General features: G+C 67.7%; 328 protein-coding genes, 5 tRNA genes, 1 other RNA gene and 4 pseudogenes (1 of these 338 only partly in view). 168 read left to right on the forward strand and 170 right to left on the reverse strand.

What is annotated here, in order from left to right; all coding sequences use genetic code 11:
- From WFQ05_RS02290 to WFQ05_RS02315, 6 genes are all read right to left on the reverse strand, one after another.
- On the reverse strand, positions 1 to 202 hold the 5' end (the start) of the coding sequence (locus WFQ05_RS02290) for a DUF1365 domain-containing protein (RefSeq protein WP_337052446.1). 602 nt of this gene lie to the left of the window's left edge; only the first 202 of its 804 coding nucleotides appear in the window; the start codon lies at positions 200 to 202; its stop codon lies beyond the left edge, outside the window.
- A gap of 68 nt (positions 203 to 270) precedes the next feature.
- Complete coding sequence (locus WFQ05_RS02295; RefSeq protein ID WP_337052447.1) at positions 271 to 1,518, reverse strand: FAD-dependent oxidoreductase; 1,248 nt, start codon at positions 1,516 to 1,518, stop codon at positions 271 to 273.
- The gene (locus tag WFQ05_RS02300) at positions 1,515 to 2,420 is read right to left on the reverse strand and encodes an acyl-CoA desaturase (RefSeq protein WP_337052744.1); all 906 of its coding nucleotides are present in this window, start codon (positions 2,418 to 2,420) and stop codon (positions 1,515 to 1,517) included. Before WFQ05_RS02300 ends, WFQ05_RS02295 begins: the two co-directional genes overlap by 4 nt.
- A 138-nt stretch (positions 2,421 to 2,558) precedes the next feature.
- On the reverse strand, positions 2,559 to 3,362 hold the full coding sequence (locus WFQ05_RS02305; RefSeq protein WP_337052449.1) for an anti-sigma factor: 804 nt from the start codon (positions 3,360 to 3,362) through the stop codon (positions 2,559 to 2,561).
- Positions 3,359 to 3,928 carry a sigma-70 family RNA polymerase sigma factor gene (locus tag WFQ05_RS02310; protein ID WP_130518502.1) on the reverse strand — a complete coding sequence of 190 codons (570 nt, stop codon included), beginning with the start codon at positions 3,926 to 3,928 and terminating at the stop codon, positions 3,359 to 3,361. Before WFQ05_RS02310 ends, WFQ05_RS02305 begins: the two co-directional genes overlap by 4 nt.
- Before the next feature lie 79 nt (positions 3,929 to 4,007).
- Positions 4,008 to 4,388: a DUF4345 family protein gene (locus WFQ05_RS02315; protein ID WP_337052451.1), complete on the reverse strand. Its 381-nt coding sequence runs from the start codon at positions 4,386 to 4,388 to the stop codon at positions 4,008 to 4,010.
- A 339-nt stretch (positions 4,389 to 4,727) separates the two neighbouring features.
- Here WFQ05_RS02315 and WFQ05_RS02320 point away from each other — a divergent pair, with 339 nt between their 5' ends.
- On the forward strand, positions 4,728 to 5,159 hold the full coding sequence (locus tag WFQ05_RS02320) for a hypothetical protein (RefSeq protein ID WP_337052452.1): 432 nt from the start codon (positions 4,728 to 4,730) through the stop codon (positions 5,157 to 5,159).
- A gap of 70 nt (positions 5,160 to 5,229) precedes the next feature.
- Here WFQ05_RS02320 and WFQ05_RS02325 read toward each other — a convergent pair whose 3' ends face one another.
- Positions 5,230 to 5,952 carry a pirin family protein gene (locus WFQ05_RS02325; protein ID WP_130531417.1) on the reverse strand — a complete coding sequence of 241 codons (723 nt, stop codon included), beginning with the start codon at positions 5,950 to 5,952 and terminating at the stop codon, positions 5,230 to 5,232.
- Between the two features lie 122 nt (positions 5,953 to 6,074).
- Here WFQ05_RS02325 and WFQ05_RS02330 point away from each other — a divergent pair, with 122 nt between their 5' ends.
- Positions 6,075 to 6,983: a LysR family transcriptional regulator gene (locus WFQ05_RS02330; protein WP_337052454.1), complete on the forward strand. Its 909-nt coding sequence runs from the start codon at positions 6,075 to 6,077 to the stop codon at positions 6,981 to 6,983.
- Positions 6,984 to 7,436: 453 nt separating this feature from the next.
- Here the strand turns inward: WFQ05_RS02330 and WFQ05_RS02335 are convergent, their stop codons facing one another.
- From WFQ05_RS02335 to WFQ05_RS02355, 5 genes are all read right to left on the reverse strand, one after another.
- Positions 7,437 to 10,556: an efflux RND transporter permease subunit gene (locus WFQ05_RS02335; protein WP_337052455.1), complete on the reverse strand. Its 3,120-nt coding sequence runs from the start codon at positions 10,554 to 10,556 to the stop codon at positions 7,437 to 7,439.
- 7 nt (positions 10,557 to 10,563) lie between these two features.
- Positions 10,564 to 11,730 (reverse strand): efflux RND transporter periplasmic adaptor subunit, encoded by a 1,167-nt coding sequence (locus tag WFQ05_RS02340; RefSeq protein ID WP_337052456.1) that lies wholly within the window; start codon positions 11,728 to 11,730, stop codon positions 10,564 to 10,566.
- Between the two features lie 432 nt (positions 11,731 to 12,162).
- Positions 12,163 to 14,667 (reverse strand): sulfite reductase flavoprotein subunit alpha, encoded by a 2,505-nt coding sequence (locus WFQ05_RS02345; RefSeq protein WP_337052458.1) that lies wholly within the window; start codon positions 14,665 to 14,667, stop codon positions 12,163 to 12,165.
- 36 nt (positions 14,668 to 14,703) lie between these two features.
- Entirely contained in the window at positions 14,704 to 16,818 is a 2,115-nt protein-coding gene (locus WFQ05_RS02350) for a TonB-dependent siderophore receptor (protein ID WP_337052459.1), read from the reverse strand.
- Positions 16,819 to 17,030: 212 nt separating this feature from the next.
- Positions 17,031 to 18,404, reverse strand: coding sequence for a chloride channel protein (locus WFQ05_RS02355; RefSeq protein ID WP_306992020.1), 1,374 nt, complete (start codon positions 18,402 to 18,404; stop codon positions 17,031 to 17,033).
- 108 nt (positions 18,405 to 18,512) lie between these two features.
- Between WFQ05_RS02355 and WFQ05_RS02360 the strand changes: the two genes are divergently transcribed.
- Together WFQ05_RS02360 and pyrC are read left to right on the forward strand one after the other, a co-directional pair.
- On the forward strand, positions 18,513 to 18,926 hold the full coding sequence (locus WFQ05_RS02360; RefSeq protein WP_130522525.1) for an H-NS family nucleoid-associated regulatory protein: 414 nt from the start codon (positions 18,513 to 18,515) through the stop codon (positions 18,924 to 18,926).
- Between the two features lie 160 nt (positions 18,927 to 19,086).
- On the forward strand, positions 19,087 to 20,124 hold the full coding sequence (pyrC, locus tag WFQ05_RS02365) for a dihydroorotase (protein ID WP_337052461.1): 1,038 nt from the start codon (positions 19,087 to 19,089) through the stop codon (positions 20,122 to 20,124).
- A 168-nt stretch (positions 20,125 to 20,292) separates the two neighbouring features.
- Here the strand turns inward: pyrC and WFQ05_RS02370 are convergent, their stop codons facing one another.
- Both WFQ05_RS02370 and WFQ05_RS02375 read right to left on the reverse strand, forming a co-directional pair.
- Entirely contained in the window at positions 20,293 to 21,600 is a 1,308-nt protein-coding gene (locus tag WFQ05_RS02370; protein WP_337052463.1) for a hypothetical protein, read from the reverse strand.
- 1,061 nt (positions 21,601 to 22,661) lie between these two features.
- Positions 22,662 to 23,090, reverse strand: coding sequence for a hypothetical protein (locus tag WFQ05_RS02375; RefSeq protein ID WP_337052464.1), 429 nt, complete (start codon positions 23,088 to 23,090; stop codon positions 22,662 to 22,664).
- 331 nt (positions 23,091 to 23,421) lie between these two features.
- Here WFQ05_RS02375 and WFQ05_RS02380 point away from each other — a divergent pair, with 331 nt between their 5' ends.
- The 5 genes from WFQ05_RS02380 (at position 23,422) to WFQ05_RS02400 (ending at position 28,770) form a co-directional block, all read left to right on the forward strand.
- Positions 23,422 to 24,252 (forward strand): hypothetical protein, encoded by an 831-nt coding sequence (locus tag WFQ05_RS02380; RefSeq protein ID WP_337052466.1) that lies wholly within the window; start codon positions 23,422 to 23,424, stop codon positions 24,250 to 24,252.
- A 334-nt stretch (positions 24,253 to 24,586) separates the two neighbouring features.
- Positions 24,587 to 25,720, forward strand: a complete 1,134-nt coding sequence (locus tag WFQ05_RS02385; RefSeq protein WP_337052467.1) for a tyrosine-type recombinase/integrase — start codon at positions 24,587 to 24,589, stop codon at positions 25,718 to 25,720.
- Positions 25,721 to 25,775: 55 nt separating this feature from the next.
- Positions 25,776 to 26,108: a helix-turn-helix domain-containing protein gene (locus WFQ05_RS02390; protein WP_337052468.1), complete on the forward strand. Its 333-nt coding sequence runs from the start codon at positions 25,776 to 25,778 to the stop codon at positions 26,106 to 26,108.
- Complete coding sequence (locus tag WFQ05_RS02395; RefSeq protein WP_337052469.1) at positions 26,105 to 26,890, forward strand: hypothetical protein; 786 nt, start codon at positions 26,105 to 26,107, stop codon at positions 26,888 to 26,890. The genes WFQ05_RS02390 and WFQ05_RS02395 overlap by 4 nt, the downstream gene beginning before the upstream one ends.
- Complete coding sequence (locus tag WFQ05_RS02400; RefSeq protein WP_337052471.1) at positions 26,890 to 28,770, forward strand: hypothetical protein; 1,881 nt, start codon at positions 26,890 to 26,892, stop codon at positions 28,768 to 28,770. Before WFQ05_RS02395 ends, WFQ05_RS02400 begins: the two co-directional genes overlap by 1 nt.
- 2 nt (positions 28,771 to 28,772) lie before the next feature.
- On the opposite strand, the gene WFQ05_RS02405 is transcribed toward WFQ05_RS02400, so the two are convergent.
- Positions 28,773 to 29,366 (reverse strand): hypothetical protein, encoded by a 594-nt coding sequence (locus WFQ05_RS02405; protein WP_337052473.1) that lies wholly within the window; start codon positions 29,364 to 29,366, stop codon positions 28,773 to 28,775.
- 306 nt (positions 29,367 to 29,672) lie between these two features.
- On the opposite strand from WFQ05_RS02405, the gene WFQ05_RS02410 reads away from it, so the two are divergent.
- From WFQ05_RS02410 to WFQ05_RS02510, 21 genes are all read left to right on the forward strand, one after another.
- Complete coding sequence (locus WFQ05_RS02410; RefSeq protein ID WP_337052474.1) at positions 29,673 to 30,275, forward strand: JAB domain-containing protein; 603 nt, start codon at positions 29,673 to 29,675, stop codon at positions 30,273 to 30,275.
- Between the two features lie 568 nt (positions 30,276 to 30,843).
- Positions 30,844 to 31,164 (forward strand): hypothetical protein, encoded by a 321-nt coding sequence (locus WFQ05_RS02415; RefSeq protein WP_337052475.1) that lies wholly within the window; start codon positions 30,844 to 30,846, stop codon positions 31,162 to 31,164.
- Positions 31,161 to 33,269 carry a minor capsid protein gene (locus WFQ05_RS02420; RefSeq protein WP_337052476.1) on the forward strand — a complete coding sequence of 703 codons (2,109 nt, stop codon included), beginning with the start codon at positions 31,161 to 31,163 and terminating at the stop codon, positions 33,267 to 33,269. The genes WFQ05_RS02415 and WFQ05_RS02420 overlap by 4 nt, the downstream gene beginning before the upstream one ends.
- A gap of 86 nt (positions 33,270 to 33,355) precedes the next feature.
- Positions 33,356 to 33,691 (forward strand): hypothetical protein, encoded by a 336-nt coding sequence (locus WFQ05_RS02425; protein ID WP_337052477.1) that lies wholly within the window; start codon positions 33,356 to 33,358, stop codon positions 33,689 to 33,691.
- A complete protein-coding gene (locus WFQ05_RS02430; protein ID WP_337052478.1) occupies positions 33,688 to 34,779 on the forward strand; it encodes a hypothetical protein in 1,092 nt (363 codons plus the stop codon). Before WFQ05_RS02425 ends, WFQ05_RS02430 begins: the two co-directional genes overlap by 4 nt.
- Positions 34,780 to 34,817: 38 nt before the next feature.
- On the forward strand, positions 34,818 to 35,171 hold the full coding sequence (locus tag WFQ05_RS02435; RefSeq protein ID WP_337052479.1) for a DUF2190 family protein: 354 nt from the start codon (positions 34,818 to 34,820) through the stop codon (positions 35,169 to 35,171).
- Between the two features lie 28 nt (positions 35,172 to 35,199).
- Positions 35,200 to 36,282 carry a hypothetical protein gene (locus WFQ05_RS02440; RefSeq protein ID WP_337052480.1) on the forward strand — a complete coding sequence of 361 codons (1,083 nt, stop codon included), beginning with the start codon at positions 35,200 to 35,202 and terminating at the stop codon, positions 36,280 to 36,282.
- A gap of 35 nt (positions 36,283 to 36,317) precedes the next feature.
- The gene (locus WFQ05_RS02445) at positions 36,318 to 36,782 is read left to right on the forward strand and encodes a hypothetical protein (protein ID WP_337052481.1); all 465 of its coding nucleotides are present in this window, start codon (positions 36,318 to 36,320) and stop codon (positions 36,780 to 36,782) included.
- Between the two features lie 8 nt (positions 36,783 to 36,790).
- Positions 36,791 to 37,186 carry a hypothetical protein gene (locus WFQ05_RS02450; protein ID WP_337052483.1) on the forward strand — a complete coding sequence of 132 codons (396 nt, stop codon included), beginning with the start codon at positions 36,791 to 36,793 and terminating at the stop codon, positions 37,184 to 37,186.
- Positions 37,183 to 37,680, forward strand: coding sequence for a hypothetical protein (locus WFQ05_RS02455; protein WP_337052484.1), 498 nt, complete (start codon positions 37,183 to 37,185; stop codon positions 37,678 to 37,680). The genes WFQ05_RS02450 and WFQ05_RS02455 overlap by 4 nt, the downstream gene beginning before the upstream one ends.
- A gap of 103 nt (positions 37,681 to 37,783) precedes the next feature.
- On the forward strand, positions 37,784 to 37,990 hold the full coding sequence (locus WFQ05_RS02460) for a hypothetical protein (RefSeq protein ID WP_337052485.1): 207 nt from the start codon (positions 37,784 to 37,786) through the stop codon (positions 37,988 to 37,990).
- Between the two features lie 30 nt (positions 37,991 to 38,020).
- Positions 38,021 to 39,016, forward strand: a complete 996-nt coding sequence (locus tag WFQ05_RS02465; RefSeq protein ID WP_337052486.1) for a phage tail tube protein — start codon at positions 38,021 to 38,023, stop codon at positions 39,014 to 39,016.
- 20 nt (positions 39,017 to 39,036) lie between these two features.
- Positions 39,037 to 39,492 carry a hypothetical protein gene (locus WFQ05_RS02470; RefSeq protein WP_337052489.1) on the forward strand — a complete coding sequence of 152 codons (456 nt, stop codon included), beginning with the start codon at positions 39,037 to 39,039 and terminating at the stop codon, positions 39,490 to 39,492.
- 345 nt (positions 39,493 to 39,837) lie between these two features.
- Positions 39,838 to 42,219, forward strand: coding sequence for a phage tail length tape measure family protein (locus WFQ05_RS02475; RefSeq protein ID WP_337052491.1), 2,382 nt, complete (start codon positions 39,838 to 39,840; stop codon positions 42,217 to 42,219).
- A 148-nt stretch (positions 42,220 to 42,367) separates the two neighbouring features.
- Entirely contained in the window at positions 42,368 to 42,649 is a 282-nt protein-coding gene (locus WFQ05_RS02480; RefSeq protein WP_337052492.1) for a hypothetical protein, read from the forward strand.
- Positions 42,649 to 43,122 carry a DUF1833 family protein gene (locus WFQ05_RS02485; protein ID WP_337052493.1) on the forward strand — a complete coding sequence of 158 codons (474 nt, stop codon included), beginning with the start codon at positions 42,649 to 42,651 and terminating at the stop codon, positions 43,120 to 43,122. Before WFQ05_RS02480 ends, WFQ05_RS02485 begins: the two co-directional genes overlap by 1 nt.
- Complete coding sequence (locus WFQ05_RS02490) at positions 43,119 to 43,442, forward strand: NlpC/P60 family protein (protein WP_337052494.1); 324 nt, start codon at positions 43,119 to 43,121, stop codon at positions 43,440 to 43,442. The genes WFQ05_RS02485 and WFQ05_RS02490 overlap by 4 nt, the downstream gene beginning before the upstream one ends.
- The gene (locus tag WFQ05_RS02495) at positions 43,400 to 45,931 is read left to right on the forward strand and encodes a hypothetical protein (RefSeq protein WP_337052496.1); all 2,532 of its coding nucleotides are present in this window, start codon (positions 43,400 to 43,402) and stop codon (positions 45,929 to 45,931) included. The genes WFQ05_RS02490 and WFQ05_RS02495 overlap by 43 nt, the downstream gene beginning before the upstream one ends.
- Positions 45,928 to 47,001 (forward strand): hypothetical protein, encoded by a 1,074-nt coding sequence (locus tag WFQ05_RS02500; RefSeq protein WP_337052497.1) that lies wholly within the window; start codon positions 45,928 to 45,930, stop codon positions 46,999 to 47,001. Before WFQ05_RS02495 ends, WFQ05_RS02500 begins: the two co-directional genes overlap by 4 nt.
- Complete coding sequence (locus WFQ05_RS02505; RefSeq protein ID WP_337052498.1) at positions 46,998 to 47,381, forward strand: hypothetical protein; 384 nt, start codon at positions 46,998 to 47,000, stop codon at positions 47,379 to 47,381. Before WFQ05_RS02500 ends, WFQ05_RS02505 begins: the two co-directional genes overlap by 4 nt.
- The gene (locus WFQ05_RS02510) at positions 47,381 to 49,381 is read left to right on the forward strand and encodes an SGNH/GDSL hydrolase family protein (protein ID WP_337052499.1); all 2,001 of its coding nucleotides are present in this window, start codon (positions 47,381 to 47,383) and stop codon (positions 49,379 to 49,381) included. Before WFQ05_RS02505 ends, WFQ05_RS02510 begins: the two co-directional genes overlap by 1 nt.
- Positions 49,382 to 49,496: 115 nt before the next feature.
- Here WFQ05_RS02510 and WFQ05_RS02515 read toward each other — a convergent pair whose 3' ends face one another.
- Complete coding sequence (locus WFQ05_RS02515; protein WP_337052500.1) at positions 49,497 to 49,754, reverse strand: hypothetical protein; 258 nt, start codon at positions 49,752 to 49,754, stop codon at positions 49,497 to 49,499.
- 74 nt (positions 49,755 to 49,828) lie between these two features.
- On the opposite strand from WFQ05_RS02515, the gene WFQ05_RS02520 reads away from it, so the two are divergent.
- From WFQ05_RS02520 to WFQ05_RS02545, 6 genes are read left to right on the forward strand one after another with little or no spacing between them, the layout of a single operon-like run.
- Positions 49,829 to 50,149: a hypothetical protein gene (locus tag WFQ05_RS02520; RefSeq protein WP_337052501.1), complete on the forward strand. Its 321-nt coding sequence runs from the start codon at positions 49,829 to 49,831 to the stop codon at positions 50,147 to 50,149.
- 50 nt (positions 50,150 to 50,199) lie between these two features.
- Positions 50,200 to 50,760 carry a hypothetical protein gene (locus WFQ05_RS02525; protein ID WP_337052502.1) on the forward strand — a complete coding sequence of 187 codons (561 nt, stop codon included), beginning with the start codon at positions 50,200 to 50,202 and terminating at the stop codon, positions 50,758 to 50,760.
- Positions 50,761 to 50,797: 37 nt separating this feature from the next.
- Positions 50,798 to 51,271, forward strand: coding sequence for a hypothetical protein (locus WFQ05_RS02530; RefSeq protein ID WP_337052503.1), 474 nt, complete (start codon positions 50,798 to 50,800; stop codon positions 51,269 to 51,271).
- On the forward strand, positions 51,268 to 51,696 hold the full coding sequence (locus tag WFQ05_RS02535; RefSeq protein ID WP_337052504.1) for a hypothetical protein: 429 nt from the start codon (positions 51,268 to 51,270) through the stop codon (positions 51,694 to 51,696). Before WFQ05_RS02530 ends, WFQ05_RS02535 begins: the two co-directional genes overlap by 4 nt.
- Positions 51,697 to 51,716: 20 nt before the next feature.
- The gene (locus WFQ05_RS02540) at positions 51,717 to 52,028 is read left to right on the forward strand and encodes a hypothetical protein (protein WP_337052505.1); all 312 of its coding nucleotides are present in this window, start codon (positions 51,717 to 51,719) and stop codon (positions 52,026 to 52,028) included.
- A complete protein-coding gene (locus WFQ05_RS02545) occupies positions 52,025 to 52,432 on the forward strand; it encodes a hypothetical protein (RefSeq protein WP_337052506.1) in 408 nt (135 codons plus the stop codon). The genes WFQ05_RS02540 and WFQ05_RS02545 overlap by 4 nt, the downstream gene beginning before the upstream one ends.
- Before the next feature lie 207 nt (positions 52,433 to 52,639).
- Here the strand turns inward: WFQ05_RS02545 and WFQ05_RS02550 are convergent, their stop codons facing one another.
- Positions 52,640 to 53,017: a hypothetical protein gene (locus tag WFQ05_RS02550; protein ID WP_337052507.1), complete on the reverse strand. Its 378-nt coding sequence runs from the start codon at positions 53,015 to 53,017 to the stop codon at positions 52,640 to 52,642.
- A 34-nt stretch (positions 53,018 to 53,051) separates the two neighbouring features.
- On the reverse strand, positions 53,052 to 53,399 hold the full coding sequence (locus tag WFQ05_RS02555) for a helix-turn-helix transcriptional regulator (RefSeq protein ID WP_337052508.1): 348 nt from the start codon (positions 53,397 to 53,399) through the stop codon (positions 53,052 to 53,054).
- Between the two features lie 82 nt (positions 53,400 to 53,481).
- Between WFQ05_RS02555 and WFQ05_RS02560 the strand changes: the two genes are divergently transcribed.
- From WFQ05_RS02560 to WFQ05_RS02615, 12 genes are read left to right on the forward strand one after another with little or no spacing between them, the layout of a single operon-like run.
- The gene (locus WFQ05_RS02560) at positions 53,482 to 53,718 is read left to right on the forward strand and encodes a helix-turn-helix transcriptional regulator (RefSeq protein ID WP_337052509.1); all 237 of its coding nucleotides are present in this window, start codon (positions 53,482 to 53,484) and stop codon (positions 53,716 to 53,718) included.
- The gene (locus tag WFQ05_RS02565) at positions 53,718 to 54,479 is read left to right on the forward strand and encodes a recombinase family protein (RefSeq protein WP_337052510.1); all 762 of its coding nucleotides are present in this window, start codon (positions 53,718 to 53,720) and stop codon (positions 54,477 to 54,479) included. Before WFQ05_RS02560 ends, WFQ05_RS02565 begins: the two co-directional genes overlap by 1 nt.
- On the forward strand, positions 54,476 to 54,802 hold the full coding sequence (locus WFQ05_RS02570) for a hypothetical protein (RefSeq protein WP_337052511.1): 327 nt from the start codon (positions 54,476 to 54,478) through the stop codon (positions 54,800 to 54,802). Before WFQ05_RS02565 ends, WFQ05_RS02570 begins: the two co-directional genes overlap by 4 nt.
- Before the next feature lie 10 nt (positions 54,803 to 54,812).
- Positions 54,813 to 55,061, forward strand: coding sequence for a hypothetical protein (locus WFQ05_RS02575; RefSeq protein WP_337052512.1), 249 nt, complete (start codon positions 54,813 to 54,815; stop codon positions 55,059 to 55,061).
- Between the two features lie 13 nt (positions 55,062 to 55,074).
- Positions 55,075 to 55,323, forward strand: a complete 249-nt coding sequence (locus WFQ05_RS02580) for a hypothetical protein (RefSeq protein WP_337052513.1) — start codon at positions 55,075 to 55,077, stop codon at positions 55,321 to 55,323.
- Positions 55,323 to 55,916, forward strand: coding sequence for a hypothetical protein (locus tag WFQ05_RS02585; protein WP_337052515.1), 594 nt, complete (start codon positions 55,323 to 55,325; stop codon positions 55,914 to 55,916). Before WFQ05_RS02580 ends, WFQ05_RS02585 begins: the two co-directional genes overlap by 1 nt.
- Positions 55,916 to 56,224, forward strand: a complete 309-nt coding sequence (locus WFQ05_RS02590) for a hypothetical protein (protein ID WP_337052518.1) — start codon at positions 55,916 to 55,918, stop codon at positions 56,222 to 56,224. Before WFQ05_RS02585 ends, WFQ05_RS02590 begins: the two co-directional genes overlap by 1 nt.
- Positions 56,225 to 56,250: 26 nt before the next feature.
- Positions 56,251 to 56,490: a hypothetical protein gene (locus WFQ05_RS02595; RefSeq protein WP_337052519.1), complete on the forward strand. Its 240-nt coding sequence runs from the start codon at positions 56,251 to 56,253 to the stop codon at positions 56,488 to 56,490.
- Positions 56,490 to 56,717 (forward strand): hypothetical protein, encoded by a 228-nt coding sequence (locus WFQ05_RS02600; RefSeq protein ID WP_337052520.1) that lies wholly within the window; start codon positions 56,490 to 56,492, stop codon positions 56,715 to 56,717. The genes WFQ05_RS02595 and WFQ05_RS02600 overlap by 1 nt, the downstream gene beginning before the upstream one ends.
- A 3-nt stretch (positions 56,718 to 56,720) precedes the next feature.
- Positions 56,721 to 57,638: a recombination-associated protein RdgC gene (locus WFQ05_RS02605; RefSeq protein WP_337052522.1), complete on the forward strand. Its 918-nt coding sequence runs from the start codon at positions 56,721 to 56,723 to the stop codon at positions 57,636 to 57,638.
- Complete coding sequence (locus WFQ05_RS02610; RefSeq protein WP_337052523.1) at positions 57,635 to 58,834, forward strand: hypothetical protein; 1,200 nt, start codon at positions 57,635 to 57,637, stop codon at positions 58,832 to 58,834. The genes WFQ05_RS02605 and WFQ05_RS02610 overlap by 4 nt, the downstream gene beginning before the upstream one ends.
- Positions 58,831 to 59,787, forward strand: a complete 957-nt coding sequence (locus tag WFQ05_RS02615) for a tyrosine-type recombinase/integrase (protein WP_337052524.1) — start codon at positions 58,831 to 58,833, stop codon at positions 59,785 to 59,787. Before WFQ05_RS02610 ends, WFQ05_RS02615 begins: the two co-directional genes overlap by 4 nt.
- Here WFQ05_RS02615 and WFQ05_RS02620 read toward each other — a convergent pair.
- A complete protein-coding gene (locus WFQ05_RS02620; protein ID WP_337052525.1) occupies positions 59,784 to 59,993 on the reverse strand; it encodes a hypothetical protein in 210 nt (69 codons plus the stop codon). The two genes, WFQ05_RS02615 and WFQ05_RS02620, sit on opposite strands and share 4 nt — an antisense overlap.
- A gap of 155 nt (positions 59,994 to 60,148) precedes the next feature.
- Here WFQ05_RS02620 and WFQ05_RS02625 point away from each other — a divergent pair, with 155 nt between their 5' ends.
- From WFQ05_RS02625 to ssb, 11 genes are all read left to right on the forward strand, one after another.
- Entirely contained in the window at positions 60,149 to 60,343 is a 195-nt protein-coding gene (locus WFQ05_RS02625; RefSeq protein ID WP_337052527.1) for a hypothetical protein, read from the forward strand.
- Positions 60,340 to 60,735: a hypothetical protein gene (locus WFQ05_RS02630; protein WP_337052528.1), complete on the forward strand. Its 396-nt coding sequence runs from the start codon at positions 60,340 to 60,342 to the stop codon at positions 60,733 to 60,735. The genes WFQ05_RS02625 and WFQ05_RS02630 overlap by 4 nt, the downstream gene beginning before the upstream one ends.
- A 77-nt stretch (positions 60,736 to 60,812) precedes the next feature.
- On the forward strand, positions 60,813 to 61,826 hold the full coding sequence (locus tag WFQ05_RS02635; RefSeq protein WP_337052530.1) for a hypothetical protein: 1,014 nt from the start codon (positions 60,813 to 60,815) through the stop codon (positions 61,824 to 61,826).
- Between the two features lie 10 nt (positions 61,827 to 61,836).
- A complete protein-coding gene (locus tag WFQ05_RS02640) occupies positions 61,837 to 62,115 on the forward strand; it encodes a helix-turn-helix domain-containing protein (RefSeq protein WP_337052531.1) in 279 nt (92 codons plus the stop codon).
- Positions 62,112 to 62,405, forward strand: a complete 294-nt coding sequence (locus WFQ05_RS02645; RefSeq protein ID WP_337052532.1) for a hypothetical protein — start codon at positions 62,112 to 62,114, stop codon at positions 62,403 to 62,405. Before WFQ05_RS02640 ends, WFQ05_RS02645 begins: the two co-directional genes overlap by 4 nt.
- Before the next feature lie 5 nt (positions 62,406 to 62,410).
- Entirely contained in the window at positions 62,411 to 62,905 is a 495-nt protein-coding gene (locus WFQ05_RS02650) for a hypothetical protein (protein ID WP_337052534.1), read from the forward strand.
- Complete coding sequence (locus WFQ05_RS02655) at positions 62,898 to 63,512, forward strand: hypothetical protein (protein ID WP_337052535.1); 615 nt, start codon at positions 62,898 to 62,900, stop codon at positions 63,510 to 63,512. The genes WFQ05_RS02650 and WFQ05_RS02655 overlap by 8 nt, the downstream gene beginning before the upstream one ends.
- Positions 63,509 to 63,796 carry a hypothetical protein gene (locus WFQ05_RS02660; protein ID WP_337052536.1) on the forward strand — a complete coding sequence of 96 codons (288 nt, stop codon included), beginning with the start codon at positions 63,509 to 63,511 and terminating at the stop codon, positions 63,794 to 63,796. Before WFQ05_RS02655 ends, WFQ05_RS02660 begins: the two co-directional genes overlap by 4 nt.
- Positions 63,793 to 64,059 (forward strand): hypothetical protein, encoded by a 267-nt coding sequence (locus WFQ05_RS02665; protein ID WP_337052537.1) that lies wholly within the window; start codon positions 63,793 to 63,795, stop codon positions 64,057 to 64,059. Before WFQ05_RS02660 ends, WFQ05_RS02665 begins: the two co-directional genes overlap by 4 nt.
- The gene (locus WFQ05_RS02670; protein WP_337052538.1) at positions 64,052 to 66,145 is read left to right on the forward strand and encodes a DNA cytosine methyltransferase; all 2,094 of its coding nucleotides are present in this window, start codon (positions 64,052 to 64,054) and stop codon (positions 66,143 to 66,145) included. The genes WFQ05_RS02665 and WFQ05_RS02670 overlap by 8 nt, the downstream gene beginning before the upstream one ends.
- Positions 66,142 to 66,588 (forward strand): single-stranded DNA-binding protein, encoded by a 447-nt coding sequence (ssb, locus tag WFQ05_RS02675; protein WP_337052539.1) that lies wholly within the window; start codon positions 66,142 to 66,144, stop codon positions 66,586 to 66,588. Before WFQ05_RS02670 ends, ssb begins: the two co-directional genes overlap by 4 nt.
- A 1-nt stretch (position 66,589) precedes the next feature.
- Here ssb and WFQ05_RS02680 read toward each other — a convergent pair whose 3' ends face one another.
- The 3 genes from WFQ05_RS02680 to WFQ05_RS02690 all read right to left on the reverse strand — a co-directional run bounded on the left by WFQ05_RS02680 (position 66,590) and on the right by WFQ05_RS02690 (position 69,198).
- A complete protein-coding gene (locus WFQ05_RS02680) occupies positions 66,590 to 67,441 on the reverse strand; it encodes a tyrosine-type recombinase/integrase (protein WP_337052540.1) in 852 nt (283 codons plus the stop codon).
- A gap of 295 nt (positions 67,442 to 67,736) precedes the next feature.
- On the reverse strand, positions 67,737 to 68,165 hold the full coding sequence (locus WFQ05_RS02685; protein WP_337052541.1) for a hypothetical protein: 429 nt from the start codon (positions 68,163 to 68,165) through the stop codon (positions 67,737 to 67,739).
- A 130-nt stretch (positions 68,166 to 68,295) separates the two neighbouring features.
- Complete coding sequence (locus WFQ05_RS02690; RefSeq protein WP_337052542.1) at positions 68,296 to 69,198, reverse strand: LysR substrate-binding domain-containing protein; 903 nt, start codon at positions 69,196 to 69,198, stop codon at positions 68,296 to 68,298.
- Positions 69,199 to 69,312: 114 nt separating this feature from the next.
- Here WFQ05_RS02690 and WFQ05_RS02695 point away from each other — a divergent pair, with 114 nt between their 5' ends.
- The 9 genes from WFQ05_RS02695 (at position 69,313) to WFQ05_RS02735 (ending at position 75,300) form a co-directional block, all read left to right on the forward strand.
- Entirely contained in the window at positions 69,313 to 70,497 is a 1,185-nt protein-coding gene (locus WFQ05_RS02695; RefSeq protein ID WP_337052543.1) for an MFS transporter, read from the forward strand.
- Between the two features lie 40 nt (positions 70,498 to 70,537).
- Positions 70,538 to 71,341 carry a 2,5-didehydrogluconate reductase DkgB gene (gene dkgB / locus WFQ05_RS02700; RefSeq protein ID WP_337052544.1) on the forward strand — a complete coding sequence of 268 codons (804 nt, stop codon included), beginning with the start codon at positions 70,538 to 70,540 and terminating at the stop codon, positions 71,339 to 71,341.
- Between the two features lie 129 nt (positions 71,342 to 71,470).
- Positions 71,471 to 72,598, forward strand: coding sequence for an alkene reductase (locus WFQ05_RS02705; RefSeq protein ID WP_337052546.1), 1,128 nt, complete (start codon positions 71,471 to 71,473; stop codon positions 72,596 to 72,598).
- A 79-nt stretch (positions 72,599 to 72,677) separates the two neighbouring features.
- Positions 72,678 to 73,259, forward strand: coding sequence for a histidine phosphatase family protein (locus WFQ05_RS02710; RefSeq protein ID WP_337052547.1), 582 nt, complete (start codon positions 72,678 to 72,680; stop codon positions 73,257 to 73,259).
- 173 nt (positions 73,260 to 73,432) lie between these two features.
- A tRNA-Ala gene (locus WFQ05_RS02715) sits at positions 73,433 to 73,508 on the forward strand.
- Positions 73,509 to 73,561: 53 nt separating this feature from the next.
- Positions 73,562 to 73,637, forward strand: a tRNA-Glu gene (locus tag WFQ05_RS02720).
- A gap of 50 nt (positions 73,638 to 73,687) precedes the next feature.
- Positions 73,688 to 73,763, forward strand: a tRNA-Ala gene (locus WFQ05_RS02725).
- A gap of 67 nt (positions 73,764 to 73,830) precedes the next feature.
- Positions 73,831 to 73,906, forward strand: a tRNA-Glu gene (locus WFQ05_RS02730).
- A 917-nt stretch (positions 73,907 to 74,823) separates the two neighbouring features.
- Positions 74,824 to 75,300 carry a hypothetical protein gene (locus WFQ05_RS02735; RefSeq protein ID WP_337052548.1) on the forward strand — a complete coding sequence of 159 codons (477 nt, stop codon included), beginning with the start codon at positions 74,824 to 74,826 and terminating at the stop codon, positions 75,298 to 75,300.
- A 9-nt stretch (positions 75,301 to 75,309) separates the two neighbouring features.
- On the opposite strand, the gene WFQ05_RS02740 is transcribed toward WFQ05_RS02735, so the two are convergent.
- Positions 75,310 to 75,804 (reverse strand): DUF1249 domain-containing protein, encoded by a 495-nt coding sequence (locus WFQ05_RS02740; protein ID WP_130518411.1) that lies wholly within the window; start codon positions 75,802 to 75,804, stop codon positions 75,310 to 75,312.
- A 146-nt stretch (positions 75,805 to 75,950) separates the two neighbouring features.
- Positions 75,951 to 76,772, reverse strand: coding sequence for a pyruvate, water dikinase regulatory protein (locus WFQ05_RS02745; RefSeq protein ID WP_130518795.1), 822 nt, complete (start codon positions 76,770 to 76,772; stop codon positions 75,951 to 75,953).
- 154 nt (positions 76,773 to 76,926) lie between these two features.
- On the opposite strand from WFQ05_RS02745, the gene ppsA reads away from it, so the two are divergent.
- Entirely contained in the window at positions 76,927 to 79,302 is a 2,376-nt protein-coding gene (ppsA, locus tag WFQ05_RS02750) for a phosphoenolpyruvate synthase (RefSeq protein ID WP_337052549.1), read from the forward strand.
- Between the two features lie 8 nt (positions 79,303 to 79,310).
- Complete coding sequence (locus WFQ05_RS02755; RefSeq protein ID WP_235872354.1) at positions 79,311 to 80,264, forward strand: mechanosensitive ion channel family protein; 954 nt, start codon at positions 79,311 to 79,313, stop codon at positions 80,262 to 80,264.
- A gap of 500 nt (positions 80,265 to 80,764) precedes the next feature.
- Here WFQ05_RS02755 and orn read toward each other — a convergent pair whose 3' ends face one another.
- Entirely contained in the window at positions 80,765 to 81,334 is a 570-nt protein-coding gene (gene orn, locus WFQ05_RS02760; RefSeq protein ID WP_130522547.1) for an oligoribonuclease, read from the reverse strand.
- A gap of 312 nt (positions 81,335 to 81,646) precedes the next feature.
- Between orn and WFQ05_RS02765 the strand changes: the two genes are divergently transcribed.
- A complete protein-coding gene (locus WFQ05_RS02765) occupies positions 81,647 to 82,714 on the forward strand; it encodes an acyltransferase (RefSeq protein ID WP_337052550.1) in 1,068 nt (355 codons plus the stop codon).
- A gap of 33 nt (positions 82,715 to 82,747) precedes the next feature.
- On the opposite strand, the gene tadA is transcribed toward WFQ05_RS02765, so the two are convergent.
- On the reverse strand, positions 82,748 to 83,257 hold the full coding sequence (gene tadA / locus WFQ05_RS02770) for a tRNA adenosine(34) deaminase TadA (protein WP_130531445.1): 510 nt from the start codon (positions 83,255 to 83,257) through the stop codon (positions 82,748 to 82,750).
- A gap of 319 nt (positions 83,258 to 83,576) precedes the next feature.
- Here tadA and WFQ05_RS02775 point away from each other — a divergent pair, with 319 nt between their 5' ends.
- Positions 83,577 to 84,191, forward strand: a complete 615-nt coding sequence (locus WFQ05_RS02775) for a superoxide dismutase (RefSeq protein WP_337052551.1) — start codon at positions 83,577 to 83,579, stop codon at positions 84,189 to 84,191.
- Positions 84,192 to 84,288: 97 nt separating this feature from the next.
- Here the strand turns inward: WFQ05_RS02775 and WFQ05_RS02780 are convergent, their stop codons facing one another.
- Entirely contained in the window at positions 84,289 to 85,107 is an 819-nt protein-coding gene (locus WFQ05_RS02780; RefSeq protein ID WP_130522551.1) for a formate/nitrite transporter family protein, read from the reverse strand.
- 143 nt (positions 85,108 to 85,250) lie between these two features.
- On the opposite strand from WFQ05_RS02780, the gene WFQ05_RS02785 reads away from it, so the two are divergent.
- Positions 85,251 to 86,219 (forward strand): threonine dehydratase, encoded by a 969-nt coding sequence (locus WFQ05_RS02785; protein ID WP_337052552.1) that lies wholly within the window; start codon positions 85,251 to 85,253, stop codon positions 86,217 to 86,219.
- A gap of 69 nt (positions 86,220 to 86,288) precedes the next feature.
- On the opposite strand, the gene WFQ05_RS02790 is transcribed toward WFQ05_RS02785, so the two are convergent.
- On the reverse strand, positions 86,289 to 87,119 hold the full coding sequence (locus tag WFQ05_RS02790; RefSeq protein WP_337052553.1) for a helix-turn-helix transcriptional regulator: 831 nt from the start codon (positions 87,117 to 87,119) through the stop codon (positions 86,289 to 86,291).
- 98 nt (positions 87,120 to 87,217) lie between these two features.
- Between WFQ05_RS02790 and WFQ05_RS02795 the strand changes: the two genes are divergently transcribed.
- A complete protein-coding gene (locus WFQ05_RS02795) occupies positions 87,218 to 88,108 on the forward strand; it encodes an SDR family oxidoreductase (RefSeq protein WP_337052554.1) in 891 nt (296 codons plus the stop codon).
- Between the two features lie 91 nt (positions 88,109 to 88,199).
- On the opposite strand, the gene WFQ05_RS02800 is transcribed toward WFQ05_RS02795, so the two are convergent.
- The 13 genes from WFQ05_RS02800 to WFQ05_RS02860 form a co-directional block, all read right to left on the reverse strand.
- Positions 88,200 to 89,303: a glycoside hydrolase family 43 protein gene (locus WFQ05_RS02800; protein WP_337052555.1), complete on the reverse strand. Its 1,104-nt coding sequence runs from the start codon at positions 89,301 to 89,303 to the stop codon at positions 88,200 to 88,202.
- A gap of 146 nt (positions 89,304 to 89,449) precedes the next feature.
- Positions 89,450 to 91,807: a Tat pathway signal protein gene (locus tag WFQ05_RS02805; RefSeq protein WP_337052556.1), complete on the reverse strand. Its 2,358-nt coding sequence runs from the start codon at positions 91,805 to 91,807 to the stop codon at positions 89,450 to 89,452.
- A 136-nt stretch (positions 91,808 to 91,943) separates the two neighbouring features.
- Positions 91,944 to 93,563, reverse strand: a complete 1,620-nt coding sequence (locus WFQ05_RS02810; protein WP_337052557.1) for a DUF5597 domain-containing protein — start codon at positions 93,561 to 93,563, stop codon at positions 91,944 to 91,946.
- A gap of 260 nt (positions 93,564 to 93,823) precedes the next feature.
- Positions 93,824 to 95,395 (reverse strand): APC family permease, encoded by a 1,572-nt coding sequence (locus WFQ05_RS02815; RefSeq protein ID WP_337052558.1) that lies wholly within the window; start codon positions 95,393 to 95,395, stop codon positions 93,824 to 93,826.
- An 80-nt stretch (positions 95,396 to 95,475) separates the two neighbouring features.
- Positions 95,476 to 97,281: a DUF885 family protein gene (locus WFQ05_RS02820; protein WP_337052559.1), complete on the reverse strand. Its 1,806-nt coding sequence runs from the start codon at positions 97,279 to 97,281 to the stop codon at positions 95,476 to 95,478.
- Positions 97,281 to 99,116 carry a DUF885 family protein gene (locus WFQ05_RS02825; RefSeq protein WP_337052560.1) on the reverse strand — a complete coding sequence of 612 codons (1,836 nt, stop codon included), beginning with the start codon at positions 99,114 to 99,116 and terminating at the stop codon, positions 97,281 to 97,283. Before WFQ05_RS02825 ends, WFQ05_RS02820 begins: the two co-directional genes overlap by 1 nt.
- Positions 99,117 to 99,210: 94 nt before the next feature.
- Positions 99,211 to 100,413 (reverse strand): Xaa-Pro peptidase family protein, encoded by a 1,203-nt coding sequence (locus tag WFQ05_RS02830; protein WP_337052562.1) that lies wholly within the window; start codon positions 100,411 to 100,413, stop codon positions 99,211 to 99,213.
- Positions 100,410 to 102,008, reverse strand: a complete 1,599-nt coding sequence (locus WFQ05_RS02835; RefSeq protein WP_337052563.1) for an aldehyde dehydrogenase family protein — start codon at positions 102,006 to 102,008, stop codon at positions 100,410 to 100,412. Before WFQ05_RS02835 ends, WFQ05_RS02830 begins: the two co-directional genes overlap by 4 nt.
- Before the next feature lie 165 nt (positions 102,009 to 102,173).
- Entirely contained in the window at positions 102,174 to 103,079 is a 906-nt protein-coding gene (locus WFQ05_RS02840; protein WP_337052564.1) for a dihydrodipicolinate synthase family protein, read from the reverse strand.
- Entirely contained in the window at positions 103,076 to 104,386 is a 1,311-nt protein-coding gene (locus tag WFQ05_RS02845; protein ID WP_337052565.1) for an FAD/NAD(P)-binding oxidoreductase, read from the reverse strand. The genes WFQ05_RS02840 and WFQ05_RS02845 overlap by 4 nt, the downstream gene beginning before the upstream one ends.
- On the reverse strand, positions 104,379 to 104,624 hold the full coding sequence (locus WFQ05_RS02850) for a 2Fe-2S iron-sulfur cluster-binding protein (RefSeq protein ID WP_337052566.1): 246 nt from the start codon (positions 104,622 to 104,624) through the stop codon (positions 104,379 to 104,381). Before WFQ05_RS02850 ends, WFQ05_RS02845 begins: the two co-directional genes overlap by 8 nt.
- Complete coding sequence (locus tag WFQ05_RS02855) at positions 104,621 to 105,733, reverse strand: FAD-dependent oxidoreductase (protein ID WP_337052568.1); 1,113 nt, start codon at positions 105,731 to 105,733, stop codon at positions 104,621 to 104,623. Before WFQ05_RS02855 ends, WFQ05_RS02850 begins: the two co-directional genes overlap by 4 nt.
- Positions 105,733 to 106,686, reverse strand: a complete 954-nt coding sequence (locus tag WFQ05_RS02860; RefSeq protein ID WP_337052569.1) for a proline racemase family protein — start codon at positions 106,684 to 106,686, stop codon at positions 105,733 to 105,735. Before WFQ05_RS02860 ends, WFQ05_RS02855 begins: the two co-directional genes overlap by 1 nt.
- Before the next feature lie 150 nt (positions 106,687 to 106,836).
- Here WFQ05_RS02860 and WFQ05_RS02865 point away from each other — a divergent pair, with 150 nt between their 5' ends.
- Positions 106,837 to 107,544 (forward strand): AraC family transcriptional regulator, encoded by a 708-nt coding sequence (locus WFQ05_RS02865; protein WP_337052570.1) that lies wholly within the window; start codon positions 106,837 to 106,839, stop codon positions 107,542 to 107,544.
- Between the two features lie 156 nt (positions 107,545 to 107,700).
- Here the strand turns inward: WFQ05_RS02865 and WFQ05_RS02870 are convergent, their stop codons facing one another.
- Entirely contained in the window at positions 107,701 to 108,591 is an 891-nt protein-coding gene (locus tag WFQ05_RS02870; RefSeq protein ID WP_131658888.1) for a LysR family transcriptional regulator, read from the reverse strand.
- A gap of 109 nt (positions 108,592 to 108,700) precedes the next feature.
- Here WFQ05_RS02870 and WFQ05_RS02875 point away from each other — a divergent pair, with 109 nt between their 5' ends.
- Together WFQ05_RS02875 and WFQ05_RS02880 are read left to right on the forward strand one after the other, a co-directional pair.
- Positions 108,701 to 110,272 (forward strand): proton-conducting transporter membrane subunit, encoded by a 1,572-nt coding sequence (locus WFQ05_RS02875; protein ID WP_337052572.1) that lies wholly within the window; start codon positions 108,701 to 108,703, stop codon positions 110,270 to 110,272.
- 25 nt (positions 110,273 to 110,297) lie between these two features.
- A pseudogene (locus tag WFQ05_RS02880) lies at positions 110,298 to 112,691 on the forward strand (DUF2309 domain-containing protein).
- A 4-nt stretch (positions 112,692 to 112,695) separates the two neighbouring features.
- On the opposite strand, the gene WFQ05_RS02885 reads toward WFQ05_RS02880, so the two are convergent.
- The 4 genes from WFQ05_RS02885 to WFQ05_RS02900 all read right to left on the reverse strand — a co-directional run bounded on the left by WFQ05_RS02885 (position 112,696) and on the right by WFQ05_RS02900 (position 117,064).
- A complete protein-coding gene (locus WFQ05_RS02885) occupies positions 112,696 to 114,159 on the reverse strand; it encodes an MmgE/PrpD family protein (RefSeq protein WP_337052574.1) in 1,464 nt (487 codons plus the stop codon).
- Between the two features lie 73 nt (positions 114,160 to 114,232).
- Complete coding sequence (locus tag WFQ05_RS02890; RefSeq protein ID WP_337052575.1) at positions 114,233 to 114,841, reverse strand: NIPSNAP family protein; 609 nt, start codon at positions 114,839 to 114,841, stop codon at positions 114,233 to 114,235.
- Between the two features lie 435 nt (positions 114,842 to 115,276).
- Complete coding sequence (locus tag WFQ05_RS02895; protein WP_337052576.1) at positions 115,277 to 115,774, reverse strand: S8 family serine peptidase; 498 nt, start codon at positions 115,772 to 115,774, stop codon at positions 115,277 to 115,279.
- A gap of 156 nt (positions 115,775 to 115,930) precedes the next feature.
- Complete coding sequence (locus WFQ05_RS02900; protein WP_337052578.1) at positions 115,931 to 117,064, reverse strand: SAVED domain-containing protein; 1,134 nt, start codon at positions 117,062 to 117,064, stop codon at positions 115,931 to 115,933.
- 110 nt (positions 117,065 to 117,174) lie between these two features.
- On the opposite strand from WFQ05_RS02900, the gene WFQ05_RS02905 reads away from it, so the two are divergent.
- The 5 genes from WFQ05_RS02905 (at position 117,175) to WFQ05_RS02925 (ending at position 121,512) form a co-directional block, all read left to right on the forward strand.
- Positions 117,175 to 118,392, forward strand: a complete 1,218-nt coding sequence (locus WFQ05_RS02905; RefSeq protein ID WP_337052579.1) for a nucleotidyltransferase — start codon at positions 117,175 to 117,177, stop codon at positions 118,390 to 118,392.
- Positions 118,389 to 120,113, forward strand: coding sequence for a ThiF family adenylyltransferase (locus tag WFQ05_RS02910; RefSeq protein ID WP_337052580.1), 1,725 nt, complete (start codon positions 118,389 to 118,391; stop codon positions 120,111 to 120,113). The genes WFQ05_RS02905 and WFQ05_RS02910 overlap by 4 nt, the downstream gene beginning before the upstream one ends.
- Positions 120,088 to 120,546 carry a Mov34/MPN/PAD-1 family protein gene (locus WFQ05_RS02915; RefSeq protein ID WP_337052581.1) on the forward strand — a complete coding sequence of 153 codons (459 nt, stop codon included), beginning with the start codon at positions 120,088 to 120,090 and terminating at the stop codon, positions 120,544 to 120,546. The genes WFQ05_RS02910 and WFQ05_RS02915 overlap by 26 nt, the downstream gene beginning before the upstream one ends.
- Before the next feature lie 64 nt (positions 120,547 to 120,610).
- Complete coding sequence (locus tag WFQ05_RS02920; protein ID WP_337052583.1) at positions 120,611 to 120,997, forward strand: hypothetical protein; 387 nt, start codon at positions 120,611 to 120,613, stop codon at positions 120,995 to 120,997.
- Positions 120,998 to 121,017: 20 nt separating this feature from the next.
- Positions 121,018 to 121,512, forward strand: a complete 495-nt coding sequence (locus tag WFQ05_RS02925; RefSeq protein WP_337052585.1) for a hypothetical protein — start codon at positions 121,018 to 121,020, stop codon at positions 121,510 to 121,512.
- Between the two features lie 27 nt (positions 121,513 to 121,539).
- On the opposite strand, the gene guaA is transcribed toward WFQ05_RS02925, so the two are convergent.
- The 3 genes from guaA to folD all read right to left on the reverse strand — a co-directional run bounded on the left by guaA (position 121,540) and on the right by folD (position 125,718).
- Entirely contained in the window at positions 121,540 to 123,105 is a 1,566-nt protein-coding gene (gene guaA, locus WFQ05_RS02930) for a glutamine-hydrolyzing GMP synthase (protein ID WP_130522576.1), read from the reverse strand.
- A gap of 100 nt (positions 123,106 to 123,205) precedes the next feature.
- Positions 123,206 to 124,663: an IMP dehydrogenase gene (gene guaB / locus WFQ05_RS02935; RefSeq protein WP_130561683.1), complete on the reverse strand. Its 1,458-nt coding sequence runs from the start codon at positions 124,661 to 124,663 to the stop codon at positions 123,206 to 123,208.
- A 158-nt stretch (positions 124,664 to 124,821) separates the two neighbouring features.
- Positions 124,822 to 125,718, reverse strand: coding sequence for a bifunctional methylenetetrahydrofolate dehydrogenase/methenyltetrahydrofolate cyclohydrolase FolD (gene folD / locus WFQ05_RS02940; protein ID WP_130561682.1), 897 nt, complete (start codon positions 125,716 to 125,718; stop codon positions 124,822 to 124,824).
- A gap of 49 nt (positions 125,719 to 125,767) precedes the next feature.
- On the opposite strand from folD, the gene WFQ05_RS02945 reads away from it, so the two are divergent.
- Complete coding sequence (locus WFQ05_RS02945) at positions 125,768 to 126,064, forward strand: DUF1244 domain-containing protein (protein ID WP_130533134.1); 297 nt, start codon at positions 125,768 to 125,770, stop codon at positions 126,062 to 126,064.
- A 58-nt stretch (positions 126,065 to 126,122) separates the two neighbouring features.
- Here the strand turns inward: WFQ05_RS02945 and WFQ05_RS02950 are convergent, their stop codons facing one another.
- On the reverse strand, positions 126,123 to 127,004 hold the full coding sequence (locus tag WFQ05_RS02950; protein WP_337052587.1) for a LytTR family DNA-binding domain-containing protein: 882 nt from the start codon (positions 127,002 to 127,004) through the stop codon (positions 126,123 to 126,125).
- Between the two features lie 184 nt (positions 127,005 to 127,188).
- Here WFQ05_RS02950 and WFQ05_RS02955 point away from each other — a divergent pair, with 184 nt between their 5' ends.
- Positions 127,189 to 128,769, forward strand: coding sequence for a glycosyltransferase family 39 protein (locus WFQ05_RS02955; RefSeq protein WP_337052588.1), 1,581 nt, complete (start codon positions 127,189 to 127,191; stop codon positions 128,767 to 128,769).
- 23 nt (positions 128,770 to 128,792) lie between these two features.
- On the opposite strand, the pseudogene WFQ05_RS02960 reads toward WFQ05_RS02955, so the two are convergent.
- The 11 genes and pseudogenes from WFQ05_RS02960 to WFQ05_RS03015 form a co-directional block, all read right to left on the reverse strand.
- Positions 128,793 to 129,824 (reverse strand): annotated as a pseudogene (locus WFQ05_RS02960) (DHHA1 domain-containing protein); the annotation flags it as partial.
- 814 nt (positions 129,825 to 130,638) lie between these two features.
- Positions 130,639 to 131,397: an SseB family protein gene (locus WFQ05_RS02965; RefSeq protein ID WP_130522582.1), complete on the reverse strand. Its 759-nt coding sequence runs from the start codon at positions 131,395 to 131,397 to the stop codon at positions 130,639 to 130,641.
- Positions 131,398 to 131,524: 127 nt separating this feature from the next.
- Complete coding sequence (locus tag WFQ05_RS02970; RefSeq protein ID WP_234852496.1) at positions 131,525 to 131,926, reverse strand: copper-binding protein; 402 nt, start codon at positions 131,924 to 131,926, stop codon at positions 131,525 to 131,527.
- 79 nt (positions 131,927 to 132,005) lie between these two features.
- The gene (locus WFQ05_RS02975; RefSeq protein WP_130522583.1) at positions 132,006 to 132,371 is read right to left on the reverse strand and encodes a hypothetical protein; all 366 of its coding nucleotides are present in this window, start codon (positions 132,369 to 132,371) and stop codon (positions 132,006 to 132,008) included.
- Between the two features lie 67 nt (positions 132,372 to 132,438).
- Entirely contained in the window at positions 132,439 to 135,615 is a 3,177-nt protein-coding gene (locus WFQ05_RS02980; protein ID WP_130522584.1) for an efflux RND transporter permease subunit, read from the reverse strand.
- The gene (locus WFQ05_RS02990; protein ID WP_130522585.1) at positions 135,612 to 137,159 is read right to left on the reverse strand and encodes an efflux RND transporter periplasmic adaptor subunit; all 1,548 of its coding nucleotides are present in this window, start codon (positions 137,157 to 137,159) and stop codon (positions 135,612 to 135,614) included. Before WFQ05_RS02990 ends, WFQ05_RS02980 begins: the two co-directional genes overlap by 4 nt.
- Positions 137,156 to 138,379: a TolC family protein gene (locus WFQ05_RS02995; RefSeq protein WP_234852498.1), complete on the reverse strand. Its 1,224-nt coding sequence runs from the start codon at positions 138,377 to 138,379 to the stop codon at positions 137,156 to 137,158. Before WFQ05_RS02995 ends, WFQ05_RS02990 begins: the two co-directional genes overlap by 4 nt.
- 144 nt (positions 138,380 to 138,523) lie before the next feature.
- Positions 138,524 to 138,910: a hypothetical protein gene (locus WFQ05_RS03000; protein ID WP_130522587.1), complete on the reverse strand. Its 387-nt coding sequence runs from the start codon at positions 138,908 to 138,910 to the stop codon at positions 138,524 to 138,526.
- Positions 138,911 to 139,003: 93 nt separating this feature from the next.
- Positions 139,004 to 139,216 carry a GDCCVxC domain-containing (seleno)protein gene (locus WFQ05_RS03005; RefSeq protein ID WP_130522588.1) on the reverse strand — a complete coding sequence of 71 codons (213 nt, stop codon included), beginning with the start codon at positions 139,214 to 139,216 and terminating at the stop codon, positions 139,004 to 139,006.
- Positions 139,209 to 139,493, reverse strand: coding sequence for a heavy metal-associated domain-containing protein (locus WFQ05_RS03010; RefSeq protein WP_130522589.1), 285 nt, complete (start codon positions 139,491 to 139,493; stop codon positions 139,209 to 139,211). Before WFQ05_RS03010 ends, WFQ05_RS03005 begins: the two co-directional genes overlap by 8 nt.
- Positions 139,494 to 139,503: 10 nt before the next feature.
- A complete protein-coding gene (locus WFQ05_RS03015; protein WP_130522590.1) occupies positions 139,504 to 139,860 on the reverse strand; it encodes a mercuric transporter MerT family protein in 357 nt (118 codons plus the stop codon).
- A gap of 41 nt (positions 139,861 to 139,901) precedes the next feature.
- Here WFQ05_RS03015 and WFQ05_RS03020 point away from each other — a divergent pair, with 41 nt between their 5' ends.
- Positions 139,902 to 140,348, forward strand: coding sequence for a MerR family transcriptional regulator (locus WFQ05_RS03020; RefSeq protein WP_130522591.1), 447 nt, complete (start codon positions 139,902 to 139,904; stop codon positions 140,346 to 140,348).
- Here WFQ05_RS03020 and WFQ05_RS03025 read toward each other — a convergent pair.
- From WFQ05_RS03025 to WFQ05_RS03070, 10 genes are all read right to left on the reverse strand, one after another.
- Complete coding sequence (locus WFQ05_RS03025) at positions 140,345 to 141,238, reverse strand: cation diffusion facilitator family transporter (protein ID WP_130522592.1); 894 nt, start codon at positions 141,236 to 141,238, stop codon at positions 140,345 to 140,347. The two genes, WFQ05_RS03020 and WFQ05_RS03025, sit on opposite strands and share 4 nt — an antisense overlap.
- Before the next feature lie 38 nt (positions 141,239 to 141,276).
- On the reverse strand, positions 141,277 to 142,524 hold the full coding sequence (locus WFQ05_RS03030) for a sodium:proton exchanger (RefSeq protein WP_162456371.1): 1,248 nt from the start codon (positions 142,522 to 142,524) through the stop codon (positions 141,277 to 141,279).
- 22 nt (positions 142,525 to 142,546) lie between these two features.
- A complete protein-coding gene (locus tag WFQ05_RS03035) occupies positions 142,547 to 142,867 on the reverse strand; it encodes a P-II family nitrogen regulator (protein ID WP_130522594.1) in 321 nt (106 codons plus the stop codon).
- A 73-nt stretch (positions 142,868 to 142,940) separates the two neighbouring features.
- Complete coding sequence (locus tag WFQ05_RS03040) at positions 142,941 to 143,261, reverse strand: P-II family nitrogen regulator (protein ID WP_130522595.1); 321 nt, start codon at positions 143,259 to 143,261, stop codon at positions 142,941 to 142,943.
- On the reverse strand, positions 143,258 to 146,386 hold the full coding sequence (locus WFQ05_RS03045) for a CusA/CzcA family heavy metal efflux RND transporter (protein ID WP_130522596.1): 3,129 nt from the start codon (positions 146,384 to 146,386) through the stop codon (positions 143,258 to 143,260). The genes WFQ05_RS03040 and WFQ05_RS03045 overlap by 4 nt, the downstream gene beginning before the upstream one ends.
- Before the next feature lie 40 nt (positions 146,387 to 146,426).
- A complete protein-coding gene (locus tag WFQ05_RS03050) occupies positions 146,427 to 147,572 on the reverse strand; it encodes an efflux RND transporter periplasmic adaptor subunit (protein WP_165394505.1) in 1,146 nt (381 codons plus the stop codon).
- 11 nt (positions 147,573 to 147,583) lie between these two features.
- Positions 147,584 to 148,864 carry a TolC family protein gene (locus WFQ05_RS03055; protein ID WP_130522598.1) on the reverse strand — a complete coding sequence of 427 codons (1,281 nt, stop codon included), beginning with the start codon at positions 148,862 to 148,864 and terminating at the stop codon, positions 147,584 to 147,586.
- Positions 148,865 to 148,928: 64 nt separating this feature from the next.
- On the reverse strand, positions 148,929 to 149,315 hold the full coding sequence (locus WFQ05_RS03060) for a hypothetical protein (RefSeq protein ID WP_130522599.1): 387 nt from the start codon (positions 149,313 to 149,315) through the stop codon (positions 148,929 to 148,931).
- 109 nt (positions 149,316 to 149,424) lie between these two features.
- On the reverse strand, positions 149,425 to 151,815 hold the full coding sequence (locus tag WFQ05_RS03065; protein WP_130560917.1) for a heavy metal translocating P-type ATPase: 2,391 nt from the start codon (positions 151,813 to 151,815) through the stop codon (positions 149,425 to 149,427).
- A gap of 109 nt (positions 151,816 to 151,924) precedes the next feature.
- Entirely contained in the window at positions 151,925 to 153,877 is a 1,953-nt protein-coding gene (locus WFQ05_RS03070) for a cytochrome c/FTR1 family iron permease (protein WP_234852499.1), read from the reverse strand.
- 192 nt (positions 153,878 to 154,069) lie between these two features.
- On the opposite strand from WFQ05_RS03070, the gene WFQ05_RS03075 reads away from it, so the two are divergent.
- Both WFQ05_RS03075 and WFQ05_RS03080 read left to right on the forward strand, forming a co-directional pair.
- Positions 154,070 to 154,513: a helix-turn-helix domain-containing protein gene (locus tag WFQ05_RS03075; protein ID WP_130560916.1), complete on the forward strand. Its 444-nt coding sequence runs from the start codon at positions 154,070 to 154,072 to the stop codon at positions 154,511 to 154,513.
- A gap of 37 nt (positions 154,514 to 154,550) precedes the next feature.
- Positions 154,551 to 156,197 carry an NAD+ synthase gene (locus tag WFQ05_RS03080; RefSeq protein ID WP_130522602.1) on the forward strand — a complete coding sequence of 549 codons (1,647 nt, stop codon included), beginning with the start codon at positions 154,551 to 154,553 and terminating at the stop codon, positions 156,195 to 156,197.
- A 310-nt stretch (positions 156,198 to 156,507) separates the two neighbouring features.
- On the opposite strand, the gene WFQ05_RS03085 is transcribed toward WFQ05_RS03080, so the two are convergent.
- Positions 156,508 to 156,720 carry a hypothetical protein gene (locus WFQ05_RS03085; RefSeq protein WP_130522603.1) on the reverse strand — a complete coding sequence of 71 codons (213 nt, stop codon included), beginning with the start codon at positions 156,718 to 156,720 and terminating at the stop codon, positions 156,508 to 156,510.
- A 93-nt stretch (positions 156,721 to 156,813) separates the two neighbouring features.
- Between WFQ05_RS03085 and WFQ05_RS03090 the strand changes: the two genes are divergently transcribed.
- Complete coding sequence (locus WFQ05_RS03090) at positions 156,814 to 157,482, forward strand: arginase family protein (protein WP_205956140.1); 669 nt, start codon at positions 156,814 to 156,816, stop codon at positions 157,480 to 157,482.
- A gap of 86 nt (positions 157,483 to 157,568) precedes the next feature.
- Here the strand turns inward: WFQ05_RS03090 and WFQ05_RS03095 are convergent, their stop codons facing one another.
- The 15 genes from WFQ05_RS03095 to WFQ05_RS03165 form a co-directional block, all read right to left on the reverse strand.
- A complete protein-coding gene (locus tag WFQ05_RS03095; RefSeq protein ID WP_130522605.1) occupies positions 157,569 to 157,865 on the reverse strand; it encodes an EF-hand domain-containing protein in 297 nt (98 codons plus the stop codon).
- 27 nt (positions 157,866 to 157,892) lie between these two features.
- On the reverse strand, positions 157,893 to 160,400 hold the full coding sequence (locus WFQ05_RS03100; RefSeq protein ID WP_130522606.1) for a heavy metal translocating P-type ATPase: 2,508 nt from the start codon (positions 160,398 to 160,400) through the stop codon (positions 157,893 to 157,895).
- Positions 160,387 to 160,794, reverse strand: a complete 408-nt coding sequence (locus WFQ05_RS03105; protein WP_130522607.1) for a heavy metal-responsive transcriptional regulator — start codon at positions 160,792 to 160,794, stop codon at positions 160,387 to 160,389. Before WFQ05_RS03105 ends, WFQ05_RS03100 begins: the two co-directional genes overlap by 14 nt.
- A 15-nt stretch (positions 160,795 to 160,809) precedes the next feature.
- Positions 160,810 to 161,118, reverse strand: coding sequence for a hypothetical protein (locus tag WFQ05_RS03110; protein ID WP_337052598.1), 309 nt, complete (start codon positions 161,116 to 161,118; stop codon positions 160,810 to 160,812).
- Positions 161,119 to 161,290: 172 nt separating this feature from the next.
- On the reverse strand, positions 161,291 to 161,800 hold the full coding sequence (locus WFQ05_RS03115) for a DUF411 domain-containing protein (RefSeq protein WP_130522609.1): 510 nt from the start codon (positions 161,798 to 161,800) through the stop codon (positions 161,291 to 161,293).
- Positions 161,801 to 161,810: 10 nt separating this feature from the next.
- Positions 161,811 to 162,332, reverse strand: coding sequence for a nuclear transport factor 2 family protein (locus WFQ05_RS03120; RefSeq protein ID WP_234852501.1), 522 nt, complete (start codon positions 162,330 to 162,332; stop codon positions 161,811 to 161,813).
- The gene (locus WFQ05_RS03125; protein WP_130522610.1) at positions 162,310 to 163,152 is read right to left on the reverse strand and encodes a cytochrome c; all 843 of its coding nucleotides are present in this window, start codon (positions 163,150 to 163,152) and stop codon (positions 162,310 to 162,312) included. Before WFQ05_RS03125 ends, WFQ05_RS03120 begins: the two co-directional genes overlap by 23 nt.
- Positions 163,153 to 163,199: 47 nt before the next feature.
- Entirely contained in the window at positions 163,200 to 164,312 is a 1,113-nt protein-coding gene (locus tag WFQ05_RS03130; RefSeq protein WP_130522611.1) for a copper resistance protein B, read from the reverse strand.
- Positions 164,309 to 166,207: a copper resistance system multicopper oxidase gene (locus tag WFQ05_RS03135; RefSeq protein ID WP_130522612.1), complete on the reverse strand. Its 1,899-nt coding sequence runs from the start codon at positions 166,205 to 166,207 to the stop codon at positions 164,309 to 164,311. Before WFQ05_RS03135 ends, WFQ05_RS03130 begins: the two co-directional genes overlap by 4 nt.
- Positions 166,208 to 167,159: 952 nt before the next feature.
- A complete protein-coding gene (arsJ, locus tag WFQ05_RS03140; RefSeq protein ID WP_130522613.1) occupies positions 167,160 to 168,395 on the reverse strand; it encodes an organoarsenical effux MFS transporter ArsJ in 1,236 nt (411 codons plus the stop codon).
- A 4-nt stretch (positions 168,396 to 168,399) separates the two neighbouring features.
- Positions 168,400 to 169,404 carry an ArsJ-associated glyceraldehyde-3-phosphate dehydrogenase gene (locus tag WFQ05_RS03145; RefSeq protein WP_162456375.1) on the reverse strand — a complete coding sequence of 335 codons (1,005 nt, stop codon included), beginning with the start codon at positions 169,402 to 169,404 and terminating at the stop codon, positions 168,400 to 168,402.
- Between the two features lie 33 nt (positions 169,405 to 169,437).
- On the reverse strand, positions 169,438 to 169,935 hold the full coding sequence (locus WFQ05_RS03150; protein ID WP_130522615.1) for an arsenate reductase ArsC: 498 nt from the start codon (positions 169,933 to 169,935) through the stop codon (positions 169,438 to 169,440).
- 24 nt (positions 169,936 to 169,959) lie between these two features.
- A complete protein-coding gene (gene arsB, locus WFQ05_RS03155) occupies positions 169,960 to 170,985 on the reverse strand; it encodes an ACR3 family arsenite efflux transporter (RefSeq protein WP_130523041.1) in 1,026 nt (341 codons plus the stop codon).
- A 38-nt stretch (positions 170,986 to 171,023) separates the two neighbouring features.
- A complete protein-coding gene (locus tag WFQ05_RS03160; RefSeq protein WP_130522616.1) occupies positions 171,024 to 171,368 on the reverse strand; it encodes a helix-turn-helix domain-containing protein in 345 nt (114 codons plus the stop codon).
- Positions 171,369 to 171,540: 172 nt separating this feature from the next.
- The gene (locus WFQ05_RS03165; RefSeq protein ID WP_130522617.1) at positions 171,541 to 171,897 is read right to left on the reverse strand and encodes a helix-turn-helix transcriptional regulator; all 357 of its coding nucleotides are present in this window, start codon (positions 171,895 to 171,897) and stop codon (positions 171,541 to 171,543) included.
- Positions 171,898 to 171,991: 94 nt separating this feature from the next.
- Between WFQ05_RS03165 and WFQ05_RS03170 the strand changes: the two genes are divergently transcribed.
- On the forward strand, positions 171,992 to 172,762 hold the full coding sequence (locus tag WFQ05_RS03170; RefSeq protein ID WP_130522618.1) for a hypothetical protein: 771 nt from the start codon (positions 171,992 to 171,994) through the stop codon (positions 172,760 to 172,762).
- Between the two features lie 73 nt (positions 172,763 to 172,835).
- Here WFQ05_RS03170 and WFQ05_RS03175 read toward each other — a convergent pair whose 3' ends face one another.
- The 10 genes and pseudogenes from WFQ05_RS03175 to carA form a co-directional block, all read right to left on the reverse strand.
- A complete protein-coding gene (locus WFQ05_RS03175; RefSeq protein WP_130522619.1) occupies positions 172,836 to 174,602 on the reverse strand; it encodes a DHH family phosphoesterase in 1,767 nt (588 codons plus the stop codon).
- Complete coding sequence (locus WFQ05_RS03180) at positions 174,599 to 175,105, reverse strand: hypothetical protein (protein WP_130522620.1); 507 nt, start codon at positions 175,103 to 175,105, stop codon at positions 174,599 to 174,601. The genes WFQ05_RS03175 and WFQ05_RS03180 overlap by 4 nt, the downstream gene beginning before the upstream one ends.
- Entirely contained in the window at positions 175,102 to 177,243 is a 2,142-nt protein-coding gene (locus WFQ05_RS03185) for a hypothetical protein (protein ID WP_162456376.1), read from the reverse strand. The genes WFQ05_RS03180 and WFQ05_RS03185 overlap by 4 nt, the downstream gene beginning before the upstream one ends.
- Position 177,244: 1 nt before the next feature.
- On the reverse strand, positions 177,245 to 178,840 hold the full coding sequence (locus WFQ05_RS03190) for a hypothetical protein (RefSeq protein WP_162456377.1): 1,596 nt from the start codon (positions 178,838 to 178,840) through the stop codon (positions 177,245 to 177,247).
- Entirely contained in the window at positions 178,822 to 180,012 is a 1,191-nt protein-coding gene (locus WFQ05_RS03195) for a tyrosine-type recombinase/integrase (RefSeq protein ID WP_130522623.1), read from the reverse strand. The genes WFQ05_RS03190 and WFQ05_RS03195 overlap by 19 nt, the downstream gene beginning before the upstream one ends.
- Positions 180,013 to 180,248: 236 nt before the next feature.
- Positions 180,249 to 181,013: pseudogene (locus tag WFQ05_RS03200) on the reverse strand (DHH family phosphoesterase); the annotation flags it as partial.
- Positions 181,010 to 181,927, reverse strand: a complete 918-nt coding sequence (locus WFQ05_RS03205) for a phosphoglycerate mutase (protein ID WP_337052601.1) — start codon at positions 181,925 to 181,927, stop codon at positions 181,010 to 181,012. The pseudogene WFQ05_RS03200 and the gene WFQ05_RS03205, both read right to left, overlap by 4 nt.
- A gap of 146 nt (positions 181,928 to 182,073) precedes the next feature.
- On the reverse strand, positions 182,074 to 182,550 hold the full coding sequence (greA, locus tag WFQ05_RS03210; protein ID WP_130518259.1) for a transcription elongation factor GreA: 477 nt from the start codon (positions 182,548 to 182,550) through the stop codon (positions 182,074 to 182,076).
- On the reverse strand, positions 182,547 to 185,789 hold the full coding sequence (gene carB, locus WFQ05_RS03215; protein WP_337052603.1) for a carbamoyl-phosphate synthase large subunit: 3,243 nt from the start codon (positions 185,787 to 185,789) through the stop codon (positions 182,547 to 182,549). Before carB ends, greA begins: the two co-directional genes overlap by 4 nt.
- 95 nt (positions 185,790 to 185,884) lie before the next feature.
- On the reverse strand, positions 185,885 to 187,015 hold the full coding sequence (gene carA / locus WFQ05_RS03220; protein WP_337052605.1) for a glutamine-hydrolyzing carbamoyl-phosphate synthase small subunit: 1,131 nt from the start codon (positions 187,013 to 187,015) through the stop codon (positions 185,885 to 185,887).
- A gap of 307 nt (positions 187,016 to 187,322) precedes the next feature.
- On the opposite strand from carA, the gene WFQ05_RS03225 reads away from it, so the two are divergent.
- From WFQ05_RS03225 to WFQ05_RS03235, 3 genes are read left to right on the forward strand one after another with little or no spacing between them, the layout of a single operon-like run.
- On the forward strand, positions 187,323 to 188,063 hold the full coding sequence (locus tag WFQ05_RS03225) for a prolipoprotein diacylglyceryl transferase family protein (protein WP_337052607.1): 741 nt from the start codon (positions 187,323 to 187,325) through the stop codon (positions 188,061 to 188,063).
- The gene (locus WFQ05_RS03230; protein ID WP_337052608.1) at positions 188,048 to 189,481 is read left to right on the forward strand and encodes a radical SAM protein; all 1,434 of its coding nucleotides are present in this window, start codon (positions 188,048 to 188,050) and stop codon (positions 189,479 to 189,481) included. The genes WFQ05_RS03225 and WFQ05_RS03230 overlap by 16 nt, the downstream gene beginning before the upstream one ends.
- On the forward strand, positions 189,478 to 189,669 hold the full coding sequence (locus WFQ05_RS03235; protein WP_130522630.1) for a hypothetical protein: 192 nt from the start codon (positions 189,478 to 189,480) through the stop codon (positions 189,667 to 189,669). Before WFQ05_RS03230 ends, WFQ05_RS03235 begins: the two co-directional genes overlap by 4 nt.
- Before the next feature lie 25 nt (positions 189,670 to 189,694).
- Here WFQ05_RS03235 and dapB read toward each other — a convergent pair whose 3' ends face one another.
- From dapB to hrcA, 9 genes and pseudogenes are all read right to left on the reverse strand, one after another.
- Positions 189,695 to 190,429: a 4-hydroxy-tetrahydrodipicolinate reductase gene (gene dapB / locus WFQ05_RS03240; RefSeq protein ID WP_131658865.1), complete on the reverse strand. Its 735-nt coding sequence runs from the start codon at positions 190,427 to 190,429 to the stop codon at positions 189,695 to 189,697.
- A complete protein-coding gene (locus WFQ05_RS03245) occupies positions 190,426 to 191,631 on the reverse strand; it encodes a PLP-dependent aminotransferase family protein (RefSeq protein ID WP_337052609.1) in 1,206 nt (401 codons plus the stop codon). Before WFQ05_RS03245 ends, dapB begins: the two co-directional genes overlap by 4 nt.
- A gap of 183 nt (positions 191,632 to 191,814) precedes the next feature.
- Positions 191,815 to 192,282 (reverse strand): GNAT family N-acetyltransferase, encoded by a 468-nt coding sequence (locus tag WFQ05_RS03250; protein ID WP_337052748.1) that lies wholly within the window; start codon positions 192,280 to 192,282, stop codon positions 191,815 to 191,817.
- A gap of 15 nt (positions 192,283 to 192,297) precedes the next feature.
- Positions 192,298 to 193,401 (reverse strand): annotated as a pseudogene (locus WFQ05_RS03255) (prephenate dehydrogenase); the annotation flags it as partial.
- Positions 193,398 to 194,309: a pyridoxal kinase gene (gene pdxY, locus WFQ05_RS03260; protein WP_337052610.1), complete on the reverse strand. Its 912-nt coding sequence runs from the start codon at positions 194,307 to 194,309 to the stop codon at positions 193,398 to 193,400. The pseudogene WFQ05_RS03255 and the gene pdxY, both read right to left, overlap by 4 nt.
- A gap of 342 nt (positions 194,310 to 194,651) precedes the next feature.
- Positions 194,652 to 195,779, reverse strand: a complete 1,128-nt coding sequence (gene dnaJ / locus WFQ05_RS03265; RefSeq protein WP_130522635.1) for a molecular chaperone DnaJ — start codon at positions 195,777 to 195,779, stop codon at positions 194,652 to 194,654.
- Between the two features lie 157 nt (positions 195,780 to 195,936).
- Positions 195,937 to 197,862 (reverse strand): molecular chaperone DnaK, encoded by a 1,926-nt coding sequence (gene dnaK, locus WFQ05_RS03270; RefSeq protein ID WP_337052611.1) that lies wholly within the window; start codon positions 197,860 to 197,862, stop codon positions 195,937 to 195,939.
- 144 nt (positions 197,863 to 198,006) lie between these two features.
- On the reverse strand, positions 198,007 to 198,534 hold the full coding sequence (gene grpE, locus WFQ05_RS03275; protein WP_337052613.1) for a nucleotide exchange factor GrpE: 528 nt from the start codon (positions 198,532 to 198,534) through the stop codon (positions 198,007 to 198,009).
- A gap of 47 nt (positions 198,535 to 198,581) precedes the next feature.
- Positions 198,582 to 199,658 carry a heat-inducible transcriptional repressor HrcA gene (hrcA, locus tag WFQ05_RS03280; RefSeq protein WP_130531546.1) on the reverse strand — a complete coding sequence of 359 codons (1,077 nt, stop codon included), beginning with the start codon at positions 199,656 to 199,658 and terminating at the stop codon, positions 198,582 to 198,584.
- Between the two features lie 91 nt (positions 199,659 to 199,749).
- Between hrcA and recN the strand changes: the two genes are divergently transcribed.
- A complete protein-coding gene (gene recN / locus WFQ05_RS03285) occupies positions 199,750 to 201,417 on the forward strand; it encodes a DNA repair protein RecN (RefSeq protein WP_337052614.1) in 1,668 nt (555 codons plus the stop codon).
- A 348-nt stretch (positions 201,418 to 201,765) separates the two neighbouring features.
- Here the strand turns inward: recN and fur are convergent, their stop codons facing one another.
- A complete protein-coding gene (fur, locus tag WFQ05_RS03290) occupies positions 201,766 to 202,170 on the reverse strand; it encodes a ferric iron uptake transcriptional regulator (RefSeq protein WP_130522640.1) in 405 nt (134 codons plus the stop codon).
- A gap of 116 nt (positions 202,171 to 202,286) precedes the next feature.
- Here fur and bamE point away from each other — a divergent pair, with 116 nt between their 5' ends.
- Positions 202,287 to 202,685, forward strand: a complete 399-nt coding sequence (bamE, locus tag WFQ05_RS03295; RefSeq protein WP_337052615.1) for an outer membrane protein assembly factor BamE — start codon at positions 202,287 to 202,289, stop codon at positions 202,683 to 202,685.
- Between the two features lie 21 nt (positions 202,686 to 202,706).
- Here bamE and WFQ05_RS03300 read toward each other — a convergent pair whose 3' ends face one another.
- Together WFQ05_RS03300 and WFQ05_RS03305 are read right to left on the reverse strand one after the other, a co-directional pair.
- Positions 202,707 to 202,961, reverse strand: coding sequence for an RnfH family protein (locus WFQ05_RS03300; protein WP_337052616.1), 255 nt, complete (start codon positions 202,959 to 202,961; stop codon positions 202,707 to 202,709).
- Positions 202,962 to 202,966: 5 nt separating this feature from the next.
- Entirely contained in the window at positions 202,967 to 203,395 is a 429-nt protein-coding gene (locus tag WFQ05_RS03305; protein ID WP_337052617.1) for a type II toxin-antitoxin system RatA family toxin, read from the reverse strand.
- A 74-nt stretch (positions 203,396 to 203,469) separates the two neighbouring features.
- Here WFQ05_RS03305 and smpB point away from each other — a divergent pair, with 74 nt between their 5' ends.
- Positions 203,470 to 203,964, forward strand: a complete 495-nt coding sequence (smpB, locus tag WFQ05_RS03310) for an SsrA-binding protein SmpB (protein ID WP_130518223.1) — start codon at positions 203,470 to 203,472, stop codon at positions 203,962 to 203,964.
- A 72-nt stretch (positions 203,965 to 204,036) separates the two neighbouring features.
- Here smpB and WFQ05_RS03315 read toward each other — a convergent pair whose 3' ends face one another.
- Positions 204,037 to 206,358 (reverse strand): S8 family peptidase, encoded by a 2,322-nt coding sequence (locus WFQ05_RS03315; protein WP_337052749.1) that lies wholly within the window; start codon positions 206,356 to 206,358, stop codon positions 204,037 to 204,039.
- Positions 206,359 to 206,636: 278 nt separating this feature from the next.
- Here WFQ05_RS03315 and ssrA point away from each other — a divergent pair.
- Positions 206,637 to 206,990: a transfer-messenger RNA gene (ssrA, locus tag WFQ05_RS03320) on the forward strand.
- Positions 206,991 to 207,256: 266 nt separating this feature from the next.
- On the opposite strand, the gene WFQ05_RS03325 is transcribed toward ssrA, so the two are convergent.
- From WFQ05_RS03325 to WFQ05_RS03370, 10 genes are all read right to left on the reverse strand, one after another.
- Complete coding sequence (locus WFQ05_RS03325; protein WP_337052750.1) at positions 207,257 to 208,522, reverse strand: AGE family epimerase/isomerase; 1,266 nt, start codon at positions 208,520 to 208,522, stop codon at positions 207,257 to 207,259.
- Positions 208,522 to 209,517, reverse strand: a complete 996-nt coding sequence (locus WFQ05_RS03330) for a carbohydrate kinase (RefSeq protein WP_130561666.1) — start codon at positions 209,515 to 209,517, stop codon at positions 208,522 to 208,524. Before WFQ05_RS03330 ends, WFQ05_RS03325 begins: the two co-directional genes overlap by 1 nt.
- A 271-nt stretch (positions 209,518 to 209,788) precedes the next feature.
- Positions 209,789 to 211,018: an MFS transporter gene (locus WFQ05_RS03335; RefSeq protein ID WP_130531552.1), complete on the reverse strand. Its 1,230-nt coding sequence runs from the start codon at positions 211,016 to 211,018 to the stop codon at positions 209,789 to 209,791.
- Positions 211,019 to 211,198: 180 nt separating this feature from the next.
- Positions 211,199 to 211,888, reverse strand: coding sequence for an OmpA family protein (locus WFQ05_RS03340; protein ID WP_130561665.1), 690 nt, complete (start codon positions 211,886 to 211,888; stop codon positions 211,199 to 211,201).
- Between the two features lie 133 nt (positions 211,889 to 212,021).
- Positions 212,022 to 213,437: a deoxyribodipyrimidine photo-lyase gene (locus WFQ05_RS03345; RefSeq protein ID WP_337052619.1), complete on the reverse strand. Its 1,416-nt coding sequence runs from the start codon at positions 213,435 to 213,437 to the stop codon at positions 212,022 to 212,024.
- Positions 213,438 to 213,518: 81 nt separating this feature from the next.
- Entirely contained in the window at positions 213,519 to 214,925 is a 1,407-nt protein-coding gene (locus WFQ05_RS03350) for a replicative DNA helicase (protein WP_165394507.1), read from the reverse strand.
- Between the two features lie 936 nt (positions 214,926 to 215,861).
- Entirely contained in the window at positions 215,862 to 216,311 is a 450-nt protein-coding gene (gene rplI / locus WFQ05_RS03355) for a 50S ribosomal protein L9 (protein ID WP_130518196.1), read from the reverse strand.
- 171 nt (positions 216,312 to 216,482) lie between these two features.
- Entirely contained in the window at positions 216,483 to 216,713 is a 231-nt protein-coding gene (gene rpsR / locus WFQ05_RS03360) for a 30S ribosomal protein S18 (protein WP_093137332.1), read from the reverse strand.
- A gap of 12 nt (positions 216,714 to 216,725) precedes the next feature.
- Positions 216,726 to 217,154: a 30S ribosomal protein S6 gene (gene rpsF, locus WFQ05_RS03365; protein WP_130522648.1), complete on the reverse strand. Its 429-nt coding sequence runs from the start codon at positions 217,152 to 217,154 to the stop codon at positions 216,726 to 216,728.
- A gap of 264 nt (positions 217,155 to 217,418) precedes the next feature.
- Positions 217,419 to 217,757 (reverse strand): iron-sulfur cluster assembly accessory protein, encoded by a 339-nt coding sequence (locus WFQ05_RS03370; RefSeq protein WP_337052622.1) that lies wholly within the window; start codon positions 217,755 to 217,757, stop codon positions 217,419 to 217,421.
- Positions 217,758 to 217,908: 151 nt separating this feature from the next.
- On the opposite strand from WFQ05_RS03370, the gene asnS reads away from it, so the two are divergent.
- The 12 genes from asnS to WFQ05_RS03430 all read left to right on the forward strand — a co-directional run bounded on the left by asnS (position 217,909) and on the right by WFQ05_RS03430 (position 229,219).
- The gene (asnS, locus tag WFQ05_RS03375) at positions 217,909 to 219,309 is read left to right on the forward strand and encodes an asparagine--tRNA ligase (protein WP_130522649.1); all 1,401 of its coding nucleotides are present in this window, start codon (positions 217,909 to 217,911) and stop codon (positions 219,307 to 219,309) included.
- A gap of 5 nt (positions 219,310 to 219,314) precedes the next feature.
- Positions 219,315 to 219,581, forward strand: coding sequence for a hypothetical protein (locus WFQ05_RS03380; protein WP_337052625.1), 267 nt, complete (start codon positions 219,315 to 219,317; stop codon positions 219,579 to 219,581).
- Positions 219,578 to 219,883, forward strand: coding sequence for a hypothetical protein (locus WFQ05_RS03385; protein ID WP_130518189.1), 306 nt, complete (start codon positions 219,578 to 219,580; stop codon positions 219,881 to 219,883). Before WFQ05_RS03380 ends, WFQ05_RS03385 begins: the two co-directional genes overlap by 4 nt.
- On the forward strand, positions 219,880 to 220,191 hold the full coding sequence (locus WFQ05_RS03390; protein WP_337052626.1) for a hypothetical protein: 312 nt from the start codon (positions 219,880 to 219,882) through the stop codon (positions 220,189 to 220,191). The genes WFQ05_RS03385 and WFQ05_RS03390 overlap by 4 nt, the downstream gene beginning before the upstream one ends.
- An 11-nt stretch (positions 220,192 to 220,202) precedes the next feature.
- On the forward strand, positions 220,203 to 220,841 hold the full coding sequence (locus WFQ05_RS03395) for an FMN-binding negative transcriptional regulator (RefSeq protein ID WP_337052627.1): 639 nt from the start codon (positions 220,203 to 220,205) through the stop codon (positions 220,839 to 220,841).
- A gap of 250 nt (positions 220,842 to 221,091) precedes the next feature.
- Positions 221,092 to 221,880 (forward strand): SDR family oxidoreductase, encoded by a 789-nt coding sequence (locus tag WFQ05_RS03400; RefSeq protein WP_337052628.1) that lies wholly within the window; start codon positions 221,092 to 221,094, stop codon positions 221,878 to 221,880.
- A 43-nt stretch (positions 221,881 to 221,923) separates the two neighbouring features.
- Positions 221,924 to 222,736, forward strand: coding sequence for an endonuclease VIII (gene nei / locus WFQ05_RS03405; RefSeq protein WP_337052629.1), 813 nt, complete (start codon positions 221,924 to 221,926; stop codon positions 222,734 to 222,736).
- A 275-nt stretch (positions 222,737 to 223,011) separates the two neighbouring features.
- Positions 223,012 to 223,677, forward strand: coding sequence for a carbonate dehydratase (gene can, locus WFQ05_RS03410; protein WP_130518179.1), 666 nt, complete (start codon positions 223,012 to 223,014; stop codon positions 223,675 to 223,677).
- A gap of 30 nt (positions 223,678 to 223,707) precedes the next feature.
- Entirely contained in the window at positions 223,708 to 224,238 is a 531-nt protein-coding gene (locus tag WFQ05_RS03415) for a 3-hydroxyanthranilate 3,4-dioxygenase (RefSeq protein ID WP_337052630.1), read from the forward strand.
- A gap of 115 nt (positions 224,239 to 224,353) precedes the next feature.
- Positions 224,354 to 226,480 (forward strand): FUSC family protein, encoded by a 2,127-nt coding sequence (locus tag WFQ05_RS03420; RefSeq protein WP_337052631.1) that lies wholly within the window; start codon positions 224,354 to 224,356, stop codon positions 226,478 to 226,480.
- Positions 226,481 to 226,557: 77 nt separating this feature from the next.
- Positions 226,558 to 227,826 carry a kynureninase gene (gene kynU, locus WFQ05_RS03425; protein ID WP_130531561.1) on the forward strand — a complete coding sequence of 423 codons (1,269 nt, stop codon included), beginning with the start codon at positions 226,558 to 226,560 and terminating at the stop codon, positions 227,824 to 227,826.
- A 28-nt stretch (positions 227,827 to 227,854) separates the two neighbouring features.
- The gene (locus WFQ05_RS03430; protein WP_337052633.1) at positions 227,855 to 229,219 is read left to right on the forward strand and encodes an NAD(P)/FAD-dependent oxidoreductase; all 1,365 of its coding nucleotides are present in this window, start codon (positions 227,855 to 227,857) and stop codon (positions 229,217 to 229,219) included.
- Between the two features lie 40 nt (positions 229,220 to 229,259).
- Here WFQ05_RS03430 and WFQ05_RS03435 read toward each other — a convergent pair whose 3' ends face one another.
- Together WFQ05_RS03435 and WFQ05_RS03440 are read right to left on the reverse strand one after the other, a co-directional pair.
- Positions 229,260 to 230,765, reverse strand: a complete 1,506-nt coding sequence (locus tag WFQ05_RS03435; protein ID WP_337052635.1) for a serine hydrolase — start codon at positions 230,763 to 230,765, stop codon at positions 229,260 to 229,262.
- 120 nt (positions 230,766 to 230,885) lie between these two features.
- Positions 230,886 to 231,875: a LacI family DNA-binding transcriptional regulator gene (locus tag WFQ05_RS03440; RefSeq protein WP_337052636.1), complete on the reverse strand. Its 990-nt coding sequence runs from the start codon at positions 231,873 to 231,875 to the stop codon at positions 230,886 to 230,888.
- 155 nt (positions 231,876 to 232,030) lie between these two features.
- Between WFQ05_RS03440 and ptsP the strand changes: the two genes are divergently transcribed.
- From ptsP to WFQ05_RS03470, 6 genes are all read left to right on the forward strand, one after another.
- Positions 232,031 to 234,538, forward strand: coding sequence for a phosphoenolpyruvate--protein phosphotransferase (gene ptsP, locus WFQ05_RS03445; RefSeq protein WP_337052637.1), 2,508 nt, complete (start codon positions 232,031 to 232,033; stop codon positions 234,536 to 234,538).
- Positions 234,535 to 235,482: a 1-phosphofructokinase gene (gene pfkB / locus WFQ05_RS03450; protein ID WP_337052639.1), complete on the forward strand. Its 948-nt coding sequence runs from the start codon at positions 234,535 to 234,537 to the stop codon at positions 235,480 to 235,482. The genes ptsP and pfkB overlap by 4 nt, the downstream gene beginning before the upstream one ends.
- Before the next feature lie 43 nt (positions 235,483 to 235,525).
- Positions 235,526 to 237,229 carry a fructose-specific PTS transporter subunit EIIC gene (locus WFQ05_RS03455; protein WP_337052640.1) on the forward strand — a complete coding sequence of 568 codons (1,704 nt, stop codon included), beginning with the start codon at positions 235,526 to 235,528 and terminating at the stop codon, positions 237,227 to 237,229.
- A 96-nt stretch (positions 237,230 to 237,325) separates the two neighbouring features.
- Positions 237,326 to 238,570, forward strand: coding sequence for a carbohydrate porin (locus WFQ05_RS03460; protein ID WP_337052642.1), 1,245 nt, complete (start codon positions 237,326 to 237,328; stop codon positions 238,568 to 238,570).
- 68 nt (positions 238,571 to 238,638) lie between these two features.
- Positions 238,639 to 240,081, forward strand: a complete 1,443-nt coding sequence (sbcB, locus tag WFQ05_RS03465) for an exodeoxyribonuclease I (RefSeq protein WP_337052643.1) — start codon at positions 238,639 to 238,641, stop codon at positions 240,079 to 240,081.
- A gap of 66 nt (positions 240,082 to 240,147) precedes the next feature.
- Complete coding sequence (locus tag WFQ05_RS03470) at positions 240,148 to 240,834, forward strand: DUF2461 domain-containing protein (protein WP_337052644.1); 687 nt, start codon at positions 240,148 to 240,150, stop codon at positions 240,832 to 240,834.
- Between the two features lie 13 nt (positions 240,835 to 240,847).
- On the opposite strand, the gene WFQ05_RS03475 is transcribed toward WFQ05_RS03470, so the two are convergent.
- Positions 240,848 to 241,825 (reverse strand): DUF2268 domain-containing putative Zn-dependent protease, encoded by a 978-nt coding sequence (locus WFQ05_RS03475; protein ID WP_337052646.1) that lies wholly within the window; start codon positions 241,823 to 241,825, stop codon positions 240,848 to 240,850.
- A 152-nt stretch (positions 241,826 to 241,977) separates the two neighbouring features.
- Between WFQ05_RS03475 and WFQ05_RS03480 the strand changes: the two genes are divergently transcribed.
- Positions 241,978 to 242,517: a DUF2939 domain-containing protein gene (locus tag WFQ05_RS03480; protein WP_337052647.1), complete on the forward strand. Its 540-nt coding sequence runs from the start codon at positions 241,978 to 241,980 to the stop codon at positions 242,515 to 242,517.
- 84 nt (positions 242,518 to 242,601) lie between these two features.
- Here the strand turns inward: WFQ05_RS03480 and WFQ05_RS03485 are convergent, their stop codons facing one another.
- The 3 genes from WFQ05_RS03485 to WFQ05_RS03495 form a co-directional block, all read right to left on the reverse strand.
- Positions 242,602 to 243,555 carry a 5'-nucleotidase gene (locus tag WFQ05_RS03485; protein ID WP_130522667.1) on the reverse strand — a complete coding sequence of 318 codons (954 nt, stop codon included), beginning with the start codon at positions 243,553 to 243,555 and terminating at the stop codon, positions 242,602 to 242,604.
- A 137-nt stretch (positions 243,556 to 243,692) separates the two neighbouring features.
- Complete coding sequence (locus tag WFQ05_RS03490) at positions 243,693 to 244,460, reverse strand: NAD kinase (protein ID WP_130518151.1); 768 nt, start codon at positions 244,458 to 244,460, stop codon at positions 243,693 to 243,695.
- A 117-nt stretch (positions 244,461 to 244,577) separates the two neighbouring features.
- Positions 244,578 to 249,647, reverse strand: a complete 5,070-nt coding sequence (locus WFQ05_RS03495) for an NAD-glutamate dehydrogenase domain-containing protein (RefSeq protein ID WP_337052648.1) — start codon at positions 249,645 to 249,647, stop codon at positions 244,578 to 244,580.
- Between the two features lie 306 nt (positions 249,648 to 249,953).
- Here WFQ05_RS03495 and WFQ05_RS03500 point away from each other — a divergent pair, with 306 nt between their 5' ends.
- Genes WFQ05_RS03500 through WFQ05_RS03510 form a run of 3 tightly spaced genes read left to right on the forward strand, consistent with a single transcriptional unit; the run spans position 249,954 to position 255,099 of the window.
- On the forward strand, positions 249,954 to 250,583 hold the full coding sequence (locus WFQ05_RS03500; protein WP_337052649.1) for a TetR/AcrR family transcriptional regulator: 630 nt from the start codon (positions 249,954 to 249,956) through the stop codon (positions 250,581 to 250,583).
- A 55-nt stretch (positions 250,584 to 250,638) separates the two neighbouring features.
- Positions 250,639 to 251,877 (forward strand): efflux RND transporter periplasmic adaptor subunit, encoded by a 1,239-nt coding sequence (locus WFQ05_RS03505; protein ID WP_337052650.1) that lies wholly within the window; start codon positions 250,639 to 250,641, stop codon positions 251,875 to 251,877.
- 12 nt (positions 251,878 to 251,889) lie between these two features.
- Positions 251,890 to 255,099, forward strand: a complete 3,210-nt coding sequence (locus WFQ05_RS03510; RefSeq protein WP_130522671.1) for a multidrug efflux RND transporter permease subunit — start codon at positions 251,890 to 251,892, stop codon at positions 255,097 to 255,099.
- Between the two features lie 402 nt (positions 255,100 to 255,501).
- On the opposite strand, the gene WFQ05_RS03515 is transcribed toward WFQ05_RS03510, so the two are convergent.
- On the reverse strand, positions 255,502 to 256,650 hold the full coding sequence (locus tag WFQ05_RS03515; protein ID WP_337052651.1) for an acyl-CoA dehydrogenase family protein: 1,149 nt from the start codon (positions 256,648 to 256,650) through the stop codon (positions 255,502 to 255,504).
- 123 nt (positions 256,651 to 256,773) lie between these two features.
- Between WFQ05_RS03515 and WFQ05_RS03520 the strand changes: the two genes are divergently transcribed.
- The 4 genes from WFQ05_RS03520 to metH are packed head-to-tail and all read left to right on the forward strand — an operon-like array spanning position 256,774 to position 262,195.
- Positions 256,774 to 257,703 carry a metalloregulator ArsR/SmtB family transcription factor gene (locus WFQ05_RS03520; RefSeq protein ID WP_130518140.1) on the forward strand — a complete coding sequence of 310 codons (930 nt, stop codon included), beginning with the start codon at positions 256,774 to 256,776 and terminating at the stop codon, positions 257,701 to 257,703.
- A 10-nt stretch (positions 257,704 to 257,713) separates the two neighbouring features.
- Complete coding sequence (locus tag WFQ05_RS03525; protein WP_337052652.1) at positions 257,714 to 258,820, forward strand: homocysteine S-methyltransferase family protein; 1,107 nt, start codon at positions 257,714 to 257,716, stop codon at positions 258,818 to 258,820.
- A 7-nt stretch (positions 258,821 to 258,827) separates the two neighbouring features.
- Positions 258,828 to 259,430, forward strand: coding sequence for a short chain dehydrogenase (locus WFQ05_RS03530; protein WP_337052654.1), 603 nt, complete (start codon positions 258,828 to 258,830; stop codon positions 259,428 to 259,430).
- Positions 259,430 to 262,195, forward strand: a complete 2,766-nt coding sequence (gene metH, locus WFQ05_RS03535) for a methionine synthase (protein ID WP_337052655.1) — start codon at positions 259,430 to 259,432, stop codon at positions 262,193 to 262,195. Before WFQ05_RS03530 ends, metH begins: the two co-directional genes overlap by 1 nt.
- A 36-nt stretch (positions 262,196 to 262,231) precedes the next feature.
- Here metH and WFQ05_RS03540 read toward each other — a convergent pair whose 3' ends face one another.
- The gene (locus tag WFQ05_RS03540; protein WP_337052657.1) at positions 262,232 to 262,642 is read right to left on the reverse strand and encodes a hypothetical protein; all 411 of its coding nucleotides are present in this window, start codon (positions 262,640 to 262,642) and stop codon (positions 262,232 to 262,234) included.
- A 268-nt stretch (positions 262,643 to 262,910) separates the two neighbouring features.
- Here WFQ05_RS03540 and WFQ05_RS03545 point away from each other — a divergent pair, with 268 nt between their 5' ends.
- Both WFQ05_RS03545 and WFQ05_RS03550 read left to right on the forward strand, forming a co-directional pair.
- A complete protein-coding gene (locus WFQ05_RS03545; RefSeq protein WP_337052659.1) occupies positions 262,911 to 264,131 on the forward strand; it encodes a histidine kinase in 1,221 nt (406 codons plus the stop codon).
- Positions 264,128 to 264,931 carry a LytTR family DNA-binding domain-containing protein gene (locus WFQ05_RS03550; protein WP_337052660.1) on the forward strand — a complete coding sequence of 268 codons (804 nt, stop codon included), beginning with the start codon at positions 264,128 to 264,130 and terminating at the stop codon, positions 264,929 to 264,931. The genes WFQ05_RS03545 and WFQ05_RS03550 overlap by 4 nt, the downstream gene beginning before the upstream one ends.
- Positions 264,932 to 265,211: 280 nt before the next feature.
- Here the strand turns inward: WFQ05_RS03550 and dksA are convergent, their stop codons facing one another.
- On the reverse strand, positions 265,212 to 266,201 hold the full coding sequence (dksA, locus tag WFQ05_RS03555) for an RNA polymerase-binding protein DksA (protein WP_130518131.1): 990 nt from the start codon (positions 266,199 to 266,201) through the stop codon (positions 265,212 to 265,214).
- Positions 266,202 to 266,300: 99 nt separating this feature from the next.
- On the opposite strand from dksA, the gene yidD reads away from it, so the two are divergent.
- The 6 genes from yidD to eutC all read left to right on the forward strand — a co-directional run bounded on the left by yidD (position 266,301) and on the right by eutC (position 272,684).
- Entirely contained in the window at positions 266,301 to 266,585 is a 285-nt protein-coding gene (yidD, locus tag WFQ05_RS03560) for a membrane protein insertion efficiency factor YidD (protein ID WP_130518129.1), read from the forward strand.
- Positions 266,570 to 267,922, forward strand: coding sequence for a dihydroorotase (locus WFQ05_RS03565; RefSeq protein ID WP_337052661.1), 1,353 nt, complete (start codon positions 266,570 to 266,572; stop codon positions 267,920 to 267,922). The genes yidD and WFQ05_RS03565 overlap by 16 nt, the downstream gene beginning before the upstream one ends.
- An 11-nt stretch (positions 267,923 to 267,933) precedes the next feature.
- A complete protein-coding gene (locus tag WFQ05_RS03570) occupies positions 267,934 to 268,761 on the forward strand; it encodes a M23 family metallopeptidase (RefSeq protein ID WP_337052751.1) in 828 nt (275 codons plus the stop codon).
- A gap of 314 nt (positions 268,762 to 269,075) precedes the next feature.
- Complete coding sequence (gene eat, locus WFQ05_RS03575) at positions 269,076 to 270,440, forward strand: ethanolamine permease (RefSeq protein WP_337052662.1); 1,365 nt, start codon at positions 269,076 to 269,078, stop codon at positions 270,438 to 270,440.
- 25 nt (positions 270,441 to 270,465) lie between these two features.
- Entirely contained in the window at positions 270,466 to 271,857 is a 1,392-nt protein-coding gene (locus WFQ05_RS03580) for an ethanolamine ammonia-lyase subunit EutB (protein WP_337052663.1), read from the forward strand.
- Positions 271,854 to 272,684, forward strand: a complete 831-nt coding sequence (gene eutC, locus WFQ05_RS03585; protein WP_337052664.1) for an ethanolamine ammonia-lyase subunit EutC — start codon at positions 271,854 to 271,856, stop codon at positions 272,682 to 272,684. The genes WFQ05_RS03580 and eutC overlap by 4 nt, the downstream gene beginning before the upstream one ends.
- A gap of 356 nt (positions 272,685 to 273,040) precedes the next feature.
- On the opposite strand, the gene WFQ05_RS03590 is transcribed toward eutC, so the two are convergent.
- The 6 genes from WFQ05_RS03590 to efp all read right to left on the reverse strand — a co-directional run bounded on the left by WFQ05_RS03590 (position 273,041) and on the right by efp (position 277,899).
- Positions 273,041 to 273,718, reverse strand: a complete 678-nt coding sequence (locus WFQ05_RS03590; RefSeq protein ID WP_337052665.1) for a phytoene/squalene synthase family protein — start codon at positions 273,716 to 273,718, stop codon at positions 273,041 to 273,043.
- Positions 273,718 to 274,476 carry a phosphoglycolate phosphatase gene (locus tag WFQ05_RS03595; protein ID WP_337052666.1) on the reverse strand — a complete coding sequence of 253 codons (759 nt, stop codon included), beginning with the start codon at positions 274,474 to 274,476 and terminating at the stop codon, positions 273,718 to 273,720. The genes WFQ05_RS03590 and WFQ05_RS03595 overlap by 1 nt, the downstream gene beginning before the upstream one ends.
- The gene (ubiG, locus tag WFQ05_RS03600) at positions 274,473 to 275,183 is read right to left on the reverse strand and encodes a bifunctional 2-polyprenyl-6-hydroxyphenol methylase/3-demethylubiquinol 3-O-methyltransferase UbiG (RefSeq protein ID WP_337052669.1); all 711 of its coding nucleotides are present in this window, start codon (positions 275,181 to 275,183) and stop codon (positions 274,473 to 274,475) included. Before ubiG ends, WFQ05_RS03595 begins: the two co-directional genes overlap by 4 nt.
- A 90-nt stretch (positions 275,184 to 275,273) precedes the next feature.
- Complete coding sequence (locus WFQ05_RS03605) at positions 275,274 to 276,614, reverse strand: TRZ/ATZ family hydrolase (RefSeq protein ID WP_337052670.1); 1,341 nt, start codon at positions 276,612 to 276,614, stop codon at positions 275,274 to 275,276.
- A gap of 24 nt (positions 276,615 to 276,638) precedes the next feature.
- Positions 276,639 to 277,304 carry a TMEM175 family protein gene (locus WFQ05_RS03610; RefSeq protein WP_130518107.1) on the reverse strand — a complete coding sequence of 222 codons (666 nt, stop codon included), beginning with the start codon at positions 277,302 to 277,304 and terminating at the stop codon, positions 276,639 to 276,641.
- Positions 277,305 to 277,332: 28 nt separating this feature from the next.
- The gene (efp, locus tag WFQ05_RS03615; protein WP_130518105.1) at positions 277,333 to 277,899 is read right to left on the reverse strand and encodes an elongation factor P; all 567 of its coding nucleotides are present in this window, start codon (positions 277,897 to 277,899) and stop codon (positions 277,333 to 277,335) included.
- A 105-nt stretch (positions 277,900 to 278,004) separates the two neighbouring features.
- Between efp and epmB the strand changes: the two genes are divergently transcribed.
- Together epmB and WFQ05_RS03625 are read left to right on the forward strand one after the other, a co-directional pair.
- The gene (epmB, locus tag WFQ05_RS03620; protein ID WP_337052672.1) at positions 278,005 to 279,054 is read left to right on the forward strand and encodes an EF-P beta-lysylation protein EpmB; all 1,050 of its coding nucleotides are present in this window, start codon (positions 278,005 to 278,007) and stop codon (positions 279,052 to 279,054) included.
- Positions 279,055 to 279,175: 121 nt separating this feature from the next.
- The gene (locus tag WFQ05_RS03625; RefSeq protein WP_337052673.1) at positions 279,176 to 281,254 is read left to right on the forward strand and encodes an EAL domain-containing protein; all 2,079 of its coding nucleotides are present in this window, start codon (positions 279,176 to 279,178) and stop codon (positions 281,252 to 281,254) included.
- Between the two features lie 83 nt (positions 281,255 to 281,337).
- On the opposite strand, the gene htpX is transcribed toward WFQ05_RS03625, so the two are convergent.
- On the reverse strand, positions 281,338 to 282,234 hold the full coding sequence (gene htpX, locus WFQ05_RS03630; RefSeq protein ID WP_130532063.1) for a protease HtpX: 897 nt from the start codon (positions 282,232 to 282,234) through the stop codon (positions 281,338 to 281,340).
- A gap of 116 nt (positions 282,235 to 282,350) precedes the next feature.
- Between htpX and gluQRS the strand changes: the two genes are divergently transcribed.
- The 4 genes from gluQRS to WFQ05_RS03650 all read left to right on the forward strand — a co-directional run bounded on the left by gluQRS (position 282,351) and on the right by WFQ05_RS03650 (position 285,896).
- Positions 282,351 to 283,211 carry a tRNA glutamyl-Q(34) synthetase GluQRS gene (gluQRS, locus tag WFQ05_RS03635; protein WP_337052676.1) on the forward strand — a complete coding sequence of 287 codons (861 nt, stop codon included), beginning with the start codon at positions 282,351 to 282,353 and terminating at the stop codon, positions 283,209 to 283,211.
- 82 nt (positions 283,212 to 283,293) lie between these two features.
- Entirely contained in the window at positions 283,294 to 284,034 is a 741-nt protein-coding gene (gene phbB, locus WFQ05_RS03640) for an acetoacetyl-CoA reductase (RefSeq protein ID WP_130518095.1), read from the forward strand.
- Positions 284,035 to 284,174: 140 nt separating this feature from the next.
- On the forward strand, positions 284,175 to 284,720 hold the full coding sequence (gene phaR, locus WFQ05_RS03645) for a polyhydroxyalkanoate synthesis repressor PhaR (RefSeq protein WP_130533195.1): 546 nt from the start codon (positions 284,175 to 284,177) through the stop codon (positions 284,718 to 284,720).
- 438 nt (positions 284,721 to 285,158) lie between these two features.
- On the forward strand, positions 285,159 to 285,896 hold the full coding sequence (locus WFQ05_RS03650) for a beta-ketoacyl-ACP reductase (protein WP_337052677.1): 738 nt from the start codon (positions 285,159 to 285,161) through the stop codon (positions 285,894 to 285,896).
- 7 nt (positions 285,897 to 285,903) lie between these two features.
- Here WFQ05_RS03650 and WFQ05_RS03655 read toward each other — a convergent pair whose 3' ends face one another.
- Together WFQ05_RS03655 and WFQ05_RS03660 are read right to left on the reverse strand one after the other, a co-directional pair.
- The gene (locus WFQ05_RS03655) at positions 285,904 to 286,809 is read right to left on the reverse strand and encodes a M48 family metallopeptidase (protein WP_130518089.1); all 906 of its coding nucleotides are present in this window, start codon (positions 286,807 to 286,809) and stop codon (positions 285,904 to 285,906) included.
- A 13-nt stretch (positions 286,810 to 286,822) separates the two neighbouring features.
- Entirely contained in the window at positions 286,823 to 288,691 is a 1,869-nt protein-coding gene (locus tag WFQ05_RS03660) for a formylglycine-generating enzyme family protein (protein ID WP_337052678.1), read from the reverse strand.
- A 129-nt stretch (positions 288,692 to 288,820) separates the two neighbouring features.
- Here WFQ05_RS03660 and rnd point away from each other — a divergent pair, with 129 nt between their 5' ends.
- The 5 genes from rnd (at position 288,821) to WFQ05_RS03685 (ending at position 293,985) form a co-directional block, all read left to right on the forward strand.
- Positions 288,821 to 289,906, forward strand: a complete 1,086-nt coding sequence (gene rnd, locus WFQ05_RS03665; protein ID WP_337052679.1) for a ribonuclease D — start codon at positions 288,821 to 288,823, stop codon at positions 289,904 to 289,906.
- A 156-nt stretch (positions 289,907 to 290,062) separates the two neighbouring features.
- Entirely contained in the window at positions 290,063 to 292,015 is a 1,953-nt protein-coding gene (locus WFQ05_RS03670; protein WP_337052680.1) for a CocE/NonD family hydrolase, read from the forward strand.
- Positions 292,016 to 292,081: 66 nt separating this feature from the next.
- Positions 292,082 to 292,624: an Lrp/AsnC family transcriptional regulator gene (locus WFQ05_RS03675; protein ID WP_337052681.1), complete on the forward strand. Its 543-nt coding sequence runs from the start codon at positions 292,082 to 292,084 to the stop codon at positions 292,622 to 292,624.
- Positions 292,625 to 292,739: 115 nt separating this feature from the next.
- Positions 292,740 to 292,815, forward strand: a tRNA-Ala gene (locus WFQ05_RS03680).
- A gap of 339 nt (positions 292,816 to 293,154) precedes the next feature.
- Positions 293,155 to 293,985, forward strand: a complete 831-nt coding sequence (locus WFQ05_RS03685) for a hypothetical protein (RefSeq protein WP_286574637.1) — start codon at positions 293,155 to 293,157, stop codon at positions 293,983 to 293,985.
- 81 nt (positions 293,986 to 294,066) lie between these two features.
- On the opposite strand, the gene lolD is transcribed toward WFQ05_RS03685, so the two are convergent.
- The 9 genes from lolD to WFQ05_RS03730 form a co-directional block, all read right to left on the reverse strand.
- The gene (lolD, locus tag WFQ05_RS03690) at positions 294,067 to 294,768 is read right to left on the reverse strand and encodes a lipoprotein-releasing ABC transporter ATP-binding protein LolD (protein WP_130518069.1); all 702 of its coding nucleotides are present in this window, start codon (positions 294,766 to 294,768) and stop codon (positions 294,067 to 294,069) included.
- Positions 294,761 to 296,023 (reverse strand): lipoprotein-releasing ABC transporter permease subunit, encoded by a 1,263-nt coding sequence (locus WFQ05_RS03695; RefSeq protein WP_337052685.1) that lies wholly within the window; start codon positions 296,021 to 296,023, stop codon positions 294,761 to 294,763. Before WFQ05_RS03695 ends, lolD begins: the two co-directional genes overlap by 8 nt.
- A gap of 48 nt (positions 296,024 to 296,071) precedes the next feature.
- Positions 296,072 to 296,446 (reverse strand): hypothetical protein, encoded by a 375-nt coding sequence (locus tag WFQ05_RS03700; RefSeq protein ID WP_337052687.1) that lies wholly within the window; start codon positions 296,444 to 296,446, stop codon positions 296,072 to 296,074.
- Between the two features lie 28 nt (positions 296,447 to 296,474).
- Entirely contained in the window at positions 296,475 to 296,741 is a 267-nt protein-coding gene (locus tag WFQ05_RS03705; RefSeq protein ID WP_130532071.1) for a succinate dehydrogenase assembly factor 2, read from the reverse strand.
- 71 nt (positions 296,742 to 296,812) lie between these two features.
- Complete coding sequence (locus WFQ05_RS03710; RefSeq protein WP_130518061.1) at positions 296,813 to 297,592, reverse strand: succinate dehydrogenase iron-sulfur subunit; 780 nt, start codon at positions 297,590 to 297,592, stop codon at positions 296,813 to 296,815.
- Positions 297,593 to 297,702: 110 nt separating this feature from the next.
- Entirely contained in the window at positions 297,703 to 299,496 is a 1,794-nt protein-coding gene (gene sdhA / locus WFQ05_RS03715) for a succinate dehydrogenase flavoprotein subunit (protein WP_337052688.1), read from the reverse strand.
- Positions 299,497 to 299,503: 7 nt separating this feature from the next.
- Positions 299,504 to 299,884 carry a succinate dehydrogenase, hydrophobic membrane anchor protein gene (sdhD, locus tag WFQ05_RS03720; protein WP_130518057.1) on the reverse strand — a complete coding sequence of 127 codons (381 nt, stop codon included), beginning with the start codon at positions 299,882 to 299,884 and terminating at the stop codon, positions 299,504 to 299,506.
- Positions 299,881 to 300,276 (reverse strand): succinate dehydrogenase, cytochrome b556 subunit, encoded by a 396-nt coding sequence (gene sdhC, locus WFQ05_RS03725; RefSeq protein WP_130518055.1) that lies wholly within the window; start codon positions 300,274 to 300,276, stop codon positions 299,881 to 299,883. Before sdhC ends, sdhD begins: the two co-directional genes overlap by 4 nt.
- A gap of 73 nt (positions 300,277 to 300,349) precedes the next feature.
- Positions 300,350 to 300,502: a DUF1674 domain-containing protein gene (locus WFQ05_RS03730; RefSeq protein ID WP_130518053.1), complete on the reverse strand. Its 153-nt coding sequence runs from the start codon at positions 300,500 to 300,502 to the stop codon at positions 300,350 to 300,352.
- A gap of 21 nt (positions 300,503 to 300,523) precedes the next feature.
- Between WFQ05_RS03730 and WFQ05_RS03735 the strand changes: the two genes are divergently transcribed.
- Positions 300,524 to 301,402: a folate-binding protein gene (locus WFQ05_RS03735; RefSeq protein ID WP_337052689.1), complete on the forward strand. Its 879-nt coding sequence runs from the start codon at positions 300,524 to 300,526 to the stop codon at positions 301,400 to 301,402.
- Positions 301,403 to 301,416: 14 nt separating this feature from the next.
- Here the strand turns inward: WFQ05_RS03735 and WFQ05_RS03740 are convergent, their stop codons facing one another.
- The 3 genes from WFQ05_RS03740 to WFQ05_RS03750 all read right to left on the reverse strand — a co-directional run bounded on the left by WFQ05_RS03740 (position 301,417) and on the right by WFQ05_RS03750 (position 305,800).
- Positions 301,417 to 302,055, reverse strand: a complete 639-nt coding sequence (locus WFQ05_RS03740) for a glutathione S-transferase family protein (RefSeq protein WP_337052690.1) — start codon at positions 302,053 to 302,055, stop codon at positions 301,417 to 301,419.
- Between the two features lie 105 nt (positions 302,056 to 302,160).
- Positions 302,161 to 304,773: a DUF3857 domain-containing protein gene (locus WFQ05_RS03745; protein WP_337052691.1), complete on the reverse strand. Its 2,613-nt coding sequence runs from the start codon at positions 304,771 to 304,773 to the stop codon at positions 302,161 to 302,163.
- Between the two features lie 202 nt (positions 304,774 to 304,975).
- The gene (locus tag WFQ05_RS03750) at positions 304,976 to 305,800 is read right to left on the reverse strand and encodes a glycine zipper 2TM domain-containing protein (RefSeq protein WP_130518045.1); all 825 of its coding nucleotides are present in this window, start codon (positions 305,798 to 305,800) and stop codon (positions 304,976 to 304,978) included.
- A 166-nt stretch (positions 305,801 to 305,966) separates the two neighbouring features.
- Here WFQ05_RS03750 and WFQ05_RS03755 point away from each other — a divergent pair, with 166 nt between their 5' ends.
- Both WFQ05_RS03755 and WFQ05_RS03760 read left to right on the forward strand, forming a co-directional pair.
- Positions 305,967 to 306,191 (forward strand): DUF6116 family protein, encoded by a 225-nt coding sequence (locus tag WFQ05_RS03755; protein WP_130522698.1) that lies wholly within the window; start codon positions 305,967 to 305,969, stop codon positions 306,189 to 306,191.
- Between the two features lie 4 nt (positions 306,192 to 306,195).
- The gene (locus WFQ05_RS03760; protein WP_337052694.1) at positions 306,196 to 306,960 is read left to right on the forward strand and encodes a TatD family hydrolase; all 765 of its coding nucleotides are present in this window, start codon (positions 306,196 to 306,198) and stop codon (positions 306,958 to 306,960) included.
- Between the two features lie 96 nt (positions 306,961 to 307,056).
- On the opposite strand, the gene WFQ05_RS03765 is transcribed toward WFQ05_RS03760, so the two are convergent.
- Positions 307,057 to 307,902 (reverse strand): tRNA threonylcarbamoyladenosine dehydratase, encoded by an 846-nt coding sequence (locus tag WFQ05_RS03765; protein WP_337052695.1) that lies wholly within the window; start codon positions 307,900 to 307,902, stop codon positions 307,057 to 307,059.
- A gap of 68 nt (positions 307,903 to 307,970) precedes the next feature.
- Between WFQ05_RS03765 and WFQ05_RS03770 the strand changes: the two genes are divergently transcribed.
- A complete protein-coding gene (locus WFQ05_RS03770; RefSeq protein ID WP_130518039.1) occupies positions 307,971 to 308,387 on the forward strand; it encodes a hypothetical protein in 417 nt (138 codons plus the stop codon).
- A gap of 160 nt (positions 308,388 to 308,547) precedes the next feature.
- A complete protein-coding gene (locus WFQ05_RS03775) occupies positions 308,548 to 309,027 on the forward strand; it encodes a glycine zipper 2TM domain-containing protein (RefSeq protein ID WP_337052696.1) in 480 nt (159 codons plus the stop codon).
- Positions 309,028 to 309,120: 93 nt separating this feature from the next.
- On the opposite strand, the gene WFQ05_RS03780 is transcribed toward WFQ05_RS03775, so the two are convergent.
- The gene (locus WFQ05_RS03780; RefSeq protein WP_130518035.1) at positions 309,121 to 309,330 is read right to left on the reverse strand and encodes a cold-shock protein; all 210 of its coding nucleotides are present in this window, start codon (positions 309,328 to 309,330) and stop codon (positions 309,121 to 309,123) included.
- 248 nt (positions 309,331 to 309,578) lie between these two features.
- On the opposite strand from WFQ05_RS03780, the gene WFQ05_RS03785 reads away from it, so the two are divergent.
- The 3 genes from WFQ05_RS03785 (at position 309,579) to WFQ05_RS03795 (ending at position 312,564) form a co-directional block, all read left to right on the forward strand.
- The gene (locus WFQ05_RS03785; RefSeq protein WP_130533447.1) at positions 309,579 to 310,046 is read left to right on the forward strand and encodes a DUF456 domain-containing protein; all 468 of its coding nucleotides are present in this window, start codon (positions 309,579 to 309,581) and stop codon (positions 310,044 to 310,046) included.
- Between the two features lie 119 nt (positions 310,047 to 310,165).
- On the forward strand, positions 310,166 to 311,431 hold the full coding sequence (locus tag WFQ05_RS03790; protein WP_337052697.1) for a phospholipase D-like domain-containing protein: 1,266 nt from the start codon (positions 310,166 to 310,168) through the stop codon (positions 311,429 to 311,431).
- Positions 311,428 to 312,564 carry a phospholipase A gene (locus tag WFQ05_RS03795; RefSeq protein WP_337052698.1) on the forward strand — a complete coding sequence of 379 codons (1,137 nt, stop codon included), beginning with the start codon at positions 311,428 to 311,430 and terminating at the stop codon, positions 312,562 to 312,564. The genes WFQ05_RS03790 and WFQ05_RS03795 overlap by 4 nt, the downstream gene beginning before the upstream one ends.
- Positions 312,565 to 312,601: 37 nt before the next feature.
- Here WFQ05_RS03795 and WFQ05_RS03800 read toward each other — a convergent pair whose 3' ends face one another.
- Together WFQ05_RS03800 and WFQ05_RS03805 are read right to left on the reverse strand one after the other, a co-directional pair.
- On the reverse strand, positions 312,602 to 313,138 hold the full coding sequence (locus tag WFQ05_RS03800; protein WP_337052699.1) for a thioredoxin domain-containing protein: 537 nt from the start codon (positions 313,136 to 313,138) through the stop codon (positions 312,602 to 312,604).
- A gap of 30 nt (positions 313,139 to 313,168) precedes the next feature.
- A complete protein-coding gene (locus WFQ05_RS03805; protein ID WP_337052752.1) occupies positions 313,169 to 313,795 on the reverse strand; it encodes a redoxin domain-containing protein in 627 nt (208 codons plus the stop codon).
- Between the two features lie 80 nt (positions 313,796 to 313,875).
- Between WFQ05_RS03805 and arsC the strand changes: the two genes are divergently transcribed.
- On the forward strand, positions 313,876 to 314,256 hold the full coding sequence (gene arsC, locus WFQ05_RS03810; RefSeq protein ID WP_337052700.1) for an arsenate reductase (glutaredoxin): 381 nt from the start codon (positions 313,876 to 313,878) through the stop codon (positions 314,254 to 314,256).
- A gap of 3 nt (positions 314,257 to 314,259) precedes the next feature.
- On the opposite strand, the gene WFQ05_RS03815 is transcribed toward arsC, so the two are convergent.
- From WFQ05_RS03815 to WFQ05_RS03830, 4 genes are all read right to left on the reverse strand, one after another.
- Positions 314,260 to 314,634: a hypothetical protein gene (locus WFQ05_RS03815; protein WP_337052701.1), complete on the reverse strand. Its 375-nt coding sequence runs from the start codon at positions 314,632 to 314,634 to the stop codon at positions 314,260 to 314,262.
- 30 nt (positions 314,635 to 314,664) lie between these two features.
- On the reverse strand, positions 314,665 to 315,303 hold the full coding sequence (locus WFQ05_RS03820; protein WP_337052702.1) for a glutathione S-transferase family protein: 639 nt from the start codon (positions 315,301 to 315,303) through the stop codon (positions 314,665 to 314,667).
- Positions 315,304 to 315,324: 21 nt separating this feature from the next.
- Positions 315,325 to 315,609 (reverse strand): hypothetical protein, encoded by a 285-nt coding sequence (locus WFQ05_RS03825; protein WP_130533213.1) that lies wholly within the window; start codon positions 315,607 to 315,609, stop codon positions 315,325 to 315,327.
- A 79-nt stretch (positions 315,610 to 315,688) separates the two neighbouring features.
- Positions 315,689 to 317,254, reverse strand: coding sequence for a fumarate hydratase (locus WFQ05_RS03830; protein WP_130518019.1), 1,566 nt, complete (start codon positions 317,252 to 317,254; stop codon positions 315,689 to 315,691).
- Positions 317,255 to 317,362: 108 nt separating this feature from the next.
- Here WFQ05_RS03830 and WFQ05_RS03835 point away from each other — a divergent pair, with 108 nt between their 5' ends.
- Together WFQ05_RS03835 and WFQ05_RS03840 are read left to right on the forward strand one after the other, a co-directional pair.
- On the forward strand, positions 317,363 to 318,238 hold the full coding sequence (locus WFQ05_RS03835; protein ID WP_337052703.1) for an RNA polymerase sigma-70 factor: 876 nt from the start codon (positions 317,363 to 317,365) through the stop codon (positions 318,236 to 318,238).
- 155 nt (positions 318,239 to 318,393) lie between these two features.
- Complete coding sequence (locus WFQ05_RS03840) at positions 318,394 to 318,843, forward strand: carboxymuconolactone decarboxylase family protein (RefSeq protein WP_337052704.1); 450 nt, start codon at positions 318,394 to 318,396, stop codon at positions 318,841 to 318,843.
- A gap of 14 nt (positions 318,844 to 318,857) precedes the next feature.
- Here the strand turns inward: WFQ05_RS03840 and WFQ05_RS03845 are convergent, their stop codons facing one another.
- Positions 318,858 to 319,136, reverse strand: coding sequence for a hypothetical protein (locus WFQ05_RS03845; RefSeq protein ID WP_130518013.1), 279 nt, complete (start codon positions 319,134 to 319,136; stop codon positions 318,858 to 318,860).
- Positions 319,137 to 319,293: 157 nt separating this feature from the next.
- Here WFQ05_RS03845 and WFQ05_RS03850 point away from each other — a divergent pair, with 157 nt between their 5' ends.
- Positions 319,294 to 319,818: a DUF1993 domain-containing protein gene (locus tag WFQ05_RS03850; protein WP_130518011.1), complete on the forward strand. Its 525-nt coding sequence runs from the start codon at positions 319,294 to 319,296 to the stop codon at positions 319,816 to 319,818.
- 127 nt (positions 319,819 to 319,945) lie between these two features.
- The gene (locus tag WFQ05_RS03855; protein ID WP_337052705.1) at positions 319,946 to 320,518 is read left to right on the forward strand and encodes a mechanosensitive ion channel family protein; all 573 of its coding nucleotides are present in this window, start codon (positions 319,946 to 319,948) and stop codon (positions 320,516 to 320,518) included.
- Between the two features lies 1 nt (position 320,519).
- Here WFQ05_RS03855 and WFQ05_RS03860 read toward each other — a convergent pair whose 3' ends face one another.
- Positions 320,520 to 320,786 (reverse strand): DksA/TraR family C4-type zinc finger protein, encoded by a 267-nt coding sequence (locus WFQ05_RS03860; RefSeq protein WP_130518006.1) that lies wholly within the window; start codon positions 320,784 to 320,786, stop codon positions 320,520 to 320,522.
- Positions 320,787 to 320,934: 148 nt separating this feature from the next.
- Between WFQ05_RS03860 and WFQ05_RS03865 the strand changes: the two genes are divergently transcribed.
- The 5 genes from WFQ05_RS03865 to WFQ05_RS03885 all read left to right on the forward strand — a co-directional run bounded on the left by WFQ05_RS03865 (position 320,935) and on the right by WFQ05_RS03885 (position 323,907).
- A complete protein-coding gene (locus WFQ05_RS03865) occupies positions 320,935 to 321,936 on the forward strand; it encodes a cupin-like domain-containing protein (protein ID WP_337052706.1) in 1,002 nt (333 codons plus the stop codon).
- Positions 321,937 to 322,005: 69 nt separating this feature from the next.
- Positions 322,006 to 322,278: a DUF2789 domain-containing protein gene (locus WFQ05_RS03870; RefSeq protein ID WP_337052707.1), complete on the forward strand. Its 273-nt coding sequence runs from the start codon at positions 322,006 to 322,008 to the stop codon at positions 322,276 to 322,278.
- 89 nt (positions 322,279 to 322,367) lie between these two features.
- Positions 322,368 to 322,709 carry a DUF6152 family protein gene (locus WFQ05_RS03875; protein WP_130517999.1) on the forward strand — a complete coding sequence of 114 codons (342 nt, stop codon included), beginning with the start codon at positions 322,368 to 322,370 and terminating at the stop codon, positions 322,707 to 322,709.
- Positions 322,710 to 322,721: 12 nt separating this feature from the next.
- Complete coding sequence (locus tag WFQ05_RS03880; protein WP_337052708.1) at positions 322,722 to 323,198, forward strand: hypothetical protein; 477 nt, start codon at positions 322,722 to 322,724, stop codon at positions 323,196 to 323,198.
- A 286-nt stretch (positions 323,199 to 323,484) separates the two neighbouring features.
- Positions 323,485 to 323,907: an MliC family protein gene (locus WFQ05_RS03885; protein WP_337052753.1), complete on the forward strand. Its 423-nt coding sequence runs from the start codon at positions 323,485 to 323,487 to the stop codon at positions 323,905 to 323,907.
- A gap of 16 nt (positions 323,908 to 323,923) precedes the next feature.
- Here WFQ05_RS03885 and WFQ05_RS03890 read toward each other — a convergent pair whose 3' ends face one another.
- From WFQ05_RS03890 to WFQ05_RS03900, 3 genes are all read right to left on the reverse strand, one after another.
- Positions 323,924 to 324,619 carry an SGNH/GDSL hydrolase family protein gene (locus WFQ05_RS03890; protein WP_337052754.1) on the reverse strand — a complete coding sequence of 232 codons (696 nt, stop codon included), beginning with the start codon at positions 324,617 to 324,619 and terminating at the stop codon, positions 323,924 to 323,926.
- Between the two features lie 115 nt (positions 324,620 to 324,734).
- The gene (locus tag WFQ05_RS03895) at positions 324,735 to 326,492 is read right to left on the reverse strand and encodes a M1 family metallopeptidase (RefSeq protein ID WP_337052709.1); all 1,758 of its coding nucleotides are present in this window, start codon (positions 326,490 to 326,492) and stop codon (positions 324,735 to 324,737) included.
- Positions 326,493 to 326,584: 92 nt separating this feature from the next.
- Positions 326,585 to 327,442, reverse strand: a complete 858-nt coding sequence (locus WFQ05_RS03900; RefSeq protein WP_130517991.1) for a PA4780 family RIO1-like protein kinase — start codon at positions 327,440 to 327,442, stop codon at positions 326,585 to 326,587.
- Between the two features lie 197 nt (positions 327,443 to 327,639).
- Here WFQ05_RS03900 and WFQ05_RS03905 point away from each other — a divergent pair, with 197 nt between their 5' ends.
- Complete coding sequence (locus tag WFQ05_RS03905; RefSeq protein WP_337052710.1) at positions 327,640 to 328,839, forward strand: cation:proton antiporter; 1,200 nt, start codon at positions 327,640 to 327,642, stop codon at positions 328,837 to 328,839.
- A gap of 81 nt (positions 328,840 to 328,920) precedes the next feature.
- Here the strand turns inward: WFQ05_RS03905 and WFQ05_RS03910 are convergent, their stop codons facing one another.
- Positions 328,921 to 329,901: an RluA family pseudouridine synthase gene (locus tag WFQ05_RS03910; RefSeq protein ID WP_130532094.1), complete on the reverse strand. Its 981-nt coding sequence runs from the start codon at positions 329,899 to 329,901 to the stop codon at positions 328,921 to 328,923.
- 416 nt (positions 329,902 to 330,317) lie between these two features.
- Here WFQ05_RS03910 and rne point away from each other — a divergent pair, with 416 nt between their 5' ends.
- On the forward strand, positions 330,318 to 333,557 hold the full coding sequence (rne, locus tag WFQ05_RS03915; protein WP_337052756.1) for a ribonuclease E: 3,240 nt from the start codon (positions 330,318 to 330,320) through the stop codon (positions 333,555 to 333,557).
- A 652-nt stretch (positions 333,558 to 334,209) separates the two neighbouring features.
- Here the strand turns inward: rne and WFQ05_RS03920 are convergent.
- Both WFQ05_RS03920 and WFQ05_RS03925 read right to left on the reverse strand, forming a co-directional pair.
- Positions 334,210 to 334,857, reverse strand: a complete 648-nt coding sequence (locus WFQ05_RS03920; protein WP_130522720.1) for a response regulator — start codon at positions 334,855 to 334,857, stop codon at positions 334,210 to 334,212.
- A 378-nt stretch (positions 334,858 to 335,235) separates the two neighbouring features.
- Positions 335,236 to 336,009 carry an SDR family oxidoreductase gene (locus tag WFQ05_RS03925; RefSeq protein ID WP_337052711.1) on the reverse strand — a complete coding sequence of 258 codons (774 nt, stop codon included), beginning with the start codon at positions 336,007 to 336,009 and terminating at the stop codon, positions 335,236 to 335,238.
- 182 nt (positions 336,010 to 336,191) lie between these two features.
- On the opposite strand from WFQ05_RS03925, the gene WFQ05_RS03930 reads away from it, so the two are divergent.
- The 4 genes from WFQ05_RS03930 (at position 336,192) to WFQ05_RS03945 (ending at position 340,854) form a co-directional block, all read left to right on the forward strand.
- Complete coding sequence (locus tag WFQ05_RS03930; protein WP_337052712.1) at positions 336,192 to 337,094, forward strand: LysR family transcriptional regulator; 903 nt, start codon at positions 336,192 to 336,194, stop codon at positions 337,092 to 337,094.
- Positions 337,095 to 337,191: 97 nt separating this feature from the next.
- Positions 337,192 to 337,821 carry a helix-turn-helix domain-containing protein gene (locus WFQ05_RS03935; RefSeq protein WP_337052713.1) on the forward strand — a complete coding sequence of 210 codons (630 nt, stop codon included), beginning with the start codon at positions 337,192 to 337,194 and terminating at the stop codon, positions 337,819 to 337,821.
- A gap of 46 nt (positions 337,822 to 337,867) precedes the next feature.
- On the forward strand, positions 337,868 to 339,466 hold the full coding sequence (locus WFQ05_RS03940) for a GMC family oxidoreductase N-terminal domain-containing protein (RefSeq protein WP_337052715.1): 1,599 nt from the start codon (positions 337,868 to 337,870) through the stop codon (positions 339,464 to 339,466).
- Positions 339,463 to 340,854 carry a coniferyl aldehyde dehydrogenase gene (locus WFQ05_RS03945; protein ID WP_337052716.1) on the forward strand — a complete coding sequence of 464 codons (1,392 nt, stop codon included), beginning with the start codon at positions 339,463 to 339,465 and terminating at the stop codon, positions 340,852 to 340,854. The genes WFQ05_RS03940 and WFQ05_RS03945 overlap by 4 nt, the downstream gene beginning before the upstream one ends.
- A 155-nt stretch (positions 340,855 to 341,009) precedes the next feature.
- On the opposite strand, the gene WFQ05_RS03950 is transcribed toward WFQ05_RS03945, so the two are convergent.
- Complete coding sequence (locus WFQ05_RS03950; protein WP_337052717.1) at positions 341,010 to 342,173, reverse strand: zinc-dependent alcohol dehydrogenase; 1,164 nt, start codon at positions 342,171 to 342,173, stop codon at positions 341,010 to 341,012.
- Between the two features lie 175 nt (positions 342,174 to 342,348).
- On the reverse strand, positions 342,349 to 343,275 hold the full coding sequence (locus WFQ05_RS03955) for an amidohydrolase family protein (protein ID WP_337052718.1): 927 nt from the start codon (positions 343,273 to 343,275) through the stop codon (positions 342,349 to 342,351).
- A 104-nt stretch (positions 343,276 to 343,379) separates the two neighbouring features.
- Here WFQ05_RS03955 and WFQ05_RS03960 point away from each other — a divergent pair, with 104 nt between their 5' ends.
- The gene (locus WFQ05_RS03960) at positions 343,380 to 344,276 is read left to right on the forward strand and encodes an AraC family transcriptional regulator (RefSeq protein ID WP_337052719.1); all 897 of its coding nucleotides are present in this window, start codon (positions 343,380 to 343,382) and stop codon (positions 344,274 to 344,276) included.
- Positions 344,277 to 344,698: 422 nt separating this feature from the next.
- Here WFQ05_RS03960 and ftrA read toward each other — a convergent pair whose 3' ends face one another.
- Entirely contained in the window at positions 344,699 to 345,679 is a 981-nt protein-coding gene (ftrA, locus tag WFQ05_RS03965; RefSeq protein WP_337052720.1) for a transcriptional regulator FtrA, read from the reverse strand.
- Between the two features lie 113 nt (positions 345,680 to 345,792).
- On the opposite strand from ftrA, the gene WFQ05_RS03970 reads away from it, so the two are divergent.
- The gene (locus WFQ05_RS03970; protein WP_337052723.1) at positions 345,793 to 346,407 is read left to right on the forward strand and encodes a glutathione S-transferase; all 615 of its coding nucleotides are present in this window, start codon (positions 345,793 to 345,795) and stop codon (positions 346,405 to 346,407) included.
- A 17-nt stretch (positions 346,408 to 346,424) separates the two neighbouring features.
- Positions 346,425 to 347,093 carry a glutathione S-transferase N-terminal domain-containing protein gene (locus tag WFQ05_RS03975; protein WP_337052725.1) on the forward strand — a complete coding sequence of 223 codons (669 nt, stop codon included), beginning with the start codon at positions 346,425 to 346,427 and terminating at the stop codon, positions 347,091 to 347,093.
- A gap of 799 nt (positions 347,094 to 347,892) precedes the next feature.
- Here the strand turns inward: WFQ05_RS03975 and WFQ05_RS03980 are convergent.
- Positions 347,893 to 348,582 (reverse strand): hypothetical protein, encoded by a 690-nt coding sequence (locus tag WFQ05_RS03980; RefSeq protein ID WP_337052726.1) that lies wholly within the window; start codon positions 348,580 to 348,582, stop codon positions 347,893 to 347,895.
- Positions 348,583 to 348,919 lie beyond the last annotated feature (337 nt).

Consider the following 348,919-nt stretch of genomic DNA (forward strand, 5'->3'; position numbering starts at 1 on the left):
CCGCGCGCCGGAACTCGACCACGTTGCGGCGCTCGCGCGACCACAGCCAGCGCCCGGCGAACACGCGGTCCAGTTCGTCCAGATCCAGATAGGCCATGAACAGCGGCCAGGTGAAGGCATGCGGCTTGGGTGCGTGGCGGCGATGGCGCACGCGGCCCACGTACAGCGCGCTGGCCAGCGCGGTCGAGGCGGTATCGCGCACAAAACCATCAGCACACGTCCTTGCGTCGTGCACTTGGCCAGGGGCCGAAACGTTCTCGCGGGCGTGGCTCACGGCCATGGCGATCCCAATGCGCGGGCCACGTCCAGTCCGCTGCGCAGCCCGTCCTCATGGAAGCCGAAGCCCCAGCCGGCGCCTGCGTGCCACACTTGGCCGCGCCCCTGGATGCGCGGAAGCGCGGCCTGCGCGGAGACCGAGGCGGCGGTCTGGTGCGGATGGCGGTAGCGCATCCGGCGCAGCACGCGCGCCGGGTCGATGTGTGCGTCCTGGTTGAGGCTGACGATGAAGGGCACCGGCGCGTCCAGCGACTGCAGGGCGTTCATCCAGTAGCTCACCGTGCAGGTGTCGCCGTCCTGCTCGGGCAGGCGCGCATTCCACGCGGCCCAGGCGCGCCGATCGCGCGGCAGCACGCGCGCGTCGGTATGCAGCACGGTGTCGTTGTCTTGATAGGTGACCGCGCCGAGCACCGCGCGCTCCTCCTGATCGGCGTCCTCCAGCAGCGCCAGCGCATCGTCGGCGTGGCAGGCCAGCACCACCGCATCGAAGTCCTGCTCGCCCGCGGCGGTCCACAGCCGCACCCCCTGCGCCTGGCGCTTGACGCCGTGCACGGGCGTGGCCAGCTGCACTTCCACACGCCAGGTTTTCTGCAGCGCCTGCACGTAGCGGTTGGAGCCGCCGCTGACCACGCGCCAGGGCGGGCGCCCGGTCAGCTGCAGCATGTGGTGGTTGTGCATGAAGCGCACCAGATGCCGCATCGGGAAGTCGAGGATCGTCCTGGCCGGCGAGGACCACAGCGCCGAGGCCATCGGCACGATGTGCGCGTCGCGGAAGGTGGCCGAGTAGCCGTTCGCGGACAGGTATTCGCCCAGCGTCGGTCCCGGCGCGGGCTCGGCCAGCACCTGCGGCGCCTGTCGGTAGAAGCGGCGCAGGTCGCCCAGCATCCGCCAGAACGTCGGGCTGACCAGGTTGCGTTTCTGGCAGAACAGGCCGGCCAGCGTGCCGGCGTTGTATTCCAGCCCGCTGCGCGCATCGCTGACCGAGAAGCTCATCGTGGTCGGCTGCGAGGCCACGCCCAGCGTGTCGAACAGGCGCGTCAGCAACGGGTAGTGGAGCGGGTTGAACACGATGAAGCCGGTATCGACCGCGTAGTGCTGCCCGTCGATCTCGATGTCGTGGGTGTGCGTATGCCCGCCCAGATAGTCGCCGGCCTCGAACAGCGTCACCTGATGACGCTGCGACAGTCCCCAGGCCGCGCCCATGCCGGCGATGCCGCCGCCGACCACCGCGATGCGGCTCATCGCGCGCCCCGCGTGCGGCGCAGCAGCCCCGGCGGCACCGGCTTGAGGTCGCGCACCAGGCCCATCCACGACATCAGCTTCAGCCCGTACCAGGTCAGGTCCACCTCCCACCACACGAAGCCTTGCCGCGCCGAGCCGGGGAAGTGGTGATGGTTGTTGTGCCAGCCTTCGCCGAAGGTCAGCAGCGCCAGCAGCGCGTTGTTGCGGCTGTCATCGCGCGTGTCGAAGCGGCGCGAGCCGAAGCGGTGCGCCAGCGAGTTGATCGTGACCGTGGCATGGAACAGCAAGACCGTGGAGACGAAGAACCCCCACACCAGCAGCTGCGGCCCGTCGGTGTGCAGCGACGGCGCCCAGCGCTCCAGCGCCATGCCCAGCGCGAACAGCCCGGCGGCCAGCAGCACCGGCAGCAGCAGGTCGAAGCGATCGATGAAGCGCAGCTCGGGGAAACGGCGCAGATCCGGGATCGCGGTCCAGTCGGTGCGGAAACCGCGCGGGGTCAGGAACCAGCCCATGTGGCTCCACCAGAAGCCATGCTGGCGCGGCGAATGCGGATCGTCCGGCGTATCGGTCACCCGATGGTGGTGGCGATGGTGCGCGGCCCACCACAGCGGGCCACGCTGCACGCTCATCGCGCCCAGCGCGGCGAACGCCGCCTGCACCGGGCGCGAGGTCTTGAACGCCTTGTGCGCGAAGTAGCGATGGTAGAAGGCGGTGATCGCGAACATGCGCGCCGCGTACAGCGCCACCGCGGTGGCGACGGCGAACCACGACCAGCCCACCCAGAACACGCCCAGACACATCAGGTGCAGCGCGATGAAGGGCACCGCGCGCAGCCAGTCGATGCGGTCGGCGCGGGCCGCATCGAGCGGTGCGTCTTCGGCGGTGTCGAACCAGCGCCGCAGCGCCTGCCACCAGCGCGCGCGGGCCGCGGGCGGGGCAGGGGAGACGGGCGCATCGGCGAGGGCCGGGTCTGACACGAAGACTCCTTCAGGCATTGCGTGAGGAGATGTACGTCGCACGCACCCTCCCGGATGCAGGGGTCAGCTGCCCAGCGTCAGCGCGGTGATGGCGCCCTTGGCCACGACCGGCCCGGTCGCCACGCCGCCCGGCGCGCCGCCAGGCGGTTCCATCGTCACCGCCAGCAGGGCGTCGGCACGCAGCAGCTTGCGCATCGGCTCGGGCAGGACATGCTCGACCGGATGCTCGGGATCCATCACGCCCATCGAGATCGGCTTGCCGCCCTTGGGGATGATCCACAGCTCGGGCACGCGCCCGTCCTGGTGCATCGGCTGCATCGGCATGATGGTCATGCGGCCGTTGCGCGCGTCCATGGTCGCCACGTAGCCGGTACTGCCGTCGTCCTGGGCCAGGGTGGAGACCATCTGCGGCATGCCGCTGGACGCGGCTGGCTGCTGCGCCACCGAGGGCGGCTGCGGGGCCGGCGGCACGCTGCGCAGGGTGGACACCAGCGCCAGCACCGCCACCACGGCGGTGGCCAGGCTGCCGATGCCGACGCTGCGCCACAGGCCCAGGTTGTTCCAGAAGCCGCTCGGCGCTGTCTTCGGCGCAGACGTCGCCGGCACGGGCTTGGCTTCCGGCAGCGCGAGGGCCGCGCGCAGGCGTGCCCAGACATAATCCGGGACCGCAACCGGCTCCAGCTGTTCGAGCAGCGGCGCCAGATGCGCTTCCCACTGCGCCACCTCGGCGGCGAAGGCCGGATCGTGGGCGATGCGTGCCTGCACCTGGGCCCGCTGCGCCTGGTCGAGCACGCCCAGCACATACTCGCCGGCCAGCGGCCCGTGGCCGGGCGGATCCTGTTCGAAGGGTTCGGCGTGGGTGTTCATCGTTCCAGGCACGCCTTGAGCTTGGCCAGACTGCGGCGGATCCAGCTCTTCACCGTGCCCAGCGGGGTCTGGCTGCGCGTGGCCAGCTCCTCGTAGGTACAGCCCTCGAAGAAGGCGGTGCGGATCAGGGTGCGCCGCTGCGGTTCCAGTTCCTCCAGGCAGACGTCCAGGCCGTGGGCCTGCAGGGCGGCGTCGGCAAGCTGTTCGGCGCCGGGCGTGTCGTCGATCAGCTCAGGCCCCAGGTCGATGGGCACCGACTGACGCTCGTTGCGCCCGGCGCGCAGGCGGTCGATCGCGCGGTTGCGCGCCAGCATCGACAGCCAGGTCAGCGCGCCGGCCTTGCCCGGATCGAACTGCACCGCCTTTCTCCAGACATTGGTATAGACCTCCTGCAGCACGTCCTCGGCCTCGCTGCGCTGGGTCAGCACGCGCAGGCACACAGCGTACAGGCGCGGCGAGGTCGCCTTGTACAGGCGCTCGAACGCAAGATGGTCGCCGCGGGCCGTGGCCAGCAGCAGCTGGTCGGCGTCGTCGGCCAGGATGTCGCGTTCGGGGAAATCCGCCATGCGGCGCGCGTCTTCTGAAGAGAGGGCGGAAGGTGCGGCAGATCCTACGGGGCGCCCCGTCAATGCGGTCTCGACACGTTCACCCGGCCCTGCTGCGCTGCCACAGGAACAGCCCCGCCGCGGCGAGCAGGAGCAGCCATTCGCCCGCCACCAGCCCCAGGGTCGTGCCGCCCGGCAGCCCGTAGCGGGCGATGGCATAGGCACGCCAGGCCACGATGGGCGCATAGAACAGCAGGGCCAGGACCAGGCCGTTGCGCGGCTGCCGGCTGCGCGCGAAGTAGGCGAACAGCAGCCCGATCCCGAACTCCATGCCGCCATAGACCGCCAGGAACTCGGTCTGCCCGGCCGGGGTGAGCGCGGTGAATCCCACCGCCTGCGCGGTGCTGTCGGGCGCCAGCGTGCACCACAGCGCCAAGGCGATATAGAGCAGCGCGTTGAGCCACAGGTAGGCGTTGACCATGCCGCGTTTCCTCCGCAATTCAGATGGGCGTGCCGTCGCCCCGGCAGGGCAGGCGCGCTGACCATGACAGGCTCACTGCGCATGGCGCGTCAGCAGCATGGGGGCGCATGCCGAAGCCGGGATCGTGCATGCGTCCAACGAGGGCTTCAAGACGGGGAACATCGGCATCGGCTCCGGGGGCGACACCGGGGATTACGTCGGCGACGCCGGCGCGGATGCAGGGCGGCATCGTCCGACGCCGCCCTGCGGCGTTGTCCGATGGGCTGGGGCATTGCGACGCGCGAGCCTGAGGCCCTGCGGACACCGAGGGACGAGACGATGCGACACGGATGCGCACTGTTGTTGTTGCTGATGGGCCTGGCCGCCGGCGATGCCGGGGCACAGGCGATCTATCGCTGCGCCGCCGCGCAGGGCGCGGCCTACCAGGAGGCGCCCTGTGCCGGCCTTCCGCTGCAGACCTGGGCGCGGGCCGAGCTGGTCGCCGTGCCGGGCCCGCGCCTGGAGCGGGACGAGGCGCAGCGCAGGATCGAGACGACGCGCGAGGCCTGGCAGGCCTCGCTGACCCAGGCGGAATCTCGCGCCGCATCGCGCGTGCGTTTCTCGCGCGGCGCCAGGTCGAGGCCGGCGACGATGCGCATCCCGCGGGCCGATGCCTGCGCGCGTGCCCGCGCGGCGCGGGCGGCGGCCCATGCCCGCCGCGGCCTGCACTGGTCCTTCGACGACGCCTCGCGCTGGGACGCGGCGGTGTTCAAGGTCTGCCGCTGGGGCTGACGCAAAACGGCCCGCCGCGCGGCCCTTGGGGGGCACACGCGGCGGGCCGCAGCGTTCACGCCTTCGGGCTTCAGTGCAGGCCCGGCACCTCGTTGGGGCGCAGGTCGAACACCAGGACCTCGGCGCCGCGACCATTGGCCAGGGTCAGCGTGCCGGCATCGCGCACGCGCACGCCGTCACCTTCGTTCAAGGCCTGGCCGTCCAGCTCGATCGAGCCGCGGGCCACATGCACATAGGCGTGGCGGTCATCGCCCAGCGTCAGCGAGGCGCGTTCCTCGCCGTCGAACAGGCCGGCGTAGACGCGCGCATCCTGGCGGATCTCCAGCGAACCCTGCGCGCCATCGGGCGAGATGATCAGCCGCAGCTGGCCGCGCTTCTCGGCTTCCGGGAAGGACTTCTCCTGGTAGCGCGGCGGCGCGCCGGTCACGTTGGGCACGATCCAGATCTGCAGGAAGTGCACCTTCTCCCGGTCCGAGCCGTTGAACTCGCTGTGCGTCACGCCGGAGCCGGCGCTCATCAGCTGCACGTCGCCCGGGCGAATCACCGAGCCGCTGCCCATCGAGTCCTTGTGCGCCAGCGCGCCTTCCAGCACGTAGGAGAAGATCTCCATGTCGCGGTGCGGATGGGTGCCGAAGCCCTGGCCCGGGGCGACGCGATCGTCGTTGATCACGCGCAGGTCCGAGAAGCCGATGAACTGCGGGTTGTAGTAGTGGCCGAAGGAGAAGGTATGACGCGAGTTGAGCCAACCGTGGTTGGCGACGCCGCGCTTGTCGGCCCGGATGATGTCGTGCATGGGGTACTCCTGGCTGGGTGTTCGGGATGGGGCGGTGGGGCCCGGCCTCACCGTGCGAGCATCCTACTGTCGCCTGGTGGTGCTATAAATCCGTCTTGGATGGAAATACTGTCAACCAAGAAATGACAATCAACGCCCTCGAAGACATGCGCGTATTCCAGGAGGTGGTGGACGCCGGCAGCCTCACTGCCGCGGCCGAGCGCGTGGGCACCTCCAAGCAGCTGGTCAGCCGGCGCATCGCTGCGCTGGAGGCCCGGCTGGGCGTGCGCCTGCTCAACCGCACCACGCGCCAGCTGAGCCCCACGCCACTGGGCCTGGCCTATCTGGAGCATGCGCGCGAGATCGTCGCCGCCGTCGACCAGGCCGAGATGGCCATCTGCCAGCAGGGCGGGGCGCGTCCGCGCGGCACCCTGCGCGTCAGCGCGCCGATGTCCTTCGGCACCCTGCATCTGGGGCCGGTGCTGCCGACCTTCCTCGCCGACTATCCCGAGGTCAGCGTGGAGCTGGACCTGAGCGATCGCGCGGTCGACCTGGTGGGCGAGGGCTTCGACGTGGCGCTGCGCATCGGTGCGGTGGCCGAGTCCACGCTGGTGGCCCGGCGCCTGGGCGCGCTGCGCATGGTCACCTGCGCCAGTCCCGACTACCTGCAGCGCGCCGGCACGCCGCACCAGCCCACCCAATTGCGCGAGCACGCCTGCCTGCTCTACGGCCACGGCCGCACCAGCCAATGGCATTACCTGCGCGAAGGCCGCGCCCTGGCGGTGGAGGTCTCCGGCCGCCTGCACGCCAACAACGGCGAAGTACTGGTGCAGGCCGCGCTCGCCGGCCACGGCCTGGTCCATCTGCCGGCCTTCCTGCTCGACGATTGTCTGGCCGATGGCCGCCTGGTCCCGGTGCTGGAGGCGTTCGAGCCGGCCCCCATCGCGATGAACGCCCTCTACCCCCAGCACCGCCAGGCCTCGCTGCTGGTGCGCGCCTTCGTTGACTTCCTCGTCGAACGCTTCGCTCCGGCTCACGCCCCCGCGCCATAAGCCGCATCCCGCTTCAATCGGCACGAGCCGGTTCAACCGACACAAGGAATCAACGCGCGTGAGCCGCTCTTCTCCCTCCTTTTCGCCGAAGGCGAAGGGGAGGGCCGGGGAGGGGTCGCTCTTCGCGAGGAGCCTCAACCCCCTCCCAACCTCCCCCTTGCGCGTTCGCGCAAAAGGGAGGGGCAGATCCGGAAGCAGCTGGACACACGTGCGGCAAATGGGTGGGCGGCAGAGGCTTCTGCCCCCTCCCTTTCGCCGCAGGCGAAGGGGAGGGCTGGGGAGGGGGGCTCTTCGCGGGGAGCCTGACGCCTCCAGCTCCGGCGCTTTGCCGTGGCTCCGGATATCCGCGTCCAAGCCAGGCCATGCCGTGACCTGAGCCAACCCCCTCCCGGCCTCCCCCTGCTGCGCAAGGGGAGGGGCAGACCCTGAGACCTCGATGCCAGTCCCGCGGGATCAGCCCTGAGCCTGCGCCTCTCCCACCTTCGGCTCGCGCCGCAGTCCGTGCACCAGCACGAAGAACAGCGGCACCAGCAGCACCGCCAGGACGGTGCCGGAGAGCATGCCGCCGATCACGCTGATGCCGATCTCGCGTCGGCTGGCGGCGCCGGCGCCGGTGGCGACGGCCAGCGGGATCACGCCGGCGACGAAGGCCAGCGAGGTCATCACGATCGGACGCAGGCGCAGGCGCGCGCCTTCCAGCGCGGCGGCCATCGGCGTGCGGCCGGCCTTCTGCTCGGCCTCGGCGAACTCCACGATCAGGATCGCGTTCTTGGCCGACAGGCCGATCGTGGTCAGCAGGCCCACCTGGAAATAGATGTCGTTGGTGAACCCGGCCAGCGTGGTCGCCACCACCGTGCCCAGCACGCCCAGCGGGATCACCATCAGCACCGCCGCCGGGATCGACCAGCTCTCGTAGAGCGCGGCCAGGCACAGGAAGATGAAGGCGATCGAGGCCGCGTACAGCCACAGCGTCTGGTTGCTCGACAGCCGCTCCTGGTAGGACAGGCCGCTCCACTGCAGGTCGAAGCCCGGCTGCTGGTCCACCAGCGCCTGCATCCGGTCCATCGCCTCGCCCGAGCTGCGGCCCTCGGCCGCGCTGCCCTGCAGCTGCAGCGCCGAGAGCCCATTGAAGCGCTGCAGCAGCTGCGGGCCGCGCGTCCAGTGGCTGCTGGCGAAGCTGGAGAACGGCGCCATCTGGCCGTTGTCGCCGCGCACATACCACTGGCCCAGGTCCTCCGGCACGGCGCGATAGGGCGCATCGCCCTGGATATAGACGCGCTTGACCCGGCCGCGGTCGATGAAGTCGTTGACGTAGGTCCCGCCCCAGGCCGCCGACAGGGTGGCGTTGATGTCCGACTGCGACAGGCCCAGCGCGCCAGCCTGCGCGTGGTCGATGTCCAACTGCAGCTGGGCCTTGTCGCCCAGGCCGTTCAGGCGCACCGAGGTCAGCGCCGGATCGTCGCCGGCCTGTTCCAGCACCGTGCGCTGCGCCTGGTCGAGGGCATCGCGCCCCTTCCCCTGCGCATCGCGCATCCACAGCTCGAAGCCGCTGGACTGGCCCAGGCCGCGCACGGCCGGCGGCGCGAGCACGTTGATCCGTGCGTCCTCATGAGCGCGGAAATACTTGTTGGCCCGTTCGATGATCGCCGCGGCGGTGTTGTGGCGGTCGCGCTCGCCCCAGGGCGTCAGCGACAAAAAGCCCTGGCCCGCGTTCTGGCCGATGCCGGCGTTGTTGCGGCCCACCACCAGAAACACCGCCTCGACGTTGGCCTTTTCCTTGTCCAGGAAGTACTCGCTGATGCGATGGGCCAGCGCCTCGGTGGTGGCCATGGGCGTGCCTTCGGGCGTGGTGAACTGCACCGACAGCTGGCCCTGGTCCTCCACCGGCAGGAAGCTGGTCGGCATGCGCAGATAGAGCACGGCCATGACCACCACCACCACCGCGTACAGCGCCATCCAGCGCTTCGGACGGGTCAGCAGCACCCCCAGCCGGCGCTGGTAAGCGTGCTGGCTGCGCTCGACGCTGCGGTTGAACCACTGGAAGAACCGCCCCGGCCTGCGCTCTTTCTCCACCGGCTTGAGCAAGGTGGCGCACAGGGCCGGCGTCAGGGTCAGCGCGACCAGCGCCGACAGCGCCATGGCCGAGGCGATGGTGATCGAGAACTGCCGATAGATGATGCCGGTGGAGCCGCCGAACAGCGCCATCGGCAGGAACACCGCGCCCAGCACCACGGTGATGCCGACCAGCGCGCCGGTGATCTCGCCCATCGACTTCTCGGTGGCCTCCAGCGGTGGCAGATGTTCCTCGTGCATGATCCGCTCGACGTTCTCCACCACCACGATGGCATCGTCCACCAGCAGGCCGATGGCCAGCACCATGGCGAACAGCGTCAGCGTGTTGATGGTGAAGCCGGTCAGCGCCAGCACGCCGAAGGTGCCCAGCAGCACCACCGGCACGGTGATCGCCGGGATCAGGGTGGCGCGCGCGTTCTGCAGGAACAGGTACATCACCACGACCACCAGCACGATGGCCTCGATCAGCGTGTGCACCACGCCTTCCACCGACACGCGCACGAACGGCGTGTTGTCGCGCGGGTAGGCCACCTCCACGCCGGGCGGGAAGGTGGGCTTGAGCCGCTCGATCTCCGCGCGCACCGCATCGGCGGTCTCCAGCGCGTTGGCGCCGGAGGCCAGCGACACCGAGAAGCCCGAGCCGGGATAGCCGTTGAGAAAGCTGCTGTTCTGGTAGTTCTCCGCGCCGATCTCCACCCGCGCCACATCGCCCAGGCGCACGCTGGCGCCGCTGGGCAGGGTGGTCAGGATGATCTGGCGGAACTGCTCGGGCGTCTGCAGGCGCGACTGCGCGGTGACCGTGGCGTTGAGCGACTGCCCGTCGATGGCGGGCAGGGCGCCCAGCTCGCCGGCGGTGACCTGGGTGTTCTGCGCCTGGATCGCGGCGCGCACGTCGCTGGGCATCAGCCGGTAGGCGTTGAGCCGGTGCGGGTCCAGCCAGACGCGCATGGCGTACTGCGCGCCGAAGACGTTGATCTCGCCCACGCCGTTGATGCGGCTGATCGGATCCTGCAGCGTGTTGACCAAAAAGTCGGCTACGTCCACGCGCGTCATCTTGCGCGTGGTGTCGTACAGGGCGACCACCATCAGGCTGTCGCCTTGCGACTTGGACACCGTGATGCCCTGCTGCTGCACTTCCTGCGGCAGGCGGTTGATGGCCTGGTTGACCGCGTTCTGCACCTGGACCTGGGCGATGTCCGGATCGGCGCGCTGGTCGAAGGTCACGCTGATGCGCGACTGGCCCGAGGACGAGCTGGACGAGGAGAAGTACAGCAGATGATCGATGCCCTTGAGCTGCTGCTCGATCACCTGGGTGACGCTGTCCTCCACCGTCTTGGCCGAGGCGCCGGTGTAGTTGGCCGCGATGTTGACCTGCGGCGGGGCGATGTCCGGATACTGCTCGACCGGCAGGATAGCGATGGCGATCGCACCCATCGCCATGATGCAGATGGCCAGCACCCACGCGAAGATGGGCCGGTGGATGAAGAAGCGCGGCAGCATCGGGCGCTCAGCCCTGTCCGGCGCTGGCGGCGGCCTGCTTGATGCTCACCTTGAGGCCATCGCGCAGATTCTGGCGGCCGCCGGTGACGATGCGCTCCCCGGGCTTGAGGCCATCGGCCACCAGCCAGCGGTTGCCGACCGCGCGCACGGTGGTGAACTGGCGCTGGTGCACCACGCCGTCCGCGCCGACCACCCAGGCCTGGGCCTCGCCGCGCGGGGTGCGATCCACCGCGGCCTGCGGCACCAGCAGCGCCTGCTGGCGCACGCCCTGGCCGACCAGCGCGCGCACATACATGCCCGGCAGCAGCGTGCCGTCCGGGTTGGGGAAGCGCGCGCGCAAAGTGATGCTGCCGGTGGCCTGGTCCACGTCGATGTCGGCGAACTCCAGCGTGCCCGGCACGGCGTAGTCGCTGCCGTCGGCCAGCTTCAGCCGCACCGGCGTGGCCGCCGGCTGCACGCCGCCGGCGGCGACCGCGCGGCGCAGCGCCAGGTAGTCGGTGCCGGACTGGTTGATGTCCACGTTCATCGGGTCCAGCTTCTGGATGCGCGCCAGCGGATCGGCCTGGCCGGAGGTCACCAGCGCGCCGGGCGTGAACAAGGCGCGGCCCACGCGCCCGGTGATCGGCGCGGTGACCGTGGCGAAGCGCAGCCGGGTGCGCGCGGTGTCCAGCGCCGCGCGGCTGGCTTCGGCGTTGGCCGCGGCCTGCTTGTAGGCGGCGTCAGCATCGTCCACCTCCTGCTGGGCGATCAGCTGGCTCTTGCCCAGCACCTGGTAGCGCTGGGCCTGCAGCCTGGCGCTGGCCAGCGCCGCCTCGGCCGTGGCCAGGTTGGCGCGCGCCTCGTTGCTGGCGGCCTGGTAGAGCGTGGGCTCGATCTGGAACAGCGGCTGTCCGGCCTTGACCGTCTCGCCTTCGGTGAACAGCCGCTTGAGCAGCACGCCTTCCACCTGCGGGCGCACCTCGGATTCTTCCGAGGCTACCGTGCGGCCGGCCAGTTCGGTCTCCAGCGCCAGCGTCTCGGGCTGCAGCGTCAGCACCGAGACCACGGGGGCGGACTTCGACGCGGGCGTCGGTGGGGCGCTGCAGGCGGACAGGGCCAGCACGATGGCGAACAGCGGTGCGGCCCAATCGAACGGACGAGGGGACGGAACGGTCACAAGGATCGGGGAGGTCATGCGCGGCAGGGCGAGGTGGGAGAGGCGCGCGGGCTCCCTGCCCGATGCGCTTGGGCCATCCTACTAGAAGGCCCGGCCTTCGCCATGACCTGCCGGCAAGGCGATGTGCATTTCGATCCGTCCTGGTCTCGAGTCGTTGCCTGGCGGACGCACGCTTCGGCGGCAAGGCGCGGCGCGCTATGGAACGCCGCACGGGTGCAGGAAGCCCCCCGAAGTCGCGCGCCGGAATGCACGGGCTGATCCGGGTGTCGGAATGACGATTACGTCAGCGCGGGCCTGCAGTCGGATGCACAGCGCACCTGCACTTGCGAAACGGAGTCCTCCCACGCGACCGCTTGCAGCGACTTGCTGCCGCTGCGGGCTGCAAGGCCCAGCACCATCGCCGGCAGCCGGTGTCCTGACTCAGCCGGTCGCGGACAGCCGGTGTCGGACTCAGTACACGTCGCGACGATAGCGGCCGGCGGCCAGCAGCCGGTCCAGGCCGTCCTCGCCCAGGATGCCGCGCAGGGCCTCGTCCACGCCGGCGGCCATGCCGTGCAGCGCGCCGCACACATACAGCGTGGCCCCGCGCGCGACCCAGGCCCGCACTTCCTCGGCCTGCGCGGCCAGCAGGTGCTGCACGTAGCGGCGTTCGGCCTGATCGCGCGAGAACGCCAGGTCCACGCGCGCCAGATGGCCGCCGCGCTGCCAGGCGTCCAACGCCTGTTCGAAGACATGATCGTGGGCGCGGGTGCGTTCGCCGAACACCAGCCAGTGGTCGTGCGTGCCTGCTGTCGCGGCCTCGTGCAGCAGGCTGCGCAGGCCGGCGATGCCGGTGCCGTTGCCGATCAGCAGCATAGGTCCGTCGACGCGGTGGAAGCCGGGGTTGCGGCGCACGCGCGCCTGCACTGCGGCGCCTTCCGGCGCGTGCACGCACAGCCAGCCCGAGCCCGACCCGTGGCGGCCATCGGGCCGCGTGGCCAGGCGCACGACCAGCTCGGCGGCGCCGTCGGAAGGGATCGACGCCAGCGAGTACTCGCGATGCGGCAGCGGCGGCAGGCCGTCGATCCACGCCTGCGCGTCGTGCACCGGGGCCATCTGCAGGTCCAGCTGCGGCAGGTCGCGCGTGGCGGCGGCGCTCGCCAGCGCCTGCGTCCGGCCATCGACCGTCACCGGCGTGGCGGCGTCCAGGCCGACATGCGCCAGCACGGCCGCGACGTGGTCGGTGCCGTGCCGCGGCGCGATCTCCAGGATGTCGCCGGCCTGCCAGGACGCGTCGGCCGGGGGCTGCAGGCGCACATGCCACATCGCCGCCGCGGCGCTGCCGGGATTGAGCCGCGTGCGGTCCAGCAGGCGCCAGGCCTGGAGCGGCACGTCTTCCACCAGGGGCGCATCGGCGGCCACGCCGGTGAGCTCGGCCAGCTGTCGCTGCCAGTGTTCCAGCGCCTGGCTGTCGTTGCGGTCCACCTCCACGCTGGGGAACAGCGCCCGCGCGCCCTGCGCATGCAGCCAGTGTTCGACCCGGCGCGAGAAGCCGCAGAAGCGCGCGTACTGGCGATCGCCCAACGCCAGCACGGCATAGCCCAGCTCGGGCAGGGCGTGGACCCGGTCGAGCATGCGCCGCTCGAACGGGCGTGCGGTGTCCGGCGCTTCGCCGTCGCCGAAGGTGCTGATCACGAACAGCGCCCGTCGGGTCCGGGTCAGGCGCGCGGCATCCAGACGCGCGATCGGTTCGACCTGCACCGGCAGGCCGGCCGCCTGCAGCTGGCCGGCGGCGCGCCAGGCGAGTTGTTCGGCGAAGCCACTCTGACTGGCGAAGGACACCAGCCACGGCTCGCCATCGGCCTGCAGCAAGGGCAGGCGCGATGCGCGCGCGGCGCGCTTCCGGCGGCGCCGATCCAGATACAGCATCCAGCCGGTGACGAAGAACAGGCTCATGCACAGGGCCGCGAGCATCACGATGATCCGCCCCGGCAAGCCGAAGAAGCTGCCCGAATGCAGCGCGAACACGCTGGTCAGCACCTTGCGGCCCGCCGGCAGCGCGGCATAGGGGCTGCGCTCCAGCACCGCGCCGGTGGCCGGGTCGAGCAGATAGGTGTCGTAGGCGCGGTCGTGCGCGGCGCCTTTCAGCCTGACCCGTGCGGTCAGCGGGCGATCGCCCTTGGGCGCGAAGCGCAGGTCGAGGTAGCCCCCCGCGCGCAGGGCGGGGACCGCCGCGTCGAGGCTGGCCTGCACCCGGGCCAGGTCGAGCCGGCCGAAGCCGGCCCCGCCGCGCGCGTCCTCGCGTTCGGCACCGCCCAGCAGCCTGCTGACCCCGTCGCGGTACCAGTCGTAGGACCACCACAGCCCGGTTAGCGCAATCACCAAGTACACCACCAACACCCAGGTGCCGATCACCGAATGCAGGCTCCACAGGAAGCTGCGGCCGCTGCGTTTCCACTCCACCGCCAGCCAGGTGCGCGGACTGCGCCACTGCCGGGGCCAGCGCAGGTACAGGCCGGACAGGCAGAAGAACACCAGCATGAGCACGCAGGCGCCGGTGATCGCCTTGCCGGTCTCGCCGGCCGCCAGCCGCCGATGCAGGTCCTCGGCGAAGTCGAAGAAGCCCGCGCCGCGCGGCGCGTCGATCACCTGCCCGGTATAGGGGTCGAAGTACAGCGACGTGCCGCCACGCCCATCGAAGCGCACCTCGGACGGATGCGTGCCGGTGGTGTCCACGCGCAGGCGCTGGACCGGCCCGTGACGGCCCTGCGACAGGCGCTCGGCCAGCGTGGTCAGGGGCAGCGCCTGTTCGCCGGCGGCATGATGGCGCGCGACCTGGGCCAGCGGCGGGTTCATGGCGCGCAGCAGCTCGTCCTGGAAGGACAGGCTGGCGCCGGTGAGCCCCATCAGGGCCAGCACCGTGCCGGCGGTGATGCCCAGGAACCAGTGGGTCTGGAACAGGAGGTTCTTGAGCACGTGGGGATTCCTGCGCGCGGATCGCCGGGAAGGGAGTTAGAAGCGCAGGCCGAGATTGAACATCGCGGTGCGGTCGTCGCCCATCGCCACCGCCGCGGCCAGGCCGCCGCTGTAGTAATGGGTGTCGAAGATGTTCTTCAGGCTGAAGGCCGCGTGCCAGTGCGGCGCGTCATAGGCCACGCCCGCATCGGCGACCACATAGCCGGGTAACGTGTAGCTGTAGGCGAAGCGGTCGCTTTCCCCGCGCATGCCGCCGTTGACCGACCAGCGCGACCATGCGCCGGGCAGCTGGTAGCGCGCGAATGCCGTGGCGCTGTGACGCGGCACGTTGTTGAGGCGGTTGCCGACCGTCGACACCGCCTGGCCACCGTCGTCGGTGATCACAGCGTCGGTGTAGGCATAGCCGGCGTTGAGGCTCAGGCCATGGCCCAGATCCGCGGCGATGCCGAGTTCGGCGCCCCGCGTGCGCTGCTCGCCGATGGCGATGCTGAAACCGTCGTTGAGCGGATCGCCCTGCAGCACGTGCTGCCGACGCAGGTCGAACAGCGCCGTGGTCAGCGTCGCGCGGCCCTGCGCCAGGTCGATCTTCAGGCCCGCTTCCCATTGCCGGCCTTCCTCGGGCTCGAACCCCCGGCCGTCCACATCGGTGCCGGTGTTGGGATAGAACGAGGTGGCGTAGCTCAGGTAGGGCCGCACGGCAGGCGTGAGGTCGTACATCACCGCCAGCGCACCGGTGGTGGCGTCGGCCGGATCGCGCTCGACGCGGCCATTGGCGCGGTTGGTGGTCCGGGTGGTGGTGAAATCCCGGCGCAGGCCCGCACTGACCAGCCAGCGCTCGCCCAGGTGCAGCTGGTCGCGCGCATACAGGCCCAACATCTCGACCTGTACGCGGGTGTTGGTGCGGGGCGTGACAGGGCAGCGGAGCGGGCTGCCGTAGACCGGCGCGTACACGTTCAGCGCGGCAACGGTGCAGGTATAGGACAGCACGTCCTCGCGCGTATCCAGGTAATCCACGCCGAAGGTCAGGTCGTGGCGCAATGCGCCGGTGGTGACCTGCTTCCACGCATGCGTATCCACCGACAGGGTATGGCCATCGTAGGCCTGGTCCTGCGCGCCGCGGCGCAGGGTGCGCTGGTCGGCGTTCATCGCCGTATTGCTGACCAACTGGCCGGTGACCTCGAAGTCCTGCACACGCAGGTTCTGGTTGAGCGTCCAGCCGTTGCCGAAGCGATGGCTGAAGGCGTAGCCGATGCGCGACTGGCGTGCGCGGTAGGGATCCTGTCCCGGCTCGCCGGTGAAGGTGTCGCGCGGGATCGGCCCATTGCGGCTGGGCAGGATCGACCCCACCAGCGGCAGGCCCTGCTGGCGCAGGTATTGGCGCGTCTGGTAGCTGGCCAGCAGGGTCAGGTCGGTGTCCGGGCCCAGATCCAGCGACAGTGCCGGCGCGATGTGGCGTGCCCGGAACCAGACGTGGTCAGTAGCGTCGTCGCTGTTCATGGCCAGGCCGTTGAGGCGCAGCGCGGCCTTGCCGTCGGCCGACAGCGGCGTGTTGAGATCGAACGTGCCCTGCACCAAGCCATGGCTGCCGATCGTGGTGTCGATATGGTCGAAACGCTCGGCTTGCGGACGCTTGCTGACCATGTTCACCAGTCCGCCCGGCAGCACCAGCCCGTACATCAGCGAGGCCGGGCCCTTGAGCACCTCGACCTGTTCGTAGCCGAACAGCTGCTCGGCCACGCGACTGGACGAGGCGGTGCGCAAGCCATCGACGAACAGCGAATCGGAGGCGACCTGACCGCGGATGATCAGGTCGTCCCAGCCGCGTCGGCCGAAGGTGTTGCTGACCACGCCGGGGACGTTGTGCAAGGCGTCGGCCAGGCTCTGCGCCTGCTGCGCATCGAGCAGGTCGCGCGTGACCACGCTGACCGATTGCGGCGACGCGCCGGGCGCCAATCCGGACTTGCCGACCTGAGCAGGCCCGCGGCTACGGAAGCCGCTCGTCGCCGTGCCGGTGACGCGCACGGTATCCAGTTCCCTGGCTTGGGGCGCGGCATCGGCCGCGGTGGTCTCGTCGCCGGGCTGGGCATGCAGGGCGAACGGCGCGCAGCTCAACAGGCACGCGCACAGGGAAGCGGAGCGGGGCAGAAGCATCGAGGGGATTCTTGAGAACGCGAATTGTTCTCAACAATGATAGGCGGCCCGCGTTACTGCTGCAATGCAGCGACATCTCGTCGCGGCCCGCCTGACAGGCCACCCGTAGGTCTCCTGTAGAAAAGACGCGTTGCGCAACGCGCCGGAAGGCATCTCTCGAGGCCTCAGCGCGGGCGCAGGCAGCCGCGCGAAGTCCGCGGAACGACGATCGCTCAGGTATGCGCCGGGCGCGGCCCGTCCGCATCGTCGTCGTCGTGCTCGTCCTTCGCCGCGGGCGCGGGTTCGGGCATCGCGGCCAGCAGGCGATCGGCCAGCGCCTTGTAGACCGGCTTGCGGCACACCAGTGCCGAGGCGCCGCGGGCGAGCAGAGCGGTGGCCAGGATCGGCAGCATCATGTCGCTGTTGTCGGTCAGCTCCAGGCAGATGATCGACGAGGTCAGCGGCGCCTGGGTCACGCCGGTCAGGTAGGCGCACATGCCCAGCAGCACCATCGAGGACGGGTCCACGCCCGGCAGCAGCAGCGCCAGGTTGTGGCCAATCCCCGCGCCCACGGCCAGCGCCGGCGAGAACAGCCCGCCGGGGATGCCCGCCACGTAGGACACCAGGTTGGCGGCGAACTTCATCAGCCCGAACTCGTGCCCGACCACCGCATGGTCCTGCACCAGGCTGCGCGCCTGCTCGTAGCCGGTGCCGAACGCGCCGGCGCCGAAGACGATGCCCAGCAGCGCCAGCACCAGGCCGCAGCCGCCGGCGAACAGCACCGGATTGGCCGCGCGCATCCGGCCCAGCCAGCGCGGCCGGCCGTCCATCGCCGCCAGGATCATGCGGCTGAAGACCCCGCCCAGCAGCCCGGCGACCGCGCCGCACAGCAGCACCGCCAGCCAGCCCAGCCCCAGCGGCAGTGCGGCCTGCACCGTGCCGAAATAGGTGTAGGCGCCCAGCAGCCCCAGCGAGACCACGCCGCCGACGATCACCGCCGTCAGCAGCGTGCCGGAGAAGGTGTGCTCGAAGCGGCCCGATAGCTCCTCGATCGCGAACACCACGCCGGCCAGCGGCGTATTGAACGCCGCCGCGATGCCGGCCGCGCCGCCGGCCAGCAGGAAGTGCGTGGCATCGCGCGGATCCTTGAAGCCCAGCGCCCGCCCGATCACATACATCAGGCTGGCGCCCACGTGCACCGTCGGCCCCTCGCGGCCGACCGAGGCCCCGCCGAACAGCGCCAGCACGGTCAGCGCCAGCTTGCCGGCCGAGACCCCCAGCGACAGGTTGCGCCTGCGGAACTCGCGATCGGGCAGCTGCAGCGCGGCGATCACCTGCGGGATGCCCGAGCCGCGGGTCGGCTTGAGCGCCCCGTTGGTGAGCCAGGCCAGTGCGGCGAACACAGTCGGCGTCAGCAGCAGCGCCCACCACACCGAGTGGTGGATGACCCGCGAGAACAGCCCGAAGGCCGCATCGGCCGCCCGGGCGAAGATCAGGGCTACTACCGCCACCGCGACGGCACCGCCCCACAAGGCCACGCGCCGCATCCAGCGCTCCCGCGACCACAACGGCGCCAGCGCGCCGCCCGCTTTGAATGGCTCGAACATGTGACCCAGTGTCGCATGCGACGGCGCGACAGCCCAAGGCTTGCACGCGCGGACAGGCATAATGCGCAGCCGGCAAGCCCTGCCTTTGATCCCTTTCGACACGAACCCATGACCGAAAAGAACACGCTGAACCTGGACGCCATCGCCCAAGCCAAGGCCAAGCTGGCCGAAGAACTGCGCAAGCTCGAGGCGCAGGAAGTCGAGCTGCGCCAGCAGGAGGCCACGGACGCGTTTTCCAACGTGATCAAGCTGCTGCAGACCTACGGCAGCCATTTCAACGCCAAGCAGAAGGCCGAGATCGCCGCCCTAACCGGCGCCAGCGAGCCGCGCGCCAGGAAGTCCGCCGGCTCCAGCACCCGCGGCACCACCGTGGCGCCCAAGTACTGGCTGCCGCATACCGGCGAGACCTGGACCGGCCGCGGCCGCACGCCCAAGGCCTTCGCCGCCTGGGAAGGCACCGCCGCCTACAACGAGTGGAAGGCGCGCCACCCGAAGGACAAGTTCCCGGCCTATCCGGGCTGAACCGCCCAGGCGGACTCCGCCATCGCTGCAACCCGACGCCCGCGCCCGCCGCGGGCGTCGCGTTTTGGGCGGCGGCGAGGGCAGGGCCGGGGCAGGGCAGTGCCGAGGGCGTGCGCTACCATGCCGCGCCCTGCAATCCGACCTTGAAGACGAACGCGCCATGACCGCCACGCGCCTTGAACTGATCCGCCCCGACGACTGGCACCTGCACCTGCGCGACGGGCAGGCCCTGGCCTCGGTGGTGGGGCATACCGCGCAGCGCTTCGCGCGCGCCATCGTCATGCCCAACCTCAAGCCGCCGGTGGCCACCGTGGCCCAGGCCGAAAGCTATCGCGAGCGCATCCTGGCCTGCCTGCCGGCGGGGTCCAGCTTCCAGCCGCTGATGACCCTCTACCTGACCGAGGACACCGCACCGGAGGAGATCGCCCGGGCCAAGGCCAGTGAGCACGTGTTCGCGGTCAAGTACTACCCGGCCGGCGCGACCACCAACTCGCAGTCCGGCGTGCGCGACCTGGCGCGCGTGAACGCGGTGCTGGAGGCGATGGAGAAGCACGAGCTGCCGCTGCTGCTGCACGGCGAGGTGACCGACCCGGCCGTGGACATCTTCGACCGCGAACGCGTGTTCATCGAGCGCCACCTGTTGCCGCTGCAGGCCCGCTTCCCCGGCCTGCGCATGGTGCTCGAGCACATCACCACCAAGGATGCGGTGGACTTCGTCACCGGCGCCCCGGCCAACGTCGGCGCCACCATCACCGCCCACCACCTGCTGCTCAACCGCAACGCCCTGTTCGAAGGCGGCATCCGCCCGCACAACTACTGCGCCCCCATCCTCAAGCGCGAGACCCACCGCCAGGCCCTGCTGCAGGCCGCCACCAGCGGCAGCCCGCATTTCTTCCTGGGCACCGACAGCGCCCCGCACCCCCGCGGCGCCAAGGAAACCGCCTGCGGCTGCGCCGGTCTCTACACCGCCCACGCCGCCATCGAGCTGTACGCCGAAGCCTTCGACCAGGCCGGCAAGCTGGACCAGCTCGAAGCCTTCGCCAGCTTCCACGGCCCGGATTTCTACCGACTGCCGCGCAATCAGGAGCGGATCGTGCTGGAGCGCAAGGCCTGGACGGTGCCCGAGACCTATCCGCTGGCCGATTCGGTGATGGTGCCGATGCGGGCGGGGGAGGGGGTTGCGTGGTCACTGGCGTAGCGACGACTGGCTCGATGATTTTAGGTGGCGTTGGACGGAAGTGTTCTTCAGCGCGACGGCTAGCCCTGGCTCTCTTGAGTGCTTTGGCGATCAATCCAACGGTTAGAGATGGTTATCAAGGGCAGGAGGCACCCGCTTGTGGGACGAAAGCGGTCGCAGGGCAGACCATTAATCTATTGTTCCAATCTCTGGAAGAGCCCAGATGGAGCGAGGGATGATCGCCTTGGCGACCCCCAATTTTTGATCACGCAGGTGATTGAAAAATCTGTTCTCTAGCTTACCTTGACCGCCCTTGAGATTGGTACACAGGTACAGACTGGAATAGATTGCACGAGCCGCGATTGACCTGACTATTCCTACGTTCTTCTTGTCAACCGATGAGGCGCCGGCGTGAACGATCGACGACCTCAAGTCGTAGGCTTCCCTGATCATCTGGTAGGCGTCAAGTCGTTGCTTGGGAGGGAAGCAGAGCATCGATCCAAGCTCCGCCAGCGTTGCCTTGATCGGATTATTCTTGTCCCGAGAGAAGATCGATTCAACGGCTACGACGTAAAATAGAAAGCTAGTGACATCATCCTGAGAATTGAGTGCCATTGAGAAGAACTTGATGGCGTTTCTCAATCGCCCATGCATGCTGTCCGTGGATGATGAAATGTCAGTAAAGAATATATCGAACTCGGGTCGTTTGATTGACTTCAAAAGATCGGCACTCAATTCGAAATCAATCGACAACGGCTTGATGGATGGTAGGCGCCTGAGCTCCCCGGTGGTCTTACTGAGAAGGAAGAGGTGGTTGGCGGCACGAGAAGTCGCGAGAGGTGAGGCGATGTCTGCAAATAGGCAGGCAAAGAGCTCCACAAGTCTGGCCATGTGTCTGAATTTCAGTTCCACGCTGAAACGTAACCTTTCCTCTGTGCCATGGGCTATGAAGGAGGCAAGCATTTCATGTGAGAACGCCTTGCGTGATGTCTTTGATGCGTGTTGGAAGTCGGACTCGTCAATCTCTGGGAAGCCGTGTCGTGTAATGATCTTGTTGAGCGCTTGCTTGGAATCTGCTGCTGGCGAGAAGGTGAACTGTCCTATCTGCATGGAGCGTGCAGGCAGGCTTTTCCTTCCGAAAAATCCGAATGGGGACTTGAAGGCCATAGGAACGATCGCAAGGTAGTCTCGATGTCCCGCAGTTGCTGCTACGGCTTCTTCCAATGCTATAGCAAACTGTTCTGGCTTGAGCTGCTCGGGTCGATCAATCACTTCATATATCAGCTCAAGCACATAGAGCCAGTCGAGGCGACTATTTATGTAAGGCGATTTGAAGATCGACTTGAAAAGCTCCTCATTTTCTTCCCAGTCTCCGGGGCGCTCAGAAAAATCCTCATTCTCACCATTGTCAATGTTCGCGTAGTAGGTTTCAAGGGGCTTACGTACGGCGCGTGCTACCGCATCTTTGTCGATGATCATCTGGATCTTGCTCTTCATAAATAAATTTGCACCCATTGGTTGGTGACGCACGCTTGCTAAGTCCTAGCCTAAATTCTGGGGCGGTTAGGGATGTTTGTTGGGGGTAGCGGGACCAATATATCGAGAAGCCAATGCAATATTACCGCCAACGACATCGGCCCCAGCAGGCTATCCTTTTCTGCATCTTTCGATAGAATTTCTATCGCCTGCCATGACGAAGCCAGGTCGTAAGAACGGCTGATGATTGACAAGCCCTGCGCCCTCAACTCCAAGCACATCTAAGGAATATTTATGGCAACGGAAGGTTGGACCCATGGAAACACGATCGCCACGATCGCGCTCATTGTGTCATTCATTTTTTCCTCGGCTTCACTGATAATCAGTATTATTACGAACAATCGGGCGCGTACTGATAGGGAAAAAGCGAATGTGTTCGCAGTGGTGGTAACTAATTTCCATGTTCAGGCGGCGAGGCGAGCTGCGGATAACCTAAAGAGCACTGTTATATGCACGGCTAAAAATTCGAATCTAGTTACGGAGTCATGCTGGAAAGATATTGAGGTTCACATTGGATCTTTAAAGCTACATATCGATAAGGCGTCGACTCTATCGAGTTCACTAGAGGATCAAGAGCTATTATTGAAGATAGTTAAAGCGGGCTTGGTTGCGCATCGACACTCGTCAGAGATGCAAGATCAGGCAGCCACAATTACTGAGGATCGGTGGCTAAATAAGCAGGAGGTTCTTATCAAAGCATTGAGTACGACAATAAGAAAAGCCAATAATTTTCTAAATACATAAGTCATGGAGGCAGGAGGGAGGCGCGGCGGGCCCTCATGGCCGAGTAGACGGCGGCCAATCGAAGGCACAAGATTAGGAAGATTTATCGGGGGTAGGGCGGTCGAAATGCGCTACTACTCGAGACTGGCTTTGGGCTGACACCCGTCTTCCAAGTGCGTCGCATGCCCTGGGTCAGACAGGGCATAACCCGCCGATAACGCCCCTCTCAAACGCTTGACCCTGCTTGCCGGATCGGCATTGTTGGTCGGTAATCTGTTCAAGCGGACTGCCGCTGCGCTCTAAACTGACTCGTAAAGTGCAGAATCCAGTAGCGCCGCCCGGAGCTGCCACAGTAGCGCCTCATCCTTGTCGGCGGGCTTGTCGGACTGTTGCCATTCCGTCGCCCAGACATCGCGGAGTAACGCGATGTACTGCTTCACGGCTGTGACCTCGCGTCCGCCCAGGATTTTCGCCAGCTGTGGATTGCTGCCGTTGTTCACGGACACAAACAGATCGGGTCGCATCACGGCGAAAAAGCGCGTCGCCACGCCGATCTTGATCCCCTTGAGTTGAGTTAGTTCATTGAGCAGGATCGTCGCTTCCGCCAGGGTCACGGGCCCTTGGAGCGGAAGCCGATCCAACACCAGGCCCAGCTGCTCTGGCGTCTGGCCCACGATGCCTCGTGCATAGGCGGCAACGACAGCGGAAATCGATATTGAAGCGATCAACCTTGTGCTTCTGGAATCCTTCTCATCTTCCGCCGCGGCAGAAAGTCAACATAATATACATTGGCTTACCCGCTAACCCTTTGATGTAGATGGATTTCCGAGGAATCGGAAATTCAATGCAACACATCGGGGAACACCGTCTACGCGCTCTCGGCGGGCGCACGGCGTCAGTTGAATACGCTATCCGCGGCGCCGGCCGGCCGCACGATGCGGCTGCTTCGTGGTGGCGCTCATGACCGCGGCGCCGGCGGACCAGGTGTACTGGAAGGACTGGTGCACAGACCAGAAGCTGCGGAAGTGCTCCTGGGCAGCCCAAGGCGTGGTGCCTCACGTGATCCTGTACCTGCGCCAGTCCGACGAGTTCGGAGTGGCCCGCGAGAGCCTGGCCCAGATCGCGCATGGCAGCAAAACGCCGATCAAATATCTGCGCGAACTCGCGCAAAAAGGCGTACTTAAGGGTGGGGACGAGTGGCACGGCTCCTTCGAGTTCTCAGCCAAGCATGCAGGCAAGGTCGGCGAACCTGTCACGCTAGTCGAAGGTGATGGCGGAAGTTGTTGGTTTTACGCCAGATTGGTGAAGGACAAGCACGTCAGAGAGCAGCGCGGAAAGGCGTCGCGATTTACGTCCGAGAACCAACCCGGCCGATCACCAACCGGGCGGGTTGGTTCTCGGCAAGGTGACGGCCCTGCTTCTGCATCTGCTTCTGCATCTGCTTCTTCTGTAGATACATCTACGCACACTGACAGTTCTCTAGGGTCAGCGCCCGACTTGGCGCGTGTGTGTCGGGAGGCTGGGTACAGCGAATGCAGCGACAGCGTGCCGGACCTGGTCAGAGCCAAGGCGGCTGGGGTATCCGAAGCTGTGATGCTGGAGGCAGCGCGAGCAGGTGCTGCTCATTCGCCAACCAAGCCGATCGCCTGGGTCGCAGCCCGGGCGATCGCGAAGGCGGCCGACGCGGTTGCGGTGCCGAACATCGAGGATGCGCGGAAGCGGCGCGCGGCTGATGAGCTGGCCGAACGGGAACGGGCCGTCGAGAACAAGCGATACACGATCGCCAACGACTTCAACCACGGAATCATCGACGAGCCGACGCGCGATGAGCGGCTGGCCGCGGTTGACCGGGAACTGCGCGAGATCGCCGCAGAGAGGGCTTCTTCATGACCTCTCGCCTGCATGAATTGCACGCAAACACGGTTGTTGCCTTTTCTCGCCTTCACACGGAGGTAGGGTCCGAGGGCCTTGTGCGGCGGGGCTCAACCGCTGGCGCCTCCCGTTGGGTGAAGGCAATTGTTAAAAAAAAGGGAGCCGGCCGGAGCGCGCGTAACTCATTGATTCGTATGGGGCGGCGCGGTGCCGCCCCGGTCGGGGCGGGACGGCGGCCGGGGAGTCAGGGGTACCCCCCCTTCGAACGCCCCGGCGCGACGCGGGGGGTGCCCAACTACTGGCCCCTCGAAAAATGGGAGGAGGTTTATGGGGCTTCCGCCGGGTGCCTGGCATGACCAGCCATCAGCCCCTGCCGCAAGCCGTCCAGGACACGCTCAGCGCGCTTCCCAACGGACGTGACGTGCCGCGGCACCGAGATTTCCTCCTCGCCTCCGACAAGCGATTCAGCGCGGCCATGCGCCGGGTCGAGCGCAGGAGCCTGCCGCCGGAGGCGCTTGCCGAGTTGTGGCTCTGGCTGGTCCATCTGACGATCCAGGGCGCGTCCCGCGGCGCGACGACAGGCGCGTCCTACGGCCGCACGGTGGGTCGGTTCCTCGAATGGATCGCAGGTGAGGGAGTGGACTTTCGGGCTGCCACGGTGACCGAGTTCGACCGTTGGCAGCGCTGGTTGGCCATCGAGTGCAAGAACCAGCCGGTCTGGCGGCGGCAACAGGTCCAAGCTCTGCGGAACTTCTACGACTGGCGACGCAGCCGTGGACTGGCCGAAACCAACCTTGCCGCCGACCTGACGCCACCGCCGGCCAAGCCCAAGCCACCGAAGAAGTACACAGACGCCCAGCTGCAGGCGCTGTTCCGCGCCATCAGCGAAGCCAGGCCCCTGCGCCAAGTGCGGGATCGCTGCGCAGTGCTCCTGTTGCTGGCCACGGGCCTACGGCGCGAAGAACTTTCGGGGCTGCAACTGGCTGATTTCGAGATCGGCCGGCGCTCCGCCGTGGTGCGAGTAACCGGCAAGGGAGCCAAGGAGCGTGACGTGCCGTTCGAGGGCCCGGCCGTCGAGGCGTTGCACACATGGCTCAACGAGCGCGAGCGGTTGCCTTTCGCCGTCGACCATGAGGCGGTCTTCGTCTCGCTGCATACGAAAACCGCCGGCGAGGCGCTGTCACTACGCAGCTTCGAACACATGATCGCCTTCCACGCCCGTGCCGCGAAGCTGCGCGACTGGGGCATCCATCGGTTCCGGGTGACATTCGCCACGCAGCTGTACGACGACGGCGCGGACATCGAGTCCATCCGCGCGCTCATGGGCCATGAGTCTATCGAGACCACCCGCCGCTATCTGGCCGTGTCCGAGCGGGCCCGCCGCACGCGCTTGAGCGCCGACCGCCAGCACCGCGTGCTGGGGACCAAAAACACTGGCACGCCGCTATGGGCGCGCCTCGCCACAGGGGACTTGCGCCATGATTGACGAAATACAGTTCAGCCGCCGTGGGTCCGCGCCTACGCCATTCGAGGTGCGACTGATGCATCAGGTGCCCCACGACACCGCCTGGGGAGCGCTGGCCGTCCGCCTGATTCGCTCCCACGGCCCGGAAATGGCCGCCAGGATCATGTGTCAGGTCCTCGACGAGCTTGGGCCCGGGAAAATCAGCGTGCCGATGCGCGAGAAGTTCTTTCGCGACCTGTGGGGCTCGGAGCGCGATGCGCTGATCGTGCAACTTGCCGGCAGGCCGGATTGGCGTATTGCGGACATCGCGGCAACGATGGGGGTCTCAAGGCAGTGGGTGCGCCGCATCGTCGCGCGTACAGCAGGGGGCGACAGTTTCCGCGGGCGCGTGGTAGACACTGACCGGTGAAAAAGTCTATCCGCCCACGCCGACCGCTGACCGCTGGTGAACTGGAGCAGCGGCGGGCCGCCGCCCGCGCGCCGCGGGGCCCGCTCACCGACGCCCAACTCGCAGCCAACCGAGCTAACGCACAGAAGAGCACGGGCCCGGTCACCGCAGAAGGCAAAGCGCGCAGCAGTCGCAACGCTTGGAAGACGGGGCTGCATAGCGCGGTGCATCGCGTCCACTTCGACAACGGCATGCAGTCGCTGATTGGCGCCATGGGCAAACCATGCCTTACCACCTGTCCCAAGTACCCGTGCAGCCTGGTCGAAGACGAACTCACCAGCGCCGGCGGAAGCTGCCTCGATAAGCAAGTGTTCGTGCAGGCGTTCGGTTCGATCATCGACGCGGTCGAGAACGGCAGCATGGGGGGCATGCACGGGCTGATGGCGTCCGAGCTGGCTGCGGCGCTGCAGCAGTTGCACGACCTGCGCGCCACCATGGCCGACCAGGGGTTGGTTATCGGCATCCCGATGATCGGCGAAGATGGGGAGGTGATCACTCGCAAGGATGGCAGCGAGGTCATCGGCAAGTACGTCGCTAACCCGGGTTACCCGATGATGATCAAGACCCTGGAGGTGCTGGGCATCAGCCTGCCCGAGCTTCTCGTGACCCCACAAGCAAAAGCCCGCGCCAAAGTCGAGGAAGAAAAGGCCGACAGCATGCAGACCGTGCTGGCTGGCATTTTCCAGCGCGCTGCGGCGGCGAAGGGTGCCCCGCGTCCGGCCATCTCGCAGGACGGCGATTGATGCGCTTGCGCCCGCCCAGCGTTGGCGTGCTGCAGGCCCAGATGCTGGACCGTGGCGTATACGACGCCGATGAGTACGAGGCATGGCTCGCCGAGCGCGGTTGGTCCTGGCACCAGCTCCAGCGCGGCGATTACGGGATCAGCGTCGAAGAGTCGCTGGTGGTGTTCACCTTCGAGGACCCGCTGCGCTGGGCCGAAACGTTCCTGTTCGAGCCGGACTCAGGCGCGCCGTACCGATTCTGGGACTACCAGCGCCCCAGTGTGCGCGCATGGAATCAGGACGTGGTTCACCAGGATGGTGCCGAGTGTGGCAAGACGCGCGAGATCATCGCGCTGATCGCCTGGGCCGGTTGCACCGCCATGGGCGGGCGCGTGCCCAACCCATGGTCGCTGGTGGCTGCGCCTCAGCAGACCCACCTGGACGAGATCATCCTCGCGCTTGAGGAGCAGTTTGGTGTCTCCGACGGCGCGGGCCAGAAGACGTTGATCCAGCACTTCTGGCTGAAGCCCAAGAAGACACCACACACGATGCACCGCTTCCTGGCGCCAAACCCGCTCAACCCAGACAAGCCCAGCATTGCGCGCACCTACTATCGCCCGGGCGGCCATGATGGCGAGGCCTTCCGTGGTGTCCACGTCAACGCATTCGGCATGTTCGACGAGGCGGCCAAGGCGAAAAAGGCCGTGATCTTCAGCGAGTTCTGGCGCGCCCTGAAGCCTGGCTGCCGGAGCAGGGTGTATTCGGTCCCTGACGGGGATCGCGGGAGCGATTATTTCCGCATCACGCAGCAGGCGGTAATCGACCTGCCGGTGGGCAAGCCAGGAAACCGCCTGTTCCGTTGGCAGCAGACCATGAAGCCACCACCGTTCTGGGATGCCCAGCGCGAGGCCGACATGCTCAAGCGCTTCGGTGGTCGAAACACCCCTGGTTATCAGCGCAACGTGCTGGGCGAGCATGGCCAGGCGGAGAATCCAGTCTGGTCCTGGGGCGCGCTGCTGCCGAACGTCCTTCCGATGCCCGACTATCGATACATCCGACTGCATGCGGACAGTGAGGCCGACACGCTCAGCATCGAGGTACGCCGTGTGGAACTGTCGCACCTGGAGGGGCGAAAGGTCGGGAACTACGCGTGGCTGGAAGACACCAGCACGGCGCTTTCCCCATTGCTGCGCGGCTCGGATGCGGCACGGCAGCAGATACTGCGCGATGTGCTGCGCCAGCACATCACGGGCGCGCGTATGGGCGTGTTCTGGGCGGGGGCCGACCTAGGCGAGCGCAACGACCCCACCGAGATCATCATGAGCGAGGAAATCGGCGATGTCTGGCATGACCGCCTGCGCATCCAGTTGCGCGGTTTCCCGTATCACGTGCAGGAAGACCTGGTCTACGTGCTGGATGGACTTTTCGGACGCCTTCCGTTCTGGGGCGCCGATCTCGGCAGCGCTGGAACCGTGCTGGTCAAGGACCTCTGCAGCACCGACCGCTTCGCCGATGCCGGCTTCGAGGATCGCCTGGTCGGCTTTCATTTCCAGCAGTCGGTGGAATGCCTGGGCGAGGATGGTGAGGCGCTGCAGGAGGAAGATCCACGCACGGGGGAGCAGCGCATCCTGACCGCCCCCGCCAAGCACTGGGCGACACAGTGCATCACCGTTCGCCTCCAGGCCGGTGGCTACGCGATGCCCTACGACACCGACGCCCTCAACGATATGGCCACACAGACCGCCCGCGAGGGTGCCAAGTGGCCGATCTATTCAAAGGTTTCAGACCACTTCCCCGACGCGCGACGCCAGCAGATGCTACGCAAGCTGCGCGCCATGATCGATGACGGCGCCGGCGTCGATCTTTTCGCTTCGAGCGTAGCCGAAAGGAGGGTGGCGTGATGTCAGTGGGGCATCTTGTCGTCGGTGGTGACGCTGCACAATGTCTCCAGTCCGAATTTCGCACCGCGCGGCTCACGGCCAAGCTCTGCCTTGCGATCCTTGCAGGACACCCAGGGCTTTCCGTACAGCAGTGCATCAACTCGATCCCAGAACAGATCGTACGAAGCGCGGGCCTGGATCGGCTGGCCCGGTGTCGAGGTGGAGTCGGCTCCCCAAGTTGTGGCGCCACCGGGTCCGAAAGAAGGGCTTGCAGTGGTCGCCGTGGACTGCTGAGTAATCTGGACCATGGCCTGTGTCGTGCCACCAACATCCCTTGTTTCCACGGTCCAATAATCGGTGCCACCGACGATGGCAAGCACGGCGTACACGGTCCATTTTCGCTGCGCCACAAGCTTGTCAGGTGGATAATCAAAAGTGAAATCGTGGTCTGCCGCCGCCAGCACTTTTTCCGCGGCATCGAGGATTTCTTTTTGCGTCTTGTCGGCGTATCTGCGCGTGTGCACCAGTTCCCACTCGGCCCGATTGTTGGGCTTCGGAATGGTCGCGCAGCCGGCTGCCACCAGCGCCAGGCTGGCGGCCAGGATGAGGTTCTTCATGTGCTTCCCCTGAGTTCGTTGGGGGCGTCCATTCGCCCCGCGACAGGGTACTTGCAGCACATAACATTTGGCAGTAGGGTTGCACCCGACACGGTAAGTCCCGTGTCCAGGCGTGGAAACCTGAATCCAAAGGCGCATCAAGCGCCCCCCGTAAGCGGCGCTTTTTTCATGCCCAGCTTATGGCGGGCGTGGCGCGGACGCCGCAAGGCGTGCCTGACCTTTGGCAGGTATTTCCACCCGTGTCACGTCCGCCGCCTCTGCGTGGAAACGGGTGCGGCGGACTCCAACTTGCCAAAGGAGTCCAGCATGTCGCTTTCTGCGTCCGACGCCTCGCGTCGCCTGCGCGAAGACACGGTCATCTACCGTGCCATGAAGATCATCCACCGCCGCTGCACACAGCCGGGCGAGCAGTTCGACCCCGATGCGTCCCGTCAGTTCTTCGGCCTGCGCCTGCACGCCGAGCAGCGCGAACACTTCGAGGTGGCCTTCCTCAACGCCAAGAACCAGCTGATCTCGGTGGAGCGCATGTTCCATGGCACCGTGGACGGCTGCCATGTGGAAACTCGCGACGTGGTGCGCCACGCGCTGCTGCACAACGCCTGCGCGGTGGTGGTGGCCCACAATCACCCCAGTGGCGATCCCACGCCCTCTCATGCCGACTACGCCGTCACCCACCGCCTGGAAGACGCACTGGCGCAGTTCGACATCCGCCTACTAGAGCACATCGTGGTCGGCGGCGACCGCACCGTGGCCTTTGGACCGGTCCACGATGACAGCAACCCCCGCAACGCCGGCATCCGCGCGCGCTACCGCGACCCGGCCGCGCTCAAGCGGCTGGAGGCGGCGAGGAAGGGTGCGGAGACGCGCAAGCGCAATCGTGAGTCCGCTAATTCGACGGTGCGCGCATGAAGGGGCCTACGGGGGTTCATGACGGGACGGTCATCGATTTGTTGAAGGCCGGGAAGTACAGCGTCGACGTGGATGGGACAATCTGGAATGAGCGGCCTCGCATCAGAAGTCAGAGGCCTCGAACGCGGATCAGCGTTCGCGTTGCCACCAATGGCTATGGCCTAGTCACGCTGTTCAGTCATGGGAGCCCGGTTTGTGTAACCGCGCACCGAGTCGTGGCGCTTGCCACCCTGGGGCTTCCGCCAAGCTCGAGCCATGAGGTCAACCACAAAGATGGGGCCAAGCTCAATAATTCGCCGAGCAACCTGGAGTGGGTGAGCGGCAGCGAGAATCAGAGGCACGCTTTCGCCGCTGGTCTTTGTGAGAATCGCAAGATAGCTGGCGAACAAAATCCCTCGAACAAGCTGACGGAGCAACAGGTCCGTCAACTACATGAGCTTGCATCAGCAGGAACAACGCACCGCGTTCTCGCCGAGAGTCTGGGCATTTGCCAGAGCCACGCCTCCTCGATATTGAGGGGGCAGAGATGGCCGCACATCTACCGCGAATTCCACCCGGAGGCGCAGTCGTGACGGACACAGCGCTGTCGCCCGCCCTTTATGAGTGGGAACACACAGTCAATCAGTTGGATTTGGCACTCAAGCGCCTCGGCGAGGCAGTGGGGCCAGGAAGTGGGCCGCTGCATGACTGTGCCTGGTCCGCTGCTGACCTCTGCACCCGCCAGCTTGCCCAATTGCTGGGCGACCGCCTTGGCTGGATCGAGTGGTACCGCTACGAAAACGACATGGGCCGCTGCGCGCGCAAAGCCAAGGCGGCTACCTGGGCGCGCGAGCGCCGCATCCGCACGCTGCACGACTTGGCGCAGCTCATCGAGGCAAGCACCGTATGAAACTCAATCCATTCCGCAAGGCCCCCGACAAGAGCCGCGAGGGCGGCATCGCAGCTGCGCTTCGGGCCGGTCAGTCGCTGGGGCCATGGACCGCTGCGTTCGCAGGCTGGGAGCCGCGTGCGAACTCGCCATGGCTCTGGGAATCACTGCGCGAGGCGCTGCCGGTGCTGGATGGAGGCATCAATCGCCTTGTGACGCTGGACGGCATCCTCACTGTCGAGGGCGGTAACGATGCGCTCGTGCAGGAGATAGAGGAGTGGATGCGCAACGTGCCGGTCAACGACCTGCAGACGGGCTATCAAGCCTTCTACGCCAGTCAGGGTGACGAGCATTACGAGCAAGGCATTGGATTGGGTGAGATGGTCTACGCCGCCAATGGGCGCGACGTGGTCGGCATGCGCGTGGCCGACAGCAAGGGCATTGGGTTCGTCCGCGATGGCGGTCGACTGCGCTGCTACTATCGCGCCCCTTCGAACGAGCCTGATCGCCGGCCAGATGGGTTGGGCAGTGTCGGGCAGCTGCTGGCCGGGGAGACCCGCGCCAGGTACAGCGCGACGGGGTTGTTGGAAATGGGTTATGTCGAACTGGATCTGGCGCGCTGTGTTGTCGCGCTGCACCGTGCTGAAGCCGACAACCCCTATGGGACTTCACTGCTGCGCAGCTTGCCGTTCGTCGCGCAGATCCTGCTCAAGGTCCAGAACGCGACAGGGCGGGTCTGGGAGCGCTGGGGCGATCCGAGTTTCCACGTGCATTACGGGACCAAGAACCGCAAGGTCGATGGTGCCACCGCGCTAGAGAGGGCCCGGCAGATCGCGGCTGACCTGGCTGTCGCGATGGCGGGCAAGGCGCGCGGTAACAGCGTGGACCTGGCCACCGCGGCGGCCGTAGATGACGAAGTGAAGATTGACGTCGTGGGTGCGGCCGGCGAGCAACTGGAAATCGAGATGCCCGCGCGCCACATGCTTGAGCAGATCGTCGCCGGTTTTGGACTGCCGGGCTGGATGCTGGGCGTCACCTGGTCACAGACCTCCGGAATTGGCGAGCAGCAGTCAGTGGTGGTGCTGCAGGAGAGCCAAACCCGCTTCGAGCTGCGACGCGCTGCCCTTGAAAAGCCGATCGCCGCCATGCTGCGCGCGCGCGGCCGCACCTGGAAGGCCGGCGACTGGAAGTTGGCACAGCATCTGCCCAACCTGATGGATGAGCAGAAGCGCGCCCAGGCCGAGTTCCTGCGCGCCCAAACAGCGCTGATGCTGAGCGATAGCGGCCATGTGCAGCTCGAGACCGGGAGGGGCGTAGACAACAACCTGCGGCACTTGCGCAGTCAGCGCACAAAGTCCCGACGCAAAGCGGGCGGAGACGATGACAGCGACGGCGAAGCCTGGGCCGAGCAAGATCCGGCGCTTCCGCGCATCGAGGCCGTAACGTCGGCCGAACTCCTGGAAGCATGGGCGCAGCTGCAACGGACCACCCTGGGGCTGCTGGGCCTGTCTCGGCCCATTGGCGAGATCTTCAACTTCGGCGCCGACGCCCTGCCGACGCTTTTGGCGGAGGGTGCGCGCACAGCCCGGACCATGGCGGAGGCGCTTGGCCGGGGTCAGCGCGCCGCGTGGGAGCGCGGCGTCTCGAACGCAGGTGCCCAGGTGAACGCGAATTTCAACGACCCAATCGTGCAGCAGGCCATCGAGGCGCAGCGTCAGCGCATGCGCACTGGCTATGCTCAGCGCGGTCTTGAGTTGGTGAGGCCGGGCATTGGGCGGACGTTCCAACAGCCCATCGTGGCCTCGCTCGCGGCTGGTGAGTTCGACGGACAGAATCCGGTCAATGTGGCGTCGCAATTGCGCGCGCGCTTCGGCGGCGGTGATTACAACTGGGAGCGATTGGCTAGCAGCGAGGTCGCCATGGCGCAATCTGATGGCAAATTGCGGTTGCTGCAGCAGCAGGGCGTCACGCTGTACGACTACGAGACCGCGGGGGACAGCAAGGTGTCGCGGATCTGTCGCGACCTGGCCGAGGCTGGCCCATATCGTGTCGGCGACGCCTCAGCGCCGGTGCCGGTGCGTGATTCCCACCCCAATTGCCGCTGCACCATCGTGCCGCGCGCCTGAGCGCAACCAAAAGGGACGACAGTTTCCCGGCCACACCAAGAACATCCGCTCCTGACCCACTTCCGTGCGGAAGGCGAGGAGCGCGCATGTCCACCAAGACCACCGAAGACCTGGCCGAAATCCAGAATCTGCCGATCGCGGAGCTGGCCGAGTTCCTCGCCGAACTCGATGCCGATGACCTGAAGGCGCTGCGTGCGCTGGAGGACAAGTCGTCGACCAAGCGCAAAGGCGCGCTGGACGCCATCGCCGCGGCGCTCACCGACAAGGCCGCAGCCGACAAGGCCGGCGGCGGTGTGTCCACCGCCGCCGCGGCGCTGGACGCCGCCTGGCAGGCGCCCGACTACACCGGTCCGCTGACCATCACCCAGTCCGAGTGGCGTCATGCCAACCTCAAGCCGGTGACGGGAGTCGCGACCAAGTGAGCGGGCTGCGGCACAAGACGCTGCATCTCCAGGTGAAGTCGGCGGGCGCGCCGACCGAGGATCAGCTGTCGGCGATCCGGACGTACACGCTCGCGGACATTCCGGCCGAAAAGCTCTATGTGCGCACATTCGCCCTGGCACACAACGCAATCGACCGCGATGACGAGGCCTTCGACGATGCGCTGCTGGCCGACTTCGCCCGCACGCTGCCGAGCAAGGGGCTTTTCATCCGGCATCCGACTGGCTGGGATGGTGACAGCGGCCCCGGAAAGGGGCGTTGGTTCGCCGCCGAACTGCAACACATGACCCAGGATGCGGCGCGCACGCTGCTGCGTGCACCCGACCTGGTGTGGCCTCCGGGTATCACGACGGCCACCATCCTGATGGCGTCCGCATACCTAGTCCGCACGGCCGGCAACAGCGACCTGCTGGATGAGATCGACGCCGGCATCGTCTCCGACGTGTCGATCGGCTTCACCGCGAAGTCGGGTGGGCCGCTCATCGACGAAGAGGGCCGCGAGATGCGCGCCCGCCGCATCACCAGCCCTGGCGAAGCGCTGGAAGGCTCCCTGGTTTGGCTTGGCGCCCAGCCGGGCGCCCGGGCCATCAAGGGCGCCAAGCCCACCCCCGAGGAAAAGACCATGACCCTGGAAGAAGAACTGGCCGCCGAGAAGGCCAAGAACAAAGACCTGCAGAAGCAGCTGGACGAGAGTGCGCCGCAGAAGGTGATCGTCGGCCTGCGTACCGCCTTCGGCGACAATGCGCACCTGCTGGACAAGCCGGAGGCGCTCGCCAGCGACATCAAGGCGATCAAGGCCTACCGCGAAGACCTCATCGACACCATCGTCGCCGGTGAGCGCCACCTGGGGCTGTGTGGTGACGACGAAGAGGCGGTCAAGACGGCCAAGGCCATCTATGCCGGCGACACCACCGAGCGCCTGCAGCGGCTGGCCAAGCACTACGCCGCGCGCGTGCCGGCGGGCAGTCGCATGCCGGCATCCGACCCCAACGCGCGTCAGGAATTGCCGGCGCAGCAGGGCAAGGGCGCCTTCAGCGACAACCCCGCGCTGGGCGGCACGGCCGCCTGACCGACTGATCCCACCCCTTACGACCGGAGTCCTCCGTCATGTCCCTCAACATTGCGAGCCCCAGCGAGCAGGTCAAGTCGATCGGCTTCGCCCACACCGCCGCGACCACCGCCCGGGTGCCCGTGCTGATCAACGGCAAGCTGATGATTCCGGTCAATACGCGCGCCGCCAACGAGCACAACGCGTTCGTGTACGAGACCGAGGTCGACGGCGCGCCGGTCGAGACGGGGGCGGCCTGGTTGCCCAACGATGCCCTCTACTGGGACGCGGCCAATGCGCGCCTGACCAAGACCGCGAACGGCAACACGCTGTTCGGTCACGCACTGCAGCCGAAGGCCGCCGCCGCCGCCGTCAGCCCGCTGGTGGCCTTCACCTCCTACCCCGTCGCCTGACGGCGCCTGGCCCACCAAGGACATCACCATGACCGTTTCCAAATACGCCCGGCTGGCCAGCCTGCCGAATCGCAGCGAGCAGCAGTACAAGGCGCTCGCCATGGCCATCAATCTGGACCTGTCGCTGCCCAACCTGTACCTGGACCTGTGCAACGGCAAGGCCGCCAACGACTCGGTGGTGACCCTGCTGGGGCGCGAGCGCGGTGGTGATGTCGGCCAGGCCATCAAGGCGGCCCGCGTGCAGCACGCGCTGCACCAGAAGTACGCGGTGCCGACCGACACCCCGCAGTCGTCCGACGTGGCCCACGCCATCGTCGACTGGTACCAGACCGGCCTACAGGAACTCGACCTGGGCTGGACCAACCTGTACCGCCTGGTGGATCTGCGCAGCACCAATCAGCCGGCTTTCGACATCAACACGGGCACCTGGCCGGTCACCTTCAAGCAGCGGGCCCCCGGCGAGAAGATCGAGATCGCCCGCATCCCGGCCGAAACCAACCTGTCGGTGCCGTATGTCACTTACGGCGCGGGCGTGGGCATCCAGGACGACTGGCTGCGCTACAACAAGTGGTGGAACGTCGAGGAAGTGGTCGGCGCCCTGCGCCTGAACGCGTGGAACGACCAGGCGGCCAAGCACTACGGGCTGCTCACCGGCCTGGGCAACGGCATCAATTTCGCCCACATCGCAGGCGATGACCTGGGCACCGAGACGCTCAACGCGGCGGCGGCGGACATCTACCGCAAGCAGCTGGACAAGGGTACCGGCGTCAGCGCCAGCACGCCGCTGTGGATCGTGACCAGCCCGGAGAAGCGCGGTTACATCCTGCGCATGCTGGAAGCCACGCAGGGGAGTGTGATCATCGCCTACCAGAATGGCATCCCGCTGTCGGTGACCGTGGCCGGCGTCATCGCCACCACCTACGTCGCGGCGAACGACACCGGCTATTACCTGGTGCTGCCGCAGCGTCGGCTGGCGCGAGGCAACTGGCAGGATCTGCAGATCGAGACCCAGCGCGACATCTACAAGCGCGCACAGGACTGGGTGGGCACGCTGCAGTACAACGCCATCGTGGCCGACACCGACCAGGTGCGCCGCGTGCTCTTCGCCTGACGGGGGAGGGCGGGCGTACTGCCCGCCCGTTGCAGATGGCGGCCAAGGTCACGAAGCAGGACGTCCTCGACGCCGGTTTCCGCGGCGAGCAGTTCGGCACGCCTGACGATTGGGCGGAGGATGGCGGCTATCTGGCCCGCGTGATTGACCGCGCCTCGCTGTGGGCCAAAGGGCGCTACGGCGCCGACTATGACGCAGTGGCGCCCGAAACCGTCGTCGGCCAACACCTGCGCGATGCCGAGCTGTGCTATGTCAGCGCCAAGCTCTGGAAGGCGCGGGCCGCGTTCATCGATTCCAACGCGGCCAGCAGCCGCGACGCGCTCAACTATGGCGACCGGCGCCAGTACCTGGAATCGGCCGAAAAAGCGATGGAATGCGCGGAGGAGGCCATCGCGCTGGCAATCGGTGGTGTCAGCCCGTACCCCGGAACTGGCGTCGCGCTGGTGGGTGTGGAGACTGGGCCGTTCGCCCGCCGGCCCTGCATTGGGTGGCCGCAATGAGGCTGGGCGTGATGTTCGACGCCGCACAGGTCGAGGCGGCCATGGGCGACGCGGCGACCGCCATTCCGGTGGCGCGCCTGGCCCTGCTGCGCGGCCTGGCGATCCAAACAGTGCGCGCCGCGACCCGGCTGACGGGTGGTCCAGGGACCGCCAAGCCTGGTGCATACCCCATCCCGATCCGCACCGGCACGCTACGGCGCGGCCACAACTTCCAGGTGCAGGGCGATACCGTCGTGGTGTTCAACGATACGGTGTATGCCCGCGCCAACCATGACGGGTTCCGTCCCTACGGCAATCCGCGGGCGCACGTCATTCCCGGCCGGCCGTTCTACGACGATGCGCTGACGCAGCTTGACCTGCAGGCCGCGGCGGATGCTGCCGCCACCGCGCTGGGGGCCAAATGAACCCCGCGGCCCGCGCCGCGCTGAGGCAGTTGCTGGTCAGCGACCCGCAGTTTACCGCAGCGATGCTGGCGCTCAACTTGGGCAGCGGCAACAAGGCGGTCGTGCCCAAGGTCCTGGATGGCAACCGCCGCTATGACCAGGTGGGCAATGAGCACCTTCCGTGCTGGATCAACGATGCCGGTGACATGCAGGGAGAGGACGCAGGTTCTGCAGGCGGCATGGCGGGCGTGGTGATCGGCAGCAGCCAGCAAGATTGGGCCGGCGACATCGAACTGGTGCTGCTGTGGAACCAGCAGGATCTGGCCATCAGCGTGGACCAGACCGATCGCGTACCGGCCGCGTTGGTGCAATTGCTGCTGCGCAATCCGTCGCTGGGCGAGACCTGCACGATGGCATACGTGGCCGAGTTCCAGACCGACCGCAACCTCAGTCATCCCAAGCATGGCTTGTATGCGCGCCTGCGCATCAACACCACCATCGAGCGCGACGCCTGATGCGCGCGCCAACCCTCCATGCCAGCCATGCGGCTGACACCGCCGACCCGCCCTCCAGCGGACGGTCGCGTGGCTGGCGCCTTTCAACCCAAAGGGAGCCGTCATGACCACCACCGTCAACATCTTCGCCTGTGGCAACACGTCCAAGCAGGTTCGCGTGCGGGTCACCGGCCAGCCCGATCGCGTGCTGGCCGCCGGAGGCAGCGAAAGCGTCGTGATCTACGACGGTCTGCAGCTGTCGATCCAGGAAGAGGCCGCCGGTTCAAGCGCGCCGGTTGACGCCCCCCCACCCACCCCGCCGGCCGCCTAAGCCCATCCAATCTCCGAGGAGTTACACGCCATGCCGCAGGCCACTGGTGCACTGACCAAGATCGTGGGCTTCACCCAGCCCGGCATCCGGCAGATGGATGACCCCGTGGTCGCCGAACTGCTGTACATCCGCACGCTGGACTACAGCGCCAACCAGCCGCTGGAACAGGACCCGACCCTGGCCGGCGGCTACCGCGGCCAGCAGCGCGGCGCGCGCGGGCGCGTGGGCGGCACCGGCAGCGCGGCGGTGACCATCGGCACCAGCATCGCGTTCTGGCTCAAGCACCTGATCGGCAAGCCGACCACCACCGGCGCGGCCGGTGCGTACACGCACACCTTCCAGGTTGGCAGCGGCGCCAATGCGCTACCGGCCGCGCTTGGTATTGAGCGCGACTACAGCGCCCGCATCGCGACGCCCGGCCGCTACGTGCGCGACACGGACCTGCGCATCGCTTCCGGTGCATTCGCATTCAGCACGGCCGCGCCGACGCAGCAGGCCACGTTCAACCTGGTCGGCGCCGCGCTGCGCAACCTGCCGGCCACCCCGGTGGACGATGCGCCGGAGGACTACGGCCACGCCGCCTTCGCACTGGCGGGTCTGGCGCTGGAGCTGGATGACGGCGCAACGCAGGTGTGCATCGAGACGCTGAACCTCAACTGGGACAACGACCTCGACACCGACCTGTACTGCCTCAACGACGGCGGCCTGCGTCACGACATGCCGGAAGGTCAGGTGGCCATCACCGGCGATGGTGTCGCCCAGTTCGACACCCCCGCGCTGCTGACCAAGGCCCAGGCCGACGCCAACCTCAAGCTCAAGATCACCATGAGCCGCGGTACCGGCGCCGGCACCGCCGGCAACGAGCAGCTGGTGATCACCATCCCGCTGTCCACCATCGAGGCGACCACGCCCGGTGTCACCGGGCCGCGCGGTATCAAGCAGAACTTCAACTTCATCGCCTACCGCCCGGCCGGCGCGGAAGTGGGCGTCACGGCGGTGCTCAAGAGCGCACGCGCCACGGTCTAACCAGCAGGAGGCGGAACACGATGTTCAGGGCGGCGGATGCGGGTTTGATGTGGGTGCCGGTGACGTTGCCGGCGGCGGAGGCGGACGGAGATGATCCCGTCATCTGGTTGCGCATGCGGGTGTTCACCCGCGCGGAACTCAAGGCGCGCGAGCAGGACGCGCTTGCGCACTCGGCCGAGCCAGTGGCGGACGGCGCTCTGCAGACGGTCGCGGACGTGCGCGCCATCGTGGACGCGGCCGAGCGCATCGATGCGAAGGACCTGGCAGAACTGCAGGCGCGCGTGAGCGACTGGCGCGGTGTCGCGGGAGCGGACGACGCGCCGCTGGACTTCGATGCCGGCAGCCTGGGTGCGCTGCTAGCGCTGCCGTGGTTCTTCCGTACGGTGCGCGCGGCGCTGTTCAAGGCCAGCCGGGACGGCGTGGCAAAAAACTCCTTGCCTGGGTCCGCTGGCACGCCGGCGCGGGCCCAGGCCTGAAAGACGGCACACGTCTATGGGACTTCGAGGACTGGTACGGCGATACCTTCACCTCCGAGGCCTGCGCCTCGTGTCCTGTCGTATGCCCGGATTGTCCGCAGCCGCGGCTGCTGCCCGACGCCGTCCCCGGCGCGTTGGCTTATCTGGCGTGCCAAACCCAGTTCCAGTACGCCCCGAGCGGCTTGCCGACTGGTCTGCGTTACGCCGACTGCGTCGCGATATTGACAGCGCAGGCCGCGGATCTTGGGATCACCGATCTGCCGCAGGTGCTGGCCGATCTGCAGCACGCCGAGCGCGCGCGTGTGCGGGCCGCCCTGGAAAGGTACCAGCAGGAGCCACGCACTGATGGCTAGCCCGGCACGCTTCCAAGTGCGCTTTGAGGTTGACGGAGACGGCAACGTCAAGGCGGCTTTCGACGACATCAATCGCAAAGCCAAGGATAGCGGCAACGCAGCCGATGACGCGGCCAAGCGGTGGTACGCCTTTGGCGAGAGCATCGGCAGCGCAGTGCGGACCGGCGCGCTGGCGCTGGGCACGCTCGCGGCAACCGGCCTGGCGCTGGTCATCAAGAACAGCATCGACGCGCAGAATGAGCAGGCCCAACTCACTGCGGTACTGAAGTCCACGGGGCAGCAGGCGGCCTTCACTTCCGAGCAGATCACCGGCATGGCGAACGACATCGCCAAGGCCAGCAACTTCAGCGGCGGCGAGATCACCAACGCCGCGACCCGTCTGCTGTCCTATAGTGGCATCGTGCGCGAGAATTTCGCGCCCGCACTGCAGGTCGCTATCGACCAGGCAGCGCGCCTTGGCATCAGCGTGGAGCAGTCCGCCGAGACCGTTGGCCGTGCGCTTGAGTCACCCACGAAGGCCGCCGCGGCACTGGCGCAGCAGGGGTTCGGCGCAGCTTTCACGAAGGAAGTGCGCAACGGAATAGCGGCACTGGAGGATTCAGGAAAAGCAGCCGAGGCGCAGCGTGTCGTTATTGACATACTTAACGACAGTTATCAAGGCGCTGCGCTGGCGTCGCGTGACACTTTGGGTGGAGCGCTGATCGCGCTTAAGAAGGCGACAGCAGACTTATTGACGGGCGACGTCAACGGCGAAGGATTGAAGGGCCTCACGCAGTCCGTTGAAGATTTAGTTCAGACACTCCAGGACCCTGGAGTTCAGGCCGGCTTCCAGAACCTTGTCGAGCTGCTCCTGCAAGGCACCAGCGCCGCCGCAGGGCTAATCGGCAACCTGGGCCAGTTGATCGGCCAACAGCGCCAGGTCGCGCAGCTGAGCGATGGCAGCCTGGCACCAAAGGATGCCACCACCGGCGCCCTGCAACAGCGCCTGGCCAGCGCGCAGGACCTGCGCGCCCGCACGCAACAGCAGCGCACGACGTTCCTCGGGTTCGACATCGATAGCCTGAACAAGCAGCGCCAGCAGAGCCTGACCAACTACGACAACGAGATCGAGGCGCTGCAGGCCGAGCTGGCCAAGCGCAAGGTGCCGGTCCTGTTTAATGAGGGCAACGCAGGTGACCCACAGCCCGCCCTGCGGGCCGCGCGCACGCGCCAGGCTATCCCCAACGCCGAGGACCCGGCCGATCGCAAGAAGCGCCTGGCCGAGGAGGAGCGCGCCGCGCGCCAGTTGCAGAACGCATACGAGCGACTGCGCGACAGCTATGGCCAGCAACTGGCCGTGGGCTCGCAGGTCTCGGATCAGTCCGAGGTCGCCAAGCTGCGCTACCAGACCGAGTTGGGCGCACTAAAGGGACTGACCGAGGCCAAGAAGCAGGAATTGCTGGTCATGGCTGAGCGGCTTGACCAGATGGATCGAGAGTATGCGCTTCAGCAGCAACTCGACCGTCAGGACGCGCAGCGCAGTGCGGTGTTGGCCGACATCGCAGCGCAGCGCGCAGAACTCGGCCTGTCCAATGATGAACTGGAGGTCCGCCAGAACCTGCTGGCAGCCGGCGTCACCCGAGAGAGCCAGTGGGGTCAGTCCATTGTCACCGCGACCGAGCGGCTTCAAAAGCAGCGTGACGCGACGCGCGACGCGGTGGATGCGATGGACGCGGTGCGCGGCACTGCCAAGGACATTTTCATGTCGGCGGCCACCGATGCAGAGAACTTTGGAGACAGAGCCGTAGCGTCAGTAAAGCGCTTGGCGGCGGCCCTCCTGGAGATCCGCCTCGATCAATGGCTCAAGGAAACGATGGGCGCGACAGGAAGCACGCAGACCGGGTCGGGGGGCTGGCTTAGTTCCCTCGTTGGACTGGCGGGAAGCTTCTTTGGCGGCGGAAACGCAGCCACGCGGGCCGCTGCTGCTTCTGGCAACTACGGGGCTTTCAATCCGAACCTGACCGGATTTAGCGGGCGCGCGTCCGGGGGTAACGTTCGCGCGGGCAGCCTGCACGAGGTGGCGGAGGGTGGGGTGCCTGAACTGCTGCGATCGAATGGACGCACATGGCTGCTTTCCGGGGCGGACGGTACCGTCATTCCCGCTAGGGCCGCTGCGGCGGCACAGCCAACGGCTGGATCTGCGCCGGTGGTCAATCTGACCATCAACAAGGGCGCCAATGAGGATCGCCAAGAGGTGGCGTCGGATGGATTTGGCAACTTCGACATCAAGATCTGGTTGAAGAATGAGCTTCGCGGGGCAGTGCGCAGCGGTGCACTCGACTCCGACCTCCGCGACCGGTACAACCTCCCCATGCGCGGGGTGCGGCGTGGGTAATCCGCAGTGGCCCGCTTCGTTGCCGCCTCCGCTCGTGGAGGGTGCTGGTTTCACGCCGGGCGATAACAGCATTCGTACGTCCATGGATGCTGGGCGCGCCAAGATGCGTCGCCGATTCACGAGCACCGATAGCACCGTTGTGTACCGCGTGCTGGTCACCAAGGCGCAGCTTCAGACGCTCGAAGACTTTCACGATATTACGCTCGCATCGACGCTGCCCTTCGATTGGGAGGATTTCAGACGCCCGCCTGGTACGCCAGCGACATACCGCTTTCAAAAGGCCCCTTCCATCGAACCGCATCGCAGTGGAATCCGCTGGTATGCCACGATGTCGCTGGACCTCATTGCGACCTCGCCAGGGCACTATCTGCTCGCAAACGAAGCGGGTTCGCACCTCATCGACGGCGCGGGCGCGGGGCTGACGACCTGATGCGCCAGCTTTCACCAGCCGCAACCCGCGCTGTGCTCTCGGCTGAGACTGAGGAGGTATTTCTGGCGTGCCTGTCGATTAGCCACCCGGCGATCGACACGATCCGCATCGTCAACAACACCGAGACGGTGATGCGGCTGGCGGGCGAGTTCACGCCGTACCCGTTCCAGTCCACGCTGCCAACCGACAACGAGGACGCCCCGGGCACGGTCACCATCACGATCGACAACGTCGACCGCGAGGTGGCCCGCCTGATCCGCAACCTGGAGGGCATCCCGACAGCGGTGCTCGAGGTCGTGCTGGCGTCCTCGCCCGACGTGGTCGAGGTTGGGCCGTTCGATTTCGACATCGTCGGAGCGGACATCGACGTGATGACGGTGCAGCTGACCGCCGGCTACGTCGAGGACTTCATGAACCAAGGCGTGCCGGCGCAGACCTACACGCCCAGCAACAGCAAAGGGCTCTGGCCATGAACCTGGGGAACTACACGGGCCGGCCGTACACCGGCGAGCGGTATTGCCGCGTGCTGGTGGCTGCCGTTTTGGCCGACTGCGGCATCGGATTCCCGGCGACCGACGACCCGGGCGAAGCGGCAGGTTGGGAGCGCGTGGAGCGGCCGGGCGAGGGCGATGTGGTGGTGTTCAACATCGCCGGTCGGCCTGGCCATGTCGGCGTGTGCGACGGCCGCGGCGGCTTCCTGCACTGCGAGGAAGGTCGGACCTCAGTGATCGACCGGCTGTCATCGCCCCTGTGGGGCTCACGGATCGAGGGGTACTACCGATGCATGCGCTGAGTGCTCCGACCGCCGACCTCGTGCTCCGCGCCCACCCGCTCGCCGCGCCAGGTGTCGTGCAGGTGCGGGGTGGTCAGACGCTGGCCGCGATGCTGACCGAGGCGAGCAGCGGTGCTGGGCTGTCCCCTGACCTCGAGGTGCGCGTGGGCGGCTATGTTGTGCCCGCAGCCTGGTGGGCAAAGCTGCGGCCCAAGCCGGGCAGCTGCATCACCGTGACCCGCAGTTCGCTGGCGGGCAGCGGCGATGGCTGGAAGCAGGTCCTGGGCGCCGTGGTGCTGATCGTGGTGAGTTACTTCAGCGCCGGGTGGGGTGCGTCCCTCTACGGAGCGGGCACCGCGGGCGCGTCTGCATTCGCCGCAGGCGTGACCCTGGCAGCCTCACTGGTCGTCAACGCGCTCATTGCCCCTCCCACGCCTTCCGGCGGGACGAATGCCACCGAGGGCCAGTGGAACCAGCTCACGGGCTCAGCGAACAGCTTCAATCCCTGGGGCGTCATCCCGTTCGTGATCGGCGACTGCCGCTTCTTCCCCCCGATCGCGGCGATCCAGTACAACGAGGTGGTGGGCGAGAGCGCCTACTTCCATTGCTTGTTCGACCTCGGCTACGGCGATATCGAGGTCTCCGACATCAAGATCGGTGACACCTCGATCAGCCTGTACGACGAGGTGCAGTACGAGGTCACCAAGACCCCGACGCTGTACACGAACGACGTGTTCGAGGCTTCGGTCGGCGCCTCGCTGGCGGTTGGCGATGTGGTGGAACGCACGACCTCGCCAGGCACGCAGTCGAGCAGCATCGACATCGTGCACCCGCAGGGGCTCTTCGGTGTGGGCACCAGCAACAAGACCTTCGGGCTGTCGAACGCCTTCAAGGTGCTTTACCGCCCCACCGGCACCACGACCTGGCTGCAGCCGCAGAACGTGCGCTGGAGTGGCCTGGGCCCGCTGTACCCGACCGAGAACATCCCGGGCTGCAATGCCTTCGTGAGCAAGGAGACGAAGAAGCCGTTCTCAGCCGGCATGGCATGGGACTATCCAGCCCCTGGCCAGTACGACGTGCAGGTGACGCGCCTGGCGGCGCGCCGCGGCAGCAGCGACAACACCTACATCGATGCCTGCACCTGGGCGCTGCTGCGCTCTGTCAAGTACACCAACCCGTCGACCACGGGGACCTGGAAGCTGGCCATGCGCATCAAGGCCACCGACCAGCTGACGGGCACGCTGCAGACCGTCAGCTGCAGGGTGCGGCAGAAGATCGGCGTCTACGATCGCGCCAGCGGCACCTGGTCGAGGCAGTTCAGCACCAATCCGGCGTGGTGCGCGTACTGGCTGCTGACCGAGTGCGAGGGGCTTTCGCGCCACGTCGCCGCGGCCCAGATCGATCTGGACTCTTTCGCAGACTTCGCCGAATGGACAGACGCGATGGCCTTCGCTGGGCGCAAGGTCTGCGACAGCGCCACCACCGCATGGGAGCTGATCAACGGCCTGCTGGCCGGATCGCTGGGCAGCCTGGGGCGCCGCAATGGCAAGTATTGCGTTGTGTTCGACAGCGGCCAGCAGCAGCGGACGATGAGCTTCTCGCCCCTCGACACGAAGAACCTGCGGGTCAGCCGCAAGTTCATCGATCTGCCTCAGGCGTTGCGCGTGCAGTTCAAGAACCCGGACGCCGATTGGCAGGACGACGAGATCATCGTGCTGGACGACGGCTACAGCTACCGCGGCGTCGATGCGCGCGGTCTGCCGTCCACCGCGCCGGAGCCGGCGCGCTTTGAGACCTTGAAGATCGAGCAGGCGATGGGTGCGTTCCAGGCCTGGCAGGTCGGGCGCTACCACCTCGCGCAGGGCAAATTCCGGCCCAACGTGATCACCTGGGATTCCGATGTCGCGGGCCTGGGCACGACGCGGGGCGACCTGGTGGATGTCGCACACGACGTGACGGAATGGGGCGTCGGTTGGGGCCGCGTGATCAGCCTGCGGCCCGCGACCGACATCGCCGGCGCGGCCGCATGGCTGGTACTGGACGAGGCCATCGTGACCGAAGCGGGCAAGTCCTACAGCGTGCAGTTGCGCAAGGCGACCGGGGAGGTGGAGGTCGTGCGGGTCATCGGCGCCGGCGGCGAGTCCAACGGCTTCGCGCTGCAGGACATGCCTGCCGGCGTGGCCATCGGCGATGCGGTGATTCTCGGCCTGACGGGCCAGGAGACCAAGCAGCTTCTGGTGACCGGCGTCACCTACGGTCAGGACCTGGGCACCAGCTTCACCGCCGTGGAGGCCGATCCGCGCGTGCATCCGTTCTTCCTGGAGCCGCCGGACGAGATCGTCAGCGAGATCTCGGGGGCCATCTACGACGGGCCGGCCGAGCCCCAGGTGATCAGCGTGGTCTCCGGCCTCTACAACGATGCCACCGACGACGCCGGCATCCGCAGCAACCGGGTGCTGATCGGCGTGCGCAAGCCCTCTGGGCACGAAACTGAGGGCCTGCTCGCATGACCGCACCGACCGTATCCTACGAGGTGCGGCACCGCATCATCGGCACCGACCCCACGGACTGGGTGCTGCTGCCGCTGTATCCGGCCGGCCAGGACATCGCGATCGACGGGATGACCCGGGGGCTGCAGTACCAGATCCAGATCCGCGCGGTGGCGCGCAATGGCAAGAAGTCGGCCTGGGTGGACCTCAGCAAGACCGTCGCGCCGACGGCGCGCGAGGGCGCCGCAGCCCTGCCGACCAACGCGGTGGCCAACCAAGCCAGCATGTGGAGTATCGCCACCACGGTGACCTACAGCGCTACCAGCCCAGCTAGCGGTCCCAGCAGCGCGACGATCAGCGTCTCGTCCGGCACGCTGGTGATCGGCAGCAAAACCATCAGCTACGCGCCCAGCAGCGCCACGGTGAGCGGCACGGCTGGGCAGTCGGTCACCTACTACCTCTACTACGACGACCCGCAGCTGGTCGGCGGAAGCCGCGTGCTCGGCCTAGCGTCGAACATCGTGGATTCGGCCAACGTCGACGGCCGCATCGCGCTGGCGCCGATCACCGTCAAGTTCCCGGCCGCGGGAAGCTCCGGGAGCGGCGGCGGGAGCATCGGCGGTGGCGGCGGGTCCGGTGGCGCCGGCAGTTGCCCCTGGGTGGATGCCTGGGTGATCGAGCGGACGCGCGGCGCGATCCGTGCCGGTAAGGTGCGCGCAGGGAATTGGCTGCTGGCGCCGCACGGCTGGGTCGAGGTCACCTACAGCGAGCGCAAGCGCGCTATGGGCGTGCGCATCAGCAACACCAGCGGCCACCGGCTCAGCTGCTCCGCGGAGGCGCCCATCCTCACCATGCGCCATGGCTTCGTGGCTGCCAGCGATCTGGATCCAGCGGACGTTCCAACGATCGATGTGGATGTCACCGGCGATGGACCGGAGTCGATCAGCGAGGTCGAGCGCCTGGGCGAAATCGACATCCAGCACATCAGCTGCGCGGGCGAATGGGCTGACCGGGTGTTCCTTGTCGGCGATGAACCGCAACACCTTTTCCCCCATCACAACGCCAAGCAGGCGCCAGGAATCTCACCATGAGCTACACCAAACGCGAGGACATCCCCGTCCAGCCCGGCGAGACCGGGATCGAGTTGGACGATGGGAGCCTCGTCGCGGTTGCCTGCACGCGCGCCTCCGCCGGCAACGCCGTCGTGTTCACTGCCACGGCTCGGGCAATCGACGGTCAGGGAGCCGCGCTGCTCACGGCTGCCGGCGAGCCCATCGCCACCGTGCTGACCCACCAGGACCGCGATCCCGCAGCTGCTGACCTCATCGCCCGTGACTGCCTGCTGGCGGTGCTGGGCGAGCCGGTGGAGCGGGTGCCGTGGGGCGAGGACTACCTGCGCGACGTGAGCATCCGCAACGCCATTTCAATCAACGCCGTGCCCGCCACGGTCAACGCAGCCGAGGTGCTCTGATGGACATCAACGACACGATCCCCGAGCGCGACCTTCCTGTCGTGTCGCCGGGCCCCAACGACTACCTGCGCGGCACCCGTCGTTCCGATGGCAAGTCGGCGCTGTTCTTCCTGCCCGAGATCTCGGCGGCGGCCGCGGCCATCGGTGGCGCGCTCGATGCCGTGGTGGCCGATGCCGCTGAGGAGGCCAGCTCCGTCCTGCAGGGCCTGGGCTACCTGGTGCCGGTGCCCTATGCCGCGGGCATCGCGGTCAACAACAGCCGGCTGACCGTCAGCTACGGCAGTAACGTCTACGCGCCGGTGCCCTCGGCGATGCCGTTCACCACGGGTGCCAGCTTCGATGCGACGAAGTGGCGGCTGGTCCAGGGCGTCAGCGGACCTGACCTGAGCGCTCCGACTGGCGCGGCGATGGTCGGCTTCCGGCAGACCTCGGCGGCCCAGGCGCGCCCGCTCGATGGAAAGGTGAGGGAGCTGGGCATCGGCGTGGGCGACTTCACCGCTCTGCAGGACGCTATCAACGCCGCGCCGCTGGGCGGCGAGGTGCTGATCCCTGCAGGCACCACCGTCGCGGTGACCTCGCTGCCCGACAACAAGAGCGGCGTGCGGTTGCGAGGGCAGGGCAAGGTCATGAAGACCGACGCCTACAGCGGCCAGGAGCAGATCAACAGCTACCGGGACACGCGGCCGGTGGCCACGGGCAAGGAGTACCTGTGGGCTGTCTACAACGTGATGCAGGCGACGAACCGCGCGATCCGGTGCTACACGTACGGCGATAGCACTGTCGAGGGCGGGCTGAACTTCATCGACTGGAACTTCTTCCTCCAGGAGCTGCTGCCAGACCTGGTAGCCTCGCGCGGCGTGCGGAACTTCTTCAGCGTGACCAATCGCGGCGTCGGCGGCTCGAATCTGAGCACGTGGAACCCGGGCCCCGACATCGGCGCGAACAGCTCGACGCCGGCGGACCTGGTGATCCTGAAGTGCGGCATCAACGACGGCTCGTTCCCGATCGGCACGCGCTTGGACACGTTCCGCACCAACCTGCGCAACGGCCTGGCCGCGATTCGTGGCATCAGCGGCGGGGACGTAGGTGGCACTGCGATCCTGATCGTTGGCCCCAACGCCACCATCGACAAGCAGAACCACACGCGCACCGCCGAGTGGTACGAGCAGCTGCGCGGCATCTTCGACTCTGCGTGCGCCGACTACCGCTGCGCGTACTTCGATGCCTACCAATACCTCAACGACACGGGCGCGCGCGACGACTCGATGTGGGCGCGCCAGCGCTGGCTGGATGCCGCTGAGTCCTCTGGCCAGCAGCCGGTTTCACTGCATCCGCGCAACGTGGCCCAGGCCTGGCTCTGGGGCGCGATCGTGGACTGGATGTTCGGCGAGTCGGAGATCATGCGCTGGTCGAGCAATGGCTACGTGGTCCGCAGCGCCTACTACGGGCACCCCTACGCCAAGCAGCCGCCGGACTTCTACCCGGTCAACTACGACCCGGGCGTCACCATTGAGGTGGCGCGCACCCAGGAAGGCTTCCCGATCACCGGCATCCTGACCACGACCAACGTCGACGGGCTGCTGGTCCAGTCGCTGAGCCAGAGCGCGACCGGTGGCCTGACCATCACCCGAAGCGCGACCATCTCCGACAACTTCTGGGGCGCTTGGACTGGAATCGCGGTCGCCATCGGCAACAGCGGCAGTTCGTTCTCCAACGGCTGGTCGAACTTCGGGGGCATCTACGGCCCCGCGCGCGCGGCCATCTCCGCGGGCGGTGTCGTCACCCTCGACGGACTGATCAAGCCTGGCACGACCACGGCCGGCACCACCGTGCTGACGCTGCCCACCGGCATGGCGCCCGGGAACCAGCGCATCATCGCTGCTCCCTACGAGGGCGGCATGGTGCAGTTCGATGTGCTTGCGAGCGGCGCCCTCCAGTTGAGGTCGGGTGCGGTGCCGGCATCGTTCGTGAGCCTTACGGGGATCAGCTTCAGGAGGTGATTCGGAATCGTCCTACGCGCTAGAGTGGCGGCGCCCGATCGCCAGCGCGCCGCCTGGCTGCGGCGCTGGCATGGCCGCATAGCTACGCAGGGAGGGCTGTTGGAGGGCGGCTGGCTCAATCCAGGGATCGCTCGCGCCAACCACCTGCTGGGTAGCGCAGTGTCCGGTCCTCGACGCCTGGGGCCATGATGACGACCAGAAGGCTCCCGTCGTCCTGCGTGTACCCAAGCTGCAGCATGAGTCCGTCGGTGAGCGCGCCCCCGCGGTTCTGGGCTCGCACGTCAGCGACCGCCGCGGCCAATTCAGCATTCGCTCCCTCGGCGGTGAGCATCACTGTTGCCATGGAGATCATCGTGCCGGGGTACTTCGACATGGTCGAGGCCTCATGTGCGTCCGAAAAAACTACCATCTCAACGGCCTGAGACGCAGGCCGGCTACGCTTCCGGCATGACCCTCCCCGAAGGCTTCGCCTGGCAAGCCGTGCACCTAAACGACCGCCGTGAACCCCGTGTGCTCGCGCTGCACGGGGAGGGCGTGGTGCGGCTTGAGGACCGGGTTGACGACGGCAGTTGGTTTGCCATGCTGGATTACCACCACGGGATGGGCCGGAAGACCCCGACGCGACCCTGCACTTCGTTTGAGGCGGGTAAGCGTGGTGCCGAACTGTGGGTCGTTCGGCACGAAGACAGGCTGCGCAGGGAGGTCGCCGAGAAGAACGCGGCCCGGCCAAGGCCCCGCTGGGTATCGGACGCGCCCAAAGGCGGTTGAGGGAACCGGCGGGGCTTACAGTTTCCGCGCGGGAGCCTAAAACGGCCGGCATGCCCCAGTTGCCGCTGCCCATCGCGCCCGAAACGGCCATCACCCGCGTCATCATGCCGGCGCTATCGCTGCTGCCCGCGCGCCTGACCGACGCCCGGGCCATCGTGCTTCTGCTTGCGATCATGCTGCAGGAGTCCGGCTTGCGGTATCGCTGGCAGGTCCTCGACCCGCGCAATCCAGGTCGCAAGGGCCCGGCCCGCGGCCTGGCTCAGTTCGAGCGCGGGGGCGGCGTCAAAGGCGTGATCGAACACCCGCTGACGCGCGCCATGGCCGCCGATCTGTGCCGCCACCGGGGCGTGATGTTCGATGCGGTCAGCGTCTGGGACGCACTCGACGACGATGATCTGCTGGCTGCCGGCTTTGGCCGTTTGCTGCTGTTCACCGATCCCGCGCCGCTGCCGCCACTGAGTGCTGCAGGCCCGGCCTGGAACTACTACCGGCGGAACTGGCGGCCCGGCGCTTACGACCGCGGCGACGAAGAGACGCGAAACGCCCTCGTGGAGAAATGGCGGCGCAACCTCGCGCTCGCGCGGGCTGCGTGGGACGCGGTGGAAGCGTGAATGGGCGCCGCCGCGGCGCAGGGCAGGGAGGCGCAGGGTGAACCCGGCAGACAAGGCATTGCCATTGCTCATCGGTGTGGTCACGACGGTGATGAGCTGGTGGTCGAACGAGATCACGGCGCCGATTTTTGGTGTGCCGGCGAGCACCGTTTGCGCTGGCGCGATGGGCGCGCTGGTGGCGCTCGCCTACGACAACAACACGAAGAACCGCCCCAACGGCAAGCGCTACGCGCAGGCTGCAGCAGCCGCTGTGGCCGGCGCGACATTGTCGGGGATCATCCCGGCGCGCTGGTCTTGGACGTGGGCCGCCACGCTGCAGGGCGCGCTGGCCATCCTGTTTACCGCCATTCTGTACTTCCTGATCCCGCCGGCGCTCGAACTCGTGCCCGACGTGCGCGATGCCGCTCGCCGCTTCATCCAGACCTCGCGGCTGACCGACTGGCTTCCCTTCCTCAAGCGACGTCCCGCGCCGGAGATCCCGGCGCCTCCCCCGAAGGACGAAACCTCATGAGCATCTGGTTCTGGCTGGCGTTCCCCGCCTGGTTCCTCAATCTCATGGCCGTGGCTGCGCGCCTGGCCGATCTGGGTCGCGACAACTGGTCCAAGCGCGACCATGTACGTCGGATGGGGCTGGCGCTGTTCGGCAGCACCTGCGTGCTCATGATGGCCAGGCCATTCACGCCGGGCGGCTGGTCTCTGCCGGCGGCGACACCGGCGATGCCCTGCATTGCCTGGGGCATCGCCCTCATGCTGGTGACCACGCCCAGTATGCCCCCGTTCTATGACTACCTGCTGGGCGTCCACCGCGATGTGGAGGGTTGGCGCAGCCAGGGATGGCGCGCGCGCCTGCGCGGCGAATGGCGCGCCCTGCTGCGAAGCTTTACGCCTGTCCGCAAACGGCGTCGGATGGCTGGCCCGGTCGGGAAGCTCCCCTGATGCTTGATCTTCGTCCAGGCGTGCCGCTCGCGATCGCGCTGATGTTCGCGCTGGTGCTGGTCGCGGCACGCGTCGCGCGCGAGGCCAACTACCGACCGCGCGACCACGTGCTCATCTTCTTCGGCATGTTGCTGTTCGGCGCCTTGCTGTATCGCCTGATCGACGTGCTGCAGCACATCGAGGCGCCGCGATGGTCCTCGGCCGTCGCTGGCTGCGCGCTGGTCGGGTTCCTCTATGCTTCGTTGCGCCGCGGCGCCCGGCGCGGCCAGCGCCAGTACACGGGGCCAGAACGTCGCAAGCGCGACCGGCGCCGCCATGGCGCGCCGCCATGATGAGCCTGGTTGCGCTGAGCCCAGCGATGCGTTACCTGCTGGCCGGCTTGGCCGGTGCGGTTTTGCTGCTTGGCCTGTTGCTTGGTATCTCGCTGGCGGCCAATGCATGGCTCATCTGGCGCCTTGGCGGCGCCAAGGCCGCATGCACCGCGTCACAGCAGTCTGCCGTGACTGCCGCGCTCGAGGCCGAGCGCAAGCGCGCCGACCAGGCGGACCGTACAGCGGCCGGCATCGCCCAGGACACGCGCACAGAGCGCGCCAACGCCGTGATCGGCGCCCAGGGAGACACCCATGCCCGCGACACGCAGATACGCACCGTGGTTGTGCATGACGATTGCCGCATGCCTGACGGCCTGCCAGACCTTCGGCCGGCGGTCGACGCCGCCAACGCCGCCGCGCGTTAGCGACTGCCTGGAGGAGCCCGAGGGCCTCTATCCGGCGCCGCCGCCAACGCCAGCCGCAGGAAGTCCCATCACCGATCGATTCCTGGTCGAGCTGGTGGCCTGGAACAACCAGGTAATGGGCATCGCTACCACGGACCGCCTGCGCTGGCGCGCCGAGCGTCGGTGCGTGAGCAAGATGGTCGATGCGGGGCTGATTCGGTAGTCCGCCTAGCGCGTGGCCGCAATCCCCGCCTTGGCGCACATCGCATCCACTGCGCCCAGGTCATTGGGTGTCGCGATCCCGATGAGGACGGCCATCGTCGAACCATCCTCACGCGGCCCGACCAGCCCGTAAAAGCGCAGCGCCCCGGCGTAGCCGCCAAAGCTGTTCTTCGCATTGACGTAGCCGCAGAACTTGCTGATGTGCGTTGCGTCAGGGGCGGCTACGTCGATCGCCTCGATCTTCGCAGAATCAGGGTCCTTGAGGCGGGCCACTACCGCGTTGCGGATCTCCGCGCTTTCGGCTGAGGTCGCGGGGCGTGCCTGAGCCTGCGCTAGGCCGGGAGAGAACGCGGACAGCAGGGCAAGGGTCAGTGGCAGTTTCATCGGGCTCCCCGTGGGCGTAGTGACGAGCCTGGCTCTATGGCCGAGCCAGCAGATCAAGCAAACCGCGGCGCTGCTTGTCGGTCATCTGCCCGACCGCATCCAGCACCCGCCGGTGGTCGAGGCTCAAGTATGCCTCCGGCGCCGGCTCGCCCAGGCGCGCGGCCACGGGCACATGCTTCGGCAAAGTGCCAAAGATCAGATGGTCAGCAGAGGCGCGATACAGCGTGCAGAGCTGCGCGAATTTGTCGAGCTGGGGGAAGTTCCGGCCATTCTCCCAGGCGGATAACGATCCTTTCGTCACTCCCAACTCGGCCGCGACAGCGTCTTGCGACAACCGCTCCGCATCCCGTGCCTTCCGCAGGCGGGCGCCGAAGTCCTTCACAACCAAAGTATAGGAGGGCTTTACTTTTCGACGTATAGATGAGCTTGACATCGGGTATAGACCACCTATACGCTGTGTCTAGATGAGCACGACATCGCCCGCCGCCGAACACCCGATCCGCACGGCCCGCCGCGCGCGCCGCTGGTCCCAGCAGGAGCTGGGCAGCCGCCTGGCGCCGCCGGTGAGCAAGGGCACCGTCTCCCAGTGGGAGGCCGATGCCACTTTCCCAACGCCGGCGCTCGCCGTGCAGCTGGTGGACCTGTTCGAAGGGCAGGTATCGCTCGATGACCTCTACCGTCGCAGCGCGAGGGCCGCCTGATGCGCGCGATCGGCTATATCCGCGTCTCGACCGAGGAGCAGGGCAGGGCGGGGCACTCGCTGGCCATGCAGCCCGAGCGCATCAAGCTGTGGTGCCAGATGCACGGCCTGGATCTGGTGTCCGTCATCACCGACCAGGGCATCAGCGCGGGCACGGCGCTGGAGCGCCGCAAGGGCGGGGGGCGCCTGCTGCAGGCGCTCGATGCGGGCGAGGCTCAGGTGGTGGTGGTCTACAAGCTGGACCGGCTGTTCCGCGACACGCTCGACGGCCTGCTGTTCTTCCGGCAGTTCGCCCAGCCTCGCGGCGTGGTCGTGCAGTCCGTCAGCGAACTGATCGACACCAGCACACCCCAGGGCCAACTCAACCTCAACCTGCAGCTGTCGCTCGCCGAGTATGAGCGCGCGGTCACCTGCGAGCGCAATCGCGCCGTCAGCGCGCATCTGCGCGCCAATGCGCGGCCCTATGGCACCACCCCGTACGGCGTGCTGTCGATCGACGGCCGTCTGTACCGTGACCCCGCAACCTGGCCCCTGCGCGAGCGCATCGTGGCCTTGCGCACGCCGGAGTGCGGAAGCCGGCGCCGCAGCCTGGGCCTGATCGCCGAGATGCTGCAGGCCGAAGGCATCGCCGCCCCGCAGGGCGGGCAGCGGTGGAGCAAGCACAGCGTGTCGCGGGTGATTCAGTCGCATGACGAGTTGAAGGATTACCCCTGGGCGCCGGCACGTCACGAAGCGGAAGTTTCGGAAGGGGTGAGCCCGTGAGTCGCTGGGCCCCCGTCACCATCCCCGCGCGCGGCGACCACGGGCCGCGCGACGAGCGCGACATCCCCCTGGAATTCACCCCTGCTGCGGAGCGTCCGCCCGCCGGAGATCCGATGAGCCATGCCCCCGTTCTAAGCCTCAACCAGGCGCGCCGCGTCGTCCACCTGCAGACCGAGATCGGCGCGCTGCGCCAGGCGCAGGCCTGCGTTACCGAGGCCGCCACGCCCTCCCAGGTTTACGGCCGCCTGGACGACCTGATCCAACAGCGCAACGCCGAGCTTGAGGGCCTGTTCACCACCAGCTTTTCCAACCCGCACGACTGAGGTAGCACAGATGAGCATCGTTCTTGGCGCCACCTACACCGATCGCATCACCGGCTTGACCGGCATCGCCACCGGCCACTGCAAGTACATCACCGGCTGCAACCAGACGCTGGTGCAACCGAAGGGCGAGGGTGGCCAAAGCAAGCCGGAAGCGCACTGGATTGATGACCAGCGGCTCGAACTGGTCGAGAGCGTCGAAGTGGTCTCTCTCGACAACGGCGCCACGCCGGGCAGCGATCGCGCTGCGCCGAAGATTTAAGGGGCGCGCGACCATGTCCTCCATCACCCTGGGCGCCACCTACACAGACACCATCACCGGCTTCGCCGGCGTGGCCATCGCCCATACCGAATACCTGGGCGGCAGCGGCCGGACCGAGTTGCAGGCCAGGCCCGATCGGCCGGGCTTCCGGCCGCATGCGGAATGGTTCTCCGACGGCCGCCTGGAACTGCTGCCACTGATCCCGGCCGCGTCGCTGCCGCAGCCCGCGGCGGCGCAGCAGGCAGGCGCGGGGACCCCCTGATGCCTACCCGGCCCACCCGCAGCCAGGTCATCGGCACGCTGGTCACCGAGGCGGTGCTGCAGACGCGCACCACCTGGGACAGCTACGCCGACGCCGTGGTGCGCCACTACCACGACGCCACGGATCTGGGTGAGCGCGAAGTCACGTTCCACATCGCCACCACGGCAGGCAACGCCGTGGAAGCGACCCGGAAGAACACCCAGACCGTGCGCCGCCTGCTCATCGGCGAGATCCGCATGCACGTGGACATCGAGGAAGCGCTCGTGGCCGCGTTGCCGCAGGACTGGCGCCAGCGCCTGCACGCCGCGCTGCTGGCCCGCAGCGGCCTGATCTACGCCGAAGCGCCGCGCCCGGTGGACGCCCCTAGCCACTTCAACGCGCCCTGCCAACTCATGCGCACGACGGCCGAGGCCATCGAACGCATCGAGCCCATGCTGACCGATGGGCGTATCGGTCCGGACGACCTGCCCTACTTCGACGCGGCGCAGCGTGGGCTGGACATGGTCACCGGCGTCTGCCTGACCGTGCGTGCGCAGATCGAGGCGGCGCGCAAGGCGCACGCGGACCAGGTTGCGCGCCGGGGGCTCAACTGATGGCCGGCGCCCGCACACACGCCGACCCGGCCGGGTGGACCCGCTGGTTTCCCACTGCGGCCCCCGGCCCGGGCAATCGCTGGCAGTTGGTCCGCTTCGAGCGCGTGGACGAGCACGGCAAACCGGTCGGCAAGCCCATCGCCAACACCGCCCCCGGCGGTCACGTGCGCACATTCGCGACCGAGGCCAGCGCCCAGCGCGTGGCGGCCTTCGTCAACGCGGAGGAGGGGCGGTTGCCCGCCAAGCGCCGGCACGGCGCCCACAACGAGGAAGCCCCCGGCGCTGGAACGCCGAGGGCTTCGATTTGACCACGGTCCCTAGCAGGAGAGCAGTCATGCAACAGTGCACCACACAGAAGAATGCACCGCAACCGGGCGCGTTTCCCTCCGTCAGCCACCGCCTGCTGGTGGTGCTGCACGCCAGGCGCGACGCACTGCGCCATGGGGTCAACCCGCGCCCGGCCGAGCAGGCTGCGGCGCAGGCCTACCGCGCCAGCCGCGGCAACCGCTTCTACGCGCGCCGGATGGCCTGGGCCGCGGTCGATGCCCAGTGCGGGCGCGGGGAGGTGGCGTGATGGAACTGGACCACATCCTGTCCTGCGCGCGTCGCGCGAAAAGGCTCCGGGGCACCGGGCCGATGTCAACGGGTGAATCGCTGGCCGCCGCAATCGTCCTCAACAAGCCGGCGTGGCTCAAGGACATGCGCTACACCCTCGCCGAGGCCATCAACCGGGTCGATGACGACGGTATGACGGCGCCGCGCCTGCTGCAGGCGCAACGCATCATCGAAGCGGAGGGTTGAGCCATGTTCTTCCGCAATCTCAACCTGTATCGCCTGCCGCGCGCCTCCACGATGACATTCGGGCTGACGGCCGCCGAGGCGTTTGAGGGCAATCGCCTGCAGGACGTAGGCCCCTTGGAGTTTTCCAGCGTGGGGTTCGTCTCGCCCTATGGCCGCGACAGCGACATCCTGATCGCCAAGCAGCCGGAGGAGGGCGCCCGCTGGTTCGCCATCGGCACCCAGACCAAACTGCTGCCGGCTGCCGTCCTCAACGAAAAGCTCGCGCGCCGGCTCGACGAGATCGAAGCGCGCGATGGCCGCCGGCCTGGCGGCAAGACCCGCAAGCGCTTGCGCGACGACATCCTCCACGAACTGCTGCCCACTGCGATGGTCCTCGCTGGCCGGATCGATGCGATGCTGCTGCCTGCGCACAACCTGCTGGTGGTGGACAGCGGCAGCCGCAAGGGCGCCGACGCGGTGGTCAGCCAGGTGCGTGCCGCGCTGGGCTCGTTTCCCGCGTTGCCGATCAGTTCCGAGATCAGCCCCCGTCGCGTGCTCACCGGGTGGGTGTCGGGCGATCCCTTGCCGTACGGCCTGACGCTGGGCGAGGCATGCGAACTGCGCGACCCCATCGAGGGCGGCGCCATCGTGCGCTGCCGGCAGCAGGACCTGGCCAGCGACGAGATCACCCGGCACCTGGAGGCCGGCAAGCAGGTCACGCGCCTGGAAATGACGCTGGCCGATTCGCTCAGTTTCGTTCTGGGCGAGGACCTGGTGATTCGCCAGCTCCGCTTCCTCGACGGCGCCCTGGACCTGCTGGAAGACGTCGACGACCAGCGGGCAGAACTGGATGCGCGCTTCGCGCTCCAAGCCGGTGAGATCGCCTGTTTGTTCGGCGTGCTGGAAGAAGCCCTGAGGCTCAACAAGGAGCCGCAGTCATGAGCCTGCCGAACGAGAAGTCTAGGACGACCTCACCGCTGGCGGAACTGGTGGATCGGTTGAAGTACGAGCTTCCGAGCATGCGGTACGCGCATCGTGACCTTCTGCGAGAAGCCATCGCTGCCCTGACGGCCAAGGCCGCCGCCCCCTCGCCGCCAGCCGACGCTGCGGCCCAGTCGGCCGCCAAGCAGGATGGGGATATTCCCGGTGCCTATGTGCGCGACGAACGTGGCCGCTGGACACTCAACGGCAAGGCCGAGCCTGTTATTGGATGGGGGCGTGGTTGGAATGCGTGCAGGGACGCAATGCTGAACGCCAAGGCCGCCGCCCTTGCGCCTGACGCGGACGAGCCCTGCCGCCGCCACGAATGCCGCCGCGTCAGGATCGAAATGCAGGCCGAGATTGAGCGGCTGCGGGCGGTGGGTGTGGGCGAGGCGGTGGCGCTGCCGCGCGAGATCCTGACCGCGCTGTACGAGCGGGATGGCGGCAAGGCATGCGGGTGCATCAATCGCAGCCGCAAAGCGGAGCTGGAATACGAAAGCGGGCAGTGCCCTCACCAGCGACTGGCACAGTACCTTGCCGCCCCGCCCGCGACCCAAGGGGATGCGCTGACGGCCCAGGAGCGCCACGTCATCGAGGCCCTGCTGGACCTGGCCTACAAAGCCTGGCGCCTGGCCGACGACTCGGAGGACATGGGCGACAGCCACAATGTGGAGGCGGTCGACTTCGAGGCCCTGTCCAGGGCGCTGGACGTGCTGGGCACCCTTCCCGACGACCAGCCCGGCTACATGATGGGCGAGGCCGCGAAGGCTCGCTGGGCCTTGCGCCGGCTGATCGGGACCGATGCGGCCATCGCCGCCGAAGACGCGCCCCAGGGGGATCAGCCAGCGGCTGGCGAGGCTCTCTACTACATCCAGGACACCCGGCAGTTCGTCGGCAACTGCCCGGTGTGGTGGGCGCATGGCGGTTCGGGCTACGTCACGAGGCTGGACGAGGCGGGCCGCTTCACGTTCGACGAGGCGATCCGAACCAACAGAGGCCGGAACACCGATATATCGTGGCCGTGTGCGGAGATTGATGCGCTGGCTCGCCTGACTGTCGACCATCAGCACATGCGCGCCCGGCACGTTCGGCAGGCCGAGATCGACGCCGCCATCGCCTCTATCGCGGCCCAGGCCGGGAATGGAGGCGCATCGTGAGAGGCGCGACGCAACTTCCCGTCTTTCTGTCAAATGCGATCGACGAGTACCTGCTCGTCCGCCAAGCACGTGGGCTGGCCGCCAACTCGCTGATTGCCTACCGCGGCGATCTCAACCAGTTCTGCACCTTCGCCGCCGGTCACGACATCACCGTGGTGCAGCTGCTGGGCGAGCGTCTGGTGAATCGCTGGTTGGATGCAGGGCTGCTCCATCTCAACTGGTCCCGCCGGACGGCGGCGCGCAAGCTGGAGGCCGTGCGGGGCCTCGCTGCGTGGTGCAAGCAGGAGCGCTACCTGCAGCACGACCCGTGCGCCGATGTGCGGATTCGCTATCGGCCGCGGCGCGTCGTCGCGCCGGAGATGGAGCCCCTGCTGCAGCTCGTGTCGGGTATCGGCACCGACACGCCCCTAGACCTTCGCGACCGCGCTGCGCTGTTACTGATGCTCGACCCCGCGCTGCGGGCCGGCGAGGTCGCGCTTCTGGACATCCAGCAGCCAGGAGAGCCCGTGCCGCCGTACTGGGTCGACGTGAAGCATCTGCGCGTGTACGCGCACGCCAAGGGCGGCGAGCAGGGCGAGGCCGAAGTGGTCGGCATGGAGGAGCAGACGGCTGATGCGGTGCGCGCATGGCTGAAGGTGCGTGAGCGCCTGGCAGCCCCCGGGGAGCACGCGCTGTTCGTCAATCAGCGGGGGCGCCGGCTGTCACGCCAGGGCCTTTACCTGCTGGTGCGCGATCGCGGGGCGGCGGCCGGCATTCCGCGCCTACACCCGCACAAGCTGCGCCACCGGCGGATCGGCGACATCACCGAGCGCCTTGGCCTGCAGGTGGCCAGCGCGCAGGCCCGGCACCGCAACACCAGCACCACGGCCAACATCTACGGCGCCCACGCCGCAGAGGTGCAGCGCGACGCCGTGCGGCGGCTGGCGCCGCTGGGGGAGGTGCGCTCGTGCTAACTCTTCTTCAGGCGGCGCAACTCCCGTGCCTTGCGGCAAGACGCACGCAGCGCTTCCCGCTGACTCGGGGCTCCAGCAAGGCCGAATTTGACAATGGTGGAAACGTTGCCGTGCCGATAGCTGACGTAGGGCTGCCAGTAGCCGTGCTTCGTCAGATATGCGCCCGGGCCGATGCCGTCGGTCGACTTAAGGAATGCGAGGTTCATCGCGTATCTCCAGGATCTGAAGTCCGAAGCATCCGCGCACCAAAGTCCACATGCAAGCGGGGTTATCTCAAGCAGGGGAGGGGACGCCCATGCAGCGCATGATCCCCCTCGATAGCCCGCTACCGCGCGGCACGTGCAACCACGCCCCGCGGCACATGCATGACCTGCGTGGGCTCACCAGCGGCGGCGGCCACTTCATCGAATGCGCCTGCCGCCAGACCGGCAAGCACGCCGACTACGCCGATGCGGTCGCCGAATGGTGCCGCGGCGGCGGCCACCCCATCCCCCACGTGGAGGCGCAGCGCGAGTTGCCGCTGCGCAACGTGGTCAATCTGAGGAACTCGCGATGAGCCTTTCCCGCGTACAACGCGACGCCATGGCGCACGCCATGCGCGGCGACTGGGCGCTGGCAGACGCCCTGGAGGTCAGCTGCCGGACCGACTTCGAGGGCCACCCCTGCATTGGTGGAATCCGCCAGGGCGGCCGGCTTCAGATGCTGGCGTTCGGCCAGGACTGCAACTGCGGTCTCGAAGAACAGTGCGAGTGCTGCGAGACCGGAGGCGTCGACATCGAGGTCATCGTCCACTTGAAGGGCCACGTCGTGTGGGAGGACCGCAGCGGTGGCGAATCGCCACCGTACGGCATCGACCTTCCGCTGGCCGTGGCATGCCTGGTCGTGTCCGAACACCAGAAGTCCATCCTCACCCCCACCCAACAAACCCTGATTCCGGAGGCAGCCTGATGCGCGCCATGATCCAAGCGGCCGACCTGGCCGCCGCCCTGAAATCCAGCGTCGCCCCGGGCAACAGCCCGCACCCGATGCTGATGCATGCCTGCCTGCAGGCGACCGATGATCACGTGGTCGTGGAGACCACCGACACAGAGGTCTGGATGCGCACCACCATCCCCGCCGAGGTGCGCCAGCCGGGCAGCGTCCTGTTGCGCGAGTCGCTGCTGCGGCCAGTGGCCGCAGTCCCGGGCGAGATCGCGCTCGCTGGCGATGGGCAACTGGTCCGTGGCGCCAGCAAGTTCCGCGTGCCGGCGATGGACATCGAGGGATGGCCAGCCCAGGACGATGGCGCGTGGAAGCCGCTCGACGTCAACGCCACGGCGTTGGCTGCGGCCATGGCCAGCGTCAGCCATGCGGCCACCGACGACGATATGCGCAAGGCCCTCAACGGCATCCACCTGGCCGACGGGCGCGTCTGGGGTAGCGACGGCGTCAGTCTTGGTTTCGTGCGCATCACCAGCAGCGGCCCCTCGGTCACCATCCCCGACAGGCGGGCCCGACAGGTGCTCGCGGTGCTCGGCGAGGGCGCGCGGCTGGAGGTGGCCAACGTACGCGAAGGCATTGCTGGGAACCTCCGCATCACCCGCGGCGGTGAGCAGTTGAGCATGCGCCTGCTCGGCGCCAAGCCCATCGCCATCCAGCCGGTCGTCGATGGCTTCAGCCACCTGGACACGCCGACCGCGGTCAAGCGCAGCGAGTTGCTGGCGGCGATCAAGCGCTTTTTGCCGTTCGCCAACACGATTGGGCCGCAGCCCAGTAAGGCGCTGCCGACAATCGTGCTGGAAAGCAGTGACGGTCACATGACCATGGCCGACCGCCTGGAGGAAAGTCGCGAGTCTCTGGACGACGCGGTGGTTGAACACGGTCCCAAGTTCAGGGCGGCGGTCGACCCGCGCCGCCTCATCGCCGCGCTGGGCGCGATCGACAGCGGCGTGGTGGCCCTACACGCACCGCGCGATGGCGCCCACGCGGCCTTCGCCCTCTGGGCGCACCACGCCGATCCGCGCAACGAAGCGCACTACGTCGCGCCCTACACCCTCTGACGGATGCAGCATGTCCAGACAACAGAACCAGGCGCTGCTCGCGGCCCTCAAGGCCGGCCCGATGACCGCTGACCAAGCCTTGCGCCAGCTCGGCATCGCGCGCGCCAGCGCCCGCGTCTTCGACCTGCGCGCGCAGGGGTACGACATCCGCAGTCGCCTGATCACGGTGAAGAACCGCCAGGGCGACATCTGCCACGTTGCCGAGTACAGCTTGGTCACCCCCCAGACCAGACTGATCCCGGACCACCCAGGACGCGGTCACGTCACCGCCGGCGGAGTTGCAGCATGAGCCGCCCCTCGACAAGACCCGTCCTGCTCAACATCCACGTGCACAGCCATGAGGAGATCGCCGCCCACATCCTCAGTCGGGCCAAGAAGTGGCGCTGCCCCCGCATGGTGGTGATCGTGGCTGGTAATGGCGACATCCGCTGCCGGGACCTTGCTCACGACAGCGGGCGCAACGATCCCCGCGCGTGCGACATCATCGGTACCTTCGGCTACGGCTCCCAGGTCGAAGATATTGAGGATGCGGTGCTAAGCCAGATGCGCGAGATGCGCGTGTGGAGGCCGGCAGCGTGACGACCATGACACCCGCCGAAGCGGCATCAATCCTGAGGCAGCACAACGCGTGGAGGCGAGACGACACCAAGATCGTTTCACCAGCCAACCCGACCCAGATCGGGCTCGCCATCGACGTTGCAGTCGAGGTCCTGGCATCGGCCGATCCCTGGCGCGGCTTGTACGACCCGGAGAAGATTTCAGACCGGGCAGCGCGGGCAGATGGCATGGCCTGGCACCCCGATCTCCCCTCGTGGCCGGATGATCGTGAAGACGACATCGCCCCGCTGCTGGCGGCACAGGGGTTCGACTACGAAGGCGTGTCGCCTGGAGAAGAATTCTCAGAAGAGGCCCTGGAGGAGGGCGGGGATCTGTACTGGGAGCAGATGAAGAGCTGGAATCCATCTCCGCCAGCGGGCGAGCACTGGCGCTTAGCCGCCGTCACCGATACCGAAGATGGCCCCTATGCGCTCTTTGTTCGACCGTTGGCCTTGGCGGGCTCGGAGGTGGACCATGCGTGAGCGCATTGCCGCCTGGCTATTCCGCCAGCTGATCCAGCATGTTTCGGGCCTGCGTCCACCTGACTTTGTGGTGGGCCACGACAATCCAGAAGGGGCCTATCTGCGGCGCTGGTACATCACCCCGTGGCGTGGCTGGTATCGAGCGGTGCCCGAGGATCAACGCACGCTGTGGCAGCGCGCCGCGGTGGCACTTGCCCACCTGCTGCCGAATCTCTACCTGCACCAGTTCCTCAGGGACGATGACGACCGGGCTCTCCACGACCATCCCTCGTGGGCAGTGAGTTTCATCCTGCATGGCGCGTATCTGGAGCACACCGTCGACGACGCTGGCGTGGCGCGGCGGCGCATGCACCGTGCCGGCAGCCTCCGGTTCCTCCCACTGCTCCACACGCACCGCATCGAGCTGCTGCGCGAGGTGGTTGGCATCGATCCTGAGAACGAAGCAGCGCCCTATCGCGTACAGCCGGCGCCCTGCTGGACCCTGTTCCTGTTCGGCCCAAAGCGAAGGGAGTGGGGCTTCCATTGCGAGGGCGGGCGCTGGGTCCCATGGCAGGAATTCACCGCTACCGGGAAGCCGGGCGAAGTGGGCAAAGGGTGTGATGCATGACCAGGGAACAGTGCCCTGCATGCGGGAGCCTCACCACTGCTGGCACCTGTTGCGGCGTACCGCTCAACCGCCCCTTCGTGATGGACAAGTCGCGCGTGATCGCCTTGCGTCGCTATGTCCACGGACAGAAGGGCCTGGATGAGCCGACCTACCGCCTTCACGTCGTAGCGGTAGGCGCCACCAGCACCACGACGTTGACGCGCTCCCAGTACGACGCGCTGCTGGCGCGCCTGCGGCGCCTGCCGGACCGGCCACGCCAGGGCACGAAGGGCAGGGCGGCATGATCCGCGATGTCAGCGTGCGCGATGTGCAGGCCCTGGCGGCCCGCGTCGACCACCTCAGCACCGACCAGGTAAGACGCCATTTTGGCGTCGGCGCCGCGCGCGCCGGCCAACTGCTCGCACTGGCCGCGCGCGGCCATGTGCCGGCGGATCTAGCGCTCCCGTCGCCACTTGAGGGAAGCCTGATGCGCAAACACCGATTCAGTGCGAGCGAAGCCCGTGCGGCTGCTCGCCTGATCCTCACAGGAGAGATTCACTATGGCTGACGGCAGCCGCCCTCAGAACGCCTTCAACTTCCCCGTGCCGGGCAACTCGCAGTTGCGCCCCGGCGAGATCATCGTGGACCTGTTCGCCGGCGGAGGCGGGGCTAGCGAGGCGTTGCGCCAGGCGCTGGGGCGCGATCCGGATCTGGCGATCAACCACGATGCGCTCGCTATCGGCATGCATGCCGCCAACCATCCGCTGGCGCGCCACCTGCGTGAGGACGTGTGGCAAGCCGACCCCGCAGTCGAGACCCGCGGCCAGCCGGTCGGCTGGTTCCATGCCAGCCCCGACTGCACGCATTTCAGCCAGGCCAAGGGTGGCCAGCCCCGCGACCGCGCAACGCGTTCCCTGGCGTGGGTGATCCCGAAGTGGTGCGGCACGCTCAAGCGGCGCGGCAAGGCCCCGCGCATCGGAAGCATGGAAAACGTCTGGCAGATTTTGAAGTGGGGGCCGCTGGTCGCCAAGCGCTGCAAGGTCACCGGCCGGGTCGTCAAGCTGGACGGCAGCGTGGCAGCAAAAGGCGAGCGCGTGCCGCTCCAGCAGCAGTTCCTGGTCCCAGACAAGCGGCACGAGGGCAGGAGTTGGCGCAAGTTCGTCCGCGTCATGCAGGATCTGGGTTACGTCATTGAGTGGCGCAAGCTCAAGGCGTGCGATTACGGCGCCGGGACCAGCCGAGAACGCCTGTTCGCCATCTTCCGTTGCGATGGGCAGGCGATCGTGTGGCCGAGCCCAACCCACGGTAAGAGCGCCAACCTACTGCCATTCGTGACCGCCGCCGACTGCATCGACTGGGCGATCCCTTGTCCGTCTATCTTCACCCGCAAGAAGGCCTTGGCCGACGCCACGCATCGCCGCATCGCCAAGGGCATCCAGCGCTATGTCCTGGGGCCCGCCGAGCCCTTCATCGTTGGCGTGGGTGGCAGGCAGGGTCAGTCGCCCGAGCGCAGCTTGCACGTACCCACGCAGACCATCACCACGAAGGCCGACAGTTGCCTGTGTGCACCGACGCTCGTTGCATGCGCGAACGCCAGCGCCTCCGGCATCGCTGATGCCTCTGCGCCGCTTGGAACAATCACGGCGTGGCCCAAAGGCGGAAGTACCGCCGTAGTCGCACCAATACTGGTACAGGCAGCCCATGGCGAGGGCAGGCCGGACGGCGTGCAGCGTTGGGGCGCCGGATCGAAGTCGGCGCAGGACCCGATCGGCACCATTACGGCCAACGGCAGCGGAGGCCACGCGTTAGCGTCAGCGCATCTGGTCAAGTTTCGCGGCGACAGCGCCGGCAGCGCGGCCGACGAGCCGATGCCGACGATTACCTCCGGCGCAGGCGCGGCACGGCCCGCCGGCGCGGCGCACGCCATGGGCGTCGCGGTCGGCACCATGGTCCAGGTCGGTTACGGCGAGCGCGATGGCCAGGCGCCGCGCGCTCTGGACGTGCACGAGCCGCTGGGCGTGGTCACCGCCGGCGGCATCAAGCATGCCGCGGTCACCGCTTTCCTGGAGCAGGCCAACGGCGGGTTCTACGATGGCGCCGGGAACGACGTGCGCAAGCCGGCGCCCACCATCGTCGGAACCGGCAGCCAGCAGCGCCTGGTCACTGGCCACCTCGCGAAGCTGCGCGGCACAAGCAGTGCCGCAGATGCGAACGATCCACTGGCGACGGTCAGCGCGGGCGGCGAGCATCACGCCGTTGTGGAATGCACGTTAAGTCCAGAACACGAAGCTGGCGCCCTGCGCGTCGCGGCTTTCCTGATGCGCTACTACGGCACCGGCGGCCAGCACGGTCAGATGGACAAGCCACTGGCAACGGTCACGACCAAGGACCGCCTGGCGCTGGTCACCGTCACGATCCAGGGTACGCCCTACGTCATCGTGGACATCGGCCTGCGCATGCTCAAGCCGCACGAGCTGTACCGCGCCCAGGGCTTCCCGGCTGACTACATCATCGACCGCACCGCAGACGGTCGCCGCCTGACCACCAGCGCGGCCGTGCGCATGGTCGGAAACAGCGTGAGCCCACCCCCGCTGGCGGCGATCGCGCGCGCCAACCTCGGGGCCACGGCAGCGCCATTGGCGGTTGCGGCATGAGCCGTGGGCACCAGCGCGTCATTGTCACTGGCCACTTGGGTGCAGATCCTGAGGTCAAGGCGCCGCAGGCCGGCGGCTTGATCGCTGAGTTCCGCGTGGCGGTGACCGAGGTGTTCAAGAACAGAGCAGGGGAGCGAGAGGAGCACACCGAGTGGCTGCGCATCAAGGCGTTCAACCGTAATGCGGAGGTCGCCCAGCAGTACCTGCACAAGGGCGCATTGGTGACCGTAGAGGGCAAACTGCGCACTGAGCGGTGGCAGGCCAGCGACGGCAGCGACCGCTACAGCACATGGGTCTACTGCGATCCTGGCGGCCTCACGCTTCACGGGAGCAGAGAGCACGCCCGGACGGGGACGGAGCACCAGGGAAGGGCCACAGGAAGGCCCGCCCGCCCAGCAGCACAGCCCGAACCGAGGGGCATTGACGATGAAATCCCGTTCTGATTCAAGAGGTTATGCGAAGTGCGCGCGGGTGATGGCCCGCCGCTCGTTTGAGCATCGCGAAGTCGGCACCCAGATAACGCATGGTCGTGGCCAGGTCAGCGTGGCCGAGCATCTGGCTAATAGCCACGATGTCACAGCCGCTGCGCAGCAGTTCCGTGGCGAAGGCATAGCGCAGCTGATGGGGATAGTGGCCCGTCCAGGGCCGGCCGGTTCCGGGCCGGATACGGTCAAGGCCGCACGCGGTCCCCAGCGCTCGACGCGCATGCCGGTTGACGATGACCCAGACCGAGCGTCCGTCGCGCAGCGGCTTGCCATGGCGCGTGACGAAGAGCGCTGCGCGCTTGCCGGCGCCGACCGCCGCACGTTGCCGCAGGTAGGCTTCCAGCAGCCCATGCCAGGCCCCGCCGTATGGCACCAGCCGGTCCCGGCCACCCTTGCCCTCGACGAACAGGAAGCCATCCAGGCGCACGCTTCCCAGCTGCAGCCTGGCGAGCTCGCCCGCCCGCAGGCCGCATTGGTAGAGCGTGGCGATGATGAGGTGGTCCCTGAGGCCCACGAACGTCGACAGGTCGGGCTGCGCCAGCAACACGCCCACGTCGTGATCACTCAGGTGGAACACCGGGCGCGCCCTGACCGGGCGCGTCTTGGGCCACGCGGCCGGCACCCAGCAGGTCGGGTCCACGGTGCGGCGCCAGCCGTACCAGCAGCGCAACGCGGCCACGTCCAGCTTCAGCGTCGCCGCCGCGAGTTGGTCGCGCCGGTGGGCCACGAAGCGCAACACGGGGTCCAGATGAAGCGGCACGCGGTCGGCGAAGGCGACGTATCGGCTGACGATCGACAGATACGTGGCCACGGTGCGCGGGCTTCGCCGCTGGCCACGAAGGAACCACCGGAAGTCCTCGAGCGACTGCGGGTCAACCGGACAATAAGAACGGGTTATATCTACCAACGGTAAAAAACCCTCCATGTACCAGCAAGGGAAATCCATCGTCGGATCAATGAGTTAGGGGTCATGTAAGATCGCCACACCGGCGAACTTACATAATATACATTATGCGAAGTAATGGATCAGCGGACTGGCCCATGTGTAGTGCCCGTTGGCTGCCTTGTTGCTGCTCAGCGGAAGAGCCGCTCGCCCCCTGCCTAGCTCACTGGCCGATCGAGATGCCTGGCCGCCGGACTGTGGGACGGCAGCGCAGATAGTTCAATTCATGGTCCAGGGGCTGGACCCATGCGTTGCCCACCTTGGCGATGACCCGTCCCTCGGAGCACGACACGCCGGTCCGCCTTGCTTCCGCTGTGCCCAACTCGGGGACGTCGAGCACGGTCCGCGAAGGACGTGGATTGCCGTACAGACGTGCCCAGTTGGACTGCGTGGAAAAATCCACCTCTCGGCAGTAGTCCAGCACCCAGCGCTCTGCATTGGCCGCTAGCCGCTCGCAATCCATCTGCGGCAAGACCGGAACATTTCTACGGGGATCGACCCGCTTGGGACCCGTGCCGTGTGTGGCATTCAGCTGCGCCAGCGCCGGCGAGGCGCACGCCAACAACGCCAAGATCGCGACTTCCTTGCGCATCACTTGCTCCTCCAATGACCTTGAGCGTACCTCAGCCACGCACGTTTTGACGAACCCGGTGTCACGTCCTGCGCGTAGGCGCCAAGCGGCGTCGGAGTTGCTTCGGCCGACAGGCGCACCTTATGGGTACCTAAACCTCAAACCTCCCCGGCGCGAGCGCATCGATCATGTAGTCGATGAAGCAGGTGATGCGCGAGGCGAGCGTGGTGTTGCGGTAGTAGACGGCGTTGATCGATTGGCGCACGTCGAGGGTGGCCTTGGGCAGCAGCTGGACCAGGTCGCCGCGCTGGCGGTCGGCCGCGGTCATGAAGTCGGACAGGCAGGCGATGCCCTCGCCCGCGAGCGCCAGCTGGCGCAGGATCTCGCCGCTGGAGGAGGCCAGGTCCGGGCGGATCTGCAGCGGCTGGCCCTCGGTGTCGCGCAGCGGCCACCGGTTCAGCGACTCCGGCTGGGTGAAGCCGAGCAGCGAGTGCGCCTTCAGGTCCGAAACGCGCCTGGGCGTTCCGGCGCGCGCCAGGTAGGCCGGGCTCGCCAGCAGGCGCAGCCGGCTGGTGGCGACCGGGCGCGCATGCAGGGTCGAGTCCTTCAATGGCCCGATGCGGAACGCCACGTCGGTGCGCTTTTCCAGCAGGTCGGTGATGCCTTCGTTGCTGGCCAGCTCCAGCTCCACCTTGGGAAACCGCGCGCGGAAGCCCGCCACCCGCGGCACGATGACGTGCAGCATGAAGGGCGTCGCCGCATCCACGCGCAGGCGGCCCACGGGCTGCTGCCGCCGCGCGGCCATCTGTTCCTCGGCCGCCTCGACCGAATCCAGGATGGCACGGGCGCGGGCCAGGAACGCGGCGCCCTCCTCGGTCAGCTCCAGTCGCCGTGTGGTCCGGCGCAGCAGCGTGGTGTCCAGCTTGGTCTCCAGCCGGGCCAGGGTACGGCTGATCCCGGACACGGTCTGCTCCAGGTGCTCGGCCGCGGCGGTGATCGAGCCGGCGTCCACCACGGCGACGAAGGCCTGCAGTTCGTCCAGGGTGATCTTCATTGTTGATGCCGGATCAAAAGTGTCTGACCTATTAGGGCGTTTTTCCGGAAATGTAAAGCGCCCAGACTGCGTGCCATCGCTTCGTTCCATGAAGCGCTCTGACGTGAGTCCACCATGCCGCTCGCCCTCATCGCCCTGACCCTGGCGGCCTTCGCCATCGGCACGACCGAGTTCGTCATCGTCGGCCTGATCCCGACCATCGCGACCGATCTGGGGGTCACCCTGCCCTCCGCCGGCCTGCTGGTCAGCCTGTATGCGCTGGGGGTCGCCATCGGCGCGCCCATCCTCACGGCCATCACTGGCCGGGTGCCGCGCAAGCCGCTGCTGGTCGGGCTGATGGCCTTGTTCACCGTCGGCAACCTGGTGGCCTGGCTGGCGCCGGGCTACGCGACGCTGATCCTCGCCCGCCTGCTGACCGGGCTGGCGCATGGCGTGTTCTTCTCGGTCGGCTCCATCGTCGCCACCAGTTTGGTGCCGCGCGAGAAGGCGGCCAGCGCCATCGCTACCATGTTCAGCGGCATGACCGTGGCCTTCGTCACCGGCATCCCGCTGGGCACGTTCATCGGTCAGCACTTCGGCTGGCGCACCACGTTCCTGGCGGTGGCGGTATTCGGCCTGGTGGCGATGATCGGCGCGCAGTCGCTGGTGCCGCGAAACATCGCGCATGCCACGCCGGCCCCGCTGCACCGCCAGCTGCGCGTGCTGCTGCAGCCGCGTCTGCTGCTGGTCTACGCGATGACCGCAGTCGGCTATGGCGGCTCGCTGATCGCCTTCACCTTCCTCGCGCCCATCCTCGAAGACGTCTCGGGCTTCCGGCCGCAGATGGTGAGCCTGGTGTTGCTGGCGTATGGCGTTTCGGTGGCCATCGGCAACGTCTGGGGCGGTCGCCTGGCCGATCGCCGCGGGCCGGTCGGTGCGCTGAAAGTCATCTTCGGCCTGTTGGCGCTGGTGCTGTTGGTGCTGACCTTCACCGCCCCCTCGCCATGGCTGGTCGTGCTGACGGTGCTCGCCTGGGGCGCGGTGGCCTTCGGCAATGTGCCCGCCCTGCAGGTCTATGTGGTGAGGCAGGCCGAACAGGTGGCGCCCGATGCGACCGATGTCGCCGCCGGTTTCAACATCTCGGCCTTCAACCTGGGCGTGGCCGGCGGCTCCTGGGCCGGCGCGCAGGTGGTCGCGCATCTGGGGCTCGCCCACACGCCCTGGATCGCCGCGCTGGTGACGCTGGGCGCCCTGGGCCTGACCGTTCTCTCGGGCCGGCTGGATCGCCGCAACGCCGCGCCCCTGACCCACACCGCCTGATCTCCCCTCGCTTTCTTATCAACGCAATCGGAGCTTTTCCATGAGCATTCCTTCCTTCGGCGTCGGCACCTTCCGGCTGACCGGCCAGACCGCCATCGATTCGGTGCGCAACGCGCTGGAACTGGGCTATCGCCACATCGACACCGCGCAGATCTACGGCAACGAGGCCGAGGTCGGCCAGGCCATCGCCGAGAGCGGCGTCGCGCGCGATGCGCTGTTCCTGACCACCAAGATCTGGGTCGATCATTACGCCCGGGACAAACTGATCCCCAGCCTGCGCCAGAGCCTGGACAAGCTGCGCACCGACCGCGTGGACCTGGCCCTGATCCACTGGCCGGCACCCGGCAACGGCGTGGCGCTCGCCGAGTTCATGACGGCATTGGCCGAGGCCAGGGCGCTGGGCCTGACCCGCCAGATCGGCGTGTCCAACTTCAACATCGCCCTGACCCGCGAGGCCATCGCGGCGGTGGGCGAAGGCGAGATCGCCACCAACCAGATCGAACTGAGCCCCTACCTGCAGAGCCGCAAGCTGACCGCCTTCCTGCAGGAGCAAGGCATCGCGGTCACCTCGTACATGACCCTGGCCTACGGCAAGGTGCTCAAGGACCCGGTACTGATGCGGATCGCGGACAAGCACCAGGCCACCGTGGCCCAGGTCGCGCTGGCGTGGGCCCTGCAGCTGGGCTACGCGGTGATCCCCTCTTCGACCCGGCGCGAGAACCTGGCCAGCAACCTGCTCGCGCGCGACCTGCGGCTGGATGCCGACGACATGGCGCAGATCGCCACGCTCGAACGCAATGGCCGCGAGGTCGATCCCGCCGGCTTGGCGCCGGCCTGGGACTGACGCGTTGCCGCGCATGCCTGTCGCCGGCCTGATGGTCGCGGGCTTCCGCGCCCGGCTTGGCCGAGTCCTTTCTTCCCTACTTTTCCAAACGGCCGGCCGGCGCTCGCCCGCCCGCCGAGGAGACCCATGATGTCCAACATCCAAGACCCTCTCTTCCAGCCATATGTCTTGGGCGAGCTCGAATTGCCCAACCGCATCGTGATGCCGCCGATGACGCGCTCGCGCGCCAGCCAGCCGGGCGATGTGCCGAACGCGCTGATGGCCGCCTACTACGCCCAGCGCGCCAGCGCCGGGCTGATCGTCAGCGAAGGCACCTGGATCGCGCCGCTGGGCAAGGGCTATGCCTGGACGCCCGGCATCCACAGTCCCGCGCAGATGGAAGGCTGGCGCCAGGTGACCGAGGCCGTGCACGCCGCCGGCGGGCGGATCTTCGCCCAGCTCTGGCACGTCGGTCGGCTTAGCCACACCAGCCTGCTCGACGGGCGATCGCCGGTGTCGTCCTCGGCCATCCAGGCCGAAGGCGTCAACGTATTCGTGGCCGAACGCGACGGGAAGCCCGGCTTCGTCCAGGCCTCGATGCCGCGTGCGCTGGCCACCGAGGAAATCCCCGGCATCGTCGACGAGTTCCGCCAAGCGGCGCGCCAGGCGATGGCCGCCGGTTTCGACGGCGTCGAGCTGCACGCGGCCAACGGCTATCTGGTCAACCAGTTCATCGACTCCAACGCCAACGACCGCACCGATGCCTACGGCTGCTCGCTGGAGAACCGGCTGCGCTTCCTGGACGAAGTGGCCACGGCGCTGGTCGAAGGCACCGGGGACAGGCGCCGCGTCGGCATCCGCCTGGCCCCGCTGACCACGCTCAACGGCTGCTCGGACGCACAGCCGCAGGTCACCTACCTGGCCGCCGCCAAGCGGCTGGGCGAGATCGGCGTGGCCTACCTGCATATCGCCGAGGCCGACTGGGACGATGCGCCGCACATGCCGCTCGCGTTCAAGCAGCAGCTGCGCGCGGCCTTCCCCGGTGCGCTCATCTACGCGGGCAAGTACACCGCCGAACGTGCGCGCGCCGCGCTGGAGGAAGGCTGGGCCGATCTGATCGGCTTCGGTCGGCCCTTCGTGGCCAACCCCGATCTTCCCGAGCGTCTGCGCACCGGCGCGCCGCTCAACGCGCACGATCCGGACACGCTGTTCGGCGGCGGGGCGCACGGCCTTACCGACTACCCGGCCCTGTCCGCATCCGGGGCTGGCGGCGGCTAGAAGACGGGTCATCGGCGTTGCGTACACGCCTCGCGCGGAACTGTCTACGATGCCGTCCCCTCTCCCAGGAAAGACGGCCTTGGCGATCTATCTCATCCGGCATGGCGAGACCGAATGGTCGCGGTCCGGCCGCCACACCGGCAGCACCGATATCCCGCTGACCGAACACGGCGCGCAGACGGCAAGCGCGCTTGCGCCGCTGCTGGCCGGCGTGCGCTTGGCCAGCGTGCTGGTCAGCCCGCGCCAGCGCGCCCAGGACACCTGCCGGCTCGCTGGTCTGGGGCGCGATGCGCAGATCGAGCCGGATCTGGCCGAGTGGGACTACGGCGACTACGAAGGCCTGCGCTCGACCGAGATCCAGGCCGCGCGACCCGACTGGGACATCTGGCGCGATGGCTGCCCCGGCGGCGAATCGCCGGCGGCCGTGTCCGCGCGCGCCGACCGGCTGGTCGCGCGTCTGCGTGCGCTGCCGGGCGATGTGGCGGTTTTCAGCCACGGCCACTTCGGGCGTGTGCTGACCGCGCGTTGGCTGCGGCGGCCGGTGGACCTGGGCCAGCATCTGATCCTGGATCCGGCCACGCTGTGCGTGCTCGATCTGGACGCCCGCCACGCGAACGTGCCGGTGATCCTGCGCTGGAACGTGTCCGCGCCGCCGGCCTGATCGTTCTGGCGAGATCTGCCGCGACGGCTTTGGTGCAGCGGGGTCGTCCTGGCAAGCGCGCGAGCGCGTTCGCGCAGCACAAGTCAGGCCCGGCAATGCCCTGTGCGATTTCCTTCGCGTGATGCTTGCGGAAGGCCCGGGCCGTCATTAGAATGCCGGGCTCCCAAGACACCGGGGCCATAGCTCAGCTGGGAGAGCGCCTGCATGGCATGCAGGAGGTCGGCGGTTCGATCCCGCCTGGCTCCACCACGTTTCAATCGCAGTCGTTAGGCCCGTCTGCGAAGCAACACAGGTTTCACCGCGTCCCCATCGTCTAGAGGCCTAGGACATTACCCTTTCACGGTAGCGACCGGGGTTCGAATCCCCGTGGGGACGCCAAGTTGTACGAAGAGCGCAGCGTTGTCCGGCTGCGCTTTTTCTTGAAGTTCGGGGCCATAGCTCAGCTGGGAGAGCGCCTGCATGGCATGCAGGAGGTCGGCGGTTCGATCCCGCCTGGCTCCACCACTTCATCGCCGCATCCAAGACGCGCGGGTCGGAAGACCGACCCGTTCGCGTCAGATGTTCCAGACGCGTCCCCATCGTCTAGAGGCCTAGGACATTACCCTTTCACGGTAGCGACCGGGGTTCGAATCCCCGTGGGGACGCCAGGTTTTACGGAAAAGCGCAGCGCTCACCCGCTGCGCTTTTTTGTTTGCCGAGGTTTTGGCGTAAGCCTGCCGATGCCTTGAGCGGATCGAAGAGCTCACTTCGAACGGATCGAAGCGCTCACTTCACCAACCAGCCTCGACCCGGCCGGGCGTGGCTCCTCGGCTCGGTCCGCCATCCCTGGCGGACTCGCCGCCGCGGGCCATCCTAAGGCCCGCTTTCCGCACGCCCGACCGGGTCGGGGCGATGCGGCGAATGGATCAGGACTTCTTCCAATTCGAAGGCATCAAGCAGCGCTCTGCCCCCTCCCTTTCGCCGCAGGCGAAGGGGAGGGCCGGGGTGGGGTGCTTTTGTTCTTGCTTCGGTGGCTTGGCCGGGAAAGCCCCGACCCCTCCCCATCCCTCCCCTGCGCTGCGCGCAAGGGAGGGGGCCTCAAGTCGATGATTTCCCGTCACTGATCGCGTTTTGCGCGAGGAAAGGTTTAGAACACCCCCGCGAACCGAAGCCTGGTGACCTGACGCGCGCGGCAGCGGGCCGGCGGGCGGTGGCCGCGCCTAGCGAGGCAGGAAGCCGAGCGCCCGAGTCGGGGCAGGATGCCCCGACCGAGGGAAGAGCGGGTGCCGCTCGCCGGACCGCAGCCCTTCCGAAGCCATGGCGCCCACAGTTGAAGCCGTAGCCGCCGCAGTCGAAGCTATATCGCTCACAGTTGAATCTACAGCGCTCCCCGCAAAAGCGCGAGATGCAGGCAAGCTCGACATGCAAGTCGCGAGCGCGAGGTCAGCAAGCATTAGCCCCACATGAAGACGCACGCGCCCGAATCTTCATGCCCACACCACCCCGGTTTCATCAAAATAAACAGGCGCAACGCCGTGCTTGCGATGTCACCCCGCGTTCCGCCTGCCGATCCCTAGGAGTCTCGATGTCGAAGCCACCCAGTGCTCTGTTCGCCCGCCATGAAACCGCTTTCGCCAGCTGGATCCGGCGCAACGGCTATGCGCCCGCGGAGGCTGTCGAGTACTTCTTGAACGACTCGCCCTACTTTAAGGGCGAGACCGAGCATCTGGATGCGCAGCAGCGTGCGGAGCTGGTGGAGCAGGCCCGCGTGTTCCTGAGCAAGCTCAGCACCGAGAACCACTTCGCCATGCAGTTCCCCACGGTGTATCTGTGCACCGACAAGCAGGGGCGCCGGCTGCGCTACACCATCACCATGACCATCGGCGAAGACAAGGCCGAGTGGATCGGCCGCGTGTGGGCGGGCAGCGAGTATCTGGGCGAAGTGGCCGGCAGCGGCAGCGGCCCGAAGGCCAACTACCTGGCCCTGGCGCGCATGCATGTTGAGTCGCAGATCGACTGCGCCGACGCGATCGTCAAGCGCCCCCTGCCCGACTTCTGGTAAGCGCCCGCCTCAGGCGAGCGCGGACGCCTCGGCATCGACCGCGTCGACGCGGCGCAGCGTGGCCACACCGTGGCCGCGCTCGGACAGGTACTCCAGCCACTTGCCCAGGAAGGTGTTCATGCGCATGCGGTGGCTGATCAGCTCGGCCGGCGGCGGGAACAACCCGATCACGTCCTGCCAGCGCCGCCCCACGTAGCAGTGCGTGGCCTCGGCCTGGCGCGCATCGCGGTACACCCGCACGAACGCCGACGGATCCGGCTCGCCGGTCTGCGGATCGATCAGGCCGTAGGTCAGGCGCAGCTCGACCGTGTAGCGGTGGGTCTCGATCACGTCCACCCGAAGATCCAGGCCATCGCCGATGCTGGACACGTACTGGCCCGGCGCCAGGTCGATCGGAGCGAACAGCCGCGCCAACCGGCCGTAGTTTTCCGCGTACAGCCCCATCAGCCAGCCGAAGCGGCCCAGCTTGGGGAGGTGCGCGGCGCGGGAGAGCGTCAATGCCATGGGGGGATCCTACACGCTGGCAGGCGCATGCGGCAGCATTGACGCCCGGTGGGTTGTGCACCTAACGTGGAGGTCCGCCCGCGTTTTTCCAACCGCCGGGCCGGCACCGTTTCCAGCGCCGTAAAGCCGGGCAGATGCCAGCGGCTTCAGAGCATTTCGCGCTGCAGGCCCAGGGTGGACATCACCTTGCTGGCGATTTCCTCGATTGAAGTGTGGGTCGTGCTCAGCGTGGGCAGCCGCTCGGTGCGGAACATGTCCTCCGCCGCGGCGACCTCGCGTTTGCAGGTCTCGAACTTCGCGTAGCTCGAGTTGGGCCGGCGCTCCTGGCGGATCTGGCACAGCCTGTCCGGGTCGATGGTGAGGCCGAAGAGCTTCTTGCGGTACGGGCGCAGCCTCGCGGGCAGCCGGTCGGTTTCCAGATCCTGATCGGTGAGTGGGTAATTTGCCGCCTTAACCCCGTAATGCAACGCCAGATAGACGCAGGTGGGCGTCTTGCCGGCGCGCGACACCGCGACCAGGATCAGGTCGGCCTCGTCGTAGTTGATCGCCACGCCATCGTCGTGGGTCAACGCGAAGTTCATCGCGTTGATACGGCGGTGATAGGCCTCGAAATTGACGATGCCGTGCGCCTGGCCCACGCGCGACTGGCGCACCGCGCCCAGCTCGCGCTCCATCGGATCGATGAAGGGCGCGAAGACATCGAGCATCAGCGCACCGCTGGAGGCCAGCGCCTGGGCGATGGACGGATCGACGATCGAGTGGATCACGATCGGGCGCGCATCGTGGCGCAGGCCCGCTTCGCGGATGCGTTCGATCGCATCGCTGGCTTTTTCCGGATCGTCGACGAACGGAATCCGGTCGGTGATGAAGGAGAAACCGGAGAACTGCGTGAGCAGGCTATGCCCAATGGTTTCAACGGTGATACCGGTTCCATCCGAGACATAGAACACCGGCCGGACACTCGACATTGCCTTCATCCTGTCTGTTGAAACTGAAAACCCCGCCAATTCAAGCTTGTGATGCTTGTTTTGGCACTGCATCATAACCGCCTTTCCCCCTAGGACGCGGCCCGACGCTGCAACCCCACCGGGTGTGGCAACGGCTGCTATCGGAGCGTAGCGCTTGAACCAGAACATCCTGTGGCTGCATGAGCTTGGCTTGTCGGATTTGGCCCGCGTGGGCGGCAAGAATTCCTCGCTGGGCGAGATGATCGGCAACCTGGCCCAGCTGGGCGTGTCGGTGCCTGGCGGCTACGCCACCACGGCCGAGGCGTTCAAGGACTTCATCGCGCACAACGATCTGTCCAAGCGCATCTTCGACAAGCTCGAGACGCTGGATGTCGAGGACGTCGGCGCGCTGACCGCGGCCGGCAAGGAGATCCGCGGCTGGGTCATCGATGCCCCGCTGCAGCCCGAGCTGGACAAGGACATCCGCAGCGCCTATGCGCAGCTGTCCGCCGAGAACGGCGGCGGCGATGTGGCCGTGGCGGTGCGTTCGTCGGCCACCGCCGAGGACCTGCCCGATGCGTCCTTCGCCGGACAGCAGGAGACCTTCCTCAACGTCACCGGCGCCGATGATGTCGTGCACAAGGTCAAGGAAGTCTTCGCCTCGCTCTACAACGACCGCGCGATCGCCTACCGCGTGCACCATGGCTTCAAGCACGAGGACGTGTTCCTCTCGGCCGGCGTGCAGCTGATGGTGCGCTCGGATGTGGGCGCCTCGGGCGTGCTGTTCACCCTGGACACCGAGTCCGGCTTCCGCGACGTGGTGTTCGTCACCTCCTCCTTCGGCTTGGGCGAGATGGTCGTGCAGGGCGCGGTCAATCCCGACGAGTTCTACGTTTACAAGCCCACGCTCAGCGCCGGCAAGCCGGCGATCCTGCGCCGCTCGCTGGGCAGCAAGCAGGTACGCATGGTCTATTCGGATGTGCCGGGCGAGCGCGTGCGCATCGAGGACACGCCCGGCGAGCTGCGCAACACCTTCTCCATCAGCGATGAGGATGTGCAGGAGCTGTCCAAGCAGGCGCTGATCATCGAGAAGCACTACAAGCGCCCGATGGATATCGAATGGGCCAAGGACGGGGTCAGCGGCAAGCTGTTCATCGTGCAGGCGCGCCCGGAGACGGTGAAGTCGCGCAGCCATGCGACCCAGATCGAGCGCTTTGCGCTGTCGGCCAAGGGCGCCAAGGTGCTGGCCGAAGGCCGCGCGGTGGGCGCCAAGATCGGTGCCGGCGTGGCGCGCGTGGTGCGCTCGCTGGAGGACATGGACCGCGTGCAGCCGGGCGATGTGCTGTTCGCCGACATGACCGATCCGGACTGGGAGCCGGTGATGAAGCGCGCCAGCGCCATCGTCACCAACCGCGGCGGCCGCACCTGCCATGCCGCGATCATCGCGCGCGAGCTCGGCGTGCCGGCCGTGGTCGGTTCGGGCAATGCGACCGAGCTGGTCCAGGACGGCCAGGAAGTCACCGTCAGCTGCGCCGAGGGCGACACCGGCTTCATCTACGACGGCGTGCTGGAGTTCGAGCGCACCACCACGGACCTGGGCAACATGCCGCCGGCGCCGCTGAAGATCATGATGAACGTCGCCAACCCCGAGCGCGCGTTCGACTTCGGCCAGCTGCCCAATGCCGGCATCGGCCTGGCGCGCCTGGAGATGATCATCGCCAGCCACATCGGCATCCATCCCAAGGCGCTGCTCGAGTACGACCAGCAGGACGCGGCGACCAGGAAGAAGATCGACGCCAAGATCGCCGGCTACGGCGCGCCGGTGGACTTCTACGTCAACCGCCTGGCCGAGGGCATCGCCACGCTGACCGCCTCGGTCGCGCCCAATCCGGTGATCGTGCGCCTGTCGGACTTCAAGTCCAACGAGTACGCCAACCTGATCGGCGGCACGCGCTACGAGCCGGAGGAAGAGAACCCGATGATCGGCTTCCGCGGCGCCAGCCGTTACGTCGATCCCTCCTTCACCGATGCCTTCGCGCTGGAGTGCCGCGCGGTGCTGAAGGTGCGCAACGAGATGGGCCTGGACAACCTCTGGGTCATGATCCCGTTCGTGCGCACGCTGGAGGAAGGCCGCAAGGTGGTTGAGGTGCTGGAGGCCAACGGCCTGAAGCAGGGCGAGAACGGCCTGAAGATCATCATGATGTGCGAGGTGCCGTCCAACGCGCTGCTGGCCGAGGAGTTCCTGGAGATCTTCGATGGCTTCTCGATCGGCTCCAACGACCTGACCCAGCTCACTCTGGGCCTGGACCGCGACTCGTCGATCGTCGCGCACCTGTTCGACGAGCGGAATCCGGCGGTCAAGAAGCTGCTGTCGATGGCGATCAAGGCCGCGCGCGCCAAGGGCAAGTACGTGGGCATCTGCGGTCAGGGTCCCTCGGACCATCCCGACCTGGCCGAGTGGCTGATGAAGGAAGGCATCGAGTCGGTCTCGCTCAATCCCGACACCGTGGTCGATACCTGGCTGGCGCTGGCCAAGACCAAGGCCGCATGATGGGGGCGATGCACGCGCTGCTGGCCGCGACGACCGCCGCGCCGGCACCGGCCAGGGCGGCCGGCGCACCGGCGTTCGACTGGAGCACGGTGGACTGGGCCGGGATCCTCCTCAACTGGGGGATCGCGCTGGTCATCGTGGTGGTGGGCATGTGGCTGTCCAAGCGCCTGAGCCTGGCGCTGGAGCGTGCCCTGACCCGCGCCCGCGTGGAGAGCACGCTCAGCAGCTTCCTGCGCAACGTGTCCTATGCGGTGCTGCTGGTGCTGGTGTTCGTCAGCGCGCTGACCAAGATCGGCGTGCCGGCGACCTCGCTGGCCACCGTGCTGGGCGCCGCCGGCCTGGCCGTCGGCCTGGCGCTGAAGGACTCGCTGTCCAACATCGCCTCGGGCGTGATGCTGATCGTGCTGCGGCCGATGCGCGACGGCGACCATGTGGTCGCGGCCGGCCAGGAGGGCATCGTCGATGAGATCCGCGTGTTCCAGACGCGCATCCGCGCCTTCGACCAGCGCGTGATCACCCTGCCCAACAGCACCATCACCACCGCGCCGATCATCAACTATTCCACCCTGCCCACGCGCCGGCTGGAGATCACGGTGGGCGTGGGCTACGACGACGACCTCAAGCAGGCACAGCGCATCTTGCTGGAGATCGCCGAGCAGAATCCGCTGGTGCTGAAGGACCCCAAGCCGTTCGTGCAGGTCACCAACCTGGGCGAGAGCAGCGTGGACCTGATGCTGTTCGCCTATGCCAGCAACGGCGATTTCGGCAGCGCCAAGAGCACGGTGATCGAGGCCATCCGCAACCAGCTGCTGGAGCAGGGCCTGTCCATCCCCTACCCGCAGCGCGATCTGCATGTCTATCATCACGACGCCGACGGGCGGCCGCTGGCCGAGGTGCTGACCAAGGCGGTGACCGACGATGGCGATACGGGCGCGGGGCCGGGTGCGGCCAAGGGCAATTAGCGCGCGGCTTCATCGTGTGAGTTGAACAGCAAGAAGGCGGCCTTGGCCGCCTTCTTGCTATCCGTAGCTGGGTGGGAGCAAGTGTCTCCTCAAATCTCGCGGCGGTCCGCCTGTAGAGCGGAGCTTGCTCCGCTGAGGCTTTCCCGCGAATTGAACGAAGAGCAGCGGAGCAAGCTCCGCTCTACAGGTGGGAGCCGCCCGTGGCGGCGACGGGCTTTCCCCGGTTTCTCGGCCCCCTAGCTGCACCCAGACGTTAGCCTTCCCTTCCTGAGGAGACCCACCCGTCGTTCCCGCGAACGCGGGAACCCGGCGTCTTGATCCACCGCGCGAAAGTCCCTGGATTCCCGCCTCCGCGGGAATGACGGTAGGAAGTGGCTGGCGTCTGTCAGTCGCCGCCCTTGTGTGAGCCGCCATGGCGGCGATGGGGCTTTCCTAGTGGAGCCTCATCGCCACAATGGCGGTTCCCACCGAGCTAAGTTTGCCGCGAGATTGCAGCGTGCTCAGCCCTGCTCTGGCAGCGCCAGCTGCGCCAGGTAGCGGCGGTAGTGGCGCAGCTCGGCGATCGAGTCGTGCACATCGCTCAGCGCCGTGTGCGAGGACTGCTTCTTGACGCCCTCCAGCACCTGCGGCGCCCAGCGCCGCGCCAGTTCCTTGAGCGTGCTCACGTCCAGGTTGCGGTAGTGGAAGTAGCGCTCCAGGCGCGGCATCAGCCGGTGCAGGAAGCGGCGGTCCTGGCAGATCGAGTTGCCGCACATCGGCGAGGCGTTGGCCGGCACCCAGCGCGCCAGGAACTCCACGGTCGCCGCCTCGGCCTGGCCCAGGGTCACGGTGCTGGACACCACCCGGTCCCACAGCCCGGAGCGCCGGTGCTGGTTGCGGTTCCATTCGTCCATGCGCTCCAGCGCGTCGAGCGGATGGGCGATGGCGAACTCGGGTCCCTCGGCCAGGATGTTGAGCTGGGAATCGGTCACGACCGTGGCGATTTCCAGGATCGAATCGCGGTCCGTGTCCAGTCCTGTCATCTCAAGATCGATCCAGATCAGGTGGCTGGCGTTGAGGGCTGTGGTCATGGCGAAGAAGTGAGCGGAACAGTCGTTCATCATAGCGCAGCGCTTCTGCGCGGCCGTCGGCGCCGGCTGTCCGGTGCAGGGACGCGCTCGCGTTATGGACGATGCAGATCAGCCATTACGGAGCCCGGCGTGCGCAACCCGCCTTACTTGCAGCCCGCGGCGGACGCCGGTGCATTGTCCACAAGTCCTATCCCCACAGCGACGCGTCAGCGCGACGGTGGGAATGTGGGAGCCGCCATGGCGGCAACGGGGCTGTATCGGGAAAGCCTCATCGCCGCCGTGGCGGCTCCCACGGAAGCGGAACGGCGTGATGTGAGCGTCGGCAAGGAGCACATGCCGGCGCTGGATGGCGTGCGCGGGCTGGCGGCGCTGGCGGTGGTGGTCTCGCATCTTCCGGGCAAGTCCCCGGCCTGGGATCGGGTGAACTTCGGTGCGTGCGGGGTGCTGCTGTTCTTCGCGCTCAGCGGCTTTCTGATGGCCTACCTGCATCTGCACCAGGACTTCAACGCGCAGACGGTGCGCCGCTTCTGCGTGGCGCGGGTGGCGCGCATCGTGCCGGTGTACTACCTAGTGGTGGTGCTGTCGTTCCTGGTCTCGCACTTCGTCCACCAGGGCTTCCACTACCAGATGGATGCGGCGCAGCTGGTGCGGCATCTGGCCTTCGTCGGTTCGGTCGGGGTGTTCTGGTCGGTGGGGCCGGAGTTCCAGTTCTACGGCTTCTTCGTGCTGCTCTGGGGGCTGGCGCTGCTGCGGGGCACGCCGCGGACCCTGGCGCTGGGCGCGCTGGGGCTGTTCGTCGTGGCCAGCTACGCCACCTCGCCTGCCCTGCCCGGCGTGCTGTTCGTGACCAAGCTGCATATCTTCCTTGCCGGCGTGGCGGTGGCCATGCTGCGCTGGCGCCTGCTGCAGCGCCCGGCGCTGTTGCGGCCTGCGACCATCGGCGGCCTGCAGCTGCTGGCCTGCCTGGGCGTGGTGCTGCTGCTGATCCCTTATCAGCACATGCTGCTGCCGCTGTTCCCGGCCGGCGAGGTCGCGGAGCATGAGCACTGGTACTACTCCGATCTGGCGCGCACGCTGATGGCGGCCCTGGCGGTGCTGGCCTTCTCCTTCCGCACCCGCGTGTCGGACGCCTTGCTGGCCAATGCCGCGGTGCGCGAGCTGGGGCGCATCAGCTTCTCGCTCTACCTGCTGCACATGCCGGTACTGGACGCGATGCAGGCGCTGGGCCTGTTCGGCCGGATCAATCCCTGGATCGCCGGAATCGGCTGCGTCCTGGCGAGCGTGGCGCTGGCCGCCCTGGTCAATCGGGCGATCGAGACGCCTGCGCGGCGCTGGGTAACCCGCCGGCTGGGCGCATCGCATCCCGTCCCCGCAGGCTGAGGGCGCGGATCGGCGCTGCGGCCGGTCTGCCGGTCAGTCCAGCAGCGGCCTGCCGCGTTTGGCGCGGAAGTAGTTGGTCAGGCGGCGGCCCGCCTCCTCGCCCAGCACCCCGCCGGTGACCTGCACGCGATGGTTGTGGCGCGGGTCTGCGAGCAGGTCGAACACACTGCCGGCCGCGCCGGTCTTGGGATCGGAAGCGGCATAGACCACGCGCGCCAGCCGGGCATGGACCATGGCCATGGCGCACATCGCGCAGGGTTCGAGCGTGACGTAGAGCGTGCAGCCCACCAGCCGATGGTTGCGCAGATGCGCCCCGCCCTGGCGCATGGCGACGATCTCGGCGTGCGCGCTCGGGTCGTGGTCGCAGCGGTTGCGGTTGCCGCCCTGGCCGATGCAGTGGCCGTCGGCATCGATGAGCACCGCGCCGACCGGGATCTCGTCCAGCTCGTGCTGGGCCTGATCGGCCACGGCGAAGGCCTGACGCATCCAGGCCTCGTCCTGGGCATCGGGCGCGCGGGCGATGGCCTCGGCGGCGGGATCCATGACGACACGGTCTCTTGAGGGGGACGAGAGCGCGATTCTACGCGGCGCCCCTGCGCCGTTCACGCCGCGCTACCCGGATGCAGCGACAATTCGACCTGCACCAGCACCGCTGACGTGCGGCCCCGGGCCAACGACCCCGCCGCAGACGCAACGCGAATGCCGCCCACGCGCGGCCCCTCTAGCGCAGCGTCATGATCGATCAGCCTTCTCCTTCGACCCCGGTTCTCCAGGCAAGTCCTGCACTGCGTCTGGCGGCCGGTCGTGGCCCGGCGCGCTCGATCCGGCCTGCCCTCCCGTCCATCCACCCCATGGAGGCACCATGAGCTACACCCTGCCCGATCTCCCCTACGCCTACGACGCGCTGGAACCCAACATCGACGCCAAGACGATGGAGATCCACCACAGCAAGCACCACCAGACCTACGTCAACTCGCTCAACGCGGCGGTGGAAGGCACGCCGTGGGCCGAGCTGCCGGTCGAGGAACTGGTGGCGCGCATCGGCGAACTGCCCGACAAGCTCAAGGGCCCGGTCACCAATCATGGCGGCGGCCACGCCAACCATTCGCTGTTCTGGACGGTGATGTCGCCCAAGGGCGGCGGTGAACCCAGCGGCGAACTGGCCGCGGCGATCGACGCCGAGCTGGGCGGCTTCGAGGCGTTCAAGAAGGCCTTCACCCAGGCGGCGATCACCCGCTTCGGCAGCGGTTGGGCCTGGCTGTGCGTGGACAAGGCCGGCAAGCTCAGCGTGGAGAACAGCGCCAACCAGGACAGCCCGCTGATGCAGGGCCTCACGCCCATCCTGGGCCTGGACGTGTGGGAACACGCCTACTACCTCAAGTACCAGAACCGCCGGCCCGAATATATCGAGGCCTTCTACAAGGTGGTCGACTGGACCGAGGTGGCGCGCCGCTACCAGGCCGCCAAGCAGGGCTGAGTTGTTGCGGCGGGCGCGCTGCGACGGCGCGCCCACCGCTTCGATCGCGTGGTGCGGGACGCGGCCTGGTCGCGGCCCGCATCCGCCAGGCGGCTCGCTACTCCACGTCCGCCTTGACCTGCGCGTGGCTCATCAGCGCGAAGATGAAGGTGCCGCCGAGCACGTTGCCGACCAGGGCCGGCAGCACCACGCCGACGAGCGAAGGCCAGACCTGCGCCTGGCCGAGCAGGATCACGTACATCACCTCGATCGTGCCCACCACCACGTGGGCCACGCCGGCCACGCCCATCAGCCAGGTCACGATCACGATCATCGCCAGCTTGTTCTGTTCGATCGCGTGCAGCATCCACACCAGCGTGGCGATCAGCCAGCCGGCCAGCACTGCGGTGCCGAAGGTCGTGGCCAGCGGCACCTGGCCCAGGTGCAGGCCGATCTCCAGCAGCGCCTTGTCCACCTCGGGCGTGAACATCGGCAGCCAGGCGAACACCGCCGCGGCGATGAAGCCGCCCACCAGATTGCCCAGCAGCACGATGCCCCACAGCCGCAGCAGCCGGCCCAGGCTGTACAGGCTAAAGTTGCGCATCACCGGCAGGACCGGGGTGATGGTGTTCTCGGTGAACAGCTGCTGCCCGGCGCTGATGACGAAGACGAAGCCCAGCGCATAGCCGGCGGCCTCGATCAGGAACGCGGCCGGCGCATCCGGCAGATACGCCTGCAGCAGCGCCCGGCCCAGGAAGGACATGCTCATCGTCATGCCCGCGGCGATGGCCGACCAGAACAACGCGAAGAAGTCGCGCGCCAGCTCCTTCTCGCCCTGCCGGCTGATGCGCTCGTGCACCGCGGCCGCCTTGGAGGGCGCGCGTTCCTCGAGCTCTTCCTCGCGGACATTGTCCAGCTCCGCGACCGGTTCGGCCATGGCGGTGATCCAGGGTGTGGGGGGCGCACATCGTGGAAGCGAAGGTGTCTCCAAAGCGTGCACGAAGGCGCCCGGCACGAGGCTTTCCGGTCGTCGTATGCTCTGGCTTCTCCCCTCCCGGCTATGCCCTCCCAAGGTCCGCCATGCGTTTCTCCTCCGACGAGATCGCCGCAGCGCTTGCCACCGTGCGCGCGGCCCTGCCGCCGACGCCGCAGTACCGCTGGCCGCTGATCGAACAGGCGCTGGGCGCCGAGGTCTGGATCAAGCATGAGAACCACACGCCCGTGGGCGCCTTCAAGGTGCGCGGCGGGCTGACCTATTTCGAGGAGCTGCGCCGCGCCCAGCCGGAGGTGCGGCAGGTAATCAGCGCCACCCGCGGCAACCATGGGCAGTCGGTCGGCTTCGCCGCGCGCCGCCACGGCCTGCAGGCGACCATCGTGGTGCCGCACGGCAACTCGGTGGAGAAGAACGCGGCCATGCGGGCGCTGGGCGTGGAGCTGGTCGAGCATGGCGAGGACTTCCAGGCCGCCTCGGACCACGCCGCCGCGCTGGCGAGCGCGCATGGCCTGCACCGCATCCCCTCCTTCCATCGCGAGCTGGTGCGCGGCGTGGCCACGGCCTACGTGGAGTTCTTCGAGGCGACCAAGGCCGCTGGCGGGGCGCCGGATGTGCTGTTCGTGCCCATCGGCCTGGGCTCGGGCTTCGCCGGCGCGGCGGCGGCGCGCGCCTACTGCGGTGTGAGCACGCGGCTGGTCGGCGTGGTCTCGGCGCATGCCGATGCCAGCCTGCAGTCCTGGCGCAGCGGCATGCTGGTGGAGTCGCCCGCCAACACCCGTCTCGCCGACGGCATGGCCTGCCGTTTGCCGGTGGCCGACGCGATGGCGGTGGTGCGCGCCGAGGCCGAGGACGTGGTTGCGGTCACCGACGACGAGGTGGCCGCCGCGATGCGCCTGCTCTACACCGCCACCCACAACGTGGCCGAGGGCGCCGGCGCCGCGGCGCTGGCGGCGGCCATGCAGCAGCGCAGGTTCTGGGCGGGGCAGCGCATCGGCGTGGCGCTCACCGGCGGCAATGTGGATGCGCCGCTGTTCGCCGAGGTGCTGGCCGGATGAGGCCGGGCGTCCGGGTCGGTCGCCCGGCCCTCTCGCGGCGGGCCTGACGGATGCTGCGTTCGATCCGCGTCAGCCGGACGCGGCGGCAAGCGCCCTGATGCGCTGCGCGACGTCGGGGTCGGTCGGGTTGTAAACGATCATGCTCAGGTCCGGCCGGCCGTCGACGGCGAAGGCCGAGTATTCCAGTGCAATGGGCCCCAGCTCCGGGTGCAGCAGGCGCTTGAGGTGTTCGCCGCCGCCCGCGTCGAGCACTTCGTTGTCGTGCCACAGCGCTTCGAACTCCGGGCTTAGCCTGCAGAGCTCGTCCACCAGCTCACCGACTTCGGAGGCCAGGCCGGCGCGCGCCACGTCGGCGCGGAAGCCGCCCACCACGAAGCGGGCCACGCTGTCCCAGTCGTGCTGCTTGGCGCGCGCGGCCGGATCGCGGAACAGGAAGTAGAGGATGTTGCGCTGGCCCACCGGCAGCGCGCCGTAGTCGGTCAGCACGACGGTGGCGGCCCGGTTCCAGGCCACGATCTCCCAGGTGGCGGTGCGGATGATCGCCGGGCTCGCGTCGAGCAGATCGAGCAGTCGCTGCAGGCGGGGGCTGACGCTGTCCACCGCCTTGTAGCGGACCTCGGGCGGCCGTCCCAGTCCGAGCATGAACAGATGTTCGCGCTCGGCCTCGGTGAGCATCAGCGCGCTGGCCACGCGGTCCAGGACCTCAGGCGAGGGCGCGCCGCCGCGGCCCTGCTCGAGCCAGGTGTACCAGGTCGGGCTGATGTGGGCGCGTTGCGCGACCTCTTCCCGGCGCAGCCCGGGCGTCCGCCTGCGCCCGGTGAAGCCGAAGCTGGCCGGGTCCAGGCGCGTGCGACGGCTTCTCAGGAATTCGCCGAGGGATTTGGCCGTGCCGACGGGCATGCGGAGCCTGTTAGTCGCTTTACTAGGATGAGATCACTAATTTACCGGTATGGCGATGGGCCAGATAGTGCGCAGCTCCACGCTCAGGACACCGCACCATGCGCATCTTTCTTACCGGCGCGACCGGCTTCATCGGCTCGGCCCTCGTTCCCGAACTCATCGGCGCAGGCCACCAGGTCATTGGCGTCAGTCGCTCCGACGCGGGCGCCCAGGCGCTGCGCGCCGCGGGCGCCGAGGTCTATCGCGGCACGCTCGAAGATCCCGAAGGCCTGCGTGCTGGCGCCGCCCAGGCGGACGGCGTGATCCATACCGCGTTCGATCACGACTTTTCGCGCTTCGTCGAGAACTGCAAGAAGGACGGGCGCGTCATCGCCGCGCTCGGCGAGGCGCTCAAGGGCTCCGACCGTCCGCTGGTCATCACCTCGGGAACGGGATTCGGCATTGCCCGGGACGGCGAACTGGCGAGCGAGGACGTCTTCAATCCCGACCATCCCAATCCGCGCGTCGCCTCCGAGCTGGCCGGCAATGCCCTGCTGGAGGCTGGCGTGAATGTGTCGGTGGTGCGGCTGCCGCAGGTCCACGATCCGCTCCGGCAGGGCCTGGTCTCGCCGCTGATTGCCGTCGCCCGCGACAAGGGCTACGTCGCCTATATCGGCGAGGGCCGCAATCGCTGGTCGGCCGGGCATCTTGCCGATGTCGTGCGCCTGTATCGGCTTGCCGTGGAGGCGGCCGTTCGCGGGGCACGCCATCACGCGGTCGGCGAGGAAGGCGTCAGCAGCCGCGACATCGCCGAATCGCTCGGCCGCGGGCTGAAGCTGCCGGTGGTGTCGGTCGCGCCGGAAGCGGCGCCGGCCTACTTCGGCTGGCTGATGCACTTCGCCGCGCAGGACATGCCGGCCTCCAGTGCCCTCACCCAGGCGCGGCTGCACTGGCATCCGACGGGGCCGACGCTGCTCGCAGATCTCGACCTGGCCCGCTACGCACAATAGTCGTCGTGCAACAGGCCCGGGAGCGAGCCTACCCAAGCCCCGCATCCCGGGTGGCGAACGGCTGGCGTCTCGCCTCGCTGGATTCGGGACTTCAGCGCGGCGTTGCGGCGACGGCCGGCCGCTCCAATGACCAGTCCGCATGCCAATCGACGCGGAAACGGTCGCCTTCGACCTGCAGCGGCAGCCAGACATAGCGTCCGTCGATGGCGTTCTCGGGGTTCCAGCGATCGCCCATGTAGATGAAGCGACCCGGCTGGCCCGGCATGGGCAGGATGTAGGCACTCTGGCTGTGGAAGGTGAGCGCCGCGTCTTCGCCCTGCGCGGGATTGCCGAACTCGGTCCAGGGTCCCAGCGGCGATGCCGCGCTGGCGCCGTGCGCGGTATTGGGCTTCCAGCCCGTGCACTCCGAGCCCATGAAGAAGTAGCGCCCGGCATGCTTGAAGATCGCCGGTGCCTCCAGCCACTGGTCCACGAAGATGCGCTGATAGTCCTGCTCGGTGTCCAGGTAATCGGCGGTCAGGCGCGTCACATGCATCGTGGCGTTGCCTTCGGAGCTGTAGAACAGGTAGGCCGAGCCGTCTTCGTCCTGGAACAGCGTCATGTCGCGCGACTGCTGGCCATTGGGCTGGAACGAGCGCAGGTAGCGGTACGGTCCGGCCGGCGCATCGGCGACCGCCACGCCCACGCGGGCGTCCTTGTAGCCATGCCCTGCCCGTTCCAGGTGGAACCACATCACGTACTTCCCGGTCGCCGCGTTGTGCAACACCTTGGGGCGCTCGATGATGGCGCCATCGGCGATGTCCGACGCGGGATCCTTCGACACCGGCAGCGCGATGCCGCGCGCATCCCAGTGCAGCAGATCGCGGGACCGATAGACCGACACGCCGACATGCGCCGCGTTGCCGCCCTTGCCCGCGGTCTTGTACTCGCCGAACCAGTAATAACTTCCATCGGGCGCCCTGAGCATCCCGGCGCCATGGGCGTTGATCACCTCGCCCTGGCGGTCGTACCAGCGCTCGCCGGCCACGATGGAGGCTGGCTTGTCGGCGGCCGCGGCCGACCAGGGCGCAAGCAGCAGGACGGCGGCGGCCGCCAGCAGCCGCCCGATGTGTGGCCTGGGGCGTGCACCGCGATGGCCACGCCGGGCCTGTGCCTCCCCGACCGTGTGTGTACACGACTGACGCAGCTGTTTCATCCTCAGACCCCCTTTCCTTGGCACTGCAGATTGTTCGAACTGACGGCTGACCTGACCCGGGGCGGCAGACGGCGGGTGGTCACCGGCTTGAAGGTCACCCGATTCGCCGTTCTCGGCACCCAACATGGGCGTTGGCCTGTGCGACCTCATGCGTAGCGCGCCTCGATGCTGACCTTGCCGCCCGCGCTGAAGGGCAGCGCGACGCGGTCGCGATGCGGCCCGCTCAGCGCCGCCGGGACGCCCGCGATGCTGACCTCGCGCAGCGTCTTGCCGGCGGGCGCACGCAGCGTCAGCCAGACGGCCCTGGGCTTGAGCGCGGGCAGACTGACCTCCGCCCGGGTCAAGCCCTGCTCGGGGTGGGCCTGCATCGACACGCCAACCCTGCCCCACGGCGTTGGTGCATTTTCGAGGAGGATCGGCTTGCCGGTGGCCAGCCAGTCGCGCGGCAGCGCGCGCGCCAGATACAGGTCCTGGTCCTGATCGAACACCAGCATCCAGCGCAGCAGCAGCGGCACGGTCATCTGCGCGGGCATGCAGAACAGCGGCATGCCGCCGGTGATGCCCGCCACCTCGCCCGCGGTCCAGCTGCCGCGCGTGTGCGCCTGATAGCGGTGCGCGTAGAGGAACAGCAGGTATTCCTCGATCCGGTCCAGGCGCAGCAGCTGCTGGGCGTAGCCGTAGGAGATGAAACCCAGGATGTCGCGCCCTTCCGGCGTGGGCTTCCAGATGTTGGAGACGATGCCCAGGGTGGTGCCGCCGTGGCCGCGCAGGCAGTCGATCACCAGGTGCGCCAGCGCATCCGGCAGCACGTCGGCCTGCAGCAGCTCGGCATAGGCGCGATGCGACCAGAGTTGCTCGCTCTTGCTGGGATCTTCCTGCGACATCGCCTGGCGGAAGGTCTCGCGCGTGCCCGGCAGCGGGCCGACATAGGCGGGCTTGAGGTCGGGACGGATATCGGCGCGGATGGATTCCTGCAGGCGCTGGCGCAGCTGCCTGGCGCGTTGGCGCCATTGGCTTGAGCGGCCCGGCGTGCCCGCGATCGTCGTCCATGCCGCCGCGATGTCCTCCCAGCCGCGGATCGCCAGGGCGCTGTTGCCGAAGTACGGCTTCCACCACAGCGAAGGGTCCGGATACAGGCAGGCGTCGGATTCGCTCCAGCCGTGGATCAGGCCATGACCGCGATCGTCGCGCGGCAGCTGCAGGCTGGCGTCATGCAGCTCGACCAGCAACTGCGCGGTGGCCTCGATCTTGCCGTAGTGCTGGCGCAGCAGCGCGACATCGCCGGTGTAGCGCAGGTAGCGCGCCAGCAGCGACAGGGTCAGGCCAAACTGGCCCGTCTCCGGGCCGCGCATGTTCACCAGGCCATCGGGCTGGGTGTAGTCGGACAGGTAGTTGTCCAGCACGGCCCGGGCCTGGTCGAAGCGGCCCCATTCCAGGTTGGCATACAGCGAACTGGTGAAGGTGTCCTGGAAGCCGTCGTACTCGTTGCCGACGTAATCGCGGTCCACCGCGCCGTACTTGGGGAACACGCCGCCCGGCCGCACGATCAGCTCGCGGGCGAAGGCGAACCGCGCCAGGTCGGGCCAGCTGGCGTCCGGCAGCGCCAGCGTGCTGGTCTGCGCCAGCTGCGCCTGCCACGCGGCGGCGAAGTCGATCATTCCGCGATAGAAGTCCTGCGCACTGGCCGCGCCCCGGCGCGGCGGATAGTCGGGATAGCTGTAGCCGTAGACCGTGCGCACGGCCCTGCCCTGCTCGACCAGTACCGCCCGATGCCAGGTCTGCACCACGAACGCGTCGTGCGCATTGACGTCGGCGAACACCAGCAGGTCGTACCAGCGCCCCTCGCCCGCCGGAATCACCTTGTGCACGGCCGGCATCCAGCCGCCCAGCAGGCCTTCGCTGCGATGGGCGACCTTGTCGGCATCGGCCAGCTCCGGGAAATACTGGATCGCCCGATAGGTGCGGCTACGCCCATCGGGATAGATCGGCATCGTGTCCTTGCCCTGCACCGTGCCCACGAATGTCGTCCAGGGCAGGCGGCCGTTGTAGTCCTTGGGATCCAGGCGTGAGGCCGGTGGCGGTGCGACATCGCGCACCTCGGCCTCGCTTGGGTCGCTCTGGCGCAGCAGCCGGTCGGCCAGCAGGTCGGCCTCGGCCATGGCCAGCTCGGCCAACGGTATGCCGAAGTACGGCGTGTCGCTGCTGCCCCACACCGCCTCGGTGCGCTTGCCCAGCTCCAGCACGCCGGCCGCGCAGGCCAGCACCAGCGCCCCCTGCGGCGTGCGCAGGTCCTCGTGCACGGTCCAGGCCTGACCGCGATGGGTGAAGGCGGTCAGCGCGGTCAACCCCGCCAGCTCCACGCTGCCGGCCGGCCGCAGGCGCGGCGGAGGGGCGGCAACCGGGGCGACGCCGGCCTGTTCGGTGGTCAGCCCAGCGGCGGCGGGAAGCAGGCCAGCGGCCGCCGTGGCGGCCATGCCGTGGCGAAGGAAGTCTCTGCGGTCCATGGGGCCCACACGGTTGAATGATCAAGCCGCATCGTGCGATGCCGGCGAGCGCGCGTCTTGTCCGACACACCGCTGGCAGGTGCGGCTTTTCGCACAAGCGCGGCGCGCCGGCCGCGCTGGATCGGCGCGCGCGGGGTCAGTAGGTGCCGACCGTGACCCGCAGCACCGGCGGATCCTTGCGCCCGAAGTTGAGCCCGTAATCGGTCTGGTCGCCGTTGAGCAGGCGCTCGAACCGCCATTGCCCGTCCTGGTAACGGCCCTGCTCCACCCGCAGCAACTGGCCGTGCCGACCATCGTCGGCCACGCGCGCCAGTTCCGCGCGCGCGGCGAAGCCGGTCAGCAGGAACTGCTCCGGCGCGGTCTGCACCACCAGCAACCGGCCGGCGTGGTCGCTGTTGCCGGGCAGGATCGGATCGGCATCGCCCCAGGCGGGCGCGCCGTAGGACACGCGCACCTCCCAGTCGCCGAAGCGCAGCGTGCGCCGCGGCTGGCCGGGCTGCTCGGCCACGGCCTGCAGGCGTCCCTCTAACGCGGCCTTGGCCAGGATCCGCTGCATCGGCGCCAGCAGCCCGAAGTTGGCCGCGTGCGCCGCGCTGGCGGCCTGCTTCTCCGGCGAGTCGGCGCCGTCCACGCCGAACACCGAGAAGCCGATGCCACCCTGCCCCAGCACATGGAACAGATACGGCGCGGTGCCCGGCTCGAAGCCCGTCTCGGACACCCAGGCCGGGTTGTCGGCGCGCGCGTACTGCCCGATCACCTTGGTGTATTCGTTGTAGTCGTTGGTATAGATGTCGGTGCCGATGAAGTCGATCGACGGGCTCGCCGCGCGCCACAGCTCGAACACGTTCACCGTCGCACCCCCGGAGGGGTAATCCAGCCCTGGGTACTTCTTGCCCTTGTAGCGCAGCCAGGTGTTGACGTACATCGGCAGCGGATAGACCTGCTTGCCGGCGGCGGCGACCTGCTCGATGTAGTGCGCGGTGGCGTAGGCGTTGAAGGCCTCCTCGGCGTCCGGCCCGAACACCTGCTGCCAGGTGCCGGCCGGCTTGCCCAGGCGGGCCGTGATCGCCGCCGGCACCGATTGGGCGAAGGCGGCGTTGGCGGCGGCGCCATGGTCGCGCACGGCGCCGATCGCGCCCGGCTCGTTCTCCACCTGGACCAGGATCACCGTGTGGCGCTGGCCATCGATCTTGCGCAGATGCGCCATCAACGCGCTGAAGGCGCGCTGGTCGGCCTCGAGGTTGACGCTGGCATGCGGCGAGAGCACCTCGGTCGGCTGTCCTCGTTCGTCCAGGGCGCGCGGGTAAGTGGTGGCGTCGCGCTTGATCCATTCCGGGACGTAGTGCATCTGGCCGTTTTTCCAACTGCCGAACCACAGCAGCGCCACGCGCAGGTCGCGCTGCCGTGCCTGTGCGATCAAGGCATCGAGGTTGGTGGTGTCGTAACGGCCAGGCGATGGCTCGAACTGCTCCCAGTACACCGGCGCCTCGACCGTGTTGGCGTGCAGGGCCACCACCTGGTCCAGCGCACCGGGCAGCACGGCCGGCCAGGCGCTGGAGTTGTGCAGCTGGGCGGCCAGCACCGTGTAGGGCGCGCCGTCCACCAGCAAGGCGTAGCGGTCCTGCGCGCGGATCAGGCGCGGCAGTTCCTGCGCCGTGGCGGTGGCGCACAGGCCGAACAGGAGCAGCCCGGTCACGGCCCGGCGGAGAGACCAGCGGAGCGCGCCGCGGCGGATGTTGAAGCCAGATGCGGTCATGGTGAGGGACCCAAGATGTTCCGGTGCGGCGTGGCGCCGCCCTGTGGTGAAAGACGAGGAAGTCGTACCGACGGCGGCTGACGGAGTCGAAGTGGCCGGTGGAGCGAGCGACGGTGCGCGTAGACCGAGCGCGCGCGCGTCATCGGCCGTTGCCTGCGTTGCGTTGGCGCCGCCGGGACCGGCCCGCAGCGGCGACGCGGCGAAGGCATGCATGCGCGCTCCTGCACGCCGCATCGCTGCGCTCGGCTTCGGCTCGCGTCTCATTGCCCGTCGTCCTCCTCCAGCACCAGCTCGTGGCCACGCAGGCCACTGCGTGCGCCCCAGTGATAGATGCCGCAGGCGATTACCGCCACGCAGGCCGTGTCCCAGGGATGGGCGATCGCGCCGATGCCGCCGAAGCTGCCCAGGTAAGACACGGCCATCACCAGCACGAAGAACGCGATCAGCCAGGCCGAACTGCGCACCTGGCGCAGCACGTGTGCGCGGCGCGGCGCGGACGGCAGCTGCGACAGGACGTAAGCGATGTAGATCAGCACCTGCAGGCCCAACAGCCACGACACCGTCGGCCAGGTGGACCAGTAGACGATCAGCGCGGCCACGATGAAGGAGAGCGGCCCCAGCACCGCCAGGCCCTTGACCCGGAACGGGCGCTCCAGCTCGGGCGCACCGCGCCGCAGCGCGGCCACCGTGACCGGCGCGATCGCATAGCTCAGCACCAGCGCCGCCGAGACCACGCCGATCAGCGTCTCCCACGAGGGAAACGGCAGCGTCCAGAACACCGACAGGCCGAAGCTCAGCCACAGCGCCGGACGCGGGATGCCCGACTTGGCATCCACGCGCGTCAGCGCGGGCAGGAAGCGACTGCTGCGCGCCCAGCCGTAGACCACGCGCGGAGTGGCGTTCATGTAGATGTTGCCCGTGCCGCTGGGCGAGATCACCGCATCGGCCACCACCAGGGTCGCCAGCCATCCCAGGCCCAGCGCCAGCGCGATATCGCGGTACGGCAGCGAGAACCGCTGGTCCATGCCTGCCCAGCCCGCCGCCAGCGCATCGCCCGGCACGGCGCCCAGGAAGGACAGCTGCAGCAGCACGTAGATCACGGTGGACAGCGCCACCGACAGGATCAGCGCGATCGGGATGGTGCGCTGCGGATCGCGCACCTCGCTGGCCACCGACACGATCGGGGTCAGGCCGAGATAGGCGAAGATGATGCCGCCGGCCGAGATCGCCGCCTCGACGCCCGCCGCGCCGGCCGGCGCGAAGCCCTGGCTCTGCAGGTTGTCGCCGTTGAAGTGCGCGAGCAGCAGCACGATCACCAGCAGCGGCACCAGGAACTTGAACACGCTGATGACGTTGTTGGCGAGCGCGAAGGTCTTGACGCTGAAATAGTTCAGCAGGAAGAACAGCGCCAGCAGCGCGAGCTGCAGCAGCCAGCCGGCCAGGCTCGGACGCGAGCTGCCGGCCTGGCTCAGCGAGGGAAACCACGCCGCCGCGTACTGCCGGCAGGCCTCCACCTCGATCGCGATCAGGCTGGAGAAGGCGATCAGGGTGATGAAGCCCATCAGCCAGCCCAGCAGCGTGCCGTGCGAGTACTCCGGGTAGCGCACCACCCCGCCGGCACGCGGCAAGGCGGCGCCCAGCTCGCAGTACACCAGGCCCAGCAGGAAGACCGCGATACCGCCGATGATCCAGGACACGATCCCGGCCGGCCCGGCGATGGAGGACACGTGGCTGGCGGCGAACAGCCAGCCCGAACCGAAGATCGAGCCCAGGCCGATGAACGTCAGGTCGGTCAGGCTGAGGCGTTTGTGGAATTTTCCTGCGGTTGCCATGGGGTCCCCCGGGACTGGGTGGGCGCCTGTCGCCGCAGCCCAGGCGCCGCAGCGGACAGGCAGAGGCGTGGCGCGACGGCTCAGTGCACGGCAGGCTCCGCCCATGGCGACTTGCCGCCTTCGGCGATGAAACGATCGATGCGCGCATCCAGGACGGGCAGCGGCACCGAGCCCAGCGACAGCACGGCATCGTGGAAGGCGCGGATGTCGAACTTCTCGCCCAGCGCGGACTCGGCCTTCCTGCGCAGCTTCAGGATTTCTACCTGACCCAGGTAATAAGACAGCGCCTGGCCCGGCCAGGCGATGTAGCGATCGACCTCGGTGGTGATCTCGTGCTCGCTCAGCGCGGCGTTGTCGCGCAGATACGCCTGCGCCTGCTCGCGGGTCCAGCCTTCGTGGTGCACGCCGGTGTCGATCACCAGGCGCGCGGCCCGCCACATCTGGTAGGTCAGGTAGCCGAAGCGCTCATAGGGCGTGGTGTACATGCCCATCTCCTGCCCCAGGTACTCGCAGTACAGCGCCCACCCTTCTCCGTAGGCGGAGATGTAGTTGTAGCGGCGGTAGTCCGGCAGGCCGGTGTCTTCGGCGGCCAGCGACATCTGCAGCGAATGGCCGGGCGAGGACTCGTGCAGGGTCAGCGCGGGCAGCACGTATAGCGGCCGCGACGGCAGGTTGTAGGTGTTGAGCCAGTAGGTATCCATGCCGCCGCGCCCGCCGGTGTAGAACGGCGCCAGGTCGTCGGGCACCGGCTTGATGGTGAAACGCTGACGCGGCACGCGGCCGAAGTACCTGGCCAGGTTGCCGTCCATGGCCTTGGCGATCCAGGCGGCGTGGTTCAACAGTTCCTGCGGCGTCTTGGCGTAGAACTGCGGGTCGGTGCGCAGGAAGGCCAGGAAGTCGGCGAAGCCGCCCTTGAAGCCCACCTCGTCCATGACCTGCTGCATCTGCTCGCGCAGTTTCGCCACTTCCCGCAGGCCGATCTGGTGGATCTGCTCGGGCTCCATGTCCTCGGTGACGAACTCGCGGATCTGCGCGCGGTAGTAGGCCTTGCCGTCCGGCAGCGCCTCGGCGGACAGGGTGCTGCGTGCGTGGGGCAGATACTCCTGGCGTATGAAGCTCAGCAGCCTGGCGTAGGCCGGGATCACGCTGCCGTCGATCGCCGCGAGCGCCTGCGCGCGCAGCTGCGCCTGTTGCGCGGCGGGGATCGCGGCCGGCATCTGCTTGAACGGCGTGTAGAACAGATTGGACTCGCCCTGGGCATCGACCACATCGGCGATCGACTGGTCGCGCCCGGTCAGGGTCACGCGCGGCTGGCTGAAGCCGCGCGCCAGTCCGGCGCGCATGTTGACGGTCTGCTCGTCGAAATAGCGCGGGATGTCGGCCAGCAGCTTGAGATAGCGGCGGTAGTCGTCGGCCGTGTGGAAGGTGCCGCGCGCGGTGAAGCCCAAGTTGGTCCAGAACGCGGTGTCGCTGTTGAACGGCATCTCCCAGGCGCGGAAGCGCTGCTGGTCCAGGAAGACCTCGATCTGCTGCCGGTAGACCTGGTAGTTGACCTGGTCCTCGGCCGAGAGCTGCGCCTGCGGGATCGCGTCGAGCTCGCCCATCACCTGCTGCCAATAGGCCATGCGCATGGCCTGGGTGGCGGGATCGACCTTGGGCAGGTGGTCGGCGGCGCGGCTGTCGCCGTTCTCGTCATCGGCGCCGGCGGTCTGCTCCTGACGCCAGGTCCATTCGCGGGTGTAGAGCGCCTTGAACCGCGCGCCCGCGTCGCTGGGCGGCGCGACGCTGGCCGGCGTGGCCGCGCTTTCCGCCTGTGCCGGATCCGTGAGGCCGCCAACGCCAAGGACGAGCAGCAAGGCGACGGACAGCGGCGTGCGCAGGGCCATCAGGTTTCCTTCGCGGCAGGTGTGGGGGTGGGATCCGCTTCGGCCTGGGTCTTGGCGATCCAGGCGTCGATGCGCGCATCGAGCAGGTCCAGTGGCATGGCGCCGCCGCCGAGCACCGCATCGTGGAACGCGCGGATATCGAACCGGGCGCCCAGCGCGGCCTGGGCCTTGGCCCGCAGCGCCAGGATGTCCAGCTGACCCAGCTTGTAGCCCAGCGCCTGGCCGGGCCAGACGATGTAGCGATCGGTCTCGGCCTGGATGCTGGGTTCGTCATCGGAAGGATGGGCGTGGAAGAAGTCCACCATCTGCTGCCGCGTCCAGCGCTTGTAGTGCACGCCAGTGTCGAGCACCAGGCGATTGGCGCGCAGCAGCTCGCCGGCCAGGTGGCCATAGGCGCTGTAGGGATCCTTGTAGAAGCCCACCTCGCCGGCCAGGCGCTCCGCGTACAGCGCCCAGCCCTCGATGAAGGCGTTGTATCCGGCCTGCTGGCGGAACGGCGGCAGCGGCAGGGTCTGGGCCAGCGAGATCTGCAGATGATGGCCCGGCACGCCTTCGTGATAGGCGGTGGTCTCGATGTTGACCAGGGTGCGCTCGGTGGCATCGTTGGCATTGACCATCACGATCGCGGGCCGGGTGCCTTCCGGGTTGCTTTGCCAGTATTCGGCGCCCGGGGCCTCGCGGCGGAAGGCCGGCATGCCCTGCACCTCCAGCGGCGTGCTGGGCAGGTGGCCGAACAGCTTGGGCAGCTCGGGTTCCATGTTGGCGATGTAGCCGCGGTACAGCGCCAGGATCTGTTCGCCCGACTTGGCGAAATGCCGCCTGTCCGTTGCCACCGCCTTGCGGAAGCTGGCCAAGTCCGGATAGCCCAGCGCCTTGGCGATCGCGCTCATCTGCCCTTCGATGCGCGCCACCTCGCGCAGGCCGATCTGATGGATCTCCTCGGGCGACTTGTTCGTGGTGGTCTGGGTATGGATCGCGAACAGATAGCGCTTGTCGCCATCGGGCAGCGACCAGATGCCCTCGTGCTCCCGGCCCTGCGCGGCGTACTCGTCCTTCACGAACGCGGCCAGCTTGCGGTAGGCGGGGCGGACCGAGCCATCGACGGCGGCGATGAGCTGCGCGCGGATGGCCTCGCGCTGGGCCGGATCCGGCACGGCCCCGTCGAGCTTCTTCAGCGGCGAGGCGAAGGCGCTCTCGGCGCCGGCCGCCGCGGCGATCCTGGTGATCTGCGCCGGCAGGCGTTCGAGCAGGTAACGCGGCTGGACCAGCTTGTCCTTCGCCCCCTGGCGCGAGACCTCGATGATCTGGTCCAGCAGCGCGGGAATGGCCTGCAGGCGCTTGATGTAGTCCTGGTAATCCTTGGCATTCTCGAACGGGAACGCGTCGCCCTGCCCGGCCAGCGCCAGCTGGATGCCACCGACCGGCTCCAGCGGCATCTCGTAGGTCTTCAGGTCGATCCCGGTGAGCTTGTCGCGCAGCTGGCGCAGCATCATCTGCAGGCTCAGCTGGCGCTGTTCGTCCAGGGCCTTGCCGTCGATGGCCTCGAACCGTTCGAGCAGCGCGGCCGTGGCCGCCCGATCGGCCTGCACGGCCGCCAGCGAGTAATCGGTCCAGCGGTCGTTGTAGCGCCGGTCGCTGATGATGCTGGCGAACTCCGGGCTGTGCGCCAGCTGGTACTGCCACTGCTCGTCCAGCAGCGCATCGCACGCCTTGGCGGCCTGCGCGCTGTCCACGACCGGCTTGGCCGTGGCCGCCGGTGGCGGCGATGCCGGCTGGCAGGCGGTGAACAGCGCCGCGGCCAGCACGCTCGCGGCGAAGGAGCGGATCAGCTTCATGCGTAGACTCCGGTGGCGGTGCTCACGAACGTCAAGGCCAGCCCGATGCCAGGCCAGGCGCCGACGCCGCAACTGACAAGCAGGCGATGGCCGCTCATGCGAACGGCCGGTCGATCGCCGGCGATGGCGGCGTGAACCAGCGCGCGCCGTCCTCGGTGACGTGGAAATGATCCTCGAGCCGCACGCCGAAGCGGCCCGGCACCACGATCATGGGCTCGTTGCTGCAGCACATGCCCGGCCGCAGCACGGTCTGGTTGCCGCGCACCAGGTACGGCGCCTCGTGGATGGCCAGGCCGCAGCCGTGGCCGGTGCGATGCGGCAGGCCGGGCAAGCGGTAATCGGGGCCCAGGCCTGCGGCCTCCAGCACCGCGCGCGCGGCATCGTCGATGGACGCGCAGGTGGCGCCAGGACGGACCGCGGCGAAGGCCGCGGCCTGGGCGGCCTGTTCCAGCGCCCAGATCCGCGCCTGCTCGGCGCTGGGCGTGCCGAAGATCCAGGTGCGGGTCACATCGGAGTGGTAGCCCTGCACCGTGCAGCCGGTGTCGATCAGGACCAGCTCGCCCTGCCGCAGGTGCTGCACGCCCGGGATGCCGTGCGGGAAGGCGGTGGCGTGGCCGAACTGCACGATGCAGAAGGTCGAGCCGTTGTCCGCGCCCAGGGCCCGATGCGCCTGATCGATGAAGCGCACCAAGGTGTCGGTGCCGATGCCCTCGCGCGCGATGCCGGCCGCCAGCCGGTGGACCAGCAGGGTCATGTCGCAGGCCTGCTGGATCAGGGCCAGCTCGGCCGGCGACTTGCACATGCGGCAGCCGTCGATGATGGCGTGCGCATCGCCGATGAGCGCCGCGTCCAGGTGGGCGCGCAGGCCCGTGTGGATGAAGAGGGCGGCCGTCGGGTCCAGCGCCAGCGTGCGCGCGCCGCGCTCGGCCATCACCCGGGCGACCAGCGCGCAAGGATCCTCGTGCTCCTGCCACAGGCGCTTGTCGGCCGGGACCTTGAGCACCGCATCGAGCGAGCCTTCCTCGAAGGCCGGGCACACCAGCACCGGCGCATCCTCGGCGGTGATCAGCAGCGCGACCAGACGCTCGCTCGCGCCCCAGGGCACCCCGGCGAAGTAGCGCAGCGAGGCGCCGGCGTTGACCAGCAGCGCGTCCACGCCCTGCTCGCGCATCAGCGTGCGTGCGCGGGCGATGCGCGCCTGGTACTCCGCCTCGCTGATGGCCGGTGCGCGGTGGGGCCATGGCACCAGCTGCGCCTGCGCCTGCTCCAGCGTGAGATGAGCGATCTGCGCGCTCATGCCGCATCGCCCAGGCTGGCCGTGGTCCACACGCCATCGACGAGGCGCTGCACGCCAGCGGGATTGGCGTCGCGCAGTTCGACGGGCAGCAGCGCGTCGGGCACCGCGTCGTAGCTGTGCAGCGCGGCGAAACGGCGGATCGCGCCCGGCATGCCCACCGCGGTGAAGCCGGGATGCGCGGTGCTGGGGAACGGCCCGCCGTGGTTCTGCGCGGCGCTGACCGCCACGCCCGTGGGCATCTTGGAGTTGATCAGGCGTCCGACGCGCACGCGCAGCACCGGCGCGATCGCCTGCCAGGCCGCATCGTCGCCGCCATCGTTGGCCCGATACAGCGTGCCGGTGAGATTGCCCTGGAAGGCCTGCGCCACCGTGACCATCTCCTGCGCATCGCCGACCCGCACCAGCAGGCCGACCGGCCCGAAGGCCTCGGTCTGAAGCGCCTGCGGCTGAGCGATGAAGTCGCGCGCGTCCACGCTCAGCAGCGTCGGCGCGAAGCGGAAGCCACCGCCCTGCCCGCTCGCGCCGCCGGCCAGCACCGCCGCGCCGGCCTGGCGCAGCGTGGCCACGCTGGCGGCGAGATGGTCCACGCCGCCCTGCGAGAACAGCACCATCGGCGCGGCGCCGGCGAAGTGCGCGGTGGCCGCCGCGACGAAGGCATCGCCGGCCGCCGACCGCGGCACGATCACCACGCCGGGATTGGTGCAGAACTGGCCGCTGCCCAGCGTGCACGAGGCGAAGAACTCCTGCGCCAGCGCGTCGCCGCGCTCGGCCAGCGCGCCGGGCAGCAGGAAGACCGGGTTGACGCTGGACAGCTCGGCATAGAACGGAATGCCGGCCGCATCGGCCGCCGCTTTCAGCGCCAGCCCGCCACCCCGGCTGCCGGTGAAGCCGATCGCGCCCAGGCGTGGATCGCCTGCGAGCTTGAGCCCGAGCGCATTGTCGAAGTGATAGAGCATCTGCACCGCCGCGGCCGGCAGACCGGCCTTGCCCAGCGCGACGTGCGCGAGCATCGCCATGCGCTGGCTGGTGGCCGGATGCAGCGGATGCGCCTTGGCGATCACCGGATTGCGCGCGGCGATCGCCGAGGCGAAGTCGCTGCCCGCGATCGCATTGAAGGCAAACGGGAAGTTGTTCGGGCCGAAGACCAGCACCGGTTTGCCCAAGGGTGCCAGGTGCGCGCGCAGGCCGGCGGCCGTATCCAGGGTCGGCTGGGTCCAGCTGTAGTCGCGCACGGCCTGCGCGGCCTGGCGCAGCTGACCGCTGGTGCGCGGCAGCTCGTTACCACGCAGGCGCGTGGGCGCCGCCAACGCGGTCTCGGCCGCGGCCAGCGCGACCAGGGTGTCGGCATCGGCATCCAGCGCATCGGCATAGGCCTCGAGAAACGCCGCGATCCGCTCGGGCGGCGTGGCGGTCAGCTCGGCGGCCACGACGCTGGCGGCGGCCACCGCCGCCTCCACGTCCGCCGCGCCGCTGACCGGAAACAGCGGGCCGATCGCCTCGCCCGTGGTCGGGTCGGCCGCGCGGAAATGGCCGGCAGCGCCCAGGCTGGGCCGCCACTGGCCGGCCAGCAGGACAGGTTGGATCGCCTCGTTCATCGGATCTTTCTCACGGCTTGGGTGTTCAAGGCCCCGGCCTGGGCATGCATCGCCTTCGGCCGGAAGCACAGCAGGCCGGGCACGCCGCATCCCCTGCGCGGCGCCCCGGTGTTCTCGCTGCGCGTCTGTCGGGGCTGGTAGCTCCGACAGACACGCCGCGTTGGATCACAGCGATGGCTTGGCGGCGATGGCGTGGTCGATCACCTTCAGCACGGCCTCGCGCTCGGCGCCCTCGATCACCAGGCGCGGCGCGCGCACGGTCTCGCTGCCCATGCCGACCTTGGCCTGCACCAGCTTGATCAGCTGGACGAACTTGGGCACCGTGTCCAGGCGCAGCAGCGGCAGGAACCAGTGGTAGAGCTCGGCGGCCGCGGCATAGCCGCCGTCGCGCGCCAGTTCGAACAGCTTCACCGACTCGACCGGATACGCATTGACCAGGCCGGCGATCCAGCCCTGCGCGCCCATGGCCAGACCTTCGACGATGGCATCGTCCATGCCCACCAGCAGCACCAGCCGATCGCCCAGCAGTTCCTTGATCGCGGCGAAGCGGCGGATCTCGCCCGAGGACTCCTTGACCGCCTGCAGGTTGGGGAACTCGCCGGCCAGCTGCGCGATCTGCGCCGGCAGGATGTCGGTGCGGTAGGCGACCGGATTGTTGTAGAGGATGCACGGCAGGTCGGTGGCGCCGAGCACCGCGCGCGCGTAGGCGCCGGCCTCGTGCCAGTCGGAGGTGTAGACGTACACCGGCAGCACCATCAGGCCACCCGCGCCCGCCGCCTTGGCGGCCTGGGCCAGCTTGACCGCCTCATCGGTGGACAGCGAGGCGATGCCCGGCACCACCGGCACGCGGCCGTCGACGGCCTTCACCAGGGTGCGGATGATCGCGATCTTCTCCTCGAAGGACAGCGTGGCCGCCTCGCCCAGCGAGCCCAGCGGCACGATCGCCGTGCAGCCGGCCTCGACCAGTTGCAGCGCGTGCCTGGCCAGGAAGGCATGGTCGACGCTGCCATCGGCATTGAACGGGGTGGTGATGGCGGGCAGGACGCCCTTCCAGAAAGCGGCATTGCTCATGGGTATATCCCTTGCGAGTCGTCGGTGAAGGAGTCGGCCAGCGTCGCGAGGCGGACCGGAAACAACGGCGGCCGGCGGCCGCCATCGGTGGAAAGTCGGGGATCCAGCAGGCCCAGTTCGGCCAGCGCGGCCCCGCAGATGCGGCCCTGGCAGGCGCCCATGCCGCAGCGCGAGGCGAGCTTGGCCTCGCGCGCGTCGCTGAAGCCGCGCAGCCGGCCCAGCGGGACGTCCTCGCACCGGCACACCAGGGTGTCGTCCCTGGCCAGGCCGTGGACGCGGGCATCCAGCGCGAAGGTCTGCTGCAGCAGGCCGGCGAAGGCGCGTGCCCGGCGGCGGCGCGGCAGCAGCGCCTGCGCGGCGTCGAGGTCACCGGCGGCCATGTGCCCGGCGATGGCGCCTTCGACCAGGGCGCAGTCCACACCGCCGATCCCCAAGGCCTCGCCAGCAGCGAAGACGTTGTCCACGCTGCTGCGCAGCTGCGCATCCACGGCCACGCACGGATGCGTGCCGGTGTCGTCCAGGCGACAGCCCAGCAGCTGGGCGAGTTCCACGTTGGGCACCAGGCCATAGCCGACCGCCAGCTGATCGCAGGCGATGCGGCGGCGGCCGCGCGGACCCTCGATCTCGACTTCGCGCAGCTGCGTCTGGCCATGCGCGGCCACGACCACGCTGTCGTGGTGGTAGTCCACGCCGGCCAGCCGCGCCCGCAGCGCCAGCGCCTGGGCGGCCTTGCCCGGCCAGCGCGGCAAGCGCAGCGCGAAACGCGCCAACGCCGCCGCGCCGGCCAGTTCGTGGATGCCCAGCACCTGCGCCCCGTGGCGGCGCAGCGTGGCCGCGCTGGCCAGGAGTAGCGGCCCGCTGCCGGCGACCAGCACGCGCTTGCCCGCCAGCGGCCATCCCTGCTTGGCCAGCGCCTGCGCGCCGCCCGCGCCGGTCACGCCGGGCAAGGTCCAGCCAGGGAACGGCAGCAGCAGTTCGCGCGCGCCGGTGGCCAGCACGAGGCTGCGGTACCGCAGTTCGAGCGCGCCGGCCGGCCCCTCGGCCAGCAGCCACCCCGGCTGGGCCAGGGCGATCTCGGCCTGCGCGAGGAACTCGATCCCCTGCCCCACCACGGCGGCGATCGCGCGCCGCGCGCGCGCCGACACCCCGTGCCCGATGTCGTGGCGCCAGACCTGACCGCCGGCTCGGGGTTGCGCATCAACCAGGCCGACCCGACCGCCACGCGCGCAGGCCGCCCGCGCCGCCGCCAGTCCGGCCGGGCCGGCGCCGACCACCAGCACGTCGTACTCGCGCACCGACTCAGCCATCGGTGCGCACCTGCATGCCCTCGCGCGCCGGCGTCATGCAGGCGCGCACGTGGGCGAGCCCATCGATGCGTACCCGGCACTCGAAACACACGCCCATGCCGCACAGGGGCGCGCGTGGCTCAGCGCTGCGAGAGCGGCGAAATGGCCCGCCGGCCATCGCCACGGCGGCCGCCACGGTGGCGCCCGCCGGCACCTCCACGGGCTGCGCATCCACGGTCAGATGCAGGCGGGCGCTCATGCCGCCTTGCCTGTGATCGCCCGATTGGGCAGGTACGGCGCCGGGTCGATCTCCGGCGCGCGTCCGAGCAGACCATCGACGACCAGGCGCGCGGTGCCAAGCGCAGTGGTCACGCCCAGTCCCTCGTGTCCGGCCGCGACCCACACCTCGCGCCGCCCGGGCACCGGGCCCAGGTACGGACGCCCATCGGGCGTGGCCGGACGCAGGCCGGTCCAGACCCGGATCACCTGCAGCTCGCGCAGCACCGGCAGGAACGCCGAGGCCTGGCGCAGCATCTTCCGCAGCAGCGGCCAATCGACCTGGCGATCGGCGACGTTGAACTGCCGCGACGAACCGATCAGCAGCTGGCCGGTCGGCCGTGGCTGGACGTTGAAGGCCACACTGGTGTCGGCGTCGCCATGCGCCGAATCGGCGTAGTCCAGCGACAGCAGCTGGTGGTGGACCAGCCCCGGATAGCGATCGGTGATGGCCAGCTGGCCCTTGCGCGGCCGCATCGGCAGCTCGGGCAGCAGCTGCGGCAGCGCTACGCCGGTGGCCACCAGCACTACACCGCTCAGCTCCTCGCCGTCGTCCAGGCGCACGCCGCCGGGAACCAGCGTCGCCACGTGCCGGCCCGCGTACAGGCGCGCGCCGGCCTGGACGGCCTGATCCACCAGGTGCCGCGCCATGCGCGGCGGATACACCACCGCCTCGCCCGGCACACGCATGCCGCCGGCCAGGCCCTCGATCAGGGCGGGTTCGAACCGGTACAGCTGCGTCGCGTCGAGCTGCTCGGCGTGCAGGCCCGCCTGGGCCAGACGGTCGATCTTGGCCGGCACCGTGGCCAGTTCGCGCGGGTTGCGCGCGACCCAAAGCGTGCCGCACCGGCTGAACTCGGCCTCCACCAGCTGCGCGTAACGCTCCCACAGGCGCAGCGAGTAGGCCGACAGCGCCAGCTCGGCCGGATCGTCGTCCATCGCCACCAGATGCCCCATCGCCGCGGCCGTGGCGCCGCCACCGATCGGCCCGGGCTCGACCAGGGCGACGCTCAGGCCCTCGCCGGCCGCCTCGGCCGCGCAGGCGGCGCCGACGATGCCCGCACCCACGACGATGAGGTCGTAGCGGCGCATTACGGCGCCTTGGGCTCCGCGCCGATGCCCCAGGCGAAAGGATCGGCCGGATCGATCAGCAGCTGCGCACGGGCGGTGATGTGGGCGGTGCCGGCGATGCGCGGCAGGATGCCGCGCGTGCCGCGCCGATAGCTGCCCTCGAACACGCTGCCTAGGATGCCTTGCTGGATCCAGAGCTCCCCTTCGCCCAGCTTGCCATCGGCCGCCAGGCAGGCCAGCTTGGCGCTGGTGCCGGTCCCGCAAGGTGAACGGTCGTAGGCCAGCCCCGGACACAGCACGAAGTTGCGCGCCTGACCGCTGCCGTCCGGCGCCAGGCCGTTGACCTCGATATGGTCGATCTCCCCGCCGTCGGCCCCGGTGATCCCGGCGGCCTCCAGCGCCTGCCGGATCGCCTCGGTGTAGACGGTCAGCGCACGCTGGTGACCCAGGTCGATCGCGCACGGCGATTGTTCGGTGATGAAGAACCAGTTGCCGCCCCAGGCGATGTCGCCGGTGACCTCGCCGTAGCCGGCGACCTGCACAGCCACCGCGGCGGCGTGGCGATAGCTCTCCACGTTGTCGATCGCGATCCGGCCATCGGCCTCCAGCGAGGCGCCGACCGTGCCGACCGGCGTCTCGATCAGGTGCTGGCCCGGACCGATCCGGCCGAGCTCGGCCAGGGTCCGCACCACGCCGATCGTCCCGTGCCCGCACATGCCCAGGTAGCCGACGTTGTTGAAGAAGATCACGCCGGTGCAGGCATCGGCCCGACGCGGCGGCAGCAGCAGCGCGCCGACCATCGTGTCCGAGCCGCGCGGTTCGCAGGCGATCGCGCTGCGCCAGCGATCGAAGTCGCGGGCGAAGCGTTCGCGGCACTGCGCCAGGTCGCCCTCGCCAAGTTCGGGAAAACCGGCGACCACGACCCGGGTCGGTTCGCCAGCGGTGTGGGAGTCGATCACGTCGATCTTGTGCATCCGAGGATGCTCCCATCCGATGCGCCGCCCCGACTAGTTCCGAATGTCGGCGGAAAATGCGGAAATCCGCACAATCGCGCTTCCGTCGCGGGGCCCGCTTTGCGCTAGCATCGAGACCAAGCGCCCTCCCGCCAACCGCCAGCCGATCCGATGGACGTCAGCCTCTCCGGCCTTGAAATGCAGGCCTTGTTCGATGCGTTGCCCGAGGTGGTCTTCTTCATCAAGGATCAGGAGGGGCGCTATACGCACTGCAATCTGACCCTGGTCCGGCGCCTGGGGCGAAAGCAGCGCAGCGACGTAATCGGCAGAACCGTGCTGGAGTTGTTCCCCCTGCCATTCGGCGGCAGCTACATGGTGCAGGACCGCCGCGTGCTGTGCGGCGAGGTGATCGACAACCAGCTCGAGATGCACCTCTATCCCAACCGCATGCCCGGCTGGTGCCTGACCTTCAAGCGTCCGCTTTGCCTGGGCGAGGACGTGGTCGGCGTGATCGGGATCTCGCGCGATCTGGGCCAGCCCGACAACCGGCATTCGGCGTTCGAGCGCCTGAGCAAGGTGCTCGACTACATGCAGGGCAACTTCGGCGAGCAGATCCGCGTGCAGTCGCTGGCCGACCTGGCCGAACTGTCGGTGGCGCAGCTGGAGCGCCATTTCCGCCGGGTCTTCCAGGTCACGCCGCAGCAGCTGCTGACCAAGCTGCGCATCGAGGCGGCGATGCGGCTGCTGCACGGCGATGAAAGCATCGCCAGCATCGGCCAGCAGTGCGGCTTCGCCGACCAGAGCGCCTTCGCACGCCAGTTCAAGGCCACGCTCGGGATGTCCCCGCGCGACTATCGCAACATCAAGGACCGGCTTTAGCGCGCGAGCCGTCCGGTAAGAGCGGGTTCGCCCAACACCAACGCGAGTGGCCGGCCAAGCGCGCCACAGCAATCGCGCGGCGCACTTGGATGCTGCCGCATCGAGAACGCAAGACTCGCAGCCGCAGCACCAGCAGTGAGCGCCGCAAGTTTGTGGCTAGCGCTCCGCCGACGCGTCCGCAGGCTGCAGCAGCAGCCGCACCAGCGGATTGGGGAAGCGTCGCGACATGGTGACGGCGTGGAAGGTCTCCACGATGTCGGGCAGCTGATCGCCTTCGACCAGCACGCCGGCGGCGATCTCGTCCTTGACGACGATGGGCGGCAGGACCGCCAGGCCAATGTCCTCGCGGGCGAGCAGGCGCATCATCGCCATGTCTTCCACTTCCGCCACGATCTGCGGTCGCACGCCCAGGCGATCGGCCAGGGCGTCGAAGCCGGTGCGCACGCTGCTGTCCACGGTCGGCAGGATGATGGGATGGTCTCGCAGGCGCTCGGCGAGGCTCGCGGCATGGCCCAGCCGGTCCGGCGTGCCCACCAGGCTGACGGGGCGCTGCGCCAGCCGGTGGGTGACGAAGGGCGTCAGCGCGTCGCCGGGCGGCGCCTGATTGAGCAGCACGACGTCCAGGTTGAGCGCCTCCAGCGCCCGCAGCAGTTCGCCCGCACTGCCCGAGCGCAGGATCAGATCGATGTCCGTGCGGCCAAGCACCGGGCGCAGGAACTCCATCTGGAAATTGCGCGACAGCGTGGCCAGCGAACCCACGCGCAGCGCCTGCCGCGCCGCGCCGGTCTGCCGCAGCGTGCCCAGCAGCTCATCGCCAGTGGCGAAGATCGCATCGGCGTGGTCGAGCACGATCTGCCCGGCCTCGGTCAGATGCAGCTGCCGCCCTCGCCGCTCGAACAGCGCATGCCCCAGACGCTCCTCGAGCTTGCGGATCTGCACCGACAAGGCCGACTGGGTCAGATGCAGCCGCTCCGCGGTACGGGTGAGGTTGCCGTCGTGCGCGACGGCCCAGAAGTAGCGCAGGTGGTTGTAGTTCAACGCGGCCATATCGTTCGATATTAGCGAACGGACTGGCGAGCACAATGAATTTTTGTTCGTCCCCGTCGATCCCTATCGTGGCGCCCGCCTGCCACCGCGCTCGATCCAGGGGACCGCCTTGTCGCTCTATCTGCTGCCGCTATCTGCCCCGCTCCTCCTGCTCGTCGCCGCCGGCCTGGGCGGCCTGCGCAGCGGTCGACGCCCGCCCCTGCTGCCCCTGGTCGCCGAAGGCGCGGCGCTTGGCGCCCTGCTCATCGCGCTGGCCTCGCTTGCGCTGCTGATCGTGCAAGGCGCGGGCACCAGTGCCTTGCTAGGCTGGGGCCGCATCGGCCTGTCCGTGCGGCTGGATGCGGTGAGCGCGACGATGCTCCTGCTGGTGGCCTTCGTCGGCTGGATCGTGGTGCGCTATGCCCGCACCTATCTGGACGGCGAGGCGCGGCAGGGGTACTTCATCGGCTGGCTCTGCGCCGCGCTCGCGGCCGTCCTGCTGCTCGTCCAGGCCGGCAATCTGGTCCAGCTCGTGATCGCCTGGATCGCGACCAGCCTCGCCCTGCGTCGCCTGCTGCTGTTCTATCCCGAGCGCGTGGCCGCGCGGCGTGCGGCACGCAAGAAGCGGCTGTTCTCCACGCTCGGCGCCGTCGCGCTGATCGGCGCGGCCGCCCTCATCTGGACGCGCCTGGGCACCACCGACATCGCCACGATCAATGCGATGGCCCGCGCGGGAGCGCACGCCTGGCCCCTGGTCGCGGCGGCTGCCCTGCTCGCGCTGTCCGCGGTGCTGAAGTCCGCCCAGTTCCCGACCCATGGCTGGCTGACCGAGATGATGGAAGCGCCCACGCCGGTGTCGGCCCTGCTGCATGCCGGCGTGGTCAACGGCGGCGGCTTCCTGCTGATCCGGTTCGCCGACCTGATGCTGCTCAGCCCCGGCGTGCTGGCCGTGCTGGCCATGCTGGGCGGCTTCACCGCGCTGTTCGGCGCGCTGGTGATGCTGACCCAGCCCGCGGTCAAGACTTCGCTGGCCTGGTCCACGGTCGCGCAGATGGGCTTCATGATCCTGCAGTGCGGCCTTGCGCTGTTCCCGCTGGCGCTGCTGCATATCGTGGCGCACTCGCTCTACAAGGCGCATGCCTTTCTCGCCTCCGGCGGCGCGGTCGAGCAGGTGGCGGCCACGCGCCGGCCCGGGCCGGTCGCGGTGCCCAGCGTGCCGGCGGTCGGTCGGGCCTTTCTGATCGCCGTGGCGATCTATGTCGGGATCGGCGCGGTCTTCGGGCTCACGTTCGGCTTCGGGCACAAGTCGCTCCAGGCGCTGGCGCTGGGCGCGATCCTGATCTTCGGGGTGGCCTACCTGCTGGCCCAGGGGCTGGCCGACGCGGCGCCGCGCGCGCTGACGCGCAGGACGGCGCTCTATGCCTGCGCCGCGGCGGTCGGCTATTTCGCGCTGCAGAGCGTCGCCGAATGGCTGACTTCTGGTGTTCTGCCAGCCACGCCGGCGCCGGGTCGACTGGAGTGGACGCTCCTGGCGCTCGCGGTGCTGAGCTTCGGGCTGGTCGCGGTGGCGCAGGCGCTGTTCCCGCTCTGGGCCTCGCATCCCGCGGCCGCCGGACTGCGCGTCCATCTCTCCAATGGCCTGTACGTCAACGCCGCGCTCGACCGCCTGCTCGGCGGCTGGTCGGTCCCCAAGGCCTCGTGACCCCACAAGCGACAGGACACTCCTCATGCCGATGACCTCGACCGAATCGCCGCGCCTGTCCCATGACGGGATCATCGAGGCGGCGCATCGCGCGGCGCGCGCGATCCCCCCGCTCTGGCCGCTGGCCTCGAGCGTTGCGGTCAATCCCTTCCTTGGCCAGACAAGCGAGCCGCTGGCGACCGCGGCGGCACGTCTGCGGCGCACGGCCGGCATCGCATTGACCATGCCGCGGGTCTGGTATGCACAGCGCTGGCACGCCGGCGAGATCGCCGAAGCCGACCTGCAGGCGGCCTTGCAGCGCGCTCCGGCAGCGCCGCGCCCACCTAGCCTGTCCACCCTCAAGCACGCGATGCAAGGCGCGCGCGGCGCACCGCAGGCGATCCCGACCGTGGCCGATCTGGCACGCCAGGTCGCGACCATCGACTGGCCGGGCATCGTCAGCGAGCGCATCGGGCACTGAGCATCGAGCTACTTCGATCAGGGCCAGGCACTGTGGAGCGCCGGGCAATCCGGCGGCGCCTACGCCGCGTGGCGCGTCGTCGCGACCCACGACCTGACCCCGGAGGTCGCCGGCCTGACAGGGTTCGCGCGGCACGTGGCGCAGATGCCCGTCAGCGCCGAGGACGCGATCGTCGATGGCGCTGTCAGCCTCGGGCTCTCCCAGGACGCGCTGGAGAGCTACTTCCACCGGCTGCTGAGCACGCTTGGCGGCTGGGCTCAGCTGGCCCGGTATCGGCTCTGGCAAGCGGAGTTGAACGGCGGCCACGATGCGTCCGTCATCGACCTGCTCGCCATCCGCATGGCCTGGGAGGTGGCGCTGCTGCGCAAGTTCGGTGCAGCGCTGGCGTCCCGATGGCAGATGGCCCTCTGCGCCTACGCCGCGCCGGTGTGCGCAACGTCGGGGGACCTGGTCGACAGTCTCCTGCAGGAGGCGGCCGAATGCGCAGCGCAGCGGCGGCTCGGCGCCGTGCTTGCAGACGCATCCCCGGCGCGTCCGCCCGCTGGCCGTGTACAGCTGCAGATGGCCTTCTGCATCGACGTGCGCTCGGAAGTGTTCCGCCGTGCGCTGGAAGGCCTGGATCCCGGCATCCAGACGCTCGGTTTCGCAGGCTTCTTCGGGCTGGGCATCGGCCATCGGCGTTTCGCCTCGGACGTGGTCGAGGCGCGGCTGCCCATGCTGCTGGCGCCGGCTGTCTTCACCCGCTCCGGGGAGGCCACACGTGCGCTGGCCGATGCGGACCTGCGCGCTCGCATCAAGGCGCGGACCAAGCGTGCCTGGGGCCGCTTCAAGCTGGCCGCGATTTCCTCCTTCGCCTTCGTCGAGGCCACGGGCCCGGTCTACGTCGCCAAGCTGCTGCGCGACGGGCTGGCGCTGACGCGGCATCGTGCGTCGAGCGATCCCGCACCGCATCCGGCCAGCAGTCTCGACCTCAAGACGCGAGTGACCATGGCCACGCGCGTGCTCAAGGCCATGTCGCTCACCACCGGCTTCGCCAGGCTCGTCGTGCTCGCCGGCCATGGCGCCAACGTGGTCAACAATCCGCATGCCAGCGCCCTGCACTGCGGCGCGTGCGGCGGCTACTCGGGTGAGGCGAATGCGCGGCTGCTGGCCTCGCTGCTCAATGACCGCGAGGTCCGCGCCGGGCTTGCCGAGCGCGGCATCGCGATCCCCGACGACACGCTGTTCCTGGCCGCGCTGCACGACACCACCACCGATGCGGTCCAGCTCTACGCCGCCGATCATCCCTCGCCCGAGCATGCCGCCGATCTCGGACAGGCGGCGCGTTGGCTACAGTCCGCCGGCGCGCTGGCACTGAGCGAACGCGCCCTGCGCCTGCCGCGCGCGCAGCGCGGCCAGGATATCGCCCAGCGTGCCCGCGACTGGGCCGAGCTTCGCCCGGAATGGGCGCTGGCCGGCTGCCAGGCCTTCATCGCGGCGCCGAGGTCACGCACCACAGGGCGCGATCTGGCGAGCAAGGTCTTCCTGCACGACTACGACTGGCGGCGCGACGAAGGCTTCGGCGTGCTGGAGCTGATCCTGACCGCCCCGGTCGTGGTGGCCAGCTGGATCAGCCTGCAGTACTACGGCTCGACCGTCGCACCCGAAGTCTTCGGCGCGGGCAACAAGCTGCTGCACAACGTCACCGGCGGCATCGGCGTGGTCGAAGGCAACGGCGGCCTGCTGCGCGGCGGCCTGCCCTGGCAGTCGGTGCACGACGGCGAAAGACTCATCCACGAACCCTTGCGCCTGTCCGTCCTGATCGAGGCCCCGACCGAGGCGATCGCCAAGGTGCTGGAACGTCATCCGCAGGTGCGCGCGCTGTTCGACAACCGCTGGCTGCATCTTTTCGCCCTGGATGACCAAGGCCGCATGACCAGGCGCTATGCCGGCGACCTGCGCTGGGCGGCGTGCTCCTAGTGGCTCAGCTGGCCCGTGCGCCGGCCCGCAGCACGTCGCCGGCATCCTTCAGCTCCGGCAGCAACCGACATAACCGCATGACGTAATCGGCCTGCGACTTGGGCAGCACATCGGCGGCGAGATCGGCGAACTTGGCTTCCAGCTGCCGGTCGGACATCGGCTTCTCGACGCTTCCGATGGCGTGCTCGATGAAACGGTGGAAGCGCCGGCCGTCGTTCAGCGTCACGGTCATGTCGACCTGCGCGGCCTCGATGCCGGACGTGACCACCGGCATGACCTTCTGGCGCAGGGCCACCACGCGCGGATCGTTCACCGCGCGGTCGCTGAACTGTTTCTCCCCGCCCGCCCCTTCCACCAAGGCGACGGCGGCGGCGTGATAGATGCTGAACTTGCCCTCGAGCCCGGTCTTCGGCGCGGTCTTGCCGGTCAGTTCCAACACCAGTGGGTGGACTTTGAGGTCCACGCGGCTGATGTCCTCCGGCCTGACATGGTCCTCGTCGCGGATCTGGATGGCGGCGTCGATCGTGGGATGCATGACGATGCCGCAGGCGAAGGGCTTGTAGGTGTTGAGCAGCGACTCGTAGCGGGTGCCCAGGCCGTCGATGATCTGCGACCAGTCCTGCTTGGTTGAGATCGTGTTCGCCCAGCCGCGCTTGGCCTCGATCATCTGCTCCGACGAAGTAAAACCCTTCGCCGCCAGGATCGCGGCGAACAGGCCATTGGCCGCGGCCCGGCCGGGATTGAAGCTCTTGTTCATCGAACCGAAGGACTCGCGCAGGCCGACCGGCTGCGACGCGGCCAGCCCCAGGGCGTACACCATCTGCTGTTGGGAAAGCCCCATCAGCTTGCCGGCGGCCGCGGCAGCGCCGAACGGCCCGCAGGTGCCCGTGATGTGCCAGCCCGCATCGTAGTGATCCGGGTAAACGGCGTTGCCGATCCGGCACTCGGTTTCGATCCCCACCACTAGCGCATCGAGGAAGTCTCGACCGCTGACCGGCTTCATCGCGGCATAGGCGAGGATGGCCGAGGCGACCGGCGCGGCCGGGTGGATAACGGTCTTCAGATGCGTATCGTCGAAGTCGAAGATGTGACTCGCAACGCCGTTGAGGAAGGCCGCATTCATGATGTCGAACCGCTCGACCCGGCCGAACAGGCCGGCCTGCGGCGGCCCGGAGAACGGCTGCAGGGCCGAGACGGCCACCCCCACGGTCTCATGCTGCGAGCCGCCGATCGCTACGCCCACCCAGTTGAGGAAGCTGCGCACGCCTTCGCGACGCACGTTCTCGGGCAGGCTTTTGTAGGACGAGGCCAGGATCCACTCCGCCAGGATGCGGGTCACTGCGGGCGGAGACGATGGCGCGGATCGCTCCGCTGCGCCGGCTTGCTGACCGGCGACAGCCGGTCCATAGACAGCCGCGCCGAGTGCCAGGCCGGCGGATTTGACCAGGGTGCGGCGGTCTACTGTCATGAGAGACACTCTCAGGCGTGAGGTGTGGTGCCCTTGTCGACACGATGAGCCGGGTCACGAAAGACCGCCAGCGTCAGCACAGCGGCGAGCCTTTGCCGGCCAGCGCGATCGTGGAGGTCGCATGATCGATCTGCTCCGGCCCGCCCTTGGGCGGCCACAGGCCAGCCCCGTGCTGCCTGCGCAGGTCGAAGCGCTGCTGGATCGTCTCGAAGCCCCAGATGTGAGTGATGCGTGGCGGACCGTCAAGCGCGATCATGTTGATCACGAGGTGGTCGGTGTATTCCTTCGCCGGCCCGATCGCCTCCCGCCAGCCGTCGAGCGTCGGCGGCAGACCGCCTGGCTTGAGAAAATAGGTGCGGAACTCGTAGATTCCGCCGTACGCCCGCGGCTCGACCGCCGGTAGAAAGGGAAAGGCGCGATAGCTGTCCTGCGTGATGGCCCGCACCAACCCGTTGCCGTGGAACGGATCACGATCCTCCGCCGCCCGATGCCGCTCGCGCGCCAGCTGCTCGGTGGTGTGGAAGCCCCGCAGGATCAGGACACGGCCAAGCTCGCCGATCTCGGTGTGCCAGTGGCCCAAGACCGAGCCGACGGACGCCTGCGAAATCCAGCCGAGCGCATTGCGCTCGATGCTGGAGGTCCCCAGCAGCGGACCGCTTAGTGCAATCAGGTCGTAGATCACCGTGAGCAGCCTCGCCAGGTCGTTGATCGATTCTCTGTGCCCGGCGAGCGTAGCGCCATGCCCATGTCGCTTGCTAGCGGGACGGCGTCGAGCAGTCATCCCCGGATCATATGGGCCACATCACTGCGCGATCGGCCCATCCGGCTCGGCGCGCGCGACGTCTCCCGCTGGAGGAACCGCCCTAGCGCGTCTGAACGCGCTTCTGCCGCTTTTCGTCCAACGACCAGCGCGCCTGCCAGTCGATGCGGAAGCCATCGCCTTCGAGCTGCAGCGGAGCCCGCGCGCGGTCTTCGGCCAAAGCTCCGACCGTGCAGCCAGCAGGCCGGCCGCAAGATTGGGGCCCAGCGCCGCCGCAGCGCTCGTGTCGCCGAACGCCTCGAACAGCCGCATGTTCGGTCGGCAGTGCGTCGTGATCAGTTGAAAGCCGTCGATCGCCTAGGCCGGGTTCGCGCCATCGTGCGCGAAGTTGCCGCCCTCGAAGACGACGTTCGGGCGGATCGGCCATTGTCGCTCCCAGATGCCAGACGTACGGCTGGCCGGCGACAAATCGCCGGCGCGAGCGACCGGCGCCCATCCCGCATAGTCCGGATGCGTGATCGCGATCTTGTCGGTATAGGCGCCAACAACGAGCGGATTCCAAGCCTGAGCCGGGCTCTCGACTTCCTCCAGGTCGTTCCGATCGAGATACCCGTCAACGCCGATGTCGCCGCGCAAATTCCTAGCAGAAAGCACCATCAGACGTCTGCGATCCCCGCCGCCATAACAGAGCTGTTCAATCGCCGCTGACCAGGACGACGGTCGCCCACGACCAATGCCGAAGACACGACAGCGACGCGGGGCGCGGGCCTCTGCGGCGGACTCACGCTTGGGATGCTCCACGAGATCGCAGGCGGTGGTGACAGCGCGGTCGACGGCGCGGCTGCTGCGCTTCAAGCCGCTGGAATCGTCGCACGAACGCAGGGCAAGTTCCTCTGGGTGATTACGCGCTCCAAACTCCATATCGACACGATCAAGGTGAAGGCACGCAACTCCATTTAGGAGTGCTTGGCCGGCGCTGCAGCAACCGATCACCGGAGCAACGCGTCGCCGTCAGTTCGTAATTTTCAAGGTCGGGATGAACCCACCGACGGTCCGATTCTGGTCATAGATCTGCATGGGCAAATCGGCCTTCGGCATTCGCGCGCGCCCGACTTCGACGGCCACTGAATTCGGCAACGCGGGAAACACGTTGATGACCGCATCCTCGCCGTGAAAGGCCTTGATCCGATCGAGGAGACGTCGGAGCTGGCGCTTGAACTCCACCAGGTCGTCAGGACGGCGCATGATGTCGTTGTGCGGATTCTCGGCCGTCAGCGACCAGATGGCGACGTCTTCGCCCAGCACCGCGCGAATCCGTTCGTCCGTAATGGTTGCGCTCAGCGCCAGCTTCAGCGCGACCGCGACCTTCGGTGACCCGGAATAGTCTCCGACCTGAAAGGTGATCGCGGGCTGGTCAGCTTGCCAGCGCCATGTCGGCGGCTCGCGATATCGCTGATGAACAGTGACCGGGACGAGATCCCCCAGCAGATTCCCAAGCTCGATCAGCAGCGGCTGCGGCGCTAGCGCGAACACGCTGAGCTGCTTTATCTCCTTTTGCTCAATGCGCTCCTTCACCTTGCGCGCGAACAGACGTCGCAGATTCTCCTGCTGGACGGACCAGTAATTCGCTTCATGATCGGCATAGTCACATCCGACCAACTCGATATCGATCGTTCGGCCTTCGGCTGGATGCCTGTCGGGTGGCATCGCCATGAAGATCGACCGCGTCGACACCAGGGCATCCCGCTGTCCGATGTCGGCCGCGAACCGGAGAACGTGCGCGGCGCGTTCCTGCGCCATTCCCGTCACGATGGCGATCCGGTCCTCATGCTCCGCCTTCATCTCAAGCAGGACGTCCTCGGAATGATCTGCGAGATAGTCAACATCCACGCCCTTATGGTGCTTTGCACAGAGGAGCATGAGGTTGCTCAAGTTCTTGGCGAGCGCGGGAGAGCGGACCGGATCACCGCGCGGGCCGTCGGCGCTGTCGGCGACGATGTGCGCAATGAAGCCAAACTTCCCATCCTCGCGCCCGGCGATCAGATCGCCGACGAGCTCCTCGTTGCACCCGCGGTATTCACAGCGCCCGGCGGCCTTGGTCCAAAGGGCGAGCTGAATTTTCTGTGGGATTTGCGTTTTTGCCATGATGATGTTTCGCCCCGATTCGCTATAATGCTCACGTTTTTATCCTCAAAGCTCAACCGCGCAGTTCGATTATCCACCGCGGACCGTGGGCTTCACCTTGGAGGCCTATTGTGGGAAAGCAGACGCGCACACGCGAGAGCGAGGAATTCCTCGAGGATCTTGCCGAAGAACTGAGCGTTCCGCCAAGCCGGTATGAGCAGGCCGACCGGAGTTACAAGTCACTGGGCGACTGGCTGCACCGCGACGCCTCGACCGTCCGACAGTACGGACCCAAGGTCTACGTCCAGGGGTCATTTCGCCTAGGGACGACGATCCGTCCGTTGAACGAGGCCGAGGAATATGACGTCGATTCCGTCTGCGAGCTGCAGAAGCTGGGCAAGACACAGCTGACACAACAGCAACTTAAGGCGCTGCTGGGCGCCGAGATCGAGGCCTATCGGCGCGCGCAGAACATGAACAAGCCGCTTCGCGAGGGGCGCCGTTGCTGGGTGCTCGACTACGCCGATGGCGCCCAATTCCATATGGATATCGTGCCCGCGCTTCCGAACGGGCAAGCCGCCCGCCTCCTCCTGGAAGCCCGCGGCTATGACGCGCGTTGGACGCTCACCGCCATCGCCATCACCGACAAGGTGGGACCGACCTACGCCACCATTACCGACGATTGGCCGCGCTCGAACCCCAAGGGCTACTGTGAGTGGTTCAAGAGCCGGATGGCGGCCGCGCTCGAACGGCGCAAGCGCGTGCTCGCCGAGAGCATGAGTGCGAGCGTCGAGGATATCCCAGACTACAAGGTCCGAACGCCCCTCCAGGCCGCCATCATGATCCTGAAGCGTCACCGCGATCATACCTTCGAGCATCGCGGCGACGAACGCCCGATCTCGGTCATCATCACCACCCTCGCGGCCCACTCCTATAATGGCGAAGAGACGATCGGCGCGGCGCTCGCAGTGATCCTCGCCGGCATGGACAAGCATATCCTTTGGTACAACAACTGCTACTGGATCCCGAATCCGACCGACCCGCTCGAAAACTTCGCCGACAAATGGGCCGAGCATCCCGAGCGGGCGACCGCGTTTTACGAGTGGCTTCAGAAGGCCAGGACGGAATTTGCCGAGGCGGCCCAGTCAAGCGACAGGAGAGTGATCACCGAGACAGTCGGACGCGGCGTCGGCGGATCGCTGGCCGACCGCGCGGCGCGCCGCCGTCAGCCGCCGGCCCGATCCCCGCTGCTGAAAACCACATCAGTGGCGCCGATGGCGGGAGGTCTTTCCTTTCCGGACAGAAGCCGGGTCCCGACCAAGCCTCAGGGGTTCGGCGGCGCGGAATGATCTGGTGGCTCGAAAACCCGACACGCGCACGGTCGGAACGTCAGGGCGTCGCTGACCTCGCTGAGCGTGTCGCCTGGCTCAAGGGCGTGCGCTGGCATCTTTCGAACGGCGCTGCGCTCGCGGTCGACTTTGAGATCGAGCATGACGGCGGCAGCGTTCCGCTGACGATGACCTATGCGGAATTCCACCCCAATTCGCCGCCCATCGTCGTTCCCCGAGACGGCAGTCGCCTCTCGAGCCATCAGTATGGCGCAGGCGGAAATCTCTGCCTGGAGTATCGCGCCGACAATTGGGAGACCGTGATCACCGGAGCGATGATGATCGAGAGCGCGCATCGCCTGATCGCCGGTGAACGCGATGTCGGTGGTCCCCAGCTGCCGTCGGCACACGCCGTCTCGCTCGGCCAAAGCGTGCGCGGCTCCTATTTCCGGTTCCTGCTGACGCCGCAATTCGAAGAGCGCCTCAAGGCGATCGAGCCCGGTCAATCGGTCGAGATCGGTATCGCGGAGAAATTTTGCGCAGACACCTGCACGGCGACGATCGCCGAGATCTACGGCGTCACCGATGGCCGCGCCTGGCCTGCGGGGATTCGGGAGACGACGAAGCGCGGCGATGCCGTTCGGCTGCCGCAAGGAACGGCGATGCCTGCGGCCACGCAGGCAGGTATCACCGACCTGCTCGGTGCGCTTGGCCTCGACGCGCTCCGCGAGGCTGTGCTCGCCACCAGCGGAGAAATGGACCTGGTGTTGGTGTCCGCGACCGAGGTCGCGCATTTCTATGCCTATGACGCCAGCCAGAAGCGCGTCTTCGGTCGCTCGCGCCTCCTGAAGGTCGCTGCCGGCAGCCGGCTCCCCGACGATTATGCTGTCCTCAACGGAAAGAGCGTCGGCATTGTCGGATGCGGCTCTCTAGGCTCCAAGGTCGCGGCGATGCTTGCGCGCGCAGGCGTGCGCGCGTTCACGCTGGTCGACGACGACGTCTTCTTTGCCGAGAACCTGGTGCGAAACGAACTCGGCGCCGCAGCGACCGGTGTGCACAAGGCCGACGCAGTGCGCAGCCGCCTCATCGAGATTGCCGGCACGCTTGACGTCACGGTGCGGCGGGTCGCGCTGGGCGGCCAGGAAAGCGCCGATTCCACCGACTCGGTGATGTCGGCGTTGCGCGCCTGCGACCTTATAATCGACGCCACTGCCGACGCGCATTGCTTCAACTTCTGTGCCGCGGTGGCGAAGGAAAGCCTCAAGCCACTCCTCTGGGGCGAGGTGTTCGCCGGCGGCATCGGCGGCCTCGTGGCCCGCGTTCGATCGGGCCATGAGCCGGAGCCCCAGGCGGCCCGCAATCAGATCAACGCTTGGTGCAATGCGCACGGCGTTCCCGCCCCGCTCGCCGGCCTGGCCGCTCCCTATGAAGCGGCAGCCGGGATTGGCGGACCGCTTGTGGCCGACGACGCGGAAGTTTCCGTCATCGCAGGTCACCTGGCACGCTTGGCGACCGACGTGCTCACCCGGCCCGAGGACAGTGCGTTTCCGGCGCCCGCCTATGCGATCGGCTTGCGCAAGGCCTGGATTTTCTCCCAGCCCTTCGAGACATGGCCTATCGAACTCGCCGGCTCGGAGCGCTGGAAGGCCGAACAGGACCCCGGTTCTGTCGCAGAGAGCCTTGCGCTCTTGCGCGAACTTCTGCCCTCGGCGTTCGATGGTCACGATCAGCCTTCCGAATGACCAGCGGGCGCGGCTTCGCAGATGCCTGCGAGGTGCCGGTCAGCGCGAGATCGGCGGCATCCTCATGGCAGAGCAAGTCGCACCCGATTATTTCCGCATTGTCGACTTCTCGGTCGACGAGACGACCGGGACGGCTGCGCATTTCATCCGCAGTCCCGAACATCATGCGCAAACGCTCGACACCTTCTTTCGAAAGACCGGTTCTGATTTCAAACGCTTCAACTATCTAGGCGAGTGGCACTCCCACCCCAGCTTTCCGGTCCGACCGAGCCGCGAGGACATCATCTCGATGCAGAGCCTGGTCAACGGCGAGCGGGACATCGATTTTTCAGCGCTGCTGATTGTCCGGCTACGGTACTTTCTCCACCTTGAGGCCGCCGCCTATATGTTCGCCCGGCGTGCCGCGCCCGCCGACGTCGCGCTCACGGTCTGATCATAGTTCGCGGCATATTGAGGATTGGAGGTGAGGCCTCCGGCGCCCGTCATGGAGACTAGCCATGACCCATGTGGAGATTCGGGACGCCACTCGCGACCGCGCTGGCGGCTACAAGATGGTTGTGAGCCGCGGCGAGCGGATCGGCCGCGTATCGTCGGAATGGTTCTCGCGTTCTGCGGACGAGCGCTACCTGTCCCAGTCGGACTTCTATGCCGCCGTGCATCGACGGACCGAGCGTAGCCGCACCCGAACGGTCGAGAGCGCGGCGACCCTGGTCGAGGCGAGCCGCGACGATGCCGAGCGCCTGTCCCTCATGTTGCCTCGGATGCGCCGATCGCGCCGACGCATTGGAGCTTTGGCCAGCTTGCCGGCCTGGTCGGCGAGCCGGCGGCCTATCTGCGCCAGCTTCCGGCGCCGCTCGCCGGGATCAACTTCCAATACGGGCTGACCTCCCATCGCGCCGAGCAGGTGAAGACGCTCGAGATCGAAGATGGCCGCGTCGAGCTGCGCGCCGTCACCGGGCCCGACTATGGCCGCATCTTCGATCATGAGCTGGTCTGGGCCGTGCAGCGCATCGCCGGCAATGGCACGGGCGACACTCTCTGGAAGGTGCCGGGCGTCCTCGACTGGTCGACCGGCATCTACAATCTTCGCGTCGACATCACCCAGGGCACCACAACGCTCTACGCGTCTGATCGCGACGTCTTCCTCTTCCTGGTCGACGAACTCAACCCCATCGAGGCTGGCCGACTGCCCGACCGTTCGCCCGACCTGTACTTCCGCGGCTTCTACTGCTGGAACTCCGAGGTGGGCGCGAAGACGCTTTCAAATTCCTTCGTGATCAATATGAGCAAGGGCTGTCAGCAGGGCCGACGGCTACGATCTCTACCCATCGATAGACACCAACAGGAATCGAAGGGGATGTTTATTTTAATCAGTGGCTTAGATTGTACTTTGGCGTAGTTTCGGATATGCCCGGATAGGCAAAAATCACTCCCACTCGATCGTCGCCGGCGGCTTGCCGGAGATGTCGTAGACCACGCGCGAGACGCCGCGCAGTTCGTTGATGATGCGGTTGCTGACGGTGCCGAGGAAGTCGTACGGCAGGTGCGCCCAGTGCGCGGTCATGAAGTCGATGGTCTCCACCGCGCGCAGGGCGATGACCCATTCGTAGGCGCGGGCGTCGCCGACCACGCCGACCGACTTGACGGGCAGGAACACGGCGAAGGCCTGGCTGGTCTTGTCGTACAGGTCGGCCTTGCGCAGCTCGTCGATGAAGATGGCATCGGCCTTGGCCAGCAGTTCGGCGTACTCGGGCTTGACCTCGCCCAGGATGCGTACGCCCAGGCCGGGGCCGGGGAACGGATGGCGGTAGACCATGGTGCGCGGCAGGCCGAGCTCGACGCCCAGTCGGCGCACCTCGTCCTTGAACAGCTCGCGCAGTGGCTCGACCAGGCCCAGCTTCATGTGCTCGGGCAGCCCGCCGACGTTGTGATGGCTCTTGATGACATGGGCCTTGCCGGTCTTGCTGCCAGCCGACTCGATCACGTCCGGGTAGATGGTGCCCTGGGCCAGCCACTTGGCGTTGCTGAGCTTGTTGGACTCCTCGTCGAAGATCTCCACGAACAGGTTGCCGATGATCTTGCGCTTGGCTTCCGGATCGCTGACGCCTTCCAGCGCCTTGAAATAGCGCTGCGCGGCGTTGACCCGGACCACCTTGACGCCCATGTGCTCGGCGAACATCGCCATCACCTGGTCGCCTTCCTGCCAGCGCAGCAGGCCGGTGTCGACGAATACGCAGGTCAGCTTGTCGCCGATCGCCTTGTGCAGCAGCGCGGCGACCACCGACGAATCCACGCCGCCGGACAGGCCCAGGATCACCTCGTCCTCGCCGACCTGGGCGCGCACGCGGGCGATCTGGTCCTCGATGATGTTGGCCGCGGTCCACAGGGTCTGGCAGCCGCAGATGTCGACCACGAAGCGGCGCAGCAGGGTCTGGCCCTGCAGGGTGTGGGTGACCTCCGGATGGAACTGCACGCCGTACCAGCGCTTGTCCTCGTTGGCCATGGCGGCCACGGGGATGCGGTCGGTGGTGGCGGTGATGGTGAAGCCCGGCGGCGCGACCGACACATGGTCGCCATGGCTCATCCAGACATTCAGTCGCGGCTCCCCGCCGTGGTCGCTCAGGCCCTTGAACAGCGCATCGGCGTGGATCACGTTGACTTCGGCATGGCCGAACTCGCGCTGATCGGCCGCTTCGGTCGCCCCGCCCAGCTGCGCCGCCAGGGTCTGCATGCCATAGCAGATGCCGAAGATCGGCAGGCCCGAATCGAACACTTCCTGCGGCGCGGCCGGCGCGCCCGGCAGCGTGGTCGATTCCGGACCACCGGAGAGGATGATGCCCTTGGGCTGGAACGCGGCGATCTCGGCCGGGTCGTGATCCCAGGCCCAGATCTCGCAGTACACGCCGATCTCACGGATGCGGCGGGCGATCAGCTGGGTGTACTGCGCGCCGAAATCGAGGATCAGGATCTTGTCGGTGTGGATGTTGGTCATCGGGGCCGGGAATCGGGAATGGAGAATCGGGAATGGGTAAAGCGGTGAAGGCGCTGGTTCATCGATTCCCGACTCCCGATTCCCCATTCCCGGGCAAGCATCAGCCTGCGCGGTAGTTCGGCGGTTCCTTGGTGATCTGCACGTCGTGGACGTGGCTCTCGCGCTGGCCGGCGCCGGTGATGTGCACGAACTGCGGCTTGGTGCGCATCTCCTCGATGGTCGCGCAGCCCACGTAGCCCATCGTGGCGCGCAGGCCGCCGATCAGCTGGTGGATGATCGCGCTCAGCGGGCCGCGGTACGGCACGCGGCCTTCGATGCCTTCGGGCACCAGCTTGTCGGCGTCGGAGGCGTCCTGGAAGTAGCGGTCCTTGGAGCCCTTCTCCATCGCGCCCAGCGAGCCCATGCCGCGGTAGCTCTTGTAGCTGCGGCCCTGGAACAGCTCGACCTCGCCCGGGGCTTCCTCGGTGCCGGCGAACAGGCCACCGGCCATCACCGTGGAGGCACCGGCGGCCAGCGCCTTGCCGATGTCGCCCGAGTAGCGGATGCCGCCGTCGGCGATCAGCGGGATGCGGTCGGCCAGCGCCTCGGCGACCATGTTGACCGCGGTGATCTGGGGCACGCCCACGCCCGCCACCACGCGCGTGGTGCAGATCGAACCCGGGCCCACGCCGACCTTGACCGCATCGGCGCCGGCGTCCATCAGCGCCAGCGCGGCGTCGCCGGTGACGATGTTGCCGCCGATCACCTGCAGCTGCGGATAGGTCGTCTTGACCCAGGCCACGCGATCCAGCACGCCCTGCGAATGGCCGTGCGCGGTGTCGACGATGATCACGTCCACGCCGGCGGCGGCCAGCGCCTCGACGCGCTGCTCGGTGTCGCCGCCGACGCCGACCGCGGCGCCCACCAGCAGGCGGCTGTCGCGGTCCTTGGCGGCGTTGGGACTGTCGGACTTCTTCTGGATGTCCTTGACCGTGATCAGCCCGCGCAGGGCGAAGGCGTCGTTGACCACCAGGACCTTCTCGATGCGGTGCTTGTGAAGCAGCTCGAGCACTTCCTCGTCGCTGGCGCCTTCGCGCACGGTGATCAGGCGATCCTTCTTGGTCATGATGTGGCGGACCGGATCGTCGAGCTTCTTCTCGAAGCGCATGTCGCGGCTGGTGACGATGCCGACCAGCTGGTGGCCGTCGACCACCGGCACGCCGGAGATGTTGCGCGCGCGGGTGAGCTTGAGCACCTCGGCGATGGTGGTGTCCGGGCCGACGGTGAACGGCTCGGTGATCACGCCGGCCTCGAAGGTCTTGACCTTGGCCACTTCGGCGGCCTGGGCCTCGACGGTGAGGTTCTTGTGGATGATGCCGATGCCGCCCAGCTGGGCCATGGTCACGGCCAGACGATGCTCGGTCACCGTGTCCATGGCCGCCGACAGCAGCGGCAGCTTGAGCTTGAGGTCGCGGGTCAGGCGCGTTTCCAGGTTCACGTCCTTGGGCAGGACGGTCGAGTGCGCGGGGACCAGGGAAACGTCGTCGTACGTCAGTGCTTCAGCCAGGATGCGGAGCATCGGCTCACCTAACCGGTTCTAGGGAAGCGCGACATTTTAACGTATTGGGGCGGGGATTGGGGATTCGGGATTGGGGATTGGCCACAACAAAGCGTCCCGCTGCCGTCCGATCCCGGACGCAAACGGAATCGGCCAACGCATGCCTTTTGCCCTCGCTTTCAACCAATCCCGAATCCCGAATCCCCAATCCCCGCCGCATCAGCAGCCTCGATCGTGTTCTGCATCAGCGTGGCCACGGTCATCGGGCCCACGCCGCCGGGGACCGGGGTGATCCAGCTGGCGCGCTGGGCTGCGGCCTCGAAGCCCACATCGCCGGTGAGGCGGCCGTCCTCGAGCCGGTTGATGCCCACGTCGATCACCACCGCGCCGGGCTTGACCCACTCGCCCGGGATCAGCTGCGGCCGGCCGACCGCGACCACCAGGATGTCGGCGTTGCGCACGCTGGCTTCGAGCACATCGGCCGGGGTGAACTTGTGGCAGCAGGTCACCGTGCAACCGGCGATCAGCAGTTCCAGCGCCATCGGCCGGCCCACGTGGTTGGACACGCCGACGATGGTGGCGTTGCGCCCGCGCACCGGCTGGTCGGTGTGGCCCAGCAGGGTGACGATGCCGCGCGGGGTGCAGGGGCGCAGGCCGAATTCGCGCAGGGCCAGGTGGCCCACGTTCTCCGGGTGGAAGCCGTCCACATCCTTGCGCGGGTCGATGCGGTGGATCAGCCGGCGCGCGTCGGGAATGCCCGGCAGCGGCAGCTGTACCAGGATGCCGTGGATCTTCGGGTCGGCGTTGAGCTGGTCGATCAGGGCCAGCAGCTGGCCTTCCGTGGTGCCGGCCGGCAGATCGTAGTCGTGGGCGACGATGCCGACTTTCTCGGCCGCGCGACGCTTGTTGCGCACGTAGACCGTGCTGGCCGGGTCGCCGCCCACCAGCACCACGGCCAGGCCCGGCGCGCCCTTGCCGGCGGCCACGCGCGCGTCGACCCGCTGCTTGAGCTGGTCCAGGAGGTCCTCGGCGATGCGACGGCCGTCGAGGATGCGGGCGGGGGCGGAAGCGGTCATCGAAGGCGCGGTATAGAGTGCAGGCCCCCTATTGTCCCCGATTGGCACCATGACCGACACCACGCACCTCGAAGCGGCCGCCTTCCGCCGCCTGCTGCAGCATCTCAACGTCGAGCGGCCGGACGTGCAGAACATCGACCTGATGATCCTGGCCGGCTTTTGCCGCAACTGCCTGTCGGACTGGTACCGCGAGGCGGCCGAGGCCGCCGGCACGCCGATGACCAAGGACCAGGCCCGCGAGGCGGTCTACGGCATGCCCTTCGCCGAATGGAAGGCCAGGCACCAGCCCGAGGCCACGGCCGAGCAGCTGGCCGCGTTCGAGGCGGCACGCAAGCGACACGGCTGAGCGTGGGGCTGAAAGCCCCTCCCCTGCACGCGCAGGCGCGCAGGACCGGTGCCGCTGCTCAGCCCTCGCCCACGCCCAGCTTCTCGCGCAGCGCGGCGCGGTAGGTGCGGCTGCACGGCAGCGTGGTGCCGTCCTTCAGATGCAGGCGGGCCTCGCCCCCGTCGATGGGTTCGATCGAGGCCACCTGGGCCAGGTTGACGATGTAGCTGCGCTGGATGCGCACGAAGCGGTCCGGGTCCAGTCTGGCGGCGATCTCGGTCATCGTGCTGCGCAGCGGGTAGTCGTGGCCGCGCACGCGCAGGTTGACGTAGTTGCCCGCCGCACGGACCCATTCGACCTCATCGGTGGCGACCAGGAAGTCGCGCCCGAGCTTGCGCACCAGGAAGCGCTCGGGCCGGTCCACCGGCTCCAGCGGCTGGCCCTCGTCCGGCGGGGCCAGCAGGCTGGCCTCGCCCTGCAGCCGGCGCATGGCCAGCCGATAGAGCTCGATCAGCAGCACCCACCAGAAGTAGCCGCGCACGTCCTTGAGATACTCGTAGAACAGGCCCTTGGGCCAGTCGCCGAAGTCGTAGTGACCGCCCATCCACCAGTAGGCCAGCGTGCGCAGGGCGACCATGCCCGACACGTGCGTCACCGAGACCGCCACGCTGAACAACAGATGCCGCGGCAGCTGCCTGCGCCAGGTGTCCCAGTGGAACGGATAGCGGCGGGAGAACCAGGCGATCGGCAAGACCATCGCCAGCCACATCAGGTGACTCGAGCATTCCCAGACCACCGGCTCCCAGTCGGCGAAGTGCAGCCCGACCTTGTGGATGTCCATGATCACGGTGACGCTGCTGAAGGTCGCCCCCACCACCGCGTTGAGCACCCAGAAGCCGATCTCGAACCAGCGCTTCCACGGCAGGAAGCGTTCGTAGGCGGTCGGTGCGGGTGCAGGCATCCGGCCATTCTACGAGTCCTTCGGTCCGTGCCGCTCCCATCGCGGCGCTTGCCGCCGCGCGTGCACGGGACCCCGTCCCCGCAGACCCGCGGTTGGTCCCAAACCCGCGGGGTGTGGTCACTTTCGGCTGGTCCGGCCAGGACGCAGGGGAAACACTGAGCAACATCCCGGCCGACGCTCTGCCATGACCACGCCCTTGCCTGCTCCTCTCTCCGATCACCACCCCGATGGCTCCGCGCTGTCTGCGGCTACTCCGGTCGGTGCGCGCGACCACCGTGCCGATCTGATGCTGCTGCTCGCGCTGGCGCTGGTGCGCTTGATCGCCCATCTGTGGCTCAACGGCGCCTATGGCTTCCACCGGGACGAACTGCAGGTGCTGGACGACGCCCGGCATCTGGACTGGGGCTATGTGCCCTACCCGCCGCTGGTGCCATGGCTGGCGCGGCTGGAGCTGGCCGTGTTCGGGACCTCGCTCATCGGCTTCCGCATCGTGGCCGTGCTCGCCCAGTGCGGTGCGATGGTGCTGGCGGGACTGATCGCCGCCGAGCTCGGCGGCCGGCGCTTCGCCCAGGTCTGCGCGGCGCTGGCCACGGCGTGCATGCCGTTCGGCCTGGTCAACAGCAGCATCCTCATGTACTGCGGCCCGGACCTGCTGTGGGTGGTGGCGGCCGCGTGGCTGGTGCTGCGCCTGGCCAAGGGCGGCGATCTGCGCCTGTGGCTTGCGCTTGGCGCGGTCTTCGGCCTTGGGCTGATGACGCGCTACACCATCGTGTACTGGGCCATCGGCCTGGCCGCGGGCGTGCTGGCCGGACCGATGCGCGCGCAGCTGCGCACGCGCTGGCCCTGGCTGGGCGTGGGCGTGGCCTTCGCGATCTTCCTGCCCAACCTGGTCTGGCAGGTACGGCACGACTTCATCTACCTGGACTTCGTCGCCCACATCCATGCGCGCGATGTGGCCATCGGCCGCACGGATTTGTTCTTCCCCGAGCAGCTTTACGCCAACGCCAGCGCGCTGACCCTGCCGATCTGGCTGGCGGGACTGGGATTCCTGACGCTGGCCGGTTCGATGCGCCCTTACCGCGTGCTGGCCTGGATGTATGCGGTGCCGTTGCTGCTGTTCGCGCTCTCGCGGGGACGCGGCTACTACATGGCGCCGGGCTATCCGATGCTGCTGGCGGCCGGCTATGTGGCCATCGAGCGCTGGTGCGCCTCCATGCCGGCGGGTCGCGCGCATGGACTGCGCATCGCCGTGGCTGCCTTGCTGGCGGTCGGCCTGCCGCTGGGCGCATCGCTGCATCTGCCGATCGCGCCGATCAACTCCCCGCTCTGGCACTTCAACCGGCGCCTGCACGGCGACTATGCCGAGCAGGTGGGCTGGCAGGAACTGGCCCAGCGCGTGGCCACGGTCTACCGCGCCCTGCCCGAGGCCGAGCGGGCCAACACCGCCATCCTGGCCAACAACTATGGAGAGGCCGGCGCCATGGCCCTGTACGGCCCGGCGCTCGGCCTGCCGCCGGTGATCAGCCGGACCAACTCGGCCTGGTATCGCGGCTATGGCAACCCGCCGCCGAGCGTGATCATCGAACTGGGCAATACCGAAGAGGATCAGCGCGGCAGCGTCGCCAAATGCACCTCACACGGCGTCTTCCGCAACCGCGAGGGGGTGGCCAACGAGGAATCTGCGAACGGCTACGCGATCTTCGTCTGCCGCGACATCCCGCCGATCTGGCCGCAGATCTGGGGCGTCAAGCCGCGGTTCGGTTGAGCGGCGCGGGCGCGCGGCCTGGTTCAGGCCGGAACGCAGTGCTCGACGATCAGCTGGATCGCGTCGCCGCCGCGATAGTCGTCCGGGGCCAGGCGATAGGCGATGTGCAGCCGAGGCGGTGGCGGTTCGCGCGTGAGGCCGTTGAAGTGGATCGCGTCCAGCGGCTTGCTGCGCTGCGGGCAGCGCAGCACCAGCTTGCGATGGCGCTCGCCGATCGGCCGCCAGTCGATCACCTCGAACACGCCGTCGAACAGCGGTTCGGCGAAGCCCTGCCCCCATGGCCCACCGTCGCGCAGGGCCTCGGCGTGGGCGCGGTCGAACTCGTGCGGCAGCAGCTCGCCGTCGCTGAGCAGTTCGGCCTGCAGCAGCGCGGCATCGAGCGAGGCGGCGGCGTACGCGTGGAAGGCGGCCTCGAACGCCGGCAGCTGCGCGAGATCCAGGCTCAGGCCGGCGGCCATCGCATGACCGCCGAACTTCTGCATCAGCCCCGGATGCTGGGCATCGACCGCCGCCAGCGCATCGCGGATGTGGAAGCCGGGGATCGAGCGGGCGGACCCGCGCAGCGCGTCGCTGCCGGGCTCGGCCGGGGCGAAGGCGATCACCGGGCGGTGCACGCGATCCTTCATCTTCGAGGCGACCAGGCCGACCACGCCAGGGTGCCAGTCGGCATCGAACAGGCACACCGCGATCGGCACCTCGCCATCGAGTGCGGCGACCTTGGACAGGGCGGCCTCGGCCGCATCGGTCATCTGCTGCTGCACGCCGCGGCGTTCGGCGTTGATCGCATGCAGCACGCCGGCCATCTCGCGCGCCGGGCCGTCCTCGTCGCACAGTAGGCAGGCGATGCCCAGCGCCATGTCCTCCAGCCGGCCGGCGGCGTTCAGACGGGGCGCGACGGCGAAGCCGACATCGGCGGCGCTGAGCGTCTCGGCGCGGCGGCCGCAGACCTCGATCAGCGCCCGCAGGCCGGCGCAGCCCTGCCCCGCCCGCAGCCGGCGTAGGCCGGCGGCGACCAGCGCACGGTTGTTGGCATCCAGCGGCACCAGATCCGCTAGGGCGCGGCGCCCGTCTGGACACTTTTTCGGTAGCTGTCGAAATTTAGGCAACCTCGCCTGTGGATTCGAAACAGAGCCGAACACTTCAGATATTCCTTGGGTTGTGCACTTTTGGCCAGGGTCCATCGTGCGAGGAGATGCTAGCTAACAACTTGCACCAACCCTACCAGCCGTGTGACTCCGTCGGAAGCGGACACAAAACAGACTTCGGCGCAGCCCCCGAGGGGCTGCCGATATCCGCCTGAAAGGAGCAATAAACCCAAGGATATGCCTTTAATATCAATTAGTTACTTGATACTAGCTGCCATAGTTGCTGCCCTGATTACGTTCGCCAAGGCTCAGGTGTGAGATCAGACGCTGCGTGATACAGCGGCAGACGATAGGTCCCGAATAGCCGCCGAAGCCGGCCCCAGTCGCGCCCTAGGAAGAGCCAGCGGAAATCTTCGTCGAATTGAAACTCCGAACGGAATGGATAGGTCGGCCTGTCATTGTCCACTCCTTCCAGAAGATCGAACCCATCTAGCGCAAGCACGCTGATCGCAGGCGCATCCTTCCGCTTCCGCCTACCCTCAAAGCCACATAGCCGCTCGGTTACCCTGCCAAGGAGTTCGGCAGGCGCAGGACGCAGATCAATGATCTCCGTCGCAACTCCTCTTGCACCTGCCGCACGCGTAACTGCAGCGAGCACTGCTTTGGCGCACAAATCGTCTGGGCAAGCCAAAAACGCCGGTGTTCGGAAACTCGGAAACAACGCATGTACGAATTCCGAGGCAACCTGTTCGGCGAGAACTTCACCTTCGCGTAGCGAGGTCATTTACTGCAGCCCCTGCGGACCAAGACCTATCCGCTCGCCCATGGCGCGCACATAGAACGGTTCGAGGCTGGCATCCTTTAACCAACCCGGGAGATCACCAGGCTCAAAAGCAGTCAGGTCGACGGTGGTTCGAAGCGCTCGGCAGTGCGGCTGCAATTCCGTCGTAGTGGCACGGGCGACACGCTCGGCATCTTTCGCTGGCACAGAGACGGCAACCAACAGTCCTCGCTGTTCGGAGCCATAGGGCGCACCGATGCCAGCCAGATAAGCCGCCTCGACACAATCCAGACCCGCGTAGAGCGCAATCAACCGGTCGACTAACCAAGTAGGCCAATCGCTGGAAGCCCCTATCCAAAGCTGCTGACCGCCCGTGTCGATCCGCTCGACGATGGCCACCTCTCCATGATCGAGCAGCGCAGCGATTTCTTCGGGATACAGCGTACAACCTACCTCGTTTGGGTTGAGCATCAGTGTCGCACCCCGTGTCCATTCGAATAGTTGACGTCCGGTTAGCACCAAGACAGTCGCTGCAGACCCGGCCGCTGTTCTGGCCTGCGATTCTTCGGTGAAGAATGGCAACACGGTCAGACCTTCGGGCGTTGTGAACTGGATGAAGCGCAGACGTTCACCACGACGACCACTGCGTGGCGTGTGAGCGTAGACCGTTGCATCCAGCAGCGCACGGAAAAAGGCCGGTTCCGCCGACTTGTCGGCGAGTGCCTCATGCATCAGCCTGGCGAGTTCGTCTGCAGGAATCACGCGTGTTCGTTGGGCTCGGTTAGACTAAGGAATACTTAGTCTAACCGGATTGTATGCCTCCGCGCCCATGCCTGGAAGCAAGCCCACGCCTCGGGCGCGACCGTGCGCGCCCCTTTCCCGACGCGCACTACTTGCGCACTATTTTGGTGATGGTGCCATCCATACCGGTCGAGGTGAGCTCGAAGTTAACCTGATCGCCCTGCTTCAGGGCGGTCAGGTCCACCTCGGGCGCCTTGAAGGTCATGGTCATCGCCGGCCACTTCAGAGCATCGATTGGTCCATGAGCGATCGTGATCGTCTTCGCAGCGGTGTCGACCGCCTCGACCGTGCCGCTGGCCGACGCCATGGTAGCCGCCGATGCCATTTCCGGCATGGGCATCGATTCGTTGGAAGCTGATGCCGCCGTGGATGCTTTCGATTCTGCAGGCATTTCCGCATGATTCGTCGACGCGGGGGCATTCGCATCCCCCGAAGGCGACGAGCAGGCGGTCAGCAGTGCAAGGGTGAGTACGAGGGTGGGCATTTTCATGGGTTCTCCTTGGGCTAGATGATGAGTGCAAAAAAGGGACCACCTACGCAGCTGCCAGTGCCCAGGTGGTCATACTTCGTCAGCAAGGGCAATTGCGGTCGCCCTCTTGTGTAGCAGCGGTCCTATCCGTGGTGATGACGCGGTCGTAGCGCTTCGCGGCGCCATCCACCAGTTCAGCGGTCACACACGAGTCCTCGGTGACGGTGACGCGTGCGTGGCCGATGGTTTTGTATAGCGTGGCACCGCTGCTCTTGTAGGGGACGAAGCCGCGCTGGATCGCCAGCGACGTGCCGACATCCGGTGCCGGCGTGTGCTTGAAGCACACCTGGAGCTGATGATCGGCGATCTGGTGGACCGAGCCGACTGGGGCTCGCTCACGCGGCGCGGCCGCAGCAGCGATCGGGAGCAGCAGGCTGATGGCGAGCGATGTTAGATGCAGTTTCATGGGAACCTCCTGATAAGTCAGAGGGAGTGGCACGCCGGGCACCAAACGGGGCGCTCGCCGTGGCCGGTCATGTCGGCAACGCCGACGAAGAAAGTGAGCTGGGACGTGATTGGCGTGATCGCCGCAAGCGACGCCGCTGCAGCAACCGGTACGCGGCCGGAATCACGAGCATCGAGAGCAACGGCGCACTGAGCATGCCGCCGACCATCGGCGCAGCAATGCGCTGCATGACTTCCGAGCCGGCGCCGCTTCCGATCAGGATCGGGAACAGACCGGCCAGGATCACGGCTACGGTCATCGCCTTTGGTCGCACGCGTTGCACGGCGCCTTCGCGGATCGCGGCGTCGAGTTCCGCCTCGCCCGCGCTCGGATTCGCGGCGAGTTGGCGTTCCCACGCGTGGCGCAGGTACAGCAACATGATGATGCCGAACTCGGCGGCGACGCCGGCCAGGGCGATGAAGCCGATCAGCGTGGCGACCGATACGGCATGGCCCATGCCCCAGATCAGCCACAAGCCCCCGACCAATGCGAGTGGCAGGCTGAGCATGATGATCGCGGCCTCCGACACGCGTCGAAACACCAAGTAAATCAGGCCGAAGATGATTACCAACGTCGCGGGAACCACCACGCGCAGCCGCTCACTGGCACGTTTGAGGTACTCGTACTGGCCGGACCAACCCACGGCGTATCCGGCTGGCATCGGCACCTGCTTTGCGACCGCACGTTGCAGATCGGTCACCACCGAGCCGAGATCGCGTCCAGCCACATCCACGTAAACATAATTGCTGAGGCGAGCGTTATCGCTGCGCAACATCGGCGGGCCTTCGCTGAAGCTCAGCTCGGCGACCTGTCCCAACGTCAGCTGCACACCACTTGGCGCGAGCAAAGGCAACTGCGCGAGTGCGGCCGGCGAGTCGCGGATCGTGCGTGGATAGCGCACCACCACCGGGTAGCGTTCGCGGCCCTGGATGGTCTCCGCGACCGGTTCTCCACCCACCACCGTCGCAATCAACCGCTGCACATCGGCCTGGCTTAAGCCGTACCGGGCGGCCATATCGGGCCGCACCTTCACGTCGATGTAGCGACCACCCGCGATGCGTTCGGCCAGCGCCGAACTCACGCCGGGCACGGTGCGTGCAACCCGTTCGATGCGATCGCTCAACTGCGCCAGCACCGCAACGTCGGGCCCCGAGACCTTGATGCCGATCGGGCTCTTGATGCCGGTGGCCAGCATGTCGATGCGGTTGCGGATGGGCGGCACGAACAGGTTCGTCAGCCCCGGCACCTTGACTGCGCGGTCAAGTTCCTCGCGCAGCTTCTCGGGTGTCATCCCCGGCCGCCATTGGCTGCGCGGCTTGAAGGTGATCGTCGTCTCGAACATCTCCAGCGGTGCCGGGTCGGTGGCGGTCTCAGCCCGGCCCGCCTTGCCAAACACGTGGTCCACTTCGGGCACGGTCTTGAGCATGCGGTCAGTCTGTTGCAGCAACTGCGATGCCTTGCCAGCAGACAAGCCGGGCAATGCCGATGGCATGTATAGCAGCGTGCCTTCCTCCAGGGGCGGCATGAACTCACTGCCAAGACGTAAGAGCGGAATCAGGCTAACCAGCAGCACGACACCGGCCAGCGCCAATGTCAGTTTCGGGAAACGCAGCACTGCATCCAGCACCGGCCGATACAGCGCGATCAGGATGCGATTGAGCGGGTTGTCTTTCTCGGATCGGATATGGCCGCGGATCAGGTAGCCCATCAGTACCGGAATCAGGGTGATGGACAGGCCCGCCGCAGCGGCCATGGCATAAGTCTTGGTGTAGGCCAGCGGTGAGAACAACCGTCCTTCCTGCGCCTGCAAGGCGAACACCGGCACGAACGACAGCGTGATCACCAGCAGACTGACGAACAGCGCCGGACCGACCTCGCTGGCGGAAACCGCCATCAGCTCCCAGCGCTCGGCGCCCTCGGGTTCACGGTGGTGCTCGTCGCGGAAATGCTCGAGGTGCTTGTGCGCGTTCTCGATCATCACCACCGCGGCATCGACCATCGCGCCAATCGCGATCGCGATGCCACCGAGCGATAGCAGGTTCGCGGTGATGCCCTGCATGTGCATGACGATGAAGGCCGCGAGCACGCCCAAGGGCAAGGTGATCACCGCCACCAAGGAGGAGCGTACGTGCCACAGGAACAGCGCACACACCAGGGCGACGACAAGGAATTCCTCGCCGAGCTTGCGAGTGAGGTTGCGCACGGCTTCGAGGATCAATTCGGAGCGGTCATAGGTCGGCACGATTTCGACACCGGCCGGCAGGCTTCCCTTCAGGTCCTGCAGCTTGGCCTTGACGGCTTCGATCGCGGCCAAAGCGTTCTTGCCCGAACGCAGAATGATCACGCCGCCGGCGACTTCGCCTTCGCCATCGAGTTCGGTGATGCCGCGGCGCAAGGCCGGTCCGCGTTGCACCATCGCCACATCCTGCAGTAGCACCGGCACGCCGTCGTTGCCGGTCGTCACAGGGACGCGCTCGAAATCGGCGCGCGTACGCAGATAGCCTTCGCTGCGTACCATGAACTCGGCTTCGCCCTGCTCGATCACCGAGCCGCCAGTGGCGCCGTTGGCGGACTGAATGGCTTCGACGAGTTGGTTGATGGTGAGGCCGCGCGCCGCCAGCGCCTGCGGATTTGGCACGATTTGCCAGGCTTGGACCATGCCGCCGACGCTTGCGACTTCGGCCACGTCGGGCACGGTCTTGAGGTCGTAGCGCAGAAACCAGTCCTGTAAGGCGCGCAGCTGCCCCAGGTCGTGCTTGCCGGTGCGATCGACGAGCGCGTACTCATAGATCCAGCCAAGACCCGTGGCATCCGGCCCGATCGCCGGACTGACCTGCGCCGGCAAGCGATCACGTACCTGGCTCAGATACTCGAGCACGCGCGAGCGTGCCCAGTACAAGTCGGTCTTGTCGTCGAACAGCACGTAGACGAACGAGTCGCCGAAGAACGAGAAGCCACGCACCGCCTTGACGCCCGGCACCGACAGCATCGTTGTGGTCAAGGGATAGGTGACCTGGTCTTCGACGATGCGCGGCGTCTGCCCGGGCCATTCGGTGCGGATGATGACCTGCGTATCCGACAGGTCGGGCAAGGCATCGAGCGGCGTGTGCAATACCGACCAGATGCCGGCCGCTGCCAGCGCAATGGCAGCCACCAGCACAAATAGCCGGTTAGCGATAGAGGCGCGAATGATGCGGGCGATCATGGCTGCCGTCCCGCCGCAGGCACATCACGAATGGTGCAATCCGGGTTCGCCTCGGGCGCGAACTTGGGCACCAACTGCATGTCCATGTAGGGCGACTTGCCGGGTTTGTCGAAGTGCTTGTCCGGCACCATCGGGTCATACCAATAGGTCACTGGGCATTGCCGTGCCTTGGGTGACGCGGTGACCGCTGGTGTTGCAACGGCTGGGGGCGCCTTCTTCTTGGGCGGTACTACGGGTGGCGCCGGGCGCGCGGGCGCAGCCTGCGGCGGCATCGCCATGTCTGGCATACCGGGCATGACATCGCTCGGCATGTTCGCTTCTTCATCACCCGCACCGGCATTGAGGCGTTCGAGTGCGCCTGACAGGTTCGCTTCGGAATCGATCAGGAACTGCCCCGAGGCCACCACCTTCTCGCCACCTTTCAGCCCCGCGAGAATTTCAGTCATGCCGTCACCACTGCGACCGGTCTGCACGCGCACGGGATGGAACATGTCGTCGGCGCCGAGCACGATCACGCGAGCCTGCGCACCCGCTCCGATCAACGCGTCCGTCGGTACCAGCGGCCGTTCGATACTCGCAGTTGGCTGCAAGGTGATCTGCGCGAACATGCCCGGTGCCAGGAGACCGTCCGGGTTGTCCAGAACGATGCGGGCCCGTTGGGTGCGGCTACTCATGTCCACTTGCGGCAGCAAGGTTTCCACGCGGCCGTGGAAGGCCTCGCCTGGCAATGCGTCGACAGCCGCTTCCACCAACGTACCCGTCGCGATGCCCGCAGTGCCCGCTTGCGGAATCGACGCTTCGAGCCAGACCGTCCGGGTACCGTTGACGCGGAACAGCAGCGTGCCTATCGGCGCCGACTGCCCTTCGCGCACGCCGATTTCGCTGACGACGCCGGTCACGGGTGAGGTCAAGGTGAGTCGTCCGCGCTGCCCCGCACCACTGCCCGCGGGCAGACCCAACGCACGCAACCGTTCGTGGGCGGCGGATTGCAAACCTCGTGCGGCGGCGGAGCGAGCTCCACCTAACGCTCGCGCTTCGGCAATCGCAGTGTTCCAACTTGGCGCGATGATGCTGGCCAGGGGTTGCCCCGCGCGCACCGGCTCAAACGGGGCACGCACGTGCAAGCGCTCGACGATGGCGTCGACTCGCGCACTGACGATGCGTTCCTGACGCAGGTCCCAGCCAATGGTGCCCGGCACGCGGACGGCTGCCGTCAGTCGGCCAGGCTTGACCACCACCGTGCGGATGCCGAGGTTCTGGCGCACGCCCGGTGCAACGGCAACGCCGCCGGCCGTCGCCTCGTCGGCGTACTTCGGCACCAGTTGCATGTCCATGAAGGGCGACTTGCCAGGCTTGTCGAAGTGTTGGTCGGGCACCATCGGGTCGTACCAATAGAGCGCCTTGCGTTCGGCGGACTGCGGGCTCGAGGTGTCGGCGGCGGATGAACTCCCGTGAGTGCGCCCCCACCAGTAACCGAGGCCGACGGCGGCCACCAGCGCAAGGGAAACAGCAGCAGTGACCACGCTGCGACGAGTGGTATTCATGGCTGCATCTCCGAGGGCAACAGGAAGGCCAGCGCGGCCCAGGCACGTCCGAGTTCACCCAGGTGTTCGGCGTGCGCGAGGTGCACATCGAGTTCGTCACGTCTGGCGTTGAGCCACGGCTGCAGTTCGCCGCCGGCGCGATACGCGGCGAGCGTCGTCGCACTGCGGTCCTGCGCGAGCGGCAACAGGGAGTGCTCATGCAGGGCGACCTGGCGCTTCAGCCCTTCCCATCGAGCGAGATCCGCGCGAATGCGCGCCGCTTCCTGGCGACGCAGGTCTTCGCGGGTCGCCAACGCGGCCTGATAGTCCGCTTCCCGGGCTGCGATGCCACGATCCTGCCGGTTACGCGAGAACAGCGGCAAGCCGATGCCCACTTCGAACATGATCATGTCGCTGCGACCACCGGCACGCTGGCCATAGGACGCACCCACGCTCCAGTCCGGATGCTTGTCGGCGCGGGCGACATCGATCGCAGCTGCGGCGGTTTCGAGCTGAGCGGTGGCGGGAAGCAACGGCCCTACCCGATTCACCTCTGCCAGCAATCGGGCTTCGGATACAGGCAGCGAGTCAAAGTTCGGGGCTTGATCGGCAACCTCGACCGGCGCGTCGCCCAGCCAGCGCGCCAGCCCGGCTTGTGCCGCCAGCTTCTCGGCACGGGCGGCCTCGATGCGGTTGTCGAGTTCCAGCAGTGCGGCCTCGGTGGCGAGTGCGTCGCTCACCGGTTCGCCACCGCTCGCCACGCGTGCCTTCGACACCTTCGCCGCCAGCGCGGCTTGCTCACGCAGCTTCTGCAGCGCCGTCAATTGGCGCTGCGCGGCCCACACGGCGATCCAGGCTTCGGCCGTGGCGCGGCGCACGGCCAGCACTTCGGCGTCTGCTTGCGCCTGCGCTTCGTCGATCTGGCGCGCGGCGAAGGACTGACGCGCTGAACGCTTGGCCCGCGAGGGAATCTCTTGCCGCAGCCCGATCTTCTTCATGGTCATGTCGTCGGCGCGCGTATCGAAGGCATCGCTTCCGGTGACTGGCAGGTTGTCGATGCCGACCATCAGCATTGGATCAGGCAAGGCGCCGGCGCGGGCTGCTTCTTCTTGCGCGGCCAACACACCGGAGCGGCGGGCATCGAGCATCGGCGCACGCTCGCTGGCCAGACGGATGGCTTCCGGCAGCGTGAGCTTATGGGATGCGGCCAAAGCCGCAAATGGCGTCGCCAGCACGGCCACGCACAAGGTCCGGACCAACGCACACTTAAGTGCGGCCCAGGACCGACAACGATCAAAACGGGAGTTCATGACGCCTCCGAAACGGACATGGCCGCGCGCACGGCGCATCGGCGCCGGCGCGGATTCGCTACGTCGTTTCGGGGGCTAGATCAGAAGACTGCAGAAACGCAGCCGTGGGGGCGGATCGGATCGGGCGATCGGCACGTCAGCCTGGATGGTGACGTGGGATACAGGTTGCACGTAGACCGGCGCCAGGATGAGCGCCGGCAACGCAAGCGGTGGCACCGATAGCTTGGCGGTGTCGGTAGTAACTGTGTGATCAGGATTACAGTGCTTCTGACAAAGAAGCGGATTGTCCTTGTCGTGCTGCTGGGCCATGCCCATCTCGGCGCAAGGCTCCGCCATCGCCATGGTCTGGGCGGACATCTGCTCCATCGGGCACAGATACGCCGCCAGCGCCGCCTGCTGGAACAGCAGGCAGACGATCACCAGGACGGCGATCTGTAGGCGGTGGCGGGCGCGCCGGGTCATGGGCGGGATGGTACTCCTCTGGCGGCGAGCAAGCCGAATAGTCCATAGACGCGGTTTAGCGCGGCGAGTTCCCAACATCCGGTGGCCAACCGACTACCCACAGCACGGCCTTTGCTGCTGGATGGGCGGACACGGCACCGTGCCGTAGGAGCAGAAAACACAGCAGTCGCCCGGTTCGGGCTTCAGCAGCTCGCCACAGGCCGTGCACTCGTAGAAGAACTGGCACGCCGTCGTCGGCATGGTCTCGACGGCCTGGTGACCGCATTGCGGACACGTCAGCGTGCTCTGCAACTGCAACTCAGCCACCGTTGGCCCTCGCCTTGGCCGGGAAGCCTGCCTCGGAGATCGCACGCGCGATAGCTGGCACGTTGGTGCGATCGGCATCGAAGTCCACGGTGACAGTAGCCGCCTTGGTGTCGACTTGTGCCTTGGAAACGCCGGGCACCTTGTCCAGGGCCTTTTCGATCGTGATGCTGCACGCCGGGCAGGTCATGTTTTCAACATCGAGGACGGCCTTCTTCGGCGTCGCGGCCCACGCCATGCCCGTCCACAAGATCATCAACCCAACAATCCACTGGCGCATCGTTCGTCTCCTACATGAACCAAGCTACGTAATACGGGAAGAGCAGCAGCAGCGCGATCACGACGGTTGCCATCCAGAGCCAACGCCGGCGGCGGCGCAGCCCGCCTGGATCAATGCAAGCTCCGTCCGTTCGACAGCGGGAGGCAGGACCGTACAGACTCCAAAATGCCCAGCCAAGGCACGCCAACGTGGCCACGCTGAACCAAGGTCGCCAGGCATCCAGCGCGGTGAGGTTGGCAATCCACGCGCCGCTGACGCCCAGCAGCACCAGAACCAGCGGCACCACACAGCACACGGACGCCGCGATGGCGGCAAAACTCGCCGCAACGATGGCTGGCAGGGAGGATTTGGCGGGGAGGTTGGCCATGAGCGCATACTACGGTCTGTACCTGGGTACGGAGTCAAGCCATGGCCGAGAGCGCCCTCACCATCAGCAAACTGGCGGCATCGGCCGGCGTGCATGTCGAAACCGTGCGCTACTACCAGCGCCGCCGGCTGTTGCCGGAACCCCAACGGCCCTTGGGCGGCTTCCGCCACTACGGACCAGCCGATGTCACCCGTCTTCAATTCATCCGGCGAGCCCAAGCGATGGGATTTACCCTGGATGAAATTGCCGGCCTGCTGGAACTCAAGGGCAAGCGGGCCTGTGAGCAAACGCGTCGACTGACCGAACTCAAACTGGTCGATGTTCGCGAACGACTCGATGCGTTACATCGGCTGGAAGTCGATCTTATGAACCTCATCGCTGAATGCAGTCAGGCGCCTGGCGGCGAGTCGTGTCCGACCCTGGACCGTCTAGAGCATGCGACGGAGCACTCGGACAAGCGCGGTCGATGCGCCGCGATAGCCGATTAGGCATGACCATGTGCATCGTCACATGGCGTCATTTCGACTTGCAGCGTCGCGTGGTGAATGCTGAACCGCTCCTCCAGTGCAGCGGCCAGTGAGCGCCGGACTTGTTCTCCATCGCCCCCATCGCGCAACACGATATGCGCCGTCAGCACCGGCTCCTTGGAGCCCAAGGCCCAGGCATGCAGGTCATGAACCGCGATGACGTTGGGGTGCGACAGCATCATGGTGCGGACCTCGTCCAACTCCAGGCCATGCGGCACGCCTTGCATCAGCACCTGACCAGCTTCCCGCAACAATGTCCACGTACGCGGCAGCACCCAAAGTCCGATGAGGACTGCGATGATGGGGTCGGCCACCGTCCATCCGGTGAACTTGATCACCAACGCGCCGACGATGACACCGACGGAACCCAGCATGTCGCTCCAGACTTCCAGATAGGCGCCCTTGACGTTGAGGCTGGTGCCGCTGCCCGCCTTGAGTAGGCGCATCGAGATCAGATTGATGACCAGGCCAATCGCAGCGATCACCAGCATGCCGCTCGAGGCGACTTCCGGCGGATCGCGAAAGCGGCCGACGGCCTCCCACAGGATGTAGCCGGCGACCAGGAACAGCAGGCCACCATTGATCATCGCGCCTATGGCTTCCATCCGCGCATAGCCATACGTGCGCTTGGCGTCGGGTGGTCGTCGGCTCAAACGCACAGCGAACAACGAGATTGCCAGCGCAATGACATCTGTGCCCATGTGAGCGGCATCGGACAGCAATGCCAGGCTATTGGTAATCAATCCACCGATGACCTCCGCAATCAGGAACGCGGTAGTTAAGCCAAAGGCCCACCACAATGGCTGTTCGTGCTTTATCTCGCCGGTGCCGTGATCGTGTCCTGCGCCCATAAGAAGTCTCCCGTAATCGAATCGATGGTTCGAACGCGTTATTCGGTCTGCGGACTCGTTCCGAGCATTGCCCGCATCAGTGCGGGCAATCGCCGGATGTGGCGAACAAGCAGTGCTACCGCCAGCGCGAGATACACCCAGGCCAAGGCCGTCAGCACGGCGATCTCGCGCTCGGGCGTGGCCTGGTAGAAGAAGGCCAGCCCGAGTTGCGTCACGAACAGACTCGCCAAGGCCAATGCCCCCCAGAGGCTAAGCCGCAGCGGCAACAGCAGCGCCAGCGCGAACACGGATTGCGCCGCCGTCAGGAAGAACTCCTCGTGCTGGCGCGCATCCAGCGGAAGCGACATCACTCGCCCAGCGCCGATGCTCATCGCGATCGGCAACATGCCGACCAACAGCGTCCACTGGTTGATCTTGTCACTGATCATGGTGGTGAGGCCGGCACGGGCGCGGCCATCAAGGGCGAACAGGATGGCGATGGTGACCGCTGGCGCTTCGCTGGCCAGCGGTGCCAGCCACTGGACTACAAGGAACTCGTCGATGCCTAGACGACGACCTGAAGCCACCAGCGATTCGGCGAAGGGTTCGGCCGCCAGCAGGATGACACCGGCCGCCACCACACTCATCGCCGCCATCACCGTCCAGCGCTTGGCGGGCGTCAACTGCGCGATCACCGCGCCTGGGCCCGGTTCTTCGTCTTCCTCTTCCTCTTCGTTCTCCGCGCGCGAGGTGCGCCACAGGTACAGGCAGAACAAGACGCCCAGCACGAGAAAGTCGATTATGCCAATGCTGTTCTTCAGCAAGATGATGAAGGCATACGCGCTGGCTAGGGCGAGGAAAACGATCTCGACCGAGTTTTCGTACTGCAGCACGATTCCTCGCTGTCGCGAACGCCACCAATGCAGGCCCACCAGCAGCGGCCAGGCCAGGCCGATCAGCAGACGATTGGCGCCTGTCATGTTCGCTGCGGCGTAGGCGACGTAACCCGAGGCCGGATCCTGCCCGGCGCGATAGGCGTAGTAGAAGTCGACCGCGTATTCGGGCAGCACTGTAATCAACGCAACCACCGCCAGCACGAAACCGGTGGCGATGTATTTTTCCGCCGCTTCGGCACCCCATGACAACAGGAAGCCCGCTGCCAGGATCGCAAGACCAAACAGCACCGCATCACCCAGCGCACCCGCGCTACCGCTGGTGATGCGCAGATACGTGGCGGGCAGGACGGCCGCTACTGCGGCGCTCACGGGAACGACGAATTCACGAATGCCGTTATGGAGGCGAGTCATGCGCGGCTTCTCCTTCGATGAGTCATTCGGCTGGGCTCGACGGGCCGATTGCCTCGTGCCGCTCCACCGGCACGACGAACACGGCCCCTACCGGCAGGTCGCCGATGCGGCCTACCTCATGGATCAGGGCCACAATCTGTTCGGTCCGCGCATCTTCGCAATAGGCTTCCAACCGCACGTCGGATTCACCCTCTGGCGCCAGATCGGCACGGACGATGGCTTCGTTCGGATGCACGACGCCGTGCACCCGGGACAGCGAGAGGTGGTAGAGGCCCGCACGCTCGATTACCCGCACGATGCGATCAGCCAGCGATGGACGGACAAAGGCGACAATCATCTTCATGGTGGGCACTCCCGATGTTGAAGGACGCGACAGGCCGGGCCCGCCGCACCCAGTCACGGCACCGCTTCGGCCATCAACGGACGTCGTTGATGGGAATCGACTGATCGATGGTGCTCACGTATATCCAGCCGGCTTCCGCTCGACCCGTCCGCCCGATCTGGCGAAAAATCTCCACCGCACGCCCTACGTCGCTGTCCTCGCAGAACAGTTCCATCTGCACTTCGTTGATCACTTGATCACCGAACTCGACCGAATACTCCTGCTCGCGCGCACTGAGTGCGCGCAGCAGGCCTTTCACGTCGAACAGGCTGAGGCGCTGGAAGCCGGCGGCTTCCAGCGCGTGGATCAAGTCTGAGACACGATTGCGGTGCACAAATGCCTTGATCTGTTTCATGACGCAGTCTCCTGAGAATTGTGCTCGGCCGCCTTGCGGTCGGAGCGGTTTTCAAGCCATTCGTACAGAACCGGAAGCAGGATCAACGTGAGCAGCGTTGAACTGATCAGACCGCCAACGACCACCGTCGCCAACGGACGTTGCGTTTCCGCGCCGACACCGCTGGACAGCAGCATCGGCACCAGACCGAGGATCGCCACGCTCGCGGTCATCAGCACCGGTCGCAGACGCAGAGCCGTGCCCTGCACCACCGCTTCGCGCACCGACAGGCCTTTCTCACGCAGCTCGTTGAGGAAGCTCACCAGCACGATGCCGTTGAGCATCGCCACGCCGAATACCGCGATGAAGCCGATCGCTGAGGGCACCGACAGGTACTGGCCGGTGACAAACAAGGCCAACAATCCGCCAATGGTGGCGAACGGCACGTTGGCCAGAATCAGCGCCGCGTACTTGACCGAGTTGAAGGCGGTATAGAGCAACACGAAGATGAAAAAGATCGTGACTGGCACGATCAGCGCCAACTTGGCCAGCGCACGCTGCTGGTTCTCGAACGCCCCACCCCACTCGATCCAGTAGCCCGGCGGCAGCTTCACCTGCTGCTTAATCGCCGTCTCAGCGTCCTGGACGAAGCTATCGACGTCGCGGCCTCGGACGTCCATCTGGATCACCGCATAGCGTTGCAGTTGCTCGCGACGGACGAACGAGTAACCTTCGGCCACGTTGATGTCGGCTACCTCCGACAGCGGCACCAAGGCGCCGGTTGCCGTGCGGAGCGGGATGCGACGCAATGACTCGACCGAATCGCGTGTCGCGTCATCCAGCCGCACTGCGATATCGAAGCGTTTCACGCCATCGAGCAGTACGCTCACCGGTTCGCCGCCCAGGCCATTGCGGACGATGGTGAGCACCTCCTCAGCGTTCATGCCATGGCGGGCCAGTTCGTCGCGCTTGACCGCGATGCGAATCTGCGGCTTGCCGATGTTGGCTTCCAAAGCAAGGTCGGCCACGCCCGGCACCTTGTCCAGCACGCGCTTGATGCGGCCGCTCAGCTTGTCGAGTTCGCCCAGGTCTTCACCGTAAAGCTTCAGCGCCAAGGTGGCGCGCACGCCGGAGATCAGTTCCTCCACGCGCATCTGGATCGGTTGGGTGTAGCCGGGCACCACGTTCGGCACGACCTTCTCCAGCGTCTCTTGCATCGCCGCTTCGAGCTGCTTGATGTCGCGGCCCGACTTCCACTCTTCCTCGGGTTTGAGCGCGGTGTAGATCTCCATGTAATTGACGTCGGCGGTCTCGCCCTTCTCGGCACGGCCGATCATCGCCAGCGTGGTCTCGACCTCCGGGAATTGCTTGAAGGCCGCGGCGATGGTGTTGCTGGTCTTGATCGATTCGTTGAGCGAGGTCGACGGGATGCCCGTCACGCGCCACATGATCGAGCCTTCCTGCAGTTGCGGCATGAACTCCTTACCCAGGAAAGGGAACAGCGCCAGGCTCGCGACCAAGGCGACAAGCGCGCTGATCACGACCACTTTCTTGCGGCCCAGCGCCTTCGCCAACAGCGGCTGATAACCACGCTTGATCCTGGCCACCAACCACGTATCGCGCTCGGGCTTGGGCTTGAGAATCATCGACGCCAAGACCGGGATCAGCGTCAGGCTCAGGATCAGCGAACCGGCCATCGCGAAGGCGATGTTGAATGCCATCGGCTTGAACATCTTGCCTTCGAGGCCTTCCAGCGCGAACAGCGGCAGGAACACCACGATGATGATGCCGATCGCGAACGTGATTGGATTGGCCACTTCCTTAGCCGCGGCCAACACCGCAGAAGTCTTGTCGACCTTCTCTCCGTGTTCCAACCGCTCCGCCATGATCCGGAAGGCGTTCTCCACCATTACCACCGCGCCGTCGACCATCATGCCGATGCCGATCGCCAGGCCCGCGAGCGACATCAGATTGGCGGACAAGCCGACCTGCCCCATGCCGATGAAGGCAATCAGCATGGCCAGCGGCAGTGTGACGATCACGACCAGCGCTGAGCGGACCTCGCCCAGGAACAGGAACAGGATTACCGCGACCAGCAGCGAGCCTTCCACCAGCGCCCGCACCGCGGTTTCGACCGCCTTGTTGACGAGGTCAGTGCGCTCGTACATCGGCTTGAGCACCATGGTCTTCGGCAGTGCATCGCGCACCACGTCAAGCTTGCCCTTGACCGCCTCGACCACGTCCTTGGCGTTCTCGCCGATGCGGGCCAGCGCCTGGCCCATCACGACTTCCTGGCCGTCGCGGGTCACCGCACCGAAGCGCGGCGCGGGGGCTTCGACCACGGTTGCCACGTCACGCAGATACACCGGCACACCGTCCTCCGACTTGAGCACGATCGCGCCGATGTCCTCGGTCGACTTCAGCAAACCCAGACCGCGCACCAGGAACTGCTCGCGGCCCACGTCCATCACGTTACCGCCGACCTGGCCGTTGTTGGCGGGGAGCGCGTTGATGACATCGCCGAAGCCCAGCCCGCGGGCGTAGAGGCGTTGCGGATCGATCTGCACCTGGTACTGGCGTTCGCCACCGCCCCAGGAACTAACGTCGTCCACGCCCGGTGCCGTGCGCAGGATCAGCCGCACGGTCCATTCCTGCCATGTGCGCAGGTCCATATCGGTGACCTGGTCCTTACTGACGCCGGGCGCGCGTTCGACGGTGTACCAGTACACCTGCCCCAGGCCCGACGTGTTCGGGCCCATGCTCGGCTTGCCATAGCCTTCAGGCAGACGATCGCCGATTTCCTGCAGGCGTTCGTTGACCAGTTGTCGCGCGAAGTAGATGTCCATGTCGTCCTTGAAATAGACCGACACGTACGACAACCCGAACAGGCTGACCGAGCGGATTTCCTGCACCTTCGGCAGGCCGGCCAACGCAGACTCCACCGGCGTGGTGAGCAACTGCTCGACGTCCTCGGCGGCCAGGCCCGGGGACTCGGTGTAGATGTTGACCTGGACCGGCGTCACGTCGGGGAAGGCATCGATCGGCACGTTGCGAACGGCGCTGATGCCGAGGAAGGCGACGACCGCGAACACGATCAGGACCAGGAACTTGTAGCGCAGGGAGAGTTCGACCAGGCGATTCAGCATGGCGCACCTCCCGCAAAGGCGGGATTGGCGTCAGAGATCATCACTCTTCTCCTAACTGCGACTTGAGCATCTGCGCTTTGACGGCAAAGGCGCCTTCGACCACGACGGCGTCGCCGGGCTTGAGGCCTTCGCGGATGACGGTCCGATCGCCGATCGCTTCACCGGTACGCACCGGCGTCGGTTCCAACGCACCGGTCGCGTTGCGACGGAACACGACCGTGTCGCCTTCCAACTGCACCACCGCGTCGGTTGGCACCGACACCATAGTCACGGCGGCGTTGCCATCCTTGGCGACGTCGCTGGCCTCGAAGAACACATCGACGTAATCGCCGCTGTGCAGGCGGTCGTCCCGGTTCGGAACCTCGATCCGCACCACCGCATTGCGGGTCGTGTCCGACGTGCGATGCGCGGGATGCTGAACGGTACCCTTCAGGCGCTCGCCGTTGAACACCACCGTCGCTTCCGTGCCGGGTGTGATGCGCGGAACGATCCCCGATGGCAGCTTGGCGTCGACCCAAACCACCGATTCATCGACCAGGCGGAACAGCGTCTTGCCCGGTTCAATTTTCTCGCCGACGACCACGGCATCCTCGGTGATTCGCCCGGCATGCGGCGCGGTCAAGGTGAACTGGCCGTTGCTGCGCCCGGCCGCCGTGCCCGGCAAGCCATACGCCTGTGCCGTTGCGCGAGCGCGATCGAGCGCGACCTGTGCCTCGTTGATGCGGCGCCCGGACACGGCCTCACGACCGAGTGCAGAGACGCGGCGCCATTCCTGTTCGGCGATGCGCAACTCTGCCTGGGCATTGGCGACTTCGACGCTGGACAGCGTCACCAGCGGTGCGCCGGCGCGCACTTCGTCGCCGAGCTTGGCATGGCGACGCACGACCAGGGCTTCGACACTGGGCGTGATCAGCGCCGTGCCGTAGGCATTGTCGAGCACTTCACCGGGCGCACGCAGCTGTTCGCTCATCGAAGCGGGCTGCAACGCCTGCACGACGATGCCGGCAGCTTTCATCGCTGCGGCATCGAGCTTGACGGGCGCGATGCCGGCTTCGCTTTCGGTGGGCGCTTCAGCGCCTTCGGCTTCGGTCGGGGCCGACTCGGTCGAGGGGGACCTCGAACATGCGGCCATGGCAAGCAGTAACGCCGCGGCCAGCAACGGCGACATCAGACGGAACGGGGTCATCGAAAGTTCTCTCATGGGGTGCCCTCCAGGCCGGCCCAGCGTTCAAGCTGTCCGGTGGCGGCGAGGTAATCGGCGTAGCTGCGCCACAGGCGCGCTTCGAGTTCGGCGCCGGCGAGTTGCGTGTCGAGGGTCTGCTTGAGTTGCAGCAGGTAGTCAGCGGTGGACAGCTCGCCCTCGCGCCACAAGCGCTCAAGGAGAGTGGCGCGACGCTCCACATCCGTGCCGCGGCTCGCCTGCCAGCGCGACCAGGCCGATTGCGCTGCGGCGTAGCTGTCGATCGCACGGCGACGATCGGCATCGAGTTCGACGCGCACGCGCTCGGCCTCGGCGATCGCGACATCGGCATCGGCCTGAGCTGCCACTACCTCGGCGCGATAGGAATTGCGCACGAACAGCGGAATGCTGAGCGACACGCCGACCACGTTGTCCTGCACATTGCCGTAGTCGATGCGTCCGCCGCGCACGCCCACGGTGGGATCGGCCACCCGATTGCGGCGGGCAACGGTCACTTCGCGTTCGGCAGCCAGCGCAGCGGCTTGTGCGGCTTGCCAGTCGGGCAACTGTTCGATGCCGGTATGGGAGGGCATCGGCGGCGGCAATGCGTCGCTGGGCAGCGTCAGGCTCGCCAGGAGTTCCGGCGAGCCGCCGACCGCGCGGAAACGCGCTTCGGCCTCCGCCTGTTCGGCGACGAGTTGCGACTGCTGGGCTTGCGCTTCATCGCGGGCCAGCAGTGCCAAATCGCGCTCCAACCCGGAAATGTCGGCTGCAGCAAACTGCTTTTGTGCCAACTCGCCAAAGCGCGTGACCAACGCCAATCGACGTTCACCGGTGCGCACACGTTGCTGCGCCGTCTGTAGCTCAGCCCAACTGGCGAACCACTGCTTGGCGAAATCGCGGCGACGCAGCTTGGCTTCAGCGGTGGCTAGATCGACCCGCGCGGAGGCCGCGTCGCGACGCGCGCGACGCTTGCCGCTCAGATCGAGCGTGAGGTTGAGGCCAGCGGTTGTGGTGCGATCCGGGCCTTCATCGTCGCCGGCCAACTCGACTTCGGGGTTGTAGAGCGGTCGTCCGGCCGCATCGTACCGGGCACGGGCTGCGGCCAGTTGCGCTTCGGTGGCGCGATAACTCGGATGGTGTTGCCAGGCGGCCTGCAGCGCCTCGCGAAGTGCGACTGGGGCCTGTGTATCGGGGGTTTGGGCGGCCATGGCCAAGCCCGACAGCAAACTCGCTGCCAGAACCAGGACGGCCAGCCGCGCGACGCGACGTCGTCGCGGCGAACGAACAAGGTGCATTGGAAGATCCTCTGAGTCGACGGTGTCCTCTGGCGCTCCGCGCCAAAGGGGCAAAACACCTGACTCAGGCGATCGGCGGCCTCAGTTCCAAGGGTTGCGACGCGCTGGGCGGCAACCCGGACGTACGCATAGGCAGCGCCTGCGGCACGAGCACAACCACGATCTGCGTATCCGGCACCATGGCGGCAGCATGATGGCAACCGCAGTGACTGCAAGCGGCATGCCCGAGCTTGAGCTTCGTGGAATCGTCATTACCGCTATCCAGCGGCGATGCCTTCACCGCCACGGCATGGCTGCCATCCGTGCCGAAGCCCATGTCCGCGAAATCGTGCTTCGCACAGGCGGCCGCCGCGCCGATCTTCAGGGCGAAGATCAGCAGCACCAGTACCGCCAGCCGCGTGGAAGCGCGCAGGCGGGCCAGCAGCAGGCAGGAGGAGGCGACCGGGTTCATCCTGCCAGCCTAGCCGGTGCCACGGACGTTATAAAATCTCATCAGGCCGGTTCCCGGGAGCGGGTCATGCCGTTCCTCGCTCGTGGACACATGCGCGACGGTATCCACGTCACTTCCTCAGCAGGCGCATGCCGTTGCCCACCACCAACAGGCTGGCGCCCATGTCGGCGAACACCGCCGCCCACATCGTGGCCTGACCGGTAAAGGTCAGCACCAGGAATACTGCCTTGATGCCCAGCGCCAGGGTGATGTTCTGCGTCAGCACGTGAGCGGTGGCGCGCGACAGCCGGATGAAGGCCGGAATCTTGCGCAGGTCGTCGTCCATCAGGGCCACGTCGGCGGTTTCGATCGCGGTGTCGGATCCAGCCGCGCCCATGGCGAAGCCGATGTCGGCCCGTGCCAGGGCCGGGGCGTCGTTGATGCCGTCGCCAACCATGCCGCTGGTACCCTGTGCGGCGAGCGCTTCGACCTCGCGCAGCTTGTCTTCGGGTAGCAGGTTGCCTTGGGCGCGGTCGATACCGACCTCACCGGCGATGGCCTGCGCCGTGTGCGGGTTGTCCCCGGTCAGCATCAGGGTCTTGACCCCGAGCGCGTGCAAGTCGGCGATCGCCTGTCGGCTGCTGTCCTTGACCGTATCGGCGACCGCGAACACCGCCTGCACGCCGTCGCTGCCTACGACGGCGACCACGCTCTTGCCTTGGGCTTCCAAGGCCGCGAACTGCGCTTCCAACTCGGCGGAACTGGCACCCAACTCCTGCACGAGCCGGTGATTGCCCAGGTGGTAGAGCGACCCAGCGACGCGGCCACTCACGCCGCGGCCCGGCAGTGCAGCGAACTCCTCGACCTCTTGCATCGGCACGCTGTCATTCTGTCCCGCCACGGCGATGGCCTTGGATACAGGATGATCGGAACGCGCCGCCAGGCTGGTCGCTATGGCGCGCACGCGGGTCGCATCAGCCTGGCCCCAAGCCGCGAAATCGGTCTGTTTAGGCTTGCCGTGGGTGATCGTTCCGGTTTTGTCCAGCGCCAACCACCGCAGCTTGCGGCCATTCTCCAGGTACACGCCGCCCTTGATCAGGATGCCGCGTCGCGCCGCCGCGGCCAGACCGCTGACGATGCTCACCGGGGTGGAGATCACCAGGGCGCAGGGACAGGCGATCACCAGCAGCACCAGGGCCCGGTACGTCCAGTCCAGCCAGTCCGCGCCCATCAAGAGCGGCGGCACCACCGCCACGCCCAGGGCGACGGCAAACACCAGCGGGGTGTACCAGCGCGCAAACTGATCGACGAAACGCTGGGTCGGCGCACGATTGCCCTGCGCGGCTTCGACCGCGTGGATGATGCGGGCCAAGGTGGAATCGCTGGCCACGGCGGTAACGCGATACTCCAGGGAACCTGCTTCGTTGATGGTGCCGGCGAATACCGGGTCGCCTTCGGCCTTTTCGACCGGCAGGCTCTCGCCGGTGATCGGCGCCTGGTTGACCGTCGAACGGCCGAGCACCACCATGCCGTCCAGCGCTATGCGTTCGCCGGGCTTGACCCGCACTCGGCTGTCGAGTGCGACGGCCTTGGCATCCACCTCGATCCAGCGCTGATCGTCTTGCAGAACGGTGACACGTTCGGGCGTGAGATCCATCAGGCCGCGTATCGCATTGCGGGCGCGATCCAGCGACTTGGCCTCGATCACCTCGGCCAACGCGAACAGCACCATCACCATCGCCGCCTCGGGCCAATGGCCAATGAGCATCGCGCCCGTGACAGCGATCGACATCAGGGCGTTCATGTTGAGATTGCGGTTCTTGAGCGCAATCCAGCCCTTCTTGTAGGTCGACAGACCGCCAGTCCCGATGGCGACCAACGCCAGCGCGATGACCAGCCACGTCGGGGCGCCGAGCCAAGACACGACTTCGGCCAGGATCGCCGCCACACCGGAGACGGCCAATGGCCACCACGCGGTGCGTGTCGGTACCGGCGCGCCCGGCTCTGCGCCACCTTGGCTGCCCACCACCTCGGCCTCGAAGCCCAGCGACTTCAGGCCGGTCAGCACGTCAGGCAAGGCCTCGGCCGCGTGACGCACGGTCAAGGTGCGCTGCACGAGGTTGAAGGCCAGCGACGCCACCCCGGGCATGCCGCCGAGTTTGCCGCGGATCAGGCCTTCCTCGGTGGGGCAATCCATCTTCGCGATACGCAGTGCTGTTTCCACGTCGGAGGACGGCGTATCCATGGGCGCCGCCTGCATGCCGATCGCGGCCAGCGCTTCGTCCACGGGCGTCAGCGCAGACAAGGTGTGGTGCACCGACAACGTCCGTTGCACCAGATTGAATTCCAGATCCGTCACTCCCTGGACTTGGCCGAGCTTGTTGCGGATCAGCGCCTCTTCGGTGGGGCAGTCCATGTTCTGGATGCGATAGCGCATCGGCGACCGGACGGCCGCTGCTGCGGGCACCGTCGTCGTTGCCACTGCCTGCGTGCTACCGCAGCTATTGCAGGTGTCGCTCATCGCGTGGGTTCCTCCATGCAGGCCTGTAGGGTCTGCGGGATCGATCGCATCTGGAAGGCGTCGCGCCGAGCGCCGTCCCTGCTGCCGCGCGCAGGCCACATGCCGTGCCTCATTGTTCCACTCGTGCGGACACGCGCGAGGTGCGGGCGTTGAAGTAGAAGCCGCCGATGGCGATGACCGCGACAGTCACTTGCGCTAGCAGCGACTGCCAGGACGGATACACGCCGAGCCAATCGATTCTCGGAGCAGCGACCAGGGCCTGGCCTATCCAGCCGGCCTCCTGCAGCGCCGCCACGCCCTTGCCAACGAGCACAACCGCGAGCACCGCAATCAGGATCGAGCTGATCGAGAAGAACTGGCCGATTGGCAAACGCTTGCTCATGCGCAGCATCCAATAGGCGACCGCCGCGAGCACGACGCAGCCCGCCACTAGTCCGCCGAGAATCGCGGTGCTGTTCTCCTGGCTCCACATCGCGATGAAGAACAAGATCGTTTCGAACACTTCGCGATAGACCGCGACGAAGGCCAGCAGGAACAGGAACACCGCCGAGCGTCGCGTCAGCGCCGCCGACACCTTGGCGTGCAGATACTGTTGCCAGCGGCCGGCCAGGCTCTTCTGGTGCATCCAAATCCCCACGCTCAGCAGCACCGCGGCAGCGAACAATGCGGAGACGCCTTCAGTCACCTCGCGATTGGCGCCGCTCACATCGACCAGGTGGGTGGCGATCGCCCAGGTCGCCACGCCCGCCAGCAACGCGCCGATCCAGCCGGCGTGCACCGCCGGCAGGACCTCGCGGCGCTCGGCCTTGCGCAGAAAGGCGATCATGCCGATCACGATCAACAACGCCTCAATGCCTTCGCGCAACAGGATGGTGAAGCTGCCGAGGAACGCCGTGGTGCGATCGGTATGCGCGTCCTGCAGCACGCCCTCGGCGCGGTCGAAGAGTCCGGTGACCTGCGCGGCCTGCACGGTCGCGTCGGCCACCGGCACGCGCCGGCCGATCATGTCGCGATAGCGCGCCATCGTCGTTTCCAGCTCCCGCATCAGCGCGTTGTCGCGGGCGGCGAGCGTGGGTTCGACCGGCTCCACCCCATCCAGGTACGCCGACAAGGCCGCGGTCTTCGCCTGCACGGCATCGCCGGCCTCGTAGGCGCTGAGGCTTTCGGCCATGCGTTGGCGGGCCAGCGTGAACGGCCCGGCCGCTACGCCTGACGCCGGGTGCTGCAGCGCCTGCGGGTGCGCGCGCAGGTAGGCAACGATCGCCCGCGCTTGTGCCGCCTCGCTGCCGGCGGCCACCAGATCCGCCTCGCTGGTGCGGGTCAGCGCTTCCAGCGTGGGAATGCGCTGGCGCCAGGCGGGATCCTCGCGCCACAGGGTTTCACCCTCGGCCCGCGCCTGCGGCGAATGCGCCAAGCTGCCGACATGGAACGCCAACGCCCAGCGATCAGCCTCGGGCAGCGACGCGAAGCTGGTCATGGCCGTGCCCTGGATGCCTTGCGAGATCGCCTCGTACAAGGCGAAGGGCGTGCGCCGGGCGGCGCGGGTGGCATCGGTGAAGGCGATCGGGGGCGGATCCAGGCTCGCCGCGGCCGGCCCGTCGCCAGCGCCTGACGGGCCGTGGCAAGCGGCACACTGCGCGGCGTACAGATCCGCGCCGTGGGCAGGATCAGGAGGCGTCGCCGGCACGGCACCCACCGGATAGCTGGCCAGCAGGCCGTCTGCCAACTGGTGCGCCAACGAGGCGACGTGCCCAGCATCGGCCTTACCCTCGACGGCTGCGACCAGTTGATCCGCCTGGCCGATCAGCGCCGCTTGGCCCGGCGTGGTCGGCAGCACCGCCAATTGGCTCCGCACGGCGCCTGCAAACTCGCGCATCTCTGCGTACTCGGCCTCGGACACGACGCGTCCGGCTTGCACGGCCGCGCTGTAGTCGACAGCCACATAGTCCAGCAATTGCCAGGTCTGGCGCGGATTCACTGCCGACGTGGGGGCCCCAAAGACCGGCAGGCACATCGAGGCCAACAACGCGATCAGCAAGCCACGGCAAAAGGAGTTCGTCACGGGAAGCGCCTGGATGGGAGAGAGTCGAAAACGGGAATGGGAACCAGTTGCAATTGCACAGGGTAAACCCCGTACCACCTACAGAGTCAAGCGGCTGTATTCCCTGGCATGGCGACTTCGTTGTTGCAGGGCATAGCACCCGTAGGCCCCACAGGGTAAAGTCCGTAGCCGCTATAGGGTCAAGAGGCGTCGATGAAGATCAGCGAAGCGGCCGAATCCAGCGGCTGCCATCTGGAAACCATCCGCTATTACGAGCGCGTGGGGCTCATGCCCAAACCGCACCGGACCGCCAGCGGTTACCGCGAGTACCGCGACGAGGAGGTGGATCGGCTGCGCTTCATCACCCGCAGCCGCAACCTGGGCTTCAGCCTGGACGAGATCCGCAGTCTGTTGCGGTTGGAGCACAACCGCATGTTGTCCTGCGCCGAGATCGATGCCATCGCCCGCGAGCATCTGGCCGATGTCCGTAGCAAGGTCCGCGAACTCAACCGCATCGCCCGCGAACTGGACCGCACGATCAACGCGTGTTCGGGCGGCGCCCGCGGCCAATGTTCGATCCTGGCCACCTTGCGCGAACCACCGCCGGCCAAGCGGACAGAGAAAGCAGCAAATGTGCGTCGGACCAGGCAAGCGTGAAGCGTCCCGCAGCCCGATGCAATGACCGAAACCGCGCATGAGCCTGCGCATCGCATTGGTCCAGGCGGACTTTCCGGTCGGAGACCTCGACGGCAATGCCGCTCGCATTGCCGAACGGATCGCCGAGGCGCGCGATCTCTACCGCGCCGACTTGGTGCTCTTTCCCGAACTCACAGTCAGCGGCTATCCGCCCGAGGATCTGCTGCTACGACCGCAGTTCCTGTCCGACTGCGTCGCCACGTTGCACCGCGTCGCGCAAGAGGTCACTGGGATCGTGGCCGTAGTGGGCTGGCCGGAAGCTGTCGGCGCTGTGGTCTACAACGCACTGAGTGTGCTGCGTGAAGGCGCCGTTACCACGACCTATCGCAAGCGCGATCTACCCAATTACGCGGTCTTTGATGAGCGGCGTTACTTCGCTGTCGATCCCGATGGTGGGCCATGCGTCTTCGACGTCAACGGCGTCACCGTGGGCGCGATGATTTGTCAGGACTTGTGGGGATTGGAGCCCACGTTTGAAACCGTCGCGGCCGGCGCTCAGCTGATCCTGATCCCGAATGCTTCGCCATTCGAGCGCGACAAACATGCTGAGCGCGATGCACTGCTCGCCGAGCGCGCCCGCGCGAACCAAGTCGCGCTCGCATACGTCAATGTCGTCGGTGGCCAGGATGCGATCGTGTTCGATGGCGCGTCCCTGCTCGCCGACGCCAATGGCCACGTACACCCGGCGGCCATTGCCTTCGAGGAACACGCACTGGTTGCTGATTTCGATCCGCATTCACGTAGCTTTACCCCAGTCGCGTGGCCGATCGACACCGATGTCGGCCGCGACGCGGTCGCCTGGCGGGCAATCGTGCGGGGGCTAACGGACTACTGCAGCAAGAACGGCTTCGATCGGGTCTGGGTCGGCCTGTCCGGCGGACTGGATTCGGCGGTCGTGCTGGCGATGGCCGTCGATGCGCTCGGCGCCGACCGGGTCACCGCCGTGCGCCTGCCATCGCGCTACACCAGTGCGTTGAGCAACGATCTGGCCGCCGCGCAATGCGCGGCCCTGGGCGTGGCACTACGGACGGTGCCGATCGACGCACCGTTTCAGGGCTACCTCGACACGCTCAGTGGTCTGTTCGCGGGTACGACGATCGATGCGACCGAAGAGAACCTGCAATCTCGCGCGCGCGGCGCGGTGCTGATGGCGCTGAGCAACAAGCTTGGCGGGTTGCTGCTGACCACTGGCAACAAGAGCGAGTACGCGGTCGGCTACACCACGATCTACGGCGACATGTGCGGCGGCTATGCCCCGCTCAAGGACGTGTACAAGACCGAGGTGATCGCACTGGCACGCTGGCGCAATACCGTGGGCGGCGCACCGGTCATTCCACCCGAGGTGATCGCCCGGCCGCCGACGGCAGAACTGCGCGAGCATCAGACCGATCAGGACACGTTGCCGCCCTACGACGTACTCGACGCAATCCTGTTCCGCCACATCGATCAGGAGCAGTCGCGCGAGGAGATCCTGGCGGCCGGATTCGCCGCTTTCGTTGTCGACCCGGTGCTGGAGCTGGTGCACCGCCACGAATGGAAGCGGCAGCAGGCGGCGCCGGGACCGAAGATCTCGCGCCGGGCGTTTGGACGCGAACGGCGTTACCCGATCACCAATGCCTATGCTCAGGTGTTCCCCACACCGTGATCCCACGAGCAACGTTAACCGCTACCTCGGAACCGCCACCCGCCCTTTCCGCACCTTGAACCGCGTGGCATTCAGATGCTGACCATCCTCGCGCCGTCCCGAAAACGTGCCTAGCCCGAGGAACAACGGTGAGCAAACCAGCTACTCAATCGGGCTTTGTCAAGCTCCCCACGATCCTCACGCAGTTAGTCGTGGATGTCGGCGCCGCACTGGCCGTGCTGATCGCGACGGCCACGCCGTCAGTGTTCAAACCGGCGGGCGACCCATCGCGGTTGGGCGACGAAAGCCGCCCGCTAGTTGATCGCATCACTCAGATCTTGAAATCATCGAAAGCCACGTGGCTTTCCGGAACCTCCAGTTCCGCCAGCATGTGGCGGGTAGCCGACAGCATCGCCGGGGGGCCACACAAATAGAAATCGCACGATTGCAGGTCGGGATGGCCTTGCAGCAGATGATGGGACGCCGCCTCGTGCACCAGTCCCTGCAACAGCGCATCGTCGCATTCGGCGGCTTCCGAAATCACCAGGTGCCAGGTGAAATTGGAGCTCCTCGACCTGCCCTTTCAAGGCAACTGAAATAACTGGCATCTGGGCATGGCCGCATCGACCCGCCGGGCTTGGCGGACACGCGCCGGTGGCACCAGGTGGTGCGCAAGGCGGACGAATCCGGTTCGCCGGGCGTCGCCCTGATGGGTTTGGCCAGCGATGAAGGCATCCGCCGCAATTCGGGCCGAATGGGTGCGATGCAAGGGCCGCTTGCGTTGCGGAAAATGCTGGCCAACCTGCCGGTGCTGCACGCCAGCGCGCTGTATGACGCCGGCGACGTAGCCTGCGAAGGCGAAGCACTCGATGACGCGCAGGCCCGTTATGCCGAACGCGCCAAGGCCCTGCTCGACGCCGGTCACTTCGTCGTCGGCATGGGCGGCGGACACGAAATCGTTTATGCAAGCTATTCCGGCCTGGCTTCGCATCTGGCGAACGCGCGGCAACGTATCGGCATCTTCAATTTCGATGCACACTTCGACCTACGCGAACAACCGCGCGCCAGTTCCGGCACGCCGTTCCTGCAAGCCATCGAGGACGCGCGACGCCTGGGCCACGACGTTCGCTACCACTGCCTTGGCGTCAGTCGAACGAGCAATACGCCAGACTTGTTCGCCGTGGCCGACAGGGTCGACGCGCGCCATATCCAGGACGACGCGCTATCATGGACGTGTGCCGAATTGTCGCCACCACTGGACATCGACAACGCGACCGCGCGCGTGGCAGCACGACTCATCCACTGAGTCGTCGGTCGCCGCTGAGCCGTATCGTGGAAGACGGGTTTCGGCTTCGGCCGCAACCGCTACCGAAACCCGTTCACCGCAAAGCGTCACATGCCTTTGCCGGCGGCGAACTCTTTCGGGCTCAGGCGACCATCCTTGTTGGCATCCAGCATGCCGAAATGCGGGCCGAGGCGGTGCTTGGCCAACTCGGCCTTGGACAGCGTGCCATTCTTGTCCGTATCAAGCGTGGTGAACTCGTCCGGCTTGGCATCCATCTTCATCGCACCATGGTTCATCTTGCCGTGATCCATCTGGCCATGGTTCTGCGCTGGTGCCGTCGTTTGTGCCATCGCGGTGCCCGCAAAGAACAAGGATGCCGCCAATAGGGAAATCATCGTTTTCATCGTTCTACTCCAGTGGAAAGTGGGACCTTAGTGACAGGACGAGCCGCCCGCGGACCCGGCGGGACGGAGCGTAGTGGTGGTAGCGGGTTCGGCAGTCGGCATCCGCGCAAGGCGAAGCGCGTTGGCAACCACCGATACTGAACTCAGGCTCATCGCCAGCGCGGCGATCATCGGGCTGAGCAGCAAGCCGAAGGCCGGGTACAACACGCCTGCGGCCACCGGCACGCCGATGGCGTTGTAGAGGAAGGCGAAGCCGAGGTTCTGCTTCATGTTGGCGACGGTTTCTTCGGAAATCGCCCGCGCCTGCAGGATCCGCCGCAGGTCGCCCTTGACCAGAGTCACCTGCGCACTGGACATGGCCACGTCGGTGCCGGTGCCCATTGCGATGCCGACATCGGCGGCGGCCAGCGCCGGCGCGTCGTTGATACCGTCGCCGGCCATCGCCACCCGCTTGCCCTGCGCCTTCAATGCCTGCACCAATTCCGCCTTGTCCTGCGGCTTGACGTTGCCGCGCACGTCGTCGATACCGAGCGTGCGGCCGACCGCTTCCGCGGTGGCTTGCGCGTCGCCCGAGGCCATGACGATATGCAGGCCCGCGGCGCGCAATTCGTTGAGCGCCGGCAGCGTGGTCGGCTTGACCGGATCAGCCACGGCGATGGCGCCGGCCAGGCGACCGCCGGAAGCCAGGTACATCACGCTCGCGCCCTGCCCGCGCAAACGTTCCACTGCATCGGCCAACGGCGCGACGTCGGCGCCAACGGATGCCATCAGCGCCTGGTTGCCGAGGACCATATCTTGGCCTTCGACGCGACCGCGCACGCCCTGCCCCGTCACTGAGTCGAAATCTTCGGCTGGCGTCAGCGTAACGCCACGACGCCGGGCTTCGGCGACGATCGCCTCGGCCAACGGATGTTCGCTGCCCTGCTCCAGACTGGCCGCCCATTGCAGCACTTGGTCGGCATTGAAGCCGTCCATAGTCAGGCTGTCCTGGAACGCCGGTTTGCCTTCGGTCAACGTACCGGTCTTGTCGACGACCAACGTATCGATCCTGCGCAGGTTCTCGATCGCTTCCGCATCGCGGAACAGCACGCCGGCGTGCGCGGCGCGACCGGTGGCGACCATGATCGACATCGGCGTGGCCAGTCCCAGCGCGCACGGACAGGCGATGATCAGCACCGACACGGCGTTGAGCACAGCATAGGTCCACGACGGCTCCGGTCCGAACAGGCCCCAGCCGAAGAACGTCGCCAAGGCCACGCCGAATACCGCCAACACGAACCAGAACGCGACCTTGTCGGCCATGCGCTGCATCGGTGCGCGCGAACGCTGCGCCTGCGTGACCAGTTGCACAATCTGCGCCAGCACGGTGTCAGAACCGATCTTCTCTGCGCGAATCACCAGGCTGCCGGTGCCATTGATCGTGGCGCCGATCACGCGGCTGTCTGCGGTTTTTTCCACCGGGATTGGCTCGCCGGTCAGCATCGATTCGTCGAGGTTCGAGCGCCCTTCCAGCACGACGCCATCGACCGGCACCTTCTCGCCCGGACGCACGCGCAGGCGGTCGCCGACATGCACGTGTTCGAGCGGCACGTCTTCTTCATCGCCACGATCGTTGATGCGTCGTGCGGTCTTCGGCGCCAATCCCAGCAATGCCTTGATCGCGGCCGAGGTCTTCGAACGTGCGCGCAATTCCAGCAACTGGCCCAACAGGGTCAGCGACACGATCACCGCTGCCGCTTCGAAATACACGCCGACGCGGCCGTGTTCGCGGAAGGAATCCGGGAAGACGCCGGGCACGAGCGTCGCCACCACGCTGTAGCCGAAGGCAGCGGCCACTCCCACGCCGATCAACGTGAACATGTTCGGGCTGCGGTTGCGGATCGACTGTACGCAGCGTTCGAAGAACGGCCAGCCGGCCCACAACACGACCGGCGCACTCAACGCGAGTTCCAGCCAAGTGCGCGCCTGCGTGGACAGGCCGGGGATGCGATGGCCGAACATGGCCAGTACCAGCACGACCACGCTGAGCGGCAGTGACCACCAAAAGCGATGACTGAAATCGCTCAGCTCAGGATTCTCTTCCTCGTCCAGGCTGGGCATTTCAGGTTCCAGCGCCATGCCGCAGATCGGACACGTGCCCGGCCCTTCCTGGCGGATTTGCGGATGCATGGGGCAGATATAGATCGTGCCCTTCGGCATCGCTGCCGGCACCTCGGGTTTCGGTGCAAGGTACTTGGCCGGTTCGGCGACGAACTTCTCGCGGCAACGCGCCGAACAGAAGTGATATTCGTTGCCCGCGTGACTGGCGTGGTGCGGCGTAGTGGCGGGGTCGACCTGCATGCCGCAGACCGGATCGGTCAGCGGATCCGCATTCGCGGCATCGGGTTTCTTGCTGGAACAACAGCCGTGCGCCGCATCGTGGTCGTGGTGCGCGGCCGGCGCCGGCGCGGTCGCCTTCGCATCGGACGAACAGCAGCCCTGTCCCGCGGCGTGGTGATGATGGTGGGGATGTTTGGAAGGATCAGGCGTGTTCATGTGTTTCCCCGACGAGCGCATTTAGGATGGGGCAACCCTGCAGTTCCCCGTGACCCGGACAGGCATCGACCAGGCTAACCAGGCCGTCGCGCAGGCGGGTCAGTTCCGCCAGCTTGGCTTCGACGCCGGCCAGCCGCGCTTGCGCGGCCTGCCTGACCTGGGCCATGTCGGAAGTACGGTCGCCCGACAGGCTCAGCAGATCGCCGATGTCGGCCAGGGTGAAACCGAGCGCCTTGGCGCGCTGGATGAACTGCAGTCGCGCCACGTCGTCCTGGCCGTAGTTGCGGTAGCGCGATTCCAGGCGCGCCGGCGATGGCAGGACGCCTTCCCGTTCGTAATAGCGGATGGTGTCCGGCGTGACGCCGGCCTGTTTCGCGAGTTGTCCGATATGCATGTCCCGGCTCCAAGGTCAGGCGTGGCGGATTTCCGCAGCCTCAATGACGCCGTCATGATTGCGGTCGATGCGGTCTCGGCACTTGGCCTGGCATGCTGCCGACATCTGCGGATTGTCGGTTTCGGCCGCCTCAAGGAGACCATCGCGATTGACATCGCGCTGGGCGAACTGGTGCTTCAAGAGGCGGGCCTGTTCGCCGGCCTTTTGATCGCACGTGGCAAGATGGATTTCGTGCGGCGTGGACTGACCCATGGCCAACGTGGTGAGGGGCGCCAGAGACAGCAAGCCGGCGCTGATTGCAAAGATGTGGGAAGCTATTTTCATGATCTGTCTCCAGCGACAAGTTCTGGAAGAATTCGGTTTTTCAGCTAGGTGACCCTGGCTGACAAGGCCAGCTTGCACTTTGGAGTTACCTCCAAGGTCAAGCGTTTTGTCTCGGATTCAGGAAAATATTTCGCCTTCATTCATGCAGGGATGTCCTAAGGCAAGATGGGCATCAATGCTGGGCGAAAGCCTGTGTGCTGCCATCACGGGCAACCTGCTCCACGGTGTACGGCTCCGTTCGCCCGTCCGGCAGTTCCATGCCCGGCGAACCGGCCGGCATGCCGGGAAGCACCAGTCCCTTCACGTCGGGCTTCCGCACCAGCAACCGCTTGATGTCTTCCGCCGGCACGTGGCCTTCGATGAAGTAGCCCGCCACTTCCGCGGTGTGGCACGACCCCTTGCCATACGGCACCCCAAGACGCTGTTTGATCGGGGTGACGTCGTTCTGGTTGTCCACCTGCACCGTGAATCCGGCTTGTCGCATGTGTTCGACCCATTGGTTGCAGCAACCGCAAGTGGGACTCTTGTGCACCAGTACCACTGGCAATGTTGGCGTGGCCGTTGCCTGCACCTCAGGCGATATGCGGGTACCTTCGGCGACGGTTGCAACCGGCTTGGCGCAGGCCGCCAGGGCAGTGCCGCCTAACAACACCAGGATCGGAAAAGCGTGACGAATCAACATGGCGGCTTCCTCAGCGTTTGGGTCGCGATGACCAATGGATGTGGACGATGCGCCAGCCCTGCGTCCCACGCTTGAGCACCATGGTCTCGGTACTGAGCAGGGTCAGGGGCTTGCCATCCTTGCTGGCATGCAATTCGCTTTCGCTGCCGACCCAAGCCAGTTCGCCCACCGCCTTTGCCGTGCGTTGCTTCAGCTGTACATGCGCGCCTTTCAGGAATTCCGCATCGTGCTTGGCATGCCCATCCAGGTATTCGGTCCTGGAGCGCTCGGCACCACCGCTTTCCAAGATCAGCACATCATCGGCCAACCAATTGCCGGCGCGTTTCAGGTCGCCAGCCTGCAATGCACTCGAGAAGGCTTCCACGACAGCGACAGCAGGCTTCGCTTCGGCGGCGATGGCGGGCTCGCTGGCCTTCGCATGCTGCGCGGGATCATGGGCTTGCGCGGCGAACGGCAGGGCCAGCAAGGTCAGGAAAACGATTCGATGGATCATGAGACTAATGCTCCGGTCAGTGTTGGTGATCGTGTCCATCGCTGGCCGGTTTGGTTTCGGGCATGTCCATGCCGGCATGCGGGTCGACGACCGCCGGCTTGGCTGTCGCAGAGACAGCCGGCTTGGCGGCAGGAGCAGCGGCGTGGACGTGCTCCTTGCCATCGGCATGGGTATGCACTTGGCCGCCGGCCGGTGCTTTGGTGTTCTTCGGCGCGTCGTCGTGCGGTGGCGTGCCCGGAGGATGCGGGTGCGGCTTCGCCTCGCTCATCGGCATGCCGGCCATCTCGTCGTGCCCCTCGCCTTCGGCATGCTCATGCTCCTCGCCCTCCTCCGCATGCGAATGGCCGCCGCTCTCGCCACCACCATGCGAGTGCCCTCCGCTGCTGGCGACCAAGGTTTCGTATCCCGCCTTGTTGAGCTTCGGCAATTCCTGCAGGAAGGCGGCCATGTTCCAGATGTATTCGTCATTCATGCTCTTGCCCCACGCCGGCATGCCGCTGGCCTTGATGCCGTGCTTGATCACCCAGAACGCTTCGGCTGCATCGACCGATTCCTTTGCGAGATTGGGCGGCGTCGGGTACAGGCCCTTGCTCAGTTCGGTTTCCTGCATGCCCGGGCCGAGATGGCAACCCGTGCACATGGCGTTGTAGTTACCGGCGCCTTGGCGAATGCGTGCCGGGTCATTGAGGTTGGCCGGCAGTTGCAGCTTGTGCGCGCGGGTGTCGATCGAGCGCTCGCGCAGCGTTTGCAGCACCGCATACACGGGCTTGGTGTGTGTGTCGTCGGCGCCGATGTTGTAGATGCCCGACCAGACGAAACCGGCCGTCCCCACGAGGGCGACACCGGACAGGAGGCTCATAGCGAGCAGGGACTTTCGTGTTACGAACGGCATGGTGATCTCCCCAATCAGAACCAGATGCGGATGCCCGCCACAAAGCGGGTGTCGTTGACGTCTTCACCTTCTTCACGGCGCAAATCCGCGGTGCGGCCGAAGGCTCGTTCATGGACTACTCCGAGGTAAGGCGCGAATTGCCGGGTGAACTCGTAGCGCAGGCGCACGCCGGCTTCGGCGGTGCTCAGGCCGGAACCGATGCCGCGGCGCGCGTCGTTCTTGCCGTAGACATTGACTTCAATCAGCGGCTGCAGGATCAGCCGGTTGGTCAGCAACGTTTCGTACTCAGCTTCCAGGCGCGCACCGGTTTGCCCGGATTGGCCGATGTAGGCCGTGGCCTCGACTTCGAACTTGTATGGCGCCAGGCCCTGCACGCCGATCGCGACGAAGTTCTGCGAATCGCCGGGCTTGAAGTCGTGGCGCATGCCGGCGACCACGTCCCACCAGGTCGAAACGCTGCGCCCGTAAAGCACTTCCAGATCGGCCGACTCGGTACGCCCATCGACCCGCTCGCCTTCGCTGCGCCACCACAGGCGGTCCAGGTCTGTGCCGATCCAGCCTTGTCCTTCCCAAGCCTGCCCCTTGCCCGGATCGGCATTCCAGCCTTCCAGGCGATTGAGTAGCGTATAGCTGTGGATGGCATTATCGAGGTGTTCCATGTGCTTGGAGGGCGGCATGGCGGCAGCGCGGTCGGCTTCGATGATCGGCGGAATCGGCGTGCGCGGCTCGCCAGGTGCCATCTCCATGTCGCCGTGCTGCATGCCGGGCATGGCTTCCATCGACATGCCGGCCATGTCATGCCCCATGCCAGCGTGGTCCATCGGCGGTGCGATTTCGGCGGGGGGCTCCGGCATCGCATGGTCCATCTTGGAATGATCCATCGGCATCGCGGCAGGTTTGGCTGCCGTGGCCGGTGCCATCGGGTGCCCGGCATGGGGATCCGCAACCGCAGGCTTGGCGGCTATTTTCGGCGCCGGCTCGGCTACTGGCTGCTTCTTCGCCGTCGGCTTGGTTTCGGTCGACGGCGACATCGGCATGGCCATCTTCGAATGGTCCATTTCCTGCGCCCCGGCGGGCAGTGCCGTTGCCAGCGCGATGCCCAGCAGTGAGGTCTTCAAGGCATTCATGCGACGCCCTCCCCTACCTGCACGGCCCGCATCATGCCTGCCTCCATGTGATAGAGCAGGTGGCAGTGGTAAGCCCACAGGCCCAATGCATCGGCACGCACGCGGTAACTACGCTTGCTGCCTGGCGGCATGTCCACGGTGTGCTTGCGCACCATGAAGTTGCCGGCGGCGTCTTCCACATCGCTCCACATGCCGTGCAGATGGATCGGATGGGTCATCATGGTGTCGTTGACCAACACGATGCGTACGCGCTCGCCGTAGTTGAGCCGCAATGGCGTCACCTCGGAGAACTTCTGCCCGTTGAAGCCCCAGGCGAACTTCTCCATGTGCCCGGTCAGGTGCAGTTGGATCTCTCGACCGGGATCGCGGCCATCCGGATCCTCGAACGTGCTCTTGAGCATCGAATAACTAAGCACGGTGCGGCCGTTGTCGCGCAGGCCGTTGCCCGGATCGTCGAGGCGCGAGCTGACGGTCATCGCCTGGTTGTCGAGCAGCGGGTTGCGCGTTTCGCTGGCCGGGTGTGTGACCATGCTCCCGGGGTCCATGTCCGCCATCGCGCCGCCTTTCATGCCGGCCATGTCATGACCCGCGTCCGGATCGGCATTGGCCGGCTTCGACTCCTGCGTCATCGCGCCGTGGTCCATGCCGGCCATGCCCATGTTGGCGCCGCAGCTCATTTCCATGCCCTTGCCGCCGGACATATCCATGCCGCCCATGCTTCCATGATCCATTCCCATGTCCTGCATGGTCAGCAACGGGCGCGGATCGATCGCCGGGACCGGTGCGCGCAGGCCTTCGCGCACCGCCAGCGTGCCGCTCACGTAACCGGTGCGGCCCATATCCTGGGCAAAGATCGTGAAGGCATCCTGCCCCGACGGCTCGACGATCACATCAAAGGTCTCAGCCACCGCGATGCGGAATTCGTCCACAGTCACTGGATGCACGTATTGCCCATCGGCGGCGACCACGGTCATCTTCAGACCCGGGATGCGCACGTCGAAATAAGTCATCGCCGAACCGTTGATGAAACGCAGCCGCACCTTTTCCCCGCTGCGGAACAGACCGGTCCAATTGCCCAACGCCGTGGTGCCGTTCATCAGATAGGTGTAGGTGTTCGCGTTGACGTCCGACAGGTCAGTCGGCGACATGCGCATCTGCCCCCACATCTTGCGATCCTCGACCGTGGCGGCCACGCCATCGCGCTTTGCATCGTTGAAGAAGTCCCCGACGGTGCGCATGTAGTAGTTGTCGTACATCGACATCTTCTTCAGCCGCGCGAACAGCCGTGTCGGATCCATGTCGGTCCAGTCGGACAGCATGACCACGTAGTCTCGATCGTAGGCGAAGGGTTCCGGTGCGATCGGATCGATGATCAGCGGCCCGTACAAGCCGGCCTGTTCCTGGAACGCCGAATGGCTGTGGTACCAGTAGGTACCGCCCTGGTTGACCGTAAAACGGTATTGATACGCCTCGCCACGGGCGATGCCGTTGAAACTCAGCCCTGGCACGCCGTCCATGTTGGCCGGCAGGATGATGCCGTGCCAATGGATCGAGGTTTCATTGCCGTGGATCGAGCCGGTGGGTAACGCGTTCGCCACGCGCAGGTTCACCGTGGTGCCTTCACGCCAGCGCAGGATCGGTGCCGGCAGCGAGCCGTTCACAGTGATCGCCGGCCGCACACGCCCGGTGAAGTCCATCGGGGTTTCGCCGATGGTCAGATCGAAGTCGGTGCCGGCCAGGACGTTGGCGTTGCCGGGGCCTTTCAGCGCCCAGCTGTTCTTGGGCCACAACCCCAACCCCAGCGCCGCACCACCGGCGGCCAGACCTTGCACGAAGCGGCGGCGCGATGGCTGGAATGCGCCATCTGCCGTCCAGCCGAATTTTTCGGAAAACATGGAAACTCCATCAACGCGTCCAGAGGATCCGGTGTTAAGACCGGAACAGCCTGCGATCCCATGCGGTTCACAGCACGGTAAAACACACGCAAGCGAAGGGGCGCCGCAGGCGCCTTGGGACACTTAGCCGATGGGAGGTCGGACCAGATGCGGCAACGTGGGATCCGCGTGACGGAGGGACAGCGGACGGACCACGTCCGAGTGCAGCGGGCCCACGCCAAAGGCGGCCACGGTCATGAGTGCAGCCGCAACGGCCTGCGTACAGGCGCATCGGCAGACACTGGACTTGCAGCAATCCGGGGTCGAGTGCTTGGTTTTTTGCGCCTGTTCAGCAGGCAGCGCTCCGACAGTATTCGACGAGGAGCGTTCTGCCGTCATCTGCGCCATGTCGTGGCAGGGCGAACTACTCGACATCGCCACAGTCATCGGGTGTGATCGGGTCTGTCCCGTCGACACGCTATCCGGTGAAGCGCCAGGCATCAGTATGACGGACGCAGCTGCCGTCCCTGCCCCATTCAGGATCAGGGCAACGATCAGCATCACGCGCAACAGGGCAGACCGCAACGTCATTCAAATACTCTACCCCAGTCTGGCAGTGCGGGCCAGTCACATCCAGACACGAGCAGTCTGGAGTTCACTTCCAGGTTATCGAAGTGTTACGTCGCCGAACGGAGTTCGTTCTCGCCTTTCTCGTACTGGTTGATTCGAGGGCTCGCTGCTGTGGGTCAATATTGGTAGGCGAGCTGCGGCGACTCCCCCTTCGCACCTACCCGGCGAGTGAGCTGGGCTTGAATGGCGACACTCGCAGACGTGGACGTCATCGAAGTTCCTTGGCCGAAGCAGTGTTGGGAAGTACAACGCGATGCCCAGTCAATGTCGATCGAAGGTCTGCATTGACGCCTGTCCTGGACAGTGTACGAGCCGGAATGCCTGGTTGATGCGTCCGTGGACGTCACGAGGACTCGACGTCCACAGCCGCCAAGGGTTTGTGCCGGGGGAGCGACAGGGAAATCGCGGCGGCGAGCCCTACCAGCACTGCCGAGATCCACAGGCACGCCGCCAAGCCCGCCACCTGGAATATCCACCCGGACAGCACGGTACCCAACAATCGGCCAAGCGCATTGGCCATGTAATAGAAGCCTACGTCGAGGGAAACGCCGTCTTCGCTGGCGTAGCTGACGATCAGGTAGCTGTGCAGCGAAGAGTTGATCGCGAACAGCACCCCGAATACCAGCAAGCCAACGACCAGGATCGTCTGTACGGACTCCTCACGCGCCAGCAGCATCGCCATCACCGCCGGCACGAGCGCCAGGATCGCCGCGCATACGAAAGCCGAGCGTCCGTCTGGCACCTTGCCGCTGCGCTTGCCGGTGAAATACGGCACCACCGACTGCACGATGCCGTAGCCGATGATCCATACGGCCAGAAAGCCACCGACCTGCCAGAAATCCCAGCCCAGCGTCTGCGCCAGGAACACCGGCAGCGCGACCACGAACCATACGTCGCGGGCACCGAACAGGAATAGCCGTGCTGCCGACAGCAAGTTGATCGCCCGGCTCTTGGAGAAGATGTCGCGGAACTTCGGCTTGTGCTTTGCCTTGCCCAGGTCGCGCTTGAGCAACGCCAGGCTCAACAGCCATACGATCAGCAGCACGCCGGCCATCAGCGCCACCGCCGGCGCAAACCCCATCGTGGTCAGCATGGCGCCGCCGAGGAAGAAGCCGATGCCCTTGAGCGCGTTCTTCGAGCCGGTCAGCGCCGCCACCCAGCGGAACAGGGCCCCCTGCTGATCGCCCGGCACCAGCAGCTTGATGCTGCTCTTGGCGCTCATCTTGTTGAGGTCCTTGGCGATGCCCGACAGCGCCTGCGCCGACATCACCCAGGGCACGGTCAGCCATGCGCCGGGCACCAGCAACATCGACAGGGCCACGACCTGCAGGGCCAAGCCGATGTTCATCGTCCGGTTGAGGCCGATCCGCGCGCCCAGCCAGCCGCCGACCAGATTGGTGACGACGCCGAAGATCTCGTAGAACAGGAACAGCAGCGCTACCTGCAACGGCGAGTAGCCCAACTGGTGGAAGTGCAGCACCACCAGCATGCGCAATGCACCGTCGGTCAAAGTGAAGGCCCAGTAGTTGCCCGTGATCAACAGGTACTGGCGAACATCGGGCGACAGGCGGGACAACATGGACTTACCCTGCCTGACCCACCAACTGGACCAACTCGGCGGTACGGTTCACGTAGCCCCATTCGTTGTCGTACCAAGCGTAGATCTTCACCTGGGTGCCATTGATCACCATCGTCGACAACGCGTCGACGATGCTGGAGCGCGGGTCGGTCTGGAAATCGATTGATACCAACGGCTGGGTTTCGTAACCCAGGATGCCGTTGAGCTCGCCCTCGGCGGCGGCCTGCAAAAACGCGTTGACTTCCTCGACCGTGGTCGGCCGCTCGACCTCGAACACGCAGTCCGTCAGCGAGGCATTGGTCAGCGGCACGCGCACGGCATGACCGTTCAACCGCCCCTTCAGTTCGGGGAATATCTCGGCGATCGCGGTGGCCGAGCCGGTCGAAGTCGGGATCAGGCTGCTGCCACAGGCCCGAGCGCGGCGCAGGTCCTTGTGGGGCGCATCGACGATGACCTGAGTGTTGGTCAGGCTGTGGATCGTGGTCAGGCTGCCATGGCGGATGCCCAGCTTTTCGTGGATCACCTTGACCACCGGCGCGAGGCAATTGGTCGTGCACGAGGCAGCCGAGACGATGCGGTGCTGGGCCGGATCGAAGCGCTGCTGGTTCACGCCCATGACGATGTCGAGCGCGCCGGCCGACTTGACCGGTGCAGTGACGACCACACGCTTCACGCCCTGGTCGAGGTAGGGCCGCAGCACGTCGGGTTTGCGGAACTTGCCCGAGGCCTCGATGACCACATCGCAGCCGGACCAATCGGTGGCGGCGATGTCCTTGTTGCGGGCCACCGGGATACGGACGCCATCGATCACGAGGGCATCGCCATCGGCGATCGCCTCGTGCTGCCAGCGGCCATGGATCGAATCGAAGTTCAGCAGGTGCGCCAGGGTGGCCGCGTCACCGGCCGGGTCGTTGATCTGAACGAAGGAAAGCGCGGGATTGCCCCAGGCGGCGCGCAGGGTCAGGCGCCCCATGCGACCAAAGCCGTTGATGCCGATGCGTAGAGTCATGGTGGCGTGCAGTCGAAAGGAAGACGAAAGGTATCAGGTGGACGCCGTGCCGATCTCGCGGACGCGGGTCTCCAGCACCAGGCGATCGAGGGCTTCGACCTTCAGCGCCATCAGCAACGCGATCCGGTGCTGCAACAGATGAAGTGCATTGGTGAAGGCGCGGCGCACCTGGTCCTCGGTGCCGGTGACTTCGGCCGGATCCGGGACGCCCCAATGCGCGGTGATCGGCTGGCCGGGCCACACCGGGCACGTCTCGCTGGCGGCACGATCGCATACGGTGATGACGATATCCATCTGCGGCGCATCCGGTTCGGCAAACTCGTCCCAGGCCTTGCTACGCAGGCTGTCGGTCGACAATCCGACGTCCTGCAATACCTTCAAGGTCATCGGATGGATCTGGCCGCGCGGCTGGCTGCCGGCGCTGTAGGCATTGAATCGTGTCTTGCCCAGTTGGTTGGCCAAGGCTTCGCCCATGATGCTGCGGGCGGAATTGCCGGTGCACAGGAACAGGAGGTTGTAGCGACGGCTCATGACAGGGTCTCGGGGTTGGGCAAATCAGGGGCGCGCTTCGTACCACGCCTTGGAGGCGGTCACGATGCGTACGACGGACAACATGACGGGAACCTCGACCAGCACGCCGACGACGGTCGCCAGCGCCGCGCCGGAGTGGACGCCGAAGACGCTGACGGCGGTGGCCACGGCCAGTTCGAAGAAATTGCTGGCGCCGATCAATGCGGAAGGTCCGGCCACGCAATGGGCAACACCGAACTTGCGGTTGAGCCAGTAGGCCACCCCGGCGTTGAGATACACCTGGATCAGGATCGGCACGGCCAGCATGGCGATGATCAGCGGTTGTGCGACGATCTGCCGACCCTGGAAGCCGAACAACAGAACCAGCGTGACCAGCAAGGCGCCAAGCGAGACCGGCCCCAGTCGCTTCAGCAGGGCTTGCAGCGCCGCCTCGCCACCTCGCTGCAGGATCCAGCGACGCAGGACCGCGGCGATCAGCACGGGCACGATGATGTAGAGCTCCACCGACAGCAGCAGCGTCGACCATGGCACGGTGATCGACGAAATGCCCAGCAGCAAGCCCACAACCGGGGCGAAGGCGAACACCATGATCGCGTCGTTGAGCGCGACCTGGCTGAGGGTGAATTGCGGCTCGCCCTCGCACAGATTGCTCCAGACGAACACCATGGCCGTGCATGGCGCCGCGGCCAGCAGGATCAGCCCGGCGATATATGAATCCAACTGATCCGCCGGCAGATAACGGGCAAAGACGTGGCGGACGAAGAGCCAGCCCAGCAGCGCCATCGAGAACGGCTTGACCGCCCAGTTGACGAATACGGTGACGCCGATGCCTTTCCAGTGCTGCTTGACCTGTCCCATCGCGCCGAAGTCGATCTTCAGCAGCATCGGGATGATCATCAACCAGATCAGTACCGCGACCGGCAGGTTGACCTTGGCGATCTCCATCGCGCCCAGCGCGGCAAAGCCGTCGGGAAACAGGTAGCCCAGTCCGGTGCCGACGACGATGCACAAGGCCACCCACAAGGTCAGGTGGCGCTCGAAACCGCCCATGCGCCGGGAAAGCGGTACCGGTGAAGCGATCGTCTCGTTCATGCCGCGTCCTTCCTCCGGCGCGTGGGCTCGCACACCTGGCTTGGCAGGCAGTTCGTGGCACCGCCACAGCAGTTGCGGGTCAGGAAGGCGATCAAATTGGTCATGGCCTCGAAGTTGGCGCGATAGCGCTTGAAGCGACCGCGCGCCTCGCACTCGATCAAACCGGCACCACTGAGCTCCTTCAGGTGGAAGGTCAGCGTGGCGCCGGGCAGCGACAGGGTCTCGGCGATCTCGCCGGCCAACCGGCCTTGGGGACCTGCCTCGACCAGCAGGCGGAAGACCGATAGCCGGGTGGTCTGGCCCAAGGCGGCGAGCGAGAGGGTTGCGTCTTTGATTTCCATTTTTCTAAAATAATCGAATATACGAAGCGTAGCAACCCGCGATGACAGGAAAACGACAGCCTGGCTGGCACTGGCCTCACCTTCTCCTGCTGGCCGGCTTGCCGCTGGTGGCGATGGTCGCCATCCGCCTGCATTTGCCCACCACCGCAGTACTGTTCGGCTGGGTGCCTAGCTATTCCGCGGCACTGCGTGATCTCTTCGCTTTTGGCGCCTTGTTAGCTTCGACCAGCTTGACCAGCTCTTTCTTCTTGCGCAGGGACAGGCCGTTCCACTGCAGCAGAAGTTCAGCGAGCAGGTCGTCCTCGGTATAGAGAAAGGCCGGCGGGATGCCCAGCACCTCGGCTAGCCGCTTAGCCCGTTTGAGCTGGGGTTCGTGCTTGCCGCGCTCGTATTGATTGATTGTGGGAGAGGCCACGGCAGGATCCAAGCCGGCAAGCACACCGAGTTGCGTCTGCGACAGGCCTGAGCGCTCACGCGCCTGGGCCAGTCGTAGCGCAAAAACCGGGTATTTTGCCGTTCGAGTCGTCACTACCACCCCCTAAGGAAGCCTTAAGGATGGCGGAAGTGACCGGTTCTTGGATACTAAGTTATTCTTAGAGCCCCAACAACCACCTCTGCCCTACATGGCGTCGCCCGCCCCCGCCACCGTCGATGAACTCGGGCTAAGAGGATGCCTGTACCTATGGGCGCTATTGACTGGGCAGGAATACCGCCTACCGATCGCGCAGACCAAGCGGATGACCCTGGTAGCTATGGGGTACTTACAGGAGCGCGGCGTCATCGAAGTGCCTTGGCCAGAGGCACGCTGGGAACTAAAGCCCGATGCCCGGATCACGCCGATCGAAGGCTTGCAGTGGCATCTGTCCTGGGCCGTGTATGAGCCGGAGCGGTTGGTCGATGCGCTGGATGACTACTTCAACTCCCTGGAACGCGACGACTTTACGACGGCAGAACGATTGCGGCTTTGGACCGAACTGGGATCCGCCGAGGCCGAACGTTTCTTCGAGCAGCAACTGCTGAAGCATCGGTTCTCCGGTGAGTGGGCACAGGACATCGCGTTCGCCTATCGGGAAAGCGGAGTAGTACTAACGGTAGCCCAGTGGCGCTACTGTGCCTGGGCGGCAGTACGGCGTGGCGCTTCCATGGCCATGCAGCACGGACCCCAGGTGGATGGCCTGCGCGACACGATCTATCAGGAAATACGCCGACGTGCGACTTCAGTAGCGAGCGGCACGTGGGATGGCTGTTCGTTTCCGCCCTTTAACCCGCAACCTGAAAGCGCATTGGGTCGCGGCTTCGTTCATAGGCTGACGCGCTTGGGACAACTCTATTGGACAGGGTGGCCAAGTACAGAGGTGTTGATTGGCCACGGTCTCGAACATTGTCGTGTTTAACAGATGCTGCGGATCGTGACGGTTCTGTCCCACTCATTTCGCAACGCGTGGCTAGGTCATCCAAACTGCACAATCAACGCAAATCGATCCCCCGAATTATCAGCTGCAGCCGGGTGTTGCCGCGGTAACTTTGCGCATCCAGACAATAAGCAAACGTCACGCTGACTCCAACACTGACAGGAGGGTTCCCCTCTTTGTTGGCTCCAAACCAGACCGCATCGATGTCAGTTGCGCTGTTTGAGAGCCGTAACTTCAAGTGGGTTCCGTCGCCAATCAGGCGCATATCGTTCACGCGCCAAGTACCCATGAATATTGGCTGCTCGAATTCTCGGCCATAGGGCTCCAACGCCGACAACTCGCGTACATGATCTAAACCAGGTGCTTCGAGCAACCCGTCAACTAGCAGATACGGTGATGGCAGTTCTTCGCCATAGGCTTCTTTGACACACGTATCCCATGCATCAACCAAGGTGGGAATATCGCTTCGCTTCACCTTGAGCCCGCCCGCACCACGATGCCCGCCAGCGCTCAACAATAGGCCTGGCCAGCGTTGTTTAATTAATGTCAGCGCTTGCAGGACGTTAACGTGCGGCGTTGTTCGTATTGATCCGGTGGCAATGCTCTCGTCACTCGCAAGCGGCGATAGGCATATCGTTGGCAATCCGAACTGCTCCACCATTCGAGTGGCGGTAATACCGTGAACCCCTGCATGCGACCGTTCCCCCAGCCATAGACAGAGTCCGAGTCGCCCATCGCGGATACCGGCTTTAGCCAAAGGTTCTGCAATACTGCGCAGTGTCGCTTCAATGTCCTTTCGCTCGCGATTGTTGGAATCAAGTTCCTGGAGGATGCGGAATGCCTCCTCCTCGCTGGTGGCACACAGAAACTCCACCCCCAGCATGGCATCGGTTAGCCGGCCTCTAGCATTTATGCGTGTCGCGATCTGAAATGCAATATCGGCAGCTGTCCAGTCCCCTTCCTTCTTTAGCAAGCGGCGCATAGCTTGCCAACAAGGTCGCGGCTTCGAATTCATCAAACGGAGCCCGCGCTGCACGATCATTCGATTGTTTAGCGAGTACGCAAGAGACGACGCGTCCGCAATGGTCCCAACCGCGCAATAATCTAGAAGATCAGAGACACGTGGCGATTCCGGGGTTAAAGACCCACGCTCAATTAACAGCTCGCGAGTAGCCGCCATGACCAGCAATGCGGTATGGCAACCGGCTATCGCCTTATCTGGAAATTTGCTATCGCGCCGCACCGGGTTCACCACGGCATGAGCTGATTGCGGCGGCCCTTCTTCGGGAATGCCGTGATGATCCGTCACCACGACGGAATGGCCAGCAGCGACCAACCGGGAGATTCGCATCTCATCGGTACTCCCCTGATCCGCCGTAATAATGCACGTGCTTGGCGGAAGCTGAGGGAGCATGCGATCGACTAGCGCATCGCTGAGGCCGTACCCCTCGATCATCTTATGCGAGAGAAAACTATAGATTCGGCCAACCGGATACCCCATCGCCACTAGAGCGTTTTTGAGAATCGCGTGGGAAGTGGCGCCATCAGCATCGTGATCAGTAACCAGAGCAATTGGTGTGTGCGCAGAGATTGCGTCGGCAAGGTGCCCGGAGGCCTTATCAATGTCGGGCAATGCGTGCGGCCCATCGATCTCGTTAGGCGATGGGATAATTAGGGAGCGAAGCTGCGAGAAGGAAACCCCATGTAATCGACCTGATATCACCCGCGCCTGCAACGGCGTATAGCCGAGACTAATGGCCTGCTCCTCCACAGGCTTATCGCGCGATCGATCCTTAAGCATCATGTTTGTGCTGTCTGTCATCGCCCAGGCTTTCCTGCAGAAGGCTTGATTGGGAAGACATTGCTGCCTGCCTTCCGACTCTTGACTGCAGAAATGTCACCCCCACAGAACAGGCAAGCTGAAGCCTCCTTGCATTCCTCTGCCAGAAGCGGGGTCAGCAAAGGCGTTATATCCGCGGAGCTGTGGTGAAACCGCCTATATATTTCGACATGATGCTGTCGAAGCGCTTGAACTTGACGTTGAGCCACAGCTAGTTCTTCTTGCAGCCGTTCGTTTTGAGCGCGGAACAGCGCAATCAATGCTTCGCCTGAAGTAGATCGGCGCCCTGCCTTCAACGATTTCAGCGTTTCCGCTACAACATGATCATAACGCCTTAGAGTCGTTCTCGATGCGGGCACACGTGCCGAAACCTCGCTCGCATTGAATACGTAGCCCTTCCCGAGCTTCGCCGCCTCATCCGCCAACTCATGAATTACCGTGCGAATGCGACCAGACAATTCTTCACCGCGAAGTTGTTTTCTCATTTCGCTACAACCTCGACTCCGAGCCCCATCTGCTCCAGCTTGAGGGTCGTATTACTGAAAATACGCAGGTAATGACTGAACATGGGAGACTCCGAAGGAATAACTTTCAGCGCCACCTGCGCCTCGCTACGAAGGCGTCTGATCTCAGCGACATGCCCAGAATTGTTGCGATCTACGATCAGATGCTCGCAAGCGCCACTATTCTCCTCACTATCTCCACCGCAGGTGAAACAGCTGAGATAGTGTGGGCACGGGTTCATTGCCCAATTTAGGGTACACAGACCGTGCGGCATGATGTTTATCATTCGCAGTGCACCCGCCAGATATTCCTCCGCTTGCTCTCTAGAGATATCCGCCAGACGCGAATATGTGTCGCTGATCTCGCCGACGATCACTCCGTCTCGCACGGCATTCCTTAAGCGTTCTGCTCGCTCTTCGCTCGACGTTTGGTCATATGTGGCATTCTGACCGACGTCCTTGCGACCAAAGATCAGAGCAATCTGCTGCTGACTAAGACCGCCTCGCTGATACTGTGTGTTGAGCCAGTGCCGCACGTCATGCCAAGTAAACTTGGCGATCTCGCCTGTCCTTGGATCTACAATCCCGAATCTCTGAAAAACACTAATCTTTGTTTTTCCATCATTTCGACTTAGCCACCGCGCCAAGTCGGTGACGGTGACCGCTAGAAAATCGCTAGTGCGAGAATTTCCACCCCGGCCGCGCCTGCGGAGCAGCAACGCCTCGTGAGCTTCCAGGTATGACTCTCCCCCTGGGCCTCTAATGAGGGCAAATGATCGTTTGAATTGGGCCTCCAGGCCTTCATCTCTAACCGGATTCGGATAAAACTCTCCTCGCAACTGCATTTCTCTGGCGTCTTGAATGATCGCTCGGACAGACGGATACAGCTTGTGTGTTGTGGTTCGCGCGCGCAGCTTGAATTGATTCTCGTTAATGAGTCGAGGATCGAAATTCCAACTGCGTATTTCCTTCCCCTTGCAGGTCATGGTGCGGAGCTCACCTGCGCGGGCGGCACGCTGCTCGGCCAGCATCCTTTCCAGGCTCATGTACGTCACGCCCAGTCTGCGACCTGCTTCAGACTTATTACCACCGCACTCCTCTAACGTGCCGATCGCATCGATCAGCTTCTTCTTGAACTTGTGCCAAACCGCATCGGGATTAATGAGCCGATTGGCTGGATCTGCGGTCCATTCGTGCGCGAATTTTGATGTGAAGTAGCATGCAGCCGCCTCATTGGAAGACACCTTAAGCCAATCGACTGGCTCATTCTCACGCTGTTGCGCGGCAAGCTTTCGCAAATCCTCGGTGGAAGATTTCAATGCGGAAACAGCGGCACGGATTGCCGGCACTAGACTGGGAGGCACCACCTTTGGAACGGGACGCCCTTTCTTCTCGGGGAAGTACAGCAATTGCAAGGCGCCATCGTGCTCGATGAGACAATTTTCCGGCAAATTCGCCAACTCGCCCACACGAAATCCGGCCCCGACATCGATAGTGAAAATCTGCAGATAGAAGCGATCGATGTCACTTATATCGTCTCTTGAATTGACAGCAATCAGGTCGCGTATGACCTCGTCTGGCATTAACTTTTCATGGCGACCTGCATCATTGCCCTTGCGCCCGTGCTTAGCTGGCTTCTTCATGCCGGAGACGTAGCTCAGTCTCGATCGCGTCCGCAAATTCAGCCACTTCGCGAACGTCGCGAGCACCTTGCATAGTCCGTATGCGCCCGCAGCTGCGCGATTCTTTCTGATCCGCCGTTCTGCAGCGTAGAAATCTTCGTTCTTGAGCGTGTCGAATGACCGTGCCCCGAGAACTTCCCCTAAAATTGCCACGACCGTTAAGCGGGCCTGAGCCGAACCTTCTCCAAGATTTCGTGTCATCCGTCCATGGAGAATCCAAATCTTGCATGCCGCCTTCAAGTTGGCATGAACGATCTTGTCAAAGTAGAGGTATCTGCTGATGCCATTGCCAGGACGTAACACCCATGAAATTACATTCCATTGATCCGATTCGAATGACGCTCCAGGCGGAATCAAGGCGAGCAAATGCGACCCCAACTCCGAAATTGAGGAATCCGCCGTGTGCTCATGCAGCCAACGAGAAAGTGCGGCCGACATCCTAATGCCCCTCTTCAATAGCCGTGATCACGTCTTTGATCCCGGCGTATACCTGTTCAAAATCCTTGCCCAATTTGCTGCGCTCTTTTCCAGCCTCGGCATGGCTCCATCGTTCATGTTCGCGCTGGACATACTTCATTGAAGCGCTGTGATCGCCATCCCGCCACGCTTGAAAATGTGGGCATCCTCCGTAGCACGCCCAAAACGGATGAGTTGGGCACGCCCCGCTGCTGCCACATGAGCCAACGACAGCGGGGGCGCCCGAGTGAAAATCGGGAACGAGAATTTGCTTCTCTCCTAACGCAGGTACAACCACGCCTTGAAAGAAGGCCGCATTAAGACCGGCGAATAGCCCGCCTAGTGCACGGTCTGCTCGCTCGATGGCAGGCAGCAACTCCGAAGCCACCGCATCAATGTAGGCCTGAGCCGATGTAGGATCATCGTGCTCGAAGATTGTCTGGATTTCGTCTCGAGGAGTACCCTGCATGGCAAGACGCGTTCCGCCGGTATGACGAACGCGCTTCGCTCCAAAAACAAGTACCTTTCCAGTCCTTGGACTGACGATATTGCTTTCAATACTCCATCGACGCAGCAATCTGGTCATGGTGCCCGTAGGTACCTGCCCATGCTCATGCCACTCCATCGGAAGTTCTAGACCGTATTGATCGCGCGAACCGATAGTGGTTGCATTTCGATTGTTGCCGCCTTGTTTTCTGCCTGGCACGACAATCAATCGGTCGAATTTTTCCTGTAGAGCCAAGAGTAATGGGCGGTCGCCCAATGCCTGTATCGATTTCCCCAGCGCCTCGCTTACAGGCCACAACTCGGCAACATCGCCCGTTTGCGCCTTTACCTTCGGAATTCTTAAAAAGTATTGCCAGCGTTGCCCCTTATAGGTGACCAAGGCATCTTTGCGCATACCAAGTAGTTGCAGTGGACGCTTATAGGTCTCAAAGAGAATCCAGCCAAAAACCCGGATAATGCATTCAACATCAGATTCATCACCTACGGGCATGGCCAATGCGCGTCGGGCCAGTTCCGACTCCCCCGACGTGTATGCCCCAGTCTCTGCATTCCAGGTCAGTACGTCCTGCATGCCCGCCGGTTGTGGCCACGCGACCCATTCGTCCATTTCCAGTGCGATAGCTGGGCTCGCTCCCGCCATTGATCGCTGAGCCATCTCCCTATAGAAGATTCGGAGCATTGTTCGAGCTTCTTTTGAAAGCAGCACCCACATTGCTGCCCATTCCTTGATGGACAGAGCGCCAAGCCCACCTGAAAGCTCTATCCCCAGACTGTTTGCCGCCATAACAAGGCCATGCAACATCCGATGCACGTGCTGCGCCCACGACGCGGATTTGGTTCGCAATTGCTCCAATGCAATAACTTGCAAAGGCTCAACAACAGCATTTGACAGTCCGCCCTGTCGCCAATCCAACCTCCTCGCTGAACCACCCAGGCTGAACCGCCAGACATCATCCGTTACGTCGATAAACACTGGGGCGTCTGGATTGAATTCATTGCGGACGAATTTGCGTCCGTCCGAACCTTCCCACAGGCCAGTTTCATGGTTCTGCATCATTGCAATGCCGTCCATGACCAGTTCTCATTTTCGGATCGCATCACTCCCTTCGCTCGGTCGGCTCGAGCACGTCTTGAATAGATCTCAAGGCTCTTTTCGCTCTCCCAGCCACCCCAGTACACAAGATCCTGCAGTTCCTGATTGGTCTTGGCGCGCAGGTACATCCGATTGAAGAAGGCGTGTCGTGCCAGATGCCAGTGGAAGTTGATGCCAGTTGCCGCCTTGATCGCGGACGCCACATCATTCGCAGTGCTGATAGAAAGCGGCTTACCGTTCGTTGCTACGATCAGGAATGGATGGGGAAGGACCCACCGATATACCTGGCGGCCATGCTCCTTGACCGAGGCGCGACGAAAGCGAGTCGTGTATTGGGCAATTAGATGCGGAAACCTGGTCTCCTTCCATAGAAAGCGAAGGTCGCGACTTAGGGTTTTTGGCCTTGGGGCATGCGCTCCTCTCGAGTCAATCACTCCGTCGTCACGCTCTTCGATCCTGACGACACTAATGTAGTTGCGACCCAACGCCGGACAGTCCTGGAGCCTCAGGCTTAGCACCTCACCAAGTCGCAAGCCGAACTCAATCGTCAATCTCCAAAGTAGATAGTCCCGCCATGCAATATCTTGGCCGACGTTCCTACTTCTATTTTCAGGTAATAGAAATTCTTCGATCCGCGCCAGTTCTTCGTCCGTCAGATCTGGCGCTACTCTCTTCTTCCGCGTCTTGATCCGTGTCCTTGTCCACTCGCGACCTTGCGAGTTGGCAAGAAGTTCGATTTGCATAACGCGTTCTGCGACTGCTGAATTCGATGTCGCATACTGAGTTATGAAATGCACACAGATTTGTCGGCAGAAGTGCAGGGTCTGGTTGTGTGTGGTTCTCGATTCAGGCGTGAGCCTTGCTTTCCCGTCCTCACCTAGCCGTACCCGCAACCAGGCCGAGAAAGCGGAGATCTGCGACGGCGCCAAGCCTTCACCACTCAGGAGTTGTGCATCCAAGTCAACGCCGCGCTCGTCAGCCCATGAGTACAAGCTTGCGATCCCGTATAGCGATCCTGACCTTGTCTTCTGCGAGTCGCTCTTCTGAGCGAGATGCGTTTCATAGATGGACGACGCGATCGGCAGTCGACCGGATTCGCGATGCATCAAGACGTACCGGCTGGTTGCGTCCTGATCCAGGAACGGAATCACCCTATACGCCAAGCTAACTCGGTCAGGCCTCAAAGTGAACACCTATGAAGTTTATATCATTGATATAAATAGACTTATCTATAAGTCCAATACATGCCGCGCCTAAGACGTTAACGAAAGTTGCGTAGAAGGGCAACCAGTCAATATCCCTCTCAGGATTTAGGGGGGCAAAGACCGATCTAGGGCAGGTCTAGGAGCTTTGACCCTAGAAGAAAGTGTCCAGATCCGCCCCCACCTAAGTCGGCGATGGTGCCGACGGCGACCAGGTCGAGCAGTGCAGTCAGATCGGGCCGGTTTTTCGGAGGAACGCGGCCATGGAGGTCCGCCGTCTGATGCTCGCGATCAGCGCCTGCCCTCGACTCGCTCGAAGGATGATCGCCATGAAGCCTGCGACGCAGCGCCAGCAGCACGTAGAACATCACCCCGACCCCGGCCAGCGCCTTGCTGGGGAAGCCGTCGCCGGCCAGGTTGGGATTGACGATGGCGTGCGCGGGCGGCAGCGCGGCGCCGGGCAGATGGTGGTCGGTGACCAGCACCTGCCAGCCCAGGGCGCGCGCCTGCGCGATGCCGGCATGGCAGGCGATGCCGTGGTCGACGGTGACCAGCAGGTCGGGCTTGAGCGCGGCCAGCTCGGACACCAGCGAGGGCGACAGTCCGTAGCCGTGGGTCACGCGATTGGGCACCGCGGGGGTGACGTGGCGCGCGCCGAGCAGGATCAGCCCGCGCACGGCGACCGCGCAGGCCGTGGCGCCATCGCAGTCGAAGTCGCCGACCACGACGATGTGCCGGTCCTGCGCGATGGCCTCGGCCAGCAGCGCCACCGCCGCGTCCATGCCGCCGAGCAGCTCCGGTGGATGCAGCTGGGCCAGGCGCGGTCGCGCCTGGGCTTCGGCCAGGGCACCGCGCCCGGCGTAGATCCGCTGCAGCAGCGGCGGCACGGCGTCCGACCACGGGCCGCCGGCGGCGACGCTGCGCCGGGAGATGCGGGTGGCCGGCCTCATGCGTCCAGGCGTGTCAGCGTGCGGCGCAGCAGGCGCCAGCGCTGGCCGGCGGTGAGCCTGAAGCGCGCGCCGTCCTGGAAGTCCAGCACCACGCGCGCCAGCTCGCCGCGGCGCAGCTCGGCCAGTAGCGGCGCCAGCACCTGGTCGGTGAACATCGCCGGCGACTTGAGATGGCGCAGGTCGACCAGCGCGTCGACGCCCTGTTCGAGGGCATCGAAGGTGCCGGCCTGGCGCGCCAGCGCCAGCAGCAGCTCGTCGCGGCTGCGCACCTGCCGATACGGCGTGGTGACCGCCTGCGGCAGCACGCCCGGACCCCAGAACCACAGCGCGTTGACCGCCGGCTTGCCCTGCGCGGCGCGCTGGGCGTTCCAGGGATGCTGGTGCAGCAGTACCTGGGCTTCGGTGAACAGCGCGCGCCAGCGGCGCCCGGCATCGCCATGCGGCAGATGGCCGAACAGGTCGTCTCCCAGCACCTGCTCGGGCGCGGCGAATTCGGGCAGCGGCGTGTCGCTGAGCAGGCGCAGATACCAGCGCGCGGGCGTCGGCGCGTCCAGCAGGAAGCCGGCATCGCCGAACAGCGGCTTGAGCGCCGGCAGCAGCGCATCGACGTCGGCCTGTTCCAGGCCCAGCGCGGGTCCATGCGCGAGCAGGCGCGCGCCGGTCATGTCCGGCGCCAGAAAGGCGGGATCTGCGCGCAGCCAGCGCGACTGGGCGGCATCGCCGGCGTCGAGCTGCCGGGTCAGCGCCGCGACCGGCCAGTGATCGGGGACCAGTTGGAAATGGCGGCGCAGTTGGGCGCGCTCGCCCGCCTCGCCCTGGTCGCGGTCGGCGCGGGCCAGGGCCTTGCCGGCCTGGGGCGGCAGCTCGCCGGCGAGCTGGGCACGCGCCGGCAGCAGCAAGGTCGCGGACGCCATGCTAGTGCGACGGACCAAGGTCGAGGCGCACGTGACGCATCGAGCGAAGACGCGCGGCGTGCTTCAGCGCCCGGCCGAAGCTATGCCGCGCGATCGCGCCATCGCACCGCAGGCGATCAACGCCGCGCATCGGCACGCCCACGCGCTCAGGCGCCGTAGGAGACGCTGACGATCTCGTACTCGTGTTCGCCCGCGGGCGCCTGGATGGTGACGCTGTCGCCCTCGTTCTTGCCGATCAGCGCGCGCGCGATCGGCGAGGAGATGGCGATCAGCGACTGCTTGATGTCCGCCTCCAGGTCACCCACGATCTGGTACTTCTTCTCCTCGTCGGTGTCGACGTCGGCCAGCACCACTGTGGCGCCGAACACCACGCGCGTCCCGGCGTTGAGCGCGGCCACGTCGATCACCTCGGCGGTGGACAGCTCGCTCTCCAGCTGGTTGATGCGGCCTTCGATGAAGCCCTGCTGCTCGCGGGCGGCGTGGTACTCGGCGTTTTCCTTCAGGTCGCCGTGCGCACGCGCCTCGGCGATGGCGGCGATCACTTCCGGACGCTTGACCGACTTGAGGTGGTCGAGCTCGTCACGCAGGCGCTGGGCGCCCTGCTTGGTGATGGGGGCTCTCATGCTTGCAACTCCTTGTGCAGCTCCTGCAGCGCCAGCACGGGGCCGGTGCCGCGGAACTCCAGCGAATTCACCAGCGCGCGCGCGCCGGCGATGGTGGTCGAATACGTGAGGCGCTGCTGCAGCGCTTCACGACGGATGGAGAACGAGTCGGAGATCGCGCGACGGCCCTCGGTCGTGTTGACGATGTAGACGATCTCGCCATTCTTGATCAGGTCCACGATATGCGGGCGGCCGTCGGTGACCTTGTTGACCTGCGCGCATTCGAAGCCGTGCGCGCGCAGCCATTGTGCCGTACCGACCGTGGCCACCAACGTGAATCCGCGCTCGACCAGCGCCTGGGCCACCGGCAGCACGCGCTGCTTGTCCGGGTCGCGCACCGAGACGAAGGCCTTGCCCGGCTGCGGGGCCTTGATGCCGCCAGCCTCCTGCGCGCGCGCCATCGCCGCGCCGAAGCTGCGACCCACGCCCATCACCTCGCCGGTCGAACGCATCTCCGGCCCCAGGATCGGATCGACGCCCTGGAACTTGGCGAACGGGAAGATCGCCTCCTTCACCGAGTAGTAGTCCGGCACGACCTCGACCGTGGCGCCCTGCTCGGCCAGCGTCTTGCCGGCCATGCAGCGTGCGGCGATCTTGGCCAGCGCCACACCGGTGGCCTTGGACACGAACGGCACCGTGCGCGAGGCGCGCGGATTGACTTCCAGCAGGTAGACCACGTCCTGGCCGTCGTCGCCGGTCTGGATGGCGAACTGGGTGTTCATCAGGCCGACCACGTTCAGGGCCTTGGCCAGCTCCACCACCTGGCGGCGCAGCTCGGCCTGGGTCTGGGCGGAGAGCGAGTACGGCGGCAGCGAGCACGAGGAGTCGCCCGAGTGCACGCCGGCTTCCTCGATGTGCTCCATCACCCCGCCGATCAGGACCTGACCGTCCTTGTCGGCGATGATGTCCACATCGCACTCGACCGCGTTGTCCAGGAAGCGGTCCAGCAGCACCGGCGAATCGTTGGACACCTTGACCGCATCGCGCACGTAGCGCGCCAGGTCCGATTCGCCATAGACGATCTCCATGGCGCGGCCGCCGAGCACGTAGCTCGGGCGCACCACCAGCGGATAGCCGATCTCGCGCGCCAGCAGCAGCGCTTCCTGGTCGTTGCGGGCGATGCGGTTGGGCGGCTGCTTCAGGCCGAGCTTGTCGACCAGCTGCTGGAAGCGCTCGCGGTCCTCGGCCAGGTCGATCGAATCGGGCGAGGTGCCGATCACCGGCACGCCGTTGGCTTCCAGCGCACGCGCCAGCTTCAGCGGGGTCTGGCCGCCGTACTGGACGATCAAGCCCTTGGGCTGCTCCAGCTCGACGATGGCCAGCACGTCTTCCAGCGTCAGCGGCTCGAAGTACAGACGGTCGGAGGTGTCGTAGTCGGTCGAGACGGTCTCCGGGTTGCAGTTGACCATGATGGTCTCGAACCCGTCCTCGCGCAGCGCCAGCGCCGCATGCACGCAGCAGTAGTCGAACTCGATGCCCTGGCCGATGCGGTTGGGGCCGCCGCCGAGGATCATGATCTTGTCGCGCTGGGTCGGCTGGGCCTCGCACTCGTCCTCGTAGGTCGAGTACAGGTAGGCGGTGCTGGTGGCGAACTCGGCCGCGCACGAGTCCACGCGCTTGTAGACCGGCTTGACGCCCAGCGCCTTGCGCAGCACGCGCACGGCGCCCTCGTCGGTGCCGGCCAGCTGGGCCAGGCGCGCATCGGAGAAGCCGGCGCGCTTGAGCCTGCGCATGCGCGCGGTGTCCAGCGAGCCCAGGCCTTCGGCGGCCACGCGCTGCTCCTCGGCGATGATCTCCTCGATCTGGTCCAGGAACCACGGATCGATGAAGGACAGCGCGTAGATCTCCTCCACGCTCATGCCGGCGCGGAACGCATCGCCCACGTAGAACAGACGCTCCGGGCCCGGGGCCTTGAGCTCGCGGCGCAGCGTGGCCAGGTCGTCCTCGCTGGCCAGGTCCAGGCCGGTGGGGTCGAAGCCGACCTTGCCGGTCTCCAGGCCGCGCAGCGCCTTCTGCACCGATTCCTGGAAGGTGCGGCCCATGGCCATCACCTCGCCCACCGACTTCATCTGCGTGGTCAGACGCGCGTCGGCCTGCGGGAACTTCTCGAAGGCAAAGCGCGGGATCTTGGTGACCACATAGTCGATCGAGGGCTCGAACGAGGCCGGGGTCAGGCCGCCGGTGATCTCGTTCTTCAGCTCATCCAGCGTATAGCCCACCGCCAGCTTGGCCGCGACCTTGGCGATCGGGAAGCCGGTGGCCTTGGAGGCCAGCGCCGAGGAGCGCGACACGCGCGGATTCATCTCGATCACCACCACCCGGCCGGTGGTCGGGCTGATGCCGAACTGCACGTTCGAGCCGCCGGTGTCCACGCCGATCTTGCGCAGCACCGCGATGGAGGCATCGCGCAGGCGCTGGTATTCCTTGTCGGTCAGGGTCTGGGCCGGGGCGACGGTGATCGAGTCGCCGGTGTGCACGCCCATCGGGTCCAGGTTCTCGATCGAGCAGACGATGATGCAGTTGTCCGCCGTGTCGCGGACCACTTCCATCTCGAACTCCTTCCAGCCCAGCACCGACTCTTCCACCAGCACTTCGTGCACCGGCGAGAGTTCCAGGCCGCGCTTGATGATCTCCTCGAACTCTTCCTTGTTGTAGGCGATGCCGCCGCCGGTGCCGCCCAACGTGAAGGACGGCCGGATGATGGTCGGGTAGCCGACCTTGGCCTGGATCTCGACGGCCTGCTCGAAGCTGCGCGCCACCTCGGCCTTGGGGCATTCCAGGCCGATCTCGCCCATGGCCACGCGGAACAGCTCGCGGTCCTCGGCCATGCGGATGGCGTCGCGCTTGGCGCCGATCAGCTCGACGTCGTACTTCTCCAGCACGCCGTGATCGGCCAGGTCCAGCGCGCAGTTCAGCGCGGTCTGGCCGCCCATGGTCGGCAGCAGCGCGTCGGGGCGCTCCTTGGCGATGATCTTCTCGACCGTCTGCCAGTTGATCGGCTCGATGTAGACCGCGTCGGCCATCTCCGGGTCGGTCATGATCGTGGCCGGGTTGGAGTTGACCAGCACCACGCGGTAGCCCTCGTCGCGCAGCGCCTTGCAGGCCTGTGCGCCGGAGTAGTCGAACTCGCAGGCCTGGCCGATGACGATCGGGCCGGCGCCGATGATGAGGATGGTCTTGAGGTCGGTGCGCTTTGGCATTTCGCTACTCGTGTTGGCGTCGCGCAGGCGGCGGCGACGCTGGAATCGGAAGGCATGGCCGCGGCCATGCCGACAAGGCGGTCAGATGCGCGGACTCAGCCGCGCGCCTGGGTTTCCATCAGCTCGACGAACCGGTCGAACAGCGGCGACACGTCATGCGGGCCGGGCGAGGCTTCCGGGTGGCCCTGGAAGGAGAACGCCGGCGCATCGGTCAGCGCGATGCCCTGGTTGGTGCCGTCGAACAGCGAGCGGTGCGTCACGCGCACATTGGCCGGGACGCTGGCCTCGTCCACCGCGAAGCCGTGGTTCTGCGAGGTGATCATCACCCGGCCCGAGTCCAGGTCGATGACCGGATGGTTGGCGCCGTGATGGCCGTGTCCCATCTTCACCGTCTTCGCCCCGGCGGCCAGCGCCAGCAGCTGATGGCCCAGGCAGATGCCGAAGGTCGGCACCTTCCTGGCGACGAATTCCTTGATCGCTTCGATGGCGTAGTCGCACGGCTCCGGATCGCCGGGGCCGTTGGACAGGAACACGCCGTCGGGATTGAGCGCCAGCACCTGCGCCGCAGGCGTCTGCGCCGGCACCACGGTCACCTCGCAGCCACGTTCGGCCAGCATGCGCAGGATGTTGAGCTTGACGCCGTAATCGTAGGCCACGACCTTGAACTTGGCCGCGGCCTGGACCGGCTTGCCGGTATCCAGGTCCAGCTGGCCCTCGGTCCACGGATAGGTCTTGTCGGTGGAGACCACCTTGGCCAGGTCCATGCCCTTGAGGCCGGGGAACTTGCGTGCAGCTTCCAGTGCCTGCTCGACATCGATCTGCCCGGCCATCAGCGCGCCGTTCTGCGCGCCCTTCTCGCGCAGGATGCGCGTGAGCTTGCGGGTGTCGATGCCGGCGATGGCGACCACGCCGCGCGCGGCCAGCCAGTCCTGCAGCGAGATCTGGCTGCGCCAGCTGCTGGGACGGCGCGGCACGTCGCGCACGATCAGGCCGGCCGACCAGACCTTGGCGGCCTCGTCGTCCTGGTCGGTGCAGCCGGTGTTGCCGATATGGGGATAGGTCAGCGTGACGAGCTGACGGGCGTAGGACGGATCGGTGACGATCTCCTGATAGCCGGTCATGGCGGTGTTGAACACCACTTCGCCGACGGACAGGCCGTTCGCGCCGACCGATTCACCCTCGAATACGGTGCCGTCTTCGAGGACCAGGATTGCGGGTTGGGTCACTGCAGGTTCGCCTTGGGGATGGGAGGAACCCTGCGCCCACGTCCAACTTGCGGCTGCAAGAAACCGCGGACGCGGCGCTTCTCCGGTCCGAGGCGATGTGGGTTAACAGGCGAGTGCGAATTGTACGGACCCGGCGCCCCCCGCGCCAGCCGCTTTTTTCGCACGGCGCCCGGGCCTGACGAAATTCGCTCAACGTTGCGGCGGGGCGAGCAACCCCATCGCCTGCCACGCAAGGCCGCAGGATGTGGCGTGATTCACGCGGCGATCGGGAGCTCGACACGCCACGCCGACGGCTACACTGGCCTTGATGACGCTGAACGCCTACTGGCTTCATACCCTCATGGAGGCGGCCGCCTATTCGGTGGGCTTCCAGCTCTATCTGCGCGAGCGCCGCCGCCTGCCCTACCCCGGGCAGACCGACCGGGTCCAGGCGCTGCTGCTGGTCGCCGGCACCGTGCTGGGCGCGGCCGTCGGCAGCAAGATCGCCTACTGGCTCTACGATCCTGCGTCTGCCTTCGCCGACTTTCCCTCGTTCCGTCGCCTGCTGGAAGGCAAGTCCATCATCGGTGCGCTGCTGGGTGGCTGGGCCGGCGTCGAGCTTGCCAAGCGCCTTGCCGGGATCCGCGGCTCGACCGGCGATGCCTTCGTCCTGCCGCTGACGGTGGGCATGATCATTGGGCGCATCGGCTGTTTCCTGGGCGGCCTGGCGGACCATACCTACGGCAACCCCACCACCCTGCCCTGGGGCGTGGACTTCGGCGATGGCATCGCGCGCCACCCGACCCAGCTTTACGAGATCGTCTTCGTCGCGCTGTGGGGCGGGCTGTTGACCCGCTATGGCGGCCGCCTGCCGCGCCCGGGCGACCGCTTCAAGCTGTTCCTGGTCGGCTACCTGCTCTACCGCCTGGCGGTCGAGTCGATCCGGCCGATCCCGCTGTACTACTTCGGTGTGCTGTCCGGCCTGCAGCTGCTGTGCGTCCTGGGCGTGGCCTACCATGTGCGCGACCTCCCACGCATCGCATGGCCCCCTGCATGGCGGCAAAAGTAAGGCCTTACCTGTTCTACGACACCGCGGTGTCGGTGTGCTCGACCTGCCTGCGCCGGGTGGAGGCGACCATCCTGTTCAAGGACGGCGGCGTCTACCTGGAGAAGTGGTGCCCGCAGCATGGCCGCGAGCGCGTGCTGGTGGCCGACGACATTCAGTACTACCGCCTGTGCCGCGAGCGCTTCATCAAGCCGCCCGAATTGCCGCAGCGCTTCAACACCGAGCGCCGCTGGGGCTGCCCCTACGACTGCGGGCTGTGCCCCGAGCACATGCAGCACAGCTGCCTGACCCTGATCGAGGTCACCGATCACTGCAATCTGCGCTGCCCGATCTGCTATGCCGATTCGGGCCCGCATCGCCCCGGCTTTCGCGATCTGGCCGCGATCGAGCGCATGCTCGATGCGGTGGTCGCCAACGAGGGCGAGCCGGACGTGGTGCAGATCTCCGGCGGCGAACCGACCCTGCACCCGCAGTTCTTCGAGATCCTCGATGCGGCCAAGGCCCGTCCCATCCGCCACCTGATGGTCAACACCAACGGGCTGCGGATCGCCAAGGACCCGGCGTTCGTCGAGCGCCTGGCCGGTTACATGCCTGGCTTCGAGCTGTACCTGCAGTTCGATTCCTTGCGCGAGGAGGTCCACCAGGAGCTGCGCGGCGCGCGCCTGGTGGAGGTCCGGCGCCGGGCGCTGGAGGCGCTCAACCGGCTCGGCATCTCGACCACGCTGGTGGTCACGGTCAAGAAGGGCCTCAACGATGGCGAGCTGGGCGAGATCATCGACTTCGCCCGGCGCCAGCCCTGCGTGCGCGGCGTCACCTTCCAGCCGATCCAGCACGCAGGCCGCACCGAGGGCTACGACCCGGCGCGCGACCGTCTGACGCTGACCGAAGTGCGGCGCGGCATCCTCGAGCAGAGCGCGCTGTTCCGGCCCGAGGACCTGATCCCGGTCCCCTGCCATCCCGATGCGCTGGCGATGGCCTACGCGCTGAAGCTGGAGGACCGCGTCGTGCCGCTGACCGGCCTGATCCCGCCGGAGGTGCTGATCGAAGGCGGCCGCAACAGCATCGTGGTGGAGAAGGACGATCAGCTGCGCGAGGCCGTGTTCAAGCTGTTCGCCACCAACCATTCGCCGCAGTCGCAGGCCTGCTCACTGTCCGACCTGCTCTGCTGCCTGCCGCAGGTGCAGGCCCCGCAGGGGCTGGACTACCGCAACGTCTTCCGCGTGCTGATCATGGCCTTCATCGACGCGGAGGGCTTCGACCTGCGCTCGGTGAAGAAGAGTTGCGTCCACATCGCCCAGCCCGATGGCACGATCGTGCCGTTCGACACATTCAACCTGTTCTACCGCGACGACCGGCGTCAGCAGCTGCAAGCGCTGCGCGCCTGGGTCGACGGCACCCCGCTCAAGGACGCAACGGCATGAACACCGCGGACCAAGACGACACCTCGCCATCGCAGGCACAGCCGCCCGAACTGCCGCCCGCACCCGAGCCGCAGCGCGGCGGCCTGCCGGTCTGGGCCAAGGTCATCATCGGCATCCTGGCCACGATCGGCGGGCTGACCCTCCTGCTGGCGGCGGCGTGCTTCGGCATGATCGCGATGAGCAACTGAGCGACGCCGCGGCCGCGGCACCGCTTCAGTCCAGCAGATCGCGCACGCGATACAGGCCCGGCGGCCGGTCCGTGAGCCGCTGTGCGGCGTGCAGCGCACCGCGGGCGAAGATGTCGCGGTTGGTGGCGCGGTGGGTCAGTTCCACACGCTCGCCTAGGCCGGTGAACTGGACCAGATGCTCGCCGACGATGTCGCCGGCGCGCAGGCTGGCGTAGCGCGGCGTGGCGCCGGCCAGTTCGACGCCCTGCCCCAGGGTCAGGGCCGTGCCGGACGGGGCGTCCTGCTTGTGGATGTGGTGGGACTCGATGATGTCGCAGTCCCAGCCGGGCAGCGCGGCGGCCGCGCGTTCGACCAGTTCGGCCAGCACGGCCACGCCCAGGCTGAAGTTGGAGGCCCACACCACGGGGATGTCGCCGCCGGCCTGCTGCAGCGCGGCGCGCTGGGCCTCGGACAGCCCGGTGGTGCCGGACACCAGCGCGGCCTTGCGCTGCAGGCACAGCGCCAGGATCGGGTCGAACCCTTCCGGCAGGCTGAAGTCGATGGCCACGTCGAACACCGGCGCGCCAGGCAGCTCGCTGGCGGCGAAGTACGCCACGCCATCGACCACGCGCGTGGCCGGCGGGCGATGGGTCACCGCGGCCACGACCTGCAGCGCTGGCTCGCCGGCCGCCAGTCGCAGCAGCGCCTGGCCCATGCGGCCCGAGGCACCGTGAATCAGCACCCGCAGCGGCGGGCTCGTGCGATCGCCCTTCACCGTCATGCGGCCGCGGCGGCTGGCAGGGCGGCGATGGCCTCGGACACCAGTTCGCCCAGGATCTTCATGCCGGCCTCGATCTTCTCGCCCGGCACGGTCACGAACGACAGGCGCAGCGTGTTGATCTGCGGATCGGTGGCGTAGAAGGGAGCGCCGGGCACGAAGGCCACGTTGCGCGCGATCGCCTTGGCCAGCAGCGCGGTGGTGTCGATGCCGTGCGGCAGGGTCACCCAGACGAACATGCCGCCCTGCGGCCGCGTCCAGTGCGCCTGCGCCGGGAAGTAGCGCTCGAGCGCATCGAGCATCAGCTGGCACTGGCGCGCGTAGAGGTCGCGGATGGTCGGGATGTGCTCGTCCAGGAAGCCATCGCGCACGGTCTCGTAGACGATGCGCTGGCTGAAGGACGGCGTATGCAGGTCGGCGGCCTGCTTGGCCTGGACCAGCTTGGAGAACAGCGGCTCGGGCGCGACCACATAGCCCAGGCGCAGGCCCGGTGCCAGCACCTTGGAGAACGAGCCCATGTAGATCCCGCCTTCGGGGTTGAGCGAAAGCAGGCTGGGCAGGTGTTCGCCGCCGTAGCTCAGCTCGCCGTAGGGATCGTCCTCGACCACCGGCACGCCGGCGGCCAGCGCGGTGGCGACCAGCGCCTTGCGCCGGGCCAGCGGCAGGCGCTTGCCGGTGGGGTTCTGGAAGTTGGGCAGGCAGTACATGAAGCGCGCGCCGTCCAGCAGCGTGGGCGTGAGCGCGTCGACATCGATGCCGTCCTCGTCCGACGGCATGCCGGCGAAGGCCGGGGCGAACAGCGAGAAGGACTGCAGCGCGCCCAGGTAGCTCGGCGTTTCGACCAGCACCTTGCTGCCCTCATCGATCAGCGTCTTGCCGAGCAGATCCAGGCCCTGCTGCGAGCCGGTGACGATCAGCACGCGGCTGGCCGGCACCGGCGCGCCGGCGGCCGCCAGACGCTGTGCCACCCACTCGCGCAGCGGGCCGTAGCCCTCGGTCGGGCCGTACTGCAGCGCGGCCTGCGGCGCCTCGGTGAGTACCTTGTCGGTGGCCGCGCGCATGCGCTCGACCGGGAAGGTCGAGGCGGCCGGCAGGCCGCCGGCGAAGGAGATGACCTCCGGGCGCTCGGTCACTTTGAGGATTTCGCGGATCGCCGAGCTGGTCAGGGCCAGGGCGCGCTGGGACAGGGTGATCTGGGTGCTCATGCCGCCAAGGATACCGCGCGCGCCGGTGCCGCATCGCGCTGCGACGCGGAAGGCCTAAGTGGGCGCTGGCCGTCCTGCTGGCGAAAAATCCACCAATGCGGAAACGGGCCTTGTCCGGCGCGCCTGCCGCCGGGTTGTCCACAGGGTTGTGCCGCCGGTCATCCACAGGCGGTGTGGAAAACCTCAGCGATGCGGCAGCCGCATGTGGAACTCGTGCGCATCCTCGCCTTCGACCACGAAGCCCAGCCGCTCGTACAGGCCACGCGCCGGATTGGCCTTGAGCACGTGCAGGGTGACGTCCTTGCCGGCGGCGCGCGCCTGCTCGATGTACTCCTCCAGCAGCGCCCGGCCCAGGCCCTGCCCCTGCAGCTCGGGGGCGACCTGGATCTGCATCACCACATGGTCCGGCCCGCTGCGATCGAGCTTGAGCAGGCCGACGATACGCTCCTCGCGCAGCAGCACCTGCGCATGCTGGTAGCCGTTCAACAGGCGGGCCAGCATGCTGCCGGGCGAGGTATCGACCCCGGAATTGCGCATGTGCTCGCGCATGGTCGCCTCGCGCAGGGCCAGCAGCGCCGGCACGTCGTCCGGCGTGGCCGCGCGCCGTTGCAGCAAGGCGGCCAGGCGCCGCGCCGGCGACAGCGCCGGCATCGACGAGGCCCCATCGAGCACGCGGCCGATGCCGCTGGCATCGACCTCGGCCGCCGCCCGCGCCAACGCGCCCAGGTCGACATCCGCATCGAATCCCAGCCGGAAGTGCAGCTCGCCCGCCGGATTGCGCAGCGAATGCAGCGAGGCGATGCTCACCCCGTGCCGCTCGAACACGTGCAGCAGCGCCCGCAGCGAGCCGGGCTGATCCAGCGGCAGATGCACCGACAGGCTGCGCGTCTCGGCCAGGTCGGCCAGTAGATAGCCGATGCGCTCGAAGCGGTAGTTGCCCTCGGCCAGCGCCGTGGCGCCGATGGCGGCCTTGTTGGCGGCCAGCACGTCCTGGCGGAATCCGCCGCGCGCCGCCTCATCGCCCTGCCCGACCAGATCGCGCAGCCGCGTGACCTCCTCGACCAGCGTGTCCAGCACCTGCGGCACGTGCGGATTGCCGAACTGGATGTCCTCGTAGATGGCCGGATTGAGCGCCAGGATGCGCGCGATCATCGCCCCGTCCATCTCGAAGGACGCCGAGCGGTACGGGAACAGCTCGGCCAGTGACCCGACGTGTTCGGCATGGCGGCGCAGCACGCCAGCCTGCGCCAGGTGGGTGGCGTGGACCAGGGCCTGCACCAGCGCCATGACCTGATCGTGGTGCTCGGGCGTGGTGCGCACGCACTGGGCCTGCAGCGCGTCGAGCAGCCGCTGCAGCCAGGGACGCCAGGCGTCCAGGCGCGCCTCGCACACCACCATCGGCCGGCCCTTGAGCGTGGGCGACTTGGGCGGCGCGGTCATCGGATGCAGGCCGACGACTTCGGCCTGCGAGGCGAGCATCGCGGCGACCGGGCCGGTCTTGATCGAGGTCAGGTCGATCCACAGCTGCCCGGCCTCGCGCCCGGCCGCCAGGCGCACGTAGTCGCCGATCACCTGCTCGGTGATGCGGATCGGCGCGCTGAACACCAGCACCTGGGCCTGTTCGATCAGCTGCTGCGGCGTGCGCGAGGCGGGATCGGCCGGATCCTGGCCGATGACACGCACGCCCAGGTGCCGCTCGAGGAAGGCGCCCAGCCAGCGGCCGTAGGCGCCGGCGCTGCCGACGATGCCGACGCAGGACACCGGGCTCATGCCAGCCGCTGCGCGGGGAAGCGCGCCGGGGTGGCCAGCGCCGCGGGCGCGGCGGCGTGCACGTCCAGTTCCTCCACGCCCGCGGCCAGGGTGGCCTCCAGCGCGGCGTGCACGCCGGCCAGGGCGCTGCCGATCGCACTCTCGAGCGGCTCACCGCGCAGATGCAGGCCCAGGGTCAGCGCGACCAGCACATCGCCGGTGCCGGCCACGTCCACCGGCAGCCACGGCGTGGCCCAGCGATACACCGCCTCGTGCCCGACCAGCAGCGTGACCAGCTCGCCCGGGGCTCCCTCGACGCTGTGCACAAGTGCCCACTGCGGCCCACGCGCCAGCAGTTGCCGCGCGGCGGTCAGCGCATCGTCCTGGGCCAAGCTGGGCAGCCCGGTGAGGCGGCCCAGTTCGAAGGCGTTGGGCGTGACCATCCACGCGCGCGGCAGCAGGCGCTCGACGAAGACCGTCTCCAGCGCCGGCTCGACATAAGGGCCGGTATGGGTGTCGCCGATCACCGGGTCGAGCACGTAGCGCAGCGCCGGGGCCTGCGCCTGCGTGCGCTCCAGCCAGTCGGCAAAGGCCTCACCGTTGGCCAGGCTGCCGAAGTAGCCCGACACCAGGGCGCGGGCGCGCTGCGGCAGGCCGCGCTCGCTGGCGCCGAGCAGCAGATCGGTTAACCACTGCGCCGGCAGGATGTGGCCGCGCAGGGTCGGATAGAAGGGTGTGTTGCTGAGCAGCGTGGTCGGCACCTCGGCCACCCGCAGGCCGAGCGCGCGCAGCGGCGGCGCGGCGGCGCTGTTGCCGGCATGGCCATAGACCAGCTGCGACTGCACGGTCAGGACATCGACCGGCGCTGGCCCTTCCGGGCGCTGGCGTCGACCGTGGACGAGATGGCTTTCGCGCGTGTTTTGGGTCATGCGCGCATTGTAAGTGGGTGGTGGGGCGGGGATTGGGGATTGGGGATTGGGGATTGAAGCGTCGCCCGCGCATCGCTGCTCCTGCCCCCTCCCTTGCGCGCAGCGCAGGGGAGCTCGAAGTCGCGGCTAGCGACTGAGGGGGAGGGGTTGGCTTTTGCTGTTGCTGTTGCTTCTGTTGTTGCTGTCGCTGCTTGCGCAGCAACGCCAAAAGCAAAAGCACCCCTCCCCGGCCCTCCCCTGCGCTGCGCGCAAGGGAGGGAGCGGATCAGGGTGCTTTGCGGGTGCCGATTGCGGGTATGGCGCGGAGGTTCTGAGTCGGCGAGCCGACTCAGGACCCCAAGCTCACGACGTCATCCGGTCCCAGAAGCCCTTGACGCCATCCAGGAACGTGGCCGACTTGGGCGAATGCTTGCGCGCGTCCTCGCCGACGAAGGTGGCCTCGAACTGCTCGAGCAGCTCGCGCTGCTGCTGGGTCAGGTTGACCGGGGTTTCGACCACGACCTTGCAGAACAGATCGCCGGTGGCGCGGCTGCGCACCGACTTGACGCCCTTGCCGCGCAGGCGGAACAGCTTGCCGGTCTGGGTCTCGGCCGGGACGCGGATCTCCGCCTCGCCGCCCAGGGTCGGCACGCGCACGGTGTCGCCCAGCGCGGCCTGCGAGATACGGATCGGCACATCGCAATGCAGATCATCGCCGTCGCGCTGGAAGATGGCGTGCTCGCGCACACGCACCTCCACGTACAGATCGCCTGGCGGGGTGCCGGTCGGGCCGGCCTCGCCCTCGCCGGCCAGGCGGATGCGATCGCCGGTGTCCACGCCGGCCGGGATCTTGACCGACAGCACGCGCTCTTCCTCCACGCGCCCGGCGCCATGGCAGACGCGGCAGGGGTTGCGGATGATCTGGCCGCGTCCGTCGCAGTGCGGACAGGCCTGCTGCATGGTGAAAATGCCGCGCTGCATGCGCACCTGGCCGCGACCGCCGCAGGTGGTGCAGGTCTCGACCTTGCCGTCCTCCGAACCGCTGCCGTGGCAGGGCTCGCACACGGCCATGGTCGGGATCTCGATGCGCTTCTCGACCCCGGCCACGGCCTCTTCCAGGTCCAGCTCCATCACATAGCCGATGTCGGCACCGCGACGGGCCTGACGCGCGCCGCCGGCCCCACCGAAGATGTTGCCGAAGATGTCGCCGAAGATATCGCCCATGTCCGGCCCGCCGAAGCCGGCACCGCCGCCGCCCATGCCGTGCTCGAAGGCCGCATGGCCGTGCTGGTCGTACAGGCGGCGCTTGCCGCCGTCGGACAGCACCTCGTAGGCCTCCTTGCACTCCTTGAACATCACCTCGGCGGTGTGGTCGCCGGGATTGCGGTCGGGGTGATACTTCATCGCGCAGCGGCGATAGGCCTTCTTCAGCTCCTCGTCGCTGGCGTTGCGGGCCACGCCCAGGACTTCGTAATAGTCACGCTTACTCATAGGCGGGGATTGGGGATTCGGGAATCGGGATTCGTTAACGGCAAAAGCGGAGAGATCCTGTCTCTTCCGCTCTTATGCACCGCAGACAGGGACAAGGATCGGGGGGCGGGGATCCGCAGGCCAAGGCCTTTACGAATCCCCAATCCCGAATCCCTGCTTACTTCTTATCGTCCTTGACCTCGGTGAACTCGGCATCGACCACGTCGTCGGCCGCACCGCGCGCCTGCTGGGCGCCGGCGTCCGCACCCGGACCGCCCTGCTCGCCCGCCGCGGCGGCGGCGTACAGCGACTGGCCGGCCTCTTCCAGCGCCTTGGAACGCGCCTCGATCTGGGCCTTGTCGTCGCCCTTCATCGCCGTCTCCAGGTCGGCCAGCGCGGCCTCGACCTTGCCGATCACATCGCCGCCGACCTTGGCGCCGTGCTCGGTGATCGCCGTGCGGGTCGAGTGGATCAGCGCGTCGGCCTGGTTGCGGGCGCCGACCATTTCCTGGAACTTCTTGTCCTCGTCGCGATGCGCCTCGGCATCGGCGACCATGCGCTGGATCTCCTCGTCCGACAGGCCCGAACCGGCCTTGATCTCGACCTTCTGCTCCTTGTTGGTCTTCTTGTCCTTGGCCGACACGTGCAGGATGCCGTTGGCGTCGATGTCGAAGGACACCTCCACCTGCGGCAGGCCGCGCGGGGCCGGCTCGATGCCGGACAGGTCGAAGCGGGCCAGCGACTTGTTGAAGCGGGCCTGCTCGCGCTCACCCTGCAGCACGTGCACCGTCACGGCCGACTGGTTGTCCTCGGCGGTGGAGAAGGTCTGCGAGGCCTTGGTCGGGATGGTGGTGTTCTTCTCGATGATCTTGGTGAACACGCCGCCCAGGGTCTCGATGCCCAGCGACAGCGGGGTCACGTCCAGCAGCAGCACGTCCTTGACGTCGCCGGCCAGCACGCCGCCCTGGATCGCGGCGCCCAGCGCCACGGCCTCGTCGGGGTTGACGTCCTTGCGCGGCTCCTTGCCGAAGAACTCGGCCACGGCCGACTGCACCTTGGGCATGCGGGTCTGACCGCCGACCAGGATCACCTCGCTGATGTCGCTGGCGCGCAGGCCGGCGTCGTTGAGCGCGGTGCGGCACGGCTCGATCGACTTCTTGATCAGGTCGTCGACCAGGGCTTCCAGCTTGGCGCGGGTCAGCTTGATGTTCAGGTGCTTGGGACCGGAGGCGTCGGCGGTGACATACGGCAGGTTGACCTCGGTCTGCTGCGAGGAGGACAGCTCGATCTTGGCGCGCTCGGCGGCGTCCTTCAGGCGCTGCAGGGCCAGCGGGTCCTTGCGCAGGTCGATGCCCTGGTCCTTGTTGAACTCGTCCACCAGATAGTCGATGACGCGTGCGTCGAAGTCCTCGCCACCCAGGAAGGTGTCGCCGTTGGTGGCTAGCACTTCGAACTGCTTCTCACCGTCCACGTTGGCGATCTCGATGATCGACACGTCGAAGGTACCGCCGCCCAGGTCGTACACGGCGACCTTGCGGTCCTTGGTGTCGCCCTTGTCCAGGCCGTAGGCCAGGGCCGCGGCGGTGGGCTCGTTGATGATGCGCTTGACGTCCAGCCCGGCGATGCGGCCGGCGTCCTTGGTCGCCTGGCGCTGGCTGTCGTTGAAGTAGGCCGGCACGGTGATGACCGCCTCGGTGACCTTCTCGCCCAGGAAGTCCTCGGCGGTCTTCTTCATCTTCTCCAGCACGCGGGCGGAGATTTCCTGCGGGGCCATCTTCTTGCCGTCGGCGGTGGCCACCCAGGCATCGCCGTTGTCGTGGGCCAGGATGGTGTACGGCACCAGGTCCAGGTCCTTCTTGACTTCGGCGTCGGTGAACTTGCGGCCGATCAGGCGCTTGACCGCGTAGAAGGTGTTCTTGGGGTTGGTGACCGCCTGGCGCTTGGCCGAGGCGCCGACCAGGACTTCGCCGTCCTTGGTGTAGGCCACGATCGAAGGCGTGGTGCGGTCGCCCTCGGAATTCTCGATGACGCGGGCCTTGCCGCCCTCCATGATCGCCACGCACGAGTTGGTCGTGCCGAGGTCGATGCCGATGATCTTGCCCATGATGTGACTCCGTTAGGAAGCGTGGTTGTCGGGGTGTGGCGGGCGGATCGCGCCTGCCGATGAACCCGATATAGGGATGTGATGGTGGGCTTCAAGCGCCCGTGGAACACAAAATCTCGATCCGGACAGATCCGCCGGTCGCGTTCAGTCGTGGCGGGCCACGACCACCAGCGCCGGACGCAGTAGCCGGCCGCCCAGCAGATAGCCCTTCTGGAACACCTGCACGACGCTGCCCGGCGCGGCGCCGCTGGCGTCGGCCTGGCTGATGGCCTGGTGGTGTTCGGGATCGAAGGGCTTGCCGACCGGGTCGAGCACGGTCAGGCCGTTGTCGTCGGCGACCTTGAGCAGCTGCTTCTGGGTCAGCTCCAGGCCATCGCGCAGCGGGCTGGGCTCGGCGCCGGCGGCGGTCAGGCCGGCGTCCAGGCTGTCGAACACGGGCAGCAGCTGGTTGAGCAGCTTCTCGTTGGCGAACTTGCGGGCGTTGTCCACGTCGCGGGCCACGCGCTTGCGCTGGTTCTCAAGGTCGGCACGCTCGAGTAGGACCGAGGCGCGCAGCTGGTCCAGTTCGTTGCGCAGGGTCTGCAGTTCGGCCTGCAGCAGCGCCTCGGTGGAAGCCTGGGCGTCGGGGTGCGCGGCGGCCTGCTCGCCGCCCGGATGTTCGTTAGAAGTCATGTCTGTGGTTTCCGTCCTGGCGGTCGGATGTCCGCCGCAAGCCCCACCTATGGGGTCGGCGCGGACGGATTCAAGTCATCGCCGGGACGCAGCATTGCCGCGCCGAGCGCATCGGCCGCCGCCTGCACCACAGGAATCACGGTCTGGTAGGCCATGCGCGAGGGCCCGATCACACCCAGCACGCCCAGCACCTGGCCGCTGGCCTGGGCCCGGTACGGCGCGGCGACCAGCGACATCCCGTCCAGCGGCGCCAGGCCGGTCTCCTCGCCGATGAAGATGCGCACGCCCGGCGCGTTCATGGTGCGCTCCAGCAGTTGCAGGATCTCGCGCTTGCGGGCGAAGGCCTCGAACAGCTCGCGCAGCCGGTCCAGGTCGGACAGGTCCTGCACGCCCATCAGCCGGGTCTGCCCGGCCAGCACCATGTCATCGTCCGAAGGGGTCAGCGCGTGGTCGGCCAGCTCGACCGCGTGGGCCAGCAGGCCTTCCATCTCCGAGCGCGCCGCGCGCAGCTCGCGCAGCAGCGTGGCGCGGATGTCGGCGATCGGGCGGCCGGCGAAATGGTGGTTGAGGTAGTTGGCCGCGCGCTCCAGCTCGGAGGGGTCGAAGCTGCGGCGCGGCTCGATCACCCGGTTCTGCACCTCGCTGTCGGCGAACACCACGATCGCCAGCACCCGGCGCCCGTCCAGCGGCACGAAGTCGATGTGGCGGAAGGCGAACTGCTCGCGCCGCGGCGCGCCGACCACGCCGACGAAGCGGGTCATGGCCGACAGCAGCTCGGAGGCGTTGCCCAGCAGCGCCTGGGTCCCGGTGCCGGCCGGCAGCTCGGCGCGCAGGCGCGCGACCTCGCGCTCGGCCAGCGGCTGCATCTGCACCAGGCTGTCGACGAACACCCGGTAGCCCTGCGGGGTGGGAATGCGCCCGGCCGAGGTATGCGGCGAGGCCAGCAGCCCGGCGTCCTCCAGGTCGGCCAGGATGTTGCGGATCGTCGCCGGGCTGACGTCCAGGCCGGCGTGCTGGGCCAGCGTGCGCGAGCCGACCGGCTCGCCATCCTGGATGTAGCGGGCGATCAGGGTGCGCAGCAGCTGCCGCGAACGCGCATCGAGGTCCGGACTTGAGGGCTTCATGACGCTTTAGATAGCGTCCCGTCGCCGCCCTTGCAACCGGGCCGCGCCTGTCTCAACCGCTGCGCCGGCTGCCCCTACAATGCCGGCCACTATGCTCCGACACCTGACCATCAAGGACTTCGCCGTGGTGCGCGCCACGGACCTGGAATTCGGCCCCGGCATGACGGTGATCTCCGGCGAGACCGGCGCCGGCAAGTCGCTGCTGGTCGACGCGCTGGGCTTTCTGTCCGGCGCGCGCGCCGATGCCGGCGTGGTGCGCCACGGCGCCCAGCGCGCCGAGCTGTCGGCCGAGTTCGAGCTCGCGCCGGCCGCCCCTGCCCTGGCCTGGCTGGCCGAGCATGCCCTGGACGAGGCCGGCGCCTGCCAGCTGCGCCGCGTGCTGCGCGCCGACGGCGGCTCGCGCGCCTGGATCAACGGTCGCGCCGTGCCGGTCTCGCAGCTGGCCGAACTGGCCGGCCTGCTGGTGGAGATCCACGGCCAGCACGAGCACCAGGCGCTGCTGTCCAAGCCGCGCCAGCTGGACCTGCTGGACGCCTTCGCCGGCAGCGCGCCGCAGCTGGCCAAGGTGCGCCAGGCCGCGGCCGCCTGGTCGACGCTGCTGGCCGAGCGCGAGCGCCTGACCGCGCAGGGCGATGTCTCCGACCGGCTCAACTATCTGCAGCACCAGCTCGACGAACTGCGCGCCGAGGACCTCAGCCCCGACGCCATCGAGGCCCTGTCCCAGCAACATCGCCGCCAGGCCCACGCCTCCAGCCTGATCCAGGCTTGCGAGGACGGGCTGACCCGCCTGTCCGGCGACGAAGGCCCCTCGGCCAGCCGGCTGCTGCTGCAGACCCGCGCCGAGCTGGCGCGCGTGCTCAGCCACGAGCCGCGCCTGGGCGAGGTCGACGGCCTGCTCGACAGCGCCCAGATCCAGCTGCAGGAGGCCCTGGCGCTGCTCAACCAGGTCCGCGACGACCTGGACGTGGATCCGGCCCAGTTCGAGCGCGCCGAGCGCCGCCTGGGCCGGCTGCACGACCTGGCGCGCAAGCACCGCGTCGCACCCGAACAGCTCGACGAGGTCGCCACCCGTATCGAACAGGAGCTGGACGGCCTGCGCGGCGCCGGCGAGCGCCTGGCCGGGCTGAATACCGAGATCGAGGCCGCCCGCCAGGCCTGGAAGGCCGCCGCTGCGGCCTTGACCAAGGTCCGCACCAAGGCCGCCACTAGCCTGGCCAAGCAGACCAGCACCCTGATCGGCGAGCTGGGCATGGGCGGCGGCAAGCTGGAAGTCCAGCTCGAACCCATCGACGCCGAGCGCCCCGACGCCCAGGGCGCCGAGCGGGTCGAACTGCTGGTGGCGGCCAACGCCGGCCAGCCGCCGCGGCCGCTACGCAAGGTCGCCTCCGGTGGTGAGCTTTCGCGCATCTCGCTGGCCATCGAGGTGGCCGCGCTGGGCTCGGACGCGGTGCCGACCATGGTGTTCGACGAGGTCGACTCGGGCATCGGCGGCGCGGTGGCCGACATCGTCGGCAAGAAGCTGCGCGACCTGGGCCGCGCGCGCCAGGTGCTGTGCGTGACCCACCAGCCGCAGGTCGCCGCCCAAGGCCATGCCCATTACCGCGTCAGCAAGGCGCCGGTGGACGGCATGACCCAGTCCTCGGTCGAATCGCTCGACGCCAGCGCCCGCCGCGAAGAGCTCGCCCGCATGCTCGGCGGTGTCCAGGTCAGCGCCGAGGCCCGTGCCGCCGCCGGCAAGCTGCTCGAAGCGGTGGACTGACGCCGCCCCGTCCTGTTGGATGGGAAAGCACCGACCGCGCGTGACGCCGCCCTGTAGAGCGGAGCTTGCTCCGCTGGGGCCTTCCCCACGAACCGAACGGAGAGCAGCGGAGCAAGCTCCGCTCTACAGGTAAGCCGCGAGCTGATCGGAAGAGACGGCTGCTCCCATGGCACGTGGATCAGGACTTCTGCCGACCCGAAGCCTCCCGCACCACGTGCGGGGAAGCGGCCCGCCGGACCGCTTTCCCTCCGAAGCCAAGACGCTCACGCGCCGTGCCCCTCGATGAATAGGGGGTGCGAAAAAAGGCCGGGATTTCCCGGCCTTTTCCCCCACATCCAGCAAGGCGGCTTACTTGCGCTTCTTGCGCACGTACAGCACCAGCGAGTGTTCCTCGATCTCGTAGCCGTGCTCGGCGGCGATCTTCTCCTGCAACGCCTCGATCTCGTCGCTGGAGAACTCGATGACCTTGCCGGTGTCGATGTCGACCATATGGTCGTGGTGTTCGCCGCGGTCCAGCTCGTAGACGGCCTGGCCGCCCTCGAAGTTGTGCTTCAGCACCAGGCCGGCGGCCTCGAACTGGGTCAACACGCGGTAGACCGTGGCCAGGCCGATCTCATCGCCCACGCCCATCAGCGCGCGGTAGATGTCTTCGGCGGTCATGTGCCGGGGCTTGGCTTCTTCCAGCAGCGCCAGGATGCGCAGGCGCGGATGCGTGACCTTCAAACCGACCTTGCGCAGATCGAGCGATTCCATCGTGGGGCTCCCATTCATTGGCGGTTTAACGCCAGCTGCCTTGCGGTTGGGTCGCGGCGATGCGGCGCAGTGTATCATCGGCGGGCTTGTTCCCGACCTTTGCAGACCCGTCCTTCATGCGCAAATTCCTGCTTATCGCCGCCCTTGGCCTGGCCACTTCCGGTTGCGGCATCATCTACAAGCAGCCGATCTACCAGGGCAACCTGCTGCGTCAGCAGGACGTGGACAAGCTCGCCGTGGGCCAGAGCAAGCAGCAGGTGCTCGCCCTGCTGGGCACCCCGTCGGTGGCCGACCCGTTCCATGCCCAGCGCTGGGACTACACGGCCACCGAGCGCACCGACCGCTTGGGCCATACCCAGATGAAGAACTTCACCGTGTTCTTCAATGGCGATGCGGTCAGCAAGTGGGAAGGCGACTACTTCCCCAACCAGGACGAGGAACTGGCCCGCAACAGCGTCCGCCAGTTCGGCCCCAACCTGGCCAAGGACAAGAAGAAGAAAGGCGGCGGCGGCTGATCCGCGCCTGAGCGCGACGCCTTAAGGCGTCGCCGCGCGGCGCCGGCGGGCATCCTTCGGATCGACCTGCAGCGGACGCAGCAGCTCCACCCGATCGCCCTCGTGCAGTCGCGTCTGCGGCGTGGCCTGCACGCCGAACACCGCCACGCCCGTGGCCTGATCCTGACCCTCCAGCCGCGCCTCGCGCAGCGCATCGGCCACGCTGGCGCCCTCCGGCAGTTCCAGCGTCGCGGCGCGGTAATGCCGCGGCCAGGCCAGCACCACCTCGACCTTCATCGCCTTTAGTCGCCGCGGTCGGCGGTGCGCACGAAATCGTCCACCATGCGGTCGGCCAGCGTCTGGAAGCCCAGCGTGAACGCCGGCCCCAGCAGCCGGCTGGACGGTTCGAAGTCCAGCGTCAGGCTGACCTTGCTGGTGCCCTCGCCCAGCGCCTGGAACTCCCACAGCCCGTGCAGCTTGCGGAACGGGCCGTCCTTGAGCTGCATGTCGATGCGCCGCGGGCGCTCGAGCGTGTTCTCGGTGGTGAACCAGGTGCGCAGCGCGCCCAGGCCCAGGTCCAGCCGCGCCACCATGTGCGCCCCGTCGGCGGAAATCACCTCGGCCCTGTCGCACCAGCTGAAGCGGCGCGGATACGCGCGGACGTCGTTGACCAGATCGAACATGTACTCGGCCGGATGTTCGACCAGGGCGCTGCGGCGGATGGTGGGCATCGTGTGTGGGGTGCGAGTGAGCGGCGAAACAGGGCGGGCTCGCCCCGACCGGCTCCATCGGCGACAATGGACGGATGGCAAAGAAGTCGGACAAGGATAAAGCAAACAGCACGGGCACCATCGCGCTGAACAAGCGCGCGCGCCACGAGTACCACCTCGAGCAGCGCATGGAGGCCGGATTGTCCCTGCAGGGCTGGGAGCTGAAGTCGATCCGCGCCGGCCGCGCCAACATCGGCGAGAGCTACGCGGTGGTGCGCCAGGGCGAGCTGTTCCTGTTCGGCGCGCAGTTCACCCCGCTGATCCAGGCCTCCACCCACGTGGTGGCCGACGACCGCCGCACCCGCAAGCTGCTGCTGCACCGGCGCGAGATCGACTCGCTGATCGGCAAGGTCGAGCGCGACGGCTACACCCTGATCCCCACCGCGATGTACTGGAAGGGCAACAAGGTCAAGCTGGAGCTGGCGCTGGCCAAGGGCAAGCAGACCCACGACAAGCGCGCCTCGGAGAAGGACCGCGAGTGGGCGCGCGACAAGCAGCGCGTGATGCGCCGGCACAACCGCGACGCTTGAGCGCGCCGCGGGTCCTCTAGCGGTCGCGGTGCCTCGGCTGGCCTCCTGGCAAGGCCGCATTCGGCACGCCCGCTAGGTCGCCGCCAGCATCTTGACCAGATTGGGCACGCCGCAGCCCTGCATGTAGCGATCGCGGCCGATGTCGGTGCAGTGCGCCATCAGCAGCGCCTTGATCCGGTCGGGCGCGCCGATGAACTCGCGCCGCACCGACAGGAAGCCGGCCACTAGCCCGGACACGTGCGGGGCGGCCATGCTGGTGCCGCTCATTTCCAGCATCCAGGTGGACGGCTCGCGCAGGCGGTAGTCGTAGTGCGCCGAGATGATCTTCTCGCCCGGGGCCACCACGTCCGGCTTGCAGCGCCCGTCGGCCGTTGGGCCCTTGGAGGAGAAGTAGGACACGCCATAGCTGTGCGGGTTGGTCTTGTGCACCGATCCCACCGCGATGGCCTCCTGCAGATTGGCCGGATCGCCGATGGTCATGTCCATGTTGGCCGCCAGCGGCACGCCGTCCTGCTGGACCAGCCAGGCCAGGCCCTCGTTGCCCGCCGCCAGCACCACCACCACTCCCTGCCGCCACAGCCGGCGCAGCTCGTTGCACAGCGGGGTGAAGCCGCAGCCATAGCTTTCGGCGTCGAACCAGCCGCCCAGGCTCAGGTTGACGCCGTGGATCACCAGCTGGCCGGCCTCGTCGTTGATCCTGGCGACCTGCTGGATCGCCTTGATGATCCACGAGTCGCGCCCGCGGCCTTCATCGTCGAGCACCTTGAAGCCATACAGCTGGGCCTGCGGCGCGATCGCGGTGAACGCGACCTTCGCCCCACCGTCCTGCCCGGGATACGGCGCGCTGCACTGCCCGGCGATGATGCCGGCCACGTGCGTGCCGTGCCCACTGCGGTCCATGTGGGTGAAGGCGCGGCCGTCGGCGCGTCGCAGCAGCTTCGGCGCGCCGCGCACGGTGCAGTCCCACTGCGCCGGCACCAGGTCGCGCTTGCCGGCCTGGTAGAAGTGCGGATGGCCGGCGGCGATGCCGGTGTCCAGCACCGCCCAGCCGATGCCCTGCCCCAGCGCGTGATAGGCGCTCTGCGCGGCGTCGGCCTGGATCACGCTGCGCGAGCGGTCCAGCAGGGCGCGCTTGCCCGCGTCTCGCCACAGCCGCCTGAAGCTCAGCGCCTTGAAGTCGTTGCGCAGCGATTCGATCTCGAAGCGCGTCAGCTGCGCGGACACGAAGCGGTCCAGCGTGTCCTCCAGCACGATCGCCTCATCCAGCGCTGGCCCCGACAGCCCGGTCTGCGGCGCGGCAAGCGCACGGATCCGCGCCACCAGGTCCGCCTTGACCTCGGCCGGGCGCAGTCCGGAGGGCAGTTGGTCCAGCTCGATCAGCACCTCGTGCCGCGTCGCCCCGCCCATCGCCTCCATCCGGTCGGAGAGGTCCTTGAGCACCACCGTGCTGGTCACCGGCTGGTCGAAGCCGGCCCCGACCACGTCGCGGACCCGGCTGCGCACCTGCGCGATGGACAGATAGCCCGAGCCCGAATGCGGATTGCGCGGCCCGTCCGGGTTGATGCCCGGCGCGGCGTAGTTGCTGAAGCGGCCGTCGGCGCCGACGATGTCATCGGACAGATCCGCGTCCAGCGCGACCGGATCGCGGCGGTCGGCGACGTTGAACCAGGCGCGCACGCACGGCGGGAACGGCAGCTTCTTCTGCTTGATGTCCTGCTTGAACATGCTGCGTACCGCCGGCAGCCCCAGCGGCGAGCCGATGGTCAGCAGCAGCGCGACATCGCACTGGCTGGCCTTGAGCTTGCGCAGCACCTCGTAGGCGATCATCGAGCCCTGGCTGTGGGCCACCACCACGAACGGCCCGCCGCCGGACATCAGCCGCTCGCGCAGGCTGTCCTCCATCGCCGCGCGCCGCGTCGGGACGAAGAAGAAATCGTGCACATCCTGCAGCAGCGCGGCCGAGACCAGCCGCATCAGGATCTCGTTCAGGCCCGACCACAGGCCGCGCGCGCCAGGGCCGGCCGCCGCCTCGAGTGCCGCGCCGTCCTGGACCTGCTCCAGCACCGCTTCCAGCTGGGCGCGCTGCTGCGGCGTCTGCGCCAGCGCATCGACCAGCGCATGCAGGTCGCCCCCGGCCGGCGGCAGGCCGAAGGCGGACAGCACGCGCTGCTCGGCCTGGCTGATGGTCGGGCCCTCGTCGCGATCGCTGCAGGTGCCGGCCTCGGGCACCGGATAGCGCTTGCGATCCACCCAGTAGGCCATGCGCGTGCGCTCGCCCATGGCCCGGCCGAACAGCGCCTGGTCCCACTGGCAGCGCAGCACCTCGGCCGGCGGCTTGTTGCCGATGCCGTGGATGTAGACCACGGTCATCGCCTTGCCCTGGGCGCCGGCCATGTAGCCGCTGCGCGCCAGCGGGGTCTCCGGCGCGGCCGCGGCCCTGCTGGCGGTGGCGCTCTTGCGCCGGGTCGAGGACGTGGACGGGGCGGCCTTGCGGGCCGGGGGCTTGCGGGCCATGCGCGTCTCCTGCCGGGGGATGTCCATGCCAACGCCGGCGCTGGGCCGGCGCGATCAGGCCACTGCAGGCTAACCGGGCCGCGTCGCACGCCTTGTGACCGGTGTGCTGCGCCCCTACACTGGCTGCATCGGAACGATCTTCCGACCCAGTTCGAACCGGGGGTGCACTGGCTTCGACGGGGGTTGCGAAATTGTCTGGTGCATGCCGAGGGGGCAGCTTTCCTCGTAAATCCAGCGGCAAAATCATAGTTGCCAACGACGACAACTACGCTCTCGCCGCTTAAGGCGTAAGCCCCGAACCCACTTGTGCCCGTGCTCGTGGATGTAGGGTCATTATCACGGAACCGGCGTTGACGGCTGCCTGTCAGTCATCGCTTAACCAAAACAGGCTGGTCCTGGGGTGCGCTTCGCACGCCGTGCTGCTCCGGGACGAGATCCAACGGTGAGCTAAGCATGTAGTACCGGGCATGGAGTGCCTTCGGACGGGGGTTCAATTCCCCCCACCTCCACCAAACACTTGAATGGATTCAACGAGTCGGGCCGCCTGTGAGGGCGGCCTTCTTCGTTTCCTGGCCATCGCATTGAAACGCCGACCGATCGACGGGTGCTCGCCGCGGGGCAGACCTATAGCGTGACCGTGGGCCCGCATCCGCAGGCCGCGCCACATGGCCGCCGCAACCTGGTCCTCATTCTGCCGCCGCATGGTGCGCCGGCCGTCGTCCCGGGCGGCGACTGGCGTCCGACCGGCTTCCGCGACCGCTAGGAAGCGATCCAGCCGCTACTGACCTGCGCCGTGGGCGCGCAGCTGATCCATCACTTCGTAGCAGGCGCCCATGGTGTGGTAGTCGGTCTTGCCGGCGGGGCTCTTCTCGTCGCTGTATTTGCGGTTGTCCGAATCCAGGATGCGGTACCAGGCGCCGTAGGTGTGGTCGATCATGTGCGCCCACGAGAACTGCCACAGGCGGTCGTACCAGTCCCAGTACGCCGCATCGCCGGTGCGCAGGGCGATCAGGGCGGCGGCGGCCAGGCTTTCGGCCTGCACCCAGAAGTACTTGTCGTCGTCGCAGACCTGGGTGGGCTGCTGCGCGATGTCGCCGCCGTCGGCGGGCAGCGGCGTCACCAGCGGTGCGAAGCCGTAGTACAGCCCGCCGCGCTTGTCGTCCCAGCTGCGCGCCACGGCGGTGTCGAACAGGTGGCGCGCGGTCGGTACCAGCCAGTCGATGCCGCCGTCCAGCTCGCGGTCCAGAATCAGCAGCAGCTTGGCCCATTCGGTCTGGTGGCCGGGCTGGAAACCCCAGGGGCGGAACAGGTGCTTGGGATTGTCCTTGTTGTATTCCCAGTCCACGTTCCAGTCGGTGTCATAGTGCTCCCACACCAGGCCGCCGGCCTTGGCCGCCTGACGGCGGGTCATGTGGTCGGCCAGCAGCAGGGCGCGATCCAGGTAGCGACGCTCGCCGCTGGCCTGCCAGGCCGCGAGCATGGCCTCGCACATGTGCATGTTGGCGTTCTGGCCGCGGTAGGTGCTGAAGTTCCAGTCGGCGTCGGCTTCGTCGCGGTACAGGCCGGGGCCGGCTTCCCAGAAGCGCTGCTCGAGCAGGTTCCAGGTCTCGTCCATCCAGCCGCGCGCCTCTTCCACGCCGGCCTTCAGCCCGCAGGCGTAGGCCAACAGCACGAAGGCCACCCCGTAGCAGTGGTTGGTGGTGTCCTCCGGCACGCCATCGCGCAGGGTCCAGACATAGCCGCCGTTGGCCGGGTTGCGGTGCACCTGGCGCAGGTAGCGCAGGCCGTGCAGCATCGCCTCGCGGTATTCGGGACGCTCGAACTCGCGCCAGGCCATGGCGTAGTTGAAGACGAAGCGCGTGCTGCTGACCAGGTGACGGTGGCCGGCGTCGTAGACGGTGCCGTCGTCCTTGAAGTACTGGAAGAAGCCGCCGGCCGGATCGATCGCGCGCGGGTGGTAGAAGGCCATCGTCTGCGCGATGTGCTCGCGCAGGAAGTCGGTGGAGCGGAAGTTGGGCATCGGGGCAGCGTCCATCGGATTGATCACAGCAGAGACAGGACTTCGGCACGGGTCGGCATGGCCGCGAACGCGCCCTTGCGCGTGACCGCCAGCGCGCCGGTGGCGGTGCCGAAGCGCACGGCTTCTTCCACGCGGGCCGGGTCGGCGCAGAACGCGCTGAAGCCCGCGCCCGCCCCGCCCAGTTCGACCAGCCGGACCAGCAGCCCGCCGACGAAGGCATCGCCCGCGGCGGTGGTGTCGCGCACCTGCACGGCGAAGCCCGACACCTGTCCTTGCGCCTGGCGTGTGGTCCACACCACCTCGCCGGGCCCGTCGGTGATCACCAGAAGTTCGGTGCGCCCGGCCAGCAGGCGGGCGATGACGCCGGCCTCGGCCTGCGCATCGTGGCCGGCGAGGAACTGCAGCTCCTCGCGAGAGAGCTTGACGACCTGCGCCAGCGCCAGGCCTTGCCACAGCGTGGGCGTCGGATCGACGCCCTCCGGCCACAGCGCCGGGCGCAGGTTGAGGTCGAAGCTCACCACGGCACCGGCCTGGCCCGCGCGCTGCGCGCCGGTGAAGGTGGCCTGCGCGCAGTCCGTGTCGGTCAGGCTGTTGGAGCAGAAATGGAAGACATCGGCGCGCGCCAGACAGTCGGCGTCGAAATGCTCGGCCCGGAACAGCAGGTCGGCCGCAGGCGGGCGATAGAAGCTGAAGCTGCGCTCGCCCGCCTCGTCCAGGGCCACGAACGCCAGCGCGGTCTTGGCTTGCGCGGTACGCACGGTATGGCCGACGCCGACGCCGAAGCCAGCCAGCGCCTCATGCAGGAAGTCGCCGAACATGTCCTGCCCCAGCATCCCCACGAACTGGCTGTCCGCGCCCAGGCGCGCGGCGGCCACCGCGACATTGGCCGGCGCGCCGCCGGCGTACTGCTCGAAGGCGCGGGCCTGGCCTTCGACCGGCGGTTGGGCCAGCAGGTCGATCAGCACTTCGCCGAAGCAGACTAGAGAGGCCGGGCGGCCGGGCGCAGCGTCATGCGGCATGCTGGGAATTCGCAGAAGAGAGCGGGAAGAGACGGACTTGCAGTGCGGCCATGCGCGCGGGAGCCAGCGCTGGCGCACACGGCGCGGCAGGGGCGCGCGGGAGGTGAGACTGAATCGCCATTTGGCCGTGTTCAACCGATTTAGATCGATTGAAATTTCGCATACCGCGCATTGGATTGCATCCCGCAGCGCAGCACCAAGGCGCGCGAAAGCCGGTCGGAGCCGCCAGCCTAGGTGACGCGCAAGGTGCGCGCCACTCGCCCGACCCGACTCAGCCTGCCGCTTCGGCCGCGCCCTCGCCCGCCTCGCGCCGCTCGGCGCGGCGCGCCAGACCGTAGAGCGCCAGGCCCGCCGCGGCGGTGGCCGCGCCGACATAGCCGGTGACCGTCCAGCCCAGCCCCGCGCTGATCGCCAGTCCGCCGAGCCACGGCCCCAGCGCGTTGGCCACGTTGAAGGCGGCGTGGTTGGACGCGGCCGCCAGGGTCTGCGCGCTGGAAGCCACGTCCATCAGCCGGGTCTGCAGCACCGGCGCCAGGCTGACCATGGTGCCGACCGCGATCACCGCCGGCAGCAGCGTCCACACCGAATGGGCGCTGGCGGGGAACGCCAGCAGCACCAGCGTCGACCAGGTCAGCACCACCGGCGTGGCGCGGAACTGCAGTCGGTCGAACAGCCAGCCGCCGCCCACGTTGCCCAGGATGCCGCCGACGCCGAAGGCCACCATCGCCGCCGGCACCCAGCGCTCGTCCAGGCGGGTGACCTCGAGCAGCGTCGGCGCCAGGTAGGAGAACACGCAGAACATGCCGGCGAAGCCGATCGCGCCGATGGCCAGCGCGTACCAGACCTGCGGGCGGTGGAAGTCGCGCAGTTCGCGCAGCGGATCCTGGCGCGGCTCGTTCGGGTTCGGCTTGAGGAAGGCGGCCACCAGCGCCACGGTCAGCAGCGCGAGCGCCCCGACCAGCCCGTAGGCATAGCGCCAGCTCAGCACCTGGCCCAGCCAGGTCGCCAGCGGATTGCCGATCAGCATCGCCACCGTCAGGCCGAGCATGACCCGGCTGACCGCGGCGGCGCGGCGGTCGGGCGGGCTCATCGAAGCGGCCACCAGCGCGGCCACGCCGAAGTAGGCGCCGTGCGGCAGCCCGGCGATGAAGCGGAATACCAGCCCCACGCCGTAGTTCGGCGCCAGCGCGCTGGCCAGGTTGCCCAGCGCATAGAACCCCATCAGGAGCAGCAGCAGCGTGCGCCTCGGCAGGCGCGCGCCCAGGATCGCCAGTACCGGCGCGCCCACGACTACGCCCAGCGCGTAGGCGCTGATCAGATGGCCGACCTGCGGCTCGCTGATCGACAGCCCGCGGGCGATATGGGGCATCAACCCCATGGAGGCGAACTCGCCCACGCCGATCGCGAAACCGCCCATCGACAGGGCGAAGAGGATCAGCACATAGACGCGGCGGGAAACGGGCGCGGCCGGCGCGGTGACGGGCGTGGGCGCAGTGGCCATGGGGGATGCCTGGCGGATGCGGAAGGCCGTGCATTATGACGCGCCGCAACATCGACCTGATCACACGCAGCTTTCCACGGCGCGCGGTGTCGCGGGAGACCATCGCGGGCGCGCTGTCACAAAAGCAACGGGCCGCGATGCGGCCCGTTGTGTCGTGCGACGTGTGGAACTTGCGGTTCGTCAGCCGCCCTGCTCGACCGGCAGCACGCGGATCTCGACGCGGCGGTTCTGCGCGCGGCCGGCCTCGGTGTCGTTGCTGGCGATGGGATAGCGCTTGCCCATGCCGATCACCTCGAAGCGCTGACGCATCAGGCCCTGGCCGATCAGGTAGTCGGCGACCGAATTGGCGCGCGCCTCGGACAGGGTCTGGTTGACCGCATCGCTGCCCACGCTGTCGGTGTGGCCGCTGACTTCCACGATGGTCTGGTTGAACTCCTTCAGCGTGGCGGCCACGTTGTTGAGCGCCGGATAGAACTGCGGCTTGAGCGCGGACTTGCCGAAGTCGAAGGTCACCCCGTCCGGCAGGTTGAGCTTGATGACATCGCCGTCGCGGCTGACGTCGATGCCGGTGCCGGCGGTCTGGCGACGCAGCTGCGCCTCCTGGCGATCCTGATAGACGCCGATCGCGCCGCCGGTCAGGCCGCCGACGCCGGCGCCGATCAGCGCGTGCTGGCGACGCGAGGTCGCATCGTGGCCGCTGAGCAGGCCCACCGCCGCGCCGATTCCGGCGCCGATCAGCGCGTTGTTGCGGGTGCGGTTGGGATCGTTCGGGTCGCTGGTCTGGCCGGTGTAGGTGGCGCAGCCGGCCAGCACGGTCGCGGAGAGGACGCCGCACAGCAGGGTGCGGGAGAGCAGCTTGGAGGTGTTCATGGTGAGAGAACCTTTCCGGGGGTGGATCCGGGTGTGTTGCGGTGTGCGCACGCTAACGCCCACCGCGACAAATTCCGATGAATCGCGCAGTGCCGAGCCTGGAGAGGTTCAGCGGCGCGTAGTCCTGTCAGGTTCAACGCGTCGCCGCATACGCGGCCAGCGCGGCCTCGCGCCCTTCGGACAGATCCACCAGGGGCCGGCGCGGATACTCGGGCGCCAGGCGCTCAAGCAGGTCGGGCGACTCCCATGGCGCGAAGCGCGCCTGCAGCGGCAACGCTTCTAGTTCGGGCACCCAGCGGGTGATGTAGTGCGCCTTCGGATCGAACTTCTGCGCCTGGGTTACCGGATTGAAGATGCGGAAGTACGGCGAGGCGTCGGCGCCGGTGCCGGCCACCCATTGCCAGCCCAGCGTGTTGTTGGCCAGGTCCGCATCGACCAGCGTGTCCCAGAACCAGCGCGCCCCTTCCAGCCAGTGCACGCGCAGGTGCTTGGTCAGATAGCTGGCCACGAGCAGGCGCACGCGGTTGTGCATTACGCCGGTGTGCCACAGCTGACGCATGCCCGCATCGACGATGGGCACGCCGGTGCGACCGCGCTGCCACGCCTGCATCCGGCTGGCATCGGCCCTGGCCCACTGGAAGCCGTCGAAGCGCGGGTTGAGGTTGTCCTCGATCGTGTGCGGGAAGTGGTGCATCAGGTGATAGGCGAACTCGCGCCACACCAGCTGGCGGATGAAGCCGTCGATGTCGCGCTCCAGTTTGGCGCTGCGCACCTGCTCCAGCCGCGCGATCACCCGCCAGGGTGCGATCTCGCCGAAGTGCAGATGCGGCGACAGCTGCGAGGTGCCGGTCCGGTCCGGCAGGTCGCGCTGGTCCAGGTAGCCCGACAGCGCACCGTCGACGAAGACCTCCAGCGCCTCGTGCGCGCCGGCTTCGCCGGGCTGGTGCTGCGCCCAGAAGCCCGCATCCCAGCCCAGCCGCGGCTTGAGGCCGAGCGCGTCGACGCCGTCGCTGCCGATGCGCGCGGGCACCGACGGCAGCGTGCGCGGGGCGTCGTGCAGCGCACGCTGCGGCAGCGCGGCCAGCACGCTGCGGTAGTAAGGCGTGAACACCCTGTACGGCCCGCCGCTCTTGGTGGTCACGTCCCAGGGCTCGGCCAGCAGCGCGGCGTTGCAGCTGCGCGCATCGAAGCCCTGGTCCTTCAGCGCCTGCTTGATCGTGGCATCGCGCGCCTGGGTGGTCGGCTCGTACTTGCGGTTCCAGAACAGCGCCTGTGCCCCGCTCTGCGCGATCAGCGCCTCCAGCACGCGGCTGCTGTCGCCCTGGCGCACGACCAGGCGCGAGCCGCGTGCGTGCAGATCGGCACTCAGCGCCTTGAGCGAGCGGTGGCGCCAGGCGTTGGACGCCGCGCCGGGCGCCCAGCGGCCTTCCTCGTGCGGGGCGTGGATGTAGACCGGGATCGGATCGAAGCCGGCCTCCAGCGCCATGTGCAGGGCCGGATTGTCGGCCAGGCGCAGATCGTTGCGGAACCAGACCAGTGCGACGGGCATGCGGGCCTTGGGGCGGAAGGAGACGCCCGCGATGGTGCACGCCCGGCCGGCGCGGGGCGGTGAAGCCGCGCGCCGACGGGCTTACTCGAAGCTGCCCACCGAATCGTGCGCCAGATTGTCGAAGCGGGTGTACTCGCCGAAGAACTTCAGCTTGCACGAACCGGTCGGGCCGCCGCGGTGCTTGCCGATGATGATCTCGGCCAGGCCCTTGTCCGGCGAATTTTCCTTGTTGTAGTAGTCGTCGCGGTAGATGAACACGATCATGTCCGCGTCCTGCTCGATGGCGCCGGATTCGCGCAGGTCGGCCATCACCGGGCGCTTGTCGGTACGCGTTTCCAGCGAGCGGTTGAGCTGGGACAGGGCGATCACCGGCACGTTGAGTTCCTTGGCCAGGCCCTTGAGCGAGCGGCTGATCTCGGAGATCTCGGTGGCGCGGTTCTCGCTGTTGCCCGGCACGCTCATCAGCTGCAGGTAGTCGATCACGATCAGGCCCAGCTCGTGCTCGCGCTTGAGGCGGCGGCACTTGGAGCGCAGCACCTCGGGCGACAGGCCCGGGGTGTCGTCGATGAAGATCTTGGTCTCCTTGAGCATGCGGATGGCCGCGGTGACGCGGCTCCAGTCCTCGTCCTCCAGCTGGCCGTTGCGCAGGCGCTGGGCGTTGATTCGCCCGTTGGAGGAGATCAGGCGCAGGGCCAGCTGCGCCGAGGACATTTCCATCGAGAACACGGCCACGGCCTTCTTCGACTTGATCGCCGCGTACTCGGCGATGTTCAGCGCGAAGGTGGTCTTGCCCATGGCCGGACGCGCGGCCAGGATGATCAGGTCGGTCGGCTGCAGGCCGGCGGTCATGCCGTCGAACTCGGTATAGCCGGTGGGCAGGCCGGTGATGGTGCCGCCGTTGTTGTAGCGGTCCTGCAGCACCGAGAACGCGTCCTTCAACGCGTTGGGCATGGCCACGAAGTCGCTGCGCCCGCGCGCGCCGGCCTCGGCGATGGCGAACACCTTCTGCTCGGCCGCGGCCAGCAGTTCGGCGCTCTCGCGGCCTTCGGGCTGGAAGCCGTTGTTGACGATCTCGGTGCCCACGTCGATCAACTGGCGCATCACCGCCTTGTCGCGCACGATCTCGGCGTAGGCGGTGATGTTGGCGGCCGAGGGCGTGGAGCTGGCCAGTTCGATCAGGTAGGCGCCGCCGGCGATCAGGTCCGACTGGCCCTGCCCTTCGAACCATTCGCCCAGGGTCACCGCGTCGAACGGGCGGCTGCGCTCGGCCAGCTCGCTGATGGCGCGGTAGATCAGCTGGTGGTCGCGGCGGTAGAAGTCGTTCGGGGTGAGCTTGTCGTTGACCCGGTCGTAGGCATCGGGCACCAGCATCAGCCCGCCCAGGACGGCCTGCTCGGCCTCGATCGAGTGCGGGGGCATGCGCAGCTGTTCGATGCGCGTATCGGTGGGATCGTTGCGGAATTCGCGATCGCGACGGGGTGCAGCCATGGGTGTGAGGTCTCGAAGGGCGAACGCGCCAACGCGCGCGCCCATGTTAGTCAGCCGGCCGCTCGACCGGTATGCATAAGCCTGTGGACAAGTGGTGGAGAAGATGTGCGCTGCGCGTCTCATCGGCTGCGAGCGCGCGGTGTGGATCGAAGTGGCTTCTTCTCTAATCCGCGTGTGTCGGCGTCCTGAGTTCGGGGGGCAGCGTTGAGATTCAAGGCTTCGATTCGACAGAAGTCACGATCCATCGGCCGCCGGGCCTCGGCCCCGCCTGAACTGCTGAAGATGCTGGTGGCAACATTGCTTGTCTGGCCCCATGACCGTGGGAGCCGCCATGGCGGCGACGGGGCTTTCCCGGCAAAGCTTCATCGCGGCGCAGGCATTGCCGGTAGAGCCGCATCGCCGCCATGGCGGCTCCCACCTGTAGAGCGGAGCTTGCTCCGCTGGGGCTTTCCCCAAGAACCGAACGAAAAGCAGCGGAGCAAGCTCCGCTCTACAGTCAGCCGCTGAGATTTGAGGAGACAGTCGCTCCCACCGAAGCCACAGCACCCAAGAGCCACTGGAGCATGCGGTGTGGTCGATCTTTCCCAAACCGGAGTGCGTTGGTCGTTGAGGGCTGGAGCGCAATGGCACGGCGCCCGATCGAATCGAAGCAATGCGGCCGTAGATCGGAACTTCTTCTAGAGCGAAGCCCAGTACCTCAACGCGCGAGGCAGCGGGCCGGCGGGCGGTGGCCGCGCCTAGTGAGGCAGGATGCCGAGCGCCTTAAGGCAGGGCAGGATGCCCTGATCGAGGGAAAAGCGGACACCGCCCGCCGGACCGCCGCCCTTCCGAAGTCCCACGCACGCACGTCGCGATCAACAACCCTTGCGAAGAAGACCCCCAACGAAAACGGGCGCCTCGCGGCGCCCGTCGTATCGAATCGCGTCGCCTGAAGGATCAGGCTTCGGCTTCGACCACCACCTTGACGGTGGTTTCCACGTCGGCGTGCAGCTTCAGCAGCACGTCGTACTCGCCGATATTGCGCAGCGGGCCTTCGCCCATGACCACTTCGCTCTTCTCCAGCGGCAGGCCGGCGGCGGTGAAGGCCTCGGCGATGTCGCGCGGGCCGACCGAACCGAACAGCTTGCCTTCGGTCGAGGCGTTGGCCTTGACGGTGACGCTGGCGCCTTCGAACTTGCCGGCGCGGCCGGAGGCCTCGTCGTGGATGGCCTTGGCCTTGGCTTCGTACTCGGCGCGCTTGGCCTCGAACTCGGCCACATTGGCGGCGGTCGCCGGCACGGCCTTGCCCTGCGGCACCAGGTAGTTGCGACCGTAGCCCGGCTTGACGCTGACCTTGTCACCCAGGACGCCCAGGTTGGTCACTTTCTGCAGGAGGATCAGATCCATTTCTTTGCTCCGTTATTCGTTAGCGGCGCAGGAGCGCCGCAACGGTTGCTGTCCGAATAGGACGGGTGTCGTTGAAGCAGGAGTGAGTGGAGAGGAGTGAGGAGCGAGCGACAGCCGAGGCCTTGCTCACTACGCACTCCCTGCGGCGCTGGCCGCCACTCACTTCCGCACTCAGACGTCGTGGTTGTCGGTGTACGGGATCAGGGCCAGGAAACGGGCGCGCTTGACGGCCGTCTGCAGCTGGCGCTGGTAGCGCGCCTTGGTGCCGGTGACGCGGCTGGGGACGATCTTGCCGGTCTCGGTCAGGTACTGGCGCAGGGTGTTGAGATCCTTGTAGTCGATCTCCTTGACACCTTCGGCCGTGAACTTGCAGAACTTGCGGCGACGGAAGAACTTGGACATGGTCAGGGTTCCTTAGGCGGCTTCGGCGGAGTCGGAATCGTCGTCGGACTTGGCGGTGTCGCCTTCGTCGTCGCGACGGCGGCGCTCGCCGCGCTCGGGCTTGTCGCTCTTCTCGTCCTTGCTCTTCATGATGATCGACATCTCGGTGTCGGCCACGTCGCCGTCGCGCTTCATGATCAGGTGACGCAGGATGGCGTCATTGAAGCGGAAGGTCTCGGTCAGCTCGGCCAGGGTGGCCTGGTCGACTTCGACGTTCATCAGCACGTAGTGGGCCTTGACCAGGTTCTGGATCGGATAGGCCAGCTGGCGGCGGCCCCAGTCTTCCAGACGCACGATCTTGCCGTTGCCGTTCTCGATGATGCCCTTGTAGCGCTCGACCATGGCCGGCACCTGCTCGCTCTGGTCCGGGTGGACCAGGAACACGATTTCGTAAAAACGCATTGTCGTTCCCTTTCGGATGATGGCCGAAGGCGCGATGCCGCCGGCCGGACAGCCCCCCGCCGATGCGGTGGAGCAAGAGCCCCGACGGCCTGGTGGCCGGCAGGGAGCAGGAAATTATGTCAGGTCAAGGGGTTGCGTGCAATCGCGCGGGGATTGGGCGCGATTCGGGCGGCCACCGGCCCGTAACCCGGAGCTGGCACCAAGGCTGCGCAAGTAGCCTCAGCGACGCGCTTGCCCCCTGCCCCGTCTGGCGCTCCCTGCGCCTTAGGCCGCGTTCGCGTCGGTGGTGAAGCTCTCGCCGCAGCCGCATTCGGCCGTCGCATTGGGGTTGGCGAACAGGAACTCCTCGCCCAGCCCGCGCTTGCCGAAGTCGATCCGGGTGCCGTCCACCAGCGGCAGGCTGTCGGCATCGACATAGATGCGCACGCCGTCCTGCTCGAACACGGTGTCGTCCTCGCGCTGCTCGCGGGCCAGGTCGGTCACATGGCCCCAGCCCGAGCAGCCGGTGCGGGTCACGCCGAAGCGCAGGCCCAGTGCGCCGGGCGTGGTCTTGACGAAGCGCTGGACGCGCTGGTGGGCGAGCGGCGTGAGAGTGATGGCCATGACGATGCCTGCGATGCTGCGGACCGGAATTATAAGGTGTGGGTGCGCCGGCGGCGGCCCCACGGAGCGAACGGAGCGTGCCCGCCGCGTGCGCCAACCGGTAGACTTGCGCGTTCATTCAGATCGAGCCGAACGGGCCGGGATTCAAGACATGACGGTGGTGAGCGTCGAACATGCGCTGGCGGGCAAGCTCCCGGCCGGCGGCGAGGTGACGGTACGCGGCTGGGTGCGCACGCGGCGCGACTCCAAGGCCGGCCTGTCCTTCGTCAACGTCAGCGACGGTTCGTGCTTCGCCCCCATTCAGGTCGTGGCGCCCAACACCCTGCCCAACTACGAGTCCGAGGTGAAGCACCTGACCGCCGGCTGCGCGGTGATCGCCACCGGCACCCTGGTGGCCTCGCAGGGCCAGGGCCAGCGCTTCGAGATCCAGGCCGAGTCGGTCGAGGTGGTCGGCTGGGTCGAGGATCCGGAGACCTATCCGATCCAGCCCAAGGCGCACTCGCTGGAGTTCCTGCGCGAGGTCGCGCACCTGCGCCCGCGCACCAACCTGTTCGGTGCGGTCACCCGCATCCGCAACTGCCTGGCCCAGGCGGTGCACCGCTTCTTCCACGAGAACGGCTTCAACTGGATCTCCACGCCGATCATCACCACCTCCGACGCCGAGGGCGCCGGGCAGATGTTCCGCGTCTCCACGCTGGACCTGGCCAATCTGCCGCGCAACGCCGCCGGCGAGGTGGACTTCGGCCGCGACTTCTTCGGCAAGGAGACCTTCCTGACCGTGTCGGGCCAGCTCAACGTCGAGGCCTACTGCCTGGCCCTGAGCAAGGTCTACACCTTCGGCCCGACCTTCCGCGCCGAGAACTCCAACACCACCCGACACCTGGCCGAGTTCTGGATGATCGAGCCGGAGATCGCCTTCGCCGACCTGGCCGAGGACGCGCGCCTGGCCGAAGAATTCCTCAAATACCTGTTCAAGGCCGTGCTCGACGAGCGCATGGACGATCTGAGCTTCATCGCCGAGCGCGTGGACAAGACCGCGATCAGCAAGCTGGAGGCGTTCATCAACGCACCGTTCGAACGCATCGACTACACCGATGCCATCGAGCTGCTGCGCAAGTCCGGCAAGAAGTTCGACTTCCCGGTCGAATGGGGCCTGGACCTGCAGACCGAGCACGAGCGCTGGCTGACCGAGGAGCACGTCGGCCGCCCGGTGGTGGTGACCAACTACCCCGAGCACATAAAGGCCTTCTACATGCGCCTGAACGACGACGGCCGGACCGTCGCGGCGATGGACGTGCTGGCGCCCGGCATTGGCGAGATCATCGGCGGCAGCCAGCGCGAGGAGCGCCTGGACGTGCTGGACGCGCGCATGGCGCAGTTCGGCCTGGATCCGTCGCACTATGGCTGGTATCGCGACTTCCGCCGCTACGGCACGGTGCCGCATGCCGGCTTCGGCCTGGGCTTCGAGCGCCTGGTGGTCTACGTCTGCGGCCTGTCCAACATCCGCGACGCGATCCCCTACCCGCGCGCACCGGGCAACGCGGAGTTCTGAGCGCCATGCATGCGCAGCTGGTGGTGCAGGTGGCGACGTTCATCGCCGGGTTCGCGGCCTTCGGCTTCGGCCTGGTCGGCATCGCCCGCAGCCTGCGCCTGCAGAAGCTGCTGATGGCCAAGCAGGAACAGGGGCTGGACGTGCGCGCCACCAAGGCCGACCCGCAGGTGCGTGCGGCGATGCAGAGCCTGCGCGCGCCGCTGCTGTGGGCCACGGTGCTGGCCGTGTGCTCGGTGGCGCTGCCCTCGCTGGCCCGCCTGGTGCTGGCGTGATCCTGTTCTTCGCCCTGCTGTTCGTGGCCACGGCGATCGCCGGGTTCTGCGCCTTCGTGATCTTCTGGCCGCTGACCCTGATCCACGTGCGCGACCGCCATCCGCAGGTGGCCGAGGAACTGGGCCCGGGCGCCTTCATGAAACCCGCCGCGCTGGCCTGGCTGCTGCGCGGCACTTACTTGCAGCGCCGGGACGGCGCATTGAACGGCCTGGCCACCCCGGCGCGCATCGCCGCGCTGGTGATCGTGTGCGGCCTGGCCATGGCCGGGCTGCTGTGGCTGGCCTACGAGGTAGTGAAATGAACGAGACGACACGCGTCCAGTGGTGGCTGGCCACCCTGGGCCAGACCTTGATCTGGGCCCGGCTGCGGATCAAGGAGGCCGGCACCGCCGAGGTGCTGGACAGCGACGGCAATACGCTGGCCTACGACAGCGAGGACAGCGCCCGCGGGGCGCTGTTCGACGCCGAATTCGTCGCCTACGACGGCCTGGACGAGGAAGACGCGCTGCTGCGCGGCTTCTCCCTGCACGAGGTCATCCCGCCGCACGCCGACGACGAAGCCGCGCTCAAACCGCTGATGGTGCAGCGGCTGGGCGGCGGGCACGCCTGAGCGAGCGTGACATGTACACCCCGCGCGCCTTCGCGCAGACCGACCTGGCGCGGCTGGATGCGCTGATCGCGCGCGATGCCTTCGTCACCCTGATCACGCAGCACGACGACGGCACGCCCGAGGTCAGCCATCTGCCGGTGCTCTACGCCCGCGACGGCGCGCGCATCGTGCTGGAAGGCCATTGGGCCAAGCCCAACCCGCAGGCGCGCCACAGCGGCAGGGCCCTGGCCATCGTCCACGGCCCGCATGCCTATGTCTCGCCTTCGGCGTATCCGGACAAGGCGCAGGCCGCGCGGGTGCCGACCTGGAACTACGCCGTTGCCCATCTGCACGGTGTCCTTGAGCGTATCGAGGACACCGACGCCTTGGCCGACCTGGTCGACCGGCTCAGCGCGCATCACGAGGCCAGCGTCGGCCGCGACTGGCGCTTTGAGCACGACGATGCGCGCCTGATCCGGCAGCTGGCCGGCATCGTGGGCTTCCGGCTGGTGGTCGAGCGGGCCGAGCTGAAGTTCAAGCTCAGCCAGAACCATCCGCATGCCAATCAGCAGGCGGTGATCGAGGATCTGGCCGCGCGTGACGATCCCGAGGCGCGCGAGGTTGCCGCGCTGATGCGTGGCGATGCGGGCCTGACCGATACCGCAGACTGACGAGGGCGGCGCCCATCTGTAGAGCGGAGCTTGCCCCGCTGCCTTTCAGCTGGATCGTCGGGAAGCCGTAGAGCGGAGCTTGCTCCGCTGCCTTTCGGCCGGATCGTCGGCAAGCCCCAGCGGAGCAAGCTCCGCTCTACAAGTAGGTTGCGGCTTGATGTGTGCACAGTTGCTTTCACCAAACAGAACGCGACGCCATAACACGCTTGGCGTCACAGTAACGCCCCGCGATCCGAATCGGAGTATTGCGATGGACCTGAACCTTTCCGGCCGCCATGCGCTGGTCTGCGGCGCCTCGGAGGGCATCGGCCGGGCCGCGGCGATCGAGCTGGCGCTGCTGGGCTGCGATGTCACCGTGCTGGCCAGGCGCCAGGCCATGCTGCAGCAGCTGGTGGCCGAGCTGCCCGTCGTGCGGGAAGGCCAGACGCATGGCTGGCTGTTCGGCGACGACGGCAAGACCGAGATGCTCTCCACCGATGTGGTCGGCCTGGCCGCGCGCAAGCCGGTGCACGTGCTGATCAACAACGGCGGCGGGCCGCCGGGCGGACGCGCCATCGACGCGGATCTGGACGCCTACCTCACCGCCTTCCGCCATCACACCCTGGCCAACCATGTGCGCGTGCAGGCGGTGCGGCCCGGCATGCGCGCCGCCGGCTGGGGCCGCATCGTCAACGTGGTCTCGACCTCGGTGTACGAGCCGATCCCCAACCTGGGCGTGTCCAACACCATCCGCGCCTCGGTGGCCGGCTGGGCCAAGACGCTGTCGCGCGAGCTGGGGCCTGATGGCATCACCATCAACAACGTGCTGCCCGGCTTCACCCGCACCGCGCGCATGGACCACATCGTCCAGGACCGGATGCAGGCCAGCGGCCAGAGCGCCGAGCAGATCCTGGACGGCATCGCGCAGGGCGTGCCCGTGCGTCGCATCGGCGAGGCGGCCGACATCGCCGCGGCCATCGCCTTCCTCTCCAGCCCCGCCGCCGGCTACATCACCGGCGTCAGCCTGGCCGTGGACGGCGGCCGCCTGCAGTCGATCTAGCGCCTGCACGCGGCCGCGACCCTTGCCCTGATCGAATCCGCCCATGCCTGAAGGTCCCGAGATCCGTCGCGCCGCCGATCGCCTGTTCGAGGCGGTCGGCAACCAGCCACTGGAACAGGTGTGGTTCTACCCGCCTTCGCTCAAATCCAAGCAGCGCGCGCTGATCGGCGCGCGCATCACCGCCATCGAGACGCATGGCAAGGCGATGCTGACGCGTTTCGATAACGGCACCACGCTGTACACGCACAACCAGCTCTATGGGGTGTGGCGGATCGCCGAGGCCGGCGAGCGGCCGGAGACCACCCGCAGCCTGCGCGTGGCGCTGGAGACGGCCGACAAGGCCATCCTGCTGTATTCGGCCTCGGACATCGCGCTGTGGAAGAACGCGGACCTGGCCAGTCATCCCTTCCTGTCCAAGCTCGGGCCGGACGTGCTGGACAAGCGCCTGACCGCGGCGGCGGTGGAGCAGCGGCTGCAGGAGCCGCGCTTCATGCGCATGTCGCTGGCCGCGCTGCTGCTGGACCAGGGCTTCCTGGCCGGGATGGGCAACTACCTGCGCTCGGAGGTGTTGTTCGAGGCCGGCATCGCGCCCACGCGCGATGCGGCGGGCTTGAACCCGGACGAGCGCCGGCTGCTGGCCAGGGCGCTGCTGGACGTGCCGCGCCGCAGCTATCGCAGCCGCGGCATCCGCAAGGCCGCAGGCATGCGCGCCGACTACCTGACCGATACGCCCGATGGCTTCGCCTTCAAGGTCTTCGACCGCGCCGGCGAGCCGTGCCTGGACTGCGGCACGCTGATCCGCCGCCGCGAGCTGGCGGGCCGGCGGCTGTACGACTGCGCGCATTGCCAGCGCTAGCGGCTGGTCCGGGATGAGCGCTGCCCTCGTGGCCTTTTGGCCAACGGCGGCCATCAGGCCTTCCCGAGAAAGCCCCCATCGCCGCCGTGGCGGCTTCCACCTGTAGAGCGGAGCTTGCTCCACTGGGGCTTTCCCGATGACCCGACCGAAGCGCAGCGGAGCAAGCTCCGCTCTACAAGGCGGTTACGACTGGTCTGAGAGAGAGTTGTGGCCACCAAGCCTTGGTGCTTGAGTTCCATACCGTCTTCGCAAAGGCTTCTGCGATAATCGCGGGCATGAGCGATCTCAAAGACCTGCTGCGCAACAACCTGGACTGGGCCGACAGGGTCCGCAAGGACGATCCGGGCTTCTTCGAACGCCTGTCCAAGCAGCAGTCGCCGCGCTATCTGTGGATCGGCTGCTCCGATTCGCGCGTGCCTGCCAACCAGATCCTGGGTCTGGACCCGGGCGAGGTGTTCGTCCACCGCAACGTGGCCAACGTGGTGGTGCACAGCGACCTCAACTGCCTCTCGGCGGTGCAGTTCTCGGTCGATGTGCTCAAGGTCGAGCACATCCTGATCGTCGGCCACTACGGCTGCGGTGGCGTGCATGCCAGCATGACCGGGGCGCGGATGGGCCTGGTGGACAACTGGCTGCGGCATGTGGGCGACGTGGCGGGCAAGCACGCGGCGCGCCTGGAGCGGGTGGAGAACGAGGCCCTGCGCCACGCGCGCCTGTGCGAGCTCAACGTGATCGAACAGGTCGCCAACGTGTGCCACACCACGATCCTGCAGGATGCCTGGGCGCGCGGCCAGCAGGTGGCCGTGCACGGCTGGTGCTACAGCCTGTCCGACGGCCGCGTGCGCGAGCTGGGCATGGATGTGGCCGGGCCCGACGATCTGCAGCCGGCCTACGCGCGCGCCCTGGCGGCGATGCCGACCACCGGCAAGCGCGACGCCTAGCCTGCCCCGCCTCGTTCCCAGGAGTCCGCCATGCTGCCCGCCCCGCTCAACCTGCAGGCCTGGATCGAGGAACACCGCCACCTGCTCAGGCCGCCGGTCGGCAACAAGGTGATCTACGCCGGCGACTTCATCGTGATGGTGGTCGGCGGGCCGAACGCGCGCACCGACTACCACTACGACGAGGGGCCGGAATGGTTCTACCAGCTCGAGGGGCAGATGGTGCTGCGCATCCAGGAGAACGACGCGCCGCGCGATATCCCGATCGGCGCCGGCGAGATCTTCCTGCTGCCGCCGCGCGTGCCGCATTCGCCGCAGCGCATGGAACACTCGGTCGGACTGGTGATCGAGCGCCGCCGTCTGCCGGATGAGCAGGACGGGCTGCTGTGGTTCTGCGAGCGCTGCAACCACAAGCTCTACGAAGAGTATTTCCCCCTGCGCAACATCGAGACCGACTTCCCGCCGGTGTTCGACCGCTTCTACGCCTCGCGCGAGCACCGCACCTGCCAGGCCTGTGGTCACCTCAACCCGGCGCCGACGCGCTATGTGATGCCGGATACGTGAGCAGGAGTGCGTGGTGCGGTGAGGAGTGAGGAGTGAGCGGTAGCGGCTTAGGCCTCGCGCGCTTGCCTTCGCTTTACTCACTCCTTACCTCTTCGCGCTCACGCCTCGCCCCACCATGTCCCCGTTCCTGCGCAGCCTGATCCGCCTCAAGCCCCGCGATATCCCGGTGCGCGTGGCGCTGCGCAACTCCTTCGCCGTGTTCGCCTCGCTGGCCGGCGGGGTGTGGGCCAGCGAGCCGGCGATCGGCCTCGGCATGGCGATCGGCGCGCTGCAGACCATGTTCGCCGACCAGCCCGGCGCCTACGGGCTGCGCATGCGGCGCATGCTGATGACCGCCTCGATCGCCGGCCTGTCGGCGGCGGTCGGCATCCTGGTCGGCCAGCACCTGGCGCTGCTGGCGGTGGCGGTATTCGCGGTGGGCTTCGCCGGCGGCCTGGTGGTGGCGCTGGGACCGCTGGCCGCGCGCAACGGCCTGGCCAGCATGATCCTGCTGATGGTCTGCGCCAACATGGGCCTGTCGCCCGCGCAGGCGCCGGGCGTGGCCTTGCTGATCTTCGCCGGCGGTCTGCTGCAGATGGTGATGGCGGTGGCCGCCTGGCCGCTGCAGCGCTACCGGCCCGAGCGCTTCGCCCTGGCGACCATCCTGCAGCAGTTGGCCATCACCGCGCGCACCCGTCCCGACGCCAGCCAGCCCTCGCCCACCCTGCAGGCGGCGCAGGACACGCTGCTGTTGCTGCACGGCCAGCACCACACGCGCGGGGTGGCGCTGCAGTCGTTCCGCATCATGGCCGAGCTGTGCGAGCGCACCCGCATCGACCTACTGGCACTGGCCGATGTGCATGCGCGCCTGGAGGACGCCAAGGCGCGCGAGCTGCTCGAGACCGTGCTCAAGCAGGCCGCCCTGGTGCTCGACCATCTGGCCGCCGCGCTGCGCGAGGCCGCCTCGCCGCAGCGCGCCGAGGCCGACGTGGCCCGGCTGCAGGCGCTGGTGCCGGCGGTCGAGGCCGCGCGCAAGCAGGCCGCCACGACCCGCGATCAGCGCCTGCTGCGCCTGGCCAGCGGCCGCGCCGCCGGACTGGCCGGACAGCTGCGTGCGCTGGTGCGCAACGGCTACTGGGCCAGCAGCCAGGGCCAGATCAACGCCCAGCAGGTCGAGGCGCGGCTGCCGCCATCGATGCGGCCCAATTCGCCCTGGGTGACGCTGCGCGCCAACCTGACGCTGTCCTCGGCCGCGTTCCGCCACGCGCTGCGCTGCGCCACCGCGCTGATGGTCGCGCTGGTGCTGGAGAAGACGCTGAAGCTGCCGCACGGGACCTGGATCCCGATGACCACCGCGATCGTGCTCAAGCCCGATTTCGGCGGCACGCTGAGCTTCGGCGCCGGGCGCGTGGTGGGCACCCTGGCCGGGCTGGTGGTCGGCACGGCGCTGATCCACTACGCGATGGACGGCACGGTGGTGCGCCTGTTGCTGCTGTGGCTGTTCTGCTTCGGTTTCCGCCTGACCACGCAGATGAACTACGGCCTGGGCGTGGCCCTGCTGACCGGCATGCTGGTGATGCTGCTGTCCTTCGAGGGCTACGCGCCGGGCGAGGCGCTGAGCGCGCGCGTGGTCGCCACGCTGATCGGCAGCGCGCTGGCGATGCTGACCTATGCGCTGTGGCCCACCTGGGAAGGCAAGCGCACCCGCACCGCACTGGCGACGCTGCTGGAGGCCGATCAGCGGCATCTGAGCGCGCTGCTGGCCGGGCGCGTGGACGTGCTGGACGACACCCGCGTGGCCGCGCGCGCGGCGCGCACCAATGTGCAGGCCTCCATCGACCGGCTGCGCGCCGAGCCGCGCCGCCACGGCAACCGCGACGAAGCGCAGCTGGCCGAATCGCTGCTGGCCAACGCCACGCGCCTGATGCGCGCGCCGCTGACGCTGGAGGCCCAGCTGCGCGAGGGCGCCGCGCTGCCCGATCTGCCTGAGCTTGGCGCCTTCGCCCAAGCGCTGGATGCGGCCCTGGGCGCGCAGGTGCGCTATCTGCGCCAGACCGGCAAGTTCTCCGAGATCCCTACCCTGCGCCCGGACGAGCGCCGCCTGGCCGAGGCGGTGCCGCACGAGCAGGAGACCGCCTTCGCCCTGCTCGATGCGGCCGACCGCATCGCCGACAGCGTCGATACCGTCACCCACCTGCTGCGCCGCCGCCATGCCCGGTCTTCTGCGGCCCCGGTCGCGGCGGCGGGCGGCGCGCCCGGGTAGACTCCGAGGCTTCGCCGCGCGCTCCGAGGCTGTCGGACGCCGGTGCTTCCTCGATTCGCTCAAGTTCCCAAGCTTCCATGTCCGACGCCCGCACGCACGCCATCGCCCTGGACGCCGCAGATCCGCTGCGCGGCTTCCGCCAGGAATTCCTGATCCCCCGGCACAAGCACACCGAACAGGTGTACTTCTGCGGCAACTCGCTCGGCCTGCAGCCCAAGGGCGCGCGCAAGGCGGTCGAACAGGTGCTGGACAAGTGGGCGCACGAGGCGGTGGAGGGCCACTTCCGCGGCCAGGGCCAGTGGATGACCTACCACGAGCAGGTGCGCGAGCCGCTGGCGCGCGTGGTCGGCGCGCTGCCCAGCGAGGTGGTGGCGATGAACACCCTCACCGCCAACCTGCACTTCATGATGGTCAGCTTCTACCGTCCCACGCGCGAGCGCCCGGCGATCCTGATCGAGGCTGGCGCGTTTCCTTCCGACCGGCATGCGGTCGAGTCGCAGATCCGCTTCCATGGCTTCGACCCGGCCACCGACCTGATCGAGCTGGAGCCGGACGAGGCCGAAGGCACCATCTCGATGGCGGCGCTGGAGGCGGCCATCGCCACGCACGGCCATCGCCTGGCGCTGGTGCTGTGGCCCGGCATCCAGTACCGCACCGGCCAGGCCTTCGACCTGGCCGAGGTGGCGCGGCTGGCGCACGCGGCCGGCGCGGTGGCCGGCTTCGACCTGGCCCATGCGGTCGGCAACCTGCCGCTGGCGCTGCACGATGCGGATGCGGACTTCGCCGTGTGGTGCCACTACAAGTACCTCAACGCCGGGCCGGGCGCGGTGGCCGGCGCCTTCGTGCATGCGCGCCATGCGCACACCGACCGGCCGCGCTTCGCCGGCTGGTGGGGACACGAGAAGCAGACCCGCTTCCTGATGGCGCCGCAGTTCACGCCGACGCCGGGCGCGGAAGGCTGGCAGCTGAGCAATCCGCCGGTGCTGGCGATGGCCCCGCTGCTGGCCTCGCTGGCGCTGGTCGATCGCGCCGGCGGCATGGCGGCGCTGCGCGCCAAGTCCGAACAGCTGACCGGTTTCCTCGAGGAGCTGATCGAGGCGCGCGTGCTGGACACGCTGGAGATCATCACCCCGGCCGAGCCCGAGCGCCGCGGCTGCCAGCTCTCGCTGCGCGTGGCCGGCGGGCGCGAGCGCGGCCGCGAGCTGTTCGACTACCTGGTCTCGGTGGGCGTGCTGGGCGACTGGCGCGAGCCGGACGTGATCCGCATCTCGCCGGTGCCGCTGTACAACAGCTTCAAGGACGTCTACCGCTTCGTCGAGGAAGTGGAACTGTGGCGCGGCGTATGAGCCCGGTCGCCACAGCGGGCGCCATGCGTTGAACGTCTCGGCACGCCCCATCACCCTGATCGGCGCCGGCCTGGCCGGCAGCCTGCTGGCGATCCTGCTGTCGCAGCGCGGCTGGCAGGTGACCCTGTTCGAACGGCGCGGCGATCCGCGCATCAAGGGCTACGAGTCGGGGCGGTCGATCAACCTGGCCCTGGCCGAACGCGGCCGCCACGCCCTGCGTCAGGCCGGTGCCGAGGAGGCGGTGATGGCACGCGCGGTGATGATGCGCGGGCGCATGGTGCATGCGCTCGGCGAAGCGCCGCAGCTGCAGCGCTACGGCCGCGACGACAGCGAGGTGATCTGGTCCATCCACCGCGCCGACCTCAACATCGCCCTGCTCGACCTGGCCGAGGCGGCCGGGGCGAAGATTCAGTTCTACCGGCGCCTGCATACGGTCGACTTCCCCGCCGGCTACGCGCGCTTCATCGATGACCGCGACGACTCGCCGCACGACATCCGCTTCGACACGCTGATCGGCGCCGACGGCGCCGGCTCGGCGCTGCGCGCGGCGATGGACCGCGCCTGTCCGCTGGGCGCGCGCACCGAGTTCCTGGGGCATTCCTACAAGGAACTGGAGATCCCGCCGGCCGAGGACGGCGGCTTCCGCATCGAGCCCAACGCGCTGCATCTGTGGCCGCGCGGCGACTACATGTGCATCGCCCTGCCCAACGACGAGGGCACCTTCACCGTCACCCTGTTCCTGCCCAACGAGGGGCCGACGAGCTTCGCCACGGTGGCCAGCGGCGCGCAGGCCCGCGCCCTGTTCGAACGCGACTTCCCCGACGCCCTGCCCCTGATCCCCGATCTGGTCCACGACTGGGAGGCGCATCCGCCCGGCCTGCTCGGCACGCTCTACCTGGACCGCTGGCACCTGGGCGGGCGCGCGGTACTGCTGGGCGATGCGGCGCACGCGATGGTGCCCTTCCACGGCCAGGGCATGAACTGCGCCTTCGAGGACTGCGTGGCGCTTGCCGAGCAGCTGGACCGGGCCGATTCGCTGGCGCAGGCCTATGCGGCCTTCGAGGCCCAGCGCAAGCCCAATGCCGCGGCGATCCAGGCCATGGCCCTGGAGAACTACATCGAGATGCGCGACCGCGTGGACGATGCGGACTTCATGCTGCAGCGCCAGCTCGAGCAGGCGCTGCAGCAGCGCCACCCGAACCGCTTCGTGCCGCACTACACGATGGTCACCTTCATGCGCATCCCCTACGCGGTGGCGCTGGAACGCAGCGAGCTCCAGCGCCAGCTGCTGCGGGAGGCGACCGCCGGCCATGCGGACCTGTCGCAGATCGACTGGGCCCTGCTGGACCGGCGCATCCAGGAGACCTTGCCAGCGCTTGACTCGCCCGTCTGAGGCGCCAGCACCCTGGGCGCCGGTGACGCCGCTCGCCGGTTCACTGGCTTCCCAGTTCCTTCAGAATGCCGCGCAGGCGGGCATCGTCGGGTGCGAGCTCCGAGGCCTTCCGGTAGCTGCGGATCGCCTGCTCACGCTGTCCGTCGGCGCGATAGGCTTCGCCCAGGCTGTCATGCACATTGGCCGATGCCGGATGCGCGTTGGCATTCCACTGGAAGACCGCGATGGCCTCCGGCACGCGCTGCATCCTCAGCAGGCGATAGCCCAGCGTGTTCAGCGCTCTTTCGGAAGTGTCGTACTGGCTGGCGTTCGCGCCCAGCGTCTCGTAAGCCTTGCGCATGCCCGGCACGCCCTGCGACAGGGCCAGGGGAATCAGCAGGTCGCCCAGGTTCTTCCTGGCCAGCGCCACCGGCTTGCCGTGCAGCACGTCCATCAAGTCCTTGCCCAGCGTCACCACGGTATCGCCCTGCCAGTAGTTGTCCAGGATGACCACCATCGATTCATCCTGTTCGGAGCGAAGCCAGAAACTCTGGTAACCCGGCACGCTGCCCGTGTGCGACACCACCTTGTACGTGCCGCCCGACGGCGTGTGCCACTGCTCCACCCCCCAGCCATAGCCGTACTCCGAGCGGTAGTCGGTCCACATGGCCTGCCGCCAGCGCTCGTCCAGGAGCGCGTTTCCATAGAGGGCGCGGTCCAGGCGGAACAGATCGTCGACCGTGGCATACAGACCGGCAGCCGAGAACGAGACCGTCGGATCGATCGGCATGGGGCGTACCAGGCTGAGGTCGGGCCTGGTCTGATAGCCCTCGGCCAGGCGCGGGATGACCTCGCTGGCGTGATACAGCCCGCTGTGCGCCATGCCGGCCTTGTCCAGAATCCGACTTCGCAGGTTCGCTTCATAGCTGGCGCCGGTCACCTGCTCGATGAGCAGGCCGAGCAGGAAGTAGCCGGAGTTGTTGTAACGCCACACCGTGCCCGGCGCGCTCTGCAGTTTTCCCGGGATCCACGCCTTGGCGAAGTCTTGCGGCGCGAACGATTGTCGTGCCTGGATCTGCCACCATGGATCGTCGTAGCTGCTGGGGACATCGACGATGCCCGAGGTATGGTTGAGCAGTTGCGCCACCGTGACCGCGGCTGCGGGCGTGTCGCCATAGAGCGCGGGCAGATACTCGCCCAGTGTTCCGTCCAGCCGCAGCTTGTGCTCCTGCACCAGTTGCAGGACCAGGATGGCGGTGATCGGCTTGCTCAAGGAGCCGATCCGGAACACCGCGTCGGCCGCGTTCGGCACCTGCCATTCGCGGTTAGCCAGCCCGTAGGCGGCCCGGTACACGACACGTCCGTGCTGGGCGACAAGCACCACGCCATTGAAGCCCCGGTTCGTGGCGTAGCTGTCGACCAACTGCTTCAGCTCGGCGGGTCGGACCTGTGCCAGGGCCTGTCCCGAGAGGCTGGCCAGCAGCACCAGGAGCGCTGCCATGAAGGGCGGCATGCGAAACCGGACCCGATGGCCTTTCGGGGCGAAAGCAAAGCTGAAACGGCGCATCCACGGACCTTTGGGTTTCGATGACTGCCGCTTGGATGCGGGAAAGCGCGCGCGGGTTTAGAGCCCCCATCCACATGGCCGATGGCGCACGTCCGAGCGGTTCCAAGCCGCCACGTCGCGTCAGGGCTGCACGGCGCCGGTCGAACCGCGCAGCACGCAGCGCGTGGCCATCACCAGCCGGCGCACGGGCAGCTCGGGCGACTTCATCCGTTCCAGCAGCAGCGACATGGCGGCCCGGCCCATCTCCTCGACCGGCTGTTCGACCACGCTGATGCCGGGCTCGACCAGCTCGGTCCAGCGCTCGTTGTCGAAGCCGGCCAGGGCTAGCTGATCCGGGATGGACAGCGCCGCCGCGCGCGCGGCACGCAGCGCGCCCATCAGCAGCAGGTTGTTACTGGTCACCAGCGCCCGCGGCCGGTCCGACTGCGCCAGCCACGGGCCGACCGCGGCGATGGCGGCCTCCGCCGTGGGCTCGATCTCGCGGTAGTCCGGCGCCAGGCCGTGGGCCTGCATCGCGGCCAGATAGCCGTCCCGGCGCTCGGTCGCGGTGGTGCTGGTGCTGCCGAACAGGCCGCCGATGCGGCGATAGCCCTGCGCCAGCAGATGCCCGACCAGCTCGGTCATGGCCGCGGCGTTGTCGATCACCACGCTGTCGTGCCGTCCGCTGGCCGGCGCACGGTCAACCAGCACGGTGGGATAGTCCCACTGCATGCGCTCGAGCCGGCCCACGGTGGTGCGGGTGGGCGCGAAGATCAGGCCGCTGATGCGCTCCTCCTGCATCATCTGCAGGTATAGCGCTTCGCGCGATGGATCCTCGTCGGTGTTGCACAGCATGACGCGCAGCCCCTGCTGATAGGCCACCGCCTCCACCGCGCGGATCAGGGCGGTGAAGAAGGGATTGCGGATGTCGGCCACGATCACCCCGACGATGCCGCTGTGGCGCGAGCGCAGGCGCCGGGCCTGCAGGTTGAGCCGGTAGCCGGTCTGGGCGATGGCCGCCTCCACCCGTGCGCGGACCTCGGCGCTGACCGCGCCGCCGCCGATCACGCGCGAGACCGTGGACTTGGACACGCCCGCCACCCGGGCCACGTCGTTGATGCTGATGCTCACTGGGATCGTTTCCCTCGCTTCCTCGCCGGTGACGGCTGCCGTGGCCTGGCCACAGCGTAGCGCGGCCGCGGCTTTTGGCTTTTGTGCAGTGCACATTGAAATTTTGGCTGGGAACGTTCCCAATTGCGTCCCAAGAGATCTGCTTGGAGTTCCTCGTGTCGCCACAACCCTCCCCCGCGCCGGTCGCGCTGGAACTCGTTCGCCTCAATGCCCAGGCCCGCGACAAGGCCGATGCCATCGCCCAGGTCGCCCAGCTGCTCACCGCGGGCGGCTGCGTGGCCGAGGGCTACCAGGCCAGCATGTCCCGCCGCGAGGAGCTGGCGAACACCTTCCTCGGGCACGGCGTGGCCATTCCCCACGGCCTGGGCGAGGACCGTCACCTGGTGCGCCGCGACGGCATCGCCGTGCTGCAGCTGCCGCAGGGCGTGGAATGGAATCCGGGCCAGATCACCCATCTGGTGGTCGGCATCGCCGCCCAGTCCGACACGCACATCACCTTGCTGCGCCGGCTGACCCGCCTGATCCAGGACGAGGCGACGCTGCAGCGCCTGTTCACCACCACCGATGCGGGCCAGATCGTCGCCGCGCTCTCGGGCGAGACGGCCAGCCAGCCGGCCGCGCCGGTCAGCGACCTGGAGCATCGCTTCGACTGGACCATCGCTTACCCCAACGGGCTGCACGCGCGTCCCGCCACGCGCTGGGCCGAGGCCGCGCGCCGCTTCGTGGCGCGCCTGCAGGTCCGCGCCGGCGACCAGGCGGCCGACGCCAAGAGCCTGGTGGCGCTGCTGCAGCTGGGCCTGCACCAGGGCGATGCGATCGTGGTCTCGGCCGAGGGTCAGGACGCCGAACCCGCCCTGGCCGCCCTGCGCAAGGCGATGGACGGGCTGATCCAGCAGGAGAAGGCCGATGCCGAGCGCGCCGCCCAGCGCCGCGCCGCGCCGGTAAACGGCTGGACCCCGCCCGAGGCGCAGGCGGCCATCGTCGGCATCGGCGCCAGCCCGGGCCTGGCGATCGCGCCGGTGCATGTGCTGGCCGGCGCGCAGACCGAGGTGGCCGACCGCCCCACGCCGCTGGGCGAAGGCGGCGCGCAGCTGCATCAAGCCCTCAGCCGCACCCGCCAGCAGCTGCGGGCGCTGGAGGACGACACCCAGCGCCGGCTGGGCGCGGCGGACGCGGCGATCTTCAAGGCCCAGGGCGCGCTGCTGGACGACACCGATCTGATCACCCGCGCCTGCCAGCTGATGGTCGAAGGCCATGGCGTGGCCTGGTCCTGGCATCAGGCCATCGAGCAGACCGCCTCGGGCCTGGCGGCGCTGGGCAACCCGGTGCTGGCAGGACGCGCCGCGGACCTGCGCGACGTCGGCCGGCGGGTGCTGGCCCAGCTCGATCCCAGCGCCGCCGGAGGCGGCCTGGCCGACCTGCCCGACCATCCCTGCATCCTGCTGGCGGCCGACCTGTCGCCGTCGGACACGGCCAACCTGGATCCGCAGCGCGTGCTCGGCCTGGCCACCGCGCAGGGCGGCCCGACCTCGCATACCGCCATCCTCTCGCGCACGCTCGGCGTGCCGGCGCTGGTGGCCGGCGGCGCCGACCTGCTGGCCGTGGCGCCGGGCACCGAGGCCATCCTCGACGGCAACAGCGGGCGCCTGTACCTGTCGCCCTCGGCCAACGACTTGGCCGCCGCGCGCGCCTGGATCGACGAGCAGCGCCAGGTGCGCGAACGCGAGGCCCAGCAGCGGGCGCAGCCGGCGCAGACCATCGACGGCCATCGCATCGACATCGGCGCCAACGTCAACCTGCCCGACCAGGTGCCGCTGGCGCTGGAGCAAGGCGCCGAGGGCGTGGGCCTGATGCGCACCGAGTTCCTGTTCCTGGAGCGCAGCAGCACGCCGGACGAGGAAGAGCAGTTCCAGACCTATGTGGCCATGGCCGCCGCGCTGGACGGGCGCGCGCTGATCGTGCGCGCCCTGGACATCGGCGGCGACAAGCAGGTGGCGCACCTGGAGCTGCCGCACGAGGAGAATCCGTTCCTGGGCGTGCGCGGCGCGCGGCTGCTGCTGCGCCGTCCCGACCTGCTCGAACCGCAGCTGCGTGCGCTGTACCGCGCCGCCGCCCAAGGCGCGCGCCTGTCGATCATGTTCCCGATGATCACCTCGGTGCCCGAGCTGGTCGCCCTGCGCGGCATCTGCGAGCGGCTGCGCGCCGAGCTGGACGCCCCGCAGGTGCCCATCGGCATCATGATCGAGGTGCCCGCCGCGGCCGCCCAGGCCGACCTGCTGGCCCAGCACGCCGACTTCTTCTCCATCGGCACCAACGACCTGACCCAGTACGTGCTGGCGATCGACCGCCAGAACCCCGAGCTGGCGGCCGAGGCCGACAGCCTGCATCCGGCCGTGCTGCGCGCCATTTACAGCACGGTCGAAGGCGCCCGCGCGCACGGGCGCTGGGTCGGCGTGTGCGGCGGCCTGGCTGGCGATCCGTTCGGCGCCTGCCTGCTGGCCGGCCTGGGCGTGGACGAGCTGTCGATGACGCCCAACGACATCCCGGCGGTCAAGGCGCGCCTGCGCGCCGCGGCGCTGGCCGATCTGCAGGCGCTGGCGCGGCAGGCACTGGCCTGCGCCGATGCCACCCAGGTCCGCGCGCTCGAGGGAGCCGGCGCATGAGCCCACGCGTGCTGACGGTCACCCTGAATCCGGCGATCGACCAGACCGTGCGTCTGGATACGCTGGAGCCGGGCCACGTGCACCGCGCCGGGCGCAGCCGGGACGACGCCGGCGGCAAGGGCATCAATGTGGCCGCCTGCCTGGCCGACTGGGGCGTGCCGACCACGGCGCTGGGCGTGATCGGGGTGGACAACGAGGCGGTGTTCCGCGGTCTGTTCGAGCTGCGTGGCATCGCCGATGCCTGCCTGCGCGTGCCGGGGCTGACCCGCACCAACATCAAGCTGGTCGAACGCGACGGCCGCACCACCGACATCAACCTGCCCGGCCTGTGCCTGGACGCCGGCGCCCTGAACGCCGTCGCCCAGCGCCTGGCGGCGCTGCTGACGCCGCAGATGCCGGTGGTCCTGTCCGGCAGCCTGCCGGCCGGCCTGCCCTCCACCGCCTGGGCGCAGTTGCAGGCCCAGGTGCAGGCTGCCGGTGCGCGCGTGCTGCTGGACAGCAGCGGCCCGGCGCTGGTGGCCGCGCTGGACGGCGAATCGGTGCCGTTCGCGGTCAAGCCCAACCGCCACGAGCTGGAAGCCTGGACCGGCCAGTCCCTGGACGATCGCGACGCGGTGCTGGAAGCCGGCCACGCCCTGCTGGCGCGCGGGGTGTCGCTGGTCGCCATCTCCATGGGCAGCGACGGCGCCCTGTTCCTCGATCGTAGCGGCGCCCTGCTCGCCCGGCCGCCGCGCCTGGCCGATGGCAGCACCGTCGGCGCGGGCGACGCGATGGTGGCCGGCATCGCCGCGTCGCTGCTGGAGCCGTCCTTCGACTTGGCCGGCTGCGCGCAGCGGGCCACCGCCTTTTCCATGAGCCGCCTGCACAGCGGCGATGCCCGCCGGCTCGATCCGGCCCAGGTCCGCGCCTGGGCCGACGAGGTCCGGATCGAACGCGTGGCCTGACCCTTCGCGGCCCGGCACATCCCAGAGTCCCAGGAGTTCTCCCATGCAAGCTTCCATCGTGGTCATCGCTGCCGGCGCGCGCAGCACCGAGGCGGTCCTCGCCGCCGAGGCGCTGCGCCGGGCGGCGCGTCAGCGCGGCCTGGAGCCGGCCGTGGAGATCCGCAGCGACCAGGGCATCACCGGGGCGCTGCCGCCCGGGCCGTGCGCCGGCGCCAGCGCCGTGCTGCTGGTCGGCGACGGCGATGCCGAGCGCGCGCGCTTCGGCCAGGCCGCGATCACCGAGGTCGGCCTGGATGCGGTGCTGGACGACCCCGAAGGCGTGCTGGCCGGCTGGGTCGGCGCAGCCGCCGCCGCGCCGGCCGCGCAGGCCAGCAAGCACATCGTCGCCATCACCTCCTGCCCGACCGGCATCGCGCACACCTTCATGGCCGCCGAGGGCCTGCAGCAGGCCGCCGCGGCGCTGGGCTACCCCCTGCGCGTGGAGACCCAGGGCTCGGTCGGCGCGCAGGACACGCTCACCGCGGAGGAGATCGCCCAGGCCGACGTGGTCCTGATCGCCGCCGACCGCGAGGTGGAGCTGTCGCGCTTCGGCGGCAAGCGCGTGTTCAAGAGCGGCACCAAGCCGGCCATCAACGATGGCCAGGCACTGATCCGCAAGGCGCTGGCCGAGGCCAGCGTGCAGGCCGGCAGCGCCGAGCAGGCCGCGCCGAGCGAGAAGACCAAGAGCGCCGGTCCGTACAAGCACCTGATGACGGGCGTGTCGTTCATGCTGCCCTTCGTCACCGCCGGCGGCCTGCTGATCGCGCTGGCCTTCGCCATCGGCGGCATCTACGCCGGCGACGACGCCAATCGCGGCACGCTGGCCTGGAGCCTGCTGCAGATCGGCGCCAAGGGCGGCTTCCTGCTGATGGTGCCGGCGCTGGCCGGCTATATCGCCTACTCCATCGCCGACCGGCCGGGCATCGCGCCGGGCATGATCGGCGGCGTGGTTGCGGCGAACATGGGCGCCGGCTTCATCGGCGGCATCCTGGCCGGCTTCGTCGCCGGCTACGGCGTGGCCTGGATCAACCGCGTGCTGCGCCTGCCGCGCAGCCTGCAAGGCCTCAAGCCGGTCCTGATCCTGCCGGTGCTGGGCACGCTGCTGGTCGGCCTGCTGATGATGTACGTGATCGGCACGCCGGTGGCGCACCTGCTGACCTGGCTGACCGAATGGCTGCGCAGCATGCAGGGCACCAGCGCCATCCTGCTGGGCCTGCTGCTGGGCGGGATGATGGCGGTGGACATGGGCGGACCGGTCAACAAGGCCTCCTACGCGTTCTCGACCGCGCTGATCTCCAGCCAGGTCTATACGCCGATGGCCGCGACCATGATCGGCGGCATGACCCCGCCGCTGGGCATCGCGCTGGCGACCTGGCTGTTCCGCAATCGCTTCACCGCCGAGGAGCGCGGCACCGCCGGTGCGGCCGGCGTGCTCGGCCTGGCCTTCGTCACCGAGGGCGCCATCCCCTACGCCGCGCGCGATCCGCTGCGCACCATCCCCGCCCTGGTGCTCGGCTCGGCCGTGGCCGGCGCGATCTCGATGGCGGCCGGCGCCGAGCTGAAGGTGCCGCATGGCGGCGTGTTCGTCCTGCCGATCCCGAACGCGGTGACCCACCTGGGCACCTATCTGCTGGCCCTGGTCGTGGGCGTGGTCGTCACGGCCGTGGCCCTGCGCCTGTTCAAGAAGCCGGTCGTGGCCAAGAGCTGACCCGCCCGCGCCGACCCGCTTCGCTTCGACTGCCTCGCGCGGCGCCGCAGCCGCGCGTCCTCACCCACGCCGTTCTCCTGCTCAGGAACCCGACGCATGTCCACCCTCCTCCATCGCGTGCTGCCGGCCGCGCTCACCCTGGCTCTTGCTCCCCTGGCCCATGCCCAGGAGGCGGTGACGCCCAAACTGTCCTACACCGGCGAGGCGGCCGCGATGCTCGGCGGCGGCGAGGGTTCGGGCAGCGCCTACGCGGGCCAGGCCATGGCTGGCGTGGACGTCGATCTGGACAAGGCCTTCGGCTGGTCCGGCGCCACGCTCAAGGCCTATGTCATCAATCGGCATGGCACCAACCTGGTCAACAGCAGCCTGGGCAACAGCACTTCGGTGCAGGAGATCTACGGCGGCCAGGGCACGCGCCTGGCCAACCTGACGCTGGAACAGAAGCTGCTCGACGACCGCCTGGTGCTCGAGGCCGGTCGCAGCGTGGCCAATATCCACTTCCTGGGCTCGGACCTGTGCCAGTACTTCCAGGGCAACTCGGCCTGCGGCAATCCGACCTATGTGTTCCGCACCAGCAGCTTCACCTGGTGGCCGGTCTCCAGCTGGATGGCCGACGCCAAGGCCTGGGTGACGCCGCAGGTCTACGTGCACGTCGGCGCCTACCAGGTGGACCCCAGCCAGGCCAAGGACGGTGAGCACGGTCTGCGCTGGAGCACGCGCGAGGCGACCGGCTGGATCGTGCCTTACGCGGTGGGCTGGCAGAGCTCGGCCGACGCGCGCCACAAGGCGATGTACGAGCTGGGCGGCTGGCAGGACAACGCCCCCTACCGCGATCCGCTGTACGACGCGGCCGGCACGCCGGCGGTGCTGAGCGGCCAGGACTACGCCAGCCGGCATGGCCGCTCCGGCGTGTACGCGCGCTTCGAGCAGCAGGTCAGCGGGCCGGACGCCACGCACGGGCTGACCCTGTTCGGCGCCGTGCTCAAGGGCACCTCGGGCCAGCTGATCGAAGACTGGTTCGCCCAGGCCGGCCTGGTGCACAAGGGCACCTTCGCCAGCCGCCCGCACGACGATGTCGCGCTGGTGGTCACCCGCCAGCAGTACAGCGATGCGGCGCTGGAGAACCTGCGCCTGGCCCGCGCCGCGGCCGGCGGCGTCGGCACCCCGCAAAGCGGCCAGACGATGATGGAACTGAGCTACGGCTTTGCGATCAACCCGCACCTGCGCATCGCGCCCAGCCTGCACTACGTGATGCATCCGGACCAGTTCAACGCGCCGGGCCGCCTGCAGGACCTGCCCAATGCCTGGGTCGCGGGACTGAGGTTCGATCTCAGCCTCTAAGCGCGGCACTCGGCCGCCGGTGTGTGCCGGCGGCATACTGTGCGGCCGTTCGTCGTGCCGTATCCGCAATGGCTGAGAGTTTCTTCTTCTACGACCTGGAGACCTTCGGTCAGGACCCGCGCCGCACGCGCATCGCCCAGTTCGCCGCCCAGCGCACCGACGCGGCGCTGAACCCGATCGAGGACCCGGTCACCTTCTACGTGCAGCCGGCCGACGACCTGCTGCCCTCACCCATCGCCACGCTGATCACCGGCATCACCCCGCAGCAGGCGCTGGCCGACGGGGTGCGCGAGTGCGAGGCGATGGCGCGCATCTTCGAGGAGATGGCGCGGCCGGAGACCTGCACGCTGGGCTGGAACACGCTGCGCTTCGACGACGAGTTCGTGCGCCACGGGCTGTTCCGCAACTTCTTCGATCCCTACGAGCGCGAGTGGCGTGGCGGCAACTGCCGCTGGGACCTGCTGGACGTGGCGCGGCTGTTCCATGCGCTGCGCCCGGAGGGCGTGCAATGGCCTCAGCGCGAGGACGGCAAGGGCACCTCGTTCAAGCTCGAACACCTGGCCCTGGCCAACGACGTGCGCGTCGGCGAGGCGCACGAGGCCATGTCCGACGTACGCGCCACGCTCGGCATCGCCCGCGCCATGCGCCGCGCGCAGCCGCGCCTGTGGGACTACGCGCTGCAGCTGCGCAACAAGCGCTTCGCCGCCGGCCTGATGGATACCGTCGGGATGACGCCGCTGCTGCACGTCTCGCAGCGCTATCCGGCCCAGCGCCTGTGCGCCGCGCCGGTGCTGCCGGTGGCGCGCCATCCGCGCATCGACAGCCGCATCATCGTGCTCGACCTGGACGGCGATGCCCAGGCGCTGCTGGACCTGGATGCGCAGGACATCGCCGACCGGCTCTATACCCCGCGCGGCGACCTGCCCGAGGACGTGCGCCGCGTGCCGCTCAAGGAAGTGCACCTCAACCGCTGCCCGGCCCTGGTGCCCTGGCACTACCTGCGCGCGGACGACTTCGCGCGCCTGGGCATCGTCCCCGAGGCCGTGCAGGCCCAGGCCGACCTGCTGCGCGCGCATGCGCCCGCGGTGGCCGAGAAAGTGCGTCAGGTGTTCGCCAGCGAGCGCGCGCAGGAGACCCCGGACGCCGATGCCTCGCTGTACCACGGCTTCCTGGCCGAGGGCGAGCGGCGCAAGCTGGCCGAGGTGCGCGGCACCCCGCCGGCGCAGCTGGGCACGCGCGACTTCGGCTTCAAGGATGGGCGGCTGCAGGAGCTGCTGTTCCGCTATCGCGCACGCAACTGGTCCGACACGCTCGACGCCGCCGAACGCGCACGCTGGGACGACTACCGCCGCGCCCGCCTGGCGCCGGGCACCGTGCTGGCCGAGCAGAGCCTGCACGACTATCTCGCCCAGATCGCGCAGCTGCGCGCCGAGCCCACCACCGACGGCGCCAAGCAGGTGCTACTGGACCGCCTGGAGGTCTGGGGGCGTGAACTGCAGATCGGGCTGTAACCTCTGCACGCCGCCTTAGCCGCCCGGCCGCCACGCTGCCGGCCTGATCCGAGACCCGTTCGCTGCATGAGCCCCTATTTCTCCGACGCCAGCTTCAAGTTCCTCAAGGCGCTGGCACGCCACAACGACAAGACCTGGTTCGCCGCGCACAAGCAGCAGTACGAGGACCATGTCCGCCAGCCGTTCCTGCGCCTGCTGACCGACCTGCAGCCGGATCTGGCCGCGGTCAGCGACAAGTTCCGCTCCGACCCCAAGACGGTCGGCGGTTCGCTGTTCCGCATCTATCGCGACGCGCGCTTCTCCAACGACAAGTCGCCCTACAAGCTCTGGCAGGGCGCGCGGCTGTACCACGAGCGCCGCAAGCAGGTGCCCGCGCCCTCGTTCTATGTGCACCTGCAGCCGGGCGAGAGCTTCGTCGGCGCCGGCCTGTGGCATCCGGAGCCCGACACCTTGCGCAAGCTGCGGCAGTTCATCTTCGACAACCCGATGACCTGGAAGGCCGCCGCGCATGCGCCGGCCTTCCGCAAGCGCTTCGAGTTCGAGGCATCGGAGATGCTCAGCCGTGCGCCGCGCGGGTTCCCGGCCGAGTTCGAGTTCATCGAAGATCTCAAGCACAAGAACTTCGTGTTCTGGCGCTCGCTGGACGATGCGACGCTGACCGGGCCGCGGCTGCGCCAGACCCTGGCCGCGGATCTGGCCGCGCTGGGTCCGTTCATGGACTATCTGTGCGCGGCGCTGGACCTGGAGTTCTGAAAGTCCCGACGCGTTAGGAATCCTGCGCTAAGTAGCCCGAGGCATCGACGAAACGCTGGACGGCCGCGGCGTCGGCATAATCGAGCTCGATCATCTCGGCCAGCGCCTTGGCCTTGTCCGCGCTGCGGCGATAGTTCGCTTGGCAGATGGCATAGCCGACGTAATAGCCCAGGTCGCGGGTGCCGAAGCCGTTGTCGGTGTTGTTGTAGAGCCAGGCGCTGTAGTCGTTGCCGCCCATGTCCTTGCGGAAGGCCGTGCGAATCGCGGCGTCATGCGCAGGTCCGTAGGCGACGTAAGGCAGGTCCGGCAGGCGGCCGGTCACCTGTTCGGCCACGAAGTCCGCGACGCCCTCATAGACCACCTGGGCCAGCAGGCTGGCGCGTGCGCCGCGCTGCTGCGTGTGCACGGTCTCGTGGATCACCAGCAGGTCCAGGTTCTCCAGCGGCCGGCTGGCGAAGTAGCCGCGAAAGAAGCGCTGCAGGCGTTCGGGCATCTGCGACAGATCCACGCGCTCATCGCCGGTGGCCATCTCCACGCCGATCAGGACCTTGTCCTCCTGCGTGGTGCCGGCAGAGCGCAGCGCGCCGACCTCGAAGTAGATGCCGGCCGGCTTCAGCGCCGGATACAGCTGCGCGAAGCGCCGCAGGTGGTGCTGCACCTTGTCCATTGCCGCCCCGGCCAAGGCGGTGCGAGGCCGCACCGAGTCCCAATAGCGCGGATAGGCGCGGATCGCATCGACATAGGTCGCCGCGTCGTAGTCCTTGGCGAGCGCGAAGGCCGCCAGCCCCGGGCTGCCGCGATCCAGATAGGTCGTCTGCAGCACCTGGATCTGCTGCGCCCGGTCCGGAAGATCCTTGACCTGATCGTAGGCCTGCCAGAACAGTGCGACATCGCGGTCGACGACCTCGATCCGTTGACCACCCGGCACCGCCGCCGTCGCCGCACCGGTGCAGGCCAAGGCCAGCACCAGTCCCCACCCCATCTTCGACATGCAGATCCCCGGGTTCGCATGGAACCGGCCCATGGTTTCATCGGCCGCCCTCGATCACAAGCCTGACCTAAGGACCTTCGCGCAACGTGCCTTGACGGCCCTACCTGCCGCGCTCTGTATTCTTCAACTCACTCCAAGCGCCGGGTAACGCGATGCGAAAGTGGATGCTGGTTGTGCCCTCGCTGGCCTTGTTGCTGCTGGCCGGCTTCGTCGCGGCCGGGCCGTACATCGCCATCCACGGCATCCGCGACGCACTGGCCGAGCAGGACACCGGCAAGCTGGACCGCTACGTCGACTTTCCCACCCTGCGCCTCAATCTGCGCGGGCAGCTGCAGGACCGCATGGTCCGCGCCGCCGGCGTGGACGCGCAGTCCAGCTTTCTCGGCGCGCTGGCGCTCTCGCTGGCCGGCGGCGCGGCAGGCGTCGGCGTCGATGCCATGGTCACCCCGACCGGCATCGCCGCGCTCCTGCAGGGACGTTCGGTCTGGAAGCGCGCCCTCGACGACACCGTCAACGGCGATACCTACGGCCCGCCCGCGCCGGCCGAACCGCTCAAGGGTGCCGAGCACCACTACGCGTCGCTCTCGCGTTTCACCGCCACCACCCACACCGACAGCGGCGCCCCGATCACCTTCGTGTTCGAGCGCCAGGGCCTGGTGTGGAAGCTGACGGATATCAGGTTGCCGCTTTGAGGCGAGGAGTAAGCGAAGAGCAGTGAGGAGTGAGCAGAGCGAAAGCACCAACACGGCTTCTACTCCCTCCTCACTCCTCTCCACTCACTTCTCGTTCGCCACCCCATGCGGCACATGCCCCGCCGCGGTGTGCGGATGGGCGCTGTCGATGTTGTGTTGCGAGTCGTCGAAGAAGATGTCGGCGCCGAAGGCGGCCAGGAACGGGCCCTTGTGCCGGCCGCCCAGGAACAGCGCCTCGTCCAGGCGTACGCCCCACTCGCGCAGGGTGCGGATCACGCGCTCATGCGCCGGCGCGGAGCGTGCGGTGACCAGGGCCGTGCGGATCGGCGCGTGCTCGCCGGGCGGGAAGGCGGCCTGCAGCTGATGCAGCGCGGCGAGGAAGCCGCGGAATGGGCCGCCGGAGAGCAGTTCGCGCGCCTTCTCCTGCTCGTGGCGGCCGAAGGCTTCCACGCCCTGCTCGCGCGAGATGCGTTCGCTCTCGTCGCCGAAGATCACCGCATCGCCGTCGAAGGCGATGCGCAGCTGGTTGGACAGCCGTCCCGCCGGCAACTCGCCCGCCGCCGCGGCGGCCTCCTCGGCGCGTTCGCCCGGCGGCTTGGGCAGGATGGTGGCCGCGGCGATGCCGTGGCTGAGCGCGCTGCGCACCGAGTCGGGGTTGGCCGAGAGGAACAGATCGGTGCCGAACGGCTTGATGTAGGGCCAGGTCGGCTCGCCGGCGGTAAAGGTGGCCCGCACGATGTCCAGGCCATAGTGCTGGATCGAGTTGAAGATGCGCAGGCCCGTGTCGGCCGAGTTGCGCGACAGCAGGATCACCTCGACGCGCGGCGTATCGGCCGGCGCGCCCTGGTTGAGCGCCAGCAGCTTGCGCACCACGGTAAAGGCCACGCCCGGCCCGAGCACGTCGTCTTCGTGCGCCCGCTGGTAGGCGGCGTACGCGTCCAGCCCTTCGGCCTGCCACAGGGCGTGGCTCTCCTCCAGGTCGAACAGGGCGCGCGAGGTGACGGCGACGGTGAGCAGGCGGGGGCTGTTGTCGGGCATCTAGCAGGGATTCGGGATTCGGGATTCGGGATTCGGGATCAGGAGGATTTGGTTGGTAGCTGCGAATGGTCGAGTTGCCAACGGTCGCGGTGCTTTTGCGGGCTCTGGCCTCTGGGCCCTTGCCGCTGGCCCCCGCCTCAAACCAGAAACTGTTCGCTCAGGATCCGCTCTTCCAGGTTGTGCTCCGGGTCGAACAGCAGGGTCACGGTGTGCGTGCGCGATTCGTGGATGGTCACTTCGGTGACGTTGCGGAACTCGTGCGAATCGGCGGTGGCGCTGACCGGGCGCTTGTACGGGTCCAGCACCTGGATGCGCACCTCGGTGTCGGCCTTGAGGATGGCCCCGCGCCAGCGCCGCGGGCGGTAGGGCGCGATCGGGGTCAGGGCGATGGTGTGGCTGCCAAGCGGCAGGATCGGGCCGTGGGCGGAATAGTTGTAGGCCGTGCTGCCGGCCGGCGTGGCCACCAGCACGCCGTCGCCGGTCATCTCCTCGATGCGGGTCTGGCCGTTGAGATCCACGCGCAGCTGCGCGGCCTGGCGGGTCTGGCGCAGCAGCGAGACCTCGTTGTAGGCCAGCGAGGTCACCTCGATGCCCGATTCGGTCTGCGCGCGCATCTCCAGCGGGCGCAGCTTGGTCGGCTCGGCCGCGGCGATGCGCGCGGGCAGATCGTCGTCGCGGTGGTGGTTCATCAGGAAGCCGACCGTGCCCAGCTTCATGCCGAACACCGGCTTGCCGAGCAGGCCGTGGCGGTGGAGGGTCTGCAGCATGAAGCCGTCGCCGCCCAGGGGCACCAGGATGTCGGCCTGGTCGGGGGCATGCTGGCCGTAGCGCTGGCTCAGTTCGGCCAGGGCCTGCTGTGCGGCTTCGGTATGGCTGGCGAGGAAGGCAAGGCGCGGCGCGGTCATGCGGTGAAGGATACCCGGCGCCCGCCCGCGGCGCGTGTTGCGTCTTCAACCGACGCAAAAACAAGCGGGGCCAGGTGTCGCCACCCGGCCCCGCGTGCCTTTCTCAGACCACCTGGATCAGGTCAGCTGCGACAGGCGCTGCACCGCGACCGAGGCGGTCGGGTAGTCCAGCGTGCGCTGGGCGGCGATGTCGTCGAGCATGGAGCGGGTGAAGCGCAGCGTGGGATCGTCGCGCTGCATCCAGCGCCCGACCTTGGCCTCGGCGCTGTCGCCGGGCAGGGCCAGCACCTGCGCGGTCATCGCGCGCAGGTGGGCGGAGAGCTCGTCGCGCAGCACGCCACGGGCCACCGCATGCCAGCGGCCGTCGACCTGCAGCGCGTCGATCTGCGCGAACAGCCACGGCAGGTGCAGCGCGTCGCCCAGGCGGTAGTACACCTTGGACACCGCGACGGCCGAGAGCTTGTGCGCACGCGCCAGTTCGATGATGTCCGCCGAAGGCTCCAGGTACGGCAGGGCCGCCAGCTGGCCGGCCAGCGCATCGGGCACGCCCTTGGCCTTCCAGTCGGCCAGCGCGGCCTCGTAGGCCGGGCGCAGCGAATCGGGCAGCACGCCGTCGGCCGCGCGGATGTCGTTGAAGCCGGCGTGGTAGCGCTCCACCGCCGTGGCGATGGCCGGAATCGGCCCGCTGCGGGTCAGCAGCCAGCGGGTGAAGCTGCGCTGCAGCTTCCAGATCACCTGCAGGGCGTCGATCTGCACCGCCTCGGCCACCTTGCCGTCCAGGGCATCGATCTGCGCCCACAGCGCCCGCGCGTCCAGTGTCTCGCGGGTGATGGTGTAGGCCTTGGCGACCTCGCCGATGTCGCGGCCGGTGTCCTCCTGCATGCGCAGCAGGAAGGTGGCGCCCATGCGGTTGATGGTCGAGTTGGTCACCGCGGTGGCGATGATCTCGCGCTTGAGGCGGTGCTGCTCCATCTGCGCGGCGTACTTCTTCTGCAGCGGCTGCGGGAAGTAGCGCTGCAGCTCCTTGGACAGGTACGGATCCTCGGGGATGTCGGTGTGCAGCAGCTCGGCGAAGGCCACCAGCTTGGAATAGGACAGCAGCACCGATAGCTCCGGCCGGGTCAGGCCCAGCCCACGCGCCTTGCGGTCGGCGAACTCGGCGTCGCTGGGCAGGTATTCGATCTGCCGGTCCAGCAGGCCGCGCGCCTCCAGCACCTGTACGAAATGCTGCTTGGAGCCCAGGCGCGAGACGCTCATGCGCTCCATCAGGCTCAGCGCCTGGTTCTGGCGGTAGTTGTCGGTCAGCACCAGCTGGCCCACCTCGTCGGTCATGCTGGCCAGCAGGGCGTTGCGCGCCGCTTCGGTGAGCTTCTTCTGCCGCACCACGCCGTCGAGCAGGATCTTGATGTTGACCTCGTGGTCGGAGGTGTCCACGCCGGCGGAGTTGTCGATGAAGTCGGTGTTGAGCAGCACGCCGTTCTGCGCCGCCTCGATGCGGCCCAGCTGGGTCAGGCCCAGGTTGCCGCCCTCGCCCACCACCTTGCAGCGCAGCTGGCCGCCGTTGACGCGCAGCGCGTTGTTGGCGCGGTCGCCGACATCGGCATTGCTCTCCTGCGCGGACTTGACGTAGGTGCCGATGCCGCCGTTCCACAGCAGGTCCACCGGCGCCTTGAGGATGGCGCTGAGCAGTTCGGTCGGCGACAGCGCGGCGATGCCCGCGTCCAACCCCAGCGCCTGCTTGACCTGCGGGCTCAGCGGGATGGTCTTGAGCGTGCGCGGGAACACGCCGCCGCCGGCCGAGATCAGCTTGGTGTCGTAGTCGGCCCAGGACGAGCGCGGCAGCTTGAACATGCGCGCGCGCTCGGCGAAGGACCTGGCCGCATCGGGGTTGGGGTCCAGGAAGATGTGGCGGTGATCGAAGGCGGCCACCAGGCGGATGTGTTCGGACAGCAGCATGCCGTTGCCGAACACGTCGCCGGACATGTCGCCGATGCCGACCACGGTGAAGTCCTGGGTCTGGCAGTCGCGGCCCAGGGCGCGGAAGTGGCGCTTGACCGACTCCCACGCGCCCTTGGCGGTGATGCCCATGCCCTTGTGGTCGTAGCCCACCGAGCCGCCCGAGGCGAAGGCATCGCCCAGCCAGAAGCCGTGGTCGATGGCCAGGCCGTTGGCGATATCGGAGAAGGTGGCCGTGCCCTTGTCGGCGGCGACCACCAGGTACGGGTCGTCGGCGTCGTGGCGCACCACGTCCACCGGCGGCACGATCTTGCCGCCGACGATGTTGTCGGTGATGTCCAGCAGGCCCTGGATGAACATCTTGTAGCAGGCGATGCCCTCGGCCATGACCGCGTCGCGCTCGCCGCTGGCCGGCGACTGCTTGACGTAGAAGCCGCCCTTGGCGCCGACCGGCACGATCACCGTGTTCTTCACCATCTGCGCCTTGACCAGGCCCAGCACCTCGGTGCGGAAGTCGTCGCGGCGGTCGGACCAGCGCAGGCCGCCGCGCGCCACCGCGCCGAAGCGCAGGTGCACGCCTTCCACGCGCGGGCCGCAGACGAAGATCTCGCGGTACGGGCGCGGCTTGGGCAGGTCGGGCACCTTGGCCGAATCGAACTTGAAGCTGATCGTGTGCGCCGGTGCGCCGTCCTTGTCGAACTGGTAGTAGCTGGTGCGCAGCGTGGCCTCGATGGTGCCCATCAGGCTGCGCAGGATGCGGTCGTCGTCCAGGCTGGAGACGCCGTCGAGCAGCTTGAGCATGGCCGCATGCACGGCCTCGGTCTGCGCGTCGCGCGACTGGGTGGCCGCCTGTGCGAGGGCGTGCAGCGCCTTGTGCGTGTCCTCGTCGGCGGTGTCGGCCAGGGCCAGCAGCGCCTGCGCCGCTTCTTGCGCACGCTTGCTGTCGCGCGCCTTGGCCTTGCCGTCTAGCGTCGGGTCGAAGCGCACCTCGAACAGCCGCACCAGCAGCGCGGCCAGCAGCGGGTAGCGGCCCAGCGTGTCCTCGACCGAGGCCTGGGTGAAGGGCACGCCGGTCTGCAGCAGGTACTTGGTGTAGCCGCGCAGCACCGCGACCTGGCGCCAGCTCAGGCCGGCGCGCAGCACCAGACGGTTGAAGCGGTCGTTCTCGGCATCGCCGCGCCAGACGCGGGCGAAGGCCTCGTCGAAATCCTCCGCGCGCGCGGCCACGTCGATGTCGCCGCCGGCCGGCTCGACCTCGAACTCCTGGATGTAGGCCACACGCCCGTCCAGATCGAGGCGGAAGGGATGCTCGGAGATCACGCGCAGGCCCATGTTCTCCATCAGCGGCAGCGCGTCGGACAGCGGGATGTCGATGCCCAGGTGATAGAGATTCAGGCGCAGCGCGCCCTCGCCGGCACGGTGTCGCGGCGAGCGGTACAGGCTCAGGCGCAGATCGTCGGCGTCCTTGAGCTGGGCCAGGCGCTCGACGTCGTCGGCGGCCAGTTCGGTGGAGACGTTCTCGATGTAGTACTGCGGCAGCGCCCGGCCGAAGCTGGACGCCAGCGCCAGCCCGCGCGCCTCGCCGTGGCGCTGGATCAGCGTCTCGCGCAGGTCGTCCTGCCAGTTGCGCAGCAGATGCGACAGGCGCGACTCCAGCTCGGCCGCATCGACGCTGACTTCCTCGCCCGGGCGCGGGCGCACGGTCAGGTGCAGCTGCGCCAGCGGCGATTCGCCCAGCTGCACGGTGGTGTCGACCGCGTCGCCGTGCAGGGCCTCCTTCATCAGCGTCTCGATGCGCAGGCGCAACTGGGTGTTGAAGCGGTCGCGCGGCACGTACACCAGCGCCGACCAGAAACGCCCGTAGCGATCGCGGCGCAGGAACAGCTTGCTGCGCACGCGCTCCTGCAGGCCCAGGATGCCCATCGCGGTGCGCGCCAGCTCGTCCTGGCGCGACTGGAACAGTTCCTCGCGCGGCAGCGTCTCCAGGATATGGCGCAGCGCCTTGCCGCTATGGCTGTTGGGCGACAGGCCGGACTGGCGCATGACGTGCTCGTGGCGCTCGCGCACCAGCGGGATCTCCCACGGGCGGCGGTTGTAGGCGCTGGAGGTGAACAGGCCCAGGAAGCGCTGCTCGCCGGTGATGCGGCCGTTGGCGTCGAAGGACAGCACGCCGATGTAGTCCATGTAACCCTTGCGATGCACCGTGGCGCGCGCATTGGTCTTGGTCAGGATCATCGCCTCGGCTTCGCCGGCCTCGTTGAGCAGGTTGGCGGCCAGCGAGCGCACCGCGCGCGGCTTGCCCGAGGCATGGCCCCGCATCAGGCCCAGGCTGGTGTCCTCCTGCGGCACCAGCACTTCCTCGCCGCCCTGCTTCTGCACGCGGTACTCGCGATAGCCGAAGAAGGTGAAGTGGTCGTTGGCGGCCCACTGCAGGAATTCCTGCGTCTCGCGGCGCATGCCATCGGAGACCGGCATGCGGCGCGTGGCCAGGTCCTCGGCCACGGCCAGCATCTTCTCGCGCATCGCGCTCCAGTCGCCGACGATCTGACGCACCTCGGCCAGCACGCGGCGGATCTCGGCCTCGATGCGCGGCATCGCCTCGGCCGGCTGGCGGTCGATCTCCAGCATCATCAGCGACTCGGCCTTGCCCTCGCCCACCGCCGTGGCCTTGCCCGACTTGTCGCGCTCGAAGCGCACCACCGGATGGCCCAGCACATGCACGCCCACGCCCATGCCGGCCAGGGCCATGCTCACCGAATCGACCAGGAAAGGCATGTCGTCGTTGACGATCTGCAGCACCGAGTGCGAGGACTCCCAGCCATTGGCCTTGGCGCTGGCGTTGAACACGCGCACGTTCGCGGTGCCGGGCTTGCGCACGCGCGCGAACTCCAGCATGTCCACCGCCATCGCGGCCCAGCCCTGCGCGCTGTGGTGCGGGAACTCGTCCTGCTCCATGCGCCGGTAGAAGGCATCGGCGAAGACCTTGGCCTGCTCGCGCTTGGCGCTGGGCACCAGCGTCTTCAAGGCGTCGTGGATGGGCTGCAGCGAGAACGCGGCGGCGGATGCGCCGGCCTTAGTAGCGCGCGTCTTGGGCGGGGTTGCGGAAACTGGCTTGGCCGACGGCGCGATGGCCTTGGCGGGCTTGCTGCTGGACTTGCCTGAGGGCGGGGCCGAGGCGGCCTTGGAGGTCGAAGCGGATTTATTGCGGAGCCTGCTGCCGGTGGTGCTCATACAGTCGCTTACATCGAGGAAGTTAATCGCGCATTGTAGGCCTGCTCTCTTAAACCTTCGTGTTGCGCGGCATCATGATCAATCGACTTGAGCGCATGCCGATTGCTCACACTTCCAGCGCGTTTGCAAGCCTTGGAAGCCGTGCGTCAGGCGCTGACGCGTTTGCTCGACGCGCGGATAAACGGTCATTGCATGTCGATCCCGTCACCGCCTCATCACTTGATCTTCACAAGCGCGGATAAACCGCGTCGCGACCGCATTTTCGGGGTATTCAAATTCTGAACTGGACGGTATAGTCCAGCCCCCATGAGCCTGTCTGACGCCACTCCGACCGCAGCCGAGCGACGCCAGCGGGTCTTTACTGCCATGCGCGCCCTGATGGCCGAGCAAGGTTTTCGCGTGAGCATGGATGCGCTCGCCCAGCGCGCTGGCTGCTCCAAGCAGACGCTGTATTCGCAGTTCGGCAGCAAGCACGCGCTGTTGCGGGATCTGATGCACGAGCAGTTGCAGCTGACCACCGCGCGGCTGGGAAGTTTCGAGGATGGCGTGCGTGCGCCGCTGCTGGCCTTCGCCGAGGAATATCTCGAGCGGCTGGCCGAGCCCGACGTGGTCGCGGCCTGTCGGTTGTTCAGCGCCGAGTCGCCGCAGTTCCCCGACGAAGCCCGCGGCATCTGGCGCGATGGCGGCGAGCGCCTGCATCAGCATCTGGCCCAGTGGCTGTCCCAGGCCATGCAGGCCGGCCTGCTGAGGCATGACGATCCGCACGCGTCGGCCGAACTGCTGTTCGGCATGCTGCTCGGTCTGGACCTGGAGCGCGTGCGCTTCGCCGAGCCGCAGCGATTGCCCGCCGCGCGCCGCGCCTGGGCGAGCCGGTCGGTCGACGCCTTCCTGCGCGCCTTCGCGCCCGACGCACATGCCGCCCGCCGCCGCTGCTAGCGCTGCCCACTTCCTGCCACCTCACCACCCTTCAGTTTTTCCGGAGCCCTCTCCCATGACCGCCCCAACCCGCCCGCTCCTGCTCAGCCTCGCTCTCATGCTGGCCCTGGCCGCCTGCAAGAAGGAGGAGCAGCAGGCTCCGCCGCCGCCGGAAGTGGGCGTGATCGACGTGCAGCCGACCAGCGTGCCGCTGACCCGCGCGCTCAGCGGTCGCCTGGCGCCGGTGCGAAGCGCCGACGTGCGTGCCCGCGTGCCCGGCGTGCTGCTCAAGCGCGTCTACGAGGAAGGCACCGACGTGAAGGAAGGCCAGGTGCTGTTCAAGATCGACCCGGCGCCGCTGCAGGCCGACCTCAGCTCGGCCCAGGGCCAGCAGGCCTCGGCCCAGGCCACCTACACCAACGCGCACATCGCCGCCGAGCGTGCCCGCAAGCTGGCCCCGCAGCAGTACGTGTCCCAGTCCGACCTGGACGACGCCGAGGCCGCCGAGCGCAGCGCCGCGGCCGCCCTGCAGCAGGCCAAGGCCGCGGTGACCAACGCCCAGATCAACCTGGGCTATGCCAACGTCACCGCGCCGATCTCCGGCCGCGCCGGCAAGCAGCAGGTCACCGAGGGCGCGCTGGTCGGCGCCGAGGGCGTGACCCTGCTGACCACCGTGGACCAGATCGATCCGCTCTACGTCAACTTCACCATGAGTTCCTCCGAGCTGCAGTCGCTGCGCCAGGCCCAGGGCCAGGGCAGCGTCAGCCTGACCGACACCAAGGACACCAAGGTCAAGATCAAGCTTCCCAACGGCCAGGTCTACAACCAGGTCGGCACGCTGGGCTTCTCCGACGTGGTGGTCGACCAGGCCACCGGCACGGTCTCGCTGCGCGCCACCGTGCCCAACCCCGACAAGGCGCTGCTGCCCGGCAGCTTCGTCACCGTCGAGGCCGACCTGGGCACGCGCAGCGGCGTGTACCTGGTGCCGCAGGAGGCCATCCAGCGCGACACCAACGGCGCCTACGCCCTGGTCGTCGGTGCCGACGGCAAGGTCGTGCGCAAGGACGTGCAGATGGAAACCACCTCGGTGGACCACAAGTGGGTCGTCACCGGCGGCCTGAAGACCGGCGACCGCGTGATCGGCGTCGGCCTGCAGAAGGCCAAGGAAGGCGGCCAGGTCAAGGCCGTGCCCTACGCGCAGGCCCTGGCGGCGAGCCAGCAGCAGGCCGGCGGCAAGCCCCAGCAGCCCGCCGCCGCGGGCGCCGACGCCAAGCAGGGCGACACCCAGCAGCCTGCGCAAGACCAGGCCAAGTAAGGATTCACCCCCATGCCCAAGTTCTTCATCAATCACCCGGTCTTCGCCTGGGTCGTCGCGATCCTGATCTCGCTGGCCGGCGTGATCTCGATCCTCAATATGGGTATCGAGTCCTACCCCAACGTGGCGCCGCCGCAGATCACGGTGCAGGCGACCTACCCCGGCGCCAGCGCGAGCACCACCGAACGCTCGGTCACCCAGGTGATCGAGCAGCAGCTGACCGGCATCGACAACCTGCTGTACTTCAGCTCGACGTCCAGCTCTTCGGGCCGCGCCACGATCACCCTGACCTTCGAGACCGGCACTAATCCGGACATCGCCCAGGTGCAGGTGCAGAACAAGGTGTCGCTGGCCCAGCCGCGCCTGCCCAGTGAGGTGACCGCGCAGGGCGTGGTGGTGGCCAAGGCCAACGCCGGCTTCCTGATGGTGGTCGGCGTGCAGTCCGAGAACGCCTCGATCGACCGCAACCACCTCAACGACATCATCGCCTCGCGCGTGCTCGACCAGATCTCGCGCGTGCCGGGCGTGGGCAGCACCCAGCACTTCGGTTCCGAGTACGCCATGAACATCTGGCTGGATCCGCTGAAGCTGCAGGGCTACAACATGTCCGCCAGCCAGGTGCTGGCGGCGGTCAAGGCGCAGAACGTGCAGTTCGCCGCCGGCTCGATGGGCTCGGACCCGGCGCCGGAAGGCCAGGCCTTCCAGGTCACGGTCTCGGCCGAGGGGCGCTTCACCGAGCCCGAGCAGTTCGAGAACATCATCCTGCGCGCGGACAACGACGGTGCGACCGTGCGCCTGAAGGACGTGGCGCGTGTGGCCTTCGGCGCGCAGAACTACGGCTTTGACACCAAGTACAACGGCAAGCCGGTCGGCGCCTTCGCCATCCAGCTGCTGCCCGGCGCCAACGCGCTGAGCGTGTACGAGGCGGTCGAGGCCAAGATGAACGACCTGGCGGCCAGCTTCCCGCCGGGCGTCACCTGGTTCACGCCGTACGAGACCACCACCTTCGTCAAGATCTCCATCGAGGAAGTGGTCCACACGCTGATCGAGGCCATCATCCTGGTCTTCCTGGTGATGCTGATCTTCCTGCAGAACTTCCGCGCGACGATCATCCCCACCCTGGTGATCCCGGTGGCGCTGCTGGGCACCTTCATGGGCCTGGACATCATCGGCTTCACCATCAACCAGCTGACCATGTTCGCCATGGTGCTGGCGATCGGCATCGTGGTGGACGATGCGATCGTGGTAATCGAGAACGTCGAGCGCATCATGGCCGAGGAGAAGCTCCCGCCGCGCGAGGCCACGATCAAGGCGATGGAGCAGATCACCGGCGCGGTGGTGGCCATCACCGTGGTGCTGGCGGCCGTGTTCATCCCGTCGGCCCTGCAGGGCGGCGCCTCGGGCGAGATCTACAAGCAGTTCGCGCTGACCATCGCCATCTCGATGGGCTTCTCGGCGTTCCTGGCGCTGGGCTTCACCCCTTCGCTGTGCGCCAGCTTCCTCAAGCAGCACGATGAGAACAGCCACGAGAAGAAGAAGAACATCGTCTTCCGCACCTTCGAGAAGTACTACGGCAAGACCGAGAAGGGCTATGTGGGGATGATCGGCCGGCAGGTGCGCCACGCGCCGCGCTGGATGCTGCTGTTCGCCGTGCTGGTGGTGCTGACCGGCTTCCTGTTCACGCGCATCCCCACCAGCTTCGTCCCCGAGGAAGACCAGGGCTACGCACTGGCCATCGTGCAGACCCCGCCGGGGACGCCGATGCAGAAGACCAACGAGGTCATGGACCAGATCCGCGGCACGCTGGGCAAGCTGGATGGCTTCGAAGGCATGATGCAGATCACCGGCTTCAGCTTCCTGGGCCAGGGCGAGAACGTGGGCATGGCCTTCATCCGCCTCAAGCCCTGGGACGATCGCCCGGTGGCCACGCAGTTCATCGGCCAGGCCAACGGCGCACTGCAGGGCATCAAGGGCGCGCAGATCTTCGTGGTCAACCTGCCGACCATCCAGGGCCTGGGCCAGTTCGGCGGCTTCGACATGTGGCTGCAGGACCGCACCGGCGCCGGCCAGGATGCGCTGATGGCCGCGCGCAACCAGCTGCTGGGCATCGCCTCGCAGGACAAGTCGCTGATGCAGGTGCGCCCCAACACGCTGGAGAACGCCCCGCAGCTGCAGCTGAAGGTCGACCGCGTGCAGGCGCAGTCGATGGGCCTGTCGGTCAGCGACATCTACACCTCGATCCAGCTGATGCTGGCGCCGGTGTACGTCAACGACTTCTTCTACGGTGGCCGCATCAAGCGCGTGAACATGCGTGCCGACGCGCCCTTCCGCACCGGTCCTGAGTCGCTGGAGCAGTTCTACGTGCCCAGCAGCACCGAGAGCGATGCGCAGGGCAATCCGTCGATGATCCCGCTGTCCAACGTGGTGTCGACCAGCTGGGCCTCGCTGCCGCCGTCGCTGGCGCGCTACAACGGCTATTCGGCGGTCAACATCAACGGTTCGCCGGCGCCGGGCAGCTCCTCGGGCCAGGCCATGGCCACCATGGAAGGCATCGTGCGCGACAAGCTGCCGGCCGGCTTCGGCTTCGACTGGTCGGGCATGAGCTACCAGGAAATCCTGGCCGGAAACAGCCAGACCCTGCTGCTGGTGCTGTCGCTGGTGGTGGTGTTCCTGTGCCTTGCGGCGCTGTACGAGAGCTGGTCGATCCCGGTCTCGGTGCTGCTGGTGGTGCCGCTGGGCGCCCTGGGCGCGCTGGCCTTCACCATGCTGCGCGGCCTGTCCAACGACATCTTCTTCCAGATCGGCCTGATCACCGTGATCGGCCTGGCGGCGAAGAACGCGATCCTGATCGTGGAGTTCGCGGTGATGGAACGCGCGCAGGGCCGCACGCTGCACGACGCCATCGTCAACGCCGCGCACCTGCGCATGCGCCCGATCCTGATGACCTCCTTCGCCTTCATCATGGGCGTGGTGCCGATGGCCCTGTCCAGCGGCGCCGGCGCCAACGCGCGCCACGCCATCTCCACCGGCGTGATCGGCGGCATGGTGTTCGCCACGGTGCTGGGCCTGCTGCTGATCCCGATGTTCTTCATCGTGGTGCGGCGCCTGCTGGGCGACAAGATGGACGAGCCCTCCAAGGAATACCTGGCCTCGCACCAGGACGGCGGGCAGGACGGCCAGCCGCCGCGTCAGGACACCCCGCAGGGGCACGGCGGTCACTGATCGCTTTCCTTGAGGTCCTGAAACGCAAGAAGCCCCGGTGATGCCGGGGCTTCTTGCTTGGGGCTGGGTGTTGCTTGGGGTCGGTCTTGCTTGGTGGGAGCCGCCATGGCGGCGAGGGGCTTTACCGGGAAAGCTTCATCGCCGCGATGGCGGCTCCCACAGCGGTGCCAAGCGGCAGGCCTCTCTCTTGTGAAAGGCGCCGCACGTGATTCCTGAATTTTGAGTCAGCAAGCATCAACCTGACCCGTCATTCCCGCGAACGCGGGAATCCAGTGCCTTGCGCCTGTCCGCGCGAAAGTCCCTGGGTTCCCGCGTGCGCGGGAACGACGGTAGGAGCGTTGGTGCCGATTGCAAATGCAAAGCCGCCGGCACGCCCGGGGCGGCCAGCACCCCGCGCGGCTTTCAGCGCAGCCCGGTCTCCGCGCGCGCGATCACCAGGCGCTGGATCTCGCTGGTGCCCTCGTAGATCTCGGTGATCTTGGCGTCGCGGAAGTAGCGCTCCAGCGGCATCTCCTTGGAGTACCCCATGCCGCCATGGATCTGCACGGCCTGGTGGGTGATCCACATCGCCGCCTCCGAGGCGGTGAGCTTGGCGATGGCCGCCTCGCTGCTGAAGGGCTTGCCCTGGCCCTTGAGCCACGCGGCGCGGAGGGTCAGCAACAGCGAAGCGTCCAGCTTGCACTTCATGTCGGCGATCTTGGCCTGGGTCATCTGGAAGGTGCCGATCGGCGCGCCGAAGGCCTTGCGCTCCTTCACGTACTCGACGGTCTTCTCGTAGGCGGCGCGGGCGATGCCGATGGCCTGCGAGGCGATGCCGATGCGGCCGGCGTCCAGCACGCCCATGGCGATCTTGAAGCCCTGCCCTTCCTCGCCGATCACCTCGGCTGGCTGGGCCACGTAGTCGGCGAACTCGATCTCGCAGGTGGCCGAGGCGCGGATGCCGAGCTTGGGCTCGGTCTTGCCGCGGTGGAAGCCCGCCCTGTCGGTGTCGACGATGAAGGCGGTGATGCCGCGCGCGCCCTTGTCCGGGTCGGTCATGGCGAACAGCACGATGTACTTGGCCACCGGCCCCGAGGTGATCCAGCTCTTCTTGCCGTTGATCACGAAGCTGCCGTCGGCCTGCCGCACCGCGCGGCAGCGCATGGCCGTGGCATCCGAGCCGGACTGCGGCTCGGTCAGGGCGAAGGCGCCGATCTGGCTGCCGTCGGCGATGGCGCGCACATAGGTCTGCTTCTGTTCCTCGCTGCCGAACTTCAAAAGGCCGGTGCAGTACAGCGAGTTGTTGACCGACATGATGGTCGAGTGCGCGCCGTCGCCGGCCGCCACCTCGATCATCGCCAGCACGTAGCTGATCGGGTCCATGCCGGCGCCGCCGTACTCGTCCGGCACCTCGATGCCCATCAGGCCGTTCTCGCCCAGCAGCCGGATGTTCTCCAGCGGGAACTCGCCGGTCTTGTCGAAGTGCTCGGCGCTGGGCGCGATCTTTTCCTGAGCGATGCGGCGGGCCACATCCTGGATCATCAGCTGCTCGTCGGTGTATCCGAAATCCACGGTCGTTCCCCTCCCATTGGGTGATGGCAACGATTGTAGCGAACCACCATGCGGTTGCGTATGGAATTGACCGGGCGCAGCAGCGCCGGCAAAATATCTCCATATCTTGATATAGAGATAAATATGGATCTGGAAGCCTGGTCGGCGCGCCTGAAGGTCTTCGCCGACGCCACCCGCGTGCGTCTGCTGGCCCTGCTGGCCGGCGAGGAGCTGACCGTGGCCGAGCTGTCGGCCATCACCCGGCTGGCCCAGCCGCGGGTGTCCACGCATCTGGCCAAGCTCAAGGATTCGGGCCTGGTGCGCGACCGCCGCGCCGGCGTGTCGGCGTATTACCGCTTCGACGAGGACAACCTGGATCCGGCCCAGCGCGAGCTGTGGCGCAGCCTGCGCGCCGGCAGCGACGACCCGCTGCTGCGCCAGGACGCCGAGCGCGTGGCCGAGGTGCTGGCCGCGCGCGCCGCCACGCAGAACTGGGCCGACAGCGTGGCCGGCGACATGGAGCGCCATTATTCGCCGGGCCGCACCTGGGAGGCGCTGGCGCGCACCGCCCTGCCGCTGCTGCACACCGGCGACGTGCTCGACATCGCCTCCGGCGACGGCGTGCTGGCCGAGCTGCTCTCGCCGCATTCGCACCGCTACGTCTGCGTGGACACCAGTGCACGCGTGGTCGCCGCCGCGGGCGAACGCCTGCGCCGCTTCCCCAATGTGGAGGTGCGCGAAGGCGACATGCATGCGCTGCCGTTCGAGGCCGGCACCTTCGACCTGGTGGTGCTGATGCATGCGCTGACCTATTCGCAGCGCCCGGCCAAGGCCGTGGCCGAGGCCGCGCGCGTGCTGCGCCCGGGCGGCAAGCTGCTGCTGTCCAGCCTGGGCCGGCACGAGCACCAGTCGGTGGTCAACGCCTACGGCCACGTCAATCTGGGCTTCACCGACGCCGAACTGCGCCGGTTCGCCGAGAAGAGCGGCCTGCAGGTGGCCAGCCTGCAGGTGGTCACGCGCGAACGCCGCCCGCCGCATTTCGAAGTCATCTCGCTGACCGGCATCAAGCCGTGAGGAGCGCCGCATGAGTACCACCCAATCCCTGCCCTGGCTCAACCCGGCCCGCACCCAGCTGCTGCTGGACGCGCTGGCCAGCCGCATCCTGATCATCGATGGCGCGATGGGCACCATGATCCAGCGCCACAGGCTGGAAGAGGCCGACTACCGCGGCGAGCGCTTCGCCGGTGGCTTCGACAGCCTTCAGGCGCAGGATCATGTGCACGGCCCGGGTTGCGACCACGGCCACGACCTCAAGGGCAACAACGACCTGTTGCTGCTCAGCAATCCGCAGGTCATCGCCGGCGTGCACACGGCCTACCTGGAGGCCGGCGCCGACCTGCTGGAGACCAACACCTTCAACGCCACCGCCGTCAGCCAGGCCGACTATCACCTGGAACACCTGGTCTACGAGTTGAACAAGGAAGGCGCGCGCATCGCCCGCCAGTGCTGCGACGCCGTCGAGGCCACCACGCCGGACAAGCCGCGTTTCGTGATCGGCGTGCTGGGGCCGACCAGCCGCACGGCTTCGATCAGCCCGGACGTCAACGACCCGGGGTTTCGCAACACCAGTTTCGAGGCCCTGCGCCAGACCTATCGCGAGGCGGTGGAAGGCCTGATCGACGGCGGCGCCGACACGCTGATGGTCGAGACCATCTTCGACACGCTCAACGCCAAGGCCGCGCTGTTCGCCATCGAGGAAGCCTTCGACGGGCGTGGCGCGCGGCTGCCGGTGATGATCTCCGGCACCATCACCGATGCCTCCGGGCGCACGCTGTCCGGGCAGACGGCCGAGGCGTTCTACACCTCGCTGATGCACGCCCGCCCGCTGTCGATTGGCCTGAACTGCGCGCTGGGCGCCAAGGATCTGCGCCCGCACGTGGAGACGCTGGCGACCGTGGCGGACTGCTATGTCAGCGCGCATCCCAACGCCGGCCTGCCCAATGCCTTCGGCGAGTACGACGAGACGCCGGAGGAAATGGCCGAGACGCTGCACGAGTTCGCCACCGCCGGCCTGCTCAACCTGGTCGGCGGCTGCTGCGGCACCTCGCCGGACCACATCCGCGCCATCGCCGAGGCCGTGGCCGGCATCGCGCCGCGCCAGCTGCCGCAGCGCCTGGCGCAGGCGGCCTGAGATGGGCATGAAGAAGGTCCTGCTCATCGGGGCCAGCGGCACGCTCGGTCGTGCTGTGCAGGCTGTGCTCGCGCCGCGCTACGAGGTGATCGCCGCCTCGCGCCACGACGCCAGCCACCCGGTCGACCTGCGCGACGAGGCCAGCGTGCTGGCACTGTTCGAACGCGTGGGCCGCCTCGACGCCATTGTCTCCACCACCGGCAACGTGCATTTCGGCCCGCTGGCGCAGATGACCGCGGCCCAGTTCGACAGCGGCCTGCAGGACAAGCTGCTCGGTCAGGTGCGCCTGGCGCTGCTGGGCCAGCGGCATCTCAACGACGGCGGCTCGATCACGCTCACCACCGGCATCCTGGCCGAACAGCCGATCGCCCAGGGCGTCAACGCCACCGCGGTGAACGCGGCGGTGGAGGGCTTCGTGCGCGCGGCGGCCTGCGAACTGCCGCGCGGCCTGCGCATCAACGCGGTCAGCCCCACGGTCCTGGCCGAGGCGTGGGACGCCTACGCCGATTTCTTCCCCGGTTTCGAGCCGGTCCCCGCCGCCCGCGCGGCGCTGGCCTTCCAGCGCAGCATCGAGGGCGTGCAGACCGGACAGATTTACAAGGTCTGGTGATGTCCACTGCTGCACCCTCGCCCCGCTACACCCGCCTGTCCGGCCTGGAACCGCTGGTCATCACCCCGCAGCTGCTGTTCGTCAACGTCGGCGAACGCACCAACGTCACCGGCAGCGCGCAGTTCCGCAAGATGATCAAGGAGGAGCGCTACGAGGAGGCGGTGGAGGTCGCCCGCCAGCAGGTGGAGAACGGCGCGCAGATCCTCGACGTCAACATGGACGAGGGCCTGATCGACTCGGAGAAGGCGATGGTGCGCTTTCTCAACCTGATCGCCTCCGAGCCGGACATCGCCCGCATTCCGGTGATGGTGGACAGCTCCAAGTGGAGCGTGATCGAGGCCGGCCTGCAGTGCCTGCAGGGCAAGGGCGTGGTCAACTCGATCTCGCTGAAGGAGGGCGAGGACGCCTTCATCGAACACGCGCGCAAGGTGCTGCGCTACGGCGCCGCCGCGGTGGTGATGGCCTTCGACGAGACCGGCCAGGCCGACACCTGCGCGCGCAAGGTCGAGATCTGCACGCGCGCCTACCGCATCCTCACCGAGCGGGTCGGCTTCCCGCCCGAGGACATCATCTTCGATCCCAACATCTTCGCAGTGGCCACCGGCATCGAGGAGCACGACAACTACGCGGTGGACTTCATCGAGGCCACGCGCATCATCAAGGACACCTTGCCGCACTGCCACGTGTCCGGCGGCGTGTCCAACGTGTCCTTCTCCTTTCGCGGCAACGAGACGGTGCGCGCGGCGATCCACTCGGTGTTCCTGTACCACGCCATCAGGGCCGGCATGGACATGGGCATCGTCAACGCCGGCGCGCTGCCGATCTACGACGACCTGGACCCGGAGCTGCGCGAGCGTGTGGAGGATGTGATCCTCAACCGCCGCAAGGACGGCACCGAGCGCCTGCTGGAGATTGCCGAACGCTACAAGGGCAAGAAGGGCGAGAAGCGGGTCGAGGACCTGGCCTGGCGCGAGAAGTCGGTGCGCGACCGCCTCGCCCACGCGCTGGTCAACGGCATCGACGCCTACGTCGAGGCCGACACGGAGGAGGCGCGCGCCCAGGCCGCGCGTCCGCTGGATGTGATCGAAGGCCCGCTGATGGACGGCATGAACGTGGTCGGCGACCTGTTCGGCGCGGGCAAGATGTTCCTGCCCCAGGTGGTGAAGTCCGCGCGGGTGATGAAGAAGGCGGTGGCCTATCTGCTGCCCTTCATCGAAGAGGAGAAGCTGCGCACCGGCGATGTGGGCAAGTCCAACGGCAAGATCATCATGGCCACGGTCAAAGGCGACGTGCACGACATCGGCAAGAACATCGTCGGTGTGGTCCTGGCCTGCAACAACTTCGACGTGGTCGACCTGGGCGTGATGGTGCCGACCCAGACCATCCTGGACCGCGCCCGTGCCGAGAATGCCGACATCATCGGCCTGTCCGGCTTGATCACGCCCTCGCTGGAGGAGATGACCCACGTGGCGCGCGAGATGCAGCGCCAGGGCTTCGAGATGCCGCTGATGATCGGCGGCGCCACCACCTCGCGCGCGCACACCGCGCTGAAGATCGACCCGCACTACAGCGCGCCGACGATCTGGGTCAAGGACGCCTCGCGCGCGGTGGGCGTGGCCCAGTCGCTGATCTCGCGCGACATGCGCAGCGCCTTCGTCGCCGCCAACGACGCCGACTACGCCGAGATCCGCGAGCGCCACAAGAATCGCGGTGACGCCAAGCGCCTGGTCACGTTAGCCAAGGCGCGCGGGCAGAAGTTCGACGGCGGCTGGGACCACTACACGCCACCGGCGCCCAGGCGCCTGGGTATCACCGTGCTGGACGACTATCCGCTGGCCGAGCTGGTGGACTGCATCGACTGGACGCCGTTCTTCAACGCCTGGGAGCTGTTCGGCAAGTATCCGGCCATCCTGACCGACGCCGTGGTCGGCGCCCAGGCCAGCGAGCTGTTCCGCGATGCGCAGGCGATGCTCAAGCAGATCGTCGAGGAGAAATGGCTGACCGCCAAGGCCGTGTTCGGCCTGTGGCCGGCCAACAGCGTGGGCGACGATGTCGAGGTGGTCGTGGGGGACCACCGGGATTCGGGATTGGAGATTGGAGATTCAACGCAGCCAGCCCCATCCCCAATCCCGAATCCCCAATCCCGGCACTTCCTGCGCTTCCTGCGCCAGCAGGTCGACAAGCCGGCCGATCGTCCGGACTTCTGCCTGGCCGACTTCATCGCGCCCAAGGACAGCGGCAAGCAGGACTGGATCGGCGCGTTCGCGGTGACCGCAGGCATCGGCATCGAGCCGCATGTGGCACGCTTCGAGGCCGCCCACGATGACTACAACGCGATCCTGCTCAAGGCCCTGGCCGACCGCCTGGCCGAGGCCCTGGCCGAACGCCTGCACCAGCGTGTGCGTACCGAGTTCTGGGGCTATGCGGCCGACGAAGCGCTCGACAACGCCGCGCTGATCGCCGAGAAGTACCGCGGCATCCGCCCTGCCCCCGGCTATCCGGCCTGCCCGGAGCACAGCGAGAAGGGCCTGCTGTTCGAACTGCTGGACGCCCCCCGGAACGCCGGGATGACCCTGACCGAGAGCTTCGCCATGCTGCCCACCGCGGCGGTGAGCGGCTACTACTTCAGCCACCCCGGCGCGCAGTACTTCGTCGTCGGCCGCGTCTCCAAGGAACAGGTCGCCGACTACGCCCGGCGCAAGGGCGTGGAGCTGGCCCAGGCCGAACGCTGGCTGGCTTCAAACCTGGACTACGACCCGGAATAGCGCCGCCTCCAGCGCCTGCCCCGAGACCCGGGCCGCTTACCAGCGGCGCATGAGAGGGCTGCGCAGGTGCGTGGTATTCGGGGCCTTGGCATCGACATCCGTGCGCCTGCCATCGATCGCCCTCAGGTACAGCCCACTGCTGCGGCACACGTTGATATCGCTGTAGAGCAATGTGCGGCCGCCACGAAAGCCAATGCGGAAGTCTTGCACGCAATGCGCGCCGGAGACTTCGATGATCGCCACGTTGAAGCCTCCAGGCAGTGGCGCGATCGTGACCGGTACAAAAGTGCCATCGCCGGCGGGTGCCACCGAAACCGACACCACGCTGTCGTAGCTGGTATTGATCAGCTTGAAATAGCGTGTGTCGCTTCCCTCGGCGTGAGCGTTGGCAGCATGAGACGCAGTCGCAAGCAGCGCGACCAGGGCGAGGTGATGCACGATGGACATTGCGGTGGCTCCGGCACGGGAAAAGGAGCCGGAGGCGGGTGACGCACGCTCCGGCACCGCCATCAGGCCGTGGCGTCGTGGCGCTGGGAAGCAATTCGGGACCAATCGTAGTAGTGCGCCCACCAATCGTAGCCGGCCGCCGGAATCGCTTCCGACGGCATGCAAATGCGCCTACGATGCGGCCGCCCTCACCGAGCGCCGGAGGGCAAGACGCCGTCGCCCTGATCCGCACGCCACCATCCGCAAGCCAAGTCGACACCGGAGCAGCATGAAGATCCGCCTGGGCAGTCTCAAGATCGGCCTGTTCGCCTACATGGCGTTGTGGACAGCGGTCGCGCTGCTATTCGCTCTTCAGAACAAGCTCAACCACGGAATGCCCGCCACCAACTGGCCGCTCTGGGACATGCTCCGTTGGTCGTTGATCCAGTGGTACACCTGGGCGGCCCTCGCACCCACGGTGTTCCGGCTGGCCGAGCGCTACCCGGTACGCGATACGCTGATCTTCCACGGGTTGGGCAGGCAGCTTCTGATCAGCCTGTGCGTGACGTTCATAGCGATGATGATCGGCGCGATGGTGTCCACGCTGTTCGAACCCAGCGGCTTCGACGAACAGCTGAGGTACTTCCTGCAGCAACACTACGCGATAGGCCTGTTGACCTATTGGATGTTGTTCGCCATCCAGCAGGCCGTCCACTTCCACGCCGAGAAAGCGCGACGTGAGCTGGAGGCCAGCCAGCTGGCGACCGACCTGGCACAATCGCGGCTGCTCGTACTCAGGTCGCAGCTGCAGCCGCATTTCTTGTTCAACACGCTGCACGCCATCATCACCCTGCTCGAAGAGGACAGCGCCTCGGCCGAGGACATGCTGCTGCGCCTAAGCGAACTGCTGCGTGCGTTCCTGGAGGACTACGATGGCCAGGAAATCAGCCTGCGCCAGGAACTGGTGTTGTTGGAGCTTTATCTTGGCATCCAGCGCACACGCTTCAAGGACCGCCTGACTACACGGATCTACATCGCTCCTGACACGCTCGACTGCGCGGTGCCGAGCCTGATCCTGCAGCCGATCGTCGAGAACGCGATCCACCACGGCATCGGCAAGCGCGTGGGCGCGGACAGCATCGAGATCGAGAGCCGCCGCGAAGGCGATATGCTTTACCTGGACGTGCGCAACCGTAACAGCGACATCGACAATCAAGGTGCTAGCACTCGCGCCGACCCGCGCGCCTGCGATACCAGACAGGCCCCTAGTCACGGCATCGGCCTGTCCAACACCCGCCTGCGGCTGAAGGAGCTGTATGGCGATGCCGCGCGGGTGCGCCTGGATATCACCTGGCCGCAGGGCGTCGTCTGCCGCATCCAGTTGCCGTTCCGCGCATTCGAAGAGCCCACGGCCGAAACATTCGGACGCGACAGCCGAGGAGTAGCCGCCAACAGGCGCGACGCCGGCCTGTTCAACGAAGAAGACGACCCCGAAGTGCCGCGCGCATGAGTATCACCGCGCTGGTCATCGACGACGAGCCAATCGCGCGGCTTGCGATCGTTCGGCTGTTGCGCGATGACCCTGAGATCGAACTGGTCGGCGAGTGCGGCGATGGCGTATCCGCCGTCGAAAGGATCCGCGAGAGTTCGCCCGATCTGGTGTTCCTGGACATCCAGATGCCCGGCATCACCGGTCTCGACGTGGTGGCGACGATCGGCGCTTCGCGCATGCCGGCGACCGTCTTCGTGACCGCCTACGAACAGTTCGCGGTGCGCGCCTTCGATGCCAACGCCGTCGACTATCTGGTCAAGCCATTCGGCCGCGAACGTTTCGCCGATGCGCTTCGCCGGGTCAAGTTACGGCTGGCGGCGGTGCAGGGCTCAGACGGCGAGGCCGCCGCGCGGATCATGCAAGCGCTGGATATGCTGCGCCAGCGCGAGGACTACCTGGTGCGCATCCCGGTGCGCGAAGGCGAGCGTGTGGTTTTCGTCGATGTCCAGGACATCATCTGGATCCGCTCAAACCGCAACAATGTGCAGATTCACGTGCCTGGCCGCGTGCACGAGCTGCGCGAGACCATGACGACGCTGCAGGCGCGCCTTGACCCGCAACGCTTCGCGCGTGTCCACCGCTCGGCGATCGTCAACATTCAGCGCATCAAGACGATCGATCCCTGGTTCAACGGCCACCATGTGGTCACGATGGACAACGGCCAGCAACTGCGTATGAGCCGTTACCAGCATGAGACCTTCATGCGCCTGGTGACCACGCAGCGTCCCGGCGCCCAGGCTCCGAAAATTCCGCGATGACCGATCATCAGGCGCATGGCCGCAAGAAGGAAGACGGCAAGCAGCCACTTCTCGTGGACCAAGCCCCCCCCCCTCGTTATGCAGAGCTCCATCGCCGCCATGCCTGCTCCCGCGGAACACCGCGTTTTGCTCTTCAGCGAGCGAGAAAGGTCTTCCCCGAAAAGAAGGGCCGCCGCTCCTCCGAAGCCATGGACATCCATGCGCCGCGGCCCCTGGTTTGGGAAGGGCCCAAAAAAAGCCCCGCGTCAGCGGGGCTTTTTGATGACAATCGGGTCAGGCGTCAGTCGCCCTGCTGCTTCTGCAGGTGCTCCCAGCGCTCCTGCGCATCCAGGGTGCGCTCGGCGGTCAGGCGCGCCTCCAGGCGCTCCAGGCCGATTTCCTCGCCGGTGTCGACGCAGTAGCCGTAGTCGCCTGCGTCCAGGCGCTTGAGCGTGCTGTCGATCTTGCCGATCAACTTGCGGTAGCGGTCGCGGGTGCGCAGTTCCAGGGAGTTCTCGGTCTCGCGGGTGGCGCGCTCGGCCTCGTCGCCGACGTCGCGCACTTCGTCCTTGAGGTTCTCGATGGTCTGCTTGGATTCCTCGACCAGGTCGGCGCGCCACTGCAGCAGGCGCTGGCGGAAGTACTCAAGCTGCAGCGGGCCCATGTATTCCTCGTCGGCCTTGGGCTTGTAGCCGGCCGGCAGCACGGGGCGGCCGGTGGCCTCGTCGACGGTGTACTCGACCTTGCGGACCTTGCCCTTGGGGGCGGGTTCCGGGGTGCGTCCGGTGACCGCGACGGCGATCTTGCCGGTCACGCGGGCAACGGCGGGCTTGGCCTGGGCGGCGGGTTTTTCGGTTTTCGAAGGGGTCTTGGAAGCGGGCACTGTGTTCTTTGCAGGGGCAGCCTTGGCAGCCGACGCTACAGGGGCCGATGTCGCGGCGGTCTTCACTGCGGGGGCCTTGCTGGGGCTGGTCGCCTTGGCGGGAGCGGATTTAGCCGGAGCGGGCTTGGCAGCCGGCTGCGGAGCGGTCTTCGGCGCGGCCTTCCCTGCCGTGGCCTTCTTGGCCGGCGCGGGCGCCGGCTTCTTCGCCGCCGTGGTCTTGGCGGCGGTGCTGGGGTTCGTGGCCTTCTTCACGGGTGCGGTCTTGCCTGCCGTCTTCTTGGCGGGCGCAGGCGCGGCCTTCTTGGCCACCACGCCCTTGGCCGGCGACTTGGCGACGGCCGCCTTCTTGGCGACGACAGCGGTCTTGGCGGCCTTGACGGCCTTTTTTGCGGGTTTCTTGGCTGCCACGAACAGCGTCCTTGAATCATTCCCGGGCCGGGAAAAGCGGGCCTTTATAGCCTACCCGGACAGGTGCGGCAACCACACCAATCACAGGCGCGCAAAACCATGGCTTATCATCGGACCATGCTTCAACGCGGACTCATCGCCCTGTTGCGCGGCTACAAGCGCTTCATCAGCCCGCTGCTGGGCCCACGCTGCCGTTTCGAGCCGACCTGCTCGGTCTACGCCATGCAGGCGATCGAGCGCTTCGGCCCGCTGCGCGGCGGCTGGATGGCGCTGCGCCGGATCGGCCGCTGCCATCCGCTGCATCCGGGCGGCGACGACCCGGTGCCGCCCGCGCCCCACGCCTCTTCACCGCATTCAGGATCCTGCCGATGCCCGCCACCGTGATCGTCAACGCCCGTATGGTCAACGAGGGGCGCGAGACCACAGGTGATCTCAGCATCGAGAACGGCCGCATCACGCGCATCGCGCCGCAGATCGCGATCAACGCCGGCCAGACGGTGATCGAGGCCGGCGGCCGCTGGCTGCTGCCCGGCATGATCGACGACCAGGTGCACTTCCGCGAGCCGGGCCTGACCCACAAGGGCGATCTGGCCACCGAGTCGGCCGCGGCCGTGGCCGGCGGGCTGACCAGCTTCATGGACATGCCCAACACCAACCCGCCCACCCTCACCGCCGAGGCGCTGGAGGCCAAGTACGCGCTGGCCAAGGGGCGGGCCTGGGGCAACCACGGCTTCTACATGGGCGCCAGCAACGACAACCTGGCGCAGATCCAGCGCGTCGATCCGCGCGCCACGCCCGGGGTGAAGGTGTTCATGGGCGCCTCCACCGGCAACATGCTGGTGGACGATCCGGACACGCTGGACGCGATCTTCCGCGACGCGCCGGTGCCGATCATCACCCACTGCGAGGACACCCCGACCATCAACGCCAACCTGGCGCGCTACCGCGCGCAGTACGGCGATGAGATCCCGGTGGAGTTCCATCCCGACATCCGCTCGCGCCAGGCGTGCATCGCCTCCACGCGCCTGGCGCTGTCGCTGGCCAGGCGGCACGGCACGCGCCTGCACGTGCTGCACCTGTCCACCGCCGACGAGCTGGCGCTGTTCAGCGCCGGGCCGCTGGTGGACAAGGCCGGCAAGCGCCTGAAGCAGATCACCGCCGAGACGTGCATCCACTTCCTGCGCTTCGACCGCACCGACTACGCGCGCCTGGGCAACCTGATCAAGTGCAATCCGGCGATCAAGGACCCGGCCGACCGCGTCGCGCTGATCAAGGCCGTGGCCGAGAACGTCATCGACGTGCTGGCCACCGACCATGCGCCGCACACCCTGGACGAGAAGTCCCAGACCGACTACACCAAGGCGCCCGGCGGCCTGCCGCTGGTGCAGTACGCGCTGGTGGCCGCGCTGGAGCTGGTGCACGAGAAGAAGCTCAGCATCGCCCAGGTGGTGCAGAAGTTCGCCCATGCGCCGGCGCAGCTGTTCGACATCAAGGAGCGCGGCTTCCTGCGCGAGGGCTACTGGGCCGACCTAGTGCTGGTGGAGGACGAGGACTTCACCGTCAGGCGCGAGGACGTGCTGTCCAAATGCGAGTGGTCGCCGTTCGAGGGCACCACCTTCCACCACAAGATCGACGCGACCTGGGTCAACGGGCGCATGGTGTGGAACGGCGAGCAGCTGGTCGGTACGCCGCGCGGCATGCGCCTGGAGTTCGAGCGTTGAGGCGGCTTTGGCTGGCCGCGCTGCTGGCGCTGGCCGGCGGCGCCACGGTCCTGGGCGGGGCCGCGGCGCAGGCGCAGCAGGCTGAAGCGGCGACCTTCCCCGCGTCGGTGTCGCAGGGCGCGCTGGTGTTCGGCAAGGTCGCGCCAGGCAGCGTGGTGCGCTATGGCGGACGCACGCTGCGGGTGAGCGGCTATGGCACGGTGGTGTTCGGCGTGGGCCGCAACGAGACCGGGCCGCTGCGCGTGCAGGTGGGCGCGCCGGGCGCGGCTGCGCAGACCGTCGAGATCGCGGTGACGCCGCGCGACTGGCCGACCGAGCGCGTCAACGGCGTCCCGCCCAAGTCCGTCAACCCGCCGCCGGAGATCGCCGCGCGCATCGAGCGCGAACAGGCCGCGGTGACGGCGGTGCGCACGCGCGACGATGACCGCACCGACTTCGCCACGCCCTTCATCTGGCCGGTGCAGGGACGGATCAGCGGGCGCTTCGGCAATGCCCGGGTCTACAACGGCCAGCCCTCGCCCGCCGGGCATTCGGGCATGGATATCGCGGTGCCGACCGGCACGCCGGTCAAGGCGCCGGCCGGCGGCGTGGTGACCTTCGCCGCGCCCGACCTGTACCTCACCGGCGGCACGCTGGTGCTGGACCATGGCTTCGGCGTGAGCTCCAACTTCCTGCACCTCTCGCGCATCGACGTGAAGGTGGGCGACGTGGTGCGGCAAGGCCAGGTGATCGCCGCGGTGGGCGCCACCGGGCGTGCGACCGGGCCGCATCTGCATTGGGGGGTGAACTGGTTCGATGTGCGCATCGATCCGCTGCTGGTGCTGGAGCGCGGGAAGTAGCGTCCGAGGGTTGGGTCAGCGAGTTGATCCGTGGGAGCCGCCCTTGTGGCCTTTTCGGCCAATGGCGGCGATGGGGCCTTACCGGTAAAGCCACTCGCCGCCATGGCGGCTCCCACTGCCTACCCCCTACCCTTCGCTGTCGGCCCATCGGCCGGGCATTGCCGGTATAACCGGATCGTCAGCGCCCGGCGTCTGCGGCCTTGTGGCGTGGATCCGGGTCGCGATGCGTGGCCTGCGGTGCTGCGACCTCGCCCAAGCTTGCGGCGCGGCGCATCGTTCGCAGCGCCACAGCCCTTCCTCCTTGGAGATGCGCGATGTCCAACGAGCAACTCAAGCCCACGCTGGGCACGCTGCACCTGTGGGGCATCGCGGTGGGGCTGGTCATCTCCGGCGAGTACTTCGGCTGGAGCTACGGCTGGGGCGTGGCCGGCACGCTGGGCTTCCTGGTCACCACGCTGCTGGTGGCCGCGATGTACACCTGCTTCATCTTCAGCTTCACCGAGCTGACCACCGCCATCCCGCACGCGGGCGGTCCGTTCGCCTACAGCTGGCGCGCGTTCGGTGCCACCGGCGGCATGGTCGCCGGCATCGCCACGCTGATCGAATTCGTGTTCGCCCCGCCCTCGATCTCGATGGCCATCGGTGCCTATCTCAACGTGCAGTTCCCCGCGCTGGATCCCAAGCTGGCCGCGGTCGGGGCCTATGTGGTGTTCATGGGCTTGAACATCCTGGGCGTGAGCATCGCGGCCACCTTCGAGGTCGTGGTCACCGTGCTGGCGGTCCTGGAGCTGCTGGTGTTCATGGGCGTGGTCGCGCCGGGCTTCTCGTTGGCCAACTTCGCCGCCGGTGGCTGGGCGGGCTCGGACCGCTTCAGCGCCGCGGCGCTGGCCGGGATCTTCGCGGCGATCCCGTTCGCGATCTGGTTCTTCCTGGCGATCGAAGGGGCGGCCATGGCCGCCGAAGAGGCCAAGGACCCCAGGCGCACCATCCCGCGCGCCTACATCGCCGGCATCCTGACCCTGGTGGCGCTGGCGTTCGGCGTGATGCTCTTCGCCGGCGGCGTGGGCGACTGGCGCGCCTTGAGCAACATCAACGATCCGCTGCCGCAGGCGATGAAGGCGGTGGTCGGCAACAGCTCGACCTGGCTGCACATGCTGGTGTGGATCGGCCTGTTCGGCCTGGTCGCCAGCTTCCACGGCATCATCCTGGGCTACTCGCGCCAGTTCTTCGCGCTGGCGCGGGCCGGCTTCCTGCCGCACGGGCTGGCGAAGCTGTCGCGCTTCCGCACGCCGCACCGGGCAATCCTCGCCGGCGGCCTGATCGGCGTGGCGGCGATCTACAGCGACGGGCTGGTCAGCCTGCAGGGCATGAGCCTGACCGCGGCGATGATCACCATGTCGGTGTTCGGCGCGGTGGTGATGTACATCATGAGCATGCTGAGCCTGTTCAAGCTGCGCCGCAGCGAACCCGGCCTGGTGCGCAGCTTCATCGCGCCGGGCTACCCACTGGTGCCGGGCATCGCGCTGCTGCTGGCGGTGGTCTGCCTGGTGACGATGGTGTGGTTCAACCCGCAGATCGCCGGCGTGTTCGTGCTGCTGATGGCGCTGGGCATGGGCGTGTGCCGGCTGAGCCTGCGCGGCGGCGGCCCGCAGCCGGACCGCGCGGTCGACGCGGCCTGAATCCGCCCATCGGCATGCTGCCCGCATGAGCGGATTCGTCCATCGCGTGGGCGGGGCGCAATGGCGCTTCGCCGATCTCAAGACCCTGCTGGCGCGGGCGACGCCGGCGCGTTCGGGCGATCGCCTGGCCGGCGTGGCGGCGCAGACAGACCGCGAGCGCGTGGCCGCGCAGATGGCCTTGGCCGAACTGCCGCTGCGGCACTTCCTCGACGAGGCGGTGATCCCCTACGAGGACGACGAGGTCACCCGGCTGATCATGGACAGCCACGACACGGCGGCCTTCGCGCCGGTCGCGCACCTGACCGTTGGCGACTTCCGCGACTGGCTGCTGGGCGAGGCCGCGACCGAGGCCAGCCTGGCCGCGCTGGCGCCCGGGCTGACGCCGGAGATGGTCGCCGCGGTGTCCAAGCTGATGCGCGTGCAGGACCTGGTGTTGGTGGCGGCCAAGGTGCGCGTGACCACCGCCTTCCGCAACACGCTGGGCCTGCGCGGGCGGCTGTCGACGCGCCTGCAGCCCAACCATCCCACCGACGATGCGGCCGGCATCGCCGCCAGCGTGCTGGACGGCCTGCTGTACGGCAATGGCGATGCGGTGATCGGCATCAACCCGGCCAGCGACAGCACCGGCGACATCGTCGAGCTGCTGAAGATGCTCGACGGCGTGATCGGCGGCTACGAGATCCCCACCCAGTCCTGCGTGCTGGCCCATCTCACCACCACGCTGGAGGCGATCGAGCGCGGCGCGCCGGTGGACCTGGTATTCCAGTCGATCGCCGGCACCGAAGGCGCCAACGCCAGCTTCGGCGTCAACCTGGCGCTGCTGCAGGAAGGCTACGAGGCCGGCCTGGCGCTGGGCCGCGGCAGCGTCGGCGCCAACGTGATGTATTTCGAGACCGGGCAAGGCAGCGCGCTGTCGGCCGAGGCGCAGCACGGCGTGGACCAGCAGACCTGCGAAGCGCGGGCGTACGCGGTGGCGCGTCAGTTCAAGCCGCTGCTGGTCAACACCGTGGTGGGCTTCATCGGGCCGGAGTACCTGTTCGATGGCAAGCAGATCATCCGTGCCGGACTGGAGGATCACTTCTGCGGCAAGCTGCTCGGCGTGCCGATGGGCTGCGACATCTGCTACACCAACCATGCGCAGGCCGACCAGGACGACATGGACGTGCTGCTGACCCTGCTGGGCGCGGCCGGGATCAACTTCATCATGGGCATCCCCGGCAGCGACGATGTGATGCTCAACTACCAGACCACCTCGTTCCACGATGCGCTCTACGCGCGCCAGGTGCTCGGCCTGCGCGCCGCGCCGGAGTTCGAGGCCTGGCTGGAGAAGATGCAGATCCTGCGCCTGCGCGAGGGGCGTTTCGAACTCGGGCGCGATGTGCCGGCACCGTTCCGCAAGGCGCTGGGGCAGCTGTGAGCGCGCAGGACGATCCACCCTCGCCGACCGCTCCCGATGCCTGGGCCGCGCTGCGCCGCCTCACGCCGGCGCGCATCGCCCTGGGCCGCGCCGGCACCAGCCTGCCGACGCGCGCGCAGCTGGAGTTCCAGTTCGCCCATGCGCAGGCGCGCGATGCGGTGCATCTGCCGCTGGACCGCGCGGCGCTCGCGCAAGCCGCCGGCGCGCTGGCGCTGGACGTGCTACCGCTGCACAGCGCCGCCGCGGACCGCGAGACCTATCTGCAGCGCCCGGACCTGGGCCGTCGCCTCGACGACGCCTCCGCCGAGGCACTGCGCGCCCACGCGGCGCTGAAGGCGCGCAGCTGCGATGTCTGCATCGTCGTCGCCGACGGCCTGTCCGCCCTGGCCGTGCACACCCATGCCGCGCCCATGCTGCAGCGCCTGCGCGACCACGCGCGCACGCAGGCCTGGTCGCTGGCTCCGATCTGCGTGGTCGAACAGGGCCGCGTGGCGGTGGGCGATGAGATCGCCGAATGGCTCTGCGCGCGCTTGTGCGTGACGCTGATCGGCGAGCGCCCGGGCCTGAGCTCGCCCGACAGCCTGGGCGCCTACCTGACCTTCGCCCCGCGCGTGGGCCTGACCGATGCGGCGCGCAACTGCATCTCCAACATCCGCGCCGCCGGCCTGTCCTACGACACGGCCATGCACAAGCTCGCCTATCTGATGGGCGAAGCGATGCGCCGCCAGCTCTCCGGCGTGCAGCTCAAGGACGAGGCCCAGGCCCCGGTGCTGCTGGAGGGCGATGGGCCGCGACCGGGCAACTTCCTGTTGCCGGGGACGGATTGAGGTGACCGTGGCGCCTCGGCCCGCAGACGTCGCGGGGAAGCCTGGGCTCCTGACGACCGGGGTGCAACGTCCATGGATTCCCGCGTTCGCGGGAATGACGGACTCTGATCGCTCGCGACACTGGCTTTTAAAGAGTGTGTCGCTTGAACGCAGACCGTCCCCTCGTCCACCGAACGATAGAGGATCTACACAGCGAGACCCCAGACACGTCATTCCCGCGAACGCGGGAATCCAGGGACTTTCGCAAGCCGAAGCCAAGACACTGGGTTCCCATATTCGCGGAAACAACAGTCGAATTTTCTTGATTGCCCTGATGTACCGAGCGTCGCGCGGCAGCGAGTACCGCAATCGCGACTTTAGTGACCACCACGCGCCGCGCGCCACGCGGTCCACACCAGCCTGGCGGGCCTCGCCGGCGTGCTGCCCTGCGCATCGGCATGCAGGTTGGCCAGGCGCAGGCGCAGCAGCGCGGCGATCAGGCGCCGGGGGCGCGGTCCGCCCACACGCGCGGGCCAACGCGCCAGCAATGCATCGCGCCAGGCGAAGGTATCGGCGTGCGGTGGGACTTCCATCCAGCGCAGGAACAGCAACTGCGCGGCCATCGGCTCCAGTGCGTTGACGCTGCGCGCGCCGGGGAACAGCGCCGCCTCAACCTGCTGGATCGCATTGGCCAGCGGCATCACCAGCGGCAGCGCAGCATCGGGCGATTCGGGCAACGAGCGCATCAGGGTCAGCCCCGGCAGCGCATCGGCCAGCACCTCCCACGGCGCCGGCACCGGCTCCAGCACGCGGCCGAGTGGATGGCGCGAACGCCTGCGCGACCAGTCGCGCAGTTCCTCGCCCCACCAGGCCAGCTTGGCATCGGCAGGCAGCGGATCGCCGGCGATGTTCATCGCATCGAACAGCTCCTGCAGCAACGCGAACCAGGCCTCGGCCAGCGGTCGCTGCGCGGCGGGCACGAAGGCCTGCACCAGCGGCCACTCGGGCCAGCGGGCGCGCCACTTGTCCAGGAAGCTGTCCAGCGCGGTGGACATCAGCGCCCGCCGACCTGCGGCCAATGCGCAGGGTCCAGCAGCTGCGCCGGCGTATCGAGCATCACCTCGGCCTGCCAGCTGACCGGATCGTCGTCGTCCAGGCGATAACCCCACAGCGCGGCGATCGCGGGCATGCCGGCGGCGCGCGCGGCCTGGATATCGCGCGCGTCGTCGCCCACATAGACGCAGTCGTCGATGCGCGCGCCGAGCAGGCGCGCGGCCTCCTGCAACGGCAGCGGATGCGGCTTGCGCTCGGCCAGCGTGTCGCCGCCGATCAGCACCGCGCAGCGCGACTGCCAGCCCAGCAGCGGCATCAGGTCGCGGGCCAGGCCCTCGGGCTTGTTGGTGACGATGCCCCAGCGGCTGCCGTGGGCCTCCAGCGCGGCAAGCATCGCCTCGATGTCGTCGAACGGGGCGCCATGCCGGCCCAGCTCCCCGGCGTAGACCTGCAGGAACTCCGGCACCAGCGCCTCGCGCGCCTGCGGCGACAGTTCGGGAAACGCCGCCCCGCACATCGCCCTCGAGCCTTTGGACACGTGGGGCCGGATGTCGGCCAGCACCATCGGCGCCCGGCCGCGCGCGGCCAGCATCCGGTTGACCGTGGCCAGCATGTCTGGCGCGCTGTCCAGCAGCGTGCCATCGAGGTCGAACAGCGCCACAGGCGGAAAGCGGGGGCCGGCGCCCCCCTGCGACGGGCGGGAAGCGCCTTCGCGCTCGTCCTGGCCTGCGCCGCCAACTCCCTCGCCCGCTACGCTCATGCCTTGGCCGCGCACGCCAGGTAGTTCACTTCGGTGCGCCGGCTCAGGCGGGCTGCGCTGCGCCAGGGCTCGTAGACCAGGCCGCTGACATCGCGCATCTGCAGGCCGCTGGCGCGCGCCCAGGCGGCCAGTTCGGCCGGCTTGATGAAATCGGCATAGCGGTGCGTGCCCTTGGGCAGCAGCTTGGCGATGTACTCGGCCCCGACCACCGCCAGCGCGAACGCGGCCGGGGTGCGGTTGAGCGTGGACATGAACAGCTGGCCGCCGGGCTTGAGCAGGCGCGCGCAGGCGTCGATCACCGCGCCCGGGTCGGGCACGTGCTCGAGCATCTCCATGCAGGTGATGGCATCGAAGCTTTCCGGCTCCTCCTCGGCCAGCGCCTCGACGGCGATCTGCCGGTAGTCCACCTCCACGCCGGATTCGAGCTTGTGCAGGCGCGCGACTTTCAGCAGCTCCGGCGCCAGGTCGATGGCGACCACCTGGGCGCCGGCCGCGGCCAGCGCCTCGCTCAGCAGGCCACCGCCGCAGCCCACGTCCAACACGCGCTTGCCGGCCAGCGGCAGGCGGCTGGCGACGTACTGCAGGCGCACCGGGTTGAGCGAGTGCAGCGCCTTCTGCGGGCCGTCCGGGTCCCACCAGCGGGTGGCCAGGGCGCCGAACTTGTCCAGCTCGGCCTGGTGGAAATTGGCGTTGGATGCGGGGGTCATGGCGCGTTCCTTTTCGAAGGCCTCGCGGCCGTGGGGCCGCGGGAAACAGCGGCCAGCATGCGCAAGGGCCGCATCAGGGAGCGTGAGGGGTCAGGCCGGATGCAGGCCGGCGATGCGCTGGCGCCACTGGCGCGCGTTGGCGACCACGCCGGCCATGTCGATCCCGACCGGCTGGCGGTCGACCAGGCGTTCGCGCCCGGCGATCCACACATCGGTGACCTGGTGGCGGCCGGTGGCGTAGACCAGTTGGGAGACGACGTGGTGCAGCGGCTGGGTCTCCAGCGCGGACAGGTCCACGCAGGCGATGTCGGCCTGCTTGCCCACCTCCAGCGTGCCGACCAGATGGTCGAAGCCGATCGCCCTGGCCCCACCCAGCGTGGCCGCGCGCAGGGCGGCGAAGGCGTCCAGCGCCACCGCGTCCTGGGCCACGGCCTTGGACAGGATCGCCGCGGTGCGGGTCTCGCCGAACATGTCCAGGTCGTTGTTGGAGGCGCAGCCGTCGGTGCCGATGGCCAGGTTCACCCCGGCGCGGGCCAGCGCGCAGGCCGGGCAGAAGCCGGAGGCGAGCTTGAGGTTGGATTCCGGGCAGTGCACCACCGACACGCCGCGTTCGGCGCACAGGTGGATCTCGCTTGTCGTCAGCTGGGTCATGTGCACGGCGATCAGGCGGTCGTTGATCAGGCCCATGCGGTCCAGGCGCGCGATCGGGCGCTGGCCGTAGTCCTTGAGCGACTGCTCCACCTCCTGCGCCGTCTCGTGCAGATGCAGGTGCACCGGCACGTCGAGCTGATCGGACAGCATGCGCACCCGCTCGAAGTTGGCGTCGTTGACCGTATACGGCGCATGCGGCGCGAACGCGGTGGCGATCAGCGGATCGTCGCGCCACTGGTCGTGGACCTGCCCGGCACGGTCGAAATACTCGTCGTCGCTGCTGGCCCAGGCGGTGGGGAAGTCGATCACCGGCAGGCCGATGCGCGCGCGGAAGCCATGGTGCTTGTAGGTGGCCGCCTGCACGTCGGGGAAGAAGTAGTTCTCGTTGACGCAGGTGGTGCCGCCGCGCAGCATCTCGGCGATCGCCAGGGTGATGCCGTCGGCGATGAACTCCGGGCCCATCACCGCGCCTTCCACCGGCCAGATGTGCTGCTGCAGCCAGACCTTGAGCGGCAGGTCGTCAGCGATGCCGCGCAGCAGGGTCATCGGGTTGTGCGTGTGGGCGTTCACGAGGCCCGGGATCAGCGCAGCCTCGAGCCGCTGCACCACCTGTTTGGCGGCAAAGCGCGTACGGGCCTGCGCGATCGGCGCGATGGCCACGATCGCCCCGTCGGTGATGGCCACGGCGTGCTGCTCGAGCACCACCGCGTGCGGTTCGACCGGCACCACATAGCCGGCTTCGATCAACAGGTCGCAGGATTCAACGTCGGACGGATTCACGGGTGCCTTGGTTACCAAAGAGGATCAGCCGGCCTTGCCCAGCATCAGGCGCCGGGTCAGGAACGAAGCGGGCCAGATCAGCATGAAGAAGAACGCCGAGTACGGGTTGGGCCACAGGTAGGCCAGCGGGATCGCCAGCAGGAACACCGCGATCGACACCGTGCTGCGCACCACGAACCAACGCGCCTGGGCCGCGCCCAGGCGCTCGGCCAGCGACTCCTGCCGCGCCACCCACACCCGGGTGAGAAAGCCGAAGAAGGAGATCGTCGCCAAGACCACCGCGTAGAAGGCGAAACGCCCGGGCGAGGCGCTGCTGACCGACTCGGAGTACTCGCGCGTGGCGAACGGCATCAGCGCCACGAACATCAGCTGCCAGATCGTGCCCCACACCAGCCGGCCGCTGACATGGCGCACGTGGCGCCAGGTCTGCATATGGCTCATCCAGAAGGTGGCCGTGACCAGGAAGCTGACGAAGTAGGCGATGAACAGCGCCAGCGTATGGCCGTTCGCCGCGCCCTCGCCCAGGCGCTCGACCATTTCCGCGTCGGGCAGCTTGAGCTCGATGGCCAGCAGGGTGATGGCGATGGCGAAGACCGCATCGCTGAAGAACACCACCCGGTCGTGCGGAAACACATCCGCGCGCGCCGGGGCATCGCCCTGCTGTTCCTGCACCAAGCCAAGATCCTGCATGCGACGCTCCCTGCGCGCTGGATGGGAGTTACTTCACCCGGCTGACGTACTCGCCGGTGCGGGTGTCGACCTTGATGATCTCGTCGGTGCCCACGAACAGCGGCACGCGCACCACCGCCCCGGTCTCCAGGGTGGCCGGCTTGCCGCCGGTGCCGGCGGTGTCGCCCTTCACGCCCGGGTCGGTCTCGGTGATCTTCAGCTCGACGAAGTTCGGCGGCGTGACCTGGATCGGGTTGCCGTTGAACAGGGTCACCACGCAGGCCTCCTCGCCCTTGAGCCACTTCTTGGCATCGCCCACGCCGGCCTCGTCGGCCTGCACCTGCTCGAAGGTCTCCTGCTGCATGAAGTGCCAGTACTCGCCATCGTTGTACAGATACTGCATGTCGGTATCGACCACGTCGGCGGCCTCGATCGAGTCGGTGCTCTTGAGGGTCAGTTCCTGCACGCGGCCCGAGCGGATCAGGCGGAAGCGCATGCGGGTGAACGCCTGGCCCTTGCCGGGCTTGACGTAGTCGGTCTCGGTGATGATGGCGGGTTCGTTGTTGACCAGGATCTTCATCCCGTTCTTGACGTCGTTCATGCCGTAGGTGGCCATGGGCAAACTCCTGGAGATAAGACAGACCCGCCGCCATGCGCGAGCGGCCGGATACAATGGGGACGCCCGCCGCAACCGGCGGGCGCATGCTTCGTTCAAACGCTCATGATACCTGCAGCACCCCTTTCCAGACAGCCGGCCCCCGCCGCCAGCGCCACCGCCCCCGCGCCGCTACAGCCTTCGGGCTGGCAGCAGGCGCTGCGTCGGGCCGTGCGCGATCCGGGCGAACTGCTCACGCGGCTGGGCCTGCACGCGGCCGCGCTGGGGGTTTCGCCGCAGGCCGCGGCGCAGTTCCCGCTGCTGGCGCCCGAAGGCTTCGTGGCGCGCATGCGCCACGGCGACCCGCACGACCCGCTGCTGCGCCAGGTCCTGCCGCTGGACCAGGAGCTGCGCCTGCTGCCCGGCTTCGGCCTGGACGCGGTCGGCGACGCGGCCGCGCGCTCGGCCACCGGCGTGATCCAGAAGTACCAGGGCCGCGCCCTGATGGTGGCCACCGGCAGCTGTGCGATCCACTGCCGCTACTGCTTCCGCCGGCACTTCCCGTATGGCGAGGAGACCGCCGCGCGCGATCACTGGGCCGAGGCGATCGCCCGGGTGCGCGAGGATGCGAGCATCGACGAGGTGATCCTGTCCGGCGGCGACCCGCTGTCGCTGTCTACGCCCAAGCTGGCCGAGCTGACCGATGCCCTGCGCCAGGTGCCGCACCTCAAGCGCCTGCGCATCCACAGCCGCCTGCCCGTGGTCCTGCCCGAGCGCGTCGATGCCGCCCTGCTGCAGTGGCTGGGCGCGCTGCCCTGGCCGGTGGCCTTCGTCCTGCACGCCAACCACGCCAACGAGTTCGATGCCAGCGTCGATGCGGCCCTGGCCGCGCTGCGCGGCAGCGGCGCGACCCTGCTCAACCAGGCGGTGCTGCTGCGCGGCGTCAACGACAGCGTCGATGCGCTGGCTGCGCTGTCCGAACGCGGCTTCGCCGCCGGCGTGCTGCCTTACTACCTGCACCAGCTCGACCGTGTGCAGGGCGTGGCCCACTTCGAGGTGGACGACGCCACCGCGCTGGCGCTGCATGCCGAGCTGGCCGCGCGCCTGTCCGGCTACCTGGTGCCGCGCCTGGTGCGCGAGATCCCGGGCGACACCGGCAAGCGCCCGCTGCGCTGAGCGCGCGCGGCCGTAGCACAGGACGGCCTTCACGAATCCGCAAGCCAGCCGATGGTCAGGATGGACGCTCCGGTGACCATGCTGTATTAAACGCCGTCCCCCGCTCCCAGCACGAAGCGCCATGCAGATCGGCAAAGACACGCCCGTGCGGCTGATGATCATCGACGACAGCGGTGAGGCGGCCGAGGGCGTGGTCAGCACGTTCCGCAACGACGGCATCGCCGTGCGGCCGTTGCGCCCGCTGGATGCGGAGGAACTGGTCCAGCAGTTGGCCAGCCAGCCGGTGGACCTGATCCTGGTGGCCAAGACCGCCCGCACCCTCCCGGTCTCGGCGGTGCTGGAGCAGGTCGCCGCCGTCGGCAAGGACATCCCGGTGGTGGTGATGGTCGACGCCTCGAGCACGCCTTCGGTGGTGGACGACCTGATCAATGGCGCCAGCGCGGTCGCGGTGCGCTCGCGTCCCGATCATCTGCTCAGCGTGCTGCGCGCCGAATGGGAGGACCTGGAGGCCCGCCGCGGCCTGCGCCGCCTGGAGGCCCAGCTGCGCGAGACCGAGCGCCGCTGCGATGCGCTGATCGCCTCCTCGCGCGACCCCATCGCCTATGTGCACGAAGGCATGCACATCCGCGCCAACGATGCGTATCTGGACATGTTCGGATTCGCCTCCTTCGAGGACATCGAGGGTCTGTCGCTGCTGGACCTGATCGCGCCCAAGGACGTGGAAGACTTCAAGCAGCTGCTCAAGCGCATCGGCAAGGGCGAGCCGCCCCCGCCGCGCTACGAGTGCGAGGCGCGCACGCTCGACGGCGAGGCCTTCCCGGCGGTGATGGAGTTCGCCACCGCCACCTACGAGGGCGAGGCCTGCGTGCAGGTGGTGTTCCGCCGCCGCGAGCTGGATACCGAACTGGCGCGCGAGGTCGAGGACCTGCGCCAGCGCGACGTGGTCACCGGCCTGCTCAACCGCCCCACCTTCCTGCACGCGCTCGAGGATGCCGTGGCCCAGGTCGGGCAAGGCGAGCAGCAGTACGGCCTGCTGCTGGTCGAACCGGATCACTACGCGCGCCTGCTGCCGGACATCGGGCTGGGCTCGGCCGATGCGCTGATCGCGGCGATGGCGGCGCGCTTCTCCAGCCTGATCGGCGAAGGCATGGTCGCCGCCCGCTTCAGCGAACACGGCTTCGCCGTGCTGTGCCACTGCAGCCATGCCGACACCGCGGCGCTAGCCGAGCGCCTGCGCGCCGGCTTCGCCGCGCATGTGTTCGAGATCGGCAGCCACGCGGTGACCGCCACCCTGAGCGTGGGCGGCGTGCAGATCGGCGAGAAGATCGCCAGCGTCAGCCAGGTGCTGGCGCGGGCCAGCGAGAACCTGCAGTCGGTGGCCAGCGTCGGCGGCAACGGCGTGCTGATCTTCGACCCGGCCGCGGTGGACCGCGCCGAGGCCGAGTACGCCCAGCGCATCCTGGACCTGGTGCGCGAGGCGCTGACCGGCAGCGGCTTCGCCCTGCACTACCAGCCGATCATCCCGCTGCTCGGCGCGCCGGGCGATTTCTACGAAGGCTTCCTGCGCCTGGACAACGGCAGCGGCGAGCGGATCAAGCCGGTGACCTTCCTGGCCATCGCCGAGGAAGCCGGGCTGCTGGCCGACATCGACCGCTGGGTGGTGCGCGCGGCCATCGCCGCACTGGCCGCGCGCGAACGCGCCGGGCGCCCCACGCGCATGATGGTCAAGATCAGCCAGGCCTCCTTCGGCGATACGCGCCTGGTGGAGACCATCGCCCACGAACTGGCCGCCACCGGGCTGCCGGGCGAGCGGCTCTGGCTGGAGACCACCGAGGCCAAGGTCTTCACCCACCTACGCGCGGCGCAGGAGCTGCTGCAGTCGGCCGCGCGCCTGGGCTGCAAGGTCGGGCTGGAACAGTTCGGCACCGGGCTGGATTCTTTCCAGTTGCTGGCGCACTTCACCCCGGCCTTCCTCAAGCTGGACCGCAGCTTCACCCAGGACCACACCCGCGTGGCCGAGAACCAGGACAAGATCCGCGAGATCACCGCGCGCGCGCAGCGCGACGGCATCACCACCATCGCCGAGCACGTGCAGGACCCGGGGACGATGTCGCTGCTGTTCGGCGCCGGGCTGGACTACGTGGAAGGCTCGTTCGTCGCCAACGCGATGCCGGAGATGAGCTTCGACTTCAACGCCTGAATCGCCGGCACAACGCTCCCGCCGGATGCGAAAAGCCCGCCGAAAGGCGGGCTTTTAATTGCAAAGCATTGCGGTCAGCCGGCTTACATCACCGTGCCGGCGCGCTGCTGGACCTGCGCGGCACGCAGGGCGGCGATGCGCTCGGGCAGCGGCGGGTGGCTGAGGAACAGCTTCTTCAGGCCCTGCCCCATGCCGCCGGCGATGCCGAAGGCCTCCACCTGCGCCGGCAGCGTGCTGGTGCTGTGGTTGGCCTGCAGGCGCTCCAGCGCGGCGATCATCTTCTGCCGGCCGGCCAGCGTGGCGCCGCCGTGGTCGGCGCGGAACTCGCGGCGACGCGAGAACCACATCGCGATCATCGTGGCGAACAGGCCCAGCACCATCTCCAGCGCGAACACGATGATGTAATAGGCGAAGCCGCGGCTGTTGCCCTCGCGGTTGCCCGACAGGTAGCTGTCGATCACGCCGCCGACCACGCGCGCCAGCACGATCACGAAGGTGTTCAGCACGCCCTGCAGCAGGGCCATGGTCACCATGTCGCCGTTGGCGACGTGGCTGACCTCGTGGCCCAGCACGGCCTCTGCCTCGTCGCGGCTCATCTGCCGCAGCAGGCCCGTGGACACGGCCACCAGCGCGTTGTTGCGGTTGGCGCCGGTGGCGAAGGCGTTGATCTCCGGCGCCTCGTACACGGCCACCTCGGGCATGCCGATGCCGGCGGCCTGGGCCTGGCGGCGCACGGTCTCCAGCAACCACTGCTCGGCCTCGTTGCGCGGGGTTTCGATCACCATCGCGCCGGTGGCGCGCTTGGCCATCCACTTGGACATCAGCAGCGAGATGATCGAGCCGCCGAAGCCGAACAGCGCGGCCATCACCAGCAGGCCGGCCATGCTGGCCGAATTGACCCCAAGCAGGGACATCACAACGCTGGCCAGGGCCAGCACGGCCAGGTTGGTCAGCAGGAACAATGCGATGCGGGTAAACACGGTCGACTCCAGGGAAAAAGGAATGAGGGGGAACGAGATGAATCTTGTGGACGCCCCGGTTTGACTTCAAGCTGCCGGCTGACCGGTTGTTCAGCGATTGCGCGTCGATTTCGTCAATGTCATCAAGCTCCTACCGCGGCCGCTTCGCGCCCTCGCCCACCGGCCCGCTGCACGCCGGCTCGCTGCTGGCGGCGTTCGGCAGCTGGCTGCTGGCGCGCCACGCCGGCGGGCAGTGGTGGGTGCGGATCGAGGACCTGGACCCGCCGCGCGAAGTCCCCGGCGCCGCCCAGGCACAGCTGCAACTGCTGGAAAAACTCGGCCTGCGCAGCGATGGACCGGTGCGCTGGCAGCACACGCGAGGAGATGCCTACGCCGCCGCGCTCGAGCGCCTGCTGTCGCGCGGGCTGGCCTTCGAATGCCACTGCAGCCGCGCCGACCTGGCCGCCACCGGTGGGGTCCACCACCAGTGCGTCGCCCGGACCCGGCGGCCCGATCCGGCCATCCGGCTGCGCGTACCCGGTGACTGCATTGTCACCTTCGACGACGGCCTGCAGGGCCCGCAGCGCCAGGAAGTCGGGCGCGTGGTCGGCGACTTCGTCCTGCGCCGCGCCGACGGGCCCTGGGCCTACCAGCTGGCGGTGGTGGTGGACGACGCGGACCAGGGCATGACCGATATCGTGCGCGGCGCCGACCTGCTGGACTCCACGCCGCGCCAGATCCTGCTGCAGCAGGCGCTGGGCCTGCCCACGCCGCGCTACCTGCACCTGCCGGTGCTGCTGGATGCCCACGGGCACAAGCTGTCCAAATCCGAAGGCGCGCAGGCCCTGGACGCCGACAACCTGCTGCCCGCGCTGCGTTCGGCCTGGGTCCAGTTGGGCCAGGCGGCGAGCGTGCTGGAGGGGGCCGAGACGGTGGACACGCTGCTGCATGCGGCGCAGCATGGCTTCGACCCCGCGCGCCTGCCCGCTTCGGCGTGAATCCATGCTGCGCCGCACAACAAAAATGCTGCAGGTGCTGACTAGAATCGCCAGCCCCTTGCCTCCTTAGATGCGTTTCTCCATGACTCCTCGCGTTGCACTGGTTACCGGCGGGACCGGCGGCATCGGCACGGCCATCTGCCGCAAGCTGGCGGGTCTGGGCCATCGGGTGGCCACCAACTACCGCGACCCGGTGCGCGCCCGCACCTGGCAGCAGCGCATGGCCGACGAGGGCGTGGACATCGCCTTGGTGCAGGGCGACGTGCGTTATCCCGAGCAGGCGCAGGCCATGGTCGATGAGGTCACCGCGACGCTGGGGCCGGTCGACATCCTGATCAACAACGCCGGCATCACCCGCGACACCACCTTCCACAAGATGGACGCGGCGCAGTGGAACGAGGTGATCGACACCAACCTGTCCTCGGTGTTCAACATGACCCGGCCGGTGATCGCCGGCATGCGCGCCCGGCGCTGGGGCCGGATCGTGCAGATCAGCTCGATCAACGGCCAGAAGGGCCAATACGGCCAGGCCAACTACGCCGCGGCTAAAGCCGGCATGCATGGCTTCACCATCTCCCTGGCGCAGGAGAACGCGCAGTTCGGCGTCACCGTCAACACCGTCTCGCCCGGCTACATCGCCACCGAGATGGTGATGGCCGTGCCCGAGGAGATCCGCAACAAGATCGTGGCCCAGATCCCCACCGGCCGTCTGGGTTCGCCCGAGGACATCGCCTACGCGGTGGCCTTTTTCGTGGCCGAGGAGGCGGCCTGGATCACCGGCGCCAACCTGTCGGCCAACGGTGGTCAGTACATGGGCTGGTGAGTCCGACCAGGGTGCCCGGCGCGTGCCCGGGCGGCCTCGCCCGACAGCGCCACTCCACACCCCAAACGCTCCCAAAGTATGGTTGCGCCGCAAAAAACCCGGGCGCATGCTCCGCGCACATTGATTGAGGTGACTGCTCCATGGCTGCGATCCGGATCATCAAGAAGTACCCCAACCGTCGTCTCTACGACACCGAAATCTCCAGCTACATCACCATCGAGGACGTGCGCCAACTCATCGTCGACGGCGAAGAGTTCGAAGTGCGCGACGCCAAGAGCGGTGAGGACCTGACCCGCCTGGTGCTGCTGCAGATCATCAGCGACCAGGAGCAGGACGGCGAGCCGCTGCTGTCCACCCAGCTGCTCAGCCAGATCATCCGTTTCTACGGCGATTCGCTGCAGGGCTTCATGGGCAACTACCTCGAGCGCTCGATGCAGATGTTCATGGACCAGCAGGCGCAGTTCCGCCAGCAGATGGGCAACCTGCTGGGGCAGACGCCGTGGGCGATGATGAACCAGCTCACCGAGCGCAACCTGGAGATCTGGCAGGACTTCCAGCGCAACCTCACCAGCGGCCTGAGCCGCGGCCCCACGCGTCCGACTTCCACGCCCGGCACGGGCGGCAGCAACGGCGCGAAGGATGGCCCGACGACGCGCGAGAGCTCCAGCAAGTCCACGCGCCGCTAAAGCGCTGCGTTTTTCGCACGACGAAGCGGCCGATCCGCTTCGACCGACCGACGCCCCGGCCTGGCCCGCGGCGTCCGATCCGACCGACGGCGATGGCGCCGGCAATACGGCTCGAGTCATTGGTGCGTCGAGCACTCCCGCAACGCCGACCCTGAGCCAGATTTCTTCAAGCGATAACCAAGCGGCAGGCGCAGCAAGCGCCGTCCGCTCAGGGTGCCTGTACGAATCTCAGCGTTCGGTCAGGCAGGTGTCCGGCACAGATCGCGGCCCCAAGACAGACGCGATTGTGAGCATTGAGCGACACCCTCGGCATTACCCTGCCCCACGCCATGCTGCGCAGCATGGATTGCCGCGCATCGCGGCGACAACAGCCCGCACAGACGGGGCCGCAAGCCTGCGGAGTATCCTTGCGCGCTGTCCTTCATCGATCCTGCATCCATGACTCCACGCATCGCATTGGTGACCGGCGGCATCGGCGGCCTGGGCACGGCGATCTGCCGCGCCCTGACCGAGGCCGGCCACACCGTCATCGCCACCGACCTGCCGGCCGAGCCTGCGCGCCTTGAGGCCTTCCAGACGGCCACCGACGGGCGCGTGGCCTTCGAACCGGCCGATGTCAGCGACGATGCGCAATGCGCGCAGCTGATCGCCCGCGTCCAGGCCACGCACGGCGCGCTGGACATCCTGGTCAACAATGCCGGCATCACCCGCGATGCGACCCTGCGCAAGATGGACCTGGCGCAGTGGAACGCGGTCCTGCAGGTCAATCTGACCAGCGCCTTCCAGCTGTGCCACCACGCCATCGCCGGCATGGTCGAGCGCGGCCACGGCCGCATCGTCAACATCAGCTCGGTCAGCGGCCAGACCGGCAACTTCGGCCAGGCCAACTACGCGGCGGCCAAGGCCGGCCTGCATGGGTTGACCATGTCCCTGGCGCGCGAGGTCGCCTCCAAGGGCCTCACGGTCAACAGCGTGTCGCCGGGCTATGTGCGCACGCCGATGACGGCGGCCATGCCGGCCGAGGTCCTGCAGCGCACCACGGGCCTGGTGCCGGTGGGCCGGCTGGGCGAGCCGGAGGACATCGCCCGCGCGGTGCGCTTCCTGGCCGAGGACGCGGCCGGTTACATCACCGGCGCCAACCTGCCGGTCAACGGCGGGCTGTACATGGGCTTCTGAAGACGCGCTACAGCGGCTGGTCGCTCGCCGGCTGGCCGCCGCAGTAGCGGGCGCGGAACTGTTCGGCCTCGGGCATCAGCTGCTGCAGGCGAGCGATGCGGTTGGACGGGTCGGGGTGGGTAGAGGCGAACTCCGGCGGACGCTCGCCGCCGCCCAGCTGGGACATGCGCTCCCACAGCGGGATCGCCTGCTGCGGGTCGTAGCAGGCCGCCGCGGCCAGCATCAGGCCGACCTCGTCGGCCTGCGATTCGTGGTTGCGGCCGTAGGGCAGCACCACGCCGTACTGCACGCCGGCGCCGAGTGCGGCCATGGTCTGCTGGTCCATGCCGGACATGCCGGCGGCCACCTGCCCCATCTGCACCAGCTTCTGCTGGGCCATGCGCTGGGAACTGTGGCGCAGCAGCGCATGGGCGATCTCATGCCCCATCACCACCGCCAGCGCATCGCGCGTCTGCGCGATCGGGAACAGCCCGGTGTAGACGGCGATCTTGCCGCCCGGCAGGCAGAACGCATTGGCTTCGTCCGAGCGCAGCACGCTGACCTGCCAGTCGTAGCCGGACAGATCCGGCACCGGCTGGTCGTGCTGCTTGGCCAGGTCGGCCGCCACCTGCGGCACGCGCGCGATCAGGCGCTGGGCGATGGTCGCCACTTCCTGGCTGGTCGGGTCGCTGGCCGGCAGCAGCGCGCCCTGCTGGCGCGCCTCGCCCAGCACCTGCTGGTAGGCCTGCACGCCGAGCTCGGATTCCTCGCTGGGCGTGGCGCCGTAATGCGCGTCCTGGCCGGTGTAGGGATCGGTCTGGCGGCTGGAGATCCACTGGAACGCGGCATAGCCGGCGAACAGCAACAGGATCCACCAGCGGATCCCGAATCCGCGCCGCCGCTGCATGCCCCCATTGTCGTAAGCCGCATTCATGCCTTGATCCTTGTCAGATGCCGCGCACCACGCGGAAGCCTACCCGCGCACTGGTCATGTCCGAGTCCTGCGAGGCACGCCACGCCGCCCGCGCCTGCTGCGGCGAGGAGGCCCACCCGCCTCCCCGGATCACCCGGGCCCGGCAGCCGGGATTGAACCACGCCGCGCCGTCGCCCGGCGCACGCCGGAAGCTGGCGTGCCAGCAGTCGGCGACCCACTCGCTGATGTTGCTGCCTACGTCGTATAGCCCCCAGGCGTTCGGCTTGAACGTGGCCACCGGCGCCGGACCCCACCAGCCATCGCCGTAGCCGACGAAGGCGTTGCCCCAGTGGCGGCCGCTGGGCGAGACGTCGTTGCCGCCGGTCAGGTTGCCCACGCCCGCCGGCGGCGGAGTCGAGTTGCCCCACGAGTAACGCCCCTGGCTGCCGGCGCGCAGGATGTATTCGAACTCGGCCTCCGAGGCCAGGCGGTAGGCGTGCCCGGTCTGCTCGGCTAGCCAGTCGGCGTAAGCCTCCGCGTCGCGCACGCTGACGTGCAGCACCGGCATGTCGTCGGCCGCCTTGGCGCCGGCGTAGTCCGACTGCCAATCCACGCCGCTGCGGCGTACGAAGTTGCCGCTGCGCTCGTCGTAGACGATCGAATGCCCGCGCCGCGTCGCCCGCGAGCGGTATTGCGTGGCCTGCACGAAGCGCCGGTACTGGCCCACCGTCACCGCCGTGCGCGAGACGGCGAAGCCGCGGTCGAAGCGCACGTAATGCGCCGGCTGCTCGGCCTCGGACGCGCCCGGCTCGTCCTCGTCGGCGCCCATGCGGAAGGCGCCATGCGGCACCACCACCATCACCGGCGTGCGGCCGCCGCCATGCATGGCATCGGTGAAGGACTGGCCGGGCCGGAACAGGCCGTAGTGCGTGGCCAGATCGATACGCTGGCGCAGGTCGGCGGCCACCGGATCGCCGGGCCGGGCGATGCGCAGGGCGGCCTCCAGCTTCTGCCGCGCGTCCTTCAGACCCAGCGGCGAGACCAGATCGTCCACGCCGGCGTCGCGCAGCGCGGCGATCTGGCGGGTGCGCTCGGCTTCGATGCGCGCATAGCCGTCCTTGACCGTCTGCGCGTCCTCGCGCAGGCCGTTGGCGAAGCCCATCCAGCGGGCGGCCTCGTCGAAGTCGCCGGCGCGCGCGGCGTCCTCGGCGCGGCGGATGAAGGCGCTCTCCGTCGCCGCCATGCCCTGCAGGGCGCGCGGCTGGCCCGGCGCCTGCGCCAGCACGGCGCGGAAGGTGCTCAGCGCGCCGTCCTTGCCCTCCTCGCCCAGCAGGCCCTGGCGCAGCTGGCTCTCGCCGGTGGCGTTGAGCCGGGCCAGCTGCTCGGCCAGATCGACCTGCCCCAGATACGGTTCGGCGCGCGGGTCCTGCGCCAGCACCGTGCGCACCACCGCGGCGATGCGCACCGCGCGCGCCAGCGCCTCCGGATCGTCCTGCGCGGCGGCGACCGCGCGCCGGCCCTGGGCCAGCAGGGCGGTGCCGGCGTTGGCCAGGCCACGCTTGGCGACGGCGTCGTTGGGATTCAGGCGCAGCAGCGCCAGGTACAGCGGGATGGCATCGCGCGGCTGTTCGAACAGGTCGCCCGCGCGCAGCGCGGCGGCGGCCTCGCGGCGCGCCTGGCGCACCTGGCCCGGTTCCAGCGCCAGCGCGGGCGGCGACCAGTTCAGCGCGGCATCGCCGTTGCTGTCGCTGATGGTAACGCTGGGCGTGCGCGCCGGCGCCGGCGCCTGGCCGGCCGCGGGCGCCGGGCTGGCCACAGGCGTGGCCGGCCGCGCGGCGGGCTCGGGCGCGCGGTCGCAGGCTGTCAGCAGCAGCGCCAGCAGCGCCGGGGCGAATCGCCGCAAGGTTCCTCCCGTCATGATCCAAAGGCGGCCGATGGCCGGGGACGTTAGGCTATTGTCGCCCCAACCGCGCCAAGGCGTGTGCAAGCCTGCGCGACGGTGCGCCCCCTGGTTCCCAACCTCGAGACCCGCGTGCCCCTCTGGATCGACACCCCCGACGCGCTGCGAGCGCACCTGCAGCAGCTGCCCGCCTGGGTGGGCCTGGACACCGAATTCATCCGCGAGAAGACCTTCTGGCCGCAGCTGGCCCTGGTCCAGATCGCCATCGGCGACACCATCCTGCTGGTCGACCCGCTGGTGCCTGGCATGCCGCAGGCCCTGGCGCCGCTGCTGTCCGATTCTGGCGTGGTCAAGGTGATGCATAGCGCCAGCGAGGACCTGATCGCGCTGCGCTGCGCCTGCGGCGTGCTGCCCTCGCCCTTGTTCGACACCCAGATCGCCGCGGCGCTGGCCGGCATCGGCGGCGGCATGGGCTACCAGAAGCTGGTGGCGCAGATCACCGGGGTCACCCTGGCCAAGGGCGAGACCCGCTCGGACTGGCTCAAGCGCCCGCTCAGCCCCGCGCAGCTGGAATACGCGGCCGACGATGTGGTCCACCTGGGCGCGCTGTACGCGGCGCTGACCGAGAAGCTGCAGGCGCTGGGCCGGCTGGACTGGCTGCAGGCCGATGGCGCGCGGCTGATCGCCCAGGGCGAGGACGATGGTGGCGAGCGCTGGCCGCATCTGGCCCTGCGCAGCGCGCAGTTCCTCGATGCGCCGGCGCAGCATCGCCTGCTGCGGCTGCTGCGCTGGCGCGAGGCGCAGGCGCGCGCCAGCGACCGGCCCAAGAGCTGGATCCTGGACAACGAGCTGGCCGTGACCCTGGCCCGCACGCCCGTGGCCTCGCGCGAGTCCCTGATCGACTGGCTCGAACGACAGCCCAAATCGCCGCGCAAGCTGGCCGACGCGCTCTGGCAGGCCCTGTCCACGCCGCTGCCGGACGAAGCCGACGCGCCGCTGGCGAAGAACGGCGACCAGGACAAGCAGCGCCTGAAGAAACTGCAGGACGCCGTGGCCGCGCACTCGGCCGCGCTCGGCCTGCCCGACGGCATCCTCGCCTCGCGCCGCTGGCTGGAGGCGCTGATGGAGCACGGCCAGTGGCCGGCCGCGCTGGAAGGCTGGCGCCGTGCCCAGCTCGAACCGGTGCTGGCACCGTTGCTGGCCTCGCCACGGGCCTGACGGCAGGCCCCGTCCGAGGGCGCGAAGCCCGCTATCGCGCCAGCAGGCCAGGCGCTACGCTACGACGTCCTCCGGACCGGTCCTTCGCACGCGCGGCCTCGCGCTGCGAACGCGAGCCCGGCGCGGGACGCCCCGTCGCCCGCCTCGGAGAAGCTGATGTCTCGGTTGCACCGTCCTGCTCTGTTCTTCGCCAGCACCACGCTGTTGCTGTCCGCGCTGCTGACCATGCCGACGCTGCTGGCGCAGCAGAAGCCCGAGCCCGATCGCCCCGCGCACTTCGTCGTGCCCGACGACCCGGAGGCGGATTTCGTCCGCCGCGAGGTCGAGATCCCGATGCGCGACGGGGTCAAGCTGCATACGGTCATCCTGGTGCCCAAGGGCGCCCACCGCGCGCCGATGCTGCTCACCCGCACGCCCTACGACGCCGACGGCATGACCACGCTGGCCAAGAGCAACCGCCTGGCCGCCGTGCTGCAGGGCTACGACAACTTCCCCGAGCTGTTCAACAAGCACGGCTACATCCGCGTGGTCCAGGACATCCGCGGCAAGTACGGCTCGGAGGGCGACTACGTCATGAACCGGCCGCAGATCGGCCCGCTCAACGACAGCAACGTCGACCACTCCACCGACACCTGGGACACGGTGGACTGGCTGTCCAAGAACGTGCCCGAGTCCAACGGCAAGGTCGGCATCCTGGGCATCTCCTACGACGGCTTCACCAGCCTGATGGCGCTGTTCCATCCGCATCCGGCGCTGAAGGTGGCCATCCCGATGAACCCGATGGTCGACGGCTGGCGCGGCGACGACTGGTTCCACAACGGCGCCTTCCGCCAGACCAACCTGCCCTACATCTACGAGCAGGAGGCCACGCGCGGCAACACGATCCACTGGATCCAGACCGACGCCGACGACTACGACTTCTACCTCAAGGGCGGCGCGGCCGGCCTGATCGGCAAGCGCCGCGGCATGGACCAGCTCGGCTTCTTCCGCAAGCTGCTGGCGCACCCGTCCTACGACGCCTTCTGGCAGGAACAGGCGGTCGACAAGCTGCTCGCCAAGGAGCCGCTCAGCATCCCGGTGATGCTGGTGCACGGCCTGTGGGACCAGGAAGACATCTACGGCGACATGGCCGTGTACGCGGCGCTGGAACCCAAGGACACGCGCAACGACAAGGTGTTCCTGGTGATGGGCCCGTGGAACCACGGCGGCCAGCGCGAGGACGGCACCCACCTGGGCGCGATCAAGTTCGACACCGACACCGCCGCGACCTTCCGCCGCGAGGTGCTGCGCCCGTTCCTGGACCACTATCTGATGGACGACGCGCCGCCGATGCAGGTCTCGCCGGTCACCGTCTACCGTACCGGCGAGAACCACTGGGAGCACCTGAAGTCCTGGCCGCAGGGCTGCGCCTCGGGCTGCCGCATCGCCGAGCAGCCGCTGTACCTGAAGGACAATGGCACCGCCGGGTTCGATGCGCAGGCCACCGCCGGCAGCGACGAGTACGTGTCCGATCCGTCCAACCCCGTGCCCTTCCTGCCCCGGCCGCTGCCGGCCACCGGCTACGACGACAACCCGTGGCCGAGCTGGCTGGTCAGCGACCAGCGCCAGGCCGCCGCCCGCCCGGACGTGCTGACCTTCGTCACCGATGTGCTGGACGCGCCGCTGCGCATCAGCGGCACGCCCAAGGTGGACCTGCGCCTGTCCACGAACGGCAGCGACGGCGACTTCGTGGTCAAGCTGGTCGACGTCTACCCCGACGTGGTGCCGGACGATCCGAAGCTGGGCGGCTACCAGCTGATGGTCTCTGCCGACATCCTGCGCGGGCGCTATCGCGAGAGCCTGGAGCACCCCAGCGCGATCCCGTCCAATACCACCGTGCCGATCCGCTTCGACCTGCCCGTGGCCAACCACACCTTCCTGCCCGGTCACCGGGTGATGGTGCAGATCCAGTCGAGCTGGTTCCCGCTGTACGACCTCAATCCGCAGACCTTCGTGCCCAACATCTTCCTGGCCCAGCCCAAGGACTACCGCGAGGCCACCATCAGCGTGAAGCTGGGCGGCGCGCAGCCCAGTTCGGTGCTGCTGCCGGTGGTCAGCGGCATCAAGTGATGCAACACGGCGGCGTCGATTCGACGCCGCCGTGCCCTTGCGCAAGCCGACGCCAGCATCCCCCGCATGTCTTCCGATGTCCCCCCCGAGGCGGCCGCCCGGCCGCTGCGCATCGATCCGGGCCTGCGCCTGGATCAGGACGACCTGAGGATCCTGCAGATCCTCTCGCGCCAGGCGCGCGTGACCAAGTCCACCCTGGCCAGCGAGATCGGCCTGTCGATTACGCCCACCTGGGAGCGCGTGCGCAAGCTCGAGGCCGCCGGCCTGATCCGCGGCTACCGCGCGGTGATCGACTGGCAGCGCCTGTTCAAGACCAGCCAGGTGCTGGTGCAGATCGTGCTGGGCCAGCACACCGCCGCTTCGATGCGCACCTTCGCCCAGCGCATGGCCGACGCCCCGGAAGTGGCGTTCTGCTACGCCACCGGCGGCGGCATCGACTACATCGCCATGATCGAGTGCAGCGACATCGCCCAGTACCAGGCCTTCATGGAGCAACTGCTGCGCGAGGACCTGGGTATCGCCCGCTATTCCACCTACGTGGTCACCAAGGCCATCCGCGCCCCGGGCGAGCGGCCCCTGCCCGCCCTGGACGCGCCGCGGGAGGGCTGAGCGCCGGCCAGGCGCGTGCCCGGTCCATGCCAGAACGCCTCCGCGCCATCGCCTGGCGATCGCACGCAGACCGGTTGGCAATCCGCGGACGCATCGCTAGAATGGCGCTCCCCTTGGGGCCATAGCTCAGCTGGGAGAGCGCGTCGTTCGCAATGACGAGGTCGGGAGTTCGATCCTCCCTGGCTCCACCAAGTTTCCCGTTTGCGTTCATCCGCAAATGTTCAACAAAGGTCTGATTCAAAGGGATTTCCCTGAGAATCAGGCCTTTTTTGTTTGCAGCTTTGGCGCGGCCTCGCCGACTTTGCGTACCAACCCGCGCTGAGGCCCAGCAGCCCGTGTCCACGAGGTCGGAACTGGAAAGTTCACTGGGTGGCCATGGGCCGGGCGCCCCACTAGAACCTGGCCTCCGGGGTGCTGATTGCCATCACGCCTTCCTCGCCGCCACTGCGCCTGGAGGCCACCCAGGCGGACATTCCCGCACATGCGCGCTTGTCCTATAGTCGTCCCGTCTACGCATTGGGGAATGCCGTATGTACAAGTGGATGCTTGGCTGGGCGCTGCTGTTGGCCGGCGCAGCGCCGGGGATGGCTGCGGCTGGGGACGCGGTTCCGGCTGCGGAGACAGCGGACATGATCCTGCCGGTTTCCGGCGAACTGGGCATCGATCCGCAGGGTAAGGTCTTCGCGATCGATATCCGCACCATCGTTACTCCACCGCTGAAGGACCTCATCGAGAAGTCGGTGCGGCAGTGGAAGTTCGAGCCTGTGATGCACGACGGCAAGCCCGGCTATGCCAAGACGTCGATGCAGCTGGCACTGGTGGCGACCAAGGTGGACAGCGGCTACCAGTTGCACATACGCGACGTCCGCTTCTATTCGACCCGACAGCCCGCGACATCCATGGAGCCGCCACGCTATCCCGTAGACGCGGCACGCGCCGGCGTGATGGGCAACGTGCTCCTGGCCGTGCGCATTAATGCCCAGGGACAGGTCGTGGATGCGATGGCGACCCAGGTCGCGTTTCCATATCGCGACATGAAGCCAAAGCAGAGCGCGCAATGGGCCAAGGCCTTCGGCAAGGCCTCCATCGAAGCCGCCAGGAAATGGCAATTCACGCCAGCCAATGTCGAGTTCGGCGATGTCGCCGATGCCACCTTGATCCTTCCGGTGACGTTCTGGCTGGGCGAGTCCAAGTCCCCCATCAACGGGTGGCAGGAACTTCCGACCATCATCCGCACGCCGATTCCTTGGCTTGCCGAGGCTGAGCAGTCCTTCGATCCGGTGGGTCTGCGCGATGGACAGTCGCTGGCGCTGCAATCTCCGGTGCACTTGTTGACCGTCGTTAACGGACAGGCGCTGTAGAACAAGCGAGGTTTCGACCAGCTTTGAGACAAAGAAAAAGCCCGCCATCGGCGGGCTTTTTTCGTTGCGTGCGTTTCGGACTCAGAGCGCGATCGGGCGCAGCTTGCCCTGGTGCAGCTCCAGCGTGCGGTCCAGGCGGGCGGCCAGGCCGCGGTCGTGGGTCACCAGGACCAGGCTGGTGCGCTGGGCGCGGTTGAGGTCCAGCATCAGCGAGAACACGGTCTCGGCGGTCTTGTCGTCCAGGTTGCCGGTGGGCTCGTCGCCCAGCACGCAGCCGGGGTTGTTGACCAGCGCCCGGGCCACGGCCGCGCGCTGGCGCTCGCCACCGGAGAGTTCGCCCGGCTTGTGCTCCAGGCGATGGCCCAGGCCGACGTGCTCGAGCAGCGTGGTCGCGCGCTGGCGCGCCTCGCTCAGGTCGCCGCCGCCCAGCGCCACCGGCATCATCACGTTCTCCAGTGCGGTGAACTCGGGCAGCAGGTGGTGGAACTGGTAGACGAAGCCCAGCGCCCGGTTGCGCAGCTTGCCGCGCGCCGCATTGGACAGGCCCGACATCTTCTGCCCGGCGACGAAGACCTCACCCGAGGTCGGCGTATCCAGGCCGCCCAGCAGGTGCAGCAGCGTGCTCTTGCCGGCGCCTGAGGCGCCGACGATGGCCACGGTCTCGCCGGCCTGCACGTCCAGATCCAGGCCGTCGAAGACCGGCGTCTTCATCTTGCCTTCGGCATAGGTCTTGGCCAGCGCCTGCGCGCGGATCACGCTGCTGTCTTGCATCGGCTTACTCATAGCGCAGGGCCTCGGCCGGGTCGGTGCGTGCCGCGCGCCAGGCCGGATACAGCGTGGCCAGGAAACTCATGGTCAGCGCGACCAGGGCGATCACCACGATCTCGTGCGGGTTGAGCACATACGGCAGGCCGGTGATGTAGTACACGTCCGAGGGCAGCAGGACGACGTGGAAGGTGTGCTCGATCAGCTCCAGGATGCGCTCCAGGTTCATGGTCAGCACGATGCCGCTGATCACGCCGACCACGGTGCCGATCACGCCGATCAGCGAGCCCTGCACCATGAACACCTGCATCACCCCGCGCGGGGTCAGGCCCAGCGTGCGCAGGATGGCGATATCGGCCTGCTTGTCGGTCACCAGCATGACCTGCGAATTGACCAGGGTGAAGGCGCCCATGAGTATGATCAGCGACAGCAGCACGCCCATCACCGTCTTCTCCATCTTCAACGACTGGTAGAGGTTGGCGTTGTCGCTGGTCCAGTCGCTGATGCGGTATGGATAAGGACTGACTTCCTGAAGGCGCCGTGCCAGATCGCGCGCCACGTCGTAGGCCTGGTCCATGTCGTGCAGCATCAGGCGCACGCCGGTGACGCCGTCGCCCATGCGCTTGAGCCGCTGCAGGTCCTGCATGTCGACGAAGGCCATGCCCTTGTCGATGTCGTTGTAGCCGACGGTGAAGATGCCGGTGACGGTGAAGCGCTTGGTCTGCGGCAGGGCGCCGACGATCGTGCTCTGCACGTCGCTGGTCAGCACGTTGACCTTGTCACCCACGCGCACGTTCAACCATTGCGCCAGCTCGCTACCCAGCAGGATGTTGAACTTACCCGGCTGCAGCGAATCGACCGAGCCCTGGTCCATCTTCTTGGCCAGGACTGAAACGTGCGCTTCCTGGTCGGGCACGATGCCGCGCACCACCGCCGGCATGTTCTGCGTCGCGTTGCCGGCGATCAGGCCCTCGCCATCCACATACGGCGCCGCCCCCGCCACCCGCGGATCCTCCATCGCCAGCTTCACCGCCGTCTGCCAATCCCGCATGGGCTCGCCGGTCGAGGACACGGTCGCGTGCGCGGTCATCTGCAGCAGGCGGTCGCGGATCTCGCGCTGGAAGCCGCTCATCACCGACAGCGTGGTGATCAGCACCATCACGCCGAGCGCGATGCCGATGATCGAGGCCATCGAGATGAAGGAGATGAAGCCGTTGCGTCGCTTGGCGCGCAGATAGCGCAGGCCGATGGCGACCGGGATGGGTTTGAACATTGCGGCCTGCGGTGAGGTGAACCAGTCCGTCGCGGGCCTGGCGGTGCGCTATGGTGCCATCGCCGCGCCGCGCGCGGAAATGGCCAGCCCGTCGGCGGCCAGACGCAGTTCACGTCGTGCGCGCGCCTGCAGCGTATCGGGCCACCAGACCAGGTGACCGCGCCGGCCGGCGGCGTCGCGCCAGGCCAAAAACGCCAACGGTCCGCGCCACTGCACCTGGCAGCGCGTCAGCGTTACGCCATCCAGCGTGGGCGCGGCGTCGCCGCCGGGGATGACCAGCAGGCACGATGGCCGCCGCAGATAGCGCCGCAACGACACGCTCGCCTGCGCCGCGCTGCACGGCCCCAGCAGCGCGATCCCCCAGCCCGGCAGGCCGCTGGCCAGCACCGCGCAGACCGCGAGCACGCCGATGAGCGCCAGCATCGCGCCCAGCAGGCGCGAGGGGCGCCACTCAAGCCGGCAGCTGGCGGATGCGTTCCATGAGCTGGGCGAGCGCGGCATCGGGGCAGTCCTCGTAGCCCATGAACCAGCGCCAGAGCTTATCGTCCTCGCATTCGAGCAGCGCTAGGAAAACCGCCCGCTGTTCCTCGGAATCGTCCTGCCAGGCGTGGTCCAGGTAGCGCTCGAACAGCTGGTCCAGCTCGCGCATGCCGCGCCGGCTGCGCCAACGCAGGCGCTTGATCACCGGGTCGAAGGTGGGGTCGCTCGCATCGCTCATGGGCGTGTCCAGTTCGTGGAAAGCAAAACGCCCTCCATCGGAGGGCGCCGTGCGGGCAGCAGTCGAAGCGATCAGGCCGCGCGGGCCAGCATCAGCTTCTTGATCTCGGCGATCGCCTTGGCCGGGTTCAGACCCTTGGGGCAGGTGCGCGCGCAGTTCATGATGGTGTGGCAGCGGTAGAGCTTGAACGGATCTTCCAGATCGTCCAGGCGCGCACCGGTGTCCTCATCGCGCGAATCGATGATCCAGCGGTAGGCCTGCAGCAGGATCGCCGGGCCCAGGTAGCGCTCGCCGTTCCACCAGTAGCTCGGGCAGCTGGTCGAGCAGCAGGCGCACAGGATGCACTCGTACAGGCCGTCGATCTTCTTGCGGTCCTCGGGCGACTGCAGGCGCTCGCGGTCCGGCGCCGGGCTCTGCGTGCGCAGCCAGGGCTTGATCGAGGCGTACTGGGCGTAGAAGTGGGTCAGGTCCGGCACCAGGTCCTTGACCACGTCCATGTGCGGCAGCGGATAGATCGGCACCTCGCCGCGGCCGCAGTCCTCGATGGCCTTGGTGCAGGCCAGCGTGTTGGTGCCGCTGATGTTCATCGCGCACGAGCCGCAGATGCCTTCGCGGCAGGAGCGGCGGAAGGTCAGCGTCGGATCGATCTCGTTCTTGATCTTGATCAGCGCGTCCAGAACCATCGGGCCGCACTTGTCCAGATCCACCTCGTAGGTGTCGGTGCGCGGGTTCTGGTCGTCGTCCGGACTCCAGCGGTAGATCTTGAAGGTGCGCGTGTTCTTGGCGCCCTTGGCGGGGAAATGCTTGCCCTTGCCGATCTTGGAATTCTTGGGGAGTGCAAACTCAGCCATGGCTTAAAATCCGGGAATGGGGATTAGGGATTGGGGAATGGGAAGCAGGGGCGAAAAGCGCGAGCGCTTTCTTCGATTCCCGATTCCCGATTCCCGTCTCCCGGCTCTGGTCAGTAGACGCGCGGCTTGGGCGGAACCACGTCAACATCCTTGCTGAGCGTGTACATGTGCACCGGGCGGTAGTCGAAGCTGCACTTGCCCTGCTCGTCGACGCTGACCAGTGTGTGCTTCTGCCAGTTGACGTCGTCGCGCTCGGGGTAGTCCTCGTGCGCATGCGCGCCGCGGCTCTCGTGGCGCTGTTCGGCCGAGTTGATCGTGGCCACCGCGTTGAGCAGCAGGTTGTTGAGCTCGTAGGTCTCGATCAGGTCCGAGTTCCACACCAGCGAACGGTCGGAGACCTTCACGTCCTGGAAGCTGTCGAACACCTTGGCCATCTTCTCGCAGCCCTCGGCCAGCGTCTTGCTGGTGCGGAACACGGCCGCGTCGGCCTGCATCGTGCGCTGCATGTTGTCGCGGATGACCGAGGTCGGCGTGTCGCCATTGGCGTGGCGCAGCTTGTCCAGCAGGCCCAGCGCCTTGTCGCAGGCGTCCGACGGCAGGGTCTTGTGCGGCTGGTTGGGCTGAATGGTCTCGGCGCAGCGGTTGGCCACCGCGCGACCGAACACCACCAGGTCCAGCAGCGAGTTGGACCCCAGGCGGTTGGCGCCATGCACCGACACGCAGGCCGCCTCGCCGATGGCGTACAGGCCGTGCACCACCGCATCCGGATCGTCGCCGACCTTGCGCACCACTTCGCCGTGGTAGTTGGTCGGGATACCGCCCATGTTGTAGTGCACGGTCGGCAGCACCGGGATCGGCTCCTTGGACACGTCCACGCCGGCGAAGATGCGCGCGCTCTCGGCGATGCCGGGCAGCTTCTCGTGGATGACTTCCGGGCCCAGGTGGGTCAGGTCGAGCAGGATGTGGTCCTTGTGCTCGCCCACGCCGCGGCCTTCGCGGATCTCGATGGTCATCGAGCGCGCCACGACGTCGCGCGAGGCGAGATCCTTGTAGTGCGGGGCATAGCGCTCCATGAAGCGCTCGCCGCTGGAATTGCGCAGGATGCCGCCTTCGCCGCGCACGCCCTCGGTGATCAGGCAGCCCGCGCCGTAGATGCCGGTCGGATGGAACTGCACGAACTCCATGTCCTGCATCGGCAGGCCGGCGCGCATGGCCAGACCGCCGCCGTCGCCAGTGCAGGTGTGGGCCGAGGTGGCGCTGAAGTAGGCGCGGCCGTAGCCGCCGGTGGCCAGCACCACGCCATGGGCGCGGAACAGGTGCAGCGTGCCCTCGGCCATGTCCAGGGCCAGCACGCCGCGGCACACGCCCTCCTCGTCGAAGATCAGGTCGAGCGCGAAGTACTCGATCATGAAGCGCGCGTTGTGCGCCAGCGACTGCTGGTAGAGCGTGTGCAGCATGGCGTGGCCGGTGCGATCGGCCGCCGCGCAGGTGCGCTGCGCCGCCGGGCCTTCGCCGTACTTGGTGGTCATGCCGCCGAACGGACGCTGGTAGATCTTGCCGGCCTCGGTGCGCGAGAACGGCACGCCGTAGTGCTCCAGCTCGATGATCGCCGGGATCGCCTCGCGCACCATGTACTCGATCGCGTCCTGGTCGCCCAGCCAGTCCGAGCCCTTGATGGTGTCGTAGAAGTGGTAGCGCCAGTCGTCCTCGCCCATGTTGCCGAGCGCGGCGGAGATGCCGCCCTGCGCGGCCACGGTGTGCGAACGAGTCGGGAACACCTTGGTCAGGCAGACCGTGGACAGGCCCTTGGCCGCCAGGCCGAAGGTGGCGCGCAGGCCCGCGCCGCCGGCGCCGACCACGACCATGTCGTACTTGTGTTCGGTGATCTTGTATGCGGAAGACATGGTGGCGTTAGTTCCCCAAGGCGATGCGGACCACGGCGAACACGCTGGCCAGCGCACCGAGGAAGCAGACGAAGCGGACCAGCAGCTGCGACACGAAGGCGGTCAGCGGGGTGTGCACGTAATCCTCCAGGATCACCTGCAGGCCCAGCTGCGCGTGCCAGAACATCGCCACCAGGAAGGCCACCAGCAGCGTGGCGTTCCAGGGCCGGGCGATGGCGTCGGTGGCGGCCAGGTAGTCGGCGTGGATCAGGCCGACCACGAAATAGACAAACCACAGCCCGAGGAAGATCAGGGCCACGGCCGTATAGCGCTGCACCACCCAGTGATGCAGGCCGGCGTGCGCCGAGCCCAGGCCCTTGGCCTGCTTGAGCGGGTTGCGGAAGCTCATGCCACACCTCCCTTGGCCAGCACGCCGCCCCAGACCAGCAGCGCCAGGACCAGGCTACCGGCGCTGACCAGCCAGCCGTTGCGCACGAAGGCCGAGACCGCATAGCCCAGGCCGCCGTCCTGCGCCAGGTGGCGGATGCCGTTGAGCAGGTGGTAGGTGAAGGCCCAGGTCCACAGGAACAGGAAGACCAGCCCATACCAGGTGCTCGCCTGGGCGGAGATCCAGGTCCAGGCATCGGGGCCGGAGGCCAGCGCGACCAGCGCAGCGGCGATCAGCAATGCGCCGAGGGACAGGATGACGCCGGTGGCGCGATGCAGGATGGACGTGGCCATCTGGATCTGCCAGCGATACACCTGCAGGTGCGGGGAAAGCGGACGTTGACGTGTCGCCATTGGATTGGCTCTTAGTCTCGGCTGGGCGGTCGGGAAAGGCCGCGTTGGCTGGAAGGCGCCGTGGATTCGACTTTCAGAAGTCGATGCAGCGCCCGTTCTTTTCCCAGTCCCCGTAACGGGTCGGCTCGGGGCCGTCGCGGCCGCCGATCTCCTTCTGCGCCGGAGCCTGTTCGGGCTTCTGCGTTTCAGGCTCGGGGACGGGGGTGGGAGGGGTTTGGCCTATCATGTGAGTCTCGCAACGCACAAAATGTTAATCCTCACGATCTTGACTGACAACCACGCAAATCCCAGTGAACGGGCCTTTGCCCTCCCCGACCATGGCGTGATCAGCCTGGAGGGTCCGGATGCGGTGGCGTTCGCGCAGGCGCAGTTCGCCAACGATCTGCAGGCGCTGGAGGATGGTCGCTGGCAGTGGAACGCCTGGCTGACGCCCAAGGGCCGGGTGATCGCCGTTTTCGCCGTGCTGCGTCTGGCCACGGACCGACTGGTGCTGGTCGTACCCGATGTGCCGGCCATCGAACTGGCCACCGCGCTCAAGCGCTTCGTATTCCGCAAGAAGGTCGTCGTCTCCGTGTCCGACCTGCATGCCCAGGGGCTGTTCGCCGCCTGGACGAACGCGCAAGGCTCCCTGCTCGCCCAGGACGACGCCGGCATCGCGATGGATGTCGGTAGCGCCCACCAGCCGCGCACGCTGCTGCTGGGCAAGGCCGCAGGCGAAGCGGATGCGGCCGCGCTGGAGCGCTGGCGCGACCTGGATCTGGCGCACGGCCTGCCGCGCCTGGAGGCCAGCCAGCGCGAACAATGGACGCCACAGCAGCTCTCGCTGGAGCGCCTGCGCGCCTTCAGCGTCAAGAAGGGCTGCTATCCCGGCCAGGAGATCGTGGCCCGCACGCATTTCCTTGGCAAGGCCAAGCGCGGTCTGGCGCTGCTGGAGAGCGACACCCTGCTGCAGGCGGGGGCGCCGGTTGCGGACGCCGAGCGCGAAGTGGGCCAGGTAGTCTGCGCCAGCCATCGCGCCCCCGGCCCGGTGCTGGCGATCCTGCCGCTGGAGCTCCCTGCCACCGACCTGTACAGCGGCGACCAGCGTCTTACCCAGCGCGTCCTGCTCGACGGCCTGGCGCGCTGAGGCAACGCCCTCGCTCAGGCTTGGACGAGCAGCGGCGGGCTGGGCATCGGCGTGATGCCATCGACGGCCAGCATCCTGGCCAGCCAGGCACGCACCTGCGGGAAGGCCTCCAGCGACACACCGCCGTCGTCGGCGCAGTGCGTGTAGGCGAACAGCGCCAGATCGGCGATCGACATCGTCTCCGCGCCGAACCAGGCCTGCGCCTGCAGGTGACGCTCCATCACCGCCAGCGCATCGGCGGCGCGCTCGCGCAGCCGCGGCAGATCCGCGTGGCGCGGCGAGTCCGGCGGGATCCAGCCACAGATGAAGCGTGCCACGGCCACATAGGGCTCGTGGCTGTACTGCTCGAAGAACATCCACGCCAGCACCTGCGCCCGCTGCCAGGGATCGGCCGGCATCAAGGCACTGCCCTCGGCCAGCCAGCACAGGATTGCGTTGGACTCGGCCAGCACCTGCCCGTCCTCGCGCTCGAGGATCGGCACGCGCCCATTGGCGTTCTTGGCCAGGAACTGCGGCGTGCGCGTCTGCCCGGCCGCGCTGTCCACCTCGACCCAATCGCACGGCCGCTGCAGCAGCGTCAGCGCCATGCGCACCTTGTGGCAATTGCCCGAAGACGACATGCCATACACCTTGATCGTCATCACTGCCCCCATGGGCCGGCCCGGACCTATTGTGCCGGCAGGATCCACCGCCTGGTTGGGGTGGATGAGCTTTGAGCCACCGTCGAGGTGATCAATCCCGCGCTGGCTTACCCGCCTTCAGCGCGCCAGCCTCACGATGCCGACGACGACCCCGATCAACAACAGCACGATGCCTGCGGCGATGGCCATGCCCGCCAGCGCACGCCGCCGCGACGTCGCGGCGCTCGCCGCGACCGCGTTGATCGCAGAAACCATCCCCCATCCGCATCCACACAACATGAGCAGGCCAGCCGACATCAGGCCGGGGAATCGCGCGCTATCCAACTCCGCCTCGCTGTTCAGCCAGGTGACATGACCCTGCAGCGCCACCAGTGCGCCCAGACTGAAGGGCAGCGCCGAGAACGTTGCGACCACCAGCGCCTGGCAAATGCCGTCGAATGTCGCGGCCTTGCACCGGAGCCAACCGAGCGCCATGCGCAGCAGGCCAGCGCTGATCGCGGCCCGCAGCCAGCCGCCGATGACGGCGGCAAAGATCAGCACCAGCGCAACCGCCTGGATCGGAAGTTTCGTGCCAGGGACCAGCTTGTCGGCCGCCATGTCGAAGTAGGTCAGGCCGAAATAGGCGAGCCAGGCACAGGCCATGCTCCAGGGCCTTGCCGGGACCGCGAGGGCCGCATGACGCGGGGCGAACAGAACCGACATCGGCAGACTGCCGCGGCGGAACGGATAGCAGGCCAGGACCAGCAGGCCAGCGAGCAGCAGGCCGGCAAACGGCCAGCACCAGTCCCGCCAGCTCCCCCACAGCGACTGCCGGGACTCCAGTTCCAGCGGAAACACCAGCAGGTCGCGTGCCTGTGCCATGTCCCGCGCCGCGCGCTCCATGCCGCTCGCGGGAATCTGCTTGGCCAGGCGCGTCCACTCTCCCGTGATGTGCAGTGTCTTGCCCTCCACGCGCGTGCTGCGCACGAAGCGGAACCAGGGGTTTTCGACAACCTCGCGCGCATCCGGAATGTCGAATCCGTTCCCAGCCTGCACTTCCATCGTCTGCACCGCGAAGCGGGGACCGCCCAGCGCATACGGCGTGCTGCGCGCCTGATTGGGCAGCTTGGTCATCCAGTCGTTGAGCTGGAACAGCCAGAGATCGAGCACGGTCCCGTCGACGCGTTTCCACATCAGGCGATATCGCTCATGCATGTCGACCATGCCCTCGCCGGGCTCCTGCATGACGGGTTTGCCTAGTGCCGAAAGGCCTTCGTAAAAATCCTGCATGTACCTGAGATAGCGCTCACCGGTGGCTTGGTCGCCGTTGCGCCGATACCCCGACGCGACCGACTCGCCCTCTCCCTGCCGGTAGCGGGTGGACAGATCGAACGTGGCCTCGTAACCATCATCGGTCGAGCGCACCTGCACCCGTTCGGAGACCTCGACCTGCGGCTTGGCTGGCAGAGGGTACGGAATATCGATCAGTGCACCGCCGCCAGCCACCAGCGGCAAGCCGACGCGATAAGGCAGCGCCAGGCGCTCGTTCAGGGGGCCGAACTCGCGGTCGCGCGTGGCGTCGATCCACACCTCGCCGCCAGGCAGATGCGCACGCACGACCACGTGATCGAACAGGTTCGCAGATGGCAGTGCTTCGCCCAGGTTCTTCCCCGGTTGGGTGTTGACGAGGACCGGCTCGGCGCGCACACCGGCGAGCCCGAGCAGGGCGACCAGCAGGGTGGTCTTGTCCTTGCAGTCGCCAAAACGGTCGGCGAGCGTCGCCTCCGGCGCGTGCGGCGCATGCGAATTGACGCCCATGTCCAGGCCCGTGTAACGGATCTGGCCCTGCACGAACGCAACGGCGCGCTGCAGCGACGCCTCCGGCTGGGCCGGATCCAACTTGAGCTGCGAGGCCATCGCGGCGGCCACCGCCGGATCACGGAAGCTGCGTGGATACAGGGGCGCCGCCCAGGCCACGATGTCGGACCAGCTCCTGGCCGTGGACAGGCGGATGGTGCCCAAGCTGGCATAGCCTGCCGGCGTTTGCTCCGGCTCGATCACCGATGGCAGGTTGCGCGCGGTGATATCCAACGTCTCCACACCGCCAGCACCGGTCTTGGAGATCGCGAATCCCGGAACGCTCACTTGCGCGAAGACCGGCTGGATCTGCGGGTAGCGCACCCGCACGCGCCTCCAGCCGACCGGCACGTTGTAGCGCGCCCCGAAGTCGTCGTAGTAAGCGGACCCGAAGATCGGGTTCTGCCCGATCACCATGAAGCTGTAGTCGAGCCGATCACCGACCCGCAGGTCCGGCACCGTGACGTTCAGCGTGACCCGCCCATCCAGCAATCCCGAGTCGAGCTGCTGCTCCCGACGCAGACGGGCATAGCTGGCACGGTCCCGCATGTCGATGCGGCGGCCGTCGCGCAGCACCTCGATCTCGCTCAGCACCAGGCGCTGGTACTCCGGCTGGTAATCGACGCTGAAGTTTCCGCCGTCGGTCAGCCCTTGCTCGCGCAGTACGGTGAATCCGATATGCCGATACCAGACCGGCTTCGCGCCGGTCAGATCGACCTGGTCGGACACGACCTCATACCGGAGGTTGCCCGCAGCCGGTGCGGGATGACCGGTCTCCGTCGGTTCATCGGCGACCCAGGCTGGCGTTGCCGCCATGTCCGGACGATCGATCGCCCCTGCCGCCGCCGCGACCGCCAGCCATAGCGCCATGCCAAACCACACCTTGCCTATCATCCTTTCCCCATGGCCCGCGTCATGGCGGGCAGTTCCTGTTGGCGCGCCCAAGGCTGCCGAAACACCCCGACGCCGATGCGCCGTCCCCACGGCGCGCACTTCATTGTAGGACCGTCCGGGCCTGGGCGATCGACCTGCCCCATACGCAAAGGGCCGGCTCTTTCGAGCCGGCCCTGCTTGTCGCCCTTGTTGTCTGGGAACCTCAGCCGCGCGGGCTGGAATCCAGCGCGGCGGTCTGGGTGACCACGCGGCCGTCGATCACGGGCAGGCGGTCCGAGTCGGGCTTGCGGTCCAGGCGCACGGTCTTCTCGGCGCCGTCGTAGCGGTAGGTCACGTTGTAGCCGGTGACCTCGCTGGACTTGCCCATGGCGATGCGGCTGCCGGGCTTCTGGTCCATGCGCATGGTGCCGGTGGTGCCATCCGGGTTGCGATAGGTCACGTTGTAGCCGGTCACGCGCGAGGACTCGGACGTGGCGTTCTCGGTATGGCACTGGCGCTCGGTGCGCTGCACGACGCGGCCGCCGACGTGGTTGCGGTCGATGCGGTTACCGGCGAAGCCGCCGGCCACGGCGCCGGCGGCGGTCGCCAGGTCGCGACCGTGACCGCCGCCGATCTGGTGGCCGACCAGGCCGCCGACCAGCGCACCGACGACGGTGCCGCCGACATTGCCGTCGCGCTCGGGCAGACGGTCGTTAACGACCACGTCCTCACAGACCTCACGCGGGGTCGTGGTCGTGGTGGTCTCGCGCACCGGATCGGTGCCGATCACCGTGGCGTACAGCGTGCCCTTCTGCGTGATCGGCACGACATTGACGATATCGGCGTAATCGACCTGCGTGCCCGTGGGCACCGCGCTGGCCGGCAAGGCATCGCCGTTCTCCAGCGGCGTGGTCGCCGCCAGCTCGCCCTGCGGCGCGGTGGCGAAGGTCTCCGCCGAACTCCGGTGGTTCATGTAAGCCGCAGTGGCAACGCCGCCGAACAGCAGCGCCCCAGCGCCAACCAGGATCAGGGTGGTGGTGTTCTTCATGACGCCTCTCCATCACGGGCCTTGCCCGCACTGTGTTGGCCTGGATTGTTGTCGCATGAAGCTGAACAAGGCACCGAACGACACAGCCGAACCCCGCTAGCGGCTAAACGCCGTGCCAGGCGACGCCGTGTTAGCGTTTCCAGATCCAGATCGCTGCGAGGCCGTCATGCCAAGCCCTCTCGTTTCCCCGCTGCTGCGCTGGGCGCGCCGGCTGCGCCACCCCACCCTGTTCAAGCTCACCGCGCTGCTGTTCGTGGTGGACCTGGCGGTACCGGACTTCATTCCTTTCGTCGACGAGATCCTGCTGGGCCTGGGCACGCTGTTGCTGGCCAACTGGAAGGACCGCCGCGCCCAGCCGTCGCTGGACACCCGGCCGCGCTCGGCACGCTGATCGCGTGCTGACCGACAGCCACTGCCACCTCGACGCCGCAGAGTTCGACGCCGATCGCGACGCAGTCATCGCCCGTGCCCTAGCGGCCGGCGTGCGACGCCAGGTCGTCCCGGCGATCGATGCGGCTGGCTGGCCGGCGCTGCGCAGGCTGTGTAGCCAGCACGCGGGGCTGTATCCGGCTTATGGCCTGCATCCGATATTCCTGCAGGCCCACGCGCCGGAGCATCTGGATCTGCTGCGCGAATGGATCGAGCGCGAGCGCCCTGTGGCCATCGGTGAGTGCGGGCTGGATTTCTTCGTCGAGGGATTGGACCACCAGACGCAGCAGATTTACTTCGAGGGCCAGTTGGCGCTGGCGCGGGAGTTCGACCTGCCGCTGATCGTGCATGCGCGGCGCGCGGTGGAAGCGGTGATCGTGGCGGTCCGCAAGGTCGGCGGGCTGCGTGGCGTGGTGCACAGCTATGCCGGCAGCGAGGAACAGGCCCGGCAGCTGTGGGACAACGGCTTCATGATCGGCTTGGGTGGACCGGTGACATACGAGCGCGCCCAGCGCCTGCGCCGCCTGGCCGCGCGCATGCCGCTGGAGCATCTGCTGCTGGAAACCGATGCACCCGATCAGCCCGATGCCGAACACCGCAGACAGCGCAACGAGCCGGCGCGTCTGGCGCGCGTGTGCGAGGTGATCGCCGAGCTGCGCGACCAGCCGTATGAAGAGGTCGCACGGGTTACGTCCGATAACGCCACACGGCTGTTCGGACTTCGGGACTGAGCCCTGCCCAGGGGGTCCCAACTGCCGGCGCCCAAGGCTCACGGTTCCCGCGTCGCTTCACGATGTCCCGGCCGCCGATGGGAAGGCGGCCCACCCTCACACGGTGGCGGGCGTTTCTTCCTTGCGCGGCTTGAGCAGCAGTTCGATGGCCCGCCCCGCCGCGGCGAAAGCGAAGGTGCCGGTGACGTGGGTGGCCGCGCCCAGGCCGGCGCCGCAGTCCAGTTTCAAGGCCGCCTCGGCGCCCAGCACCGGCCGCAAGCCGCAGACGCTGCCATCGGCCTGCGGGTACTGGACGTTCTGCAGGGAGTAGATCGCCGACACGCCGAAGTAGCGCTGCGGATTGCGCGGAAAGTTGAACTCGGCGCGCAGCTTCTTGCGGACCAGCGCCAGCATCGCATCGTGCTCGGTGCGCGAGAGATCGCGCACGCGGACCTGGGTCGCGTCGGTTCGCCCGCCGGCCGAGCCCACGGTGATCATCGGCAGCTTGCGGCGGCGGCACCAGGCGATGGTCTCGACCTTGGTGCGGAAGCTGTCGCAGGCATCGATCACCAGGTCCAGCGGCTGGCCAAGCAGCGCCTCCAGGTTGGAGGAGGTCAGGAAGGACTCGACGACCTCCAGCTGGATCTCCGGATTGATCGCGCGGCAGCGTTCGGCCATCACCACGACCTTGTTGCGGCCGTACTGTCCGTCCAGCGCCGGCAGCTGGCGGTTGGTATTGGACAGGCAGATGTCGTCGGCATCGATCAGCACCAGCCTGCCCACGCCGCTGCGTGCCAGCGCCTCGACCACCCACGAGCCGACCCCGCCCATGCCGATCACCGCGACCGCGCGCTGGGACAGGCGTTCGACCGCGCCGACGCCGTAGAGGCGGTCCACGCCGGCGAAGCGTTCTTTCCACAGGGTGGTGACAGGGCTGACAGTTGGCGAGGCGGCGGCGTTCATGACGCTATTGTAGGAGCGCGGCTTCGGCCGTCGTACCATCGATCACACCGTCCCAAGGAGCACGCCCCGTGGCCAGCCAAGCATCCCGTTTCCTGTTCCTGTTCCTGCTCGGCCTGCTGGTCGGCGGGGTGATCACGGTGATGGGGATGCGCGCGCTGCAGGCGCGGCAGGATCCGTTCCCGCATAGCGTGATGCACGTGATGGCCAAGCAGACCGATGTGCTCAAGGCGAATCTGGCCGCCAACCGCTGCACGGCCAGCGACGCTCTGCCCCGGCTGCAGACGCTGCGCGCGGTCAGCAACGATCTGGAAACTGCGTTCCCCGATCTGGCCGAGGACTCCAGGTTCGTGACCCATGCCGGCCAGCTGCGGGCGACGCTGGACGGCGCGCTGTCGGCGCCGCCGGTCGGCTGCCCGGACACCAAGGCCGTGGTCGCGCGCATCGGCGAGGCCTGCAAGGCCTGCCACGACGACTTCGCGCACTGACCGGCGGCGGAGGATGAACGGCGTCTGATGAGGCCTTCGGTCGGGCCCGTGGCAAGCGGTTTCAATTGATGCCGCGTTCATGGCGATGACAACACGATGCCGGGCACGCGGCGCTTGCCGCATTCCACCTGGCACGCCCGCGGGGCGAAGGAGTCATCCGATGCAGTTCAAAACTCTCGTCCTGATGAGCGCTGGCGTGCTGACCCTGGCGGGCTGCGCTACCACCAGCCCGAACTATGGCTACCGCGATGATTACCGCGGTTCCTCCTATCCGCCCGCCTCGTCGCGCTACTGCGCCGACTGCGGCATCGTCACCCGCATCGATCCGGTCTCCTCCAACCGCAGCGCGCCCACCGGCACCGGTGCGGTGCTGGGCGGCATCGTCGGCGCGGTCGCCGGCCGCGAGATCTCCAAGGAGACCGGCGGCAGCAAGGGCAACAAGAACGTGGCCGCCGTCGCCGGCGCGGTGGGCGGCGCGCTGGCCGGCAACGCGATCCAGGACCGCGTCACCGGCGATACCTATGACGTGACCGTGCGCATGGACGATGGCCGCACCATCGTGATCAACCAGCGCGACCTGGGCGGCGTGACCGAGAACACCTACGTGCGCGTGGTCAATGGCCGTGTGGTGATCCGCTGACCTGTCGGCAGCCGAATGGCAGGCACGAAAAAGCCCGGCTTCCGCCGGGCTTTTTCGTTTGCGCCTGGTCGCGGGGGAACGACCCGCGCGGGCTCAGACAGGCTGGACAGCGTCGGCCTGCAGGCCCTTCTGGCCCTGGACGACGGTGAAGGTCACCTTCTGGCCTTCCTTGAGGCTCTTGAAGCCCTGCGTCTGGATGGCGCGGAAGTGCACGAACACGTCCTCGCCATTCTCACGACTGATGAAGCCAAAACCCTTCGCATCGTTGAACCATTTCACGGTTCCGGTTTCGCGGTCTGCCATTGCGGATCTCCTTGGAACAGGGGTTGGGTACGCCGGGTCGGGCGGCTGGTTGCAAGGAGGAGCCGAGGTACGACGATGTAGCGGATCTTTGGATCTACCGCATCAGGCCACGATTCACGGTGACCTTGGCAAACGCAGCGGCTTGACAGTAGCGCGGCCAATATGAAAAAGCAACGCCCTTCAACGCACGTTCATAAAATCATAACCCCATGTTCCTAAAGGAAAAATAAGTGGAATTACAGACGGCGATGTACGTCTTGGCGGCGCTGATGATCCTGGCCGGCGTGCTCGGCGTGGTGCTTCCGGTACTTCCGGGACTTCCGCTGGCCTTCGCCGGCATGCTGCTTGCGGCATGGGCCGGCGGATTCGAGCAGGTCGGCTGGGTCACGCTGACCGTGCTGGGCCTGCTCACCGCGCTGTCGCTGGCCGTGGATGTGCTGTCCACCGCGATGGGCGCGCAGCGGGTCGGCGCCAGTCGCCTGGCCATCATCGGCTCGGTGATCGGCACCGTGCTGGGCCTGTTCTTCATGCCGCTGGGACTGCTGGTCGGGCCCTTCGCCGGTGCGCTGGTTGGCGAGCTGATCCACGGGCGCGAGCTGCGCCAGGCCGGCAAGGTCGGGCTGGCGACCTGGGTCGGGCTGGTTGTGGGCGTGGTGCTCAAGGTGGGCTTGGCCTTCGCGATGCTGGCGGTGTTTTTGATCGCCTGGTTCTACTAGGCCTGCCCTCGATCTCCCGGAAGGTCCCAACGCCTTCACGCAACGCGTGAAGGCGGCTTTGCCAGAATCCCGCCGCATTGGGCCCAAGGCGGCCTGCGGGGATTGGGGATGTCGGTCGCATGACCTGGATGATCGCGGCAGCGGTGGTGCTGACGCTGGTGGTGGTGCTGCTCGCGCTGAACTTCGCCACGCCGGAGAAAAAACTCGAGCACGTGCCGCCGCATCGCCATGGTGTGGACGATCCGCAGTTCATGCGCGAGATGTCCGTGCTGCTCGGCCCGGCCATCACCCCGGGCAACCGCATCGAGGTGCTCAACAACGGGCACGAGATCTTCCCGGCGATGCTGGACGCCATCGCCGGCGCCCGGCGGACCATCACCTTCGAGACCTATATCTACTGGTCGGGCCGGATCGGACGCGAGTTCAGCCAGGCGCTGGCCGAGCGCGCCCGGCAAGGCGTGCAGGTCAAGGTGACCATCGACTGGGGCGGCAGCCTGAAGATGGACCGGCGCCTGGTCGAGGAGATGGAACAGGCCGGCGTGGAGGTCCATCGCTACCGCCCGCTGGTCTGGTACAACCTGCAGCGCATCAACAACCGCACCCATCGCAAGCTGCTGGTGATCGATGGGCGCATCGGCTTCACCGGCGGAGTCGGCGTGGCCGACCAGTGGCTGGGACAGGCGCAGGATCCGGAGCACTGGCGCGATACTCACTACCGCATCGAAGGCCCGGTGGTGGCGCAGGTGCAGACCGCCTTCAACGACAACTGGATCAAGTCCACCGGCCGGGTGCTCGATGGCGAGGCCTTCTACCCGCTGCTGGATCCCGTCGGCGAGAGTCCGGCGCAGCTTTTCCTGGCCTCGCCTTCCGGCGGCAGCGAGAGCATGCATCTGATGTATCTGCTGGCCATCGCCGCGGCCACGCGCACGATCGACCTGGCCGCGGCCTACTTCGTCCCCGATGCGCTGATCACCCGGTCGCTGCTGGAGGCGCGGGCGCGCGGCGTCGCCATCCGTGTGCTGCTGCCCGGTCCGCATATCGATTCGCTGTCGGTGCGGCTGGCCTCGCGGGCCAGCTGGGGGCCGCTGCTGGAAGCCGGCATCCAGATCAGCGAGTACCAGTCGACGATGCTGCACACCAAGCTGCTGATCGTCGATGGCCTGCTGGTGTCGGTGGGCTCGACCAACTTCGACATCCGCTCGTTCCGGCTCAACGACGAGGCCAGCCTCAACGTCTACGACCCGGCGCTGGCCGAACGCATGACGGCGCTGTACGAGAGCGATCTGGCCAAGGCCACGCCTTATTCCCTGCAGCGCTGGCGCACACGGCCGCTGCGGGAGAAACTGTTCGAAACCCTCATCCTTCCCATCAGGTCACAGCTATGAGCCGCCCGCACCCCCTGCCCCGACTCTTGTCCCTGCTGTGCGTTGCCGCCGCGCCTGGCGCGGCGGCTGCCCAGGACGGCACCACCACCATTACCCCGGCCTCGGTCGAGGCCTGCGGTCTGATCACCGTCGACGCCCAGCGCCTGGCCTGCTACGACACTGCGATCAAGCGCGTGGCGCCCAGCACCGCGCAGGCCGATGCGGCGGCCAGCATCGCCAAGGAGCAGAAGGATCTGGACGCCAGCAGCGCCAAGGCCAAGCGCCGCGGCGGCTCGATGTACGCCGACGACGACTACGACGCGGTGCTGGCCAATGCGGGCAAGGGCTCGCTGCTGGACTCGCGCTGGGAGCTGGCGGCCGCATCCAAGCTGGGCGTGTTCCAGATGCGCGCCTACAAGCCGGTGTACCTGCTGCCGGCGTTCTGGACGTCGAAGAAGAACGAGATGCCCTCCTCGCCCAATCCGGACAACACGGTGACCGTGGCGCAGGACCTGCAGAGCATCGAGACCAAGTTCCAGCTGAGCTTCAAGACCAAGTTCGTGGAGAACCTGTTCGGCGACAACGGCGACATCTGGGGCGGCTATACGCAGAGCTCGCGCTGGCAGACCTACAACAGCGAGGCCTCGCGCCCGTTCCGCGAGACCAACTACGAGCCGGAAGTGATGATGGTGTTCCGCACCAACTATTCACTCGGCGACTGGCACGGGCGCCTGGCCGGGCTGAGCCTCAACCACCAGTCCAACGGCCGCGGCGACCCGCTCTCGCGCAGCTGGAACCGGGTGATCGGCATGATCGGCTTCGACCGCGACAACTGGGCGCTGGTGGTGCGGCCGTGGTACCGCATCCCGGAGGGCCACGACGACGACAATCCGGACATCGAAAACTACATGGGCCGCGGCGACGCCACGCTGACCTACAGCCACGATGGCCACGAGTTCTCGCTGATGGGCCGGCACTCACTGCGCGGCGGCGACCAGTCGCATGGCGCGCTGCAGGCTTCCTGGGGCTTCCCGATCGACCGCAACCTGCGCGGGCATATCGAGATCTTCCACGGCTATGGCGAGAGCCTGATCGACTACAACCACAAGGCCACCTACATCGGCCTGGGCATCTCGCTGCTGGAGTGGTACTGAGGCCCGGCGCTGGCGCGCAGCGGCGCGCCAGCGCGCTTCAAGCCCTCGACTGGGCGATCAACGCCTCAATCGGCGCCGCCAGCTCGTCGAAGCCGCTGCGCACGTCGTAGCGCTGGCCGTTGAGGAAGAAGGCCGGCGTGCCGTTCACGCCGCTGCGCAGGCCGCCGTCCAGGTCGGCCTGGACGCGTTCGAGCAGCGAGCGCGACTGCAGCGCCGACTCGAGCGCATCGGCCCCAAGCCCCAGGGTCTCCAGGAGCTCGGCGTACAGCGACCCGCCGAGCCGGTCCTGGTTTTCGAACAGCGCGTCGTGGGCCGGCCAGAACTTGCTGTGTTGGCCGGCGAATTCAGCCACCAGCGCAGCCGGCAAGGCCTGGGGATGGGCCTGGCTCAGCGGGAAATTGCGGAACACCAGACGCAGGTCGTGGCCGAAGCGGGCCTGCAGCTGGCGCACGACCGGGAAGGCCTGGGCGCAGTACGGACACTGGTAGTCGGCGTACTCGACCAGCGTGACCGGCGCATCGGCCGGACCCTGGGCGTGGTCGTCGGGGCCGACCGGGATGCGAAGCGTGGACATGGGAGTCTCCTTGTGCGGCCGGCTCGGCCTTCAGCCTTTGGGCAGGGCGTCGAGCGCGTCCAGGACGCCGTCCACGCCGGGATTGATCGCGGTGGGCGAGAGATAGCTCCAGGCGATCGTGCCCTGTGCATCGATCACGAACAGGGCGCGCTTGCAGTAGCCGTGCTCGGCATCGTAGGCGCCGTAGCGTCGGGCGACGGCGCCCTTGGGTTCGAAGTCCGACAGCAGCTCGAACCCCAGCTTGCGGTCGGCGATGAAGGCCTGGTGGCACCAGACGCTGTCCACCGAGATGCCGAGCACCGTGGCCCCGGACTTGGCGATCAACGGGAGGGCGGTGTTGAACAGCACCAGCTCGTCGCCGCAGACCGGGCTCCAGTCCGCCGGATAGAACACCAGCACGACCGGCCGGCCGCTCAGCTCATGCAGCGCGAGCGCCTGGTCGGGTGTGGCATTGAGGCTGAAATCCGGCGCCTGCGTGCCGGCCGGGAGAACGGCTATGGGACTGTCTGAGGCGGATATGGCAGCGTTCCTGTCGACCGGATGTCGCCCACTGTCGCGCAGCGACTGGAAACATGGCGTCAGGAAGACCGGCCTGGTCGTGCGCCCGTTCGGCGCGGACCTCTCCCCGGTGGCACGTAGAATGGTCGGCCGTCCCAGGCCTTCTCAAGGAACTCCGCGATGCACGATCCCGGCACCGAGCCACCGCGTTCCGCACGGCTGCGCGGGGGCGGCGCGCGATGAGCCAGACGCCGAGCCATGATCCGCAGACCGTGGTGATCTGGCACAACCCGCGCTGCGGCAATTCGCGTGGGGCGCTGGAGCTGATCCGCCAGGCCGGCATCGAGCCGCATATCGTCGACTACCTCAACGACCCGCCGGATCGGGCCACGCTGACCGCGACGCTGGCGGCCACCGGCCAGCCCCTGCGCGAACTCATGCGCCGCAAGGAGCCCGAGTATGCGCAGCTGGGCCTGGACGATCCGGGCATCGACGATGCGGGGCTGATCGAGGCCATGCTGCGCCATCCGGTGCTGATCAACCGCCCCATCGTGATCACCGCACGCGGGACGCGGCTGTGCCGACCGCCGGAGCAGGTGCTGGCGCTGTTGGCGGACTGAGGGTTACTCGAACCAGCCGCCGCACGAGGTGATGCAGCCGCGCCAAGTGCTGGTGCAGCTGGCGTAATCGGGACTGGGATCGACGCATGTCGGGCCGCCCGGATTGTTCGCTCGCTGGCAGCGCTGTTTGTCCGCATCCTTCACCCAGGGCGAGCACCGCTGCTCGACGTGATCCCGCTGCGCCTGGCAACTGCCCCGCGCGCTCAGCGCCAAGGACTCGGCCGCGTTATTGCACTGCAGGCGCTGCTGGTCGCATTGCTCGGCACAGACGGCACCGGCCGCACTAGCCGGCCGATGCACCTTGTCGGCCCAGCAACCGCTCAGCGCCGAGGCGCACAGCAGGATCGCCACGGCACGAATCGACAGACCGTTTCCCATCGTCACCCTCCCTGTGGCAACGGACCGGAGCTACTGCCAGTCGGTGATGCCTTCGCGGCGGTAGGTCTCGTGGAAGGACGGCAAGGCCTTCATCCGCGCCGCAAACGCCTTGAGCACCGGCCAATCGTCGGTGGGCCGCGGCATGTAGCGCGACCAGCGCATCAGCATGGTCAGCACGAAATCGGCCGCGCTGCGCTGCTCGCCCAGCAGGTAGGGGCCGTTGGCTTCCAGATGGTCGGCCACCTGCTGCCAGGCGTACTCAAGCGCAACGCGCGCGGCGGCCTTGACCGGTTCGATGTTGATCTCGCCCGCCGGTTCGTCCGGATAGAACCAGCTGCGATACGCCGGCATCAGCGTATAGGTGCAGAAGAACAGCCAGCGGTAGTACGCGGCGCGCTCCGGCGTGCCCACGGCCGGGGCGAGGCCGGCCTGCGGATGCAGCTCGGCCAGGTGCATGACGATGGCGGCCGATTCGGTCAGGACCTGCCCGTCCAGCACCAGCGTGGGCACGCGGCCCTGCGGGTTGAGCCGGAGGTACTCGGGCGATCGCTGCGCGCGGGTGTCGAAATCGACCAGCTCCAGCCGGTGCGGGATGTCCAGTTCGATCAGGAGCCAATGCACGACCAGGCTGGCGGTGCTGGGGCTGTAGTAGAGAACGGCGTCGGTCATGGAGGCGGCCTGCGTGGGGGGTCAGTCGCCGACCAGGCGGCCACCGCAGTCCAGCACGCAGTCGCGGTGCGTGGTGGCGCAGGAGGCCGCCGTCGGCTTGGGATCGGAGCGGGCGCCGCCGAGCGTGGCGGGCGCGCTGTGCATCGGCGCGCCGGTGCAGGCCGCGCGCAGCGTGTCGCACTGGCGCGCGCAGGCCTGGCCTTGCGGGGTGGCCGGGCGCAGCAACGTGGTCTCGGACACGCCGGGATCGGTGCTGGCGCAGGCGGCGAGCAGCGGCAGACACGCCGCCAGGATCCATGCTTTCACCACCCCTCCTGCCGCAAACGAACAGGGCCGGAGTATGCACGCCGGCCCTGCTGTCCTGCACGCGTTGGCGCCGCAGCGCTTACGCCGGTTCGACCACCACCGGAATCTTGCCGATCCTTGCCTGCCACTGGCGCGGGCCGGTCTTGTGCACCGACTCGCCGGTGGCATCCACCGCCACGGTGACCGGCATGTCCTTGACCTCGAATTCGTAGATCGCCTCCATGCCCAGGTCCTCGAAGGCCAGCACGCGCGCGGCCTTGATCGCCTTGGACACCAGATAGGCCGAACCGCCGACCGCCATCAGATAGACCGCCTTGTTGTCGCGGATGGCCTCGATCGCCGCCGGGCCGCGCTCGGCCTTGCCGACCATGCCCAGCAGGCCGGTCTGCTCCAGCATCTGCCGGGTGAACTTGTCCATGCGCGTGGCCGTGGTCGGGCCGGCCGGGCCGACGACCTCATCGCGCACCGGGTCTACGGGTCCGACGTAGTAGATGAAGCGGCCCTTGAGGTCCACCGGCAGCGTCTCACCGCGGTTGAGCATGTCCACCATGCGCTTGTGCGCCGCATCGCGGCCGGTGAGCAGCTTGCCGTTGAGCAGCAGCACCTCACCGGGCTTGAAGGTGGTGACTTCCTCGGCGGTGATGGTGTCCAGGTCCACACGGCGCGCGCCCTGCGGGTTGTAGGTCAGCGTGGGCCAGTCCTCCAGCGAGGGCGGGTCGAGCATCACCGGACCGCTGCCGTCCAGGGTGAAGTGGGCGTGGCGGGTGGCGGCGCAGTTGGGGATCAAGGCCACCGGCAGGTTGGCCGCGTGGGTCGGGTAGTCCTTGACCTTGATGTCCAGCACCGTGGTCAGGCCGCCCAGGCCCTGGGCGCCGATGCCCAGCGCGTTGACCTTCTCGTACAGCTCCAGGCGCAGCTCCTCGGCGCGGTTGGAGGCGCCGCGGGCCTGCAGGTCGACGATGTCGATTGGCTCCATCAGCGCTTCCTTGGCCAGCAGCATCGCCTTCTCGGCGGTGCCGCCGATGCCGATGCCCAGCATGCCCGGCGGGCACCAGCCGGCGCCCATGGTCGGCACGGTCTTGAGCACCCAGTCCACGATCGAGTCGGACGGGTTGAGCATGGCGAACTTGGACTTGGCCTCCGAGCCGCCGCCCTTGGCCGCCACGATCACCTCCACCTTGTTGCCCGGCACCACCTTGACGTTGACCACGCCCGGCGTGTTGTCGCGGGTGTTGATGCGCTTGCCGGCCGGATCGGCCAGTACGCTGGCGCGCAGCTTGTTGTCCGGGTCGTTGTAGGCGCGGCGCACGCCCTCGTGGACCATGTCCTCCACGCCCATCGTGGCGTCGTCCCAGCGCACGTTCATGCCGATCTCGAGGAACACGGTGACGATGCCGGTGTCCTGGCAGATCGGGCGGTGGCCTTCGGCGCACATGCGCGAGTTGATCAGGATCTGGGCGATGGCGTCCTTGGCGGCCGGCGATTCCTCGCGCTCGTAGGCGGCGGCGAGGTTCTTGATGTAGTCCACCGGGTGGTAGTAGCTGATGTACTGCAACGCATCGGCCACGGACTGGATCAGGTCTTCCTGCCGGATCGACACCGGCGCGGTGGACGCCGGCGGGGCGGCATGGGTGTGGAGGTTCATGGCTGGCTCGACGCTAGCGGTGGGAAGTGAGGAATCGGGACATTTTAGGCCAAACTGCCGCGCCGGCCCCGCTGTCACACCGGCGCCCGCTCCCGCGTCCTGGGACTCATGCGACCCGCCATCCGTTTCGAAACGCACCGTTCCCGCCTGTTGGCGCTGGCCCATCGCCTGCTGGGCAGCCGCGCAGAGGCCGAGGACGTGGTCCAGGAGGCCTGGCTGCGCTGGCAGGGCGCGGCGCAGGAGGAGATCCGCGACGAGGAGGCCTGGCTGGTCACCGCCACCACGCGTTTGGCGCTGGACCGGTTGCGCGCGGTGCGCAACGCCCGCACCGACTACGTCGGCCCATGGCTGCCCGAGCCGCTGCAGGTGGCGTTGGCCCCCGACCCGGCCGAACGCGCCGAGCAGGCCGAATCGGTGTCCTGGGCCTTGATGGCGCTGCTGGAGCGGCTGGGGCCGGACGAGCGCGCCGCCTTCCTGCTCAAGGAAGTGTTCGACTACGACTACGAGGCGATCGCCGCGTTGCTGGGCCACAGCCAGGCCAACTGCCGGCAGCTGGTGCACCGGGCCCGCGCGCGGCTGCAGGCCGGGCACGCGCGGTTCGAGGTGCCGGCCGATCGCCATCGCCGCCTGCTGGAGACGTTCATGGCCGCCTCGCAGTCCGGCGACCAGGCGGCCATCGCCGCGTTGCTGCGCGCCGATGCGCGGCTGGTATCCGACGGCGGCGGCAAGGTCACCGCCGCGCTGCGCCCGCTGCTGGGCGCCGAGCGCATCGCGCGGCTGTACTGGGCCATCGCCCGGCGTGGCGCCCAGGTGGAGGCGCGCGTGGGCTGGGTCGATGGCGAGCCGGCGATCCTGCGCTTCGTGGACGGCCGGCTGCATTCATTGACCATGCTGGTCAGCGACGGCGAGCGCATCAGCGACATCCTGACCCTGATGAATCCGGACAAGCTGGCCGCCGTGGCGGTCCAGTCGGGCCGCCCGTAGCGCCGACCGTGCGTGTCTGGGTCCGAACCTGGCGACGATCTTCTTCAACCTCCCCTGTGCGGAAGGAGACGCCGGAGCTGTCACGCGAGCCACCTCTGGCGCGTCCTTGCAGGGAAGGCGGCCCTGTCGGTCGCCACGCTGAAAGGATCTTGCGCATGAGCGCCACCACCTTCGCCCGCATCGACTACACCCGCCATCTGCCCAAGGCCACCCAAGCGCTGCTGACGCTCAGCCAGCACGTCCACGGGGGCGTGCTCGAACACGCGCTGGTGGAACTGGTATTCCTGCGCGTCTCCCAGCTCAACGGCTGCGCCTACTGCCTGGACATGCATGCCACGGCGCTGCGCAAGGCCGGCGTGGAGCCGCGCAAGCTCGATACCGTGGCGGCCTGGCGCGACAGCCGCCTGTTCGACGCCCGCGAGCGCGCCGCACTGGCCTGGGCCGAGGGCCTGACCACCCTGCCCTCGGGCGAACCGGAAGAGGCCGCGTACCAGGCGCTGCAGGCGCACTTCGACGAGGAAGCCATCGCCACCCTGACCATGGCCGTGGCCACCATCAACGCCTGGAACCGGCTCGGCGTGGGCCTGCAGCCGCAGATGCCGTGAGGCGCCCGCCGCCGTCAGCGCGGCGGCGGCAGTCCCAACGCGCCGGCCTGGATCGACAGGATCGCCAGCAGTACCGCCAGCAGCACGGCGCCCTGCAGCACGAAGGCGATCCGCGCCGGCCAGCCGCGCGCGGCATAGCCGCAGACGAACAGCAGCGCGATCGGCGCGGCGCCGAAGCCCATCTGGACCCACCAGCCGGGCGTGCCGCCCTTGGGCACCAGAGGCCCGGTCAATCCGATGCCGAACAGCAGCAGGGCCAGGGCATTGCAGAACAGGGGGAGCACGTGGCGCATCGTCCGATTGTGCCCGTCGCCACGCCCGGCTGCAGCGCGGCTCGGCCTTGCGTTCACACAAGGCCATCGGCCTGCAACGCCGCGTCTTCGTGATGGGCGCTGCGTGGGCGTGGGGACGGCGCTAGGCTGCGCGCTCATCTCCAGCCCGGAACACACCATGTCGCTGTCCCTTTACCAAGTCGCCATCCCGTCCCTGCAGCGCGGCCTGCGCCAGCTCTCGCATGTGCTGGAACGCGGCGCGCGCCACGCCGCCGAGGCCGGCCTGGACCCGGCCACGCTGATCCAGGGCCGGCTGGCACCGGACATGCTGCCGCTGGCGGCGCAGGTGCAGCGCGTCAGCGACACCGCCAAGGGCACGGGCGAGCGCCTGTCCGGCGTGCCCTCGCCCAAGCTGGCCGACACCGAGCAGACCTTCGAGGAGCTGCAGGCGCGCATCCAGGCCACCGCCGACTATCTGGCCTCGCTGACGCCCGAACAGGTCGATGGCGGCGCCACGCGCGAGATCACGCTGAAGTTCGGCAAGCTGGGCACGCGCCTGGAAGGCGTGGACTATCTGCTGCAGTTCGGCCTGCCGAACTTCTATTTCCACGTGGTCACCGCCTACGACATCCTGCGCCACCACGGCGTGCCTGTCGGCAAGCTCGACTACCTGGGCCCGATCGGCACGCCGATCACCGAGTGAGCTTCACGCTGGCGCACCGGCGCAGCCTCGCGCCGGTGTGCGCAGCGGACCCGCGATCGCCAGCTTTGCCGGCCCTGCGCAGGGTTGGCATCATGGTCGACCGCTTGTGCGATCCGTTGTGCCGAAGATGAAGATCCCGTTTCCCCCGCTGCTGCAGGACTGGCTGGGCGTGATCCTGCCCGCCGCGCAGGTCCTGCTGATCCTGCTGCTGACGCGGCTGCTGCAGCTGCTGCTCAAGCGCCTGATCGGCCGCGCCGCGGCGCGCTACGACCTGCCGCCCGAACTGGCCATGGGCGTGCGCCGGGTGCTCAACACCGTGCTGCTGATGGCGGCCACGCTGCTGATCCTGGAGCGTCTTGGCGTGTCGGGCACCGTGCTGTGGACGGCGTTCACCGGCTTTGCGACCGTGGGCGCGGTGGCCTTCTTCGCCGCGTGGAGCGTGCTGTCCAATATCTTCTGCACGTTCCTGATCTTCATCGTGCGTCCGTTCCGCCTGTACGAAACGGTGGAACTGCTCGAGAACGGCGAGAAGCCCGGCATCAAGGGCAAGGTGATCGACGTCAACCTGCTCTACACCACCCTGCAGGAAGAATCGGCCGGCGACGGCGCGCCGGCCACCTCGGTGCAGGTGCCCAACAACTGGTTCTTCCAGCGCGGCATCCGCCGCTGGCGCGACGCGCAGCGCATCGCCGGCAGCTGACTCAGCGCAGCTGGCTGTCCTTGCTGCCGCGGCGGTTGTAGCCGCTGGCGGACTTCTGTTCGGCATCGTGCGCGGCCTGGCACTGCACGCACAGGCGCACGCCGGGGATGGCGTCGCGTCGCGCCTTCGGGATCGGGGCATCGCATTCTTCGCAATGGGTCAGCCCGGGACCGCTGGGCAACTGGCTGCGGGCGCGCTGGATCGCGTCCTTCACCGTCGCATCGATCTGGTCCTGCACCGCGCCATCGTTGGCCCAACCGGTGGCCATGGCCGTCTCCTGCCTGTGGACGAGTCCCCGACCCTACGCCGATCCACATGAATCCGCAGCGAGCCGCGCCGGCCAGACGCCAGCGCCCGGCCGGATCGGTGCGGTTTCGCTAGCATGCCCGGCTCCACCGCCGCCGGGCCGCCCGCGCATGCCGTCTGCCATCGAAGAAGTCCGCGACGCCGGCGCGGTCGACCCGGCCATGCTGGTCGAGCGCGGCACGCCGCTGGTCCTGCGCGGCCTGTGCGCGCACTGGCCGATGGTGCAGGCGGCGCGGCGCTCGGACACCGAGTTCGCCAAGCTGCTGGCCGCGCACGACAGCGGCGCGGCGGTGGACACGCTGCTGATGCCGCCGGAGGCCAACGGCCTGGTCGGCTACGACGCCACGCTGGAGGGCTTCAACTACCAGCACTTCAAGGTGTCGGTGACCGATGTGCTGACCCGGCTGGCGCAGTACAGCCGCCGCGAAGGCCCGGTACACGGCGTGGCCCTGCAGAGCGCACCGATCGCCGGCTGCCTGCCCGGCCTGCTGGCCGACCATGCGATCGAGGGCCTGCCGGCCACCATCGCGCCGCGGCTGTGGCTGGGTAACCGGGTCACCACGCCGGCGCACTTCGACGCCTTCCACAACATCGCCGTGGTGGTCTGCGGGCGGCGGCGTTTCAGCGTGTTCGCGCCGGAGCAGGTGCGCAATCTCTATATCGGTCCGCTGGACTTCGCGCCGACCGGCGCGGCGATCAGCCTGGCCGACCTGGACGATGACACGGCGCAGTTCCCGCGCCTGGCCCAGGCGCGCGAACACGCCTTCGTCGCCGAGCTGGCGCCCGGCGATGCGCTGTACCTGCCGCCGCTGTGGTGGCACCACGTCGCCTCGCTGGAGCGCCTGAACGCGCTGGTGAACTTCTGGTGGCAGCCGACCCTGGCCGATGGCCGCGCCCCCAGCCCCGGGATCGTGGCGCTGCTGCATGCGCGCCTGGCCTTCGCCGGCCTGCCCACGCACGAGCGCCAGGCCTGGCGCGCGCTGCTGGAGCACTACGTCTTCGGCGAGGAAGACCCGGCCGCGCATATCCCGGAAGCCAGGCGCGGCGTGCTGGGCGCGCTGGATGCGCAGGCCCTGGCGGCCTTGCGCCAGCGCATCGCCAATTCGCTCTAGGCCCCGGGCGCTGATCCCGCGTTGACGCCGGCGCCGTCACCCTCTCCTTTCACCTTGCGGAGCTTGACCATGGAACAGACCGTCCATCCCTTTTCCGAACTGTTCGCCCAGCTCGGCCTGGCCTCGGACGAGCGCAGCATCCGCGCCTTCATCGCCGAACACGCGCCGCTGCCCGATGCGATGCGTCTGGAGGAGGCCCCGTTCTGGTCGCCGGCCCAGGCCCAGCTGCTGCGCGAGGAACGCATCGACGATGCCGACTGGGCGGTGGTGGTCGATCAGCTCAATGTCGCCCTGCACGCCACGCCGAGGCCTGAATCCTCAGTCGTTCCGGGCCTGACCTGATTGTCATGCCCGCAGCGGCGCATTTGCCAGGAACCCAAGCGCACGCGTGCTATCACCGGCACACACCCGACACCGCCCGGAGTTGCGCCATGCGTCGTCTGCCCGTGTTGCTCGCCGCGCTCATCGCCCTGCCCGCCCTGGCTCACCACGGCTGGAGCAGCTATGACGCCAACAAGACCTTGAAGATCTCCGCACCACTCGCCCAGGTGCAGTACCGCAACCCGCATGCCGAAGTCGGCGTCGACTACCAGGGCAAGCGCTGGAACGCGGTGCTGGCGCCGATCAGCCGCATGACCTCGCGCGGCCTGCCGGACGGCGCGCTCGTAGTCGGCAAGACCGTGACCATCGAAGGCTATCCGCGCCTGGACGGCACGGCCGAACTGCGCGCCGAACGCATCACCGTGGACGGCAAGACCATCGAGCTGCGCTGATCTCGCAGCGCCGTGGACGCGATGGCCTGGGCCCAGCAGCTGGAAGCCTCCGCGCTGGGCCAGTGGATGCGGGCCGGCTGGGGCTATCCCTTCGCCAACGTGCTGCATCTGGGCGGGCTGGTGCTGCTGCTCGGCAGCATCGGCCTGCTCGACCTGCGCCTGCTGGGCTTCGGCCGGCGGCTGGAGCTGGAACAGGTCTCGCGCCTGCTCACGCCGCTGGGCATCGTCGGGCTGCTGGTGCTGGTGGTCACCGGCGTGATGCTGTTCAGCGCCGACGCCACCGCCCTGCTCGGCAACCGCATGATGCAGTTCAAGCTGATCGCCATCGCCGTGGCGGTGATCAACGCGCTGGCCTTCCGCCTGTGCTTCGGCGGAAGGTTGCAAGCCTGGCGCCATCGCCCGCCGCCGCTGGGACGCGCCATGGCCGCGCTCTCGCTGCTGGCGTGGCCAACCATCCTGGTCGCCGGCCGGATGATCGCCTACACCTGAGCCCGTGCGCTCCGCCCCTCCCCTTGCGCAGCAGGGGGAGGCCGGGAGGGGGGGTTGGATCAGGTCGAGGGTTGCTTGGTGCGAAGCATTCGAAGCAGAAGCAAAGGCAAATGCTGGATTCCCGCCTTCGCGGGAATGACGACCTGAAGGAGCGGCGGATCAGCGGATGAAGCAAGACAGAAGCCTGTTTGCCGCCCGAACTTCAGCCCCGCGCACGATCCAGCCCGCTTCATCCACCAATCATCCTGCGCCAGGCAGGCCCGGCTAGGCTGGACCCTTGTTCGATATGCCGCAACAGCGGCAGGAGCGCTCCGCGTTGCGATCCCTGATCCTGCTGGCACCCATCGCCTTGTCCGCGGCCCTGGCCGCCTGCACGCCCACCAAGACCCCGGAAGTCGCCGCTCCCGCTCCATCGCCGCAGACAGCGCCGGATGCCTCACCGCCCGACACGCCGATCCAGCACGCCGACTACGACTGCGAGGGCACCCACATCGCCGCGGCCTTCTTTGGCCAGGCACGTGCTGAAGTGACGCTGGACGCGCGTCTGCTGGTGCTCAAGCCCGCTCTCGCCGCCGATGGCGCGCGCTATGCCGACGATGCCGGCAACGCCTTCTGGGTTAAGGGCATGGACCGGGCCACGCTGACGCTCGCCCAGGACCCCCATGACAAGATCTGCACGGCGCTCCCGCCGGAAGCGCCACAGCGCTGACGGACCGCAGCCAGCGTCAGCGCGCCTGCCGCAGCGCGCGCTGCACGGCCGCCTGGGCCAGCGGCGCCATCACCGCATAGCCGGCCGCGTTGGGATGCACGCCGTCGCCGGAGACCTTCGCATCCAGGCCACCCTGCCCGTTGTCCAGCGCGCTGTAGTAGTCCAGATACACCGCGCCGGTGCGCTGGGCGTACTGCCTGATCCAGTCGTTGAGCGCGCGGATCTTCGGTGCCGGCTGCAGGCCGGGCTTCCACGGGTAGTCGCTGGCCGGCAGCACCGAGGCCAGCACCACGGCGATGCCGTTGGCCTTGGCCAGCTGCGCCATCGAGGCCAGGTTGTCCTGGATCATCTGCGGCGTGGCCGGCCCGGTATTGCCGGCGATATCGTTGGTACCGGCCAGGATCACCACCACGGCGGGCTTGAGATCGATCACGTCCTGGCGGAAGCGCACCAGCATCTGCGGCGTGGTCTGCCCAGAGATGCCGCGGTTCACGTAGGGCTTGCCAGGGAAGAACGTCTCGCTCCCGGTCTTTCCCCAGCCTTCGGTGATCGAATCGCCGAAGAACACCACGCGCCGCTCACCGGGCGCCGGCGCGGCCAGCGCCGCGTTCTCATCGCGATAGCGCGACAGCTGCGGCCAGTCGGCCAGCTGCCGCTGCATGGCCTGCACCTGTTCGGCGCTGGGCGTCTGCGCGGAGACGTTGCCGCTCATCGCGGCGATCAACAGTAACACCGGCAGGCCGGCACGAGGCAGTACGCGCTTGAACATGAGTCCCTCCCAGGCATGTCATGCGGACCAGTCTATCGCCTCGTGCCGGCGCGTCCGATCAGGGCTTGGGCTTGTCCGTCTTCTTGTCGGCCGCGGCCTTGTCCGCCGCCGCCTTGCGCTCGGCCGCATCCTTGACCGCCGCGGCGAAGCGCGGTTCATCGCGCAGCAGCTTGGACTGCGGGTCCAGCGTGTAGAGGTCGTTGTCCTGCAGCGCGACATGGCCGCGGCCGTCGGTCATCGGCACGGTGACAGTGCGCCCGCTGTTGGGGCCGATGCGCACGTCTACCGGCATCGGGAACGGCAGGTCGTCCGGCGTCTTCCAGCGCAGCGACAGGCCGCTGGCATCGCGCTCGGCGATCAGCTCCGGCAGCGCTGCGCGATACAGGTACACGTCGAAGAACCAGCCGTAGTCCTTGCCGGTGACCTTGTTGACGATGTCGATGTAGTCCCTGGTCGAGACATAGCGCGGCTTGAAATGGCCCGGCCGCGGATGCGCGCTGCCGTACACCGCCAGGCGGATCGAGGTGAAGAACGCCTCGTCGCCGATCAGCGAGCGCAGCGTGTGCAGCATCAGCGAGCCCTTGTAATAGATGTCCAGGCCCGCGCCGTGCTCGCGGTTGTAGACCGCCTCCTCGGTCTGCGACTTGCCGCTGACGATCGGCACGCGGTTGGTCACCGCGGCGCGCTGGTCCAGCAGCGCGGCGTGGTAGTCCATCTCGCCGCGCAGGTACTGCAGGTACAGCGGCTGCATATAGCTGCCGAAGCCCTCGTGCAGCCACATGTCGTCCCAGTCGGCGTTGGTCAGCTGGTTGCCGAACCACTCGTGCGAGAACTCGTGCTGCATCAGCCAGTCGTAGCCGTACTTGTCCTTCTTGTAGTCGTTGCCGTAGGCGTTGATGGTCTGGTGTTCCATGCCCAGGTGCGGGGTCTGCACCACACCGACCTTCTCATCGCCGAACGGATACGGGCCGATCTGGCTCTCGAAGAAGTCCAGCATCTTGGGCAGCTCGTCGAACAGCGCCTTGGCCTGCGCGTCCTTGTCGCCCTTCAGATACCAGTAGGCCAGCGGGATGGTGTTGCCGTAGCGGCTCTTGTAGCTGCCGCTGAGCTGCTCGTACGGGCCCACGTCCAGGGCGATGGCGTAGGTGTCCGGGTTCTTGGCGCGCCAGTGGTAGGTGCGCCAGCCGTTGCGCTCCTGCATGCCGACGAACACGCCGTTGCCCGGCGCCACCAGCGGCGCGGGCACGGTGATGTGCTCGTCCACCAGCGCGGGCTCGCCCTGCGGATGGTCGATGCACGGCCACAGCAGATCGCAGCCCTCGCCCTGGATGGCCGAGGCCACCCACGGCTCACCGGTGGGCGCGGTCGCCCAGACGAAGCCGCCGTCCCAAGGCGCGCGCTTGGCCACGTGCGGCTGGCCGGCATAGACCACGCGCAGCTTGACGCTGGCGCCGGCCGGCACCTGCCGCGGCAGGGTCACGCGCATGCGGCCTTCGGGGTTCTGCCAGGCCTCGCGGGCCACCGGCTTGCCGTCCACCTCGACCCGGCTGACCGCGTACTCCGGATCCAGATCGACCACCAGCGCCTGCAGCGGGGAGATCGCCTTGAAGGTCAGCGTCGCATCGCCCTCGATCCGGCGCTGGTCGGGAATCACCTTGAAGCCCAGGTCGGCGTGCTCGAAGCTCACCGCCAGCTGCTCCGGCGTGCGCGGCAGGCCGGTCTGCTTGGTCACGGGACTGAGCTCGGCGCCGTGCGCCTGGGACACGCAGGCCAGCGCAAGCGCCAGGGTGGAGACGAGCAGACGGGAACGGGACATGGCAGGCCTGGCGGAAAGGGAAACCGGCGCAGCGTGCCAGCAAACCGCCGCCGCTGCATCCATCCGAAGTCATGCCCGCTGGGATGCCTGGCTCAATCGTCTTCGGCCGCGGCCTCGCGCCCCTGCTGGCGGATCATGGCCTCCATCCGCGCCTCGTTGATCGCCTCGCGCACGCCGTCCAGATCGGCGGTGCGCGTATCGGGCGTGAACTCGCCGGTCAGCACCGTATCCGGCTGCAGCGCGCCGGCCTCGAACAGCGCCCACATCTCCTCGCCATACCAGGTGTCCAGCAGCTCCGGCGCCCAGCGTCCCAGGCTGGCGGTGAGATTGTTGACGTCGCGCAGCAGCATGCGTCGCGCCGCGTTGTTGCCGCCGGCGCTGACCACCTGCGGGAAATCGATTACCACCGGGCCGTCGGGGCCGACCAGCACGTTGTACTCGGACAGATCGCCGTGGATCAGGCCGCAGCACAGCATGCGCACCACCTGGCGCATCAGCACCGCATGGAACGCGCGCGCCTGGTCGGCTTCCAGTTCGACCTCGCCCAGGCGCGGGGCACTGAAGCCCTCGGCATCGGTCACCAGTTCCATCACCAGCACGCCGTGGAAGTAGCCGAAGGGTTCGGGCACGCGCACACCGGCGTCGCGCAGCTGATAGAGGGCATCGACCTCGGTGTTCTTCCAGGCGACCTCGGCCTGCTTGCGGCCGTACTTGGTCGCCTTGCCCATGGCGCGGGCCTCGCGGCTGCCGCGCACCTTGCGCCCTTCCTGGTACTGCACGCGCTGCTGGAAGCTGCGCTGGGCCATGTCCTTGTAGACCTTGGCGCAGCGCACTTCGTCGCCGGCACGCACCACGTACACCGAGGCTTCCTTGCCGCTCTTGAGCGGTCGCAGCACCTCGTCGATCACACCATCGTCGATCAAGGCCAGCAGGCCGGGGGGAGTCTTCATCGCGTCATGCCAGGGGACTTGCGTCGCAGGTCCGTTGCGGGCGGGCCAGTGTCGCATCCCCGGGGCGAGCGGTGTTGAAGATCCCATCGCGATTCACAGCCGGCGGCCTGCCCTCGGGCTTGTCGCGACGGCCGGGCTGGCCCTACAGTCGCGCACCGCCGCGCCCTCGCGGCACTGCCGAAGGGACGACAGCGCCGATGCATCCGGTCAGCACCATGGAAGTGTTCCTGATCGCCATGGCGATCATCTTCTGCGTCCCCTTCCTGATCTGGCGGCTGGGCCGCACCGAGTACTTCGCACCGCTGGTGGTGGTGCAGATCATCACCGGCATCCTGCTCGGGCCGGGCATCCTGGGCGCGGCGCTGCCGGGCTATTACGCATTCGTGTTCACCCCACAGGTGGTGCAGATCCTGACCGGCCTGGGCGGCTGGGCGGTGATGCTGTTCGTGCTGATCGCCGGAATCGAGCTGGACCTCAGCCAGGCCTGGGCCAACCGCCGCGAGAGCGGCGTCACCGCCGGCCTGGCGCTGGGCGTGCCGCTGCTGTTCGGCGGGCTGGCGGCGGTCGGGCTGCTGCGCTTTCCGGGCTGGATCGGTGCGCAGGGCCAATCCTGGCAGTTCGTCACCGGCGTGGGCATGGCCTGCGCGGTGACCGCACTGCCGATCCTGATCCTGCTGATGGAGAAGCTGGCGATCCTGCGCCAACCCATCGGCCAGCGCATTTTGCGCTATGCCAGCCTGGACGACATCGCCATCTGGGGCGTGCTGGCCCTGGTCCTGCTGGACTGGGAGCGGATCGGCCGGCAGGTCGGCTTCCTGGTCAGCTTCGCCGTGGCCTGCGTGCTGTTCCGCAGGCTGATGCGCGCGATCGGCGAGCGCGACCGCTGGTACGTGATGCTGATCTGGCTGGCGCTGTGCGCCTTCGGCGCGGACTGGTCGGGCCTGCACTTCATGGTCGGCGCGTTCCTGGCCGGCGTGGTGATCGACGCACACTGGTTCGACCAAGCCGACATGGACCGCCTGCGCCACAACGTGCTGCTGGTGATGATGCCGGTGTTCTTCCTGAGCACGGGCCTGCGCACCGCCTGGAGCGTCGGTGGCGCGACCGTGTTCCTGGCCGCGCTGGTGCTGCTGGTGGCCGCCGTCGCCGGCAAGCTGGCCGGCGTGCACCTGGCCGGCCGCCTGCTGAAGTGGAAGCCCGGCGAGGCCAGCCTGATCGGCTGGCTGCTGCAGACCAAGGCCCTGATCATGATCATCTTCGCCAACATCCTGCTGGACAAGGCGATCATCACCAGCGCCACCTTCACCGCCCTGCTGCTGATGGCCGTGATGAGCACCATGCTCTCCATCCCGATGGCCACGCCGCGGCTGCGGCGGCTGGCGAAACAACAGGAGTGAGTGAAGAGGAGTGAGGAGTGAGCAGAAGCGGATTGCTTTCGCCCTGACTCACTTCTCACTGCTCTGCGCTCGCTCCTGCTCTTAGCCCAGCGCGTCCAGCGCCGCGGCCAGATCGTCGGCCAACGGGGCGTTGAGCAGGTACGGGGTGCGGCCGCCGTCGAGGGAGAACTCCAGCGAGGCGGCGTGCAGGAACAGGCGTTTGAGGCCGATCTGCTCGCGCAGGCGCTTGTTCGCCTCCGGATTGCCGTACTTGTCGTCACCGGCGACCGGGTGGCCGATGTGCTGGGCGTGGACGCGGATCTGGTGGGTGCGGCCGGTCTCGATCAGGACTTCGCAGTAGGACTGGCCGCCGCGGCGCTCGAGCACCTTGAAGTGGCTGACGCTGGGCTTGCCGCCGTCGTTGACCTGAACGTGGCGCTCGCCGCCCTGGCGCAGGCCGACCAGCAGCGGCGCGTCGACGGTCATGGTGCCGTCGGGCAGGCGCCCGGTCAGCAGGGTCAGGTAGCGCTTGCGGATGCCCTTGGCCGGGCCGGCGTCCTCGCGCAGCAGCGCCTGCAGCTCGGTCAGGGCGGAGCGCTTCTTGGCCAGCACCAGCAGGCCGGAGGTATCGCGGTCCAGGCGGTGGACCAGCTCCAGCGGCTGGTTGGGGCGCAGGGCGCGCATGGTCTCGATGGCGCCATGGCTGATGCCGCTGCCGCCGTGGCTGGCCACCCCGGTGGGCTTGTTGATGACCAGCAGGCGGGCGTCCTCGAACACGATCGCCGCCTCCATCCGCGCCAGGAAGCCGGCCGGCGGCGCCGATTTGGGCCCGGCCTCCTCCAGGCTGACCGGCGGCACCCGCACCTCGTCGCCGGCGGCGAGCTTGCGCTCGGCCTTGGCCCGGCCCCCGTTCACGCGGACCTGGCCGCTGCGCACGAGCTTGTAGACTAGGCTGCGCGGGGCGCCCTTGAGCTGGCCGAGCAGGAAATTATCCAGCCGCTGGCCATCGCGGTCGGCGGGCACGACCACCGTGCGCACGGCGCTGCGGGCGGGCGGCGAGTCGGGGCGTGGCGGTACGGTCATTTCCGGCAGCTTCTCTGTTACACTCGGCGATGCGAGATAAGGGTTTGATTTCGCAGGAAAGTTCTACACGGGCCAGAAGCCCAGCTTCCCTCGCGAAAGCCCGGCACAGTGCGCGACCACCGCCCCCGGGGCGGCCATGTTAGCGGCTCGCCGGCAGGCCCCGACACCCGCCGGATGCGTCAGACATCCGAAGCTGAACACGTCCCGCGCGGTAACGGCCCTTCCCAGGCGGTCGCCGACGGTCCCGCAACACCGACACATGACAAAGCGCTCCCGCGGCCCGCCGTGGTGTCGAAGCGCTGGAAGCTCCAACCCGCCCCACCCGCGCAGCGCGCGAGGGGCGGCCGAACGTTCCAGAGGCAAAACGCCATGGCGCCCCGCGCGGTAGCAGCGCGAGGAACGCAACAATGAAACGTATGTTGATCAATGCCACGCAGGCGGAAGAACTGCGCGTGGCGATCGTGGACGGGCAGACGCTGTACGACATCGATATCGAGCAGCCCTCCAAGGAACAGAAGAAGTCCAACATCTACAAGGGCCGCATCACCCGGCTCGAACCCTCTCTGGAAGCGGCCTTCGTCGATTACGGCGCCGAGCGTCACGGCTTCCTGCCGCTGAAGGAAATCTCCCGCGACTACTTCCAGTCCGGGGTCGACCACCACAAGGCCGGCCTGCGCGAACTGCTGCGCGAGGGCCAGGAAGTGGTGGTCCAGGTCGACAAGGACGAGCGTGGCAACAAGGGCGCGGCCCTGACCACGTTCATCTCCCTGGCCGGCCGCTACATGGTGCTGATGCCCAACTCGCCCACCGCCGGCGGCGTCTCGCGCCGGATCGAGGGCGACGACCGCGCCGCGCTGAAGGCGGCCATGGACGCGCTGACCATCCCCGACGACATGGGCGTGATCATCCGCACCGCCGGCGTGGGCCGCGATGCCGAAGAGCTGCAGTGGGACCTGGATTACCTGCTGAGCGTGTGGAAGGCCGTGGCCGAGGCCGCGCTGGCCAAGCCGGCGCCGTTCCTGATCTATCAGGAGTCGCGCCTGATCGTGCGCGCCCTGCGCGACTACCTGCGCTCGGACGTGGGCGAGATCCTGGTCGACACCGCCGAGCTGTACGAGACGGCCAAGGAGTTCATGCAGCAGGTGATGCCGCACAACCTGCGCAAGCTCAAGCACTACACCGACGATATCCCGCTGTTCAATCGCTTCCAGATCGAGTCGCAGATCGAGGCCGCCTACGAGCGCAACGTGCGCCTGCCCTCGGGCGGTTCGATCGTGGTCGACCAGACCGAGGCGCTGACCGCTATCGACGTCAACTCGGCGCGCGCCACCAAGGGCGGCGACATCGAGGAGACCGCGTTCCACACCAACTGCGAAGCGGCCGAGGAAGTGGCCCGCCAGCTGCGCCTGCGCGACCTGGGCGGCCTGGTGGTGATCGACTTCATCGACATGTCCTCCTCCAAGCACCAGCGCGAGGTCGAGAACCGCCTGCAGAACGCGCTCAAGTACGACCGCGCCCGCGTCCAGCTGGGCCGCATCTCGCGCTTCGGCCTCATGGAAATGAGCCGCCAGCGCCTGCGCCCGAGCCTGGGCGAATCCAGCCAGATCGTGTGTCCGCGCTGCGACGGCCATGGCCGCATGCGCAGCGTCGAGTCGCTGTCGCTGTCGATCATCCGCGTGGCCGAAGAGCACGCCATGAAGGACAACACCGGGCAGGTCCTGGTGCAGGCGCCGCTAGAGATCGCCAACTACCTGCTCAACGAGAAGCGCAACGCGCTGCGCGAGATCGAACAGCGCCACGATGCGCCGATCATCATCGTCGCCGACGAGCAGCTGCATACCCCGCACTACGAGGTCACCCGCCTGCGCGAGAACGAGCTGGGCGAAGAGTCGAGCAAGCCCAGCTACCAGCGGGGTACCCCGCGCAAGCTGCCGGTGCATGCGCTGACCAAGGCCCAGCTCAACATCCCCGCCGCCCCGGCGGTGACCACGGTCAAGCACGCCCAGCCCGCGCCGATCCGCCAGGAGCGCGAGGCGCCGGCTCCGGTCGAACCGGCCCCCGCGCCGGTCGCCCCGGCGCCGCAGCCGGTCGCCGCCGCCACCGGCGGCGTGGTCGGCTGGCTCAAGCGCGTGTTCGGCGCCGCCAGCGCCCCGGCGCCGGTCGCCGCGCAGCCGCAGCCTGCGCGCGAGGCGCGTCCGGCCCGCAACGAGCGCGGCAACACCGGTCAGCAGCGCCGCAACGACAATGAAGGCAACCGCGGCCAGGGCGGCAACAACGCCCGCGGCGGCCAGCAGAACGGCAATGGCCAGGCGCGTCGCGACAAGCGCGAGGCGCGCGGCAATCGGGACGGCGGCCAGGCGCAGACCGGCAACGGTCAGGCGCCGCGCAACAAGGGCGAGGGTCAGCATAACAAGCAGCCCCAGCAGCAGCCCAAGGCCGCGCAGAACCAGAACCCGCCCAAGCAGCCCAAGCCCCAGCAGGACAAGCCGCAGCAGGACGCCCCGGCGCAGCAGGCCCAGCCCGCGCAGCCGCGTGCGCCCAGGCCGCCGCGCGAGCCGGCCAAGCCGGTCGAAGCCACGCCTGAGCTGCTGGCCGCCACGGCCGTGACCGCCGGCCTGAACGCCGAGGCGCCCCAGCCCGTGCCGGCAGCGACGACCGAACCGGTCGCCGAAGCGCCCAAGCCCGCGCCGGCCGCACCGCTGGCCGTCGATGCCGATGGCGAGACCGAGGACAACGCGCGCGACGAGCAGGACGAACTGAACGCCGACGGCGCCGAGTCCGGCGACGACAACGGCACGCCGCGCCGTCGTCGCGGCCGTCGCGGTGGCCGCCGCCGTCGTCGTGGCAATGGCGAGCAGGCCGCTGGCGATGCGTTCGAGCAGGATGCCGCCGGCGAGGAAGAGCCGGTGGTCGTGCCGTCGTCCTCGCAGCCGGAGTTCGACTTCGACGACGCCGAGACGCCCGCCCCGGCCGTGCCGGCGGCCAAGCCGCGCGTGCGCACCGAGGCCGCCACCGCCGCGGTCGCCGCGGCCAGCGCCACTGCCGTGGTCGCTGCCGTCGCCCCGGACAGCAAGCCGTCAGCGCCCGCCGAGGAGCCGCAGGCCGCGCCGTCGTTCGATGCGCCGGCGCCGACCCACGAGGTCGCCGCCCCGGTCGTCGAAACGGCAACGCCTGCTCCGGCGACCGAGCCGGTGACCGCTGAGGCGGCTCCCGCAGGTCCCGAAGTGCACGTCAGCGTCGAAGTGCAGCCCGAGCCGTCTCCGGTCGTGGCCGAGATCGCGCCCGAGCAGCTTCCGGTGACGACCGCCGCCCCGACCGCCGACGCATCGACGGAGGCGCCGGCTGAGGTACAGGCCCCCGTGGCCAGCACCGCGCCCGAAGCCGAGCTGCCCGTCCAGGCCGAAGTGACTCCGCCCGCCGAGGAAGTTCCGGCAACGGCGCAGGCCACCGAGGATGAGATGCCGGCTGACGCCCCGGCGGCGCCCAAGCCCGCGGCGGCCTCGGGCTCGCTGTTCTTCGCCGCCGACGCGCAGACCCCGCGCTCGGTGACGCGCCACCTGTTCGAGCCGGCGCCCGCCCCGCGCGTGTCCGACGAACAGACGCCCGCGCAGAACGACAGCCACGGCGGCACGACCGACAGCGAGCGCAGCGCCTGAGCCAGCGACGCAGGCTGGGCCCGGCTTCATCGCCAGGCCCGGCATCGGGATGAAACGGAACGGGCGCCCTCAGGCGCCCGTTTCGCTTTGCGTGGCCTTCTGAGTGACTCTTTGCCTTTACGTTCTCGCGTCCCTACGAAGGGACGACCAGCCCGTATGAAGCAACCGACAGTCCGTACGACTGAACCATGTGAGTCCATTATTCCCGCGAACGCGGGGAGTACTTCCTGGCAGACGCATGTCTGACCATCCATTGCCTGTTGCACTCCAGAGCGAAAGTCCCTGGGTTCCCGCGTTCGCGGGAACGACGGTAGAGGTTTCGCTGCGGCGGGACCCAGACGCCCGTATCGCCTGGCTCGGGCTTTAAGTGACCTTTTGCGTGTCCCTGCGAAGGGACGAACAGTCCGCGCGAACGGACCAACAACCCGTCATTCCCGCGAAAGCGGGAATCAGGGACTTTGGGGCTTGTGTGCGAACGTCCATGGATTCCCGCTTTCGCGGGAATGACGAGCGCCGATTGATCGGATCAGGGGGACACTTCGCGAGCGCGCTCTGCCAGCGCCCTACCCCAGCCTGAGCGGCGTACGCACAGCAATGAAAGGCCGGCAGCACACCGGCATCTGCCGCGCTCGCACGTGTCGCCCTTGCACAATCAAAGACTCTTCGACGGATCGATCAGCCCGTACTGCGCCGCCAGGCGCGCCAGCGCCATCGTGTCCTGCACCTGCACCTTTTCCAGCAGGCGCGTCTTGTGCGTGCTGACGGTCTTGGGGCTGAGGTTGAGGCGCTTGGCGATCTCGCTCTGGCGCAGGCCCTGCACCAGCATCATCACCACCTCCAGCTCGCGCGCGCTCAGATCGTCGAACGGCGAGGCCTCCTCGCTCATGCTCGACAGCGCCAGGTTCTGCGCCACGTTGCTGCCCAGGTAGCGCTTGCCGCGCGAGACATCGCGCACCGCGCGCAGCAGCTCGGCCGCATCGCCGCCCTTGCCGACATAGCCTGAGGCACCGGCCTCGAGCAGCCGCTTGGGCAGCGGGCCATCCTCGAGCACCGAGACGATGATCACGCGGCTGCCGTAGTCGCCGCGCACGATGCGTTCGGTCACGTCGAAGCCGCTTAGCCCGGGCAGGTGCAGATCGCACAACACCACATCGGGCTTGAGCTTGCGGATGGCCGGCAGCGCTTCCTCGCCGCTCTCGGCCTCGCCGACCACCTCGATATCCACCTGGCCGGCGAGGATCAGCTTCAAGCCAGTCCGCACCAGCGCATGATCGTCCACCAGAAATACGCGGATCGTCATCCTTGCCATCCCCTTGTAGGCATATGCCGCTCCCGTGGTCAGCCTACTCGCGGCGGGTGAAACTGGGCAAGGGCGCGGGCTTGTTGCGGTGGCGAAGTGCGCGGGGTGTCACCGGCCCCGGGCGCGCCGGGGAGTTGGATCAACAGGTGTCGTTGCCCGGATGGGAACGACCCCAGCGGCGGGAGCGTCCAGAGATTCCCGCCTACCCGCAAACAAACCCACGTCATTCCCGCGAAGGCGGGAATCCATGGACGTGCGCGCGCAAGCCCCGAAGTCCCTGGATTCCCGCTTTCGCGGGAATGACGGTAGGAGGGTTTGCGGCGGCTTCAGGTGGAGGCTTTAAGTCCGGATGCCTGGAAGGCCATCGCGGCGCCACGCTTACTTGGTGGTGTAGCCGCCGTTGACCAGGATCGTCTGGCCGGTCATCCACCAGCCGTCGCTCACCAGGAAACGGATCCACGGCACGATGTCCTCGATGTCGGTCAGGCCGGTCTTGGACGAGGGCGACAGCGCGGCGGCGGTCTTGTGGTAGGCCACCGCATCGGCGCCTTCGGCGGGATAGAAGAACGGCGTGTCCATCGGGCCCGGGCCGATCGCGGTCACCGAGATGCCGCGGTCGCCCAGCTCCTTCGAGGCGGCGCGGGTGTAGTGCTCCACCGGGGCCTTGGTGCCGGCATAGCTGGAATAGAACGGCGTGTAGGCGCCCAGCAGCGAGGTCACCAGCGTGCAGATCTTGCCGTGGTCGCTCAGCGCCTTGCCGGCTTCCTTGATGAAGAAGAACGCCGACTTAGAGTTGACCGCGCTCATCTGGTCGAACTCGGCCTCGCTGATCTCGGTCATTGGCTTCTTCAGCACCTTGCCCACGGTGTTGACCGCGATGTCGATCGCGCCCATCGCGGCCTTGGCATCGGCGAACAGCTGCTCCATCGCCGCGGCGGTGGTGAGGTCGGCCTGGAAGGCGAAGGCTTTGGCGCCCGTCGCCTTGATCTCCGCCACGGTCTTGTCGGCGTCGGCCTTGGTGGAGGCGCTGTTGTAGTGGATCGCCACGGCCTTGGCCCCGTGCCTGGCCAGGTCGGTGGCGAGCAGGCCGCCGAGATTCTTGGCGCCACCGGCGATGAGGACGGTCTTGCCCTGGAGGGAATGGTCGGTCATTGGAAGATCCTTGGCTGTGGAAGACGGGAACCACGTCGGCCAGCTTCGGAAGAACGCGATACGAAGACCGCCTCCCCCGCTTGCGGGCGTGCCTCACACCATATAATCCAGGCCAAGAACATAAAGCCGGCATGTGTGACTTCACATGTCGTGGATCCTGACCAATCGAGGGACGCAGCGCCGTGGACCGGATCGACCTGTTCCGCATCTTCGTCCGGGTGGTGGAGGCGGCCAGCTTCACCCGCGCGGCCGACACGCTCGGCATGCCGCGCTCCTCGGTCTCGGCCGCCGTGGCCGAGTTGGAAGGGCGCATCGGCGTGCGCCTGCTGCACCGGACCACGCGCAAGGTCGCCCCGACCCAGGACGGTGCGGCCTTCTACGAGCGCTGCCTGCGGGTGATCGCCGACGTCGAGGAGACCGAGGCGCTGTTCCGCCAGGGCAAGACCAAGCCTTCGGGCAAGCTGCGCGTGGACGTGCCCGGGCGCATCGGGCGGCTGATCATCGCCCCGGCGCTGGGCGGCTTCCTCGACGAATACCCGGAGATCGACATCAGCCTGGGCGTCACCGACCGCGCGGTCGACCTGGTCGAGGAGCGGGTGGACTGCGTGGTCCGGGTCGGGCCGCTGAGCGATTCGGGGCTGATCGCCCGCACGCTCGGCACGCTGCCGCTGATCAATGTCGCCAGCCCCGCCTATCTGGCCCGGCACGGCACGCCGCACGCGCCCGAAGACCTAGCCAGCCACTGGGCGATCCACTACGCCTCGCCGTCCAGCGCCCGGGTCGAACCCTGGGAATGGATGGAAGGCGACACGCCGAAGACCTTGCACGTGCCCGGCCGGGTCACGGTCAACAACGCCGAGGCCTGCATCGCCTGCTGCCTGGCCGGCCTGGGGCTGATCCAGATCCCGGCTTACGACGTGCGCGACGCGCTGCACGCCGGCACGCTGGTGGAGGTGATGCCCGGGCATCGCGCCGCGCCGCTGCCGATGACCCTGCTGTATCCGCATCGCCAGCACCTGTCGCGGCGGGTGCAGGTGTTCGCCGATTGGGTCGAGCGGCTGCTCAAGGAAGCGATCGCACCATGAAGCGCTGCGCGCCTGCCTGCGGGTTCAACGAGCGGCTGGCTATCCTGACCGCGCCGCCCTGCTCGCATGCCCGCGCCCGATCGATGCACCGAAGCCCATGACCACCCCGCGCCGCTACAAGCCGTCCAAACGCCGCGAAGCGACCTCCGAACAGCGGCGCCAGCGCATCAAGCAGGCCGCGTGGTCGGTGTTCGCCCAGCAAGGGCTGGATGCGGCGACGATCTCGGGCATCGTCGCCGCCAGCGGCGCGTCGACCGGCAGCTTCTACAACGACTACCGCACCAAGCAGGCGGTGTTCGACGAACTGCTTGCCGATCTGCTGGCGCAGGTGCGCGCGGTCACCGCGCAGGCGCGCGCCCGCGCCGACGACCTGGAGACCATGCTGCAGCTGTCCTACCGCGACCTGCTGGTGCTGATCCTGGGGATCGAGGCGGCCCTGCCCTTCATCGCGCGCAACCAGCATCACATCCGCACCCGGCTGTACGACCTGGACGGCATCGATTCGCTGCTCGGCGATATCCGGCGCGACGTGGTGCGCGGCATGCCGGGGCTGGCGCTGGCGCCGTGGCAGGTCTCGCTGGTCGCCAGCCTGATCGTGTCCAACGGCATCGAGACACTGCTGCTGCTCGAGGGCCGCGAGCGCATCGACATCGACGAGGTGGCCGGGTTGATGACGCGGCTGGTGATCGGCGGCATCGGCAGTCTGGCTGCAGCGCAACAAATTTGACGACTTCCTCAAGTATGTCCATGCTCCGCGCCGGGAGGATCACACCATGCGCGAAGCGGACTACGTCATCGTCGGGGCGGGACCGGCCGGCTGCGCCCTGGCTGCGCGCCTGGCGGCCGCGGCGGAAAAGCCCAGCGTCGCGCTGATCGAAGCCGGTCCGCCCGGCCCGTCCCTGCTCTCGCGCATCCCGGCCGGCATCGCCGCGCTGGTGCCGTTCAAGTCGGCGCGCAACTACGCCTTCCAGACCGTGCCCCAGGCCGGGCTGGGCGGGCGCCGCGGCTACGTGCCGCGCGGGCGCGGGGTGGGCGGTTCGAGCCTGATCAACGCGATGATCTACATGCGCGGCCAGCCGCAGGACTACGACGGCTGGGCCGCCGCCGGCTGCCCGGGCTGGGGCTGGCAGGACGTGCTGCCGCTGTTCCGGCGATCGGAGGCCAACCAGCGCGGCGCCGATGCGCTGCATGGCGACCGCGGGCCGCTGGTGGTGTCCGACCTGGCCTCGCCCAGCCCGGTCTCGCAGGCCTTCATCGAGGCGGCGCTGCAGTCGGGCTATGCGGCCAACCCGGATTTCAACGGCCCCAGCCAGGAAGGCATCGGCCTGTACCAGGTCTTCCAGCGCAACGGCGCGCGGCTGGACGCCGGCTCGGCCTACCTGGCCGACGCCGCACGCTGGCCGCATCTGCGCATCCTCAGCGACACCCGCGCCGAGCGCGTCGTCTGCGAAGGCCGCCGCGCCACGGGCGTGGAGGTGGTCACCCGGGACGGGCGCGAGACGATCCGCGCCCACCGCGAGGTGATCCTCTCGGCCGGGGCGATCGGCTCGCCGCAGCTGCTGATGCTCTCCGGCATCGGACCGGGCGCGCACCTGGCCGAACACGGCATCGGTGTGGTCCACGACGCGCCCGGCGTCGGCGCCAATCTGCAGGATCACCTGGACTATGTGGGCCTCAAACGCATGAAGGGCCCGGGCCTGCTCGGCTTCGGCCCGGACACGCTGCTGCGCGGCGCGGCGGCATTCCCGGCGTGGCGGCGCGGCCACGGCATGCTCACCAGCAATCTGGCCGAGGCCGGCGGTTTCGTCCGCAGCGCGCCGGAAGTGGACCGCCCCGATCTGCAGTTCCACTTCTGCGCGGCGCTGGTCGACGACCACGCGCGGCATACGCATCTGGTGCGCGGCGTGACCCTGCACGTGTGCGCGCTGCGCCCGCAGAGCCGCGGCTGGATCCGCCTGGCCTCGCCCGACCCGGCGCAGGCGCCGCTGATCGATCCGAACTTCCTCTCCGCGCCGGACGATGTGGCGCTGACGCTCAAGGGCGCACGCGCCGTGCACCGCATCCTCGATGCCGCGCCGCTGGCGCGCTACGGCGGCAAGCTGCTCTACGCCAGCCCGCGCCCGGACGATGCGGAACTGCTGCGCCTGATCCGCGATCACGCCGACACCATCTACCATCCGGTCGGCACCTGCCGCATGGGCCGCGGCGTCGGCGCGGTGGTCGCCCCGGACCTGAGCGTGTATGGCCTGCAGGGCCTGCGCGTGGCGGACGCCTCGATCATGCCGACGCTGATCAGCGGCAATACCCAGGCGCCGTCGGCCATGATCGGCGAGAAGGCCGCCGATCTCATCCTCGGCAGGAGCGCCGCATGAACCACGATGACCTGCAGACGCTGTTCGCGCCATTGCACCGGGCCTCGCGCGCCACGCCCGCGGCGGATGCGCACATGCGGCGCGCATGGCTGGAAACGCTGGCACGGCTGGTGCGCGAGAACGTCGAGCAGATCGTGCAGGCCATCGACGCGGATTTCGGCGGACGCTCGCACGACGAGACGCGCATGCTGGAAGTGCTGCCGGCGCTGCGCGGCATCCGCCACGCCCAGCGCCATGTGCAGCGCTGGATGCGCCAGGTGCGCCGGCCGGTGGACGTGGTGTTCCAGCCCGCCAGCGCCTGGCTGCGCTACGAGCCGCTGGGCGTGATCGGCATCATCGCGCCCTGGAACTATCCGCTGCTGCTGTCGATCGGCCCGCTGACCGATGCGCTGGCCGCCGGCAACCGGGCGATGCTCAAGCCGTCCGAGCTGACCCCGCGATTTTCAGAACTGCTGGCGCAGCTGGTCGCGCGCTACTTCGCGCCCGACCTGGTGACCGTGGCGACCGGCGGCGTGGACACGGCCAGGGCGTTCTCGTCCCTGCCCTTCGACCATCTGCTGTTCACCGGCTCGACCGCGGTCGGGCGCGAGGTGATGCGCGCCGCCGCCGACCATCTCACCCCGGTGACGCTGGAGCTGGGCGGCAAGTCGCCGGCCTTCGTCGCGGCGGACTATCCGCTGGCCAAGGCCGCCGATGCGATCGCCTTCGGCAAGTTCCTCAACGCCGGGCAGACCTGCATCGCGCCGGACTACGTGCTGGTGCCGCGCGCCAAGCTGGACGACTTCGCCGCCGCCGTGCTGGACGCCGCGCGGCGGCGCTATCCGACGGTGGCGGGCAATGCGGATTATTCGGCGGTGATCACGCCACGCCATCGGCAGCGGCTGGCATCGGCGCTGGACCAGGCGCGCGCGGCCGGCGCGCGCGTGCAGGCGCTCGATGCGGGCGGCGCGACGGAGAAGATCGCCCCCACGCTGGTGCTCGACCCGCCGCTGGACAGCCTGCTGATGCGCGAGGAGATCTTCGGCCCGGTCCTGCCGCTGATCGGCTACGACCATCTGGACGAGGCCATCGCCTTCGCCGCCGCGCGCGAGCGCCCGCTGGCGCTGTACTGCTTCAGCGGCGAGCGCGCCGTACAGCGACGCGTGCTGGACGGCATGACCTCCGGCGGCGTCACGCTCAACGGCACGCTGCTGCATATCGCCCAGGACAGCCTGCCCTTCGGCGGCATCGGCCCCAGTGGCATGGGCGCCTATCACGGGCAGGAAGGCTTCAAGCGCTTCAGCCATGCGCGCGCGGTGTTCAAGGTCGGGCCGGTCAATGTGTTCCAGCGGATCGGTCCGCCGTGGACGGGGCTGGCGCGGCGCGTGTTCGGCTGGCTGGCGCGCTAGGGCGGCGCGATCCGGTTCGTGCAAAGAAGAAGGAAGCAAGGTGCCACCTTGCTTCCTTGAATGATCCGATCAGCGCACTACCGCAGCTCGCGTGCGGTGCTTGCCGGACAGTTTGCAGACGCACCGCTCGCGAGCGACGCGTCCTGCCCCCCCTGCTACGGCGTCATCACGACCTTGCGGCAGTCTTCCCGCTTCTCATCGAAGATCTTGTAGCCCTGCGCCGCATCGGCCAGCTTCATGCGATGGGAAATGATGATGTCCGGGTCCAGATCGCCATCCTCGATGAAGCCCAGCAGCTCCGGCAGATACTTGTGCACATGGGTCTGGCCCATGGCGAAGGAGAGCCCCTTGTCGAAGGCGTCGCCGATCAGGAAGCCATGGATGAAGCCCGCATAGACGCCGGGCACGCTCACCACACCGCCGCGCTGCGTGGCCGAGATGCACTGACGGATCACTTCGCCGGAGCTGGTCTCGATCTTCAGCGTGCTCAGCACGGTCTCGGTGGTGCTGCCCTTGGCCTCGAAGCCCACCGCATCGATGGATGCGGAGACGCCTCTTCCGTTGGTCGCCTCCAGGATCCGCTCCGACGCGTCGCCCTCGCTGAAATCGATCGGGATCACGCCATAGGCGCTCACCGCGAAGTTCAGCCGGCACTGCTCCGAATCCACCATGAAGATCCGCTCGGCGCCCAGCATGCGCGCGCACGCCGCGGCCATCAGGCCCACGGGGCCCGCGCCGAAGATGGCGACCGTGGAGCCCGGTTCGACCCTGGCGTTGAGCACCGCCTGATAGCCGGTCGGCAGGATGTCGGACAGGAACAGCACCTTCTCATCGGCCAGACTGCCGGGCACCGCGAACGGCCCCACGTTCGCCTTCGGCACGCGCACATATTCGGCCTGCCCACCCGGAACGCCGCCATACAGATGCGAGTAGCCGAACAGGGCCGCCGGCGGCGTCATCTTCGAGCGCTTGCGCACGCTGGCGCCCTCGTCGGTGTTGGTCGTCTCGCAGGCGGCGAACAGTTCGTTCTCGCAGAAGAAGCACTTGCCGCAGGCGATCACGAACGGGATGACCACCCGATCTCCCACGCTCACCTCGGTCACCGCCGAGCCCGCGTCTTCCACCACACCCATGAACTCGTGGCCGAAGATGTCGCCGTGTCGGGTCTCCGGGATCTTGCCGTGGAACAGATGCAGGTCCGATCCGCAGATCGCGGTCGCCGTCACACGCAGGAGGATGTCGTCGGCCTCCACCAGCTGCGGATCGGGAACGGTCTCGACGCGCACGTCCTTGGAACCATGGTAGGTCAACGCTTTCATCTTCGGATCTCCGGTGAGTCAGGCCTTCCACCCTCCTCGCCGTGCCGTTAGCGCAGTAGCACCGCAGGCACGCTCCAGCGTCAATCTTTGTTAACGCCAAGCCGTGCGGTCTGTCATGCCGACGCGTTCGTTGCAGTGCGCTGCGTGGCCCGTTCGCAGCGCCGGCAGGCGCAACTCACCCGCCTGCCTTGCCGCAATCGGCCAGATCCGTCCAGCCGAACAGGCGCACGGCGTTGTTGAAGAGGATGTCGCGGCGTTGCGCCTCGGAGAGGTAAGGCGCCGTGCGGAACCGCGCGATCGCCTGCGCCGTGGCCTCGGGCCACACCATCTGGTCCGAGCCGAACAGGATGCGCTTGCCGAAGCCGTAGATCATGAGCTGCTGCAGATAATGATCCATAAAAGGACGCGGCTCGGCCCAGTCGATCGCGCCCAGGTCGACGTAGACCTGCGGATAGGCATGCAGCAGCGCCACCGTGTCGTCGAGAAAGGGCCAGCCGGCATGCATGATGATCAGTTTCATGCGCGGGTGACGCACCAGCACCTCCTCGAACGAGGACGGGTTGCCCAGGCGCTCGCGGTGCAGCGGCTGGCCGCGGTAGACGATGCCCGCCGGCCCGGCGCCCGAGTGCACCGCGATCGGGACGTCCAGCGCCTCAGCCAGCGCCCACAGCGGCTCAAGACGCGGATCGTCATGGGCGATGCCGTGGTACTGGTATTCGACCTCGCCGATCATCGCCAGCTTGCCCGCCGCATGCCGCGCCCGGATCTGGTCGAGCATGGCGGCGTCGGGGATGTCGTCGATCTCGAACCCGCCGCGCAGGCGCGCCGGATCGAGGGCGATGATGCGATCGTCCGTCGCCGTGCTGGCGCCGCCCACGATCGCCCGCACCACGCCGGCCTCGCGCAGGGCCGTGGCGGTGGCCCGGGCGTGGTCCGCACCGTTGAACACCCGCATGGGCTGGCCATCGCCTAGGTTGGGCACGCGCGCCTCGAAGCGCCCATCGCGCTCGTAGCTGTGGATGTGGATGTCGATGACCGGCTCGACGCCGGCCACGCACGTGGGCGCGGACGACAGCGCGAGCGCAAGCAGCAAAGGGACCATGGTGCCTCCGTGTGGTGTGGGATACCGCTTGAAAACGCATCCTGGAGCGCCGAGGATCCGGCGTGTTGCGAATTCGTGCCCTCCTGGCCCGCCAAGGGACCGCCATGACGTCCGACCCGCCCGTGACGCTGCTGCGCAAGCTCCCCGACGACCGCCCCGACCTGCTGTGCGCACGCGGCCAGTGGTCGTCCTGTGCCATGGAGCACTCGCTGATCCCCGCGATCGAGCTGGAGGAACCGGGCTGGGCCTTCCATCACCTCGCCCTGCCGCTGGGCCCGACGCGGCCGCGCGTGGTCCTGAAGGTGGACAGCGGCCATGAACACGGGCGCGCCCCGCCCGAGACGCTGACCATGATCCAGGCCGGCGTGACCGGATCGGCGCGCTGGGATGCGCCGATGGAATCGGCCTGTCTCTACTTCACCGACGGGGCCATGGCCGGCGCGCTGGGCGTGGCGCCCGAAGGGGTCCGCCAGGCGATCCGCAGCCGCTTGCACTATCGCGCGCCCGGCATGGCGCGGCTGCTGCGCGCCCTGCTGGCCGACGCCTCGGCCGGCCAGCCGCACGGCACGCTGATCGGCGATGCCATCTTCCTCGCCGTGGCCGCCCAGTTGGTGCCCCGGGCCGCGCGCCCCGCGCACGCCAGCCGTGGCGGCGAGCCCTGGCGCGTGCGCACGGCCCTAGCCTTCATCCACGCGCACCTGGGCGAGGAACTGGACATCGCGCAGATCGCCGATGCGGCCGCGACCAGCCCCTACTACCTCAACCGCGCCTTCCGCGCCGCGCTCGGCTGCTCGATCTGGCAGTACGTGCTGCGCGCGCGGGCGCAATGCGCGCTTGCCCTGCTGCACGACAGCGACGCGACGCTGGTGCAAGTGGCGGACGCGGCAGGCTTCAGCAGCTATGCCGGCTTCATCGACGCGATCAAGCGCGTCTGCGGCAGGACCCCGGCCCAGGTTCGCCAGGCGATCGGCCCATCGCGCGGAACCGAGGCCCTTTCCTGAAAGCCAGGCGGCATGCGGGCTGACACAGCCCGGCAAACCGTGCTGACCCCGCGTACACGACGCCGCCGATAGGGTCGATGCGCCCGACCACCCAAGGAACCGATATGCGCCTCGTTCGCTCGTCCGTGTTCATGGCCGCCGCGTGTCTCGCGCTGGCCGCCTGCGCCCCCCACCCCCGCCCTGACGGCCCGCCGCCGCCCCCGCCGCATGCCCACGGCGACCGGCAGCCGCCTCCGCCGCCGCCCGAGATGGCACCGCCGCCGCCGGAGGCGCCAACGCCGCCGACGCAGACTCCGTAACGCTGCGGACCGGCCCGCCGCGCACCGCGCGCGGCGGGTCGGATCAGGCTCGCAAGTCCGCTTATGCGAGGACAAAGCCCTTGGCCGCCAAGGGCTTTTTTGTTTCTGCGGCCGCGTCCCGACCTATCGAGCGCGTGCCTTCGCATCGCGATGGAAGCGGCTTCGATAGGTGGCCGGCGGCAGGCCGGTGGCGACACGGAAGTGCTGGCGGAAATTGGTGGCCGTCCCGAAACCGGCGCGCATGGCGATCTCTTCGACCGACAGGCTCGTCTCCTCCAGCAGATCGCGGGCGTAGTGCACGCGCTGCCGCTGGAGCCATTCTCCCGGGGCAAGTCCGGTCGCCTCACGCAGATGGCGTTGCAGGGTGCGGCTGCTGACGAGCGCTTCGGCGGCCATGCGTTCGACCGTCCATTTCTCGTCGAGCCGGCGCTGGATCGTTTCGAGCAGCTCGGACAGCCTTGCGCCTGAGGGCGGCGGAAGCGGCCGCTCGATGAATTGCGCCTGGCCACCGTCCCTGTGCGCGGCGACGACCAGGCGGCGCGCGACGCTGTTGGCGGCCTTGGCGCCAAAATCCTTGCGCACGATGTGGATGCACAGGTCCAGGCCGGCGGCGCTTCCGGCCGAGGTGAGGATGTCGCCCTCATCGACGTAAAGCGCATCCGGCTCGACCACGATGTCCGGATAGCGCGATGCCAGCGTAGTGAGGTGATGCCAATGCGTCGTCGCCCGCCTGCCCGCGAGCAGGCCGGCCTGCGCCAGCACGAAGGCCGCGCCGCAGATCGAGACGATCCGGGTACCCGCCGCGCTCGCCCGGCGCAGCCCCTCCAGAAACGCGGGAGGCGCGGCCGCATCCGCACCTCGCCAACCCGGGATCACGATCGTATCGGCGGCCTCGAGCAGTTCCAGTCCACCGTCCGCCTCGAGCCGCAGGCCACCCGCGCCGCGGATCGGCGACGGCTCGACCGCCGCGGTGCGGCAGCGATACCAGCCCGCCCCCATCTCCGGGCGCGACAGACCGAACACCTCGAAGGCGCAGCCGAACTCGAACGTGCACAGCGCGTCGTAGACAGAGATGACGACAAGCGGCCCGGCGTCGTTTGGCATGATCCTTACGATAGTGGCGAATCCGGCCACTTACAACGCGGCTGCCCGCTCGCTACCTTGCTGATCGAAGAGGTCACACCCCACGACGCCAACCTGGAAAAGGAACACGCCCCATGCAGCTGATCGGATTGCTGGATTCTCCCTACGTGCGCCGCGTTGCGATCTCCTTCTCCCTCCAGGGACTGCGTTTCGACCATCAGCCGCTGTCGGTGTTCTCGACCTTCGATGCCTTTGCCGCGATCAATCCGATCGTGAAGGCGCCGACGCTGGTCACCGACGACGGAACCGTCCTGATCGACTCCGGCCTGATCCTCGATCTCGGCGAGCGGCTGGCAGCCCCCGATCTGCGGCTCATCCCGAGCGGAATGGATGCCTACGTCCGCTCGCAGCGCGTCATCGGCCTGGCGCTCGCGGCCTGCGAGAAAACCGTGCAGATCGTCTACGAGCGCAACCTGCGTCCGGCCGAGAAGCAGCATCAACCGTGGGTCGATCGCGTCCAGGGTCAGCTGGTGGCCGCCTATCGCCTGCTCGAAGCCGAAGTGGATCGCGCCGATCCCTGGCTGTTCGCTGGCCGGCCGCTCCAGGCGGATGTCACCAGCGCCGTCGCCTTCCGCTTCTCGCGCGAGATGCTGCCCGAGGTCATCGACGCGGAGGCCTATCCCGCGCTCTCGCGTCTTTCCGCCCACGCGGAGGCCACCGAGGCCTTCACCGCGTTTCCTTATGCGTGACGGCGTGGAGCGCGCGGATGAGCGATACGCTTGAACTGCACTACTGGCCGACGCCCAACGGCTGGAAGATCACCCTCATGCTGGAGGAGCTTGGCGTCCCCTATTGGGTGAACTTCGTCGACATCACCAAGGGCGAGCAGTTCGCGCCGGCGTTCCTGCGGATCTCGCCCAACAACCGCATTCCGGCGCTGGTCGATCCCCAAGGGCCGGACGGCGCACCGCTCTCGATCTTCGAGTCCGGCGCCATCCTGCAGTACCTGGGCCGCAAGTTCCGACGCTTCTATCCAGATGACGAGCGGCAGCGTGTGGAGGTCGACCAGTGGCTGTTCTGGCAGGTCGGCGGCCTCGGCCCGATGGCCGGCCAGGCCCATCACTTCCGACAGTACGCACCCGAAGCCATCGATTACGCGATCGCACGCTACACCCGCGAGGTCGCACGGCTTTACGGCGTGCTCGAGCGCCGCCTGGCGGATCGCGACTACATCGCCGGCGAATACTCGATCGCCGACATGGCGTGCGTGGGCTGGATCGTGCCGCACGCCAGGCAGGGTCAGGAGCTCACACACTTCCCCCGCCTGAAAACCTGGTTCGACACCGTAATGGCAAGGCCGGCCGTGAAACGCGCCATGGCCGTCGGGCGCGCGGAGCGCGAACGGACCAATTTCGCCAACATTCCTGCTCGTTGAGGCACACAGCGACGTCGCGAAGGCCGGCGCATCAATACATTCAACGCCAGCCAGCCGCGGATTTACCGACGCCGCTCTCCTTCATTTCAGCCATGCACGGCTGCGCCAGCCCTGCCAGGAAGCGGACTTACTTACGAAAACCGGAGTCAGAGTGCAGCCCCCGCCCCCGGCCTTCGTTAGAACTGCACCCCGAGGAACTGCGCTCTGACCCCGCTTTTCTCGGCCCACGCCGCACGCCGACGTCGATCGATAGCCGTCCCCACTGCCGGCAGTGATGGTGCCGCCGCCGAAACCGCCGACCCCGCCGACACAGAATCCGTAATGATAGAGACCGGTAGAAATTCTTCAGCCTACAAAGCCCCGTAAAGTGACCGCGCCAGTTCCGCAGGATCAGTAAAGAAGAGAGGAGGGCATTCGCCCTCCTCTCTTCTTTGCATCACTTCTCCTTAAAGTGATGATTATTCAAACTTGGCGGAAATCTCTCTCCCTTCTGCACGTGCCGGTCATGAGAGCTGCCAGCGTATGCATTGTTAACATCACTGTATTGACCGTAGTTTCCAGTCTTCGGACACTCCTGACCGGACCAATACTTCCCTCCACTCATAACAAACTCCTTCTGTTAGGTGTTGGTACGAACCGTCAGAGACCATCTCTGACATAGATATGATATGCCAAATCAATCCCATTAACTTAGTTGCCCCGCCTATTCATCCTCGTGTGCTTTCAATGCCAACCGGGTGCACTTCTGCTTCACGGGACACGGCAACTAGCGAGAAGCGTCCCAAGATGAGCGGCGCCTCTACTTATACCGGTCGCGATATCTGGCGAACATCCTATCGATCTGACGACCATGTTTCGTATGGATGCCAGTGATAATTCTCATCTCCGACGGAGAAGGTCTTTCACTTCGAAGCGCGATCGGCGTAAACCCGGCCGTCAGTTGTGCTGCCCGAAATGGCCCATCCTCCCAATCTCGATTGTCAACTTTGATAGCAGCGGTTAGGAAAGGAAGATAGAGTCGGTACGCCGACACGGCTCCGAATCGCACCCTCACCGGCGACACAATCAATCTTCCAAGCGGAGGCAACACATGCCTGAGCACGATTTCCATGCCTTGTGGCGCCCCTACGTCTCCGTCGGCGATGTAGCGCCGCAACGGCTCAAGGTAAGGTCCAAGCTTAACTTGCTGGAAAATTTCGTGCTCACTAAGAGCGGCACGAAAGAACACGCTCAAAACCGACCGCTTTATTTCTTGTGCATCGTAATCTTTGAGCACAGTCCCCACTGCGCTGCCGTCACTGTCATTCAAAGTAGGCAGCTTTGGAAGGTTACGTACCAGTCGAATCAAAAATTCATCGTCTGCATGAAAGCTTTGCTCACATGGTGCGCAGACAATTCGAGACCACATCCCAACGGGCGATCTTTTTGCATAAGGCATCTTATCGCCGGCTATTGCGAACGGCTCATCGGCTGGACCTGTGTCTAGCATGAGAGCTTTCGGAATGATGTGACTCTCCACAAGGTGTGCGGTCTTGCCGCATAGCCCACACTCCCCGACGCTCATCGAGATCCCCCACCCAGTCCGAGATCGTTGGTGTTCTCGTTGGCAAGAATCAACAACAGCCCCCTGTCACCGATTCCATTGAGATATTGGCGGAGAGAGTGGGACTTCCTTGAGAAGTGCCCTACCCCCTTGGGCGGCTTGGGTTTCACCAGGGTTCTACCCCGAAATCACGGACGGTTGTAAAAGGGCTGAGAACTTCTGGTCTTGCCTGGCGACCCTTCGTCGCATCCTCGGGTTGTGGAACCGCTCGATGTATTCGAAC

It is taken from the genome of Pseudoxanthomonas sp. USHLN014 (assembly GCF_037153335.1).
GTDB lineage: Bacteria > Pseudomonadota > Gammaproteobacteria > Xanthomonadales > Xanthomonadaceae > Pseudoxanthomonas_A > Pseudoxanthomonas_A winnipegensis.

Bases quoted from the DNA above. Each gene is read 5' to 3' on its own strand.
- WFQ05_RS02295 (WP_337052447.1), bottom strand. From the start codon at position 1,518: ATGAGCCGCATCGCGGTGGTCGGCGGCGGCATCGCCGGCATGGGCGCG.
- WFQ05_RS02305 (WP_337052449.1), bottom strand. From the start codon at position 3,362: ATGAACACCCACGCCGAACCCTTCGAACAGGATCCGCCCGGCCACGGG.
- WFQ05_RS02310 (WP_130518502.1), bottom strand. From the start codon at position 3,928: ATGGCGGATTTCCCCGAACGCGACATCCTGGCCGACGACGCCGACCAG.
- WFQ05_RS02315 (WP_337052451.1), bottom strand. From the start codon at position 4,388: ATGGTCAACGCCTACCTGTGGCTCAACGCGCTGCTCTATATCGCCTTG.
- WFQ05_RS02325 (WP_130531417.1), bottom strand. From the start codon at position 5,952: ATGCACGACATCATCCGGGCCGACAAGCGCGGCGTCGCCAACCACGGT.
- WFQ05_RS02330 (WP_337052454.1), top strand. From the start codon at position 6,075: ATGACAATCAACGCCCTCGAAGACATGCGCGTATTCCAGGAGGTGGTG.
- WFQ05_RS02335 (WP_337052455.1), bottom strand. From the start codon at position 10,556: ATGCTGCCGCGCTTCTTCATCCACCGGCCCATCTTCGCGTGGGTGCTG.
- WFQ05_RS02340 (WP_337052456.1), bottom strand. From the start codon at position 11,730: ATGACCTCCCCGATCCTTGTGACCGTTCCGTCCCCTCGTCCGTTCGAT.
- WFQ05_RS02350 (WP_337052459.1), bottom strand. From the start codon at position 16,818: ATGCTTCTGCCCCGCTCCGCTTCCCTGTGCGCGTGCCTGTTGAGCTGC.
- WFQ05_RS02355 (WP_306992020.1), bottom strand. From the start codon at position 18,404: ATGTTCGAGCCATTCAAAGCGGGCGGCGCGCTGGCGCCGTTGTGGTCG.
- WFQ05_RS02360 (WP_130522525.1), top strand. From the start codon at position 18,513: ATGACCGAAAAGAACACGCTGAACCTGGACGCCATCGCCCAAGCCAAG.
- pyrC (WP_337052461.1), top strand. From the start codon at position 19,087: ATGACCGCCACGCGCCTTGAACTGATCCGCCCCGACGACTGGCACCTG.
- WFQ05_RS02370 (WP_337052463.1), bottom strand. From the start codon at position 21,600: ATGAAGAGCAAGATCCAGATGATCATCGACAAAGATGCGGTAGCACGC.
- WFQ05_RS02385 (WP_337052467.1), top strand. From the start codon at position 24,587: ATGACCAGCCATCAGCCCCTGCCGCAAGCCGTCCAGGACACGCTCAGC.
- WFQ05_RS02390 (WP_337052468.1), top strand. From the start codon at position 25,776: ATGCATCAGGTGCCCCACGACACCGCCTGGGGAGCGCTGGCCGTCCGC.
- WFQ05_RS02400 (WP_337052471.1), top strand. From the start codon at position 26,890: ATGCGCTTGCGCCCGCCCAGCGTTGGCGTGCTGCAGGCCCAGATGCTG.
- WFQ05_RS02405 (WP_337052473.1), bottom strand. From the start codon at position 29,366: ATGAAGAACCTCATCCTGGCCGCCAGCCTGGCGCTGGTGGCAGCCGGC.
- WFQ05_RS02410 (WP_337052474.1), top strand. From the start codon at position 29,673: ATGTCGCTTTCTGCGTCCGACGCCTCGCGTCGCCTGCGCGAAGACACG.
- WFQ05_RS02420 (WP_337052476.1), top strand. From the start codon at position 31,161: ATGAAACTCAATCCATTCCGCAAGGCCCCCGACAAGAGCCGCGAGGGC.
- WFQ05_RS02425 (WP_337052477.1), top strand. From the start codon at position 33,356: ATGTCCACCAAGACCACCGAAGACCTGGCCGAAATCCAGAATCTGCCG.
- WFQ05_RS02435 (WP_337052479.1), top strand. From the start codon at position 34,818: ATGTCCCTCAACATTGCGAGCCCCAGCGAGCAGGTCAAGTCGATCGGC.
- WFQ05_RS02440 (WP_337052480.1), top strand. From the start codon at position 35,200: ATGACCGTTTCCAAATACGCCCGGCTGGCCAGCCTGCCGAATCGCAGC.
- WFQ05_RS02445 (WP_337052481.1), top strand. From the start codon at position 36,318: ATGGCGGCCAAGGTCACGAAGCAGGACGTCCTCGACGCCGGTTTCCGC.
- WFQ05_RS02455 (WP_337052484.1), top strand. From the start codon at position 37,183: ATGAACCCCGCGGCCCGCGCCGCGCTGAGGCAGTTGCTGGTCAGCGAC.
- WFQ05_RS02460 (WP_337052485.1), top strand. From the start codon at position 37,784: ATGACCACCACCGTCAACATCTTCGCCTGTGGCAACACGTCCAAGCAG.
- WFQ05_RS02465 (WP_337052486.1), top strand. From the start codon at position 38,021: ATGCCGCAGGCCACTGGTGCACTGACCAAGATCGTGGGCTTCACCCAG.
- WFQ05_RS02470 (WP_337052489.1), top strand. From the start codon at position 39,037: ATGTTCAGGGCGGCGGATGCGGGTTTGATGTGGGTGCCGGTGACGTTG.
- WFQ05_RS02475 (WP_337052491.1), top strand. From the start codon at position 39,838: ATGGCTAGCCCGGCACGCTTCCAAGTGCGCTTTGAGGTTGACGGAGAC.
- WFQ05_RS02485 (WP_337052493.1), top strand. From the start codon at position 42,649: ATGCGCCAGCTTTCACCAGCCGCAACCCGCGCTGTGCTCTCGGCTGAG.
- WFQ05_RS02490 (WP_337052494.1), top strand. From the start codon at position 43,119: ATGAACCTGGGGAACTACACGGGCCGGCCGTACACCGGCGAGCGGTAT.
- WFQ05_RS02500 (WP_337052497.1), top strand. From the start codon at position 45,928: ATGACCGCACCGACCGTATCCTACGAGGTGCGGCACCGCATCATCGGC.
- WFQ05_RS02505 (WP_337052498.1), top strand. From the start codon at position 46,998: ATGAGCTACACCAAACGCGAGGACATCCCCGTCCAGCCCGGCGAGACC.
- WFQ05_RS02510 (WP_337052499.1), top strand. From the start codon at position 47,381: ATGGACATCAACGACACGATCCCCGAGCGCGACCTTCCTGTCGTGTCG.
- WFQ05_RS02515 (WP_337052500.1), bottom strand. From the start codon at position 49,754: ATGTCGAAGTACCCCGGCACGATGATCTCCATGGCAACAGTGATGCTC.
- WFQ05_RS02520 (WP_337052501.1), top strand. From the start codon at position 49,829: ATGACCCTCCCCGAAGGCTTCGCCTGGCAAGCCGTGCACCTAAACGAC.
- WFQ05_RS02525 (WP_337052502.1), top strand. From the start codon at position 50,200: ATGCCCCAGTTGCCGCTGCCCATCGCGCCCGAAACGGCCATCACCCGC.
- WFQ05_RS02535 (WP_337052504.1), top strand. From the start codon at position 51,268: ATGAGCATCTGGTTCTGGCTGGCGTTCCCCGCCTGGTTCCTCAATCTC.
- WFQ05_RS02545 (WP_337052506.1), top strand. From the start codon at position 52,025: ATGATGAGCCTGGTTGCGCTGAGCCCAGCGATGCGTTACCTGCTGGCC.
- WFQ05_RS02550 (WP_337052507.1), bottom strand. From the start codon at position 53,017: ATGAAACTGCCACTGACCCTTGCCCTGCTGTCCGCGTTCTCTCCCGGC.
- WFQ05_RS02560 (WP_337052509.1), top strand. From the start codon at position 53,482: ATGAGCACGACATCGCCCGCCGCCGAACACCCGATCCGCACGGCCCGC.
- WFQ05_RS02565 (WP_337052510.1), top strand. From the start codon at position 53,718: ATGCGCGCGATCGGCTATATCCGCGTCTCGACCGAGGAGCAGGGCAGG.
- WFQ05_RS02575 (WP_337052512.1), top strand. From the start codon at position 54,813: ATGAGCATCGTTCTTGGCGCCACCTACACCGATCGCATCACCGGCTTG.
- WFQ05_RS02580 (WP_337052513.1), top strand. From the start codon at position 55,075: ATGTCCTCCATCACCCTGGGCGCCACCTACACAGACACCATCACCGGC.
- WFQ05_RS02585 (WP_337052515.1), top strand. From the start codon at position 55,323: ATGCCTACCCGGCCCACCCGCAGCCAGGTCATCGGCACGCTGGTCACC.
- WFQ05_RS02590 (WP_337052518.1), top strand. From the start codon at position 55,916: ATGGCCGGCGCCCGCACACACGCCGACCCGGCCGGGTGGACCCGCTGG.
- WFQ05_RS02595 (WP_337052519.1), top strand. From the start codon at position 56,251: ATGCAACAGTGCACCACACAGAAGAATGCACCGCAACCGGGCGCGTTT.
- WFQ05_RS02600 (WP_337052520.1), top strand. From the start codon at position 56,490: ATGGAACTGGACCACATCCTGTCCTGCGCGCGTCGCGCGAAAAGGCTC.
- WFQ05_RS02605 (WP_337052522.1), top strand. From the start codon at position 56,721: ATGTTCTTCCGCAATCTCAACCTGTATCGCCTGCCGCGCGCCTCCACG.
- WFQ05_RS02610 (WP_337052523.1), top strand. From the start codon at position 57,635: ATGAGCCTGCCGAACGAGAAGTCTAGGACGACCTCACCGCTGGCGGAA.
- WFQ05_RS02620 (WP_337052525.1), bottom strand. From the start codon at position 59,993: ATGAACCTCGCATTCCTTAAGTCGACCGACGGCATCGGCCCGGGCGCA.
- WFQ05_RS02625 (WP_337052527.1), top strand. From the start codon at position 60,149: ATGCATGACCTGCGTGGGCTCACCAGCGGCGGCGGCCACTTCATCGAA.
- WFQ05_RS02630 (WP_337052528.1), top strand. From the start codon at position 60,340: ATGAGCCTTTCCCGCGTACAACGCGACGCCATGGCGCACGCCATGCGC.
- WFQ05_RS02635 (WP_337052530.1), top strand. From the start codon at position 60,813: ATGCTGATGCATGCCTGCCTGCAGGCGACCGATGATCACGTGGTCGTG.
- WFQ05_RS02640 (WP_337052531.1), top strand. From the start codon at position 61,837: ATGTCCAGACAACAGAACCAGGCGCTGCTCGCGGCCCTCAAGGCCGGC.
- WFQ05_RS02645 (WP_337052532.1), top strand. From the start codon at position 62,112: ATGAGCCGCCCCTCGACAAGACCCGTCCTGCTCAACATCCACGTGCAC.
- WFQ05_RS02650 (WP_337052534.1), top strand. From the start codon at position 62,411: ATGACACCCGCCGAAGCGGCATCAATCCTGAGGCAGCACAACGCGTGG.
- WFQ05_RS02655 (WP_337052535.1), top strand. From the start codon at position 62,898: ATGCGTGAGCGCATTGCCGCCTGGCTATTCCGCCAGCTGATCCAGCAT.
- WFQ05_RS02660 (WP_337052536.1), top strand. From the start codon at position 63,509: ATGACCAGGGAACAGTGCCCTGCATGCGGGAGCCTCACCACTGCTGGC.
- WFQ05_RS02665 (WP_337052537.1), top strand. From the start codon at position 63,793: ATGATCCGCGATGTCAGCGTGCGCGATGTGCAGGCCCTGGCGGCCCGC.
- WFQ05_RS02670 (WP_337052538.1), top strand. From the start codon at position 64,052: ATGGCTGACGGCAGCCGCCCTCAGAACGCCTTCAACTTCCCCGTGCCG.
- ssb (WP_337052539.1), top strand. From the start codon at position 66,142: ATGAGCCGTGGGCACCAGCGCGTCATTGTCACTGGCCACTTGGGTGCA.
- WFQ05_RS02685 (WP_337052541.1), bottom strand. From the start codon at position 68,165: ATGCGCAAGGAAGTCGCGATCTTGGCGTTGTTGGCGTGCGCCTCGCCG.
- WFQ05_RS02690 (WP_337052542.1), bottom strand. From the start codon at position 69,198: ATGAAGATCACCCTGGACGAACTGCAGGCCTTCGTCGCCGTGGTGGAC.
- WFQ05_RS02695 (WP_337052543.1), top strand. From the start codon at position 69,313: ATGCCGCTCGCCCTCATCGCCCTGACCCTGGCGGCCTTCGCCATCGGC.
- dkgB (WP_337052544.1), top strand. From the start codon at position 70,538: ATGAGCATTCCTTCCTTCGGCGTCGGCACCTTCCGGCTGACCGGCCAG.
- WFQ05_RS02705 (WP_337052546.1), top strand. From the start codon at position 71,471: ATGTCCAACATCCAAGACCCTCTCTTCCAGCCATATGTCTTGGGCGAG.
- WFQ05_RS02735 (WP_337052548.1), top strand. From the start codon at position 74,824: ATGTCGAAGCCACCCAGTGCTCTGTTCGCCCGCCATGAAACCGCTTTC.
- WFQ05_RS02740 (WP_130518411.1), bottom strand. From the start codon at position 75,804: ATGGCATTGACGCTCTCCCGCGCCGCGCACCTCCCCAAGCTGGGCCGC.
- WFQ05_RS02745 (WP_130518795.1), bottom strand. From the start codon at position 76,772: ATGTCGAGTGTCCGGCCGGTGTTCTATGTCTCGGATGGAACCGGTATC.
- WFQ05_RS02755 (WP_235872354.1), top strand. From the start codon at position 79,311: ATGCACGCGCTGCTGGCCGCGACGACCGCCGCGCCGGCACCGGCCAGG.
- orn (WP_130522547.1), bottom strand. From the start codon at position 81,334: ATGACCACAGCCCTCAACGCCAGCCACCTGATCTGGATCGATCTTGAG.
- tadA (WP_130531445.1), bottom strand. From the start codon at position 83,257: ATGGATCCCGCCGCCGAGGCCATCGCCCGCGCGCCCGATGCCCAGGAC.
- WFQ05_RS02775 (WP_337052551.1), top strand. From the start codon at position 83,577: ATGAGCTACACCCTGCCCGATCTCCCCTACGCCTACGACGCGCTGGAA.
- WFQ05_RS02780 (WP_130522551.1), bottom strand. From the start codon at position 85,107: ATGGCCGAACCGGTCGCGGAGCTGGACAATGTCCGCGAGGAAGAGCTC.
- WFQ05_RS02785 (WP_337052552.1), top strand. From the start codon at position 85,251: ATGCGTTTCTCCTCCGACGAGATCGCCGCAGCGCTTGCCACCGTGCGC.
- WFQ05_RS02790 (WP_337052553.1), bottom strand. From the start codon at position 87,119: ATGCCCGTCGGCACGGCCAAATCCCTCGGCGAATTCCTGAGAAGCCGT.
- WFQ05_RS02795 (WP_337052554.1), top strand. From the start codon at position 87,218: ATGCGCATCTTTCTTACCGGCGCGACCGGCTTCATCGGCTCGGCCCTC.
- WFQ05_RS02800 (WP_337052555.1), bottom strand. From the start codon at position 89,303: ATGAAACAGCTGCGTCAGTCGTGTACACACACGGTCGGGGAGGCACAG.
- WFQ05_RS02805 (WP_337052556.1), bottom strand. From the start codon at position 91,807: ATGGACCGCAGAGACTTCCTTCGCCACGGCATGGCCGCCACGGCGGCC.
- WFQ05_RS02810 (WP_337052557.1), bottom strand. From the start codon at position 93,563: ATGACCGCATCTGGCTTCAACATCCGCCGCGGCGCGCTCCGCTGGTCT.
- WFQ05_RS02815 (WP_337052558.1), bottom strand. From the start codon at position 95,395: ATGGCAACCGCAGGAAAATTCCACAAACGCCTCAGCCTGACCGACCTG.
- WFQ05_RS02820 (WP_337052559.1), bottom strand. From the start codon at position 97,281: ATGGCCCTGCGCACGCCGCTGTCCGTCGCCTTGCTGCTCGTCCTTGGC.
- WFQ05_RS02825 (WP_337052560.1), bottom strand. From the start codon at position 99,116: ATGAAGCTGATCCGCTCCTTCGCCGCGAGCGTGCTGGCCGCGGCGCTG.
- WFQ05_RS02830 (WP_337052562.1), bottom strand. From the start codon at position 100,413: ATGAGCGCGCAGATCGCTCATCTCACGCTGGAGCAGGCGCAGGCGCAG.
- WFQ05_RS02835 (WP_337052563.1), bottom strand. From the start codon at position 102,008: ATGAACGAGGCGATCCAACCTGTCCTGCTGGCCGGCCAGTGGCGGCCC.
- WFQ05_RS02840 (WP_337052564.1), bottom strand. From the start codon at position 103,079: ATGAGCAATGCCGCTTTCTGGAAGGGCGTCCTGCCCGCCATCACCACC.
- WFQ05_RS02845 (WP_337052565.1), bottom strand. From the start codon at position 104,386: ATGGCTGAGTCGGTGCGCGAGTACGACGTGCTGGTGGTCGGCGCCGGC.
- WFQ05_RS02850 (WP_337052566.1), bottom strand. From the start codon at position 104,624: ATGAGCGCCCGCCTGCATCTGACCGTGGATGCGCAGCCCGTGGAGGTG.
- WFQ05_RS02855 (WP_337052568.1), bottom strand. From the start codon at position 105,733: ATGCGCCGCTACGACCTCATCGTCGTGGGTGCGGGCATCGTCGGCGCC.
- WFQ05_RS02860 (WP_337052569.1), bottom strand. From the start codon at position 106,686: ATGCACAAGATCGACGTGATCGACTCCCACACCGCTGGCGAACCGACC.
- WFQ05_RS02865 (WP_337052570.1), top strand. From the start codon at position 106,837: ATGGACGTCAGCCTCTCCGGCCTTGAAATGCAGGCCTTGTTCGATGCG.
- WFQ05_RS02870 (WP_131658888.1), bottom strand. From the start codon at position 108,591: ATGGCCGCGTTGAACTACAACCACCTGCGCTACTTCTGGGCCGTCGCG.
- WFQ05_RS02885 (WP_337052574.1), bottom strand. From the start codon at position 114,159: ATGACAGTAGACCGCCGCACCCTGGTCAAATCCGCCGGCCTGGCACTC.
- WFQ05_RS02900 (WP_337052578.1), bottom strand. From the start codon at position 117,064: ATGGCAAAAACGCAAATCCCACAGAAAATTCAGCTCGCCCTTTGGACC.
- WFQ05_RS02910 (WP_337052580.1), top strand. From the start codon at position 118,389: ATGATCTGGTGGCTCGAAAACCCGACACGCGCACGGTCGGAACGTCAG.
- WFQ05_RS02915 (WP_337052581.1), top strand. From the start codon at position 120,088: ATGGTCACGATCAGCCTTCCGAATGACCAGCGGGCGCGGCTTCGCAGA.
- WFQ05_RS02920 (WP_337052583.1), top strand. From the start codon at position 120,611: ATGACCCATGTGGAGATTCGGGACGCCACTCGCGACCGCGCTGGCGGC.
- guaA (WP_130522576.1), bottom strand. From the start codon at position 123,105: ATGACCAACATCCACACCGACAAGATCCTGATCCTCGATTTCGGCGCG.
- guaB (WP_130561683.1), bottom strand. From the start codon at position 124,663: ATGCTCCGCATCCTGGCTGAAGCACTGACGTACGACGACGTTTCCCTG.
- folD (WP_130561682.1), bottom strand. From the start codon at position 125,718: ATGACCGCTTCCGCCCCCGCCCGCATCCTCGACGGCCGTCGCATCGCC.
- WFQ05_RS02945 (WP_130533134.1), top strand. From the start codon at position 125,768: ATGACCGACACCACGCACCTCGAAGCGGCCGCCTTCCGCCGCCTGCTG.
- WFQ05_RS02950 (WP_337052587.1), bottom strand. From the start codon at position 127,004: ATGCCTGCACCCGCACCGACCGCCTACGAACGCTTCCTGCCGTGGAAG.
- WFQ05_RS02955 (WP_337052588.1), top strand. From the start codon at position 127,189: ATGACCACGCCCTTGCCTGCTCCTCTCTCCGATCACCACCCCGATGGC.
- WFQ05_RS02970 (WP_234852496.1), bottom strand. From the start codon at position 131,926: ATGAAAATGCCCACCCTCGTACTCACCCTTGCACTGCTGACCGCCTGC.
- WFQ05_RS02975 (WP_130522583.1), bottom strand. From the start codon at position 132,371: ATGAAACTGCATCTAACATCGCTCGCCATCAGCCTGCTGCTCCCGATC.
- WFQ05_RS02980 (WP_130522584.1), bottom strand. From the start codon at position 135,615: ATGATCGCCCGCATCATTCGCGCCTCTATCGCTAACCGGCTATTTGTG.
- WFQ05_RS02990 (WP_130522585.1), bottom strand. From the start codon at position 137,159: ATGAATACCACTCGTCGCAGCGTGGTCACTGCTGCTGTTTCCCTTGCG.
- WFQ05_RS03000 (WP_130522587.1), bottom strand. From the start codon at position 138,910: ATGACCCGGCGCGCCCGCCACCGCCTACAGATCGCCGTCCTGGTGATC.
- WFQ05_RS03010 (WP_130522589.1), bottom strand. From the start codon at position 139,493: ATGCGCCAGTGGATTGTTGGGTTGATGATCTTGTGGACGGGCATGGCG.
- WFQ05_RS03015 (WP_130522590.1), bottom strand. From the start codon at position 139,860: ATGGCCAACCTCCCCGCCAAATCCTCCCTGCCAGCCATCGTTGCGGCG.
- WFQ05_RS03020 (WP_130522591.1), top strand. From the start codon at position 139,902: ATGGCCGAGAGCGCCCTCACCATCAGCAAACTGGCGGCATCGGCCGGC.
- WFQ05_RS03025 (WP_130522592.1), bottom strand. From the start codon at position 141,238: ATGGGCGCAGGACACGATCACGGCACCGGCGAGATAAAGCACGAACAG.
- WFQ05_RS03030 (WP_162456371.1), bottom strand. From the start codon at position 142,524: ATGACTCGCCTCCATAACGGCATTCGTGAATTCGTCGTTCCCGTGAGC.
- WFQ05_RS03035 (WP_130522594.1), bottom strand. From the start codon at position 142,867: ATGAAGATGATTGTCGCCTTTGTCCGTCCATCGCTGGCTGATCGCATC.
- WFQ05_RS03040 (WP_130522595.1), bottom strand. From the start codon at position 143,261: ATGAAACAGATCAAGGCATTTGTGCACCGCAATCGTGTCTCAGACTTG.
- WFQ05_RS03045 (WP_130522596.1), bottom strand. From the start codon at position 146,386: ATGCTGAATCGCCTGGTCGAACTCTCCCTGCGCTACAAGTTCCTGGTC.
- WFQ05_RS03050 (WP_165394505.1), bottom strand. From the start codon at position 147,572: ATGACCCCGTTCCGTCTGATGTCGCCGTTGCTGGCCGCGGCGTTACTG.
- WFQ05_RS03055 (WP_130522598.1), bottom strand. From the start codon at position 148,864: ATGCACCTTGTTCGTTCGCCGCGACGACGTCGCGTCGCGCGGCTGGCC.
- WFQ05_RS03060 (WP_130522599.1), bottom strand. From the start codon at position 149,315: ATGAACCCGGTCGCCTCCTCCTGCCTGCTGCTGGCCCGCCTGCGCGCT.
- WFQ05_RS03065 (WP_130560917.1), bottom strand. From the start codon at position 151,815: ATGAGCGACACCTGCAATAGCTGCGGTAGCACGCAGGCAGTGGCAACG.
- WFQ05_RS03075 (WP_130560916.1), top strand. From the start codon at position 154,070: ATGAAGATCAGCGAAGCGGCCGAATCCAGCGGCTGCCATCTGGAAACC.
- WFQ05_RS03080 (WP_130522602.1), top strand. From the start codon at position 154,551: ATGAGCCTGCGCATCGCATTGGTCCAGGCGGACTTTCCGGTCGGAGAC.
- WFQ05_RS03095 (WP_130522605.1), bottom strand. From the start codon at position 157,865: ATGAAAACGATGATTTCCCTATTGGCGGCATCCTTGTTCTTTGCGGGC.
- WFQ05_RS03100 (WP_130522606.1), bottom strand. From the start codon at position 160,400: ATGAACACGCCTGATCCTTCCAAACATCCCCACCATCATCACCACGCC.
- WFQ05_RS03105 (WP_130522607.1), bottom strand. From the start codon at position 160,794: ATGCATATCGGACAACTCGCGAAACAGGCCGGCGTCACGCCGGACACC.
- WFQ05_RS03110 (WP_337052598.1), bottom strand. From the start codon at position 161,118: ATGAAAATAGCTTCCCACATCTTTGCAATCAGCGCCGGCTTGCTGTCT.
- WFQ05_RS03115 (WP_130522609.1), bottom strand. From the start codon at position 161,800: ATGTTGATTCGTCACGCTTTTCCGATCCTGGTGTTGTTAGGCGGCACT.
- WFQ05_RS03120 (WP_234852501.1), bottom strand. From the start codon at position 162,332: ATGGACACGATCACCAACACTGACCGGAGCATTAGTCTCATGATCCAT.
- WFQ05_RS03125 (WP_130522610.1), bottom strand. From the start codon at position 163,152: ATGAGCCTCCTGTCCGGTGTCGCCCTCGTGGGGACGGCCGGTTTCGTC.
- WFQ05_RS03130 (WP_130522611.1), bottom strand. From the start codon at position 164,312: ATGAATGCCTTGAAGACCTCACTGCTGGGCATCGCGCTGGCAACGGCA.
- WFQ05_RS03135 (WP_130522612.1), bottom strand. From the start codon at position 166,207: ATGTTTTCCGAAAAATTCGGCTGGACGGCAGATGGCGCATTCCAGCCA.
- arsJ (WP_130522613.1), bottom strand. From the start codon at position 168,395: ATGTTGTCCCGCCTGTCGCCCGATGTTCGCCAGTACCTGTTGATCACG.
- WFQ05_RS03145 (WP_162456375.1), bottom strand. From the start codon at position 169,404: ATGACTCTACGCATCGGCATCAACGGCTTTGGTCGCATGGGGCGCCTG.
- WFQ05_RS03150 (WP_130522615.1), bottom strand. From the start codon at position 169,935: ATGAGCCGTCGCTACAACCTCCTGTTCCTGTGCACCGGCAATTCCGCC.
- arsB (WP_130523041.1), bottom strand. From the start codon at position 170,985: ATGGGCGGTTTCGAGCGCCACCTGACCTTGTGGGTGGCCTTGTGCATC.
- WFQ05_RS03160 (WP_130522616.1), bottom strand. From the start codon at position 171,368: ATGGAAATCAAAGACGCAACCCTCTCGCTCGCCGCCTTGGGCCAGACC.
- WFQ05_RS03170 (WP_130522618.1), top strand. From the start codon at position 171,992: ATGGCGTCGCCCGCCCCCGCCACCGTCGATGAACTCGGGCTAAGAGGA.
- WFQ05_RS03175 (WP_130522619.1), bottom strand. From the start codon at position 174,602: ATGACAGACAGCACAAACATGATGCTTAAGGATCGATCGCGCGATAAG.
- WFQ05_RS03180 (WP_130522620.1), bottom strand. From the start codon at position 175,105: ATGAGAAAACAACTTCGCGGTGAAGAATTGTCTGGTCGCATTCGCACG.
- WFQ05_RS03185 (WP_162456376.1), bottom strand. From the start codon at position 177,243: ATGTCGGCCGCACTTTCTCGTTGGCTGCATGAGCACACGGCGGATTCC.
- WFQ05_RS03190 (WP_162456377.1), bottom strand. From the start codon at position 178,840: ATGGACGGCATTGCAATGATGCAGAACCATGAAACTGGCCTGTGGGAA.
- WFQ05_RS03205 (WP_337052601.1), bottom strand. From the start codon at position 181,927: ATGGCGTCCGCGACCTTGCTGCTGCCGGCGCGTGCCCAGCTCGCCGGC.
- greA (WP_130518259.1), bottom strand. From the start codon at position 182,550: ATGAGAGCCCCCATCACCAAGCAGGGCGCCCAGCGCCTGCGTGACGAG.
- carB (WP_337052603.1), bottom strand. From the start codon at position 185,789: ATGCCAAAGCGCACCGACCTCAAGACCATCCTCATCATCGGCGCCGGC.
- WFQ05_RS03225 (WP_337052607.1), top strand. From the start codon at position 187,323: ATGACGCTGAACGCCTACTGGCTTCATACCCTCATGGAGGCGGCCGCC.
- WFQ05_RS03230 (WP_337052608.1), top strand. From the start codon at position 188,048: ATGGCGGCAAAAGTAAGGCCTTACCTGTTCTACGACACCGCGGTGTCG.
- WFQ05_RS03235 (WP_130522630.1), top strand. From the start codon at position 189,478: ATGAACACCGCGGACCAAGACGACACCTCGCCATCGCAGGCACAGCCG.
- dapB (WP_131658865.1), bottom strand. From the start codon at position 190,429: ATGACGGTGAAGGGCGATCGCACGAGCCCGCCGCTGCGGGTGCTGATT.
- WFQ05_RS03245 (WP_337052609.1), bottom strand. From the start codon at position 191,631: ATGAGCACCCAGATCACCCTGTCCCAGCGCGCCCTGGCCCTGACCAGC.
- WFQ05_RS03250 (WP_337052748.1), bottom strand. From the start codon at position 192,282: ATGCCGGCGCTGTCGCCGGCGCGGCGCCTGGCCGCCTTGCTGCAACGG.
- pdxY (WP_337052610.1), bottom strand. From the start codon at position 194,309: ATGACCCAAAACACGCGCGAAAGCCATCTCGTCCACGGTCGACGCCAG.
- dnaJ (WP_130522635.1), bottom strand. From the start codon at position 195,779: ATGAGTAAGCGTGACTATTACGAAGTCCTGGGCGTGGCCCGCAACGCC.
- dnaK (WP_337052611.1), bottom strand. From the start codon at position 197,862: ATGGGCAAGATCATCGGCATCGACCTCGGCACGACCAACTCGTGCGTG.
- grpE (WP_337052613.1), bottom strand. From the start codon at position 198,534: ATGACTTCTAACGAACATCCGGGCGGCGAGCAGGCCGCCGCGCACCCC.
- hrcA (WP_130531546.1), bottom strand. From the start codon at position 199,658: ATGAAGCCCTCAAGTCCGGACCTCGATGCGCGTTCGCGGCAGCTGCTG.
- recN (WP_337052614.1), top strand. From the start codon at position 199,750: ATGCTCCGACACCTGACCATCAAGGACTTCGCCGTGGTGCGCGCCACG.
- fur (WP_130522640.1), bottom strand. From the start codon at position 202,170: ATGGAATCGCTCGATCTGCGCAAGGTCGGTTTGAAGGTCACGCATCCG.
- bamE (WP_337052615.1), top strand. From the start codon at position 202,287: ATGCGCAAATTCCTGCTTATCGCCGCCCTTGGCCTGGCCACTTCCGGT.
- WFQ05_RS03300 (WP_337052616.1), bottom strand. From the start codon at position 202,961: ATGAAGGTCGAGGTGGTGCTGGCCTGGCCGCGGCATTACCGCGCCGCG.
- WFQ05_RS03305 (WP_337052617.1), bottom strand. From the start codon at position 203,395: ATGCCCACCATCCGCCGCAGCGCCCTGGTCGAACATCCGGCCGAGTAC.
- smpB (WP_130518223.1), top strand. From the start codon at position 203,470: ATGGCAAAGAAGTCGGACAAGGATAAAGCAAACAGCACGGGCACCATC.
- WFQ05_RS03315 (WP_337052749.1), bottom strand. From the start codon at position 206,358: ATGGCCGGCGCCCAGGGCAAGGCGATGACCGTGGTCTACATCCACGGC.
- WFQ05_RS03330 (WP_130561666.1), bottom strand. From the start codon at position 209,517: ATGCCGCATGACGCTGCGCCCGGCCGCCCGGCCTCTCTAGTCTGCTTC.
- WFQ05_RS03335 (WP_130531552.1), bottom strand. From the start codon at position 211,018: ATGGCCACTGCGCCCACGCCCGTCACCGCGCCGGCCGCGCCCGTTTCC.
- WFQ05_RS03340 (WP_130561665.1), bottom strand. From the start codon at position 211,888: ATGAACACCTCCAAGCTGCTCTCCCGCACCCTGCTGTGCGGCGTCCTC.
- WFQ05_RS03345 (WP_337052619.1), bottom strand. From the start codon at position 213,437: ATGCCCGTCGCACTGGTCTGGTTCCGCAACGATCTGCGCCTGGCCGAC.
- WFQ05_RS03350 (WP_165394507.1), bottom strand. From the start codon at position 214,925: ATGGCTGCACCCCGTCGCGATCGCGAATTCCGCAACGATCCCACCGAT.
- rplI (WP_130518196.1), bottom strand. From the start codon at position 216,311: ATGGATCTGATCCTCCTGCAGAAAGTGACCAACCTGGGCGTCCTGGGT.
- rpsR (WP_093137332.1), bottom strand. From the start codon at position 216,713: ATGTCCAAGTTCTTCCGTCGCCGCAAGTTCTGCAAGTTCACGGCCGAA.
- rpsF (WP_130522648.1), bottom strand. From the start codon at position 217,154: ATGCGTTTTTACGAAATCGTGTTCCTGGTCCACCCGGACCAGAGCGAG.
- WFQ05_RS03370 (WP_337052622.1), bottom strand. From the start codon at position 217,757: ATGGCCATCACTCTCACGCCGCTCGCCCACCAGCGCGTCCAGCGCTTC.
- asnS (WP_130522649.1), top strand. From the start codon at position 217,909: ATGACGGTGGTGAGCGTCGAACATGCGCTGGCGGGCAAGCTCCCGGCC.
- WFQ05_RS03380 (WP_337052625.1), top strand. From the start codon at position 219,315: ATGCATGCGCAGCTGGTGGTGCAGGTGGCGACGTTCATCGCCGGGTTC.
- WFQ05_RS03390 (WP_337052626.1), top strand. From the start codon at position 219,880: ATGAACGAGACGACACGCGTCCAGTGGTGGCTGGCCACCCTGGGCCAG.
- WFQ05_RS03395 (WP_337052627.1), top strand. From the start codon at position 220,203: ATGTACACCCCGCGCGCCTTCGCGCAGACCGACCTGGCGCGGCTGGAT.
- WFQ05_RS03400 (WP_337052628.1), top strand. From the start codon at position 221,092: ATGGACCTGAACCTTTCCGGCCGCCATGCGCTGGTCTGCGGCGCCTCG.
- nei (WP_337052629.1), top strand. From the start codon at position 221,924: ATGCCTGAAGGTCCCGAGATCCGTCGCGCCGCCGATCGCCTGTTCGAG.
- can (WP_130518179.1), top strand. From the start codon at position 223,012: ATGAGCGATCTCAAAGACCTGCTGCGCAACAACCTGGACTGGGCCGAC.
- WFQ05_RS03415 (WP_337052630.1), top strand. From the start codon at position 223,708: ATGCTGCCCGCCCCGCTCAACCTGCAGGCCTGGATCGAGGAACACCGC.
- WFQ05_RS03420 (WP_337052631.1), top strand. From the start codon at position 224,354: ATGTCCCCGTTCCTGCGCAGCCTGATCCGCCTCAAGCCCCGCGATATC.
- kynU (WP_130531561.1), top strand. From the start codon at position 226,558: ATGTCCGACGCCCGCACGCACGCCATCGCCCTGGACGCCGCAGATCCG.
- WFQ05_RS03435 (WP_337052635.1), bottom strand. From the start codon at position 230,765: ATGCGCCGTTTCAGCTTTGCTTTCGCCCCGAAAGGCCATCGGGTCCGG.
- pfkB (WP_337052639.1), top strand. From the start codon at position 234,535: ATGAGCCCACGCGTGCTGACGGTCACCCTGAATCCGGCGATCGACCAG.
- WFQ05_RS03455 (WP_337052640.1), top strand. From the start codon at position 235,526: ATGCAAGCTTCCATCGTGGTCATCGCTGCCGGCGCGCGCAGCACCGAG.
- WFQ05_RS03460 (WP_337052642.1), top strand. From the start codon at position 237,326: ATGTCCACCCTCCTCCATCGCGTGCTGCCGGCCGCGCTCACCCTGGCT.
- sbcB (WP_337052643.1), top strand. From the start codon at position 238,639: ATGGCTGAGAGTTTCTTCTTCTACGACCTGGAGACCTTCGGTCAGGAC.
- WFQ05_RS03470 (WP_337052644.1), top strand. From the start codon at position 240,148: ATGAGCCCCTATTTCTCCGACGCCAGCTTCAAGTTCCTCAAGGCGCTG.
- WFQ05_RS03475 (WP_337052646.1), bottom strand. From the start codon at position 241,825: ATGTCGAAGATGGGGTGGGGACTGGTGCTGGCCTTGGCCTGCACCGGT.
- WFQ05_RS03480 (WP_337052647.1), top strand. From the start codon at position 241,978: ATGCGAAAGTGGATGCTGGTTGTGCCCTCGCTGGCCTTGTTGCTGCTG.
- WFQ05_RS03485 (WP_130522667.1), bottom strand. From the start codon at position 243,555: ATGCCCGACAACAGCCCCCGCCTGCTCACCGTCGCCGTCACCTCGCGC.
- WFQ05_RS03490 (WP_130518151.1), bottom strand. From the start codon at position 244,460: ATGACCGCGCCGCGCCTTGCCTTCCTCGCCAGCCATACCGAAGCCGCA.
- WFQ05_RS03495 (WP_337052648.1), bottom strand. From the start codon at position 249,647: ATGAGCACCACCGGCAGCAGGCTCCGCAATAAATCCGCTTCGACCTCC.
- WFQ05_RS03500 (WP_337052649.1), top strand. From the start codon at position 249,954: ATGAGCCTGTCTGACGCCACTCCGACCGCAGCCGAGCGACGCCAGCGG.
- WFQ05_RS03505 (WP_337052650.1), top strand. From the start codon at position 250,639: ATGACCGCCCCAACCCGCCCGCTCCTGCTCAGCCTCGCTCTCATGCTG.
- WFQ05_RS03510 (WP_130522671.1), top strand. From the start codon at position 251,890: ATGCCCAAGTTCTTCATCAATCACCCGGTCTTCGCCTGGGTCGTCGCG.
- WFQ05_RS03520 (WP_130518140.1), top strand. From the start codon at position 256,774: ATGGATCTGGAAGCCTGGTCGGCGCGCCTGAAGGTCTTCGCCGACGCC.
- WFQ05_RS03525 (WP_337052652.1), top strand. From the start codon at position 257,714: ATGAGTACCACCCAATCCCTGCCCTGGCTCAACCCGGCCCGCACCCAG.
- WFQ05_RS03530 (WP_337052654.1), top strand. From the start codon at position 258,828: ATGAAGAAGGTCCTGCTCATCGGGGCCAGCGGCACGCTCGGTCGTGCT.
- metH (WP_337052655.1), top strand. From the start codon at position 259,430: ATGTCCACTGCTGCACCCTCGCCCCGCTACACCCGCCTGTCCGGCCTG.
- WFQ05_RS03540 (WP_337052657.1), bottom strand. From the start codon at position 262,642: ATGTCCATCGTGCATCACCTCGCCCTGGTCGCGCTGCTTGCGACTGCG.
- WFQ05_RS03545 (WP_337052659.1), top strand. From the start codon at position 262,911: ATGAAGATCCGCCTGGGCAGTCTCAAGATCGGCCTGTTCGCCTACATG.
- WFQ05_RS03550 (WP_337052660.1), top strand. From the start codon at position 264,128: ATGAGTATCACCGCGCTGGTCATCGACGACGAGCCAATCGCGCGGCTT.
- yidD (WP_130518129.1), top strand. From the start codon at position 266,301: ATGGCTTATCATCGGACCATGCTTCAACGCGGACTCATCGCCCTGTTG.
- WFQ05_RS03565 (WP_337052661.1), top strand. From the start codon at position 266,570: ATGCCCGCCACCGTGATCGTCAACGCCCGTATGGTCAACGAGGGGCGC.
- eat (WP_337052662.1), top strand. From the start codon at position 269,076: ATGTCCAACGAGCAACTCAAGCCCACGCTGGGCACGCTGCACCTGTGG.
- WFQ05_RS03580 (WP_337052663.1), top strand. From the start codon at position 270,466: ATGAGCGGATTCGTCCATCGCGTGGGCGGGGCGCAATGGCGCTTCGCC.
- WFQ05_RS03590 (WP_337052665.1), bottom strand. From the start codon at position 273,718: ATGTCCACCGCGCTGGACAGCTTCCTGGACAAGTGGCGCGCCCGCTGG.
- WFQ05_RS03595 (WP_337052666.1), bottom strand. From the start codon at position 274,476: ATGAGCGTAGCGGGCGAGGGAGTTGGCGGCGCAGGCCAGGACGAGCGC.
- ubiG (WP_337052669.1), bottom strand. From the start codon at position 275,183: ATGACCCCCGCATCCAACGCCAATTTCCACCAGGCCGAGCTGGACAAG.
- WFQ05_RS03610 (WP_130518107.1), bottom strand. From the start codon at position 277,304: ATGCAGGATCTTGGCTTGGTGCAGGAACAGCAGGGCGATGCCCCGGCG.
- efp (WP_130518105.1), bottom strand. From the start codon at position 277,899: ATGGCCACCTACGGCATGAACGACGTCAAGAACGGGATGAAGATCCTG.
- epmB (WP_337052672.1), top strand. From the start codon at position 278,005: ATGATACCTGCAGCACCCCTTTCCAGACAGCCGGCCCCCGCCGCCAGC.
- WFQ05_RS03625 (WP_337052673.1), top strand. From the start codon at position 279,176: ATGCAGATCGGCAAAGACACGCCCGTGCGGCTGATGATCATCGACGAC.
- gluQRS (WP_337052676.1), top strand. From the start codon at position 282,351: ATGTCATCAAGCTCCTACCGCGGCCGCTTCGCGCCCTCGCCCACCGGC.
- phbB (WP_130518095.1), top strand. From the start codon at position 283,294: ATGACTCCTCGCGTTGCACTGGTTACCGGCGGGACCGGCGGCATCGGC.
- phaR (WP_130533195.1), top strand. From the start codon at position 284,175: ATGGCTGCGATCCGGATCATCAAGAAGTACCCCAACCGTCGTCTCTAC.
- WFQ05_RS03650 (WP_337052677.1), top strand. From the start codon at position 285,159: ATGACTCCACGCATCGCATTGGTGACCGGCGGCATCGGCGGCCTGGGC.
- WFQ05_RS03655 (WP_130518089.1), bottom strand. From the start codon at position 286,809: ATGAATGCGGCTTACGACAATGGGGGCATGCAGCGGCGGCGCGGATTC.
- WFQ05_RS03670 (WP_337052680.1), top strand. From the start codon at position 290,063: ATGTCTCGGTTGCACCGTCCTGCTCTGTTCTTCGCCAGCACCACGCTG.
- WFQ05_RS03675 (WP_337052681.1), top strand. From the start codon at position 292,082: ATGTCTTCCGATGTCCCCCCCGAGGCGGCCGCCCGGCCGCTGCGCATC.
- WFQ05_RS03685 (WP_286574637.1), top strand. From the start codon at position 293,155: ATGTACAAGTGGATGCTTGGCTGGGCGCTGCTGTTGGCCGGCGCAGCG.
- lolD (WP_130518069.1), bottom strand. From the start codon at position 294,768: ATGAGTAAGCCGATGCAAGACAGCAGCGTGATCCGCGCGCAGGCGCTG.
- WFQ05_RS03695 (WP_337052685.1), bottom strand. From the start codon at position 296,023: ATGTTCAAACCCATCCCGGTCGCCATCGGCCTGCGCTATCTGCGCGCC.
- WFQ05_RS03700 (WP_337052687.1), bottom strand. From the start codon at position 296,446: ATGCTGGCGCTCATCGGCGTGCTCGCGGTCTGCGCGGTGCTGGCCAGC.
- WFQ05_RS03705 (WP_130532071.1), bottom strand. From the start codon at position 296,741: ATGAGCGATGCGAGCGACCCCACCTTCGACCCGGTGATCAAGCGCCTG.
- WFQ05_RS03710 (WP_130518061.1), bottom strand. From the start codon at position 297,592: ATGGCTGAGTTTGCACTCCCCAAGAATTCCAAGATCGGCAAGGGCAAG.
- sdhA (WP_337052688.1), bottom strand. From the start codon at position 299,496: ATGTCTTCCGCATACAAGATCACCGAACACAAGTACGACATGGTCGTG.
- sdhD (WP_130518057.1), bottom strand. From the start codon at position 299,884: ATGAGCTTCCGCAACCCGCTCAAGCAGGCCAAGGGCCTGGGCTCGGCG.
- sdhC (WP_130518055.1), bottom strand. From the start codon at position 300,276: ATGGCGACACGTCAACGTCCGCTTTCCCCGCACCTGCAGGTGTATCGC.
- WFQ05_RS03730 (WP_130518053.1), bottom strand. From the start codon at position 300,502: ATGATAGGCCAAACCCCTCCCACCCCCGTCCCCGAGCCTGAAACGCAG.
- WFQ05_RS03735 (WP_337052689.1), top strand. From the start codon at position 300,524: ATGTTAATCCTCACGATCTTGACTGACAACCACGCAAATCCCAGTGAA.
- WFQ05_RS03740 (WP_337052690.1), bottom strand. From the start codon at position 302,055: ATGGGGGCAGTGATGACGATCAAGGTGTATGGCATGTCGTCTTCGGGC.
- WFQ05_RS03745 (WP_337052691.1), bottom strand. From the start codon at position 304,773: ATGATAGGCAAGGTGTGGTTTGGCATGGCGCTATGGCTGGCGGTCGCG.
- WFQ05_RS03750 (WP_130518045.1), bottom strand. From the start codon at position 305,800: ATGAAGAACACCACCACCCTGATCCTGGTTGGCGCTGGGGCGCTGCTG.
- WFQ05_RS03755 (WP_130522698.1), top strand. From the start codon at position 305,967: ATGCCAAGCCCTCTCGTTTCCCCGCTGCTGCGCTGGGCGCGCCGGCTG.
- WFQ05_RS03765 (WP_337052695.1), bottom strand. From the start codon at position 307,902: ATGAACGCCGCCGCCTCGCCAACTGTCAGCCCTGTCACCACCCTGTGG.
- WFQ05_RS03775 (WP_337052696.1), top strand. From the start codon at position 308,548: ATGCAGTTCAAAACTCTCGTCCTGATGAGCGCTGGCGTGCTGACCCTG.
- WFQ05_RS03780 (WP_130518035.1), bottom strand. From the start codon at position 309,330: ATGGCAGACCGCGAAACCGGAACCGTGAAATGGTTCAACGATGCGAAG.
- WFQ05_RS03785 (WP_130533447.1), top strand. From the start codon at position 309,579: ATGTACGTCTTGGCGGCGCTGATGATCCTGGCCGGCGTGCTCGGCGTG.
- WFQ05_RS03790 (WP_337052697.1), top strand. From the start codon at position 310,166: ATGACCTGGATGATCGCGGCAGCGGTGGTGCTGACGCTGGTGGTGGTG.
- WFQ05_RS03795 (WP_337052698.1), top strand. From the start codon at position 311,428: ATGAGCCGCCCGCACCCCCTGCCCCGACTCTTGTCCCTGCTGTGCGTT.
- WFQ05_RS03800 (WP_337052699.1), bottom strand. From the start codon at position 313,138: ATGTCCACGCTTCGCATCCCGGTCGGCCCCGACGACCACGCCCAGGGT.
- arsC (WP_337052700.1), top strand. From the start codon at position 313,876: ATGAGCCAGACGCCGAGCCATGATCCGCAGACCGTGGTGATCTGGCAC.
- WFQ05_RS03815 (WP_337052701.1), bottom strand. From the start codon at position 314,634: ATGGGAAACGGTCTGTCGATTCGTGCCGTGGCGATCCTGCTGTGCGCC.
- WFQ05_RS03820 (WP_337052702.1), bottom strand. From the start codon at position 315,303: ATGACCGACGCCGTTCTCTACTACAGCCCCAGCACCGCCAGCCTGGTC.
- WFQ05_RS03830 (WP_130518019.1), bottom strand. From the start codon at position 317,254: ATGAACCTCCACACCCATGCCGCCCCGCCGGCGTCCACCGCGCCGGTG.
- WFQ05_RS03835 (WP_337052703.1), top strand. From the start codon at position 317,363: ATGCGACCCGCCATCCGTTTCGAAACGCACCGTTCCCGCCTGTTGGCG.
- WFQ05_RS03840 (WP_337052704.1), top strand. From the start codon at position 318,394: ATGAGCGCCACCACCTTCGCCCGCATCGACTACACCCGCCATCTGCCC.
- WFQ05_RS03845 (WP_130518013.1), bottom strand. From the start codon at position 319,136: ATGCGCCACGTGCTCCCCCTGTTCTGCAATGCCCTGGCCCTGCTGCTG.
- WFQ05_RS03850 (WP_130518011.1), top strand. From the start codon at position 319,294: ATGTCGCTGTCCCTTTACCAAGTCGCCATCCCGTCCCTGCAGCGCGGC.
- WFQ05_RS03855 (WP_337052705.1), top strand. From the start codon at position 319,946: ATGAAGATCCCGTTTCCCCCGCTGCTGCAGGACTGGCTGGGCGTGATC.
- WFQ05_RS03860 (WP_130518006.1), bottom strand. From the start codon at position 320,786: ATGGCCACCGGTTGGGCCAACGATGGCGCGGTGCAGGACCAGATCGAT.
- WFQ05_RS03865 (WP_337052706.1), top strand. From the start codon at position 320,935: ATGCCGTCTGCCATCGAAGAAGTCCGCGACGCCGGCGCGGTCGACCCG.
- WFQ05_RS03870 (WP_337052707.1), top strand. From the start codon at position 322,006: ATGGAACAGACCGTCCATCCCTTTTCCGAACTGTTCGCCCAGCTCGGC.
- WFQ05_RS03875 (WP_130517999.1), top strand. From the start codon at position 322,368: ATGCGTCGTCTGCCCGTGTTGCTCGCCGCGCTCATCGCCCTGCCCGCC.
- WFQ05_RS03885 (WP_337052753.1), top strand. From the start codon at position 323,485: ATGCCGCAACAGCGGCAGGAGCGCTCCGCGTTGCGATCCCTGATCCTG.
- WFQ05_RS03890 (WP_337052754.1), bottom strand. From the start codon at position 324,619: ATGAGCGGCAACGTCTCCGCGCAGACGCCCAGCGCCGAACAGGTGCAG.
- WFQ05_RS03895 (WP_337052709.1), bottom strand. From the start codon at position 326,492: ATGTCCCGTTCCCGTCTGCTCGTCTCCACCCTGGCGCTTGCGCTGGCC.
- WFQ05_RS03900 (WP_130517991.1), bottom strand. From the start codon at position 327,442: ATGAAGACTCCCCCCGGCCTGCTGGCCTTGATCGACGATGGTGTGATC.
- WFQ05_RS03905 (WP_337052710.1), top strand. From the start codon at position 327,640: ATGCATCCGGTCAGCACCATGGAAGTGTTCCTGATCGCCATGGCGATC.
- WFQ05_RS03910 (WP_130532094.1), bottom strand. From the start codon at position 329,901: ATGACCGTACCGCCACGCCCCGACTCGCCGCCCGCCCGCAGCGCCGTG.
- rne (WP_337052756.1), top strand. From the start codon at position 330,318: ATGTTGATCAATGCCACGCAGGCGGAAGAACTGCGCGTGGCGATCGTG.
- WFQ05_RS03920 (WP_130522720.1), bottom strand. From the start codon at position 334,857: ATGACGATCCGCGTATTTCTGGTGGACGATCATGCGCTGGTGCGGACT.
- WFQ05_RS03925 (WP_337052711.1), bottom strand. From the start codon at position 336,009: ATGACCGACCATTCCCTCCAGGGCAAGACCGTCCTCATCGCCGGTGGC.
- WFQ05_RS03935 (WP_337052713.1), top strand. From the start codon at position 337,192: ATGACCACCCCGCGCCGCTACAAGCCGTCCAAACGCCGCGAAGCGACC.
- WFQ05_RS03940 (WP_337052715.1), top strand. From the start codon at position 337,868: ATGCGCGAAGCGGACTACGTCATCGTCGGGGCGGGACCGGCCGGCTGC.
- WFQ05_RS03945 (WP_337052716.1), top strand. From the start codon at position 339,463: ATGAACCACGATGACCTGCAGACGCTGTTCGCGCCATTGCACCGGGCC.
- WFQ05_RS03950 (WP_337052717.1), bottom strand. From the start codon at position 342,173: ATGAAAGCGTTGACCTACCATGGTTCCAAGGACGTGCGCGTCGAGACC.
- WFQ05_RS03955 (WP_337052718.1), bottom strand. From the start codon at position 343,275: ATGGTCCCTTTGCTGCTTGCGCTCGCGCTGTCGTCCGCGCCCACGTGC.
- WFQ05_RS03960 (WP_337052719.1), top strand. From the start codon at position 343,380: ATGACGTCCGACCCGCCCGTGACGCTGCTGCGCAAGCTCCCCGACGAC.
- ftrA (WP_337052720.1), bottom strand. From the start codon at position 345,679: ATGCCAAACGACGCCGGGCCGCTTGTCGTCATCTCTGTCTACGACGCG.
- WFQ05_RS03970 (WP_337052723.1), top strand. From the start codon at position 345,793: ATGCAGCTGATCGGATTGCTGGATTCTCCCTACGTGCGCCGCGTTGCG.
- WFQ05_RS03975 (WP_337052725.1), top strand. From the start codon at position 346,425: ATGAGCGATACGCTTGAACTGCACTACTGGCCGACGCCCAACGGCTGG.
- WFQ05_RS03980 (WP_337052726.1), bottom strand. From the start codon at position 348,582: ATGCTAGACACAGGTCCAGCCGATGAGCCGTTCGCAATAGCCGGCGAT.